The following is a 461,373-nucleotide window of genomic DNA, read 5'->3' as shown; positions in this document are numbered from 1 at the left end:
TTAAGAGATTCAAGTAATGCAAGTAATGTAAACTTACAATGTGCGGTATTATCCGGTATCCAAACAACATCAATATTTAGCATTTTGTTTTCAACATCAACTTTTGGTGGTTCAAGTTCAGGTATGACATTAACTCATAATACACCATTTACAATTGAAAGTAATAGACAATATATTATTAGAGTGACGCCAACTTCTACTTGGGGAACAGCAGATTTTGGTATTTGCAGCGTTAAAGTTACTTATACCGAATAATTAATAATTAACGTAATCTACAATCTCTAATCCATAACCAATCATGCCAACACGCTTGGTTTGTTGTGAGTTAGAGATTAATTTTAGTTTATGTATGTTTAAATCGTGAAGAATTTGTGCACCAATGCCAAAATCTTTGCTGTCCATTGCAATTGCTGGTGCTTTTGTAATTTGTCCTTCAGTTTGTTTTTCTTTTAAAATACTTAAACGTTTTAATAAATTTAAGGATTGCGATTGCTGATTTATAAACAAAATAGCACCTTTTCCTTCTTCGTTAATAACGCGAAACATATCATCTAATTTTTTATCTGCGTTATTAGTTAAAGTACCTAAAATATCATTATTTACTAATGTTGAATTTACACGAGTTAATACTGGTTCGTTTGTAGCCCAAGTACCTTTAGAAAGTGCTATATGTACTTGGTCATTAGTTGTTTGTTGGTAGGCACGTAATCTATAACTCCCAAATCGAGTTTCAATATTAAAATCTTCTTTCTTTTCTATTAAAGAATCATGATCCATTCTATAAGCAACTAAATCTTCAATAGAAACTAGTTTTAAATCGAATTTTTTGGCAACTTCAACAAGTTGTGGTAAACGAGCCATTGTGCCATCTTCGTTCATAATTTCAACAATAACACCAGCTGGTTCTAAGCCTGCTAATCGAGCAAAATCTATAGCTGCTTCTGTATGTCCTGTTCTACGTAATACGCCACCTTCTTTTGCTACTAGAGGAAATATATGTCCTGGTCTTGCTAAATCAAACGGTTTTGTGTTTTTATTAACTAAAGATTTTATTGTTAACGCGCGATCACTTGCAGAAATACCAGTAGTTACACCTTGTCCTTTTAAATCTACAGAAACTGTAAACGCTGTTTCCATAGGATCTGTATTATTAGTAACCATCATATGTAAACCTAAATCTTTACAACGTTCCTCAGTCAAAGGTGTGCAAATTAAACCTCTTCCATGAGTTGCCATAAAATTTACCATTTCGGGAGTAACTAACTCTGCAGCAGCTAAAAAATCACCTTCGTTTTCTCTGTCTTCATCATCGACAACAATAATAATTTTACCGGCTTTAATATCGTTTATAGCCTCTTGTATTGTATTTAGTTTAAACTCCACTTTAGGTTCGGTTTTAGTAATCATAGTTATGCTTTGTGCAACAAATATATTGCTTATTTACGATTATTTTATTTGAATTGATATTTGATTTGTCTATTTCTTAATAGATAAAAAATAACTTAATAATTATACTATTTTATTTTGCTTTTAATAAAGTAAAAAATACTTACTATAAAAGAAATAATACCTAGTTGAATTGCAGCTGAAGCAAATTGAGGTAGTTTATTATTGTTTAATACAAAATAGAGTATACATAATACTACAGCTAAAACTGTTGTTGAAATTGAAAGTGTAGTAAAGCTCTTATTTAACGGTTGTATAACTGTTTTTTCTAAAGCTTTAGATTTATTTTCTTTTTTTGAATAAACACTTATGTTATCCTTTTTTTCTTTTAAAGATTTTATATAATAAAAAAGAGATACTATTAATGATATACAGCTTAATTGTATTGCAGCAGAAGCATACTGTGGTAATTTATTATTTGCAAATACAAAGTAAAGTACAAACATTACTATTGCTAGAATAACAGTGGTTACAGAAATTTTAATTAAAAGCTTACTCTCTTTATTAAGAGGAGTTTTAATTATTTTATTTTCTGTTTCAATATCTGTTTCTTTTGTAATGTTATTTTTAGTGTCAAATTCTATTGCGTGTAATTCTTTTTTAATTTGAGATTTTTGAATAAAAAAGATTATAAAATATAAAGGAAGGCCAAAAACATAAAATAAAATACCGTTTATTCCATTATTCTTGTCTAAGTGCTTATATAAATTTGTATGCTTAGAAAATGATTGTGTTAAAGCAAATAGAAAAATTATAAATCCTATAATTCCAATAACAAAAAGTATATTTCCAATAAGAGGAAAATTATTATTAATTAAAATTCTTCCTAATAATATTAAGCCAACACCAATAGCGTACATTATAAATGCCAGTTTAGAATCTTCTACATAAGCGTTTTTAAGTGCCTTAGCTTCTTCTAAGAAATCTTTATTTAAATGGCCTGCCATTTTAAGTTCTTGTCTTGTAATACCTCTAGAAGTTAATACTGAAATAGCAGTATTTTTATGTTGTACTGTGTAATCGTGATCTCTGTAGTCTCTAACAATATCAATAAGTTTATTGTTTTCTAAATTTTTAAACAAACTATATTCATTAGAATTTACATTAAAAACCTTTGTTGTAGACTCTATTTTTTTAGTTTTAATTTTAAAGAATTTTTTAAGTGGCTCTAGTATACCATCGGTTTCTAAAAGGCCACGATCTTTAGTAGCTCTACTTGTTAAATAGATACTTAAAGGAAGCATAATTAATGTGGAGAACCAAGAGGCTAAAACAGGATTAAAAGTACCATCTTTTGCACTGTTTTTTGCAAAAATTCCAATAAAGTGGTAGCTTAAAAATATAACAATTGCAATAACCATTGGTAGTCCTAAACCTCCTTTTCTAATAAGTGCACCTAATGGAGCACCAACAAAAAATAGAATAATACAAGCAATCGCTAATGCAAATTTTTCATGCAAAGCCATTATATGTTTATTTAGTAGTATGGTTTTTACTTTAAAATTGTAATCTATCGCAGCAACTATTTGATTTGTACTATTTATAGAATTAATAGAATAGTCTAATAATTGTACTTTTTGTTTAGTATTATATAAATCTAAAATACTACCAGTATATGTTGTGTCTTTTTTTGTGTCTACAGAGATATTTATTGTAGCAGCATTAGTTCTATTATATAATGTGGTTCCAAATTTATCGTATTCTTTTTTGTGTTCAACTATTAAAGAATCTGTGGTGTATTTTAAATCGTTAACAGTAAGCATAGAATACTTATTGTCTGTGTTTTTTTCGTTTAAATCTACTGCATTGAGTTGAGATAAATCTATATTCATTGTATATTCTTTAAATATACTTTTTACAAAAGGTTTTTTTTGTTTTTCTTTATATTTATTTGGTGGAGTATCATCGTAATAATAACCATCAAAAAGGATTAGTTTTAGTACTTCAGAGTCTTCAGAGCTTACTAATTCTCCTGTTTCAGCAATTATTGTAACATAATTTCCTGGTTTTTTAACTTGCCCTCTGTGTATAACTACATCTTCTAGAAATTGACCACGATCACCTGTTTTGTTTGCAACTCTTATGTTAAAATTATCACCAATTTGATTAAATTGACTTTTAGCAATCATCATTGCAGGTTTCATTTTGGCAATATTTTTTCGCAAGTTAAAGCTTTCGTATTCTGCCTTTGGAATAATGTTATTACTAAAAAAGAAGGTTAGTATACTTAAAAACACTATAAAAACACTTAAACTAGCCATGGCACGTTGCAATGAAATACCTGTAGATTTCATAGCTGCAAACTCATAGTTTTCGGCAAAATTTCCAAAAACCATTATAGATGCTAGCAGTATTGTAAGTGGTAAAATTAAAGGTATTAGTGTAGGAGTAATGTAAAACAGAAATTTTAAAACTGTTATAACATCTAAATCTTTACCAGCTAATTCTTTAATATATAACCAAATAGCTTGTAATACAAAAATCAGCATGAGTATTATAAACACGCTGATAAAAGTTTTTAGATAAGAAGTTAATATGTATCTATCTAATATTTTCACTAATACTATTAATCTAATTTATTGATGAAGTAGTCATTGTACTTACTTTCGTCAAAAGTAAACAAGGTTTTCGATATAGGCTCGTTTGTTTTAAAAGAATTAACAGTAAGTGTTGTTTTTGTTCCGTTTTTTCCTATTTCAATAAGGTTATAAATATGTTTTGTCTCTGCGTCTATACCTAAAAGAACATATTTCATACTAGCGTTAGAGTCCATTGGTGTTAGTTTTACATATTGTATCTTTCTTCCTTTTACATTTTGAACAATATCCATTTTGTAAGTAAAACCATTTTCGTAAAATGATAACATCTTACTTGGTGTAATTGTGTTTTCATCTTCATCGTTATCTGAAGAAATAGTAACTTCTTCGTCTTCAGGACTAATAGTGTATAGTTTTTTGCCATCAAATATTCTTGTTACACCAAGAATATTTAATTTGTATTTGTCACCATGCATTATAACATCACCACGCGTCTCTTGCTTAATATTCTCTGATGCATTATCTAAAACATATTTAAAATCTATAGCAATATTTTGATAACTTTTAACTTTTGTAGAAACTTCGTTTAAAAGTGTTTTTGCTTTTGCATCATTTTGAGCAAATGTTATACTAGAAATAATTAATGCTAATACTAATAATATTTTTTTCATTTTTAAAATTTAAATTTTATTGACCTTCGTTTTCTAATAATTGATCGAGAGCAATTAAATCTGGTACTAAAACTTGTCTTGCTTTACTTCCTTCAAAACCTCCAACAATGCCAGCAGCTTCTAATTGATCTATAATTCTACCTGCTCTATTATAACCTAATTTTAATTTACGTTGTAATAAAGAAGCTGAACCTTGTTGAGCTGTTACAATAATTTCGGCAGCATCCCTAAATAATTTATCTCTATCGTCTATATCTATATCAAGACTCGTGCCACCTTCTTCACCAACGTATTCTGGAAGTAAATAAGCATCGGGATAAGCTTTTTGGGCACCTATAAAATCTACTATTTTTTCTACTTCTGGAGTATCTACAAAGGCACATTGTATTCTAATCATGTCGTTACCTTGTGTATATAGCATATCTCCACGACCTATAAGTTGGTCTGCTCCTCCAGCATCTAGAATGGTGCGAGAATCAATTTTACTAGAAACTCTAAATGCTATTCTTGCTGGGAAGTTTGCTTTTATAATACCTGTAATTACATTAACCGATGGACGTTGCGTAGCAATAATTAAATGAATACCAATAGCACGTGCAAGTTGTGCTAAACGTGCAACAGGAGTTTCAACTTCTTTTCCTGCCGTCATAATTAAATCTGCAAACTCATCAACAACTAATACTATATATGGTAAAAACGCATGGCCATCATTTGGGTTTAATTTTCGATCTTTAAACTTTTTATTATACTCTACAATGTTTCTACACAATGCATTTTTAAGCATTTCGTAGCGATTATCCATCTCAATACACAAAGAGTTAAGTGTATTAATAACTTTAGTATTATCTGTTATAATAGCTTCGGCTTCATCAGGAAGTTTTGCTAAATAATGTCTTTCTATTTTGTTAAATAAAGTAAGTTCTACTTTTTTAGGGTCTACTAAAACAAATTTTACTTCAGCAGGATGTTTTTTGTAAAGTAAAGAAGTTAATACAGCATTTAAACCAACCGATTTTCCTTGACCTGTTGCACCGGCCATTAATAGGTGTGGCATCTTTGCTAAATCTATTACTAAAGTCTCATTACTAATGGTTTTACCAATAGCTATTGGTAAATGCATTTTAGTGTTTTGAAATTTTTGAGAGGCAATTACAGAACGCATAGATACTATAGTGGCATTTGTATTCGGTACCTCTATACCTATAGTTCCTTTTCCTGGAATTGGAGCAATAATTCTAATACCTAATGCTGAAAGTGACAGTGCAATGTCGTCTTCTAAATTTTTAATTTTTGAAATTCTTATTCCAGCTTCTGGTACAATTTCGTAAAGTGTAACTGTTGGTCCAATTGTGGCTTTAATGCTTGCAATACCAATTTTATAATTATTTAAGGTATCTACAATTTTATTTTTGTTTGCCTCAAGTTCTTCTTGATTAATAGTTACGCCTTCGTTATCATATTTTTTTAATAAATCTAAAGGAGGAAATTGATAATTACTTAATTCTAGAGTAGGATCAAATTGTCCAAAGTCGGCAACTAGTTTATCAGAAAGGTTATCAATTTCAGATTTTTCTTCAACAACTTTTTCTACTTTAATTTCTATTTCTTCTTCCTCTTCTTTAGCAATTTCTATTTCAAAATTAGTTGATGGTTTTTCTTTTTCTTCAACAACTAATTCGGTAATTTTTGAATGATTTGATATAGTTGGTTCTGTTTCTTCTTTAACGTCGAAAGCTGTTTTTATAGCTTCAGCTTCTTCGGTTAAAGTGTTATCAATAGGAACACTACTTTCTTTTGAGGCGTCTTCAAATTCAGATTTTATATCCTTTTTTGCACTTTTAAATAATGCTGCAATACGTTCTGGAGTAAAACCAAATCTAATGGCTAAATAAGTTATAAGTCCAAAAATTAATAATAAAACAACACCTATTTTACCTATATAATCTTGAATAAAAATATTAAGCTCAAAACCAATTGTGCCGCTTAGAACTCCAGTTTGTGGAGCTAAAAAGCCAAGTAGTGTAGATGTCCATATAATTATAATGGTTCCCCAAAACCAATGCTTAAAAAGTTTTTCCTTTTTTAAATCTAAAAGAATATATATTCCAGATAAAAAAATTAATCCAGAAAAAATAAAGGAAGCAATACCAAATCCACGTTGTATAAATAAATCACTAATCCAAGCTCCACTTTGGCTAGCCCAATTTTTTGTTTCAACTGCTCTAGATGGAAACTCACCTAAAACACTTTGGTCTGCTTTACCTGTAAATAAAAAAGATAAAAAAGCAATAAAAATTAAAACACCTAAAAGCACTAAAAGACTACCAAAAATTAATTTTTGTTGACTTGTTAGCTTTAAGTTAGGCTTTTTTATGCTAAACTTTTTTTTAGTTGCTTTAGTTTTTGATTTAGATTTTGCTTTCGCCATTTTAGGATTTTAGATTGCGTAAAAATAAACAAATTCAATTTATTATTTTGATGAATACAATCTGTAATTAAAGATTTTATTAACGTAAATTTTATTTGCTTTTATTTTAAAAAATCTTTGGTAAATAAATAATACAACCTATTATTATAGCTGCGATAGCAACAATAAAAACAGCACCTGCGGCTATGTCTTTAATTAAACCTATTTTAGGATGATGGTCTGGATGTATAAAGTTTGCTATTTCTTCAATAGCTGTATTAACACCTTCAATTGCTAATATTAAAGCGATAACCAAAATTTGTATACACCATTCTGTGGCAGTAAGATTAAAGTAAATTCCGGCAATAGTCATTATAACACCAATAAAAAATTGCACTTTTATACTGGCTTCTGTAGTAATTAATAGGTATGCGCCTTTAAAAGCGTAACCTAAGCTTTTAATTCTATTAACAACAAATGAGTCTTTTTTTTTACTCATCTAATAAGGCGTACAAAGAAGCTTTATAATTTGGTTCTTCTCCAATTTCTGGAACTTGTTCTGTATATTTTACAACAGCATTTTCGTCTAAAACAATTACACATCTAGAATGTAAACCTGCAAACGAACCAGAAGAAACTTCTAAACCATAATTTTTTCCAAAACTTCCATCTTTAAAATCAGATAACATTAATACATTATCTAAACCTTCGGCAGCGCAAAAACGAGCTTGTGCAAATGGTAAATCTCTAGAAATACATAATACTTTAGTATTATTCATTTCAGCAGCTTCTTTATTAAAAGCTCTGGCAGACTGAGCGCAAACTCCAGTATCTACACTTGGGAAAATATTTAATAAAACCTTATGTCCTTTAAAATCAGATAAGTTTTTTGTAGATAAATCACTTAATGTCAAAGTAAAATCAGGAGCTTTTTCTCCAATATTTGGTAAGCTTCCTAAAGTTTCAATTGGCTTTCCGCCTAATGTTATTGTTGCCATTTTTAATATTTTTTTGGTTTGATAAAAGTAGACATTCTTAAATAAATATATACTTAACAAAGTATTAATTTTTTTAACAAACGATTTCCTTATTTACAATATGTCAATTTAGTTAATTAATTGTTAAAGGCAATAAGTAAAAAAACCGTAGAGGAATTTTCAACGTTTATAAAGCAACTAAGAGTTTAAAAAAAAACTTAAAAACTAAAAATTATGAAAATCAAAAATTATTTAAAAACTGGAGTATTTGCACTTTCTTTATTAATAACTGTTGGAGTATTTGCACAAGAAAAAGTAATGAGAAAAGATGCTGTTAAGAAAATGAAGAAAGAGAAAATGATGAAAGAAAAAACCGTAATGGTTGGTGGAGCAGCAATGTATCCTTCTAAAAACATTGTCGAAAATGCTGTAAATTCTGAAGATCATACAACATTGGTTGCGGCTGTAAAAGCTGCAGAATTGGTAGATGTGTTAGCAGGAGAAGGACCTTTTACCGTTTTTGCACCAACTAACGAAGCATTCTCAAAACTACCAGAAGGTACAGTAGAAACTTTACTAAAACCAGAAAATAAAGAAGCATTACAAACTGTTTTAACATACCACGTTGTTGAAGGAAAATGGAATACAAAAGAGGTTTTAAAAATGATTAAAAGAGGTAATGGAAAGGCCGAAATTAAAACCGTAAGTGGAGGAACTATTACAGTTTGGTTAAAAGGAGAAGACGTTTACATTTCAGATGCAAATGGAAATTCTGCAATGGTAACTATTGCTAATGTTAATCAATCTAATGGTGTTATTCATGTAATTGATACAGTTTTATTACCTAAGTCTTAATTTACTAGGGATTTATTAAGACGCTTAAAAAAGCCACTTCATTTAGAAGTGGCTTTTTTTATTTTTAATAACTTAGATTTATTGATTTTTTAAAAACAATAGTCTAAAACTATAATTAAATAGTAACAATCAATTTTTTAAATCTTAATTTTAGGGGATATATAATTAATTTTATTCCGAATTAAAAAACTAAAAATTTATTATTATGGAAAACAATCCTCATGCAAGTGCTCCACAAGGAAAAAACTTCGATATTAACGAAAGTGCAGCTAAATGTCCTTTTTTAAGTGGAACCGTTAAACAAACTTCTGGTGGTGGTGTAAAAAATCGTGACTGGTGGCCAAACGAATTAAAATTAAATATTTTACGTCAAAATGCATCAAAATCAAACCCAATGGGAGACGATTTTGATTATGCAGAGGCCTTTAAAAGTTTAGATTATAATGCATTAAAAAAAGACTTAACAGCTTTTATGACAGACTCTCAAGATTGGTGGCCTGCAGATTATGGGCATTATGGAGGATTAATGATACGTATGGCTTGGCATAGTGCAGGAACATATAGAGTTGGAGATGGTCGTGGTGGAGCAGGAGCAGGAAACCAACGTTTTGCACCAATTAACAGTTGGCCAGATAATGGTAATTTAGATAAGGCTCGTTTATTATTATGGCCTATAAAACAAAAATATGGTAACAAAATTTCTTGGGCAGATTTAATGATTTTAGCAGGAAACTGTGCCTTAGAGTCTATGGGATTTCCAACATTTGGTTTCGCAGGAGGTAGAGCAGATGTTTGGGAGCCTGAGCAAGATATTTATTGGGGAAGTGAAACAGAATGGGGAGCAAACGAAGAAAGATATAAAGAAGGTGATTTAGAAGATCCATTAGCAGCTGTAATGATGGGTTGGATTTATGTAAATCCAGAAGGACCAAACGGAAATCCAGATCCAATGGGTTCTGCACATGATGTGCGCGAAACCTTTGGTAGAATGGCAATGAACGATGAAGAAACAGTAGCTTTAGTTGCTGGAGGTCATACTTTTGGTAAAGCGCATGGAGCAGCAGATCCAAATAAATATGTTGGTAAAGAACCGCATGGTGCATCTATTGAAGAAATGAGTACTGGTTGGAAAAATTCTTACGGTACAGGTGTTTTAGATGATACGATTACTAGTGGTATTGAAGGTGCGTGGACACCAAATCCAACACGTTGGGATGCAGATTATTTTGATGTATTATTAAATTACGATTGGGAGTTAACAAAAAGTCCAGCAGGCGCACACCAATGGAAACCAACTGAAGCTTCTAAAGCTAGACAAGCACCTATGGCTGGTGACGCTAGTAAAAGACAAGATTTAATGATGACGACTGCAGATATCGCTTTAAAAACAGATCCTAAATATTTAGAAATTTCTAAACGTTTTCATGCAGATCATAAAGCTTTTGAAGACGCTTTTGCACGTGCTTGGTACAAATTAACACATCGTGATTTAGGTCCAACATCACGTTATTTAGGACCAGAAGTACCACAAGAAGAGTTATTATGGCAAGATCCAATTCCAACTGTAAATTATACTTTAAGCGATGCCGATATTGAAACATTAAAAGGTTTAATTTCAGACTCTGGTTTAACAGTATCGCAATTAGTAACTACAGCTTGGGCTTCAGCCTCAACATTTAGAGGATCTGATAATCGTGGTGGTGCAAATGGAGCACGCATTGCTTTAGAGCCACAACGTAGTTGGGAAGTTAATAATCCAGAAGAATTAAATAAAGTACTTTCGGTTTTAGAAGGTATTAAAAATGAATTTAATGGTGAAGTTTCTTTAGCAGATTTAATAGTGCTTGCAGGAAATGTAGGTGTAGAAAAAGGATTAAAAAATGCAGGATACAATCATACAGTAGAGTTTACTCAAGGAAGAGGTGATGCTACGCAAGAGCAAACAGATATAGAGCAGTTTGGATATTTAGAGCCATTAGCAGATGGTTTTAGAAACTATATTAAAGATAATTTAAAAATTGCTGCTGAAGATTTATTGGTAGATAAAGCTAATTTACTAACACTTTCGGTACCAGAATTAACAGTTTTAGTTGGTGGTTTACGTGTGTTAGGTGCTAATTACGATGGTTCTAATTATGGCGTATTTACAGACAACGTTGGAAGCTTAACTAACGATTTCTTTAAAAATATATTAGATTTTACTTACACTTGGAAAGCAACATCTGAAGACGATAGATATTTTGAAGGAAGAAACCGTAATACAGGAGAACTTAAATTTAAAGGCACAAGAGCCGATTTAATTTTTGGATCGAATACAGAGCTTAGAGCTATAGCTGAAGTTTATGGTGCAAGTGATGGTCAAGACAGATTTGTTAAAGATTTTGTTGCTGCTTGGACTAAAGTGATGAATTTAGATCGTTTTGACGTGAAATAATTCAGGTTAACATATAATTTAAAGGAATGTTTTTTACCTAAAATTCATTCCTTTTTTATTGTAAAAAATCATTTAAATGAACTTATTACAGCTCTAAAAAAAACATAAGAAAAATGGATAACATAGATAAAGTATTTAATAGTATTAGAAATAAAGATAACGCAACATTAAATACACTTTTAACCGAAAACCCAAAATTAGCAGAAGCTAAAGACCAACGTGGATTTACACCATTAATTTTGGCAACGTATTTTGATAACGAAGCTGCAACTAAAACTTTAATAAAACATAATGCACCAATAAACGACAAAGATGCTTCTGGTAACACTGCGTTAATAGGTGTTAGTTTTAAAGGAAATGTAGAATTTGCAAAGCTTTTAATTGAAAATGGAGCTAATTTAGATGAAGTTAATAATAATGGCACAACAGCGTTAACTTTTGCTACGCAATATGATAAAGTTGAGATTGTAAAATTATTACTTGACCATGGCGCAGATATTACTATAAAAGACAATGACGGTAAAACTGCTTTAGATTACGCTCAAGATAAAAAGTTTACAGAAATAGTTTCTTTATTAAAATAATTAAAAACATTGCATTAAAAAAAAAGACACTTTTATAATAAAGTGTCTTTTTTTATTCGATTATTTTTTAATTCTTATTTTAAAAATTCAATTAATGGTTTAATAAAACTATCAAATTTTTCAATATGTGGTAAATGTCCAACATTTTCAATTTCTACAAGCTTTGCATTTGGTATTGCTTTTTGTGTGGTTTTACCTAATTGGCTGTATAAACCCATTGTTTTTCTCACGTCTTCGCTAACTAATGGTTTTCCTAAAGCTGTACGGTCTCTGGTTCCAATAATTAATAGAGTAGGAGCTGTTATATTTTTAAACTCGTACACCACAGGTTGTGTAAAAATCATATCGTAAGTTAAGGCGTTGTTCCATGCAATAGTTTTATAGCTTGAATTTAAAGTCCAACCTGCTAATAAGTTTACCCATTGGTCGTATTCTGGTTTCCATTTATTATCATAATAATTAACCAATTGGTATTTTTTAATGCCTTCGTAACTTTTTTTAAGCTCGTTTGCATACCACCATTCTGCAGGTTTGTAAGGCACTTTTAGTTTCCAATCTTCTAAACCAATTGGGTTTTCTAAAATAAATTTATCGGTAGTTTCTGGATACATTAACGCAAACCTTGTGGCTAACATGCCTCCCATAGAATGTCCTAAAATTGACGTTTTATTTACACCTAAAGTATCTAACAAGGTTTTTGTGTTTTGTGCTAATTGCTGAAACGTGTAATGAAAATGTTCTGGTTTACTAGATTTGCCAAAACCAATTTGGTCTGGTACAATAACACGATAACCTTCTTTCGTTAACGCATCTATAGTCGTTTTCCAGTAAGCACCATTAAAGTTTTTACCATGAAATAATACAATGTTTTTACCATTGTAGTTTTCTGGTTTAACATCCATATACGCCATTTCTAAGTCTTGGTTCTGTATGTTTAACTCTAAAGTAGAAACCGGAAATGGATATTGGTAATTAGATAATTGTATATCTAACCATTGCAATTGGTCTGTTTGTGCAACGCTTAATTGTGTTGCTATAATCACTAAAAAGAGTGTTATTATTTTTTTCATGAATCTGTTTTTTTATTACTAACAAAATTACCCAATTTAGTACTTTGTTTACCTTAAAGATTTGCTAAAGTTTGAAAGATTACTGTTACATTTTTAATTTTTTAAGTCGAAAAAAAGCTACTGTAAATTTACAATAGCTTTTACTTTATTAATCTTATTGAGGTCTGCTAGAAAACACCAACCAATTTACACAAGCTAAAATACAGGTGTTTGCAATACCTAAATATACAATTGGCCAACTAAAACCAAACCAGTAAATTATAGGAATCCAATAGGTGAAAATACTCCAAACCGACGACATACAAATAGGACATTGAATTATAGGTTTTCTTAAGTATTTATTCACTTTGTACTGTGTATATTCTTTGTGAAATTGTATACCAGTTTCCGTTAAGGTTATCACAATATTTGGATCAATACGTTTTATGCGTTCGTTTAATAAATTCATAAACGCTACAAAATCACTATCCTTTCTAGTTAAAAGTATTTCAGTATTAGAGGTTTTAAAATCTATTTCAGGTAGTTGTACACGAATTTTTTTAACTAGTGCTTCCAAAAAATCAGCTTTAAAAAACACAATCTCTTTGGTAGATTTCATAACCCTTTTTTTAAATGGATATAAAATCATTTCACTATCATAATCTTTTCCGTTAGGCATTTTTTCTGTTCCGCCTTTTGCCGAAATCCATACGCCAACCATAAATAGCGATTCTATTAAAAGGTAACCTAAAGCTGCTAAAATGGTATAAAAATAAAAACTTGCTTCCATAATTTTAAATGTTTTAAAGATGAAAAAGAAGCTTTGTTTTAAACCAATAAAGCTTCTTTTGTAAACCTAGTAACCTGTTTTTAATTAAGCTACTGTATAAATTCTTACCTCTGGATTTTCCTGTAAATACGGTTTTAAACCAGTTACCACATCGTTAGTAAATAAGGCTGTTGTTAAGTAATTTTGCGCATCTTCTGTGGTTTTAAAACCATGTAACACTTGTACATCTTCATCTCTAATTAAAAGGTCTTTAGATGTTGCTCCTGTAACGGTTTCTAAAAATGGTGCTTTGTATTTGCTGTACACAGCTGCTGCGTTTGCTCTGTCTGCATCGTTTATTTTAAGACTGATTTCTAAATATGCTTTTGTCATTTTAATTTATTTTAATTGTTATTAATTTTTTAATTTCTTCCTGCCATTACGCCTCCATCAATATCCCATATTGCACCTGTAACCCAAGCACTATCTTCGTCTAATAAAAAGGCGATTGTTTTGGCAATGTCTTGAGATGTTCCTACGCGTCCAATAGGATGAAAATCGTTAAAACCTTGTAAAGTTTCTTCAATTTTATCTTCTTCTATAAACGAACCATAAATTGGTGTTACCACTACTGCTGGAGATACTGCGTTTACACGAATATTACTTTCTGCTAACTCCATTGCTAAATGTTGTGTTAAGCTATGTAAACCTGCTTTAGCCATAGAATATGCCGTAGATGGTGTGGCTTTTATAGCTTGTTTTGCCCACATAGATCCAATATTTACAATAGAACCACTACCATTGTTAGCCATTACTTTGGCTGCTTCTTGTGTGATAAAGAAAAATGCTTTGTTGAAATTATGGTAAATATCATAATCTGCTTCAGTATGTTCTAAAAAAGGTTTCGGACTAAAATAGCCTGCCGAATTTACCAAGTATTTTAAATTAGGTAGGTCTTTAGATATTTTTGAAGCAAATGCTTTTACTTCATTCATATCAAAAAGATTTACTGCTTTGGTTTTTACATTCCCAAAAGTTGCTAATTCTGTTTTAGCAGTGTCTAGATTTTTGTTGGCTCTACCAACAATAGTAACTTCAATACCTTTTTCAAGTAAAAGTTGTGCTGTGGCTTTTCCCATTCCAGTAGTTCCTCCAATTATAAGTGCTTGTGTTTTTTCCATGATATACTTTTTTTAATTACACTGCAAAGTTCAAGATAACTCCAGTAGTATACGATGGACAAAAACGAAAAGGAATGGTACTTTTAGGAAACGGACTTCCTAAAGCCTAAAGGCGAGAGGTTTGTGTGTTTTTTAAAGTATTTTACAAAATACGACGGATCGTCAAAACCTAAACGATAGCCAATTTGGTTCACGTTTAAATCGGAATACAATAACAAACGTTGCGCTTCTAGCACAATACGTTCTTGTATTATTTGCGATGGTGTTTTATTTAATTGCAAATTAGTAAGATCAGACAATGTTCTGGAAGATATAAATAGCAGTTTAGCATATTCTGAAACCGAAAGTCCTTTGGTGTAGTTTTCGTCAATAAGATTAATAAACTTTATAAGCTGTAATTTTTTATCGTCAAATATGGTATTAGTTTGTTCTTCGGTTTGCTCGCAGGCTTGTTTTACACGTTGTATTTGTATAAGAAATGCTTTTAAATACGATTTTAATAATTCTTCTTTACCAAATTGGTCAGGATTATTAAACTCGCGTTTTATTTGCGCAATATACTCTTCAAATATAATAGCAGTTGGTTTTTTTAAAGGACAAAGTGGTTGTAGGTACGGATTGTTAAAAAGGTTACACTTTAAAAAAAAGTCGGTTTCATTGTCTTTTTGCACAATAAAAGTCTCATTAAAATGCAATAAAATACCTTGGTAATTAGTATTGTCATCAAAATAATGCACTTGGTTTTTAGCGACAAACAAAATAGTATTATCGGTAACATCGTGTGCTTTTAAATCTATAAAATGTTTTCCGTTACCTTGCTTAAACCAAATAACTTGAAAATAACTATGTATATGTGGTTTGGTAGTATGGCCTTTATGTTTGGTAATATATTCGTTTAAATCGTGTATGGCTAATTGTGGCTTATCTGGTTGATGCCTGTTTAAATGATATTCTATAATTCTATTTTCGGTATTTGTATTTGCCATACGTACAAAGTTACACATTTAATGGTGTGTGTGTTAGTCTCTTTTAGGATTGGTTGATTACAGTTTGGGATAATATTTTTTATAGGTTTTTAATATGGCGAGAACTAGGAATAAATTATTTGAGGCTTTAAAAAAAAAAATTTTAGGTCTGTTTCAATTTATTTCTTTCATATTCAAGGAAGTCTGAATTTTTATATAATTTTTTCTCTCGAATTAATTTAATTACTTCATCTTGTGGCATATTAGATGGAATTAATTTCTCTAATTTTCTTATTGCAGAACTCGGAATTCCGAATTCAGACAAGATTGTAAGATTTTCTCTTAGAAATTCATTTTCAATTAGATTGGTGTAGAAATTATAGTTTCCAGCTCTAAGACCTTTCTCATTACATACAAATTCTTGAATAGAATTAATCACAGATAACCATTTCGGAATTTTATATTGAAACCAGTGTTTTTGTATTTGAAAATTAGACATTATAACTTCTTCCATAATTTCTAATTCACTTTTAGTACTGTAACGTTTTCCGTAAGACATTTTGTTTTTTACTAATTCAGTACTGTCATTATCTTTGTTGGAATTATAATACTCTACGCACTCTAGGATATATTCAATATCTGAGTTTATTAAACGTCCAAGGCTTTGATGAAAACCATAGTTGAAAGTTTTATTAACTAATCTACCAATTCCAAGTGACTTTGATTCTCCTTTTTTCATTAAGAATTTCCAACCAAGATTTAAGCAATATTTTAGTTGTGCATAATTAGGGCTTCTTGTCCAAGTAATTAAATCATAATTGGAAACAATATCCTCTCTTATGGTTTCAATAATGTTTCTTTGACCATTAACTTGAACTCCATTTTTTATAATAACTTCTTTCTCATTAAAAGGAATTTGTTTGATTCTATCATATTGCTCTGAGTCAGTATTTTTTATTTCATCCTCTTCTAAATTAATCAAAACTTCATCCGAAATTGGATTTTGTTCAAAAAACGGGATATCAATGATTACTTGCTCATTTGGTGGAATAGGATTAAAGTTGAATATTGTTCCTGTGTAATGAATCATTAATCTTCCAGCACGACCTTTTATATTTGAGTAATCGAAATAATCAATTAGTGTATTATGACCTTTTGTTTTGTCAAAAAAGATTATGTTTTTAGCACTTGTGTTTACACCTTCAATAATAGTTGTCGTGCAAAAAAGATAATTTAAATTACCGTTATTAAAATAGTCGATGACAGAGGAAGTTATATGTTTTTGTAATGCACCATCGTGAATCCCAATTTTATTTTGCAATAGTTTTATTAAACTCCAATCTTTAGATATATTTTCTGTTATCCATTCAATAATGTCAAGGTCTTCAGCTAATGTGTCTTCTATCTTGCTTATTAGAAATTGACAGAATTTGTTAGAAAGATATCTAACTCTTCCAGGTGATGAGCAATAGATAATAGATTGATTTTGTTTGTTTTTTAAAAGTAAATTGAATAAAATATCTTCTTTATATTCTTTAAATTTTATTGGTCTGTCAAATTTTTCTTTATGTTCAGTGTATATGTCAATTGTTTTAACATCAACAAGTGAAGATTTAGTTTTGTAGAAAATTGCATTATATTTTTCTACAAATCCTTCTGAAATATTGTCAATGTTTGGGCCAAGCAAATAAAATTTACTATTGAATGTTTTTAGAATATAATGAAGTGCATTATTTAATGAATCGGCTCTTTCATCATCTCTTTGAGAACTTAGTTTATAAAATTCATCAATTATTATAAATTCTATATGTGGAAACTCTTTATATTCATTAACTCTCTCAGCAGTAAATAAATAGATGTTTCCTTTATCTAACGACGGTTCTTGTGAAGTTCGAACAATTATTTTGTAATTTTCATCATATTTTCTCAATTTTCGTCTAGTTTCATCAAGTAAAGCTAATGTAGGTTGTATAATTATTAAATTCTTGAATTTATTTGATGCTACAAATTCTTCAATTAATAGACTTTTTCCAAAACTTGTAGGTGCACTAACCACAACATTTTTATCTGAATTTAAAAGTGACAAAAGATGTTTTTGGTCTTCGTGAAGATATTTATCTAAATAATCAGAATGATGATAAACTTGACGGATTAATGAATCTGTAGAATCTAATTGTAAATTTTCTTTAATTAGATAAGGATAAAAACCCACTGCTTCTATCAAATCTGTTAAAACATTATTTAAAGAAGGCTCAAATTTGTCTTTATCTTCGAGAATATTTACAATAATTTTTTGAGCAGATGTTTCATTCTCAATAATTAATTGAGAACATTTTCTATAAATATTAAAAGTTTCTTCAAAATTAAAAGATTCTTTATTTCGAATTTCTTGTAGTATTTCTTTTATCATTCTCCTAATTTTTGAAGAGATGATAGTTTATTATGCAAACCTTTTACTAATTCATCCTTATTCTGAACTGGTAATAGAATTAAAATAATATTTAATTTAGTTTTTAATGGATGGTTATTATTATCATCAAAATATTTCTTTAATTCTTTCATTTCATCTAAATATTCATTGATAAAAGTTTGGTCGTTTTCATCTGAATGGCTTATAAATAAGTCAGAATTATAAGTACATAATAGCGGAATATTAATGGAATCGAGTTTGTCTATTAGTTTTGTAGATTTATTCATTAAATCCAACCAATATTCCTTTTCTGGAATATTATCCCAGTATTTTTGTTTCTTGGAAACAATTAAAAATTCATCGTTTAGATAATCACTTTTAAAGTGTTCTTCTATATCTTGAATCAATTTTTTAACTCCTAATTTTCCATTTTTGTATAGCTTTGATTCTCCGAGCCATAAAGTTTTTGTGTTTGGTTCTATATGAACTGCATCAAACCCGTGAACTGTAGCTCCAAAAGAATCTTTGAAATATATTTTAGATAATAATGGGATTGTGTTGTGAAAATCTCTCAGTAGTAGATGTAATATTAATTCTCCAAATTCACCTCTTCTCAGGTACTTATCTTCTAAATCATCTTCTATGGTTCCATTATTATAAATATCTTTTACTTTTTGGAAAGCATCAATTTTATAGATGGATTGAGCAGCTTCTGTGAGTTTACTTAATATTTCGTTGTTAGGTGTATCTTCTCCTTCGTGGAACCCAAATGCAAACTCAATTATTACATCAGATAGTTTATTAATTAAGTGTTTGATTCGATATTTTGATTCTCCATTGTCATCAATGTCAAAGCCTACCAAAAAAGTACTTAATTCAGTATCATTTATTTTATGAGTAATTATTTTTTCAGAGTTAAATGGTGTACTCATAGTTTTTATAATGTCTCCTCATATTTTATGAATATGAAATTCATTTCTAATATATTAATTAATAGCTCCTACGAATTTACCAATTTCAATCAAAACTCCAAGAGAATTTCTGTTTTAGTTTTCTACTTTAAAATATTCAATTCAAACCCTTAAAACCAAAAAACCACCAAGCTTTCGCTAAGTGGTTTTCTTATTAATGTATGTTTGGCTTTGCCTGATTTCTCTTCGTTATTGATAAAACAAAGTATCATAAGTCAATCCTTCAAAAAACATTAGCGCATCTCAAATAACTCTTGATGAAATTTTGAATTAAATCCATTTTGTTTAAAGTCTCTTTTTATTGATTTTCCCATTTTTGAGGGACCACAAAACCACACACTTGCAGTTTTCCAGTTTAAAACAGAATTTAGGATATGTTCTCCTGAAATTAAAGCAGATTTAGAGGTTTCAAATACATGTAAATTGATGTTGGCTTCTACTGAGACTTGCTTTAACTTTTTCTTAAAATCTGCATCTAATTTAAAAGCAGAGTAGAAAAAATCAATTTTTTGCTTATTATCCAGTTGTGCTAAACGCTCCATTCTGGCCAAAAAAGGCGTGATACCTACACCACCAGCTATCCAAATTTGATTTTCTTTTTGGTCGTTAAAAGTAAAATTGCCATAAGCACCTTCAAGCACTATGGCATCGCCTATTTTTAATTTATTAGACAAGTTATTAGTGTATCTACCAAGCGCTTTAATTGTAAAGCTAATATTTTTGGTTTTTGAATTCCAAGCCGAACTGATTGTAAAAGGATGGTGTGGCTCTTTTTTTTCAAATTTTAAAAATGCAAATTGACCTTCGTTATGTCCTTTCCATGTATCGCTTTTTACTATTAATTCAAACATATTCATTTCGGGATATGTGTTAATGGACTGAATAGTACCTTGAGACTTTTGTTTTTTGCCCACTCGACCTAAAAGAACAATACACGAAGAAACGGTTCCTGCTATCATCATAACTGCCATAGTTATACCAATGGGTTCCGTCCAATAATCGATATACATTAGTGCAAAAGCATGAAAAACTAAGGCTAAATAAATTACTGCCATTGCAATGTGTGTTTTTGCAAAAAAACGATAAGGTATCTTTTTTAGCAAGGCCATAATTAGAAACAGAACTGTTAAATAAAAAGCATACTCACCAACTTGAATACCAGGAGATTCCAGAGATTCTAGAAACGTTTCAAATGCGCTAGGTTCATTTAAAGACACAGTTGCACCAGAGATGGTATCTAAAATTATTTGTCTATCTAAATACAACCACCATTCTGGCAATTTTGCCACTAACCAGTGCATAATAGAAAATGAGAATGCAAGAATACCAAGCCATTTATGTAAGCGGTAAATTTTATCTAGTCCGCCTAAGCGTTTTTCAATCCACAGCGGACGTGTTGCCAATAGCATTGAAAAAGTCATAGCAGAAAAGGCAATAATTCCGGTATATTGATCTAAACTCTTGGTAAACAAGTTGGAATCAAACGGTATGTATATAAATGTATTTGTTAAAAGCCAAATTATTGTTATGGCAACAAATGGTATAACAAATGCTATTTTAATTCTTTTCATATTCAGTTACTAATACTATTGGCAATTAATATGGGTTTAAAAAAACACTTTTAATTAAAGTTCAATAATTACATCTTCTTTTGCCATTCGTGCTTTAGGCAATTTACGGTTGTAATCTTTTTCACCGTTATGATAACCAATAGCTAAAGCAAAAGTACATTCGTAATCATCTCCTAACTCTTTGGCAAATTCTTTTTTAATTTCATCTGCATCAACACCTTCCATTGGAGTAGAATCGATATTTAAGCGAGCCAATGTGTGTAATACGTTACCCAGTGCAATGTAAGATTGTGCTTTTGTCCAATGACTATTGTTTCCGTTTTCATCGGCCACCATTTCAGCAAATCCAAATGCTTTTGTTAGCATATTATCATACCCTTTTTGATTCATACGTCCAGCAGCCATGCTAGCGTCTAAGCGTTTTTTAAAATCTTCTTTGTTATAATGTATTTTATTTGCAAAAAGAATAATTTCTGAAGCGTTTGTAGCGTGTGGTTGATTAAATTGATACTTCTTGTTAAAAGTATTAGAGAAACGTTGTTTAGCTTCATCACTTTTAATTACGATAAATTTCCATGGTTGTGAGTTGATAGAGGAAGGTGATAGGCGCAATACTTCTTCTATTGTAGCCAAATCTTCGGCTGAGACACGTTTTGTTTTATCGTATGCTTTTGATGTATAGCGATTGCTTAAATCTTCGATTATTTGAGTACCAACAGAAGCTTTTGTTGTTTCTTCTTTTTGTGTACAGGCTGATAAAGTACTTACGACAACAGCCAAGATTAAAATTGTTTTTTTCATTATTTATTTTTTTAAATATTAATATTAGTTTTAAGATTACATTTTAAAAGAAGGATTGAAAATCCTTGTATATACTAACTACAAGTCCCTAGCTTTGCTGAGCTGTAAGGCTAATTATAAAAGTGACAAGAGTTTTAAAGTGATTAATTACTTACAAAATACTTTGGTTTTATGAGGCAAAAGTAGCAGGTAATATTTGTTAATGTTTGAATTTTATGACCAATTAAAGTCATCAAATGACGAATTGAACTCATCATTATTTTTGCCTTTTTCTAAGTTAAAATTGGTTATTTTGTATATAAATTGGGTTATGAATAAATATGTAAGTAAAATAATAGAAAATAAGTGGTCGCAAGAGCTGTTTATTTTACTTAGTTCTTTTGTGCTTTTTACCCTAAACGATTGGATATTAATTCATAATTGGCGAAGCTTATTTACAGGTTTTTGCTATTTTTTATTGCTTTACTTTCACGCACAAATTAATCGTGCATTTTTATTACCATTTTTATTAAAAAAGCAAAAACCGCTATTATATATTTTAGGAAGTATTGGGTTGTTGGGTGTTTTTACAGTAATAACGTATCATGCGGTTACCATTTGGATTTACCAAAACTGCTTTTTGTATAAATCTATTGCTCAAAAAAGCTACATGTACCAAGCCGGAACTTTAATGGTAAGTTTAATTTGTATTGTTTCTATTAGTTTAATATTCAAGTTTTATCGCAATAGTAAGCGAGAAGATAATGAAAAGCTGCTGAGTAAAAATGCACAGTTATCGTCTTTAAAAGAACAATTAAATCCGCATTTTTTATTCAATACGTTTAATACCTTGTATGGTATTAGTTTAAAATATCCAGATCGCGTGCCAGATTTAATTATGCACACATCGCAATTAATGCGTTACCAATTAGAATGTAGCGATGTATCTACTGTAGTTTTAGAGGAAGAAATTGAGTTTTTAAAAAGCTATATTGAGCTAGAAAAAGAACGCGTTGGTTATCGATGTGATATTAGTTTTAGTAGTTTTATAGATAAGCCAAATGCATACAAAATTGCACCAATGATGCTTATTGTTTTTGTTGAAAATGCCTTTAAACACGGAACCGCTTCCGCAGAAAAATGCGTCGTAAACATTTCAATAGAAGTAAAGGATGGACAGTTAACGTTTGTGGTGAAAAATAGTATTCCGAAAAAGAAACGAAAAATAGATTCGACTAAAATTGGACTTAAAAACACTTTAAAACGTTTGGCTTTAATTTATCATAACCATCATACCATTAAAATAACCGAAGAAGATGATTTTTTAGTTCATTTAAGTATCAACTTAACAGCGAAGCAAAATGACAAATAAAATTAAATGCATAATTGTTGATGATGAACCTGCAGCGCATTATGTGCTTTCAGACTATATTAGTAAAAACTCTTTTTTATCGTTAGAACATCAGTTATATAATGGGTTAGAAGCTATGGAATATCTTACAAATAATTCTGTAGATTTAATGTTTTTAGATATTGATATGCCAGAAGTAACAGGTATGGAATTGCTAAAAACATTACCTAATAAACCAAAAACCATTTTAACCACAGCGTATAGCGAATTTGCATTGCAGAGTTATGAATATGGCGTTATAGATTACTTGTTGAAGCCTATTTTTTACCCAAGATTTTTAAAAGCTATAGCACATTTTAAAGATAAAAGTGCTATTGAAAATGGATTGGAACCAAAAGAAGAAGTAAAAGACATCATTCTTAAAATTGGTAGCGATATGGTTTCTATTGTATTAGACGATATTTTCTTTACACAAAGCTACGGGAACTATGTAAAAGTGTACACTATGAAACGTACGTATGTAGCAACCATTACTACAACCGAACTTGAAAAGCAATTGCCATCAAGTTTATTTATTCGTTCTCATAAATCGTATATCGTAGCCATTAATAAGGTGAAAGCAATAGATAAAGACTGTTTGTTAGTTTCGCAAAGACATATTCCTATTGGGATTACTTATAAACGTGAAATAATGGAAACGTTAAATGATTTTGAATGAATATTATCTAGATTATGAATTAGATGGTACTATTTTTAATATCAATAAAACCCACAATACAGTTGTAAAGTGGGTTTAAAGTTTAAAAAATAAAGTTCTAGAATTATAAAAAACTAGCTCTAACTTGGGCAACTAATTTAGTACCATCAGGATCGGTTTTTGTTTTAAGGCTAGTAAAATCTTCAGCCCATTGTGAGGTGCGTATGCGTAAAGGTGGATTTTCGTTTTGCGCTACTTCTAAAACTACTTGTGCAACTTCTAGACCAGTTTGGTATACTTGTGTTTTACTTTCTTTTGCTCTTTGTTGGTTTCCTGCCATATATGCCTCAAAAATAGGAGCGTAGTCACCAGTTGCAAATTGTCCTTCTACAGCTGTTTTTTCTATTGCAGAAGACATAAACTCTGTTGAAATTCCGCCAGGTTCTACACACGAAATTTTAATATTAAAGGCATCGCTAACATAGGTTGCTAAGCCTTCCATAAAACCTTCTACTGCAAATTTTGCACCGCAATACAACTCATTAAACGGTTGCCCAACCAAACCACCAACAGAGGTAATACTAATTATTTGTCCCGATTTTTGTTTGCGCATGTGTGGTAAAACTGCTTGTGTACAATACACCACACCAAGGTAATTTACGTCTGTAACCCATTTAATTTCGGCTTCTGTAGCTTGCTCTGTAGTTTTTGCAAAACCTGCACCTGCGTTATTTAAAAGCATGTCTATTTTACCATCGTTTTTAATAATAGTGTCTACTGCTGCTTTTATAGTTTCGGTTTTTGTAACGTCTAAAGGTAATAAGTGAATGTCTAAATCATCCGCTTCTATTTGTTCTTTTAAAGCTGTTGCTTTGTCTAAGTTTCGCATGGTTGCATAAACCTTAAAGTTGTTTTTGGCAAATAGTATTGCACTTTCAAAGCCAACGCCTGTTGATGTTCCTGTAATTAAAATGTTTCTTTTCATAATTGTTGTTTATGTTGGAGTGAATGTTCATTCCAAATTATTATTAAATTTTTTTATGCTTTTATAGCATCCCAAAGTAAGTTAATTTGGTTATTAAGTGTTGCTTTTTTAGTTTCATTTTGGTTAAAATACCAACGTAAATACGATAGTATAGATCCACCAATAAACATAAGTAACTCTTCTACATTAATAGCTTTTATAATACGTTCTTGCTGACCTTTTACTAACAAACGGTAAACTTCTGTAATAGATTTTGTGCCTTCTTCTCTTGAGGTTTCGGTTATAATTGGAGAGGCTTGAAGCTGCTCCATAAATTGAAAATAAGTAGGATGTGCAATAAAAAAATCTATAATTGCTGCATAATAATTTTCAAACTGTGTTTTAATAGGTTTGCTGGCGTCAAACGCTTTAAAAACGTTAGTTTCTTGTTGTTTAATACTTACATATATGGCATTAATTAATGCCTCTTTATTTGGGAAATAGTTATAAATGGTTCCCATGCCAGTGCCTGCAGCTTTAGCAATAGCAGACATTGGTGTATTGTGTACGCCTTTTTTAGTAAGTAACGTAATGGCAGCAGATTGTATGGCTTCTTTTTTATTCACAGGTCAAAGGTATGTGTTTTGGAATGATTATTCCAAATTTTTAACTTTATTTTAGAATTAGGATACTTTTTGATTTATCATTTAAAGCAATTTTGTACAGTCTATAAAAATGGTAATAGTTTTATTAGCTTCATTTTTTCGCCAATGCATGTATAAATCTATAAAACGTACATTGTTTACCTTAAGTTTTGCTAAAGTTTAGTGGCTTATTAAAAATATAAACTATTAACATTAATTTTTAGTTTCATATACCATATCTACTAATTTTAGTTCTTTATAGTAAGCATCCATTCTTGCATAAGCAGTTCCGTCTACTAATAAAATTACTACCAACATTGTAATTGTAGTAATACTAATTGCTCTCCATGTTGGTGTATTAATAAAAATAATTAATAGAGCTGCAGCAATAATTATTATTGGAATGGCTTTAAAAACAACAGTATTATATTCTTTAAGTGTGGCTTCTGCACGAGTGATTTCAGATTTTACAAATGCTGGTGCATTAGTATTGTATGCTGTTTTAAATTGATTAATTCTTGATTTATTAGTAAAAAACAAACCAACTCCTATAGTTGTAAGTAGTATGCCTGCTACTAAGGTGGGTATAATATATGCTTTAGCGACATCTGTTTTTCCTAATTGCCAAAAACCAATACTTGCTGCAATAAATATGAGTCCAAACAGTATAAAAAAAGGTGTTGAAAATAGCTCGGCTTTTGCCCAATTTATTGATGTTTTTAATATATCCATATTTTTAAATTATTGTATTACTATTTTAGTTTTCTATCGTTAGTTGAATTATTATAAAAATTAATTCATTTTATATAATTCTCTATATTTTGTTGGGCTAATGCCTTCCTTTTTTTTAAATAATCTTGAAAAATACTGTGGGTATTCAAATCCTAATTCAAAAGCAACCTCCGAAATACTCTTATTAGGTTGTAATAAAATATGTTTTGCTTCATTAATTAAAATTAAATGTAAGTGTTCGGTTGTGGTTTTACCTGTTTCTTTTTTTAGCGTATCGCTTAAATAACGCTGTGAAACCGACATTTTATTTGCTATTTGTTCTATACTTGGAATGCCCTTTTCTTGTATTTGTCCAGATTCAAAATACGCTAATAATTGCGTGTTAAATTGTTCTAGCAAATTGGTTGATAATTCTTTTCTGTTCAAAAATTGTCTTTCGTAAAAACGGTTAGCGTATTTTAAAAGTGTACTTAGTTGAGAGATTATTATTTCTTTACTAAATTCATCTTGATTGTTTTGGTATTCAATTTCAATATTTTCCACAATAGACTCTATTTGCTTTTCTTCTTTTGGAGAAAGGTGTAACGCTTCGTTTACCGAATAAGAAAAGAATCCATATTTTTTTATTTGAAGTGCTAATTCTGTTCCTTTTAAAAAATCTTCATGAAAATTTATAGAAAATCCTTTCTGTTCAAAAACAACACTATTGTCCCATTGTAATACTTGCCTTGGTGCAATAAAAATTAAAGCACCATTTGTAAAATCGTAGTTTGTGCGTCCATAATTTAAATCGCCCTCCACATATTTTTTAAAACTTATGGAGTAGCAATCGTTAGTTATTGGTGGAGAGCTTTCTCTTGGACAAGGTAGGTAGCCATCTCCTTTTGAGTTAAAAACACTAAGCATAGGATGCTCTGGACTAGGCAGTTTTAGATAACTTAAATACGATGATAATGTTTTAAAATGTTGCATATTAATTTGCTAATATTTTAAGATTGACTTCTTGAACCTAATTTACTAACTATTTTTATAGGACCTTTTGGAAACCAGGTTTTTATTAAAAATTTTGGAATATTCCCAACAGGAATATAATCTGCATTGTAGGTGATTTTTGTGGTTGTATTATTTATTTTTTCGAATTCATAAATTACTTTATAAGTGGTCATTCTTTCAACATCTGCATTATTATAATCACTCTGCGTTGCATTTGCAGTAAAAATAAGTTTATTTTCTTTTTTAGTGCGATTAAACTTAATTACTATATCGCTATCTGCTAATGGCCATGGCGCATTAAAATAGTAGTAAGCTAGCCATTCATTATCTGATATTTTTTCAATTTCTTTGGTTTCTGGTGTACTTTCTAAAAAAAACTTGTGATTAGAAGTATTTGAAAAATAAGTATCTAATTCATCTAAGGTTACATTTGCCGTTGTTTCAGCAATATAGTAAAAATGAGTGCCTTGCTCTTCTTTTACCAAATCGTACTTTACTTTAGATTTACCATCTTTAGACTCTTTAATAGTCCAATTTCTATCTTGAGAGTTAACCAATAAAGAGGTTAATAATATAAATATTACACTAGTGAATTTTAATAAGCTCATTACTTTTTTATTTTATTTATTTAATATCTAGGTTTAAAAATTCCACTTAAAACCTGCTGCTTTTTCTGAAATATTCCAAAGTTTAGAGGCTACCGCTTTATCTTTAGCGTGCGGCTCTAATTTATGAGCGCCAACTGGTCCTGTCCAATTATTTCTGCCTGTTGGACCGTAAAATTTACTTTGGTCTAAATTTTCTTCTGTAGCACACATTAATTGAGGATAGGCACCTTTTTTTGCAGATTGAACAAATGGTGATAATTTCATAATTTGCCACACAAAACGTGTTAATAAACTTCCGCTTGTTTTAATTAAAGATGTTCTTGAAGCACCTGGATGACAAGCGTATGCTTTAACATGCGTTATATTTGCGGCTTTTAACTTGTCTTGAAGCTCGTAAACAGTCATAATTTGTGCTAGTTTACTTTGGCTATAAGCATCATTAGGTGTGTAATTTTCTTCCCAATTTAAATCATCAAATTTTATGGTTTTAATACCCATATTATATCCCATACTTCCTACAGTTACAATTCTTCCTTTTGATTTTTCAATAAGAGGGAATAATAAAGCTTGAAGCGTGAAATTTCCAAAATGATTTGTTCCCATTTGGCTTTCCCAACCATCTACAGTAAGTGTTTGTTTTGGTACTTGTGCAATGGCGGCATTACAAATTAATGCATCTATTTTTGGTACAGTTTTAATTACTTCTTGTGCAGCCTTTTTTACAGAAGCTTGTACAGATAAATCCATTTTTATGGATATTACATTTATATTATTGCCTAGTTCTTTTTTTAAGGTAGCAATGGTGTTTTCTACTTTTTTAGGATTTCTATTAAGCATGATAACTTTAGCTCCTTTAGATAACAATATTTTTGCTGCCTCAAATCCTGTACCACTTGTAGTACCTGTTATTACATATACTTTGCTACTTAAGTCTCCAATTCTGTTTGGAGTCCAGCCTTTTTTTCCAAATTGATTTGTATTCATTTATTACTTATTTTTTTGTTTAAAAGAATAAAACAAAGGTCGGATAGGATAGGAGTAAAGTTCTTATACACATTTTCGAATGTTGTATACTTTTTGGTTTTTGTATGTTTTTAAATTTTACTTATAAAAAAACCACCTAGTTTTCGCTAAGTGGTTTTAAGTTTTACTTTTTATAAATATTACAAAAAGTCCGCATTCATTTTAGTGATTATTGTAAAAGGTTTAATGCTATTTAAAGTTTTTGAATGGTAATTTGTTGTCTAATAGATGCTTGTATTCATGTATTTTGCAGAGTTTATAACTTTTTCAATAGTTTTATTAGCTTCATTTTTTCGCCAATGCATGTATAAATCTATAGTTTGGTCTAAATCTATAAAACGTACATTATTAAAATTTGAATGTTTAAACGAATTTGGTAAAATAGAAATACCAAGTCCTTTAGACACAAGATTTAAAATCATACCACCAAAATCTGATTCGATGCTAATTTTAGGTTCAAAACCTAATTGATTGAATAAGTTGCGTAATAAAGACGAAAAAAATGTGGTTTGATGCAAACCAGTAATTATAAAGTTTTCTTGTTGCAATTTATCAATATTATTAATGGAATTTTTATCTAGCCAATGGTTGTTAGGTACAGCAATACAAATAGGCTCGGTAGAAAGTTTTACAGTTTGGATATTTGTATGCTGTATATTATCGCGACTAAAGGCAATATCTGTATCGTAGTTTAGCAGTAGTTTTTGGTGGTTTTCATCGGTAAGCTCTGCTAATTCTAGCTTTAGGTCAGGTATATTAGTTTTAATTATTTCTAAAAAATTAGGTAGAAAACTAAAAGTTATAGAACCTGGATAGGAGATAGATACATATCCTGCATCGCCTTGATCTATTTTTTTTGCTTGACGCTGTATTTGGTCTAATTCACCCATGGTTTTTGTCCAATGCTTTTGCAGAAATTTACCAGCATCAGTCAGTTTTACATTTCTTTTATTTCTTTCGAATAGTGAAAAACCAAGTTCGTCTTCCAACGCTTGTATTTGTCTAGTTAATGAAGATTGTGAGATAAACATTTTTTCGGCAGTGTTCCAAAAATGAAGCTCTTTGGCTAAAACTAAAAAGTATTTTATTTGCTGTGTAGTCATAACAAATGCATTTTTTGCATTACTGAAACAAAAATATGTATTTTTTAGCAGTTTCAATCCTAGTTTCTTTGTGTAATATTTTTTTATAACCCGTAAACTGAAATAGTATGTTAGGAATTGAAAATTTTATAACCTTTATGGTTACTGCTTTATTATTTATAATGACACCAGGAATTGATACGGTTTTTGTATTAAATAAATCTATTGGTCAAGGTCGTAAATCTGGAATAGTGTCAGCAATGGGCATTAATACAGGTGTTTTAACGCATACGTTTTTGTCTGCAATTGGTTTAACGGTTTTAATTGCAAAATCTGCAATTGCCTTTATGGTGATAAAGTATATTGGAGCAGCTTATCTAGTCTATATTGGCGTAAAAAAGTATAGGGATACCTCTGTTTTATTTGCCGATAATAGTGTAAGTGAAATTAAGAATAGCTCTAAAACTGACTTTTGGTCTGGGTTTTTTACAAATTCATTAAATCCAAAAGTTGCATTATTCTTTTTGGCTTTTTTTCCGCAATTTATTACACCTTCAAAATTAGAAGATCCAGTTCCTTTTGTTTTATTGGGTGTTACGTTTGCAATAATTGGTGTGATTTGGTACGTGGTTTTAACGTTGTTTGCAAGTACGTTTTCAACTAAAATTAAAGGGCATCCAAAGTCAGGGATTTTGCTTAATAAAATAAGTGGATTTGTGTTTGTGTTAATGGGATTACAAATTGCATTTGGATAACAAAATAAATAAAAAAAAAACCACTAAGCTTTCGCAAAGTGGTTTTTTTATTAAATTTAATTGTATTAAATCTATTTATCAATAGAACCTAAAACACGTTTCATAAAGTTATTTACGGCTTCCTTTTTTGGTGTACCTTCTTTAATCATTTTGTTAACTTCAATTGCACCATACATATTAGAGATTAATTCTCCAATTACGTCTAATTCTTCATCTTTAAGAGAAGGAACTTCGGTTAAGGCTTCTAGAGTTTCAATAGTTTCAACAATGTAGTCTTCATCATTGTCTTCTATAAATTGAGCTAAATGTTTTATTACTGGTAATTTCATTGATAATTGTATTTGTTTTTCGCTTAAACGAAAAACGGATCTTTAAATTAAGCGACTTCGTTTACTAATTCTTTTAAAACGTCGAATTTATTTGTTTGTGTTTGGTTTACAAAATCTCCATTTTTAAAAGTAGCAAACGTAGGTAAATTATCTACTGTTGCTAATTTTCTAGATTCCGGAAATTTTTCCGCGTCAGCGATAACAAATGTTATATTTTCTAACTCACTAGCTAATTTCTTAACTTTTGGTTTCATAATACGACAGTTACCACACCAAGTTGCAGAATATTGCACAACAACTGTATCGTTAGCTGCAATTATTTCGCTTAAATTGTCTTGACTTAATTCTTGAACCATGATTTTTTAGTTTACGTGGTTTGCTAAGTACTCTGCAGTACCTAATCTATTTGCACTCATTGCGTCTTTACCTTCTTCCCAGTTTGCAGGACAAACTTCACCTTTTTCTTGTACGTGAGTTAAAGCATCGATAATACGTAAAAATTCGTTTACGTTTCTACCTATTGGCATATTGTTTACACCTTCGTGTTGTACAATACCATCTTCGTCTATTACGTAAGTAGCTCTATAAGTTACATTGTCACCTTCTACTGTTACAACTCCAGTTTCTTCGTTGTACTTTTCGTTAGTGATGTCTAAAATACCTAAAGTAGAAGCAAGGTTACGGTTAGAATCTGCTAATATTGGGTATGTAACACCTTCAATTCCACCATTATCTTTTGGTGTGTTTAACCAAGCAAAGTGTACTTCTGGAGTGTCGCAAGAAGCGCCAATTACAATTGTATTTCTTTTTGCAAATTCTTCTTTTGCAGCTTCAAAAGCATGTAATTCTGTTGGGCAAACAAAAGTGAAATCTTTTGGGTACCAGAATAATAATACTTTCTTTTTGTTATTTTTTGCTTCTTCAAGAACGTTTAATTTAAAGGTGTCACCCATTTCGTTCATTGCGTCTACATTTAAATCTGGAAATTGTTTTCCTACTATTGCCATTTGTTAAAGTTTATTAATTATTAGATTCATTTTTGAGTTTGCAAAGATAGAGGTGAAGACTAAAAAAACAAGCCTTATAAAATTTTTTAATTTTATAAGGCTATAGTTTTTAGTTATTGTATTTTTTAAATAAAATAGATATTTCTTATTTAGAAGATAGTTGTTTTATTTTAATAGAGAAAGCTGCAAATAATAAGGTCATAAATGGACTTAGCCAGTTAAAAATGGCGTAAAAGAAATAATCTGCAACAGGTACTCCTAATACACCAGATTGGTATGCACCGCAAGTATTCCATGGTACTAATACAGAGGTTACGGTTCCCGAATCTTCTAAAGTTCTACTTAAATTTTCTGGTGCAAGATTTTTTTCTTCGTATGCTTTTTTAAACATCTTTCCTGGTACTACTAATGCTAAATATTGGTCTGATGCTGTTACATTTAAAGCTAAACAACTCGCTACAGTACTGGCAAATAAACCAAAAGTTGTAGAAGCTAAACTAAGTAATGCTCTACTAATTCTAGATAATGCACCAATAGCATCCATAACGCCACCAAATACCATAGCACAAATAATTAACCAAATAGTGCCAAGCATACCAGACATACCTCCAGCTGAAAATAAATCGTTTAATTCTTCGCTTGAAGTTTCTACAGCAACATCTACGGTCATAGCATTCATAACTCCTTTGTATGCCGATTGAAAGGTTAAACTATCTGCTCCAGCAATTGTGGTTACTATTTCTGGTTGTGCAATTATCGCTGCAACACCGCCTAAAAGAGTGCCTACAAGTAAAGCAACTAATGGTGGCGTTTTTTTAATAATTAAAAAGATAACTACTATTGGTACAATAAATAACCAAGGTGTAATATTAAATGCACCACTAATGGCATTTAACTTGTCTGATATATCTGGTGTTCCAGTAGTATCTATGTTTAAACCAATAATTATAAAAACAATTAAAGTTACAGTTATGGTAGGTACTGTTGTGTACGCCATGTATTTAATATGCGAAAATAAACTAGCTCCAGCCATAGCAGGTGCAAGGTTTGTTGTGTCACTAAGCGGTGACATTTTATCACCAAAATAGGCGCCAGATAAAACAGCTCCAGCTGTCATACCTAATGATATGCCAAGCGTTTCACCAATACCAATTAATGCAATACCTACGGTTGCAGAAGTGGTCCAGGAACTACCTGTAGCGATAGAAATTATAGCACAAATAATTACAGATGCTGCTAGAAATATAGTTGGATTTAAAATTTGTAAGCCATAGTAAATCATGGTAGGAATAATGCCGCTAATTAGCCATGTGCCGGCAAGTGCACCAACCATAAGTAATATTAATAATGCACCAGAGGTTGATTTTACATTCTCTGCGACTTCATCTAACATTTGTTTGTAAGATACTTTATTGTAAAAACCTACAACGGCTGCAACGGCTGCTCCTAAAAGTAGAATAAATTGGTTACTGCCACTTAAAGCATCATCTCCATAAACAAAAAATACATTGTAAAATAACATAACAACTAAAGCTATTACAGGAATTAATGCTTCCCAAATGTTTAATTCTCTGTTTTCAATAATATTTTCGTCTTGTGGTACTGATGGTTTAATATTTTGGCTTTCCATTTAGTATTACTATTAGTTTAATTTTAATTGAATGTAATGTTACGATTTTGTACGATGTTATGCAAATAGAAAAAAGGCTTGAAATGCTTCAAGCCTTTTATTTTTTATTAAGAGATTTATTTTTTTAAACCAATTCTGGCTTAAGTATTTCTAAATCAATCATGCAGGTTTTCATCATATTAAATGTGCGTTCAATATCTGCATCTAATCCTATAGAAAAACGTATTAAACCGTCGCTTAATCCCATTTCGGCTTGTTCTTCTTCAGGTATTTCAGAAGATGTTGATGTTCCTGGAGCAGAAAATAAAGTTTTGTAAAAGCCTAAACTTACGGCTAAATAACCTAAGTTTCTTTCTTGCATTAGTTCCATTAAGTCATTTGCTTTATCTAATGAGCCAACATCTATAGTTAGCATACCGCCAAATCCATATTTATCATTCATCATAGATTTAAATATATCATGAGAAGGATGAGATGCTAAGCCAGGATATACAGTTTTTAAACCTAAATCTTGAAACTTTTCGGCTAAAAAAGTAGCATTATGGCTATGTTGTTGCATTCTAATGTGTAATGTTCTTAAGTTTTTTAAAACTGAAGCAGCACGAAGGCTATCCATAGTAGAACCTAATAACATACAAGCACCATCATTTACATTTCTTAAATCGTTTATAAATTCTTGAGTACCGCAAATAACACCACCAACAGTATCACTAGATCCATTAATAAACTTTGTTAAACTGTGTATTACAACATCTGCACCTAATTTAGCAGGAGAGATAGATAATGGAGAAAACGTGTTATCTACTACTAATTTTAAATTATATTTTTTAGCAAGTTTGGCTAAACAAGCAATATCTGCAACTTCTAACAGAGGATTACTAACAGATTCGCAATACAATACTTTTGTGTTTTTTGTTATAGCTGCTTCAACTAAGTCAAGTTTGGTAATATCTACAAACGATGTCGAGACATTAAAACGAGGTGCAAAGTTCTTTAAAAAAGCATAAGTTCCACCATAAATTGTTCTGCTTGAAACAACATGATCTCCAGCACCACATAATTGCATTATTACAGGTGTAATTGCTCCCATTCCAGAAGCTGTTACATTTGCTGTTTCTGTACCTTCCATAGCTGCAAGCGCTTCGCCTAAATATAAGTTAGAAGGAGTAGAGTGACGAGAGTATAAATAGCAACCATCTGCATTGCCCTCAAAAGTATCAAACATAGTTTTGGCAGAAAGAAAAGTGTAAGTTGAAGAGTCTGAAATAGAAGGATTTACTCCTCCAAATTCACCAAAATATTGTAAGTCTTGGATGTTGTTTGCTGGTTTGAATTTCATAATTTTATAACTATAATGTTAGGGTATGTGATTATTGTTATGTAAAATTGAAATAAATTAGATTAATAATCAATATATGCTTATAAATTTAGTTTTTAAAACTATATAAGTTTATTTTTTTAGTTTTTATTAATTTATAATTATTAAATTTATAACTTAAACTGAAAATTTTTCGATAATGACTTTTGACGCCATAGATTCTAAATTAATTAAATTACTTCAAGAAGATTGTAAACAAACAAATAAAGAACTTTCTAATAAGTTAAATTTATCGATAACAGCGGTTTACGAGCGTATTAAAAAGCTTGAAAATAATGGAGTAATAGATAAATATGTGGCGCTTATAAAAAAAGAAGCTATAGAGAAGTCTTTTGTAGCTTTTTGTCATATAAAATTAACTCAGCATTCTCAAGAATATGTTATTCAGTTTGAGAAAGAAGTAACAAAACTTGAAGAGGTTTTAGAGTGTTTTCATATAAGTGGTGACTACGATTATTTGCTTAAAGTTTTAGTTAAGGATATGGAGGCCTTTAGAGAATTTATGGTAAATAAGCTTACTAATATTAACCATATAGGTAGTACACATAGTATGTTTATGATTAATGAAGTAAAACATACAACAGCAATTTCTATTTAAAACAATGTTGCAATCAACTAGATATAAGCTTATAGAATTTTTTACAATATTTGTTGTAATTCCTGTGAGTTTTACATTAAGTTTTTCCTTTTGGATTAAGGCTGTTATTGCAATTATAGGCTTTGTTTATATAATATATGTGCTTTTAAACATTGAGAAAAATAAATTTAAAATAGCAAAAGACTTAAAGTGGAAACTCTTTTTCAAAATTACAATAATTAAGCTAATTGTTATAACTATGCTTACTATTGCATTTGTTTACTTTTTTGATAAAGAAAACCTTTTTAAAGTTGTTATTAATAAGCCTATAATGTGGTTAATATTGTTATTTGTTTACTCTATTTTTTCTGTTTATCCGCAGGAGTTAATTTATAGAACCTTTTATTTTCAACGTTACGAAAGTTTATTTCATAATAAAAAACTATTCATTTTTATTAATGCTATTTTGTTTTCATTGGCGCATTTATTTTTTAAAAATACCTTGGTAATAATACTTACATTTTTTGGAGGATTACTTTTTGCATTTACTTATAAAAAAACAAAATCCACGCTTTTAGTGTCCATAGAACATGCTATTTATGGATGTTGGTTGTTTACCGTTGGAATGGGAGAGATGTTAGGTTTTCCTAGTTAAAGCTTTAGAGTACGCTATAAATTTTTTTAGTTCTGTTAAAATTACTATTTTGTTCGTGCTATTACAATTACGTATGAAATATCATGATATAAAAGAGATTTATAAATCCATTTTTAAATCTTACAGTAAACCATCTTTAGAAACTCACATTAAAAAAATAATAGAACTCGATAAATTTCTTCCTTACAGTTCTACTTATTTCTGCATTACAAACACTCAAGAATTAAAGTTTGAATATATAAGCAAAAATTTTAATGCCTGTTTAGGTTTTGATGCAGAAGATTTAAAAGCTAAGGGCATGAAATATTTTTGGAGTTTAATACACCCAGAAGATATAGAAGTATGGTTAGCTGCATTAAACCATTTAATGGAATTTACACTTTCTGAAATTTCTGAAAAAGACAGAGCTTGTTCTAATTACACTTGGAATTATAGATTAAAAAATGCACAAGGCAATTATGTAAATATTATACAAAATACAACGCCTTTAGCATTTGATGCTAGTATGAAGCCAATTATTGGTTTAGCACATTACACTGTTTTGTCCGATAATATTAAAATGCCAGTTACTGCAACAGCAAAACTTTTAAATAAACAAAACGAATACGAAACCATATATTATAATAACTTTTCACAAAAATTATTACAATCTGGAATAAGTAATAGAGAACGCGATGTTATAAGATTATTAGTTTTAAATTACTCAAGTAAAGAAATTTCAAACCTACTAAATATTAGTTCACATACCGTAGATACACATAGACGTAATATTTTGAAAAAACTTAAAATATCTTCAACAGGAGAGTTAATAGGAATGCTAAAATTAAATAAAACTTTAATTTAAGTTTAAAATACTCAAATTGAGTATTGTGGCTTTTTTAAAATTTAATTTACTTCGCATTGCTATTAATCAATTCTATTTATATTAAAGCCTGGTTTAGATGTATTTTTAAATTAGGCTTTTTTGTTTTTAATTAGTTTGCCTTACTATTAGCTTAATTAAATTAAGGCAATTATAACTAGTATATTTTTTGCTTTACACTACAATTTATTTTCTATAAAATTTAAATAAAGTACAAGAATTTGGAAGTAATAATAATTAGGAATAAAGCTTTTGAGATTTCTATGGCTTATTTATTCAAAAATTAGGTTAAACTCTTTAGTAGATAATCTTACAAAATTGTATTTTTGTAATTATAATGTCGTTCCTTATTTATATAGGAATCTTATTAATAAAATAAAATCTTTTTATGAGTAAATATGATGTAGCCATAATAGGCTCAGGACCTGGAGGATATGTAGCAGCTATTCGTTGTGCACAACTAGGCATGAAAACAGCAATAATTGAAAAATATTCTACCTTAGGAGGTACTTGCTTAAATGTTGGTTGTATTCCAAGTAAAGCATTATTAAGCTCTTCGCATCACTACGAAGAAGCAACAAAACATTTCGAGGAGCATGGTATAGAAATTCCAGGTGATATTAAAGTAAATCTTGAAAAAATGATTGGTCGTAAACAAGCAGTTGTAGACCAAACTACTGGAGGAATAGATTTTTTAATGAAAAAAAACAACATCGATGTTTTTACAGGTGTTGGTAGTTTTAAAGATGCTACACATATTAAAATAGAAGGAGAAGAGACTACAGAAATAGAAGCTAAATATAGCATCATAGCAACAGGATCTAAACCTTCTAATTTACCATTTATAACTATAGATAAAGAACGTGTAATTACTTCTACCGAAGCTTTAAAACTTAAAGAAATACCAAAACATTTAGTTATTATTGGTGGTGGTGTAATAGGTTTAGAGCTAGGTCAAGTATACCGTAGATTAGGTTCAGAAGTTACTGTTGTAGAATATATGGACAGAATTATACCTACAATGGATGCTGGCTTGTCTAAAGAATTAAATAAAGTTTTTAAGAAAGCCAAATGTAAAATGTTATTATCTCACAAGGTAGAAGCTGTAGAGCGTAATGGAGACGAGGTAATTATTAAAGCAAAAGACAAAAAAGGAGCAGATGTAGAAATTAAAGGAGACTATTGTTTAGTTTCTGTAGGACGTCGCCCATATACCGATGGTTTAAACGCAGAAGCAGCGGGAGTAAAAATTAACGATAGAGGACAAGTAGAAGTAAATGAACATTTACAAACTTCTGCAAGTAATATCTATGCTATTGGAGATGTTATAAAAGGAGCAATGTTAGCTCATAAAGCTGAAGAAGAAGGAGTTTTTGTAGCCGAAACATTAGCAGGACAGAAACCACATATCGATTATAACTTAATTCCAGGTGTTGTATACACATGGCCAGAAGTAGCGGCAGTTGGTAAAACTGAAGAAGAATTAAAAGAAGAAAAAGTAGCTTACAAAGTTGGCCAATTTCCTTTTAGAGCATTAGGAAGAGCTAGAGCAAGTGGAGATATTGATGGATTTGTAAAAATCCTTGCAGATGAAAAAACAGACGAAGTTCTTGGTGTACATATGATTGGTGCACGTTGTGCAGACTTAATTGCAGAAGCAGTTGTTGCTATGGAATTTAGAGCAAGCGCCGAAGATATTTCACGTATGTCTCATGCACATCCAACATTTGCAGAAGCAGTAAAAGAAGCCGCTTTAGCTGCTACTGAAGATCGTGCTTTACACGTATAATATGCTATATTAAGCTAAGAATAGCTTATATATATTAAAAAAACGAGTTCAATTTGAACTCGTTTTTTTATTTTAAAATGTTAAAAAAATAATCGTTTTATCGTTTTTATTTGTTTTTAAACGAGTTTTGTGTATTTTTAATATCCCAAACTTAAACTATTAACAAATGAAAATCACCTACTTAACCTTCGTTTTTTGCCTATTTTTATCTTTTTCTAATTCTCAAAATAATAACACAAAAATTGTTAAAGATTTTATAGAGAATTTTAATAAAAAAGACTCTATAGCAACACTAGATGCATTGCATAAAAATTTTGCAGAGTATTGGAATACATTACAAGTCTATAAAAATAAAAAAGAGTACTCTAATTATTACTCATGGAGTTCTGTAATGCAAGATTATGAAGAAATAGAAATTATTAGTGATACTAAAAATAAAATAGTTGTAAACTCTACTTATTATTCAGATTTAGATAAACTATTAGGAAAACTACCATATAAAAGCAAAAAAACGTTTATACTTTCCAAAGGAAAAATTTTAAAGATAATTAGCGAACGTAATAAAGGCTACACAGCTTATCAAAATAAAAGAAAAAGTGCGTACATAAAGTTTAAAAATTGGTTATCTAGAAATCATAATTTAAAGCGTAATGATTTTAAAATGAATAGAAATGACGCTTTAAAAATGAGAAAAATTGTTTTAGAATATATATCTAAAGACGAAATTGTGGACAGAGATTAGTATCACACAACATATAATTGCAAACTATAAATTTAAAAATAAGTGGAGTTTAAGTGTTTTTATTAAGATATAACTTATAATTCTTTTATTAAATCTCTTATTCTAAGTCTGTTACTGTAATCGTGTTCGTTTAAGTCTCTTACAAAACAATATGGACTAATACTTTCTTCTTGTACTTTTTTTGTTAATTCTTCTACTGTAAACGGTCCAAACTCTTTAGATTTTTCGATGTAATAAAATTCATGATCGTAAATTAAACTAGTAGCCTTGTTTTTATATTTATTATGAAGAAATTGTTGGACATCTTCTAATGAATTTAAGGATTCAGAATAACTACTTTCATTAATAAAAATGGCATAATCATCTGTTTTAATTTTAGTTAAAACCAAAACGTCATCATCTTTAAAATAAGCTTTTACAGTAGTTTCTCCGTCTTCAGTTACTATAGAGAATGTGTTTTTTGCTTCAATACACCAAGATGTTTCTGTAGTTGTTTTACTTTCTGAAATTTGTAGGGTATTTTCATCTTTAAAAACATAAATAGCTTTCTTTTTAGATATACCATTTACCAAAACCCAATTTTGATTTAAAAATAAATCATCATAATGTGTTTCATGATGAAAAGGTTTTAAGTTGGGTAATAAATTAAAAATTGAAGCAGACATTAATTAGTTTTTACAGCGTTTTAATATTAACGAAATACTAAAGATAATATTTTATCTCGAAACAAATTGAATTAGAATGCTCTACAAAAAATAATTATTTAAATTTTTAACAATTTTAATGTGTAAATTATTTTCTTTTGTTACGCTTGTTATAATTTTTATCACCGCGTGTTTTTGGCTTTTTGTATTTAGCTGCAATTTTAAATTTATAAGAACCACCTAAATTTTCTTTAGAATTTTTTTCAGATTTTTCATGAAAAGCTGGTCCTGGAGCATCTTCATCTTTTTTGCGTTTATGCGGATTGTTACGTTCTTTAATTTGTGGTCTTTCTTCCTCAATTAACTCTGTAGAAATTTCTACTTGAGCAGGTAACTCTTCAATATCTATAGTCATTTGCATTAAAGATTCAATATCTTCAATGGCGTGGTTATCTTTATCTGTAGTAAAAACATGAGAGTGTCCTTCACGTTCTGCACGACCAGTTCTACCAATTCTGTGCATATAATTTTCAGGAAAATCTGGTGTATCAAAATTAATAACATGAGATACATTGTCTATATCTAAACCACGTGCCATAACATCTGTAGCTACTAATATTCTATTAATACCTTCGCGAAACTGCTCGATACTTCGTAGTCTATAGTTTTGTGTTTTATTAGAGTGGATTACACAAAGCTCATCGTTATAATCTTCTGCTAAAGCATCAAAAAGGAGATCGGCCATTTTTTTGTAAGCAACAAAAATTAAAACTTTATTATAAGTTTCTTCGTCTTGAAGTAAATGCTTTAATAAATTTAATTTTGTATAAAAATTAGGAACTTTATAGCGTGTTTGCTTTATGTTTTCTAAAGGAGTTCCTGAAGTTGCAATAGATACTTTTTGCGGAGATTTAAAGAAATCTTTAATTAAATCGTCTACATCATTAGTCATAGTCGCAGAAAACATAATGTTTTGACGACGTTCTGGTAATAAATCGAAAATATTAATGAGTTGATGTCTAAACCCTAAGTCTAGCATAACATCGACTTCATCAATAATTAACTTTTGTATAGATTTTAATTGTAATACATGGCTTAAAGCTAAATCGTATAAACGTCCAGGAGTTGCTACTAAAATATCAATACCTTGAGCAATAGCTTGCTTTTGTGTATTAATATTAGTTCCTCCATAAACACCTAAAACTCGAGTATTAATGTATTTTGTTAATTTTTCAATTTCATCTACTACTTGTACTACAAGTTCTCGTGTTGGAACTAGAACTAAAACTCTAGGATTATCTTGCTTAGAAAATGGTAAATTTTTAAGCACAGGAAGCATATAGGCAAACGTTTTACCAGTTCCTGTTTGTGCAATTCCAACCATATCTTTACCGCTGGCAACAACGTTAAAAGCTTCGGCTTGAATAGGAGTTGGCGTTGAAAAGCCTAAATCGTCAAGCGCATTATATAATGGTGTATTTAAGTTTAAATCTCTAAAAGTCAAAATGTATAATTTAAGTGGCAAAATTACCATTTATATTTTGTTTACCCTAAATGATGCTCATGTATTTGTATGCTATAATTTGCAGTAAAAGTTTCATTTTCAGGTAATTTAATTATGCCTTCTTTTTCTTCTAGAATTTGTGTTGTGTTTTCAGAATCTGCTATGCCTAACCAAGGTTCTATACATACATAAGGAGCATTTGGTTTTGCCCAAATACCTAAATAGCTAAAATCTTTAAAACTTACATTAAGTATTTCGCCATGTAAATCGCTTACCAGCGCTACTTTTCTAGATTTTAAATCTTTAAAAATTAGAGCATCTTCATTAAATAAATTTGGTGTTAATTGTATACTATTTTTAGTTTTAAAAATAGGTTTTGTTTTGTTGGTAACTAACCCGCTTTGTAAATTTAGTATATAGGTTTTAGAGGTTTCTTCGGTTTCAAAAACTAAATTATAGTCTGAATAGTTTTCATCTTTATATAAAGGACATTTAAATGCTGGGTGTCCTCCAACCGAAAAATAGATAGTTTTAGTGTCTAAGTTTTTTATACAATATTCAATATCTAAAACATTGTTAATTAAAGTGTAGGTTATAATAAACTCAAATTTAAATGGATAAACTTTTAATAAATCGTCATTATATATTAAGCTAAAAACAAGGCTGCTTTCAGTTTGTTTTAAAAGTTTTATATTTTTATTGTGTCTTACAAAACCGTGTTTTTCTAAACTGTATGTTTTATTATCATACAAATAACTATCGTTTTTTAGAGCTCCAATAATTGGAAATAAATTTGGTGCATAACTACCCCAAACATCTGGGTTTGCATGCCACATAAATTCATTATTATTTTTTACTGCAGCTATTTCGCAAAGTTCTGCACCTTTAGGTTTTACCTTAATTTTTAAAATACTATTAGATAATTCGAACATAATTTTTGTATAATCTCATTACTAAATTAATCGTTTTTTTATCAATTCTGCTTAACTTTACAAAACATTTTTTAGATTGAGAACAATACAAAAACATAAACTAACTCATCCTGAGGCATTCAAGCAAAACCTATTGTCTTGGGCGCAACAATACGACGATGTAGTTTGGTTAGACTCTAATAACCATAACCAAAAGTACTCTAATTACGATGCTGTTTTGGCGGTAGATGCTTTTACTGCTATACAAACAGATTATTATAATGCTTTCGATAAATTAAAAGAATATTATACCACAACTAACGATTGGATATTTGGTTACTTAACTTATGATTTAAAAAATGATATCGAGGCTTTGCACTCAAATAATGACGATGGTTTAGCATTCCCAGATTTGTTTTTTTTTCAACCTAAAAAAGTGTTTTTTATTAAAGGAAGCACAGTTGAAATTCATTATTTAAAGGCTGTAGATGATGAGTTGGAAGATGATTTTAAGGCAATAAATTTTCAGGATACAAAGTATGAGAATATATTTAATGATAGTGAAAACTCTATTAAAATAAAATTAAAAATCCATAAGGACGAGTATTTTAATAAGGTAACACAAGTATTATCTCACATCCACAGAGGCGATATTTATGAAGCTAATTTTTGTCAAGAATTTTATGCAGAAGACTTTAAAATAGAACCTTTAGAAACTTATAATAAGCTTAATAAAATTTCAAATGCTCCATTTTCTACATTTTTAAAAGTTAGAGATAATTATTTACTATCTGCTTCTCCAGAACGGTACATTAAAAAAGAAGGTTGTAAAGTTATTTCTCAACCTATAAAAGGTACTGCCAAACGCGATAAAGATTATAAATTAGATGCCATTTTAAAAGAAAATTTGCTAAATAACGAAAAGGAAAGAAGCGAAAATATTATGATTGTAGATTTGGTTAGAAACGATCTTTCTCAAACAGCAACCAGAGGTAGTGTAAAAGTAGAAGAGTTGTGTAAAATTTACAGTTTCGATCAAGTACATCAAATGATTTCTACAGTGGTATCGCAGGTTAAAGACAGTACAAACCCTATAGATATTATTAAAACAACTTTTCCTATGGGAAGCATGACTGGAGCACCAAAAATTTCAGCTATGAAAATTATTGAAGAATTAGAGGAAACCAAACGTGGCTTATATTCTGGAAGTGTAGGTTATATTTCACCTCAAGGAGATTTCGATTTTAATGTTGTTATAAGAAGTATTTTGTATAACGAAACAAAGCAATATGTGTCGTATTCCGTTGGTGGAGCTATTACAGCAAAAAGCAATCCGTTAAGCGAATATGAAGAATGTTTAATTAAAGCAAAAGCCATGCGTGAGGTTTTAGAAAATTAAAAATAACATTTAAAAAAGGTTAAATTTCACGAGTCTTAAAATCATCACAATTCGTTTTAAAAATTATTCAAAAAACGTACATTTACGGTGTGCAAAAACACTTTCAAAAATATTTAAACAATCATTTCAGTTTTCTAAAAGAAAAAAAAGTATTAATCGCCATTTCTGGAGGATTAGATAGTGTTGTGCTTACACATTTATGTAAGGCAGAAAATTTAAACATCTCTTTAGCACATTGTAATTTTAACCTTCGAGATTTAGAAAGTAATGAAGATGAAACCTTTGTTTTAAATTTAGCGCAAACATTAAATTTAGAGGTTTTTACTCAACATTTTAACACAACAAGCTACGCTCAAGAAAATAACTTGTCCATACAAATGGCAGCAAGAACTTTGCGCTATAATTGGTTTCAAGACTTGACAGAGCGTTTAAATTTCGATTATATTTTAACAGCGCATCATGCCGATGATAATTTAGAAACCTTTCTTATAAATTTAACAAGAGGAACAGGTTTGTCTGGTTTAACAGGTATTCCAGCAACTAATGGAAACATTGTAAGACCACTGTTAAAGTTTTCAAGAGAGCGTATAGAGAATTTTGCAAAACAGGAAAATATTAAATGGAGAGAAGATAGTAGTAATGCTTCAACCAAATATTTAAGAAACAAATTACGACACGAAATTATTCCAAAATTAAAGGAAACAAATCCTAAATTGCTTCAAAATTTCGATAATACTTTAGAGCATTTAAAAGATGCTTCAAGTATTATAGAAAGTAGTGTTAATTCGGTTTTAAAACAAGCCATAAGTAGCGCAGATAATGGAGAGGTTGTTTACGAAATTTCAGAACTTAGTAAACTAAAAAACAAAAAGGCTTACTTAGTAGAAATCTTTAAACCATATGGATTTACTGCTTTTAACGATATTGAAGCTTTATTATCTGCACAAAGTGGGAAACAGATTTTTTCTGAAACACATAGGTTAATAAAAGACAGAACACAAATAATTTTAACAGGATTACCTGTTCAACAAGACGATAGAATATTTACAATTACACAAGACGTTAAGGATATTACATTACAAAACGGTATTTTATTTTTTGATAAAGTAAAAGAAGTTAAAAAAGCGTTTAATAATGAAATATTTGTAGATGAAGAAACACTAACTTATCCGCTTACTGTACGAAAGTGGCAAGATGGTGACTACTTTTATCCGTTAGGAGGTAATGGAAAAAAGAAATTAAGTAAATACTTTAAAGATGAAAAACTATCTTTGTTAGATAAAGAAAAATGTTTTCTATTGTGTAGTGCAAATAAAGTTGTTTGGGTTATAAATTATCGTGCAGATGAGCGTTTTAAAGTAACCGAAAACACTAAAAAAATATTAAAAATATCATTTAAAAAATGAAGAAAATCTTAGCTTTTTTATTCGTAATATTTTCAATGCAAACCATGTTTGCTCAATTATTAGAGCCTGTAAAATGGAATGGTAAAGTTGAAAAACTATCAGAAAACGAATATAATTTAATTTACGAAGCAAAAATTGATGATCATTGGCATTTGTATTCTCAAAATTTACCAGAAGGAGGAGCAATACCAACAGAGTTTATTTACAATGAAAATCAATTATCAAAAGATTTTGAATTGTTAGGTAAAACAAAAGAGAGTAAAAGTATTACAAAGTTTGATAAGGTCTTTGAAATGGATTTAACATTTTTTGACAATCAAGCTACATTTACTCAAAAAATAAAAGTTTTAAATCAAGATTTAACTAGTATAGAGGCAGAAATTAGCTATCAAGCCTGCGATGATGCAAAATGTATTTTTGAAAGTAAATTTGTAGAATTTAAGCTTAAAGAAAATAAAAAACAAGAAAGTAAAATTTTAGATCCAGTAAAATGGACATCGACTGCTTATTCTTTAGGAGATAATGAGTTTGAGATTGTTTACACAGCAGTTTTAGATAATAATTGGCATATATATTCTCAAGATAATAAGGATCCAATGGGTCCAATACCTACAGAATTTGAATTTAAAAACGATAATAAAGACTACGAGTTAATAGGAGAAGTAAAAGAATCTAAAAGTATTAAGAAGTTTGAAAAAGCTTTCGATATGGATGTAAAATACTTTTCTGGTGAAGCTACATTTACGCAAAGAATTAAAGTATTAAATTTAGACATTAAATCAATAAAAGCAGAAGTTTATTATCAAGCTTGTGATGACGAAAAATGTCTAGCTCCAGCGTTTTTCGATTTAGAAACAAGTTTAGCAAATGCAACACCAAAAGAAGCATCACCTATAGAAACTACTTCAACAAATGGAGGTAATAAAGGTTTATGGAGTATCTTTTTTATAGCCTTTTTATCAGGCTTTGCTGCGTTGTTAACACCATGTGTTTTCCCAATGATACCTATGACGGTAAGCTTCTTTACCAAACAAAGTAAATCTAAAGCAGCAGGTATTAAAAACGCTATTATTTATGGGTTGTGCATAATCGTAATTTATGTACTTTTAGGTAGTGCAGTAACAGGAATTTTTGGTGCAGATGCTTTAAATGCATTAGCTACAAATGTTTGGTTTAATATTATTTTCTTTATTCTATTAGTAGTATTTGCGTTTTCATTTTTAGGAGCTTTTGAGATTATGTTGCCTAATTCTTGGGCAAATAAAGTAGATTCTCAAGCCAATAGAGGCGGCATGATTGGTATTTTCTTTATGGCTTTGGCCTTAGCAATTGTATCTTTTTCTTGTACAGGACCAATTGTAGGTACGCTATTGGTAGAAGCTGCTTCAAAAGGAGGTTTAGCTCCAATTATTGGTATGCTTGGGTTCTCTTTAGCAATAGCATTACCATTTGCTTTATTTGCAGCATTTCCAGGTTGGTTAAATTCTTTACCAAAATCTGGAGGATGGTTAAATACAGTAAAAGTTGTATTAGGATTTTTAGAACTTGCATTAGCATTTAAATTTTTATCGCAAGCAGATTTAGTTTTACAAATGCACCTGTTAGAACGAGAAGTATTTATAGCAATTTGGATTGCTATTTTTGGAACATTGGCACTTTATCTTTTTGGTAAAATTCAATTGCCACATGATTCTCCATTAACGCACATTTCTGTTGGTAGATTAAGTTTAGGATTAGTAGTGTTATCTTTTACAATATATATGATTCCTGGTCTTTGGGGAGCACCATTAAATTTAATAAGTGCTTTTCCACCACCTTTAGATTATAGTGAGTCTCCATACGGTGTTGGGTACTCTAAAACAGGTGGAGGCGGTGTAGGCTCTAATCATGGAGACTTGCCAGAAGGAGCTCATTTATTAGCTCCACACGATATTTTAGCATTTAACGATTACGATTTAGGTTTAGCTTATGCCAAAAAAGTAAACAAACCAGTAATGATTGATTTTACAGGTTGGGCTTGTGTAAATTGTAGAAAAATGGAACAAAATGTATGGCCGAAACCAGAAATTTTAAGTGCTCTAAAAAATGATGTTGTTTTAATTTCTCTTTATGTGGACGATAAAAGACCACTTGAAGACAACGAGGTAATAGACTCCAAACTTAGAGAAGGCAAAAAGCTAAAATATATAGGACAGAAATGGAGTGAATTTCAAACTATAAAGTACAAATCTAATACTCAACCGTATTATGTTTTAATGGATCATAAAGAAGAAAACCTAATAACTCCAGTTGCATATACTCCAGATGCAAACGAATACCTTAATTGGTTAAAAACAGGTATTTCAAATTTTAAAAATTAATTAAACTCTTGTAAAACCAAGAGTTTATAAAGACAAGTTTACAAAAAGGAATCTAAAAATATATAGTAGATTCCTTTTTTGCATATTTAATATTTTAGTATAAACATTATAGTAATATGAAACTTCAAGGTAACATAGTAGATATACAAAAGCAGCGTATATATAAAGGTGAAATAATAATAGAAGGCGGAAAAATTGTTGCTATAACAGAAAAAAAACATAGCAATAACAACTATATTTTACCTGGTTTTATAGATGCTCATATACATATAGAAAGCTCTATGTTGGTACCAAGTGAGTTTGCCAAACTAGCTGTGCGTCATGGAACTGTTTCAACAGTAAGTGATCCTCATGAAATAGCAAATGTACTTGGTGTTAAAGGTGTAGAATTTATGATTGATAACGGAAAGCAAACACCATTTAAGTTTAATTTTGGAGCACCGTCTTGCGTTCCTGCAACTAGTTTTGAATCTGCTGGAGCTGTAATAGATAGTGAAGCTATAAAAACATTAATGGCAAATCCCGATATAAAATATCTTGCCGAAATGATGAATTATCCTGGAGTACTATTTGATGATGAAGAAGTGCTTAAAAAAATAGCTTGGGCAAAACATAATAATAAGCCTATTGATGGTCATGCACCTGGACTAAGAGGAGACGATATTACTAAATACATTGCTGCAGGTATTTCTACAGATCACGAATGTTTTACTTATAACGAAGCCTTAGAAAAGCTTCAAAAAGGAATGAAAGTTATTATTCGCGAAGGAAGTGCTGCAAAAAACTTTAATGCTTTAATAGATTTATTACCAGAATATTTTGAAAATATGATGTTTTGTAGTGACGATAAGCATCCAGACGATTTGCTTTTAGGTCACATTAATCAGTTATGCGCCAGAGCAGTTGCAAGAGGATTAGATGTTTTTAAGGTGCTACAAGTTGCATGTTTAAATCCTGTAAAGCATTATAATTTAGATGTAGGTACTTTACAAATTGGAGATAACGCAGATTGTATTATTGTAGAAGATTTAAAACACTTTAAAACACTGCAAACCTATATTAATGGTGAGTTGGTTTACGAATTTGGTAAAGTAAATATTAAAGATGTCACTTTTAAAAATTTAAATAATTTTAATTGTGATAAAAAAGAAGTTTCAGATTTTAGGTTTGAATCTTCAGCACAAAAAATTCGTGTAATAGAATGTAATGATGGAGAGTTAGTAACCAATGAGATTATTGCAGACAGTCTTATTAAAAACGGAAACTTAATCTCTAATACAGAAAACGATGTTTTAAAAATGACGGTTGTAAACCGTTATAATAATGCAAAACCAGCAATTGCTTTTATAAAAAACTTTGGATTAAAAGAAGGAGCAATAGCAAGTTCTGTTGGTCACGATTCACATAATATTATTGCAGTTGGAGTAGATGATGCTTCCATTTGTAAAGCAGTAAATGCTATTGTTAACGCTAAAGGTGGAATATGTGCAATTAGCACTTCCAGAGAGAAAACTGTAGCACTACCAGTTGCGGGAATAATGAGCGATAAAGATGGCGAAACTATTGGTAAACAGTATGCCCAACTCGATAAAATGGCAAAGCAAATGGGTAGTAAACTTAATGCACCTTATATGTCATTATCTTTTATGGCTTTACTTGTAATTCCAGCATTAAAATTAAGCGATAAAGGTTTATTTAATGGTAAAAATTTTAAGTTTACAAAACTAGAAGCAAGCTAAATGCCTATACTAAGCACAACATATAAGCCTAAATTTATATTTAGAAATGGACATATTTCTACTATATATTCTGGACTGTTAAGAAAAGTAGATGGTATAACTCAAAAACGAGAACGAATTACATTACCAGATAACGATTTTTTAGACTTAGATTGGAGTTATGCAAAACAGAAAACAAACAAACTGTTAATTGTTTTACACGGTTTAGAAGGAAATGCCCAACGCCATTATATGTTAGGCTCTGCTAAATTGGCAAATAAAAATAATATAGATGCTGTTTGTGTTAATTTTAGAGGTTGTAGTGGAGAAGTTAATACTAATTTTCAATCGTATCATTCTGGTAAAACAGATGATTTAGCTTCGGTGATAAAACATATTACAAATAAATTTAATTACGATACTATTTTTCTTAAAGGTTTTAGTCTTGGTGGAAACGTAATATTAAAATATTTAGGAGAAAATAATCAAATTCCAAAAGCGATAAAAGGCGCAGTTACGGTTTCAGTTCCTGTATATTTAAAAGGTTCTTTAAAGCGCTTAATGTCTAAAGAGAATTATTTTTATTCTAATAAATTTTTAAAAGATTTAAGGTATAAGCTAAAGGAAAAACACAAACTATTTCCAGAGAATATTAATGATGAAGATTTAAAATCTGTAAAAACGCTTCAGGATTTTGATGATATTTATACCTCAAGAGCGCATGGTTTTATTGATGCATTCGATTATTATGAAAAATCGAGTAGCCTTCAGTTTTTAAAAAATATAAAGATACCTACATTATTAATTAATGCACAAAATGATTCTTTCCTATCTAAAGAATGTTATCCAATAGAAGCTGCAAAAGAAAATAAATATTTGCATTTAGAAATGCCTAAATATGGTGGACACGTAGGATTTTATGACATTAATAATACTTATTATTCCGAAAAAAGAATGCTTGAGTTTATACGAGAATTATAAATTTATATAGTACCTAAATTACTTTATTAGCGATTTAAAATAGTTGTAATTACTAGTTTAAATCTTTCAACTATAATAGATTGGAAGAATTTTCCTTACATTTAGTACCTAAACCAACCATTTTATGCTTAAAAAAGTTTTCGCAAGTGCTGTATTTGGCGTTGAAGCTTCCACAATAACTGTGGAAGTAAATGTAGATTCAGGAATAGGTTATCATCTTGTCGGGCTTCCAGATAATGCTATAAAAGAAAGTAATTATCGTATTGCTGCAGCATTACAAAATAATGGATATAAAATTCCAGGAAAAAAAATTACTATAAATATGGCGCCTGCCGATTTACGTAAAGAAGGATCTGCTTACGATTTAACTTTAGCTGTAGGTATTCTTGCTGCATCAAAACAAATACAAGCAAATAACTTAGAAGAGTATTTAATTATGGGAGAATTATCTCTCGATGGCAGTTTACAGCCTATAAAAGGTGCTTTACCAATAGCAATAAAAGCTAAAGAAGAAGGCTTTAAAGGTTTTATTTTACCAAAACAAAATGCAAAAGAAGCTGCTATTGTAAACGATTTAAAAGTTTACGGTATTGAAAATATTAAGCAGGTTATTAATTTTTTTGATAAAGGAGAAGAGATAGAGCAAACCATAATTAATACACGCGAAGAATTTTATAAAAATTTAGATTATCCAGATTTTGATTTTGCAGATGTTAAAGGTCAAGAAGGAATAAAACGTTGTATGGAAATTGCAGCAGCTGGCGGACATAATATAATTTTGGTTGGTCCTCCTGGAGCTGGAAAAACAATGCTAGCAAAACGTTTGCCAAGTATTTTGCCACCAATGTCTTTAAAAGAAGCTTTAGAAACCACTAAAATACATTCTGTAGTTGGGCGAGTAAAAGCAGATTCTGGATTAATGGCACAAAGGCCTTTTAGAAGTCCACACCATACAATTTCTAACGTCGCTTTAGTTGGTGGCGGAAGTTATCCGCAACCTGGTGAAATTTCGTTATGCCATAATGGTGTTTTGTTTTTAGACGAGTTGCCAGAATTTAAACGAGAAGTTCTCGAGGTCATGCGACAGCCATTAGAAGACAGAGAAGTTACTATTTCTAGAGCAAAATTTACTGTTACCTATCCTTCTTCTTTTATGCTGGTAGCCAGCATGAATCCAAGCCCGAGTGGTTATTTTAACGATCCAGACTCTCCTGTAACCTCAAGTCCTGCAGAAATGCAACGCTATTTAAGCAAAATTTCTGGACCTTTATTAGACAGAATAGACATACATATAGAAGTAACTCCTGTACCATTTGAAAAATTATCCGATGAGCGTAAAGGAGAAGCATCTATAGATATTAGAAAACGTGTAACTAAGGCAAGAGAAATACAAACAGAGCGCTTTAAAGACTCAGAAACTGTACATTATAATGCACAAATGCATGTAAAACATATTAGAGCTCATTGCAAATTAGATGATGCTTCTAAAACGCTATTAAAAACAGCTATGGAACGTTTAAACCTTTCGGCTAGAGCATACGATCGAATATTAAAAGTATCTAGAACAATTGCCGATTTAGAAGGTGAAAAACAAATAAACGGAAGCCATATTAGTGAAGCCATTCAATACAGAAGCTTAGATAGAGAAGGCTGGCTAGGCTAAACGATAATTTTTATAGAATTTTATATTAATATTTCCTTTAAATTTTAAAATCACAAAAAACTTAACTAACAAATTATGCCTAAACCAAAAGGAATGATTACAGCTGCAAAAGCTAAAGAATTAAACGATAATTGGACAAATTTAAGAGCCGATGCCAATGAAACTGCTGCAGGTAAACCAGACAACCGTTCATCATGGTATTCACTAGAAGATATGGAAAATTTTCTAAAGCAAATTAAAGAGGATAACTCTAATGTAAATGGAGTACGTTTTTATTTAGGAGTTGAAACAACAGAAGAAGATAAAAAAGGTTTAACAACAATTTTTATGGTTCCAACCAAAGATGATGGTAAAGGTAATAACCAAGATATACCAGATGCAGATGGTATGGATAGAGGTGCAGTAGGTGTACCTCCTAATCAGGGATATCCAAATTAAACAGATTTGGATTTTTTTTTAATAAATAACTATAGTCTTATAATAAAACTAATTATTATAACAGCAGTAATTGCTGGGATTTTATCTTATAAAAAATTTAAAAACACTCCAGTTACTTTCTTTATTAAAATTTTAATTGGTTTATTAATTATAGAGTATGTTGGCAGTTATCCATTATATTATAATACATTTAATTTTTTAAAGCCAATTTACAATTCAATATTTAGAAAAAATTATTGGTGGTTTACTATTGCATACGATATAGTTGTTATTATTTTATTTTCAATTTTTTATCAAAAAATACTAGTTAGTCTAAAATTTAAAAGAATTTTAAAGTATGCTACGTGGGTGTTTGCAGTTGTTTCTTTTTGTTATGCAGCTTTAAATTTAGATGCTTTATTTAACCAATTATTACCTGTTGTTCAAATTTTTGGAGCACTTATAATATTGCTTTGTTGTATTCTATATTTTTTAGAGTTGTTATTAAATAATCGTATAATATATTTTTTTAAATCTATATATTTTTACATTACCATAGGTATATTTTTGTGGTGGATAATAATTACTCCTTTAGTTTTTTTCGATTTGTATTTTAATAATTCAGATTGGAATTTTATATTCTTGCAATGGCAAATTTATTTATTTGTAAACTTTTTTATGTATACACTTTTTATAATAGGTTTTATAGTCTCGGAACCAGAAAAAATTACTTAATCATTTTTTTTTGTTACTTTTAGTGCGCTATTAACTTATAAAACTAAATTCATCATGTAATCTTGTATTTATTCTTAACAATACAAATTAAAAATTAGTAAAATTCTTTTGCTAAATCTAACCTTAAAAAAACTAAAAATGAAAAACTTATTTACCTTAGTATTAGGCTTAATTATTGGAGCATTAATAATGTATTTTTTTTGCTGTAAAACAGAAAATTTAGGCGCTGTTGAAATAACAAAACCTAGAGGAGTAATAACACCATCGGAAGCCGCTATTTTAGACGAACAATACAACTCTAGACATGCGCTTATTAGCGATTCAATTGTAGACCGTTCAGATAATCGCTCATCTTGGTGGTCTTTAGAAGATATAAGAAACTATTTAGATTATGCCGAAAACCAAAGTAGAGAATTAGGTTATGCTATGGATGGTTTACGTGTATATTTAGGTGCTTACAAAACCGAAAATGGAGTAGTAGGTTACACAACTATGTTTATGGTGCCAACATCTAGTGAGATTGTGCAAGATTCTATAAAAGGAGGATCTGCAAGAAGAGCTGGTAACGGTGGAGATATCCCAGGTGGAGATCCTTTAAATATGGGACAGAATGGTACACCACCTGGAGGAAACTATCCTCAGTAAAATTTAGATGGAATCATTTATTCAAAATAATTTTGGTAATATTACAAAAGGAGTAGAAATTATAGCAGCTGTTACAGGTATTTTTTATTATAAAAAGTATAAAGGTACAGCTGCAATATTTTTTATTTATTTTTTACTATATGCAGTATTTGTTGAAAATTTTGGCAATTATACAAAGCTAATTAATAATAATTTTTTTCATACATTTTTAAATAGTTTAAAAAATACTGTATTTGTAAAAAATTATTGGTGGTATCAAATTTTTTGGATTATAGGAGCTCCAATTTTTTTTTCATTTTATTTTTTTAAAATTTCAAACAGTTTAACTATTAAAAAATATATAAAAATACTCACTTTTCTTTTTATTATATTTTCTTTCTTTTTATTAATTTTTAATTGGAATTCTCTTAAATACGGATTTATTAAAATAATAGATTTACTTAGTTTAGCTTTAATACTATTTTTAGTTTTTAGTTATTATTTTGAACTTTTAAAATCTAACCAGATACTATATTTTTATAGATCAATTAGTTTTTATATAAGTATAGGTGTTTTATTATTTTGGTTAATAATAACGCCTATGACATTTTATGAGATTTATTTTTATGATGCTGATTGGGAGTTTATAGTTTTAAAATGGCAAATATATCTATTTGCAATAGTGTTTATGTATACCACATTTACTTTAGGTTTAATAGTCTCTAAAACAAAGCAATATACGTCGATTAAAAAATGAATAAATAAATTTTTACTAGAACTATTAAAATAAATACTTAAGCACCAATTTTTGCTAATATTTAATTTACCAAGAGAATATAAAATAAAACCTAAAAATGAGTAATCAACTATTTGTTTATATAATATTTCAAGAGCTAAAAAAAACTACAGCAGCAGAACGTTATTTACTAATTTACATGATTGTAATATTAGTAATAATTACATCTTTAGTTATTTTATTTTTTATTGTTTTTCAAAAAAGAAAAAACAAATTATTATTAGATAAAATTAAACAACAACAAGCTTTTGATGCAGAACTTTCCAATGCACAAACAGAAATACAAGAACAAACCCTAAAAAACATAGGTTGGGAGCTACATGATAACGTAGGACAAATGTTAGCAGCAGCAAGTATGCAAATGAACATTTTAAAAACCATGATTGGAGATGATATAAAAGAAAACTTTTCTGAGGCAGCAAGTACCGTTAAAGAGAGTTTAAAAGAAGTAAGAATGTTATCTCGAAGTTTAAATAACGAAGTGATTTTAAATATTGGTTTCGAGCAATCTATTGAAAACGAATTAAATAGATTAAAGAAAATGAAATTCTCCACAGCAAAACTACTTGTAAAAGGAGAAATAATTCCATTCGAAAATAAAAAACACGAAATAATAGTATTTAGAATTCTTCAAGAATTTTTTTCGAACACCGTAAAATATTCAGAAGCTAAAAATCTAATTGTTAAATTAGACTACTCAAACGATTACCTTAATATTATTGCTAGCGATGATGGTAAAGGTTTCGATATGGATTCGGTAAAAAAAGGTTCAGGATTATTAAACATGAAAAGCCGTGCAGAATTAATTAATACCACTTACCATTTAACTTCTAAAGTTGGTGAAGGCACAAAACTAGAATTAAAATATCCTTTTAATAATAAAACCGAATTCTCTTAATACCTTTAAATTTTTAGAATATTAAAAGTATAATTTATCTAAAAAAACTATGCACGCATAATAAATTAATAGTTATATTTGTTTAAATAATATTTTAAAATGCAAACTAAACTCACACAAATTCTAAATATAAAATATCCAATAATTCAAGCACCAATGTTTTTGGTTTCTAATGTATCAATGGTTACAGAAGCAATGAAAGGAGGAATTGCAGGTTGTATACCAGCGCTTAATTATAGAACATTAGAAGAGTTAAGAGATGCAATAAAACAATTAAAAGCAAATAAAGTAGAAGGAGGATCTTTTGGCTTTAATTTAATTGTAAATAAATCTAACCCAAAATATAAAGCACAATTAGAAGTGATTTGTAATGAAGGTTGCGATTTTATTATAACCTCTTTAGGTAGTCCAGAAGAAACAATAAAACAAGCACATAAAGCAGGAATTAAAGTGTTTTGTGATGTTACAGATTTACGTTTTGCAAAAAAAGTAGAAAGTCTTGGTGCAGATGCTGCCATTGCAGTTAATAACGAAGCAGGAGGTCATAGAGGTAATTTATCTCCGCAAGAATTAACAAACCAATTAAGTAAAGCATTAAGTATTCCTGTAATATCAGCTGGAGGTGTTGGTTGTAAAGCAGATATAGATAAAATGTTAAGTTATGGAGCAGAAGGAGTTAGCGTAGGAAGTCCATTTATAGCATCTGTAGAAGCTAATGTAACAGACGAGTATAAGCAAGCTTGTGTAGATTATGGTGCAAAAGATATTATAATGACACAGCGAATTTCTGGAACACCTTGTACTGTTATTAATACACCATATGTACAAAAAATTGGCACTAAAGAATCTTGGATAGAATCTCTTTTAAACAAAAATAAAAAACTTAAAAAGTGGGTTAAAATGATTCGTTTCTCAATAGGAATGAAAGCCACAGAAAAAGCAGCTAAAAAAGCCACCTACAAAACGGTTTGGGTTGCAGGACCAAGTATAGAACATACAAAAGCCATTTTACCGGTAAAAGCTATTATAGCTAAGTTGGTTAATTAATTTCTTTAAGTTAAAAACACAACGTAAAAAACAAGCTTTCTTTTTGTATTATTTTTTATTTTGTAGCTAGAGAAACCTCTAATAAAAAATGAAAAAAATAGGAATTGGTATTATAGTTTTAGTGGCAATATTTATATCGCTACTTTATTGGTCGTTGTCTAGTACAGAAAAAACTTTTAAAAAAGGAGAACTCTTAAATATTAATAATATTGAAACTATTAATTTTAAAAATATAGATTCTGTTTTAATTTCTGCAAGTACATTATATAAGGCTAATAATATTAAAACGCTCATGCAAGGCGAACAATATAGAAAAGCATGGGAAGCACCTATAAAAGTGCCAATAGTTTTTTTAGATTCTTTAAAAGGTGGTTTAAAAATTTTAAAAGAAGGAGGAGGAAAGCAAACACACTCTATAAAACTGCTCTCTAAAAATGGAACTAAATATACTTTAAGAGGAATTAATAAAGATCCAAAAAAATTAATTCCAGAATTTGCCAAAACCTTTGGGTTAGAAAATATTATTGTCGATGGAATTTCTGCACAACATCCCTATGGTTCTATTTTATCTGCAGCATTAGCAAAACGAGCTAAAATACTAAGTACAGAACCTCAAGTTGTGTTTGTTCCTAAACAAGAAGCGTTAGGAACATTTAATTTAAAATACGGAAACCGTTTGTATCTTTTAGAATATGAAACAGAAGGAGAAACAAACTGGACAAACTATAAAAATGTAAGCGAAATTGTAGAAACAGATAATTTACAAGAACTAAAACTAAAATCGCAAAACAGTATTGTAATTGACAAATCAGTTTTAATTCGTGTTCGCTTATTCGATTTTTTAATTGGAGATTGGGACAGGCATGCAAAACAATATGGATGGATTTTACAAAAAAACAATAATAATTACACAGCAATACCACTAGCAGGAGATAGAGACAATGCTTTTTTTAAAAGTGAAGGACTAATTCCTTCCATTTTATCTAATAAATATGTTATTCCAGAATTACAAGATTTTGAAAAAGAAATCGATTTTTTACCAGGATTAGTATATCCTTTCGATAGGTATTTTCTGTTTAATACAAATGAAGATATATTTATAACTGAAGCAAAAAAACTTCAAGAATTATTAACCGACGATGTGCTAAATAAAGCGCTAAATGTTTGGCCTAAAAACATTAGAGCGTTAGATGGACAAGATATTATTAGCACTATTAAAGCAAGACGCACAGACTTAGTCGACTATGCTAAGGCATTTAAAAAAATAATAGACGAAAAAGGTTTACTAACTGAAGCATTAAAAGGCTCTGAAGATTTAGCCTTACCAAAGGAACTCCTGCAATGTTTTGATTGTAATTAAGATTTTCCTTTCTCAAACCATTAAGCTAACTTTGTTTAACGTCTGTTATAAAACATTAAAACGATTTCATATCAAGGCGGAACATTGTCATTCATTGCGGAACGCACTCTAAATCTGAATTTAAAAACAACTCGTTATTATGAAAAAAATTATTCTAATTATCATTGCTTTATTTTGGATTTCAAGTTTAGCTGTTTTAATAATTTCATTAACTGATTTATATTCAGAAAATATTTTTAAAGAACATCGCCTAATTGTTGTAATCGGATTTATTACAATAACTGGACTTTTAAAACCAATTTATAATTCAGTAATCAAAGAAAATAAATAATCGGATTTTATCACTCAAACGGATTTCAAAAAGTTTGCGGAACTAAAAAACGACTGACCAAAACTGTAAGAAAAAAAATAACGAAATGGCAACACCGTATATAAAAAAATGCTAGTTTTATACTAAACCAATGTTAGTTGCTCGTTTGCTAGCTTCTGATTTTCCTTCGGAAAATCCTCGCTCACAAACACGCAACTAACCATACACAAACACGTTAAACAAACTTTCTAAAAACACCAACTAAACCAATCCATTAATAATATCAACATTAACAACATGCTTTCCTTTAAAAGCAATAATGTTTACATCTTTTCCAAACAACTCATTTGCACGACTTGTTTCGTAAGCAATACGTTCTTCATTTAAATATTCATCTTCAGTACCATAAATTAAAGATACTTTCGCTTTTAAATGTTTAAAATCGTTAGCAACTAACTCTTTTGGTATTCCGCCAGAATGTAAAACTAATTGCGCACATTGTAATTGTCTGTTTTTTATATAACGAGTTGCTACACTAACACCTTGAGAATAACCTAAAACAATAAGGTTTATATGGTTAGGTATTTTTTCTTCAGCTAAAACAGCATCAAAATAACTCATTATATTTTCTGTTTCAGTTAAAGTGTTTTCTTTAGTTAACCAGCTGGCGCCAACATGTTTAAAACCTTTTTGGTAATATAAACTTGGTGCTTGTGGCGCTATTATATAATTTTCTTCAGTATTTAAATTTTTAAAATATTTAATAAAATATTTACTTAAATAGCCCATACCATGGCAAACAAACCAAACGTTTTTAGTTTTTTCTGTAAGTTTATTTAAAGTAGAATAAGGTTTTGTAGTAGTATAAAATATTTCCTTTTGGGTAGATTGCATTGCGTGTTTTGTTTCGTATTTTTGAAGTTATAAAAATACAGTAAATAGATGACTCTTACTAAAACCGAAATGCTAGCTCAAGCAAATATTGCAAGTAAAAACACCTTAATGGAAACATTAAATATAGAAATGATAGATTTTGGTGAAGATTTCCTTGTTGCAAGAATGCCTGTAACACCTAAAGTGCATCAGCCAGACGGCGTTTTACATGGCGGAGCAACCGCAGCATTGGCAGAAAGTGTAGGTAGTTTTGCATCTCATATTTTTACAGATACAGAAAATATGTTTGTGCGTGGTTTAGAAATTACGGCAAACCATTTAAAAAGTATAAAAGAAGGATTTGTTTATGCAAAAGCCACCTTTTTACATAAAGGCAGAACCACACAATTATTAGATATTAGGGTAACAGATGAGGCCGATAATTTAATTTCTATTTGTAGACTTTCTACAATTTCATTACCCAAAAAAAAGTAGTAAATGTCTCAGGAAGAGTTTTTAAAATCTGCTCAAAATCAATTTGACGATGCTTTACCATTTGTAATATATCGAAAACCAAATACTTTGGTTGTAAAAGGTTTGTTTCAAAATAACGATACAGTTTACACTTCAGAAAATTTAACAGAAAATGGTTTCGTGTTTTCGCCTTTTAATTCAGAGAAAAAAACAGTTTTAATTCCTTTTTTAGAGTCTGTAGCACTTCAATCTAATTTTATAGATCTTAAACCTGAAGAATATTCTAATAAAATAGAATTAGAAACTTTACCTCAAACAAAAAGTTTTCATATTAATCTTGTTGAAAAAGCAATACAAACTATAAAAAGCAACCACTTAACAAAGGTTGTAATTTCTAGAGAAGAAGAATTTTTACTTAAAGAAAGTAATCCTATACAATTATTTAAAAGACTATTGTCGCATTATAAATCTGCATTTGTATATTGTTGGTATCACCCAAAAATAGGCTTATGGTTAGGCGCTACTCCAGAAACTCTACTAACAGTAACAGGTAATAGATTTACCACAATGGCATTAGCAGGAACACAAAAATATGTAGATAATTTAAAGCCTGTTTGGCTGCCAAAAGAAAAGGAAGAACAACAATTAGTAACCAATTTTATAGTAGATAATTTAAATAAGTTAGTTAGTAGCTTAAAAGTATTAGATGTAGAGACTGTAAAGGCAGGAAAATTATTGCATTTACAAACTAAAATATCTGGAACTTTAAATTCTAATTTAAAATTGGTAGTTAATGCTTTACATCCTACACCAGCCGTTTGTGGTTTGCCTAAAGAAAAGTCCAAAAAATTTATTTTGGAAAACGAAAATTATAATCGTGAGTTTTACACTGGTTTTTTAGGAGAAATAAATAATAAAGAAAAAACATCAAGAAATACTAACCGTAGAAATGTTGAAAATAACGTTTATACATCTATAAAAACAGTAACAAATTTATATGTAAATTTACGTTGTATGCAATTAACAGATGTTAAAGCAAAACTTTATGTTGGAGGCGGAATAACAAAAGATTCTGTTCCAGTAGATGAGTGGGAAGAAACTGCAAATAAAGCTCAAACAATGAAAAAGGTTTTATTTTAATTCTATTTAAAAAGCCTATTTTGTATTTTTGTACCTTAGATGAAACACCCAAAAATTCCACTCGCTCAAACCGTTGTTCAGCTTTGTAAAGCTAAAAATATACAACATATTGTATTATCTCCTGGTAGCCGAAATGCACCATTAACTATAGGTTTTACACACGATCCTTTTTTTAAATGTTATAGTATTGTAGACGAGAGGTGTGCTGCTTTTTTTGCACTAGGTATTGCTCAGCAAATACAGAAACCAGTTGCTGTTGTTTGTACTTCGGGAAGTGCTTTATTAAATTATTATCCTGCTATTGCAGAGGCGTTTTATAGTAATATTCCTGTTGTTGTTTTAAGTGCAGACCGACCAAAGTATTTAATAGGAATAGGTGATGGGCAAACAATAAATCAAGAGAATATTTATAAAAATCATATTTTATATTCTGCAAATTTAAAAGAAGATTTAGCTGAAGATAATGCACTGCAAAAAGAGAAGTTACCAATATTAAAAAATACAGATAAAAAATCTCTAAACTATACAGTTTTACAGGAAAAAATACAGGAATACAACGAAGAAGAGATAAATAAGGCTATAAATATTTCTGTTTTACAAAAAGGACCAGTACATATAAATATTCCTTTTAATGAGCCTTTATACGATATAGTAGATGAACCATCAGTAAAACCAAAAGCGTTTTCTTTAGAGAAAAAAGAAAATATAATAGAAGATTTAAGTAGTTATATTTCGCTTTGGAATTCTTCAAAACGTAAGTTAGTTTTAGTAGGTGTTAACCAGCCAAATACAGTAGAACAAAAATATCTCGATTTTTTAGCTCAAGATAATAGTGTTTTAGTACTTACCGAAACAACTTCAAATATTCATCACGAACGTTTTATTCCAGGAATAGATAAATTAATAGCAGCTTTAAATACTCAAGAACTTAATCAATTAAAACCAGATATACTATTAACTTTTGGAGGATTGGTAGTATCTAAAAAAATTAAAAAATTCTTACGCGATTGTAATATAAAAGCACATTGGCACATTGGAGAACATAATGCAAACGATACTTTTTTTGCATTGCAAAAAGTGTTTTCTGCACCTATAAACACCTTTTTTAAAGCGTTTTCACCTTTAACAAATAAAGTAGAAAGTAATTACAATGCTTTATGGTTAGAAGCCTTTAATAGTAGAAGAGAAAATCATGAAAAATATATAAAAAATATACCTTTTAGTGATTTTAAGGCTTTCGACATAATATTAAAAGCCGTACCAAATCATTCTCAATTACAAGTAGGAAATAGTTCTGCTATTAGATACATGCAACTTTTCGATTTAAAAAATGATATAAATGTTTTTTGTAACAGAGGAACAAGTGGTATAGATGGTAGTACAAGTACAGCAATAGGAGCAGCTTTAGCATCTAAGCAGCAAACTACTTTTATAACAGGCGACTTAAGTTTCTTTTACGATAGTAATGCCTTATGGAATAATTACATTCCAAATAATTTTAGAATTATAGTTGTTAATAATGGAGGTGGAGGTATTTTTAGAATTCTTCCAGGCCACAAAAACACTACTAATTTTGATACTTTTTTCGAAACAAAACACAAGCTCACATCAAAGCAATTATGCAATATGTATGGTATAAATTATGCCAAAGCAACAAACGAAAGTGAGCTGTCTATAGCGTTAGATGATTTTTATAGCGAAACAAGACAACCAAAATTGTTAGAAGTATTTACACCTAGTACAAAAAACGATGATATCCTTCTTAATTATTTTAAAGCAATAAAGTAATTAACCGATAGTTTTTTCCGTTTATCGATAGTTTAATAATTTTTTGTTTAGCCATTAATTTTATTGGTTTAAAAAAAACGTATATTTAAAAAGAAATTAATACAACTTAAAACTAAAATTATGAGCAAAAGAGACGATTTGATAGCTAAGTATGCTGCAGATTTAAAAGACAAATGTGGTACAACTCCAGATATGGATTTTTTAACAAAAGTTACAATTGGTTGTGGACCTTCTATTTACAATAAAGACGCAGCAACAGTATCTGGTTCGGATCAAAGCGAGTTAGATACAGTAAAAAACAATTTTTTAATCAAAAAATTAGGTTTAAGCGATTCTGCAGATTTAGATAAAGCTATAGATTCTGTAATGGAAACTTATGGGCGTTCTAATAAAAATAAATATAGAGCAGTTGTTTACTATTTACTAGCTAAACATTTTAAAAAAGAATCTGTTTACAAATAGATTTTTTTTCAATAAAATTCTAAAAGCACTATAATATATTTGTAGTGCTTTTTTTTTGTAAATTATTTTAGAATTTTAATAATATAAATTCACTTTATTAAATAAAAGAAAATATATAACTATTAATATTAGTACTTTTGCAATATGATAAATATAGGAGAATTTAATACGTTAGAAATACTTAGAGATACCGAACCAGGTATGTTTTTGGGAGATGAAGAAGGTAATGAAGTGTTATTACCTAATCGTTATGTTGAAGACGTTTTTAAAGTTGGTGATGACGTAGAAGTGTTTATTTATTTAGACAATAACGAACGTATGGTTGCAGTTACAGACGAACCATATATTACTAAAGGAGAATTTGCTGTTTTAAGATGTAATGCAGTAAATGATTTTGGCGCTTTTCTTGATTGGGGAATGGTAAAAGAATTATTTTGCCCATTTAAAGAACAAGCTTTTCCTATGAAAAAAGGAGGTTGGTATTTAGTGCATTGCTATTTAGATGAAAAAAGCGAAAGATTAGTTGCCACAAGTAAAACTAATAGGTTTTTAAGTAACGAGCAACTAACCGTTAGTGAGTTTGAAGAGGTAGATTTAATAGTGTCGCATCCTAGTGATTTTGGTATGAATGTAATTGTAAATAATAAACATACTGGCTTAATTTTTAAAGATAATATCTTTCAAGAATTAAGTATTGGTGACCATATTAAAGGTATTGTTAAAAAAATACGTCCTGGTAATAAATTAGATATTACTTTAGGCCAAATAGGATATAGAAATATAGAACCTAACGCAAAAAAAATCTTAGAAGTATTAGAAGATAATTCGGGATTCTTACCATTGCACGATAAATCTTCACCAGAAGCAATTAAAGAAACTTTAGAAATGAGCAAAAAAAACTTTAAAAAAGCTATTGGTACACTTTATAAGCAAAAGCAAATTACTATAGAAAATGAAGGTATTCGTTTAGTTTAAATTTTCTCTTAAACTAAAAAAAGCTGTTTTGTTAGTTAAAACAAAAACAGCTTTCTACTAAAATAGATTTAAGGGTTACATATAGTAGTTATTATACAATTATTATAAATGTGTTGTCTTTTATAGTTTTTAATTAATACTTAATATAAAAACAATTAGTTTGTTGATTTTTAGTTGGTTATATTTTTTAACTGCTAACCATTTTTTTTAATAAAATAACAGTTTTTGCTAGTTTAGTTTAGGAAATTTTATGCACTCAAATTTTTTAAATTCTTTGATTTCCATAAAAAAACATCATTTAAATTATCTGTAACGTAATATGGTTTTTTAATAAAATGTTTTTCTATTTGGGTATTCATTTCATCAAAATAATTATTATAAATAATAGCAACAAAAGATTCAACATTTTCTAAAGATTTGCAGTAGTTAGCAAAATCTATTGGAGATACCGAGTATTTATTAATTCTATTAGAAACGTGACTAAAAGGTTTCCCTTTATAAAAAGAATTAGTAATTTTTAGTAACTTTTGAGTATTAGATAAATCTAAATGAGCACCTTCATTAACTTCTGAGACTGCCATGTTTTCAAAAAAATAAAAATTGCCAATATCAAGATGATGGGTTTCAACCACTTTTTTATAATAAGGAGAGTCGGTTATTTTCATTTTAAAGAAATTTATAGATTAATAACAATACAAATGTATTTTTAAGCTTTAAAATTCTACTTTTTTAATAATTATTAATCACCATTAAGGTTTAAGTGTAATTTTATAACGTTTAAAAACAATAAAAGAAAGTTTTTTCTTACGTAAATTTCAATTTATTTATAAGATTTTAAATTATAGTATTGATATTCAAAAAGTTATATTTGTTAATTAATTATGTAATTAAACGAGTGCTTAGACTACGTAAAATTATGTATTTTTAAAAAATTTTGAATAATACATATTATGAGTGAAATAAAATGGGTTAAAGCCAAAGACTACGAAGATATAACATACAATAAAAGTAATGGTGTTGCTAGAATTGCCTTTAATAGACCAAATGTAAGAAACGCATTTAGACCAAAAACAACAAAAGAATTGTATGATGCGTTTTACGATGCTCAAGAAGATACAAATATTGGTGTTGTTTTATTATCTGCAGAAGGTCCATCTACTAAAGATGGAATTTACTCTTTTTGTTCTGGAGGAGACCAAAAAGCTCGTGGACATCAAGGTTATGTAGGAGAAGATGGTTACCATAGATTAAATATTTTAGAAGTACAGCGTCTTATTCGCTTTATGCCTAAAGCAGTAATTGCTGTTGTACCAGGTTGGGCAGTTGGTGGCGGACATAGTTTACATGTGGTTTGCGATTTAACTTTAGCGAGTAAAGAGCATGCTATATTTAAACAAACAGATGCAGATGTAACAAGTTTTGATGGAGGTTATGGGTCTGCATATTTGGCTAAAATGGTAGGTCAAAAAAAGGCTAGAGAAATTTTCTTTTTAGGCCGAAATTATTCTGCACAAGAAGCATACGAAATGGGTATGGTTAATGCTGTTATTCCTCACGAAGAATTAGAAACTACAGCCTACCAATGGGCTCAAGAAATTTTAGCAAAATCTCCAACATCTATAAAAATGCTTAAATTCGCAATGAATTTAACAGATGATGGAATGGTTGGACAACAAGTATTTGCTGGAGAAGCAACACGTTTAGCATACATGACAGATGAGGCTAAAGAAGGTAGAGATGCTTTTCTAGAAAAAAGAAAGCCTAATTTCCCAAAACAGTGGATTCCATAAAATATATTAATGAAGAATATTACAAATTGGTTATCTGCAATTAGGTTAAGAACATTGCCACTTTCTCTTGCAGGTATCATTGTTGCAGGATGTCTAGCAGAATATAATGGTTTTTTTAGTTGGCAAATATTTTTATTAGCAATTGCTACAACTATCAGTTTTCAAATATTATCCAATTTAGCAAACGATTATGGTGATGCAGAAAAAGGAACAGATAATGAAGATAGAATAGGACCAGAGCGTGCAATACAAAGTGGCAATATTTCTCCTAAAAAAATGCTTCATGCTATACAAATAAACATCTTAATTAGTATAGGCCTTACAGTGGGACTAATAATCTCTGCTTTTGGCTCAAAACACTTATTGCTAGCAATATTGTTTCTTGGTATAGCTGTATTTGCTTTAAGATCTGCAATTAAATATACAATGGGTAGTAAAGCTTATGGTTATAGAGGATTAGGAGATGTTTATGTATTTTTATTTTTTGGAATTGTTAGTGTATTAGGATGTTATATATTATTTGCAAAACAAATAGATCATGTTACATTTTTACCAGCAATTTCTATAGGTTTATTTAGTGCAGGTGTTTTAAATTTAAACAATATGAGGGATATTGAAAGCGATTTAAAGAGTAATAAAATAACCACAGCTGTTAAATTAGGAAAAATTAAAGCTAAAAAATATCATAATTTTTTAATAATTACAGCTATTGTAACTTCATTTATATTTGGAATATTATATTATGTTTCAGTATTTAACTTAATCTTTTTTGTTGCATATATTCCATTAATACTACATTTAAAAAGAGTTAATAATATTACTAATTTAAAAGATTTTGATCCTGAATTAAAAAAATTGGCATTATCAACAGTGCTTTTTGCTTTATTATTAGGTATCGGACATTTATTGTAAAACATTTACTTTATATATTAAATACCATTAGTTATAATGGCGTATATTAATGTATAAATTAAATAATAGCTTTATTTTTCTAATTATTAAAAGTAAATGAAGGCAACCTATCAAAAATATATTCTCAATTTTAAACAGCCTAGCGGTACATCTAGAGGTATTTTAAAAACTAAAGAAACATGGTTTTTAATTATTGAAGACAAAAATAATTATGGCATTGGCGAATGTGGTATTTTAAGAGGATTGTCTGTAGATGACAGACCAGATTACGAAGATCAACTTAAGTATACTTGTAAAAACATAGATAAAGGATTAATGTTTTTATTAGATAAAAATATTGAATTTCCAAGTATACAAATTGGTTTAGAAATGGCTTTTAAATCTTATAATGCTGAAGATAATTTTAACTTATTTCCATCTAAATTTACAAAAAATGAAGCATCAATCCCTATAAATGGACTCATTTGGATGGGTGATGAAGCTTTCATGAAACAACAAATTCAAGATAAAATTAAGGCCGGTTTTAAATGCATAAAGCTTAAAATTGGTGCAATAGATTTTGAGACAGAGTTAGGTTTATTAAAAGGAATAAGAAATCATTTTAGTGAAACTGATATAGAATTACGTGTCGATGCTAATGGAGCTTTTAGTCCAGAACATGCTTTAGAAAAATTAAAGAAACTTAGTGAATTTAAACTACATTCTATAGAGCAACCTATTAAGCCAAAACAATACCAAGAAATGGCTAAATTATGCGAGGAAACTCCATTACCAATAGCGCTAGACGAAGAATTAATAGGCGTATTTTCAACAAATAAAAAGCACACATTATTACAAACAATTAAACCACAATATATTATTTTAAAACCTAGCTTTATAGGTGGTTTTTCAGGTAGCGATGAGTGGATAAGTATCGCAGAAAAACAAAATATAGGTTGGTGGATAACAAGTGCTTTAGAGAGCAATGTTGGTTTAAGCGCAATTGCCCAATACACATATTTAAAGCAAAATAAAATGCCTCAAGGTTTAGGCACTGGAAGTTTATTTACTAACAACTTTCAATCACCTCTAAATGTAACTAATGGTACTTTAGAATACAATAATAGTAATAATAATAAATGGAATTTTAAGTTATAAAAATGAATTATATACAACAAGTTTTTAAAGTTAAACATGATTTTTGGAGATATATAGTAGGATCTATAATTGTTATAATAGCTTCAGGTATTGGTCAAATTCCTTTTACATTAGCTGCACTATTTAAAGCAATGAAAAGCGGTGGTTCTGTTTTTGAAATGTCAGAATCAGATTTAATGACAATTTTAGAACCAAACCTAAATTTATTTTTATTGTTACTTTCTTTTGGGTTTGCTTTGGTAGCATTATTTATTGTTGTTAAATATTTACACCAACAAACTATTAAAGAGTTAACTACAGCTAGAAAAAAAATAGATTTTATACGCATTTTGTTTGCCTTTTTCTTTTGGGGTATTATATCGTCTGGAATGGTTTTATTAGACTATTATGCAGCACCCGAAGATTATGTTTGGAATTTTGAATTAAAACGTTTTTTAATTTTAGCAGTAATTGCAATACTTTTTATACCTATCCAAACAAGTACAGAAGAATATGTTTTTAGAGGATATTTAATGCAAGGTTTTGGAGCTTTGGCTAAAAACAGGTGGTTTCCATTAGTATTAACTTCTTTAATATTTGGTGGTATGCATGTTTTTAATCCCGAAGTAAGTAAGTTAGGTTACACTGTAATGGTATATTATATTGGTACCGGTTTTTTTTTAGGAATTATTACACTTATGGACGAAGGTATGGAGCTAGCATTAGGTTTTCATGCAGCAAATAATTTATTTGGAGCATTATTAGTTTCGGCAGATTGGACAGTATTACAAACACATTCTATACTTAAAGATGTATCAGATCCAGGAATTGGGTTTTATGATATTGTTTTACCAGTATTTATAATTTTTCCAATCTTCATTCTAATTTTTGCTAAAGTTTATAAATGGAAAAACTGGAACCAAAAACTATTTGGTAAAATAGAAGAACCTGTTAAAGAAAACTATAAAATTTTAGACTAAATTGATTCCACACTATAGTAAAATACATAGTAATTTTAAGTTCAATGGAAAAAAATATACTTCTAATGAGCTTAAAGAACTTAGTGAAACCTTAATAAATTCGGATAAAGAATTTAAAAATCATATAGGAATTTTTTTAAAAGATTGGCTTAACGATAAGGAGAGTATAAATTTAAAAACTTCAGGATCTACAGGTAAACCTAAAACAATTACTTTTAGCAAACAAAGAATGATTAATTCTGCTTTTGCAACAAAATCTTTTTTTAAATTACAACCAGGAGACAAGGCTTTATTATGCTTGCCAGCACATTATATTGCAGGTAAAATGATGTTAGTTCGTGCTATGCTCACTGGTTTAGAGTTAGATTGTATAGAACCTAAAATAAAATTAAAAATAAATCAATCTAATACATACCATTTTTCTGCTATGGTACCTTTACAGTTAAAAGCAAATTTAGATATTGTTTCCAATATAAAAACGCTAATAATTGGTGGAGCAAAGGTTTCAGAAAATTTAATATTTAAAATACAAGATTTAAAAACTACTGTTTTCGAAACTTATGGTATGACTGAGACTGTTTCGCATATTGCAGTTAAGCAACTTAACAATTTCTTACCTAATATTCCTCAAAGTAAAGCATTTAAAGCATTACCATCTATTACACTAACTACTACTAATAATAATTGCTTAATAATTAACGCACCACTTTTATCAGACTCTGAAATTGTAACAAACGATGTTGTTAAATTACATTCTAACAAAACTTTTGAGTGGTTAGGTAGAGCAGATAATATTATAAATTCTGGTGGAGTTAAAGTGTTTCCTGAGCAGGTAGAAAACAAGTTAAGTAATAAAATTAACAGACGCTTTTTTATAGCTTCAGAAAAAGACGATATTCTAGGAGAACGTGTAATTATTGTTGTTGAAGGAGAAGAGATTGTTTTTAAAGATACTATGTTTAACGATTTAGAAAATTATTCTAAACCCAAAAAAATCTATTTTATAAATAAGTTTTTAGAAACTTCTTCAGGTAAAATTCAACGTAAAAAAACATTACAGTTATTAAAAAGTAGCTTCAAATTGTAACAATCTAATTAAAGGTTGGACTAATGTATAAAAATTAATAATTATGAATTTTATAAAACGTGTATTCTCTACAGTAATTGGAATTTTTGTATTTCTATTTATCTGTTTTGGTTTTCTAATAATTATAGGAATGCTTTTTGGCTCATCTTCAAAAGAGGCTGTGGTTGTTAAAGACAATTCTATTTTAGAGCTTAAACTCGATTTTCCAATAAAAGATTATGCAGCAAAAACAACTTTTAAAGAATATCCATTTTTAGATACAGACGAAAAAAATGGCCTTTTCGATTTAATTTATGCCATAGATTATGCCGCTACAGATAATAAAATTAAAGGAATCTCTATAGATAATAATTTTATTATGGCTGGTGTTTCGCAAACAAAAGCGTTAAGAGATGCTCTTGTAAGATTTAAAGAATCTGGAAAATTTATAATGTCTTATGGAGATATTTATTCTCAAAAAGATTACTATTTAAATTCTGTAGCAGATACGTTATTTTTAAATCCTGTTGGTTTAATTGAGTTTAAAGGATTATCTACAGAGCGTTTATATTTTAAAGACTTTCAAGAAAAATCTGGAATAAAAATGGAAGTTGTAAGATTAGGCAAATATAAAAGTGCTGTCGAGCCGTATCTTGAAAATGAAATGAGCGACAATAATCGCGAACAAATAAGTGCCTATTTAAATGGTATCTGGACCGAAATAAAAAAAGACATCTCAATTAGCAGAAATATTTCTACAGAAACCCTAAACACTATCGCAGAAAATTTAGAGTCAAGAACACCAGAACTAGCCTTAAAATCTGGGTTAATAGATAAAATTGCATATCACGACGAATATTTAAACAGCATTAAAAATAATATAGGAATAAATAATAATGATGAGTTAAATACTGTAGAAATTGAAGATTATGCTAGTTATGCAGCCAATAAAAAACCATATTCAATAAAAAATAAAATAGCAGTAATTTATACTGAAGGTCAAATTTTTTATGGTGAAGGAGACGAAACCTATGTGGGACAGGGTGCTGTAAATAAAGCGTTAGAAGAAGCACGAAATAACGATAAAATTAAAGCTATTGTTTTAAGAGTAAACTCTCCAGGAGGAAGTGCTTTAGCCAGCGAACTTATATGGAGAGAGGTAGACCTAACAAAAAAAGTAAAACCAGTTATAGTTTCTATGGGAGATGTTGCTGCTTCTGGAGGTTACTATATAGCGTGTAATGCAAATAAAATATTTGCAGAACCTACAACAATAACTGGAAGTATAGGTGTATTTGGAACCTTGCCAAATGTTAAAGGCTTAGCAGATAAATGGGGAATTAATGCAGAACAAGTAGTTACAAATAAAAACGCAGTTACTTACAGCTTTTTCGAACCTATGGACGATGGACAACGTGCTTTTATTAAAGAGAGTATAAGTTCTGTTTACGATTTGTTTACAAATAGAGTAGCACAAGGTCGTGGCATGACTCAAGAAGCCGTACATAATATTGCTCAAGGTCGTGTTTGGACAGGAGTAGATGCAGTTACTAATGGTTTGGTTGACGAATTAGGAGGTTTAGACGAAGCTATAAAATATGCTGCAGAGCTTGTTGAAATAGAAGATTACATGACCACCGAATATCCGATATTTGAAAAAGATTTAGACAAAATGCTACAAGGTTTTGGCTTAATACAATCTAAAGAAGATTTAATAAAAGAAGAATTAGGTGACGAAAATTATAAAATTCTCCAAGAAGTAAAAGCAATGACTAAGCAAAAAGGAATACAGCTTATGTTTCCATTTGCTACAGAAATTAAATAGAATTATTATATAATTTATTACATAAAAAGGCTGGGTGTTTTTCTCAGCCTTTTTTGTTTTTAGAGTTCACTCACTCAAAAGCACTGTTTACTCATTCTACATTTTATAACATAGATTTTGGTTATAGTTTTATACTAAACTTAAAAACCAAAAATATGAAAAATGTATTACTCTTATTATTTGTAGCTTTTACTTCAATACAAATACAAGCTCAACAAAAAAAAATTACAGGAACAATTATAGATAGAGATAGTTTGCCATTACCTGGTGTTAATATTTTAGTTAAAGAAACAATTAATAGCACAATAACAGATTTTAATGGTAATTATACAATTAGTGCTCAAGTTGGAGATGTTATAGTATATAGTTATGTAGGTAATACAGTAGAAAAAACCGTTGGAGCAGAAAGTGTAATTAGCTTTACAATGCCAGAAAATGCTAAAGAAGAAGTTGTAGTGACCTTATTAGGCGTAAAGAAGAAACCTAATTTTAAAAAACTATCTACTAGAAGAAAAAATATAGGTAATACAAACACTAATGTTCGTACTATAAAATTTTCTAAACCAAGTAATCCTAACGTTGTACAGTCTTTATCTGGAAAAGTTTCAGGATTAAATATTAATACCACTAATAATGGAATCAATCAATCAACGCGTATTGTTTTAAGAGGCAATAGATCTGTTTCCGTAACAAACGAAGCCTTAATTGTTGTAGATGGAAAAATTACAACAGCAAAAGAACTGGCTAATATAAATCCAAAAAAAATAAAATCAACAAATGTTATTAAAGGAGCTGGAGGCAGCGCATTATATGGCTCTCAAGGCGCAAATGGTGTTATTATAGTACAAACTAAAAAAGGAAACTACAAGCTTTCTAAAGAAGAAAAAGCAGCTATTGCAAAAAAAACAAAATCTAAGTTAATAATTCCAGAAAAAGCTAAAGATGAATATGTAGAGATTGTAGAGAATAGTTTTCAAACTGTAAAAACCTCTCCGTTATCAACCTTTTCTATAGATGTAGATAAAGCGTCGTATAGTAATGTTAGACGTATGATTAATAATGGGCAAAAAGTATATCCAGATGCTGTTAAAATTGAAGAAATGGTTAATTATTTCGATTATAATTATCCTCAACCTAAAGATAATCATCCTTTTTCAATAAATACAGAACTAATTATCACACCATGGAATACACAAACAAAATTAGTTAAAATAGGCTTGCAAGGTAAAACATATAATAATGAAGAGCTTCCTCCATCTAACCTTACTTTTTTAATAGATGTTTCAGGCTCTATGAGTGCTCAAAATAAATTACCATTATTAAAATCTGCTTTTAAGTTATTGGTAAATCAACTTAGAGCAAAAGACAAAGTTTCTATAGTAGTGTATGCTGGAGCTGCAGGAGTTGTTTTAGAACCAACATCTGGAGACAATAAAAAGAAGATTTTAAAAGCTCTAAATAACTTGCAATCTGGAGGTTCTACTGCCGGTGGAAAAGGTATTAATCTTGCTTATAAATTAGCAGAGCAACATTTTAAAAAGAATGGTAATAATCGTGTAATACTTGCAACCGATGGCGATTTTAATGTAGGTGAATCTAGCGATAAAAGCATGAAAAAACTTATAGAAGAAAAACGCAAATCTGGAGTGTTTTTATCTGTTTTAGGTTTTGGATATGGTAATTATCAAGATTCTAAATTAGAAATTTTAGCAGATCAAGGTAACGGAAATCATGCATATATAGACACTATGCAAGAGGCTCAAAAAGTATTTGGAAAAGAATTTGGAGGCACACTATATACTATTGCTAAAGATGTGAAAATTCAAGTGGAATTTAATCCTAATATAGTACAAGCATATAGATTAATAGGTTACGAAAATAGATTGCTAGAAGATGAAGATTTTATAGATGACACAAAAGATGCCGGAGAACTAGGTAGTGGGCATACAGTTACAGCCTTATATGAAGTGATTCCTGTAGGAGTACAAAACGAATTTTTAAAAAATGTTTCAGATTTAAAATATACAAATACAGAAACTAATAATGATTTTTCAGATGAATTGCTAACTGTTAAGTTTAGGTATAAAAAGCCAGAAGGTAAAAAGAGTATAGAAATGGTGCATATTCAAAAAGATGAAATAAACGAACCATCTAAAGATTTAAAATTTGCATCTGCAGTTGCATTATTTGGCATGCAATTAAGAGCTTCCAGTTATTATAATAATACAAATAGTAAAGATGTTATTGCATTAGCAAAAAGTGGAAGAGGAGAAGACGAATATGGTTATAGAGCAGAGTTTATAAGGTTGGTAAAAACATTAAATAAATAATTGTAAAAGGTTTTAAATAAAAAAAGGAACGTAATTACGTTCCTTTTTTTATTATTTATAATATTAATTATACTTGTAAAACACCCATATTAAAAGGTTTTTCTATTGGTGCGTGGTTTGCAGCTTCAATTCCCATAGAAATCCAAGTTCTAGTATCTAAAGGATCTATTATTGCATCTGTCCATAAACGAGAAGCAGCATAATATGGTGATACTTGATTGTCGTATCTATCTTTTATTTTAGAAAATAATTTTTCTTCCTTTTCAGGAGTAATTTTTTCACCTTTTTTTAATAATGAAGCTTTCTCTATTTGAAGTAAAACTTTAGCAGCAGAATTTCCACTCATTACAGCTAACTCTGCACTAGGCCAAGCAACAATTAATCTTGGGTCGTAAGCTTTACCACACATAGCATAATTTCCTGCACCATAACTGTTACCAATAACTACAGTAAATTTTGGCACTACAGAGTTACTTACTGCATTTACCATTTTAGCACCATCTTTTATAATACCTCCATGCTCACTCTTACTACCAACCATAAATCCAGTAACATCTTGTAAAAATACTAAAGGAATTTTCTTTTGGTTACAATTGGCAATAAAACGTGTAGCTTTATCTGCGCTGTCATTATAAATAACACCACCAAATTGCATTTCTCCTTTTTTAGTTTTTACTAATTTTCTTTGGTTTGCAACAATACCAACAGCCCAACCATCAATTCTCGCATAGGCAGTAATAATGGTTTGTCCGTAGCCTTTTTTATACTCATCGTACTCTCCATTATCTACCAATCTTGAAATTATGTCTAGCATATCATATTGGTCTGCACGAGATTTAGGTAGAATACCATAAATATCTTCAGGATTATCCTTAGGTTTTTTTGCATCTACACGATTAAATCCAGCTTTGTCATAATCTCCAATTTTATCAACCAATCGTTTTATGGTATCTAAAGCGTCTTTATCATCTTTTGCCTTATAATCTGTAACACCAGAAATTTCACAATGTGTTGTTGCGCCACCAAGTGTTTCGTTATCTATACTTTCTCCAATTGCAGCTTTAACAAGGTAACTTCCTGCTAGAAAAATACTACCAGTTTTATCTACAATTAAAGCTTCGTCACTCATAATTGGTAAATATGCTCCACCAGCTACACAACTTCCCATAACGGCTGCAATTTGAGTAATTCCCATACTACTCATTATAGCATTATTTCTAAAAATACGACCAAAATGTTCTTTATCTGGGAAAATTTCATCTTGCAATGGTAAATACACTCCAGCACTATCTACTAAATAAATAATAGGCAATTTATTTTCTATAGCAATTTCTTGTGCACGTAAGTTCTTTTTTCCTGTAATAGGAAACCAAGCTCCAGCTTTAACTGTAGCGTCATTTGCTACAACAATACACTGTTTGCCACTTACATAACCCATTTTTACAACAACACCACCAGACGGACATCCGCCATGCTCTTCGTACATGCCATCTCCAACAAAAGCACCTATTTCAATACTTTTTCTATTTTTATCTAAAAGATAATCAATACGTTCTCTGGCAGTTAACTTTCCTTTTTCATGGTGTTTATCTATACGTTTTTGTCCGCCACCAAGTTTAACTTGAGCAAACTTACTGCGTAAATTAGATAATAAAAGTTTGTTATAATCTTCGTTTTTGTTGAAGTTGATATCCATTAAAATAATTTTTAAGCTAAAATACAAAGTTTAATTTCAATTTAGAAAAGATAAATTAGTTAATCATTTATTAAATTCCTATGAAATATATTCTATGGAAACTATTTTTTTTATATTTGATTTAAAATAAACATTTATTATGAAAAATATTTTAGTTTTCGCAGGAAGTAACAGTAAAGCATCAATTAACAAGCAATTAGCAGTTTTTGCAGCTTCTTTAATTAAAGATGTTAAATTAAATATAGTAGATCTTAACGATTTTAATTTGCCATTATATGGTGTGGATTTAGAAAATGAAAAAGGTATCCCAAAAGAAGTAAATCTATTTTTAGAACATATAAAAGCTTCAGATGGTATTATTATTTCTTTAGCCGAGCATAATGGAGCTTACTCTTCTGCATTTAAAAATCTTTTTGATTGGTTATCTCGAGCTGAGCAAAAAAACTGGTATAATAAGCCTATGTTATTAATGGCTACTTCACCAGGAGCAAGAGGTGGACAATCTGTATTAGAAATCGCTAAGGATAGATTTCCAAGACACGATGCAAATATTGTTGCTACTTTTTCATTGCCTTCATTTTTTAATAATTTTTCAGATAAAGGTATTCAAGATAATGCTTTAAATAAAGCGCTAAATCAAGCTGTTGAAACATTTAAAAATAATATATAAATGGGAGACCTTTCAAAAGATATAAAATCTAATTTTCCATCAAACGATTTAAAAGCTTACATAAATATATTATTTACCGCAAATTGGATTTATAGTAAAGAATTAGAAATTTTAAAACCATTTAATATTTCGCCACAACAATACAATATTTTAAGAATATTACGTGGAGCGAAAACAGAGTTAACGGTACAAACTGTAAAAAACAGAATGATACAACGTGCTCCAAATGTTACAAGATTAATGGATAAATTGTGTGCTAAAAAGCTTATAAATAGAATTCCTAGTAAAGTAGATAGAAGAATAGTAAATATTATTATTACAGAGGATGGTTTAAATTTATTATCTAAAATAGACGATAAATGGGAACCAAAATTTTTAAAAAATTTAAACGACGAAGAAGCAGAGCAACTTAGTTATTTATTAGATAAAATAAGGTAATTATATAAACATTTAAATATGAAATTAGTATTACACAAAGCAGATTCAAGAGGTTTTGCAAACCATGGTTGGTTACAGGCAAATTACTCTTTTAGTTTTGCTAATTATTACAACGAAAACAAAATGCATTTTGGTGCACTAAGAGTTTTAAATGACGATGTTATAGCTCCTAAAATGGGATTTGGTATGCATCCACATAACAATATGGAAATTATATCTATTCCATTAAAAGGGATTCTTAAGCATAAAGATAATATGCATAAACAATGGCAAGAAGTTAGAACAGGAGAGGTACAAATAATGTCTGCAGGAATAGGAGTAGAGCATTCTGAAATTAATGGCTCTTTAGATGAGCATTTAAATTTATTCCAAATATGGATTATACCAAATAAAGAAAATGTAACACCAAGATACGATCAAAAACTTTTTAACGAAAACGAAAGAAAAAATAAATTGCAAACCTTAGTATCTTCTATAGATGAAGACAAAAGTGACAGTCTAAAAATTCATCAAGATGCTAGAATATCTCGAATAAACCTTAACGAGAAAAATAGTTTTACTTACACTATAAAAAGTAAAAACCATGGTGTTTATGTAATGAATATTTATGGAGAGTTTATATTAGATTCTAAAACTCTTAAAACTAGAGATGCTATTGAAGTTTCAGAAACAAATAGTTTTGAAATAACAGCAAAAGCAACATCCGAAATTCTTTTTATTGAGGTTCCACTAAATTTTTAAACTAAAATTATTTTCTTTTTCTAATAAGTATTATCACCAAGGCTAATAAAATTCCTATGCCTGCCATAGCTGCTCCAACCCAATCTGCAGAAGTATAACCTAATCCCATGGCAATTGGTATTCCGGCAAAGTAAGCTCCACTAGCATTACCAATATTAAAGGCACTTTGGTTTAAAGAGGAGCCTAAAGTTTCAGAACCTTTAGAGGCTTTTATTATTAATAATTGTATTGGTGTAGAAATAGAAAAAGAAACAATACCTATTATAAAGGTCATTAATAAAACAAACACCTTATCAGAAGCTAAATAAGTATTAATAATTAAACTAATAGCCATAATAATAAGCACTAATGTTACGGCATATATTGGAGAAAATTTCTCAGCTAATTTTGCACCAACAAAATTGCCTATTACCATACCTAACCCAGCTAATACCATAGCATAAGTTACCATACTACTTGGATGTCCCGCAACTTCGGTTATTAAAGGCGCGATATAGCTATACCAAGCAAAAAAACCACCAGTGCCAATAGTGGTTAGTATTATAATTAACCAAAGTTCTAATCGTTTAAATATTTTAAATTCACTTAAAAAACTATTTTCCGAAGATTGTTTTAATAAAGGCATCCATAATTTTACACCTAAAACGGCTAATATACCAACAGCACCAACCATTAAAAAGGAAATACTCCAATTAAAATGTTTTCCTAAATATGTTACTAAAGGAACACCTAATAAATTAGCAAAAGTTAAACCGCTAAACATTATAGCTATACCTTGTGCTTCCTTTCCTGGTTTAGATAATTTGCCTGCAACTACAGCTCCAATACCAAAAAAAGCACCATGAGGTAAACCCGATAAAAACCTTAAAACTATAAATGAATTGTAACTATTTGCAAAAGCAGAAAGTGTATTGAATACTGTAAACCAAACCATTAACCCTAATAAAACCTTATTAGCAGAAAATCTGCTTCCCAAACCAGTAAGTATAGGAGCTCCAACTACAACACCTAAAGCATAAGCAGATATAAAATGTCCAGCCACAGGAATACTAACGCTAAAAGCATTTGCAACATCAGGTAATATGCCCATAATTACAAATTCTGTAAGTCCAATCCCAAAACCTCCAATAGCGAGTGATAGTAATGCTCGATTCATTAACAAAGTATATTATAAAAAAGATAACAAAAATAGATGCTATAATATGTTTATTGGCAATTTTAAGTACTAATAAAAAGTTAATTGAAAAATCTTTATAATTTAAGCGCATATTTTACTGTATTTATAATATAAGAACTTTGTTTTGCTATTGCACTTAAAAAAAACACATATACTTAAGAGGTTTTTTTTTCTAAAAAAGCGATATTTGTAATTCGCTTAAAAAAATAAAAAATTATGGCAATGAATAAAAATACAGTATTAGCTTGGGCAACAATGCTAATGATTGTTATGGGAATAGTTCTAATATTAATGGGAGCCTATAAATACGATGATGTAGCTGGTTGGGGATTTGCAACTGTAGGAATAGGTTTTTTTGCAATTGCTTGGGTATTTAATGCTTTAAAAGGAAGAGTATAATCTTTTTGTAATAAATAATAATACACGTAAAATAAAAATATGTCTGACGATAAAAAAATAATATTTTCAATGTCTGGTTTAACCAAGACATTTAAAAGCTCTAACACACCTGTTTTAAAAAACATCTATTTAAGTTTTTTCTATGGAGCTAAAATTGGAATTCTTGGTCTTAACGGTTCTGGTAAATCTACGTTATTAAAAATAATAGCAGGAGTAGATAAAAATTATCAAGGAGATGTTGTCTTTTCACAAGACTACTCTGTTGGTTATTTAGAACAAGAACCTAAGTTAGACGAAGATAAAACGGTAATGGAAGTTGTTAAAGAAGGTGCAGCCGAAACAGTTGCTATTCTTGATGAGTATAATTCTATTAACGATCAATTTGGTTTAGAAGAAGTTTATAGCAATCCAGATAAAATGGAAAAGCTAATGGCAAGGCAAGCTGTATTACAAGATGAAATTGATGCAGCCAATGCTTGGGAGTTAGATACAAAGTTAGAAATCGCAATGGATGCATTAAGAACACCAGATGGCGATAAAAAAATATCTGTGTTATCAGGAGGAGAAAGACGTCGTGTTGCATTATGTAGATTATTATTACAAGAACCAGATGTTTTATTACTAGATGAGCCTACTAACCACTTAGATGCAGAATCTGTACATTGGTTAGAGCACCATTTAGCACAATATAAAGGAACTGTAATTGCAGTAACACATGATAGATACTTTTTAGATAATGTTGCAGGTTGGATTTTAGAGCTTGATAGAGGAGAAGGAATCCCATGGAAAGGTAATTACTCTTCATGGTTAGACCAAAAATCTAAACGATTAGCTCAAGAAAGTAAATCGGCTTCTAAAAGACAAAAAACATTAGAGCGTGAGTTAGAATGGGTTAAACAAGGTGCAAAAGGAAGACAAACAAAACAAAAAGCACGTTTAAAAAATTACGATAAGTTAATGAGTCAAGACCAAAAACAACTTGACGAAAAACTTGAAATCTATATCCCTAATGGGCCACGTTTAGGAACTAATGTTATAGAAGCTAAAAACGTAGCCAAAGCTTACGACGATAAATTATTATACGACGATTTAAACTTTAATTTACCTCAAGCAGGAATTGTTGGTATTATTGGTCCAAATGGAGCCGGTAAAACTACTATTTTTAGAATGATAATGGGTGAAGAAACACCAGATAAAGGAGAGTTTAAGGTAGGAGAAACAGCTAAAATTGCTTATGTAGACCAAAAACATTCTAATATAGATCCAAGTAAAACAATTTGGCAAAATTTTAGTGATGAGCAAGAACTTATAATGATGGGAGGTAAGCAAGTAAATTCTCGTGCTTACTTAAGTCGCTTTAATTTTTCTGGAGGAGAGCAAAACAAAAAAGTAGAGTTACTTTCTGGAGGTGAGCGTAACCGTTTACATTTAGCAATGACTCTTAAAGAAGAAGGAAACGTATTGTTGTTAGATGAGCCAACAAACGATTTAGATGTAAATACTTTAAGAGCATTAGAAGAAGGTTTAGAAAACTTTGCTGGTTGTGCAGTAGTAATTAGTCACGACCGTTGGTTTTTAGATAGAATATGTACTCACATTTTAGCTTTTGAAGGCGATAGTCAAGTTTATTTCTTTGAAGGTGGATTTAGTGAATATGAAGAAAATAAAAAGAAACGTCTTGGTGGAGATTTAATGCCAAAGCGTATTAAGTATAAAAAACTTATTAGATAATAATAAGTATATTAAAGCATAAAAAAAGCAGTCATTTAGACTGCTTTTTTTATGAATATAATAATATTTTATTCGTATAAATGACCATTAGTAAAATCGTCATACTCTGGTTTAGCACTTGTATTTTGCCTATTTAGCATTTCTTCTAATTTCTTATCTTGTTCTTTTAGTAATGTCTCTTCTTTTTTTAATTTTATCCTTTGCAATATATAAGGAATCATAACTAATACTAAAACACCAATAATTAAAAGTGTTGAGATTGTTTCTATAGCTAGGGCAGGCATATATTAAAATTATTTAGGTGTAAATATATTAATTTTCTTTGGTATTTGGGTACCAATTTAATTGTACAACCTCAATACTCTTAGTCTTATTATTAACTATAGATTTAAATTTTTCAACATCGCTATAGCCTTCAGTACCGCGAAAATGGTATGGATAAACTTGTTTTGGTTTAAAACTTAAAACAGCATCTGCAGCGCTTTCAACAGTCATTGTATAAGGTAAATTCATACAAATAAATGCTTTGTCAATATTCTCTAGTGTACGCATTTCTGTAATATCTTCAGTATCACCAGAAATATAAACACGTTCTTTTCCAAATGTTAATACATAACCATTTCCTCTGCCTTTAGGATGAAAATGTAAAGCTTCTTCACGTAAATTATACATTGGTATTGCCTCAACGCTAAATGTTTTAAAGTCTTCTTTAGCACCATTAATCATTGTAGAAGTTATACTTCTTATATTTTCAGGAAGTAATTCATAAACAGCTTCTGGAGCAATAATTTTAGTGTTAGATAAATCTAAAGCCTCAATAGTATTTAAATGTAAATGATCGCTATGTATATCAGTAATTAAAATATAATCTGGTTTAGAAAATTTTTCAAAAACTTCTTTGCCACCAGTTGGATCAACATATATTGTTTTTCCACCATAATTTAAAACCATTGTAGCATGCTCAATAGGTGTTATTTTTAATTCAGCAATTTCTTTTTCAGGAGTTTCAATTTCTATAGTTTCTTTTTTATCACTTTTACACGCAGTTAAACTAATAGCTAAAGCAAGAATTAGATAGTATTTTATTTTCATAGTTTATAGTATTAAATTTTGGTTAAAGGTAATTTCTTTATTTCATAATATAAAATTGTAACATTTAAATTAAAGTTAATACATATAAGTATGCAATTTTATTTTAAAAGTAGATTTTTTTAACGAAATTGCTTAGCATAAAACGTACAACCTTAAAACCATAATACCACATGTCTGACGATTTTGACTTACTAGAAACAAACGCAAACGAAAAAACCGAAAAAGTAGATGTTAATTGGGGAAAAGCTATAGATACCATGAAATCTAAGCTTGCTCAAGAAGACGATCCAGAAAGTCGTCAAAAAATTCTTAATGCAACATTAGACGATGTTGTAGACATGGCAGAAAAAGACCGTACAACATTACTTGATGCTATTAAGGATTTAACAGATTATCAAGATGAGGTTGGTATTTTATTCGAGCGTTTTTCATCACTAAACGAAACAGAACAAAAAGTAATAGACGATGCACAAAAAGCATTAGAACGTGCTAAAGTTGAACTTGAAGACGCCAAAAACAAACCAGATACTTGGTGGAATAACCTTTGGGGACGCAAAAGCAAAATCGCAAAAGCAGAACAAACCTTAAAAGATGCAGAGAAAGTGCGTGCAGGAGCAGACAATAAAGCAAAAGCAATGTTTCAAGAGCGAATAGAAAGCGCAGATGTGCAAACATTACTAAGCGAATTATCATACAAATCTCAAGCAGCAGTAACACGATTAAAAAACCGTGAAGTAGAAATTAAAGAAGTAGAAGAAAAACTAAAAGATGCCATAGTAGAAGCGTCTAAAAACCATACAAAAGCCTTAGAAAAAAAGAAAGAAACAGAAGCAAAATTAGAAGAGCAATACGCACTACTAAAACAAGCACGTCAAGCATTAGAAGAAGTAGCAGACAAGCAATCTGCCGAGTACTCAGAAGCCCTATCAAAAGTAACCACTTTAGAGCAAAAGGTAGAAGAATTAGAAGGACTAAAAAATGCCTACACAACATTAGCAGCATCAAAAGACAGTTTTGTACACAAGCATAATTTAACCATTAAAGTACTAACATCTTTACGTAGTAACTTACAAACGCATCGCGCAAAATTAAAAAGTGATACAGACGAGCGTCTAAAATATTACGATGGTTACGTAGTCGCTTTAAAAGCCAGAACAGATCAAGAATTTGCAGCCATTTTAGAGCATTTAGGTGTAAAAACCGATGAGCATATTGGCGAAACACTTGCATCTATGCACACAGCAAGCGCAAAAGCAAGACAAGAAATGATGGACAATATTCCAGTTCACGAAAAAGTTATGCAAGGCGTTTATAGCAGTTATGCAGAGGCTTTACAAGAAATTCGTGCAAAAGATGTAGACATTCAAAAGAATTTTGCAGAGCGTTACGGTATCGACATGAAAGAAATTTTCGAAGACTATTACGCAGCAGATGCAAACGCACCTTCAGGCGATGGAGATAACGCTCCAACACCAAAAAAAGAAGACACAAGCAACGACGATTTACTAAGTTAAAACAATAATGGCGTTTCCTACTTTTGCTTTTAATGGCAAAAGTAGGTCAGGCTTTCACTACTCGCTCTCTGCGAGGAGCTCAAACAAACCGTTCAATCCTTAACGCGCTCACTCAAATATCTACTTAAACTATATAATATTAATTTTATGAAAAGAACATTTAAATCTTTAAAAGTCTTTAGCATAGCATTTTTATTTGTCTTATTAGGAATATATATATTAAATATTAGTACGTCGAATTTGGGAAAAATAATAGGATATGCAAATATAATATTCTTTGGATCTCTTATTTTTTTTGGAATATTTAAAATAATTACTCAAAAAAGTAATTAAGTAAACAGTAATATTTAAAGACTTACATTAAGTATTAAAACATGTCAATAAACCACATAGTAACACCATTAGACTCAGCTGTTTTAGACAGTAAAGACCAATACGTGTTCTATCATAAAAAAGTAGATTTTGCTTTAAAAGAACTCATTACAAGTGTACAATTCAATAAATTATGCACAGAACAAGAAATGACGTATTTTAAACAATACTGCGACCTGCTATTATATTCTATCGAAGCCATGCGTGTAAAATACATGTACGATGACGAAGATAATATGAAGGTAGATTTAACCAATTCGGGTTTCCCAAACTACTTAGAGTTTCGTTATCTGTATAACGATTTGTCCTTACGAGATAACTACCTAAATAAACTAAAAGACGTAAGTGAGCTGCAAGAAGAATTTTTAACGCAATTAATGCATAAAAAAGAACCAGTAAGACGCGACAAACTCTTTCAAGCAGCATCCATAGTTTATTACACTTCCGTAGAACAAAAATATATTTTCAACCGTTTTGTACAAGGTAAAATAACCCAAGCAGAAGCAGGAAGTCAAGCAGAATATATGGTAAGCTGGAGTTTTTACGACGTGGCATTAAATAGACCATTTATCTGTTTTATGTATTTTAATTACGATGGTAAAAATCCAGAAAGCATAAAAGAAGAACTTTACGATACATTAAAAAATGTGGCAGACCGTAAAATGCCGTTAGATACTATGGCATATGGAATAGACAGACGATTAAAAGACGTAAAACCTAAACACATAAAACGAATAGATTTAGGACCATTCCATAACATATTTGCCAAAGACGAAAATATTTTAACACACAGTATACTAGAAAGCATTGCTAAAAAGGAAGTGCCTTTAGAGTCTTACGCATTATCATTTAAAGTCGATGAGGTTTTATCTGGTAGCGAATTTAAAGAAGGCGGCTATTTTAGTAAACAAACCTTACAAAAATGGAGCGATATCATAAAGCAAAACTATGTATTTGCGCCACATCGTATCATTCAATTATTATACAACAAGAATCCTGAAATTATGAACAAGTTGGCAAAGCCTCCTTTTCAGGTAGCAGATTTAAAAATGAAGTAAACAAAGTGGGCAGTCAACAGTATGCAGTTGGCAGTCAAAATAGAATAAATAAAGGCAAGTGTAAGCTAGCAGAGTAATAACTGCAAACTGAATATTGCTTACTGAAGACTTAAATAAAATGGAACACAACTCAACCTTCCCAATAAAACAGAACGAACTAAACATGCTTCGCGATGAAGCCAGTGGATATCTTAAAAGTATACAATGGGAACAAGGCGCAAGAGCAAAAAACAAAGATAAAGACGCTAAAGACGAATCTATATTATTGTATTTATCTCGTGCAAATAATGGAAGTGGAGCTACTGAGATTACTTCTGTATCAAAAACTATATTAGCATTAAAAAAGCGATTATTGCCAGATTCTATAGCAATTCCTGTACATTTAAATCAAACACTTTATGCCGTACAAGAAGCTATTGCATTAGGTATTTGGGTAAAAGATAGTTATTACGATGCATCAGGATTATCTGGTTTACACGAACGTAGAAGTGCTTTAGATTCTAGCGGAAAACGTGAATACGAAAGTAAAATGCATACAGCAACAGCATTCATGTTGTTTTCTATGGCTTACAATGTGTTACATAATTTAAAACCACATGCATCAGACGATTTATCTGTTATGAAACAGAAATTCGCTGGACTTCCAGAAGTGTCTTTCATGACACCTTTAAAAGGGATTGCATGCAGTTTATTTTATTACGATAAATATTTAGGGCATCCAGAAATTATAAAAACCGATAAAGATGTAATAGACTTTACAGTGGTTTATTTCGAGGCTTTAATAGACGAAATTCAACTACGTAAAAGCAGTTTAGAGTATACCGAAACTATTGTCGATAGAACGTACAAACTAGAAAATAGCGATTTTGCTATTTCCGGTTGGGACAATGTATTTGCAGGAACAGCAAAAAGTGTAGAATTTAATAAAATTCAATTCGAACAAATAGTAGGTAACAGAGATGCAAAACACTTTGCAAGACGTTTAACAGAACGTATGTTAAGCTACGATTTCGAGGCAAAAAAGAATCCGTTTCAAGAGCTTGGTGGTTTTATGCCTGTTTTTATGGGTTACGGTATTCCAGGTACAGGAAAAAGTATGCTTATTGCAGCCATTGCAACACGTTTAAAAGAGCATTGCGATAATTTAGATATTCCGTTTTTATTCCATCCCATGCCAGATACTTTAATAAGTACATTTCAAGGTGGAAGTGCCGAAAAAATGGTAGAATGGATGAAACCTATGCAAGATCCTTCAAAATTAATTTTTGCACCAATAGATGATGCCGAAAATAATTTGCAAGAACGTACTGCACAAGGTGTTTCGGCTGGTGTAAAAGAAGTTATTGGTGTTTTTCTACGTTATACCGAAGGCGCTTATGCAGTAAATTATGGTAATAGCTCAATTGGGTTATTTACCAATTTACCAGAAATGTTAGATAAAGCGGTAATCTCTCGTGTGCAAGGTCGTTTTAAAATTGATGGAGCACGTACAGAACACGATTTCTTAGATCAAGACCATTTATGGTGGCGAAAATTAGAAAAAACGATGCCAGAATTCATAAACATGAAAAGCCCAAGTGATTACCAATATTTAAAAGCGCAAGGCTTGGCAAAAAACATGGGAGATATTTTAAATAATATCGAAAAACCAACCGAAGCTAGAGTTTTAGAGGCTTACCATAAAGCCGAAAAATTAAACAAGGTTAACGAACATGAATTTTTTGCTAATTTATATTTAGAAATTCAAAAAATATTTCCATTCTTTTCTTCAAGAGATGTTAGAAATATACAATCGGCAATATCATTACGTTTAACAGATTTTGATTTAGAACAAGATTGGTTCGATAATCCAGAAATATATTTTAAACAGAATTACGAAACAAAATTTAATATGCTTCAGGAATTAATGAAGCAAAACATGAAAGGTTTAGATTTTTCTGAAATTAGAAGACAAGAAGTTGTACGTTATTTAGATAATGTGGCAACTATTGCAGATACCGATTTTAAACGTAAAGTAGATGCACGCATTAATCAATTAAATATTGAAACAAAAGCGAGAGAACAATTTGGGAAATAGAATAAAAAATATAACCGAAAGAACCTTACATAAAGGTTGGGCAACATTAAGCGAGATATTTTTCGATTATAAAATGAGTGCAGGAAACTGGACACATAAACGAAGAGAGTCTTACAACCGTGGTGATGGCGCAACAATACTGTTGTATAATAAAGAAAAAGGAACAGTGATTTTGGTAAAACAATTTCGAGTTTCTGCATATTTAAACCAACATAAAACAGGTTTTATAATAGAAGCATGCGCAGGAATGTTAGATGACGATAGTCCAGAAACCTGTATTATTAGAGAAGTAGAAGAAGAAACAGGTTATAAATTACCTAAAGTTACAAAGCTATTTGATGCCTATTCGTCACCAGGCGCATTAACCGAGAAGCTACATTATTTTGTTGGAGAATACACTAGCGAGATGAAAGTAAGTTCTGGTGGTGGCGTAGAAACAGAACAAGAAGATATAGAAATAATAGAAATGCCTTTTAAAACAGCATTACAAGGCATTGAAACTGGAGAAATAGCAGATGCTAAAACCATTATTTTATTACAGTATTTACAAATAAATAATTTGGTGTAATGGATAAATTAAAACAAGCAAACCTTTACAGAAGCGAACTAATTCCTATTAGTGGTAAGTTAGTTGAGCGTTATAATAAATGTTTAGTAAAACTTGGTTTTTTACCAACCACGCTAACTACATTTTCTATAGATGGAAAAGGTTGGAGTCCAGAAATAGCAGAAGAAAAACAAGATTTACATTATCTAAATAATGGTGAAGCAAACATGCACGCCATAATAATTTCACCTTTACAAAAAGGAAAACCTGTATATGTTCCATTTCATACTTTCGATCGTGAAATGATGCAATACGTGTTTAAAACACACGAAGCTAAAATAAATAACATTACTCGTGATAGTGCTATATGTTTAGATTTCGACCAAAACATAGATGCGTTTTACGAACCTTTAGATGTTTTAAAATACAATGTTGTTACTATAAATTTTCATTTAATAGATAATTTAGATCAAATTCAAAAGGAACAATTAGAACTTGTGGCTAAGTTTAAGCATGGTAATAATTTTATAGATGAAGATATTCATGCACAATTACTAGAATCAGCTAAAAAATATGGCGATTTAAGAACGCGAGATTTAAAGTTGCACGAACTCCAGTATACAACAAATTCATTTTATACAAAGGCATTTGGAGGCGTTTACGTGCTACGAGATTTTATTAAGGAAATTGTAGTTTTTGAAGATGAAAAATGGCATAAAGAAGCCATAAAAGATACAACGCACGATGTATTAATTTATCATATTTCTCAGCCAGAATTAATAGATAAATTGAGAGATCATATTATAATTGAATGTAATTTAGAAGATGAAGTTAAAACACCAAGATACGAGCGTATAAAAAAGTATGTATTTGCTGAAGCTATAAAACAAGCCCAACATCCGTTTAATAATATTTTAAACGATAAAGTGCTATATAAAAGTTATTTAAATAAACTAGATATTGAAAGCAGAAAACGTGTAATGAGTGTGGAGCGCTATCTTGAAAAACTAGAAGTAAGCAACGAATTTAAAATTGCAGATATTGTAGATGTTAAGTTTTTTGAAGCGCTACATAAACCACATTCATCGTTAGATCCAAAGCACCAAGATTTAATATGGAAGCTATTAATTAATGTTTCTGCTAAAGATGTTTTATTTTTATATTGGTATGATAAAGAACAATTTTATAAAACCTATGAGTCTTGGGATGACTCTTTGAAAGATTGGGTAATAGAGGAAATTAGTAACAATATTTAATAAATGGTTACTAATAGTAAAATGGATTCTGCGTCGTAGCGCAGAATGACAGAGAGTATATTAATTTTTTAATTGTAAGAATGTCGATTTTTATTTGAAGTTTAAATGCAATAATAAAATTATTAATTGAAACACGAATGTTTGTCATTCTGCGCTACGACGCAGAATCTATAATAAAATGAAAGGAAGTTATCATCAATATTACATGTATATTCTTTCAAACAAGAAAAATGGAACATTATATATAGGTGTTACAAACGATTTAGAAAGAAGAATTTTTGAACATAAAAAGAAATTAATAGAAGGATTCACTAAAAAGTATGGATTAAATAAATTAATCTATTTTGAACAATTTCAATATATTAATGATGCAATAGAAAGAGAAAAACAATTGAAGAATTGGAATAGAAGTTGGAAAATTGAATTAATAGAAAAAGAAAATAAAGATTGGACTGATTTATCGTCTAATTGGAATTTTTAAAATAGACGCTGCGTCATAGCGCAGAATGACAAAACTTAAAATCATAAAAAACTACTCAAATGACAATAGAAATAATAGTATTTATCGCATCAATCCTTTTTGGAATACTGCTATATTGGAGAGAATCTAAAAGCAATAAAATTTATAAATTTTTCAATAAGTTGTTTTATTCAAAAGAGCTTCAAATGAAAGACGATAGTAAAAAAGGCTTTTTATATCAGCAATCGTTCTTAATGCGTTTGGTTTACATTGGAGTTCTGTTTTTAATTGGTGTATTAGTTTTAAGATTAATAATTCCAATAGATATGTACACGATACAATTATTTATTGCTAGTATTTCAGGTACTTTAATAGGAACGTATTTAGCAAATTTTGTTTTTAAATCTTCAGAAGTTATAGACGAGCAAGGCGACTCTTTAGTAGATGTAATGAAAGATACTGTTGAAAAAGGCAAAGATTTTATTAAAGATCTTGAAACTAAAGACACTAAGGCAGTACAAGAGGCAAAAAAAGAAATTAAAGAACCAGAACCTCCTAAAAAAAGTGCAAGACAACGATTAAAAGATAAAGGACATTTGTAATTCTGTACATGATTCTTAACCTATAGAAATAAAATAACAACTAAACAGATTCCTGCATTCACAGGAAAATATTATGATAAAAAATTACTGGAATAAAGGCGGAAAACAAAAACGAATTGTCGTTATACTAAGTATAATAATTATAGCATTATTATTCTTTATGCGTGACGATTATCAACCAGCATTACTATTTATTAGAAAATTTATTTTCATCATATTGCTTTGTGCTATCGTGTTGTTTTTTGGGTTAAAAACATTTAGAAAGCAAGCCGAAACAGGAAAACGAATATTAATACTAGCCATTCTAGCAGTATTTTTTGGCGCTTTATATTTTGTAGGTTGGAAGATGGAATTGTATGATTATATGAAAACCTATAACGTGTTTAACGATTTAAATAAAGTTGAAATACACGATTTGCCACTAACGCAAAACGAACGCATACAACCGTTAAAAAACATCCATTCTATGGGTAATGAAAGTGTTGGTGAAACTAAAGATGTTTCGTTGCCACATTTAGTAAGAGTTGATGGAGAAAATAAATGGACTATGGCAATACAACCTACCGAAAAGTATTACTGGCAAGGTATGCGCGATAATACCGAAGAGGTTTTTGCCGTTTCAAGTACAACACCATTTCCGCGTTTTTCTAACGAAAATAGAATACCAGTAACGTTTTCTATTGGCGAATCTTTAAAATTTAGCAGAAACACTTACAATGCCGTTGTGCAACGTTTTAATCCTTGGATGCTTGTAAATTATGAGCCAAGCGATACCTATTACATGAAAAACGATACTGGCCAATGGGTTGAAGTGGTGAGTTTAATAAAATGGAAAGGTTTCTTTTTTCCGTATCCAAGTTTTGGAGGAGTTATGGTTATAGAAAACGGTGAGCATGATGCAAGCGATTATTTAGAGCGTATAACAATTGGTAAAGGAGAATATATTGCTCCAGAGGAAATGAAAAATTATCCATACCTAACAAAGCAAAATACATTAGCCGAAAAAGTGTCAAGACTTCAAGCAGAATCGCTTAAATTTTTAGGTGGTTTTAGTGATCCATTACCATGGAATATGGAAACCGCAGTTAAAATTCCAGATTTAGCAGACGACCAAAACCAGCAACCATTTGTAACAGATTTTAATTTTGAAGATACCAAAATAGACGCTTATAGCGGTTTATACCATTGGTTTGGTTTAGAGCCAGTAGGCGATGAGCGTACCAGTTTAACATACAGTGTTTTTATTCCTGCCGATGGAACAGATAAATTATACTACTACGATCACGCAGCAAAAAAACAAGGATATGCAGGCGTTTCTGCGATGCCTTTAAAAGTAATTGAATCTCGTAAGGAGTTTGATTGGTCTGTAAATAAACCAGTAGAATTTAGGCCATATATTAAAGACATTGCAGGAAGAAAACGATTGTTTTTTTTAGGAACAATAGCAGCAATTCGTGAAGGATCAGATAATTTTGATGGTTCTGCAACACCAGATTTAGCTTTAATAGATAGTGAATATCGTGATGTTGTATGGATAGATGTAAAACATCCAAGTGGTTGGGAAAAAGAAGTTTACAATCAATTAAACGAAGCTTGGCGCTCTAGCGAAGGTATTGAAGAGTATTTTGTAGAAGACACCAAAATTATTGATGTGGTTGGCGATAATTTAGAAAATGTTACTATAAATCCTATTGACAAGGAAAGTGAAAATGAGTTATCTGTTGAAGAATTAAAACGTCAAGTAGATTCTTTAAAACAACTTAAAAAAGAAGAAGAAATACAGCGTTTAAAACGAGAGTTAGACTCTTTGAAAAATTTATAATATGAAAAAGAAATTACCTGTATTTTTAATAGTTGCTAGTGCAATATTAATAGTGTTTGAAATAGCTGCAACAGATATAATTGATAAAAGCTTTTGGTTAAGTATTCTATCTAGTGTATTGGTTATTATTTCAATGCTTTTAACAATACGTAATCATAATAAAAATAGGGAATAACTATATCTCTTTTTACTATTGGTTATTCATAATTTTATAAAAAATATTCCATTTTAATATCACAACGTTTATAAGGACAATTATTCTCAACTTCAATTTCCTTAAAACCAAATTTTCTGTAGAGATATATGGCATTTTCTAACTTACGACTAGAGTAGAGTAGTAGTCTATTAAAATTATTTGCTTTAGCAAATTTAATACAATGCTGTAGTAATTTCTGACCTATTTTTTGTCCACGAAAATTAGGTGAAACAGCCATTTTAGTTAATTCAAAAGCATTTTGTTTTGGTAATGGCATTAATGCATACGTACCAACAATTATATTATTAACTTCTGCACAAAAAATATAACCACCTTTATTTATAATATATTCTAAAGGATTAGATAATACTTCTTCATCAAAAGGTTCTACATAGAAATATTTTTTTAACCATTCTATATTTAAGTTATAAAAGTCTTTTGAATATTTATTTTCGAAAGGAATAATTTTAATTTCCATTAGCTCTTAAAAAATCGGTTATTAAATAAGAGATAAGTTTTCCAACTTGAGCTGCTGTTTTTTTAGTTGGAGCAGCTTCACAAATATGAAGGTATTTAGCATGTTTATGGCTACCCATAAAGTGTACAAATTGCCTTGCTTGATTTACAGAAAACCCAGAAGGTGTTTGTGCACTACTAGGTATATTTGCTATGGCATCGCAATCTATTTCAATACCAAAATTATCTTTAGAGACAAATTCTAAAGCTTTTTTTATTTCAGATTTAAATTTTGAGCTTTTTTCAATTTCTATAGCTTCAAATGTATTGTACTTAATATTTTCTATGCTATTAAGAGCGTTGTTTAAAACGGTTTCCGAATTATAATTTTTATGTATTCCAAAAATAAAATACCTGTTTAGGAATCCTTCATTATAAGCATAACTAAAGCCATTACCACTGTGCCTACCTTCAATTACTCTAAAATCTGTATGCGCATCAAAATTAATAACGTTTATTTTATTTTCTAAAGCCAACGAAGTACCTTTAATATTGCCGTAAGCGTTATTGTGACCACCACCAATAATAATAGGAATTTTACCTGCTCTTACAATGTTATATATTAGGTTAGATACTTCTTTGTCTATTTCTTCAACTAATGCTCGTGCTTTTTTTATATGTTTTTCATTTTTTTGATCCCATTTTAAAAGCTGTTCGTTTTCTTTAGTAAAATCTAAATAACCTAAAACACACATTTTTTTTGCTTGGTTTAAAACGCTGTTTTGTGTATTTAACAAAACTTTAATTGTTGCCTCCCAAGCCTTGCTAGTCCCTATTTTACCGTAGTTTGCAAAGACACCAATAGCTTCGGGTAAACCAATTAAAACATACTTAACGTCTAAATTTATTAAGTCTTCGTATATATTTGTAATTGATGGAAGTAAAGTTACTTTTTCACCAAATTTAGTTTCACCAGAACGTGTAGTAACAAGTTCTTCGATTTTAGATTTGGACATTAAAATAAGTTTATTCATAATGTGTATTACAATGTTTAAAAATTAAAATTAATGTTTTAAAAGTAAATAATTTACAGTTTATCAATTAAAATAAAATTATTTAAATCTCTAAAAAATTAAACAATTATGGCAAATAACGCAGCAAGCACAGGCTTAAAAGTAGCTCTAGGAATTGCAATCGCCTTATTTATAGGATTAGGCGTATTTTCTTCTTCTTTATATAAAGAGAAAAAAGAAAATGAAAAAGTATTAATAAGTGAAAAAACAAAGGTTTTAGATGAGCTTAATCAAATGATGGCACAATATGATGTTGCCATGAATGACAATACCATTGTTAACCAAAATTTAGTTGAAGCTAAAGAACGTATCCAAGGTTTAATAGATTCTTTACAAGTATCTGAAACTAACGTTAAGAGTTTATGGAGATACAAAAAGAAGTATTTATCATTACAAAAAGAAATGGATTATATCTTAACTGAGAATGATAAACTTAAGGTTGAAAATCAAATGTTAGCTACAACTTTAGATAGTACAAAAATTCAATTAGTAGAACGTTCTGTGTTTACAGATTCTCTTTTAGTACAAAATACAGCATTAGCAGATGTTGTTGAAAGCGCAGCTGTATTATCTGCAAATAGTATGAATGTTTCTGGTGTTATAGAGCGTACTTCTGGAAAATTAATTCCTACAGAACGTGCAAGACGTAGCGATAAAATTAGAGTATGTTTTACAGTCGCTAAAAATAAATTAGTACAAGCTGGAGATAAGGAATTATTTGTTCAGGTAATAGATCCAAAAAACAATATTTTAGGAGCAAATGAGCAGGTTGCTTTTGGTGAAGAAACTTTAAACTATAGTTTAGTGAGTAAGTTTAACTACGAAAACCAAAGTTTACCAATTTGCGAATACATTGCAAAAAAGGATAAAAAAGACGATTTTGAAAAAGGTACTTATAAAGTAAACGTTTTTAATGGTAACGAGTTAGTTACAAGTTCTCAATTTACTATGAAGTAATTGTAAATAATACAATATTAAAAACGCCTGAAAACGAAAGTTTTCAGGCGTTTTTATTTTAAAATAGTTAATATTAATATAGCGTACCGTTTATAATAACTTGATCAATATTGTTTTCTCCAAACGCATATGGTAAATAATTATAGCTAGGTACTTGTTTTGTAATTATAAGGTTTGCTTTTTTTCCTTTTGTAATACTTCCGTATTGATTACTAATTCCCATAGCATAAGCACCATTAATAGTTGCAGCATTTATAGCTTCTTCGGGAGTTAATTTCATTTTTATACAAGCGGTACTAACCACAAAATTCATATTACCAGATGGCGTAGAACCAGGATTAAAATCTGTAGCTAATGCCAAAGGTAATCCAGCATCAATAATTTGCCTGCCAGGAGTATAAGGTATGCTTAAAAAGTAAGAACACGAAGGCAGAGCAACAGGCATAGTATTACTGTTTTTAAGAGCATTAATATCGCTTTCATTTAACATTTCTAAGTGGTCTACACTTAAAGCATTGTGTTTTACAGCTAACTCGACTCCTCCAAATGCATTAAATTGATTAACATGTATTTTTGGTGTTAAGTGATACTGTTTTGCAGCTTCAAGAATTTGTTGGGTATCATTTAACGAGAAATAACCTTTTTCGCAAAAAACATCTACATAATGCGCAAGATTCTCTTTAGCAATTTTAGGTAACATATCATTAATAATCAAGTCTAAATAGCCTTGTTTGTTATCTTTAAATTCTTTTGGAAAAGCATGAGCTCCCAAAAATGTAGCTTTTATTTTTATTGGAAATTCTTTTTTTATACGCTTAATAACACGTAACATTTTAATTTCATTTTCTGTAGATAAGCCATAACCAGATTTTATTTCTAATGCTCCAGAACCTAGTTTAATAACCTTTTTAACGCGTTCTATAGACTGTTTGTACAAGTCTTCTTCACTTGTGTTTTCTAATGTTTTTGCACTGTTTAAAATACCACCACCACGATTTGCAATTTCCTCGTAAGACAAGCCATTTATTCTATCTACAAATTCTTGTTCACGATTTCCAGCATATACAATGTGCGTGTGAGAATCGCACCATGTTGGTAATACTATTTTTCCAGTGGCGTCTATAACTTGGTCTATATCGCTGTAATTGCAGTTTTCCATACTCCCAAAATCTACAATAGTATCGTGTTCTATTAACAGATATGCATTTTTAATTGTTGGTAGAGTTTTCATATCTGCACCAGAAATCTTTAAAATATCTGGTTCTCTAATTTGTAGTAATTCTTTAATGTTTTTTATTAATAAAGGCATATTATACTGTTTGAGAAAAATCGGTTATGTAAAGATTATAGGCTGCAATAAACATAGAAATTATTCCTATAATGGTAACTATCCAATTGTATTTTTTTATTAGTAAACGAGATACAAAATAGAGTATAAGTGTAGTTATACCAATTAAAGCTGGTATCCATTTTAAAATAACAGCTATCATTCCAGTTCCAGAGTAGTCTGCTGAAAATGAAATTGATAGCGTAATTATTTCTACAATAATTACTGCAATAATATTGTTTTTAGGGTTGTTTAATATTGAAATCATAGGTCAAATATAGATAAAATGCATAAGGCTGAATAATAATTTTTTGTAAGTTTTACAACGTTTAATGTTATGTTTATAACGAAAAATTAAATTTCGTAAAATATATATTGATACATTTCAACTGTAATTGTTGAACCAGAAATAGATACCCAATTCTTTTTTCTAAAAATACTATATGAGAACCTACTATAAGGAAGCACATGAGTACATAAATTCGTTTCAAAAACTCACAGAAGAAGAGTTTGATGTTTTATATAATATAGCAAAGTTAAAAACCTTTAAACAAGGAGATAAGCTTCTTGATTATGGTACTATTCCACAAAAAATTTATTTTATTACTCATGGTGTTGTAAGGTCTTATGTTACACTTTCTAGTGGTAAAGAGGTTACTACTAATTTATTTAATGCGTTTATGTTTTTTGCACCATTTAAAGCTTTAATTAAAAACGAACCAAACAATTTAATTTACGAAACTCTTACAGAATCTCATGTTTTTGAAATTGATTTTAAAACATTTTACAACCTTTGCAAAAAGGACTTAAAATTAATGACATTTTATAGTAAATTTTTAGAGTACTTAGTATTAAAAGGAGGAGAGCGCTTTTTAGAGTTTACATCTAATAGTGCAAAAGAACGCTATCTTTTATTAAGAGAGCGTCTTCCAGATTTAGATAATATTATACCTCAATACCAAATAGCTGCCACAATTGGTATAACACCGGTACAGTTAAGTAGAATTAGAGCTACGCTTTAAAGTTTTAGCTATAACAATTATTTTTATGGTATTAACATATGTTAATGATTTAATAAAAGTATTTAATTAAACTTGTATCAGTTAAAAAAAATTCCCTTAAAAATTTAAATAACTAACTAAAAATAAAAAACCGATTGGCGTAATGCTAATCGGTTTTTTTTAATTAAAATTTGGTGTTAAAATTATTTTAAACCACCAACCATATTTTCTGGTTTTACCCATTCGTCGTATTCTTCAGCAGTAACGTAACCTAAGTTTACAGCTTCAGTTTTTAAAGTTGTACCGTTTTTGTGCGCAGTATTTGCAATTTCGGCAGCTTTATAATATCCTATTTTGGTATTTAAAGCAGTTACTAACATTAACGAGTTATTTAATAATTCTTTTATAACATCGTGGTTTGGCTGTATACCAGCAGCACAATGCTCTTCAAAACTTACACAAGCATCACCAATTAGTTGTGCACTTTGCAAAATGTTTGCAGCCATCATAGGTTTAAAAACATTAAGCTCGTAATGTCCTTGTGTACCTCCAACAGTAATTGCAACATCGTTACCCATAACTTGTGCACAAACCATAGTTAAAGCTTCACATTGTGTTGGGTTTACTTTTCCTGGCATAATAGAACTTCCTGGTTCGTTTGCAGGAATAATAATTTCTCCAATTCCAGAACGTGGTCCAGAAGCCATCATACGTATATCGTTAGCAATCTTGTTTAAAGACACTGCTAATTGTTTTAAAGCACCATGAGACTCTACAATAGCATCGTGTGCAGCTAAAGCTTCAAATTTATTATCGGCAGTTTCAAAAGGTAAGTTTGTAAATTTTGCAATGTATTTAGCAACTAAAACATCGTATCCTTTAGGTGTATTTAAACCAGTACCAACGGCTGTTCCTCCTAAAGCTAATTCAGATAGGTGAGGCAATGTGTTTTCTAAGGCTTTTAAACCATGATCTAATTGCGATACGTAACCAGAAAACTCTTGACCTAAAGTTAGTGGTGTAGCATCCATTAAATGCGTACGCCCAATTTTAACTACATCTTTAAATTCCTGCGCTTTATCGTTAAGTGTATTTCTTAATTTTATAACGCCAGGTATCGTATTTTCTACAATTTTTTTATAGGCAGCAATGTGCATGCCTGTAGGAAATGTATCGTTAGACGATTGCGATTTGTTAACATCGTCGTTAGGTTGTATAGTTTTTTCACCTTCACCAATTACTTTTCCAGCAATTTGGTGCGCTCTGTTGGCCACAACCTCATTTACATTCATGTTAGACTGCGTTCCAGAACCTGTTTGCCAGATTACTAATGGAAATTGGTCGTCGTGTTTACCATCTAAAATTTCGTCGCAAACTTGTGCAATTAAATCACGTTTTTCGTTATTTAAAACACCTAACTCTGCATTAGTAAAAGCAGCAGCTTTTTTAAGGTATGCAAAACCGTAAACTACTTCTAATGGCATAGAGGCAGGCGTTCCTATTTTAAAGTTATTTCTTGAACGTTCGGTTTGTGCTCCCCAAAGTTTATTAGCAGGTACTTTAACCTCGCCCATTGTATCTTTTTCTATTCTGTATTCCATGAAATTTTGGTTTATTTTAGGATTGTAAAATTACAAAATTTAGATTGATTTTCTTAAACCTATGTTTATAAGTTTTTATAGCTTTAAGCAAGTTGAACTTGATTATAAAATTTTATAAAACTAACTTAGCTTATCGTTTGATATAAAACATTAAAACGATTTCATATCAACGAAGCATTGTGGTTAATATCACTAAACAATAAACATTGAAGAAATATGATTGAATTTTTAAAGAATAATTACGAATGGCTTTTTGGAGGAATTGGTGTAACAGCTCTATTTTTTATTATAGACAAATTTGTTCAAAAGAAGAATTCAGATTCTAAAAAGGACAATAAAAATGTAAATAAAAATTCAATCACGATACATAATAATCTTACCAGTCAATCATCGGATGAAAAACAAAAAAACGGAAATGGAAATAATGAATCTAAAAATAATACTAGGATTTTGTTCGTAGATGATGAGCATACTAAATTCAAAATGGTTTCCATTTTAAAGAAAGCTGGTTGGAAAAATACTAAATCAACAAAAGATATTACGGATTTAGATGATTATAAAGCCAAAGAAGCGGATATAATATTTGTTGATATTAATGGCGTGGGAAAAACATTATTTGAAGACCAAGGTCTTGGTTTAGCTTCGGCATTAAAGAAAAAATATCCAGAAAAGAAAATCGTTATTTACTCATCCGAAACAAAAGGAGATAGGTTTCATAGAGCTTTGCGAGAAGTAGATGATTGTCTTTCAAAAGATGCAGAACCATACCAATTTGTTAACTTAATTGAGACATTATGTCAATAAATCATTTCTCTGTATCCAACTTCAACGACAAAAATATTGCTTCAAATTTAACAGATGAATGTCAAAAATGTTATGAAAAAACAGATTACGAAGGAAGAGTAATTGATTGTCCATTATATAGTACTAAAAGACGAAATGGGAAAATTATAAACAAAAACGGAACTACATTTCTTTGTTGTGCTAGTACAAAAACCACAAAATTATTTAAAGGCAAGTTAGACGCTTTGTCATATGCGTATTATGATTTAAATCTACCAATTGAGGCAATTGAAACTAACTTAAAACTTAAAGAACAAAAACGTGTAAACCGTTTAGTTCATAATCTAACGACCATTAATGCTAAAAACATTCAAGAAATTTATGATTTAGTCCCTCAAGAAATTCTAACTTCTGACTTTAATGCCCAAATACCAAGAATATCAGAAATAGTAAAAAATAATCCAAAGGAAACAGCTCTTATGTTTTTAAGGTTAGCGAAACACAATATTCATATGAAATCTGAATTTTCTATTTATAGAAAACTAGATAGAGCTAATCCAACTTTAGAAAAAAGAAAACATCCAATTCATAAAGTCCTAATGAATGTTTTACACTCATTTTTTATAGATTTTTCAGACAAGGAAGTTTATGTTAATGTTGGAGAATGTAGAAGCTCAATTAATTGTGATTATGAATCATTACAAGTCGCACTATATCATTTAATAGAAAATGCTTCAAAATACGTTAGACCAAAATCGACAGTTGAAATAACATTTAATGAAGTAAATGAGGACATTTTTGTTCATTTCAAAATGTCTAGTTTATTTATTGAGGAATCTGAATATTCTAAACTTTTCATTGAAGGATTTTCTGGAAATGAAGCAAAAAAAACATCAAAAGATGGCGAAGGAATTGGAATGTGGAGAATTAAACAAATGTTGGAATTAAATGGATTTTCTATTGACGTGAAACCAGGAAAGGATATTGAAAATTTAAATGGTTTTAGATTTGCAGATAATGAATTTATAATTAGACTAAAAAAATACTAACCACAACACCGTGTATAATTAATGGCTGGTTCTAGGCTACTTACGAAAATCCTCGCGGATTTTCTATTCGGTTTTTATTTGCTAAATTAGGTACTTAAACACGCCACTAATCATACACAAACACGATAAGCTAACTTAAAAACTTTTCTTAAAAAGTAAATCCAATTTTTATACCACCATATTTAGCAGCGCTTCCAGTGGAGAATTCGCGTGTAATAGCTGCACGAGAATATTCAAAATATAAAGTTTTTGTTTTAAGTACTATACCGTAATGGTATTGTGCTGTTAGTCTTTTAATATTATTATTAGAAATGGTGTATGGGCTTTTGGTATTAAATAATCCGCCTTGCAATGTTGCATCGTAAGCAATTACAGAAGCCATTGGCTGAAAATAGGCATACAGTTTAAAGTTTCTTTTTCTATTTTCTTTCGCAGCAAATGGTGCATCTATAATACCAAAAGTTGTATTAAAACCTGCGGAAGCATTTGTAAATAAAGTACCAGCTTTTACATTAGTAATAAGTTGTAGCGATAACAAGTTATTGTATTTTAAAATTTGCTTTTCGAAACCTAATTCGTAATTAATTACCACATCATTTTTAATTTGGTTTTTCCAGCCTTTAGGTATTTTGTTTCCTGTCCATTTATGGATTCCAACCTGCATTTCTTTACCAAAAGCGCCAGGACCTATAAGCCCTAAATTAAAAGAGGAAGTAAATCGTGTTTTATTTTCTGTATTTACTGTAATTTGCATGCTTTTAAGCATTATGGCAGAGGCAAAAGGACGGTCTCCAAATTGAATGTCTTCACTTGCATAATCGTTAGGTGTAAAACCAATATGTTCTATAGATAAGCCATATTTAGTCAAGCTATTTTCTGGTGTAAAAAAGAGATGGTTTATTGGATTTTTTTCTAAACGGTCTAAAAACATTTCAAAGTTGTAGCCTTGTGTATAATTTTCATCGGTAGCTGCAAAATAGTCGTTTTCGTAATTAATTCTGAAATAAGAATTATTATTAATATCTCTAAAAGAGACCATATTGTCTATTTTTTGAGCATTTGCCAAAGCTATAGTAAGAAATAAAAAAAGTAGTGTTATTAGGTGTTTGTTCATAACATTACTTACGCATTTTATTTATAAAGAGTTTTAAGAATGTTTATGAGAATTTTAAATAGTACATAAAATAAATATATCTTAGTTCAAATAATTTATTATCCTCTATTAAAATATCTAAAATGAAAAAATCGCTACTAATTTTAATATTTTCTATTTTCTTTTTAGGGTGTAAAAAAACACCTGAAAATATAGATTCTATTCCAGAACATGATAGTATAGTTATAGCTTCAAAAATGGTAAATGAAGATAGAGTGATTAATGTTTGGACACCTAAAAGCTACAAAGAAGGTAATGAAAGTTTTCCTGTTTTATATATGCCAGATGGCGGTATTAAAGAAGATTTTAACCATATAGCTAATACTTTAGCTAAGCTTATTAACAATAAAAAAATTTCGCCAATAATTCTTGTTGGTATAGAAAATACAGAAAGAGGAAGAGATTTAACAGGTGTCTCTAGCGTAATGGATGATGCACAATATTGCCCGTTAACCGATGGTGCAAAAAACTTTCGCTTATTTATAACTAATGAGTTAATACCAGAAATAAACACAAAATATAGAACCACAAATAGAAAAGGAATAATAGGAGAGTCCTTAGCAGGATTATTTGTTATGGAAACTTTCTTTTTAACACCAGAAACATTTAATTTTTATATAGCCATGGATCCTTCGTTATGGTGGAATAATCATTATTTAGAGCAAAATACAAGTTCACTTTTAAAAGAATTTCCAGAACAAGAAATAAAACTTTGGTTTGCAGGCTCTAACACCGAAGATATTTCTACACATACAAGAAGCATTTATAAAATTTTTAAAGATAATGCGCCAGAAAATTTAATATATAAATATTCTGATGAGCCAAACGAAAAGCATAACACCATTTTTAGAGCAACTAAAGAGAAAGCCCTAATTTGGAGTTTAAATAATAATTAATTGAGGATCTTTATTTTTATGTAAAGAAAAATTCTATATTAAAAGAATTACTGTAACTAATACATAAACAGAATGTTTTTATTATTTAATCTTTTACCAATATACCAAGATAATAACCCAACAGAAGTTATTATTAATTCTATAGATACTTATTATAATAAACTTTTAATTTCCTTGCCAAGAATAGCATTAGCAATTTTTATAATTGTAGCAGGAATTTTAATATCTAAATTAATTACAAATTTTTACAAAAGACGTTTTTTAAAACAAGCTGAAGATCCATTAATGGCTCGTTTTCTAGCACAAACAATTAAAATAACACTAATAGCTATTGCCATAATAATTGCTTTACAAGTAGCAGGACTTAATGGTATTGCTACAGGATTATTAACGGCTGTTGGTGGTGGAGCTATTGTATTAGGATTTGCATTTCAAGATATAGGTAAAAATTTTCTTGCTGGTATTATTTTAGCTTTTAGCAGACCTTTTAATGTTAACGATACAATTATGATTGATAGTCATTTTGGTAAAGTACGCGCGTTAAATTTTAGATATACACACATTAAAACTAGTGATGGACGAGATATTTATATACCAAATAGTGATGTTTTAACAAAGCCTGTAGAAAATTATACAGCAGATGGCTTTTATAGAAATGAATTTGTTGTTGGTATTGGTTATGAAGATGATATAGCAAAAGTAAAAGCAATAATAATTAATATTTTAAAAAACCATGATGGTGTTGTACAAGATGAGGAGCATGAAAGTTTTGTTATAGAAAACGAATTAGGACCAAGTACCATAAATTTAAAAGTATTTTTTTGGGTGCATACCGTAGATTATAGAGTGTCTTCTAGAGTACTGCGTGGCGAAGTAATTAAAAAAGTAATAGAAGCACTTATTGAAGCTAAATTTATTTTACCAGGAAATATAACCGAAATTAAATTGTACGGTGGCCAAGAAGATTTACCGTTAAAGTTAAAAAAAGATCCAAAAGATAGAATTTTAGATTTAGAAGAAAGAAATTTAGCAGAAAAGAAAAAATCTTAAGCTTTATAAAAATTATTTTGGTTAATAAATCTGTTAATAATTTCAAATATTATATTGTTTAAAAAAAGAGTTTAACTTATATTTGCTTTATATTTAAAACAAGACACACATAATTATGTTCGAATTCGACCAATATTTAGGCTTTTTAGCATTCTTAACTATCTTAACCATAGGATTTTGGTTAATGATTTTTTTAGTAACTTTTGTAGTTCCTTATTGGATTGGCGGAAGTTTAATTGAACGTCTTAACGAAATTAAAGAAGAAAAAAAGGCTAAGCGTAATGCTTAATTAACTTTTTACAAGAATAAAAAAAAGGGAAACTTAATATTAAGTTTCCCTTTTTTGTTGTCATCATCTTAATAAATAAAAAAAATGTGACCAATTTTAATATGTATTTTACACTTTAAAATTGGTCACATTTTATTGCTTTGTCGCTTAGTTGCGCTAAAGAATATTATCCTTCAAATTCATCGTCACCACCATCAAATCCACCACTTCTTTGTGGCTTTTTCTTTTGGTTAAATCTGTAAGTTAACGACACGTTTATTTGGCGTTGTCTCCATTGGAACTCGCTATAACGCTCAAAGAAATCTGTAGTTGTTGTAGATTTACGTTTTCTTGAATTTAATAAGTCTCTAACGTTAAAAGATAGAGTGGCATTTTTATTAAGTATTTCTTTACTAAATGCTAAATCCAGTGAAAAGATTCCATCAGTATCAGACTGTGCATCTTGTACAGCTCCTCTATAAAAAGCACTTGTTTGCCAATCTATTTCTAAAGGTAAAGATACTTTAGAGCTAAAACGAGCAAACCAACTTGTGTTTTTAGCGCCGTAGTCTACACCATTAAATTCTCCTTCGGTTTCAAACTGATAAAAGTTTACACTAGAGTTTAAACGTAACCACTTTTCAGGATTATACATTAAACCAAGTTCTGCACCAGTACGTTTGTTTGTAGATAAGTTTATAGGAATGGTTCTAATAATATCAATACCATCTGTAGTTTGCTGTCCTGTATTTTCTTGAACACGCTCGAAAGAATCGGTTTCATGTTGGTAATAAACAGATGTAGTTAAAGTTAATTTTTCCCAACGCTTTAAATATCCTAAATCAAAAGTACTAGAAAATGCAGGATTTAAATTTGGATTTCCTTGAAATATATTTGTTCTACTAGAACGCGATGGAAATGGATTTATAAACCATCCACGAGGACGATTTATTCTACGGTTATAACCAAGAGTAATACTCTCTTCATCTCCAGACTCTGTTGTGTTAAGATTGTAAATAAGGTTTACAGTAGGAAATAGACCTAAATAATTGTTATCGAAATCTGTATCTATAGGAAAACCAAAATTTTCATTTAATTCTTGTTCTGTTAAACGAGAGTCAATTTTTCCTTTTAATTGAGTGTTTTCTAATCTTAATCCTAATAAAAATGAAAATTTACCAAGTTTAGAACCGTATTGTGTATAAATAGCATTTACATTTTCTGTATAGTCAAAAATATTAGAAATAGATTCGTTGATTTCTAATGCTCCAGTAAGTAAATTTTCTTGGTCTAATTGATAATCTGTAACGCTGTTTTCAAAATTACCACGGTAACCAGCTTCAAAACGAGAATCTTCTCCTAATGGTAAAACATAATCTGCTTGTACTAAGTATTCTTTTTGTTTTTCGTCTGTAAACTCTTGTTCAATTTGAAATGCCTCTGGATTGGTTTGACTTGTAAAAACGTAATCTTCGTTTAGGTAAGTAAATCCATCTTCATTATCGTTTTCGTATTGAAAATCTACTGTTAATTTATGGTCTCTATCATCACCAAATGTTTTTACATAATTAAGTGCAATTTGGTAACTATTATCTTTTTCTGTTTCTTTTTCTCTTCTTAAAGTTTCTTCAACAATAACATTGTTATTTAAACGCTCACTTTCGTTTAAAGAAACATCGGCATCGCTACCAAAATTATAAAATAAACTACCGGTAATAGAAGACGTATCGTCTAGAAAATACTCCATACCAATGTTCGCATTATAATTTCTATTTAATCGCTCAACTTCTTGATTTTCTATAATTCTTCTAAATTGAGGTTCGTTAATCGTGCCATCATCATTTGTGGTATCAAAATAATTAACATCTAAAAAAGAAGTACGTGGAGCATCAAAATATCTCCATCCAAAGTTTGAGAACAAATTATATTTTTCTCTTCTAAAATTTAATGCAGCAGAAACACCAACATTATCTGGGTTTCCTGCTGTTAAAGTTACAGAGCCATTGAAACCTAAAGTTTCTTTTTGCCTAAGAATTATGTTTAATATTCCGGCAGTACCTTCTGCATCGTATCTTGCAGAAGGAGAAGTGATTACCTCTACACGTTCTATAGCTTCTGCTGGTAATTGACTTAAAATATTACTGTCTCCAAAACCAGCCATTGCAGATGGTTTTCCATTAATTAAAATTCTTACATTTTCGTTACCTCTTAAACTTATAGCGCCTTCAACATCTACAGTTACAGATGGTACATTATTTAATGCGTCGCTTACAGTTCCTCCTGCTGTAGTAAGGTCTTTACCTATATTATAAACTTTTTTGTCAAGTTTAATTTCAACAGTAGTTTTTTCGGCTATTAATTCTACTTCTTCTAAAGTAGTGGTGTCTTCTTTTAAATATATCGTTCCGAAATTAAAATCTTCGCTTATGGTTTTATTATTAATTGTAACCTTTTTAAAACTTATAAAATCGAAAGAAAAATTATATGTTCCAGCATTAACGTTAAATTTAAAAATTCCTTTTTCGTTGGCTGTACCACCGTTTACAATCTTACCATCGGATGGGTTTGTTACTACAACTGTAGCCCATTCTAACGGAATGTTTGTGCCTTCTTCAAAAATTTTACCTGAAACGGTAAATTCTTTTTGAGCAAATGCAAAAAAGGATAGAAAAATGGTTAAAAAACTGGTAATAATAATTTTGCGCATATCTTATGGTTTAATAATAGGATTGCAAAAATACCGTAAGGTTTAAACGTGATTGGTTAAAGGTTTGTTAAAATAAAAAAGACTTCATTTTTATGAAGTCTTTAAAGTTTATTTAAATAATATTTAATATGTTTTCTGGTGGTCTACCAATTACTGCTTTATTATCGTTTATAACAATTGGACGCTCTATTAATTTAGGATTTTCAAGCATTGCATTAATTATAATTTCGTCGTTAAGCTCTTTGTTTTTATAATTAGCTTTCCAGATGGCTTCATTTTTTCTAACTAAATCTATAGGTTTAATGCCTAATAAATTAATAATTGATTTAAGCTCTGCTTTTGTAGGTATATTTTCTAAATAATTTACAATTTGAAAATCTTTACCCGATTTTTTTAAAATTTCTAATCCGCTTCTAGATTTACTGCAACGGTTATTATGGTAAATTTTAATCATTATTTTAAATATTTAAAGTTGATCTGTTTCTGTTGTTTGCTGTCCCATCATCATTAAATATGCTTTTAAAAATGGTGTAATATCTCCATCCATAACGGCATCAACATTGCCAGTTTCGTGAGCAGTACGAACATCTTTTACCAATTTATATGGATGCATAACGTAGTTTCTAATTTGGCTTCCCCATTCAATTTTCATTTTACTAGCTTCAATGTCTTCGCGTTGAGCTAGTTGTTTTTGCAATTCTATTTCATATAATTGCGATTTTAACATTTGCATAGCTCGCGACCTGTTATCGTGCTGAGATCGAGTTTCGCTACAAGAAATTTGAATACCTGTAGGTTTATGTGTTAATTGTACTTTAGTTTCTACTTTGTTAACATTTTGTCCTCCTGCGCCACTAGATCGAGCAGTAACAATCTCTATGTCTGCTGGATTAATTTCAATTTCTATAGAGTCGTCTACTAATGGATATACGTAAACCGAAGCGAAACTAGTGTGGCGCTTTGCATTACTATCGAAAGGAGAAATACGTACTAACCTATGTACACCATTTTCACCCTTAAGCCACCCAAAAGCATAATCGCCTTCAATTTCTATGGTTACAGTTTTTATACCTGCAACATCACCTTCTTGAAAGTTAAGTTCTTTTACTTTAAAACCATTTTTTTCTGCATACATTAAATACATACGCATAAGCATTTGTGCCCAATCGCAACTTTCTGTTCCACCGGCTCCCGCAGTAATTTGAAGCACAGCGCTTAAACCATCTCCTTCTTCAGAAAGCATATTTTTAAACTCTAAATCTTCAATTATGGTTTGCGCTTTTGTATACCTGCTTTCTACATCTGTAGCAGTGGCTTCGTTTTCTTTAAAAAAATCGTAAATAACTTCTAAATCTTCAACAAAGGTATTAGCAGACTTATAGTCTTCAACCCATTTTTTCTTCTCTCGAAGAGACTTCATAATAATTTCGGCTGCTTTAGAGTCGTTCCAGAAATCAGGAGAAAAGGTTTGTTCTTCTTCATTACTAATTTCTATAAGTTTAGCATCTATGTCAAAGATATTGCCTTAACTTAGTTAGGCGTTGTGAGAGATCTTTTATTTGATCTTGTGTTATCATTATATAAGTGTTTAAAACAAAAATAGAATTTATACAACGAATTAGAAATTATTGCTCACTTATTTTATAGATTTAGACATATAAATTTAAAACATAGACTAAACCAATACTATATTTGCTGAGTATTGATTATTATAAACTTTTAAAAAGAAATAATGAAAATTGATTTAAGAAGCGACACATTAACAAAACCATCTAAAGGCATGTTAGAGGCAATGATGCAAGCTAAAGTAGGAGATGATGTGTATAAGGAAGATGAGACTGTAAATAAGCTTGAAGAAAGAGTTGCTAAATTATTTGGGAAGCCTCATGCACTATTTTTTCCAAGTGGTACTATGGCAAACCAAGCAGCTATAAAATTACATACCAATCCTGGAGACCAAGTAATTTGCGATAAATATGCACATATTTTTAATTATGAAGGTGGAGGAGCATCTTTTAATAGTGGAGTAAGTTGTAAATTATTGGATGGTGAAAGAGGTATGTTTACAGCTAAACAAGTTGAAGCTGCTATAAACCCACCAGATTTTTACCATAGTCCTTTAACAACTTTAGTAGCTGTAGAAAATACAACAAATAAAGGAGGAGGAGCTTGCTGGGATTTAGAAGAGTTAAAAAGAATTAAAAAAGTTTGTGAAACCAATAACTTAGGTTACCATTTAGACGGCGCTAGATTATGGAATGCTATGGTAGAAAAAAATGAAACCGCTAAACAATATGGTGAAATTTTTAATACTATTTCTGTGTGCTTTAGTAAAGGATTAGGATGCCCAGTTGGTTCCGTATTAGTTGGAGATAAAAAACTAATGGAAAAGTCTATAAGAATAAGGAAAATTTTTGGAGGCGGAATGAGGCAAGTTGGTTTTCTTGCAGCAGCAGGATTATATGCACTAGACAATAATATTAACTTGCTTAAAGAAGACCATAAAAAAGCAAAAGAAATAGCATTGGTTTTAAATAAAGTAAATTATGTAGATAAGGTTGAGAAGGTTGAAACTAATATTGTAATATTTACCTTAAATAATCGATTTTCAGATGATGTTTTTTTGGAAACTTTAAAAACTAAGAATGTATTTATTAGTAATATGGGACAAGGTAAATTAAGGATAGTAACGCATTTAGATTATAACTTAAAAATGCATGAGAGTTTATTAAACATTTTATTAAACCTTTAATACACACAGTATTATTGCTTTTATTTATGTTAAAAAAAATGTTAAATAAATGTTAAACGGAGTTTTTTGCATTTCGTCGAATTATCGTGTAAAATCGTATAATTAAATATAGTTAAAGTTTGATAACAATTAATTTTACCCGAAATTAGAACGTGGGCTTAATTATTTTTAAGTTCAAAATAATCTTTAAATAACCATTAAAATTATCAAAAAAATGAAAAAAGCATTACTAACAATCTTATCTTTTGTAATCTGCACAGTCGCTTTTGCACAAGATTTACCAACAAATCCTGATCCAGGTAAATGTTATAAGCGTTGTGTTACGCCAGACGTATGGGTAAATCAAGATGTAACAATCCAAGTTGCTCCAGCTTACAAAAAATTAAAAGTAGTACCTGCACAGTACAGAACTGAAAATGTTGAAGTAGTAGTTCAATCTGCTGGTCAAGAATTATCAGTAGTACCTGCACAATATGAAACTCAAAATTTTGAAGTAACTGTAACTGGTCCTTCTCAAAGACTTGAAAAAGTAGCAGGTTCAACAGAGACTACTACTGAGGAAATGATTATTCAGCCAGCATACCAAGAATTAGAAGTTATTCCTGCTAAGTATGCAACAGAAAACTTTGAAGTTACAACTTCTGAAGGAGGACAAACTTTATCTGTAGTACCAGCAAAATTAGGAACAGAAACTTTTGAAGTTGTTGTTACAGAAGCTAGCCAGAGATTAGAAGTAATACCTGCACAATATGAAACAAGAACAGAAACTGTTGTTGTTCAAGAAGCTTACCAAAAATTAGAAACTGTACCTGCACAGTATGAAACAAGAACAGAAACTGTTGTTGTTACAGAAGCTGGACAGCGTATGGAAATTGTTCCTGCTAAATGGGCAACAGAGAATGTAGAAGTTGTTGTTCAACCAGCATCTTCTCGTATAGAAATTGTACCAGCTCAATACGGAACAGAAACAGAAACTGTTGTAGTTAAAGAAGCTAGCCAAAGATTAGAAGTTATACCAGCTGTTTGGGGAACTGAAACTTTAACTTATAAGAAAAGAGAATATGGAAATACTTTAAAAGTTGTTCCTGCAAGTTTCTCTACAGATTACCAAGTAATCGAAACTAAGCCAGCAACTGCTAAATGGGGAATGAGTGATACTCCTGCTGCAGATTGTGCTTCTAGCGATCCTAACGATTGTAGATACTGGTGTTATAAAAATGTACCAGCTCAAAACATTACTGTAAACACTACTGTTTTAACTAATGATGCTTCTGTAATTACAACTCCTGGTTGTGATACAGCTAATGCTAACGAGTCTGATTGTGGTATGGGAACTTATACTAGAAAAGTAGTTACAACTCCAGCAACAACAAGAGTAATAGATATTCCTGCAGAAACTAAAGAGGTTAAAAGAACAGTAATGACTCAGCCTTCAACTACAAGATCTATTCCTATTCCTGCAGTAACTAAGACCATTAAGAAAACTGTATTAGTTTCTCCAGCAACAACAAGAGTAATAGATATTCCTGCTGTAACTAAAGAGGTTACTAGACAAGTAATGGTAACACCTCCAACAACAAGAGCTATTGATATTCCTGCTGTAACTAAAGAGGTTAAAAGAACTGTTATGGTAACACCTCCAACAACAAGAGTTATTGAAATTCCTGCTGTAACTAAAACAATGAAGCGTACTGTATTAGCAACTCCTGCTACAACAAGAGTAACAGAAATTCCTGCTACAACAAAAACAATGAAGCGTACTGTAATGGCAACACCTCCAACTACAAGAGCTATCGATATACCTTCTAAGTCTACAACTATTAGAAAGACTGTACTTACTCCAGAAACTACAAGAACTGTAGATATTCCTGCTGTAACAAAAACTATGAAGCGTGTAGTAATGACTACTCCTCCTACAACTAGAGTAATTGAAGTACCACAAAAAACAGCTACTTTAAAAACTACAGTATTAGCTAGCGATGCTAGAGTAGATGAAGTAACTATTCCTGCTGTAAATAAAACTGTAACAAAAGAAGTTTTACAGAAAAAAGGTGGTTTAACTACTTGGGCAGAAGTTGATTGTAAGTTAGTTGAGTACAACAGTCTTAACATAAACTGGAACTTAGGTTCTGCAACTTTAACTCCATCGGCTAAAGCTGAAATTGATAAAGTTTTATTACCAGTATTACAAAACGGTGTTTCTGTAGAGATTGCTTCTCACACAGATTCTAGAGGTTCAGCTGCATCTAACAGATCTTTATCTGAAAGAAGAGCACAAGCTGTAACTAACTACTTAATCTCTAAAGGAATCAACTCTTCAAGAATTGTTTCTAATGGTTATGGAGAAGCTAGATTAGCTAACAGATGTTCAGATGGTGTTTCTTGTACAGAAAGAGAGCACTTACAAAACAGAAGAACAGAGTTTAGAGTAATTGACGCTAACTAAGATTTAAGTTCTTATTTCATTTATATAAAAAGAAGCCTTCGGGCTTCTTTTTTTGTTTTATACGTTATGTTTGTAATATAAATTAAAAAGCCTCCTAAAATTTCATAATTTTAGGAGGCTTTAATAATTGTTTAAAATAAATTATTTAAACATATCCATTCCAGGTATATTAGGCATACCGTCTTTAGCAACTGCGGCTAATTCTGCTTCATTAATTTTTGTTGCTTTTTCAATAGCTTTGTTTAAAGTTATTATTAAATAATCTTCTAATTGCTCTTTATCTTCTAATAAACTGTCGTCTATAGCGATTGTTTTTAAAGTTCTATTAGCTGTTAGTGTAACTTTTAATAATCCGTCATTACTTTTTTCGTCTACTAAAACAGTATTTAATCTTTCTTTAGTGTCTTCTACTTTTTGTTGGGTTTCTTTAAGTTTACCCATCATTCCTGCTAAATCTCCAAACATAATTTTATTTTAAATTGTATTTTACAAATTTATTAAATAGAAATTATAATAACCAAAATATTATCTATTATGAAAATTATTACACCAGTTTTAGTTATATGGCTTATTTTTGTTATTTCCTGTAAACAAAATTTAAAAATGTCTGAAACAACAATAACAGTTAATCCTCCAATAGCAAAGAAAATTGAGAAAACTCTTGAAAAACACGGAGATATTAGAATAGATAATTATTTCTGGATGAATGATAGAGAAGATGAAAATGTTATTAATCATCTAAATAAAGAAAATGAATATACTAGTTCAGTTTTAAAACATACCGAAATATTTCAGAAAGAATTATTTGAGGAAATGAAAGGTAGAATAAAAGAAGATGATAGCTCGGTTCCTTATAAATTAAACGGTTATTGGTATATTACGAAATTTGAAAAAGGAAAAGATTATCCAATTTACACAAGAAAAAAAGACTCATTACAAGCAGAGGAAGAAATGATTTTTGATTGTAATGAAATGGCTAAAGGCTATTCATATTTTAAATTAGGAGGAATTGCTATAAGTCCAGATAATACAATGGCTAGCTTTGCCGTAGATACGGTAAGTAGAAGACAATATACCATTCAAATAAAAAACCTAAAAACGGGAGAGTTGTTTTCTGATAAAATTGAAAATACCACAGGAAGTTCTACTTGGGCAAATGATAACAAAACTTTGTTTTATACCAAAAAGGATGATGTTACATTAAGGTCAGATAAAATATACAAACATCAATTAAATACCGATACCTCAAAAGATATTTTAGTATATCATGAAAAAGATGATACATTTAATTCATTTGTATATAAAACAAAATCTAAAAAATATATAGTTATTGGTTCGTCGAGCACATTAACTTCAGAATATAGAATTTTAGAAGCAAATAATCCAGATGGAGAATTTAAAGTATTCCAAGAACGTGTTCGTGAATTAGAATATTCCATAGCACACTATAATGATAGTTTCTATATTGTTACAAATAAAGACAATGCTACTAATTTTAAGTTACAAAAAACACCCGAAAGTAATACAACAAAAGAGAATTGGATAGATGTTTTACCTCATAGAAATGATGTTTTATTAGAAGATATAGAGATTTTTAAGGATTATCTTGTAGTTAACGAAAGGCTAAACGGACTCAATAAGATTAGAATTATTAGCTGGAACGGAGATCAGGATTATTACTTGCCATTTCATAGCGAAACCTATACAGCAAATTTAGGTAACAATCCAGATTTTAATAGTGAAGAGTTACGTTATAACTATAATGGCTTAACCACACCAAGTTCTGTTATTGATTATAATTTTAAAACTAAAGTAAAAACAATAAAAAAAGAACAAGAAGTTTTAGGAGGTAAATTTAATAAAGATAATTACGAGTCTAAACGAATATGGGCAACAGCTAAAGATGGTGTTAAAATACCAATGTCTATTGTTTACAAAAAAGGAATTAAACTTAATGGAAAAAATCCAGTACTTCAATATGCTTACGGATCTTATGGTTCAACTATAGATCCCTATTTTTCAACTATAAGATTAAGTTTATTAGATAGAGGGTTTATTTATGCAATTTCACACATAAGAGGAGGAGAGTATTTAGGGAGAGAATGGTATGAAAATGGCAAGTTATTAACTAAAATGAACACTTTTACAGATTTTATAGATTGTTCTAAATTTTTAATAGAAGAAAATTACACATCTCCAGAGCATTTATATGCAATGGGCGGAAGTGCAGGAGGTTTATTAATGGGAACTGTAATTAATCTTAATCCAGAATTATATAAAGGAGTAATTGCAGCAGTACCATTTGTAGATGTTGTAACTACAATGCTAGATGATACCATACCTTTAACTACAGGAGAATATGATGAATGGGGAAACCCAAACGAAAAGAAATATTACGATTATATGAAATCATACTCACCTTATGATAATGTGGTTTCTAAAAATTATCCAAATCTTTTGGTAACAACAGGATTGCATGACTCTCAAGTACAATATTTCGAACCAGCAAAATGGGTTGCAAAATTAAGAGAATTAAAAACAGACAATAATAAGTTACTTTTTCATATAGATATGGAAGCAGGACATGGTGGTGCTTCAGGACGATTTGAAAGTTTAAAAGAAGTTGCATTAGAATATGCGTTTCTATTTGATTTAGAAGGAATTGACCATTAAAAAAAAAATGCTTATTTTTGCCAGGTTTTATGTTGCATTTAACTAACTAAAGGAACAGAACTAAAATTGTTTATGGCACACAACAAACAAGTTTTTGATAATGTATTAGACCTTATTGGCAATACACCGATGATAAAACTAAAAAAAATGACATCCGAGTTTAAAGGAAACTTTTTAGCTAAAGTAGAAGCTTTTAACCCAGGACATTCTTCAAAAGATAGAATAGCATTATATATTATAGAGCAAGCTGAAAAGCAAGGTATTTTAAAACCTGGCGATACAATTATTGAAACTACATCTGGTAACACTGGATTTAGTATAGCAATGGTTAGCGTAATAAAAGGTTACGATTGTATTCTTGCAGTAAGTTCAAAATCTTCGGCAGATAAAATAGATATGCTTAAAAACATGGGAGCAAGAGTTTATGTTTGTCCAGCAAATGTAAGTGCAGATGACCCAAGATCTTATTACCAAGTAGCAAAACGTTTACATGATGAAATAAAAGGTTCGGTTTATATTAACCAATATTTCAATCAATTAAATATGGATGCGCATTATGCTTCAACAGGTCCAGAAATTTGGAATCAAACAAATGGAAAAATTACACACTTAATAGCGTGTAGTGGAACAGGAGGAACAATTTCTGGTACAGCTAAGTATTTAAAAGAACAGAACCCAAACGTTAAAGTTATTGGTGTAGATGCTTTTGGTTCAGTATTAAAAAAATACCATGAAACTAGAGAATTTGATGAAAAGGAAATTTATCCATATAGAATAGAAGGTTTAGGTAAAAACTTAATACCTACCGCTACAGATTTTGATGCAATAGATAAGTTTGTTAAGGTAACAGATGAAGAAAGTGCACATACAGCAAGAGAAATTGCAAGAACAGAAGGTTTATTTGTAGGTTACACATCTGGAGCAGCTATGCAAGCCATTAAACAACTAGACGCAGAAGGAGAATTTAAAGCTAATGATACAGTAGTTGTAATATTTCCAGATCACGGTTCACGCTATATGAGTAAAGTTTATAGCGATAAATGGATGAATGAGCAAGGATTTTTTGATAGTCAAAATGTGGAAGCCGCAGAAAGCATTCAATACATTAAATAAAATTTATAGATAATTAAAAAAGAAGCTGATAACCTTAAAGAAGATATCAGCTTTTTTTATTTTAAGAATAGAAGGAAAAAATATTATGCAAAAAACTGAGAATTGCGTATTTTTGTAAATTCTAAACTAATTAAGTACAAATGAAAGATTTATTCGCAAAGATATATAAGGATAAAGGACCATTGGGAAAATGGGCAGAGCAGGCAGAAGGTTATTTTGTTTTTCCAAAATTGGAAGGACAAATTTCTAACCGAATGAAATTCCAAGGAAAAGATGTTATTACATGGAGTATTAACGATTACTTAGGTTTAGCAAATCATCCAGAAGTGCGTAAAGTGGATGCAGAAGCAGCTGCAGAGTATGGTTCGGCATACCCAATGGGAGCTAGAATGATGTCTGGTCACACAGAATTACACGAGCAATTACAAGACGAATTAGCAGCATTTGTTAATAAAGAAGCGGCTTATTTATTAAATTTTGGATACCAAGGTATGGTGTCTACTGTTGATGCTTTAGTAGCAAAGGATGATATTATTGTTTACGATGTAGATGCACACGCATGTATTATTGATGGAGTTAGATTACACCATGGAAAACGTTTTACATATAAGCATAACGATATTGAAAGCTTAGAAAAAAACTTAGAACGTGCTACAAAAATGGCAGAAACAACCGGAGGAGGAATTTTAGTAATTTCTGAAGGTGTTTTTGGTATGCGTGGAGAGCAAGGACGTTTAAAAGAAATTGTAGCTCTTAAAAAGAAATTTAATTTTAGGTTATTTGTAGATGATGCTCATGGTTTTGGTACATTAGGAAAAACAGGAGCAGGAGCAGGAGAAGAGCAAGGAGTACAAGATGATATAGATGTTTATTTTGCAACTTTTGCAAAATCTATGGCAAGTACAGGAGCCTTTATTGCTGCAGATAGAGAAATTATAGATTATTTAAAGTACAACTTGCGTTCGCAAATGTTTGCTAAATCTTTACAGATGCAATTAGTAGTAGGTGCTTTAAAACGTTTAGATATGTTACGCACAATGCCAGAGTTAAAAGAAAACTTATGGAAAATTGTTAATGCATTACAATCTGGTTTAAAAGAAAGAGGTTTCGATATTGGTACCACACAAAGTTGTGTTACGCCAGTATATTTAAAAGGAAGTATTCCTGAAGCTATGGCATTAGTTAGAGATTTACGTGAAAATTATGGTATTTTCTGTTCTATAGTTGTGTATCCTGTAATACCAAAAGGATTAATATTACTGCGTATGATTCCTACAGCAACACATACTTTACAAGATGTAGCAGAAACTTTAGATGCATTTGATGCTATTAGAGATCGTTTAGAAAATGGAACGTATAAAAGAATGTCTGCCGCTTTAATTAAAGCAATGGGAGAGTAATTTTTTTTCAATTATAATATAAAAAATCCGATTCATTAGAATCGGATTTTTTTGTTTTAAAACAGTTTTTTTTAAAAAAACTATTCAATATTTTTTCGATATGTTTTTCTTCGTTTTATAACTTTAGGATTAAAGTGTTTCCATATTTTATGTATAGCTTCATTATCCTCTAATTCAGGAGTTCTATAACAATCAACAATACCTTTTGTTTTAAAAGTTTCATAATATTCGTTAAAAATAACAGCATGAACACCTTTATTTTGGTAATCTGGATGTACACCAATTAAATAGAAAACAACATCTTTACTAGACTTTTTTGCTTTTAATAATTTTGCAAAGCCAAAAGGAAATAATTTACCATTCATTTCTTGTAAAGCATATGCAAACCTAGGCATTACAATTGCAAAAGCAACCATATTATCATTTTCGTCAACAACAAATTTTATATATTCAGGATTAACAAAAGAGATAAATTTCTTTTTAAAATATTCTTTTTGAATATCTGTTATTTCAACAAAAGAAGATAATTTTCCATATGAAGCGTTAAACAAATCAAACATTTTATCTGCATATGGCATTACATCAGATGTTTTTGTAAGTTGAAGTGCTTTTAACTTATATCTTCTTTTAATAAGTTCTTGTGCTTTTTTAAAAAAATCTGGTTTTACGTTTTCAAAAGGAAACTTACTTTCGGAGTAGCTTTTCTCTATTTTAAATCCTAATGCTTCGTAGTGTTTAACATAATATTCGTGGTTATACCAGGTTATCATGTTGCTTATTTGGTTAAAACCTTCGGTCATAACTCCAACTTTATCTAAGTTAGAAAAACCTACCGGTCCTTCTGTAAATTTTAGATTATGCTGTTTTCCTATTTTAATAACCTCTTCTATTAATTTCTTAGAGACTTCTAAATCATCTATAAAATCAAACCAACCAAAACGCATTTTAAGTTGATTTTGGTTTTTTACTTCAAGCCAATTAATAATAGCTGCAACACGACCAACAAGTTTTTCGTTTTTATAGGCTAAAATTAATGTTGCTTCAGCATCGTTAAAAATAGGATTTTTATCTGTATTAAAAGTTTCCATTTCTTGACTAATAATTGGTGGTACCCAATATTTAGAACCTTTATATAACGAAAAAGGAAATTTAACAAAGGACTTTAAGTCCTTTTTTGTTTTAACTATTTTGGTTGTTATCATAAGGATTAGTTGTCATCAAAATCTATCTCCTGAGTCTCTTTTTTTCGTTTATTATTTGATGTGTCGTCACCATTTTTTTTGTTCTTTTTATTTCTTTTCTTATTTGCTTTTCTTTCAGCCTCTTCTTCAGCAGAAGTTCCATTATCTAAACCTGGATCTTTATGGAAGTCTAAACGATAAGATACTCCTAAATTTAAACTAAAAACCGATGGTGTGTCCTTGGTATTAAATGTAACAGCTGTATCCAATTGAAAATTTTTATTCCAAAGATAAGCGCCTCCAAACCTAAATAGATTATCGGCATAGAAATCGCTATGTATACCTTGTGTTTCACCAAATAACACCCATTGTTCATTTATGGCTTTAGTTAGCGTTAGTATGTACTGAAAATCTGAAAAATCACTACCAATCCTATCTTTAGAAAAATTGGTAACAAACACCCAACCGCTAGAAAAATTGTTTTGTGTTGCAAGCATTACTTTTGGGCTAAAACCTTCAATTCCAGGAGCAGTGTATGGGTTGTCTTTAGAGTCAAAATTGGCGCCAACGTAAACAGCAACGGCTGGAATTAAATTTTTCCATTTAAAACGTCTATTTGCGTGATAGCTAAATATATTAGGTTTTTCTTCCTCCGCATTTTTATATGGGTCGTACACCAGATACTTTGCACCAAGTGTTAACTGTTTAAAATTAGATCTTTCTAATTCTGAAGGTATTGATGAACGGTAATCGGTTTGTGTATCGTTTTGGTATATTCCTTCTATGTTAATTTCTAATTGTGGCAGTAATAAACCGTAACGAGCAGCAAAATCAACACCAAAACCAGAAACATCATATTTTAAAGGTGTGTGTTCTTCTTTTACAGTGTATGGTCCAGCTTCAAACTGAACAACATTTGTTCCAACCGAAAAAGCCGATCTAGAAACTCCTGGACGGTTAGAATTAATAACTTCAGTGTATTGCGCGTAGGCTGTTAAACTTGCAATACATAAGACTATTGTTAAATAGGTTTTGTTTAATAACATAAGTTTTGGTTTAGCTTCAAATATAGAGATTTTATATTTTTTTTAAGTGTTTATATATTAAATTACTCTATAAGATTTGTATTTTTGTTATTCATTTTTAGATTATTATTTTGAAAGTATTACTCATAATTTTATTAATTTATCTTGGAATAAAAATTATTTCAAAATATTTTGGACCTTCAATATTAAAATACTTCACTAAAAAAGCTGTAGAGCGTTTTGGTGGACAATTTAGAGATTTCAGTAACCAAAAACAACAGCAACCACAACAAAAAACAGGCGAAATATCTATAGATAAAATGCCTGAAAATAAAACTTCAAACAAAACGGTTGGTGAATATGTAGATTACGAGGAAATTGATTAATTTCCGTTTTTAAAGATATACTCTATTATTTATGCAATCAAATATTAAAAAAATCCTACCACATATACTTGTGTTTGTAGGATTTATTATACTTTCTTTAGCTTATTTTAGTCCTGTTTTACAAGGAAAACAAATATTGCAAAGCGATATACTACATTATAATGGTATGGCTAAGCAACAACGCGATTTTAAAGCAGCTACAGGAGAAGAAACATATTGGACAAATAGTGCCTTTGGCGGTATGCCAACCTACCAACTTGGAGCAAGATATCCATATACATATATAAAGAGTTTAGATTTAGGGCTTAGATTTTTGCCAAGACCAGCAGATTATCTTTTTTTATACTTTGCAGGTTTTTATATACTACTATTATGTTTAAAAGTTAATTTTAAATTAGCTACACTTGGCGCACTAGCATTTGGTTTTTCTACATATTTAATAATAATTATTGGTGTCGGGCATAATAGTAAAGCACATGCTATTGCTTATATGCCTTTAGTTTTAAGTGGTATCATTTTAACCTTTAGAAAAAAGTATATTCTAGGTTTTGTAGTAACTGCTATAGCAATGGGATTAGAGTTAGTAGCTAACCATTTGCAAATGACGTATTATTTAATGTTTCTAGTTATAGTTTTAGGAATAGTATATTTAATAGATGCATATAAAAAGAGCGTTTTACCACATTTTTTTAAATCTGTAGGCATTTTATTAGCCGCTGTTTTTTTAGCTATTGGCTTAAATGCAGCAAATATAATGGCCACAATAGAATATGGAGAAGAAAGTACAAGAAGTAAAACTAATCTAACCATAAACCCAGATGGCTCAGCTAAAAAAGATATAAGTTCAGGCTTAGCAAAAGAGAAAATAACAGAATATAGCTACGGATATCTTGAAACCTTTAATCTTTTTATACCACGATTTTTAGGAGGTGGAATGGGAGAGGATTTAGGTAAAGAATCTGAATTTTATAATTTTTATAGAAGTCAAGGTGTACCACCTTTAGAAGCAGCAGAAGCCTCTAAAGGAGTGCCTACTTATTGGGGAGACCAACCAATTGTAGAAGCTCCAGCTTATATTGGAGCAGTAGTATTATTTCTTTTTGTTTTTGCATTATTTATAGTAAAAGGAAGACTTAAATGGTGGTTGGTATCCGGCTCAATATTAGCGTTATTATTATCTTATGGAAAAAATTTAGGGTTCTTAACAGACTTTTTTATAAATTTTGTACCATTATACGATAAGTTTAGAGCCGTTACTTCAATTCAAGTTATTTTAGAACTTTGTATTCCTGTATTAGCAATCTTTGGTTTGGTTAAACTATTCAATGATTTTGAAAAAAATGAAGAAAAGTTAAAAGCCTTAAAATTTTCAACATTAATTACTGCAGGTTTATGTGCTACATTTTTAATATTTAGATATACAGGAATAGTTTTAGACTTTGAAGGTATAAGAGATGCAAGTTGGGCAGAAGGTGGAGGACAGCCATTTGTAGATGCTATTGTAGCAGATAGAAAATCTATTTTTACAAAAGATACATTACGTACATTATTTTTAGTTTTACTATCGGCAGGCACAGTTTATTTATTTTTAAAACAAAAACTTACAGAAGGTAAAGTGGTAATTGTCTTTGCAGTCTTAATTCTTTTTGATTTAGTAGGCGTAGATAGACGCTATGTTAATACCGAGAATTTTGTATCGAGTAGGGAAGTGCAATCACCATTTAAACCTAATAATGCCGATAAGAAAATATTAAGCGAAAAAGGAAACTTTAGAGTTTACGATGTTAGTTCTGGAGCAGGAAGAGCGATTTCTCAAAATGTAAACGATATGACTTCTGGAGCTACATCTGCACCATATTTTCATAATACGGTTAATGGTTACCATGCAGCTAAATTAAAAAGATTCGATGAACTGTCAGATTTCTTTCCATTTACTAGGCACCCAGAAATGCTTAATATGTTTAATATTAAATACATTATTTCTGAAGATGAGAGTAATCAACCTTATCCTTATTTAAATACTGAAGCTAACGGTAATGCATGGTTTGTTGAAAAAATTACAAAGGTAAATTCTGCAGACGAAGAGATGTTATCTCTTTTAGATTTGAATACTAAAAATGAAGCTGTTACCTTAACTTCAAATATTAATAAAAATACATTTAAGTTAGATTCTTTAGCGTCAATTAAAGTTTTAGATTACAAACCAAATTATATAAAGTACGAATCTGTTAACAATAATGATGGTTATGCTGTGTTTTCAGAAATGTATTATAAAAATGGTTGGAATGCTTATATAGACAATAAAGAATCAGATTATAATCGAGTTAATTACCTTTTAAGAGGTATGGAAATACCTAAAGGAAAACATATTATAGAGTTTAAATTTGAACCACAAGTTGTAAAAACAGGAGGTTCTATAGCTTTAGCGAGTTCTATTGCATTAATTTTAATAGCTTTAGGAGGTTTGTTTTTTAATTTTAGAAGAAAAAATGAATAAAAAAAAAGTTTTAATCATTACTTACTATTGGCCACCAGCTGGAGGTCCGGGAGTACAACGGTGGTTAAAATTTGTGAAATATTTACCTCAGTATGGTATAGAACCTATTGTTTATTGTCCTTCTAATCCAATTTATCCTCAAACCGATAAAAGTTTGTTAAAGGAAGTGCCAAATGGTATAACGATACTAAAACAGCCTATAAATGAGCCTTATAAAGTAGCTAATTTCTTCTCTAAAGATTCTAAAACTATTAGTAAAGGCATAATACCCGAAGAAAAGAAGCAAACCTTAATGCAAAAAGCAATGCTATTTATTCGTGGAAATTTTTTTATACCAGATGCTAGAAAAAATTGGATTAAACCATCGGTAAGGTATCTATCTACATATATTGCAGACTTTAATATAGATACAGTAATTACTACCGGTCCACCACATAGTTTACATATTATAGGATTAAAGCTTAAAAAGCAATTAGATATTAATTGGATTGCAGATTTTCGTGATCCATGGACAACCATTGGATATCACAAACAACTTAAGCTTACAAATGTAGCGGCAAACAAGCATAAAAAATTAGAAAAAGAAGTACTTAATACAGCGAATACAATTATTGTAACTAGCGAAGTAACTAAAAAAGAATTTCAAGATATAACTAGTAAGCAAATAGAAGTTATTACAAATGGTTATGATATAGAAAAAGAAAGTGATATAGTTCTAGATACTCAATTTACATTATCGCATATAGGATCTTTTTTATCTAAACGTAATCCTGAAATTTTATGGCAGTCTCTGCATGAATTAATTAAAGAACACCAAGATTTTGCTAAATATTTTAGATTGAATTTAGTAGGTTTGGTAGGAGAAGAAATAATAAAAACTATAGAAAGATATGGTTTAACTAATTATGTAAATAATATAGGTTATGTGTCGCATATAGAGTCTGTTAAGTATCAAAAAAAATCTCAATTGTTATTATTGGTAGAAATTGATTCTCAAGATACTAAGGCTATTATTCCTGGAAAATTATTTGAATATTTAGTGTCAAATAGACCAATTATTGCTATTGGACCAACTGGTTCTGATGTTGAAAGTATAATAAAAGAAACAAAGACAGGAGACTATTTTTATTATTCAGATTTAGAAACACTAAAATCTAAAATATTATCTCATTTTAACGCTTTTAAATCTAAAAATTTAGAAGTTAGTCCAGTAGGTGTTGAGAAATATAGTCGAGAAAACTTAACCAAAAAATTATCAGAAGTAATTTTTAAATAGCAATATAATAGTATTCTTAATCTTTAAAATGTTATGGGAATTGTAATAAAGCAATCTATACAAAACACAATAACTACTTACTTAGGTTTTGTAGTTGGTGCTGTAAACGCTTTATTTCTTTACACTCAATTTTTAACTCCAGAAAATTATGGTTTAATAGGGTATTTGCTTTCTACAGCTAATGTTATGATGCCTTTATTTATGTTTGGAGTTAGTAATACACTTGTTAAATTTTTTTCATCATATAAAACTAAAAAACAGCAGAATGGTTTTTTAACATTAATGCTTTTTTTGCCTTTATTGGTTATTATACCAATTGGTTTTATTGGTGTTTTAGGGTATCAGGCTATAAGTGGATGGCTATCATCAGAAAATGAGATTATTAAAAATTACACGTACTTAATTTACATTATAGCTGTTGCTATGGCTTACTTCGAAATTTTTTTTGCGTGGAGTAAAATTCATTATAAAAGTGCTTTTGGAAATATAATGAAAGAGGTATTTCATCGTGTTTGTATTTTTATTTTACTTTTTGCTTTGCATTACAAGTTGCTTACTGTAGACCAATTTATAATTGCTGTTGCTATAGTGTATGTAATAAGAATGTTAATTATGAAATTTTATGCTTTTAGTTTAAGAATTCCAAAGCTAGATTTCAATTTTAATTTTAATGTATCTAGTGTATTAAAATATAGTTTTTTAATTATTATAGCAGGATCTGTTGCTATGTTTATGCTGGATTTAGACAAGTTTATGTTAGGTAAACTTATAGTTATAGATAATATAGCTTATTATAATGTAGCAATATTTGTTGCTACTGTAATAGCAGTGCCTTCAAGAGCTATGCATCAAATAACATATCCATTAACTGCAAAGTATTTAAACGAAAATGATAAGGTATCGCTTGTTAATTTATATAAAAAATCTTCTTTAAATTTAATAATTGTAAGTGGCATTATCTTTACTTTGGTTATAGTAAATATTAACGATTTATATGCATTATTAAACCCAGAATATAGCAAAGCTTTATATGTAGTTATTATAATTTCTATAGTAAAATTATTAGATAATTTATTAGGTATAAATAATTCTATTATATTTAATTCAAACTACTATAGAATTATACTCTTTTTTGGTGTATTAATAATACTTGTTGCAGTATTACTTAATTATTTATTAATTCCTATTTATAATATAAATGGAGCTGCTATAGCTACTTTTTTAGCTATGTTTTTATATGGCAGTTTAAAATTATGGTACGTAAATAAAAAATTTAAAATGCATCCTTTTTCGGTATATACTTTTTATACATTATTGTTAATATTATTACTCTCACTTGCATTTTATTTTTGGGATTTTGGTTTTCATTCAATTATAAATATTATAATAAAATCGACAGTGGTTGTTGCGCTATATGGATTTATTGTATATCGTTTTAATCTTTCAGAAGATATTACAACTATTTTAAATAAATTATTAAAGCAATAAAAAACATCTTGAAACTTGCTTTGGGTAACAAGTAACAAGATGTTTAATCCTATTAATTAAAATAATAGATATTATCTACGAGATCTATTTGTAGATGTTCTTTTAGAACTTGATTTAGTATTTCTACTAGTCGATGCAACTCTGTTTTGAACTTTTTTAGTACTACGTTGTGCAGTTCTATTCGAGCTTGTTCTAGGTGTGCTTGCACTACTGTTTCTTGTTCTAGTTCTAGTAGCAGTGTTTTTAGTAACACTTCTATTGGTTCTTGGAGTTGATGATACAGTATTATTTCGCGTTCTTGTTTTAGGTGTTGCGTTACTTCTTGTTCTTGGAGTAGAAGTAGTTTTAACTCTAGTTCTAGTTGTAGTAGAAGTATTGCTTCTTGTTCTAGGTGTCGAGTTAGATAAACTGTTACGAGTTCTAGCTCTTGGTGTTGCTGCTAAACGAGTCCTACCTTCGGTTCTAGATGCATAACTTCTATTTCTTGTAATTGTATTGCCTCTTCGACTTGCAACAGCAGTTTTTCTTCTATAATTATTAGTATAAGGTCTGTTATATTTATATCTAATTGGAGTATAATATTGTCTGTAAGGTCTATTAAAAACTACACAGTAGTTTACGCTAGGTACTGCATAATATCTATGCCATGGTCTAAAAACATACGCTCTATTATATACGTTTATAAATCCAGTATAGTGAGAAAAAACATTATATCTGTTATAATGAACATATAAGCCACCTACACGTGTTACATATCCTCGGTTATTATAATTTATGTATATATCTCCGGCTTGAATAATTCGTCCATAATAATCGTAAAAAATGGGAGTATTTTCAATTTGTATAATAGCACCAAACTCATCGTATTGTACATAAGCATCATAATTATAACCAGAATTAAAGCTAATATTCACATTGGGAGTACCAATCGAAACATTTACTTGAGGTCCACGATTTGGCATGTAAAAATCAAATTGCCCATCTGCATAAACAGAAAACTCAATACCTTGTTCCATAAAGATAAAAGATTTTCCATATCCTCTATAAGAGGTCGTAGCGTTACTTTCTAAGGTTTTTAGGTTGTTAGTATTTTCTGCATTTACTGTAAAACTTGTAAAAAGTAATAAAGAAAATAAATAGATTAAATGTTTCATAATATTCGTTTTTAAGATTGAATATTATTTAATTTACAAGCATCGTGCCAAAAAGGAAAACGCTGTAGTTTTGTAAACTGAAGAATTACACGTAGTTTCGCGATATTCTTAATATTAGAGAACATAATATGTCGTTTAAAAAATTAAACCCACAAATTCTAGAAGCTTTAGAAAATAATAATTTTGAAGCGCCAACTCCATTGCAAAAAAAAATCTTGCCAATAATTAAGGGAGGAGCAAATGTCTTTTGTATTGGAAAAAAAGGTAGCGGAAAAACTACAGCAATTATAATTAGTGTTTTACAAAAATTAAAATGTAAACCAGAAGGTGATGCGCCTCGTGCTTTAATTTTAGTTGAAACAAAAGCTGAAGCACTAAAGCTTAAAGAAGCATTTGAAGCGTTTATTAAACTTAGAGAATTAAGAATATATGCTGCTTACGATGAACAAACACTAGAGCAGCAACGAGAAGAAATTTACTATGGCCAAGATATTTTAATAGCAACTCCTAAACGCTTAAATAAATTGTATTTAATGAATAGTTTAGATCTTAGTCAATTAAAAATGTATATTCTTGAAGATGCAGAGTTTGCAGAAAAAGGACTTTATTTTGCGGCAATTAATAGAATTCCAGAAAGTATAGATAGATGTCAATATCTTATTTTTGCCGAAAATTTGAGTCCTAAATTAAAACGTTTTGAAAATACGTTTATGTTTCGATCTCAAATTGTTAAAGTTTAATGCTTTATTAAATAAGTATTCAATAATTTTTATTTATAAAAATGAATTCTTAAACTTGTACATGCTTTTTTAAGAAAAAAGCAATTATTTTAAATGATAAAAATAAGTAATTACAGTATAAAAGGAGCAAAATTAAGTTTCTCTTATTGCCATAGGCTACCGGAGCGCTCTTTTTTTTACAAAGGAAAACAATTTCCGCTTTGCGCTAGATGCACTGGTATTAATCTTGCTTATTTTTTAATTCCTGTTTTTGCCTTTGGTTTTATTAAAATCTCTTTATGGTGGTCTATAATAATGATATTGCCAACATATATAGATGGTACAATTCAAGCATACACAAAATACGAAAGCAATAATATATTAAGATTTACTACAGGAATTATTTCTGGAATAGGTACTGTGTCTTTATTAACAATTATAGGAATTGCAATAGGAAAACTAATATTAACCTTTATACACTAAAACTATGTCTGATCAATTAAACAACCCAAACCACAATCCAAACGATCAATTGGAAACAGGAATGAAAATATTATCATTTTGTATTCCTTTAGCTGGTGCAATTATTTATTTTACAAGTAAAGATAAGTCTCCAAACAAAGCAAAACAAGCATGCCATATGGCTCTTTATGGAGCAGGAGCTGCAATTGTTATTAATATACTATTTACTATTTTAGGTATTGGAGCATCTGCAATGGGATCATAATATTTATTTTATTTAATATAAAAACCCACAAATTGTACAATTTGTGGGTTTTCTTATTTAGTAGCTTTTGTATTAAAATTTTTAACTTTTTAGCTTAATTGCTTTTTCATTATTTCTATAGTAATAATGACCATTATTGCTATTCCAATTATTGCCCGAGTTATTATTTTGTTGAGTTGGAATGTTATAATAATTTGTATTATTAAAATTTACTTGGCCAATAGTTTTAATTAATTGCCCATGTCTATTGTATTTTAATTTTAAAGCTCCAACTTGAGTTAATAACCCGTTTCTATTATATTTCATGTAAACACTACCAAGTCTTTTTACTTGACCATTTCGGGTATAATTTACAAATACATTACCAATACGTCTTACTTTACCATTGTTGTCGTGTGTTACAATTACACCACGACTTCTTGGCGTAGAGTAGGAGACTTGAGTGCCAGGAGCACCAAACGTTCTATTTATGGCACTACGTTTAGTATTTGTTTTTCTATAATAGTCGTCATAATTACTATGGTTAGATTCTAAGTTTGTATTAAAATCGAAGGAACCATCTGCAAAAATTAAAAATTCTACTCCGCGCTCAATAAATTGAATAGGTTCTATAAAATTATAATTACTAATTCTATTTTCTAATTGTTTAACTTCATTTAAAGATTTCTCTTTTTTTTCAATTGCTGTTACAGTAGTTAATCCCATTAACAATCCTGTAAATAATAGTACTAATTTTTTCATAGTATTGCGGTATTAAATTTATGCGTATTTCTGAACGTTTCAAAAAAAGCTAAAAAGCCTACGCTATTTGTTATATAAGTTTTCAATATGCGTGCCAAACTTGTTAAGGCTTAATTTTGTTGGTGTTTTAAAGATTTTTTAATACTTGTTTTAAAGTGGTTTACTTTAGGTAAATTCAATTTTAATATTATATTTACAAATAGTAACCACAACCAAACTATGTCAATTTTATATAAAGTATGTAAAAACTGTGATTCAGATTTTAGAAGTAATTTCGATTTCTGCCCACATTGTGGAATGAAGCAAAAAGATGAGTTAAACTTAAAAGTTTTGTTTTATAATACAGTAAGTAACTACTTTTCTTTCGATGCCCGTTTTTTTAAGAGTTTTATTCCTCTTTTAATAAAACCAGGTTATTTAGCATCTAAGTTTGTATCTGGAAAACGTTTATTATACTTACATCCAGGACAAATGTACTTGGTTGCAGCTGTAATTTTTTTCTTTTTACTTTCTTTTAGTGCTAAAAAAGGAGCAAATGAATTTGATAAAGGTTTATCTGAATCTTTTAATACAGAAATTAAAATAGATTCGCTTTCTACAGAAGCATTAGAAATTAAAAGAAAAACAGATTCTACCTTAAGGGAAGAGGCACGTTCTACATTAAAAATGAACTCTTTTTTAACAGGAATGACAGAACAAGAAATAGACTCTATAGTTAATAGTGAGAAATTTAATACAAATAAAAATTCTATTCGTTTTACTAGTAAAAAAACAGATTCTTTAATAAAAATTAATGCACCAGATACCGAGATTTTAAAAGAAATGGGTTTAAAGGAAGAAGATAGTGCTTTTAAAAAACGCTTATATAACCAAACGCTAAAATTTCTTAAATCTAAAAAAGGAGGAAGTATTTTGTTAGCTTTTTTAGATGCTGCACCAATAGCAATGTTTTTTATACTACCAATTTTTGCATTAATTTTAAAGTTGTTATATAGAAAAAGAGGGCGCTATACATACCATTTGGTATTTAGTTTTTATTACTTTGCTTTTATATTTACAGTATTTACTCTTCTAGTAGCTATTAATTACGTGGTAGATATTCCGGTTTCTATAGATGTGTTTATTGTTTTTTCGATATTTACATATCTTATAATAGCACTTAAAAGGTTTTACAAGCAAGGCTGGTTTAAAAGTTTTATAAAAGGAAGTTTAGCAACAATGGTTTTTTTCCCAATATTAATGGTTGTTTCTATTATTGTGCTTTTCTTTTCTTTTATGTTTTATTAAATATATAATTATAATTTTTCTTTTAAATACTTCCCAGTTTCAGACGCTTTTACTTTTACAATCTCTTCTGGAGTACCAATTGCAACAAGGTTTCCACCATTTTCTCCACCAGTTGGACCTAAATCTATTATATAGTCTGCACATTTAATTAATTCTAAATTATGCTCTACAACAATAATAGAATGTCCTTTTTCTATTAAGGCGTTAAAAGATTTTAATAGCTTTTGAATGTCGTGAAAATGTAAACCTGTTGTTGGTTCATCAAAAATAAATAAAGCTGTTTCTTTAGTGTTTCCTTTTCCTAAAAACGATGCTAATTTAATACGTTGGGCTTCACCACCAGAAAGTGTAGATGAACTTTGACCTAAAGTTACGTAGCCTAAACCTACATCTTGTAATGGTTGTAATTTGTTTTTAATTTTAGTTACATGATTGGCATCAAAAAATGCAATAGCATCATCAATAGTCATGTTTAGAATATCGTCTATATTTTTATCTGCAAAAGTAACCTCAAGTACTTCTTTTTTAAAGCGTTTACCTTTGCATGTTTCGCATTCTAAATGCACATCTGCCATGAACTGCATTTCTATGGTTACTTCGCCTTCACCTTTACAAGTTTCACAACGTCCGCCATCTACATTAAAACTAAAATGCTTAGCCGCATAATTTCTTATAGTACTAAGTTTTTGTTTGCTGTAAAGCGCTCTAATATCGTCGTAAGCTTTTATATATGTAACAGGATTTGATCTAGAGGAGCGACCAATTGGGTTTTGGTCTACAAACTCTATATGTTTTACGTTGCTATAATTTCCTGTTAATTCTGAAAATTGTCCAGGTTTATCACCAAAACCAGTTAGTTCTTTTTGTATTGCTGGATATAATATTTTTTTAACTAAAGTACTTTTTCCACTTCCTGAAACTCCTGTAATTACAGTTAGCATACCTAACGGAAATGAGACATCAATATTTTTTAAATTGTTTTCACGAGCACCTTTAATATCTATACTGTATTTAGAGGTTCTTCGTTTTTTGGGAACTTCAATTTTTAAAGTTTCATTTAAATATTGTGCTGTTAATGATTTAGAAGCTAAAATATCTTTAAATGTTCCTGTTGCTACAACTTGGCCTCCAAGTGTACCAGCTTCTGGTCCAATATCTATAATTTCGTCGGCTTCTTTCATGATATCTTCATCATGCTCAACTACAATTACTGTGTTTCCTAAATCGCGTAATGCTTTTAAAACTAATATTAACCTTTCTGTATCTTTAGGGTGTAAACCTATACTAGGTTCATCTAAAATATACATAGAGCCTACTAAACTACTACCAAGCGAAGTGGCAAGGTTTATACGTTGGCTTTCACCACCAGATAAAGTATTAGATTTTCGGTTTAATGTTAAATAATCTAAACCTACGTTAGATAAAAACTCTAATCGGTTTTCAATTTCTTTTAATATACGTTTTGCAATGGTTGTATCGTGATCGTTTAATTCCAGTTGCTTAAAGAAATTGGTAAGTTTATCTAGTGGCATTTCAACCAAATCTGTAAGCGTAGCATTACCAACTTTCACATAATTAGCTTCTGGTCTTAAACGTTTACCTTCGCAAACCTTACATTTTGTTTTACCTCTGTAACGCGATAACATGACGCGATTTTGAATTTTATAGGCTTTACTTTCTAATTCTGCAAAAAAAGCATTTAAACCTTCAAAGTATTTATTTCCTTTCCAGATTAAATCTTTGTTTTTTTGGCTAAGCTCAAAATAAGGTTTATGTATAGGGAAATCGAATTTATGCGAGTTGTTAACCAATTGGTCACGGTACCAACTCATACTTTCGCCACGCCACGGAAAAATAGCATTTTCGTATACCGATAATGCTGTATTTGGTATAACCAAATCATCATCAATACCAATTACATCGCCATAACCTTCACATTTTGGGCAAGCACCATACGGATTATTAAAACTAAATAAATGAACGTTTGGTTCTAAAAAAGTAATACCATCTAATTCAAATTTATTAGAGAATTGTTGTACGCTATTATCGCTTAATTTTTCTATAAAACATTCGCCTTTACCTTCAAAAAAAGCAGTTTGAATAGCATCTGCTAAACGGTTATAAAAATCTTCATCATCTTTGGTTACAATTCTATCTACAACTAAAAATAAGTCTTTGGTGTTTTCTGTAATACTTTCGGTTTTATCTAAACGTAAAACCTCTCCATTAGCTTTAATTCTGGCATAACCTTGCGCATTTAAAGCTTTTAGTTTGTCGCTTATTTCACGACCTTCTTCTAAATGAATAGGAGCGAGGAGTAGTAGTTTTTCTCCAAGAGCAATAGATTTTACGTAATTTAAAACATCTGTAACAGTGTCTTTTTTAACTTCTTGACCAGATACTGGAGAATATGTTTTGCCAATTCTAGCAAAAAGTAGTTTAAGATAATCGTAAATTTCTGTAGTTGTACCAACTGTAGAACGTGGATTTGTAGAATTTACTTTTTGCTCAATGGCAATAGCAGGCGCAATACCTTTTATGTAATCTACTTTAGGTTTATTTAGCCTACCTAAAAACTGTCTAGCATAACTAGATAAGCTTTCTACGTAGCGTCTTTGACCTTCAGCATACAAAGTGTCGAAGGCTAAACTAGACTTTCCAGAACCAGATAAACCAGTAATAACAACTAATTTGTTTCTAGGAATTACAACATCTATATTTTTTAAATTGTGCAGTTTAGCACCTTTTATAATAATGTTTTGTTTAGGATTTACTTCGGAAAGCTTAATATTCATAAGTATTGTAATAAAAGTAATTGCAAAGATAGTACTTAATAAGAAGCTTATGAAAAAGATTATTGTGCAATAAAATGTTAAAAATTAATTTTTTTTTGTTTTTTCGGAATGATTGTTGTTATATTTACCTTGTTATTAACAAATTAAATTGTCGAGCCTATTACATAATATTACTTTTTAAATTAATTAACCTAAGCTGAAGCCCTAACTTCTGCAATAAAAAGTAACGTTATGCGACAAGAACTTATCACTGATGCTGTATTAATAAGCAGCTATATTAATGGAGATGAATCTTCTCTAGAAATTCTAATAAAAAGACACAAACAACGCATTTATAGTTTTATATACTCTAAAGTATATGATAGAGATATTGCTGAAGATATTTTTCAAGATACTTTTATAAAAGTTATTCGTACCCTAAAAAGAGGTAAATATAACGAAGAAGGTAAATTTTTACCTTGGGTAATGCGTATTGCACATAATTTAGTTATCGATCATTTTAGAAAAAACAATCGTATGCCTAAATTTGATAATAGTGGAGAGTTTAGTATTTTTTCTGTGTTAAGTGATACAAGTTTAAATGCAGAAAAAGCAATTATTAAAGATCAGGTAGAGAGTGATGTTAGGCGTTTAATAGAAGAGTTGCCAGACGACCAAAAAGAAGTTTTAGTAATGCGTATGTATCAAGATATGAGTTTTAAAGAAATCTCAGAACGTACAGGAGTAAGTATAAATACTGCATTAGGGCGTATGCGTTATGCTTTAATTAATATGCGCAAAGTAATAGACAAACACAATATAATATTAACGAATTAAAACAGATACAATAATAAAATAAAAGCTGCGTTATTTATTTGAATCAACAAACAAATACATGGCAAAAATTTACTCTAAAAATTCTAAAACAAAAAACAAAATGAACCCAAAAGATGAAACCATAAGTTTCATTCTTAATTATTCCAAAGCTTTAAGTGTTATAAATTATGAAAAATTGAAGTTTGAAGCGCTTCTGAATTAGACTAAAAATCCTGATTTATTAAATCAGGATTTTTTTTATTAATACATTTAATTTTTCTTTTTAAGTTTTTCGTATTCTTTTAAAACAGTACTTCTACCAATGGTTTTGGTAATAATATCTTTATCTAAATCCCAACCACGAGCAGGAGAATATTCTCTACCGTACCAAATAATTTGAAGGTGTAAATCGTTCCATGTTTCTTTTGGAAACAAACGTTTTGCATCTTTTTCGGTTTGCGCTACGTTTTTGCCATTAGTTAAATTCCACCTATACATTAATCTATGAATGTGCGTGTCTACAGGAAAGGCAGGTACGCCAAAAGCTTGAGACATTACTACACTTGCTGTTTTATGGCCAACAGCAGGTAAGGCTTCTAAAGCTTCAAAACTTTCTGGAACTTCACCGTTATGTTTATCTATTAAAATATGAGACAATCCATGAATGCCTTTACTTTTCATGGGTGATAAACCGCAAGGTCTAATAATTTCTTTTATTTCTTCAACACTCATTTTAATCATGTCGTAAGGATTATCTGCTTTTGCAAACAGTAAAGGTGTAATTTGGTTTACACGAACATCTGTACATTGTGCAGAAAGTAAGACAGCAACTAATAAAGTGTATGGATCTTTATGATCTAACGGAATAGGAATTTCTGGATATAATTCATTTAACGTATTTATAACGAAATCAACCTTTTCTTGTTTAGTCATTAATTGTATTTTTGATAAAAATTATTGAAAACTCAAAATTACAACTATGAATACATTAAAGCAAGGAGATAAAGTACCAGATTTTACAGTTAATGATCAAGATGGAAATGCTATTTCCTTAAGCGATTATAAAGGAAAAAAACTAATAGTATTTTTTTACCCTAAAGCAAGTACACCAGGTTGTACAGCAGAAGCTTGTAATTTAACAGATAATTATAAAGCATTACAAGATGAAGGCTATGAGATTTTAGGAGTTAGTGCAGATTCTGAAAAACGACAAACTAATTTTAGAAATAAATATAAATTTCCATTTCCGCTTTTAGCAGATGAAGATAAAGAAGTTATTAATGCGTTTGGTGTTTGGGGAGAAAAGAAATTTATGGGTAAAACTTATGATGGTATCCATAGAAAAACCTTTTTAATAGATGAAAATGGAGTAGTGGAGCACGTAATTGATAAAGTAAAAACTAAAGATCACGCAGCACAGATATTAGAATTATAATATTTTATTTTTAATTATAAAAAAAAACTCAGAACCGTTATGGTTCTGAGTTTTTTTATAAACTTGTTTTTAATATTCTGTTTACTGTATTTCTATAGAGAAAGCTACTTCAACGTCTGTTTCACCATCAGCATCACTTAAACCTGTGTTTGGTTTAGTTGGTTCGTGACGTAATGTAAATGTTAAAGTTCCAGTACTTGCAGCTCCAGTAGTAACTGTAAACTCTGTTCCTAATGGATTGTTATCACCATCAAAATTAGCATATTCTGTAGTTAAATCTAAACTACTACTAGCTGTGTAAAAGAATTGGTGCTCATCGTCTTCTTCTTCTACTTCTTCAGTAATATCTTCTGCAGGATCCTCAGTTTCGTTTAATAGTTGTATTTCACCATTGTAAGTAACTCCAGCATCTAAAACAGCATTAGTTAAACCTCCAGGATAAGTAAATACTGGATTATTAGGTCCATCTCCATCTAAATCTTGCATTTGAAAAGTAATAGCAGTTCCACCTCCGTTAGGTGTTAGTGTTACATTAACTGTTGTAATTAACTCTTCTTCGTTTACAGGTACTGGAATAGTGATATTGTCATCATCATCAGAACATGAAGTGGCTAAAAAAAGAGATAAAATTGTAATTGTTATAAATTTAAAGTTTTTCATTGTTTTGTAATTAAAATTAATAATTTATTTTAAGGTTTATTAAAAAGTTTCTACCTAATTCGTCTGCATAATAGCGTGTTCGATTTAAGTAATTGCGGTAGGATTTATTAAAAATATTAGAAACATCAAAACCTACTGTTAATGATGTTTTATTATTTAATTTAAAATCTACACTAGAGTTAAAATTAAGTAGATGGTAAGCACTTGGAGGTGTACTTACATCTACAATTTCTGTGGTTTCTGTTTCGGCGATATATACTTCAAAATTGTTATCAGGATATTCATTTTGCCTAAAAACATATTCACTTTCTAATGCTAAATTTAAATTGTTTAATTTTTTATTTTTATAAACAATAGTATTTTTTGTGCTCGCAGCGGGCATATTAATTAAAGCTTCGTCTCGAGAGGTGTCTTTTCCTTTAACTAAAGAGAATTGGTTTTTTAATTGAAAATAATCTGTTAATTTAAAGGCACTATTAATATCTACTCCTAATAATCTAGCATTGGTTTGTCTATATTCCCAAATTTGAAAATTTCCTCTTATAGTTTGAGAAATCCCTATAGGCTCAATAACAATAAAATCGTTAATAAAATTTGCATAAGGATTTATTGAAAAACTAAAATTGTCGTTTTCGCGTAGCAATGTTATAGATACTTTGCTAGATGTTTCAGAATCGAATTGTAAATCTCCATATTCTATTCGTGAAGCAGAGTGGTGCAAGCCTTCACTAAATAATTCTGAAGGATTTGGTGCTCTTGAAGATAAAGCATAATTAAATAATAATTTATAACCGTTGTTAAATTTATAGTTTAACCCTACAGTTCCCGAGGGATTATAAAAACTTAATTTTGGGTTAGCTAAAACTTGATCTCCAAAATCTCCATCGATAACAATATCTTGAAAAGTAGTGTCGTAATCTCTACTTTCCCAAAACGATGTTCTATAAAATTTTAAAGCATTTAGATAAGTATAATCAAACCTTGCTCCAATTTCAAAAAGTAATTGGTTGTTTATTTTTTTATCTAAAATGGCATAAGCTCCAAAATTGTATTTATCGTAATCTGGTATTAATCTTCTTACACCAGTGTTAGGATCTGCAAAATTAGTTTGGTATTGTCCTGTTAAGCCTAATTTTAATTTAGTAGTACTGGAAATTTTAGAGTCTAAATCTAAAAGTAGAGTATGAGTATCAAGTTTTAAATCTAAAGATGCTTTGTCTTTATCATCTCCACGTCTTACATCAAATTCTAATCTATTATTTTGTTGATATCCATACTGAAAATTTAATGTGCCAATATCATTAAACTTTTTAAAGGCTTTAATCCTTGCTATATGATGTGTAACATCTTGATATGGTGCATCTATATTGTATGTAAAATCATCAATATATAAAGGCTGAGCACTATTAATAGCTCTAACTTGGTCTTCGGCACCTCCTAAATGCGAAGCTCTTAAAATACCTGTTTCCACTTTATATAAAGAATAATAGGCTTCTATGCCAGAGTTAAATTTATTAACACCAGCACGTAAAGATAAACTGCGCTCAAAAACACCAGTGTTGCTTAGGTTGTAATCTGGTGCATTAAAATCGCCAAATCGCTTAATAGAACCTTGTGCTTTCCCGTACCAACCACTTTTAAAACTTTTAGTTAGTTGAGAAGTTACAGTCCCTCCACGGCCATTTGTTGCGCCGGTAACTATTGTTTTACCGTATAAACTATCTTTTACAGGTGTTTTAGAATTTTCTGTAATAATTATTCCTCCTATTGCATTTCCACTATACTGTAATGCACTTGCACCTTTTATTACAGTAATATTGTCTATTGCATTAACATCTAAATTAGGAGCATGTTCGGATCCCCAATCTTGATCTTCCATTCTTAAACCATCATTCATAACTACAACTCTGCTACTATGTAAGCCATTAATAATTGGCTTAACAATAGTGTTTCCTGTATTTAGAGAGGAAACTCCTGAGATATTATTTAAAACATCACCAAGGGAGTTTGCGCTATTATGTTCTAAGTCTTCTTTAGATATTTTATTTTCTAAAGTTGTATTAGATTTTATTTCTACACTTTTTCCTTCTAAAATAATTTCATTTAATTCTTCTAAATGATGTTCTAAACGAAAAATCTTATAGGTGTCTCCAGAAACTTCCAATTTATAAGTTTTAGAGTCACAAAAGGCATGGTATACTTCAAATGTATATGTTTTATTACATAAATTTGAGATGCTAAATTCGCCTTCAAAATTAGTTAATACAAATTGTTGAGTTTCTAAAATAGTAACTTTTGCATCAACTAAAATAGTACCATCGTGCTGGTCTATTACTTTACCAGTAATAGTATTACTACAATTTTGAGAGATTGAAATTTGGCAACTTATAAAAAGTATACTTAATAAAAATAAACGCATAAATTTAAAGCGTATTATTAGTTAAATGTATAAATACATTTAGCTAATTATATAATAGAATGTTTTTTATGAAATAATCATAAAAAAAGAATGATAAATTACATTTTAATAATGCAATTTTTAGGAGACTAAATAAATGAAGAAGGAGGGCCTCTTAAAGCAATACCAAGGCTTTTATAGCTGTTAATATAAAAATACTGAGAAATAATATTTTTGTGGTTATTCTTTATATTAGGTATAATAACATCGTTTAAAACTAACGAAAAAGTATTGTTTAGTTTAAACTTATAGAATTCACAATCTATTTCAATTTCATGAAAATGACTATCTGATGGATTTGAACAAACTTCATGCTTGTGGTTTTCAAAAACATGTGTAAATTTTACAGCAGAAGGAAACAAAACAACAAGCAAAAGCAGTATTGCGGCACTTTTAAATAGTATATGTTGTGTTTTATGTTTCATTTAATCTAAAAACCTACCTAAACCAAAACGACGTAGCATTTTCTTTTCGAACTCCCAGAAAAACTTACCTTGTCCAAATAAATATCCAATAGTTACCAATAAAATTTGGTAAAAAATTAGCCCAATGATAACATATAAAATCCAATAAGCAAAAGTATTTAAGTTTTCTTTAGTAATTCCTATAAATTTAATAAAAGGCTTTCCTATATATAATGATGAAGATCCAGTAATTGCAAAAACAATAAAGATTCTTATTATTTCCCAACGCTGATTAACAATCCATTTTTTTTCTAGTTTTTTAAAAATTAATAATGTTAATTTTAAAAGAAAAAAAGTAATTAAAAGTGCAAATGCAATTTGAAAAGCAATATGATTTTCTTCTCTAAATAGTCCTGCAATTTTATAACCAGAATAAAAGAGACCTATTAATCCCAATAGAGGGAATAGTAGTTGCCAATTTTTTGTTATCTCCCAACGTTTTTTAAACTCCTGCATTAAAGTGTTTTTTCAAGAGTGCAAATATAATTTAATTTTGAGGAACTCTGGTCCCTAAAAGATTTTGGTTATATGTATTTTGAAAATAAATAAAGTAGTTATAAATTTTATAATTTACATCGTAACCATAATCTACACCTTGTCTATAATTAATTTCCATTTCATATAAATTTGGATTATAGCGCCTTGGTTCTAATACACGCCTGTTCCATTCTTGAACATAACGTATATTTCTACTTTCCATATAATTTTGTGTGTAATATCCTTTTGGTTGCGCTCTTGATGCTAGATAGGTGCCAAAACCTGGCTCTATAATTATAACATCGTATTCTTGGTTGTCTCCAGAAATTTTAATTGTATCACCAACTTGTGTTTGTTGTAAAGCTTCGTTAGAACTAGATGCTTTTTTTGTGGTATTACATGCAAAAAGCATAATAATTACAATAAATATAAATAGTGCATTTTTCATAAGTTCAGTTTTTTATTAAAAATACAAATTTAATATAGGACTACAATAACAAAAACAAAAAGAGCCAAACTTGTGTTTGACTCTTTTTATAATCGTTTTATTTAAAGAATGGTTTATTTTCCAAATAAACCTCCTAATAATCCACCAAGACCGCTCTTTTTGCTATCTCCTCCTAATACCATTCCAGCAACATCGTCTACAATACTACCGTCTCCATCTGCATCTAAAATTTGTTCTAAGAAATTTTGTTCTTTATCTGCAGAGCTTCCTCCTAATAATCCGCCTAATAAATCACCAATACCATTAGATGAACTAACATTTTGTTGTTGTGCTTGTTTACCTATTACGCCCATTAATATAGGTGCAGCTACTTTTAAAATATTTGCTACGGATCCAGCATCTAAACCAGATTTTTCTCCTATAATTTTTTCTACACCTTGTTTTTTAGCTCCAAGAACGTGACCTAAAATTTTATCTCCGTCATTTTTCACCTCTTCATCAACACCTCCACCAAATAATCCTCCAAGATTATCTAAAATACTTCCATTGTGCTTTCCTTGTATAGCTCCCATTAATCCTTCTGCTCCTTGTGGAGTTGAAGCGTTTCTTTGCATTGCCTTCATTAAAACCGGTAAAGCCATTGTAAGTACGCTACTTGTTTTGCTAGTATCGTTTCCTGTTGATCCTGCAACACCGCTAATTATTGATTTTCCTAAATCGCTTCCTAATAAATCTAAAATTCCTGACATTTTTTAATATATGTTTTAAGTTACTTTTGAATTGAAAAGTTACATAAAAAAAGCCTTAATGTAATTATTAAGGCTTTTATAAAATTTATAACGTCTATTTGTTTCGTTAAAGTGTCGATTTTTAACGATTAAAGTAGTATTTCTTTAATTTGCGTTGCTAGTTCTGTACCTATACGATCTTGAGCTTCGTTTGTGGCAGCACCAATATGTGGTGTTAAAGATAGCGAAGAATTCATAAGTAATTGCAATTCTGGTTTTGGTTCGTTTTCAAAAACATCTAAAGCGGCACCTGTAACTTTTCCACTTTCTATAGCTTTTACAAGAGCAACTTCATTTAACACACCTCCTCGAGCAGCATTAGCAATTATAACACCATCTTTCATGATATTAAATTCGGCATCGTCTATTATATATTCTTTTTGGGCTGGTACATGTAGAGAAATAAAATCTGATTGTTTTAAAACATCTTCTTTAGAGATAGTTGTAATATTAAAATCTACACTTTGTCCATCAAAAAAATCTAATTTTAGATTAGCTTTTTCCATGTAAGGATCATAGGCTACAACTTTCATACCTGCGCCTAAAGCTATTTTAGCAGTAGCTTGACCAATACGACCAAAACCTAAAACACCTAAAGTTTTACCTTTTAATTCTATACCTTTAGCATAAGCTTTTTTTAATCCTTTAAAATTAGTGTCACCTTCTAATGGCATATCTCTATTGGCATTATGTAGAAAACGAGCAATCCCGTAAAAATGTCCAAAAACTAATTCTCCAACAGAGTGTGATGAAGCTGCAGGAGTATTAATAACTTTTAATCCTTTTTCGCGTGCATAGTCAACATCAATATTATCCATACCAACACCACCACGTCCAATAATTTTTAAACTTGGGCAAGCATCAATTAAGTCTTTTCTTACGGTTGTTGCACTTCTAACTAAAAGTACCGTAATATTATTCTCGTTTATGTAATTTATTAATTGTTCTTGTGCAACTGTTGTAGTTGATACTTCAAATCCTGCACTTTCTAAAGCGTCAATTCCGCTTTGAGAAATACCATCGTTTGCTAATATTTTCATGAAAAAGTTTATTTTTCATTCCCATAATTCCGATAACTATTGGAAGGGAATCTTAATTATTAAATTATTTTTATTTGTTTGTGAGAAACAGCTTAATTATTAAGCTTTACTTTCTAATTCACTCATTACTTCAACTAAAACCTTAACGCTATCTAAAGATAAAGCATTATACATTGAAGCTCTATAGCCACCAACACTACGGTGACCATTAATACCGTTAATTCCTGCTTCTTGTACCATGGCATCAAACGTTTCTTTAAGGTTTTCGTTTTCTAAAGTAAATGTTGCATTCATAATTGAACGATCTTCTTTAGCTGCAAAACCTTTAAATAGTGGATTTAAATCTATTTCAGAATACATTAATGTGGCTTTCTTTTCATTTTCTGCTTCTATAGCTTTAATACCTCCTAAATCTTTTAACCATTGCATGGTTAGCATAGAAGTGTAAACAGCAAAAACTGGAGGTGTATTAAACATACTACCTTTGTCTATGTGTACTTTATAATCCATCATTGATGGGATTTTACGAGATACTTTACCGAGTATATCTTCTTTTATGACTACTAAAGTAGTACCGGCTGGTCCCATATTTTTTTGTGCTCCGGCATAAATTAAATCGAACTGTGAAAAATCTAAAGTTCTTGAAAAAATATCGCTACTCATATCGCAAACCATTGGAATATCTATTTTAGGAAAGCTTTTCATTTGAGTCCCAAAAATAGTATTGTTAGAGGTGCAATGGAAATAATCGTAATCCGAAGGTACATCAAAACCTTTAGGTATATAATTATAATTTGCGTTTTTAGATGATGCTACTTCGTAAATATCATCGTAAATTTTAGCTTCTTTAATAGCTTTTGCGCTCCAAGTACCGGTGTTTAAATAACCAGCACGTTTTTCTAATAAATTTAGCGCTACCATTAAAAATTGAGTACTAGCACCACCTTGTAAAAATAGTGCTTTATAACCTTTTCCTTCTAAACCTAAAAGTTCTAATGCTAAAGCTCTTGCCTTTTCCATAACATCTACAAAAGGTTTGCTTCTGTGGGATATTTCGATTAAAGATAAGCCGTTATCGAAATCTAATAAAGCTTCAGAAGCTTTCATTATTACTTGTTTTGGTAGTACGCAAGGTCCTGCGCTAAAATTATGTCTTTTCATGTTGTGCTGAATTTATTTCAGTATCAGTTAATTTTTCATTTTAAAAAAAAAATGATTTACATTTTAAGTTAACAAAGGTGCTAAATAATGAGCGTTTTTTTATTAATAATATCATAATTTATTGGCTATTATTTTAACAAAAAAGCAATAGTGTCTACGTTGTCTGCATAATCCCAAAGCTCTGGTTTTTGGGTTTCTCCAAATGCTACATTAGTGTTGTTAAGCTCTTTGGATACAATACATTGTATGTTTTCTGCTTCGGCTTCCAAAGTGTTTTTTAGGCTTACTATATCGTTGTAATATTCATAAAATACTGTTGCAATTGGTGAGGCAAAACTTTTGTCTTCTTTTATCATAAGAAAACCATTTTCAAGCATATCAAATTCACTCATTAAATATACTGCTTTGTTATAATCGTAATTATTAGCGTATTTAGCTTCGTTAATAATTGGATGCCATTTGTAAATAGCTTCAAAAAAGGCATCAAAATTATAATCTTTTGGTACAAATAATTTAGATACATTTCTACAACCTAAGCCATAATATCTAAAAATATCTTCAGATAGATTTTCTAAATCTTCTTTTGATTCATTTCCTGTAAGTACAGCAACTGAGTTTCTATTTTTTCTAATTATAGATGGTTTGTTTTTAAAATAATAATCAAAATAACGTGCTGTGTTAGAACTTCCTGTCGCAATTACGGCATCAAAATTTTCTAATTTACCTTCTGTAAAAGTAATTTTGCCTTTAAATTTTGGTTCTATATGTTCTAAATATTTAGCTAGAAATGGTAACAAATGTTTGTCGTTAGACGATTGTTTAACAATAACAGAATGTCCAGAAATTAATACAGATAAAAAATCGTGAAAACCAACTAAAGGAATATTTCCTGCCATAATAATGGCTACATTTTTATAAGATTTATTACTAAAAATATAAGATGAAGTCCATTTAGTTAAGTTTTTATTAGTTAGTAGCTTACTCCATCCGTTTAAAGAAAAAACAATATTAGTTTTTGTAAACCATCCATTGTTTTCTTGAGCTAATTTTATTTGGTGTTTAAAGCCTTCAAAAAATAAGTCGTTGTGCGGAATGTTATCTTGTTTTATAAATTTTTCTGAAGAAAATTGACTTATAAAAGTTCCTAATTTTGAGAAAGCGTTAATTCTTTGTTGTAATTCCATTTATACTTGCGTAATACGTGTTTTGTCGTTATTTTTGCAGTTGCAAATTTACGCAAACAAAATAAAACAATTACTATGGCAATTATTATAACAGACGAATGTATAAATTGTGGTGCATGTGAGCCAGAATGCCCTAATACTGCAATATACGAAGGTGCTGACGATTGGAGATATAAAGATGGAACTAGTTTAGAAGGAAGTTTAGTACTTCCTGATGGAAAAACTGTAGATGCAGATGAAGCGCAAGAGCCTATTAGTGATGAAATTTACTACATCGTACCAGATAAATGTACAGAGTGTAAAGGTTTTCATGAAGAGCCACAATGTGCAGCAGTTTGTCCTGTAGATTGTTGCGTTCCTGATGATGACCATGTTGAAAGCGACGAAGTTTTATTGGGTAAACAGAGATTTATGCACCCTGAAGATTAAACTAAATTAAAATAAAAAAAAATCCTAAGTAAAACTTAGGATTTTTTTTGATCTATATATAATCTATTAATTACTCGATAGCAGTCATTTCAAACACTAAGTATTCCATTATTCTATCGGTAGTAGTGAAATCGAATTCATCATTTTCAGTATGGAAAGAAGAATAAAAAACAGCGCCTTGTCCTAATAAAAATGTAAATGCTAAATCTTTATTTTCTGTAACGGTTACATTATTATTATCTCTATAATCTACTACGCCATTTAACCAAGATATTGTAGTTGTTGGATCGTAAGAGTCTACTACTTGCCAAGAACCTAAAAATTCATCTATAAAAACAGTATCGTTAATAGAAATACCAAAATTTAATAATAGCCATGCGCTTAAATTACCATCTAAAATAGTAGCGGTTGTGCTTAAAGACTGCCCACTTCTTCTTGGTGTATAAAAACTTAAATAATCTGTATCATTATTAGTAACAGTGTTTAATAAACTAGAAGACCAGTCTGTTACATATAGAAAACCACCATTATTAACATAATCCATAAGGTTTTGTTCGTATGTTGGGTTGTCTGAATGAGAACTACAGTTAATAAACAAAATGTCATAAGAAGCTAAAAGAGTAGGGTCCGACATTAAATCTGTGTAAGAAAAACTCACATTAGGATCTAAAATAGGATTTCTGCTTTCTAAGTCACTACTTTTATTTAAACCATGTAAATGTTCTTGGTTAGAAATGTGTGAATTTTTATTGGTTGTTATACCATCAATTATATCAAATAAAGGTTCGTTTGTTATTGGGTTTACAAGACCTATGCCATACAATACGCTTTCAATATTGTCAAAACTACCAGTTATAACACCAATATTTGGTAAGGTTTCAATTTTATAATTATCTAAAGTTGTTTCTTGTTCTACAACTATTTGTTTTTGTGTTGTAAATAAGCCTTTTGCTAAATTTAAAGTGTATTCACCTTTTTCTAATGCAATGGTAAAGTTACCTTGAGCATCTGTAGTTGTTTCAGCTTTTAAAATATTATTTTGCATGGCAGAAACCCTCGCGTTTACAATAGGATCTTGATTGTTTGGTGCTAATAATTTTCCTGATATGTTTATGCTCTCTGGAATAGCATCTGGTGCTTCGTCTTTAGAACAAGAGAATAGAAATAGCAAAATAAATGCAGATAGGATAATTGGTTTCATAATAATTGGTTTTATTGATTATATAGATATAACAACTCACTTTTAATATTTCCTAAGTTAGTTAAATAATTATGTTTCTCATTAACCGAAGATTTAAAGAATTAACTACATTTGCAATCGATTAAAAAGAACTTAAAAACAATAAATTTTCCATTTTTATGGAAATGAAAATATATTTACAATGAAAGCAGGAATTGTAGGCTTACCAAACGTAGGAAAATCGACATTATTTAATTGTTTGTCTAATGCAAAAGCGCAAAGTGCAAACTTTCCTTTTTGTACCATAGAACCTAACATTGGCGTGGTAAATGTGCCAGATCCAAGACTTCAAAAATTAGAAGAATTAGTAAATCCAGAACGAGTTATGCCTGCAACTGTAGAGATTGTGGATATTGCTGGTTTGGTAAAAGGAGCAAGTAAAGGAGAAGGATTAGGAAATCAGTTTTTAGCAAATATTCGAGAAACCGATGCTATTTTGCATGTATTACGTTGTTTTAACAATGATAATATTGTGCATGTCGATGGTAGTGTAGATCCAATTCGTGATAAAGAAACTATAGATATTGAGTTGCAGTTAAAAGATTTAGATACTGTAGAAAAAAAGCTTGATAAAGTTAAGCGTGCTGCAAAAACAGGAAATAAAGAAGCACAAAAAGAAGAGGCTGTGCTTTTAAAACTTAAAGCAGGTTTAGAAGCAGGAAAATCTGTAAGAGCAATAGAGTTTACAGAAGAAGAAGATAAAGAGTTTGTTAAACCAGCACAACTTATTACAGATAAGCCAGTAATGTACGTTTGTAATGTAGATGAAGGAGCAGCTGTAAATGGAAACGATTATGTTAATCAAGTAAGAGAAGCAGTAAAAGATGAAAATGCTGAAGTTCTAGTACTTGCTGTTGGAACCGAAGCAGATATTACAGAATTAGATGATTACGAAGAGCGCCAAATGTTTTTAGCAGATATAGGTTTAGATGAGCCGGGATCTGCCAAGTTAATTCGTTCTGCATATAAATTATTAAATCAGCAAACCTATTTTACAGCAGGAGTAAAAGAAGTAAGAGCTTGGACTATTAATATTGGAGCAACAGCTCCACAAGCAGCAGGAGTAATACATACCGATTTTGAAAAAGGTTTTATTCGTGCCGAAGTAATTGGCTATAACGACTATATAGAGTATGGAAGTGAGGCAAAAGTAAAAGAAGCAGGTAAAATGAGAGTAGAAGGTAAATCGTACGTTGTAAAAGATGGCGATGTCATGCATTTTTTATTCAATGTATAGACTCATTTTGCTATAACAATAAAAAAGCCAATGTTCTCAACAACATTGGCTTTTTATTGTTAATTACTTTCTGCAAAGCCTATTTCATTTTTTATGGCGTTGTATTATATTAGCAACCTATCACGAAAATTTACTCAATTCTATGTCTGAACAAACCAAATATACCGAAGATAATATACGCTCGTTAGATTGGAAAGAGCATATACGTATGCGTCCAGGTATGTATATTGGTAAATTAGGAGATGGATCGTCGCCAGACGATGGTATTTATATACTTTTAAAAGAAGTACTCGATAACTCTATAGATGAGTTTGTTATGGGAGCAGGAAAAACAATAGAAATTTCTGTACAAGGTAGCAAAGTAATTGTTCGAGATTACGGTCGTGGTATTCCTTTAGGAAAAGTAGTAGACGTCGTATCTAAAATGAATACCGGCGGAAAGTACGATTCTAAAGCTTTTAAAAAATCTGTAGGATTAAACGGTGTTGGTACAAAAGCTGTAAACGCATTATCATCATACTTTAGAGTAGAGTCTTCAAGAGACGGAAAAAGTGCATCGGCAGATTTTGAACAAGGAAACCTTGTAAATCAAGAGTTTTTAGAAGAAACTTCACGTAGAAAAGGAACAAAAGTATCTTTCATTCCAGACGATATAATTTTTAAAAACTATAAATTTCGTAGTGAGTATGTTGTTAAAATGCTTAAAAACTACGTATACCTTAACCCAGGATTAACCATAGTTTTTAATGGCGAAAAATATTATAGCGAAAATGGTTTAAAGGATCTTTTAGCTGAAAAAACTAGTGAAACCGATTTACTATACCCAATTATTCATCTTCGTGGTGATGATATTGAGGTTGCACTAACGCACAGTAAAACACAGTATAGCGAAGAGTACAATAGTTTTGTAAACGGACAAAATACTACTCAAGGAGGAACGCATTTAAATGCTTTTAGAGAAGCTGTTGTAAAAACCATTCGTGATTTTTATGGTAAACAATATGATGCTTCAGATATTAGAAAATCTATAATTTCTGCCATTGCAATAAAAGTAATGGAACCCGTTTTTGAAAGTCAAACAAAAACAAAATTAGGATCTACAGATATGGGAGGCGATTTGCCAACCGTAAGAACCTATATAAACGATTTTTTAAAAACATATTTAGATAATTATTTACATAAAAACCCAGATACTGCAGAAAAAATACAACGTAAAATTCTTCAAGCAGAACGTGAGCGTAAAGAATTATCTGGAATAAGAAAATTAGCTAAAGACAGAGCAAAAAAAGCCAGTTTACATAACAAAAAACTACGTGATTGTCGTGTGCATTTTGGCGATACTAAAAACGAAAGAAATCTTGAAACTACCTTGTTTATTACCGAGGGAGACTCAGCATCTGGTAGTATTACAAAATCAAGAGATGTAAATACACAAGCCGTATTTAGTTTAAAAGGTAAGCCTCTAAATTGTTACGGTTTAACAAAGAAAATTGTTTACGAAAACGAAGAGTTTAATCTCTTACAAGCTGCATTAAATATAGAAGAATCTTTAGAAGATTTGCGTTATAACAATGTGGTTATAGCAACCGATGCCGATGTAGATGGTATGCACATTCGCTTATTATTAATAACATTTTTTCTTCAGTTTTTTCCAGAAGTAATAAAAGAAGGCCATTTATATATATTACAAACGCCATTATTTAGAGTGCGAAATAAAAAGGAAACTATTTATTGCTATTCTGAAGAGGAACGCCGTGATGCTATAGAAAAATTAAAACCAAAACCAGAAATTACTCGATTTAAAGGACTTGGTGAGATTTCACCAGATGAGTTTGTTCATTTTATAGGTGAAGATATCCGTTTAGATCCAGTAATGTTAGACGATAATATGTCTATAGACGAGTTGTTGTCTTTTTATATGGGTAAAAATACACCAACAAGGCAAGAATTTATTATTGATAATTTAAAGGTGGAATTAGATTTAATTGAGGAAGATAAATAAACCATTTGTCATTCTGTATTTAATGCGGAATCCACAAAAGAAAAAATAAATTTCTGTTTTTGCAGAAATAGTAAATATGACAGAAGAAAACGACGACCTAACAAACGAAAACATAGAAAATCAAGAACCACAAGAAACTATTACCAGGATTACTGGTATGTATAAAGAGTGGTTTTTAGATTACGCTTCGTATGTAATTTTAGAACGTGCAGTACCAGCAATTGAAGATGGTTTTAAACCTGTACAACGTCGTATCATGCACTCAATGAAGGATCTTGACGATGGACGTTACAATAAAGTAGCAAACATTGTTGGTCATACCATGCAGTATCATCCACATGGTGATGCAAGTATAGCAGATGCAATGGTGCAAATTGGCCAAAAAGATTTGCTAATAGACACCCAAGGAAACTGGGGAAATATACTAACAGGAGATCGTGCTGCGGCCTCAAGATATATTGAAGCTCGTATTTCTAAATTTGGATTAGATGTCGTTTATAATCCTAAAATAACAGAGTGGCAGGCAAGTTACGATGGGCGTAGAAAAGAGCCTGTAAATTTACCAGTAATGTTTCCGCTATTGTTAGCGCAAGGAGGAGAAGGAATTGCGGTAGGACTTTCAACAAAAATTTTACCTCACAATTTTATAGAGTTAATAGAGGCTTCAATTAAACACTTACAAGGCAAACGCTTTACGCTAGTTCCAGATTTTCCAACAGCAGGAATTGCAGATTTTTCTAATTATAACGATGGTTTACGTGGAGGAAAAGTGCGTGTTCGTGCAAAAATTTCTCAAGTAGACAAAACAACGTTGGCAATAACCGAGATTCCTTTTGGTACCACAACATCATCACTTATAGATTCTATTCTAAAAGCAAACGATAAAGGGAAAATAAAAATTAAAAAAATTGAAGATAATACTGCTGCCGAAGTAGAAATATTAATTCATTTACCATCAGGTTTATCGCCAGATAAAACCATCGATGCTTTATATGCTTTTACAAGTTGCGAAAGTTCAATTTCACCATTAGGCTGTGTAATTGAAGATAACAAACCATTATTTATAGGTGTTACAGAGATGCTTAGACGCTCTACAGATAACACTGTTCAATTATTAAAACAAGAATTAGAAATAAAACTTGGTGAGTTTGAAGAGCAATGGCACTTTGCAAGTTTAGAGCGTATTTTTATAGAAAATAGAATTTACCGCGATATAGAAGAAGAAGAAACCTGGGATGGTGTAATTAGCGCTATAGATAAAGGACTTCAGCCGCATATAAAACATTTAAAAAGAGCGATAACCGTTGAAGATATTACACGTTTAACCGAAATTAGAATTAAACGTATTTCAAAATTTGATATCGATAAAGCACAGCAAAAAATTGATGCTTTAGAAGAGCAAATAGCAGAAGTAAAAAATCATTTAGCAAACTTAATAGATTACGCCATTGCTTATTTTACAAGGTTGAAAAAAGAATATGGCGAAGGTAAAGAGCGTAAAACAGAAATTCGTGCTTTTGAAGATGTAGATGCTACAAAAGTTGTTATTAGAAACACAAAACTTTACGTAAATAGAGAAGAAGGTTTTATAGGAACATCGTTACGTCGTGATGAGTATGTTTGCGATTGTAGTGATATAGATGATATTATAGCATTTACAGCATCTGGAAAAATGATGGTTACCAAAGTAGACTCTAAAACGTTTATAGGTAAAAATATAATTCATGTTGCAGTCTTTAAAAAGAAAGACAAACGTACTATCTATAATATGATATATCGAGATGGTGCAAAAGGAGCCAGTTATATTAAGCGTTTTGCTGTAACCTCTATGACAAGAGATAAAGAGTACGATTTAACAAACGGTAGTAAAGGCTCTAAACTTTGGTATTTTTCTGCAAACCCAAATGGTGAAGCCGAAGTTATATCGGTGTTTTTACGTCAAGTAGGTAGTATAAAAAAATTAAAATGGGATATTGACTTTGCCGATATTTTAATAAAAGGTCGAGCAAGTAAAGGTAATGTGGTTACAAAATATGCTATTAAAAAAATAGAACTAAAAGAAGAAGGCGTTTCTACATTAAAACCAAGAAAAATTTGGTTTGACGATGCTGTACAGCGATTAAATGTAGATGGAAGAGGAGATTTAGTTGGAGAATTTAGAGGAGAAGATAAATTACTAATTATAAATCAAAAAGGAATTGCAAAAACCGTAACACCAGAAGTAACACTGCATTTTGATAGTGATATGATAGTTATGGAAAAATGGATTCCTAAAAAACCTATTTCTGCAATATATTATGATGGAGAAAAGGAGAAATATTACGTAAAACGTTTTCTAATTGAAAATGAAGATAAGGAAGAGTTGTTTATTTCAGATCATGAAAATTCACAACTAGAAATTGTATCTACAGATTGGAGACCAGTTGCAGAAATTGTATTTGCTAAAGAAAGAGGTAAAGATAGACGAGATAATGAAGAGGTTAATATTGAAGATTTTATTGCAGTTAAAGGCATATCAGCTTTAGGAAACCAACTTACTAAATACAAAGTAAATCAAGTAAGTTTATTAGATCCTTTACCTTACGAAGCTCCAGAAGAAATTCATGCCGAAGAATTAGAGGTTAGTGATGAAATTGTTGTAGAAAACAAACTGCCGATAGATGTTCCTGAAGTAGAGCAACAACCTAAAAAAGATTTTATTAGCAAAGAAGAAAAGGCTAAAAAAGCTTTAGAACGTGCTATTAAAAAGAAAAAAGATAATCAAGGTGGAAAAGATCAAACCACATTGTTTTAACAATAAGTAATTTTAAAATTATTTCTTGGTTTTAGACCTGCTAATTTTGTGGTTTAAAAATTCAATAAAAAGAGAGAATGCAATTGCAAAATACAAATAACCTTTTGGTATCGCTCCAACGGTTTTTCCAAATAATGCAGTTTCGCTTAAATGGGCAGCCTCTGTAATTAGCATAAAACCTATTAATATTAAAAAGGCTAAAGCTAGCACTTGAATACTTGGGTGTTTTTCTATAAAAAGCCTAATTTTATTAGCAAAACCAATCATTACTGCAATAGAAATTATTACAGCAATAATCATTAAAACAAGATTGTAATTGTGGTTGTCACTTAATCCATTAGTCATACCAACTGCGGTTAATATGGAGTCTATAGAGAAAATAAAGTCAATAATTAAAATTTGTACTAAAGCTTGTTGTAAAGATTTTATCACTTTTCCTTTCATGCTATTTTCATCATGATTTGGTGTTTCAACTTTTTCTCTAATTTCAGAAGTACTCTTATATATTAAAAACAATCCTCCAGCAAAAAGAATAATACTTTGCCAAGTTAAATCTAAAGTAAGCCAGCTTGTTTTAATAGAATAAAAAGGTTCAGACAACCCAATTAAAAATGACACAAAAAATAATAAAATTACACGTTGAACCATAGCTAATAACAAGCCAATATTAGTAGCCTTTTTTCTTTGTTCTTCTGGTAATTTATTTGCGGCAATAGAAATAAATATAATGTTATCTATACCAAGAATAATCTCTAAAAAAGTAAGAGTTAATAGTGCAAAAATAGCGTCTGATGATAATAAAAAATCTAACATAATTATTTTGTTAGCTTTGTTTTTGTAACAGTTCCTTTTTGTTTTTTTGTTTCTCCAACGTAGGAATATTCAAAAGTGTAGCTAGAATCTGTAGTGGTAAGAATTTTTAAATGAATATCATTTTTATCAACCATACGTTTAGGATTTATAGTTTTAAAAATAACTTCACAATCATTAATCCATCTAACTTCAGAGGAATCTGTTTTGCCATCGTAGGTTTCAATTTGAAGATTCTCACTCCTTAAAATATATCCAGTTTTTTCAACTCCTTTTTCTGTATAATTAAATTTAAAAAAGCCTGTTTTAAAATCTGTGCAATTTCTTTCAGGTTGTTGGCAACTTAAAATTATTATACTAAGTGTAACTAATAGGAATATATTTTTCATTTTAAATATAAGTTTTAGCAAAATTACAAAATGAATAGATAGAAAACACTTTTTTGTTAATCTCTTAGAATTGCATATTTCAAAATAAATAGGAGATAGTGCTTAATTTTCAAAATTTGAAAAACTACCATCTTTATAAAATATAATGATGCGTTCAATTTCTTTTTTAGAATTTGAAGAAATTATTTTTTCAACTGTAATTTCTTTTTGTGCATTTTCGTTTTCTGAACTTGAAAATAAATTTTGATTTTGTACAGTTGATTTTTTTTCAATTTGCGGTTCGCTATTTTTTCCAGAAGGAAAATTTCCTTTTCCATTCATTAACCAATATAATTCTACTTCAGGAAAAGAGGAGAGTACTTTTAAAACAAATTCTAAACTTGGTTTATTTCTACCAGAAAGTATGTGCGAAATACTAGAGCGTTGCACACCAATTTTTTCGGCAAAGGAAGAGGCGCTTTCACCGTAAAAATCAATTACTTTTTTAAGTCTTTTAGTAAATTCTTCGTTGTTTATCATAGTTATACAAATGTAAACAATCTTATTAAAATACAGTGTTTACATTTGTATATTTAACACAAATAATTATACAAAAAAAGCTGTTTAAAGGTGTTTTTGCTAAAACTTTAACTTTAAATAAACGTGTTTAAATAACTGAAAACAAGTGTTTTGTGAATTTGTTTTAATATGTAGTTTGTTCTATTGTCTTTAAAGGAATAATGCGAATAAAAGACTTATAAAAACCGTTACATTTGTAAATTACAATTGTAAATTTTGTTGTTTACATTTGTAAAATAGATATTGTTTACATTTGTAACACAAATAAAATCTAATATGAAAGATAAAGCACTAAAGACTATATTTAATGAGCATAAAGAGACTGCTCTTTTTGGTCGTTATATAAACTTAAAACATATTATTCCTCTTTTAAAAAAGCATGAGAATAATTTTAAAATTGAAGTTATAGGGCAATCGGTTTTAAAAGAAAATATTCATTCTATAAAAATTGGTGCTGGAAAAAAAAGAATTTTAATGTGGTCTCAAATGCACGGTAATGAATCTACAACCACAAAATCAATATTCGACTTACTTAATTTTTTTACAGATAATCCACTTTCAGAATCTATTTTAAATGCTTGTACAATTGTTATAATACCAATTTTAAATCCAGATGGTGCTAAAGCTTACACGCGCTTAAATGCTAATAATGTAGATTTAAATAGAGATGCGCAAAATTTAACTCAGCCAGAAAGTATTGTGTTAAAAGACTTATTTAATAGTTTTAAACCTCATTACTGCTTTAATTTGCACGGACAACGTACTATTTTTAGTGCTGGTGCTACTAATAACTCTGCTAGTCTTTCTTTTTTATCTCCTGCTCAAGATAAAGATTGTACAATTACAGGTAATAGAAAAAAAGCAATGTCTATTATAGTAAAAATAAACACTATGCTTCAAGCAGAAATTCCTAATCAAGTAGGTACTTATGATGATGCTTATAATATAAACTGTGTAGGAGATACATTTCAAAGTTTAAATGTACCAACAGTGCTGTTTGAGGCAGGACATTACAGTAACGATTATGATAGAGAAGAGGTAAGACGTTATGTTTTTCAGTCTTATTTAATTGCTTTAACTACTATAGTTAATAATGATATTAATTTAGAAGATTTTAACGAGTATCTTAAAATACCACAAAACGAAAAGTTATTTTTTGATGTTATAATTAAAAATGCGTGCTTTAATAATGAAATTTTAGACATTGCAATACAGTATCAAGAAAAATTAATTGATGATAAGATAATTTTTTCGCCAAAAGTTGAAAAAATTGATAAGTTAGATAATTATTTTGCTCATAATGTTATTGATGCTAGTAATAATGCAGTTTTAGATAAGGATGGCCATACATTATCTATAGGTGTCGAAAACGATTTCGTAATTGTAAATAATTCAAAATATTCATTAAAATTTGATTAATCTGCATTTTAGGTGAGGATAATTCATCAAAAATGTATTATTTTTGTTTTTTATATAAGAAAAAATACAAAATGGCGAAATTTAAATTAGACGAAGTAGATCATCAAATTCTCGATATGTTAATCGATAACACAAGAGTTCCTTTTACAGATATTGCAAAAAAATTACTAATTTCTGCAGGAACTGTTCATGTTAGAGTTAAGAAAATGGAAGATGCAGGAATTATAAAAGGTTCTTCTTTAACTTTAGATTATAAAAAGTTAGGATACTCTTTTATTGCTTATGTAGGTGTCTTTCTTAAAAATACATCACAAACAAAGTTTGTTTTAGAGCGTATTAACGAAATTCCTTTTGTAACTGTAGCTCATGTAACTACAGGTAAATTTAATGTTTTTTGTAAAATTAGAGCAAAAAATACGGAGCATGCAAAAGATGTAATATTTATGCTAGATGATATTGAAGGTGTTTATAGAACCGAAACTATGATCTCTTTAGAAGAGAGTTTAAACGATAAAAAACGTTTAATGCACGATATTTTTAATTCTTTGTAGTTTTAAAAATTTTATATTAAAATCCTTTAGTTATCTTGCTAAAGGATTTTTTTTTATTCTTATTTTAAATATTATGAAAGTAAAAGACTTAAATAAAAACGAATACTTGCCATATTTTCAACCTTATATAGATAGAATAGGTGATTTAATATTGTTAGACGGTTTAGAAGATGGTTTGGATAAAACAATACAGTTTTTTAAATCTATTCCTGCTGAAAAGTTAGAGTATAGTTATGCGGAAGGTAAGTGGTCTATAAAAGAAATTATTAATCATTTAATAGACTCCGAACGTGTTTTTGCCTATAGAGCTTTACGTTTTGCAAGAAAAGACAAAACTCCTGTTGCTGGTTTTGAAGAAAACGACTATGCTATAGAGAGTTTTGCTAATAATAGAACTATAGAGGACTTATTAGAGGAATATATATTAGTAAGAAAATCTACCATTGCATTGTATAAAACATTTGGTAGTGATAGTGAAATACTTAAAAGAACTGGTATTGCAAGTGGAGGAGAAGTGTCTGTTAGAGCATTAGGTTTTTTGGTTTCAGGCCATGAAAAACACCATTGCGAAGTTATTAAAGAAAGATATTTGTAATTATTCTTCTTCTCCGTTTTTTATAGATTCTTCAATTAAAATATGTCCATCTTCATTTAGTAATAAATCATCAGTATCACCAAGATTGGCCATAGTATAATGCAGTTTACTGCCAACTTTTACTAAATAGACTGTGTCTTCGGTTTTAACTTCAACCGCTTCTATGGTTTCATTTTTATGATTGTCGAAAACAACAATATCATCATCACCGTAACCATCTGGGTATTTTAATGTAAGTAAGTTAAGAACTTGTGGTGTTAGTTTTTTATAATCTACAATAACTCTTTTCATAACATTTAATTTTTAAGTTAAAAGTTAATTTTAGTAAGGTGTTTTATAAAAATACAAATTTTTAGCTAAAAAACATATTAAGCATCGTAAAACTTAAAAGCCTCTAATATAGCTTCATTTTCTACTATGCAATCTGTTTTAGGTTTACCAATGGCTTCTAATAGTACAAAGTTAATGTTGCCGTGTTCATTTTTCTTATCATATTTTAAAAGCTCAACTATAGGAGTGTAGTCAGTTTCATTAATCTCTACATGTCCATAAATAGCTTTTATAATAGCTTTTATAGAATTGCTTTTGTTTTCTGAAAAACCACAGTATTTTACAGATAAGTAATTAGCTAAAATAATACCTATAGCAATAGCTTCGCCATGTAAAAGTCTTTTCTTAGTGTCATTCTCCATAAAATAGGATTCTATAGCATGACCCAAAGTATGACCATAATTTAATGTTTTACGTAAGTTTTGCTCTGTAGGATCTTGCTCAACAATATTCTTCTTTATAATTATAGACTCGTAAATTAACGCATCTAAATCATCTATTGTAGATTCAGATAAATCTTGTAGTTTATTCCAGTAGCTTTCATCGTAAATAAGGCCATGCTTTAGCATTTCAGCTAAACCAGAGCGCATTTCTAATTGAGGTAAAGTGCCTAAAAATGAAGTATCGACTACAATTAATTCTGGAGTACTTATAACTCCTATTTGATTTTTTAAAGAACCTAAATCAATTCCTGTTTTTCCACCAATTGAAGCATCTACCATTGCTAATAAGGATGTGGGAATGTTTATAAAATCTATACCTCGTTTAAAAGTAGAGGCTACAAATCCACCTAAATCTGTAACAACTCCGCCACCTACATTTATAATAACACTCTTTCTATCGGCACCATACTCAGATAACGTTTCCCAAAGCCCTAAACATATATCAAGGTTTTTAGATTCTTCACCTGGATCGATTTCTAAAATATCGTAAGTTATATCTGTATCTATATTAGCCAATAAAAATGGTACACAATCTATATTTGTATTGGTATCGCATAAAATAAAAACTTTAGAATATTTTAATTTTTTTAAGTGTTTGTTTAAAGCTTTATAACTATTATTGTTAAAATATATAGAATAATCTTGAGTTGTAATTGTTGTCATTAAAATGTGAATTATTATACTGTAAAAATACGTACTTTTAAAAGAATTATAACTTTGATAATTTATATTTGTAGAAATTATTTTTTACTAAATGACATTAAAAAATATCTTCGATAATACTGAAGTTGCTTTCAGTTTAAAAAGTGATTCTCAATTAGAACGCGCTTATTTTTTATTTAAAATGATTGCAAACGAGCCATTAGTTCGTATTGGTACAGCTGCAACTAGATTTGCTTTAAAGGCTAAATTACCTGTAGAAGGTTTAATTAGAGCAACAGTTTTTGATCATTTTTGTGGAGGTGTAAACGAGAAAGATTGTTTGCCAGTAATAGACAATATGTATACTGCAGGTGTTTGTTCTGTATTAGATTATTCGGTTGAAGGTAAAGCTTCAGAAAATCAATTTGATGATGCTACCGAAAGACTTATTAAAATAATTGAATTTTCAGAGAAAAAAGACGCAATGCCAATTGTTGTTTTTAAACCTACGGCTTTAGGGCGTTTTTATTTATTTCAAAAAAGAGGAGAAGGTAAAGAATTTACTAAGGAAGAAGAAGCGGAGTGGAATAGAGTAATAGGACGTTTAGATAAATTATGTAAGCTTGCAAAAGCTAGCGATGTTGAAGTTTTAATAGATGCTGAAGAAAGCTGGATGCAAGATGCTGCAGATGAGATTATAGAGAAAATGATGGAACGCTATAATAAAGAAGTTCCTTACGTTTATAATACATTACAAACTTACCGTTGGGATAGGTTTGACTTTTTAAAAGCAACGCATAAAAGAGCTAAAGAACACGGTTATAAATTAGGATATAAAATTGTTCGTGGTGCATATATGGAAAAAGAGCGTGAACGTGCTTTAGAGAAAGGTTACGAGTCTCCAATTTGTGCAGATAAGAAAACTACAGATGATAATTTTAATAATTGCCAAAAATATATTTTAGAAAACTTAAACGAGATTTCTATATTTATAGGAACACATAATGAAGAAAGTACTTATTTGGCTTTAGAGCAGATGGAGAACTTAAATATAAGTAAAGAAGATAATCGTGTTTGGTTTGGGCAATTGTATGGTATGAGTGACCATATTAGTTTTAATCTTGCTAAACGAGGGTACAATGTGGCAAAATACTTACCATTTGGACCGGTAAAAGATGTTATGCCTTATTTAATACGTCGTGCAGAAGAGAATACTTCTGTTGCTGGACAAACAAGTCGTGAGTTGTCTTTACTTAAAAAAGAACGCTCACGTAGAAAAGCTTAATCTATATATTCTATATTGTTTATAGTTGCTATAGTCTCACAGTTTTCTACTGTTAATCTGGTTTTGTTTTCTTCTATTTTTCCTTCTACAAGATAGATACCACAAGGTTTTTTTCTAGTATCGCTATCTGAAAAATTAACATCTCCTTTATATAAAATGTAGTTTATTTTAGTAGTATCTATGTTTTTTGAAGACATAAACATTTCTGCATTATTGGAATAAGCTAAGGTTTTAGATCTTATATTTTTTAAAACTCTAGCATCTGGTCCATAATCGCAAGATGCTTTTTTGCCATTTAGGAAAAATGCTAAAATTACTAGTCCAATTGCAAATCCTCCAAAATAATAACCAAACCTTTTTAGTAAACTCATAGATTTTTTAATTTTTTTTAAAAAACTCCTATAGTTCTTATTATATAGGAAATTTAATTAAAAGCAAAATTCGTGAATTAAACTGATTAATTAAAGAAAATCTATTTTAAAAAATAAGTAAGTTAATATCGTTATAACTCATGTTAAACCACTCGCCAACCGCACGATTTGTTAGAATACCATGATAGAAATAAAGTCCGCTTTTAAGACCTCGATCCATACGTAATGAATGTTCTAAACCTCCATCTTCTCCAATTTTAAGCAAGTATGGCGTAAATATATTACTTATAGAAGCAGAAGCTGTTCTAGAGTAACGAGCAGGTATGTTGGGTACACAATAGTGTATAACTCCATGTTTTTCAAAAACTGGATTTTTGTGAGTAGTAACATCGCTAGTTTCAAAACAACCACCCATATCTATACTAACATCTATAATTACAGAACCTTTTTTCATTTGCTCTACCATTGCTTCTGTAACTATAACAGGAGAGCGATCTTTTCCACGAACGGCACCAATTACAACATCACAACGCTTTAAAGCTTTGTTTAAATATTTGGGCTGAATTGTAGAAGTATAAAGCGTTCTTCCTAGATTTGTTTGTACACAGCGAAGCTTAGTTATAGAGTTGTCAAATATCTTTACATTTGCACCTAAACCAATAGCGCTTCTAGCAGCAAATTCTCCAACTGTTCCAGCTCCTAAAATAACCACTTCTACAGGTGGTACGCCGCTAATATTACCAAACATTAAACCATTACCGTTACTGGTATTACTTAATAACTCTGATGCAATTAATACAGATGCGGTACCTGCAATTTCACTTAAAGCACGAACTGCTGGATATGCACCATCGTCATCTCGAATAAACTCGAACGCTAAAGCAGTTATGCGTTTATTGGCTAAAGTCTCAAAATATTTTTTAGACTGCATTTTTAATTGTAATGCAGAAATTAAAATGGTTTGAGGATTTATTAACTTTAATTCTTCTAGAGTAGGAGGCTCTACTTTTAAAATCATTGGGCAGCTATAAACTTTAGCAACATCGCTAGTTATTTCTGCACCATTTTCGCTATAATCTTTATCACTAAATTTTGAACCTTTTCCTGCACCAGACTCTATAAGTACACGATGACCATTGTTTACAATAGCAGAAACAGCATCCGGAGTCAAGCAAACACGTTTTTCTTGAAAAGCAGTTTCCTTTGGTATACCTATAAATAATGAACTTTTTTGTTTTAAAATTTCTAAGGTTTCTTCTTGAGGTAATAATTCTGCTTTAGAAAACGGAGTAATGGATTTTGCCATGTGTTGTTATGCGTTATTTATAGAGTTTTAAATTACAAATAAAATGCAAAAGAACAAGACATTTTTAAATGGAATTTATAGAATATAAATTCTACTAAAAATACTGTTTTACTTTCCCCCAAAACGTTTTTGGCTTAAACTTAAGCTCGTCTTCAAGCTCTTGAGTTGTTTTATCTACAGTGTTTAATCTGTTAAATATTCTTGCCCTAATTAAATAAATAGAAGGTATTATAATAGCCATTATAGGTATTGAATATTTAAATTGAAAACTATCTACATATTTCATGTCCTCATTTAATATAAAAGCTATTTGAAAAATATATGTTAATATAGGAATTATTATAGCATGATGCCACCAATGTCTACAAGTAAAGAACCATAATATTAAAAAATATAACGGAATTAGTTTGTTGCTTAAAGTCCAGAAAGCAATTTGTGCACTTTCATAAAAATTACTGTCGTAAGTAAAAAGAAAAGTGTCCCAAACTTTATCGTCTGGAACACTTTCGTATAAGTAAAATAAATAAGGAGATATTGCTATCATTAAAGCAATGAAACTCCCTAGGATAAATTTCTTTTTATCCGTGTGTAGGGATTTTAATTCTCCATTTTTCAATTCCAGTTTCTGTTTGCTCATTTAAGTCAATGATGTTTGTTGCGTTTGCGGTGAACAATGCACCTCCGAAAATAGCTAATGCTATTACATACTTTTTTGTTTTCATAATTATAGGGATTTAAATTAATTAATTACTCAAATTTATATAAATCTCTAGTCAAAAAAGTCGCTAAATGTTAAATTTATGTTAAAAAACCTTTTTTATTAATTTTTCGTTACGGTAAAAACCGTAATCTGCCCAAAAATACACTTTTTAGGGAGATATAAAAATGTAAAAAAATTAATTTTCAGTCATTTTTAGAATCCTAAAACTATCTTTTTCTAATGAAATTGATATTGTATTATAATTTGTAAATAAATTTTCTGCTAATTGAGGCCATTCTACAAATAGATAAGCTTCAGTGTTTAAATAATCTTCTATACCAAAATCGTATAATTCGTTTTGGTCTTTAACTCTGTATAAATCAAAATGATATATAGTTTCAGTGTTAGATTGATATTCATTTACTAAAGAAAAAGTTGGGCTGCTTACTGTATCGTTAGAGCCTAAAGCTTTAACTAGTGCTTTAATAAGTGTTGTTTTGCCAACTCCCATTTCGGCTTTAAAGAGAAAGGTTTTAGACGTTGATTGTTGTAAAATTTTTTTTGCTACAGTGTCTATATCTTTTAAAGTATATTCTATTTTAAGCATATTGTAAAAATAAATATTTTAATTATTAAAATTTTAATAAAACAAGTTGTTTTAAATCCACTTCAAGAATTTTTTTATTGTTTTTAATTTTCCATTATATGGTGCATATCTTACAGGTAAATCTAACCAATTACCTTTTTTAACTATTGCTTTTTTATGAGAGAAAGTATCAAAAGAAAGTTTACCATGATAAGCACCAATTCCACTATTACCAACTCCACCAAATGGTAATCTATGATTTGCAAAGTGTACAACAGTATCGTTTATGCAGCCGCCTCCAAAGGAGTATTTTTCAATTATATTTTTAGCTTTTGTAGAATTATTAGTAAATACATAAAGAGATAGAGGTTTATTGTAGTTACTTATAATAGATTCTATTTCATTTTCATCTTTATATGAAATAACAGGAAGTATTGGTCCAAATATTTCATCTTGCATAACCTCACTATCTATACTTGGTTCATCAATTACAGTGGGAGCAATGTAATTATTTTTAGCATTAGTAATACCGCCGACAATGCATTTTTGGTTTACAAGCATATTTTTTAAACGTTCAAAATTTTTGGTATTTATAATACGGCAAAAATCTTCTGAATTTTCTGGGTTTTTAGAATAAGCATTTTCAATTTCATTTTGTATTGCTATATAAAATTCTTCTTTTTTATTTTTTTGAATTAATATATAATCTGGTGCAATACAAGTTTGTCCAGCATTTATAAATTTGCCCCAAACAATACGTTTTGCGGTTAATTTTATATTTGCTGTTTCATCGATTATGCATGGATTTTTTCCGCCTAATTCTAAAGTTACAGGAGTTAAGTAGTTAGCAGCTGCTTTAGCTACAATTTTTCCCACATTTACGCTACCTGTAAAGAATATGTAGTCCCAACGTTGCTCAAGTAATTTTGTAGAAACATCTACGCCACCTTCAACAACACTAACATGTTCTGGTTTAAAAACTTTATCAATTATATTTTTTAATAAAGTAGATGTGTTAGGAGTAAGCTCACTAGGTTTTAATATTACAGTGTTTCCGGCAGCAATTGCGGCAACCATTGGTGCGATTGCTAATTGATATGGATAGTTCCAAGGCGCAATAATTAAAGTCTGTCCATAAGGCTCTGAGTATAATTTATCGGTCGATGGAAAATTTAACAAAGCAGGAATTACACGCTTAGGTTTAGACCATTTTTTTATATTTTTAATCATTAAATCTAAATCTGAAAGTACAACAGAGGTTTCTGTTAAAACACTTTCAAAAGCAGGTTTGTTAAAGTCCTTAGCTAAAGCTTCAATTATAGCATTTTCTTGATTTACAAGTTCTTCTCTTAATTTTTTTAAAAGCTTTTTTCTAAAATTAATATTTTTAGTTTCACCAGTTTTAAAATAGTCTTTTTGAGATTGTAATAATTCAGGTATCATAAAAAATATATTAGAGAATAAAGTTACAATATCCTTTTAGATTTATAAATCTTAAGAATATTAAATTGCGTTACAAACACGCTTGCCAAACAGTATCTATTGGTAATGGTGCGGTAATATTTAAGTTAATTTTAGAAACAGGATGTATAAATTTAATGTTTCTAGCATGTAAACTTATACTTGCATCCTTATTACTACGATCGAATCCATATTTTAAATCTCCTTTTATAGGACAACCAATAGTTGATAGTTGCACTCTAATTTGATGATGACGACCAGTTTCTAAATTTACTTCTAAAAGATAATAGTTATCTAATTGTTTAATAGTTTTATAGTGTAAAATAGCTTTTTTGCTATCTGGTACTTCATTTTTATGAGCTTTGGATTTATTGTTTTTTGGATTCTTTTTTAACCAATGTATTAAAGTGCCTATTTCTTTTTCTGGTGGGTTTTTTACTAAAGCCCAATAAGTTTTTGAAATATCTTTAGATACAAATAGCTTATTTAATCGAGGTAATGCTTTACTAGTTTTAGAAAATATTACTAAGCCAGTTGTTGGTCTATCTAGCCTATGTACTGTACCTAAATACACATTACCTGGCTTATTGTATTTATCTGCAATATATTCTTTTACAACATCGCTTAATGGTTTATCTCCAGTTTTATCACCTTGTACAATATCTCCAGCACGTTTATTAACCACAATAATATGGTTATCTTCATAAATAACTTGTAAGTTATTTTTGTTTGATAGTACTTTGTCTGAAAATTTAGTCACAAATTCAAGAATAATAAATAGCTTAACTGCTAAATTCTAGTTGATTAATATTGCTCATCGTTATTTGGAAAATCACCAGATTTTACATCTTCTCCATATTGTGTAAAAGCGTTGGTCATTTCTTCATATAAATTCATATATCTACGTAAAAAACGAGGATTAAATTCATGAGTCATTCCAATCATGTCATGTGTAACTAAAACTTGGCCATCTACACCAGCACCAGCACCAATGCCAATTACAGGGATAGAAACACTTTTAGCAACTTCTTGAGCTAATTTTGCTGGTATTTTTTCTAAAACAATAGCAAAACAACCTGCTTTTTCAAGCATAATAGCGTCTTCTTTAAGGCGTTGCGCTTCTTGTTCTTCTTTAGCACGAACGGTATAAGTTCCAAATTTATATATAGATTGTGGTGTTAAACCTAAGTGTCCCATTACAGGAATTCCAGCATGAAGAATACGTTTTATAGAATCTTTTACTTCTTTACCACCTTCCATTTTTACTGCATGTCCACCAGATTCTTTCATTATTCTTATGGCAGAGCGTAAGGCTTCTTTTGGGTCGCTTTGGTAGCTACCAAAAGGTAAATCTACAACAACAAGAGCACGTTCTATGGCACGAATAACAGAAGATGCATGATAAATCATTTGGTCTAAAGTTATTGGTAGTGTAGTTTCATGACCGGCCATAACATTACTAGCAGAATCACCAACTAAAATAACATCAATACCAGCACCATCAACAATTTTTGCCATTGTATAATCATAAGCAGTTAACATAGAGATTTTTTCTCCACGTTTTTTCATATCGACTAAAGATTTGACAGTGACTCTTTTATATTCTTTTTTTGCTACAGACATTTATTTAAAATTAAGTATAGACTGTAAAAATACTAAATTTACTATATATAGCGTTATTTTTATTTAATTCTAAAAAACAATACCTTGCTATTAAATATTCTATAAAATTATGAAACAAGTTATAGTAATCCTTTCTTTATTTTTATATGGAAGTATTAATGCGCAAACTCAAAATGAAATTGAAATTAAAAACACAATTGAAACTTTTTTTGAAGGTTTTCACAAACAAGATAGTTTGATAATGAAACCTTTAATGCATAAGTCTTTAATATTACAAACTGTAGGTAAAGATAGAGGAGGAGTTGTAGAACTTTCTACAACAAAAGGATCAGACTTTTTAAAATCTATAGTTTCTATACCAAAAGAAAGCACATTTCAAGAAAAAATATTGAGTTATAATATTCAAATAGATGGCAATATGGCTAATGTATGGACAAATTACGAGTTTTGGTTTAATTCAAAATTTAGCCATTGCGGTGTAAACTCTTTTCAATTAATTAAACAGAATAATACTTGGCAAATTTTTTATTTAGTAGATACACGAAGACGTGAAAATTGTAAGCAATAGCTTAAAGCTTATTTAAAATTAAATTAGCAATCTGCCATATTTACTCTTACAGCTAAACCTCCAGTGGAAGTTTCTTTGTATTTATTATTCATATCTTTTGCTGTTTCCCACATAGTATCAACCACTTTATCTAAAGGTACTTTTACATTTTTTGGGTCTGTTTCTAGTGCAAGTTCAGCAGCATTAATTGCTTTTATTGCTCCCATAGAGTTTCTTTCTATACAAGGAATTTGTACTAATCCGCCAATAGGATCGCAAGTAAGACCAAGATGGTGTTCCATAGCAATTTCTGCAGCAATCATAACTTGTTCTGGTGTACCACCAAGAAGTTCTGTTAAGGCACCAGCAGCCATTGCAGAGCTCACTCCAATTTCGGCTTGGCAGCCTCCCATTGCAGCAGAGATTGTAGCACCTTTTTTAAATATACTGCCAATTTCTCCGGCTACTAAAAGAAATTGTTTAATTTCTTTAAAACTTGCATCATGATTTTCTATAACCATATAATACATTAATACAGCTGGTATTACTCCAGCACTACCATTTGTAGGAGCTGTAACTACACGGCCAAGAGAAGCATTAACTTCGTTTACAGATAATGCGAAGCAACTTACCCATTTTAAAATTTGGCGAAATTTTACTTCACTTTGTCTTATAGACTGTAGCCAGTCTTGAGAGGTAACGTATGGCATTTCAATATTTAATTTCTTATGCATATCAAAAGCACGCCTACGCACATTTAATCCTCCAGGCAAAGTGCCTTCTGTGTGGCAGCCTGTAAACATGCAGTCAAGCATGGTTTGCCAAATTCTATTTAATTCGAAATCTATTTTTTCATCGTCTCTTAGAGAGCGTTCGTTTTCTAAAACAATTTCAGAAATAGATTTGTTTTCGGTATTACAAAAATTTAAAAGCTGTGTTGCGGTATGACTTGGAAAAGGAAATTCTTTTATTAACTCTTTATTTTCGGCATCAACGGTACGTTCTTCTTTTATAACAAATCCACCACCAATGGAATAAAAAGTAGATTGATGAATTTCTGTATTCATACTAAAAGCAGTAAATGTAATTGCGTTAGAATGAAATGGGAGAAATACGCGGTTAAAAATAATTTCAGAGTTTTTATCAAAATCTATTATTTTTTCATTTCCTAAAACCAATTTCTCTGTATTCTCTATAGATGCAATAATAATATCTATAGTTTCTGTTGGTATGTATTCTGGATCGCTTCCGCTTAAACCTAACATTACAGCTAAGTCTGTGGCATGACCTTTACCTGTTAGTGATAAAGAACCATATAAATCTACTTGAACTCTAGTTACATCGTTAAAAACATTGTCTTGTTTTAATTCATGCAACCATCTTTCGGCAGCACGCCAAGGTCCTAAAGTGTGAGAGCTTGAAGGTCCTACACCAATTTTAAGCATATCGAAAACCGAAATACATTCCATAATTATTTAATCCTTTTTTTAGTTAAGCAAATATAGGTTTTTGGTTTCTATGGTATTTTAAAATAACTCATATTTTTTTTGTGTTATGACAACCTGTCACATTTTTTCTAATGGCATAATCATTGACTTATTCCAATCGTAAATATTAATTAAAACAAACTTTCGCTTACGCGGAAATATAAAAACAAAAACATAAATTATGAGTAAGATTATTGGAATCGATTTAGGAACTACCAACTCTTGCGTTTCTGTAATGGAAGGTAACGAGCCAGTAGTTATCCCAAATGCTGAAGGTAAAAGAACAACACCATCAGTAATCGCCTTTGTAGAAGGTGGAGAAATTAAAGTTGGAGATCCAGCAAAAAGACAAGCAGTAACAAACCCAACAAAAACTGTTTATTCTATTAAACGTTTTATGGGTAACAAATATTCTGAGTCTAAAAACGAAGCAGAACGTGTACCATATAAAGTAGTAAAAGGAGATAACGATACACCTCGTGTAGATGTTGACGGTCGTTTATATACGCCACAAGAGTTATCTGCAATGGTATTACAAAAAATGAAGAAAACTGCTGAAGATTACTTAGGGACTTCAGTAGGAGAAGCTGTTATTACTGTACCAGCATACTTTAACGATGCACAACGTCAAGCTACAAAAGAAGCTGGTGAAATTGCAGGTTTAAAAGTACGTCGTATTATTAACGAGCCAACAGCAGCAGCTTTAGCTTATGGTATGGACAAAAAAGGAACAGACCAAAAAATAGTAGTATTCGATTTTGGTGGTGGAACACACGATGTATCTATCCTTGAATTAGGAGATGGTGTATTTGAAGTTTTAGCTACAGATGGTGATACGCACTTAGGTGGAGATGACGTAGATGAGAAAATTATTAACTGGTTAGCCGATGAGTTTAACGCTGAAGAGTCTATGGATTTACGTAAAGATCCAATGTCTTTACAACGTTTAAAAGAAGCAGCAGAAAAAGCTAAGATTGAGTTATCGTCTTCTGAGCAAACAGAAATTAACTTACCTTATATAACTGCTACTGCATCTGGACCAAAACACTTAGTACGTACATTAACTCGTTCTAAATTCGAGCAGTTAATTGACGATTTAGTTAAAAGAACTATTGAGCCTTGCCAAGCAGCATTAAAATCTGCAGGATTATCAAAATCTGATATTGATGAAATTATATTAGTAGGTGGATCTACACGTATTCCAGCGGTACAGCAAGCAGTAGAAAAATTCTTTGGAAAAGCGCCAAGTAAAGGTGTAAACCCAGACGAAGTTGTATCTTTAGGAGCAGCAATTCAAGGTGGAGTTTTAACTGGAGATGTTAAAGATGTATTACTTTTAGATGTAACACCTTTATCATTAGGTATTGAAACAATGGGTAATGTAATGACAAAACTTATTGAAGCAAATACTACAATTCCAACTAAAAAATCGCAAGTATTCTCTACAGCAGCAGACAATCAACCTTCAGTGGAAATCCACGTATTACAAGGTGAACGTGCCATGGCAGGAGATAACAAAACAATAGGACGTTTTCACTTAGACGGTATTCCACCAGCACAAAGAGGTGTACCACAAATTGAAGTAACGTTTGATATTGATGCTAACGGAATTATTAAAGTTTCGGCTACAGATAAAGCTACAAACAAATCTCAAGATATTCGTATTGAAGCATCTTCTGGTTTAACTGAAGAAGAAATCCAGAAAATGAAAGCAGATGCTGAAGCAAATGCAGAAGCAGATGCAAAAGCAGCAGAAAATGCTAAGAAATTAAACGAAGCAGATTCTATGATTTTCCAAACGGAAAAACAACTTAAAGAATTTGGTGATAAATTATCTGATGATAAGAAAGCTCCAATTGAAGAAGCTTTAACAGAATTAAAAGCAGCTTACGAAACTAAAGATATTGCTGTAATCGAGCCAGCGTTAGAGAAAATTAACGAAGCTTGGAAAGTAGCAAGTGAAGAAATGTACAAAGCACAGCAAGAAGCACAAGGTGGAGCACAAGAAGGTGGACCAACTGATGCAGGAGCAGGAGCTAAAGGACAAGCATCTGATTCTACAGATGATGTTGAAGATGTAGATTTTGAAGAAGTAAAATAAGCATGTTGTCATTCCGTGTAGAATGCGGAATTCATAAATATAAAAAACGCAATCATTATTTTGATTGCGTTTTTTTATACTCTTATTTTAATAATAATTTGTTACTTTTTTACTGCTTCTACCAATTCTAGCAAATCTACATTTACATTGGTAGTAAATATGCCATAATTTACTACAGCTTTATTTTTTTCTAGCGTATCTATGGTGCCAATTGCACGACCATCGTGCATTCTTACGCGATCACCAATTTTTAAAACAGGTTTAGGTTTTTCTGTTACAAGTTTAGCTTTCGCTTTTTCTTCTTTCTTTTTTTTACGAATAACTTCTACCTTTTTCTCTGCTTCTTGCTTTATTTGTTTCTCTTTATTTTTTTCTGCTTTAGCTTGTTTTGCAGATATCTTTTTACGCTTAGAGTTTTCAATTTGTACTAGCTTAAAAAGTTCTGCCATAAGCTCACGTTTTCTTTTGTCTCTAAAATACTTCTCGGAAATATCGTTAACCTTTTGTCCTAAATAAATTAAACGCTGGTTACTGTCGTACAATTCTTGGTAGTTTTCTAGTTTTTTTTGAATTTTAGCATTTATTTCCTCAAGTTTATCTGCTTCAGATTGTTTTTTCTTTTCATTTACTTTTAAAGATTCACTTGTTTTTTCAAGCTTTGCTCTTTGCTTTTGCAATTTAGCAATTGTAGCATCAAACCTCACTTTAGAACGTTCTATTTTCTTTTTAGAACGGTTTATTAAACTATACGGAATTCCATTTTTTTGTGCTACTTCAAAAGTAAACGAACTTCCTGCTTGACCTAATGCTAACTTGTACATAGGTTCTAATGTACGTTCATCGAACATCATGTTAGCATTTATCATTTCATCTTTTTCATTAGCTAACATTTTAAGATTAGCATAATGTGTAGTAATTATACCAAAGGCATTTCTGGCATAAAATTCTTCTAAAAACGTTTCAGCTAAAGCTCCACCTAATTCTGGATCGGATCCTGTACCAAATTCGTCTATTAAAAATAATGTGTTTTTATTTACTTTCTTTAAAAAGTAATTCATTTGTTTTAAACGGTAGCTGTAAGTACTTAAATGGTTTTCTATGGATTGGTTGTCTCCAATATCTGTAAGAATTCTGTCGAAAATTGTAACCACACTACGCTCGTGAACAGGAATTAACATGCCACTTTGTAGCATTAATTGCAGTAAGCCAACTGTTTTTAATGTAATACTTTTTCCTCCAGCATTTGGTCCAGAAATAACAATAATTCTACTATCGTTATTTAATTGTATGGTTTGCGGAAAGGTCTTTTCTTTTTTTTCTAAATTATTTAAATATAGAATAGGATGGTAGGCGTCGCGCAAAAACAATTCTTTTTTATCGCTAATTTCTGGTAAAATAGCATCCATAGATTTAGCGTATTTTGCCTTTGCAGCAATAACATCTATGGCAATTAAAAACGTTTGATATTGTTCTATTAACGGTAAAAAATCTCGTAAAAAATTAGTGACATCTTTTAAAATACGTACAACTTCTTCGCTTTCTTCGTATTCAAGATTATTAAGTTCTCGTGTGTGTTGTAGCGTAGTTTCAGGTTCAATATAAACAATGCTTCCTGTTTTACTTCCACCCATAATAGCACCTTTAACTTTACGTCTATACATAGCTTTTACAGCTAAAACACGTTTGTTTTCTACTACAGATTCCCTAATATCGTCTAAGTAATCTAAATTATGGTATTGGTTTAAAGCCGATGTAAAACTTGAATTAATTTTGCCTTTAAGCACGTTCATAGATTGTCTAATCTCGTAAAGTAGAGTAGAGGCGTTATCTTTTACATCTCCAAAACGATCAACAATACTGTCTATTTTTTCTATAATTACAGTAGTAACTTCTATACGTGAAGCAAATTGTTTTAGGTTTGGATAGTATTCTTCAAATTTATTTAGAAACTTAACAATCTCGTTTGCTGTTATCGAGATAGATACAATTTTTTTTAAACTATGTGTTTCTAAATAGGTGTTTTCAATATTTAATAATTGTAACTCTTTAGTAATAGCATCGAAACCATGATTTGGTATGCGGTTATCATTATAAAATGACGATACATATTCATTTGTTAATTGTAAGGCGTTTAGTAATTGTTCTTTATCTCTATAAGGTTCTATAGTTAAAGCTTCTTTGTTGCCTAAATTGGTAACACAATATTCGCTAATTTGTTCTAAAACAGTAGCAAACTCTAAATCTTGTAGTGTTTTTTTGTGGATATTTATCATAGTATTATTCCTGAATAAACAGGAATCTGAAAATTGTTTCTTTTATAGCTTAACAAAGTTACGGAATAGAAGTGAGATTATGAATTTTGAAGGAGTTCGCTTAACGGTTTAGTATAACCGTCAGTTACGGGTTAAATTAGCGATTATTTTCGGTTTAGCACTGACGTTAGCAATTCCGAGTGGATTCGGACGTAGTCGAATCCGCCGTAATTGCGGTTATACATTGTTGGCATGTCGTTTTTTATTAATTTTCTTTACAACACTTCAAGGACGGGAACCAATTATTATTTCAATTCGTTCAGACGAAAGGCCTGTTTTTTCTACTACTCGCGTGTTGATATTATTTTTATTAAATGTTCCATTGATAGTATTTCCCATTGAGTCTTGTTTTACTGAATTTTCACGAATTATTACACCTGAGCCAACTCCACCAATTATTATTTCCTCCCAGACTCCATCAACTTCCCAACCAGCCTCAATTAAGACTTCTTTAATTGTGTTTGCGAATCTAATAGATTCTCTATCTCCTTGAATACCCATTAAAACCACTTTTATAATTGGAAGATTTTTCAAGTCTTCTAAAAGATTATTTCTTTGATTTGGTTTGAGTGTTCTCCCAACTTGTTCGTCTTCTAACTTTTTTAAATATTTCGATTGCTTTGAATTATCTATTGCAGTAATAATTAGTCCAAGGACAAGCATTAAAACAGAAACAATGTCAAGATGAAAATCATTAATTCCAGTAAAAATTGACTTTATCAAATCACGTAAAAGACCTATTCCAATTAAGCCTCCAAAAAGTGCAATAAAAAATCCTAACCAGAATCTCATGTTCTAAATTTTGTTTTTAGCGTTGTGTTAAATGCATGCCAAATTTCTCTAATATGAAACGATGGAATGTTTTCTATCATTCGTTAAGCGAAGTTAGATTTTTACAGTTTTTAAATCAAGAGAATTTAATCTTTTGATAGCTAAGTTTTTAACAATTGATTGTGTATATGTTATAGTTTTTAAAGAAAGTGTATCACGAAATTGATTGACAATCAATTAATCTTATTATTTAGTCTTTTAAATCGTAAACAGAGTACATGTTTTTGTCTATCATTTTTTTAGGAATTGTACTAAATATAGCATTTCTAATAGAGGTTCCTGTGTTTAAGTTTGCAATCTTACCAGTGAACCAGGATTGTTTTACAATACTATTAACGCGCTTAAAGCGTTTTTTTTCAAATTGTTCAAAATTATTTTTATTGGGATGTTTTGCTATTAATTTTCCTAAGTAGTAAGCATCTTCAATAGCTTGTGCTCCGCCTTGTCCCATGTTAGGCGTTGTAGCATGTGCGGCGTCACCAATTAGGCATATGTTACCTTTTTGCCAACTTTTTATGGGTTTTAAATCGGTAATATCGTTTCTTAAAATATGATTTATTTCTGTTTTATTAATTAACTCATTAACCAAAGGATGAAACTCTTTAAAATAGGAGGTGAGCTTATTTTTTAAAACCGTTTTGTCATCTTTTTGAAAAGCTTTACTGTTTTTAACGGCAAACCAAGAGGTTTCTGTTTCCGAAAGTTGAGACAGCCCAAACCTAATGCCTTTTCCCCACATTTCTATACCTCTATCCTTATATTCTAAAGGTAAGGGATGTTGCATAACACCACGCCAACAGGTTTGGCCAGAATAACGTATTTGCGATTTAGGAAACAATTGTGCTCTTACTTTAGAATCTATGCCGTCTGCAGCAATAAGATATTTACTTTTTATAGTGGAGCCATCTTGAAAAGCAATAGTTAAAGCGTCTTGTTCTTCTTTATAAAATTTAAAGGCTTTATTCCAGTGTATTTTTTCCTTTGGTATAGATTGTATTAACGCTAACTGTAGTTTAGCACGATGTATGGCAAGTGTTGAAAAACCATATTTTTCTTTAGCTGGTAGTTGACTACTATCGGCCAAAGGTTTTAGTTTTTGATTAGCTAATGTAATTCGATTAACAACATTTCCAACTTTAGTTACAGTGTCTAAAACACCAGCAAACTCCATAACTTGTAGTGCATTTGGCGCTAACCAAATACCTGCACCTAATGCGTTTGGACCTTTTGCTTTTTCAAATAATTGATACTTAATGTTTAATTTCTCGAAGACTAGAGCAGTAGTTAAACCACCAATTCCAGCGCCTATAATAGTGTACATTTAAGTTTTTTTTCTTCTTATAAATATACGGAAACAGTCATTACTAATAAAGTAAATACAACCAAAATAATAAACAAAGGCATTATAAATTTTAGCCATTTATTAAAGCCAACTTTTACTATGGCTAATGAGGCTAAAATTAATCCTGTTGGGTTTATTAAGTAAAATAATCCCATACCATATTGATAAGCATTTACTACAATTTCGCGTCCAACGCCTACACCATCGGCTAAAGGCGACATTATTGGCATTGTTAATACTGCCATTCCTGAAGAACTTGGAATAAAAAATGAAAGTGCCGCATAAATACCTGTTATAGCATTTGCAAATACACCTTTGTTCATTCCATTTGTAACATCGCTTGCATAATATAACATGGTGTCGCTTATTAAGCCATCTGCCATAATTACGGTTATACCACGTGCAATACCAATAATTAATGCTACTCCTAATAAATCTGAAGCGCCTTTTACAAATGTATCCACAAATGTAGATTCTTTTATGCCGGTTATAATTCCTATTATAATGGCTCCAACTAAAAATGTAGCTGTCATTTCTACAAACCACCATTCTAAAAATACAACACCGTAAATCATAATTGCAAAACACATTGAAAAAACAAATAAAGCTAAACGTAAACGTGTAGTAAAATTCACTGTTTCTGTTGTGTTAGTAGAAAATAATGCTGCTATTTGTTGTTGTTGATCGTAAATTATTGATTTTGTTGGATCCTTTTTTACTTTACTTGCATAGCGTAAAATATATATAATACAAATAGTTAAACAAGATAGAAGCATTATTAATCTTCCTACTGCTCCAGTTGTCCAGTTTATTCCTGCGGCATCACTAGCTATAATACTACTAAATGGATTTATTGTTGAGCACATAGTACCAATAGAAGAGCCAATAAATATAGAGGCAACACCAACTAAAGCATCGTATTTAGCAGCTAAAAATACTGGTATTAAAATAGGGAAGAAGGCAATAGTTTCTTCGGCAAAGCCAAATGTTGTACCACCAATGGCAACTAAAGTTGTAACTAAAATAATTAGGATAAACTCTCTGCCTTTTAAGGCATTGGCTAACCATGCAATACCAGCATCAAAAGCACCAGTGCTATTTATTATGCCTATTAATCCGCCAATGATTAAGACTAAAAATATAATATCTGCAGCTTCAATAATACCTTTTACAGGAGATTTTATAAACTCGAATATTCCTTGAGGTTTTGCTTCTAATTGTTTGTAAGTATTTGGTATGTTTATAGCTTTATAAATATCGCCACTTGTAAATTTTTCTAAAGGAATTTTAATAGCTAAACCATCTAAAGTTTCTTGTGTGGCATGCAGGCTTATAGACTTTTCGGAATTGGCTTGTGTAAAATTATTAGTTTCTTTATTATAAACTAAAGTGTCGTATTTACCTGCTGGTACAACCCAAGTTAAGAGTGTAACTAATGCTGCTATTATAAGTAAAATGGTTTGTGCTGTTGGGAATTTAAGTGTTTTCATGCTTGGTATTACTGCATAAGCAGAAATTTATTTTAGAATATTTATTTGAGTTACGTTTTTCAATTTTATTTTAAAGGACAAAATCGTGAAATTTCTTTAACAATACTAAATATAGTATTATTTTTATTTTCAATTTTTAAAAAAGAATGACAATAGATATTCACGATAGCTGGAAGCCATATTTAAAAAATGAATTTAATAAACCGTATTTTGAGTCTTTAATTCAATTTGTAAAATCTGAATATAAAAACGAGCAATGTTTCCCGCCTGGACCATTAATTTTTAATGCTTTTGAAAAGTGTGCTTTCAACGATTTAAAAGTTGTTATTATTGGTCAAGATCCATATCATAATTTTAACCAAGCTAATGGTCTATGTTTTAGCGTTAATGACGGTGTAAAACATCCACCTTCATTAATTAATATATTTAAAGAAATTGAAAACGATTTAAATATTCCATATCCTATAAGCGGAAATCTAGAACGTTGGGCAGAGCAAGGTGTTTTTTTACTAAATGCTACTTTAACCGTTCGGGCTCACGAAGCTGGAAGTCACCAAAAACAAGGTTGGGAAACGTTTACAGATGCTGTAATACAAACTATTAGTGATAATAAAGAAAATGTAATATTTCTGCTTTGGGGAGGTTTTGCTAAGAAAAAAGCTAAGCTTATTAACTCCAAAAAACATTTTATTTTAAGTTCAGGTCATCCTTCGCCATTAAGCGCAAATAGAGGCTATTGGTTTGGTAATAAACATTTTAGTGAGGCTAATAATCTTTTAAAAGCTAACGGTTTTAAAACTATAAATTGGTAATTTTTAAAACATTATAATCTATAAGTGTAAAAGTTACTAGTTTATAAAATACTATGTCAAAATCATCTTTATTTAAAATATAGTATAGTTTATCGCTAATAGAATGAATATTTGATTTATTGTTTGATAAAGACGAAACAAGTGTTTTGACCTGTTTCATTTTATTATCACCAGCATTTAAATGCTTGCCACAACCTTTAAAATCTATACTAAAAGGACTTATGTTTTTTGAAAAAGGTTCTTTAATGTTTGTAATTTTATTATCTGCTAAACTTCTTAATAGTTTTAAGTAACTCTCTCCGGAATTATCTTTTATTTCTCCTATAGATAATAAATATAGTTCGTAACTATAAATTGCATTTTTTAAATGTTCTTCAGAATGAATATTATTAGAGTTTAAGCAGTCTATAAAAAGAGCATTAGCTTTTGCAGAATCTTTACAAGCATAAGTTAGTAATAAGAAAAAGTATAATAGAAAGTTAACTGTCTTCACATTATAAATTTTCGACTAAATCTTCATATTTCCATTTTTCAGGAATAATATTTAAAGCAAACAACTCGTCTTGGACTTTTGCTATTGTTTCTTTACTAATGTTTTCTTGCGACCACTCGGTTAAACTTAACCATTCTTGCACATCTTCTAATTCTTGTTCGTAACGATTTGCAATCATTCTGTCTATACTTGGAATATCTTTAAATTCTGAAGTTGTATTGTTTACAATCTCTAAAATGGTTTTAATATCTGCTTTATTCTCTGTTAAAAAATCTTCACGAACAGCAATAACAAAGCAAGGCCACGGTGTTGGTAAATTACCAATACGTCTAAAAACGCCTTTGTCTACTATAGGTTTTGTCATGAATTTTTCCCACATAAAATAGTCGGCTGTTCCTTTTGTTAAGCCTTCTACAGCTCCATCAAGATTTTTAATAACTTCAAAGTTTAAATCTTTTTCTAAATCCCAACCGTTATTTTGTGCGTTTACGTAAGCCATTAAATGTGAACCTGAGCCGTAACGACTAATTGCTGCTTTTGTTCCTTTTAAATCTTCAATAGTTTTATAATTAGATTTTGCGTCTACATGGATTCCCCAAATAAGAGGCGTTTCAACAAAAACTTGAACAATTTTACAGCCATTTCCTGCGATAATATCTTTAATAATACCTTCGGTTAAAATAACAGCCATATCTATGTCTCCATCGCGAAGTCCTTTACACATAGCACCTGTGCCACCAAAATAGTCTTTCCAACGTAGGTTTATATTTGCTTCTTTATACTCAGCATTTTTTAAACCTAAATACCAGGCTAAATTAAAATGCTCTGGAACACCTCCTATGTTTATTGTTTTCATCTACTTATTCTACTAGTTTGTTTAATGTATAAACAATTAAATCGTCAACTGTTTTTGTTGGGTTTTCACTAAATTCTCCTGTGGCTCGATTAGCTATAATTGCATTCATAGATAATGCTTTGTGTCCTAAAAGATTTGATATGCCATAAATTCCAGCGGTTTCCATTTCTAAATTTGTAATGGCTTTACCGTTATAATTAAAGCTTGCTAATTTATTGTTTAATTCGTTATCCTGAAGCGCTAACCTTAAAATTCTACCTTGTGGTCCATAAAAGCCAACATTTGTAGCAGTAAATCCTTTTACGGTTTTACTAGAACTTAACTTGTTTAGTAGCTCTTTATTGCAATTAACAACATATGGATTAGATTTTGCTTCGTACCAGTTAGTGTGTTTTATTAATGCGTTTGAAATATCTTTATTTTGAAATGCCTCACTATCGTAAAAATGTAATAAACTATCAAAACCAGCAGCTAATTCACTTATTAAAAAAGAATCTATGGGAATGTCTTTTTGTATAGAACCAGAAGTACCAATTCTAACAATATTTAGAGCGGTAAGATTTTTTTTAATTTGTCTAGACTCTAAGTCTATATTTACTAAAGCATCTAATTCGTTAAAAACAATATCTATATTATCTGTACCAATTCCTGTTGAAATTACTGTAATACGTTTGCCTTTATAAGTTCCTGTTTGTGTATGAAACTCTCTTTTTTTAGTTTCGAATTCTATATTATCAAAATGTTTTGTAACGCTAGACACACGGTCTGGATCGCCAACAGTTATGATATTGTTAGATATATGTTCTGGCCTAAGATTTAAGTGATAAACACTACCATCTGGATTTAATATTAATTCTGATTCTTTAATTGTCATTTAAATACTAGCAATTAGTTTGCTCTCTTTTTTATAGTATTGATAATCTGATTTGTTTGTACCACCAAACTCAAAATCAACATTTAACATTTTTAAAAAGTTTTTTTGATGCTCTAAGGCTAGGTGTCCATTCCTATTTAATGTTAAAGTGTCTTCGGTTTCATTGTAAAATAAATCTAATTCATCTATCATACGTTTTAATTGAAGGTCTCCAAAACCATAATAGCCTTGGTAATGCAAACAATAACCTAAAAGGTGATGTCTAGATTTTATACTATGTTCTTTAATTAGTTTTAATGTGTTGTATTCTAAAGTATTGAGTCCGCTTCTTGTGTCTGGAAAACGTCTTAAATGTGCTTTTAAGCAGTTGCTTAAATATTTAAAGTTAGAGGGCCTAATAATTAATTCTTTAAATAGTGTATGGTCTTTTTCACTATAAATTCGCCAAGCTTTCTGGGCTGTTGCAATATCATCTACATTTAGCTTTATCTTGTCTTTATAGTGTTGTAATAATTGCTTTTCTGATAATTGAGCAATTCCTTTTAGGCCTTTTTCTCCTTCAACACGACCACTACACACTAAATATAAAGGTAGTTTTATTTCTTTTTGTTTTATTAAACTTATTGCGGCTATCATGTTAATATGGCAAAATAAATCGTACTCAAACCATAATACTATTTCCGTATAATTAGAAACATCGTTTAGTTTATTTAATTCCGATTTTATTTTATCTATATCATATTCGGCATCATAAGTACTTTCTAAAAATGCTTTCCTAGCTTTAAAAAAACTATTTGTATTAATTTCTTTTTGTGTTGGACCTTCGCATAACATTTCGTGCCATGTAAGTATATCTCCTTCAAAATTAAGCTTCTCTAAGTAAGTTGTTAAAGCATTGCCATTAGTTATATGTAGAGTTGTATTGCTCATTATTTATCCTCCAACACGTTTTACATTAAAACCTTTTTCTTTTAACATTGTCATTATCTTATCTCTATAATCTCCTTGAATTATAATTTTGTCGTCTTTAAAACTTCCACCAACACTTAATTTTTGTTTTAACTCTTTAGCTAAAGCTTTAAAATCTTCTGTGGCACCGGTATAACCTTCTAATATGGTAATAGGTTTTCCTTTTCGTTTTTCGTATTTACAAATAATAGGATCATCCTGCAACCAAAGACCTTGATCTTCTGTTGTAGGTTCAATGTCTTTTTCTTCGTGATCGGGAAAAAGATTTTTTAATTGGTCTTTTAAATCCATTTTTTAAGTGTGAAGTATTCAATAAAACAGTCATCAGTTTAAAATATCTACTTCTAACTGATGACTGATTACTGTTTATTTTTTAAGTCCTAATTCAATAAGACGTTGGTTTAAAAATTCTCCTGCAGTAATATCTTCGTATTGCTTAGGATTATTTTCGTCTACACAACTATCTAAAACATCTAATTTCATTTCGCTAATTGGATGCATGAAAAAAGGAATAGAGTAGCGGCTAGTTCCCCAAAGTTCTCTTGGTGGATTAATTACTCTATGTATTGTAGATTTTAATTTGTTGTTTGTGTGGCGAGATAACATGTCTCCAACATTAATCATTAATTCGTCTGGCTCTGCAATAGCATCAATCCATTCGCCATCATGATTTTGTACTTGTAACCCACGACCTTGAGCACCCATTAATAATGTAATTAAATTAATGTCTCCATGAGCGGCAGCACGTTCCGCAGCTTTAGGCTCTTCGGTAATTGGTGGATAATGTATTGGTCTTAAAATGGAATTACCATTATGTATATAGTTATCAAAATATGTTTCTTCTAAGTCTAAATGTAAAGCTAAAGCACGTAAAACATATTTTGCTGTTTTTTCTAACATTTGGTAGGCTTCTTTTCCTACTTTATTAAATGCTGGTACTTCTTTTACTTCTACATTTTCTGGATATTCTTTAGCGCGTTCTGGGTCATCTTCTACGTATTGACCAAAGTGCCAAAACTCTTTTAAATCACCTTCTTTTTTACCTTTTGCACTTTCTTTTCCAAAAGAAACGTAACCACGTTGGCCACCTATACCGGGAATTTCGTATTTACGTTTTTCTTCAACTGGAAGAGAGAAAAAGTTTTTAATTTCAGAGTATAAACTATCTACTAGTTTGTCATCTAAAAAGTGTCCTTTTAAAGCAACAAAACCAATTTCTTGATAAGCTTTTCCTATTTCATCTATAAATTTTTGTTTTCTCTTTGGGTCATCAGAAAGAAAATCTTCTAAATTAACACTTGGTATACTTGTCATCTATTACAATAATTTTTAAATCGTCTATATACAAATGTAAAGAAAAGATTGCATATTTAATAATCAATAATAATTAGCTTCATTTATCAATTTATAGTCAATAATGTTATATTTGATAAACCTTATTTACCATATTTAATATACTAATGAAATCTAACATAAAATATAAAAAAACCAAACTTTCTACTACAACTAAAATAGCGCTTTATAAAACTATGCTTAAGCCTCGTTTAATAGAGGAGAAGATGCTTATTTTGCTACGTCAAGGTAAAATAAGTAAATGGTTTTCTGGTATTGGTCAAGAGGCTATTTCGGTGGGAGTTACAATGGCTATGCAAGCAGAAGAATATATTTTACCTATGCATAGAAATTTAGGTGTTTTTACAACGCGAGAAATTCCTCTTTACCGTTTGTTTAGCCAATGGCAAGGTAAAGCAAATGGTTTTACAAAAGGTAGAGACCGCTCGTTCCATTTTGGAACTCAAGAGTTTAATATTGTTGGTATGATTTCTCATTTGGGACCACAATTTGGCGTTGCAGATGGTATTGCTTTAGCAAGTAAATTAAAAAACAAAAATCAAGTTACAGCAGTTTTTACTGGAGAAGGCGGAACTAGTGAAGGTGATATACACGAGGCTTTAAATGTTGCGTCTGTATGGCAATTACCTGTACTTTTTTGTATTGAAAATAATGGATACGGATTATCGACACCTACTAAAGAGCAATATAATTGCGAAAATTTAGCAGATAGAGCTTTAGGCTATGGCATGGAGTCTCATATTATAGACGGCAATAATATTTTAGAAGTTTACACTAAAATCTCTGAGATTACAGAAAGTATTAGAAAAAAACCACGTCCAGTTTTAATAGAGTTTAAAACATTTAGAATGCGTGGTCATGAAGAGGCTAGCGGTACCAAATATGTACCGCAAGATTTAATGGACCAGTGGGCAGAAAAAGATCCAATAGAAAATTATAGATTACATTTATTAACAGAAGGTGTTTTAACAGAAAAAGAAGATGCTATTTTTAAAGCTGAAATTAAAGCAGAAATAGATACACATTTAGATAAAACCAATGCAGAAGAAGTAATTGTTTCTACTGAAAGTAATGAATTAAATGATGTTTATAAAGATTTTGAATATCAAAACATTGAAGAATCTTCAAACACAAACGAACTGCGTTTAATAGACGCTATCCATGAAGGTTTAAAGCAGTCTATGGAAAAGCATGACGACTTAGTAATTATGGGTCAAGATATTGCGGAATATGGAGGTGTTTTTAAAATTACAGATGGTTTTGTTGAAGCTTTTGGTAAAGATAGAGTACGTAACACACCAATTTGTGAGTCTGCAATAATAGAGACTGCTATGGGATTAAGTATAGCAGGAATTAAAAGTATTGTAGAATTACAGTTTAGCGATTTTGTAACCTCAGGTTTCAATCCAGTTGTAAATTATTTAGCGAAGTCGCATTATCGTTGGAATCAAAATGCCGATGTTGTACTTAGAATGCCATGTGGAGCAGGAGTAGCGGCAGGACCTTTTCATAGTCAAACAAACGAAGCTTGGTTTACAAAAACACCAGGTTTAAAAGTGGTTTATCCAGCATTTCCAAAAGATGCTAAAGGCTTATTAGCGACAGCAATTAACGATCCTAATCCAGTGTTGTTTTTTGAGCATAAAGCACTATATAGAAGCATTCGCCAAGAAGTTCCAACAGATTACTTTACAATACCTTTTGGTAAAGCAGCAACACTAAAACAAGGTACCGATATTACTATAATTGCATATGGTCAAGCAGTACATTGGGCATTAAACACATTAGAAAAACATAAAGATATTTCTGCCGATGTTATTGATTTAAGGTCCTTACAACCATTAGATACAGAAACTATTTATGCATCAACTAAAAAAACAGGTCGTGTAATTATTTTACAAGAAGATTCACTTTTTGGAGGTATTGCTAGTGATATTTCAGCTTTAATAATGGAAAATTGTTTTGAAAGTTTAGATGCTCCTGTTAAACGTGTAGCTAGTTTAGAAACACCAATACCTTTTATAAATCATTTAGAAGATCAATATTTAGCGCGAGATAAGTTTGAAGATGAATTATTAGCGTTACTTGCTTATTAAAAAATAAAAAAACCAGTGAACCCTAATTCACTGGTTTTTTATCAATTAATCGAGTTATTATTAATATGCATAGCGTTTTGCACCATTCCATAATCCGTTTGTTGTATTGCTGAATTTTAAGATTTCTCTACTAACATGTAAATTGTTTTCAGTAATGCAATTTGTTCTTCTTAAGTTGTTAATAATAGCTTTCATAATTTAGGTTTTTGTTGATTGGTTTACTGCAATAATGTATTCCAGTATTGATTGATGATTTTTTTTTGTTATCTATAACGTCTTCTAGAATTCCAAGTGTTACTTTTTGTTCCTTCTAAAGTTCCTGATAATTGATTGTTGTTTAAAGTTCTCATAATGATTGGTTTAAAAATGATTGATAAATTATTTGTTATATTATAAAGACGACGGAAAATTAAATTTGTTACAGTACTATGTATTACAAAGTACGTATTTAACATATTTTAACATTTTTGTAAAGATTTTTTCTATTTTAAAGTGCTTTTATATTATTTGTATAATAGCATTTTATAAAGTTGACTGATAAAATATTAGAATTAATAAAATTTTAATATTTCGGTACGGTTTTTGGTTTATTTTTGACAAATACAATTTTTTATTAATAATGAAGTATAATTTATTTTTTGTTTTTACACTTTTAGCATTTTGTTTAAATGCACAAATAGATAGTGAAAATAAATCTATAATTATTCCTGCTCAAGAAGTTGAGGACCCAAAAGCAGATAACGAACTTATTATCATGCCTGAAGAAAAAAACAGTGCAGAGCCTGATAAAGAAGAAGAAAACGAAATAGTTTTACCAAAAAAAGAAAAGTTACCAGTTGCAGAGCGCAAGGAGTTTTCTATGATTAAAGAGAATAAGTTTAGAAATCCTGCCGAGTTATACCAAAAGCAATTAAAAAATGCTTTAAAATTAAGACCAGACGAAGAGAGAAAACATAATGGGAGTGAGGTAACTCAATATTTAGGAGAATATAGTACAAAAGCCAAACGCGTTAATATTATATATAGAGACCATCAAGCAGAAGATGGAGATATAATACGTGTTTATGTGAATGGAAATATAGCTCAATCTAGAGTATTACTTCAAAACCACAGTAAAGGTTTCTTTTTAACATTAGAACCTGGAGACAATATTATAGAGTTCGAAGCTTTAAATCAAGGAACAAGTGGTCCAAACACTGCAGAGTTTCAAGTCTTAGACGACTCTGGTAAAGCATTTATTACTAACCAATGGAATTTGGCTACAGGAGTAAAAGCAACTATAACAGTGGTTAAGGCAAAGGACGAAGAATAGTAAACTTTATTATTTCCTTTAATAAATCAATAGAAAATCGTATTTTTACAAAATTAATTGACAATTCAGTCAATTATTAATACTTACACAAAAAAAGAATGGCAAAGTCGCAACAGACATTTAACAAATTAGAAAAAGAAAAAAAGCGCTTAAAGAAAAGAGAAGACAAACGTAAGAAAATGGAGGCTAGAAAGGCCGCTAAGGAAGAAAATGGTACAGACGGAATACAGTTTGCTTACGTAGATTTTAACGGTAATTTAGTAGATACGCCGCCAGATCCAGAAGATAAAATTAAAGTAAAAGCAGATAATATTATTTTAGGTGTGCCTAAAAAAGAAGATTTGCCAGAAGTAGATCCAATTAGAAAAGGAAAAGTTTCATTTTACGACTCATCTAAAGGTTTTGGTTTTATTATAGATACCGAAGACCAAGAAAAATACTTTTGTCACGTTAGTGGTTTAATTGATGAAATTACAGAAAACGACAAAGTACAATTTGAACTAGAAAAAGGCATGAAAGGTTTAAACGCCGTTCGTGTTAAAAAAGTATAATATTGCTATTAACTGTGATTGAACACACGTTAGCCTTGATTTTTAATCAAGGCTTTTTTTTTAAATATTTCCTAATGCTTCAAAAAGCTTTACTTTAGTTTTATAAAACATATTTTTTAGTTTTAAAGCTTTTAATTCTGCATCAATTAAACTGGACTCTCGGTAGTTAATTAAAAACACAGAGCTTTCTCCAAAGCTAAATTTTCTTTCTTCAGCATTAAGTAGTGTATTATAATCTTTAACTACAGCATCTATTAATTCTATTTGTGTAATATAAGAATCAAGTTCTTTTTTTAAAGCTTCAACCTTATTAGTAATTGCTATGCCGGTATTTAAACGTTCAAATTTTGAAGCGTCAATTTTTAGCTTTGTTAATTTTAAGTTTCCGCGTTCTTTTCTTAAAAACAATGGAAACGAGACATTTAACCCTAGTTTATAATTGTTTAGGCTGTAGCTATTGCTAATGTCTTGATTTTCAGTAATAAAATTATATTGCACATCAACCTTAGGTAATAACTTATTAGCTTTTAGCTTAGCATCTACATCTAAACTTTTAATTTTATTGTTTAAAGCATTTAATTTTGGATGATTATCTATTTCAAATTCAATGTCTTGATTTAAATTTAAAACTTGGTTTACTGTGTTTTCTGATAATTGAGCAGGTGTTACGCTACTATTAATCTCTATAGGTACGCCAGAATCTAACCATAAAAAATTAGACACTTTTAAAGTGTTTTTTAAAAATTTAATACTAGACTGCTCTAAAGATAATTTTCTGTTATTAATATTAATATTGGCTTCTAAACTATCTATTCCTGGTTTATCTCCTGCTAAAACGCTTTTTCGTACTCCATTATAGCGCGTTTTAGCGTTTTCTAGAAAACGACTGTACATTTTTTGCTCGTTGTAAGCTTGAAGCCATTCAAAATAAGCTATTGATGCATCGTATAAAACTTTATTTACAGTTAAGGTTCTTTCTGCTTTATTTTGCTCTATAAAATATTTGGCCTTTTGTAAAGTAGCCATTCTTTCATTAATAATTAATCCTTGTCCTAAAGAAGCAGATATTCCTGCAGAAAATAAACCATCATCTGGTACATTGTTTTGTGGATTTAAATATTGACCATCATTATTTTCAAAATTTGCTTTTAATTCTACACCATACCAAGTTGGAACTTTAAATGTTGCATTAAATAAATTATAATAATCTTTATTTTTAAAATCTTTACGGTCGTAATTTGCTTCAATTTTTGGGTCAAAACTTCCACGTGCTTTTAATAAATTATATTCTCCTTCTTCTAGTTTTAAATTTGCTTGTTTAACAATTGGGTGAAATTGTTTTACGTAGCTTATATATTCTTCAAAGCTTAATTCTAAATCATTTATGCTTTGTGAAAACGCATTAGCATACAGTAAAATGCAAAATAACAATAGGTTTTTTTTCATACTATTTTGTTTTGTTGTCACTGTTTTTTGGTTGGTAATAATTTGGTGGAAATCCGTTTAATTGTCTCCAGACTTCAAACCAAATAGGTACGTCTTCTAATAAACCAATAGCTCTAACGCCAGATCCAACTCTAATTGCAGTTGGCCATTTATAATCGTTTTTATCTGGAGCTAAAAGAATTCTAAATTTACCGTTACTACTTATAAAATTTTCTATTGCAATTACTTTTGCACCGTACGTACCGTACGATACATTAGGCCAACCACTAAATACTATTGCTGGCCAACCATCAAACTGTACTCTAAATGTTTCGCCAATATGCACTAAAGGCAAATCTATAGGATCTATATAGGTTTCTACAGCCAGATCGTAATTTGCTGGCATAATACCAACAATGCGTTCGCCTTCTTTAAAACTTTCACCAATTCCTGTTTTTATAGCTTTGTTTATATAGCCATCTAATGGTGCTTTTATATAATACATAGCATTTCTTATTTCATAATTAGTACGGTTATTTTCTAATTTTGAAACTTGTACTTTGGCATCATATTGGTTAGATTCTGCAGTAAATTTATCGCTTTGTGCTTTAGATATTTTATCTATATATGAAGCTTTTAAACGCGTAATTTCTACTTGAGCATTTAAAATTTCGTTTTTTGAAGCTAGAAATTTATTTTCTTGAGATATTAATTTTGCTTCTGTTTCTTGAAGTTTTAAGCGTTTTTGTTCAACATCGGTTAAAGATTTTAGTCCTTCTTTTTCTAAAATCTCTGCACGATTAAGTTGTTTTCTTGCTATTTCAATATTTGTTTTTGCTGCTTCAAAATCTATACTATCGCTTTTCATTTTAAGTTTAGATTGCAATAGTTTGTTTTCGGCTTGTTTAATTTTTAAAACACGTTCTTTAGATAGTGCTGAAATTTGATTGTTTAACGCTTTAACTTTTAAACCGTAACTTTCTACAGAAGCTGCTTTTGAGTTTATTTGCTCGCCTGTAATTTTTACCAAATTTGGGTTAAAATAATCATCCTTTACTTCAGAAATAAAAAGAATTGTATCTCCTTTTTTTACAAAATCACCTTCGCGTACAAACCATTTTTCTATACGTCCAGGAATAGGCGATTGTATGCTTTGTGGTCTTTGATCTGGCGTAAGTGTTGTTACGGCTCCACTAGCCGAAATACTTTGCGTCCATGGCAAAAGCAATACAATTATACAGATTATAGCAAATGAAATAAGAAGTCTGTTAAACTGTTTAAAATGCTTTTTATTAAAAGCTTTTTTATAAGACATATACTTAGAAATGTCTACTTTTTCGTTTAATTTATTTGTAGATATGTTTAGCATATTATTTCTTATTAATTATTCTACCTTTATCTAACTCTATAATGTTATTAGCTTTAGATAGCCAATTTTTGTTATGACTTACCACTACTAGTGTCCAATCGTGAGATGGTAAGGTTAGGTATTCAATTATTTTTTGAGCTTCTTTGGTTTCAAATTGCTCTAATGGTTCTTTTAACAATAAGAGTTTTGGACTTTTAACAATACTTCTAGCGAGCATAATTTTTTTAGAAATGGTAAAAGACATTCCTTTTCCTTCTGGATAAAGCATTGTTTTTAGTCCTAACTGCAAGCTTTTTACATAATCTTTAAGCCCTAAATTTTTAATAACATCGTTAACTTGATCTAAGGTTATATTCTTATCTCCAAAGGTTATATTTTCTAGCAAAGTGCCTTCAAAAGGCATTTCTTGAGCAAGTGTTTGCCCAATAAAAGATCTGTAAGAATTAATATTTATTCCTAATAGCGATTTATTATTTATATAAATTTTACCACTTGTTGGTGTAATTAATCCTGCTATTAGTTTTAAAAGTGTCGATTTACCAGAACCATTTTGTCCTGTTATTAGTAAGGTTTGCTTAGGTTGTATTTGTAGCGTTATATTGCTTAGTATTTTATCGTCACGGTCTGGTACGGCATACGAAATATCATCTAATTCTAAATAAAATTCATTATTAACTGTTAATAATTCTCCTTCTTGAGATTCTAAAGGTTTGTCTACTATTTTTCCTAGTTTTTCAATAGAAGTTAAAACATCGTAAATAGTTTCTAAACCAAGAATTAGTTTTTCTACCGATGCTATTACAAGAAGTATAATAATTTCTGCTGCAACAAATTGCCCAATGTTCATTCTTTGGTTTAAAACTAAAAGGCCTCCAATAATTAATAAACCAGCAGTTACTAATACTTTAAAACCTATTAATTGCATGAATTGAAGAATTAAAACATTAAAATGTTTTTCTCTTTCTTCAAGATAATTAGTTACAAGCCTATCGTTTTTATGCATTGCCAAACTTGTTTTACCAGAAAGTTTAAAACTTAAAATAGATCTTGCAATTTCTTGTAACCAGTGGGCAACTTTATATTTACTGTTAGATTCTTCTAAACTTGTTTCTAAGCCTTTTTGTGCAGTAAATTTAAATACAATATAAACTAACAGTAATAGTAAAAAACCGTAAATAATAAAGAATGGATGATAAAAGGATAGTAGTATTAATCCAAAAATGATTTGCAACAATGCAGCAGGAAATTCTATTAAAATTTTTGAAAGTCCTTTTTGTACAGTTAAAGTATCGAAAAACCTATTTGCTAATTCTGGCGGATAAGAACCATTTAAACCTTGCATTGTCATTTTTGGAAAACGATATGCAAATTCAAAAGATGAGCGTGTAAAGATTTTTTGCTGTACATTTTCTATAATTCTAATTTGCATAAGCTGTAATACTCCAACGAATACTACGCCTAACGTTACCAAACCAACTAACACCATCCATGATGTACTAATTTGAGCACTTTGTAAAAGATTAATTATAGCTTGAATTCCTAATGGTAACGATAGACTTACAATACCAGCGAAAATGGCATAAAAGAAAATTTGTTTTATGTCTTTTTTATCTAATTTTAATAAACCTATTAATCTTTGCGTTGTTGTTAAAATTGTTTTTGCCATTAGTTTTGCTTTAAAATTTTAAAAACTAAATCATTAAAAAACACAGTAGGAGATATGTTCTCGCTACATTCTGTTATAGACTTAAAATGATCTTTTAAATAATGTTGATGTATTGCGCCATCAATTATTGTACTTGCAAGTGCTTTTGGGTATTTGTAAGTTGTGTTTACATCTATAATAAAGTCTTTTAGCCTATTTACTAATCGCTTATAAACCGAAAAATAGCCTTCTTTATTTTCTGCATCAACCTCTTTTGTTAAGTAAGATTTTGAAAATTCACTAATAACTATTCGTTTTAAAATAACTTCATCTATATGGCTAAAAGCACTATCTATTGTTGTTGTTTGTGTAAGTACTTCTACTGCTTTTTTTAGTTTTAATTCTTTATCTTCTAAACTGTTTGTAGAAAATACTAATTGATATTCTAACCAAGTCCAATACCATGTAGTTAAGTACAATAGTAGCATATGCTTGTTTTCAAAATATCTATAAATCGAGCTTTCGTTAGAGCCAATTTTAGCACCTAATTTTTTAAATGTAAATAAATCAAAACCTATTTCGTCTATTAATAAAATACTGTTTTCTATAATACGTTTTCCCAATGAAGACGATTCGGGATCTTTTAAATAAATATTTTCTTTAATACTTATTTTAATGTTTGATAGTAAATATTTCATAATAATAAATTTAATTGCAAATATAATAGTAATACTATCATTTTTGAAATCGAATTAACTATTAATTAACTTATTTAAAAAAAATTAGGCTTGAAAAGACTTAGAACTTGGTAATTCAAAAATTTCTAATTCGAAAAAAGGAACAGCTGCTAGAAAGTGATCAAACAAGTCTGACATTACATATTCGTAATTTTCCCATCGCTTATCTTTACTAAAAGCATAAATTTCTAATGGAACACCTTGTGTTGTGGGTTGTAGCTGTCTTGCCATTAGTAACATTTCTTTGTTAATGGCAGAGTGATTTTCTAAATATGTTTGAATGTATTTTCTAAAAACACCAATGTTAGTAAGGTTTCTTCCGTTTAGTAAAAATGTTTTATCTATGTTGTTTTCAGTATTATATTTATCAATTTTTTCTTGCATTCCAGATAAATAACTAGAAATAAGCTGTACGTTTTTTAAACGCTCTATATCTTCTGGTGTAAGATATTTAATAGAGTCTTGCTTAATCATTAAATGTCTTTTTATTCTACGACCATCAGAGTTTGTCATGCCTCGCCAGTTTTTAAACGAGTCTGAAATCATAGCATAAGTAGGAATTGTAGTTATCGTGTTATCAAAATTTTGAACCTTAACAGTTGCTAAATTAATTTCTGTAACGTCACCATCGGCACCATATTTTTCGAAAGTAATCCAATCTCCAATACGCACCATATCATTAATAGAAACTTGAATACTCGCAACAAAACCAAGAATAGTATCTTTAAAAATAAGTAAAATAATAGCTGAAGCGGCACCAAATCCTGTTATAAATTTTATAATAGAGAGGTTTGTAAATACTGCTATAGCAGCAAAAACACCTACAATCCATGCAAAAATCATGAATACTTGTATATAGCTATCTATAGGTTTATCTCTTAATCTTGGTAAGGTTTTAAAATAATCTTCTAAAGTGTGTAATACACTTCTAACTATCCAAAGTGTAAGAATAATAAATGTGACTTGTAGAATTTTTCGAATAGGAATTTCAATATATCCAAAATCAGCAAAAATAATTGGCAATAAGTTTAAAGCTACAATTAGAGGAATTATATGCGCAACATTTCGTGGTACTTTATTAGCTAATAATAAATCATCAAAAGGTGATTTTGTGCTTTTTGCAATGCGTACAGAAAATAGACGTAAAATTTTTGTAAGAATTTTATCTATAGCAAAAACAATAAATAATGCTATTAGCAGTAGGCTAAACATGTTTAGGTATTTAGCAGTAATTTCTGTAAATCCTATTTTTATATAAATATCGTAAAAAAAGCAGGCAATTTGCTCTTGCATAGTATATTAAATTTTTAGCAAAATTAAAGAGATTTAATTTGTATTAGCTAAATTAACATATAAAATATAGTTAAAGTAAACTAGGTATATCTATTTGTTTTACAGCTCCAGTGTCTAAATTATCAAGTAGTATGTTTCCAACTCTAACACGTACTAAACGAAGTGTTGGACAATTAACAGCACTGGTCATTTTTCTTACTTGTCTAAATTTACCTTCGGTTAAAGTTATAGAAATCCACGAAACAGGACCATGCCTAGCATCGCGTATTTTTTTTCCGCGTTCTGGTAAAACAGGAGCATTATCTAACTTAATTACTTTACATGATTTTGTTTGGTACTTTTTACCATCAAAACCAATTTCTACACCATTTTTTAACCTAGTAATTTCTTCTATTGTAATATCGCCATCTACTAAGGCATAGTATTCTTTTTCAATACCACTAGAATTTATATAATCGCTTAACTTTCCATCTGTAGTTAACAACAATAAACCTTCGCTTTTTTCATCTAAACGGCCAATAGGCATTGTGCCTTGCGGAAAACTACCTAATTCGCCTAAAAAACGTTTGCGCTTTTGCTGTGTAGAATTACTTGCAAATTGCGATAGCATACCGTAAGGTTTGTATATTTTAAAATGTTGATGCAATTAATTTTCGTTTATAATTTTAAAAACTAGTGCTTTGGTTAATTGTTGTCCTTTTGCTTTTTCACGTATTAAATCGTAACTAAATCTAAAATCACATCCGCTTTTATAATTGCTACAACCGTAAGCTGTTTTACCTTTTATAATGGTACCTTTTTTACATTTTGGACACGTATTTTCTTCGGAAAAATTTTTAGATTGAACTTTCCTTTTTTTAGGTTCGAATTTTAGTTTGAAATTATCATCGAATCTCACAAGTCCTTCTGCGGAAGCACCATCAATTTTAAAGCCTTTTAAATTTACAGTTGAGCCTTTTTCTAATAGACGTATAAATTGCTTTTCAGAAATTGTTTTGCTTTCAAACTTAAACGGCATCACAAAATCGCAAGTTTTATTGTATTCTGAACAACCGTATGCTGTTTTACCTTTTAAAATAGAGCCTTGTTTACATTTTGGGCATTTTTGCGAAGTTATACCAGCAGCTTTTTTTGATGCTTTTTTCTTTTTAGCACCAGCAGGTTTGTTGTTTACAGATGATATGTTGGCTTTTCTAGTTTCGCTTCTTACTTCGTAAACTAACCGATCTACCATTTGCTTCATTTGTTTTATAAAACTAGCAGCACTAAATTCGCCTTTTTCAATATCTTTTAACTGTTTCTCCCATTTTCCAGTAAGTTCAGCAGATTTTAATAATTCATTTTGAATGGTATCTATTAACTGGATTCCTGTAACAGTAGGTAAAACTTGCTTTTTATTTCTTTTTATATACTTTCTTCTAAAAAGTGTTTCTATAATATTGGCACGTGTTGAAGGTCTACCAATACCGTTTTCCTTCATTATTTCACGAAGCTCATCATCATCTACTTGTTTTCCTGCGGTTTCCATTGCACGCAGGAGCGAGGCTTCTGTATATTGATTTGGTGGTTTTGTTTGCTTTTCTAAAAACGATGGTTCGTGTGGTCCTTTTTCACCTTTTTCAAAAGCAGGTAACATTCCTGTTTCTTTTGTAGGTTTTCCAGGCGTTTCAAAAACAAGTCTCCACCCTTTTTCTAAAATCTCTTTTCCTGTGGTTTTAAATTTTACTTTTTCGGCTTTACCAATAACAGTAGTGTTAGACACTTTACATTCTGGATAAAATACGGCTATAAAACGACGCACAATTATATCGTAAACCTGTTGTTGGTTGTATTGCAGGTTCATTTCTTGACCTGTAGGAATGATTGCGTGGTGATCTGTTACTTTACTGTCATCAAAAACCTTTTTTGTTTTCTTTAATTTTTTACCTTGAAGTGGTTGTGTTAAAGTAGCGTACTTAGTTAGGTTTTTTAATATCGCTGGTACTTTTGGGTACACATCGTTTGGTAAAAATGTTGTATCTACTCTTGGGTAGGTTACTACTTTTTGCTCGTATAGTTTTTGTACAATTTTTAAGGTTTCATCTGCACTAAAACCAAATTTAGTATTACAATACACTTGTAAACCTGTTAAATCGAATAGTTTTGGTGCATATTCATTACCTGCTTTTTTTGCGATAGATACAATTTCAAAATCGTGCTCTTTTACAATATTTGCAAGTTTTTCTCCATCTTCAACTTTTAAAAAGCGTCCTTCTTCATAACTAAATAAAGTATCGCGATATAAAGTTTGAAGCTCCCAATACGGTTGTGGTTTAAAGTTTTCAATTTCTTTATATCTATTTACAAGCATTGCTAATGTTGGTGTTTGAACTCTTCCAACAGATAGAACTTGTTTGTAACCACCATGTTTTACAGTGTAAAGTCTGGTAGCATTCATGCCTAGCAACCAATCGCCAATAGCACGAGAGAAGCCTGCGTAATATAAATTATCGTAATCGCTAGCTGGTTTTAAATTATTAAAACCTTCTTTTATAGCTTCGGTAGTAAGCGATGAAATCCAAAGTCTTTCTACTTTACCTTTATAATTGGCTTGGTTTAAAACCCAACGTTGTATTAATTCTCCTTCTTGTCCGGCATCACCACAGTTTATTACAACATCTGCTTTTTCAAATAAACCTTTTACAATATTAAACTGTTTTTTTATTCCAGAATCTTTAGAAACTTTAGTCTCAAAACGCTCTGGAAGCATTGGTAAATTGTTTAAATCCCAACTTTTCCAATACGGTTTGTAGTCGTTTGGCTCCTTAAGTGTACAAAGGTGACCAAAAGTATAAGTTACTGCATAGCCATTGCCTTCGTAGTAACCATCACGTTTTGTGTTGGCTCCAAGAACAGCAGCAATTTCTCTTGCCACAGATGGTTTTTCGGCGATACAGACTTTCAATAGTTTATAAAAATTTAGACTTGCAAAGTAATAGAATTACTTAAATTAATACAAGAGATTTGTTAGTAGTTATTAACTAGATTTTATTTAGAAAAAAAACTATTTTTTACTTTTAAATACGTTTTTCCTAATACTTAAAATCTTTTTTAAAAAAGGGCTAGTGCTTACAAAAGCATAATTTAAAACTAGAGCAGAAATTAAAGCTATAAAAGCTAATGTTCCTAAAGCACCACCATAACCATTAAAAAAACTACTTTTATTTATATAAACTATGCTAAATAAAATACTAGCGATAATCAATAATCTATAATTGTTATGATTTTTTGGAGCTGCCATGCCAATAAACGAAGCTCCTATAAAAACTACTGGAATATTTTTTGTTAGGTATGCGTTTAAAAGTTCAGGAAATATATAAAAAAACAAACCTACAATTAGCGCTAATAGAGCAGAGGCTTTTACTGCGCCTTGTTTTAACGATTCGCTTACATAAAAAGTAAGTGTAGCACCTAATATACTAGTTATTATAATTATTATGTTGTTATCCCACATATAGCCAATGAATAGAAGTTACAATTACCACTCCTGCAAAAGCTAAAGCACCAAGTTTACCACCAATTCCTAAAAATAAATTTTTAGATAACATATATAATATTCCTGTTATTGTTCCTGCAGCAATCACTAAATGTATTGAAGATGTTATTTGGGCACTAGACATGCCAACAAAAGCACCGCAATAAATTGCAGTTGGCAGCTTTTTTAAATAATTAGATTGATTATTAATTTGTGGAGCAAATGATGCTAAAACACCTATAATACCAGCAGCTAATACGCTACCTAGTGCAAAGACTACATTTAAAATATAGCATAAAACAGCTCCAATTGGCACCCAAATAGCAATTGAAAAGCGTTCATAATCATATGTTTCATGATGTAAGTTTAAATAGCGATATCCTAAAAATACTGTTAGAATAAAGCAAACTATAATAATTACAATTATAAAATTATTATGAATAAAATGTTCTTTAATAATCATTCCTAAAAAAAACAATTGAATAATAAAGAGCATGGTAACTGTAAAACGTCTAATGTTTTTATGTTTATTCACTTAAAAGAAAATTTGGGAGAATTAGTTTTTATGTTTTACAAAATTAATGTTATTTAATAAAAACAAGAATATATAATAATGTTTATTACCAAGCCACAACAAAAGCTTTTGTAATGTTACCATTAGGGAATTTTAGCCACAACATTGGTGAGTATTTTTCTGCTTCAAAAATGGTTAACTTGGGTAAGATATTTTCATAGGTTTTCCAATTAACATTAGTTGAAACATCTACTAACCAATCGGTTTTTTTAGGAATATAGAATTTACAATCTTTAAATTGCGATAACTCTGTGTATTTAAAATAAAACCCATAAATACATTCTGGATTTAAGATTTTTAGTTTTATTTCTTTTCCAAAAGGAATAAAAATTTGTGCTTTAAAATATATTTGTTGTTTAAAATCTTCAGCTTTAAAGCTTAGTTTTTCTAGTAAAGGTTTGGTTTCTGGCGCATAGAGTAGTGGTAATTGCTTTTGTTTTAGTTTGTTTAATTTCTCAACCAAACTATCTCGCCGCATTGGTCCAATACAACAATCTATTTCTGTATCACCAAGCGATTCATCATACAAATAGAATTTAAATTGAATTTCTAAATGTATAGGCTGGTTTTTATTTAAAAACAAACAGTCTAATTCTCCTATGGTTCGCTTATTTTGAGTTTGAATTTGAGGATTTTCGCTTAAAATAGAAATATTTTTATCTAAAAGTAGCTCTGTAGATACAAAACGTTCTACACGTTGTCCTAATCTAATACGCTCTAAACCATTGCCACTAAAAACAGGTGTTTTTTGTTTAACAGGACACAATGGTTGCATACCATTTACAGGATTTAAAAATAAATGAGGCGTATTGTAAAACCCACTAAATTGGGCTTGTAAACTAGTAAAAAAGTCTTTCATAAGCGACTACTAATGTAAACATTTTAAATTTTTTTAAAAATATTCGTCAAAAGCCTTTAATTCGTTGTATTTTTGCACATCTCAAATTTGAAAAAAGATTAATGAAAAGTACAACTTTAGATATAGAAGAAAGACAAGAAGGCAAGAGTTTATATAGCTATCAAAAAGGTGCTATTGATAAAATTTTTAAGTGTTTTGAGGATGCTCCAGAGGATTATCATTTATTATATCAACTTCCAACCGGAGGTGGAAAGACAGTTATTTTCTCTGAGATTGTTAGGCAGTACCTAAAACATCATAAAAAACAAGTGTTAGTAATGACACATAGAATTGAACTTTGTAAGCAAACATCGAGTATGCTAACAGAGTTTGGTGTAACAAACAAAATTGTAGACTCTAAAGCAGATTTGAGTGATCAAAGAGACTACAACTGTTTTGTTGCCATGGTAGAAACACTTAATAATCGTTTAAATGATGATAAACTAGATATTAGTGATATTGGTTTAGTTATTATTGATGAGGCACACTACAACTCATTTACAAAACTGTTTAAGTTTTTTGAAAAATCATTTATTTTAGGAGTTACTGCTACACCTTTAAGTAGTAATATTAACCTTCCTATGAAGGATAATTATAACGAGTTAATTGTTGGAGAAACTATTCAATCTCTAATAGATAACGAATTTTTAGCACGTGCAGAAGTATATTCTTACAATGTTGGTTTAACCTCTTTAATTGTTGGTGCAAATGGTGATTATACTGTAAAATCATCTGAAGATTTATATACCAATACAGACATGCTTACTAAGCTTATTCAAGCTTACGAAGAGCGTTGTAAAGGTAAAAAAACATTAATATTTAATAATGGTATTAATACCTCTTTACATGTTTATGACACCTTTAGGCGAGCTGGATATCCGGTTGCGCATTTAGATAATAATAATACAAAAAAAGAGCGTAAAGCCATTTTGAAATGGTTTAAAGAGACACCAGATGCCATATTAACATCTGTAAGTATTTTAACTACTGGATTTGATGAACCAACGGTAGATTGTATTATTTTAAACAGAGCCACAAAATCATTAACGCTTTACTACCAAATGATTGGTCGTGGATCGCGTATTTTAAAGAATAAAAACAAGTTTACAGTTATAGATTTAGGAAACAACCTACACCGTTTTGGACCTTGGGGAAGTGACTTAGATTGGCACAAAATATTTAGATCGCCTAACTTCTATTTAGATGGTATTTTAAGTGATGAAGATTTAGAAGAAAACTTTAGGTACGAAATGCCAGAAGCACTTAGGGCAGAATTTGCTAAGTCTGAAGATGTGTATTTTGATGTTAAAGCCATGTACATTAGATCTGTAAGAGAAGGAGATTCTTCTAAAGTAATTTTAGAGCGTTCTATAGCACATCATGCAAAAATGTGTGTTGAAAATAGTGAAGATTTATGGGATGCTTTAGGTTTGGCGAAAATGCTTAAAGATGATATAGATTACCGTATACAGCGCTACACAAAATGTATTAGTAAAAGTACTTTTAACTTTGTAGAATGGCTAAAAGATGATTACAAAAAGAAATTAAACGCGTATTTACGTGCTAATTTTGATGAATTATTTGAAGAAATTCACGGTTATCTACCAGAAGATTAATTTTTAAATTATAGTATTTAGTCGCAGTCACAATTACTAACTCTAAACCTAATAACAAGAAATAGAGATAGTTAATTAGTGTAAAATATTTTTAAACCAATTTAACAATACATAATTATGACTTTCAAAGACTTAGGAATACACAATAATTATATAAAATCGCTTAAAGAGTTAAATATTAAAACTCCAACAGAAATTCAAGCGCAAGCGATTCCTGTTTTATTAAATTCTAAAATAGATTTTATTGGTTTAGCGCAAACCGGTACAGGAAAAACTGCCGCTTATGGTTTACCTGTTTTACACAAAGTAGATGCAAATAAAAAAGCTGTGCAAGGTTTAATAATTGCGCCAACACGAGAATTAGTACAGCAAATTAAAAAACAGCTATTTAAGTTTACTAAATACAACGATAAAAAGATTTTTGTTGAAGGTGTTTATGGAGGCGAAAAAATAGATATACAAATTAGTAACTTAAAACGTCCTACACATATTATTGTTGCAACTCCAGGACGCTTAGTAGATTTATTAGACAAAAATATAATAGATTTAAAACACATTAACACCTTAGTCTTAGATGAAGCTGATGAGATGTTAAGTATGGGTTTTAAAAAGGATTTAAATATCATTTTAGACGCTACAACAAAAAGTGCAAGAAATACTTGGTTGTTTTCTGCGACAATGCCAGCCGATTTAAAAAATATAGTATCACGTTACATCTCTAAAGATGCAGCTCGTGTAGAAATTAATAGAAATAGCATTGTTAATGCTAATATTTCTCACCACTTTGTGCAAACAGCAATAGTAGATAAAGCGCATAGTATTATGCGTTTGTTAGACGATAGAGCAGATGAGCGCGGTATAATTTTTTGTAGAACAAAAGCAGGTACTCAGGCTTTAAAACAACAATTACAAAAAGAAGGATTTAATGTAGATGCTTTAGAAGGTGATATGACGCAGAAAGAACGCGACAAAGTTATGCGTGCGTTTAAAAATACTAACCTGCAAATTTTAATTTCTACAGATGTATCTGCGCGAGGAATCGATGTTAATAATTTAGCCTTTATAATTCATCACCAACTTCCAGAACATTTAGAGTATTATACACACCGAAGCGGAAGAACAGCAAGAGCAGGAAAAAAAGGAGAATCTATAGCATTAGTGTTGCCAACAGAATTAAAAAGAGTTGCAGAAATTGAAAAAGCTTTAGGTATTAAAATTAAAGAAATGACGCTTTAATTTATGTTGCAGTTTACTAAAAGTATTACTTCAAGTTACAGTCCTAAGCGTTTAGCAATCAAGTTAAACTCTAAAGGAGAACAATTTGTTTTACAAGGGCATCCTTGGGTTTTTAGTGATAATATTACTAAAATTAATACCGATGCTAATAGTGGCGATTTAGCCATAATTTTTAGTAAAAATAAAAACAAAGTTATTGGTTTAGGTTTGTATGATGCTAACTCACCAATACGTATTAAAATGTTGCATAGCGGTAACACAGCAGCAACAATAGATAATGCTTTTTTTAAATCTAAAATTGAAGAAGCTTTTTCAAAACGTTCTAAACTTCTTCAAACAAATACCAATAGTTATAGATTATTATTTGGCGAAAACGATGGTTTTCCTGGATTAATAGCAGATGTTTATGCACATGTTTTAGTAGTTAAAATATATTCTGAAATATGGATTCCGTATTTAGAAGGCATTTTAGAAAGCTTGCAAAACGTTAGTAATGCAAAAACTATTGTAATTAGATTAAGCCGAAGCTTAGAACAATCAACACTACATAACCTTAAAAATGGTGAAGTGGTTTATGGTGTTTTAGAGGATGAAGTTGTTGAGTTTGTTGAGCATGACGTTAATTTTTCTGCTAATGTTATAAAAGGTCATAAAACAGGCTACTTTTTAGATCATCGTGCCAATAGAAAACAAGTAGGTGAGTGGAGTAAAGGGAAAACAGTACTAGATGTATTTAGTTATGCAGGAGGTTTTTCGGTACATGCGTTAGCTAACGGAGCCAAGGAAGTTACTAGTTTAGATATAAGTAAGCAAGCCTTAGAAATTGCTTACCAAAACGGGAAATTAAATAATTATACAGGTATACACAAAACTATAGCAGACGATGCTTTTGTAGCTTTAAAAAAGCTAATTAAAAACAAGCAAACTTTTGATGTTGTAGTTATAGATCCACCAAGTTTTGCTAAACAGCAAAGTGAAATAGAATTAGCAAAGAAAAAATACGCACAATTAGCACAATTAGGCATTCAACTTACTGCTAAAAAAGGCTTACTAGTTTTGGCATCATGTTCTTCTCGTGTATTGTCTCAAACATTTTTCGATATAAATATGCAAGTATTAAGAGAAAGTAGTAGAACTTCAAAATGCATATTAAAAACTACTCATGATATAGATCATCCTATTGGTTTTCCCGAAGGTGCTTATCTAAAATGTGGTTATTACAAATTAGATTGCTAATTATAAAATAAAAAAAAGCTACTTTAAAAAGTAGCTTTTTCAGGTATTTCTATTGTTTATTTTTAATGTGTTTGCATAGCACCTTTTCGTTTTTCTAATTGTCTTTCAAGAGCTATAACAACATCTGCTGAGCTTTTATGAAAAGAATCTGTTGCAGTTTCTGCAAACAATCTTGGTCCAGGAGCACTTAATCTAATAGAAGTTTTCATTTTAGAATTTCTATCAGAGGTGTTTTCTGTTTTAAAAAAAACATCTGCTCTTACTATAAATTCATATTTATTAAATAATTTATCTAATTTACCTTTTACGTATTCTTCTAATTCTGGGCTAGCAGTTACACCATCGTATTCATAGTTCACAGTCATATTATTAAATTTTAAGTTATTATTAAAGATACAAAATATAAAAACATTGTTTTCAATTTTAATATATTTTTAGTAATAAATTTTTATTTTTTTAAGATTTTTATTTAGAATATGGTACAGGTTGCGTATTGTGTTATTTTATACAAATACATATTGCAATTAATAGATTATATAATAAATAATATTATATATTTAATAGTACACTTTAATAGGTATAAATTAATTTTAATTAAGAATTTAATTTTATAAACCGCTTATTTATATGGATATACAAATTATTTTAGTTTTTGTTATAATTGCGGTTACGGTTATATTGTTTATAACCGAAATTATGCCAATTGATAAAATTTCGTTTTTTATTATTGTAGCATTAGTGCTACTAGGCTTAACTACTCCAGAAGAGGCAATTAGCGGCTTCTCTAACGCTGCAACTATAACAGTTTTAATGCTCATGATTATTGCTATAGGTATGGAAGACAATGGCGTAATTTCCTTATTGAGCGATGGAATAAAAAAACTTAAAATTTTACCACTAGCTCTTATGGTGCCAGTATTTATGTTAGTTTCTGCAAGTATTTCTTCGGTAATTAGCACAACGGCTGTTATTGTTATTTTTTTAAAGATAATGTCTCAGCTTTCAGAAAAATATAACTTTTCTTCATCAAAATTATTAATGCCAATTTCTTTTGCTGGTATTTTAGGTGGTAGTTGTACTTTAATGGGTACAAGCACAAATTTAATTGTTAATGCTGTGGCTATGGAGCGTGGCGCAGAAACTATTGGTTTTTTTGAATTTTCAATCTATGGCCTTATTTTGTTAGTAATAGGTATCGTTTTTATGACTATTGCAAGTAAATGGCTTCCTAAAAATTCAGAAAGTAAACTCAGCCAATACAATGAAAAATCAGAGTTTTTATTCACATTATCTGTAAAAGATGGCTCCGATTTAATTGGCAAACCATTTTCTGAAATTTCATTTCACGATAATCCTAATATTAAAATATTAAAACTTCTTAGAGATAATAATGCTTTTACTGCTCCAGGAAAAAACACAACGGTTAGACAACACGATCAAATTGTGCTATTAACAGATATAAGTGATTTTTCTCTTATTTCTGATGATGATTTTGAACTTTCACTAAATAAAGACAGCTTAAGTATCTATGAAGATGAAAACGAAGAAGATAATAGTAAAAAGAAAAGCATTAAACTATATTATATCGAGCTTTTAGTTTTACCTGGTTCCGATTTAATTAGTAGGTCTTTAAAACAATTAAAACGCGATTTAGTAAACATTGCAGAACCTATAGGTATTCAAAAAAACAGTTTAACCAATAATAAAAAGCAGTACTTACCAAAAGCTTTTAAAAAGCTATATGTTAAATCTGGTGATAGAGTTTTAGTAAAAGTAAACGAAGATAAATTATCTCATTTTTACGATTTAGAAAATGTTGTAGTTTTAAGAAGTCACGAAGATAATTTTGAAGTAGAACCTTTTAAAAAGTATTGGTGTATTTTTACAATAATTGCTGTTGTAGGTTTAGCTGCAAGTGGCGTACTATCTATTTTAGCAAGTTCTATAGCTGGTGTTGGTGCTTTATTATTAGGTAACTGTATTAATTTATCTAAAATATATAAACGTGTAAACTGGCAAATTATTTTTTTATTGGCAGGTATGATTCCGTTAGGTATTGCTATGGGTAATTCTGGTTCAGATGTTTGGGTATCAGAGAAACTTTTAATTTTACTTAAAGACCAAAACGAAACTATTATTCTAGGTTCTATTTTTGGGTTTACTATGCTTTTTAGCGGTTTTATTTCAAACAATGCTACGGCGGTAATTATGACGCCTATAGCAATAGCTTTAGCTACAAGCTTAAATTTACCTTTAAAACCATTTATTTTTGCAGTAATGTTTGGTGCAAATTTTAGCTTTTTCACACCTATGGGTTACCAAACAAACACTTTAATTTACGGAACAGGAATTTATAGGTTTAGGCACTTTTTAATAATAGGTGGCTTACTTTCTATCATTTTATTAATTTCTGGTACGTTTATACTTTCAACATTATTAAAAACATAAAAATCATGTTTCTTTACTTTCAGCAAACAGAACAAGCGGTCGATAAACTTTGGGATAAACTAAATGGTTGGTACGAAGCAATTATACTAAGAGTTCCTAATCTTATAATTGCCATTTTAGTGGTTATTCTTTTTTATTTTTTAGCAAGAGGAATAGCTTCAGTTTTAAGAAAAATTTTAAGAAAAAAACTTAAAAATCAATCTGTTAGACGCATTATTGTAAAAATGATTTACGTTGTAATGCTTTCAGCTGGTTTTTTTATTGCCTTAGGCGTATTAGATTTAGATAAAGCGTTAACATCTATTTTGGCTGGAGCAGGAGTAGTAGCCTTAGCAATTGGTTTAGCTTTACAAGGTACATTAAGCAATACTTTTTCTGGTGTTATGCTTTCCTTTTTACCTAAAATACGAATTAACGATTTTGTAGAAACATCGGAACATAGTGGTTTTGTAGAAGAAATTAATTTAAGAAATGTAGTATTAAGAAGGCCAGATAACCATATTGTTGTTATGCCTAATTCTAAATTTATAGAAGAACCTTTTATTAATTACTCATTTTATAAAAGAGGACGCATAACTATTTCTTGCGGTGTTGGTTACGAGTCTAATTTAAGAGAAGTAAAACAGTTAGTGTTAGATTTAATTAAAGCAGAATTCCCTCAAAATAGTAACGAAAAAATAGAGTTTTACTATACAGAATTTGGAGACAGCTCTATAAATTTTATTACTCGTTTTTATATCGATTTTACTAAAAAAAGCCAGATGTACACCACACAAAGCGAAGCCATAATGCGTATAAAGGAAACTTTTGATGCTAATAATATTAATATTCCTTTTCCTATTAGAACAATTAAAATGGACAAATAATAATATTAAAAGCTTTAAATATTTTGTAAATTACTGCATCAATCCAACCAAAATAATGCTTTATGAGCAATAAGCCTATTTCCGATTTACACAATCATCCTAGTTTAAAACCTTATGGAAATCCTGCAGAAATAGAGAGTATTTGGGATTTTTTTAAAAATAATAAACCTAAAGATTATTTTAAAGATATAAGTCCGCGTAAATGGATTATTAATATTGTACTAAAAAAAATGGCAACCTATTCGCAATCTAATTTAGATAGCTGCTTTCAAGGTAATAATAGGTTAGTGTTTTGCTCTGTTTACCCAATAGAAAAGCCTTTTTTAAAACCATACAGGCCGTTTTCTAAAAGCACAGGCGTTCATAGATTTATTTTAGGATTAATTTTTGGTAAAAAATTTACTAAAAACAATATCGATGTCGATAAAAAAATTGTGTCTTTACTATCTGGCATTTCTTTAAAAACAGCAAGCAGACTTATAGATCCTATTCATGACAATAGTATAACTACCATAGATTATTTTTACGATTATATTTTAGAATATCAATACTTACTACATGCCAGTGGTACTACTTCTAAAAACGTTATTAATGGCATGCAACCAAAGTTTCAGTTAGTAAAAAACTACGAGCATTTTTTAGAAACACAAGCTCAAGATACTATTTGTGGTATCATGACCATAGAAGGCATGCACGCATTAGGTGTTTATAATAAACAAGATTTGTTTGAAACAGCTGAAATTGAAACGCTTCCGCTAGAGCGACAAAACAAATTAAAATTAGCATTTATAAAAAATATTGAAGCCATAAAAAAAGAAGAATTTCCTCCATTTTTTATAACATATGCACATCATTTTAATAATTTACTTGTTGGGCATGCTAAAAGTTTTATGGATGCAAAAGGAACTTTTGATCCTGGATTTGCAGATATTTTCGATCAAACCATTGGTCAAGATTTAGGTATTTCTAGTTTTGGAATGTTATTAATTATAGACCATTTACTGTCTCGAGAAAACGGACAGCGCATTTTAATAGACGTTAAACACATGTCTGTTTTGGCACGAAAAAGCTATTACGATTTACTACAAAATATGCGAGAAAAAAGCGATGCTTTAAAAGACAATGTACCTGTTATTTGTAGTCATGCAGCTGTAAGCGGTATAGATACTTTAGCCAATGCGCTTATAACAAAAGACAGTTTTAATTTAGATAAAAACTCATACGTTAGTATTTGGGATATTAATTTAACAGACCAAGATATAGTAGAAATTTTTAAGTCAGACGGATTAATAGGTATTTGTATGCATGATGGTAGAATGCCTGGTAATAAATTTAGAAAATTATTAAAAAAAGCAGACGAGGAAATCACTAAAAAACTACATGTACAAATGTTTTTAACAAATGTATTCCATATTGTAAAAGTTAATATGGCTTATATTAGAAAGGTAAACAAAACAAGAACAACCTCTAAAATAAACGAAATTGATGCTTGGAAAACCATTTGTTTAGGCACAGATAACGATGGTATTGTAGATCCTTTCGACCATTATAATACAGCTGCACATTTACCTGCATTTAGAGCAAAAATAACCGAAGCTTTAAACAATTATGTAATGCCAGAATATCAAGGTTTTAATGTTATTAACTTGCCGTCTGAAACACAATATTCTTTAAAAGAAATAGACGATTTAATGGCTGGACAACCTTGGGAAGAAGCTATAGATAAAGTGTTTTATAACAATACAGATGCTTTTTTACGTAAATATTTTAGTAAAGATTATTTATTGCAAAAGGAAGACGATTTAATCCTTTAAACATAAAACGGCGTTATATCATTAATTATATTAAAAATCACTAAAGAGCGCTATTACGCTAATTGTTATAAAATGTACTATAATTAATATTATGTAAAATAGAATATTTTAACACTCACTCTATTTAATTATAATATAACGATTTGCTGTATTTTATAATATTTAGTTTCTAGATAAATAAATATAAAATTTAATGCTTCTTTTAATTTTAATATTCTGTACAATCTTATATAAATTTTAAAATACGCGATTCTTAGAGATTACATTTTCATAATTCTACTTTAGCAATATCTTTTAAAACCCAATTTAAAACATCGTCCTTATTATTTTTATAACTATTCCATTTTAAATCAATGTAAACATCTGGTTGCAAACCATTAGTATTTATATTTTGAAAACGAAATTTACGTTTTGAGTAAGTTATTAATAATTTAGAATTTGGTAAACTAAATTGTCCCAAATCTTGATAACCATTAGGATTAGATCCTGTTGGTTCTCCTACCAATTTAGCGTGTAATATTTGCTTAAACTGTATAGCATTTACCATTGCCGCCGAATATGTTTTTCTATTAATTAAAACATACACATTAGATTGCCAATTAATAGAATTACAAGCGTTTAAATAATTTGCAAGTATTAAACCTTTAAAAAAATCGCCACCATGATTGTCTCGTAAATCTATAATTAAATGCTTAGACTTGTTGGTTTCTATAACATTATAAATTTGTTTTGAGAAATTTGTAATATCATCTTTTAACGGATACGCATTAAAATTTATATAAACAGTTTTAGAATTATTTAGCGTTGTAAACCAAAAATTTTTATTTTTTTCATCCTTTGATACAGCGATACTTGAATGCGTGTTTTTTATTTTTTTATAATTAATTTTGGTTAAAGCATCTTTGCTATAAGCTTTAAGTATAATAGACATATTTATTCCTTGCTCATCTATAAAAGTAAACTCTACATTTTGTGTATTTGTTATAATATGTAAAGCTTTTAGTATTTCCGAAATAACCATATAACTGCAAGTTCTATCCATTAAAGAGTAATTGTTTTCTGTAAATGGAGTTAATTTTGAGACTTTTTTATAAATCTCTTCTACAGGAATACCATTAATACTTTTTAATGTTTTACCAAGGCATTGTTGATGCTTACTGGTAATACTAACAACTTTTAATTCTCCATCTAAATTTATAAGCTCTAAAGGATATTTATTAAGTTCTTTATTCCATAAAGGCACCGAAGTATGGCCATCTCCTGCTCCTGCTCCAATTTTTTGAGTAATACGCATGAGCTCTACTATAATTTGAAAGTTGTTTAACGTAGATAGTTTATGCTTTAAAGTTTTAATTTCAGTATTAAATTCTTTTTTTGAAATGGTATGGTAAAGGTTTATGTGCTTATCTTCTAACGTTTTTTTATAATATTCTATATCTTCTAGCCATTCCTTTTTGTTTTGAGCATAAGAAAAACCATTAAAAATGAATAGGCAAAAAACTGAAATTAGTATTGGTTTCATTTTATTTTGCACTTTTAATTATTTCATTTACAAACTTATAAGTGTTAAAATAAGGAGTTGCTTGACTAATACTATACGAGAGTGTTGTTTTTGTTTTAGGAGAATAACCTATAAAAGTACCATAAAACCCAAAATGACCGTAAAAAGTATCTTTGTTTACCACAAACTCATAAACACCTAAGCCGTATCTACTTTCGTTTTCTTTGGTAAATTTTACGTCAATTATTTTTTGTAAAGATTTTTGGTTTATTAATTTAAGATGAAACAGACCTTGTATAAATGTTGCCATATCTAAATTTGTAGATACTAATCCGCCACCAGCCCAATCAAAAGATGTATTAATTTTAGAAAAATTAATATTACCTATATATTGATGTATTACTTCTTTTTTATGAGTTGGTTTTTCGTAAAATTCAAAATAAGTATCCTTCATATTTAAAGGTGCTATTATTCTATTTCTTATGGATTGTGCAAGTGTTGTATTGTCTAGTTTTTCTATAATTAAACCAAGTAAAACATAGTTTATGTCTGAGTAATGCCAACCTTGATTAGGTTTAGAATGTGGCTCTTTATTTAAGTTATATTTATAATACAACTCTATAATTTTTTTTGGTGAATATTGCGTATTTGGATGTTGAGTGATTTCTAAAAAAAAGGCCTCTTCCCTATCTGTAAAAATATCTGCTAATCCAGAACGATGAGATAAAAGTTGTTTAATAGTAATATGCTTGGCAAAATGCTTATTATTAAAAATATGAAAATCTTTAAATTTAAGGTATTCTATATCTTGTAAATATTGAAATGCATTATCTGTTATATTAAGTTTTCCCTCTTCTTCAAGTTGTAAAATAATAGTTGAAACAAACATTTTAGTACTGCTTGCTATTTTATAAGCACTATGTTTTGAAACAGTATCCTTGTTTTTATCTACCAAACCAAAACCTTCGTTATAACGATAGTTTTCATTTTCGAAATAAAACAAAATACTGTGTAATGGTTCTTGTAAATTATGGTTTATTTTACTTTTTATCATTTTGTTTATAGTGTCTGTTTGTGCACTTGCTAAAGTTGATAAAAAGACTAAGATTAGTATAAGTCGTTTCATAATTTGTTTAATTTTTTAAGTGTAATTATCCAAAAATAAATACAGTACTAGCAGTTTAATTCTAAACTATTGGTTTATATTTTCTTTAAAGAAATGGTACAATCGTTTAGATCCAAAACGTGGCGCAATATTATCTTCTGCCATTAAAGTTAAAAAGAATTCTATTGGTCCATAAAATTTAGACGATGTAAAATTTCGTAAACTCCATAATATAAATCGCCTTATACAATGCGGTAAATGGATTATTTTATTTGGTTTTTGTATAGCATCTAAAGCCATTTCTCCTATTTCATTTAATGTTAAAATGTCTGGTCCACCTACCGTAATTTCTGTAGTTGTGCTTTTAATAGATTGCAAGCAAACAATAGCTAAATCTTGACCATGTATAGGATTAAACTTTTGTTCTCCATTTCCAAAAAGATAGATTTTCCCTTTTTTAGCCATGTTTAAAAAATCTTTCATATCAGAAAAAAAACCATTTGGACGAATTATAGCATATTCCAATCCGGACGTTTTTAATGCATCTACAAATTTTTCTTTTGCTTCAAATATTTTAAGATGTCTGTATTTATCTCCATGTATTGCCGATATATAAATAAACTTTTTAACACCTGCTCTTTTAGCTTCGTTTAAAAGGTTAAGGTTTGCTTGGTAATCTACATCCATATAAGTTAATCCATCTTTTTGCCTAGTAATACCAACGGTTGAAATTACTGTTGCTACATTTTCACAAATACCGTATAACGTTTTTGGTTTTGTTACTTCAGCTTCTATAATTTCTACCGTTTTACTTTTTAAATGTGTTAACTTTTTAGTTGTTCTTGTTATTAGTTTTGTTTTAAAACTATCTTCAACCAGTGCTTTTGCAATATAACTTCCTAAATATCCGGTAGCTCCAGCTAATAAAATAGTTTGTGAAATAGATTTTTCCATTTTTTTTAAGTTTTAAACGCTATAGGTTGTTTTTTAAAACTTTATGCCTAAATAAAGGTTAGGCTCAAATAAAAAATAAGAATCCCACTTGTTATCTAATTGTTTAAATGCATCTGGTGTATTAGTATCAATCATCCAATTTTGACAATGAAACTGAGGTTCTATAAAGAATTGTTTCTTTTTTCCAAAAGCAAAATGATAACCTACATGATAAGATGTATAAAGCTTAAAACCATTTGCTATTTTTTTGTTGTTAAGATCTAAATAGGTTTTGTATTGCGGCAATACTTCAACTGAAGCAAATAGTCCTTTCCAAAGCATACGTTGGTAAGATAGACCTATACCTGTTTCTCTTAGATAACCTGGATAAAACTCGGTTTTAGAATCTATTTTGTTAGTAAGGTCATCCCACCATTGAATTCCCATAGGTTGAAACAATCTCCATGTAGCGAACTTTACACCTATAATATTTTTAGCATCTAGTTCTTTTTTTACATGAAATTCTATATGTTGCGTATTAGTTCTTTCTCCTCCTTTACCAATGTTGCCTAAAATAATTGCAGGAAAACTAAACCTGTATTTTAAACTAGTGTTAGTTTGTGATGCCTCTAAATTTTCTTGTGCAAAAACACTAAATGTGCATAATGCTAAGCAGATGATTAATAATTTTTTCATTTTTAATAAGTATTTGATAGTTCGTCTTTTTGATTGATGTTACCTTTTAAAGATTTTTTACTTAAACTCGTTTATTAATAGCTGTTCAATAATTGTATTACGTTGCAATCCTGTGTCATCTTGTTGATTGCTTAACAATACTATTGTAGCATCGTATTCTGGTATAAAACCTATCATACTCCAATAGCCATCAATATCACCGCCATGCCAATAAAGTGTGGTGTTTCCTTCTTGCGTGGTAAACCAGCCTAAACCAAAATCTACATAACCACTAGGTACATTTTGAGCAAATATTTCGGCTTTTTCAGTGTCTGTAAACCAATTTGTTTTTACGGCATTGGTCCAAGTTTCCATGTCTTTTGGTGTGCTACTAAAATCTCCAGCACCAAAAGCTATGTTTATTGGATAAGTGCTATTAACGCTTCCATTATTATAACCTTGAGCGTGCGTATTAACGTTAATAACACTTGTACCTTTATAAGTATCTGTCATTAATAATGAATTAAAAATATTTTGCTGAATATAATCGTGGTAAGACATTTGAGCTAGTTCTTGCACTAGTAAAGCTGCGATGAGAAAATTTGAATTGCTATATTGTTTATTAGAACCAGGTGAGAAATTGAGACCGTTTTCTAGAATTAATGCTATAATAACTTCATAAATATCTTCTTCGTCTAATGTTTCTCCTTGGTTATATGCCTCTTCAACCACAAATTGATAATCTGGAATGCCAGATTGATGCGATAATAATTGAGCTATTGTAATTTCGCTTCCGTTTGGAAATTCGGTATCAAATTCGTCTAAAGTTTGATTTAAACTACTTATTAAGCCATCTCGCTTTAGTTGCATTATTGCAGCTGCGGTTAAAGTTTTTGTAACAGAACCTATGCGATAGGCAACATCGTAACCTTGAGGCATTGCTGTACTATTATTTGCTAGTCCAAATCCTTTACGGACTAGATCATTTCCGTTTTTAGTTACAATAGCATAACCTTTAAAATCGATGCTATTTAGTAAGTTTTCAGCAGTAGAATAGTTTATTGTTGATGAGATATCATCATCATTTGAGCAAGATGACATAAAAGTTAACATGCATAGAGAAAGTGCTATTATAAAGTGATTTACTATTCTCCTTTTTAGAAACGTTTTTTCCTTTTTTAATGTTTGATTTAATGATTTCATTATTGGTTAGTTTTAAAATGGATTAATATTGTTTTGATAGTGCAAATTTGAAGCATAAGGTGTCACCAATCGTCTTAAATTATAATTTAGAACGTTTGGAATTATAACATTAACTATCTCATTTACATTTAAAAATGTAAAAACTAACCGTTTTTAGAAGATAATATGGAGTGTTTTAAAAAAAGAAAAAACAAGTGCTATAACAACGAGGCTTTATTAATTTTTACCCATTGACTAGGTGTAATACCTTCGTTTTTTTTGAAGTAAGTATTAAATACACTTTTAGAATTAAATCCACTGTCATAAGCCAAACCTAAAATAGTAATGTGATTAAATTTTGGATTTAATGCAATAGTTTTAAAATGATTAATACGGTATTGGTTTACAAAATCATTAAAGTTTTTTTTAAAGCTAGAATTAAGTAACCATGACATTTGGTTAGCGTTAATGTCTATTTTTTGAGCCAGTATACGTAACGATAAATCTGAATTTAAAAACAACTGCTCCTCTTCCATTACTTTTATTAATAGCGCTTTATATTGTTTTTCTTGAGCTTTAGAAAAGAGTTGTTTAACAATAGCTTCTTTTTTAGGGATATGCGCGTTAGAGCGTTCGAAAATGATTTGTAAATACTCATTAAACCTATCGAGCTTATGCAACGGCAATAATAAAGGATCTACTTTTAATAATGTCATTAATGGCTCTTTATGCAAAATTCCTGTTTCAATAATATCCAGAGCTTTAGTATAACTGCCAATTAATGTATAAATGTAAATTAAAAAAAAGCTTACTCGTTCACGACTTTCAGACTCCATTAAAAGCAATAATGCATCTATGTTAGCTTGAATTTTATCATTTTCTTGCTGTAAACAATAAGCTATAGTAGTCATTATTAAACGCTCTACTTTTGCTCCTTCAATTTCAGGAATAGTATTAGCTACATTAATTATTTCTAACGGTTTATTTTGCAAGCTTAAAGCAAGTGCATAAATACCATAACCAACCATAAATTGATTATTTATTTCAAAACAACGATTAAAATATGTATTAATACCAGAAAAATCTTTGTTTACATAGGCATTATAAGCCATGAAATAATTATTTAAATCATTTAATGGATCTAGACTATAAGCTTTTTTAATATGGTAATTAGCATCTGTAAGATTGCCTTCTAAAATTAAAGTGATAAAAAGTTTTTGATGTGCATCTGAATATCCAGGCTTTAACTCAAGTGCTTTTTGTAAATGTTTGCTTGCTGTTTTAAAATCCCATTTTTTATTTAAAGCATTCCATCCATAAGAATGATATACTTCTGGTAGATTTACATTTAATTGATGTGCTTTTTTAAGGTAATTTTCTCCTTTTCTAAAGGCATCCTTTACAGGCATAAGTCCGCCGGCAGCCATACTATTATATGCATAATGTATGTTAATATAAGCTAAGGCAAAATTAGGAAACGCTTCTATTATATTTTTTAAAATAGAAATACCTTTTAAAATGGCTTGCTTGTTAAATTGTGCTGTTAATTTTTTAGCTTTTAAAAACTCTTGATACGCTTGTGTAGAAATGTTAGGATGCTCTACCAGTTGTTCTTTAACTTCAAAATGCCCAAAATTCTCTCTTATTTTATCGGCAATTAAAAGACTAATTTCATCTTGAAGTTCAAAAATATTTGAGAGTTCTCTATCAAAATTATTAGACCAAAAATGACTACCATCTGTTGTATTAATTAGTTGTGCAGTAATTCTAATTCTTTTTTTAAAAACTCTTATACTGCCTTCTAAAACTGTTGCTACTCCTAATTGATTTCCTATATGGCGGACATCTATATTTTTGTTTTTAAAAGCAAAAGAAGAAGTTCTTGCAATAACTTTTAAGCCTTGAATAGAGGTTAATGCATTAATTATTTCTTCGGTAATACCATCGCAAAAATATTCGTTATCAATATTATTACTCATATTGACAAAAGGTAATACTGCTATGGATTTTTGGTTAATCAAAGTTTGGTTTTATACAAATTAAAACAAAAAACATAAATTGTTAAATAAGTTGTATAAAATCGTCCTAATATTTTATACATAAATTCATTTAACATAAAATCATGGTTAAGCTAAAATGATATTCTATGATGTCTGATAAAGCGTATGTACAATCTATATTGGTATACAACTTACCTTATTTAAAAAAATGAATGCAATTTCTTTATTAATCTTCATTATTCGATTTTTTTAATAATTCTGTAAATTCTCTTATTTAAAATCTGAGATAAATTCCAGTTAAGCAATTTTGGATCGGTTGTACTGTAGAAAAAAACCACTACGGCATCTATGTTTTTATAGTATTTAGTAAAAATTTGATATCCAGGAACCCATCCATCGTGCTCAAATTTATAAACTGAAGCATATATTTCCTGTTCATTATTTTTAAACACAGTTCCATTATTTAATGCTCTAATAAACTTACCAACATCTTCGGCTGTAGCGTGCATGCCATAATCGTTTGTTTTTAAATCATGTTCATACCCAACATGGTAACCACTCATTACATGATCTATGTTTACTTCATTAACCGAACTGAATGTGTTTTTAAGATTTAAAGGATTTAAAATTTCTTCTTGAATGAATTTAAAATTAGAATACCCTAAAACATTATCCATTATTTTATTGATAAATAAGTAGTTAGTATTACAGTATTCATATTTTTTACCTGGTTTAAAGTTTGCTGGTTTACCATCAATTAGAGCTAAACTTTCCTCGAATGTTTCTGTAGGTTCTGCCCAAAAGTCTGGTGTGTCTGTAAAATTTGGAATTCCACTTCTATGTTGAATCATTAATCTTAATGTAATTTTATCTGCATGCTCTACTCTATCGATTAGTTCTGGCAAATAATGTGCAAGTGTTTTATCTAAAGAAAGTTTTCCACTACTTACTAATTTGGTTACAGCAACAGCATCGTATAATTTACTTATACTAGCTATTTTATAAAGTGCATCTGGTTTTGCAGGTATTTTTTCTTCTTTATTATGCCAACCTGAAGCATATTTTTTAGGGCTTTTTCCGGCCTGATCTACATAAACAATAACACCTTCAAACCCATGATTTACAGCTTCGTCTAATTGTTCTTCAACGGAATTTGGTAAAGGTAAAATCCACGCTTTCACTAATATCCAAGGCACAAAGCATAATGAAGCAATGGAACCAACTATTAATATAACTCTAAGCATGATTTTTATTTTTTTTTTGTTCATAATCGTTAATATTAAATTTATTTCTGATGCAAATATATTTTGGATTACTAATAGAGTATATTTTTACTTACTGATCTGTAATTTTTTATAGATGAATTGTTTTGAGTTATTTTTTAAATGAATCATTTTATAATTAATAACAAAAAAAAAGTGCTACTATAAATATAGTAGCACTTTAAAATTAACAACAAAATAAATATTTACTTAGCCGAAATATTTATAGTTAATTCAACTCTTCTGTTACTTGCTCTTCCAGACGCTGTTGTGTTTGGAGCAATAGGTTGAGTTTCTCCTTTACCTGAAATAGAAATAGCATCGTTACTTAAATTTCTTGAAAGAAGGTAAGTTTTAATTGCTTGAGCTCTTTTTACAGAAAGGTTATAATTGTAATCATTACTTCCTCTGCTATCTGCATGACCTTCAATAGCAATGTTGTACTGCATGTTAGAAATGCTATTTGCAATTTCATCTAATGTTTCTTTAGCATTATCATCTAATTCAACACTATCAAAGCCAAAGTAAACTTTTCTTAAACTTGCTGGTTTAATTTCTGCTGGAGCAGTTGGTGTCTCTACCACTTTTGCAGGACAACCATTATCTGTACCTTTTACTTTAGGACAGTTGTCTTTATTATCTGGGAAACCATCTCCATCTGTATCTGGGCAACCTCCAAATTCAATTAAACCTGCTACTTCTGGACATAAATCGTCTTTATCTGTAACGCCATCACCATCTGTATCTGGACATCCACCAAGACTAGCTAAACCTGCTACTTCTGGACATAAATCAAATTCATTTGGTACACCATCTCCATCAATATCATTATTAACTTCTTCTTTCTTTTCTTTTCCAAACTTGTAAACAAGACCTAAGTTGTGATCCCAGTGTTTTGGTAAATAATCTTCGAAAGTGTGCTTATAAGTTGTTTGTAAGTTAACACCAATCTTATCTGTAAACCAATATTTAGCTCCTATAGATCCATTAACTGTTCCTGCACCAACTAAACTGTTAGAAGTGCTAGAGAAAGTGTTATATGGTCCTTCTTCTAACCAAGAATATCCACCACCTACAGCAATAAATGGTTGTAATTTTCCTTGACCAAACTTATAGTTAACCATACCGTCTAATCCGTAATATTTTAAATTGTCTACTAATACGCTTTCATCTGTTTCACCAAACTCACCATATTTACTTATTTCGTTTACAGAACCTTTAGCTGTAATAGATAAGTTATTAGTTAACATTCTAGTTACTCCAACATAAAGACCTAAGTTGTAGTGATCGTTTAAATTAAAAAACTCGTCAAAATAGTCACCTTGTGGTGCGTTTTCTCCAACAGGAAAAAGGTTGATAGCGCTAAAACCAGCTTCAAAAGACCAACGATTATTTTCTGTAGTAGTTGTTTCTGTTTCTACACCTTCTTGCTCTTCTTTATTTAATTTATAAACAATACCTAAATTGTGATCCCAATGTTTTGGTAAGTAATCTTCAAAAACATGCTTGTAAGTAGTTTGTAAATTAATACCAAACCTGTTACTTACCCAATATTTAAGACCAATAGATCCATTTACAGTTCCAGCACCAACTAAGCTGTTAGATGTGCTAGAGAAAGTGTTATATGGTCCTTCTTCTAACCAAGAGTAACCACCACCTACAGCAATAAATGGTTGTAATTTTCCTTGACCAAAGCTATAATTTATCATACCATCTAAACCATAGTATTTTAAATTATCAACTAATACACTTTCATCTGTTTCACCAAACTCACCATATTTACTTATCTCGTTAACTGTACCTTTAGCAGTTATAGATAAGTGTTTGTTGAAGTTTTTAGTAACACCTACATAAGCACCAAAATTATAGTGATCGTTAAGGTTAAAAAATTCGTCGAAATAATCTCCTTGTGGAGTGTTTTCTCCTACAGGAAAAAGGTCTACAGCACTAGTACCAATTTCAAAAGACCAATTTTTGTTTGTCTCTTGAGAAAAAGATAACTGAGCAAAAAATGCCAGAAATAATACTATTGCAAAATAATTGTAATTATGTTTCATATAAATTTATTTTTTGAGTGCGCGAATTAACGAAATAACACTGATATAACAAACCTAATTTTTAAATAATTTTCCTACGTAAAAACATGTGTTACAGAGGCTATTATGGAATTTATAATTTTAAAGAGAAACTTTTGTTTTTTATTATAAAACAATCATTTTTTAGTAATAAAAAACATGATTTTTGTGATTATTATTACGACTTAAACAGTTGTTAATTTTTGTTTAAATTACTGTTACTTAGATATTATTAGGGTTAAACAGGAAATTATTAAAAATCCTCGATAATTTTTAAAACAAAAAACTTACAAAAAACTATATTCGCGCCATGTGGATGTATTTAGGCTTATTAGCTGCTCTTTTTTTAGGTTTACACAATCTTTGTAAAAAACACGCAGTACAAGGAAACGAAGTTTTTCCAGTGTTATTGGGTACTGTTTCTAGTGGTTTTGTATTTGTACTTGTATTTAAAGTATTATCTATAGTTTATCCAGATTATGCTGCAGAACATGGTTATGTTTTTCAAGACATTTCATTACAAACTCATGCTTTTATTGTAGTAAAATCTATTATTATGGCTGCGTCTTGGGTATTGGCTTATCAAGCTTTAAAACATTTGCCTATAACTATTGTAACCCCAATTAGAAGTGCTGGACCATTTTTTACATTTATTGGTGCAATTTTAATTTATAAAGAAAGCCCTAATTTATACCAATGGTTTGGTTTTTTTATTATTATTTTTTCTGTGATTTTATATTCTAAAATAGGAAAAAAAGAAGGTATTATTTTTAAAAGTAATAAATGGATTTTTGCCATTATAGCAGCTACATTTTTAGGTGCATCAAGCGGATTGTATGATAAGTTTTTAATACAAAGTTTAAGTTTAAATCCACAAACGCTACAATTTTGGTTTTGTTTTTATACAATTTTAATACTACTAATAATACTAAGTATTACTTGGTTTCCTTATGCTTCAAAACGTAAAGCGTTTAAATTTCGTTGGTCTATAATTGCTGTTGGTGTTTTACTACAAGCAGCAGATTATTTTTACTTTAAAGCATTACAAGATCCCGATGCATTAATAATGTTGCTGTCGGCAATAAAACGAAGTCAAATAATTATAGCTGTTGTTATTGGAGGTTTAGTATTTAAAGAACATAATAAGCGTAAAAAATTAGTACCATTAATTGGTATTTTAATAGGTGTGTTCTTGATTTTATATTCTAATAAATAGTTTTTTGCTACCAATCTATGGGAAAGTAATCTTTTAGAAACTTACCACTCCAATGCTTACCTGTATTTATACCATCTATTAAAGGATCCATTACACGTGCTGCTCCATCTACAATATCTAATGGTGGTTGAAAATCGTGTACCTCTACTTTCTTTTTAGATAATGCTGCCGGATCTTCATCTGTAACCCATCCAGTATCTACTGCATTCATATATATCCCAGATTTAGCAAAAGTTGCTGCAGACGTATGTGTTAGCATATTTAAGGCTGCTTTAGCCATATTGGTATGTGGGTGTCGGTCTTCTTTTTTAAAACGATGAAATTTCCCTTCCATTGCAGACACATTTATAATATGTTTTTTGCCTGTATTTTCTTTCATCATTAAGTTAGATAAACGATTACACAATACAAAAGGAGCTACTGCATTTACAAGTTGCACTTCTACCATTTCTGTAGTTTCAATCTCTCCTAATTTAAGTCTCCAACTGTTGGTTTTTCTTAAATCAACTTGTTGTAAATCGGCATCAAGCTTTCCTTCAGGAAACACTTCAGATGTTTGTAAAGAATTATCGAAACTATATGGAATTTGAGAAAGTTCTGCAGAATTTCTAAGTCCTATTCCTGGTTCTGGACCATGCCAAGTTACCGGTAATACGTTATTTTTATTTGCTTTTGATGGACCAATACTTAAACTAGACAATTCGTCTAAACAACTTTCATGATCTTTTAATAAGGTTTGTGCTAATTTTGGAAGTTTATCTATTGGTAATTTTTCATTTTCCATTAAATGACGATAAAAACCAGATGGTCTTCTAACAGTTTGAGCTGCATTATTAATTAAAATATCTAATCTATCGTATTTTTGCTCTATATAATTACAAAAAATTTCTACACTAGGTATGTGTCTTAAATCTAGGCCATGTATGTGTAAACGATGGCTCCATGCATTATAATCTTCTTCTTTAGAAAAACGAATAGCAGAATCTGCAGGAAAACGTGTTGTTGCAACAACTGTTGCACCAGAACGTAATAACATTAATGTAATATGATATCCTATTTTTAATCGAGAACCTGTAATTACAGCGACTTGGTTTTTTAAATCTGTAGTTTGAAAACGTTTAGCATAATTTAAATCTCCACATTCTGTACACATAGCATCATAAAAATGATGCAGTTTAGTGTATACTGTTTTACAAACGTAACAGTTTCTTGGCGATTCTAATTCTGGAGTATCTTCATTATTAATTGCTGCTGCGGCTAATAATTTAGGAGCAACAAATAAAGCGGCTTCTCTTGCCGAACGAATTCCCGTAGATTTTCTAGCGTGCTTGTCGCTTTCAATCATTTTACGCTTTGCTGCTTTTTTAGCATCTTTTCGTCTGCGTTGAAACTCATCACGATTTGGTCTTGTTAAAGCTCCTGCTACTTTAAAAAGCTCTATACGTTGTGCTTCTGGTAAATCGAAAAGCTGATTAGTATCATCCAATAAATTTTGAATGGTTTTAATGCAATGCGCTATGTCTTTATTAATTTCGTTTTCCTCCATATATAAAAGCTATTTGCTTTTTTTTGTTTTAGAATCTTCTTTTTTTTCGTTTAAAGTATTTGTGCTCGCTAAATAATTTGCTAAAATTTTATCTACCAATTCTTCTTTTGTTAAATGATGAAAAATGGTTTTAATTTTTCCTTTTAAACCTTCATCTACTTCCCTATTAGGTTTAGTTTTAAATATTTTTTTTGCCCATAATAGTGTGTTATTATCGGCAATGCTTTTAGCATCAGGTTTTTTAAAAGGTGTAAAAGTAATATCTAATTCTTCTTCAAAATCGCCAATATCTTCTATTTCTTCATGTTGTATAATTGTAAGAGAAAGGCCTTTTGCTCCTGCTCTTGCTGTACGCCCACTTCTATGCACATAAGCCTCGTAAGTGTCTGGTAAATGATAATTTACAACCCAAGACAAGTTTTTAACATCTATGCCACGAGCAGCTAAATCTGTAGCTACTAATATAGAAATATGTCCTTCTCTAAATTGCTCCATTATACGGTCGCGAATACCTTGTGTTAAACTTCCATGTATTGCACCAGATGAGAATTTATTAATGGCTAACTTTTTTGCTAATTTATTAACGGCTGCTTTTGTTTTACAAAAAATAATACCACGATGTCCCAAATTAGAATTTAAAAAATGAAGTAATACTTCTAACTTTTCTATAGGCTCAACAACTATATATTGATGATCGATACCTTGATGCCCAAGCGTTTCCATATTAGCTTCAATTTGAATTACATTTTTAGTCATGTAATTTTGAATCATTTGCTTAATACTTCCTGGTAAAGTTGCCGTAAATAAGAGCGTTCTTCGCTTTTTTGGTAATGCTTTAATAATAGTATCTACTCCTTCTTTGTGAGCGCTTACCATTTCATCGGCTTCATCTAAAATAAAATAATTTACTTCTGTAATATTTATAGCTTGACGCTCTAACAAATCTGCTAAACGACCAGGTGTTGCAACAATTATATGCGTTGTACTTTTTAGTTTTTCTATTTGTGGTTTTATGGGTATACCACCAAATAGTCCAGAAATTTCCACATCCAAATTATCTGGTTTATAAGATTGTAAGTTATTAAAAATTTGTTGCCCTAATTCTCTTGTTGGTGCTAAAATAACAGCTTGAATATTTTTGTTATTTACATCTATTAATTGAAGCAATGGTAGGCCAAAAGCAGCTGTTTTTCCTGTTCCTGTTTTTGCTAACGCAACAAGATCTTCTGTTTTATTTAGAATTATAGGAATAACTTTTTCTTGAATATCTGTTGGTACAGAGATTTGTAATGAAGATAAACGTTCTTTAAAGTCGTTATTAATTCCAATATTTAAAAACTGTTTTGACATAAAATATTTTTTTGTAAATATAACTACACTTTTTATAGCACAAGCTTTTGAGCATAAAAAAAGCCCATCTTTTATAGATAGGCTCTTTTTTGAAAATATATGAATATATCTTAGATAACTTTTACGTTAACCGCGTTTAATCCTTTGTTTCCTTCTTGTAAATCAAATTCAACTTGGTCACCTTCTCTAATCTCATCGATTAACCCAGAAATGTGAACAAAATGATCTTTGTCTACACCTTCTTCTGTGATAAATCCAAACCCTTTAGTGTCGTTGAAAAATTTTACTGTTCCTGTACTCATTGTAATGTAATTTAATTTATTAATATATAATAGTTTACAAAGATAGTGCCATTATTATTAGAAAGCACTACTTATTCTATTTAATAAAAATTATTATCGCTTTATGCTATTTAAATATATTACTCATTGCATTAAAAAGCGCTTAATTAAATTAAGGTTACACGTACTTTCTTTTTCTTAAGTCTTGTGTTATTTGTTTTATTAATAACGTCTAATACTTTTGTTTTAGGAACAGCCACAAAAGCACAGTCTTGTTTTAATTCTATTACTCCTAATTCATTACGCTGTAAATCTCCTTGTTTAAAAAATAATCCTGCAATATCACCTTTAGAGATTTTATCTTTTCTACCTCCAGATATAAATAAAGTTGCCCAATTGCTATTTATTTTATTTTGCTTCTCCTCTATTTTTTCAACTTCTGAAGTTGTTATAAACTCAGGAAGGTATTCGTTTTCCCATTGTAATACATAAGCTGTTCCATGCGTATTCATCCTAGCGGTTCTACCGTTTCTATGTGTAAACTCTTCTGCTTTTAATGGTAATTGATAGTGAATTATAAAATTTAATTCTGGTATATCTAAGCCTCGGGCAGCTAAATCTGTAGCTATTATAATTTGATGTGTACCATTTCTAAATTTAATTAGCGCTCTTTCTCTATCTATTTGTTCTAAACCACCATAGAACGTGCCATGCGGTATATTATTATCTTCTAAGAAATCGCTAACATATTGAATAGTGTCTTTAAAATTACAAAAAATAATACCAGGCTTATTACCTATATGATGCAATAAATTGACTAATGTTTGTAATTTATTTTTGTCTGGAGAAATTACTTTTTTAATTGCTAGATTGGAAATTTTTGTATCTAAGTAATCTATTATTATTTCGTTTTCGAGACCTACAAATCTTGGTATTTCCATATCTTGAGTTGCAGAAGTTAATACTCGACGTTTAATATTTGGTAAACTTGCTAAAATCTCGCTCATTTCTTTTTCAAAACCAATTTCAAGCGATTTATCAAACTCATCTAATACTAATGTTTCTATATCTTTAACTAAGAAAGTTTCTCGTCTTAAGTGATCTGCCACACGACCTGGAGTTCCTATTAATATTGCAGGAGCATGTGCTAATTCTATTTTATCTTTAGAAAAAGGTCTTCCTCCATAAACAGCATTAGCTTTAAAACCTGTTCCCATTTTACGAATAACCTGCTCAATTTGAATTGCTAATTCTCGAGATGGAACTAAAATTAATAGCTGCACATTTTCACATTTCAAATCTAAATTCTCAAGTGTAGGCAATAAAAAAGCAACTGTTTTACCTGTTCCTGTAGGTGATAGCAAAACTGTATTTGCAGTAGAATTTATTGATAGTAAAGCTTCTTCCTGCATAGGATTTAAGGCTTCTATATTCAATTTATTTAAAATTGCTTTTTGAGTTTTTTTATTATTTGACATGCTTTAATTTTTGGCAAAGATAGATACAGTTTTACAAATTATAATCGTGATAGTAAACTATCTTTAACACCTTTAAACCATTCTTCTTTTAAAATACTTAAAATTATACTGTCTCGTCTAGAACCATTGGGAGTTGCACAGTTTTGCCTTAAAACACCTTCAACTGTACAACCAATACTTTTCATTGCTGCAATGCTTTTTTTGTTATTATTATCTGCTCTAAACTCAACACGTTCTATATTAAGTTCTTCGAAAGCGAACGACAACATTAAGTATTTACAATTTTTATTTAATCCTGTACCATGAAAAGCTTTACCATACCAAGTATAACCTAATTGCAGTGTTTTAAATTTTTCGTTATAATCGTAAAAACGTGTGCTTCCGGCATACTTACTTGTTTGCTTATCGAAAACTAAAAAAGGATAAGATTTTTTATCAGCTTTATCTTTTAATGCATTATCAATATAAGTCTTCATATTTTTCAGTCCGTCTGCTGGTTGCAAAGAATATTGCCAAAGCGTAGGTTCGTTAATAGCAAAAGTTGATAATATATTAAAATCTTCAGCTTTTAAAGGTGATAGTTTTACTCTATCATTTTCTAAAATATATTCTGAATTAAATTGTAAAGTACTCATATATAATATTTTTAATAAAAAAATTAATAGTATAAAAATACAAGTTATAATAACAAAAAAACCTTCAAAAGATTAATATTTGAAGGTTTTTAGCTTTTTAGTTAATTTATTTTATTTATGTAAAAGTATCGACTTTACATTAACAAATTCTTTTATTCCAAAACCACCATGTTCTCTACCATAACCAGAGTCTTTTACACCTCCAAATGGCATGTTTGGTACTGCTAAACCATACGAATTTATGTTAATCATTCCGGTATCGAAATGGTTTTTTGCTAAATTGATTGCTTTTTTTTCATCTTTAGAAAAGATACCGCCACCTAAACCAAATCTACTATCATTAGCAATGCGCATAGCATCATCATTATCTTTTGCTTTAATTAAAGAAGCTATTGGTCCAAAAAGTTCTTCGTCGTACGCAGGTTGCCCTGGTTTTACATTGTCTAAAACAGTGGACGGATAATAAAATCCTTTTTGTTCTGGTATTTCTCCACCACAAAGTACATTTGCTCCTTTGGCAACACTATCTTTTAACTGGTTATGCAGTTTAGTTCTTAAATCTTTTCTAGCCATTGGGCCTAATTGAGATTTTGAATCTGTTGGGTCACCATATTTTATGTTTTTCATAGCTTCAACAAATGCATTTTTAAAATCACTGTAAACACTTTCTACTACAACAAAACGTTTAGCCGCAACACAAGTTTCTCCATTGTTATAAATTCTACCTTCAACAGATTTTTTTACAGCAAGTTCAATATCTGCATCGTCTAAAACTAAATACGCATCATTACTACCTAATTCTAAAACAGTTTTTTTAAGCGCCTCTCCAGCTTTTGCTGCTATTTTTTTTCCAGCTCCAGAGCTACCTGTAAGTGTTACACCTCTTACTTTATCATGTTCTATAATTTTATCTGATGTGTCATGATTAATTATAAGAACTGTAAATAGATTTTTTGGCAATCCTGCTTTTTCGAAAAGAGATTTTAATTTTAATGCACTTCCAGTAACGTTTTGAGCGTGTTTTAACAGCACGCCATTTCCTGCCATTAAATTAACTATAGCATAACGCATGGCTTGATAAATTGGAAAATTCCATGGTTGAATACCGTAAATAACACCAATTGGCGCATATTGTATGATACCTTTTCCTCCATCAGGTAACTCTCTTTCTTCATCTTGTAATTGCTTGACACCTTCTTTGGCTGTAAAATCACATATGCCAGCGCATAATTTAATTTCTTGATGTCCTTGTTTTACAAGTTTACCCATTTCGGCAGTCATTAATTCTGCTAATTCTTCTTTAGAATCTATTAATGCTTTACCTATTGCTTTAATTATTTTAGCACGCTCTTTAATGTCTGTTTTTTTCCAATTTAAAAAAGCTTTGTGACAGCTTTCTACTGCATCTTTTGCTTCGGATTCTGTTAAATATTTGTACTCTTTAATCTTTTCTTCGGTAGCAGGATTAATTGTTATAAATCCATTCTCTATTTCTCTTTCCATTATTTAAATTTTTGGTTATTTTTTTAAGTTAGACAATACTTAAAACAATAGCAATGACTTTAAGATTACCTTAGTACCATTTTATGATTATCTTATGAGAAAGATGATTAATTAACATTTAAAGAGTATAAATTTTAAGAAACTTTATATTACTCTTTTTGTTTTTCTTTTTGAGGGATTTGAAGTGTCTCTGGAAGAATTAATGATTTTACATATCTATCTGAATAGACTTTGGTAAAATGTGCGCCAAACAATAATATAATACTAGTATAAGACACCCACAGCATTATTAATATTATTGATCCTGCTGCTCCATAAGTAGAGCCAGGTTGCATTTCATGAAAATAAATAGCTAATAGATATTTACCAATTAAAAAAAGTAAAGTTGTTAATAAAGCTCCAACTCTTACAGATTTCCATGTAATTGTCGCCGACGGCAAAAATTTAAACATAGCAGCAAAAAGCACGTAAATAAATGCTATAGAGATAAGAAAATCGAAAACATAAAGATATTCGAACAAACTATCTGGTAATAAGCGCTCTAAATTTTTACTAAATGTACTTAATAATGAAGTTAAAATAAAACTTGTAAGTAATAAGAAACCAATAATTAAAATAAATCCAAAACTTTTAGCTCTACTTATTAAGGTTGCAATAATGCTATTTTTATATTTAGGTTTTTGGTCCCAAATTTTATCTAAGGCAGATTGTAGCTGAAAAAATACTCCTGTAGAACCATATATTAAAGTAATAATACCTACAACTGTAGCAAATATAGACGTAGATTCGTTTCCTCTATCTACCATCATCAATCTAATGGAATCTGCAGTATCTGGACCAATTGCTTTTGTAATTTCATCTAATAATTCTCCTTGTACAATATCACGTCCCCAAATGCTTCCAACGACATTTAATATTATAATTATTAAAGCAGGCAAAGATAATATAGCATAATAAGCAACTATAGCACTACGCTCGAATGGTTCGCCATTAAACCAAGAACTACCAGCTTTAACTAGTAGTTTTGGTAAATGCTTCAGTTTAAATTTATTTGGGTTATTCATTTTTACTTAAAAAATATTTGCTTAGCTAATATCTGTAATTTTAAATTACTTTTTTAAACTCTCCATATCTATTACAAAACGATATTTAACATCGTTATTTTGAACGCGTTTATAGGCGTTATTTATATTTTTTATATCTATCATTTCGACATCTGAAACAATATTATTTTCACCACAAAAATCTAACATTTCTTGTGTCTCTTTAATACCTCCAATTAATGATCCTGCAACTCTTTTTCTTCCCATAATAATATTTCCTCCATTCATTGGTTCTAAAGGCTCAATAGCGCCAACTAACACCATTGTTGAGTCACGTTTTAATAGTTGTATATAAGGATTAATATCGTGCTTAACAGGAACAGTATTTAAAAGAAAATCGAAAGATCCTCTATGCTTTTTCATGTCGTCCTTATCTTTAGAAATTAATACAGAGTCTGCTCCTAATCTTTTGGCATCCTCTGCTTTGTCTGGAGATGTAGTAATCATAATTGTTTCTGCTCCCATAGCGTGAGCAAATTTTATACCCATATGTCCTAATCCACCAAGCCCAATAACTCCAACTTTATCACCTTTTTTAATTTTCCAGTGGTTTAAAGGTGAAAATGTTGTAATTCCTGCACATAATAGTGGAGCTACAGCTTTTATATCTAAATTTTCTGGTACACTTACTACAAATTCTTCACGTACTGTAATACTTGTAGAGTAACCTCCAAAAGTTTGTTTACCAGTATGCTTATTTTTTCCATTATAAGTTCCTACCATGCCTTCTTCGCAAAATTGTTCTAAATCTTCTTTGCAAGCACTACATTCTTGACAAGAATCTACCATGCAACCAACACCAACCAAATCTCCTTTTTTGTAGTTTTTAACTTGATTTCCAACTTTTGTTACTTTTCCAACAATTTCATGACCTGGTACTAATGTGTAAGTGGTGTTTCCCCAATCATTTTTTGCAGCATGAATATCACTGTGGCAAACGCCACAATATAAAATGTCGATTTCTACATCATTTTCTAAAAGCTCTCGTCTTTTAATAGTTAATACTTCTAAATCTTTATCTTTTGCTTCGGTACCATATGCTTTTACTTCTTTCATTTCGCTGTTTTATTAATTATTATGCTTCTCCTCTAGCTGGATAATTTTCTTTTAATATAAAGTCTACTCCACCTAATATTGCTCTTAAACTTGGACGACCAAATGGCATAGATTGTATAGATTCCCAATACACTTCATGCTCTTTATCTAATAGAAACAAACCTGGTTCTGTAAAGAAATCTGGTTCTTTTTTAATTCCTGAAGAAATAAATAGTCCCCATTTTCTAGCCTCTTCAATTGGAAAACCATATGCTAATGGAATATCGTTAATATCCCAATCTTTATAAGTTTCTTTTGCAACACTTTCGGTATCCGAACTTATTGCAATAACATTAATACCTCTTTTTGAGAATTTTTCGATATTTTCTTGCACCTCTTCTAACTGTTCTTTGCATTTTGGGCAATGCTTACCTCTGTAAAATAATATTAAAGTAAAATGCTCTGGAGATTGCTCGCTTAATTTCCATGTTGTACCATTAATTAATTCTATTTCTAATTCTGGTGTTTTTGTTCTTGGTTTAATCATTTGCTTTTTTTTTTAAATTATGTTCTTTTAAAATAATGCTTTAAAAACCAATAGAGCGTTAAACATTTATTAAAACTTAAAATAGAAGTAATTAAAAATTATTTAATGTAATCGACAAATACATTATTTAATTAAGTTAATTATTATATTTTAATAGTTATAAAATTGACGAGAAACAATTATTAATTAAATATTTTTGTTTGATTACAAATAGATATCTAACATGCTAAAAAATATACTACCATTATTAATCTTGCTTTTTGTTTTTAATATAAAAACTGAAGCACAAGAATTATCTGTAAAGCAAATTAAAAATCTAATAGAATCTTTTAAAAAAGATCCTCGTGGGCCATACAACCGGATCAAATGGTTTTGCGATGATGGTTCTGAACGCGAACCACGAGATCCATGTCCAGATTCAATAGGTGGAGGTATACAACATGCTAGTTTTAAACCATCTGTAATTAGCTTAAGAAAAACGAATCAGCTCTATTTTTCAGATATAATTGCATCATTAAAAGAAAAAGAATTTCTAGATGAAAGCAATAATTACAATCGCTTAAAACAATATCAAATTAATAAGTATTTGGCTAGCGTAAATGACGGTTGGATTTTACAAAAAGCTCAATATTATAGAGGTGCTGTGCAAAGCGAAGACGAAGAAACTTGGGGAAAAGAATTTTTTGAGTCTGTTTTAAAAAACGACTATTTTATTTCAAATAATTTCTATTTAATAAGACAAGCTTTAAAAGATGTGCCACATAATGGCGATGATAATGTTGCGCAATTAATGCGTAGTCAAAGTAAAACCATTTCTGAAGACATGAAGGCATTTATGGATATTAGAATTAAAATTCATGGCCAACCAGAAATAACAGATATTATGTTAGTAAAGAATTTTATAGCTCAAAATAAAATTCCAGAACATTTAAAAAAGGATTTTGATGCTTTAATAGAAACTATGTATAAATTCTATTCTCCAATAGATTTTAATCGTTTAGAAAAGGAATTACAAAAACTACCAGCTTCAAACAGTACAACAAAAAAAATTAACGCGTTTATAGTTTCCAATAAAAACGATAAAACTTCTGCTTCATTTGTTTCGGAATTAGCTAATATTTTATCTGAAATACGACATAATATTTTGAGTTATAAAAGTGGTAAAGACCGCTTGCAACTTTTAGATTTATCTAATCAATTAGAACATACGTTACTTACTGAAACTCAAAATTGGGAAACAGAAACCATTGGTGAAACTCTTGATAAAATAAGCGTTTTATCCTGCGCAGCAATGGGAACCGGATTAATTGAAAATTGGGAATATAATGCCATAGAAACTTCGATTAATAATAAAATAACTAAGTCCAACTTAACTGTAAACGAACTAAACGAGTTATTAACTACTTCTAGAAGTATTGTAGAATGGAGTGCCTCTATGGTAAAGGCTAATTACCAAGAGATTGTTGATAAATATACCGTTTTCGAACCACTTTCGTATAGTTTTATAGACGATCGTGTAAGAAGTAGTATTGCTTTAAGTTTAGGTGAAGCCGTAAGCGATTTTGGTGCTTTTGTATCTAAAACTTCTAATATTAATAACGATGTAATGAATATTGAAAACCAAAGTGCTATACGAGGTTTAAATCCTGGTTATGCTTTTGGAGAATTAGTTGTAGTAGACGGAAATCCTGATAATATTGAAGTGAACACTAACAATATTTATATTTTTGAAAAGCCACCGCACGATTTAAAACCTGTAGCAGGAATTATGACTGTTTCCGAAGGTAATTTGGTATCTCATGTGCAGCTTTTAGCACGTAATTTAGGCATACCAAATGCAGCTTTATCTTATAATAATTTAAAAGCCATGAAGAAATATAATGGCGAAAAAGTATTTTATGCTGTATCTAACAAAGGAAATGTAATTTTAAAATCTGAAGATGATATGTCTTCTACAGAAAAAGAGCTATTTAGTAAAAATGAAAGAAGTAAAAACGTAATTGCAGTTCCTGTAGATCAAATTCGATTAGATGTATCTAAGGTAATTAATATGCGTGAGGTTGATGCTAATGATTCTGGTAAGCTTTGCGGACCAAAAGCAGCAAATTTAGGAGAATTAAAAAAACTATTTCCAGAACAAGTTGTAGAAGGTATTATAATTCCATTTGGAATTTTTAGAGCGCACATGAACCAACAAATGCCAAACCAAAATAAAACTTATTGGCAATATTTAAACGCAACATTTAATACAGCAAACGAAATGAGAGCTGCTAATAAAGCAGAACATGAGGTTGAAGATTACCAATTAAAAGCTTTAGACATATTACATAAAGCTATAATAAATATGCCTTTAGAAACAAGCTTTATTAACGACATAAAAGTTAGTTTTAAAAATGCTTTTGGTAATAGCATAGGTAATGTGCCAGTATTTTTAAGAAGCGACACCAATATGGAAGATTTAAAGGAATTTACTGGAGCTGGTTTAAATTTAACACTATTTAATATTAAGGCTGAAGACGAAATTGTAAAAGGTATTAAACGCGTTTGGGCAAGTGCTTATACAGAACGAAGTTTTAAATGGCGTCAAAAATATTTAAGCAATCCTGAAAATGTATTTCCTTCTATATTAATAATTCCGAGTGTAGATGTAGACTATTCTGGTGTAATGATTACTAAAGGAATAAACTCTGGTAATGAAGATGATTTAACTGTTGCATTTAGTCGAGGTGCTGGTGGCGCTGTAGATGGACAAAGTGCCGAAACCCGTTTAATTACAGAAGATAATAATGTTTTATTAGCTCCTGCAAGGCAAAGCGACTATATTAGATTGCCAGATTATGGTGGAACAAAAAAATACACAACTACTTTTGAAACTCCAATTCTTAACACTAAAAATATAGAAGATATTAGAGCTTTAGCCTCTAAAATTAGAAAAACAATGGAAAAGCATTCTCAAGCTTCAAACCAAGCTTATGATGTGGAATTTGGTTTTAAAGACAATAAGTTGTGGTTGTTTCAAATTCGTCCTTTTGTAGAAAATAAACAAGCAAAAAGTTCAGAGTACTTATCATCTATCTCTCCAAAAATTGAAGAAGGTAAATTGATTAATCTTTCAGAAAAACTATAAAATTACTATGAAAAATTTATTTTATACATCTATTATATTTTGTTTTATTGTCTCGTTCGGTTTCTATCCTATAGACGGTTATAAACGTACAGGAATAAAACGTTTGTATCAAATACAAAAAATGAAATTAGATAGCACACCGTATAACCGTATTCCTGCTGGTGCTTATTTAAAATTAGAAGATATAAAATTAAACTTAACGTCTTTAACTGAAGATAGCATTAACAATGTTTTAGTTGATGACGAAGAGTTTATGAGAAAAATAAAACGTTTAATACCTAGTGGAAATTACTCTATAGCGGTTTTAGACATGACTAATCCTAAAGCATTAAAATATGCTTCGCATAGAGAAAATGTTGGTTATCAACCAGGAAGTGTAGGTAAAATAGCTGTTTTAAATGCAGTTTTTACACAAATGGCAAACGTTTGCAAAAATTGGGACGATAGAGTTATGTACTTAAAAGACATTAAAGTATCGTCACGTTATTGGGGAACTGGAGACCATCATACAGTGCCTATATACGATATTGAAAAAGATAAACTAACCAAAAGACAAGTTATTGCAAGTGATAAATTCTCGTTGTTTGAATGGTTAGACCACATGGTATCTGTAAGTAATAATGGCGCAGCAAGTGTTATGTATCGTGAAGCAATGTTAATGGCTGCATTTGGACCAGATTATGTAAATTTAACCGAAGAACAAGCCGAAAATTATTTTAAAGAAACACCAAGAGATAGCTTAACTAACCTGGCAAATACTGTTGTAAATCAACCTTTAAGAGATTTAGGCATAACTGAAGATGAATGGAGACTTGGAGGTATGTTTACAAGGCCTGCAGGAAAATATGTAGGAAGAAAAGGAGGAAGCATTGGTACGCCAAAAGGATTAATGAAATGGCTAGTAAAACTAGAACAAGGTAAAATTATTGATGAAAAGTCTAGTTTAGAAATGAAACGTCTTCTCTACTCTACAGACAGACGTATACGTTATGCTAAATCTAATAGATTAGACAGTGCTGCTGTATATTTTAAATCGGGAAGTTATTACAAATGTGATAGAACTAAAAACCCAGATTGTAAAGATTATGCCGGAAATGTATTTAATTATATGAATTCGGTAATAATTGTAGAGCATCCAAATAATGGATCCAAATATATAGTTTGTTTAATGTCTAATGTTTTGAATAAAAACTCTGCTGGCGCGCATATGTATATGGCAAGTAAGATTGATGATTTAATTGCAAAAAATAACGAAAACTCCGACGCTAAATTAGATGAGAATTTTAAAGATAAAGATGATGAAGGTAATTAACGCCTTACATCTGTAAGAGCTTCTATAGTAGAATATGCAAAAAACTTAACCTCTTTATTAAGATGCTTTTTTAAAGGCATTACAATAGGTACATAGCTTTTATCATCTAAAACCTTAATAAGATATAATACTTCTAATTTTACACGTTTACCTCTACGCTTAATAAGCATTGATAAATATGCGTTTTCAGGAATTACATTTATTTTTAATATTGATGAAGCTAAATTTCCTTCATCAATTATAGAATGTTCAATTAATGGAAAAACCCTAGATTTTAATTGAGAATTTAACATATTATCCAAAAACTCTAAAGCATTTAAACGTGCTTCTTTTACTTCACTAAATAATCCAGAATAAGTAACATCAATATCAGACTCATCATACACTAAACCTAATAACTTAAAAATACTTTTTAAGCTAGTTTCAAGTTGTTCTTCAAGAACGTCTATTAAACTCTGTCTAGCAATTAAAACCTCAATATCGTTGTCGTTTTTATTCTCTATAGCACTATTGTTACTAATAGTATTTTGAATTGATGCTATAACATCTATAGTGTTTTTATAATATTTACTTTCCCTAATTATTTCACGCTTAAATATTCGTTTATTAAAATATAATTCTGGATTTTTAGCTCGCATTTTTGAAAGTGCTTTTGCAGATTCAAATCTAATAACTACATCATTACTTTTTAATAATCGTAATAGTACTTTTATTGCGCTTTGCGAGTTAAATTCACTAACAACTTTAGGTAGGTGTTCTTTTATGTTATCTTTTAAATCTTCAGATTTGTCAAGAATTAAAATAGTTTTAGTAATACCAGACCCATATTTTTTTAAAGCTTTTACAGTTGTTTTTCTGTAAGTTTTAATTGTTATTAATTCTAATAATTCATCTATAAAACGTTGGTCTGCAGTTATACCAGCAGCTTTAATAGCGTGTTTTACAATAAAAGAGTCTTTGTTATTTAAGTGTACAGTTATAAAAGGATAAAATTTTAAAATACCCGAATAAGCAATTGTGGTTAAAAGGTTTGCAACAGCTTCTTTTCGGCTAAATCCTTCTGGTGTATTTAGATTTCTAACACGATCTGCAATTCTAGAATGTAAATTATATTTTACTGCAAGTTTGTTGTTATTCTTAGCTTCTTTTGCCAAACATAGCAATGCAGCATTAGAAATAAAATCTGTTTCATGATTTAAATATTTATCAAAAAATTGATTAGCGTTTATATATGAATGATGCAATAAATAATCTAAAGCGGTGTAAACTAAATCGTCATTTTGCGCTGTAATAAGGGCTTCTACCTTACTTACTGCCGTACCTTTATCATATTGAAACAATTGGTTTATTGCTTCGGTTTTAACCGCTTTAGAAGGATGGTCTAACAAAGCAATAATGCTGTTTTTTAAAGGAATTAATTTATAAGAAGTTAGTTGGTTTAATAAACTTAAAATTTCTGGTTCTGTGCCAGAGCTTAATATTCGTCTAGCTGCAATAAGTGTTGTTTCGTATTTTCTTTTTTGCTTTAAGTTTTTATCTGGAACTAATGTTTTTTGAATATTTGTTCTAAAAGAATTGAAATAAGCTTCACGGAGTCTGTAAATTAAAACAATCCAAATAAATACAAACAGTAAAATAATTACTGTTATGTAAGATGTGCTTAAATCTAATTTCTTAATTAAAAAGATTAAAAGAAATCCAGCAATACCTGTTGCAACACTATCTACCGCAACATCTATAAATGATTTGGCTTGATTTTTAATGTTTAAAGGAATTGGCATTATAGAAAGTTCTACCGCTGCTTTATTTAAAGATTGTTTAAAACTTCCATCAATTCCCTTAATTATAACTAAGACCCAAAGCTCTGGAAAAGTTAAAAATAATAAGCTTGATAAAGCAATGCCTAAAGGAAGAATTAATAATGTAGATGAAACACCTAAACGACTTAATAATCTGTTAGTTACAAATAATTGTAAAATTAAAGCTAGCACATTAAATGTTGAGAACCAAAACCCAAAAAAGGATGCTAATTCATCGGAATCTGAAATGGCTTTATTTGCAAAATCGCTAAATTGAAAATCTACCAATTTGGCTACAATAACACTAATTCCAGTTATTAAAGCTAAATAAGTTAAATGTTTGGACTTTAAAATGAGTTTTAAAGATGAAACTTGTGTGTTAGATTCGTTATGCTTACGTTGTTTTCTAACATACGTAGTCATTTTTTGTATTCTTAATTTCCATATTTTTTGAATAATTGGAATACAACATAAAATAAAAAATGCAGCTACAAGAATGGCATATTTATTACCATAAGAAGATACAATTAAACTGGTTAAATAACCTCCAAAAACACCTCCTGCTATAGCTCCTGCTCCAATAAAACCAAATAAACGTTTAGCTTCTCTGGCATTAAAAACCATATTGGCTAAAATCCAGAATTGTGATGTGGCAATTACTGCAAAAAGAGAAATACTTAAATAATAAAAGTATAGAATCCAATTATGTAAAATTTCAAAATGTAAAACTATACTTAAAACTATAAATGCTAAGCTAAAAATAATTAGAGATGCGATTGTAATTTTTAAAAGTGAAAACTCACGTATAGCTTTACTGTAAAATATAGTAGTAACAACTGCTACTAAGGCAACTAATAAATAACCATAAGGTAAACTATCTGCTCCCAATTTATTAACAAACAATGCATTAACTGTAGGTTTTACAATTAACAATACAGTTATAATTAAAAAGATATATAACTGCATTAAAAAAGAGATGTATATTTCGCCATCTCTTAGTCCAAATGTTTTATTAATTATTGTTTTTAGCAAGGATAATTAAACTTAAAGGTTTTATTTTAATGCTAAATAACGTGATTTTTTTAATACTTTTTCTATAGGAACCACTAAGTTTCTAATAATTTGTTCTCCATAGTCATTATCTATAAGTGCCACAATAATGTATTTTCGTTTAGGTCCCCAAACAAGTGCAGAGTCTGCATGATAATTTTTCCAAGAACCAGACTTTCTATACACGGTTGCTTGCGGTGCAATTTTATCTAACGTATTAACAAACTTATGATGTAATGCAGGATCTTTCATAATATCTAACATTTCTTTAGAACGTTCTGTATTAATTAAGTTTCCCATTGCTAATTGGTAGTAAAAGCTACACACTTGTCTTGTTGTAGCGGCGTGGCTTAAACCTTTCATTGGTTCTGGATAACGCCTTCCTCCTGAGGCATACCTTTTTCCAACCCAAAGTCCTCCTCCTTCTTTCTCATCGTAAAGATTTGTGTTTGGAGCTCTTAAAACTGCTTCAATTTTCTCGTAACCTACACGATCAATCATTCTTGTTGATGCTTGATTGTTAGACTTACTAATCATTAAACGCATGTCTTTTCTTACTTCTTCAGTGTCTTTTAGCTCTCCTTTATCTATAGCATCCATTGCAGCTAAAAGAATAGCTATTTTAGGTAAACTGGCAGCATACATCATATGGTCGTCGTTTAAACCAGCGTATTTTATATTGCTTTGGTCGGATAAATCTACAATACCAATTGACATTTTTTTATTTTCAATTAGCTTTTTCCATTTACCATTTAAATTAATTTCTGTTTTTAATAACTTTTGAAGTTCGTTATCTTGTAGATTTGAAATTGGATATATCTGGTCATCAGCATTTAAAGGCAAATCGTTTTGTGAAAACGCTAAAAAACCAAATAACATTAATAATATTACAATTGTGTTTTTAAATATGTGTTTCATTTATTGTTTTAAAAATTAAGTGATATATATAATCTAGATAATAAACGTCAAAGGTCATAAATTATTTTCATAATTTGTTGTTAATTTTATTTAAATAACGTTTTGAAAATCAAATATATACGTTTTATAGTTTATTACCATAAATATCTAACTCAATTATAGTCTTCCCAAGTTTTTTTACCTCTTCAAACTGTGTTTTTTTATCGCCTACTACTACATAAATCATATCTTCTTCGTTAAGATATTTATTAATTATGTTTTTGTAGTCTTCTAATGTCATGTTAATTAACTCCTCTTGATCTTCTTCTGTAAATGTTTTAGATAAATTATATTTACTAATATTTCTAAGCATTCCTAATTGAGCTCCAAGACTCTCGTAAGCTCTAGTGTTTCCTTTTAAAATTTTATTTTTAGTAAGTTCTACTTCTGTGTTTGTAAAATCGTTAGCATAATTACTAATCATATTTTTAATAATTTCTAAGGATTTTAATGTTGCATTTGCTCGAACACTAGTTCTTACTGTAAAAGGAGATATTTCTTTATTAGATGAAATTCCCGAATATGCTCCATAAGTATAACCTTTTTCTATTCTTAATGTTTGAAATAATTTACCACTTGATCCTCCACCAAGAATTTCGTTTGCAAAATTTAAATTATTAAACTCTTCGTTTTCTTTAGATAATGCTAATTTTCCTATTTGAAAAACTGATTGCTTAGCACCTGGAAAATCTATAAAATATAGTTTGTTTTTTGAGACTGTATTGGTTATTTCAAAATCTGGTATGTTAACAGCTTTTACATTCCATTCGTTTAGTGTACTTAATGTGCTTTTTACTTCATTATTATTTAAAGCTCCTGCAATATGAAATGATGCGTTTTCTGGTGATAAATTTTTGAAATAATTTTTTAAATCTTGAATACTAATATTGCTTATGGATTCTTGCGTTCCAGAACTTGGTATTGACAAGATATGGTTATCGCCATAAATTAACTTATTATAAGCCATTGAAGCAATACTATTTGGGTTAGACTCTCTATCTTTTAAACTTGTTTCTAAAGCCGATTTAAGTCTATTAAATTCATCTACATCCCAACGTGGTTGTAAAATTATTTCTTTTACTAGTGCTATAGTTTTATCGAAGTTTTTAGCTAAGCAGGTACCTGTTATATGAAAATCTTCGTTAGATGAATATGTATTTATACTTGCTCCTAATAAACCAATAGCTTCTTCTAAATCTGCTGGTGTTTTATTTGCGGTACCTTCCATCATTAAATCACTAAGCAAATTAGCTACTCCAGATTTATTTTCTGGATCTAATAAATGTCCTCCAGGAATAGTAATATCGAATTGCACTAAAGGCACTTCGTTATTTTCTATACCATAAATAGCCATTCCATTTTCTAAGGTATCTGTCCACACTTTAGGCGACTTAAATAATGGTAGTTCTCCAAATTCTGGCTCACTTCTATCGTGCTTAGTTTTAGTTTTTTCGTAAACAGCTTCTGCTCCTTGGCTTACTTCTTCATTAGCAACATCTTGTTTTACTTCTTCAATCCATACACTTGCTTGTTTAGATTCTGCCACTGCTAAATCTAAATTACCTTTTGGCACCACACTAGTCATTACATAATGTTTATTCTTTATGTATTTATTATAAACTCGCATAACATCTTCGGCAGTTACTGCGTTTGTTAATTTTGCTGTTTCTGTTATATAACTTGGGTCTCCATTAAACTCATTATCTTGTACTAATTGAAAAGCTTTATTTAAAACGGTACTAATTCCTCTATATAAATTAGTTTCTAACTCTGCTTTAATTCTATTTAAGTCTTTTTCATTTACGCCATTATTTTCAAAACGTTCTAATCCTTCATTAATAGCGGTTTTAACATTATCTAAATCTACAAAAGCATTTGCACGCACTCTAAAAACAAACTCTCCTGCTAATTCACTACTACTTTGATACGTACTAACTCTTGGTGCTAATTTTTGTTCTTCTACTATAGTTTGATATAATGGTGATTTTTTACTTCCGCTTAATAACTGACCTAAAATTTCTAAAGCATATTTATCTTTATTGTATTCTTCAACAGTAGGAAATGTCATGCGTAATTCTGGTAATTTTGCAAAACTATCCTCAAAGTATAAGGATTTTGTTTTGTCTAGCGTTACAGGCATTGGTGGTAAGCTTTCTACATTAGGTCCGCTAGGTATTTCGCCAAACCATTTCTCTACCAGCTTTTTAGTTTCGTCTATATTAATATCACCAGCGATTACTAACGATGCATTACTTGCACCATAATATTTTTTATAAAATTCTTTTACATCGTCTATTGTTGCTGCTTGTAAATCTGGTAATGCTCCAATTACAGTCCAATTATATGGATGTGTTTCTGGATAAAGATTTTTACGTTTAATTTCATCTGTATAACCATAAGCTGCATTATCTACTCGTTGACGTTTTTCGTTTTTAACCACTTGTTTTTCACGTTCTAAAGCTTCTTTTGTTACGGTATTAATCATGTAACCAAAACGGTCTGAGTCTATCCATAAAATTTTTTCGAAAGCATCTTTTGGTACTACTTCATAATATACTGTATAATCGTTTGATGTCCCTCCGTTTCTGCTTCCTCCCCACTCTGGTATCATTTTTCTATTGGCTCCAACTGGAACGTTTTCACTATCATTAAAACTCATATGCTCAAAAAAATGTGCAAAACCAGTACGTCCTGGTTTTTCTCTGTTTGAGCCTACATGCATTAATGTTGCAACTGCTACTATAGGATCGCTATGGTCTTCGTGTAAAATAACTTCTAATCCATTATCTAAAGTAAATTTTTCATATTCTATTTTAAATTCTTTCTCACTAACATTAAGCTCTTTAGAATTATTATTTGAGCAATTAAAGCACACGATAGATAAACTGAATAAAGTACAAAGTTTTAATAATTTCATGGTTAAAATTTTATGTTTTTGTTAAAGATAAATATTAAATATAAAAATGGCTATTTCAAAATCCACTTTTATTAACTTTGCTTTTTTTATAATTAAAATGTTATGCTAAAAACCTTTAGAATTGTTGCCTTTTTGGAAGGTGTTTCGTATTTATTATTAATGGTTGCTGCAATATATAAACGATTACCTGATGGTAGTGATGAATATGTTAAGTTACTTGGTATGCCTCATGGTTTATTATTTGTAGCTTACATTGCTTTAGCTATATTTTTGCGCACAACTTACAAGTGGAATTCAAAAACCTTTATACTAATTTTATTAGGTTCTCTTATTCCTTTTGGAACTTTTTATGTTGATAAAAAATATTTAAAGCCGTTGGCTTAATCAAAAAATGTTGTAATATTCAGTAATTAATACTGAATTTATGTCTAGTTTCCCTCGCTTTTTACTAATTGCTTGCTGTTTATTTTTATTTAATTGCGAGTATTTTTCTGCTAAAGAATCAACAAATACAGCTAAAGAAGAAGACACATTATCTACCACTATTGTAAAAGTTAATACTAGGCTTGATAATGAGTTTTTAATTAATGGAGTATCTTTCTTAGATAATGATACTTACGTTTATTTATTTAAAGCTGAAGATGATACTTTTGATTTAATAGATTCTACTAAAGTTATTAACACTAATTTTAAATTTAAAGGATCTGCAGAAACACCATCTATATATAAAATCTCTAACGTTAAGAATAAAAATAAAGGATTTTCTTTTTTAGTTGATGCATCCGATATTTATGTTTTTCTAAATAAGCGCGTAGATTTCTCAACGGTATATTCAGCATCTAAAATTCAAAAAGAATATTTAGATTACACTTCGCAAATGACCGACTTTAAAAACAAAGGTATTGCTTTGTACTATGGTATGAAAGGCGATTTTTCTTCACAAAACTTAAAAACACTAAGGCAAGGAAGACTAGAGTTATTTAGTGAGCAAAATGAATATGTAAAGTCGTTTATTAAAAATCATTCCGATTCTTATTTTTCTGCTATGTTAATAAACGATAATTTAGAAACATATAACTCTAAAACATTAAGAACTTTATATAATGGATTATCTCAAGAATTACGTGATATAGAGTTTACAAAGCGTATTGACTCTTTAATTGTTATTAAAGAAAATAATATTGAAAAACGCTTACCTGTTGTTGTTGTTAAAAAAATTGAGCAGTCTTTTAAAAATGAATACAGGCCAAAGGCCTATAAAATTGACGGTTTAAATCCTTATGGACAAGCACTTTCTTTAAATTCTATACCAAAAGGAAAAGTTATTTTAGTAGATTTTTGGGCAAGCTGGTGTGCGCCTTGTCGAGCAACAAATCCAACGCTAGTATCTTTATATAATAAATATAAAAACCAAGGATTTGAGATTTTAAGCGTAAGTGAAGACAAAGGCGAAGCAGAGTGGCTTAATGCTATTGCACTAGATGGTTTAACTTGGGACTACCATATTATTGATAAAAATAAAAGAATAGCATTTAGATATGGTGTAGAATCTATTCCATTTAAATTATTAATTGATAAAAATGGTAATATTGCCAGCGAAAAAATTTCTGGTAGTGCTTTAGAAAACCGTATAAAAGAGCTGCTAAAAGAATAGTTATTTATCTTTTAGCCTATCTTTTACAAACTCAACTTTTGTTTTTCCGTGTGGTTTAGGTTTACCATTCTCATCAAGGTTAACCATAATAATATCTTCTACGGTTATAATGGTTTCTCTAGTCATCATATTTCTAACTTCACATTTTAGAGTAATTGAGCTTTTACCAAATTTTTTAACTTCCATACCAATTTCAACAATATCGCCCTCTACAGCTTTACTATTAAAATTAATTTCACTCATGTATTTAGTTACAATTTTAGAGTTATTTAACTGTACAACGGTATATAACGCTGCTTCTTCATCTATCCAAGCTAATAATCTTCCGCCAAAAAGCGTTCCATTAGGATTTAAATCTTCGGGTTTTACCCATTTTCTTGTATGAAATCTCATATTTAAAATAAATTTTGTTGTGGTTCATTATCTTGATTTGGAATTTTTAAATTGTATCCCAATTCATTATTTAATTTTTTTATAAAATAGGCTGCAAGTAAAGGCGATTCTTTTTCTAAATTTTGATGTATAAAAAAATCTATCTCTTTAATGCCTTGTGTTGTCCATTGTTTTATACGCTCTATCCACTCGTCTAAACGAGAGTAATCGCTTTGGTGATTTGCTCCAACATATCTTACAAATGCTGTACTATTTGTTAAACGCATATGCATAATGTCTCTTCGTCCTGCAGAATCTACTATTATATTAGAAATATTGTTTGTTTCTAACAGTTTATATAATTCTTCGGAAACCTCTGTATTATACCAATCTGTATGCCTAAACTCTATTGCTAACGGAATTTCTTTTGGCCAACTCTCTACAAAATCTATAACACGATTAAAATCTTTAGGCGCAAAATTATTATGCATTTGCAAAAAAACTGTTCCTAATTTTTCTTGTAAGTTTGAGGCATTATATAAGTAGTTTTCTACAATAGCGTTAGTGTCTTGTAGTCTTTTCCAATGAGAAATCTCTTGATTTAATTTTGGAAAAAACTTAAAATTTGAAGGTGTTTTTTGGTGCCATTTAGCAAATTGTTCTGCAGGAAATATGCGGTAAAACGTTGCATTTAACTCGATAGCATTAAATTGTGTAGAATAGTAAGCTAATTCATCTTTTGTTCCTCTAGGATAAAATCCTTTAAGATCTGCTCTATTCCATTTTGCACAACCAACATATATTTCTGGTATGTTATCGTCCTTAACCAAATTTAAAACACGTTTAGTGTCTTTATGGTCTTTGGGTAAAGTAAAGTCTATTAATTCTGGATTATCAACGCTTCCAAATTTCATATTTATATTTTATAAGTTAAAGGTAATTGTTCATAAAACAGTTAACAAGAAATTACTATATGAAATCATTATAGTTATATAATTAATATTTTTATAAAAACCCTTATGATATGACAACTAGAGACTTACAATTATTAGATATTAGGCCTACAATAGATTCTATTAAAATAAGTGATAATATGAGTAAAGATGAACGTTTTCAAAACATAACTTTACGTCCTATTATTAAATTACAAAATGATTTACTTATAGCTGTTTTTAAAAATTACATTAAAAAACATAAGAACGTTTTTTATGAACTTACTACTGAGAGACGCTTGCATTATATAGATAATGCTATACATAAAGATATTAAATTTAGAAATTCTTTAAAAGGTATGGTAATAGGCCAATTTACTACAGATGAATATAAAATTTATATAGAAAACTCATCGGCATTAAACAAACGCATGATGAATATTGTTATTCAACGTTTACAAAGCAATATTCAATTATTTGAAAAAGCAGAGACACTTATAGCTGTTTAACCATCAATTAAAGATACACCATTTAAATCTGTAGTTAAAACATCGCTCATATAATTAAAATATGGCCTAATGGCTTTAAACGATTGATCTATAATATCTATTAACTCTTTACTTTGTATTTCTTTATCTGTAAGTTTTTTAGTAAATACAAATTGTTTTTTTCTAATTAAATCTATAGCATGATGCTCTTTATCGAAACCTTTTGGAGCTGTTTTTAATTCTTCTCCTTCAAGTTCTCCCCAAACAGATTTAAAGGCTTTATTATTTATAATTTCTCTAATCTCTTGGTCATCCATCTCAAACTCTTTTCTTATTCGCAATAAATCTTCTTTTTCTGGAGCCCAAAAACCTGTAGCTAAAAAGCTTTGGTTATTAGGTTGAATATGAAAATAGTAACCACCGCGTAATCTAGGTTTTACTCTATGAAAGGAAGCTCCAAAATTAGTTTTGTATGGTTGTTTGTTTTTAGAAAAACGAACATCTCTATAAATTCTAAAGGCTTTAACTTTATCGATTTCGTCGTGAATACTTAATTTTTGGTTTATAGCATTATAAAACTCTTTAACTTCTGTTTCTAAAGTTTTAAATTCTTTTTTATTATCGTTAAACCAATCTCGGTTATTATTTTTTTCTAGAGCTTTTAAAAAATTAAGTACTTTTTTAGAAATCATATTTTAGTTTAAAATGAGAATATAAAAATACAAAAAAGTCTCAGACTCGAATTACGAATCTGAGACTTTAGTATTTAATTTAGATAGATTAATCTACTGAGTCTTCAATATCATCTGCAACATCTTCTACTGCATCTTCTACTTTTTCTCCTGTTGATTCTTCTCTACAGCTTGATAAAGCAATAGACATTGTAAACAGTACGATAAATAAATATGGTAATTTTTTCATTGTTTTTGGTTTTAAGTTATTTAAAATTAGTCTTCAACTTCTTCTATTTCCTCTTGTACATCTTCAATAGCATCCTGTACATCGTCTGAAGCATTATCAATGTCATCGCTAACATCTTCCATTACTTCTTCTATGTTTTCTTCAGGTGTTTTCTTTTCTTCTCTACAGCTTGTTAAAAATATTGATAGAGAGAACATTAGTATAAAAAGATATGATAATTTTTTCATTGTTTTAAAATTTAGATTTTGTTAATTCATTAAATAAATTTACAATTAAATTTAATTGAAAATACAAATTGATAAATTATCTTTTTCCTCTAATTAAAGATAGTACGAATAATACTAGAAATATGAAAAAACATATTTTAGCAATTCCTGCTGCTCCTCCTGCAATGCCACCAAAGCCTAAAACTCCGGCGATTATTGCAATAATAATAAATGTGATTGTCCAACGTAACATAATTTTTAGTTTTTAGTGATTAATAATTGTTTTTATATAAATTTATTAGGCTTCTGCCTCGTTAAATTTCTCGTCTTTTGCTAAGCTTAATTTGTTATCAAACTGTAGCGTTCTAATAGGAAAAGGAATGTTAATATTTTCTGCATCGAATGCTTTTTTAATAGCTATAATAGCATCACTTTGTCCTGTAATTTTATCTTTTGCTTTGTTTCCTTTAATCCAAAATCTTGTTATAAAGTTGATGGAACTGTCTCCAAATTCTTGATAATAAAACTCTACATCTTCTTCTTTTTCAACTTCTGCAAATTGTTTTGCAATAGCCGATTTTGTTAATTGCTTTACTTTCTCCAAATCTGATTCATAACCAACGCCACAACTTACAATAATTCGCATTTTTTTGGTTAAAGAATAATTTTTAACCGGATTCTCCAATATGGATTTATTTGGTATCATTACTAGTTTATTATCTGCTTCTTTTACAACAAAGTTTTTTAAACTAATTTCTACAACTTCACCTGCAAAACCATTTGTTTCTACCCAATGCCCTAGTTCTATACTTTTTCTAAAACTTAAAACAATACCTGCAAAAGTGTTGCTTAATGTGCCTTGTAAGGCTAAACCTATTACCAAACCAGATACTCCTGCTGCTCCTATTAATGTTTCTAGTGTTTTACTAAGATTTAATATTCCTAGTGCTAGAAATAAACCTGCTGCTATAATTACTATTGCAACAATTTTGGTTATAATATTAACTAAAGAATCTTGGTGTACTTTTTTAGATACTAACTTTCCAATAATTCTAGATACATATTTAGATATGTAGTAAAAAACAACTAAAACAATAATTGCTATTATTAAGTTTGGAATGTTTTTTACAATGGCATTAAACCATCCTATAAGTTTATCAGATAATAGCTCATAAGCTCTATTTAATTCTTCTGTCATTTTTCTTGTTATTATAAAGTTATTGTTAATTAATTTTCTTTTCTGCCTTGAAAAAATTAACTTTTAACTTCATCACGTTTTAATTGATCGTTAGTGCTTTTAGACCATGCATTTAACATCCAACTCATTTTTTCTAATTCACGAATGTAAGCGCCAATAAGGTCTATTGTACCTTCATCTCCAGCGTTTTCTGCTTTTTGTATAACTGTACTCATTTGAGACAGTATAAGTTTATGGTCTTCTAGCAAAATGTCTACCATATCCTTATCTGTAGTCATACCCGAAACTTCTTTAAGTGAAGAAATTTTTAAATAATCGCTAAATTTACTCACTGGATGATGCCTAAGTGTAAGAATACGCTCTGCTATTTCATCAATTTTTAATTGTGCATCATTATACATTTCTTCGAATTTAATATGTAAATCGAAAAAATTCTTTCCTAGAATGTTCCAATGAAAAGTTCTTAATTTTTGATAGTATAAATGGTAATCGGATAATAAAGTATTTAGTTCCATAACTACTGGTAGTAGTTTTTCATCTTGCATATTCAAATAGCTCATAATTTATAATAGTTTTTTTTGGTTCTATTATCAATATAGGCATATATGCAGTTACATCTCCTTGATTTAACGGCTTTTAACCAAATTAGAAATTTATTAACTTAAATTATGTTAATGAAAATGAAGTGTTGTTAATTTAATTAACAGAGTTATTCGAAATCAAGACTTTTAAGTATTAAGCCTGATGCTGGAGCTATATACTCCATTTTTATAGTGTTATTAGGCTCTAAAGAAGCTTCTATATCGTCTAAAGTTAATTTACCTTTACCAAGGTCTATTAGAGTACCCATCATTAAACGTATTTGGTTTCTCATGAAGCCTTTTCCTCTTACACGAAGTAAATAACTTTTCTTTGGAAAAAAGTTTGCTGTGTAAATAGTATTTTCTACAATCTCACAAGTTAGAATTTCTCGATTGTAAATTCCGTTATCAGATGGTTTGTAACAATAGGTTTTTAAATAATGTTCACCTTCAAAGAGCTTTGCTCCTTTCTTCATTATTTCTACATCTAAATCATCCAAGATTGTTGTTAATATTGGTGCGCAAAATGGATGGAACTTATCTCCAAAAGCAAATAAATAAATGTATTCTTTTACTTTTGGGTTATTAATGATATTAAATTTCTCATCTACCTCTTTAATAGATAATGCTCTAATATCTTGAGGTAAATTAGTATTAAAGAGTTTTAAAAAATCATTTTTATTACCTATTTCTTCATATACAAATAATTCTATCGCTGTTTCTTCTGCAGATACCATTGCATCTGTTCTTCCAGAAGCCAAACTTTTAAATCGTTTTCCTTCTAGTATAAAATTTAAAGTGCGATCTACCATTAAATGTAATGTTTTTACATCTGGTTGTTTTTGCCAACCATGAAAACGGTAGCCTAAATATTGAAGCTTTATTAAATAATAGAATTTTTTTGTAAACATTGCTTGAAATTGATTTCGAAAGTAAACTTATTAATAGCATTAAACAAAATTTTTATAAATTGTAATAATAATAACTAACTAAAACTTAAAATTATGACAGAAAACTCGACACAAAAACCACCAATTTGGTTCTGGATTATAGCTGTAATTGGGCTTATTTGGAACGGAATGGGAGTAAATGCTTATTTGCAGCAAGCCTTTAATACAGAAAGCCATAGAGCAATGTATACCCAAGAACAGTTAGATATTGTAGCTAACACTCCTACTTGGGTTACTGCTGCTTTTGCTATAGCTGTATTTGCAGGATTCTTTGGTTTTGTTTTTATTTTATTGAGAAAAAAATTAGGCTATACTCTAATGTTATTATCGCTTTTAGCTGTGTTAATTCAAATGAGTTATATTTTAATTAATGGTTACGCAAGTAGTATAGGCATGACTATAATGATTATTGTTTTTGCTATAATATTTGTTCTTTTAGCAAGACTTTTTAAACAAAAAGGTTGGCTTAAATAAAAACTTATGTAAACAGTTTAAAGCATCAGTATTATATAATAAAACTGATGCTTTTATTTTATACTTATTATATTTTTTGAAACTTAAATATCCTTTTGATCCAAATTTAAAACACCATATAATTATTGGTTTATCCATAGCTATTTGGGTTTTTATTTTTCTGTTTTTTACAGAACCTTTAGATGTTTCTGAATTAAATACTACAGAAAAACTAACCTATCTTCCACTCTACGGATTAATTGGCGCTATTTCATATTACTTGTTTTTACCACTACAATATTTTCTATTTAAAAACAGTAAACAAGCATGGAAATTAAAGCATGAAATTATTTTTATAATATGTCTAGCTATTGTTTCCATAATATTAGCCAGACTACTGTATTTATACGTAGTAGTAATTAACGAGCCCAATCCATATACTTTATTATATATGGTAAAATCTATTTTCTTTCCTGCGCTTTCTGTAATATTACCTATTATTATAATTGGTCGTTTTGCTTTTGGTAAGTATCATGAAAAAAAACTAGAGGACAAAAAAATTGAAATTAATGGAGAAGGCAATTACGAGAATTTAAAATTGCATTTAAATGATTTAATTACCATTCAATCTTCAGACAACTATATTGAAGTTTTATATCTCTCTGGTCAAAATATAAAGAAAAGTCTTATTAGAAATAAACTATCTGTTATTGAAGATAGTTTTCCAGAATTATTAAGAACACATCGCTCTAATATTATTAATCCTTATCATTTTCAATCTTGGAAAATAGAAAAAGGAAAGCATTTTATATTACTTACTAACGATGTTAAAGTGCCAATCTCTAAAACCTATTTAGAAAAAGTAAAAAACACTTTTAATTTCGCCACAACATAGCATTATTTCGTCCCAAACACCTATTAATATTGAGTTTTCTTAAACTTGAAATATATCTTTGTTTCAGAAAGTTTAATCAATAAAATTCAGTAATTATGAAAAATGCAACCACTTTTATTTTAGTTTTTTTCTTCGGAATTTATTTCTCTTTTGCACAAAATAAAACTTGCGATTGTAAAAGCGATTTAGATTTTGTAGTTGAAAAATTAAAAGCAATGCCTTCATATAAAGATCAAATAAAAGGTGAAAAATTAGATGATTTTAATGAAACATATAAAACATTAGCTTCAAAAATGAAAGCACCAATGCCTATTGAAGCTTGTTATAAATTATTACTACAACAAATGGTTTTAATTAACGATGTGCATTGTAGTTTAACATTTAACGACACTTATTTGTCTAAAGAAGACACTAAGGACGACACCAAAATAATAGATTTTAAAACAACAGATACATTTAAAAATCATCCCAAAACGACACATCATCTTCAAACGCTTAAGGACCAATTAACACAAAAAAATGAAGCTGAATTAGAAGGTATTTACAATTATAACGAATCACAAAAAATTGGTATATATTTCTCAGCAGATAAAAATAAGCTAATTGGTGTTGTACTAAGTAGTGATTTAAAACAATGGGAACCTGGAGAAATTATTTTTGAAGCAACGCCTAAAAACGATATTAAATACAACCTTTATTATTATCATCCTGTTACAAGAATTCCAGGTTTTGTAAGGAGTATTTCTTTTGAAAATGATCGACTTTGGGCTTATAAAAAAGAAGGAAATACAGCTAATGCAGAGTTACCAATTAAAAATCAATCTGATTGGGAGTTTAAACAACTAAATAGCAATACACAATACATGTATTTTGGAAATTTTAGTTCATTTAGTAAAAAAAACAAGAATGCTTTTAAGGCTTTTTACAATAAAATGAAAAAAGATTTAACTGCTGAAAATGTAATTGTTGATTTAAGAAGTAATGGAGGCGGAAATAAAAAATTATCAGATCCTTTTATAAAATTATTAAAAAAGAAAAACGTTTACATTTTAACCAACTGTTTTACAGGCAGTAATGGCGAACAGTTTACTATTAAACTTAAAAAGCTAAAAAGTGCAAAACATTTAGGCCAAACCACAAGAGGTATTATTGCTTATGGTATGAATTATGGCTACAATTACAATACACCTTCTGGATATTTTAATATAAAACCAACAGACATGGACTTTAGCGAATACTTACAATACGAAGGCAAAGGTGTTGTACCAGAATATCCTTTAGATTTTAATCATGATTGGATAGCTCAAACTTTAGAAGTTATTGCAACCGAAAACAACTAAATAAACAATAAAATAACGTGGTTCTAATTCGCGATTAAACTTTCTATTTCAACATTAGATAAAGGCTGTTACAAAGATTGTAACAGCTTTTTATTTTTCTCTTCCTTTTAAAACGTTAACCACATCTTTAAGTTTAAATCCTTTAGCCTGCAATAACATTAAATAATGAAACAATAAATCTGCGCTTTCGTTTAAAAACAAATCGTCATTATCATCTTTTGCCTCAATAACTACTTCTACTGCTTCCTCTCCTACTTTTTGAGCTACTTTATTTATACCTTTCGCAAATAATGACGCCACATACGATTTTTCAGAATCTCCTGCTTTTACACGACTTTCTATAGTGTTTTCTAGTTTAGAAATAAAACCGAAATTTTCATCGTTTTGTTCATTCCAACACGTATCGCTTCCTGTATGGCATGTTGGACCTTTTGGTTTTGCTTGAATTAACAATGTGTCGTTATCGCAATCTAGTTTAATATCAACCAAATTTAAAACGTTTCCGCTTTCTTCACCTTTAGTCCATAAACGGTTTTTGGTTCTGCTAAAAAAAGTAACCAATTTGGTGTCTTTAGTTTTATTAAACGCTTCTTCATTCATATAACCCAACATTAATACATTTTTTGTTGTGGCATCTTGAATTACTGCTGGTACTAAACCGTCGTTGTTTTTATTAAAATCTATGTTCATTATAATCGTACTGCTATATTATTATCTCTTAATGCTTCTTTTAAATCTTTAATTGCAATTTCACCAAAATGAAATACGCTTGCAGCCAATGCTGCGTCAGCTTTTCCGTCTTTGAAGGTATCTATAAAATGCTGAACTGTTCCTGCTCCACCTGAAGCTATTATGGGAATATTTAAAGTTTCAGAAAGCTTGGCTAAAGCTTCGTTTGCGAAACCTGCTTTGGTGCCATCGTTATTCATTGAGGTAAATAAAATTTCTCCTGCACCTCTACTTTCAACCTCTTTTGCCCAATCGAACAAATTTAACTCGGTTGGAATACTTCCACCAGCCAAATGCACAATCCATTCACCATTAATTTGCTTAGCATCTATAGCAACCACAACACATTGGCTACCAAATTTATTAGCCAATTCATTAACCAATTCTGGACGTTTTACTGCTGAAGAGTTTATAGAAACCTTATCTGCTCCAGATTTTAAAAGCACATCTACATCTTCAATAGACGAAATTCCTCCACCAACTGTAAACGGAATATTAACGTGTTCTGCTACTTTTAAAACCATATCAATCATGGTTTTTCTACCTTCTAAAGTAGCCGAAATATCTAGAAAAACCAGCTCGTCTGCACCTTTTACTGCGTATTGTTTTGCTAATTCTACTGGATCTCCAGCATCACGAAGGTTTACAAAATTGACACCTTTAACGGTTCTTCCGTTTTTAATGTCTAAACATGGTATAATTCGTTTTGTAAGCATATTATAAAAATCGTTCTAATTCTTTTAAAGTAATTCTGTTTTCGTAAATCGCTTTACCTATAATTACACCTTCGCAATTAATTTCTGAAAGCGTTTCTAAATCTTCAATAGTCGTTACTCCACCAGAAGCTATAAGTTTTATGGATTGACCAGAACTACCGTTTGTACATTCTTCAATTATTTTTTTATACAAATCTATTGATGGACCTTCTAACATTCCGTCTTTTGAAATATCTGTACAAACTACATATTGAATGCCTTGTTTTTGATACTCTTTTATAAACGGAATTACCTCTAAACTACTCTCTTCTAACCAACCACTAATGGCAATTTTTTCGTTTTTACAGTCTGCTCCTAAAATGATTTTCTGAGCGCCATATTTATTAATCCAACGCTCAAAAGTATCTCTATTTTTAACGGCAATACTACCTCCTGTAATTTGTTTTGCACCAGAATTAAAGGCAGTAATAATATCGTTATCAGACTTTAAACCACCTCCAAAATCAATTTTTAAATTGGTTTTTGTTGCTACTTGCTCTAACACTTTGTAGTTTACCACGTGAGATGCTTTTGCACCATCTAAATCTACCATATGTAAATACTCGATTCCTGCGCCTTCAAACTGTTTTGCAACCTCTAGTGGGTTTTCATTATAAATTTTAGTGGTATTGTAATCGCCTTTTGTTAAGCGTACACATTTTCCGTCTATTATATCTATTGCTGGTATTATTCTCATGATTAACTTGTTAATCAATCCTGAGTTCATTTCAGGATCTCTTTAATTAATATTTGCTTTTTATTGTGGATTCCGCATCAAGTGCGGAATGACAGTACACTATCTTTTGTTTTATATTCTGAATTACAAGAACTGAATAACACACTAAAGTGTTATAAAATTCTTTAATATTTGTTCTCCTGCTACAGATGATTTTTCTGGATGAAATTGCACACCATAAAAATTATCTTTCTGTAAAGCTGAAGCAAAATCTACACTATAAGTAGTTGTTGCAATGCTTTCTTTACAATTTTCGGCATAAAAACTATGTACAGAATACATGAACGCTTCATCTTTAATATCTTTAAACAATTCCGATTTTAAATCTGTTATCGTATTCCATCCCATTTGTGGCACTTTAACGGTATTGTTAAAACGCTTGACATCTACATCAAAAATACCCAAACCTATGGTATTACCTTCTTCTGAAGATTTACACATCAATTGCATACCTAAACAAATCCCTAAAACTGGTTGTTTTAATGTTGGAATTAAAGTGTCTAAACCACTTTCTTTTAGCATTTGCATTGCAGAACTTGCCTCACCAACTCCTGGAAAAATAACTTTATCTGCTGCTTTAATCTCATCTGGATTATTAGATAAAATAGCATCGTATCCTAAGCGTTTAAAGGCAAATTGAATACTTTTTATATTACCTGCTCCGTAATCTATTATTATTAATTTCATTACAACATACCTTTAGTTGATGGTAAAAACATTTTATTAGCATCACGTTTTACAGCCATTTTCATTGCTTTTGCAAAGGCTTTAAAAATACCTTCTATTTTGTGGTGCTCGTTAGTGCCTTCAGCTTTAATATTTAAATTACATTTTGCACCATCTGTAAATGATTTAAATAAGTGGAAAAACATTTCGGTTGGCATATCTCCTATTTTTTCGCGTTTAAAATCAGCTTCCCATTCTAACCAGTTTCTACCTCCAAAGTCAACTGCTACTTGTGCTAAGCAGTCGTCCATAGGTAAACAAAAACCGTAACGCTCGATACCTAATTTATTACCTAATGCTTTGTTGAATAATTCTCCCAAAGCAATCATGGTATCTTCAATGGTGTGATGCTCATCAACCTCTAAATCGCCATCAACTTTTATGGTTAAATCCATGGCACCATGACGACCAATTTGGTCTAACATGTGGTCGAAAAACTTTAAACCTGTATCGATATTATTTTTACCAGAACCATCAAGATTTAATTTAATGTAAATCTTAGTTTCGTTGGTGTTACGCGTGATTTCTTCTACACGATCATTAAGTTTTAAAAACTCGTAAATCGCTTTCCAATCTGTACTTGTTAATACGATACAGTCTAAAATGGCTTGTTTTGAACTTTCAATTTCATCTGCACCTAATTCTGGATTTTCAGATAAAAATATACCTTTTGCTCCTAGATTTTTAGCCAATTCCATATCTGTAATGCGATCACCTAAAACAAACGAATTATCTAAATCGTATTCAGTTTTATCAAAATACTTCGTTAACAAACCTGTTCTAGGCTTGCGAGTTTCGGCATTTTCATGCGGAAATGTTTTGTCTATGCACACTTCAGAAAATACAACACCTTCTTTTTCGAATGCTGAAATTACTTTGTTTTGCGCAGGCCAAAAGGTGTCTTCAGGAAAAGAATCGGTTCCTAAACCATCTTGATTAGTGACCATAACTAGCTCAAAATCTAACTCTGAAGCTATTTTAGCCATGTATTGAAATACTTTTGGGTAGAACTCTAATTTCTCTAAACTATCTAATTGATAATCTATAGGTGGCTCTAACACCAAGGTTCCGTCTCTGTCTATAAATAGTACTTTTTTCATGATTATATGTTCTTGTGAGATTCTGAAACAAGTTCAGAATGACGTTATATATTTTTTAAAGCTTCAATTAGTTTTTTGTTCTCTTGATTTGTTCCAACAGTAATTCGAATACAATTCTCAACCTGAGTATTTCTGTTTCTAATGATTACTTTTTTATCTATTAAGTATTGGTAGATTCTGTCTGCATTATCGACTTCAACTAATAAAAAATTAGCATCCGTTGGATATATTTTTTTAACAATATCTAACTGATTTAAAGCGTCTTTTAACTTTGTTCTTTCTGAAAGAATAGTCTCGATATTTTTAGACACTTCAAATTGATTATTTAAACGTTCTAAAACTACTTCTTGGTTTAAAGTGCTTACGTTATAAGGAGGTTTTACGCGATTGTAAAGTGCAATAATTGCTTCGCTAGCATAGGCAACTCCTACTCTAACACCTGCTAATCCCCAAGCCTTACTAAAGGTTTGACTTACAATTAGATTATTATATTTATTTATATTTTTAATAAATGATGCTTGCGAGCTAAAATCGATATAAGCCTCATCTACAATCACGATACCATTAAAATTCTCAAGAATATATTCAATATCATCAGTATTAATTGTATTTCCTGTAGGATTGTTTGGCGAGCAAATAAAAATGATTTTTACATCTTCAAAATCTAAATACGGTTGTAATTGATTTAAATTAATTTGAAAATCGTTTATTAAAGGTTGCTTTATCACCTCTATATTATTGATGTTTGCAGACACATCGTACATTCCGTAAGTTGGTGTAAAGGTTAAGACTTTGTCTTTTCCAGGTTCACAAAAAATACGAAAAGCTAAATCGATAACTTCATCGCTTCCATTACCAATAAAAATCTGATTGGTTTCTACAGATTTAATGGTAGATAATTTTTCCTTAATTTTTGATTGCTGTGGATCTGGATAACGGTTTAACTCTCCAAACGGATTTTCGTTGGCATCTAAAAACACATCTGCTGTACCTTTAAACTCATCTCTTGCAGATGAATATGGTTTTAAAGCTTTGATATTAGCTCTAACTAGGTTGTTTATGTTAAATGTTGTGTTCATTACTTTAAATCGTTTAAACGAAGCGTTACAGCATTTTTGTGAGCTTGTAAACCTTCGGCTTCAGCCATTAACTCTATAGTATTTCCTATATTTTTAATACCTTCTTTAGTGATTTTCTGAAACGTAATGGCTTTAGTAAAACTGTCTAAATTTACTCCAGAATACGCTTTACTAAATCCGTTTGTAGGCAGTGTGTGATTAGTTCCTGAAGCATAATCTCCTGCGCTTTCTGGTGTATAATTACCTATAAATACAGATCCTGCATTAATGATATTATTTACAAAAAAATCATTATCATTAGTGCATAATATTAAGTGTTCTGGAGCATAGTCATTAATTATATCTAATGCATCATTGGCGTCTTCCATTATAATAGCTTTAGAGTTTTTCATGGCTTTTTTAGCTATATCTTTTCTTGGCAATGCTTCAATCTGTTTGTCAATTTCATTTTGCACCTCTTGGACTAATTTTAAAGAATCTGACAATAAAATTACTTGACTATCAATACCATGTTCTGCTTGACTTAATAAGTCTGAAGCTACGTAAGCAGGATTTGAGCTATTATCTGCAGCAACCAATAATTCACTTGGTCCAGCTGGCATATCGATTGCCACACCATATTTAGTAGCTAATTGCTTTGCTACAGTAACGTATTGATTTCCTGGTCCAAATATTTTATAAACCTTTGGCATACTTTCTGTTCCAAAGGTTAAACCAGCAATGGCTTGAATGCCACCAACTTTAATAATTTTGGTTACACCACATAATTGTGCTGTATATAAAATTTCGTTAGCAATGTTTCCTTCCTTATTTGGAGGCGAACATAATATGATTTCCTTACATCCTGCTATTTGTGCAGGAACAGCCAACATTAAAACAGTTGAAAATAAAGGCGCAGTACCAGCAGGAATATAAATACCAACTTTTTGAATGGCTCTTTTTTCTTGCCAGCAGTTAACACCTTCGGTAGTTTGCACACTAACTTTTTCTGTTTTTTGTGCTTTATGAAAGGTTTCGATATTGCTTTTTGCCTGTTGAATAGCTTGTTTTAATTCGGTAGAAATTTTAGCACTTGCTACTTCTACTTCTTCAGTAGTTACAGTATTTGACGCTAATTCTGCTCCATCAAATAATTGTGTATATTTTGCTACTGCTTGGTCTCCGTTACGTTTTACGTCTTCAAAAATTTGAGTTACCGTAGTTTCAATATCGTTAACGGTTTGTGTTGGTCGTTTTAAAATAGTAGACCAAGTTGATTGTTTAGGATTGTTAATAGTTTTCATTTATATCACCATATTTTCAATTGGACAAACTAGGATGCCTTCTGCTCCATTTTCTTTTAACTCGTCGATAATTTCCCAAAAATCATTTTTATTTATCACAGAGTGAATTGAGCTCCAACCCTTTTTAGCAAGAGGTAAAACTGTTGGACTTTTCATACCTGGAAGAATGTTTATAATATCGTCTACTTTATTGTTTGGTGCATTTAACAACACATAACGCGATTGCCTAGCTTTTAAAACAGACTGTAATCGAAATTGTAATTTATTTAAAATGGCTTGATTGTTTTCAGAAATTTTAGGAGATACAGCCAAAACTGCTTCCGATTTTAAAATAACTTCTGCTTCTTTTAAACCGTTTTTAAATAATGTACTTCCGCTAGAAACAATATCTACAATTGCATCTGCTAAGCCAATATTTGGTGCAATTTCTACCGAACCATTAATAATGTGTAAGTTTGCTTTAATTCCGTTTTTATCTAAAAACTGGTTTACTGTGTTAGGATATGAGGTTGCAATGCGCTTTCCTTCTAAATCTTTAACCGAATTATATTTCACGCCTTTTGGTACTGCAACAGACACTTTACAAGATGAAAAGCCTAATTTCTCGGCAATTTTAATATCGTTTCCTTTTTCGATTAGTACGTTTTCTCCAATTATAGCAACATCTACCACACCATCTTTAAGGTATTGTGGAATGTCTCCATTACGTAGGTAAAAAATTTCTAGAGGAAAATTTTTAGCCGAAGCCTTTAATTGGTCTTTACCATTGTCTATAGAAATACCAACAGCTTTAAGGATTTGCATAGAATCCTCGTTAAGTCTTCCTGATTTTTGAACTGCAATTTTTAATTTACTCATTTTGGTTTCTTTTTATTTTTTGAAAGCTTGAGTAAATCATTTAGTAAATTGTATAAAAACAAAAAACCGCTTGATTTACTCAAACGGTTTTTAAAAATATGTTGATTTTAGTCAATACATCTTCAGCTCGCTTGAGTGCAAGTATGAAAATGATGATGTAATTGAATAAAAGTCATTGTTTTATTTTTGTATATACAAATATTGTGAAAATAATTTTACAAATCCTAATTAATATGTATTAATTAATTGTTATCTATTATTGATTTCCCAAAATTATTGGCATTCCTGAATCTCCAGAACCAATAACAATTACTTTACTATTACTTGATTCTGAAAGCTTTACAGTAGCTTCAATACCTTTGTCTTGCAGAATTTTATCTGTTAAAGATGCACTTAAAATTTTATTTGCATCTGCTTTACCTTGTGCTTCAATACGTTGTTTATCTGCTTCTTTACTAGCTGTAACTAATCTAAATTCGTATTCTAAAGACTCTTGCTCTTGCTTTAATTTACGTTCAATTGCTTGTCTAATAGTTGGTGGTAATTGTACATCTTCAACTAAAACACGCTTTACATTTAAGTATTGTCCTTCTAATAGTTTTGTAACTTCGTCTAAAATTTCCTGTTCTATTAAATCTCTTTTACTAGAATATAACTGTTCTGGTGTGTAACGCCCAACTACACTTCTTGCCGCAGCATTTACGGCAGGATCAAGTAATTCACGCTCGTAATCTTCTCCTTTAGTTTTTATTAAAAGTCCTAATTTACTGTATTCTGGTTCGTACCAAATAGTACCGTTAACTTTTACTTCTAGACCATTAACAGAAAGTACATTCATTTGGTCTGAGATTGATTGTTGACGCACTTTGCGAACAATCATATCATTCCAAGGAGCTACAATATGAAAACCTTCTCCATAGGTTTTATCTGTATTTATACCATTTCCTAAGCGCTCGAAAATAACGCCACCTTCACCAGGACCAATAGTAACTGCAGATTTAATTATTAAAAATATTATTACAACAATTCCAATTATTACTGGTACTCCTAACTTTGGTAATTTATCCATTTTATTTTTTTTAAAATTATATTAATCCGTTATATTTTCTCATAAACCATTCTATTGCTAGCGATAATGCTATTAACACAAGAAGGTATTTCCAATCGATTAAAGGTACAATATTTTTGCTGCTTTTTTGAATTGGTTTATAGCGTTCATCATTTAGCAAATCATTAATTATAGATTTATAGTCGTTAAAATAATAGCTAGTTCCATTACTTTGATTTGCAATAGTTTTTAATTTTGAAATATTAGCATTTAAAAATTGTTGCTCTATATTATACTCTAGTATTTTAAAGTTTCCAGATTTTGAAATATTTTCACTAGTAGCTTTAACAGTAAACGTATAATCTGAAGCTGCTAAATCACTTAAATCTACTTGATAATTATTATTTTTTAATATAAAAGGAATTGTTTTAGATGTTTTATTAATTTTATCTGTAACAATTATATTAAGGTTTTCATTGGCATCAAACTCATAATTTTTATTAAAAAATTGAGCAGATATAATGATATTACTACTTCCTTGATAGAAAGATTCATAGTCAATATCCAATCTGTTTTTACGCTTGTTTGAAGCTAAATATTGAACTAATTTTCCTATGAAATTATCAAATTGATTAAAACTTTTATTGTTTATAAAACTTTGTGATCTCCATTTCCAAAGATTTTCACCAAATAAAATAGCTTCTCTTCTTTTATTAATTTCGAAGGTTGCCAAAAGAGGCTCTTCGGTATTAATAGATTTTATTTTTTTATAAAGAATACTTTCAAAAGGAACAGAAAATGAAGGCTCTCCAAAATTTGATATTAATGGAGGAAAAGATTCAAAATCTAAATCATCGACTATAAAAGAATTATAATTTGCATTTAACTTTGGTTGGTAATCTTCGGTTTGAGATATAATATCATGTTGATAATAATCACTAACTGTATTTAAAAAATTAAAATCTGTTTTGGGTCCTGCAATTACAAATTTATTTTTATTATTAAGCTTTAAAGCTTCAAACAAACTCTTAAATGAATTGTTTGGATTATATATAATAACTAATTGCAAATCATTTAATTGACTTATCGTTTCTTGTGGCTTTAAATAAACCACTTTACGTTGCTCATTAGCTTCTATGCTTTTTTTAAGCATCCCTAAATCTGGATGTAAATTGGAGCTTACAATAGCCACTTTAGTTTTTTCATCGACCACTTCAACAGCGAAATTTTTACTATTATTTGTTTTATTTTTTTCTGATTCTGTAGGAATTAATGTTGCTTTATAACTTTTTACACCAACATTATTTGCTGGTAGTGTGAAGTTTAAAATTTTAGAATTATCAGTTTTATTAAAGCTAACATTATTAGAAAATATTGTGTTTTTTCCTGAAGTTACAACAAACTTAGTATTAATATTTTCTTCACCATTATAGACTAAAATAGCTTCTACTGGAAACTTATTTTTTAAAAACGCATATTTATTAACGTTAAGTTGCTTAAGTTTTAAATCTGAATATTGTGTAGTATCGCCAACAACAATAGGATATATTGGTTGATTATATTTTTTTGCACTATACTCGTAATCATTACCATAGGTTTGATTTCCATCTGATATTACAATGGTTGGAGATACAGTATTTTTATATATCTGTGTTAACTCTCTAAATACTTTGTCTAGATTAGTTTGTTTTTCTTTAAAAGATAATGAGTCTAAAGTATGAAGTGTATTACCAAAAGAAAATACATCTAATGTAAACTTATTATTTAATAATTGATTGTTCTTTAAATCTTCTAATATTTTTGAAACGTTGTTCTCTTGATTAAGATGTACTATTGAATTTGAATTGTCTACTGCTAAAACCAAATTTGGTTTCTGGTTGTAAACTGTTACTTGATTAAATTTAGGATTTATAAGCAATAAAAGCACGCCAAATATGCTTATAAAACGTAATAATGTAAAAAGCGCACTCTTTTTAGGTGCTCCTTTAGTTTTATATTTATATTGGAAAAGCGCTAATAATAGCGCTATAACTCCAGCCAATATGATGTATAATATAGTTTGTGTAGACAAGTTATTCTTTCACTTTTATAATATCAAAACTGTTAAAGAACCTATTAATAGATTCATTTTTATCATTCTCTGTTAAACATATAACTTGTGCTATAAACATAGTATTATTTACTAAATAAGCATTTATATATATAAAACCACCTGATATTTTTATTTTAACATTTTTTCCTGGAAAGCCATTAAATGTGACTTTGTTACTATATAAAAGTTCTCCATTAACATTATTAACGGCTCCATCTACAGCTCTATCTAATGTATCATTATTAAACTCTGCATTTGCATCCTCAAATAATGATTTAGGATAATCTGACCTAATAACATTATAAACAAGATTGTCATTACCACTTGGTGGTGTACACATAATCATATGCATATCAAGATCTCCAACAGCAGTATCTACTATTTCTAAAGTTCTTTTTGGTTGTGATGGAAACTCTGCAATAAACGTTAGGTCTTCAGATTTGTAATTAATCCAATCTTGCGAAAATGCAACTGTTGAACATAATACAAATAAGGTTAAAGAATAGATTAATTTATTCACTATAATTAAATTTAGGTTAACATGCCTCCATCAACATTCAACGTTTGTCCTGTTACATATGCAGACATATCACTTGCTAAAAACACACAAGCATTAGCAATATCTTCTGGCGTACCACCACGTTTTAAAGGTATTGCATTTCTCCAACCTTTAACTGTTTCCTCGTCTAATTTAGCAGTCATTTCTGTTTCTATAAAACCAGGTGCAATAACGTTACTTCTAATATTTCTAGAACCTAACTCTAAAGCTACAGATTTAGAAAAACCAATTATTCCAGCTTTAGATGCAGCATAATTTGTTTGTCCAGCATTACCTTTAACACCAACAACAGAACTCATGTTAATTATTGAACCTTTACGTTGCTTAAGCATAGTACGTTGTACAGCTTTTGTCATGTTAAAAACAGATTTAAGGTTTACTTCGATAACTTTATCAAAATCCTCTTCTCCCATTCTCATTAACAAATTATCTTTTGTTATACCTGCATTATTAATTAATACATCTATACTTCCAAACTCTGCCAAAACATTTTCTGCTAATTGTTGTGCTTCTTCAAAACTTGCTGCATTACTTTTATATCCTTTTGCTTTAATTCCTAAAGCATTTAATTCATTTTCAAGCTCGTTTGCTGCTTCTACAGAAGAACTGTATGTAAACGCCACATTAGCACCTTGTTGTGCAAAAATTTGTGCGATTCCTTTTCCAATACCTCTACTTGCTCCAGTGATTATAGCTGTTTTTCCTTCTAAAAGTTTCATATAAAAAATTGGTTTAATTCTATTCCCTACGGTTTTAGGATGATTAATTTTTAGTAATTCAAATATAGTAATTACAAAGTTGTTCAGAATAAAAAAACCTCACAAATTAAAGTATTTGTGAGGTTAAAATATATTACTAAAGAAATTTTATCCTAAAACTTCTGCTACTTTTTTTCCAATTTCTGCAGGAGAATCAACAACATGTATTCCACAATCTTTCATAATTGCTTTTTTAGCTTGTGCAGTGTCATCGCTACCTCCAACAATTGCTCCAGCATGTCCCATTGTACGACCTGCAGGTGCAGTTTCTCCAGCAATAAAACCAATAATTGGTTTTTTACTTCCAGACTCTTTATACCAGTTTGCAGCATCTGCTTCTAACTGACCACCTATTTCACCTATCATTACAACAGCTTCTGTTTCTGGATCATTAATTAATAACTCTACAGCTTCTTTTGTTGTAGTTCCAATAATTGGATCTCCACCAATACCAATAGCAGTAGTAATACCTAAACCTTGTTTTACAACTTGGTCTGCAGCTTCGTAAGTTAATGTTCCAGATTTTGAAACAATACCTACTTTACCTTGCTTAAATACAAAACCTGGCATAATACCTACTTTTGCTTCACCTGGAGTAATTACTCCTGGACAGTTAGGTCCTATTAAACGGCAAGCTTTATCTTTAATATAATCTGAAGCTTTAATCATATCTGCAACAGGAATTCCTTCTGTAATACAAATAATTACTTTTATTCCTGCATCTGCAGCTTCCATTATAGCATCTGCTGCGAAAGCTGGCGGTACAAAAATAATTGTAGTATCTGCTCCTGCTTTTGTTACAGCTTCTTCTACTGTGTTAAAAACTGGTCTGTCTAAGTGTGTTTGCCCTCCTTTTCCTGGAGTTACACCACCAACAACATTTGTTCCATACTCAATCATTTGTCCAGCGTGAAATGTACCTTCACTACCAGTAAATCCTTGAACAATAATTTTTGAATCTTTGTTTACTAAAACGCTCATTTATATAAGTTTTGTACCATTGTCTTACAAGACATTTCCTAAAAGGAAACAAAAATGGAGTTATTTTTAATTGTTTGCCACAAAAGTAAGTTTTTGAAAGCTATTTTTTAAATGAATTTATATTTTTATTTTAGAAAATGAGGTTAAATTCTCAACACTCTCATCTAACTTCTGACTAATTTCGTATCCTTTATACATTTTTCCGTCTTTAATTTCCCAAATTGAGATAAAATGTGCTAAAGGCTCTTCTTTTAATGGTCTTTCTATTGTGGTGTAATAAATTGTATATCTAGCAGTTACTATATTATCGTCTTCTAAAAGATGGCTAAGTCTATAGGTAAATGATAAATAAGATTCTTTTACACCATTAAGTTTTTCTTCTATTTCACTTTTATTTAAAGTGGTAAAACCTTGACTACTATTCCAATGTAATACACAATCGTTATGAAACATATCGATTAGATTTTCATCTTTAGCCAAATTTGAATCGTAAAAAGCTTTAACAATTTTCTTAGCAGACATTTATTTATTTTTTAATTGATCTAATATATTAGGAATTTGCTTAACATGGGCTAACTCCTTTAATTTTACTCTTGCTTCTTCTATTGGTGTTCCAAAATAACTTTTTCCACCAGCAACAGATTTAGTAACTCCTGTTTGACCAAGAATTACTGCTTTTTTACCAATAGTTATCCCGCTGTTAGTACCTACTTGTCCCCAAATAGTTACTTCGTCTTCAATTATACAACAACCTGCAATCCCAACTTGTGATGCTATTAAACATTTTTTACCAATAATTGTATCGTGTCCGACTTGTATTTGGTTATCTAGTTTAGAACCTTCGCCTATTGTTGTATCTCCTGTAACGCCTTTATCAATTGTACAAAGTGCACCTATATCTACATTATCTTTTATTACAACTCTTCCACCTGATTTTAGTTGGTCGAATCCTTCTGGTCTATTTTTATAGTAGAATGCGCTTGCTCCTAAAATAGTTCCAGAATGAATATTAACATTATTACCTATAATTGTATTATCATAAATAGTAACATTTGCATGAATAATACAATTATCTCCAATTGTTACATTATGTCCAATAAAACAATTAGGTTGAATTATTGTATTTGTGCCTATTTTAGCTGATGGAGATATGCTTGTTGTTGCAGATTTAAAAGGCTTAAAATGAAGCGTTAACTTATTAAAGTCACGAAAAGGATCGTCACTAATTAATAGAGCCTTTCCTTCTGGACATTCTACATTTTTATTTATTAAGATAATTGTAGCTGCAGATTGCAATGCTTTATCATAATATTTAGGGTGATCTACAAATACAATATCTCCAGGTTCCACAACATGAATCTCGTTCATGCCAAGTACCTGAAAATCTTCTGCTCCTACATAATCACAATTAATTAAGTGAGCTATTTGTTTTAAGGTATGTGGATTTGGGAATTTCATAAATTTAAATGCTGTAAACTATTTTTATTCTTTTACACGTTCTTTATAAGTACCTTTTTCTGTTTCAACCTTTATCTTATCTCCTTCATTAATAAATAAAGGAACGTTTACCTCTGCTCCTGTTTCTACAGTTGCTGGCTTTGTAGCGTTTGTTGCTGTGTTTCCCTTAACACCTGGCTCTGTTGCAGTAACTTCTAAAATTACTGTTGCCGGCATATCTACAGATAATGGCATATTATCTTCTGTATTAATTTGTATAGTTACAATTTCTCCTTCTTTCATTAATTTAGGAGTATCTAATGCAGATTCTAATAATCTAATTTGTGTGTAGTCTGACTCATTCATGAAATGATAGAATTCTCCATCATTATATAAATATTGAAACTTATGAGTTTCTACTCTAACGTCCTCTAATTTATGTCCAGCAGAAAATGTATTATCTATTACTTTGCCGTTAGTTACACTTTTCATTTTAGTACGAACGAAAGCTGGTCCTTTACCAGGTTTTACATGTAAAAACTCAATAATTTTATAAATATCATTATTGTATTTTATGCATAGTCCGTTTCTAATATCTGAAGTAGTTGCCATATTTTGTTTTTTTTATTTTTTAATTAGATTTAAAGTAACCTTTCATTATTCCACGATGAGAATTTTTAATAAATTGAAGAATCTCGTCACGTTCTGTGGTTGCTTCCATTTCTGCTTCTATAATTCCTGCAGCTTGTGTGTTATTATAATTTTTTTGGTAGAGTATTCTATAAATATCTTGAATTTCTCTAATTTTTTCTGTTTCATAACCTCTACGTCTTAAACCTACTGAGTTTATACCAACGTAAGATAAAGGCTCTCTTCCTGCTTTTACAAATGGAGGAACATCTTTTCTAACTAAAGATCCTCCTGTTACAAAGGCATGACTTCCTATTGAGCAAAATTGGTGTATTGCGGTCATTCCTGCAAGAATAACATAATCACCAATAGTTATATGTCCTGCTAATGTAGAGTTATTAGAAAAAATACAATTATTTCCAACAATACAATCGTGTGCAATATGGCAATATGCCATAATTAAACAATTGTCTCCAACCACAGTTTTCATCTTGTCTGTTGTACCTCTATTAATTGTAACGCATTCTCTTATTGTTACGTTATTTCCAATTATAGTAAGCGTGTCTTCATCATTATATTTTAAATCTTGAGGTACTGCTGATATTACTGATCCAGGAAATATGTTACAGTTTTTACCTATACGAGCACCTTCCATAATTGTAACATTACTTCCAATCCAAGTTCCTTCTCCTATGGTAACATTATTATGAATAGTTGTAAAAGGTTCTATAACTACATTTTTTGCAATTTTTGCTCCTGGATGAACATATGCTAGTGGTTGGTTCATTATACTGATGTTATTTTGTAATATTATTTAATTTTAGATATTTGCGCCATTAATTCTGCCTCTGCACATAATTTTCCGTTAGAATACGCATAACCTTGCATATGGCAAATACCTCTTCTAATAGGAGTTATTAATTCGCATTTAAAAATTAAGGTATCTCCTGGTACTACTTTTTGTTTAAATTTAACCTTATCCATTTTCATAAAAAATGTTAGGTAGTTTTCTGGATCTGGAACAGTACTTAATACAAGAATTCCTCCTGTTTGCGCCATTGCTTCTACTATTAAAACACCTGGCATAACTGGTGCTCCTGGAAAATGACCTCTAAAGAACTCTTCGTTCATGGTAACATTTTTCATACCAATAACCTTATTCTCTGTAAGCTCAAATACCTTGTCTATTAACAAAAATGGCTGTCTATGAGGTAACATGTCCATAATTTGATTAACATCCATTAATGGTGTTTGATTCAAATTAATAGCAGGAACATTATTACGTCTTTCATTTTTAATTAATTTAGACATTTTTTTTGCAAACTGAGTGTTTACATAATGTCCTGGTTTATTTGCTATAACTTTTCCACGAATACGAGTGCCTATTAAAGCTAAATCTCCAATTACATCTAATAGTTTATGTCTAGCTGCTTCATTAGGATGATGCAAAGTTAAATTATCTAGAATGCCATTGGCATTTACTGCAATATTATCTTTTTTAAAAGCTATTTGCAGTTTTTTCATTGTTTCTGGAGATAATTCTTTATCTACATATACAATAGCATTATTTAAATCTCCTCCTTTTATAAGACCATGTTCTAATAGAGATTCTAATTCATGTAGAAAGCTAAAAGTCCTTGAGTCTGCAATGTCCTTTTTAAAGTCTGATAATTTATTAAGCGTTGCGTTTTGTGTTCCTAAAACTTTAGTACCAAAATCTACCATAGTAGTAATTTGATACTCTTTTGAAGGCATTACCAAAATTTCACTACCAGTTTCTTCATCTGTATAAGAAATTACATCCTTTACAACATATTCTTCTCTAAATGCTTCTAATTCTACTATTCCTGCTTTTTCTATTGCTTCGACAAAGAATTTTGAAGATCCATCCATTATAGGTGGTTCAGAATTATCTAATTCTATAATTGCATTATCTATATCTAAACCAATAAAAGCAGCTAAAACATGTTCACATGTTTGTATTTTTACTCCGTTTTTTTCTAAACAAGTACCACGTTGTGTATTTGTTACGTAATTGGCATCTGCTTCTATTATAGGATTTCCCTCTAAATCTATTCGCCTAAAAGCGAATCCAGAATTTACTGGAGCAGGTTTAAAAGTTAAAGTAACGTCTTTTCCTGTATGTAGACCAACACCTGTTAAAGAGACTTCCTTTTCAATGGTTTTTTGTTTGATTTCCGAATTAACTATTGCCATGTCCTTTTTTTTCTAATGCGTTTATACTTTTAGCTAGTTTTGGTAAATTTTTAAAATAAACATATGATTTGTTATAATCGCCATAAGATAAAGCTGGAGAACCTTGTAAGACTTCATTATCTTTTACATTTCTTCCTATTCCAGATTGTGCTTGAATTTTAACACCGTTACCTATTGTAATATGCCCAACAATACCTACTTGACCACCAATTTGACAATTTTCGCCAATTTTAGTAGAACCTGCAACTCCTGTTTGTGCTGCTATTACGGTATTTTTTCCAACCTCTACATTATGAGCTATTTGAATTTGATTATCTAATTTTGCTCCTCTTCTTATAATTGTAGATCCTAAGGTTGCTCTATCTATAGTTGTGGCTGCACCAACATCTACAAAATCTTCTAAGATAACGTTTCCAATTTGTGGAACTTTATCATACTCACCAACCTCATTAGGTGCAAAACCAAAGCCATCTGCTCCAATAATAGCTCCTGAATTTATAACACAGTTTTTACCTATTATACATTCTGAGTATATTTTTGCTCCTGCAAATACAACTGTATTGTCTCCAATTGTTACATTATCTCCAATATAACATCCTGGAAAAATTTTTACGTTATCACCTAGTTTTACATGATCTCCTATATAACTAAAAGCGCCAACATAAATATCTTTACCTAATGTTGCCGATTCTGATATAGACGATGGTTGCTCTATTCCAAACTTATTAAACTTTACTTGATTGTAGTATTCTAATAACCTTGAAAAAGATTTATAAGCATCGTCAACCTTTATTAAGGTTGTTAAAATCTCTTGTTCTGGTTCAAAATCTTTATTTACAATAGCAATTGATGCTTTTGTACTATATATATAAGGCGTGTATTTTGGATTTGCCAAAAAGGTTAATGCACCTTCTACACCTTCTTCTATTTTTGATAGTTTAGAAACTTCTACTTGTGGATTACCAACAATATCACCTTCTAAAATACCAGCTATTTGTTCTGCTGTAAATTTCATCTCTCGCAAAAATAGAAAAAATGTATCATATAATGTTAAAAGTTATTAAGTTGTTTGTTTGATTGACTTAGTACTAAATTTTACAATATAGTTTAGTACTAAAGTTTAATGCTTAAAATTATACTTTAGGGTAACAAACATAATATTTAGTAACAGGCTTAGAAAGTGCTTTAAAATTTAATTGATCACTAGCTTTTACTACGTCTTCAATTTTTCCGTTTCTATGTAAAATATTAATTCCTTGTTTTTTTCGAGTATAAGCTTGATTAGATATTTTACCTGTAAATATAAAATAATCTGCTTCTTCTGCAGTAATAGAATATTTTGACATTAAATTGTTTTTATGCTCTATTAATAAAGATTCTTTAATCTCTTTTTTCTTAATCTTTACTTTTAAAAGATCTCTATTAATTATCATTCGGCATAGGTTTTTTAATACAAAATCATCATAATCTTGCCAAGCTTTCATGGCAGAAACAATATCGTAATCGTCTAACTTAGAAAATGTTTCAAGACTTTTTGTTGTAAAGTTTTCAAGATTTATCTCTTCATTTAAAAAATATTGTAATGCCTTACTTGCTGTTAGTTCTACTCCATTTTTTGTTAATTCTTTGGCACGTTTAAGCACTCTAATTAATAACTGTTCTGCAGCTAAACTTGTTTTGTGTAGGTATACTTGCCAATACATTAAACGTCTTGCTACTAAAAACTTTTCTACACTGTAAATGCCTTTGTCTTCAACTACTAGTTTATTATCTTTTACATTAAGCATAGTAATTAAACGCTCACTATTTATATTACCTTCGGCAACTCCTGTGTAAAAACTGTCTCGTTTTAAATAATCTGCTCGATCCATATCTATTTGACTAGAAATAAGCTCGCACATAAATTGTCTTGGATATTCACCTTTAAAAATTTGAATAGCCAACGTTAAATCGTTGTTAAATTCTGCATTCAATTTCTCCATAAAAAGCATTGAAATATGCTCGTGAGAAACACCATTTACTATACTATGTTCCATAGCATGAGAAAATGGGCCATGACCAATATCATGCAATAATATAGCTATATACAACGCATTTTTTTCGTCTTCAGAAATTTCAACACCTTTAAATCTAAGTACTTGCACAGCTTTTTGCATTAAATGCATACATCCTATAGCATGATGAAATCTTGTGTGATGGGCACCAGGATAAACCAGATAACTCATTCCCATTTGAGTAATACGACGCAGTCTTTGAAAATAACGATGTTCAATTAAATCGTATATTAAGGAATTAGGGATAGTAATAAATCCGTAAATTGGGTCGTTTAATATTTTAAGTTTGTTACTTTTTTGCAAACTGATAATTTTTAATTGATTTACTTAAACAAATATACATGGATAAAATAAAAATACTTTGGGTTGACGACGAAATCGATTTATTAAAACCACATATTATTTTTCTAGAACAAAAAAACTACCTAGTTACAAAATGTAATAGTGGTACTGAAGCACTTGAAATTTTAGAAAACGAAAAATTTGACATTGTATTTTTAGACGAAAATATGCCAGGTTTAACAGGTTTAGAGACGCTTAACGAGATAAAAGAAAAACAAGACACACTTCCTGTGGTTATGATTACCAAAAGTGAGGAAGAATATATTATGGAAGAAGCTATTGGTAATAAAATTGCCGATTACCTTATAAAACCAGTAAACCCTAATCAAATTTTACTAAGTTTAAAGAAAAACTTAGATCATTCGCGTTTGGTTTCAGAAAAAACAACATCTAATTACCAACAAGAATTTAGAAAAATTGCTATGGATATGGCTATGGTAAATAGTCATGAAGAATGGGCTGCATTATACCAAAAACTAATTTATTGGGAAATGCAACTAGAAGACATTGAAGATTCTGGAATGTTTGAAATTTTAGAATCTCAAAAAAATGAAGCAAATATTCAATTTGGTAAATTTATTGATAAAAATTACCCAACTTGGTTTGAACCAAATGTTGATGCTCCTACACTATCTTACAATTTATTTAAAGATAAAATTGTACCCGAACTTAGTAAGGAACAACCAACATTATTAGTTGTTGTTGATAATTTACGTTACGACCAATGGAAAGCGTTCGAACCTTTTGTTGCTAACCATTATAAAAAAGAAAGCGAAACTCCTTTTTATAGTATACTCCCATCTGCAACGCAATATGCCAGAAATGCAATTTTTTCTGGATTAATGCCTAGTGATATGGAAAAACTTCATCCTGAATTATGGAAAAATGATACAGATGAAGGTGGTAAAAACTTACATGAAAACGATTTTTTAGAAGCGCAAATGAAGCGTCTTGGCCTTACTAATTTTAAGCACGAGTATTATAAGATTACAAACTTAAAAAATGGAAAAAAATTAGCAGATAATTTTAAAGGTACAAAGGATAACGATTTAACAGTAGTTGTTTACAACTTTGTAGATATGTTATCGCACTCTAAAACCGAAATGGATGTTGTAAAAGAACTAGCTTCTAACGATAAAGCTTACCGTTCTTTAACGCAAAGTTGGTTTAAAAACTCTCCGTTATTAGAAATGATACAACAAGCTCAACAAATGGGTTTTAAGTTAATTATTACTACAGATCATGGTACTATTAATGTAAAAAACCCATCTAAAGTTATAGGCGATAGAGATACAAGTTTAAATTTACGTTATAAAACCGGTAGAAGTTTAAGTTATGAAGATAAGGATGTTTTAGCAGCTAAAAACCCTAAAACAATTCATTTACCTTCATTATCTATGAATAGTTCTTTTATTTTTGCTAAAAGTGATTTGTTTTTTGCTTATCCAAACAATTACAATCATTATGTAAGCTATTATAGAAACACTTACCAACATGGAGGCGTATCTTTAGAAGAAATGATTATACCTTTTGTTGTTTTAAATCCTAAATAATAAGCATACCATTTCGTATTTTTATAGAATGATAAACGGCTTACCAAATAATAAAAAATTAATCTTATTCGATGGTGTTTGCAACCTTTGCAATGCCTCTGTTCAATATGTTATAGAACGTGATAAAAAAGATAAATTTATGTTTGCTGCTTTGCAAAGCGATGTTGGTTACAAAATAATGGAGCATTTTAAAATTGATACTTCGAAAACCGATTCTATTTTACTGTATTCGCCAAAGAATAATGATTTAAAAATAAAATCATCTGCAGCATTACATACAGCGAAACATTTAGGTTTTCCACAAAATTTAATGGTTGCTTTTTTAATTGTCCCAACTTTTATACGTAATTGGGTTTACGATTTTGTTGCTAAAAACCGTTATAAGTGGTACGGTAAAAAAGAATCTTGCTGGATTCCTACTCCAAAATTAAAAGCTAAATTTTTAGGTGAAATTAATTAGTATTTGAAATAAAAAAAGTCTGAAATTTAAATTTCAGACTTTTTTATTTTTATTAAAATTGGATAACTAAATAATATTAGCACATTTTAGGTTTTTGCTTTTTTGAAGCAATTAACTTTAAATAAGATGCTTTGTTGTAATTTTCAATGTCAATTTCTTCCATTGTCTTAATTCCTTTAACGCTTATAACAACAGTTTTTTCAACAGCTAATGTATTAGTTGTTTCGGTTTTTAATTCTTTTTTTTCGAGGGATTTATTTTCTTGAGCTGAGGCAAAAGAAACAAAAAGTAATAAAAGCAATGTTGTTAAAAATTTCATTATTTAGGTAATTAAGTAGGATTTACACTGCTAATATATAGCGCTTTGTGTGTTTACTTTAAAAAAAATCGGTAAACTGCCAAAGTATTTGATTTACGAGATAATATTACATAAATAATCGACCAAATACACTTTTTGTAAAATTTATGTAAAAAACAAGCTAAACATTTCTATTCAGCTAAAGTTTAAGTTTTTAATTAGTACTATAACGTTGCTAACCTACTATTAAATAAATAATCTGAATACATATTTTTATAGTACACTTTCTTTTCTATAGCTTTAATTACTGGAGTACAAAAATCGGCATCATACATTTCGCTAATAACATTTAAACCTCCAGGACTAAACACATTAATTTCCATTAGTTTGTCTCCAACAATATCTATTCCAACTAAAAACATTCCGTCTTGAACTAATTTAGGCCTAACAATATCTGCTAATTTCATAATTTTATCGGTCATTTTTACAGCTTCTGGTCTGCCTCCAGCATGAATGTTACTTCTAATATCATCAGAAGAGTTTACACGTTGCATTATTGCATATTTGCCGTCAACTTGTAAAGGCTCTCCATTCATTAAAAATAATCTAGTATCACCTTTACTTGCTTCTGTTAAATATTCTTGAGCAATTATGTAACCATCTCTTGCTATAGCATCTATTGTTTGATTTAAATTATGTTCATTTTTTTTATCCATCATAAATACATTGGTTCCACCTGAACCTTGTAATGGTTTTAAAATCATTTTTTGCTTTTGCTTTTTAAAAAAAGCTTTAATTTCATCATGATCTCTTGATATTATTGTTTTAGGTCTTAAAATTTCTGGAAAATGCTGAAAATACATTTTGTTAACTGCTCCTGCTAAACTATTTGGGTGGTTTAAAACAATTACACCATTACGCATAGCTATTTCTCCAAATATGAATGCTGCATTTTGTGCCCAATCGCGTTCGTTAATTTCATCTGCAGGATTATTCCTAAGAAATAAAACATCTAAATCCTCAGAAGTTATTCTGGTAAACTTCTCCTTTTGTACGGCTTTAAAATAAGTTTCTTGTGAATTAAATTTTTTCTCACTTATAGTTTTACAACGGACAGATAAATGACCTTTAGATGCGTAAGACAACTCTCCAACACCTATAAAGTAAACATCATGTCCGCGTTTATAAGCTGCATAACCTAAACCTGGTGTTGTATAATTTGGTTTTTCGGTATCGTGGTCGTTTATTATAAAAGCAATTTTCATGTATTTTAGTTTTGATTCTCTCTAAAATACCATTTCTCATTATAAGTAATTAACGCTTTAACAATGTATTAGGACTCATTTCACAATAAATTATCATTTTAATTTACTAATTCTGAAATAGCGATACCTTTTCTAAGTTTTTGTAATCTTTCTTGAACGCTTTTACGTTCTAAAAATCTTGGTAACTCTGGAGATTTAAGTACATTTCTATGAAGTAACTCTTCAATTAATTCTATATGATTTGTATTAAACTTCCCTGTATATAGGGTTTCAAGTTTTCCTCCTTTTTTAAGATACTTTAATAAGTCTATTAATCCTGCAAGATACACGGCATCTTTAGTTAAACCTCCACCTCTATACACTCTCATTGTTATATAGTATGAAATACGATCTGAAAAATTATATTTTTTCTTTAATAATTTAAAAGTCTCTATAAAATCTGCTCCATTTACCATAGAGTTTACTGCTATAACACGTCCGGCTAATAACCTTAATCTGTTTACTGTTAGTCCTCCAACTAAATACTCTGCTAGCACGGCAAGACCTTCTTGTAATTGATCGTAACCTTCAAAACCTTCGTACATTTGTTTTAATGGTTGTCTTTTTCCATTACAATAGGTTAAAATATGAGTAGCTACTTCATGTTGTATTAAAGCATCGCACCTATTAGCATCTAAAGATATTTGATCGTTAATTAATAGTTTTGTTTTAGAAACCATTATACCTGCAACATCGTTTCTTACTTCAAGTGTAAGATTTAAATTTGGGAATTTTGAATTATAATAATCTAATTCTTTTTGTGCATGTGCTGCAAACTCAGAACAGTTATATCTTTCTTTACTTTTTATCTCTTCGCGTTTTGGGAAAGCTTTTAATATTTTTTTTGCTTCTTTTAAAACGTTCTTTTTTATAACTCCATAAAGACTTTCTCCAACAAATCGAAAGTTTTTTGTACCACGCTCTTCTAGCATAGTTAATTGTTTTTCAATCTCTAAACGTTTGCCTCGAAGAATAAAAGCAATAGTTGGATCTTCTATTTTGTCCATTGGAATATTGTAGAGCTTACGCTTTTCTAATTCTGGATCTAACGCTATTAGCCTATATTTAAAGGATGGTGTTTTTTTAAATTTATTTTTTTTAAAAACTTCCCATTCTTCTGTACTGTTTACTGGTGTAGTTCTTAAAAGAAAAGACATGCCAGAACTTATTTCGGCTAACTCTGCATCAGACTGGATTGTAACATCGTCTATATGTGTTTTTCCTAACATTAAGTAATGTTTAAAATCATCTGACGTTTGAATTCTAATAAATTCGAAAACTGCTTTCTTTATAGTTTCAGAAAAAATAGTATAAAATTCTCTAAAGAACAGAGAATATAATTCTTCTGTTTCGTCATTTTTATAAAGTGTTGGAACAGAAATTCCAAAAACTAATGTTCCTGTTTTTTTAGAATCTTCAAGGTTTATTAAGCTATTTAAGTGTTTAGGATGCCTTATTGTTGTATTAGAAACCTCTGTAGATACATTGGGATAGATATCGTTTAACTCATTAAACCCTTCTGTTAAACTTTTTACTGTTCCAGGTGCTTTATCTACTGGACAAGAGATTTTAAATTTAGAACTGTTACTCTCGTTATCTGGCCAACATTCTATTAACAAAAATGTATTAAACTTTTTTGAAGATTCTTTTCTAATTGCGTCGATAATATTCGATATATCAAGAGATTCGTGAGCTAATATATATGACGCTTGTGTTTTTAGTAATCTAGAAAAATATACATCTGGTTTTTTAAACCTATAAACACATATAAAAGGTAATAATTTATCTATATGTAATAAGCCATTTTCTGGTAAATTGATATTTAAAGGTTTATTATTTGAAATGGAGCTACATAGATTTTCAATTATATCTATTGGTGCTTTTGTATTGGTCATTTATCTTGAAAAATTTTTATAAAAAATTTCGGAATTTTTTTTAATTCTATCTCTTAATTGATGTTCTACTGCTGCCACAACTTCTGGAAATATAATGTAATTATACTCGTCGCAGTAAATTTTAGCTATTTCTGTAGCTAGAACTAAAGTATTGCTAAAATTCTGGGTAATATACTTTAAAAAATAACCGTTACCTCTAAAGGTGTCGTTAATTTTTGATGTGGATTTTATACCATTAGGAAGTTTTATTTGTGATAAACTTTCTCTCCAAATTTCAATATGGTTTCCAAAACGTTTATTGTCTACATTATCTGTTCCTAAATTCCAGGTTGGTACTTCTCTATCCCAACGCTTCCAATTATAGCTATGCATATCGAATACAATACAAACTCCAAATTTGTCTTCAATTTTAGAAATTAAGGCGTGAACTACTTTATAAAAAGCTTCATGCTTTAAAAGTGATTTCTGTTTTTGATTTTCTAATATTGGTGTTTTCCATAATTTTTTTCCCCAAGCATCATTATAGATTGCTGTTTCAGGACTACGATTTAAATCGTACTCAAACCTTGAATCCATACCAGCTATAACAATTGGATGAGAATTTACCATGGTTTTAGTCTCTGGATCTTCTTCGTACCAACGCTCATATTCTGTATGCAAGCAATTATCCCATAACTCTTTACGAAATTGATGCCCATCGTGTACAGCACCACAAACGTAATGTACATAATTATCTATTTTAAGTGTAAAGGAATAATCTGTAGAAACGGCATGAAAGGTTTCTTCTGCATTTATTTTATCGACTATTTGAGAAATGGATAACTTTTCCATATTAAAGGTTTAAATTAATAATGAAGAAAGGCAATTTTATTTATTCCTTTAAAATTTTACGTAAAAATTTTAATGTAGCTTCTTCCATAGTATTGGCTTCTCCATCTGCATAAAGTAATAATTTTATATCTGCAAAAAGACCTGCATAATCATCTCTAAAATAGTCGTGCTCATTTACACTTTTTAGTATTTTTTGAATGCATTGATAATCGTTGTCTCTATCAAACTCCTTATGGATTGAGGCGTAAGTTTTTTTATCTACTTTAGATCTTATAAATTCTTTTTCTTCGTTAGTTTCGTGCAAATCTGAATTTGCAACATATAAAAGTATATAGGCTACCAGTTCGTTTTTAGACCAATTTTTAGATGTATCCATAATTTATGCTATTGTTAATGTTCCATATTCTGTCCACGACCCATCGTAAACACTATTGTTATATCCTGCTATTGTTGCTGCAAGAGCTAAAACTGAAGCTGTAATACCAGAACCACAAGTAAACACTAAGTGTTGATGCTCTTTTGCTAAGCTTTTAAATATTTCTTGTAATTCTTCTTTTGTTTTTAATTTGTTGCCAACTAAAACTTGATTAAATGGTAAATTTATTGATGATGGAATAACACCACTTCTTAAACCTTCTCTAGGTTCTGCAACAATACAATTAAATCTATCACTAGATCTTGCATCTATAATTTTAAAGTTTTTATCTTTTGATATTGCCTCTAAAGATTCAAAATATACCACTTTATTTGGGTTATAAACGGCATTAAAATTCCCTTTTTTAAAAACATTTTTAACCGATTTATCTTCTAAGCTAAAGTTTTTTGCTTTCCACTCTGGCAAGCCACCATCTAGTATAGCAACATTTTTAAAACCAAAAGTTTTTAATAACCACCATGCTCTTGCGCTGGAATATAAACCATGATCATCGTAAACAACTATTACCGAATTATTATTGATGCCAAGTATTTGAGCATTTTTTTGAAATTGAGCTACAGATGGAATGGTGTTTGGAAAAGGAGATTTTATGTTACTAAACTTCTTTTTTATATCGAAAAATTGACTTTTAGGTATTTTATAATTAGATAATGCAGAAACATCTCCTACAACTTTAGAAATTGTAGCATCAAAAACCAATAAATTTTCTGCTTGTAAATGATTATTTAACCAATCTGCCGAAACTATATTTTCAATATTATTAATTATAGACATTATTAAACCTTTTTTCTTTTTAATTATAAAAAGTGTAATTACATTTTCTATTTAGATTCCATTTTCTCTGTCATTAGCTTATGCTTTTCAACATTCCAATCTATATTCCAATTAGAAACATATTCTGATAGTGGTCCTAAACCAACTTCTGCTCTTCTTTTGTCTACATTTTCGGGATCTTTTAAAGGAGAAACATAGAACTCGCCTGTTTCTTGATTTCTGGCTATTTGGCTACCGTAAATTTGTCTTTTACCAATTCTTAAAGCAACTCTGTCTTCTAGCAATGCTAAGCTACTTGGTTGAGCATTATTTTTTGCAACTGCATCTCGCATCATTGGTAAGTATTTTTCTTGAACTTCTAATGGTGAATGCTGAATAACTAAAAACAAGGTCATGTTCCCTCTTCCGCCAATAATATCTTGACCTAACCAGCCACGCTCATCTAATATTTTTTGAATTTTTATTAAATTTATAGAGTCCTTTTTTGCAATAGCATCCCAATGTGCTTTCATTTCATTAGAGTCTCTACCATAGGTTTCTTCAATAGTCTTTATTTCTCTTCTTAACCCTTGATCTTCATTGTATATAGTATCTAGAATAGCAACTAATGGTTTGTCTAAATTTGCCTCTTTTTTTTCTTTATTTGCACTTACAATTTCCAATAATTTATTCCATTTGCTATCTGTATGTAAACTTGCTAAATCTGGATCGGTTGTTATATGACTATAACTTGAATATTCACCTTTTTCTGCTATTCTAAATAATTGAACAAATGCAGAATCTTTTTCATTAGCTAAAGCCCACGAACAAGCCGCATTATATCTATCTGTATTATTACTTCTATTATTAGTACTTTTAAATGCTTGAGAATACTTTTTTGCTGATTTTAAATATTCTTGAGTTTCATAAAGACTCCAAGCTTCATTTTTTAAAGTTTGATATTTTTCCTTTTGCTCTAATGAAAGCTCCTTAATTACTTCTTCCTTTACATTTTCTTTTTTTACACCTTCATTTTTACAAGAGGTAAAAATTATTACAAATACTAATAATAGGACGTTTTTCATGGCAGTATATATTAATGTTACATTTTATAAATAATAAAACTCAAATTGTTTAAGCATCTTCTACAGTTTTACGCAATTTAGATAAACGATTAAATGCCTGTACATTATCTAACACTTTACTTTCTAAAAAGTCTATTACTTTCTCTTCTAATTTAAATTTATTTTTATAAACTTTATTCATATAAGTTATACCTCCAGGAGACATTACATTAACTTCTACAAGCTTTCCTCCTATAACATCAATACCAACAAAATACAATCCATCTTTTACTAATTTAGGACCAATTTGTTTACAAAGTGCTTTTTCTGTTTTAGTTAAAGAGTGTTTTGCTATACTTCCTCCTGCTGAAACATTTGAACGATGATCGTCTGTACCAGGTACACGCTTCATTGCTCCTATATATTCTCCATTAAGCATTAATATTCTTACATCTCCTTGGTCTGCTCCTTCAATATAATCTTGTAAAATAACATAGTTTGAAGAACCGTCACTGCTATTTATATAAAAGTCTAGTAATGAATTAATGTTATTCATTGCAGATTTTTCAATTAAAATTACTCCAGAACCTCCAAAACCATTTAAAGGTTTTAAAATCATTTTATCTGCTTTAGACTCCTTAATTTGTTGAATTAAATAGTTTTTATTTTTAGATACGTGTGTATTAGGAATTATATTACTGTGTGCATCTCCAAAAGCTGCTGTATATAATTTATTATTAGCTTCACGCATTCCTTGTAAAGAGTTCATTATAAAGACATCATCTTTTACCGAATCTAAAAAGTTAAGCATAATTGGATCTAATGGTGGATTTGCTCTAAAAAAAATAGTATCAAAACCTGCTAACGGTAGCATTTCTTCACGTAAAGTAGCTTTTTTATAGAATGCTTTAAGTGTGGTAGGTACTTTATCCATACGCCCAATAACATTACAAAATGCATTTGTTACACTATCTCTAATAGTTAAATTGGCTGGTGTGCAAATAGCAACACCATGTCCACGTTTTACACATTCTTTAATTAGCGCTAAGCTTGTATCATTTTCTGCATCTATTTGATCCCATGGATACATTATAAAGCAAACATTCATATTTTTTGGTTTTGGTTTGTTGTATAAATTTATAGATAATTTATAAATTATTTAATAAAAAAACAGATTTCATTATTTTAAAAATTAACAAAACAATGAAATCTTTGATATTTTTTAATATAAATAATTTAAAACGTTAGAAAAAAACAGTTAAAATTATTTTACAGCTTCGTAATTATCATCCCATTCTTTAGGTTTAGGATTGTCGTGTAATTTGCCTAAAGATTTTGCAACCATCATAGATACTGTTGCATCACCTGTAACATTTACTACTGTTCTACACATATCTAAAGGTCTGTCTACTGCAAAAATTAAAGCCAAACCAATTGGTAATAATTCTGCAGGAAAACCAATAGATTCTAAAACAATTACTAACATTACCATACCTGCACTTGGTACTGCAGCACTACCTATAGAAGCTAATAAAGCTGTAGCTATAATTATTAATTGGTTTGTAAATGTTAAACCTTCTGGCCAAATAACCTGCATAATAAATACTGCAGCAATACCTTGGTATAAACTTGTTCCATCCATATTTACGGTAGCACCAACTGGCAAAACAAAACCAGCAACTTCTTTATCTACACCCAAATGTTCTTCTACGCGCTCCATAGTTACAGGTAATGTTGCCGCACTAGAACTTGTAGAAAACGCTAACAATTGTGCTGGAGATAATTTATTTAAAAACCATAAAGGCGACTTTTTTGTATATACTTTTATTAAAATTAGATAAAACCCAATCATAAGAGCTAATCCAAAAACCACACATAAAGCATAGGTTAAAAGTTTTAAAAGAATTTCTGTATCATCAAAAGCTATAATAACATTTGCCATTAATGCAAAAACAGCATATGGAGCAAATAACATTATTAGGTCTACCATTTTCATTACAACCTCGTTTAAAGAGTCGAAGAAATCTACAAGAGGTTTTGCTTTTTTCTCTGAAATTAACAATAAACAAATACCTACAAATAAAGCAAAAAAGATAACTTGAAGCATTTTTGCTTCTCCTAAAGCTGTAAATATATTACTTGGGAAAATATCTACTAATGCTTGTAACGGTCCAGCATCGTTTTGAGCAGATGCTTTCATTAATTTATCTGAAACTCCAGCATCATTTTCGTATTTCATTTTTATTTTCTCAATAGTATCTTGAGGCATTCCTGTTCCCGGTTTTATAGTATTTACAATAGTTAATCCTATTACTATTGCTACTACTGTTGTACCAACATAAATTAATATGGTACGTAAACCCATTTTCTTAATTTTAGAAATGTCTTTTAAATCTGAAATTCCTTTAATTAACGATGCTAAAATTAAAGGTACTGCAATTAGCTTTAAAAGGTTAATAAAGATTTTTCCAAATGGAGCAATCCAATCGGAAACAAAATTTCTTCCACCATCTACAGAGTTCATTATGAATCCAAAGATGATACCTAAAATCATTCCGATAATTATTTTCCAGTGTAATGCTAATTTCATATTATAATTGTTTTATCCTTAGATTTAATAGAGTTTATACTATAAATAAGGAAAATTTAGTAGTTAGTTTTTATTATAAATTACTTTTTTAAAGAATTAAGTTAGTACATTTTATTAAGCAAATAAAAATCTGCCAAAACCATAGCAGCCATTGCTTCTACAATTGGTACTGCTCTAGGCACCACACAAGGATCATGACGTCCTTTTCCTTGCATTTCTACAATATTACCATCTTTATCTATAGTGTCTTGGTTTTGCATAATTGTGGCAACAGGTTTAAAAGCTACACGAAAATAAATATCCATACCGTTACTTATTCCGCCTTGAATACCACCAGAAAGGTTTGTTTTAGTAGTACCGTCTTGATTGTATAAATCGTTATGTTCACTACCTTTCATTTTAGCACCACAAAAGCCACTTCCATATTCAAAACCTTTTACAGCATTTATAGAAAGCATTGCTTTACCTAAATCTGCATGTAATTTATCAAAAACAGGTTCTCCTAAGCCGACAGGAACATTTTTAATTACACAAGTTATTGTACCACCAATTGTGTCTCCTTGTTTTCTAATTTCTTTTACACGAGCTATCATTTTTTCTGCTGTAGACTCATCTGGACAACGTATTGCATTAGATTCTATTTTAGAAAAATCTAAATCTTGATATGGTTTATCTATAAATATATCGCCTACTGAAGATGTAAAAGCATTAATTTTTATATCTTTAAGTACTTGCTTTGCAATGGCACCAGCAACTACTCTACTTGCTGTTTCTCTTGCAGAGCTTCTTCCACCACCACGATAATCGCGATGTCCATATTTTTTATCGTAAACATAATCGGCATGACTAGGTCTGTAAGAGTCTTTTATGTGTGAATAGTCTTTAGACTTTTGGTTGGCATTCTCTATTATAAAACCAATTGGTGTTCCAGTGGTTTTACCTTCAAAAATACCAGATAAAAATTTAACTTCGTCTGGTTCTTTACGTTGTGTAACGATAGAAGACTGTCCTGGTTTGCGTCTATTCATTTCGTTTTGGATAGCTTCTAAATCTAATGTTATATTTGGAGGACAACCATCTATAACACCACCAATAGCAACTCCATGAGATTCGCCAAAAGTCGTGAGATTAAATAGTTTGCCAAAGGAATTTCCTGCCATAAATTTTATTTTATGCTAATGTAAAAGTAATATTACAGAAACAAAAATTGTATTTTAATTATTACAGCTATTTAAAATACAACATTCGCTATTTTTTTTGCAAATTCTAATTAATACTAAATTAACATTAAGCCTAAATACTTTACTTACTATTAACAAAATAGCATCTTTTTATAATATCTACATAATATTACATTAACTAATAGTTTTAATCTTTGTAATAAAATTAATTTGATTTGAATATTAAAAGAAAAGTAGAGGTTGTTGTTATTTCGGATGTTCATTTAGGGACATATGGATGTCATGCAAAGCAATTACTTACTTACCTTGAAAGTATAAATCCAAAAACATTAATTTTAAATGGAGATATTATAGATATTTGGCAATTTAGCAAACGTTACTTCCCAAAATCTCATTTAAAGGTAATTAAAAAAATAATGGACTTCGCTGCACAAGGTGTTGACGTTGTATATATTACAGGAAATCATGACGAAATGCTTAGAAAGTTTACCGACACTAAAATTGGTAATATTTCAATAGTTAACAAATTAGTTATGGAAATCGATAATAAAAAAGCATGGTTTTTTCATGGTGATGTTTTTGATGCCTCTATACAAAATGCTAAATGGATAGCTAAATTAGGCGGGTATGGTTACGATTTATTAATTTTAATAAACCGTTTGGTTAATTGGGCATTAGTGAACATGGGAAAAGAGAAGTTTTCTCTTTCAAAAAAAATTAAAAACAGTGTAAAACAAGCCGTAAAGTATATTAGCGATTTTGAAGATGTTGCTTCAGATTTAGCCATAGAAAAAGGTTATGATTATGTGGTTTGCGGACATATACATCAACCAAAAATGCTAATTAAAAAAAATAAAAACGGAGAAACTACGTATCTAAATTCTGGAGATTGGGTTGAGAATTTTACCGCTTTAGAATATCAATTCAAAAGATGGAAGCTTTATAGTTATAAGGATGATAAACGTACACCGTTTTTTGCAGATAGTGAACTTAAAGAAATGGACTTTAAAGAACTTGTTGCAGCAATTACAATATTAAATCCAGACGATATAAAAGCATCACGCTAAAGCATTTTTTAAAATACTTATTGGATGTAAAGCCTTTTTACCTGTTCCATCCTTTATTTGATGCCTACAACTTGTTCCATTAACAGCAATTATAGTATTTGTAGCAGCTTTTTTTACAGCAGGAAACAACGTTTGATTTCCAATTTGCATGCTTACTTTAAAATGTTCTTTTTCGTAACCAAAACTTCCTGCCATACCACAGCATCCACTAGGTATGATAGTTACTTTGTAGTTTTTAGGTAAGTTTAAAATATTAAAACTATGTATTTGATTGCTTTGCGATTTTTGATGACAATGCCCATGAAATTTAATTGTTTTTGTTTCTTGACTAAATTGTGATGATTTAATGTTCCCAATAGCAATTTCATTACTCAAAAACTCCTCAATTAAATACGTATGTGTTGCAATTTTTTTTGCAGAAAGTTTATTGTCTGCTAATTTTAAATATTCATCTCTAAAGGTTAAAATTGCCGAAGGCTCAATACCTATAAGCGGCGTTTTTTCAGATATAATATCTTTATATATTTCAACATTATCATTTGCTACTTTTTTTGCTTGCTTCAATAAACCTTTAGATATAAATGCACGTCCAGATTCTTTATTATTAATTACTTTAACATTATAATTTAATGCATGTAAAAGTGTAATTGCATCTACTCCAATTTCTGTATCTAAATAGTTTGTAAACTCATCATTAAATAAAAAAACTGTTTTAATTGGTGTTTTTATAAAATATTTATTTTTAAATAGTTGAAACTCCTTATTTAAATTTTTACTTGAAATTAAAGGAAGACTTCTTTCTTGAGCAATATTGAGACTTTTTTTAAGAATTAAAGATGTTAAACTATTAGAAAAAATAAAATTAGTAAACCATGAAAACTTACTGCCAACACTGTTTAATTTGTTATTATAAGCAAATATTCTAGTTCTTAAACTAACTCCATTTTCTTTTAAATACTGGTATTGAAATTCGGCTTTTAAAGCAGCAACATCTACACTACTTGGGCACTCGCTAGCACAAGCTTTACAACTTAAACAGAGGTCGAAAACTTGCTTTAATTCTTTATGATTAAACCTGTTGGCTTTTTCAGAATGTGTTAAATATTCACGTAAAGCATTTGCTCTTGCTCGAGTAGTGTCTTTCTCGTCTCTAGTTGCGCGATAACTTGGGCACATTGTACCACCAAATTCTGGAAGTTTTCTGCAATCTCCAGAGCCATTACATTTTTCGGCTTCTCTTAAAATACCTTGTGATGAAGAAAAGTCTAAAATGGTATTAATATTAGGCTCTTCTCTATTGCTAGTATAGCGTAAGTTTTTATCCATTGGTAATGCATCTACAATTTTTCCTGGATTAAAGATGTTATTTGGATCAAAACAATACTTGATTTTTTTTAGAAGATTATAATTTTTATCACCAATCATAAATTTTATAAACTCCGCACGAACAATACCATCGCCGTGTTCTCCACTAAACGATCCATTGTATTTTTTTACTAAAGCTGCAACATCTGTAGTTATTTTTCTAAATAATATAATGTCTTCTTCTTTTTTAAGATTTAGTATTGGTCTTAAATGTAATTCGCCAGCTCCAGCATGTGCATAATAAACAGCATCTTGTTTATAGCTTTTCATTAAAGCAGAAAATTCTGAAATATAATTAGCTAAATCTGGAAGCGCAACAGCAGTATCTTCTATACAAGCTACTGCTTTTTTATCTCCAATTATATTTCCAAGTAGCCCTAAACCAGCTTTCCTTAATTCGTTTGCCTTATGGATATCTTTATTTTGTAAACTAACATTAGCATAACTTAAACCTGTTTCGTCAAGTGTTTTTATAAGTTTATTTGCCTGCTCTTGAACATCTGCTGGATCTTCTCCTTTAATCTCACACATTAAAATAGCCTGCGGATCTCCTTGAATAAATTGCCTGTTTTCTGCTTGTGTTTTATTATTTTTAGTACAATCTAAAATGGTTTTATCCATCATTTCACAAGTAAATAAATTGTGACGCATTGTTGGCTGTACAGCTTTTAAACAATCTGTTATAGAGTTAAAATGAGCAGCAACCATTATACTCTCTTTTGGTGGAAGCTTATCTAGTTTTAACGTAATTTCAGTTGTAAACGCTAACGTACCTTCGCTACCTGCTAATAATTTACAAAGATTAAAAGCTTCATTGTTATTTATTAATTCATCTACTGCATAACCAGTATTTCTTCTATGTATTTCTTGTTTTGGAAAATTATTCTGTATTTCTTGTTTTGTATCTTCAGTAAATACTTCAGAACAAATTGTTCTATATATTTTTCCTTCTAAAGTATTTAATTGGCTTTTGTTTATAAGTGCTTCTTTTGATAACTCATTAAACGTAACATCACTACCATCGCTTAAAATAGTTTTAAGTTTAATTACTTTATCTCTGGTTACACCATATTTAATAGATGTTGTACCAGAGGAATTATTACCTACCATTCCACCAATCATACAACGATTTGAGGTTGATGTGTTGGGTCCAAAAAATAGTCCAAAAGGTTTTAAGTAATTATTAAGCTCATCTCTTACAACACCTGGCTGTACCGTTACTGTTTGCGCTTCTTTATCGAAATCTAAAATTTTATTAAAATGTTTAGATACATCTACTACAATACCATTTCCAACACATTGTCCTGCTAACGATGTTCCTGCGGTTCTAGGAATTAAAGAAGTTTTGTTTTTAGAAGCAAAAGTTATTAATTTTTTAATATCTTTATAAGACTTTGGATACGAAACAGCTAAAGGTAGCATTCTATATACAGAAGCATCTGTTGCATAAAGGCGCTTAATTAAATCACTAAAATGTAATTCGCCATCAAGTTCGTTTCCTAAAGTATTTAATATTGAAGAAGTAATTGTTTCACTCATTATAAAACCAAATTTAAGATAACTTAACAATTATTAACTAAAGATTAGCTTTAACTTTTTAACATAAAATAATGTTATTTGTAAATTAGCTAATTATAAATTAACTAAAACTTAAAAATATGAAAAAAGTACTTTTATTAGTAGTAGCTGTAATAGGATTTAGCTATGCTGCAACTGCACAAGAAATTTCAGAAAATGCTATTGGATTACGAATTGGAGATAGTGATGGATTTGGTGCCGAAATATCATACCAACGTGCTTTAGGAGACAATAATCGTTTAGAAGCAGACCTTGGTATTCGTTCTGGTAGTAATTATGATGGTTTTAAGCTTGCGGGATTATACCAATGGGTTTGGTTATTAGACGGAAATTTTAACTGGTACGCTGGTGTTGGTGGTGGTGTTGGTAACTATAGTTACGATTTACCTTTTAATGCCGATGAAAGTGAAACTTTTTTCTTTGCCGCTGGAAACATTGGTGTTGAGTATAATTTTGATATTCCATTAGTACTTTCTCTTGATGCAAGACCAGAATTAGGCTTTGGAGATTTTAGAGACGATTTAGATTTTGATATTGCTTTAGGTATAAGGTATCAATTTTAAATAACTAAATAAATATAGTATTTTAGCAAAACCATTTCAAAAATTTGAAATGGTTTTTTATTGCGGCAAGATTGTTGCTTTTAAAAAACTAAAATTAACTCAATAATATAATGAAACAAAAAACACTACTATCGATTATTTTATTTAACCTTTTAGCTTTTACCACTTTTGCACAAACAAATTTAAAAGTTGGTTATGCCGATGTTGAATATATTTTAAGCGAAATGCCTGAAACTGTTAAAGCACAAGCAGAATTAGATGATGTAATGCAAAAACTTACTAAAACAAGAGATTCTATTGTTGAAGATTACAATGCTAAGCTTGAAGACTACAAAAAGAATGCAAATACTTTTGTTGAAAACGTTAAAAAAGAAAAGGAAACAGATTTAATGCGTATTCAAAACGGAATTCAAGATTTTGATACAGACATTCAAAAAGCTGTAAATTATAAAAAAGGATTACTTTTAAAACCTATTTATGCAAGAATTGGAGAATTAATTGCTGTGGTAGCTAAAGCACAAAACTTTACACATATTATAAATTCTCAAATAGACGGAACTAGTGTTTTATTATATGCCGAAAAAACTACAGATATTAGTGACCTAGTTATTGCCGAGGCTAAAAAATAACATCTAATTTCTATAAACTAAAAAACACACCGTAAATGGTGTGTTTTTTAGTTTATAGCTTTTGTGTAAACAAACATGTTTTTAGAGTTTTTTCGTATACTTTCTCATATTGCGGTACAATATTTTGAATGTCGAATTTTTTAGCTTGAGCTTTAGCATTCTTTTTAAATTGAGCTAAAAGCTTATCGTCTTTTAAAAGTTTAATAGCATTTTTACTCATTTCTTCTATAGCTCCTACATTACTTAAATATCCTGAAAAACCTTCGGTATTTACCTCTGGTATTCCTCCTGTATTACTAGAAACAACAGGTACACCAGAAGCCATAGCTTCTAAAGCTGATAGACCAAAACTCTCTGTTTCACTAGGTAAAAGAAATAAATCGCTAAAGCATAAAATTCTATCTATTTCGTTACTATTTCCAAAGAAAACAACCTTATCACTAATTCCTAATTTTCTACATAATCTTTCTGCAGGTTCTCTTTCTGGACCTTCTCCAACCATCATTAATTTTGCAGGTAATTCCTTTTGAATATTATTAAAAATGTTAATAATATCGGGAATGCGTTTAACTTCTCTAAAATTACTAATGTGTGTAATTATTTTCTCGTTATCGCTTGCCATCATAGCGCGTTGGCAATCTGTATAATCATGTTTAAACTTCTTTAAATCGATAAAGTTAGTAACAACATCTATTTCTTGTTTAATATCAAATAATCTTAAAGTATCATCTTTTAAACTTTGAGACACTGCAGTAACAGCATCAGATTTATTAATGCTAAATGTAACAGCTGGTTTATAAAAAGGATGATTACCTACTAATGTAATATCTGTACCGTGAAGCGTTGTTACAATTGGCACATAAATATCTTCTTCTCTTAACATTTTTTGAGCCATGTATGCCGCATAAGCATGAGGAATGGCATAGTGAACATGTAAAATTTCAATACCATGAAGTTTAACCATATCTACTAATTTACTAGATAAAGCTAACTCGTATGGTTGATAATGAAATAATGGGTATTCTGGAACATTAACTTCGTGATAATGAATATTATTACCCAAAAGTTCTAACCTAACAGGCTGATTATAGGTTATAAAATGAATTGTGTGCCCGCGTTTAGAAAGTTCTAAACCTAATTCTGTAGCTACTACTCCACTTCCTCCAAATGTTGGATAACATACAATACCTATTTTCATGTTTTAGTTTTATATATCTAAAGTTTTAAGTGCCTTACTTAACCTTAAAACAGAATAATTTTATTTCTATTAATTTATTAGTTGTAAAAAAAACAAATACTTACATCTTAATTTTTCCAAATACTTTTAAGAATAGCTAAAATCTAAATAGTTATTTTATAATTGCCTCATAAATAGCCTCTTGAATATTTGTTCTAATATTTTCTCTTAGTAGCATATTTTTTCCTTTAGATGTTGGATAAGTTCTGTTAGCCATAAAAACATAAACTAATTCCTCTTCTGGATCTGCCCAAGTGTAAGTTCCTGTAAATCCTGAATGCCCAAAACTAGTCATAGATACACAACCACAGGTTGGTCCAGACTCTCCTAGTTGTGGTTTATCGAAACCAATACCTCTTCTCACATTTTTACTACAATAATAGCAAGTATTAAACTTATCTAATGTTTCTGGTTTTAAATACCTAACACCTCCATAATACCCTTTTTGTAAATACATTTGCATAATTTTAGCAATGTCGTTAGCATTACTAAATACACCAGCATGTCCACCTACACCATCTTGCATTGCTGCTCCCATGTCGTGCACATAACCTTGTACTTTTTGAAAACGGTAGTAATCGTCTTCTTCAGATGGCGTAATACGTGTATTACTAATTGTTTTATATGGGTTGTAAATTGTATTGTTTGCACCTAAAGACTTATAAAAATGGTCTTGAACTAATTCATTTAAAGGTTTATTATAATGCTTTTCTATATATTGTTTTAAAATGTAATACGGTAAATCACTATAGCGGTAACGCAATCGTGATAACAAGTCTGTTTCTTTAATTATTTTTGGTATAGAGTCTTTGTAATCTTCACGCATATAAAGATTATTTGCAACTTTAACGTTAAATTTTCCTGTTGGAGATTTTCTATAATATTTTGTAGATGGTTGTTTGGTAACCGTATCTAAAGTTTTAAAATAGAAAGGAATCCAAGGTTTTAATTGTGCATAATGCGATAACATTTTTTTAAATGTTATATCCTTTTTATTGGAATTTTTATAATATGGAATTGCTTCTGAAAGTTTAGTATCTAAAGAAACAATACCTTGCTCTTCCATCTCCATAAATAATGGTAAAGTAGCCACAATTTTTGTTAAGGAAGCAACATCGTAAAGATCATCTTCTCTTACTTTTTGAGCTGTATTACTATAAGTATGTTTCCCGAAGTTTTTATTATAAACTACTTTTCCTTTTCTAGCTACAATTAATTGAATTCCTGGTGTCATTCCTCCATTTATTGCATGATTAGCTATAGAGTCTATTTTTTTTAAACGATAAGAACTTAACCCAACACGTTCTGGAATACTATACCCTAAACGTTCTAATGAATTTGTTTGTACACCGTCACCCACATTAAAATAAGGGCCAGCAGAAACAGGTAAATTTCCTTTGGCGGCAAGTGCTCCAAATATAATTTCGGCAGAGGTTTCTTGAGCTATTTCACTATTTTGGTAACTTACAACAACACTTTCGATATTTGTAACAGTTTGTAAATCTAGTAAAGCATATGGTTTTGCAAAAACATCTAAAATAACAGTATTAGTTCGAGCTATCTCGTATAACCATGTTAACTCTTTATCTGTAAACTTATAAGATTTCCATGGATTATCGTTAGATTTATGAAAACCAACTATAACTGTATTATAATTTTGAAGCTTTGCTATTAAATCGCTTAATTTATCTGCTTTAACTTCATGAACTTGGGCGTATCGTTTTAAGGTTTTTAAAAAAGTTTCACCACCAGCATCTCCCAATTCTACATAAGCTATTTTTTTAGTTTCTAAATGCCTTAATGGTAATAAATTTGATGAATCGCGAGCAATTGTTATGGCTGCTTCCATTAGTTTTTCATATAGAATATCATCGTATAAACGATTTAAATCTTTATCAAGATTGTATGTGGAAATAGGTTTATAATTATTTAAACCTACTTTATACTTTGCTTGCAATACTTTTTTTACTGAAAGCGCTAATCGTTCTTCTGAAAATAAATTTTTATTAAAAGCTTTTTCTAATTTTGCTATTCCAGACTCTGGATTTTCCGACATTAACATAACATCGTTTCCTGCTAAAAAAGCTGCTAAATCAATATTACCAACTGTATCTGTTGCGCCTTCTGTAACACCATCAAGACCTTCAAATTTATAGTCTGCAGCACCTTTCATGGTTAAGGCATCTGTAAAAATAAGTCCTTTAAATCCTAGTTTTTCTTTTAAAATAGATGTTACAATATTTTTAGATATTGAAGAAGGATAGCCTGGTCGTGGATCTAAACTTGGAATATTTAAATGCGCAACCATTACACTAGATAATCCATCTTTAATTAACCTTTTATATGGATATAACTCTATTGAATCTATACGTTTTGCATCGAAAGCTACTGTTGGCAAGGTTAAATGAGAGTCGTCTTCTGTATCACCATGTCCAGGAAAATGTTTAGCATTTGCTAAAACTCCTGCACTTTGCATTCCTTTCATAAATGCAGCTGCTTTTTCTGTAACATTATCTCTATCTTCACCAAAAGAACGGTTTCCAATAATTGGATTATTTGGGTTTGTATTAATATCTACTACAGGAGCAAAATTAAAATGCACACCTAATCGCTTACAATGTTCTCCTAATTGTCTTCCTGTTTGTTCTATTAAAAATTTATCTTTTATTGCACCAAGCGTCATATTCCATGGAAAAGAATAAGTAGAATCTAAACGCATGCTTAATCCCCATTCTGCATCCATTCCAATAAGCAATGGTGTTTTTGATGCAGCTTGTAACTCGTTATTTAATTTTGCTTGACGATAAGGACCTCCTTTTGAGTAAATTATACCACCAATTTTATTTTCTTTAATTAGGTTAAGTACTTTAGTTTTCTCTGCGTCTGTTTGACTAGAAAAAACTTGCACCATATAAAGTTGTCCTATTTTCTCTTTTAATGTTAGAGCATTATAAACACTATCTACCCATTTTGTTTGGCTCTCAACATCTTTTGCCAACAAAGGATTATTAGTATCTTGAGCATATATGTTAAAAGTTATAAGAAGTAAAGTAAATAAAAAAAGTAATCTGTGCATAAAAAAAATATCTATTTGAGTTGCTATAATATTATAGAACTAAAAACTATGCCAAGTTATTATTTTTAGAACTCTTATTAAAGATTTTAATATATAATTATGAAGAAATATTGAGCTAGTAATTTACTGTATTATTTTAATAAATCTATATGCTTATCATGATAACCCAATAAATATAAAACACCGTCTAAGCCGATGCTAGAAATAGAGCTTTGTGCATTATCTTTAACCTTAGGTTTTGCATGAAAAGCTATACCTAAACCGGCCAAATTTAACATTGCCAAATCGTTAGCTCCATCGCCAACAGCAATGGTTTGATTTATATTTAAACCTTCTTTATCTGCTATTTCTTGTAAATATTCTGCTTTTTTATTGCCATCTACAATATCTCCAAGATAGTTACCGGTTAGTTCTCCATTTTTTATTTCTAGCTGATTTGCATAAACATAATCAATACCTAATTCTTTTTGAAGGTAATGACCAAAATAGGTAAAGCCACCAGAGAGAATTGCTGTTTTAAAACCATAGCTTTTTAAAGCATCTATTAATCGTCTTGCTCCTTTAGTAATTGGCAAATTTATTGCGACATCTTGTAATACATCTTCTTTTAAGCCTTTTAAAAGTTTCATTCGCTTTTTAAAACTTTCGTTAAAGTCTATTTCTCCTTGCATTGCAGATTCTGTAATAGCCTTTACTTCTGCTCCAACACCAGCTAATTCTGCAAGTTCATCTATTACTTCGGTTTGAATTAATGTAGAATCCATATCAAAACATACTAAACGTCTATTTCTTCTATATATGTTATCTTCTTGAAATGCTATATCGAAGTCAAGCTGTTTAGAAATTTTCATAAATTTTTCTGTAAGCTCTTCTTTGTTATCTATTTTACCACGAATTGAAAATTCTATTGATGCTCTTGGATATTCTTCTGTTTTAATTAAAGACATTCTACCTGTTAAACGCTTAATTGCATCTATATTTAGATTTTTTTCTGCAAGTATTTGTGTAACCTTAGAAATTTGTTCTGCAGATAGTCTATCTCCTAAAATTGTAATAATGTAACGGTCTTTACCTTGAAGTGTTACCCATTTCTCGTAATTTTCTAAAGTAATAGGTGTAAATTTTGCTTGAATATCTAACTCGTAAGCTTTAAATAACAAATCTTTTAAAACTGGCGAAGAACTAATACCTGGTTCTATTTCAAATAATATTCCTAAAGATAAAGTATCGTGAATATTAGCTTGGCCTATATCTAAAACTTTGGCTCCCGATGCTGCTAAAACTGATGTTAAACTTGCTGTTAATCCTGGTTTATCTTGACCAGAAATATTTAAAAGGAAGATTTCGTTTTTCATGGTAAACTTTAAAGAGTATGTATAGCTTAATTTAAAAACCTGTTATGCCAACTTTCGCTTGCTGGAACTTCCCAATTTTCGTTTAACTCGGCTATATTTGTTACTAAATTATTAAATACAATAGTGTTTTTAGACACAGCTTTTTGTTTTGCCATAGTTCTAAAATCTGTTAATGTTTTATAGGCTACAAACTCGCCTTGTTTGTAAGAAACATTCATTTTATCCATTAAATCTACATTATATTCTTTTTCTAATTGTTGAATAAAATGTACTGAGGCGTCAATACTACAACCTGTAGCTGCTTGAGAGTCTTGGTCTATAGCAATAATTATAAAACGTTTGTACCTAATATCGAAACCTGCGTTTAAATCGCTTCCATGTGCGGTCCAGTTTGTAATAAAAGTATTTAGTTTTTCTTTTATTTCTTCCAACTCGATTTCAGAGAATGAACGATTGGCTTGGTATATCCAGATTCTTGAATGATCTGGTAGTGTATTAAATTCTACTAACATTTTAAATTTTTACTTTTTCTTATTTGTATATCTTAATGCAATACCCATAAACAAACCAAAAAACACAAAATGGAAAATAAATTTTAATAATGAAAATGGTTCATTTGTATAATAATCAAAACCAGCCATAACTAAAGAATATATTAAACCAGAAAAGACTCCTGTTAATATTCTTTTTTTTATGCTCAATTTCTCTATATCCATACTTTTTATAAGCCTTGAGAACTAGCAATTAATTCTGCAACATCCATTACTTTAATTTCGTTTTCTTTTTCTTTTACTTTTACACCATCACTCATCATAGTCATGCAATATGGGCAACCTGTTGCTATAATTTCTGGATTGGTTTTTAAGGCATCTTCTGTACGTAATTCGTTAATGTCTTTATCACCTTTTTCTGGCTCTTTAAACATTTGCGCTCCTCCTGCTCCACAACATAATGCTGTAGATTTACTGCGTTTCATCTCTAACAAAGTTGCATTTAAAGTATTTAACACATCTCTTGGTGCATTATACTCTGAATTTGCGCGGCCTAAATAACACGGGTCGTGAAAAGTTATTCGCTTTCCATTATAATCGCTATTTTTTATATCTAATTTTCCCGATGTTATTAACTCTTTTATAAATTGTGTATGGTGTAACACTTCGTAATTACCACCTAGTCCTGGATATTCATTTTTTAAACAATTAAAAGAATGAGGATCGCAAGTTACTATACGCTTTATATTATAAGCATTTAACACTTCTATATTCATTACGGCTTGCATTTGAAACAAGAATTCGTTTCCAGCTCTTTTTGCAAGATCTCCAGTAGCACTTTCTTCTGTTCCTAATACAGCAAAATTAACATTAGCTTTATTTAAAATTTTTACAAAGGCCTTTGTTATTTTCTTTGCTCTATCATCGTAACTTCCTGCAGATCCTACCCAAAATAAAATATCTGGTTCTTTTCCTTCTGCCATTAGTTCTGCCATTGTTGGCACTGTTAATTGTTCGCTCATAATTTAATATTGAGTTGTTACTTGTCTTCGTTTATACTTGCAAAATCTGTTTTTGCAATTCTAATATAGACTGCTAATTTTTTAACACCGTCTTCTAATTTATTTTTTGGATCATGCTTTTCGTTTTCTGTTCTTCTTACTGCATCTTCTCCTAATAATTTTAATTGCTTTTTAGAGCAGTAATCGCAAAACACTTTTTTAAGCTTTATATCTACTGGCTTTCCTGCTGTAAATTTTATTTCTGTGTATGCTTTTATTTGTAAAGAATCTTTTCTGTAATCTTGTGCAAAGGATTTAAAACTACATATAAAAAGCACGATAATAATTGTGTATTTATATTTGTTTCTCATCTTATTCTTTTATTTTTTACAGTAATATATCTTTATAAATTAGGAGTATATGCAAAGCTCTTAAAAGCACTAAACATTATAAATAAATTATTCGTTTTTCCAGTTTAATCTATCTTGCTGGTTGTATGGCCACGGAGCTCCGTTATTTTCTATATTAGTCATCATACTATTTAATTCCATAGGTGCAGCACTTTGTTCCATAACAAGATAATTACGCATTTCCATAATAATATTTAATGGATCGATACTAATTGGACAGGCTTCTACACAGGCGTTACAACTTGTACATGCCCAAAGTTCTTCTGGTGTAATATAATCGTTTAACAATTGTTTTCCATCGTCTACAAATGTTCCTTTATTGGCATCTATATTTTTACCTACTTCCTCAAGACGGTCTCTGGTGTCCATCATTATTTTTCGAGGTGATAGTTTCTTTCCTGTTAAATTTGCTGGACATTCACTTGTACAACGTCCACACTCTGTACAAGAATAGGCATTTAATAAATTTAACCAGCTTAAATCTTGAACATCACTTGCACCAAATTTTTCTGGTGTTTCATCTGCATCAGATTCTGGCGGTGCAGCGTATGGATCTGCGTCTGGATCCATCATTAATTTTACTTCTTTGGTAACAGCTTCGTTATTTGGAAACTGTCCTTTTGGTGTTAATTTTGCATAATATGTATTAGGAAATGCTAATAATATGTGTAAATGCTTAGAAAAATAAAGGTAATTTAAGAATACTAATATACCTATTATGTGAAGCCACCAAGCGCTTCTTTCTATGACATGAAGTGTTTCTGGGTTATCTCCAAATATTGGAGATATAAATTGGCTAATTACATTGCCTCCAGTTCCAGCGTTTTGAAATGCTAGATCTGTAGCATTCATTACTAAAAACAGAGTCATTAAAACCATTTCAAAATATAGAATAATATTTCCATCATTTTTTGGCCAACCTTTCATTTCGGCACTAAAAAAACGTTTTATTTTAATTATGTTTCTTCTAATCCAAAATACAGTAACTGCAACAAATACTAATGCCGCAAGAATTTCGAAAGCGCCAATTAAAAAACCGTAAAGTGATTTTGGCAATACACTTAAACCTATTCTGTGTGTACCAAAAAGACCATCTATAATAATTTCTAAAACTTCTATATTAATGATTATAAAACCAACATATACAATAATATGAAAGAATCCTGATACTGGACGTTTTACCATTTTACTTTGTCCAAGCGCAATCATTGCCATGTTTTTCCATCGCTGTGATTTGTTATCACTTATATCTTTTGCTTTTCCTAGTTTTATATTTCGGAATAGTTTTTTTACATTTTTTACAAAGTAACCAATGCCTACAACAAGTATAATGGCAAATATTATGTTTGGTAAGTAATTCATTATTAGTAGTTAGTTTATTTTTGGTCTTCTATTTCATTTCCTTCTGCATCGTAACGTTTTGGTTTTTTTCCGAATAAAGAAAAATGTACATAACGCTTAGGATTTAATTTCATGTCTTGAAGCAACTCTTCCATTTGGTTTGATGCTCCTGAAAGGTTTTTATAAAGTTCATCGTCTTTTAATAGCTTTCCTATAGATCCTTCTCCATTTTCTACACTTGCTATTAAATTATCGAATTTTTTAATTGTTGATTGTAAATCTTCTACAGTTTTAGCAATATCTACTTGTGCCATTTTATCTGTCATAGTAGAAAGGTTTCCAGAAGTATTTTCAAAATTAGTAATAGTATTATCTAATTTAGATTTATTGTTATCTATTAAACTGTTTAAAGATTTTGCTGTAGCATTAAAACTAGAAACTGTTGCATTTAAACTAGCTATACTATTTTTTAAATCTTGTTGTGCTTTGGCATCAAAAGCATTATTGAAACCTACTAAAAGCGTATCGGTCTCACTCATTACTTTTTCTATTTTTTCTTGTAAAGGTGTAAGGCGCTCGTTAACAAGTTCCATCATACCTTCTTTAACTTGACTTTTTAGGTAGTCTCCATCTTCTGCATTTGCATCATTATCATAAGCTGGTATAATTTGTACAGCTTTTCCACCAATAAATCCATTTTGAAATAATTCGGCTTTACTATTTTTCGAAAATTTAAATTTTGTGTCAATATCCATTTTAACGACTAAAACTCCAGAACTTTCATCTTCAAAATAAATATCTAAAACTTTACCAACTATGTATCCGTTAATTGTTACGGGAGTTGAAGGTGTTAAACCTTCTACATTATCGTATTTAGCATAAACAATAATAGAATCGTCTAATAAGTTTTTACCTTTTAGGTAACTAAAACCAAAAATAAATAATAAAATTCCTGTTATGGCTAGTATGGCTGTTTTTACTTCTCTAGTAATTTTCAAAATATATAAGTTTGATTTGGAACAAAAATAAAATAAATATACTCAATATAGCTTTATTTAGAACCACTATTTAAAGCTTTTTGTAAACTTATACGCTCTCCATTGCGATAGGCTACAATAAATGCGCTATTAAATCCTTTTTTTCTGGCTTCTTTTTGCATTTCTTGAATTTTATTAATGTCTGAAGTATAACCATAATAATATTTATATAATTTACCTTCTTTATCTCTAGATACTTCTTGTAAACCTTTAAAGTTATATGGTTTTGGTTCTAATTTTTTAGACGCTGCAGCTATTTGTACTTTAAATATAGTATTAGGTATAATTTTTTCTTCAGAAGAAATAACATTATTTTCTTCAGTAATATATTCTGTATCTACAAAATTTAACTCTACACTTTTTTTATAAGCAAGAATTGCTTTTGCCATAGCATTTGCTAAATCTGTTTGTCCGTTTTTAGAATTTAAATATTTACCTTCTGAAGTGTTAGTTATAAAACCTGTTTCTACTAAAACACTAGGCATAACTGTTTGATGTAATACTATAAAACCAGCTTGTTTTACTCCTCTATTTTTACGTTTAAGTTTCTCTGTAAAATTCTTTTGAATTAAACTCGCTAATTGTATACTTTGGTCTAAATAAGCCTCTTGCATAAGCGTTAAACCAATAAAAGACTCTGGCGAATTTGGGTCGAAACCATTATAATTATGCTCGTAATCTTCTTCCATAAAAATTACTGCATTTTCTGCTTTGGCTACATCAAAATTTGTACTATTTCTATGTACTCCTAAAACATAAGTTTCAGATCCGTATGCTTGAGAGGTATGGGCATTACAATGAACCGATACAAATAAGTCTGCATTTGCATCGTTAGCAATTTTTCCTCGTTTAAATAAATCTATAAAAACATCTGTTTTTCTAGTGTATACAACTTTAATGTCTTTATTTTTTTCAAGTTCTTTACCTACTGCTAATACTATTTTTAAAGCAATATCTTTTTCTGTATAACCATATTTAGATGGTTTTCCAGGATCTTTTCCACCATGTCCAGCATCTAAAACGACAATAAATTTATCGGATTTAGATTGTGCAGTAGCAGATAGCGATACTGTTAATGTTATTATAATTAATACGAAAAATATTCTTAGTCTCGTTTGCATAGTATTATAACCAATTTTACAGGTGTTTTAGTATGGATTTATAAATTATATGATAATGATAAATTAATCATAAAAAATATATGTAATTTTGGCAATTCAAAAACCGAGCCATACTTTAGCAAAAATACACACAAAAGCGTTGCATACAAATAGAATTCATATACTTTTTGCCCTAAGTTTTACAGTGTTTATCAACACTCTTAGCTTTGCTCAAATTAAAGACGGTGATGTTAAAAGCATCGAGATACCTAAGAGTGAAGACCTAGAAACTGTTTCTCCTCCAACAAAAACGGAGGATACAATTGTTATTCCTAAAGAAGAACTAACTACAATAATAGAATCTGATTCTACAAAAACGGACTCTACAAAAACAAAACCAGCACTTTTACAAGGTACAGTATCTTACACAGCTCAAGACTATAATACATTTAATAGAAAAGAACAAAAAATGTATTTATATAATGAAGCTAAAGTAAATTACCTTGATATGGAAATTACTGCAGGAACTATTGTTATAGATTATAGTAAAAATTTAATATATGCAGGAAGAGTAAAAGATACTGCAGGAGAATTTGCACAAAGACCAGTATTTAAGCAAGGTGAAAATATTGTAGAACCAGATTCTATAATTTTTAATTTTAAAAATAAAAAAGCTATAATTTTTAATTCTAATACAGAGCAACAAGGAATGAAAATTAGATCTGAGCGTTCTAAAAAAGAAAATGACTCGGTTTATTTTTTAAACAAAATGCGTATTACAACAGCTGAAAGTGAAGAAGATCCTGAATATTATTTTATGATTGATAAAGCTAAGCTTGTTCCAAATAAAAAAATTGTAGCTAGCACAGCACAAATGTTTATTTACGATGTTCCCACTCCTATTATAGTACCATTTGCTTTTTTTCCTTTAAGTAAAAAACAAACTTCGGGTGTAATTTTTCCTAGTTTTGGAGAGCAAAATGATCGTGGTTATTTTTTACAAAATGGTGGTTACTACTTTGCTATAAGCGATTATTTAGATTTGGCCGTTTTAGGAGATTACTATACAAATGGTAGTTATGGCTTAAGAATAGAAAATAATTATAAAAAGCGTTATAAATATAATGGTAGATTTGGTTTTAGATACGAGAATATTATAAACAGCGAACGTGGTTTCCCAGATTACGCTAAAAGTACAATCTATAATTTACGTTGGTCTCATTCTCAAGACACTAAATCTAATCCAAATTCAAGATTTTCTGCTTCTGTAAACTTAGGTAGTAGTAACTATTACCAACAATCTCAAAATCAAGTTAATACTGCTAGTTTTTTAAATAACACATTAGCATCTTCTGTATCATATTCAAAAACTTTTGAAGGCGAGCCACAAATAAACATGAGTTTAACAGCAACGCACTCACAAAACACACAAACAGAAGAAATTAACTTAACACTACCAACACTTCAAGCTAGTGTTGGGCGTGTATATCCTTTTGCGCCAAAAGTTGGCTCTAAAAAAGGGATAATTCAAAATATAAACTTGCAATATAGTGTAAGAGCAGAAAATAGAATTCAAACCACAGATTCCTTGTTCTTTAAAAGCGAAATGTTTGACGACGCTAAAATTGGAATGAGACATTCAATTCCTGTAACTACAAACTTTAAACTTTTTAATTACTTTAGTTTAAGTGCAAATGCAAATTTCGACGAAACTTGGACTTTAAATACTATAAATAGGTATTACGATAGTGAAAATAGCGAAACCGTAACAGAAGATATTACAGGTTTCGATTCTTATAGAACATACAATTTTGGTGCAAGTTTAGGAACTACAATTTATGGACAATTTAACTTTGAAAAGGAAGGTCAAGACAAAAAAATAAAAGCCATAAGGCATGTTATGCGACCAAGTATTAGTTATAATGTTAATCCTGCCTTTGATAGATACTATGATTCTTATGAGGTTACCGATATTAATGGAGAAACCTTACGTGAAGATGAATATTCACGATTTGAAGGAGGTTTATATGGTGCTCCAAATAAAACCTACTCTAGCTCTATAGGTTTATCGCTTAGTAATAATATTGAAGCAAAAGTAAGAGATAAGGATAGCACACAAACCGAGCCTAAAAAAATAACAATATTAAATAACTTAAATTTTTCTACTTCTTACAATTTAGCAGGAGATTCTCTAAGGTTTAGTCCGGTTAGAATGAGTGGAGGAACACAGCTATTTGATAATAAAATGAATGTTAATTTTGGTGCAACTTTAGATCCATACGCACTAGATAATAACAACAACAAAGTAGATGAATTTAATATAAATAACGGAGGAAGTTTATTTAGGTTAACAAGTGCAAACCTTACTTTAGGATACAGCTTAAACAGTAAGGGTAACGAAAGAAAATCTAATACCAGCGAGCGTAGTAGAAACGAAACTTTAGATAGTGGTGGTCGTGATGATGATTTATTTGGTAGGTCTCAAGACTTTGCAGACCAACGCTATCTTGATGAAGATGATGATAAAGAGGAAGAAATGGGCGATCTATACAACTATGGTATTCCATGGAGTTTACGCTTAGCATATGCGGTAAATTACTCTAATTCACAACGTCAAAATGAAATATCTTCGCATTCTTTAATGTTTTCTGGAGATATTGAAATTTCTCCAAAATGGAGCATTGGTGCATCATCTGGTTACGATTTTAAAAATCAAGGTTTTTCTTATACACAACTTCGTTTTGCGAGAGATTTACTTAGTTGGCGTATGAATTTTAGTTGGATACCTTTTAGCGATAGAAGTTCTTGGAATTTCTTTATAGGTATAAAATCTAGTATATTAAAAGATTTAAAATACGAAAAACGCCTTCAGCCAGATCAACAACTTTAATTTACAATTTCTAAAGTGTTGCTCCATTTTATAATATTAAATTAATAAGTTTTATATGAAAAAAATAATAACTACAACACAAGCTCCTGCTCCTATTGGACCATACAATCAAGCTGTTTTAAGTGGAAATACTTTATATACCTCTGGACAAATTGCTTTGCATCCAGAAACTGGCGAATTGGTTTTAGATGACATTACTAAAGAAACAAAACAAGTAATGGAAAATATGAAAGCCGTTTTAAAAGCTGCAGATATGACTTTTGATAATGTAATTAAATCTTCAATATTTATAAGTGATATGAATAATTTTGCAGCAATAAACGAAGTCTACGGCAAGTATTTTAATGAAGCTACTGCTCCTGCTCGAGAAACAGTAGAGGTTGCTAATTTACCTAAATTTGTAAATGTAGAAATAAGCATGATTGCAGTTAAATAATAATAAAAAAGTCCTGTTAAGTAAAAATTTAACAGGACTTTTTTTTGCATAAATTGCAATATTATTTATTTGTATGAAATTTAACTAAACCTTCAATAGGACGTCTTTCAAAATTACCAACTTTAAAATTTAACTCCTTTGCTACTTCTTTTATTTCATCTTGACAGAAATAAGCAATAGATCCTGCAAAATGAACAGGAACTGTTTTTAATTCTTCTTTAAATTGAAGGATCATGTTTTTTGCAAACAAACGAAATCCACTCTTTATTAACTCGTTAACATAACCTGAGTCTTTATTTAAAATCATAAACTCTGCAAAACTTGCTAAATAAGCGTTTGGATTTGGCTGCTTGTAAAGATTGTATTTAATAAAATCTGCTTGAAGATTATACTTATCTGCAAAGGCTATTTTAATTTCTTCTGGCATATGATTGAAATAGTAATCTCTAATTAATTGCTTGCCAAAATAGTTACCTGAAGCATCATCCATTAAAGTATAACCTAATGAACTTACTCGTTGTTCTAATTTTTTACCATCATAATAACTACAATTAGAGCCTGTTCCTAAAATACAAACTACTGCTGCTTCGTCTGGCGTGTTAATAGTTGCAAATACTGCTGCTAAAGTATCTTCGTTAACTTCTACATTAGCATTCGTAAAAAATTGTTGTAAGACAACTTTTAAAGCTAATTTTGGATTTTCGGTTCCACAACCAGCTCCATAAAAATAAATGTTAGTAACCTTATCTTTATTATTTTTTAACTCCTTACTTTTTTTTATAGTCTTTCTTAACTTCTTTTCTGAGAGAATTGCCGGATTTAGACCTTTTGTTCTAATTTTTTCTAGTAATTGATTACCATTTTCATCTACCGCAATCCAATCGCATTTAGTAGAACCACTATCAACTATTAATATCATGACTTAAAGTTAGTTTAATTAAAAATACCTAATAGGCTTTAAATATAATTTATAAAAAAAGCGTAGTTGAAGTTTTTAAATTCTTTGACTACGCTTAAATATCATTAAACAAAATATGCTTATAAATTGTTTATTTTTTCAGCTAAATCTACTAACTTATTTGAGTAACCAAATTCATTATCGTACCAAGATACTAACTTAAAAAATGTTGGGTTTAACTCGATAGCAGAGTCTGCATCAAAAACACTTGTTTTTGTTTCACTTACAAAATCTTGAGATACTACTGCATCTTCTGTATAACCTAAAACACCTTCCATAGAGCCATTTGCAGCTTTTTTCATAGCAGCTTTAATCTCTTCTAAAGATGTTTCTTTTTTAGTTTTTACTGTTAAATCTACAACAGAAACATCTACAGTTGGTACTCTAAATGCCATACCTGTTAATTTTCCATCTAATTCTGGAATTACTTTACCTACAGCTTTTGCTGCACCTGTAGAAGTAGGAATAATATTATTTAATGCACTACGACCTAATCTGTAATTTTTACGTGACGGTGCATCTACTGTAAATTGTGTAGAAGTTGCCGCGTGAATAGTTGTCATTAAAGCTTCTTCTATACCAAAGTTATCTTCAATAACTTTAGCTAAAGGTGCTAAACAGTTTGTTGTACATGATGCATTTGATACTATTGTATGGTCTGCTGTTAGTTTACTATCATTTACTCCCATTACAAACATTGGAGCATCTTTACTTGGTGCAGAAATTACTACTTTTTTTGCACCACCTTGAATATGGTAATCTGCAGTTTCCATAGTTGTAAAAATACCTGTACATTCTGCAACTACGTCTGCTCCTGCTTCATCCCATTTTAAATTTTTAGGATCTCTTTCTGCTGTAACTCTAATTGTTTTTCCATCTACTATTAGGTTACCATCTTTAACTTCTATTGTTCCATCAAATCTTCCATGAACAGAATCATACTCTAATAAGTATGCTAAATGCTCTACATCTAAAAGGTCGTTTATAGCAACAACATCTACGTTATCACGCTTTACAGTCGCTCTAAACACTATACGACCAATTCTACCAAATCCGTTAATTCCTAATTTTAATTTTGACATAATTCTACTTTCTATATTATGTGGTCATGATATCTGACACACGAATTAATTCTTTATTTATTTTTGATTTTCCTTTTACTGCTTTTTCTAAAGGTGTTAATACTATTTTGTCGCTTAACAAGCCAACCATGTAATTAGATTGACCTTCCATTAAGCTCTCTACAGCTTTTACTCCCATTCTACTAGCTAAAACACGATCGAAACATGATGGAGAACCACCACGTTGCATGTGACCTAAAACAGATACACGTACTTCGTAATCTTTCATATTCTCATCTACATAATCTTTTAGCTCAAATACGTTTTTACCTATTTTATCACCTTCGGCAACAACAACAATACTAGACGATTTTCCAGATTTTTTACTTCTTCTTAAAGATTCTACTAATCGATCTAAGCCTAAATCTTCTTCAGGAATTAAAATTTCTTCTGCTCCTGCTCCAATTCCAACGTTTAATGCTATATGCCCAACATCACGTCCCATAACTTCAACAAAAAAAAGTCTATTATGAGAACTTGCCGTATCGCGTATTTTATCTATACATTCTACTACTGTATTTAATGCTGTATCGTAACCTAATGTATGTGAAGTTCCAAAAATATCGTTATCTATTGTACCAGGAATTCCCATTACTGGAAAACCATATTCTTGGTTAAATATTAAAGCTCCTGTAAATGTTCCATCTCCACCGATGGTAACTAAACCATCGATTCCTTTTGCTATTAAAGCATTATATGCTTTTTCTCTTCCTTCTTTAGTTCTAAACTCACTAGAACGAGCAGATTTTAATACAGTTCCACCTTTATTTATTAGGCCTTTTACATTTCTTGCAGTTAACTCTTTAAAGTCTCCCTCAATCATGCCTTCGTAACCTCGATAAATTCCAACGCATTCTATATTATGAAACGCACATGTTCTAGCAACAGATCTAATTGCTGCATTCATTCCTGGAGCATCTCCTCCAGAGGTCATTACTCCAATTTTTTTAATTGTTTTAGACATTTAATTTACTTAGTTTGAAGCTAAACTAATTAAAGTAAATCAATATAATACTATGGTTTTGTTAAAAATTTGTAGGCATACTTTTACTATAACGTTTTAGTTAGTAAAATTGTTGAAAAAAGGTTAAAAAGTTGATTACACAACACTTAAAAAGGTTCTAGGAATCTGTTTTTGAAACATAATTATTAGTAAAATATCCTAATAATTTTAAAAGAATATTGAATATTATTGCTTCTTTTTTATACCTATTCCTTCTGGTAATGGATTGTCTTTTTCTGTAGGTTCTGTTTTTTCTTCGGGAGTAGCTTCTGTAGATTCTGTTTCTTGTTTATTAAAGATTTTTCTAAGCAATTCTCCAAATGTATCGAAATCTACAGAGTAAGCAATACCAAGTCCTTGCGTATAACCAATTTCTTCTCCAAAATTTCTAATACTGTTTTCTCTATTAAATACAGTGGCTGTTAATGTTCCTTCTTCATTTAATAAAAAATCTACTTGAACATCACCAGCAATTACAGAGTCTGAAGCTCCACCAACTGGTACTCCTACTTTTCCGTTAATTAATACTCGGTCTGTAATTTTGGTTTGAAGCGTAAAACCAACACGATCGTCTGTATTGTAATCTGGACGATTTTGGCCTGCTTCATAATTTAATCCTATTTTAATTTTATTGTCGGAATCTGTGAATATTCCATTTATTAAACCATTAATTCTTTCTGCAATTGTTCCAGATAAATTTATGTCTTGTAATTGCCTATTAAAACTACCTGTAGTTATTAAGTATAGTGCTTGATTATCTATATCTGCTTTAGAATCTAATCTATAATTTAACTCAGACTTTATTGTAGAACTAGCGTTTGGAAATTCGAATTTAAATTCTGGCTCTGGTCTTTCTAATTTTCCTGTTAAATTAATTTCTAATTCTACAGGTATGGTTCTATTAATAGGATTATCTAATAAAGGTGATGGATTTGTTCTTGTTTTATATATGGCTTGTATATTTATTTCTGCATCTAATGGATTTCCATTCCAAGCTATTGTACTTTCGTATGGATTTACACTAAATTCTTTTTGTACAATTCCTCCATAAAGGAAATTATATATACCTTCATAAACTACAAAATCTCCAAACATTTCAAATTTATCGTTGGTATTAATATTAAATAGTAAACTTCCGTTACCTCGACCTCTTATTGTACTTCCAGATTCTTTATCCATTACAATTTCTATTAAGGCATCTTGGGTAACATTTAGATCGAAAAAGAGTTCTAAACCAGAAATATTTTTTGTTTCTATTTCTATACCTTCGGATTTGGCACGTTTTTCTTCAGGAGTTAAAAAATGAATAAAGGAGTTATCTCCAAACGATTCTACATCACTTAAAGGTATGTAAAATTCTGTTCCTTTCATTGTTTCTGCTTCGGCAGTAATATTCAAAGATTCTGTAGGCCCAAATATTTCGGCACTTCCTGAAATAAAGCCTGTACCATAATATAGGGATTCTTCTTGCTCTTTGGTATCTAAAACTAAAAGTCTATTTGTGTTTAGGCCTAAATCTAATCGCCAATTTCCAAAGTTTACATGGCTTATTTTACCATCTAAAATTCCTTGTGTGCCATATTTAACATCGGTAATTTTAATGGTATTGAAATTAAAATTTTGATTATCTAATGTTACAGAAGACTTTTTATCAAAATCGAAATCTACATTAAGATATGGTATTTTTAGTCCTCCATTATCAATTTTTAAATCGCCATTAAAATTTGGTTTTTTTAAATCTCCAATTACAGCTATATTTCCTGTTACATCTCCTCTAATGTTACTTAAAACAGGTTCTAAAAGAGGTGATAAAATGTTTATATTAAAGTCGTTAAATCGTAAGTCTACATCAATAGCTGCATTATCACTAGAAACATCTATATCTCCAATAGCTTCGAAAGCATTTTTTGTGTCGTTTTTTATTTTAGCCTTTACGGAATAGTTTGTAAGAGATTGATTTCCTTTAATATTAGCATCAAACGATCCAAAGTATGTTTTATTAATCTCTAAATCGTCTATTGTTATTGAAGAGTTTGGAAGGTAACTTCCATTTTTTTGAAGTAAATCTAATTTTCCGTTTACATTTCCTGCTAAAGATAAACTATCTATTCTAGGTGTAATTTTTGCTAAATCTACATCTTTAAAATTAAGTTTTAAATCTTTATAAGTAGAGTCTCTAATTACTCCTGCTAGTTTTATTTCTTCATTTTTATGGCTTAAAATTAATTGCTCTACATTAAAGTCTCTAAAGCCATTAGCAATTTCAATTTTATTATACTTATCTGATGCTTCGTTAAGCCTCCATAAGTTATTTTTAAACTTAACATCACTTCTTTTAAAGCCTATAACAGAATTATTATTTTCGTTTACTGTATGATAAAAACTAAGATTGTACTCATCTGTATTTGTATTACCTCCTTTAAACTCACTTCGCATGTATAAAGTGTCGTTTAAAGTTACGTTAATTAAGTTAAATTTAGATATGTTATAGAAGTTTGTATTTAAACTATCTATTTCTACAAACGTATTAAATAAAGGGTTTTTATTATCTACTTGCACCTCTATTTCACTTGCAAAATAATCTAACCATTCTATTTTAGGTGACTTAAAAGTTAATTTAAATTCTTTTTCGTCTGTTTCTACTCTACCTCTTATATAAGTGTTTTTTCCTAAAACTATTTCTGGATAAAATACCTCGACAATTTTATTATAAATTTTAAAATTAAAATCTATATACTGGTCGGTTTCAATAATATTAGGTGACTGGTTTGTGTAAACATTTTTTATAGAGTTTTCAAACAAATCTGGAATGTCTTTAAATAAAAACTCTCCCTTCATTGTGCCCTCAATAATATCTGGAGAATTTACATTAATAATATGTTTTTCTCCTTCAAATGATGATGTTATTGCAAAATCTTCAAAGTAATAATCTTCGGTTTCATTTTTATAACTTGTTTTATTAAAAGATATATTTCCAACTGCATCGTCTAAAGTTGTGCCTTTCATTTTCATTTGCACATTACCTTTAAAAAGCGATAAAGAATCTCTAGTGTAAAAATTAAGTTTATTTAAATTAGCATATTCAACATTTGCAGAAAAATCGAAAGTATTTATTTCTGTAGATAAGTCTGCTAACCCATTAAATTCTAATTTTAAATTAGTATCGTCTGCAACAAGTTTACCGTTAAATACACTTTGCTTATATTCTCCATTTACAATTATATTTTTATAGCTATAATTGTTATAATTTATAGTGTAAACATCTCCTTTAACACCTGTTCTTAAATTTTCTTTTTTAAAACCAAAACCATCGACATCGAGATTTGAAGATATTTCTCCAAGTTTTGGATCTTCTAAAAAATCACCAATATTAAATTGGTCGAATATTATATTTCCTTTATAAGTAGCATGGTCTATACTATTTACATCTGATATACTTAAATTAGATTTTATAAAACCTAGCTCTGTATTAATATTTAAATCGGCAAGAATTTTTGTTGGTGTTATATCTGTTGTTCCTTGAATAATAAAATCACCTAATTTATCGAATATTGAAGGAATTGAGGCTCCTAAAACATTTGGTAATAAACGTTTTAAATCTTTATAATTAGATGTTAAATTAGAAAACTCTCCAGCCATAGCAAAATTATTTTCTTCACTATTTAAAAGATTTTTAAAATTTATATCGCCATAAATTTTAGTTCTAGTACTTGAGCTTAATTTTAAATTATTTAATGTTAAATCGTTTAATGTGCCCGAAACATTTGTACTAAATCGCGCACGCTGGTTAACACCAAACTCATTATAAAAAACATTTAATTCATCTAAAGCAATGTTAGCGTCGCTAAAATTAGCATCTACATTTACTTTATTTTCAAAATCTTTAAAATCTTCTCTATTATAATTAAAAGTTAGATTTCCTTTAAGTGTAGAATTTTTGGTTTTAATATCTAAATTATTAAAAACCATATTTTTAAGCGTATATTCAAAATTGGTAGACATGTTTTGTACTATTAGTCCACGACTGTCTATAAAAGATAATGTGTTTATACGCGCACTTACATCGCTACCATTAATTAGAAAATTTGTTGCATTAATATCTAACTTATTAAACTCAAGAATTTCTGGTGTCTCTTTATTTTTATCAATAAACTTAAATAAACCGTTGTATATTGAAACATCGCTTGAAGACAGTAAAAATGTACTTTTTTCTGGTCTAGGATTATCACTATCAAATCTAGCTACAAAAACATCCAAATTAGTGTCTGTTTCACCTTTATAGGTTACGATATTAAAGATTAAATCTTCCATATCTATATCCCCAAAATTTAAAGTACCATTAATTATATTGCTAAAACTTAAAATAGATGTATTTAATTCTGCAGCGCTAATTAATGTATCCTTTTTATAATCACGTATTAAAATTTCTTTTAGCTCTACATCGCCATTAAATTGAAGACCAACCTTACCAACGTTAATATTAGTTTTATAATCTTCATTTAAACGTTTAGTTAAATAACCACCAAGTTTGGTTTGAACAGCTGGAATAGATAGCACCAACACCAAAATGATGAAAAGCAATAACAGTATTGCTATTAATTTACCTACTATTTTTAAAAAATTCTTAATACCTAATTTAAGTTTAAAAAGCTACCTTTGTTTTTCTATTAAATACAATTCAAAATTAACAATTATAATGCCGAATATTTACTAATGTCCTCACAAAATATTTACATCCTTAGTATTGAGTCTTCTTGCGATGATACATCGGCAGCTATACTGTGTAACGACAAGGTTTTAAGTAATGTTGTTGCAACTCAAAAAATTCATGAAGAATATGGTGGAGTTGTACCAGAATTAGCGTCAAGAGCTCACCAACAAAATATTGTACCTGTAGTACACCAAGCTTTAAAAAAAGCTAATGTTACTAAAGACCAATTACATGCCGTTGCTTTTACTCTTGGACCAGGTTTAATGGGTTCTCTTTTGGTAGGTACTAGTTTTGCAAAATCTTTAGCTTATGGTTTAAACATCCCGCTAATAGATGTAAACCACATGCAAGCACATATTTTAGCTCATTTTATAACAGAAGATGGTTATAAAAAACCAGAGTTTCCGTTTTTAGCTATGACTATTTCTGGAGGACATACACAAATTGTAAAAGTTACTAGCTACTTTAACATGGAAGTTATAGGTGAAACTATTGATGACGCTGTTGGTGAAGCATATGATAAAAGCGGAAAAATACTTGGCTTAGGCTATCCTGCAGGTCCAGAAATAGATAAACGTGCGCAATTAGGAAACCCAAAAGCCTTTAAATTTACAAAACCAAAAGTTGAAGGATTAAATTTTAGCTTTTCGGGATTTAAGACTGCTGTACTATATTTTATTCAGCGTGAAGTAAAAGAAAATCCAAATTTTATTGCCGAAAACTTAAACGATATCTGTGCTTCTATACAATACACCATAATTGGTATTTTAATGGATAAATTAAAATTAGCAGCAAAACAAACTGGTATAAAACACATTGCTATTGGTGGTGGTGTCTCAGCAAACTCTGGTATTAGAAAAGCACTAAAAGATGGTGAACAAAAATTTGGATGGACTACTTATATACCTAAATTTGAATACACTACAGATAATGCCGGCATGATAGGCATTGTAGGTTATTTAAAATATTTAGAAAGTGATTTTGCAAAACAAGATGTTATGGCTTCCTCAAGACTAAAAATATAATATTGAAAAAAGAGATTCTTTGTTAAAATCTTGTTGATAACCATATCAACTATTGCAATAGATACCTTATTTTTTTGTTTTTTTGTAAACTAAAATAAACCTACAATAAAAATGAATAAATTTTTCTTTTTCCTATTTTTTACTTTATCACTTTCAATATTTGCGCAAACCAATGTTAAAAAAGACCTTAAAAACATTGAGACTTTAGAGCAAGCAGAAGATTATATTGGTGAGAAAAAATCAAGAAAGAAAAAATTAATGGTTTTTAATACCGAAAAACATCATAGTAAACTAGCTAAAGAGCTTTTAGAAATGCCTGCAGGATTTACTAAAACCGAAAGAACGCAGTTTAACAAAACACATTATAAAGTAGTTAAAAAAGAAAACGAACCGCATTACAGAATAAGTTATATTTATTTTGATGGTAATAAAATGCCGGTAGACGAAATATATAATTTACGCAAAACCATAATGACAAAATATGCTAAAGGTGTAGATTTTGGTGATTTAGCTAAAAAATATTCTATGGCAGATAATGCTAGAAAAGGTGGAGATTCTGGTTGGGTAAAAGATGGACAATTGCCAATTGAAATAGAAGAAGAAGCTAATAACTTAGCACACCAAGTTGATGATATTTTTGATGTTGGTATTACAGATGATAACGGTTTTTATATTATTAAAAAAACACATAGACTACAACTAATTAAAGAAGTTTATGTACTTAAAGTACAAGAAGAAATAGATTAATGCAATTATTTTATAATCCTGAAATTACAGAAACTACTACCCAATTTTCTTTCTCTAAAGAAGAAAGCAAACATATTATTAAAGTTTTACGTAAAAAAACAGGAGATACTATGCATATTACTAACGGTAGTGGCTGGCTATTTTCTGCCGAAATTATAAGTGATAACATAAAAAATTGTGTCGCTCAAATTAAAACAAAACAATTTCAAGAAAGAAAAAAATATAATTTACACCTAGCTGTTGCACCTACAAAAATGAATGATCGTTACGAGTGGTTTTTAGAAAAGGCAACAGAAATTGGTATTCAAGAAATTACACCTATTATTTGCGACCATAGCGAACGTAAAATTATTAAACCAGAGCGTTTTCATAAAATTTTACAATCTGCCATGAAACAATCTTTAAGCAGTTACCTTCCAAAATTAAACGAGGCTATAGCTTTTAAAGATTTTATTAAACAAGATTTTAAAGCTCAAGACCATTTATTTATTGCACATTGTGAAGACTCGAATAAAAAATCTTTAAAACAAGAGCTTAAAGCTAATAAAAACACAACTATATTAATTGGTCCAGAAGGCGACTTCTCTACTAAAGAAATAGAAAACGCCATACATAATAAATTTATTCCTGTAACTTTGGGAGAAACACGCTTGAGAACAGAAACTGCAGCAATAGTAGCATGTCACTCCGTTGCATTTTTAAATGAATCTATTAATTAATATTTAATGAAATTACTTTTATCTCTTTTCTTTTCTCTTTATTCTTTTGCTATATTCTCGCAAGATATTGCCATTTTAAAATATAAAGGTGGAGGCGATTGGTACTCTAACCCAACAGCATTACCTAATTTAATTAAGTTTTGTAATAAGAATATAAATACTAAAATAAACGAAAAACCAGAAACCGTAGAAGTTGGCAGCATAGATATTTTTCAATTTCCTTTACTACACATGACGGGTCATGGCAATGTTTTTTTTAATGAAGAAGAAGCCGAAAATTTACGTAATTATTTAATTTCTGGAGGTTTTTTACATATTGATGATAATTATGGTATGAAACAATATGTAACTAAAGAGCTAAAAAAAGTATTTCCAAATCAAGAATTAAAAGAACTACCAGCAAACCATGACATTTTTAAAACTAGTTATAAGTTTCCAAAAGGCTTACCAAAAATTCATGAACATGATGGTAAAAGACCACAAGCATTAGGGTTATTTTACGAAAATAGATTAGTGCTTTTATTAACTATTGAAAGCGATTTAGGAGATGGATGGGAAGATAAAGAAGTGCATAACGACCCTGAAGATGTAAGATTAAAAGCTTTGCAAATGGGAGCAAACATTGTTAAATACGTTTTCGAAAATTAAAATTCTAACATTGCAACTTACTCACTACACTACAAATTTTAATAAAAAAATTTTTCCAATTACTTTAATTTGTGAAAATGTTTCTAACGCTCCAAATATTGGTAGCTTGTTTCGTATAGCAGATGCTTTTGGTGTTGAAAAAATAATGTTTTGTGGCAATAACATTCCTTTGGGAAGGAAAATGACTAAAACATCTCGCGCTACAGAAAAAGTAGTACAATATGAAATTATCGAAAATATTTCAGAAGTAGTTACAAATTTAAAAACGCTAAACTATCAATGTATTGCTTTAGAAATAACTAAAAACAGTTTACCAATTCATACATTTCAATTTTCATCAAAAAAACCAATAGCTTTAATAATTGGAGATGAAAACTTTGGCGTTTCGGAAAACATACTTAATAAATGTGAGCATACATTGCATATTAATATGTTTGGTCAAAACAGTAGCATGAATGTAGTTCAAGCTACCAATATTGCGCTTTATGAAATAACAAAACAGTTACAATAAATTAATTTTAGTAATTTCCCTTAAAATTAAATAACAGCAAATACATATTTATAAACCAATGCCTATATTTACCTTATGAATTCTAAAGCAATTTCAAATGGCATTTTAAGAGCTGTTGCAATACTTGTAGGTATAGCAGTGCTTCTATGGTTTCTATATAAAATTCAATCTGTAATTGCGTATATTACAATTGCTGGTGTAGTATCTCTTATTGGCAGGCCTGTTAAACGTTTTTTTATGGCAAAACTAAAGTTTGGAGATACACTTGCTGTAGTAGTAACTATGCTATTATTTATTTTAATTTTATCTGGACTTATAGGCATGTTTATACCTTTAGCTATAGAACAAGGTCAAAATTTATCGCTTTTAGATATTGAACAATTACAAATTAACATAGAAAATTTATATAAAGAATTTATAAGCCATTTTGGATTAAGCAATGCTAGTGTAGAAGAATCGATTGAAGATTCTAAGCTTATAGCCAATTTAAATTTTGGGTTTATACCAGATTTTTTAAATGCTATAATTTTAGGCTTAAGTAGCTTTAGTATTGGTTTGTTTTCTGTATTATTTATTTCGTTTTTCTTTTTAAAAGATAGTACTCTTTTTGGCAAAAGTGTAATGTCTTTATTTCCAAAAGCGCATGACGATAGAATAAAAAGATCTTTATTTACTATTAGAGACCTATTATCAAGATATTTTGGAGGATTATTAATCCAACTATTAATATTATTTGTAATTTATTCTTCAGTATTAATTGTTTTCGGAATTAAAAACGCAATAATAATTGCTTCTCTTTGTGCGCTTTTAAATGTTATTCCATACGTAGGACCAATTATTAGTGCAGTATTAATTATACTATTAACAATGTCAAGTAATTTGGGAGAAAGCTTTAGTGATGTAATTTTACCTAAAACTATTTATGTTATGATTGGTTTTATAATAGCTCAACTGGTAGACAACTTTTTCAGTCAGCCATTTATTTTTTCTAAAAGTGTTAAATCTCATCCTTTAGAAATCTTTATAGTTATTGTTATTGCTGGTTTACTTTTTGGTATAACAGGCTTAATATTAGCTGTGCCATTATATACCGCGATAAAGGTTATTGCAAAAGAGTTTTTATCAGAATACAGAATTGTTAAAAGATTAACCAAAGGATTAGAATAAAACAATACTTTTGATTTCCAGCATTTTAACCAAAGAAGTACAAAACTATATCACTAATAATATTAATTCTAATATTTCTAAATTAATATTAAAAGGTACTAGTTTTCCAAATGTTGAAACTTCACAATTAATTGAACAAATTGAAGCAAAAAAACGCTCTCAAAAAAAACTACCAACCTGGTTTTCTACTCAAAATATTTATTATCCTAATAAATTAAATATAGAGCAAACCTCGTCTGAAACGACTGCAAAATATAAAGCAAATCTAGTTTCTGGTGATAATTTAATAGATTTAACTGGTGGTTTTGGTGTTGACTGTTATTACTTTGCTAAGCAAATAAAACAAGTTTTACATTGCGAAATTAATACAAATCTATCTAAAATAGTTACGCACAATTACAAACAATTAAATAGCTTAAATATTAATTGTTATCCTAAAAATGGTTTAGATATTTTAAATGAAGAGCAAAAAAACTATAGTTGGATTTATGTAGATCCTTCCAGACGAGACAATGTTAAAGGGAAAGTGTTTTTACTAAAAGACTGCCTGCCAAATATTCCTGAACATTTAGATTTATTATTTAAAAAATCTAAAAATATAATGATTAAAACCTCTCCATTATTAGATATTACATCTGGGATTAAAGAATTGTCTAATGTTAAACAAATACATTGTGTAGCTGTAAATAATGAAGTAAAAGAATTGCTTTGGATTTTAGATCGTGATTTTATTGGAGAAATAGAAATTAAGACTATTAATTTTACAAAACATAATAATCAAGAATTTAATTTTTATTTGTCTGAAGAATCAAGCAACAATAGTACTTTAAGTAAACCGCTCTCCTATTTATACGAGCCAAATTCGGCCATATTAAAAGCAGGAGCTTTTGAAACTTTAGCCTCAAAATTAAATTTAAAAAAACTCCACAAACATTCTCACTTATATACTTCTAATCAATTAATAGATTTTCCAGGTAGGTCTTTTAAAATTGAAAATATTGAAATTTATAATAAAAAAACAATTAAGAAGAAATATAAAAATGAAAAAGTAAATATTACAACTAGAAATTTTCCAATTTCAGTAGAAAATTTAAGAAAAACTTTCTCTCTAAAAGATGGAGGAAATACATATTTATTTTTTACTACAGATAATGAAAACAATAAAATTATAATAGACACAAAAAAAGCCTAAAACAATTCTATTTTAGGCTTTTATATATTTTATTTTTAAAATCAATTATAAGGTAGTTGATGATAATGTATTATCAGATTGTACTACAAGTTCAAAACTTTCGCAATTCTGCATAGCCAATTGTGTTTTAATATCAGACACTCCTGAAGTATTACTATCAATAGAAAAAAGCACGCTTCCACTTGAAAAAGAAGTCCAATTAGTAGAAGTTCCTGGTGCTACATCTATAAACTGAGCAACTTGTCCAGAATCTTCACTAATAATAGAAAATGTAAATGAAACAGAACCATTGTTTACAAAACGAGCTTCTGGTTGTTCGCCCGAACAATTAAAACTTGTTAAGTTTTCTGGTTGATTAACAAGAGATTGTTCACTATCAATAGGTTCAACAGAGCAACAAAAAGATGTAAATAATAATAAAACTAATGTAGCTTTTTTTAATAACGATGTAAAAGTTTTCATAAATAGGTTTTTAAATTTGGGACTGCGAAAGTAGTATGTATTCGCTAATAAATATTTAACAGAATAACGAAACACACACGAAATCGATTAAAAGTAAATTTAACCGTTAAAAAGCATATTTAATCGCTGTAATGTAATTTAAGAAATTGATTATATAGTAAAAATAGCTGCATCTGTAAATGCATAATTAATACAATTCTCTGGACAATTACTAGTATTTAAACCAGTAAAAAGACTAAAAGCAGGTAAAATTAATTGATTATTGGTTACTTGAAAACATGGCAATTTTATTTTTTGTTTTGCCTTACCTTTAATTAAAACACCTGGATGTGTATGACCTGAAACAGTAAAATAGTTTTCATCTATTTTTATATTATCATGCACAAAGCATAAGTTATCTTCTATTTTATTAGGCCTATATATTTTAATATTTAAGTCCATATATAAATCTGCAGAAAGCCTATCGTGATTACCAATAATCAATTCAAAATTTATATTTTTAAATTCTAAAATCCATATTTTAAATGTCTCGATATCGCTATTAAATTCTGCATGAAATAAATCGCCAACTACTATAACCGTTTTAGGATTGAAATAAATTATTAATTGCTTTAACCTATTTAAATCTTTTTTTAAAACATTATCTGGTATCGGAATACCATGTTTTCTAAAGTGTGCAGATTTTCCTATATGCAAATCTGAAAGCACTAACGTTTCCTTACGTTTCCAATAAAAAACACGCTGATTTGTAAGTGTTAATTCTTCTTCTTTACAAAAAATATTTTTGGTAATTATTTGCAATTTAATCGAGTTTAAATACTTGCTCTTGAATACGTGCAATTCGCTTTCCAATGTCTTCATTACTTATAGTACTGCGTAGTCTATCTACCTTTATTGGAAAGCTCAAAGGTGTAAAAGATTTTGCTCTTTTAATAATAATTTCACTTTTTTCTATACGTTTAAAAGCAGCTTGCATACGTACTTCTTCTAATTGCTGATTAAAAACTTCGGTATATGCCTGGCGTAATAATAAATTACTTGGTTCATTTTCATCTAACACCCTAAAAATTAAACCGGACGACGATTGCAAACTTTTATTATTTTTTCTTGAGCCTGGTTGAGATTGTACAACTAAACCTGCAACAACAGCAATGTCTCTAAATTTTCTAGACGCCATTTCTGCTGCATTTATACTAGCAGTAACATCTTCAATTAAATTGTCTCGTGATAAAATGGATTTTACATTACTTTCATCTAACGGTATTGGCTGGTCGCTTAATAATTCAAAACCGTAATCATTCATTGCAATGGTAAACGTTAGTGGTTTAATTTTTCCTAATCTATAAGCTATTAAAGCTGCAATAACTTCATGTACTAAACGTCCTTCAAAAGGATACATAAATAAATGAAAACCATCTTTAGTTTCTAATAATTCTATTAAAAATTCATTTGCCTTTGGGATATGAGATGTCTTGGCTTGCCTCGCTAATAAAGGATGTAAAAATTTTAATTCCTTTTCTCTTGTTCCTGGCTGCAATGCATCATTTAATTTTAATCTTAAAAAGTGACTTAAGTAAGACGTTAAAGGCAACCTGCCTCCCATCCAACTTGGTGTAATAGCTTTTTTTGCTTTGCTTCGTTTAACCAAAACACTCATGTCCTTTACCATAATTAATTCTAGTACACGACCTCCCAAAATAAAACTCATACCTGGCTTTAATTTGGTAATAAAATATTCTTCAACCATGCCAATATAGCCGCCAGACATAAATTTAACCATTAACATAGCATCACTCACTATTACTCCAATATTCATTCTATGTAACATAGAAATTCGTCGGCTTTTTACTTTATATAAGTCATCATCATCTAAAACAACTTTATGGAATTCCTCATAAGCATTTAATGTATTACCACCTTGAGTTATAAAGTTAATAGCCCAATTAAAATCTTCTTCTGTTATATAATGAAATGCATGAACTTGCTTAAGCATTTTAAAAGTATTTTCTGCTTTAAAACCTTCGCCTACTGCCAATGTAACTAAAAACTGAACCATTACATCGTATGTTAAAACCATAGGTTCTCGAGACTCAATAGCATTAGTTTTAACTGCCTCTTTTATTGCTGAAGCTTCTAATAGCTGAATGGAGTTTGTGGGCACAAAGTATATTTTAGAACGCTCGTAAGGAGAATGTCCGCTTCGACCTGCACGTTGCATAAATCGAGCAATACCTTTTGGTGAACCTATTTGTATTACACAATCTACAGGTTTAAAATCGACTCCTAAATCTAGAGAACTTGTACATACAACTGCTTTTAAATTTCCTAAACTTATATTCTCTTCTATCCAGTTTCTAGAAACTTTATCTATTGATCCATGATGAATAGCAATTTGTCCAGCCAAATCTGGATCATGGTCTAAAATAATTTGATACCATAATTCACTTTGGTTTCTAGTATTAGTAAAAATTAACGTGGTTTCATTTTCATAAATAATAGGTACAATTTTAGAAGCCATCGTTTTTCCTAAGTGTCCAGCCCAAGGCAATACTTCTACTTCATCTGGCAGAACAGAAACAATATCTATTTTCTTTTTTTCTTTTGCACGAATTGTTGTGGTTTTAATTTTTTTATATGGAATTAAAACCTCTTTTGCCTGTTCTAAATTTCCAATAGTTGCTGTAATTCCCCAAATACGTAATTTTGGTGATAATGCTAAAATTCTAGCAATTAGCAATTCGGTTAAAACACCTCTTTTACTTCCTAATAATTCGTGCCACTCATCTACAGCTACACATTTTACATTTTTAAACCAGCGAGAATTATTTTTTTGAGAAAACAAAAGATGCATGGTTTCTGGAGTGGTAAGTAACACATCTGGCATTAAACGTTCTTGTCTGCGCCTATCTTTTTGTGGTGTGTCTCCATTTCTAACTTCAACTGTCCAATCTAAACCTATAGAATCTACAGCTTCGTTCATGGCTTTAGCTAAATCTTTAGCCAAAGAGCGTAATGGACTGACCCAAATTAATTTTAATCCTTTTTTATATTGTTTAGGATTATTCATATAATCAATAACAACTGCCAAAAACACAGAAAAAGTTTTGCCAAATCCTGTAGGAGCTACCACCATACCAGAATATCCATTGTGATAACGTTGCCATGTTTTAAATTGAAAACTAAAAGGCTCGTGACCATCTTTAGCCATCCAGTTTTCTATAATTTTATAACCCTCACTGTTTTTAAATCCACTCATACTTTATTGTGCTTCAATTAATGCAGTTACAGATTCTATAGTATCTATTTCACTTACTGGTTTATCTTTTCTCCAACGTTTTATTCTTGGAAAACGCAATGCTACTCCAGATTTGTGCCGTTTACTATAAGCAATACCTTCAAAAGCAATTTCGAAAACAAGTTCTGCTTTAACTGTACGTACCGGTCCAAATTTTTCAATAGCATTTTTGTTTACCCAACGAGAAATTTCTGTGATTTCAACATCGGTTAAACCGGAATATGCTTTAGCAACTGTAACTAAACCGTCTCCTTTTTTAACAGCAAAAGTATAATCGGTATACTTACTGCTGCGTCTCCCACTTCCTTTTTGAGCATAAATCATTACCGCATCTATAGTTAAAGGATCTACTTTCCATTTCCACCAATCGCCTTTTTTACGTCCAACATGATATCCTGATTTTTTTTGCTTTAGCATTAATCCTTCAGAATTAATACTTCTTGCATTCTCTCTTAAATCAATAAGAGATTCCCATTTTTTAAATTGAATAACTTCTGATAGTTTTAATTGTTCAGAAACAAAAGGTTTAGCTAGCAACTGCTCCAAAGTACGCCTTCTTTCCTCCAAAGGTTTTTCTCTGTAATCTTCTCCATTCCATTCCAGTAAATCATAAACATAAAAACCTACAGGAATCTCTTCCAACATTTTTTTTGTAATATTTTTACGATTTAATCTTTTTTGCAAGTCGTTAAAAAGCAATACCGCACTATCTTTTAAGGCTAATATTTCACCATCTATAACAAAGTCATTTTCAAGCTTTGATATATTTTCTACAATTTCTGGAAATTGCTCAGTAACAAGTTCTTCACCACGAGACCAAATATAAATTTCGTTGTTACGCTTTACTATTTGTCCACGAATACCATCCCATTTATACTCCACCTGCCATTCTTCGGGTTGTCCTAACTCTGGTAATTCTTTTTCTAAAGCATAGGCTAGACAGAATGGATACGGTTTTGAATTATCGTAATTAATATGGCTACCATGAATTAAATCTTCAAAAGAAATTTTATTTATATCCCAATTACCAATTATGCTGTGCATAAGTTGGTTTGCATCTATACCAGATAATTTAGATAATGCATTTACCAATGTTTTTTTTGAAACTCCAATTCTAAAACTACCACCAATTAACTTATTAAAAATTAATCGTTCTTGCATCTCTAAACCAGCCCAAGCATTAAAGACATATTCTTTTTTTTCTTCTTCAGATTTTGGTTTTAATGCAATAAGTTCACGCATCCAAACATGTAACGGTTTATCAATTTTATGCGTTGGGTCTGGTAATATTAAAGCAATTGTTTCTCCTAAATCGCCAACAGTGCTATAACTTTCAAGAAATAACCATTCTGGTAACTTTGTGATTTCGAATGCCCATTGTTTCATTAAATTTGATTTTACAGGTCTTGGCGGACGTTTTCCAGTAAAAATTGAAATGAGCCAAAGCTTGTCTTTCTCTGGTGCTACTTTAAAATAGTTTACTAGTGCATCAATTTTTGCATTGGTTTTATTTGTAATTTCTATAGCACTTATTAATTCTGAAAAGTTCTTCATACGTTGGCTGTGGAATTATCTTTTTTTTCTTCGGAAGCTAATTGTTCGTCGCCATAATCGGTAATTAATTCTTCTGCAGCAATGCCAATTTCATTTAAGTATTTTGAAAATGTAGCTTGAGAACCATGTGTAACATACACTTTTTCTGCTTCTGAAGCTTTAACTGCAGACAATAATCCATTCCAATCTGCATGATCGCTTACTGCAAAACCTGCATCTACAGCTTTCCAACGCCTATTTCCGCGAATTTGCATCCAACCAGAACAAATAGCAACTGCTGCATTTGGAACACGCTTTAAAAGTCTTGAACCTAATAAACCAGGTGGCATGATAATAATTTTATTCTGAATATCTTTTTTATCAAAATCTTGTTTTAATAATGTTGTTTCCGGTAAGGCAATACCAGAGCTACTAATGGCATTGTTTAAATTATTAATTGCAGTGTGCACATATACTTTATCTATACCATCGATTAAAGACATAATACGTTGTGCTTTACCTAAAGAATAGCCTAAAAAGACACTAGTTTTATTATTAGCTTGATTTTGAAGCACCCAATTTTGAAGCTGTTCTTGCAATTGTAATTCGGTTTTCCAATTATAAATAGGAAGTCCGAAAGTGCTTTCTGTAATAAACGTATGACATTTAACAGATTCGAAAGGATTTGTTATAAAATCGGGCTGCGTTTTATAATCGCCTGTAAACACAACTACTTCTCCTTTGTACTCCAAACGTATTTGTACAGAACCAATAACGTGACCTGCTGGATAAAAACTTACACTTACATTATTAATAATACGTGTTTGGTTATATCCCATACTTTCTATACTTATATCTACACCTAAACGGTGTTGTAATATAGCTTTTGAGTCGTCATGACAAAAATAATGCTTATTACCAGAGCGTGAATGGTCTGCATGACCGTGAGATATAATAGCATGGTCTACCGGCAACCAAGGATCTAAATAAAACTTTCCGGGAATGCAGTAAATACCTTTTTTAGTAAATTTAATAAATTTCAATAGCTAAATTTTAGAACTATAATTTACAACTATTGCAAGGGTTTTGAAATGAGATTAACTAATATTTAACCGTTTTTGTATTTAAAAGCATAACATATTCTATTATTAAGGTAATAGGACACTATTCTTCTTCATTAGCGCTTTTTTTAGCACGTTCAATAATATCTCTAAGTTTTTGTTTTCTAGAAAGCTTTTCTTTACGAAGTTTATTTTTTTTCTTGCTCATTAACTTAGAATGCTTTGCTTTATTTTTTGTGTTCTTTGCACTTCCTGTTTTAGGCATAATAAGTTTTTATTTTAAGAAAGGTTATAAAACAAGAAATCCTTTCCAAATTAATGAAAAGGATTCTGTGAGCCCTAAAGGATTCGAACCTTTGACCGCCTCCTTAGAAGGGAGGTGCTCTATCCAGCTGAGCTAAGAGCCCTTAGCATTTAAAAATAGTCGGGGTGGCAGGATTCGAACCTGCGGCCTCCACGTCCCAAACGTGGCGCGATAACCGGGCTACGCTACACCCCGAAAATGATTATCTATTAATTGCGGAGAGACAGGGATTCGAACCCTGGGTACCTATTTCTAGGTACGACGATTTAGCAAACCGCTCCTTTCGGCCACTCAGGCACCTCTCCAATTATTTTTTATGAACGTTGCAATAAATTGCGGATGCAAATGTAATATAACATCTAATATAACGCAACATTTTTGTTTAATTTTTTAAAAAATTATTCTGGATATTCTATTCTTAAATGGTAAATATTTGCAAGCTTGCGTTTTAGCACTTTTTTTATTGCCTGAATTTCTTTAAAAGTTATGTTAGCATTTAGAAATTGTCCATCGTCCATTTGCTTATTTAGGATATTTTCTACAAAATCGTTGATTTTTGTAGATGTTGGCTCTTTTAAACTTTTTGAAGCCGCTTCTACACTATCACACATCATTAGTATTGCTGTTTCTTTACTAAATGGTTTTGGGCCAGGATATGAAAAATCTGCAATATCAACATTTTCGTCTTTTGCTTTTTCTTTCATATAAAAATAATATACACTGCTATCTCCATGATGTGTTCTTATAAAATCGATTACACGATCTGGTAAATTATTTTTCTTTGCTATTTCAATACCTTTAATAACATGATCAATAATTACTGTTGCACTTTCTTTAGGTGAAAGCTCATCGTGAGGATTAAGACCTGAAGATTGATTTTCTGTGAAATAGGTTGGATTTTTCATTTTACCTATATCATGATACAATGCTCCTACTCTAATTAGCATTGCATTTGCTCCAATTTCGTTAGCAGCAGCTTCTGCTAAATTAGCGACATTTAAAGAATGATGAAATGTGCCAGGAGCCTCATTAGATAATTTTTTTAAAAGCTTTGAGTTAGTATCTGATAATTCTAATAATGAAACATCTGAAACTAAACCGAAAAATTTTTCATAAATATAAATTAGTGGTTGTACAAATAAAGTTGCTAAACCGCATAGTACAAATAAACCAAAGGTATCCCATTTTAAAGTTTCCATACTTCCTTCATGAATAAGGAAAAATGCAAAATAGGCGATAATATATACAAGAGTTATTTGACCAACAGATATAAATAAATTTGCGCGCTTGTAAAGTTCTGAAACGGTTAAAATGGTTACTATTCCTGCTAATATTTGTAAAAACATATACTCATAACTATTAGGCACAATAAACCCTAAAAGAAGTACTGTTATAACATGTGTAAATAAGCCTAAACGAGCATCAAAAAATGCTTTTAAAACTAGAGGAAGTATTGCAAGAGGTACAATATAAATGTATTTTGAATCGTAGTTTACAATTAAGGTTGTTAACAACACCATCAAAAATATATTAAAAAATATAAAAGTAACTTTTGTGTTATTATTAAATACTTCTAACCTATATTTTCTTAAAAATAATAACAACATTAATAAAGCTAACGCGACTAATAAAGTATAAGCAAATAATATTAAATTGTAATTTGACTCGTTCCAAACTTGCGACTCGTATTCTGATTCTAAAGAACTTAATATTAAAAACTTATTACCTTCTACTATTTCTCCTTTAGAAATAATTAAGGTTTCTTTTTCTATACTTCCTCTTGTGTGAGATATTGAACTAAGGCGTTCTTGCAAAGCTGTGTCTGATAGCGCTTTATTATATGTTAAATTAGGCTCTATGATGTTAAAAAATAGAATAGATAAAGGTTTTGAATATTCTTCAAAATTATTTTTCTTTATTTCTTCGTCTATTTTAGGCTTAACTTGAGATTGTCTATAAATATTTGAAAAATCGGTTTTACCAACTTCTACTCTATCTTTTAAAATAGTTACAGTAGATTTGTTTGCTATTAATTCATCTTCATTTGTAACTCCATATTCGTAGAGTTTTTCTATTAAATCTTTTCCAAAATTTTTAATTTCATTTTTTGAAGTATAAATAGAATCCGGAAAAACTTTATCAAAACTTTTATAATATTTATTTAAAACATTACCCTTTATATCTGGATCAAGATTAAAATATTTTATTGTTGTAGTTTCAATTTGATTTTTTTCTTCTTCTAATTCTTTAGGTGTTTTTTGAATTGCAAAATCAAAAGGCGCATATAATGTTTCTGATTGCCAAGGTTTTCCTTTTTCAAAATCATACTTAAACTTTCCACTTTTTGGAAATAAATAAACAATTAAAAATGTAGTAACAATAAATAGAAGTACTTTATAAACTAAAGCGTGATTTTTATAAAATTTATTTACTAAGTCCTTCATTCTTAAAAATTGAGATTATTCTATAAATTCAAATGTAGTAAATTATGATTTCAATATTAGGGATAATGCAAATATCAGTCTTATTTTTACTAAATTTTGATTATTTTCGCAACACACAAATATTAAGACTCATAAAATGAATAAAGAAGTAGTTATTGTATCGGCAGCAAGAACACCTATTGGTAGTTTTTTAGGTGCCTTATCAACAATTCCGGCTCCAAAATTAGGAGCTATTGCAATTAAAGGCGCATTAGAAAAAATTAACTTAAAACCAGAATTGGTACAAGAAGTTTTAATGGGTAATGTTGTACAAGCAGGTACAGGTCAAGCTCCTGCTAGACAGGCTGCGATATTTGCTGGTATTCCAGATACTGTGCCATGTACTACAATTAATAAGGTTTGTGCTTCTGGAATGAAAACGGTTATGCAAGCTGCCCAAGCAATTGCTTTAGGAGATGCAGAAATTGTAGTTGCTGGCGGTATGGAAAATATGAGTTTAATTCCTCATTATTTTCATGCAAGAAGTGCTACTAAATTTGGTCCTGCTTCTTTAATAGATGGCATGCAAAAAGACGGATTAGTAGATGTATACGACCAAAACGCTATGGGTGTTTGTGCAGATGCTTGTGCTACAGAGTATAAGTTTTCTCGTGAAGACCAAGATGCATACGCAATACAGTCTTATAAGCGCTCTGCTGCTGCATGGGAAGCTGGTAAATTTAATAATGAAATTGTACCTGTTGCTGTACCACAAAGACGTGGAGACGATGTAATAGTAACAGAAGATGAAGAATATAAAAACGTAAGAATGGATAAAATTCCATCACTACGTCCTGCATTTACAAAAGATGGAACTGTTACAGCTGCCAATGCCTCTACTATAAACGATGGCGCTGGAGCTATGGTTTTAATGAGTAAAGAAAAAGCAAACGAATTAGGCTTAAAACCATTAGCAACAATAAAAGGATATGCAGATGCTGCACACGAACCAAAATGGTTTACAACTGCTCCTGCTAAAGCCTTACCAAAAGCTTTAAATAAAGCTGGTGTTAATATTAAAGATGTTGATTTTTTTGAATTTAACGAAGCTTTTTCTGTTGTTGGTTTAGCCAACATGAAAATTTTAGGCTTAAACGATAGCAATGTTAATGTTAATGGTGGTGCCGTTTCTTTAGGACACCCATTAGGTTGTTCAGGTGTAAGAATATTAATTACTTTATTAAATGTTTTAGAACAAAATAATGCTAAAATTGGAGCTGCTGCTATTTGTAATGGTGGTGGTGGTGCTTCTGCTTTAGTTATTGAAAGAAATTAAAATAATTATAGTTAATGCAATACGGCATTTGTAATCTAAGCATTGTCCCTTTAAGAATAGAAGCTAGCGATACCAGTGAATTGGTATCGCAAGTTTTGTATGGTGACCTTTTTAAAATTATAGAAATGCGAAAGTCCTGGTGTAAAATCAGGTTAGCTTTCGATAAATATGAAGGTTGGATTGATACCAAACAGTTTTTTGAAATTACAAAAGAAGATTACGATACTTTAATTGTAGAGACACCAAAATTATCTTCAGATTTAATTGAATTTGTAGAAGATAGCAACAAACAGTTATACACTATTCCTTTAGGCTCCCAATTAAACGGATTATCGCTTTTACAACATACATTTGATGGCACCATTACAGAAGGTGAAAAAGAAAAACATAATCTTATAACTACAGCTTTTAACTATTTAAATACTCCATATCTTTGGGGAGGAAAAACACCTTTTGGGATAGACTGTTCTGGTTTTACCCAAATGGTTTATAAAATGAATGGCTATAAGCTGCTACGTGATGCCTCACAACAAGCCACTCAAGGTGAAGCACTAAGTTTTATTGAAGAAAGCGAACCTGGAGATTTAGCTTTTTTTGATAATGCCGAAGGTATTATTACACACGTTGGCATAATAATGAAAGATAATTATATTATTCATGCACACGGAAAAGTTAGAATAGATAGATTAGATCATTCTGGTATTTATAATGTAGATAAACGTACGCATACTCATAAACTTCGAGTAATAAAAAAGATTGTTTAATACACATAAATTATTTTTTTACAAAGCCGCTATTAACACTCTTTTAAAGCGTTAAAGAAATCCTAAAATACTTTTTTAAAAAAGTGATTGTTTATATTTGAAGATGCTCAATAAACTCGAGGAAAATTCAAATAAAATACAATGTTAAAAACCATTACTTCTCTCCTATTTATTTTTTTATTATCATTTAACAGTACAGCACAACAACCCGATAAACCAAATGCATCAGAAATATATGATGCCATAGAAAAACTAAATTTTTTGGGATCTGTACTTTATTTAGCTGCACATCCAGATGATGAGAATACACGCTTAATTTCTTACATGGCTAACCATGTAAAAGCAAGAACTGCTTATCTGTCTTTAACACGTGGTGATGGCGGACAAAACCTTATTGGACCAGAAATTAGAGAGCTTTTAGGTGTTATTAGAACTCAAGAATTATTAGCTGCAAGACGTACAGATGGTGGTGAACAACGATTTACAAGAGCTAATGATTTTGGCTACTCTAAACATCCAGACGAAACCTTAGCTATATGGAATAAAGATGAAGTATTAAGCGATGTCGTTTTAGCTATACGTCAATTTAAACCAGATATAATTATTAATAGATTCGATCATAGAAGTCCAGGGACAACACATGGTCATCACACAAGTTCTGCTATGCTAAGTTATGAGGCTTTTGATTTGGCTGGCGATGCATCAGTTTACCCAAATCAAGTAAAAGAATACGGAACTTGGCAACCTAAAAGAGAATTTTATAATACATCTTGGTGGTTTTATGGTAGCAAAGAAAAATTTGAAGCTGCCGATAAAACAAATCTATTAAATGTTGATGTTGGTACCTATTACCCAAGTTCAGGTTTAAGTAATACAGAAATTGCTTCCCTAAGTAGAAGTCAGCATAAATCCCAAGGATTTGGTAATACTGGAACTCGTGGAGAACAAATTGAATACATAGAATTAATTAAAGGAGACTTGCCTAAAGATAAATCTAATGTATTTGATGGTATCGATACCTCATGGAATAGAGTTAAAGGAGGAAAAGCTATTGGTGATATTTTAAAACAAGTTCAAGAAAATTTTGATTTTACAAACCCATCAGCATCAATTAAAAATCTAATAAAAGCTTATAATTTAATTAAAAAATTAGAAAATAAACATTGGCGAAACATTAAAACAAAAGAAATAAAAACAATAATTGCAGCTTGTAGCGGCTTATATTTAGAAGCCGCTGCTACAGAAAGCTCAAGTGTTTTAAATAATACAACAAAGTTAAATATTGAAACTATTAACAGAAGTAATGCCAATATTGAATTAGTTTCTATTTCCAAATCAGACAATAAAAAAACAATTTCAAAAAATATTAATTTAAAGAACAATCTTTCTGTACAAACTGAACTAGACTTTTACGTATCCAACAACGATAATTATTCCGTTCCATATTGGTTAGAAGAAAAAGGAACATTAGGTATGTATAAAGTTGAGAACAAAAAATGGATTGGGCTACCAGAAACCTTAAAAACAGCAACGATTCAGTTTAATTTAAACATTGAAGGTTCTCCTATTTCATATACAAAACCAATTGTTTACAAAACTAATGATCCTGTAAAAGGAGAAGTCTATAAACCTTTTGAAATAATACCAGAGGTTTCTGCAAAAATTAGCGAAAAAGTAATCATTTTTGAGAATGATACTCAAAAAGAAATACCTGTTATAGTAAAAGCAAGTCGTGATAATTTAGAAGGTTTTATAGAACTTAATTATCCAGAAGATTGGAATGTTTTTCCTAAACAACAAAAAATTAATATAAAACATAAAGGCCAAGAACAAAGATTAGTATTTACTGTTATACCTCCAAAATACCAAAGTGAAGGTACACTATCTCCAAAAGTTACTATTGGAAACAAAATATATAATAAAGAATTAATAGAAATTGATTACGACCATATCCCATATCAAACAGTTTTACTACCAAGTGAAAGTAAAATTGTACGGTTAGACATTAAAAAACGTGGAGAAAATATTGCATATATTGAAGGTGCTGGAGATGTTGTTCCAGAAAGTTTAACACAAATTGGTTATAATGTAGTTATTATTTCTCCAGAAGATATTTCTTCTCAAAAATTAAGTCAGTTTGATGCTGTAGTTATTGGTATTCGTGCTTATAATACTATTGAAGAGCTAAATTTTAAACAAGATATTCTATTTGATTTTGTAAAAAATGGTGGCAACATGATCGTACAGTATAATACCAGCCATAGACTTAAAGTCGATAATCTTGCTCCGTATACTTTAGAATTATCTAGAGACAGAGTAACAGACGAGTCTGCAGAAATTACTTTTGTAAACCCTAATCATGAAGTTTTAAACAGTCCTAATAAAATTACCCAACAAGATTTTAAAGGCTGGACTCAAGAACGAGGTTTATATTTCCCAAATAAATGGGCTAAAGAGTTTACTCCAATTTTATCTATGCAAGATAAAGGTGAAACTCCAAAAACAGGTAGCTTATTAGTTGCAAAGTACGGTAAAGGACACTATATCTACACAGGTTTAAGCTTTTTTAGAGAATTTCCAGCAGGAGTTTCTGGTGCTTATAGACTTTTTGCTAATATGTTAAGTATTGGAAAAGAAAACATTACAAATAACTCTGGATTAAAAAATTAAATATGAAAGAAAAGCAACCAAAATATAAGTGGAATAAACTTTATACTTTAATACTTGTAGCAAACATTGCATACATTATTGCTTTCTATTTCATCACAAAAGCGTTTTAAATCATGCAAACATTAGATTGGATTGTTTTAATAGGAACATTATTAACCATAGTTATTTATGGTACTATTCAAACCAGAGGAAGTAAAAATGTAGAAGATTATTTAAAAGGCGGAAACCAGTCTAAATGGTGGACTATAGGTTTATCTGTAATGGCAACACAAGCTAGTGCTATTACGTTTTTATCTACACCAGGACAAGCCTTTAACGATGGTATGGGATTTGTGCAATTTTATTTTGGCCTTCCTATTGCCATGATAGTAATTTGCATGGTATTTATACCGTTATACCATAGACTTAAAGTATATACTGCATACGAGTTTTTAGAAAATAGATTCGATAGAAAAACAAGATCGCTTACAGCAATTCTATTTTTAATACAACGTGGTTTAGCAGCAGGAATTACCATCTTTGCTCCTGCCATAATTTTATCGGCAGTACTAGGTTGGAATTTACTATTACTAAATATAATAATTGGTGTTTTAGTAATAATTTATACAGTTTCAGGAGGTACAAAAGCCGTAAATGTTACACAAAAGCATCAAATGGTTGTAATCTTTACAGGAATGGTTATAGCATTTATATTAATTTTAAATCAACTTCCAGACGATATTACTTTTAAAAAAGCTGTTGAAATTGCAGGTGCAAGTGGAAAAATGGAAGTACTTGATTTCTCTTTCGATTTAAATAACAGATATACCGTTTGGACTGGATTAATTGGTGGTACTTTTTTAATGCTTTCTTATTTTGGTACAGACCAAAGTCAAGTTCAACGTTATTTATCTGGAAAATCTGTAAAAGAAATGCAGTTAGGATTAATGTTTAACGGACTTTTAAAAATACCAATGCAATTTTTTATTTTGTTTGTAGGTGTTATGGTATTTGTATTTTATCAATTTAATCAAGCACCTGTTAATTTTAATCCTACAGCAACAGAAATCGTTTTAAATTCTGAATATGCTGAAGAATATAAAGCTATACAAGAAGAGCAAAAAATATTATTCGAAAATAAACAGACAGCTATAAGTCGTTTTATGTCAACTAAAAACGATGAAAACAAAACAAGCATAGCTACTTTTAATGAAGCAAACGATGTTTTAAGAAATAAAGCCAAAGTCTTAATTGAAAAAGCTGGTGATGCGCAAAATATAAAAGTTGAAAGTAATGATAAGGATTATGTATTTATTCATTTTATATTAAACAATCTTCCTAAAGGATTAATAGGTTTATTATTAGCCGTTATATTATCTGCAGCAATGTCAAGTACTGCAAGCGAATTAAATGCCTTAGCGAGCACTACAACAATAGATTTATATAAACATAAAGTTGGGGATAAAACAGAATTACAAATGCTTAAAGCTTCAAGATGGTTTACCTTACTTTGGGGAATAATAGCTATTGGCGTAGCATGTATAGCTAATTTAGCAGAAAACTTAATTCAGCTAGTAAATATAATTGGTTCTATATTTTATGGTAATGTTTTAGGCATCTTTTTATTAGCCTTTTTCTTTAAATACGTAAAAGCTAATGCTGTATTTACAGCAGCTTTAATAACCCAAGTTATTGTAATTACATTATTTCTTTTAAATAGATTCGAAATTATAAACCTGCCATTCTTATGGTTAAACTTTGTAGGTTGTGTAATTGTTATAGCCATTGCATTTTTATTACAATCTAAAAATGAGTATTTTAATAGAATAAATTATAAGAATATATAACAATATATGGTAGAAGTTTTAACATCCATTTTTTTCATTTTTGCTGTAATTGACCCAATTGGATCAATACCTGTTTATTTGGAAGCCACTAAGGAGTTTGATAATTTACACAAAAAGAAAATAGCCATTAGAGCTTGTGTTATAGCATTTTTAATACTTCTCTTTTTTATTGTTATTGGTCAACTTATTTTAGAAGGAATGAAAGTATCTTTAGATGCTTTTCAAATTTCTGGAGGAGTTATTTTATTTCTTTTTGCGTTAACCATGATTTTTGGAGATGGAAAACCTGAACAGGAAAAAAATAGTATTTCAGATTATAAACACGTAACTATTTTCCCAATAGCGATTCCATCTATTGCATCTCCAGGAGCAATTATGGCTGTAGTACTATTAACAGATAACCACTTATATACTTTTTTACAACAGAGTATTACAACTTTATTGGTTTTAATTGTTATAGGTATTACTTGTTTAATTCTTTTGGCTGCTAATAAATTACAAGAAAAAATTGGAGATTACGGTATTACTGTTATTAGTAAAATTATGGGCTTAATACTAGCATCATATGCGGTTCAAAATATTTTAAGCGGAATTTCAGACTACTTTTCTACAACTGCATAATAGAGAGCAAAAACATTTAATTAAACTCTTAACTCTTAAAATTAAACCATTACCAATGGTCTATTTTTATTAGTATTCTTTAACATGGAATAATATAAACACTATCAAACTGATAGTGTTTTTTATTTTAAATAGTATTATTTACTTAACTTTTTATCAAATTAGCTTGTCTTTTTGTAAAGTTTATTTTACATTTGAATAATCAATTTATCAATCAAAAATCGAACAATTATGAACACAAATTATTTATTACCAAACAAGCTTAAACCATTAGGTTGGATTTTATTTACACTAGGCACTTTCTCTGGTCTATTACTTTTATTTAAAGGATATGATTATGAACCCATAAAGTTTAAAGTGCTTTCTTTATTTAATAAAAGTATTCTTGCAGATGGCTCAATGTCTTATATTAAAATTATCGAAACCGGTATAGCAAACGAATTAGCTACTATTGCTATTATTACTGGAGGATTAATAATTGCACTTTCTAAAGAAAAAGTAGAAGACGAATTTATATCTAAACTTAGAGCAGATTCCTTTATATGGGCTATGATAACTAATTATATAGTGTTGCTAATAGCTACAATTTTTATTTATGATTTAACATTTTTTACCGTGTTAGTTTTTAATATGTTTACACCAATTGTTTTCTTTATTATTCGTTTTAATTTTTTAAAATTTAAATCTAATAGTGATGAAGAATAATATAAAGGTACAGCGTGCTATACATGATTTAACACAAGCTGCTTTAGCTGAAAAAATAGGCGTTAGTAGACAAACCATAAACGCAATGGAAAAAAACAAATACGTTCCATCTACAGTTTTAGCTTTAAAATTAGCAGAATTATTTAACGTAAAAGTTGAAGACATTTTTCAGCTTGAGAATAATGAATAGAAACAAAAAAAAGCGCAATCTTTCGATTGCGCTTTAAATATATACTTACTGTAAAAAACAAATTATTCCCATTCTTTAAGAAACTCTTTATTCATTTTTACATAACCTGCATTATCAGCTTCTTCTGCAAGTTTTAAAGATGCTTTTGCAGCTTTTATTGCTTCTTTTTTATTTCCTGCCTTTGCATGAATTAAAGATTGTTGACGTAACATCCAAAATTTAGGATCATCTTTACTCATATCTATGGCCTTATCAATCCATACTACAGCTTGTTTAATATCTCCGTTAGATTCTAAATTGTAACGTGCAGCAGCATAATAATCTGCAGCTCCAGGACCATTCATCACTTTATTAATATTTGCTTTTACTTTTGCTGCAGTAGGTACTTCTATTGTAACTCCAACAAAAACATCTTCCCATAATATACCTAAAACAGCAGAGTTATTTGTTAAATCATCAAAAAGCATAGTAAATGTTTCCATTTTCATAGGCATATTCATAACATCTGTAGTTACTTTTGCCGCAACTTTACTTTCATCCCATGCTTTTGGTGTTCCCCAATTATTAGTATCTGTATAAAATACAATGTCCCATGACGATTTATTTGGTTTTGTAAAAATAGCATAAGAACCTGCTTTCACTTCTTTACCTCCAATTTTTACATCATCACTAAAAGTAATTATAGTGTTTTTATTAGCTCCCGTTCTCCACATTTCACCATAAGGAACTAAATCTCCAAAAATAGCACGACCTCTCATGCTTGGTCTTGAGAATTCTAAAGTTAAATCTGTTAACCCTACCTTCTGCTCTATTTTAGCTTCTGGACTAGGTTGCGGTGTCTCAATTTGAGCATTTGCGGTAAATGATGCTACAAATACTAAGGCAATCATCAATAAATTTTTCATAATATTTTTAATGTGTTAGTGTTAATTTTTTTATTAGTGTAAATCTACAAATTACAGCTTTTTTCTATTGTTAATAAAAACTTAAATAAGATTAGAAATCTTTGCAAAGCACTAAAAATTTAAAATAAAAAACACTCAGCTATTTTTTCTAACTCATAATATGATGTTAATTTTGTTTAACTTTATTAAAAAATAATTAAACATTTTGTATCTTTATGGATATTAAACATAATCTCATGGCGAAAAAGAAAAATTTAAATAAAAACAACATAATAACATTTTATATGGATTATGTTTTAGAGCATGGTCAAAACCCAAAATCTGTATATAGTTTTGCAAAACATAATAATTTTGAAGAGTCTAAATTTTATGAGTTTTTTGGATCGTTTGAAAATATAGAAAAACATATATTTAAAGTGTTTCATGATAACACTATTTCTGCTTTACATAAAAGTAACGAGTATTCTAGCTTTCATTCTAGAGAAAAGCTACTAAGCTATTATTTTACATTTTTCGAAAACCTAACCGCCAACAGAAGCTATGTTGTTTATACATTAAATAAGCATAAAAATAGCTTAAAATCTTTTAAAGCATTAACAGCATTAAAATCTAGTTTCACACAGTATATTAATGATTTGGATATTGAATTATTAGATGTAAAGGAAGAAAAATTAAATAAAATTCAAAATAAAGGACTTACAGAATCTGCATGGTTACAATTATTATTAACAATAAAATTTTGGTTAGAAGATACTTCTGCAAGTTTTGAAAAAACAGATGTTTTTATAGAAAAATCTGTTAACACAAGCTTCGATGTTTTAAACATTGCTCCTTTAAAAAGCTTGATAGATTTCGGGAAATTTATTTTCAAAGAAAAAGTAAAAATGAATTAATAAAATTTTTGAGATAAAGAAATTTCTCTCATTCATTATAAATATAAAACATATTGAAAACAATAGATAGCATACCAACTTCTAAAATTCAACGAGCTTCAAAACTTGTTCAAACTGGTGCTAAAGTGGGAGTTAATTACCTAAAATACTACGGTGATAAATTAACAAAAACTGAAGACGAAGCTAAAACACGTTTAAACAATAATAACGCTGAAGATATTTACGATGGTTTAAAAAAGCTAAAAGGAAGTGCATTAAAAGTAGCGCAAATGTTAAGTATGGAAAAGAGTATTTTACCTCAAGCTTATGTAGAAAAATTCTCTCTTGCGCAATTTTCTGTACCACCACTTTCTGCTCCTTTAGTTGCTAAAACTTTTAAAAAATATTTTGGCAAATTACCTAATGAAATCTACGACACCTTTAATTTAACTTCTGTAAATGCTGCCAGTATTGGACAAGTGCATGTAGCAGAAAAAAATGGGAAGAAACTTGCTGTGAAAATTCAATACCCAGGTGTCGCAGATAGCATTTCTACAGATTTAGCATTAGTTAAACCTATTGCTATACAAATGTTTAACATTAAAGGAAAAGATAGCGACAAATACTTTAAAGAAGTAGAAAATAAACTTATTGAAGAAACTAACTATATTCTTGAAGTAAAACAGAGTAAAGAAATAGTAAGTGCATGTAAGCACATTCCTAACCTTAAATTTCCAAACTATTATGAAGATTTATCGTCCGAAAGAATTATAACTATGGATTGGATGGAAGGCGAACATTTAAGTCAATTTACTGCTTATAATAAAGACCAAAATAAAGCAAACAAATTGGGTCAAGCACTTTGGGATTTCTATATGTATCAAATGCATAAACTAAAAAAAGTACATGCCGACCCACATCCTGGAAATTTTTTAATTTCTGAAAAAGGAGAATTAATAGCCTTAGATTTTGGTTGTATGAAAACAGTACCAGACGAATTTTATATACCATACTTTGAATTAGCAAAAAAAGATAGCATTAATAATCCTAACATTTTTAAAGAAAAATTATTTGCTTTAGAAATTTTAAAAGAAGATGATTCACCAGAAGAGTTAGACTTCTTTTCAAAAATGTTTCATGAAATGTTGAGCCTTTTTACACAACCTTTTCATGTAGAAACATTTAATTTTTCTGATGAAAAATTCTTTGGTAAAATTACAGAATTAGGTCAAAAATATAGTAAAAATACAGAGTTACGTAAAATGAATGGTAATAGAGGCTCCAAACATTTTATATATATAAATAGAACCTTTTTCGGGCTTTATAATTTAATGTTCGATTTAAAAGCACAAAATATAAAAATTAATAATTTTAAAAATTTATAGATGATCATGACCTATTTTAGCTTAAAAGACATTAATAACCTTGAGCACCTTTATAAAATAAACTTAATAAACAGCTGTTCTGGTTATAAATCTGCTAACCTAATAGGTACAAAATCTAGTTCTGGTATAGAAAATGTAGCCATATTTAGCTCAATTACACATGTAGGTTCTAGTCCTCCAATTCTAGGCTTTTTTTGTAGACCCACAACCGTAACTAGAAATACTTATGATAATATAAAAAACACAGGAGTTTATACAATTAATCATATCCATAAATCTAATTTTAAAGATGCACATCACACATCTGCAAAATATAATTCTAATATATCTGAATTCGATAAAACATCATTAAAAGCAGAATATAAAGCAAATTTTCATGCGCCTTTTGTAAAGCATTCACCAGTTCAAATAGCAATGAAATTTATTAATGAATATCTTATTAAAGAAAATGAAACTATTTTAATTCTAGGTGAAATTCAAGGCTTATATATTAATAACTCTTTAATTACAGAAGATGGTTTCGTAAACCTCTCTAAAGCTAATATTGCAACAATAAATAGCTTAGATGGTTATGCTTTTCCTAAATTAGAAGAAAGATTAGCATACCAGAGACCAAAATAAAACACTATGAAAATACTTGTTACAGGTGCAACAGGCTATATAGGTAAACGTATTATTCCGTTACTTATAGAACAAGGCCATACAGTGGTTTGCGCTGTAAGAGGAAAATTACGAACAGAAAAAAAATATAGTGATGAGCAAAATGTAGAAGTAGTTGAAGTCGATTTTTTAAAAAAAGAAACACTTAAAAATATACCAAAAGATATAGACGCCGCTTATTACTTAATACATTCAATGTCCAATTCTATTTCTAGTTTTCAACAAATGGAAAACGACTGTGCTATAAATTTTAAGCAAATTATAGAGCAAACTAACTGCAAACAAGTTATTTATTTAAGCGGTATCACTAACGATTTAAAACTCTCTAAACATTTATTATCTAGAAAAAATGTAGAAAACATCTTAGCTTCACCAACATACGGTTTAACAGTTTTTAAAGCTGGAATTATTGTAGGTTCAGGAAGTTCTTCATTCGAAATTATTAGAGATTTAGTAGAAAAATTACCTATTATGGTAGCTCCTAAATGGCTTAACACAAAAACTCAACCTATTGCTATTAGAGATGTACTAGCATTTTTAACACGTAGTTTAGGAGATAAGAGACTTTATAACACATCACACGATATTTTTGGTCCAGAAATTTTAAATTACAAACAACTTCTACTAAAATTTGCTAAGTCCAGAGGTTTAAAAAGATATATAATTACAGTACCAATAATGACTCCAAAACTATCAAGTTATTGGTTATACTTTGTTACATCAACATCTTATAAATTAGCTAGAACCTTGGTAAATAGTATGGGAGTAGAAATAATTGGGCATCCAAGTAATATTAACCAAATGCTTGATGTTAATCCTATTAATTATGATGAAGCAGTACAATTAGCATTCGAAAAAATTAAACAAAATAGTATTATTTCTAGCTGGAAAGACTCTTACGCCAGCAGTAGAATAAAAAAAAGAATTTCGGCAAAATATATTAATGTTCCAAAACATGGCTGTTTTAAAGATATTAAAGAAAGGCCTGTTTTAAATGAAGAACGAACTTTTGCGAAAATTTGTGCCATAGGTGGAGAAAATGGATGGTATTATGGCACCTATTTATGGAAAATTAGAGGATTTATAGATAAACTTTTTGGAGGTATTGGCTTAAGACGTGGACGTACAAATGTTAATACAATAGAAACAGGTGATGCTTTAGATTTTTGGCGCGTATTATTAGCAGATCAAGAAAATAAGCGTCTGCTTTTATTTGCAGAAATGAAATTACCTGGAGAAGCTTGGTTAGAATTTAGAGTTGCAAAAGGTAAAGTATACCAACGCGCAATATTTAGACCAAAAGGATTAGCAGGAAGACTATATTGGTATAGTGTTTTACCGTTTCACGGCTTTATTTTTAAAGGCATGATAAATAAACTTGCTAATGCCTAAAGGAGTTAAAAAACAAAACCTTCCAACCAAAATTTGTTTAACCTGCCTCCTACCTTTTACTTGGAGAAAAAAATGGGAAAACAATTGGAACAATATAAAATATTGCAGTAAAAAATGTCGTCAAACAAAAACAAAACCAGTTTAGTCTGGTTTAGAAACGATTTACGAATACAAGACAATACTTCACTTTCTAAAGCTATACTAGAAAGTAATACTGTTATTGCAATTTATTGTTTTGATAAAAGACAGTTTAAAACAGATAAGTTTGGGTTTAAAAAAACAGAAAGATACAGAGCTAAATTTTTAATTGAAACTGTTCAAGATTTAAAAACACAATTACAAAAATTAAATATTCCATTATACGTCTATTTTGATAATACAGAATTATGCATCGCTAAACTAGAAAAGTGTTTTAATTTCGACGCCTTATATCTTCAAAAAGAGTGGACAAATGAAGAAAATAATATACTAGATAAAGTAAAAAATATTTGGCACAAAAACTTCCCTATTTACGAGCTTTACAATCAATTTTTATATCATCCAGAAGATGTAAATTTTGAACTTGATAAATTTCCCAAAATATTTACAGAATTTAGAAAAAACGTCGAAAAACATTCTAAAATTAGAACTATAAAAAGTATTTATAATACTAATTTTAATAAAGATTTAATTGAAAATAACAAAACAAAAATACCAACACTTAAAGAATTAGGTTTTGCAAATTTTACAACACACCCTAATTCTGCTTTTCCTTTTAAAGGTGGAGAAACAGAAGCTTTAAAGAGATTAAATAATTATTTTTTTGAAACTAAAAAACTAGGTTTTTACAAGAAAACCAGAAATGGATTAATTGGTACAAATTTTAGTTCTAAATTTTCACCATGGTTAGCAAACGGTAGTTTAAGTGCGAAAACAATTTACTGGAAGGTTAAAGAATTCGAAACACTATATTTTAAAAACCAATCTACATACTGGTTAATATTCGAGCTTATCTGGAGAGATTACTTTAAATATGTTTCGATGCAACATCAATCTAAAATTTTTAAAATTGGTGGTATTTTAGAAAAAAAATACAATTGGCACACCAATTCTGAAGAAGTTAATAAATGGATTAATGGCAAAACTAACCAGCCTTTTGTAAACGCAAATATGATAGAGTTACAAAAAACTGGCTGGATGAGTAATCGCGGCAGACAAAATGTTGCAAGTTATTTTACAAAAACATTGCAACTGGATTGGCGTATTGGTGCCGCTTATTTTGAATCTTTACTTTTAGACTACGATGTACATAGCAATTATGGCAACTGGATGTATGTTGCTGGTGTTGGTAACGATCCCAGAGACAGAAAATTTAACGTAAAATTACAAGCAGACCGTTATGATACTAATGGAAATTACCAACGTTTGTGGTTACAAAACACTTTATTTTAATTTATTTTGAAAACACTAAGACTTATTTTAGGAGATCAACTTAATAGCAAACATTCGTGGTTTAAAGGAAACCAATCTAATTATGTGTATTGCATGTTCGAGATGCGCCAAGAAACAGATTATGTAAAGCATCATGTTCAAAAAATTATTGGCTTTTTTGCTGCAATGCGTTCTTTCTCTAAAGAATTAGAAAATAAAAATTGTCAAGTCGTCTATTATACGTTAAACAATACCCAAAACACACAAAATCTCACACAAAATATTCAACAAATAATCGATAAACTAAATATTAAAAAATTTGAATATCAATTACCAGATGAATATAGACTAGATCAACAATTAGCTAATTTTTGTAAAACACTTCCTTTTAACTATCAAGCATTTAACACAGAACATTTTTATACTAATCGTAATGATTTAGCTCTGTTTTTTAAAGATAAAAAACAATGGATCATGGAGAGCTTTTATCGTGAAATGCGTAAAAAACATGATATTTTATTAGTAGCAAATCAACAACCAGAAGGAGGAAAATGGAATTACGACAAAAGTAATAGAAACAAATGGAAAGAAAATAGTAATATCCCTAAGTTTAAAGCATTTAAAAATGATGTTTCAGAAATTAAAAAATTACTAGACAAACAAGACATTAAAACCTTAGGTCATTTTAAATCTAAATATTTTGAATATCCAATAAATAGAAAGCAAGCGTTAGAACAACTTAAATATTTTTGCGAACATTTGTTAATTCATTTTGGTGATTACCAAGATGCAATGCATACAGAAGAAGTGTATCTCTTCCACTCTCGTCTATCTTTTGCAATGAATTGTAAAATAATTTCTCCAAAAGCTATAGTTACAACAGTTTTAAATTATTGGAGAAAACATGGAGAAAACATAAACATCTCCCAAGTGGAAGGTTTTATTCGCCAAATAATTGGTTGGCGTGAATATATGAGAGGCATGTATTGGGCGTTAATGCCAGAATATAAAACTTTAAATTTCTTAGAAAATTCTAATACATTGCCAAATTTTTTCTGGACTGGAAAAACAAAAATGAATTGTTTAAAAAATGCAATAAACAACTCTTTAAATAATGGCTACGCGCACCACATACAACGTTTAATGATTACTGGAAACTTTGCTTTACTAACACAAATTAATCCAGACGAAGTAGACGCTTGGTATCTAGGAGTTTATGTAGATGCCATAGAATGGGTGCAATTACCAAATACTCGTGGTATGAGTCAATTTGCAGATGGAGGAAAAATAGCAACAAAACCATATGTTTCTAGTGGTAGCTACATTAATAAAATGAGTAATTATTGTGATGATTGCTATTACAATAAAAAAGAAAAAATTGGTGATAACGCTTGTCCTTTTAATAGTTTGTATTGGAATTTTCTAGATGATAAGCGCGAGCAATTAAGCAATAATTTTAGAATGAAAATGATGTATAGCTTATTAAATAAAATTCAACCCGAAGATTTACATAAAATTAAAACTAGAGCTTATAACATAATTAAAAATCCAGATAATTATTAAATAAAAATTAATATGTTAATTTTTGTTTAACTTAATCGATTTAAAGTTAAACATTTTGTAAATTTGATTAAATCGATTTACAAACATTATGATTTTTAATACTACTTACATTAATAAACAGAATACAGATTTAATAAATGATATAGTAGGAAAACCATTTAGTTTTTTACAAGCCTTTAAACTTAAAGGTATTGGCTCTAAACGAATGATTATTGAAAATGTAAGCCCAAATTTTAAGTACCTTTTAAATACAGTTGCAGACGCAAATTATGCTAATATAGAGCTAAGACCACATGGTATTTTAATCCATATTATTAAAGGCTTACAAAATTTTACGTGGGCAATTCCTTATTACCAATTAGTTATATATAAAGTTAATGGCTCTAGCATACACGCGCAAGGCAGGTTTATTCACTTTAAAAACAACAAAACATTAAAGGAAAACAAAAAGTTTTTTAATAAACTTTTAAACGAAAAAATAAAATTTGATGAAAAATATAATTTCCAAACCTAGTAATCCAAAAAACTTTACTGTCGAGGATATAGATCGTATTATAGAAATGGCTTGGGAAGATAGAACTCCTTTTGATGCTATAACTTTTCAATTTAATATCAAAGAACAAGACATAATAAAGCTTATGCGAAAAGAAATGAAAGCAAGTAGTTTTAAATTATGGCGAGCAAGAGTTCAAGGTAGAAAGACAAAGCATCTAAAAAATAGGAATTTTGAAGAAGGTCGTTTTAAATGTTCTAGACAAAAGCAAATTACACACAATAAAATAAGTAAGAGGTAAAATTTTAAAACCACTAAAAATGAAAAACATTGTAATAATTGGAGGAAGTAAGGGTATTGGAAATGCAATTGTGAAAAATTTAATTTCCGAAAATAAAATTTATAACATAAGTAGAACTTCACCAGAACAAACGCACCAAAACCTAACACATTTTAATTGCGATATTTTAAATGATGATTTACCAGAAATTGAAGCAATAGACACTTTAATATATTGTCCTGGAAGTATTAATTTAAAACCAATTTCCAGACTATCCTTAGAAAATTTTAGAGAGGATTTCGAAATTAATGTTATTGGTGCCGTAAAAACAATCCAGCATTTTTTGCCAAAATTAAAAAACGGTAATCAACCATCCATACTACTCTTTAGTACAGTTGCATCAAAATTAGGAATGCCTTTTCATGCAAGTGTAGCAGCTGCAAAATCAGCAATAGAAGGTTTAACAAAATCTTTAGGTGCAGAATTAGCTCCAACAATACGTGTAAATGCTATTGCTCCTACGGTAACAGATACAACATTAGCATCAAAACTATTACGTAACGATAAAATAGTAGAAAATATTAAAGAGCGTCATCCTTTAAAAAAGTTTTTAAATCCTGAAGAAGTAGCCGATATGGCTTCGTTTTTAACATCTAGTAAAGCAGCTTCTATTTCTGGTCAAATTTTTAAAATGGATTGTGGCATTGTTAGTTTTAAAATTTAAGAATTATGTTTTCATTATTTAAAAAGAAAAGCCAAGTTGAAAAACTTCAAAAAAAATACGAAAATTTAATGCGTGAATCTCACAAATTATCTACATCAAATAGAAAAGCTAGCGATGCTAAATTTGCTGAAGCAGAAATAGTTAATAACCAAATTCAACAATTAATAGCAAACAAATTATGAACAAACTTAAATATATTTTGTTGTTTATAATTATAAATTTTGCTAGTTTATACATTGGTAATATATTAATGGATAATGGCCCACAAACAAGTTGGTATTTAAGTTTAGAAAAGGCACCTTGGACACCGCCTGGTTGGGTATTTGGAGTCGCTTGGACATTAATAATGCTATGTTTTTCCTTCTATTTAGCTTCTTTATTTTTAAAACAGAATAGTTTAAAATTAAAATTAGCATTTACGCTACAAGTGTTTTTAAATGTAATATGGAATTTTGTGTTTTTTAATCAGCATTTAGTGGCAATAGGTTTAATAGTAATCTCAGCCTTAACAGTTGTTATTTTTACTTTTTTCTTCACCAATTTTAAAAGCATGAAAAACAAAAGTTTTTTACTTCTACCTTATATGGTTTGGCTATTAATTGCAACCTCACTAAACGCTTTTATTTTATTAAATAATTAATATGAAAATATATAGACTACATAAAAAACAAAATTTACCAATAACTAAAGAGCAAGCTTGGAAGTTTTTGTCAAGTCCAGAAAACTTAAAAACCATAACTCCAAATTATATGGGATTTAATATCTTATCTGGAGCAGATAGACCAATGTATGCAGGACAAATAATTCAATACATTGTAACTCCTGTTTTAGGCATTAAAACAAAATGGGTAACAGAAATTACTCACGTTGTTGATGGAGAGTATTTTGTAGACGAACAGCGCTTTGGTCCTTATGCATTATGGCATCATAAACATTTTATTAAAGAAATTAAAGGCGGTGTAGAAATGGAAGATATTATAGATTATAAGATTCCAATGGGAATTTTTGGTCAATTAGCACACCCTATTTTGGTAAAACCTAAATTAGAAGAAATATTTAATTACAGAAAAGAGAAGTTAGAAACCCTTTTTGGAAAATATTAAACTATGAGTAAAACTGTAAACATTTTTTGGTTTCGTCGTGACTTACGATTGGACGATAATATAGGTTTTTTTGAAGCATTAAATGGCAAATATCCAGTATTGCCAATTTTTATTTTTGATTCAGAAATTTTAGAAGAATTACCAAAAAACGACGCTCGCGTTAGCTTTATTTTTGAAACACTTCAAAACATGCGTAAAACATTACAAGATGAAAACAATAGTAGTCTAGCCATGTTTTACGGTAAACCAATAGAAGTTTATAAAGCTTTAATTAAAGATTATAATATTAATACCGTTTACACCAATCATGATTACGAGCCTTATGCAAAAGAAAGAGACAAAGAGATACAATCGCTCTTAGAAAAAAATGATATAACTTTTAAAACGTATAAAGATCAAGTAATTTTTGAGAAAGATGAAGTTGTAAAAGACGATGGTAAGCCTTATGTCGTTTACACGCCTTATATGAAAAAATGGAAAGCTAAATTTAAAGACTACAATTTAAAAATTTACTACACCAATTCTCATTTAGATAATGTAATTGAAAATACAAGACTTCCTAATTTAAGTCTAAGCGATATAGGTTTTACAAAATCAAGCCAAGAAGTTAGAGAATATACAGTTACTCCAACAGTAATTCAAGACTATGAAGCTACCCGAAATTATCCTGCAAAAGATACCACATCACGTTTAGGACCACATTTAAGATTTGGTACTGTAAGCGTAAGAAAAATGATTAAAAAAGCAACTGCAGAAAAAAACGAAATTTTCTGGCAAGAACTTATTTGGAGAGAGTTTTTTATGCAAATATTATGGCACTTTCCAAACACACATAAAGATGCTTTTAAAGCAAAGTATGATAATATTAAATGGCGTAATAATGACAAAGAATTTAAAGCCTGGTGCGAAGGAAAAACTGGTTATCCGCTAGTTGATGCTGGTATGCGACAATTAAATAAAACTGGTTTTATGCACAATCGCGTACGCATGCTTGTTGGTAGTTTTTTATGCAAACATTTACTTATCGATTGGAGAAAAGGCGAAGCTTATTTTGCAGAAAAACTGCACGATTACGATATGGCTAGTAATGTTGGTAATTGGCAATGGGTAGCAGGATCTGGTGTAGATGCATCTCCTTATTTTAGAATATTTAATCCAACAACACAAATAGATAAATTTGATAAAGACAGAAAATATATAAAAAAATGGGTTAAAGAATTTGAAACAGATAAGTATCCAGATAAAATTGTAGACCATAAAGAGGCTAGAGAACGTTGTTTAAAAGTATATAAAGAGGCTGTAGCATAAATAACAATAACTTAATCTATTCATTTTTAAAAATTTACTATCTTTAGTTAAACTAAAAAAGACTAATAAAATGAACACACAAGACGTTGCAAACCAATGGAAAACAATGTGCGAACAAGGTAAAAACCTAGAATGCATAGAGCAATTATACGCAGATAATGTGGTAAGTAAAGAAATGCCTGGAATGCCTGGTGAGGTTACCGAAGGCAAACAAAATGTTTGGAATAAAAGCAAACAATGGCAAGAAAGTGTAGAACAAATTCATGCTAGTGAAATTGGGGAACCTGTAGTTGCAGGTAATTTTTTTACTGCTAAAATGGGATTCGATTGTACGTTTAAAGAAGGTGGAAGACAAAAAATGGAAGAAGTGTGTGTTTATGAGGTAAAAGATGGTAAAATTGCCAGTGAGCAATATTTTTATAGTATGTAAAATTTAAAATTTTATAAATCCGTTTAAAAACTCATGATAATTATTATGAGTTTTTTTTATTAGAGTAATTAGAAATACCACAACACATTTAAAAAACTGTATCTTCGCGCTCTAATATTTTGGTGTATGAATTGTTTACTTACTGGAGGAAATGGAATTGTTGGTAGTCATGTTATTTTCGATTGGCTTAAAAAAAATATTACAAGTAACTCTCAAGACCATTTATATGTTATTATTAGAGATAAAGCTGAGTTAACTGCTAAGCAACGTTTAATACACGTGTTAAGTAATGACACTAAACCAGATTATCTTAAAAATATTAGTATAGATAAATGTTTAGAAAAAATAACGGTAATTGCAGAAGATCTTGTAAATATTACAAAACAAAAGCTTCAAGATTATAATTTTTCAACAATAATACATTGTGCTGGTTCCACTAATTTATCTCACGCTACAAACTCTAAAACCGTAGTACACAAGCAAAACTATATTGCTACTCAACAACTATTAGAAAATATTCCAGATACCGTTAATAGGTTTATTTATATAAGTACTGCATATTCATTTGGTATTCAAAATGAAATAGTAAATGATAGTATTTCTAAATACAATGTAAATACTTTTAGAAATCCTTACGAGCAATCTAAATATGAAACAGAGCGATATGTAATAAAAAAATGTGCAGAAATTAATATTTATTCACAGGTTTTAAGACCTAGTATTATTTGTGGTCGCTTATTAGACAAGCCTTTTTTTGAAACTCCAAAATTCGATGTATTCTACTCTTGGCCAATGTTTTTAGATAAGTATTCTAAAAAATTTAAAGATGCATTTAGAATTTGGATACATAAAGAAAGTGGGCTTAATATTGTACCAGTAGATTTTGTATCTAAAGCTATTTTATACGCCGTCGATCACCCAGAAATTAAAGAACTAAATATTGTTAACCCAAAACAAGTTTTACATAAAGATTACGTTGGGAAAGTTTTAGAATCTTTTCAAATAAGTAATTATGAATATATGGATAATATGCCTATAGATTTAAATAACTTTGAAGAATTATATTATAAAACTATAGGGCAATTATTTAAAAATTACATATCCATTCCAGATTTACAATTTGATTCTGAGCGTATAAAAACAATTATTAATCAGTTAAAATTAGAAATGACACTTGGTGTACACGAAAATTTTATGAATCTGATTAATTTTTCGGTAGAAAAGAAATTTAAGCAAAGTTATTAGGCTAAGCCATTTATAAACTTTATTGTTTGAATATTAAACGTTTCTGGTTGTTCTACATTAACAACATGTCCACAATTTTCAATAATTAATAACGTAGATTTTAAATGTTTAGCTACAATATTTTTTACAGAAGGTAAAAATAAATGATCCTGTTCTCCCATTATATATAAGGTTGGAATTTTTATATCCTTAGCTCTAAAAAAACGTAACAATGGATTTATTTCTGATGTTAATTTAAACCATCTTACAAACTCCTTTTGATAAAGTTTTTTTGCTTCGTTTACAAATAATAATCGAGAGTTTTTATGGTTTTTCCTTGGCATAATAATAAATGCAAAGAGCTTATAAAGCATCATGTAAGGCACTATAGATTTAAATATAACACCCACTTTAATAAGCACTTGAGAACGAAAGTTTAGTTTCATAATTGCACCTCCCATAATCATGCTTTGTACACGTTCTGGATGTTTTTCTGCAAGATTTCTAATTAAAATAGTACCTAAAGAAATACCAATAAAATGAGATTTTTTAATTTTTAAATGGTTTATAACTTCAACAATATCATTTGTAATAGAGTCGAAAGTATATTTGGAATTAAAGGCATCTTTTAAAACAGGTTTAGAGTTACCATGACCTCTTAAATCTAATACCAATACATTAAACTGAGCACCAAAACTACGTACTTGTTTAAACCAAATAGAAGAACTACCACCTGCTCCATGAACAAATGTAACCCATTCTGTAGCCGTTTTATGTAAATATGTAGTGTAGTTTAACATGCAGCGAATTTACATAAACTCTTTTAAAACAGCTACAACATAATCTATTTCTGCTTTAGTATTAAATTTACTGAAAGAAAAACGGAGTGATGGTTTTTTAAAATCATCGTCACATAAAATTTGTGAAAGTACATGAGAACCTTTACTACTACCGCTTTGGCATGCGCTTCCTCTTGAACAAGCAATACCTTTTAAATCTAATTGAAATAATAAAATTGGTGCTTTTTCTGCAGCTATTGGTAAACAAACATTTACCAAAGTATACGTGCTATTTTCTAAATCTCCAGAACTTCCATTAAAAGTAGCATTAGGAAAAGCTTCATTTATACTTTTTATAAAATACTTTTTTAGTGTTGTAATGTAAGCGCGCTCTTCGGTTAAATTACTGTAAGCAATTTTTAAAGCTTCTTCAAGCCCAACTATATTATGTACAGATTCTGTTCCTGCTCTAGCACCTCTCTCCTGCTCTCCTCCAAAAATTAAAGGTTTTATACCAGATTTTTGTCTTATAAAACAAAAACCAACTCCTTTTGGTCCATGAAATTTATGAGCGCTAACAGCTAAAAAATCAATATTAATATTACTTAAATCTATTTCGTAATGCCCAATAGATTGTACAGTATCACTATGAAACAAAGTATTATTAGCTTTACATAAATCACCAACCTTTTTAATATTTAATATATTTCCAATCTCGTTATTTATATGCATTAAACTAACCAGTTTTTTTTCTGGAGATTGTAATAATTCTTCAAGTTGTGAAAAATCTATATGACCTTTGCTATCTAAATCTAAATACTTTACAGTAATACCATATTCAATTACTAATTGGTCTAAAGTATATAAAACCGCATGATGCTCTATACGTGTAGTAATAATTGTTTTTACACCTAAATCTCTAACAGCACTTCTAAGTGCTAAATTATCTGCTTCTGTTCCTCCTGAAGTAAAAATAATCTCAGAAGCTAAACAATTTAAATGTTTTGCTACAGTTTTTCTAGCGCTTTCTATTATAGATTTAGATGAGCGCCCAAAGCTATGTGTTGAGGAAGCATTACCATAAGATTCTTGTAAAACAGAGGTCATTTTTGTTACTACTTCACTTCTTAATTGTGTGGTAGCAGCATTATCAAAATATATTTGTTCCATTTGTGCTTTTTACTATTAGCTTAATTGTAACTTAAAACATCGTTTTTTATTTTATAATAATAGATGTTTCGTTTTTTAGGAAAATTTTAATACTCATTAAAAATCCTTGCTAATGCTATATTTTATAAGGAAATATAACATTTTTAAGGCATCAAAAATAAGCGAAATAAAATTAATTACCATAAGCTACGTTATCATTTACTCAATTCTATTATTTTTGTTGCATAATCTACTATAATATGAGAATTATTTTTTCTTTTTTAGCTTTAGCTTTTCTTTTTACAAGTTGTGATGATGGTGATGTTATTTCTGTATCCTTAGAGTTTGACGATACTTTTGATACTTGCGGAGACTTAGTGTGCTATAAAATAAAATCGGATCCATCAGAATCTCTTTCTTTAAGATTAAACACAACTATTGAAGCTCTTATAGATACAGATCCTGATCCGGATAATCCATTATTAGTAGAATTAGCAAACGATGAAATAGAGTTTACTATTACAAGTACTTATTCGTTTAATTACAGAACGTATAGTACTGAAATTACTGAAAATATATTTTGTAGCGATATTCCACCTTCTGATGTAACAATTGTAAATGATTATGTTTCTAACGATGGTTTAGCTATTTTTAATGTAGTTTTAACTGAAGATGATAATGATGGAATTCCTGCAGATTTAGAAGATGAAAATACTGATGGTGACAATAATCCTGCAACTAATCCAACAGATACAGATAACGATGGTATACCAGATTATTTAGATGCAGATGATGATGGTGATAATGTTTTAACTAGTATTGAAATTGAAGGACAAATTATAACTTCTGAAATTGAACTTGCTGCGGTTAGAGATACAGATGGCGATGGTATAGCAAACTATCTTGATAATAATGATGATGGTGATTCTGTTTTAACTATTGATGAAGAAGGATTTATTACTCCAAACTTAAATCCTGCAGATGATATTACAGATCCTAATGTTGGTCCAGATTATTTAAATGAGTTTGTTTTTGAAAATGATGCACAAACTACAACTTACAGATCTAACACAATATCTCAAACTTTTGTTTTAGAACTTTCTGTATATAATGTTACTTTACCTATATTAACACAAGAGTTTGTGGATTTTGGAACGTTAACCCAAACAAGTTCTAGAGTGGTTACACCTACTTTTTAAATTACTTAATCAAATGGTTTAACATTTTGATAAATATAAACCTCTGTTGCACCTTGCCCATATTTTTTATAATCGGCATCATAAAATTTTAAGTTATTATAACGCTTAAATAAATATTCTAATTCTAGTTTTAGAGTTCCTTCTCCAACACCGTGAATAAATACAATTTTCTGTATTTTCTTTTGCATAGCAAATTCTAATTTATGCTTTGCTGTGTCAAGCTGAATTAGCTTTTTATCGTGGCTTGTTAAATGTTTTTCAGACTTTACAAGTTGATGAATATGTAAATCTACTTCCATTGTAGGTTGAAAGCGTTCTTTGGGTTTTACTCTAGGCTGAGTTCTTTTTTTGTTAGATTCTTTTTCATTAAGTACTTGATTAATACTCTTAGTACTAAATGCAGATTTTTTAAGAGAATCGCCTTCCTTTTTTACAATTTCGTTAGCGGTAAAGGACATTTCAAAACCATCTTGATCTTCAATAGTAATTTCAGAATTATTTATTTTAATAATTTCACCAGAAATTGCTTCATCTAATACATATACATAATCTCCAATTTTAAAACTCATTCTTCTCTATCATTTATTTTGTAGTCATCTTTTGGAGGCTTACTTGTAAGTGAGGAGTTTAATCTAAATAAACCATACATTAAAGCTATAATACCAATAATTAAAAGGAAAACACTCTGTTTTTTATTTGCATTAGCATAAATAGCAATACTTCCTCCAATAACAATTAACAAGTAGCTTATTAAATTTTTATACTTCATTTTTTTAATATAGATGGTAAAGATAAATATTTTAGATTGAGAAAAAAGTTAATTATTAAGGTATAGAAAAGCTATTTTTTGTCTAACATAATAGTTTTTAATTAACTAAGTAAGATTTTTTAATTATATTTGTATACCCAATCTAAATAAAAACTGCTTTAATTTTACTATTATGAAAACCTACTTTAACACCTTTATTTTATGTTTTTTAACCACTTATTGTTTTGCACAATTAAGTGTTAAAAACGATGCCTACATTTTTGCAAAAGACGCTCTTGTTTTTGTTGAAGATGATATAAACTTAGATGATGGTACCACAGGAACAGATTCTAGATTTTATCTTAGAGACGAGGCACAACTTATACAAGGATCTGGTTCTACTGGAAATTCTGGACTAGGAAAACTAAGTGTTTACCAAGAAGGCACTGTAAATAACTATGCTTATAATTATTGGGGATCGCCAGTTGGAGCTCCAAGTTCAGATAATAACATTAATGCAGAGTTTAGTGTTTACAATGTTTTAAATGATACTTTATCACTTACAACAAATACACCAGCGATAATAGGAACATCTTACGATGGTACATCTTCTCCTCTTGTAATTTCTAACTATTGGTTATATGCTTATAGTCCTGGAACCGATTATAGTGAGTGGGACTATATTGGAGATGGCACAAGTATACCTGCTGGTTATGGATTTACAATGAAAGGCTCTACCTCTGGTCCACAACTTTACGATTTTGCAGGAAAACCTAATAATGGTGATATTTTTGTTGATGTAGCTGCAGAACAAACAACTTTAGTTGGAAACCCATATCCTTCTGCATTAGATGCTTATGCTTTTATACATGATGTAGATAATTCAAATATGACTGGAACGTTATATTTTTGGGAACAAGATCCAACTGTAAACTCTCATTACTTAACAGATTATATTGGTGGTTATGCTAGTTATACCATTACTTATGATCCTACTGCAAATTCTGGTACTGGTGCTTATATAGAGTCTTATCTAGCTGCAACTTTCGAGACTTTAGGAGCAGATGGATTTCCTGTTAATGGATCTCCTTCTGGAACGGGTACAAATGCTTCTAAATCTGTTAGACGATACATACCTATAGGACAAGGTTTCAACATTGAAGGAGCTACAGGTATAACCGGAACACAACAAGTTGTTTTTAAGAATTCTCATCGTCATTATGAAAAAGAATCTAGTATTGATAGTCAATTTTTTAGAGCTAATAATTCTAATTCATCTTCTAATCTTAATCAAAACTTAACTAACAATTCTCAAGAAATTCAATATAACGCTGATGGTTTCCAACAATTACCGGCAAGTACAGATATTAGACGTTTTAGGTTAAATGTAGATTTTAATAATGAAGTAACAAGACAGTTATTACATAATTTTACACCTAGTGCAACAAATGGTTTTGATTATGGTTTAGAGTCACCTAATAAGTCACCAAACCCAAGAGACTCTTATTTTATTGATGGCACAACACCTTATGTTACTCAAGCTCACGCTTATGATATAGATTTAACAATACCGTTAGTAGTCACTATAGATCAAGACATGCCTTTAAGAGTACGAATTTATGATGTTCAGAATTTTAATGATGAATCTATTTATTTACACGATAAAGTAACTGGTATTTATTACGATTTAACAGTGTTAGATTTTAATACAAATTTAGATTCTGGAACTTATTCAGACCGTTTTGAAATTACGTTTAAAAGTGAAGAAACACTTACAACTAATGAATTTGAAGATTATAGTTTTTCTGTATTTCAAAACAATACTATTTCTCAATTAGTTGTTGCTAATCCAGAATCTTTATCAATAGATTCTGTTTCTTTAGTAGATATTACAGGAAAACAAATGTTTAAGAAAACAATCTTAAGTAATAATAACCGTTATGAATTTTCTACTAAAAATTTAAGTGATGGTGTTTATATTGCAACTATAACATTAGAAAACAATAATAAATTGAGTAAAAAAATTGTAATTACTAATAAATAATAACTTACACTAAAACAAAAAAAAAGCAGCTAATTTAATAGCCGCTTTTTTTTTTTTGCTTATGTTTTTGTAATTATTGTTAATTTTACATTACCAAAAACAAATTAATTTATGGACCAAAGACTACAAAACCAAAAAAATTACAGCGAGCATATGCCTCCTCCAAGACCTAGCAACCACTTAGTATTAGCTATTTTATGTACAGTTGCGTGTTGCATGCCATTAGGTATAGTGAGCATTGTATATTCTACTAAAGTAGACTCTGCATATAATGCTGGAGATTATGCACTTGCAGAATCATCATCTAAAAAAGCAAAAAATTGGGGCATTGCAGGTATATCTTCTGGTTTTATAGTAGTGATAATATATATATTATTTATGGTTGTTTTTGCAGCTGCAGGCGCACTAGATGCTTAAAAAAAGAAAACAAACAATACTATTTATTATAATTATAGTGCTAATAGTTTCTGGACTATTAGCACTATATTTTTTATATAATCCATCTCATAGTGCTTTTTTTCCTAAATGTATATTTTACAAAACTACGGGATTACATTGCCCTGGATGTGGAAGTCAGCGTGCATTACATGATGTTTTGCAAGGAAATTTTATAGCAGGCTTAAAACATAATTTTCTTTTAATTTTATTAATTATTGTTTTAATTTATAAAGTTGCTTTATTTACTCTTGAAAAAGTTTATAGAAAAAAGTACAACAGTTTACTTAACAAACCGAAAGTTTTAAAAGCAATTCTTATTATTATAATACTTTATTGGGTACTAAGAAATATACCGGTTTATCCTTTTACAATTTTAGCTCCATAAAAAAAGCAACCTCAAAATGAGATTGCTTTTTTATAAAATATTATTTAAAACTATTATTTTTCAAATTGTTTTAATGTTTTAGTAATTATAGATACACAATCTAATAATTGCTCTTTAGTCATTACTAATGGTGGCGCAAAACGTATAATGTTTCCATGAGTAGGCTTTGCTAATAGTCCATTGTCTCTTAATGCTAAACAAATATTCCAAGCAGTATCACTATCTTCAGTATCATTAATTAGTATAGCGTTTAATAAACCTTTACCTCTAACTTTATTAACAATATTTGAAGTTTCAATAAACTTAGCCATTTCTGCTCTAAATATCTCTCCTAAGTTTTGAGCGTTTTCGGCTAAATTTTCGTCTTTTATAACTTGTAAAGCAGCCATACCAACAGCCGCAGCTACAGGATTTCCTCCAAAAGTACTACCGTGGTTACCTGGTTTAATAACATTCATAATAGCGTTATTAGCTAAAACTGCAGATACTGGATAAGCACCACCAGATAAAGCTTTACCAAGAATTAAAATATCTGCCTTTACATTCTCATGATCTATAGCTAACATTTTTCCTGTTCTTGCAATACCAGTTTGTACTTCGTCTGCTATAAATAAAACGTTATGTTTTTCGCATAAAGCTTTAGCTGCAGTTAAATAACCTTCGCTTGGTACATAAACACCTGCTTCACCTTGTATTGGTTCTACTAGAAAACCTGCTACATTTTTATTACTATTTAAAGCTTCTTCTAGTGCTTGTAAATTATCGTATTCAATTTTAATAAATCCTTTTGTATAAGGACCAAAGTTTTTACGCGCTACAGGATCGTTAGAAAAAGAGATAATTGTAGTTGTTCTACCATGAAAATTATTTTCACATACAATTATTTCAGCTTCATTTTCCTCTATTCCTTTTACTTCATAAGCCCATTTTCTACAAAGTTTTAAAGCAGTTTCTACAGCTTCTGCACCAGTATTCATTGGTAGCAACTTATCGTAATTAAATGTTTCGCTTGCATACTTTTCAAACTTTCCTAACATATCGTTATAAAAAGCACGAGAAGTTAATGTAAGTGTTTGTGCTTGACTCGTCATTGCTCCAACAATTTTTGGGTGACAGTGTCCTTGATTTACAGCAGAATAAGCCGACAGGAAATCGTAATACTTTTTTCCTTCTACGTCCCAAACATGAACGCCTTCGCCTTTACTTAATACTACTGGTAACGGATGGTAATTGTGTGCTCCGTATTTGTTTTCTAAATCTATCGCTTCTTGCGATGTTAAATGTTCTAAAACAGCCATTTTAATAATGTTTATTAGTGAATAAAAAAGCCATTCCTTATCTACCTTTTTCCTTTCGAAGTGTCGAAAATTCAGCGTGGGAAAGAAATCATCCCTAAGGCTTGCAAATTACTAAATATAAAGTGCTAATTAAAATTTTTATCATGCAAAAAAACAAACTACTTTTGCAACTATGGGAAGAAGTAAAAATAGAAAGAAAGTTTTCACAAATGTTGAAGTTATAGATGCTGCAGCAAAAGGAAAAACTGTTGCAAAAGCACCAGACGGAAAAGTAATTTTTTTACCTAATGCGGTGCCTGGAGATGTTGTAGACGTGCAAACTTTTAAAAAGCGTAAAGCTTATTATGAAGGGAAAGCTACCGTTTTTCATAAATTAAGCGAAAAAAGAACAAAACCAGAATGTGAACATTTTGGTGTTTGTGGTGGGTGCAAATGGCAAGATATGGCCTATGAGCATCAATTGTTTTACAAACAAAAAGAAGTAACCAATAACTTAACTAGAATTGGACATATTGAATTGCCAGAGGTTACACCTATAAAAGCTTCGGCAGAGCAATATTTTTATAGAAATAAAATGGAGTTTTCTTTTAGTGATAGCAGATGGTTAACTTTAGAAGAAATACAAAGTGATAAAAATCTTGGAGATAGAAATGCTTTAGGTTTTCATATTCCAGGAATGTGGGATAAAATTTTAGACCTTAATAAGTGTCACCTACAAGCAGACCCATCTAATGACATAAGAAATAGCATTAAATCATTTGCTATAGAAAATGATTTAGAGTTTTTTAATACAAGAAATCAAACGGGATTATTAAGAACTTTAATGATTAGAACATCTTCTACTGGAGATATTATGGTTTTAATTCAGTTTTTTAAAGACGATAAGCAAAAACGTGAATTGTTATTAAATTTTGTAGCAGAAAAATTTCCGCAAATAACCTCTTTACAGTATGTAATTAATGGTAAAGCTAATGATACAATTTACGATCAAGAAGTTATTTGCTACAAAGGTGAAGACCATATTTTTGAAGAAATGGAAGGTTTAAAGTTTAAAATTAATGCCAAATCTTTTTACCAAACAAATTCTGCCCAAGCCTTCGAGTTATACAAACTTACTCGTGAATTTGCAGGATTAAATGGAGATGAATTAGTTTACGATTTATATACCGGAACAGGAACAATTGCACAGTTTGTTGCAAAACAAGCTAAAAAAGTTGTTGGTGTAGAAGCTGTACCAGATGCTATTACTGCTGCAAAAGAAAATGCACAATTTAATGGTATTAAAAACGTTGAGTTTTTTGTAGGTGATATGAAAAATGTATTTAACGAACAATTTATAGCTACACACGGACAACCAGATGTTATTATTACAGATCCTCCAAGAGATGGTATGCATAAAGACGTTGTTAAACAAATATTAAACATTGCGCCAAGCAAAGTAGTTTATGTAAGTTGCAATAGCGCAACACAAGCTAGAGATTTAGAACTCATGGATGCCATATATAAAGTTACAAAAACACAAGCTGTAGATATGTTTCCGCAAACACACCATGTAGAAAATATTGTACTTTTAGAGAAACGCTAAATACTAGTATTATAACATAAAAAGGACTGAAACAAATTCAGCATAAATGAAAAAAATAACAACCATACTTCTACTCTTTCTATCTTTAATTTTTAGTTGTGAAAGAGACGATCTTTGCCCAGAAGATACTCCTACTACTCCAAAATTATTTGTAGAGTTTAGAGATAATACACTCACAGATAATGCAAAAAACGTTGCACTATTACGTGTTGAAGATTTTGATGATTCCGAGCGCGTTTTAGAAGGTTACAACGCGGTTACGGCAAGCCAAATGTTATTACCTTTAAAAACAAACACTACAGAGACTAAATACCGTGTTTATAGAGATTATTCTATTGTTAATGATGAAATTGAAGGAAATGCAGATGTTATTACTATAACTTACGAAACAGAAGAAATTTATGTTTCGCGTGCTTGTAGTTACAAAACAATATACAAAAATGTAGTATTAACAATTGAAGATCCAGAACCTGGTGAAGAAAACTGGATGCAGTTTGCCGAACCAGAAAACGAAAACCAAACTGTAATAAACGAAGATGAAATACACTATACAATACGTCATTAGTTCTTTCTTACTGTGTTTTTGCTTATTTTCTAACGCACAAGAAGAAATTACAACACCTATAGATTCTATACAGTATATTCAAAAATATGGTATTAGAATTGGTACAGACATTGGAAAATTAATTAGAACAGCTGCTGATAAAGAATACTCTGGTTTTGAAATAAACGGAGATTTTAGATTAACAAAAAGATTGTTTCTTGCTGCAGAGTTAGGTACTGAAGAAAAAACTACAACTACAGATTTTTTAAGTGCAACAGCTAATGGAAGTTATATTAAAGCAGGAGTAGATTACAATATGTACACTAACTGGTTAGGCATGAGTAATATGATTTATAGTGGATTTAGAGCTGGTTTTAGTACTTTTTCTCAAACAAGAAATAGTTATACCGTTTATAATCAAAATCAGTTTTGGGAACCTCAATTTACTAATACGGAAAGTAAAGAGTTTAATAATTTATCTTCTGCTTGGGTAGAGCTTATTATTGGGATTAAAGCAGAAATTGTAAACAACTTATTTATTGGCATTAATGCCCAATTAAAAGGAAAATTCTCTGAAAAAAATCCAGAAAATTTTGAAAACTTATACATTCCTGGATTTAATAAAACTTACGACAGTGGAAATTTTGGAGTTGGCTACGGCTATACCATTTCTTATTTTATTCCTATTTTTAAAAAAGGAAATTAATTTTTATGGTTTAAATTATTTAACGATTTCCATAAAAACTCCTAAAGCTAGATAATACAATTGCCACATTTTCATCTTCTAGAATTGGACTAAAATCTTTAATTCTGTAAGGTGATGATAATGCCCAAATATATTTGGTTTTATTAGGAAAATGAGCTTTCATTATGCTATAATCTACATAGCTTGAAGATATTCCAATATTTGGTTGCGATACCAAAACCGAGTCTATAAATGTAATCTCCTGCTCTAATTCTTTACCTTTTTTTTGATAAAGTTTAGGCTTTAAATAATAACTTGTTTTATAACCTGCTGTTGTAAATTTTGGAAGCGCTTCGGGAGAACGAGTTTCTATTAAAATTTTATTTTTAGGATAATTTCTAGCCTCAAAAAGTGTATTTAATTTTAATAAAATTGCATCTTCATTTGTTGTGTTTAATTTTTTAATATCTAACCATAAAAAAGGATAACTAGCAGAATCTATTTGTGCCAAATACTCTTCAAAAGTTAAACCTATAGATTTTGCTGGCGGATGGTTTACATCTAAAACATTTTTATCTTCAAAATAAACTAAATCAAACTCAATACCATTAAAATATTGTAATGCTTGCTTTTGCTTTTCTATACTGTTTACTCTATGTGCAAAAACTTTATTATAATGCCCTAAAAATTCTATACGTCTTGGACTATATCTATACAAAAAGGCTAATACAAAAAGAAATACTATAACAAATAATACTTTTTTACCTTTTGTCATAATCTTCTCCTTTTTTTATTAATCGTTTTTTTTCTTTAAAGTTAGAATTAAATATACTTTTTTCTTCGTTAAATCTATTAAAAGTTATTTTACTTATATCTGAAAAACTATGTATAAAATCTTCTAAAATATATGGTCTATTTGTTATGTTTTCTAAACTAAATAACTCTGGAAAGCTCTGTTTATACTGTTTAGAGAACCAAACTATAAAAGGCACTTCGTACATAGGTTTGGTACCATGAAATTCGTTATGACCCACAAAATCAAAAGTATCATAAACTTCATCTCCATGATCTGAAAAATAAACAACATAACTATTTTGGTTTTTACTTTTAACAGATTCTATTATTTCTCTCACAACAAAATCATTGTAAAGTATAGCGTTATCGTATTCATTAATAACTTTTTTAGCTTTTAAATTTTCGTTTGTTGCTTCTTTAAAAACATCAAAATCTTTTGGGTAGCGCTTATTATAAGTAGAATGTGTACCCATTAAATGAATAAATATAAGTTTCTGTTTTGCTGTATTATTTAGAGCTTTATTAATATGTGGCAATAAATTTTCATCTAAAACAACATCGCTAGATTCTTGAGTATTTACATACGTTTTGTGTTTGGCTGCACTACTAATTATTGTAGGAATACTTTCGTAAAAACCAACTGGTTTTTGGTTTGATATCCAAAATGTTTCAAAACCGGCAGCATTTGCCATTTGTACAATAGAAGCATTATCAATCCTGTTAGGTGATTTAAAGTCTGACAATGTTAACGATTTCTCTAACGCTCTTAACGTATGCACATTAGATGCTATAACATTATTAAAGATAAGGAGTTCGTTTTTAATTTCTGTAAGCTTCGGATTTGTTTCTCTTGCATAGCCGTATAATTGCATATGCCATCTAGAAGTAGATTCGCCAATAATTACAACATAAGTTTTCTCTTTATCACCAATAGGTTTTACTACAATATTATTACTTAAAGGCTTAGCTAAATTTTCTTTTAAATTAGATTTTGTAATCTTATAGTCTTTAAAAGTTTTTACACTTGATAAAATGATATTTTCATGTGAAAATTTAAAATTTATAACAAGTAATGAACCAATAATATAAAAAACACTTAGTATTTTAAATATTACACTCATCTCAAAATTACAATTTAAAAAAGCTTTAAAAAGATAAACCGATATAGTAAACCCAATAATTCCTGCGATTAATAATACTATTACAGTTTTATTAAAATAATTTACAAAAAACTCTGAAGCCTCTACTCCATTGGTTTCTAAAATTACAAATAATGCAGAAGCATTAATTTTTACACCATAATGACTGTAAAAACTTAATTTTATTATTAGCAAAGCAAATAAAATAGCAAGAGCTATTATAGTAAAAATTTGCCTTAACCTATTTTTTAATAATAAACTTAAAGCATAAAAGATTAAAGAAAACAAAGTAAAAGCCAGTAGCTCTTTAAAATAATCGATAGTATTAGGTATTAAAAACAACGCATATACTAGAAAAAACAAAACAGGACACAGATATATAGCGCCTAGTTTTAATATGCTAATTATGTTTTTGCTTATTGCCAAGTATCGTAATTTAAATCTTTTTTAATAACTCTTTTACGTGCTTTAAACTTAGGACTAAAAATACTTCTAGTTTCGTCGAAACCTTTAAAATTAACATTAATTAAATCTGAAAAACTGTAAATAAAATCTTCGGCATTATACTTTCTGTTTACATAATTATTTAAAGTATCTATTCTTTTATTTTTTTCAAGATAGTCTTTAGAAAACCAAGATAAAAAAGGAATATCAAACATTGGTTTAGATCCTTTATGTCTATGATGCCCTACAAAATCTTGAGTATCGAAAACATCGTCTCCATGATCTGAAAAATACACAACAAAACTATTTTTATTTTCTGCCTTTGTAAGTTTAATAATTTCGCTTACAATAAAGTCGTTATATCTTACCGCATTATCGTATTCGTTTACTTTTGCTTTAGAGTATTCGTTTTTAAACATTGTTCGCTCATTAATACCTTTAAAGTAATTATATCCTTTTGCTTCTGGATAACGATTTTTATATATTCTATGCGTACCAATTAAATGCACAAAAATTAACTTACGCTTACTTTTAGTTTTTAATGCCTTTTTAATTTCTGGAATTAATGCTTCATCATAAATTGTATACATATAACTATCTGAAGCTAAAAACGTTTTATATTGTGCAGCTGTAGCTATTATGGTTGGTGTACTCTCTGTAAAACCAACAGGTTGTTGGTTTGATATCCAATGAGTTTCGAAAGCAGCAGCGTTTGCTAATTGTACTACAGAAAAATTATTATCAATTTTTGGATTGTTATAATCTGATAATGTTAGTACTTTTTCAAGCGACATAATTGTCATAACATCTGGAGCTATAACATTATTAAATAGATAAAATTCATCTTTTAATTTAGAAAGTTCAGGATTGGTTTCTCTATTATACCCATAAAGTTGCATATGCCATTTTGATGTAGACTCACCAATAATAACGATACCTACTTGAGGTTCTTCGTCTTTAGAAATAATATTAATAGCATTATTATTTGGCTTAGCTAAATGCTCTTTATAATAGTTTTTTGCAATATTATATTCTTTTATAGAATGCGATAATTTAAGTATTATACTTTGTTCTGAAAACGAACGATTAAGTACATAACCACTAAATAACATCAATAATATTAGAGTAATTTTAAATATAGAAGAAGTTTTATGAAAACGTAAAAACTGAAAGAATTTTGGTTTATAAAACAAATTAATAATAAGAAAAATAAAAACTAAAAAACATAAAGTTATTAGTAAAAGAATAGAAATATTAAAATAGCTAGAAAAAAACTCTGATACTTCTTTAGCGTTAGTTTCAAAAATTATAAAAATTGCTGAAGCACTAGGTTTTGTACCAAAAGTAAAATAAAAAAAAGCTTTTATAGCAACTAAAAGTGCTAATACAAACTGAAAAATAAAGAGCGATATCTTCTTTATTTTAAACGAATTTATTAGTAAAATAACACCTGTAAATATTGCTGTAATTAGAACTATTGCACCAACCTCTCTAAAAAAGAGAGTAAAATCATTTATTAAAAAAAAACCAAAAATTACAAGCACCAATAACGGAAAACTCATAACAAGAGTTAATTGTAAAATAGATTTTAGGTTTGCTTTAATATCTTTTATCACAACATTTTAATTATCCATATACTTACCTTTTTTACTTCCAGCATACATTTCGTATTTAACTAAACGAGATTCTAATTTCGCATTCATTAATTTTATTTTACGAGAAGGACGTAAGCCTACATGTTTTATAGCCTCTAAATTAGATGTTATAAACCATGCGTTTGTATTTGGGTAACCTTGTTTTAGTGTATCTCCAATGTTTTTATAAAAACTTTCCATTTCTATATCTAAACGCTCTCCATATGGCGGATTAAAAACCATATGCAATTTAGCTTCTCCAGCTTTTTGAGTTTTAAAAAAATCTTCGTGCTTTATAGTAATAAACTCATCTAAATGAGCATTTTTAATATTATCTTTTGCCTTTGCAACAGCACTTGGAGACTTATCGTAACCTAATATTTTATGATGAAAATCTCTAGTTTTCTTTAATAAAGATTCTTCAATTTTTTCAAACAATTCAACATCCCAATCATTCCAACGCTCAAAAGCAAATTCTTTACGCATTAAATTTGGTGGAATATTACATGCAATCATTGCGGCTTCTGCTAAAATAGTACCACTACCACACATTGGATCCATAAAATCTGTTTGTCCATCCCAACCAGAAAGCATAATTAAACCTGCTGCTAAAACCTCGTTAATTGGCGCAATATTTGTGGCCGTTTTATAACCACGTCTATGTAAAGATTCTCCTGACGTATCTAAAGAAATAGTACAAACCGAACGGTCTATATGCACATTAATTTTTAAATCTGGGAAACGTAAATCTACATTTGGACGTTCTCCGGTTTGATCGCGAAATTTATCTACAATAGCATCTTTTACCTTTAAAGCAGCATATTGAGAATGTGTAAACACCTTAGAATGCACTGTAGCATTAACAGCTAGTGTACCAGAAGATTTCATGTGTTTATCCCAATTCATCCTATACACATTAGTATATAAATCTTTTTCACTACTAACGCGAAAGGTTTTTATAGGTTTTAAAATTTTAATTGCCGTTCTTAAACCTAAATTAGCTTTGTACATAAAACCTTTATCTCCCTCAAAACTAACGTTTCGGACACCTTGTTTTACATTTATTGCTCCTAGCTGCGTAAGCTCTTTTGCTAATATCTCTTCAAAACCAAATAAGGTTTTGGCTACCATTTTGTAATTATCTTCCATTATTTTCGTCTAATACAACGCAAAAATACTCTATTTTTGTGCTTTCTAATAATAAACTAAAATCAGATTCCATTTTATATGGAAAATGTGTATGATAAAAGACGACAAAACTTGGTATGCTTCGTGGTTTAACACACCTTTCTACCATATTTTATATAAAGATAGAGATTATGCTGAGGCCGAAAACTTTATGTTTAATCTAACTAATTATTTAAATATTCCTGAAGACGGAAAAATTCTTGACCTAGCTTGCGGTAAAGGCAGACATGCTATATACTTAAACAAGATGGGTTTTAATGTTACCGGAGTAGATTTATCTGAGAACAGTATAGCACACGCAAAACAATTTGAAAACGACACATTACATTTTGATGTTCATGATATGTGTAAGCCATATCACGAACAATTTGATGCCGTTTTTAATCTCTTTACAAGTTTTGGATATTTTGAAAATGAAGAAGACAACTTAAATACCATTAAAGCCATTAAAAGTAATTTAAATGAATATGGTTTTGGTGTTATAGATTTTTTAAATAGTGAATATATTATTGAAAATTTAGTTGAAGAAGATATTAAAACGGTTGAAGGCATCGACTTTCATCAAAAAAGGCATGTAGAAAACGGCTATATTGTTAAAGATATTTCTTTTACAAGTGAAGGACAAAAATATGAATTTCAAGAACGTGTTCGCGCTTTAATATTAGCAGACTTCGAAGCACTTTTTGAAAAAGCTGGTGTATATTTACTTGATGTTTTTGGTGACTATAAATTAAACAAATACCATAAAAAAACGTCCGAACGTTTAATTCTTATTTTTAAATAAAACCATTTAGGTTTTTTAATTATTATATATAATATAAATTTTACTAAAATGCTTTTAAACATTTTACTTCCCATAATATCTGTGGTTTTAGGTTTTATTATTGTTTTTGCACTAAAACCAAAGCAACCAAAGCATTTAAAATTACTACTTGCTTTTAGTGGTGCTTTTTTACTTTCTATAACTGTATTTCATTTCTTACCAGAAGTATATATTGGCGATTATAAAAACGTTGGTTTATTTATAATGATTGGTATTTTGCTCCAAATTATTTTAGAATTTTTCTCTAAAGGTGCAGAACATGGACATGTACATATTAATAAAAACACAAAGGCTTTTCCTTGGTTATTATTTATAAGTTTAAGTATACACAGTGTTTTAGAAGGTTTACCTATAGAAGGACATACTAATTTAATTTATGGTATTATTATACATAAATTACCTGTAGCAATTATTTTATCTACTTTCTTTTTAGCATCAAAAATGCCAAAAAGTAAATCGTTAGCTTTTTTAATTTTATTTGCTTTAATGACACCTTTAGGTGTAATTTTAGCAGCTAATTTTACATTTTTCCAAACATATTACACACAAGTTTCGGCTATTGTTATTGGTATATTTTTGCATATTTCTACAACTATTTTGTTTGAAAGTAACGAAGATCATAAATTTAATGTAACTAAACTTGTTACCATAATAAGTGCTATTATTATGGCATATTTTATTTAAAACAATAAATTAACCATAAACCTATAGAAGTGTTTTCTAAAGAAGAATCAAGACAATTAAAACAATTATTCTGGACTAGTTTTGGGAAATCTTTTCCTAAAAAATGGATACTATATAATACAAAAATAAAAGGTTTTAGTTTTAAATTTTATTTCGATAATAAAAGTGCTCACGTAAGTTTAGATCTTGAAGATGATCTAGAAAATCGTATCAATCATTGGGAAAAACTAAATCAACTTAAGAGTATATTGTTAACAGATTTTTTACCAGATGCTATTTTTGAAGAAGAATATTTTTTAGATAATGGAAAAGAAATCTCTAGAATTTATGTGCCTTTAGGTTATAAAGTTTCAATTCATAATAAAAATACCTGGCAGGAAGTTATGCTTTTTTTTAATGAAAAAATGAGTGCTTTTGAATCGTTTTTTTATGAATATGAAGATTTTTTAAAAGCATAAATTATAACATTCTATTACCTTAACAAATAACTTTTAAAGCTCCATAATTATTACTTTTATCCATTAGAAGTAAATTTTAAAACTTATATAGAATAACACAATCTTTATTGTTAAACAATAAAGATTGTATTTAATCAAAAACAATAAATTATATCCTTAATAGCTCTTTATTGTTTAAAGCTTCATTAATATTAACTTTAACGTATTTATGGCTATTAAAAAATTTCTTTTTAGAAGCTAACATTATTGTAGCTATTACACTACCATCTTTTGCTTCTTTAATCGAAGTTATTTCAACTTTTTCACCTTTTAAATCATCATAATTAACAAGACCTCCTTTTTTTATTATAAAATTTGCTCTTGGAAAATCTATAGATTTATAATTGTTGTTTTTTACATCTCCAATTACAAAAACATCTCCTATTTCTGTATTTAATTTAGTAGTTTGAGAAAACATTAAGTTGGTAAGAAAACTGAATAAAAAAGCTAATAAAACGTAATTTTTCATGATAATCTATTTTAAAATTTAAACAATTTAAATATAGTAAAATTTAACAAATCACCAATATTTAAACGTTAAATTATTAATAACGTTTTTATATAAAGAAAAACTAAGAATAACTCAATAAAACAAAACAAGTAAAGTGCTAAACAACAAACCAATAGACCATTAAAAAATGACATATTGCACCAGCCAAAACAAAGAAATGCCATATTACATGATTGTAAGGAATCTTTTCAACGATATAAAAAATTATACCTGCTGTATATGCAAAACCACCTGCTCCTAATAAAAATATTCCATTACTATCCATTAAGCTAGAAAGACTAGAAAAATCGAATACAATTAACCAACCCATAACCAAATATAGAAGTGTGGAAAAGGTTTCAAATCTTCCAGTAAAAAAAAGCTTTAAAACCACTCCAAAAGCTGCAATTCCCCAAATTACTGCAAATAAAGTCCAACCAAGACTTTTTTCTAATGTAATAAGTAATACAGGTGTATAGGTTCCTGCAATAAGTAAATAAATACTTATGTGGTCTAAAATTCTAAATGTATGTTTTCGCTTTTCATCTTTAATATAATGGTAAGCTGTAGAGGCAGAAAAAAGTACAATTATAGATACGCCATAAATAATGGCACTTAATAAACTATAAGTAGATTTTTCGGTATCTTTTATTATAAGTAAAACTAAACCTAAAATACCTAAAATTGCTCCTATGCCATGAGTTACAGTATTCCAAAGTTCTTCGCGTGGCGATTGTATTCGCATTTAGAGTTGTATTTTTATTTGGTTTCAGTTATAACTTTACCATTGTTTAACCACTTATTACTTAATTCATAAAAATCGAACTCTACAGCAGGTTTTTGTTCTTCTAGAACGCCTTGTTGAAACATACGTTGCAAGATGTCTTCAATTAAATAATCTTCTTTAACATGTATTGGATCGAATTCTCTTTTTAAAGAAATATTAAATAATCCAGCAGTATTATTAAACCAAAATGCACGCCAACCATTTCTTAATTCTTTTATTAAAGTAAATGTTGTTTTACCTGTTTGCCTATGAATTAATTTTATTAAAATTTGTCCTTCGGTTCTAGTCATTTTCTTTAATTCGGCAGAAAACTCACTTTCAATATACTTTTGTACTTTTTTAGCATATTGTTTTTTCTTACGTCTAGAGTCTAAAGTTTCTAAACGCTCGTTTAAAGAGGTTAAACGCTCTGCTGCCAATTTAGCATAAGGATATACTTTAATGGTTTTTCTTCTTAAAATATAATAACGTATTCTATTTTCTTTACTATCAAATTTTAATCTATGTAAAAGCTTTACTTCTTCAAGATCTATAGCTTCTCGAGGAATAGAGTCACCTTCAATAATAATATATTCAACCTGTGTAGAATCTTGTTCTGTCTCAAGATTTTGACCAAAAATAAGTATAGGAAAAATTAATAAAAGTGGTAATAAATATTTCATACAAACGCTAGCTGCCAAAACCGTTCCAAAATTTTGGTGTAAAATTAATAATTATACTCTTGTTAACTACCAATTAAATATGAATATTGTTATTTTAGTAAAAAATTAAAAATAATGGCAAAAAAAAGTATACTTAACAAAAAGTCTATGGACTTTTTAGAAAAATATTTAAACAACGCTTCACCTACTGGTTACGAATGGGATGGCCAAAAAATATGGATGGATTATCTAAAACCTTATGTAGATGAATTTATTACAGATACATACGGGACTGCTGTAGGTGTTATAAATCCTGATGTAAAATATAAAGTTGTAATAGAAGGACATGCAGACGAAATATCTTGGTATGTAAATTATATTAGTGAAAAAGGTCTTATTTCTGTTGTTAGAAATGGAGGTAGCGATCACCAAATAGCACCAAGTAAAGTTGTAAACATCCATACTAAAAAAGGCATTGTAAAAGGTGTTTTTGGGTGGCCTGCAATACACACAAGAAATAAAGCAAAAGAAGAAGCTCCAAAACCTAATAATATATTTATAGATTGTGGTTGTACTACTAAAGAAGAAGTTGAAGCTCTTGGAGTACATATCGGTTGCGTAATTACATATCCAGACGAGTTTCATATATTAAATAAAAATAACTTTGTTTGTCGTGCTTTAGATAATAGAATGGGTGGTTTTATGATAGCTGAAGTGGCTCGTTTATTAAAAGAGAATAAAAAAGAGTTACCATTTGGTCTTTATATTACCAATGCCGTACAAGAAGAAATTGGACTTCGTGGTGCACAAATGATTACAGATAGAATAAAACCTAATGTTGCAATAGTAACAGATGTAACGCATGATACCACTACTCCAATGATAGATCAAAAGGTACAAGGTGAAGTTGAAAACGGTAAAGGACCAGTTATTGCTTATGCACCTGCTGTACAACAAAAACTAAGAGATTTAATTACAGATACTGCCGAGGAAAAAAATATACCTTTTCAACGTGCAGCCTGCTCTCGTGCTACTGGAACAGACACAGATGCTTTTGCTTATAGCAATGGCGGTGTTGCTTCTGCTTTAATTTCTTTACCATTACGTTATATGCATACAACGGTAGAAACAGTACATAAAGATGATGTAGAAAATGTAATTAAATTAATTTATGAAACATTATTAAAAATTGAAGATGGAGAAACGTTTTCATATTTTAAATAAAATTTAAAATCACATTTTTACTAATATTATAGTAACGTAGCAATCTTTTGAATAAAACCATCAATAGGTTGCTACGTTTTTTTATAGCAATGAAAAAAGAAATATTAGATATTGTAACCAAATCTGGACAACCAACTAACAAAACAGCATCAAAAAGCGAAGTTCATAGCAAAGGCCATTACCACAATACTGTACATATTTGGTTTTATACTAAAGGAGGAGAAATATTATTAGCACAACGCGCGGCTACAAAAGTAATTTGTCCTTTACTTTGGGATGTAAGTGTTGCTGGACATGTAGATGCTGGAGAAACATTAGAGCATGGAGCTATTAGAGAGATTCTAGAAGAAATTGGACTAATTATTTCTGAATCTGAATTAGAAAAAATTGGTGTTTTTGAATGTTTTCAATCTTATCCCAATGGAATTATTGATAATGAATTTCACCATACATATATTGCAGAATTAAAAGTTGATGCATCCAAATTAAAACCTCAAGCAGAAGAAGTTGAAGATTTAAAACTAGTAAGTATTAAAGAGTTTAATAACTTATTAAACAACTCAACAACAAATAATCATTTTATAGCCAGTAATGCATCTTATTATTACAAAGTAGTTGAAGCTATATTAAAAAGAATAACTTAATTTTTCTAAATTCGCTTTATGGAATTAATTGTTTATGCGCTTGCTCCAGTAGCTATAGTTATTTTATATATCTATTTAAAAGATAAATACGAAAAAGAACCTAAGCGCTTACTTTTAATTTCTTTTTTACTTGGTGCAATTGTTAGTATAATAATTACTACAATTTTGTATGGTGTTTTTGATTTAGCTTTACCATTAACAAACAGTTTAAGCGTTTGGCAGCAATTTGTACAAGCTTTTTTTGTTGTTGGTTTTTCTGAAGAATTAAGCAAATATCTCATTGTTTTACTTTTTGCACAAAGACACAAAGCTTTTAACGAACCTTTTGATGGTATTGTATATGCTGTAATGGTTTCTATGGGTTTTGCTGCAACCGAAAACATTTTTTACGTTATGGAAAGCGGACCGTCTACAGCTTTATTAAGAGCCTTCACCGCTATTCCAGCACACGCTACTTTTGCCATCTTAATGGGTTACTTTATGGGTAAAGCAAAATTTTCTAGCAATAGAATAATATTAAACCTAACAGGACTTTGTTTAGCTATTTTATTTCACGGTGCCTACGATTTTTTCTTATTTATAGATTTTATACCTGGTATTTGGGTTGGTGCCTTTATATCGTTATTTATTGCACTTATTTTATCTCGAAAAGCCATTAAAAAACACCAAGAAATCTCTTATTTTAATATAGAAGAAGAATAATTTTGTATCTTTATTTTGCTTGATTTAAGGTTATAATTTTGTTTAGAATTTTAAAATATTTACTATTATTAGTTTTAGTGCAATCTTGTGCTACTAAAAAATATGTAAATAAAAAGCAGTTAAAAGGTACTATTTCCAACCTTACAGAATCGAAATATATTATTAAAAACAATAATAAACAATTAGTTGAAAAAACGATAATACAACTAACCAATAATGGACGCATTAAATATGCTGAAACAGCAGATGCAAACAATAATATTATTGAAACCGTAGAAAAGAAACTATTTTTTAATAAAAAATCATTTCCGGAAAAAGAAGCTCACTATTGCAAAACACGTTGGAAACCAAACCAACGAGAACGCATTAGTTGTTACACCCAAAAGCAGTATAAAGAAAATGAAATTATTGTACACTATAACAAAAATGGTACAATAGATAAAACAGTAGATAATTTCTCAGATTTTTCTACAAAAAAATATTATTACAATACTAAAACTAATAATTTAGAAACTATTTTAGTTACAAATAAAGATGGAGAAAAATTAAATAAAATCTCCTATAAATGCCTTAAAAAAGATACTGTTGGTAACTGCATAACACTAGAAAAAAGTTTTTCTAATTCAGTAAACAAAATGCTAATTTTAAGAGATTTTAATTACCAATAAATATTAAAGTGAAAAAATAGACATTACAGAAGCAATAATATACTCTACTCCTATTGCAATAACTATAAAACCAATAATTCTTGATAAAGCATTAATTCCTGAGGCTCCTAAAAACCGAACAATAAGATGTGCGCTTTTTAAAACAAGATAAATAGTTAATGCTGCCATTAACATAGCGCCAACAATAATGCAAATGTCTTTAATTAAATTAAATTCTTGATTATAAGTAATTAATAACGATATTGTTCCAGGTCCTGCCAGCATTGGTATAGCTAGAGGTGTTAAACTAATAGCTTCACGATTATGTATATCTTCTTGAACCTTCTTTCGTTTCATACCTTTATGTTCTCTAAACTTACCAGTAAGCAACGCAAAACCAGAAGAAGCAATAATCATACCTCCTGCTATTTTTAAAGCATTTAAACTTATACCAAAAAAGGATAAAATATACTTGCCTGCAAAAAAGGATAACAACAATATTATAAGCACGTCTATTGCTGTCCAAAATGCAGTAATTGCACGCTCTTTTTTTGTGTGCTCTTGTGTTAATGCTACAAAAACAGGTACTGTTCCTAAAGGATTCATGATTGAAAATAATGCACCAAATGCAATAAAAAGTAACTCCATTGTTTTTTGCAGTAAAGTCACAATTTTTACCAATGCTTTAGGTTACCAATACTTTAAAAATCTTTAAATAAAAAGTAATCAATATAAAGCTAATGTTAAGCCTAATTGTATTCTATATTTTAGCTTGATATGTATATAAATCGAAGTAACGACCTTTTTTTGCAATTAAATCGTCGTGGTTGCCACGCTCTGCAATTTTACCAGCTTCAATAACTAAAATCTGGTCTGCTTTACGAATAGTACTTAAACGATGTGCAATTACAATTGTAGTTCTGTTTTTAGTTAACTGTGCTAAACTTTTTTGAATTAAAGCTTCACTCTCTGTATCTAAATTAGAAGTTGCTTCGTCTAAAATAATAATTTTAGGATTGGCTAAAATAGCTCTAGCAATAGCTATACGTTGCCTTTGTCCTCCAGATAGCTTCACTCCTCTTTCACCAATTAAGGTTTCTAAACCATCTTCAAAACGATCTGTAAATTCATTTACATATGCCGCTTGTACTGCTGCTTTTAGTTGCTCCTCTGTAGCATCGGGTCTTGGAAACATAATGTTTTCTCGAATGGTTCCTTCAAACAAAAATTCGTCTTGTAAAACCACACCTAAATGTTGTCTAAAACTATTTAATTTTACTTTAGATAAATCTTCTCCATCAATAGTAATTTGTCCGCTTTTAGGATTTAAAAATGTTGCCGATAAACCAGCAATAGTCGATTTTCCAGAACCAGAACTACCTACTAATGCTATTACAGAACCTGAAGCGGCTTTAAAATTAATGTTATGTAATATGGTTTTATTTTCTTCGTATTCAAAAGACACATTATTAAACTCTATTTCACCTTTAAAATTTTGAAGTGTTATGGTTCGGTTTTCGTCATCTTCTTCAGCAGACATATTCATTAGTTCTTCGGTTCTATCTAAACCTGCTAATGCTTCGGTTAATTGACTTCCAATATTACTCATTTGTATTATTGGCGCAATCATAAATCCTAAAAGTAAAGTGAAAAATAAAAAATCTCCAGTAGACATTTCTCCAATAATCATATAATAACCACCAATTCCCATTATTCCTGTAGTTGCCAGACCTATTAAAAAGGTTGAAGAACTCGTCATTAAAGCAGTTGCCGTTAAACTCTTTTTTACATTTTGGTAGAGCCTATCTACACCTTTTTCAAAAGCGGTATTTTCTTGCTCTTCGGCATTAAAAGCCTTAATAACACGCACTCCTGCTAAAGTTTCTGTTAATCTACCGGTAACTTCTGCATTAATTTTTCCTCTTGCTCTAAATATTGGTCTTATATATTTAAAGGCTTTTAATGCTATAATTCCAAAGATTGATAATGGAACAAATACAAAAAGTGTCATCCACGGATTAATTCTTATTAAAAGAATTAGAGAAATAATTGCTGTAAATGTACCACCTACTAATTGTACTAAACCAGTACCAATAAGGTTTCTTACGCCTTCAACATCTGTCATTATTCGCGAAACTAATGCGCCTGATTTTGTATTGTCGAAAAAACTTATTGGTAAAGACAGAACTTTCTTTTGCACTTGCGCTCGTAATTCGCTTATTAAATATTGTGCCTGAATACTTAATACTTTAGTTAGTAAAAATGAAGTTACAGCTTGTATTGTTATTGCTGCAATAACAATAGCTATTAATATCCATAATTTGCCTGTATCTCCACTTGGTACAACCTCATCTAATAAAACTTTACTTTGCCATGGCAAAATCAAACCAGATAGACTTTTTATAACTATTAATATTAAACCTAAAAAAACTAGTTTTCTTCTTGGCCAAATTATAGTTACAAATGCTTGTTTTAAGGTTACTTTGGGTTTTGTTTTATTATTTGTAGTGTCTTTAAAATGTTGCATTTTATCTTTTTTACAAAGATACTACTCTAATAAACGCCTATGATAATTAATTTGTCCTAAGTGATAAGTTAAATGTGCCAGTAAATGAATAACAAAAAACTCAACCGTCATTGTATCTTCAAAAACACGACGCTTATACTCTTTGTTTAAATCGTCTTCTGTTAATTGTTTTAAAGTATTTTCAATCACTAAAACAACCTCGTCTATTTTAAAACATAAATCTTTTTTTGAAACATCTTTTAGAGAGAATTCTAATTCACGCTGTCTCACATAGCCAGTGTTTCCTAATTCTGCTCCAATAAAATGATTAAGATTTCCTACAATATGCAAACATAAATTACCGGCGCAATTGGGAGTCATTTCTGTTGTTAACCATAAATTAGTTTCATTTTTATAAAGATTTATTTCATCTTTTAATTTATTTAATTCTCTTTTATAAAGTTTAATTAAGCTATCTGTAAGCATTTATAATTTATATTAGTATTAACTCTTTTCCGAGTAAAAATAGTTAATATTTGGCGTACTTTTGCACGATGAAAGAAAACCAACCTGTAAAACTAAGTTTTGTTGCTTTAATGGCTTCTTTAATGGCTATAGTTGCCTTAGCTATTGATGCTATATTGCCTGCAATTTCTACAATTACTTCAGACATTAATAGTGTAGATGCAAATGATGGTAAACAATTAATTACCATGATATTTTTAGGACTAGGTTTTGGGCAACTTGTTTTTGGACCACTATCTGATAGTTTTGGAAGAAAGCCTATTGTTTACATTGGTTTTTCAATTTTTGTTATCGCTAGTTTAATTTGTGTTGTATCTCCATCCATGGAACTTATGATAATTGGTAGAGTTTTACAAGGTATTGGTTTAGCTGCACCAAGAACAATTGCTATTACAATAATTAGAGATACATATAAAGGCGATTTTATGGCAAAAATAATGTCTTTTATTACAACTATATTTATTCTTGTTCCTGTTGTAGCACCACTTATGGGCAAATTTATTTTAAATCATTATAATTGGACTGGAATTTTTTATGTGCAATTAGTAATTGCCATTTTAGTTGGTTTTTGGTTTTGGAAAAAACAACCAGAAACCTTAAAACCGGAGCATAAAATAAAATTTAATAAACTTGTATTTATAGATGGCTTAAAAGAACTTTTAAAGCATAAAATATCTATAGGTTTTACTATTGTTTCTGGTTTTATTTCTGGCGCATTTATAGTATACTTAAGTGCTTCTCAAGTAATTTTTGAAAATCAATATGGGCTAATAGACGAATTCCCATACATATTTGCTGGTTTAGCCACAGGTGTTGGCTTAGCCACTTTTTTAAATGGTAATTTGGTTATGAAATTAGGGATGTGGCGATTATCTTTTATTGCCATATGCGTATTTAGTTTTAATGCTTTAATTTATGTTTTATTATTTTGGAATACTAATAATCCTTCGTTAGAAGTTTTACTTGTTTTCATGGCCATACAGTTTTTTACTATTGGTTTTATTTTTGGAAATATTAGAGCAATAACTATGGAGCCAATTGGACATATAGCTGGTATTGGTGCTGCAATAACTGGTTTTGTTTCTACAATAATGGCTGTACCAATAGCTAATTTTATTGGAAGTTTTGTTACCAATACAGCACTACCATTATTTCTAGGATTTACTGTTTTTGGAATGTTATCTCTTGCTATATTTATTTATATGAAACGCCTCTCTAAACGTGAGTTTATAAAACTTAATGCTTAATATTTTTAAAGTATATAATTAGTAAAAGCTATTATAAAAAATTTTGTATATTAAATAGAAAGTACCATAATGCAGCTTCATATAAAAGACACTTTTAATAAAGAGTTACCAGCAGATCCTATTGTTGAAAACACAAGACGCCAGGTTAAAAATGCCTGTTATTCTTTTGTTACTCCTAAACACACAAAAAAACCTGAATTACTTCATGTCTCTCCAGAAATGTTAATGGAATTAGGTTTAACCAAAAAAGATGCTGAAAGTAACACTTTTTTAAACGTATTTACAGGCAATAGTGTGTTGCCAAATACAAAGCCTTATGCTATGTGTTATGGTGGACACCAATTTGGAAACTGGGCAGGACAATTAGGAGACGGTCGTGCCATTAATTTAGCCGAAGTTGAACACAATAATAAACTTTGGGCCATACAGTTAAAAGGTGCAGGCGAAACACCATATTCTAGAACAGCAGACGGTTTAGCTGTTTTACGCTCCTCCATTCGCGAATATTTATGTAGCGAAGCCATGCATCATTTAGGTGTGCCAACTACAAGAGCTTTATCTTTAGCTTTATCTGGAGATCAAGTGTTAAGAGATATGCTTTATAATGGTAATGCCGCTTTAGAAAAAGGTGCTATTGTATGCCGTGTTGCACCAAGTTTTTTACGTTTTGGTAATTATCAAATATTGGCAGCACAAGAGGATACTACAACATTAAAAACACTAGTAGATTATACTATAAAACATCATTTTTCGCATTTAGGTGCACCATCAAAAAATACTTATTTACAGTTTTTTGAGAGTGTATTAAATAGCACTTTAAAAATGATTATACATTGGCAACGTGTAGGTTTTGTACATGGTGTTATGAATACAGATAATCTTTCTATTCTTGGTTTAACAATAGATTATGGTCCTTACGGCTGGTTAGAAGGTTACGATAACGATTGGACGCCAAACACAACCGATAGTCAATTTAAGCGCTATCGCTTTGGTGCACAATTAGATATTGGACATTGGAACTTATTTCAACTCGCAAACGCTTTATATCCTTTAATTGAAGAGGCCGATGGTCTAGAGTCAATTTTAAATTCTTATCCAAAAAAAGCTAAAGCTCAATACATTGCAATGATGCGAACTAAACTTGGTTTGTATACAGAAGATGACAAAGATGAAGAGCTTATTATTAACTTAGAGAAAAACCTACAGTTAACCGAAACAGATATGACAATTTTTTTTAGAAATCTTAGCCATTTCTCTACTAAACATTCTCAAGATGGATTAAAAGTTATTAAAGATGCTTTTTATATACTAAGTGATGTAAACGATACTGTAAAAACAAAATGGAATACGTGGTTTAATAATTATGCTATACGTTTAAATAAAGAAACTATTTCTGCTAAAGAACGACAGCTTAAAATGAACCAAACAAACCCAAAATACGTATTACGTAATTATATGGCACAATTAGCAATAGACGATGCTAATAAAGGTGACTATAAACTTATAGATGAGTTATTTAATTTACTCAAAAAACCTTATGATGAGCAACCAGAAAACCAAAAATGGTTTGTAAAACGACCAGATTGGGCTAGAAATAAAGTAGGTTGCTCTATGTTATCTTGCAGCTCTTAGCTTAAACTTTCAAAATTCTTAGAATATTTAAATAAAAAAAAGCGTCCCTAAATTTTAAATTTAGAGACGCTTTTGAAATTAAAAACTAGTTTCTACCAGTTATCAATTTCCTTTTTTAAATCTTCTTTAGTTTTACCATAGCGTTCCTGCATTTTTCCTGCAAGTTTATCCATGTTCCCTTCTGCTTCAGTGTACTCATCATCGGTGATTTTTCCATACTTCTTTTTAAATTCACCTTTTATTTGTTTCCACTTACCTTTAAATTGATCTTCGTTCATAATATTTTTGTTTTAATGTTAATAATATTAAATATAAGCCTTTAAATACAAGCTGTTTAGCGCTTTAAAAAATGATTTTGACTTTAAAAAAATCAATATTTTGTTAAAATGGCTATCAATTTTTTGATTATTTTAGGATTTAATTAATTACAACGTTTCTGTAAACACAGAAAGCTCTTATGAAAAACAATCAAAAAATAGGATTAAGTCTTTCTGGTGGAGGCTATCGCGCGACTATTTACCACCTAGGCACGCTTAAAAAACTTAAAGAATTAAACATTCTTGATAAGGTTGATATTATTTCTACCAATTCTGGTGGCTCTATTACCGGAGCTACTTATGGTTTGTACGAACATGATTTTGAAACTTTTGAAAATGTTATAAGAAAAGGTGTAAAACGTAGCGTTATAAAAGGCATTTTAACATCATGGCGCTTTTTACTCTCTTTTTTAGGTTTAATGTGCTCCATTGCTGTTATAATATATCTAATTTATAGCAATCATTCGTGGTTTGGTTTTGGTTTATTACTACTTTTAATAGTGCTTTTACTTTCGTTTCAGTTTAAAATATTTCCTTTTAGCAAACTTAACGAGCGTATGTATAATCGAATATTCTTTAATAATAAAACACTTTCTGCATTATCACCCAAAATTAGATTTGGTATTAATGCTACTAACTTAGAAACTGGACGTTTATTTACATTTTCTAATGCAAGTATGGGAGACTCGGTATACTCTTATCCTGACGACGAAGATAAAAGTGAGCCTATTGTTTTTAAAGCCGAAAAATTTCCTATTGCCAGAGCTGTTGCTGCCTCTACTTCTGTACCATTTGTTTTTACTCCTGTAAAAATTGATAAAGAATTTTTTAGTAATCCAGACGATTACACTCGTGTAAAACCAAGATTGGTTGACGGTGGTGTTTACGATAATCAAGGCGCACATAAACTTACACAAACCAAGAGTGCTTATGGTAGTCAAATTGTAATTATTAGCGATGCAGGAAATACTATGCCATTTAAAAATACTTATAAAAACACATTAACATTACTTATTAGAACTAGCGATGTGTTTATGAATAGGATTAAAAACTTACAAATGGTACAATATTTATACGAAAATTATACTACAGCTAAACGTGAGATTGCCTATCAATCCTTAGGCTGGAATATTGAAGATTCTATTCCTAAATTTTTAGATGGTGTAAAAGAAGGTATTATTTTACCACAAGTTTTAAAGCACCACAACATTACAGAAACCGATATCTCAAATAAAGATTGGTTAAACATAAGTAATAAAGTAAAAAAGAGTATTAATTATCAATCTATAGTAGCAAATGCTAATACTAAAGAACAATTAGAGATTGCAAGAAATGTAAGCACTAATCTTACGCCATTAAAAGATATAGAAATTGAAGCATTAATAAACCATGCTTCTGTTTTAACAGAAATACAAGTAAAGTTGTATTGTGTGAGTTTGTTTAAATAGTTGTTTTTTTTAGCTTAATAATTTTAAGCTTATCTAAAACTACCATTATACAGTATGTAAAGTCTATTTCATGCCATTTTACTCCAAAATTAGCACGACCACTATGTGTGTGATGGTTGTTATGGTAACTTTCTCCCATCATTAAAAAATCGAATGGTAATAAATTTTTAGATGTATCTTTTACTTTAAAATTTGTATAACCATAAATATGTGCAAACCAATTTATTATTACACCATGTATTGGCGCCATAAAAAATGCTACTGGCAATAATAACCATTGCCACCACGCTGTTGCAAATACTATAAAAAAAGCAACATAAGCTGCTGCCCAAGTTAAACGAGATACTCTAGAGCTTGCAAAATTATCAAAACGCTTCCATTGCGGTACATTTTTAGTAAATTTATCTGCTACAGTAATACGTTTTTGATTTATATCTTGATAGATGTTTTTTGTTCGCCACATCATAGAAAATAGATTAGGATCGTATTTTGGTGAGTGCGGATCGTTTTCTGTATCTGCATAAGCATGATGCATTCTATGCATTACACCATAACCATAAGCGCTTAAATAGTTACTGCCTTGGAAAACCCAAGTTAATACAAAGCAAACGCGCTCTGTAACTTTAGACATTGTAAAAGTTTGATGAGCTGCATAACGATGTAGAAAAAAAGTTTGAAAAAATAAACCTGTATACCACAGTATTATTATAAATATTAAAATTGCCATAGTCCTTGCTTTAATTTTGCAAAGGTCTATATACTTACTACCAATTAAAATGAACCTAAGTTAAGAAATACGTTTTCTAATTCTACTTAATGCTTGTGCAGTAACACCAATGTAGGAAGCTATATATTTTAAAGGAACTTCTTTTATAAGGTTAGGACGCTCTGTAAATAAATTGAGATAACGCTCTTCGGCTGTTTCATTTAAGAGAGATTGTTCTCTTTTAGATTTGATAAGAAATAACCGCTCTGAGGATAAACGACCAATAACATTTCCTGCAAAACTTTTTGTGTAAACCTCTTGCAAGTCGTTATACGAAATACTCCACATAGAAATATCAGACAGTGCTTGTAATTTGTATAATGAAGGCTTTCTTGTTAAAAAAGAATCGTAAGCACTTACAAATTCGTTTTTAAAGCAAAAGCCAAAGGTTATGTCTTTATCTTTATCTTCTTTTGGTATTAAAAACCTAGCAATACCACTCTCAATAAAAGATATATAGTTTTCTGTTTCGCCAACATCTAGAATTGTACTTTTCTTTTTAAAAACTCTATTCTTTAATTTTGACGAAAACAGTTGCCAGTCTTCATCTGAAATTGCTACCGTTTTTTCTATATATTCCCTAATATTTATCATTCTAAATTATTACATACAAATAACGTTATTTTTTTATCTAAACTTTTAATTTTCTTACATAAAAAAAGCGTCTTTATACCTAAGACGCTTTTAAAATTTAATAAATAAAATTAGAATTGTAAATCTGCTACCAAATCAAATTCATCATAAATAGCTTTATCTTTTAAACCATCAAAAAAGTTTGCCGAACCATATTTTACACCAAATTTTGTTCTGTCTATTTTTAATGTTGCAGTTGCTTTACTCCCATAAACAGAAATGTTTACTGTTACAGGATTTGTTTTATCTTTAATTGTTAAATCTCCTGTTACTACGTAAGAGTTCTTTCCTGTTAATTTAACGTTTGTAAAAACTAATTTTGCTGTTTTAAAATTGTTTACACCAAAGAAATCGTCAGATTTTAAATGTCCATCTAATTGACCTTTATAATCTCCTTCTAAATCTGTAGTATTAATAGTTGTCATATCCATAACAAACTCTCCACCAGTTAAAACCTCATCTTTAAAATTTAAATTTCCAGATTGTAATGTTATTGTACCTTCATGAGATCCTGTTACTTTGTAACCTTTCCACACTACTTTACTATCTGCAGTGTTTATAGTTTTGTTTTGTGCCATAATTGTTGTTGTAAATGTTGCAAATGTTATAATTGCTACTAAAATTTTGTTCATTTTTATATGTATTAATATTAATACAACAAAGGTCTTACAACGGTTGGATAGAAAAAATGACCTAGTTTATTAAATAATATTAAACTAGATTAACATTTTAATGTTGGTTAGCTATTTGACTTTTAATTTTACTTAAAAACTCCTTAGTTATACCAAGATAAGATGCCACCATATATTGCGGAATGCGCTGTTCTATTTCAGGATAACTTTGTTTAAAAACTAAATATCTTTGCTTTGCAGACATGCTAAAGTTTCTAACAATTCTTTTTTGTGAAGCAACATAGGCCTTTTCGATTATTATTCGAAATAAACGTTCTAACTTTGGTATTTTAGAATAGGCTTTTTCAATATTACTACGTGATATCTGAATTAATTCTGTATTTTCAATACATTGTACATTAAAATCTGAAGGTGCTTGAGAAATAAAACTTCCCAAATCTGAAGCCCACCAATTTTCAACACCAAACATGATTATGTGCTCTTGACCTAAATCGTCCACATAAAACATTTTAACACAACCAGAAATAATAAAACAACTAGTATTGCAAATATCGCCTTGTTGTAAAATATATTGACCTTTTAAATATTTACGATACACTAATTTTGAAGCAAAATATAACTCTTCGTCTTCTGTTAGTGTAACTATTTTATTAATGTAGGTTAATAGTGGTTGGATTTTCATTATAGTAATTTAATTACTAAACAAATATAAAAAAAGCCATTATAAGTAATAGCTTTAGTTTTTTAATACTTGTTTAAATATATGTTATAAGGCTACATTTATTCCACACGTTTACCAGGTATAGTTTGTCCATTTTGAAACAGAGTTAAACTATCTATCTTACCTTTATTATTTGCATTAAATTCTACCATAGCTTCTACCACTTTTAGGTAAAACTTATTATAGTCTGATGGAAATAACTCGAATTGCGGTTGTCCTGTTGCCTGAGCAAATAATCTACCGTCTTTAGTTGTAATTTTAATACTAAAAGTTGGAGCTAACTGGTAATTACCTACATAGCTTTCTAGCATTTCTTTTGAAACACTTACTTCTTTTAATGTTACACCTAATTCTTGTAATACTTTTTTAGCATTATCATTTCCTGGATTAAGTTCTAATGACTTTTTATAATTTTTAATAGCTAAGTCTTGGTTTTCCATTTTTAAATAAGCTTCTCCTAAAGAATCGTATGGGTTTGATTCTTCTGGAAAAACTTCAACATTAAGTTTAAAAAGCTCTAATGCAATTTCTGGTTTGTTATTTTGTAAATATTTATAACCAAGTGTATTTAATTGCTCAACATCAAAATTATAAGCCGCTTCATTAGTATTCTTTTCATTTTTGTAACTTGCTATAGCCTTTGTAATACCTTTATTTATAATTTCTTTATCTAAAAATTGTGCAATGGAAGGCTTTATAGCTTTTAGCGGATAACTTGGCACCATTAATTTTATAGCAATAGCATCTACATTCTCATTACTATTTGTTAATACTACAACTCCTTTTTTAGCTTCTTTGTCTAAGGCTGCCATTGCGCTATAGCCTCCTGTAGCTCCATTATGCATTAAAAACTTGCCACCTTCTATAAACCATCCTAAAGCCATTTCTACTTTTTGTTCTGGATTTTTGTATGCAGATTGATGTGCTAAAGACATTGCATTATGCAACTTAGAATCTACATTATCACTATTAATATTAGCTTGAATATATTTTACCATATCGCTAACCGAAGAACGAATTCCTCCTGCTCCTCCAAGTGTAATAATATCCCAATTTGAAGTTTCAACAAGACCAGCATGACCTTTAGCTAATCGATTTTTCATAGCTTTTGTAAAAACTAACCTTGTATCGTTCATTTTTAATGGATTTGCAATATGCTCGATTACTAATTCTTCGTATGTTTTTCCGCTTTGTAACTCTAAAATATGTCCTAATAATCCCATACCAACATTAGAATAATCTGTAACAGAACCAATATCTACTGTTAATTCATGATTAGATAGAAAACTATATAAATCATTATATGTATAATCTACATAAGGATTATTAGGGTCTGTTTGCATTAAATTACTTGGTAGTTTTGGCAACCCAGAGGTATGCGTTGCTAAATTTTTTAAAGTAATTTCTTTTCCATTACGTGTTGGTGTTTTAACATCTTTTGGTAAATATTTTGAGATAGGATCTTCTAAATTCATTTCTCCACTATTTACTTTTAAAGCTAAAAGTGTTGTTGTAAATGTTTTTGAAATTGAACCTATTTCGAAAACAGTGTTTTCATTAATAGTTGTTCCGTTTTTTAAAGCGGTTTTTCCAAAGCTATAATACTCTACATCATCACCATCTATAAATCCAACCACAATACCAACATTAATTTGGTTATTTATTCTAGATTGAATGTATTCTTTTACTTCATTAGAAATTTTATCTTGTTGAGCATAAGTTGCAACACTTAACGTAATTAAGCTTATAAAAAGAACGATTTTTTTCATGAGAAATTATTATTGAAGGTTGGTTATTATGCTTATAAGACGCATAAATTTAAAAAAGTTACATTATAAAGCATTATCTATAATCTCTTGTACGCATTCTGGATTTAAAAGTGTACTAATATCTCCTAAATTACTGGTATCTTTTTCGGCTATTTTACGTAAAATACGACGCATAATTTTACCGCTTCTTGTTTTTGGTAATCCATTAGTAAATTGAATTTTATCTAATTTAGCAATAGGACCAACTCTATCTGAAATAAGCTGATTTATTTCTATTCGTAAATTATCATGGTTTCTACTTTCTCCAACATCTTTTAAAGTAATGTAACCGTATAAAGCACTTCCTTTTACATCATGTGGGAATCCTACAATTGCACTTTCTGAAACGGCTGGATGCTCGTTAATTGCATCTTCAATTGGAGCTGTACCTAAATTATGTCCAGAAACAATAATAACATCGTCTACTCTACCGGTAATTCTATAATAACCAACCTCGTCTCGTAATGCGCCATCTCCAGTAAAATATTTATTATTAAAGGCAGAGAAATAGGTTTCTTTATAACGCTGGTGGTTTCCCCAAATAGTACGTGCTATACTTGGCCATGGATACTTTATACATAAACGACCCTCTACTTGATTACCTTTTAATTCTTCTCCATTTTCATCCATTAAACATGGTTGAATACCTATAAATGGTAAAGTTGCATAGGTTGGTTTTGTAGGTGTAACATAAGGAATTGGTGTTATCATTATACCTCCTGTTTCGGTTTGCCACCACGAATCTATAATTGGGCTTTGTCCTTTTCCTATATTATCATTATACCAATGCCATGCTTCTTCATTAATTGGTTCGCCCACACTTCCTAAAACCTTAAGTGATGATAAATTGTATTTTTCTACCAATTCTACTCCTTGTTTTGCTAAAGCACGAATTGCTGTTGGCGCAGTATAAAACTGTGTGATTTTATGTTTTTCTACTATATCCCAAAAACGTCCAAAATCTGGATAACTTGGAACACCTTCAAACATTACAGTTGTTGCTCCATTTGCTAATGGTCCATAAACAATATAACTGTGTCCTGTAATCCAACCAATATCTGCTGTACACCAATACACATCGCCTTCTCTATATTGAAAAGCATTTTTAAACGTGTATGCCGTATAAACCATATAACCAGCGGTTGTATGTACCATACCTTTTGGTTTACCTGTAGAACCTGATGTATATAATATAAATAATGGATCTTCGGCATTCATAACTTCAGCCTTTAATTGATCTGAAGCTTTGTCTAATAAAGGTTGTAACCATTTATCGCGACCTTCTTTCATATTTATATTAGAATTAATTCGCTTAGCAACCAAAACTGTTTCTACATTGTCGCAACTTTCTAAAGCTTCGTCTACAATACCTTTTAAATCTATAGTTTTTGCGCCACGATAAGAACCGTCACTAGTAATTACCATTTTACAATCACTATCATTTATTCTGGTTGCTAATGCTGTTGCAGAAAATCCTGCAAATACTACAGAGTGTATTGCACCTATTCTTGCACAAGCTAAAATGGAAATTGCTAATTCTGGAATCATTGGTACATAAATACAAACGCGATCACCTTTTTTAACTCCTTGTTCTTTTAATACATTTGCAAATTTATTTACACGATGGTATAATTGTCTATACGTAATATGCTCTGCTCCTTCTTCTGGGTTATTAGGCTCAAAAAGTATTGCTGTTTTATCTCCTCTTGTTGCTAAATGCCTGTCTATACAGTTTTCTGTAATGTTTAGTTTTGCACCTTCAAACCATTTAATTTCTGGTTTAGTAAAGTCCCATTCTAATACTTTATCCCATTTCTTTCGCCATAGAAAATGTTCTTCGGCTATTTCTTCCCAGAAATGTTCTGGTTCTCTAACCGATTTTCTATAAACTTGATAATATTCTTCTAAATGTTTTATGTGGTAATTACTCATTATATTATTATTTGCTACAGCAATTTAAGATTTCTTATTGGTATTTAAAAACGCTTCTTCTTCTTTAGTTAATAATCTAGAATGAATTAAAAAACGTAAGCCTAACGGAATTTCTAATGAGAAACTTGCTCCTCTACCTTCTGTAATATCTACCGTTAAATGTGTATGTTTCCAATACTCAAACTGGTCTTGATTCATATAAAAATTTACACCATTTATAGTACCTAAGAGTACATCGCTTTCGTCTAGGTACATGTCGTCTTTTTCAAAAAGCATTGGTGCAGAACCATCACAACAACCACCACTTTGATGAAATATTAACTCGCCATATTTTTGTTTTAATTGTTCTAAAATTTTTGATGCTTTATCTGTAATTGCAATTCTTTCCATAACTTAAATGTATTAAAAAAAGGCTGAATTATTTTAAACTCAGCCTTTAATGCTATTAATTAAAAACTTCTAAAAGAAGCCTAATTTATTTTTATCGTAAGAGATTAGCATGTTTTTAGTTTGACGATAGTAATTAAGCATCATCACATGGTTTTCTCTACCAAATCCAGATTTTTTATAACCACCAAATGGTGCGTGAGCAGGATAAGCATGATAGCAATTTACCCAAACACGACCTGCTTTAATCGCTCTTGGTATTTGGTAAAGTTGGTGAGCATCACGTGTCCAAACTCCAGCTCCTAATCCGTACAGTGTATCGTTTGCAATTTCTATAGCTTCTGCTTCATCTTTAAACTTTGTAACACAAGCTACTGGGCCAAAAATTTCTTCTTGAAAAACTCTCATTTTATTATGACCTTCTAATAATGTTGGCTTAATGTAAAAACCGTTTGCCAAATTACCTTCAAGTTTATTAGCTTCTCCTCCTGTAAGCACCTTGGCACCTTCGTCTTTTCCTATTTTAAAATAAGATTGGATTTTTTCGTATTGATCATTAGATGCTTGTGCTCCAACCATACAATTTTCATCATACGGATTTGACTGTACAATTGCATTTGTTCTTTCTATAACACGTTCCATAAAAGCATCGTAAATGTCTTCTTGTACTAAAATTCTAGATGGACATGTACAAACTTCTCCTTGATTAAAAGCAAATAAAACAGCGCCTTCTATGGCTTTATCTAAATATTCATCATCATGATCCATTACCGAGTTAAAGAACACGTTTGGCGATTTACCACCAAGTTCCATAGTAACAGGATTTAAGTTTTTAGATGCATATTGCATAATTAATTGTCCTGTTGTAGTTTCTCCAGTAAAAGCTACTTTATCTACACGAGAGCTTGACGCTAAAGGTTTTCCTGCTTCTGGCCCAAAACCATGAACTATATTTACAACTCCTGGAGGAAAAACTTCTGCAATTTTTTCCATTAATAAAGTTGCTGATGATGGTGTTTGTTCTGCTGGTTTTAGCACAACACAATTTCCTGTTACTAAAGCTGGAGGCAGTTTCCATGACAACATTAACAATGGAAAATTCCACGGTATTATTTGCCCAACTACACCTAATGGTTCTTTAATATTCATAGAAAGCGTATGTTGGTCTAGCTCTGTCGCACTACCTTCTTCCGATCGAATACAAGCTGCAAAATAACGCCAATGGTCTATTGCCAAAGGAATATCGGCATTTAAAGTTTCACGAATTGGCTTACCATTATCACAGGTTTCTACAAGAGCAAATTCTTCAAGATTAGCTTCAATAATATCTGCTACTTTATTTAATAAAGTTGCACGTTCTGTTGCAGATGTATTTCCCCAACTTTCTTTTGCTGCATTAGCAGCATCTAAAGCCAACTCTACATCTTCTTTTTGTGATCTTGGATATTTTGCTATTAAACTATTATCTACAGGAGACGTGTTTTTAAAATATTGACCTCCTAATGGATCTACAAATTTTCCATTAATAAAATTGCCGTATTTTTCTTTAAATTTTGGTTTTGAATAACTCATATAAATTTGTATTAAATTGCTAATTAGATAATATTTATACTTAAAAAATATATTATCTTTATTTTTGATAAAGTTATTTTATCATATCCTAATATTCTTGAACATATTTATTATATTATTGAACATATCTATTATTTCTTTATTTATGGATTAAAATTTTGTAATATTGAGTATGAAGTCTTTATTAAATAAACATAAAAGCAAAAGAAAAATTACTACTTTAGTAGAGAACAGAACGACGTATAGTGCTGAATACGCAGAGCTTAACATTTATGAAACTCATGCTTTCGCAGAAAAAGTTTCGTTAACTTTTGATTTTCCTATTATAGCTAGCATGCTCACTGGAAAAAAAGTAATGCATATTGATGGATTTGAAGCTTTCGATTTTTTTCCTGGAGAATCTGTAGTTATGCCTACAAAAAAAGAAATGGTTATTGATTTTCCTATTGCGACCAAAGAACAACCAACACAATGTTTAGCTTTAGGTATTGATGCCTTTAAAATTGATGAGGTTGTTGAAAAATTTAATCAACAAGTAGCTATTGAAAATGAAAATAACACTTGGGATTTGGATGAAACTGCTTCACATTTAATAAATAATATCGATGTTAATCATTTAATTGAAAGATTAACTTATACTTTTACTAATAACAATAAATCTAAAGATGTGTTATTAGATTTAATGATACAAGAATTAATTGTTAGACTGCTACAAACTAAAGCAAAATCCTTAATTATTAATGATCCGCATCAAGTATTTAATGATACTAGAATTGGAACTGTTATTAAGTTTATAAAAGAAAATTTAACCAATAAAAATATTAGTGTAGATCTTTTAGCTAAGAAAGCATATATGAGTACTTCTCATTTTCATAAACAATTTAAAAACACTTTAGGTATCTCTCCTATTGATTATATTAATTCGGAAAAAATAAAGTTTTCAAAAAAACTGATTAAGGAATCTAAAAACTTTAGAATGTCTGAAATTGCATTTAAATCCGGATTTAATAACACAAGTTATTTTAATAGACAGTTTAAAAAAATGGAGTTAATGACACCGCAACAATTTAAAGCCTCTATAAACAATAAAGCTTAAGCGTTTTTGGTTCTTTTAAAATATGCTTTTGCTTCTTTTAAAACTTTTGGAGCTAAAATTAAAGTTGCTGTCATTGTTGGTATTGCCATCAAGGCAAATACACCATCTATTAAATTAATCATTAATGCTAAAGAAGTTGTTGCGCCTAAAATAATACTTAAAATATAGAAGTAATTATAATAATGTTTGTTCTTTTCTCCTACAAGAAACGACAAACACTTACCGCCATAATAAGCATAAGAAAATAAAGAAGACACACTAAAAACAACAATACAAAGTAATAATAAATACCTACCAAATGTTGGCATTGCAGCACCAAAAGCATTAGCTGTTAAACTTACTCCATTTGCTTCTGTAGTTTGCCAAACACCTGTTACTAAAATAGCTAAAGCTGTAAGTGTACAAACAATTAAAGTATCTATTGCTGGACCTAACATAGCAACTAAACCTTCACGAATTGGTTCGTTTGTTTTTGCTGCGCCATGTGCTAAAGGCGCAGTACCTATTCCTGCTTCGTTAGAAAATGCACCACGACGAATTCCCAGAATAATTAATCCTCCTAAAAGTCCGCCTAAAAAGGCATCTCCTTTATAATTTTCTGCTGCAAAAGCATCTGTAAAAATGAGTTTAAAATATGTTGGTACCACATCTACATTCACAAATAAAATTACTAAAATTAATACAAAATAGAGTAATACCATACTTGGTACTAGTTTAGATGCCACCTTACTAATCCTATTTAAGCCTCCTAAAATTACAATAGATGTAATTGTAACTAAACAAATACCAATAATTAAGTTTGACGTAAAATTTACGGCAACTCCATTTGGTTTTAATACAATATCATTAATTGCTTGTGTAAGTTGATTTACGTTAAAAACAGGTAACGCTCCAATTAAGCCACAAAGACTAAAAAACACAGCCAAAGGTTTCCAATGTTTACCCAAACCTTCTGTAATAAAATACATTGGTCCACCTTGTGTATTACCTTCACTGTCTTCTCCTCTATACATAATCGCTAAACTAGACGTGAAAAACTTTGTAGACATACCAATAATTGCACTAATCCACATCCAAAAAACAGCTCCCGGTCCACCAATGGAAATTGCGACAGCAACACCTGCAATGTTTCCCATACCAATAGTAGAAGATAATGCCGTTGTTAAGGCTTGAAAATGGCTTATTTCGCCTTTATCTTCTGGGTTGTCATATTTACCACGAAGTACTTGTATAGCATGACCTAAGTAACGAAATGGTAGGAAACGAGATAGAATTAGCAAATACAAACCACCTCCTATTAATAATATTAATAATGGTAACCCCCAAACGAATGAGGCAAAATCTGCTATAATTTTATTTATTGTCTGCAATGCTTAAATTTTTAATGTGTAAACTATTGTAAATAAAAAGACCTGTCTGCTTTAAAAAAAATAGACAGGCTTTTTTATAAAAATTTGATGATTTATTATTTAGATAAATAAGCCATAACATTCTTCTCTATACGTTCTTGAATATTACTTACATCTGCTTTTACAAATTTCTCTCCCATAATTTTTTCATATAATTCTATATATCTTTCTGAAACAGTTTCAATATATTCATCACTCATTACAGGAACAGTTTGTCCTTCTAATCCTTGAAAATTATTTGCTATTAACCATTGTCTCACAAATTCTTTAGAGAGTTGTTTCTGTGCTTCACCTTTATCTTGACGTTCTTGGTAGCCATCTGCATAAAAATAACGTGAAGAATCTGGTGTGTGAATTTCATCGATTAATACAATTTTACCTTCTTTAGTTTTTCCAAATTCATATTTAGTATCTACTAAAATTAAACCTCGAGAAGCGGCAATTTCTGTTCCTCTTTTAAAAAGTTTTCTTGTATAATCTTCTAAAACTATATAATCTTCTTCTGTAACAATTCCTTTTGCTAAAATATCTTCACGAGAAATATCTTCGTCATGATCTCCCATTTCTGCTTTTGTTGCAGGTGTAATAATTGGTTCTGGAAATTTATCGTTTTCCTGCATTCCTTCTGGCATAGCAACTCCACAAAGTATACGCTTTCCGGCTTTATATTCTCTAGCTGCATGGCCAGACATGTAACCACGAATAACCATTTCTACTTTAAAAGGCTCACATAAATGGCCTACAGCTACATTTGGATCTGGTGTTGCTGTTAGCCAATTTGGTACCAAATCTTCTGTTGCTTTCATCATACTTGTTGCGATCTGGTTTAATATTTGTCCTTTGTATGGAATACCTTTTGGCATCACTACATCGAAAGCAGATAATCTATCTGTTGCAACCATTACTAATTCTTGATCGTTTATATTGTAAACTGCTCTTACTTTTCCTTTATAAAGACTTTTTTGATTTGGAAAGTTGAAATTAGTGTCTATTATTGTATTACTCATTAGTTTTATTTATTGATGAGTTGATTTATTATTTTTTATTAAAATACTTAATAAGTATTAGGCAAAACAAAGGTATAAATACACTTTAAAATTATGCTTCAATATTTTCAATATTTCTATAAGCAGCAATAACTTTCTTAACTAACTTATGCCTAATAACATCTTTATCGTCTAAGAAAATCATACCTATACCTTCAATATCTTTAAGTACTAAAAGCGCTTCTTTAAGTCCAGAAACAGTACGGCGTGGCAAATCTATTTGACCTGGGTCACCTGTTAATAAAAATTTTGCATTTTTTCCCATACGTGTTAAAAACATTTTCATTTGTGCATGTGTTGTATTTTGACCTTCATCTAAAATTACAAATGCATTATCTAATGTTCTACCACGCATAAATGCTAATGGTGCAATTTGTATGGTTCCGTTTTCTATATACTGCGATAGCTTTTCTGGTGCTATCATGTCGCGAAGTGCATCATACAATGGTTGCATATAAGGATCTAATTTTTCTTTTAAATCTCCTGGAAGAAACCCTAAATTCTCACCTGCTTCTACTGCTGGACGCGTTAAAATTATACGTTTAACCTCCTTATTTTTTAATGCTCTTACAGCCAATGCCACTCCAGTATATGTTTTTCCTGTTCCTGCTGGACCAATAGCAAAAACCATATCATTTTTACGTACCAGCTCAACCATTTTTCGCTGATTTGCTGTTTGAGCTTTTATTATTTTACCATTAACACCATGTACAATAGTTTCGCCGCTTTTTTCGGAAGTAGCATAATCGTCACTACTATTACTGGTTAGCACACGCTCTATTACGTTTTCATCTAATTTATTGTACTTAGCAAAGTGTTTAAGTAACATGGTTAGCCTTCTGTCAAACTCATCTAAGAGTTCTTCTTCGCCATAAGCTTTAATTTCATTGCCGCGAGCAACAATTTTTAATTTTGGAAAGTGCTTTTTTAAAAGCTTAATATTTTCATTTCCTGCTCCAAAAAATTCTTTTGGAGTAATTTCTTCAAGTTGAATTATTATTTCGTTCAAAAGCGCACCGTTTTAATTAAGTTTTTATGTTCTAATTTCTTAGTTTTGTTCTGTGTTATAAACTTAAGAAAGTTATAGAACTTTTATTCGCTAAAATTAAAATAAATATCAACAATTACTAAATGGCAATTATCACGTTAACAACAGACTTTGGTGAGAAAGATCACTTTGCTGGTGCGATAAAAGGCGCTATTTATAGCGAAATGCCAGATGTTAGAATTGTTGATATCTCTCATTCTATTTCTCCTTTTAATATTCCTGAGGCTGCTTATATTATTCAAAACGCATATAGTAGTTTTCCAGATGGCACTATACATATTATTGGTATTGATGCAGAAATAAATCAAGAAAACAAACATATTGCAATGGAATTAGACGGGCATTATTTTGTTTGTGCTAATAATGGTATTATGAGTATGATTTGTGCTGAAATTTCGCCAAAACAAATTGTAGAAATAAACATTCACGATAAAATTGAAACTAGCTTTCCTGTTTTAGATGTTTTTGTAAAAGTTGCTTGCCACATTGCTCGTGGTGGTACGCTTGGAGTTATTGGTAAAAATATTACAGAAATTAAACCAATTAGAAATTTACAACCATATGTAAATGATGAGAAAACACAAATTATAGGTAGTATTATTTATATAGATAATTATGGCAATGTAGTTACTAATATAAAGAAATCTTTTTTTGAAAAAATACAATTAGGACGACCTTTTGAAGTCTCTGCAAGAAACCATAAATTTAAAAAAATATACACTAAATATAGTGATATTGTAAATTTTGATACACCTGAAGAATTAAGAACAGATGAAGGTCGAGGACTGGTTGTTTTTAATTCTTCTAATTACTTAGAAATTGCTATTTATAAAGGAAACACCGGAAATATTGGTGGAGCAAGTAGCTTAATGGGATTAAAATTACGAGATACCGTTTCAATTAATTTTATAAAATAAATAATGTTAGTAAGAATTGTAAAAATGAGTTTTGCAGAAGAAAATATCGAGACTTTTCTCGCTAATTTTGAAAAAGTTAAACTAAAAATAAGAGGTTTTAATGGTTGTCAATATTTAGAATTATATCGTGATAAGCACAATACAAATATCTTTTTTACGTACTCTTATTGGAATACTGAAAACGATTTAAATAATTACAGACACTCCAATTTATTTAAAGATGTTTGGGCAGAAACAAAACCAATGTTTAATGCTAAGCCTGAGGCTTGGAGTGTGGATAAAGTTGTTAGCTTACAATAAACAATCTGCAATAGAGAATAAAAGTATAATTTAGATAATAATAAACATTTTAAATGTTCGCAATCTTAAAAAAAGAAATCAACTCATTTTTTGCTTCACCAATTGGTTATTTGGTAATTGCAATTTTCCTATTACTAAACGGTCTATTTTTATGGTTATTTAAAGGCGAATTTAATATTCTAGATTACGGTTTTGCAGATTTATCGTCTTTCTTTTTATTAGCGCCTTGGATTCTTATTTTCCTTATTCCCGCTGTTACCATGCGTAGCTTTAGCGACGAAAAGAAACAAGGCACTTTAGAACTGTTATTAACAAAACCTATTTCGCATTCGCAAATTGTACTTGGCAAATACCTTGGAGCTTTTTTATTAATAATTTTAGCACTAATTCCAACTCTACTTTATGTTTATACAGTAAACCAATTAGGAAAACCTGTGGGAAATTTAGATGTTGGTAGTACTTTAGGTTCTTATTTTGGATTATTATTTTTAGTAGCAGCTTATACTGCAATAGGTGTTTTTTCTTCAACATTAAGCGACAACCAAATTGTAGCATTTATTATTGCTGTGTTTTTATGTTTTTTATTTTATGTTGGATTTGAAGGTTTAGCAGATATTTTAGGCAGTTTTATAGAACAAATTGGTATGGCGTCTCACTTTAAAAGTATGAGTCGAGGTGTTTTAGATACACGAGATATATTTTATTTTTTAAGCATAACTTTCTTCTTTATTTTTTTAACCATAAAACGTATAAATACCGAAGCCTCTAAAAAAATAAAATGGCTACCTCTTGTTATCATTCCATTAGGTTTAATTGTTTTTAATATTTTAAGTTCTTCAATTTATAAACGCTTCGATTTAACATCAGATAAACGCTATACACTAAATAAAGCCTCTTTAAATGTTGTAAAAGATGTAGATTCTCCTATTATAATTGATGTGTTTTTAGAAGGCGACGATTTTCCTTCAGAATTTAGAAGACTACAAACAGAAACCAAACAATTGTTAGAAGAATTTTCTGCCTACAATAGCAATATAAAATTTAGTTTTATAAATCCTATTGAAGATGAAGCCACTAGAGATAATAATATTGCCCAACTTACAGAGCGTGGTTTAACACCAATGCAATTAAGTGTTCAAGAAAATGGAAAACAATCGCAACGTGTTATTATTCCATGGGCTCTGGCGAGTTACAATAACCAAACGGTAGATATTCCTTTGGTAAAATATAAAGTGAATGCTAACCAACAAGAATTAGTAACAAATTCTGTACAGCATCTAGAATATGCCTTTGCCGATGGTTTAAGTAAGTTAATACACCCTAAACGAAGAAAAATTGCTGTTTTAAAAGGCAATGCAGAACTAGAAGATAAATACATTGCAGACTTTTTAAAAACACTTGGCCAATACTACTATATTGCTCCATTTACTTTAGATAGTGTCTCTACAAATGCACAAAAAACATCAAAAACTTTAAATAGTTACGACTTAGTAATTGCTGCAAAACCAACTGAAGCCTTTTCTGAAGAAGAAAAATATGTGCTGGACCAATATACAATGAATGGCGGAAAAAGCCTTTGGCTTATAGACCAAATTAACATGGAAAAGGATAGTTTATTTAATCCTGAAGGTAAAAATGTAGCAGTACCACGCGATTTAAATTTAACTAACTTTTTCTTTAAATATGGAGCCAGAATAAATCCATTATTAACAAGTGTTAAGAGCCAAAACATAGGTAGAATTACATTGGAAACAGGACAAGACGAGAGTTTAAAATTACAGCATTTTTTATGGCCATATTCTCCTTTGGCTTTAAGCGATGTAAACCATCCAATAGTTAATAATATAAACTTTGTAAAGTTTGATTTTGCAAACCAAATAGACACGCTTAAAAACAATATTAAAAAAACAATATTATTAAAAAGCGATAAACCAAGTCGTTTAGAAGGCACACCTAAAGAAATTAGTTTAGGTTTTGCTTTGCAAGAGCCACCTTCAGAATTGTTTACAAAAGACAGACAGAATTTAGCCGTACTTTTAGAAGGCGAATTTACTTCAGTTTACAACAATCGAGTAAAACCAATAAAACTTGATAATGATAGAACAAAAAGTCCTGATACTAAAATGATTATTATAGCAGATGGAGATGTTATAAAAAACGATTTAGACAAAGGCAGACCAACAACTTTAGGATTCGATAAATGGACAAAAGAAACTTATGGTAATAAAGAATTCTTACTTAATGCGGTAAACTATCTTTTAGATGACGACGGACTTATAAACATTCGCAGCAAAGAAGTAAAAGTTGCGTTTTTAGACCAAGTAAAAATTGCCAAAGAAAAAACAAAATGGCAAGTACTAAATATTGTTTTGCCTTTATTGATTTTAGGGCTATTTGGGTTCATTTTTAATTTTTTAAGACAACGTAAATACGTTAAAAAATAATTATATTTTAGTATAAAATCATCTTGTTTTCGTGGGAAAAAACTGTTAATAAGTTTGTTTCAGTTTTAGGTGCTTAAACTCTATATTTGTATTAATTAATATTCAGAATTTAACGACCAGATTATATATGAAGTTTATAGTTTCAAGCACGTATTTACTTAAGCAATTACAAGTTTTAGGTGGAGTAATTAACAGCTCTAACACCTTACCTATTTTAGATAATTTTCTTTTCGATATCGATAATAACTCACTTACAGTTTCTGCAAGTGATTTAGAAACCACTATGTCTTCAACTTTAGATATAGAAAGCGATAGTAAAGGAAGTGTTGCTATTCCTGCTCGATTATTATTAGACACTTTAAAAACATTTCCAGAACAGCCATTAACATTTACAGTAGAAGAAAACAATACTATTGAAATTAGTTCTAACCATGGAAAATATGCATTAGCTTATGCAGATGGTGCAGAGTTTCCTAAAGCTGTTGCCTTAGAAGATCCTTCAAGCACTACAATTGCTGGAGACATTTTAGCAACTGCTATTAGCAAAACTATTTTTGCTGCTGGTAACGACGATTTAAGACCTGTAATGAGTGGTGTTTTCTTTCAATTCTCGACAGATAATTTAACTTTTGTAGCAACAGATGCTCATAAACTAGTAAAATATACTCGCGAAGATGTTTCTGCTTCTCAAGTTGCAGAATTTATTATGCCTAAAAAGCCTTTAACTTTATTAAAAGGAATTTTAGCAACAAGCGATGAAAACGTTACAATTGAATATAACGATTCTAATGCTAAATTCACTTTTGAAAACACCGTATTAGTTTGTCGTTTAATTGATGGAAAATATCCAAACTACGAAGCTGTAATACCTAAGGAAAACCCTAATAAATTAAGTATAGATCGTACACAGTTTTTAAGTTCTGTAAAACGTGTTAGTATTTTCTCTAACAAAACAACACACCAAATAAAATTAAAAATTGCTGGAGCAGAATTAAATATTTCTGCCGAAGATATAGATTACTCTAACAAAGCAGAAGAACGTTTAACTTGTGATTACCAAGGAGACGATATGCAAATAGGTTTTAACTCTCGTTTTTTAACAGAAATGCTTAATAACTTAAATGCTACAGATGTACAACTTGAAATGAGTATGCCTAACAGAGCTGGAATTTTAACACCTATTGATGGTCTTGATGAAGGTGAACATGTAACAATGTTAGTAATGCCAGTGATGTTAAATAGCTAAAATAAACTCTTATATATAACTAATAAACGCAATCTTTTAAGGTTGCGTTTTTTTTATCTATTCGATAAACAAAATAATAAGCACTTAATCGGATAAGTAATTGAAAGTTTGAACTTTAATTATAAATTTATTCTTTTCAATTTTTATTAAAATAAATTAATGTATAACTCTATTAGATTAGTATTAATTCTTGCTATTTGTTGTTTACAATTTAATTGTAGCTCAGACGACAATGGTAACGCCATTGACCATAGCACACACAATGTATTAATTGGTGAATGGTTAAGAGAAGATTTTAATGAAAATACAGAATATAAATTAACTTTTAACCCTGATAATACAGTATTAAATACATTTAAAATTACTACTGAAGAAGGTATAACATCTACTGCACAAATTTATAATTGGTCTATTGAAAATAATTTAATTACCATAGAAGATTTTGCAAACAACGAGAATGTTACAACTTCTTACGAACTTATATCAAATGAAATTGTAATTCTAAATAACCTATCAGAATATCAATTTTTAAGACAATAATTTCTCAAATACAAATAAAAAAACGCAACCTATTAGGTTGCGTTTTTTATTTTATATACTTACTAAATTATTTACTCTTCATCATCTAAAGACATAAATGCACCATTATAATTTCCTGAAATTTCGGTACCATCATTTCTAACAAAGTTAAATGTTAATGTTAAATTATCAACAGAATAGTTAGTTACTGTAATACTACCAGACATAACCTCTAAATCTGAATTAGAGCCACTATTGTAAAATTGACTAAACCCGTTTTCATATTCAGAATTAATAACATCTCCATTTACAATAAATTCTAAACTTGATATTTCAGACAAATCATAAGTAACATTAGATGTCAAATCTGAGTGGCCTATTCTAGCCGTAAAATAATCTACATTGTTAAGTGTAGTACCATTATAAGACGCTTCAATTTGTGCTTGTGTTTTATTTGTTAAACTTAAAAACACCGAATTATTTAATGTAGGTTCAACAATAGCTGTATTCATTTCAAAATCTGAATCTCCTACAGTTATTTTATTTGTTACTGCATTGTCTACAATTGAATTATTATCATCGTCTGAAGAACAATTTAATACGGCTAAAGCAAGACAAAATAAGATTACAAGTTTGTTTAATTTTTTCATTTTAAAAATATTACTGTTTTAAGATTTTTATTGTTTGGTTTGATTGGTTAGTGTTTATGTTTAAAAAGTACATTCCTGTTGGTAAATTAGAAATATTAATTTGAGATTGATTAGCTATTTCAAGTACTTTTTGACCATTTACATTAAATACTGAAACGTTTTCAATAGTTTGATTAGTCTTAATATTTACAACGTCTGTTGCTGGATTAGGATATAATTTTACTGAGTTTGTATCTAAAGAAATATCATCAATTCCTAATGTAGAATTGTACTCGTAAGCTCCTAAATCTATAGTGGTGTTAAAAAATCTTGTATTACCTGATAAATCTAAATCGCCAAATAAAGCTACGTCGTAGTAAGCGTTATCTCCTTGATCAACAATATAATTTGAAGCTGATGTAGGTTTGTATTCGGCATCTAAATTTAAGTTATCAGTCGTTGGGTCTAAAAGTGTAATATTTGAATTATCAAAAGTTCCAGAAGTTACACCGCTACCGACCATAGCAATAGTATTATATACCCTAACGGTTTGGATATCTCCTTCAGCTGTTTTACTATTTTCAATATCTACTGTACTTAATTGACCTCCATTATATTTGTTTTGCCAGAAAAGACTGTTTCTAAATTCAAAAACTCCCCAACCACTTCCACTACTAACATTAATAACTTGTTGGGTAGATGCATGGTTATTAACATTATCTAAAATAGACACATTGGTTAATGAACTTTTAAATAGTCTTCCATCATTATTTAAAGTTCCTCTTCTAAACCAAATTGCTCCCCAATCTGCGTTATAAATATTATTAGCAACTAACACATTGGACCAATTGGATTCTAAAGTACTTGAATTAGTATCGTTATGTTGTAGTAGTATAAGACCATTATTAGTTTGGTTATCTGTAATTGCAACATTATTGATTGATACAGTACCTGAAAAAGTTCTCCAATCAAATAAAATACTGTTACTATAATTATTATTAATTAATGTGTTGGATAATTCAAAGTTTGAAACGTTAGTGGTTACTTTTACAATAGGGCTACCTGATGTTGTATAAAAGTTACTTAAAACAAAACCATCAATAATTACATTATTAGCTGCTAAATTGAACAAACTTGATGAATTATCTGATTTATTTTGTGTAAAATCACCAGAAATATCATCATCTAATATATCACCAGAAATTATAGTTGCATTACTTGTATTTACAATAGATAAATCTCTATCTGTTTCAGAAGTTTCTGTTCCGTTAAAACCACCATAAATCTCTATTTCTGAATTAATACTAATTTCACCAGATGTTAATTTATAAGTCCCTGATTTTACAAATATTTTAGATCCACTACCTAAAGTAGGTATATTAGCGTCATCTAAAGAAGTATAAGCATTAGTCCAACTTGTACCATCATTAGCTCCAGTAGCACTTGCGTCAACGTATATAACTGTTGGTGGTTCTGGTAATGATAAAGGCGCTATGTTTCCTGGACCTGTTAGCATAGCTGTATCTGTATATTGAATGGCTCCTAAACCTATCGATGAATCTGCATTTTTTCTAGGATTCATAAAACAATCGGTCGTAGGATTAATATTGCTATAATATCCTGGGATAGAACTTTCTCCATTATCTCTATAAGCTGAAACAGGTATAAAATTTCCAGAGAAAATATCAACAAAAGGACTCTCTGATAAAGTGTAATTAGATAGTAAATTAGCCGAACCTATTACAGGTGTAAACTCTGATGCATTGGCATAACCAAGTGCTATAGTTGAAGAACTTGTATCTTGGGTTCCTATATAGTCTGATGTACCATAGTTACTGTAATACAAATTATTACTCCATCTTCCTATCGTTTCTGCTGAACCAAGTGTCTCAAAACGTATTGGGCTAGCTACATCAGATGTTACATTGCTACCTTCTTCATTTAAAGCTAACGTGTTATTTTGAAAAAACACCGTTAGTCTTGTTGAACCACCTGTTGCGCTTATAAAACGTGCAACACTACCTGAAGCATTAGCACTTTCTACTTTGTTACCTATAAACATATTATTAGCAATAAAAATATCATGCTCAAGATTTATATAATTTGTGATACGATATTCAAATGCATATCCTGAATTAGATACATTTTCATCTAGTATACTATTAAATAACTCAAAAGGATAATCATTTACAGTTTCATTAGACCAAATATCCATTGCTGGTCTTGTTGAAGCATAATTTCTTGAAAATCTACAATTTTGCACTGTAATTTTTCTTTGCACTTCATTTGAATATGATGGATGGCTATACAATGCACTACCACCATAAGCATTAACAAAATGTAATCGGTCTAGAGTAATTTCTTGAGTTTTACTTGCTGAATTAGGCTCTACTTTAAGAATAATTGGTGCATTATCTGTTTTATTTGCAGATGTTGCACTAGGTAATTCATTAGCATCATCAAGCGCTAAATCTCCTGTTAAATATACAGGATGTGCCCAAGGATCTGTGCTACGTTGCGAAAGAGACGTTTCTGTACCCACAAAACCACCGTAAATACTAACTCCGTACTGGTTTAGCATTGGTGTGTTTTTATTAACAGGCATGTAAGTTCCTTCTGCTATCCAAATTTGAGCACCTGTTATGGTTTGGATTCCTAAAGCACTATGAAGACTTGTGTAAGCATTTGCCCAACTGCTTCCGTTATTTGCACCTGTTGCATCAACATCTACATAAATTATGGTTTGTGCTTGCGTAAAACCAAACACTAAAAAGGTTAATAAGAGTAATGTTTTTTTCATTGTAGTTGAGATTAATATTCAACAACAAAATAACTTCACTTTTAAAGGTTTTTAATGTGCTTTTTTCTGAATAGGTCTAATTTCTTTCTGAATACATAATAAAGATTATTCTTACACTTTAAATCAAATAAAAAAGCCTGCTTAAATAAGCAGGCTTTAAAAACTATAGATTAATAGCACGTTTTTAATTATTCGCAATTCATTTTTTGTCCGTAAGGCATTTGTCCGTGAATAATTCCGCCAAATTGTGAACTACCATAACCACTACCATTATACTGTTGCTTGATTAAAAAACCTTGTAAATAGCAGTCGTTATTTTTATTTTTTTCTGTGAATGCTCCTTTAATCCAACGGTACAAAATATGTCCTGTGTATTTGTTTTTTACAATACTCCAATCGTTAGATTCTATGTTTAATTTTAAAAGTTTTGCGCCATCTTTTGCAATGGTTTTAGACACATTTTCTTTAGCAAAACTCATTAATGATTCATTACTATTCATGCTACCAGCTTTTGGCATTTTTATAGCATCCATGGTTGATTTTGCAGCTGCATCGTAATTTGCTTTTAACGTTGCTTCAAATTCTTTTACAATTGGTTTTGCTTTTTCTAACCACTCTACATGAAATTGTTGCTCGCCTTTACCTATTACGTTTAGAATAGTAATATCTTTTTCATGCATGTACGATGGTACATTAAAAGCATGTCCGCCTTGGTGCGATGCTGCATAAATTACAAACACATCGTCTGCAATTAACATTCCTCTTACTAAAATTGGCATACCTGTACCAAGCTCTAAAGTTTGCGATCGGTTTGCACCAACTTTTGTTGTAAACATACCTGAAACCAACTCGTAACCAACATAACCTTCTGGTGACATAGCTACTAATTCTGGTGTTGTTAAAAAGCGTAACCAAGCATAATCTGGATCTTGTGCTGGCAGTAAGTCTACATTATCACCCATATCTGTCATTTGACGTCTTAGTTTTACACGATCAACACCAACTGCGCTCATACCTTTTGTCATTGCAAATGGATACGACATGTATAAAAACTCATCACTTACTGAATTAGCTTGTTTTGGTTTATTAGCTTCGGCTTCTTGTTGCTTTTTTTCAAGATATTTTTGATAGTATAAATCTTGCTTCGCCTGGTCGTTTGGATATTTTTTAGCTAATTCTGCTTTAAATTCCTCATCTGTGTATTCTGTTTTTGATGAACTTTCAGTTGACGAACTGCCAACCATTCCTGAAGCATTTTCAGATTTTGAAGATGTACTGCTCGTTTCTTTTTTATCTAACTTCTTCTCTACTGCTGCTTTGGCTTTCTTTTTAAGCATTTTACCAAATTGGGCATGAGAGACGTTATAGCATAATGCCAAAACGAATAATAGAACTATTTTTTTCATAAGAATTGTGTTTAATAGACTTCAAAATAAAGCACTTAACCACTATTCTTAATTTGTTTTTTTCTGAAAATGATGATTTTTTTTCTGAAGGATTTTCAAAAACTTCAAATAAATCACATAAACGTTTCCTTAATTACTTCAAGAAACTGATCGCGTTTAGATTTTGAAATTGGTATGCGTTTTTGATTGTTCATTAGTAAGTAATCGCCATCGTCTTTTACCAATTCGTCTACATATTTTAAGTTGATTAAATACGATCGATGACATTTAAAAAACATCGCGTTGCGCTCTAATTGCTCAACAAAATGCTTTAACGGTTTGCAAATGGTTTTTTGTTTGCCATCCATAAGTTGTACGTTGGTGTACATACCATCTGCTTCAAAATAGACAATATCATTGTGCGACGCGAACATAATCCCTTTTGGTATTTCTAAAGCAATTTTATCTATGGACAGTTGCTTTAACGAGTCGCGTAACTTGTTTAATTGGTCATTTAAATTGTTAGCTTTTATCGCTTCTTCAGCTTTTGCTACAGCTTCTTTTAATTCGGTTGTGTCCACTGGTTTTAATAAATAATCTACAGCTGAAAGCTTAAAAGCTTCAATCGCGTATTGATTATATGCCGTCACGAAAATGATTTTAAAATCAATCTGATTTGGAAAGTATTCTAAAATGTCTAATCCGGATTGATTAGGCATTTCAATGTCTAAAAACACAACATCTGGTTTACTAGATTTTATTAAATCTACTCCAGATACTAAATCTTGTGCTTCTTCAATGCTAGTAATACTTAAGCAATGCTCGGTTAGCAAGTTTGATAGTAAATGTCTGGCGCGTTTTTCGTCGTCTATAATTATTGATTTCATAAATTAATGTATAGGCATAGTTATTACCACTTTTGTTCCTGTAGCAACGTTGTTTTCGTTATACAAATCGTTGGTAGCTATAGTAATATCGCGTTTTAGTTTATTTTTATATAAGTGTACGCGTTCTAAATTAGCTTTGGTTGCAAACGGTTTGTGTTGTTGGTTTGGTCGTTTTAATTTTTCGGATTGCTCTCTACCAATACCGTTGTCTTCAACTGTAATTTGCAATTTGTTTTGTTCAATTATTTTGGCTTCAATATTTAATTTTCTGTCTTTTAATTTATGTAATAATCCATGTTTTAAAGCATTTTCAACATACGGTTGAATGAATAATGACGGTACTTTTATTAGTTTCGTTTTCAACTGATTATCGATAGTAATCTTATATTCCAATTCATCCTCAAAACGCACTTTTTCTAATTCTAAATATAGTTTTAAAGCATTTAATTCTTCTTCTAGACTGATTTCGTTTTGCTGACTGTAGTCTAAATACATCCTAATCAATCTACTAAACTTTACTAAATATGAGCTAGCTAATTCCTTTTCATTGGAAATAATATAATCTTGAATGGAGTTTAAAGCATTAAAAATGAAATGCGGATTCATTTGCGACCTTAGATTTTCTAGTCTTAAATTGGTGATTTTTTTGTCTACTAAAATTTTATCAATTTCGGCATTACGTTGTGCTTCTTTTTGCTGTAATCGCCATCTAAAGTATAACCAAATTAAAGTAACTATTGATATTAAAATAATACTATAAAACCAATAGGTTTCCCAGAATGGCTTTGCTATTTCAAAAGTAATTGGTGTTGCAAAAACAGCTTTTTTTGCACTAACATTTTTTGCTTTAATTTCAAACGTATATGTACCACTTGATAAGCTATTAAAATTTATAAAATGAGTGTTTAAAGGTACATTTTGCCAACTAGTATCAATTTGTTTTACACGATATTGGTAATTAACATGCTGGTTAGATTGAAACCCATTGACATTAAATTTAACACCAATTTTATTAAAATTATAAGGCAATTTGTAGTTATTAGTAACCAAAGTATCCCGATCGTTTATGGTTACTGCTTCTACCCTAACCTTGGCTGTTTTAAAGGTTTTAAATAACTCTTGAGATTTTGGAAGTGTATAAAATGCTTTTGGCTGTATTATTACAATTTGATCTTCAAGTACCAAAAAGTCGTTTACAGCAGTATTTAATCCATCTTGTGCATTTAAAAATTTAAGTTGATGTGCTTGTGTATGATATTGAAACAGTCCAGAATCTGTAGATAGCCACAAAATATCTCCTTGAGATTGTATTGCATTTATTTGAAGATTGTTTGGTAGCTTAATACCTGAAGGTTTTAGTGTATCGCTTTCATATTTTAAAAGTCCGTTATGTTGTGTAGCTAACCAAATAGTTTTGGTTGTATTTGCCATAGCATTAACCAATAAACTGTTTGCGTTGTAAGTGATTTCTTCTGAAGAATAAGTTACTGTATTGTACTTAAACAATCCGTCAATATACGACACAAACAAACTGTTATTATATACCACTGAAGCCTTTACACGACTGTCCTTAATACTGTTTTTTTGAAATTCACCAAACGGATTTTTATACAGAATACCTTGACGGTAATTACCATAAAACAATGTGTTGTTATCTATTTTTGAAAATGTTTTGGCTACCGAAAACCTATTGTTTACATCGGTAATTTTATCTGTCTTTAAATTAACTATAAACGATTCTGACGCATTAATACTTACAATTAGCAGCTGTTTTTGTGCATCAAAATATAATTTACCCACAATTTTTTTTCCTGGTAGTTTAAGTGTTTTTTTAAGTATGTTTTGTTTATAAAATAATAGCTTACCGTTATTAGTACCTAAAACAAATTGATTGTTTTGCAGTGCTGTTGCAGCTGTTACTTTTGCATTAATTGCATCTAAATTGGTATGTCTAATTTTAAGATTTGGAGATACAAAAACACCATTATCTAATGTAGTAAACCAATAATTTTTGTTAAAATCTTCTTGAACATCGGTTATAGACTCATTATTAAAAAGCTGCTCTTTAAAGGTAAACACATCATTTTTAAATTTGTAAATAAAAGCACCAGAACTTGTTAAAAACCAATAGGTATCTTTAAAATTTAATAAACTATAAATAATTTCGTTCTCTATTTGTGTAGGTGTTTTAAGCTGTGTTACTAAATTATTTGCTTTATTAATTGAGTAAATAACATTATTGTTTTTATTTTTATGTGTAAAGAAAACAGCTTTATTAAAGGCAAATAATCTTGGCGATTGTATATTATCACTGCTTATAATTTCAAATATTTTTGAACTTTTATTTTTATCGAATTTATAAATGCGATGACGTTTTACGTCTCCTTCATTATTTATAGTAAAAGTGTAATTGGTAGTGTTAATAGTAGAATTACTAATACACATGCCATCAAAAAATTTAGTGATTTTTTTTGTTACAATATCAATATCGTAAATACCTGTTACAGTAAATAACCTAATATAGTTTTCTTGAATTGAAAATGGTGCTAATTGGCCAACAACTAACTTACTAGCGTCATGAAAAAGTTTAAGACTATTATTTTCTACATAAAAAATTTGCCCATATATATTATTACACCATAACGTGCCATTGGCATCTAATTTTAATTGAAAAAGAGAATTTGCTTTTTGTTTTGGATGACTAAATTTTTTATAAATTTTACCATCATAACGATACAAACCTTTATCTGCTGCCAACCAAATGTAGTTTTGTTGGTCTTCTAAAACGTCGTAAAACTCAACATCTGGAAGTTTAGATACGTTTGCCATAGGCACAAAAACAGGATTTTGTGCTTGAACAAAACAAATGCTAATTAAAAATAATATGTAATAAATAAAACGTGACATAGTGACTAACAAACAAAATTAATATTTAATCGTGTATTCCGTTTTATTTTTTTCTGTAGCCTTGCCTTTTTTTTCTAAACAAAAAGCGCAACCTCCATAGGTTGCGCTTTTCTTTATCTTAAATTAATATTCAACTAACTAACAAAATTATAAGATAAAGGTATTTTAAAGGTAACTATTATTCTTTACTTAAACTATTATAAACTACTGCTAATACAAGCCCTAAAGATATTCCTATGGGAATTCCATAACTTACCCAAAAAGCTGCATCATTGGTTAACGCTCCTATTATAGAACCAATAGTTACACCAAAAGAACTTCCTAATGCAACACCTAGTCCAATGCGTTTAGTTTTTTTAGATTCCGTTTTCATTATATAAATTTATAACTTAATGGATATGTTGGATTTTCACCATTACTTGCCTTAATAGCATTTACTATTGGATATAATATTGAAAAAACTCCTAAAACTATAAAACCTAATAAACCAAGTCCAAATAGAAGTATTAAAGGAATACAGATAATAAAATTAACAATTAAACTTAATTGAAAATTAATAATTTTTTTTCCTTGTTCATCAATATGGTAGTCTTCATCCTTTTTAGTGAACCATATTATTAATGGAACAATAAGTCCTCCACATCCTGTAATTGCTGTTAGTAATTGACTTAAATGAGTAATTACTAATAATTGTCTGTCTCCTTGCATAGTATTTTGATTTAGTTGCTGAAAATCTTCAGCAAGATTGATTGATACTAATAAGACTAACAATTTAGCAAATTGTTACAACTATAAATGTTAAAATATTAATGAGGTAATTTATTTTTAACTAATCCGTATAGAAAAGTTCCAAGTGTAGCACTAATTAAAACAATTAAAATTGGTAGGTAACCTGCTCCTACAAGAACAAATATAGGTCCAGGACATGCTCCTGCTAAAGCCCAACCTAAACCAAAAATAATACCTCCAAACATATATCTTGAAAAAGATTTACTTTTAGGTGCTATTGTTATTGGTTGCCCATCAAAAGATTTAACATTGAAACGTTTTATTAAGAAAACAAATAAAACACCAAAAACTAATGCTGTACCAATAATACCGTACATATGAAAAGAATCAAAACGAAACATTTCATAAATACGAAACCATGAAGCAGCTTCAGATTTATACATAACAATACCAAAGAAAAAACCTATAAATATATATAATAACTGTTTCATAAAATTTTAAAAAATAAAAGGGAATAATAAATGAACCATAACTAGTCCTCCAATAAAGAAACCAATTACAGCAATTAAAGATGGTAATTGTAAATTACTTAATCCTGAAATAGCATGACCAGAAGTACAACCTCCAGCATAACGTGCACCAAAACCAATTAATAAACCACCAACTACTAAAATTAGTATTGTTTTAATATCGCTTAGAGCTTCTATTGAAAAAAGCTCTACAGGTAAATATCCATTTTCTGCAGAAATATTTAATTGAGTTAATGCCACTTTTGTAGCTTCACTTATTTCTGGAATTTCTGGATTAGATAGATAATGAGAGGCTACAAAACCACCTAACATTGCACCTAAAACAACTAATAAATTCCATTTGTCTGATTTCCAATCAAAATTAAAAAACGAACTCGCTTTACCTGCTCCACATGCTGCACAAAATGTTCTTAAATTAGAAGACATTCCAAACTTTTTGCCCATTAGCAAAAGAACTAACATTATACATGCTATTAAAAAGCCTGAAACGTACCAAGGCCAAGGTTGATAAATAATTTCCATTAGTTAATTTTTTGTTTCAAATATAGTTTTTTAAACAAGTATTAATTGTAACAATAGTAACACAACTGCATCCTTATTTTTACATAATTACACATGCTTATTAAAAAAACGTGTATTACAATTTGTAACACACGTTTTTACTTATTTATTAATAATGATTTATAATGTTGATGGGCAAACGTAATCTGTTCTAGGTATTGACGTTTTTTTAATTGCGCCATAACCTCCTTCTACATTTATTAAGTTGTGAATTCCTCTACTTTTAAGTATTGATGCTGCTATTACAGATCTATAACCACCTGCGCAATGCACGTAAAAAGGTTTGTTTTCTGGAAACTTATCTAGATGACTATTAATATTATCTAAAGCCGTATGTTTTGCATCTACAATATGTTCAGACTTAAACTCGCCATCTTTTCTAACATCAAAAACAACATCTTTATTTTCTGGATATTGCTTTTCAAATTCTTCTGTAGAAATTGAAGCCATAGTGTCGTACTCCATTCCTGTATCTTTCCAAGAATTAAAACCACCTTCTAAATAACCTATAACATTATCGAAACCAACACGAGATAAACGTGTAATTACTTCTTCTTCTCTCCCTTCTGGAGCTACCAATAATATAGGCTGACTAACGTCTGCTATTAATGCACCAACCCATGGCGCAAAACCACCATCGATACCAATAAAAATAGATCTTGGAATATGACCTTTTACAAATTCTTTTTGATGACGTACATCTAAAACTATTGCTTCAGTTTCGTTAGCAGCTGCTTCAAAGGCTTTAGGTGATAATGGTTTTTGAGATTTCGTCATCACATTATCGAAACTTTCGTAACCTTTAATATTCATCATTACGTTTTGTGGAAAATATGCTGGAGGCTCTGCTAAACCGTCTAAAAGCTCTGCTATAAATTCCTCCTTAGTCATATCTGCACGAAGTGCATAATTAACTTCTTTTTGGTGTCCTAAAGTATCGGTTGTTTCTTTACTCATGTTTTTACCACATGCAGATCCTGCTCCATGAGCTGGATAAACAATAATATTATCTGGTAATGTCATGATTTTGTTTCTTAAAGAATCAAATAAATAACCTGCTAATTTTTCTTGAGTTAAATCTGAAGCAATTTTTTGTGCTAAATCTGGGCGCCCAACGTCTCCAATAAATAAAGTGTCTCCGGTAACAATACCATGTTCTTTACCATTTTCATCTATAAGAAGGTATGTTGTACTTTCCATAGTATGACCCGGTGTATGGATTACTTTTATCTTATAGTCACCAATTTCAAATATTTGTCCATCTTCTGCTATTAAAGCATCGTAAGATGGCTTTGCTGTAGGTCCAAATACAATTTGAGCTCCTGTTTTCTTTTTTAAATCTAAATGCCCTGAAACAAAATCTGCATGAAAATGCGTTTCAAAAATATATTTTACTTTAGCATCGTCTAATTTTGCTCTTTTTATATAAGGTTGTACCTCTCTTAATGGATCTATAATAGCTGCCTCTCCATTACTTTCTATGTAATAAGCTGCATGTGCTAAGCATCCTGTATAAATTTGTTCTACCTTCATTTTATCTATTTTAATTCTTCAAATTTACTAATGTTTTTAAATTTTTATAGTAACAAAAGTTACAATTATCATTTTGTTAACTCTTTAAAAATGATATAAACCGACATTGCTAAAACAAACCATCCAAAACTCTTTTTTAATTTTCTACTAGAAATAAATTTTGAAAAGTAACCTCCTACTAAAATTCCTAAAATGGTTACAAAAGAAAATGTTAGTAAAAATTTCCAGTCTATACTTAAAACTTGTACATCTCCAGCAAATCCAATTAAAGAGTTTATTGCTATAATTATTAAAGATGTCCCTACAGCTTTTTTCATGTCTAAACCTGCCCAAAGCACTAATGCTGGCACATATAAAAAGCCTCCTCCAGCTCCTATTAATCCTGTAACAATACCTATAAATATGCCTTGTAAAAAAGTTTTAAAATAAGCTTGTGGCTTTCTTTCTTCTGTAGCATTTTTTTTAGACCTTATCATTGAAAAGGCAGATAGAAACATAATTACTGCAAAAAATATCATGATTGCCATTCCCTTTGTAAATGAAAAATCACCAAAAGTAAAAAGTGTTTCTGGTATTGCTGGTACTAAAAACCGTCTTGAAAAATACACCGCAATAAATGATGGAAACGAGAATATTAATCCTGTTTTAAAATCTACTAGGCCTTTTTTATGTTTTTGTATAACTCCAACCAAAGAAGAAGATCCTACTACAAATAAAGAGTATGCGGTAGCTATTACAGGATTAAAGCTTAAAAAATATACTAATAAAGGTACTGTTAAAATTGAACCTCCGCCACCTATTAATCCTAGAATTGCTCCAATTAAAAAAGCGCCAAAGTATGTTATAATTTGCTGTATATCCATTTTAAGGTAAGTTGAATGCAAACTTAATTTACATTTCTAACTTAATTTGTAACATCTGTTACATTGTTATAATTCAAGAATTTTAATATTATTTCTATGTAATTCTATTTTTCCATCAATCTCTAAAGTTTTTAATAATCTAGAAATAACTACACGAGAGGTGTGTAAATCGTTAGCAATTTGTTGGTGTGTAACATGTATAACTTCATTATGGTTAACCATTGCTTTATCTTTAAGATATTTAAATAAGCGTTCGTCCATTTTTAAAAATGCAATAGTATCTACTGCTTCAAGAAGCTCTGTCATGCGATTATGGTAGCTTTGTAATACAAAATTTTGCCAACTTTTATATTTAGAAAGCCATACTTCCATTTTCTCGACTGGCACCATAATTAATTTGGTATCTGTTTCTGCAATGGCTCTAATTTCGCTTTTAGCGTTTCCTAAACAACAAGAAAGCGTCATTGCACAAGTGTCTCCATGTTCTAAAAAATAGAGAATGAGTTCTTCTCCATCTTTATCTTCTCGTAAAATTTTAACAGCTCCACTTACCAAAAGCGGCATCGATTTTATATAATCTCCAATTTCTATTAATTTAAAACCTTCTAGTACATCTTTATATGTGCCGACGTTATTAATTTCTTGAAGTAATTCGTCTTCAAATAAATAACCGTATTGTTCTTTAAGCTCTTTTAACATAAACCTTTTTTACAATTGTAAATTTAATGTTTTATCATTAGTTAAAATATGAATATTACATTTAAGAATTACTTTTAGGTTGTTGAAAGCACAGAGACAACATTTTATATAACTCTGGATGTTTTTGTTTAAACAGTTTTGGTCTTTCGAAAAAGTATTCTGAAGCTACAGCAAAAAATTCGGCTTGACTTGTTCCTCCATATTTTCTAATATCAGATTCGTTATTATTTATAGCTTCCATTTCTTGGTGCATTAATTCTAACCAAGGTTTTATATAATCTTTTCCTAATAATTGTTCTGGAATACCATCGGTTTGCCCGTCCATTTTATCTAATAAATGTACAAACTCATGTACTGGTGTATTATGCTTATCGGTATCGTTTAAAAACGATTGTCTTAAAGCTTTTCTAGAAAGAATCATTTGTTTTTCAAAACGACCAGTTCCAACCATTCCAAGGATTTTTCTTGATTTATTTTTTTCATCAAATTGTAAATCTTCATCAAAAGTATCTGGATATAATATAATACCACTTAAATTTTTGTAATGCCACTCTTTAAAACCAAAAACAGGAATAATTGCACTTGCTGCAATAAGAATTCTATCTAACTCTTCTATTTCTATTTTTACACTATCTATTGTAACTTCAGTAAAAAAAAGCATCATTCTATTCTGAAATATTTTTTGATTCTTTTTAGATAATTTTGAATAGAACAGTACGTTTTCTGTTAAAATTTTATGCCAATGTTTAGGAAACGCTTCTTGTTTTTTTTGAGCTGTTTTTGTAAATGCATAGACTGCAAACGCAACTAAACCAATAAATATAATAATGTATACCATAAAAGTTATGTAATAAGTATAAAGAAACACTAATATTTTTAAATTTATTTATGTTTTAAAAAAGATTAACATCTAATGTTTTTAACCTTTTATATTTGCATAAAAAATAACTTATGTTAAAAGCAGTATTATTTGATATGGATGGTGTAATTGTAGATACAGAGCCATTACACAAAAAAGCTTATTTTTTAATGTTCGATGCTTTTAATATTGAAGTATCTGAAACACTGTACGAGTCTACTACAGGACAATCTACAATTAATGTTTGTAAAGAACTTTGCGACATTTTTAATTTGAAAGATAAGCCAGAAACATTAATGCTAACTAAGCGTAAAATATTTACAGATTTGTTTCATAGTGATCCTGCTTTACAATTAATTGATGGTGTATTAGATTTAATTAAAGATTACTATAAAAATGGTCTTACTCTTGTTCTAGCATCTTCGGCATCTATGCAAACCATTACAAATGTTTTTAATCGTTTTGGTTTAGACCAATATTTTAAAGCTAAAATTAGTGGTGCAGACTTAAAAGCCTCTAAACCGCATCCTGAAATTTTTGAAAAAGCAGCAGAATTAGCTGGTTTTTCGAAAAATAATTGTTTGGTTATTGAAGACTCTACAAATGGTATTAAAGCAGCAAAAGCAGCAGGCATATATTGTGTTGGTTATGATAGCCACCACTCTAAAAACCAAGATTATAGTTTAGCAGATTTAGTAGTTAACGATTTTTCTTTAATTAAGTATAGTTTAATATCTGAAAGATTTAAAACAGTATAAATTATTCTTTTTAAAACTCGAAAACTTTACCGTCGTCTGCAAGCTCAACATTTTTAAAAAGTGTTTGTGCTTCGGTTTTAAAAAGGTTTAAATCATCGTAACGTGTAGAATAATGCCCTAATAATAGCTTTCCAACATTGGCTTGTTTGGCAATACTTCCTGCTTCTTTAGCTGTACTGTGTTTTGTTTTTGGTGCTAAATGTGCATGTTGTTCTAAAAAAGTAGATTCATGATATAATACATCTACATTTTTAATTATTGGTACAATATCCTCTTTATAGGCAGTATCACTACAAAAAGCATAACTTTTTGGTTTGTCTGGAGCAAATGTAACAGCTTCGTTATTAATAATTTTACCATCGTTATTTATAACATCTGCACCTTGCTTCAACTTTCTGTAATATGCAATATCTATGTTTGCATTTAATACGGCATTCATATCTAATTTACGTTCTCCTGGTTTTTCTTTAAAAAGAAAACCATTAGTATAAACACGATGATTTAAAGGTATTGTGTAAACTTCTACTTTTTTATCTTCGAAAATTAATTCTGAAAATTCACTAGTTAATTCGTGAAAAATAAGGTCGAAATTTGTCCAGGAATTTGCTAATTTCATTTGAAGTGTAATTACTTCTTTTAAACCTTTAGGAGCATAAATGTGTAATTCTGTTTCTCTAGTTAATAGACGCATTGTGGAAATTAAACCAACTAATCCAAAAAAATGATCGCCATGTAAATGAGAAATAAAAATATGCTTAATTCTATTAAACTTAATTTTATGCCTACGCAATTGCACTTGTGTTCCTTCTCCACAGTCTATTAAAAACAAATGATTGTTTATTTCTAATACTTGAGATGTTGGATTGGTGAACGTTCTTGGTGTTGCACTATAACAGCCTAAAATGTTTAATTTCATATAAATAATGTCAATTCGTTTTTATGCTAATGGATTTAGCTTAATTAATAAGCTATTTAACTAGAAACAAATAAACAGTTTAAAACCCTAAATCACGCTCCATTTCCTCCATATCTATAATATCGTAGGCCTCTTTTAAAGTAGGAACTACTATTATTTCTTCTGGAGTTTCGTTTGGATTTATTGCGTTTGTAACAATTACAAATGATTGTTTTGATGCACGGTGTGTATTCGAGAGTCTTAAAAACTCAATAATGTCTTGTAAAGCTATTGTACCTAAAGAAGATAATTTTATTATAATATTATGCTTTTTAAATTTTGGGTATAAAGCTTCTATTTTTTTTACTAATTCAATAATACTCGCCTTTTCTTGAGTAATTATTGTGATATTTTCTTCTTGATCTATAATCATCACTTATTGTTTTATTTTGCCAGCTAATAAATATATTACTGCCATTCTAACTGCTACTCCATTTTGTACTTGATCTAAAATAATAGCCTGTTTAGAATCTGCAACATCACTTGTTATTTCAACACCTCTATTTATAGGTCCTGGATGCATAATTGTGATTTCTTTATTTAAAGAATCTAATAATGCTTTATTAACTCCAAATTGTTGTGTATATTCTCTAGTTGATGGAAAATAACTAATATCCATACGTTCATTTTGAACACGAAGCATATTTGCAACGTCACACCATTCTAACGCTTTGCGTAAGTTAGTTTCTACTTTTACACCTAAATCTCCAATATATTTAGGAATTAAAGTTTTAGGCCCGCAAACCATAACATTTGCACCTTGTAATTTTAATGCATAAATATTAGAAAGTGCAACTCGACTGTGCAAAATATCTCCAACAATTACTACATTTTTTCCTGCTACATCTCCTAATCGTTCTCTAATAGAATAAGAGTCGAGTAAAGCTTGCGTAGGATGCTCGTGTGCGCCGTCTCCAGCATTAATAATATTTGCTTTTACATGTTTAGATAAAAAAACACCTGCTCCTGGATTGGGATGACGCATAACCACCATATCAACCTTCATAGATAATATATTATTTACTGTATCTATTAAAGTTTCTCCTTTTTTAACCGAAGATTGTCCAGCAGAAAAATTAATAACATCTGCAGATAAACGTTTCTCTGCCAATTCGAAAGACAGTTTCGTTCTGGTGGAGTTTTCAAAAAATAAGTTTGCTATAGTTATATCACGAAGTGATGGCACTTTTTTTATTGGCCTATTTATCACCTCTTTAAAATGATCGGCTGTTTCAAAAATAAGCTGAATATCTTTTTCTTGAAGGTATTTAATTCCTAATAAGTGATTGACACTTAACTCGCTCATATCTTTTAGTCTTCGGTTATGCTTTTATATTGTTATGTTACTAATATTAACTATTAACTAGGTAAACAACATCTTCTCCATCATTTTCTATCCAGCTAACTTTTACCTTTTCTTTGTTAATTGCATCTACTTGCCTTCCTCTATAATTTGGTTGTATAGGTAAATGTCTACTAAAGCGTCGATCTATTAATGTTAGTAATTCTATTTCATTTGGTCTCCCAAAGGATTGTATTGCAGTTAATGCAGCACGTATACTTCGTCCTGTATATAAAACATCGTCGATAAAGACAACGTTTTTATCTTCTACTATAAAATCTATTTTTGTAGTATTTGCTTCGTGTATTTTATCGCCTCTTCTAAAATCGTCACGATAAAATGTAATATCTAAATATCCTAACTGTAAGTTTTTTATTTTGTATTCGTCTTTTAGCATTTGTGCTAAACGACTAGCTAGAAATTTTCCTCGTGGCTGTATGCCTACTAAAACGGTATTAGAAAAATCTTTATGGTTTTCAATTAATTGACAAGCCAATCTGTGAAGAATGATGTTTATGTCTGTTGCATTAAGTAGCACTTTCTGACTCATATACGCTGTAAGGGTATTTGAAAAACAAAGTTAGGTTAAATTATTTGAAGTTGAAAGATAAGTTTTAAAGTTAATCTCTATTTATTGAATTTTAATACAGTTAAAACTTTAAAAAAAGCTTAATAAAAAAAGCCTCTCGTTTCCGAGAGGCTTTAAATTTAATAGGATAAGATTCCTGCTTTCGCTAGAATTTATTTTTTCCCATCCATTTTATCTTTAAGAGCTTGTAAAGCGTCGTTAGCGTCACCTAAAGTTGGCTTAGCTTCTGCTGCCTGAGAGGCTTGCTTAGCTTGAGCGGCTTTTACGTTTGCCATTTCTTCTTCTCTAAAGATTGCAGTATGCGAAGCTACCACTCTCTTAAACTCTTTATTAAATTCAATAATTTTGAATTCTGCAGTATCACCTTTCTTTAATTTCTTACCGTCTTCTTTTTCAAGGTGACGAGAAGGAACAAATGCTACGATGTCTTCATTAAATTCAATTGTTGCTCCTTTGTCTACAACTTCAGCAATTTCTGCTGTATGTGTAGTACCTAAAGCAAATTCAGTTTCGTATTTATCCCAAGGATTCTCAGTTGTTTGTTTGTGACCTAAAGATAATTTACGTCCTTCAACATCTAACTCTAATACTACTACGTCTAATTTGTCTCCAACTGCACAGAACTCAGAAGGGTGCTTAATTTTCTTAGTCCAAGATAAATCTGAGATGTAAATTAATCCATCGATACCTTCTTCTAATTCAACAAAAACACCAAAGTTTGTAAAGTTACGTACAATACCTGTGTGCTTAGAACCTACAGGATATTTAGTTGTAATGTCTGTCCATGGATCTTGCGTTAATTGCTTGATACCTAATGACATTTTTCTATCTTCTCTATCTAATGTTAAGATTTGAGCATCAATTTCATCTCCAACTTTTACGAAATCGTTAGCCGAACGTAAGTGTGTAGACCAAGACATTTCAGAAACGTGAACTAAACCTTCAACTCCTTCTGCTACTTCAATAAATGCACCGTAATCTGCGATTACAACTACTTTACCTTTTACTTTGTCTCCAACTGATACGCTTTCTCCTAAAGCATCCCAAGGATGTTTAGATAATTGCTTAAGACCTAATTGGATTCTTGATTTGTTTTCATCAAAATCAAGGATTACAACATTTAATTTTTGGTCTAACTCAACAATCTCGTTTGGATGGTTAATTCTTGACCAAGATAAATCTGTAATATGTACTAATCCGTCAACTCCACCAAGATCGATAAATACACCGTAAGAAGTAATGTTCTTAACGATACCTTCTAATACTTGACCTTTTTCTAATTGACCAATAATTTCTTTCTTTTGCTCTTCAATATCAGCCTCAATAAGTGCTTTATGAGAAACTACTACGTTTTTGAATTCGTGGTTGATTTTCACAACTTTAAATTCCATAGTTTTGTTTACGTATTGATCGTAATCTCTAATTGGTTTAACATCAATTTGAGAACCTGGTAAGAATGCTTCAATTCCAAAAACATCTACAATCATACCACCTTTAGTTCTACACTTAACGAAACCGTTAACTATTTCACCTGTATCGTGTGCATTGTTTACACGATCCCAAGCTTTAATAACACGTGCTTTTCTGTGAGATAATACTAATTGTCCTGTTGCGTCTTCACGTACATCTATTAATACTTCTACTTTGTCTCCAACTTTTAAATCTGGATTGTAACGAAATTCGTTTAAAGAAATTACACCTTCAGATTTTGCGTTGATGTCGATAATAGCATCACGATCTGTAATGTGTACTACTTCTCCAGTTACAACTTCGTCATCTAATGTGTCTACGAAATTTTCTGATACTAATTTTTCAAATTCTTTTAATTGAGAATCTTCAACCTCATCAATACCTTCTTGGTAATTGTGCCAGTTAAATTCTTTTAAGAATTTTTCAGGGTTTGCTTGTGCTTCAGATACTACTGGAGCTTCTTTTGTTGTGTTTGCAGTTTCTTGTGCTTCTGCTACAACTTCTTCTTGTTTTGCTTTATCAGCCATTTAAGTAATTCTTGTAATGCTCACGTTATTTCTATATAATAAAACGTTTTTACATTACATTTGTATTCTGCATGTATTGGAAAACTTAAGCACTAATCACACAGAAGTGTTATAAATATTTGTTTTTGATTCCTTTTTTGTTTTTCCTATAGGTGCTAAAAAGGAGTGCAAAAATACTACTTTTTAATAATATTGCCTAATTCTTTAATAAAAATTTAAACGACTGATTTTTAAACTAATAATTAGATGTTAGTTGATTGTATTTTGTCAGAAATTTTATACCTTTAAACACGTAAAATTATAATTTAATTAAAATATGGCTGTAAAAGCAAAATATCAAGGCGTACTTGATTTAGGAGAAAAATTAAATATAGCTAATGGAGATGTTTCTGAAGCTAATGGAGTATTAACTGTAAAAGGTACTGCTGCAACGCAATACGAAAAAAACTTACTTTGGGATGAGATTAAAGCCATTGGTGGCGAGAACCCTAGTGATATTGTTGCAGATATTAAGGTTGCAGACACTAGTTTGTACGCAAAACATACTGTTAAAAGTGGTGAAACTTTAGGTGCTATTGCTAAGCAATATTATGGAAATGCTAGTAAGTATAACGCTATTTTTAAAGCAAACACAAATATCTTAGATAATCCAGATGTAATTCACCCAAATCAAGAATTAATAATCCCGAACTTGTAGGGATTAATAGCAGATTTCTTTTGAAAAGCGGACTAACAATTTTTGGTTCGCTTTTTGTTTAGCTTTAATGTTTATTTTATTTTGTTAAAAGTCTTTTCTACTAGATGCAATACTTTATTAAATTGCTCTTCTAAAGATAAATCACTATTATCTATTTCTATAGCATCTTCTGCTTTACGTAATGGAGAGTCTTCGCGGTTAGAGTCTATATAATCTCGTTCTTGTACGTTTCTTAAAACGTCTTCATATTTAACATTATCTCCTCTTTCTATTAACTCATTAAAACGTCTGGTTGCTCTTTTTTCTGCACTAGCAATCATAAATAATTTTAATTCTGCATATGGAAATACCACAGTGCCAATATCTCTACCATCCATAACAACACCTTTGTCTTTTCCCATTTGTTGTTGTTGCTTTACCAATTGGTAACGTACTTCTGGTATTGCTGCTACTTTACTTACAAAACTAGAGACTTCTAAAGTTCTAATTTCTTTTTCTACGTTTACACCATTTAAGTATACCTCGGCAAAACCCAAATCTTTATTAAATTTAAAACTAATGGTTATATTTCTTAACTTTTCTACTAAAGCATTTATATTAAAGTGCTCTTTATCTATAAAACCATTTTGCATAGTAAATAAAGTTACAGCACGATACATTGCGCCAGTATCTACATAAATGTATCCTAAATGTTTTGCTAATTGCTTAGCTACTGTACTTTTTCCTGTAGACGAAAAACCGTCTATGGCTATTGTTATTTTTTGCACTTTTTTGTTTTTAAATTTTTGGAAGGTTCGTTTAACGGTTTTGATTATGATTTCGTTGCGGAAAAATCCGCAGGATTCTTTCCGCCGTAGCCGAAATATAGCAAAATTGCGTTGAATTCTGATTAGGAATTCAACCGCAATGAATTATACACGCTGTTGTAACCAGTTATTTATTCCGATTTCTTTTATCCAGTCTCTTAATTTTTCTAGATTTTTCATTCCGATTTCTACTTGTTTAATTTGTTTATTAAAATCTTTTGTACGGTCAATTTTTTCTGATGAAATTCGAACTGAAAAACTTTTACTGTGTTTTATAAACTTAAAATCTTCTTGTAAATTTTCTTTAATTTTTAACTCAATATTTTCTGTCGGATTTTGAAATGTTGCATCTGAATTTCCTTGAGCTAATTTGTGATAAAAAATAATCCCTTTTAAATCGTTGTCGTAAAGCATTGGCCAATCACTATTATGCGGAACAATACTCGGTTTTTTCATCGTCAAACTCGGGATTTTGTCATTTTTAAAATTCCAATAGTCATGCCAAAACTTTTGAACAGGTTCAGAATTCACAGGTTGGTATCCTCTGCGTAATTTTTCAACTGCAATTTGAATTAACTGACTTTTAAAAAGTCCTCTTTTCGTGTTTTGTTTCTCAAATAATCTCGAAATAGTTTCGTATGAAATGTAATTCTCAAAGTCATTTTGATTTTTACAATATAGATTTGGTGCGATTAAAATGCAATAAGCGTTATCACAATGTTTTTTTCTAACATATTCTTTTGCTCTTTTTTCATAACGAATAAATTGCTCGTCTTGAAAAGTTGCGTCAAGTTTATTCTCAATCAGCACGAATACTTTTTCGTTATTTGAATTATAAGAAAATAGCAAATCGGTTTCTCCCAATCCAAAATCTGTTATACTTCTCCAAGTTCCATTTGAGGAAGAAAATTTAGGTAAATTTAGTTCCGAAATAAACCAATTACAAAACGAATTTTCAGTCGATAATTCCTCCAACAAAATTAAATCAACATCTCTTTCTTGGACTGATTCGATAGGTAAAATGGCATGTTCTGAAGTTTCTTGCATAATTGGTTACAATGCGTTCTGATATTAAACGTTAAAGATGTTATATATCAAACGTTACTGAAATAAGTTCAGCACGAGTAAACGAATTTAATCGTTTTTTATTACAAAGTCAAGCTATTACTCTCCAAAATAGAAAGAGCAAGGATGGTTTGTTTTCTGTAAAATTTAGAGAATTATTATATTTTTTTTAAAGCCTCAATAATTTCATCTGGTTCAGAACGTGTTCTATAATCTACATTTACATAATTCCATTTAACATCTCCATCTTCTCCAATTATAAAAGTACCTGGAATTGGTAAAATGTTTGCGTTACCGTTATTAATAGTTTCTAAATCTAAACCACGGTCTATACGCATATGCTCCATTAAAAACTCAGGCACTTCCCAAGCTACACCATATTTTGAAGCTACATTTGCATTTTGGTCTGACAAGACTATAAATTCCATTTTACTAATTTCGCTTTCTGTTAAAGATCCATCTGGAACTTGTGGGCTTATAGCAACTAAATTAGCTCCTAATTCGTGTATTTGGTTTAATTTTGCTTGAAGCGCTCTCAATTGTAAATTGCAATATGGACACCAATCTCCACGGTAAAATGTAACTACTACTGGTCCTTTATTTAATAACTTATTTAAACTTATAGATTCACCTTTAGCGTTTGGGAGTGTAAAATCTGGCGCTTTATCTCCTACTTTTAAAGCATTTTGTCCTTCTTTAAATGCTTTTGCTTTTGCTATAACCTCATCTACACCTTTCATAAATTCTGGTTTAGCTTTTCTACCTGCTTCTATTTTAGCGTCTGTTTGTTTTTTTAAATCTCCCATTAGTTTTATGTGTTTTCTTTTATATTTTATTAAATTAAAAGATTGAAATTATATTAGTTTTTTTTTTAAAATTATACGCAGCAATCAACTTTATAAAAAAGCTAATTACTACTATCTTAAATCTATTTGTAAACCAAAAAAGTTAGAATTAGAAGCTGCTGTATATTTAGCGTGTGTATAACTAAAACGCATTTTATTAAGCTTTACAGAAAAGCCGGCTGAAAGACCAGAAAAATTACGTTGGTCTTCTATACGGAGTTCTTCGGCACGTCTAAAATTGTAACCTAAGCGTATATTAAAACCTTTACTTGGAAAAAGCTCTGCTCCTAGTATTGTATGTCTTACAACTTGTGCTAAAAAGCCAACTTTTTCTTGTGTTTGATTTCCTTCTAAGTCTGTAGTTGCTCTTGCTGGATTTGGCTCTCCTATAGGCCATTGCTGCAAATTATCGAATGTTAAGTGCCAACGCAATGGTATGTTTTCTAATGTTTGAGATAAACCAATTGCTACTTCGAATGGTAATGATTCTTGTGTGCCTGCATAAGTAGTAATTTGCGTACCTAAATTTCTAACTACTAAAGTGCCTTGAAACTCCAAACGCTCGTCTATATACATTAATGCTAAATCTGTTGCAGCACCAAAAGAGTTATACTGCTCTAAACTAGAGTTAATTAATTTTATGTTTGCTCCTGCATAAAAATCGCTATAGCCTATTTGCAATGCGTAACCAAAAGACAATGCTGTTTCTGCTCCAGAAAATGTTCCTGTTGCATTACCATCTTCATCATAACCATCAAAATCACCATAATTAATATAAGTGATTCCTGCATGATAGGTTTGTACTCGCCTATCTACAGTGTAAGCATAAGCGGCAGTTCCATATTTTACACCTCCTAAATAACTGGTATAGTTTAATGCAAACTGGTTATCCATTTCTACATTAATTGCAGACGGATTGTAAATACCTTGTGTAACGTCCCAATCTATATTTGTAAGTACTTTTCCTCCTAAAGCTGCTTGTCTTGGCGAAGATACCAGGTTTAAAAACTGATATGTAGATTGCCCTCCTAATTGCGCGAAACAATAAGAGCTAATTAAAGTAAAGCAAAAAAGTGCAATTTTTTTTACCATAAAGAGACAAAAGTAGTTAAATCTATCTTAAAACGCTACGTTGAGTTTTTTATTTTAATTTAAGTTCTTGCCCTACTTTAATAATATTAGTTTCAAGGCCATTTAATTGCTTTAATTCTGCAACCGAAAGACCTTCTCTTTTTGCAATACCAAATAGCGAGTCTCCTTTCTTTACAATATAAACCGAGTTATTACTAATTTCTGCTTTTGTATTATAACCTATTTTTAACTGTTGATTTACACTTAGCACATTAGAGCTTAAATTATTTAAACTTTTTATATGTGCCATACTAATTTCGTACTTTTTAGATATAGAATACAAAGTTTCTCCTTTAACTACAGTATGAATTTTACTATCTAAAACTGTTTTGGCTTCTACATTTGGGTTTGCTTTTTCTGTAACTGTTGTTACCGTATTATTGGAAGTATAACTATCTGGAGCTCCATTTGTAAATGTATAAACTCCAGTTGTTGTATTCATTTTTGCAGGTTTACCATCTATTACAACATCTACCAAATTATCCTGAGCGAATGCACTAATGCCTACAAGACATGAAAGTGCCAGAATTGTTCTTTTCATATATGTCTCTCGAGAAAGCGAGAATCTTATTTTTATTGGGTTATTTTTTAGGTGTGACTTTTAATTTTTGGCCAATAGTAAGATTATTGTTTTTTAAGTTATTTAACTTTTTTACATCATCTACAGTCATGTTGTGCATTCGTGCAATGGACCAAAGTGAATTTCCTTTTTCTACTGTATAATATGAAACGTCTTCTTTATTATTTATATCCTCATTACTTTCTTTAGAAGTACTTTCAATTAAAGCCTCTTTTTCTTTATCTATTTTTTTTGAAGCTTCTATTTCTTTTTCTGTTTTTCTTACAGATGCTATAGCTTGTTTTGCTTTTTCTGCTGTTGATTCTTCTTTTTCTAAAGGTTTGTTTTCAAACACTATAACTTTTTTTCCCTCTTTATCTTCTTCAATTTTAGCATTAGGATTACTTGCTTTTACTTTTTCTAAAGCATTAGTTTCTTGCTCTTTAGATTCTATTGAAGGATTAGCATCTATTTTTTCCTCTACAATTTCTTCTACTGTTTCAACTGGAGCAGATATTTTACTTTCTATTTCTTCTTCTTTCTCCTCTTCTTTTTCAAGCTCTGCTTCTAGAGCTTTCATTTCTGCTTTAAGCTTAGCTAAACGTTCTTTTTTATTGAGGGCTGCTTCATTTTCTACAACGGCTTTAGTTTCTTTAGCATCGTCTTCTAAACCAAAAATTGGATTTTTAATACTAGTTTCTGCCTTATATACTGTTGCCGATGCTTTTTCTTGAGTTTTTTCGGTTTTAATAACTTTATTTTCTACATCTTCTATTGAAGGTGGAGGTGCAAATTGACCTGGAGATTCACCTGGTCTTAATTTAGCAATAATACGTTCTCTACCAACATAGCTTACTACAGGACTGCTAGATTTTACTAATATTTTTTTTACAATTTTTAAACTAGATCCTATTTTTAAATTACCATTTGTAATGTTATTATGTGCTTTAATTTCGGCAACAGACACTTCATTTTTTTTGGCAATAGTAGATAATGTTTCTCCTTTTTTAACAGTATGTGTGCTTATATCTGTATAAACCACTCCGCTTGGAGTTGTTTTTAACTGTGTAGGATCTGTTTTATCGTGTTCGCGAAAGGTAAATTCTCCTGTTTTTGTAGACATATAAGCTTCCTTTCCCTCTACATTAACAGGAAGAAACTCTTCTGAAACTTCATGTTCTTGAGCAAAAGTTCCTATTGATAGTAAACCGAATAAACCAATTGCAATTGCCTTCATTTTTTTAAAGTTTTTTAGCGCCTTTTACTTTTTGCTTTGTAATAGCTAGTTTTAAAACATCTTTCATATCTGAAACATAATGAAAAGTTAAACCTTTTAAATAATCTGGTTTAATTTCTTCAATATCTCGTCTATTATCTTCGCAAAGTAATATTTCTTTAATTTTTGCACGTTTTGCAGCTAAGATTTTTTCTTTTATTCCGCCAACTGGTAAAACTTTCCCACGAAGTGTAATTTCACCTGTCATCGCTAAACTCTTTTTAACCTTTCTTTGCGTAAACAAAGATACTAAAGAAGTTAACATAGTAACACCTGCACTCGGCCCATCTTTAGGTGTTGCACCTTCTGGTACATGAATATGCACGTTATATTTATCGAAAACTTCAGAATTTATACCAAACTCATCTGCATTGGCTTTTATGTACTCCATAGCAATGGTTGCAGATTCTTTCATTACTTTTCCTAGGTTTCCTGTAATGGACATAGAACCTTTTCCTTTAGATAAAATAGATTCTATAAATAAAATATCGCCTCCTACTCTAGTCCAAGCTAAGCCTGTTACTACTCCGGCAACGTCATTATTTTCGTACTTATCACGTTCTAATTTTGGTCCGCCTAAAACTTCAACAATAGTATCGTTATTTACTTTAAGGTTATATTCTTCTTCCATTGCAATATTCATGGCAGCATAACGTACCATTTTTGCAATTTGTTTTTCTAGGCTTCTTACTCCAGATTCTCTAGTATAACCTTCTACTATTTTTTCTATTTGTGGTTTTCCTAATTTTAAATCGTTATCTGTTAAACCGTGCTCTTTTAATTGTTTTGGTAATAAATGTCTTTTTCCTATTTCGGCTTTTTCTTCAATTGTATAACCTGTAACATTTATTATCTCCATTCTATCTCGAAGCGCTGGCTGTATATTTGCTAAACTATTGGATGTTGCTATAAACATAACTTTAGACAAATCGTAACCCATTTCAAGGAAGTTATCATGGAACTCGCTATTTTGTTCTGGGTCTAAAACCTCTAATAAAGCTGATGATGGATCACCTTGGTTTGAGTTAGATAGCTTATCTATTTCATCTAATACAAATACCGGATTAGATGTTCCTGCCTTTTTTAAAGATTGAATAATACGTCCTGGCATAGCACCTATATAGGTTTTTCTATGTCCTCTAATTTCGGCTTCATCACGTAAACCTCCTAAAGACATACGCACATATTCTCTACCTAATGCTTCAGCAATAGACTTTCCTAACGATGTTTTACCAACACCTGGAGGTCCATATAAACAAAGAATAGGCGATTTCATGTCGTTACGTAATTTTAACACTGCTAAATACTCTATAATTCGTTTTTTAACATCGTCAAGTCCGTAGTGGTCTCTATCTAATATTTTTTTAGCACGCTTAAGATCGAATTTATCTTTACTAAATTCATTCCATGGTAAATCTAGAAACAAGTCTAAATAATTACGTTGGATTGAATACTCCGCAACTTGCGGATTCATACGTTGCATTTTAGATAATTCTTTTTCAAAATGCTCTCCAACTTTATCGTCCCACTTTTTAAGTTTAGCACGCTTTTTCATGTCTTCCATTTCCTCTGCATTACCACCACCAAGTTCTTCTTGTATGGTTTTCATTTGCTGATTAAGGAAATATTCACGTTGCTGCTGGTTCATATCGCTTTGAACCTTAGATTGTATATCGTTTTTTAACTCCAATTTTTGAAGTTCGATATTCATAAACTTTAATGTTTCTAAAGCACGTTCTTTAAGGTCGTTTGTTTCTAATAGTTTTTGCTTGTCTTTAACAGGCAAATTCATATTTGAAGACACAAAATTTATTAAAAACGAATCGCTTTCAATATTCTTAATTGCAAAAGACGCTTCGCTAGGAATATTTGGGCTATCCTTTATAATTTTAAGCGCTAAGTCTTTAATAGAGTCTGTAATTGCTTGAAACTCTTTATTTACTTTTGCTGGTTTTGCTTCTGGAACTTCACGAACTGTTGCATTTATGTAAGGCTCTTCGGTAATCACCTCTGCAACACTAAAACGTTTTTTACCTTGTATAATAACGGTTGTATTACCATCTGGCATTTTTAAAACCTTTAAAATACGTGCAACGGTTCCTATTTCGTGTATATCTCCAGCTTTAGGATTTTCTATTGCTTCATCTTTTTGTGATACTACTCCAATAACTTTAGAACCTTTATTTGCATCATCTATTAACTTAATACTTTTATCTCTTCCAGCAGTAATAGGTATTACAACACCAGGAAATAAAACTGTATTACGCAATGATAGAATTGGTAATGTTTCTGGTAACTGTTCGTTATTTATTTGCTCTTCATCTTCAGGTGTCATTAATGGGATTAATTCAGAATTTTCATCAAAATCCTGCAATGACAAACTGTCCAGACTAATAAAATTAGATTTCTTCATAGATATATATACGTCATTATGTCACCAAAAAATATTAGTTATATAATGCTCTGTTTGTAAAATTAATATTTATAATTATTAAAAACACTGATTTATAGCGAATTAACAACAATCAATTGTTTTTATTTGTCTATAAAACTTCAATTAATATGCCAATGTTATGGAGACAAATAAAAGTGAACTACTATTTATAAATCAGCTCTTTTACTTTAACCTTTAATAATTTTTATATTTTTTTTTACTAAAGTGTAACAAACTCATTTAACTTGTATCTTTAGTATAACAAACCATTAAAATTGACATTAACCAACTACAATATAGAACAGCTCGTAGAGCTTTGTAAAACCAACAACCAATTTGCGCAATTGGAATTGTACAATAGGTATTATAAAGCAATGTATAATACAGCTTACCGTATTGTAAAAAATAGTTTTGAAGCCGAAGATGTTATGCAAAATGCTTTTTTACAAGCTTTTTCTAAACTAGAATCTCTAAAAGATAATAAAACTTTTGGAGCTTGGTTAAAGCGAATAGTAATTAATAAAAGTATTTACCATTACAATAAAAGTACAAAATTTGATGAAGTACCATTAGACGATGTACTCTACAAAGTAGAAGACACTAACGGCATAAACGAAGATTACGAGTTTACTACAATTCAAGCAAAACAAGTAATAGAAACAATGAAAACCTTAAAAGACAACTACCGTATTGCTCTAACGTTACATTTAATTGAAGGTTTCGATTACGAAGAAATAAGTGATATTATGCGAATTTCTAGTGCTAATTGTCGTACAACTATTTCTAGAGCAAAAGAAAGTTTAAGAAAAAAATGCAAGCCTTGGTTTGCTAAAAAACAATATTAATGAAAGACGATAAATTACATCAGCTTTTTGAGAAATTCCAACACGATTTTGATGTTGAAACTCCAAATCATGGTCATAAGAACAGGTTTTTAGAAAAATTGAATGCTCAAAATAACACACAAACTATTGTTGCTGAAAAAACAAATAAAAATTTGTGGAAACCCTTTTTAGGTATTGCTGCTACAATAGTATTATTAATAACATTAGCATTTAGTTTTAATACAGAACCTAAAATACAAGATTTAGCAAGTGTATCTCCAGAGATGGCAAATACTCAAAATTTCTTTACCTCTGTTATTGCAGAAGAACTAGAAAAAATTAATAGTGAACGTACACCAGAAACAGAAGCACTTATTAAAGATGCTATGTCGCAAATGGAAATACTTGAAATAGAATATTCACAATTAAAAATAGATTTAACAGAAAGCGGAAATGATAAACGTGTAATACACGCCATGATTGATAATTTCTGGAATAGAATAAACATATTAAAATCTGTATTAGAAAATATAGAAGGTATAAAAACATTTAAACTAAACACTGATGAAACAATTAATACAATATAAATTACTCTCCATATTATTACTATTCCCTTTAGTAATATTTGCTAACGTAACTAATGGAAAAGATGGTAAATACAAAAAAGAAAAAACCATTACAAAATCGTTTAACGTTAAGGATAACGCCACTTTAAAAGTAGATAATAGCTACGGCAACTTAGATGTTGTAACCTGGAATGGAAACACCATAGATTTTGAAATAAAAATAACAACATCTGGTGACGACGAAGATAATGTACAACAAAAACTAGATGGTATTACTGTAGATTTTTCTAATTCTCCAGACTTAGTTACAGCAGTTACAAAATTTAGCAAAAACAAAAATAAATCATGGTGGAGTTGGACAAATAAAAACAACGTTCAAATGAAAATAAACTACATTATTAAAATGCCTATTACTAATAATGTAAATTTAAGCAACGATTATGGCAACATAAATTTAGGCACACTTGAAGGTCGTGCAGAACTTAACTGTGATTACGGAAAGATTACCACAAAAGAACTTTTAGCCGATAACAATATTATAAATTTTGACTACTCTAATAATTGCTATTTCGAATTTATAAAAAGCGGAAAAATTTATGCAGATTATAGTGGTTTTACAGTTTCTAAAACAAATTCATTAGAAGTTATTGCAGATTATACAAAATCTAAAATAGACATTGCTGAAGAAGTAACTTACAATTGCGATTATGGAGGCATTACTATAGACAAAGCAAACAGTATTAAAGGTAATGGAGATTATTTAACTGTTATTGTTGGCGATGTGTTTAAGCATTTAGATATAACAGCAGACTATGGTTCAATAAAAATTTCCAAACTACATAAAAGTGTAAAAAATGTTTCTGTAGACAGCGATTATGTAGGTATAAAAATTGGTTACGATAGAACTTTTGCCTTCGATTTTGATATAGAACTGGAGTATGGTTCTTTAAAAGATAACGACGACAACTTTAAATTTATTAAAAAAAGAATAGAATCCTCAGACAGATACTACACGGGCTATAACATTTCACAAAACTCAGGCAACTTAGTAAGAATTAATGCTGAATATGGCAGTGTTACTTTTTATGAAAACTAAACTTAAAACAAAAAAATCAATCAAAAAATAATTTAAAAAACAAACGTTATGAACACACTAAAACAAACTTTATTATTAGCTATTACTCTATCAAGTTTTACTTTTGCGCAAGCTCAATTTTGGGGAAACAAAAAAATTAAAGGTAATGGGAATGTTACAACCATAACACGTTCTACAAGCGATTACGATGAAATAAAATGTGCTGGTTGGATGGATTTTATTTTAGTAAAAGGAAATGAAGGCGATATAACTTTAGAGGGCGAAAGCAATCTTTTAGAATATATTATTACAGAAGTTGAAGGAAACACTCTTAAAATAAAAACTGAAAACAACATTAATTTAAAACCTAGTTTTAACAAAACCATTACTATTACAATTCCTTTTCAAGATATTGATTATGTAAGTCTTTCTGGTTCTGGAGACGTTTCTTCTAAAAATAAAATTGTAGCAAATAATTTTACAACACGTGTATCTGGTTCTGGAGATATTGTTTTAGATGTTGATGCCGATGAAATTGAAGGCAGTGTAACTGGTTCTGGAGACTTAACTTTAAACGGTAAAACCAATAAACTAAAAGCTAGTGTAACTGGTTCTGGAGATTTTCATGGTTATAATTTAGATGCTAAAGATGTAGAGGCCAAAGTAACAGGATCTGGAGATGTAGAAATTGTATGTAACGGCCATTTAGATGCTAAAGTTACAGGCTCTGGAGATATTGAATATAAAGGCTCTCCTAAAAGTGAGGATACTAAAGTTACTGGCTCTGGTAGTATTGGGAATTAAAAAGTGTAACTTTTAACATAAAAGCCTTAATTCTATTTTTAGAATTAAGGCTTTTATATTTATTAGTAATAAGTATAAACAGATGTAAAATCTTCAACACCATCTACCGATGTTGTAGAACTTTCTGGATAATTATCAGAATTGTAAGTATAAGAAGTTGTCTCTGTTTCAGAGTTTCCTGCTCCATCTGTATAATTTGCCGATGTTGGGTTATTTAAATCCACTCCACCTGAAAAATGGATATTTAACATCTCGCGTTGGTGAATATTTTTAAAGAAACCATTCATATTATCATAAGAATGAGTATAAGAGCTGTTTACAAAGTTTTCTGAAATTAAATTACCATTTTCAAAAGTTAACGTATACTCTTCTAACAAATTTGTTTGAGAAGTTAAATCTCCTGTATAGTTTTTTACAAGAATAGTACCATCTGTATTATATGTATACTCCCATTTTTGTGCTTCATTTAAAGATGGATTGTATAAAACAGTATTTATTAACTGGTTAGACGAGTTATACTCAAATTCTTCATAACTATCTGAAGCATTGGTGTACTCATAGTCTACTCGTGTAAGTATTTCATTTTCGTAAATATATGTTTCTGTTTCTGTTTGAGTACTACCTGCATCAACATCTGTAAAAATTACTGTTTTTATTTTATTACCTTCATATGTAAACTCTGAGGTAAAAGTATCTGTTGCAGAATAAGTATGAACTACCTTTTTTAACAGTACCAATCCTGAAGTAGAAGAACAATCTCCTAAAGCATCAATAGTGGCTTGAATTGAACCATCGTCGTCACCACATACATCAATTTGATCTTGTAGCACTGAAATATATACATTACATGCTTGTGATAAAAATTCTTCTGTTGCATTATTATAATTATTTGCAGCAACCGAAACCGCTATGGTAACTCCTTCACAAGAGCTTGGATCTATAGGCTCGCTACAATCTCCATAAGTACCTAATAAGGTTTGTAAATTATTATCTGGATCTCCACAAGTATCTATTACACCTTGTATAGCATTAGTTAGTGCTGTACATAATGTAGTATATTGGCTTTCAGAAACACCATCCCATGTACTAAAATTTAAAGTTGCTACAGCATAAGCCTGCGATGCGGTTAAACATTCAAAACTAGCTCCTGTTGATGGTACTTCGGTTTCAAAAGCTGGATCTAATGGCTCATTTTCACATGTAAATAAAAACACAGTTAAAAATAATGCAAAAAAAGGTAATACTATTTTTCTCATAATTTAAAATTTATTTAACAAACATAAGAAATATTATCTTAATTCAAGATTTGAGCAATTTATATGAATATACAGAATAAAAAAGCCACTATTTTTAATAAAACAGTGGCTTCTATTACTATATTTTACTTTTATTAAAATTCGTAAGATGTTAAGAAAGCATCGTTACCTGTTGTTTGTGTAAAATTTATTGGTCCAATATCTTTAGAAAAATAATAATGTGAAGTTGCAACTACATTACCTGAAAATATTGTTTCTAATTTAATATGTATTACGTTTTGGTATTCTACTCCTCCAACTTCATAAGCAATATCACGCTCAATCATTTCTGTAACATAAGTTGTATTTACATTTTGATCTGGAAAATCAGGATATCCTGGATCTGGTGTATAAGAAACTGTATAATTAATATTTTGTGTATATGTCTCTCCTACTTCTAAATTATCTTTTAAAAGTAAAACTTTAATTACTGGAGCTGCTACAGTATAACCATTTACATTTGATCCTGAAATATCTTGAGCTACATAATAATTACTACCATCTTTTCTTATATAAAAACTATCCTGTCCCATAAAATTATCGTACTCGAAATAGGTTTCATCTCCAAATACTGTAGTTCCCGATATCTCGCTAATAGTATTACCATAAGTGGTTGTATTAAAATTCCACACATAGCCAACTTGTGTAGGCCAATAATCTCCTGTAGAGGCTTCTACCTCTATGTTTTCACCTTCAACAGGTGTAACACTGTCGTTATTAGAAATAGGATCTACAATAATATTATTTTCAAAATCAAAACCTTCTAAAGGCTCATTTTCACAAGACACGAAAAATATTGCAAATAAAGCAATTGAAAATATTGATGTAAGTGTATTTAATTTCATAAATTTTAATTTATTTTTTACAAACATAAGTAAATTAAACGTTTTCTTTTGGAACTCTAAATAATAATATAATGCCTACTAAAAAGAATATAAATAAAAACAAAATAGCATTGCGCATAGTACTAATTTGGTCTACAATAGCGAAAATGGTCATCCCTATTACAATACCAATTTTTTCGGCAACATCGTAGAAACTAAAGTAGGATGTAGTATCATCTGTCTCTGGTAAAAATTTAGAGTATGTAGACCTTGCTAACGCTTGCACTCCTCCCATTACAAAACCTACTAAACCGGCTGCAATATAAAATTGAGTTGGTGTAACCATAAAATATGCATAAAAACACAAAAACATCCAAAACGCATTAATTACAATTAATGTTTTTATGTTACCAAATTTTGCAGAAGCTTTAGACGTTAAAACAGCACCTAAAATAGCAACTACTTGTATTACTAATATACTTGCTATTAAACCCATTGTTTTTTGATCGCTATCTATCCATTTAATTTCTTTTTCTCCAAAATAAACTGCCATTAACATAATGGTTTGTACTGCCATGCTAAACACAAAAAAAGCATTTAAATAACGTTTTAAACGTTTGTTTTGGTTTAATGCTTTCCAAACCTGCTTTAACTCTTTAAAACCATTAAAAACAACTGCTTTAGTAACCTTATGTCCTGTAGATACTCCTTTAGGTAACATATAGAATGTATATTGACTAAAAAGCATCCACCATAATCCAACGGTTATAAAAGAATATCTCATCATTTGTAAAGCAGCTTCACCTTCAACACTCATAACCATTGCCAGATTAATTATTAAAAGTATTACACTACCTATATAGCCTAAACTAAAACCTTTAGCACTTATATTATCTTGTTGTTCTGGAAATGCAATATCCGGAAGATAAGAGTTGTAAAAAACTAAACTTCCCCAATAACCTATTAAGCCCATAAAATAAAATAACATGCTTAAATGTATAGCATCTGCACTAAACCAAAACAAACCTATACAACCTAGACCACCTATGTAACAAAAGAGTTTCATAAATACTTTTTTGTTTCCTACATAATCTGCAATACCAGATAATAAAGGTGATAAAAAAGCTACCACCAAAAATGTAAAGGCAGTTACCGCAGATACCAAAACTGTAGGTTTTAATTGAAAAACACTAATAAGCTCATCTTTATTTGGGTATATATAACCATAAAATAATGGAAATATTGACGATGCAATAGTTAATGTGTAGACAGAGTTTGCCCAATCATAAAACGCCCAAGCGTTAAGAAGTTTTTTACTTCCTTTTTGTAAATTTTTCATAAAAAAAACCACTCGTTTAATAGAGTGGCTTCGAAAATAAGAATTTATATTTATTTAGTAAGGTGTAACAGGCCTAAAAGATTGCACACCGAATTTTTTTGCTTCTGCTTTAGCAGTTGGAGCCAGTGCTTCTAAATTTGCAATTCGCGTTGCTGTAGCTGGATGCGTACTTAAAAACTCTGGTGGTGCTTGTCCTCCACTTGCTTCTCCCATTCTTCTCCATAAGTTTGCTGCTTCATCTGGATTATAACCTGCAATTCCTGTAAGTATTAATCCTATTCTATCTGCCTCTGTTTCATGACTTCGACTAAATGGTAACATAACACCAACTTGAGAGCCTACACCATAAGCTTGATTAAATAATGCTCTATCATTATCATCCTTTAACACAATATTTCCTGCAACGGCACCTATTTGCTGTAACATTCCTGCACTCATACGCTGTTGTCCATGGTTAGCCAAAGCATGTGCAACTTCATGACCCATAATAGCAGCTATGGCAGCTTCATTTTCTGCAACTGGTAAAATACCTGTATAAAAAACAATTTTTCCTCCTGGCATACACCAAGCATTTATAGCATCATCTTTAACCAAATTATAATCCCATTGGTAATCATTTAAATATCCTTGATTTCCGTTTGCATTTAACCAGCGTTCTGCAGCAACCGCAATACGTTGTCCTACACGAGTAATCATTTGTGCTTCGGTTGTACCAGTAATAACATTATTCTCATTTAAAAACTGATTGTACTGTGCAAATGAAGTTGGAAATAACGAACTATTTTCGGTACCAGGCAGTGCTAAAGTGCTTTTTCCTGTAAAAGGATTTGTTGCACATGAGAAAAATATAAGTAGTGTTAAAACTAAGGTTATACTTGATTTAAATTTCATTTATTTATTATTTTTATAATTATTGAAACCAATTTACAAAAAGTTGCGTTAATTAATAGTAAAGGCGATAGTAAATATTAAGTAATTATTCGACAAAGAACCTAAAAAAACGTTTAAAGCTAGTTTTAAAATGTTTTTAAGATTGATAATAATAATGTTAGGTTCTACTTAATTTTACGACTATAAAAACACTAAGTTTACCTTAATTATTAAAAAAAATTATATGAAAAAAATAGCATTATTAGTATTAACCATTTTCTTATTTAATTGTAATGGTAATGCTCAAGATTCTAAAAAAGAAAAAAAAGATTACGAGATTACTAAAACTGAAGCTGAATGGAAACAAATATTATCTAACGAAGCATATCAAGTTTTAAGAAAAGCTGGTACAGAGAGACCATTTTCTAGTGCACTAAACAAAGAATATGGCGCTGGTGTATACGTTTGTGCAGCATGCGAAACGCCACTATTTAATAGTGAAGATAAATTCGATTCTGGTACAGGATGGCCAAGTTTTGATAGAGAAATTAAAGGAAATGTAGAATACTCTGTAGATTATAATTTAGGTCATGCAAGAACCGAAGAACATTGTGCTACTTGCGGTGGCCATTTAGGTCACGTTTTTAACGATGGCCCAAGTAAAACTACAGGAAAAAGACACTGCATAAACGGTGTAGCATTAAAATTTATTCCTAAGAAATAATGAGTGATTATAACATTAAAAAATCTGACAAAGAATGGAAAGACCAACTTACAGATGAAGAATATCGTATTTTAAGAGAAAAAGGGACTGAAAGACCTCATACAGGAAAATACAATCTTCATTTTGAAGAAGGTACATACAAATGTGCAGGCTGTAATCAACAATTATTTGAAAGCTCTAGCAAATTTGATGCACACTGCGGCTGGCCAAGCTTTGACGAATCTATAAAAGGCACAGTTAAGTATGTTTTAGACAAATCGCACGGTATGATAAGAACCGAAATTGTTTGTAGTAATTGCGGTGGTCATTTAGGTCATGTTTTTAATGATGGCCCAACAGAAACAGGCACTCGTTACTGTGTAAATTCTATTAGTGTTAAGTTTGATAGTGAATCTAAATAGCTCTAATTAATATTTTAACTAAATAAAATTATTAATCCTTAGCAATTTTAATAATCACCTTTCCATTTCAAGACTATTCACAAAAAACAGAATAAATAAGGTTTTAGCATAAAATTAATTTTATGCTAAAAACCCAAAATCCCAACTCCAATCTCTAGTAAACGAATGTTTTTTAGAATTTATTTGTTTTTGGTTTTTGGAATTTAGGATATTCCAATTGAAAATCCTTAAATTTGTGTTTCTTAAAACGACTAAAAATTATACGATGAGTAAATACGATATTATTGTTCTTGGAAGTGGTCCTGGAGGCTATGTAGCTGCTATTAGAGCATCTCAATTAGGTTTTAAAACTGCTATTGTAGAAAAGGAAAATCTTGGTGGAATATGCTTAAATTGGGGATGTATACCTACAAAAGCATTGTTAAAATCTGCTCAAGTTTTCGAATATTTAAAACATGCAGAAGATTATGGTCTATCTGTAAAAGAATACGATAAAGATTTTAATGCTGTTGTTAAGCGTAGTCGTGGTGTTGCTGAAGGAATGAGTAATGGCGTTAAATTTTTAATGAAAAAAAATAAAATTGACGTTATTGACGGCTTTGGAAAATTAAAAGCTGGAAAGAAAATTGATGTTGATGGTAAAGAATATAGCGCAGACCACATTATTATTGCAACTGGTGCACGCTCTAGAGAATTACCAAGTTTACCACAAGATGGTAAAAAAGTAATTGGCTATAGACAAGCTATGTCATTACCAAAACAACCTAAAAAGATTATAGTTGTTGGTTCTGGTGCTATAGGTGTTGAGTTTGCTTACTTTTATAATTCTATGGGTACAGAAGTAACCATAGTAGAATATTTAGACCGAATTGTACCAGTTGAAGACGAAGAAGTTTCTAAGCAGTTAGAACGTTCTTTTAAGAAAAATGGTATAAAAGTTATGACTTCTGCAGAGGTAACAAGTGTAGATACATCTGGAGAAGGTGTTAAAGCTACAGTTAAAACTAAAAAAGGTGAAGAAATACTAGAAGCTGATATTGTATTATCTGCAGTTGGTATTAAATCTAACATTGAAAACATTGGATTAGAAGATGTTGGTATTGCTGTAGATAGAGATAAAGTTTTAGTAAACGATTATTACCAAACAAATATTCCTGGCTACTATGCAATTGGAGATATAACTCCTGGTCAAGCCTTAGCCCACGTAGCATCGGCTGAAGCTATTTTATGTGTTGAAAAAATTGCAGGAATGCATGTTGAGGCTATAGATTACGGTAACGTACCTGGTTGTACTTATTGTACTCCAGAAATTGCTAGTGTTGGTTTAACAGAAAAACAAGCCAAAGAAAAAGGTTTCGATATTAAAGTTGGTAAATTTCCATTCTCTGCCTCTGGTAAAGCAAGTGCCGGTGGAAATAAAGAAGGTTTTGTAAAAGTAATTTTCGATGCCAAATATGGCGAATGGTTAGGATGCCACATGATTGGTGCTGGTGTTACAGATATGATTGCAGAAGCTGTTTTAGGTAGAAAATTAGAAACTACTGGACACGAAGTTTTAAAAGCAATACATCCACATCCTACTATGAGTGAAGCTGTTATGGAAGCTGTAGCAGATGCTTATGATGAGGTTATACATTTATAATAGACAAATATTATTTACATAAAAAAAGTTCCAGAATATTCTGGAACTTTTTTTATTATATCTATTTATGTTTTAAAACATAAAACCTAATCCTACTTGTAAAACATTATTTTTAGCATCTATTCCTTGAAATGGTGTATTGTCATCAAATATATCTGTAACTCCAAAATTGTAACGTCCATTTACAAACAAGCCACTATCAAATTTATAAGATGCACCTAATGCTACACTTGTACTAAAATCTTTAACGTATGAGTCTTCAGAATTTATTTCAATATCTCCTCCATCGTTAGTAGGTTGAAAATCTAATTCTTCGTGAATTTTAAAGCCAAATTGAGGTCCAACCTCTACACTTAATCCTTTAACTAAATATGCTTTTAATAATAAAGGAACTTGTATGTAGTCTAATTGATATTCTATATTATCATTAGTATCAAAAATATTATCTTGATCGTTTTCGGCAACATCAAATCCTTGTCCAGAATAAAAAACCTCTGGCTGAAATGATAAACGTTCAGAAATTGGAACTTCTGCAAGAACACCTACATTAAAACTTGTTCTCGATTCTAAATCTCCAAAATCGTCACCACTAATTGTAGAAGAGTTTAAACCTCCTTTTACTCCAAATTGAACTTCTTTTGAATCTGATTGTGCATTTAAAAATACTAAACCAGAAATAAAAACTGCAGTACTTAAAATTAATTTTTTCATGTTATATATTTTTTGGTTATTACATCGAAATTACGAACTGTAATCCAAAAAAGATGTCCAATTAACAAGGTTTAACAGCGATATTAAATTATTTAACTTTTATTAATAATTATGCTAAATATCATCCTTAAGATTTATATTTTTTTTAATATTTTATTTATGGTTATTAATAATAAAAACATGATTTTATATCACTAATAAAATCGACTACCTTATTTAGAAAAAATTATTTTCTTAAATTTTAGAATATTATAAAAAACTCTGGATAGCAAGCTCATAGCTTTGCAATCCAAATCCTAAAACAACGCCCTTAGCATTGGGAGCAATAAACGATTGGTGCCTAAACTCTTCTCTAGAAAAAGTATTTGAAATATGCACTTCTACAACCGGAGTTTCTATAGCTTTTACAGCATCTCCTATACCAACAGATGTATGTGTATAAGCGGCTGCATTTAAAATAATACCATCATAATTAAAACCACATTCTTGGATTTTGTCTATTATTTCTCCTTCAATATTGGATTGATAATATTCTAAATTAACATTAGGATATTTTTCTTTTACTGTATCAAAAAACTCTGTAAAAGTTAGACTTCCATATATATTAGGTTCTCGTTTTCCTAATAAATTAAGATTTGGACCGTTAATTATTATTATTTTTTTCATATTGTAAAAATACAAAAGTTATGGCATAAAAAAACCGAAGTTTTTAGCTTCGGTTTTTTTTATAATATATAATTAAGTTTAGTTAAACTTATAAACAACACCAAAATTGATATCATTTAAGTTTAAACCAACATCAAAATTATCTGTTGACTCCGCTCCATCAAAATCTGCCTCTGAAGTAGAATATCCTAATACACCAACCGATGCTTCAATAGCAAAGTTTTTAGAAACAAAATAACTAATACCTGGTGCAAAAGCAATATCAAAACCATCGTAACCAACATCTGTTAATTTATTATCTCCAGAAGTGTAGTCTACTCCTAATTCTGTAAATAAAGAGAATTGTGTAGCTGGAGTAAAATAATATCTACCAAAGGCTCCAACAGAATATTCGTTAGAATCTACAGTATCAACACCATTATCGTCTGATGATAAAGAAGTAAAACCTGCCTGTAATCCAACAGCAATATTATTTGAAACAAAATATCCAGCTTTAGGCGCAATATTAAAAACATTAGAATCTAAATCTCCTGTTTTTTCAGTACCAAAACCTACTGCTCCAGAAATAAATACATCTCCTTTTTCGAAACCTTTAACTGTTACATCTTCTTGTGCGTTAACACTTGTAAAACCTAGCACTGCAATTGCAGCTGTAAAAAATAATTTTTTCATTTTAAATTGATTTTATTAATTTGAATTCACAAAAGTATTGTACAGTTTTACACTAGTTCCATCAAAAATTGTTAAATAAAAATCAATAAAAAACAACAACTTATTTATCAATAATTTATAAAAGATATTTAACTTTTCTTTAGCTTTAATTTTTAATATTTCTTTAACAAACATTATAAACTGAATTTTAATGAAAAGGTGATTCATTATTAAAGTTGCTTTTATATTTTAGTATTATGAAATGGGCAAATGCACTTAAAGATTATCAACTCTATTTAAAAATAGAACGTGGCTTATCTGAAAATTCAATAAGTAACTATAGTTATGATGTTAAAAAACTAATTAATTATTTAGAGGCTAATAATATTAGCATCTCTCCTATTTCAATATCTAAAGAAACCATTCAAGAGTTTATATATACTATTGCTAAAACTGTAAATGCGCGTTCACAATCAAGATTAATTTCTGGTTTAAAAGGTTTTTTTAACTATTTAGTTTTTGAAGATTATAGAGATACAAATCCTTTAGACACTATAGACTCTCCTAAAATAGGCAGAAAATTACCAGATACATTAAGCGAAACCGAAATAAACCAGTTAATAAACGCTATAGATTTAAGTAAACCACAAGGCGAGCGTAATCGTGCCATATTAGAGTTGCTTTATAGCTGCGGACTACGTGTTAGCGAACTTACAAATCTTAAAATTTCAGATTTATTTTTTGAAGAAGGATTTATAAAAGTAACTGGAAAAGGAGACAAACAAAGATTTGTGCCTATTATTGATTCTACACAAAAGTATATAGACATTTATAGAAAAGAAGTTAGAAATCATAAAAATATTCCTAACGAGTTTAAAGATACTTTGTTTTTAAATAGAAGAGGAAAACAATTAACTAGAGCCATGATTTTTACCATAATTAAACAATTGGCTGTAAAAATAAATCTAAATAAAACCATCTCACCTCACACATTTAGACATTCTTTTGCCACACACCTTTTAGAAAATGGTGCAGATTTAAGATCCATACAATTAATGCTAGGGCATGAAAGTATAACAACTACAGAAATTTATATGCATGTAGACAAAAGTCATTTAAAAAATGTAATAAAAACCTTTCATCCAAGAAAGTAAATAACATTTTATCGCGTTTTATTGCTTTTTGCAGCTTTTTTTGTATATATTTGATTTATAGCTGTTTATTAAATTATTAAGTTCCCTTAAAAATAATTCAATTTAAGATTTGCTATGCTAAAAGCTAATATTAATTTTTTTAAGAACTTAAACGCGCCTGAATCTAACCTTCATAAGCTTCAAAAAGCTTTAGAAATTTCTAAGATTGGTGTTTGGGATTTTGATGGAAAAAACAATAAAGTCTTTTTTTCTAAATCTTCTAAAGCAATTATTGGTTTAGAGGAGGATGACTGTTTTGGCAGCAACATTAACGATTGGAATGACCGCGTACATCCTGATGATAAAAACAAGTATTTTAAAGACTTTAAAAATCATGTTGATGGAAAGACAAAGCTATATATAAATAAACACAGAGTATTGTGTAAAAACGGTAGCTATAAATGGATTTTAGATCAAGGTCAAATAATAAACAATCACAATAAAGATGGCTACATACATTTTGTAGGAACGCACACAGATATTTCTCGACAAATAAAAAATGAAATTAAAACACACAATGCGTTAACTATTGCAACAAAACAAAATAATAAACTTCAAAATTTTGCTCATATTGTAACACATAATCTTAAACAATATTCTGGTAATTTTGAAAGCCTATTAGAATTTTATGATCAAGCTGATACTGCTGAAGAAAAAGAAGAATTAATTACACATTTAAAAGAAGTATCTAATTGCTTAGAAAGAACAATTTTAAATCTTAATAGAATTGTTTGTGTTCAATCTAAAAAGAATACTAGTTTAGAACGACTTAATATTAATAATTTTATAGAACAAACACTTAAGTTATTAGATGTTGTAATTATAGAAAATAGTGCTACAATTAATAACCTTGTTGACCCTAAACTCTACATACAATACAATCCAGCTTATTTAGAAAGTATTATACAAAATTTACTCTCCAATGCAATTAAATACAAACACCCACAAAGAGATCCTGTAATTACAATAAAATCTAAGATAACATCGCATAACATCACTATATCTATAATAGATAATGGTATTGGTATAGATTTAGAAAAATTTGGAAAAGACATTTTTGGATTATACAGAACGTTTCATAATAATAATGATGCCGAAGGCGTAGGTTTATATTTAACAAAAAATCAAATTGAAGCTTTTGGTGGAAAAATAACAGTTGAAAGCGAAGTTAATATGGGTACTACCTTTAATATAATCATGCCTAATAAAAAATTATAATTACATTTTATAATTCTTTTTAGACACCAAAATAAACACTTTAACGTATTTATTTACATTTAATCGTTATTTATTTGTATTTTCGCATCAAATAAAAGCAAAAAAACATTGTTTTTTATATTTGAAACACCCCAAACATACAAATATTATTCTCCATGAATAAAATAAGTAATACCTATGAAGACATTAATGATTATGTAGATTATAATTCTAAAATAATAATCGATAATTTTATTTCTAAATTTGCTTTAGAAAATTCTAATATTGGTGTTTGGGATTTTAATGCTTTAAATAGAACAGTTAATTATTCTATTGAAGCTCAAAAAATATTAGATTTAGAACAATTAGACGACCAAACACAAATTTACAATTGGCAAGATAGAATCCATCCAGAAGATTTAGAAAATGTTCTTAAAAATTTAAAAATTCATTTAGACAATAAAGCTCCTAATTATGTTAGTGAACACAGAATTTTAACTAGAAAAGGGACTTATAAATGGATTAAGGATATTGGAAAAGTTGTTACAAGAGATGCAAATGGTAAGCATATTCGTATAATTGGAACGATAATAGATATTGATAAGCGTAAAAAACAAGAATCCAATATTACCGAGAAGCAAAGTGTAATTAAAAAGCAAAACGAAAAACTTAAAAATTTTGCATTTATAGCTACTCATAATTTAAAATCTCATGCAGCAAATTTTGAAAGTTTATTAAACTTTTATGATGAAGCAAAAAACGACAATGAGAAAAAAGAGGTTATAGACTATTTAAAAACAATAAGTAATTCTTTAACAAAAACTATAAAAGGATTAAATAGAATTGTAAGTACAGAATCTTCAAAAGATAATAATATAGAAACTATTGACGTAAATAGCTTTGTTAACGATGCTATTAAGGCTTTAGAAATTAAAATAAAAAATACTGGAACTATTATAAATAAAGATATTACTAGCAATTTATCATTAGAGCAAAATCCAGCTTATTTTGAAAGTATTTTACAAAACTTAATATCTAATGCTATTAAGTATAGACATAAAGATAGAACTCCTGTAATTAATATTAAATCTCAAATAACAGAAGACCACATTATAATATCATTTAACGATAACGGTTTAGGCATAGACTTAAATAAATATGGAAATGATATTTTTAGTTTATACAAAACGTTTCATAACAACGACAATGCAGAAGGTGTTGGTTTATACCTTACAAAAAACCAAGTGGAAGCTTTCGATGGTGTTATAGAAATAGAAAGTCAAGTAAATATTGGTTCAACATTCACAATAAAATACCCAAATAAAAAAGCTTAGTCTAATAGACTAAGCTTTTTTTTATTTTATAATAGTGTAATATTATATATTATTTAGCAATATTAACTGCTCTAGTTTCTCTAATTACTGTAACTTTTACTTGTCCTGGATACGTCATATCTGTTTGTATTTTTTGAGAAATACTAAACGATAAATCTGCAGCATTTTGATCGTTTACCTTTTCGCTTTCTACAATAACACGTAACTCTCTACCTGCTTGAATAGCGTAAGCTTTCTTTACACCTTGAAATCCAAAGGCTATTTCTTCTAAATCTTTTAAACGTTGTATATAACTATCTAAAACTTGACGTCTAGCACCTGGTCTTGCTCCAGAAATTGCATCGCAAACTTGAATGATTGGCGACAGTAGCGATGTCATTTCTATTTCATCGTGGTGAGCTCCAATAGCATTGCAAACCTCTCCTTTTTCTCCAAATTTTTCAGCCCATTGCATACCTAAAATAGCGTGAGGAGTTTCCATATCTGCTTCAGCATCTGGCACTTTACCTATATCGTGTAATAATCCTGCACGTTTAGCTAATTTAGGATTTAAACCTAATTCTGCAGCCATAACTCCACAAAGTTTTGCAACTTCACGCGAGTGTTGTAATAAATTTTGTCCGTAAGACGAACGGTATTTCATACGCCCAACCATTTTTATTAATTCTGGATGTAGTCCATGAATACCTAAATCTATAACCGTACGCTTACCAACTTCTATAATTTCTTGTTCTATTTGTTTTTGGGTTTTCTTAACCACTTCTTCAATTCGTGCAGGATGTATTCTTCCATCGGTTACTAATTTATGTAAAGATAAACGTGCAATTTCACGTCTTACAGAATCGAAACAAGATAAAATTATAGCTTCTGGTGTATCATCTACAATAATTTCTACTCCTGTTGCTGCCTCAATAGCTCTAATATTTCTTCCTTCTCGGCCAATTATACGGCCTTTAACATCGTCATTCTCTATGTTAAATACAGACACACAATTATCTACAGCTTCTTCTGTACCTATACGTTGTATCGTATTTATTATTATTTTCTTGGCATCTTGTTGGGCAGTTAATTTAGCCTCTTCCATTTTACCTTGAATGTAAGCATTAGCTTCGGTTTTTGCTTCACCTTTAAGCGACTCTATTAACTGTGCTTTAGCATCTTCGGCAGATAAGCTTGATATTACTTCTAATTGCTCTATTTGGCTTCTATGAAGTCTATCTACTTCTTCTTGTTTTTTATCGATAATATCTAAGCGGTGATTGTAATCTTTCTTTTTAGATTCTAATTCTAAGTTTAATTTTTTATTTTTTGCTAGTTCGCTAGAAATTTGAGATTCTTTATCACGCGTGCGCTTTTCAGCATCAGACATTTTCTTTTCGCGACTAGAAATTACTTTCTCGTGCTCTGTTTTTAATTCTAAAAATTTTTCTTTAGACTGTAATAATTTATCTTTTTTAATGCTTTCTCCTTCACTTTTAGCATCTCTTAAAATATTTGATGCTGCTTTTTTTGCATTTTTTATAAGTTTTGAAGCATTATTTTTCTCCATCATTTTTGCTATAACAAAGCCTATAATTGCTCCAATAGCTACACCTGCAATACTAAATATTATTGTATTATCCATTGTTGTTAGTTTAATTGTAAAAAAAAAGCCTACACTAATTTTGGTTTTGTATAAACTCCTTAAAAACATGTTTAGGGCTAACAAGCTGATCAAGTATCTGCCCAAATGGTTTCCCATTAGCAGCACGCTTTTACAACTTTAACTCACCCTTTTTAAAGAATTAACTGTTGAGTTTATCAAAAAAATAATTAATGTAGGCAGTAACCTAATTTTATTTATAAGAACGTTAAGAACTTAAATGTAGTTCTAACATTTGGTTTAAAGTATTTAACTTTTCTTCCACATGTTCATTTACATACTCTTTATCTAAAGTTTTCTGTTCTACTTGAGATGCAAATTGTAATGCACACATAGCCAAAACATCTTGTTTATCTCTAACAGAATAACTTTGCTCAAATTGTTTTATCATAGCATCTATTTTTTTTGCAGCTTTTCGTAAACCTTCTTCCTGACTTGGCGGAATTGTTAAAGGATACACTCTATTTGCTACCGAAAGCTTTATTTTAAGCATTTCTGCCATAATTTGCTATGTTACACTATTCTGAAAGTTGACCTATACAATGGTCTATCTCTCTAATTAATGCGTTTATTTTGAGTTTAGTTTCTCGTTTATCATCGTCACTGCCAAGTATTGTATTCGCCATTTTAAGAGTGTCGTACTTTTCTTTCCAAGCAATAATTTCTAATTCTTGCCTTTTTATAGTACTTTGATATTGCTCTTGAGCTTTAGACAATTTTAAATTAGTTTCCTTTAAAACGGTTTGGTTTTTAAGGACTTTTTCTATTTTTAACTCTAAAGCATCTACAATACCCTCTATATTACTCATCTACAAATATCAATACTTATCTCACAAAGTTAACAGAACAGAACTTATTTAGCAATAGTTTTATCATAAAATTTCAAATAAAATAAAGTAACTCAATTAATTATTATTTAAACTTCAAAAAATCAATACAATGGGCTCGTATTTATTTTTTACTTTGGTATTAATTAGCAATTGTATATTTTAGCATCTATACCAAATACTACTAAAATCCTTAAAATAAATTGGTACACTAAAATCTTATGCGTAAACTTTTTTTGTTTTTTTTTATTAGCTTTTCTGTTTTTTCTCAAAACCAATATCCTCAAGATTATTTTAGGTCTCCTTTAGATATTAACATTGTTCTTGCTGGTACGTTTGCCGAGTTACGCTCTAACCACTTTCACTCTGGTTTAGATATAAAAACAAAACAAATTGAAGGTTTAAAAGTTTATGGAATTGCAGATGGCTATGTAAGTAGAATAAAAATTGCTCATTTTGGATATGGAAAAGCACTATACATAACACACCCTAACGGATATACAAGTGTTTATGCTCATTTACAAAAATTTAGTCCAAAAATTGAAGCTTATATAAAAGCTAAACAATACAATAAAGAGTCTTTTGAAATTGAGGTTTTCCCTACTAACGAAGAATTAAAAATTACAAAAGGAGAAGTTATTGCCTATTCTGGAAACACAGGCAGCTCTTCTGGTCCACATTTACATTTTGAAATTCGAGATAATGCCGAAAGACCTATAAACCCAATGCTTTTTGGTATAGACGTTAAAGACACAACAAAACCAATAGTTTCAAATTTTTACGCATATCCAATTGGTGCAAATTCTCATGTAAACGGTTCTAACAAAAAACAAAAACTTAGAGTAATTCCTCAAAAAAATGGAGACTATAAAATTGAAGATTTAAAAGCCTATGGAACAATTGGCTTTGCCGTAGAAACAATAGACAGACAAGATTTAGCAGCAAACAAAAACGGTGTTTATAATATTTCCACCTATTTAAATGGTATGCAAAATTTTGAAATAGATTTTAGGCGTTTTTCATTTGCCGAAACAAAACACTTAAACCGTTTAATTGATTATTCTCATTACAAATCTGAAAAACAAAAACTTCAGAAATTATTTATTGAAGAAAACAATCCGTTAAGCCTTTATAACAACATAATTGATAATGGTTATATTACAATTCTAGACAGTACAGCTTCAGTTTACAAAACAAAAATTAGCGATTTTAAAGGCAACGAAACCAATGTAGATATTACTATAAAAGGAGATGTAAAAATTCCAGACGATGTTGAAGAAAAAAAAACAACGCAACACTACATACAACATGATCTAGAAGCCGAATTACAACAAGATAAATTTAAAGTGAATTTTTACAAAGACACTTTTTACGATAGCTTCTTTATAGATTTTAATGTTAAAAACGACACACTTACATTACACAAACCTATTATTCCTGTAAAAAAGAGTTTTACTATCTCTTATGATATTAGCAATTTTAAAGAAGAAGATTTAAAACAATTATATATAGCCGAATTAATTGGGTGGAATAACTGGCCAAGTTACTCTCCAACAAAAAGAAAAGGAAATACATTAAGCACTTATACTAAAGATTTAGGAACTTACGTTTTAGCAAGAGACACTGTTGCGCCTACCATTAAACCTATAAACTTTAAAGATGGGAGTTGGCTAAGTAAATACAGGTATTTAAAAGTTAAAATTAACGATAAAGGTACCGGCATTTCAAATTACAGAGCCACTATAAATGGTAAGTGGATATTAATGGAATACAATTACAAAAAGAAAACGTTAACATACGATTTTAATGATGCTGTTAGTACAGAAACAAAAAACAAATTAAAAGTAATAGTTACAGATAACGTAGGAAATAGTACTACATTTGAAACTACTTTTTTTAGGAAATAAATAATAAACTACAACCTTGACTACAAAAACTAACTTACTAAAATTATTAGTATTACTACTTCCTCTTTACACATTAGCACAAACAGCAATTGTAAATGGTGTAATTTTAGACGAAAGTAATTTTCCGCTTCAGGCAGTAAATGTAAAAACCCAAACAGATGGTACAGCTACAAACGATACTGGTTTTTATGAAATTACTATACCATCAAACACAGATGTAACATTAGTATATTCTCACGTTTCTCATAAAAATGTAACCATAACTGTAAATCTAAAAAATGGTGAAGTTTTTGAGTTTAATCCAGTTTTAAAAACCGATGTCGATCAAATTGAAACCATTGTACTTAACGGCAAAAAACGTAAAGACGTACAAGGCATTGTAAACATAGACCCAAAAACACTAATTAAAATTCCTGGAGCTCAAGCTGGTGTAGAAAATTTATTAAAAACACTACCTGGAGTTAGTAGCAATAACGAATTAAGTACACAATATTCTGTACGTGGCGGAAATTTTGATGAGAACCTTGTATACGTTAATGGTATAGAAGTTTACAGACCATTTCTTGTACGTTCTGGACAACAAGAAGGTTTAAGTTTTATAAATAGCGATTTAGTACAAAATGTAGATTTTTCTGCAGGTGGTTTTCAAGCTAAATATGGAGATAAATTATCTTCGGTTTTAGATATTACATACAAAAGACCAAAAGATTTTGCTGTTGCTGCAGATTTAAGCTTACTTGGCGGAAGTCTTGCTGTAGAATCTGCAAGTAAAGATTCTAAATTTACAAGCATAACAGGTTTACGCTATCGGGACAATTCACTCTTAGTACAAGCTAAAGAAACAGAAACCAATTACAATCCTGTATTTGCAGATGTGCAAACGTTTTTAACCTATAGATTTACAGATAAATTTGAATTAAGTTTCCTTGGTAACGCTTCTTTAAACAAATACGATTACGAACCACAAGCCAGACAAACAAATTTTGGAACATTAGATAATCCTGTAGCATTATTAGTAGATTACGAAGGCCAAGAACGTGATAAATACCAAACGCTTTTTGGTGCCTTACAAGCCAGTTACGAGTTAAACGACAAAGTTACTTTAGGCCTGGTTGCTTCTACTTACCATACTATAGAAGAAGAACATTTCGATATTTCTGCACAATACAGTTTAGGTGAAGTTAACAGTAATATTGGCGATGAAGATTTAGGTGAAGTTGAATTTTCCGAAGGTATTGGCGGACAGTTAAACCATGGACGTAACGACATTGATGCCTTAATTACAACTATAGAACATAAAGGAACAGCAAATATTAATGAAAATGAAATTAAATGGTCTGTTAAATACACAAACGAAGACATTAGAGACCGTTTAATAGAATGGGAAGTAATAGACTCGGCAGGATTTTCTATAAATGCACCAGCTGGAGGAATAAACCAAGAACCTTATGAGCCAGACACCTTCCCTATTACTGCTTTTCAAAATGCGAGAGCGAGAAACAATACGCAAATTAATAGAATTCAGGCTTATTTACAATGGAGTAAACGCTCTACTTTGGGCGATGCAGATGTTTGGTACAACGCTGGAGTACGTGCACATAATTGGCAAGTAACAGATAATAATATTAGTGGAGATAATCAATTAGTAGTAAGCCCAAGAGCACAATTTGCTATTAAACCAGATTGGGAAAAAGACATGCTATTTCGCTTAAGTGGTGGTTTATATTACCAACCTCCATTTTATAGAGAATTACGTGATGCAAATGGAACTGTACAACCTAATGTAAAGGCCCAAAAATCGGTACACGTAGTATTAGGAAACGATTTTAGTTTTAAAATGAACGAGCGTCCATTTAAACTATCAACAGAACTGTACTATAAAAACTTAACAGATGTTAATCCATACACCGTAGAAAATGTACGTATTCGTTATGCTGCAGATAATAGCGCTACAGCTTATGCTTATGGTTTAGATATGCGATTAAACGGTGAGTTTGTTCCAGGTACAGAAAGTTGGTTTAGTTTTGGCTATCTTAAAACCGAAGAAAACATTAACAACAGAGGTGATATTGCCAGACCAACAGACCAACGTTTAAAGTTTGCCGCATTATTTCAAGACTATGTACCAAACTTACCAAACTTTAAAATGTATTTAAACTTAGTGTACAATACAGGTTTACCTGGTGGTTCTCCAAGTTATGCAGATAAATACCAATATCAAAACCGTTTGCCAGATTATAAACGTGCAGATATTGGTTTTCAATTTGTACTTGTAGATGCTAAAAAGCAATTTGATAGCGGCTGGAAAAAACCGTTTAAAGATTTATCTTTTGGTTTCGAAATTTTTAATGTTTTCGATGTACAAAATTCTATCACCAATACTTGGGTACGCGATGTATATAGCAAAAGACAATATGCTATACCTAATTACTTAACACCAAGAGTTTTTAATGTAAGAACTACTATGAGGTTTTAAAGCATAACAAAATAAATTACAAATATTGTTTTTTAAAATTTATCCTAGTTGACTTTCTCGGGTTTTAGCTAATTTCTTATATTGTCAAATATAATATGTTTCATATTTAGTCAACATATTGTATGATATTCTATAAATAACAGTAATTTGAATTAGATAATCCGTAATCTGCTTAATTTCTTTCAATAAAAAGCCTGCAATTTTGTGGTATAAAATCACAAACAATTGAAATGGCAAATTCAAAATTAGTTTCTTTCGAACTTTCACACTTCTATCCAAATATAGAACTTCAAAAATTCTGGGAGTTTTTCGTTGACTACAAATGGTATTCTCAATCCGAAATTATGGCGGGAGAAATTGCTGTCCTTAAAGAAGGTACAGACCACCCTCAGGGCTTGGGAGCTGTAAGAAAAATTTTGATTGGAGATATAAATCTTACCGAAGATATCGTTGGTTTTGACCCACCAAATTATTTCAGTTATGCTGTACACGAAGGAGGTATGCCTGTAAATAAATACAGAGGAGAATTTTTCTACGAATCGAAGAATGGCGGAATGTTATGGAAATATAAAGGAAGTTTTGAGTCAAAATATTTCGGTACAGGTTGGTTTTTTAAATGGTTTCTAAAATCAAGAATGAAATCACAATTACCTGTTTGGCAGAAAGGATATAATGCATATCACAATGTAAATGTTTAAACAATAAACATAAAACGAAATTAAAATGGAAAATTTAAAAAGCAATGAAGCTAATAGAGTGTTAGCACAGAAAGTAATAGAAGCAATTAGTAATGATAATTGGGAATATGTAAATGAAGTTTTTGCAGAAGATGCTGTTGTTTGGGTAGCTGGTAGTATGCCAATTTCAGGTACTCACACCAAAGATTTTGTAATAGTAGCAGGTAAAAGAACAAGAGAAGGTTTCCCTGAAGGATTAAGCCTTACTGCAAAAGCTATGACTGTAGAAAGAAGTCGAGTTGCTATTGAAGCCGAATCTCTTGGAAATCATATTAGTGGTAAAACCTACAATAATCATTTTCATATTCTAATGGAAATAAAAGACGGAAAAGTTTGTACTTGGAAAGAATATATGGATACTATGCACGCAAATGAGGTCTTTTTTGGATAAATAATGCAAAGACATTTTAAATGCAAATTATTATATTAACAAGATGGAAGAATTTAGAGAGATAAAATCAATTAGTCAGATGCATCACCTTTTAGGATTGAATAAGCCTATGCATCCTGCTATTTCATTGGTAAATATGAAGGATGTTAAACTTACCAAAGAACTGTTCAATCAAAAATACATCTGGGATTTTTATATGATTTCTTTAAAATTCGAGAATTGCGAACTTCAGTATGGCAGGCAATACTATGATTTTGAAGAAGGCACTTTAGTCTTTAGTTCACCTGGACAAGTATTCGAAGCAAAAAAACAACCTGAAACATTAAATGAAAACGGTTGGGCCTTATACTTTCATTCAGATTTAATTCAAAAATCTGATTTAGGCAAGAACATAAAATCATATGGATTCTTTTCTTATAAGTCCAATGAAGCGCTACATCTATCAGAAAAGGAAAAGGAAAAAATTTCGCGATGCATTGAGGCTATAGAAGACGAATGTCAGCAAAATATAGACAAACATAGTCAAACCGTCATTGTTTCTAATTTGGAATTATTACTCAACTATTGTAATCGATTTTACGACCGTCAATTTTATACGCGAAGTACACACCAACAGGATGTTGTAAAAAAAATCGAAGAATTATTGGTCGATTTCTTTAATTCGGACAATTCCATACAACAAGGGATTCCAACCGTAAAATTTTGTGCAGACCAAGTGAATCTTTCACCAAACTATTTGAGTGATTTACTGAAAAAAGAAACAGGAAAGAATACACAAGAGCATATCCATTTTCACCTTATTGAAAAAGCCAAAAATCTATTATTGTCATCAAATGCATCCGTAAGTGGTATTGCATACGATTTAGGTTTTGAATATCCTCAGTCCTTTGGAACCCTTTTTAAAAAGAAAGTTGGCATGTCGCCAAACAAATACAGACAATTAAATTAATTCTAAAGCAAAAAAACAATGGTAAAATATTTAACATTCGCAAAGCGAAAAGACGGAATGTCTCACGAAGATTTTGCTCACTACTATGCAAACCAACATACACCTTTATGTGTTGAACTTCTTCCTATTTTAAAAAAATGTACCATAAGAAGAAATTTTCTTTTGGGTAACCAGATAATTTACCCTCAAGACTTTTCAGGAGAATTAGAATATGATGTAGTAACAGAATCTATTTGGTCTGACCCAAAGGATTTCAATCAATTTCTAGAAGATATTAATAACACGGAAATTCAGGCAAAGATCAATGAAGACGAAAAGAACCTTTTTAAACCAGGCTCTATTCGAGTAGTTATGGTTGAAGTTTCCGAACATAAAAACGAATAACTTGTTATGAAAGTTATACTAACAGGTTCAACTGGTATGGTAGGCAAGGGAGTTTTGTTGGAATGTATAGATAATGAAACAGTTGAAAAGATTTTATTAATCAACAGAAACCCAATTGACATTTCTCATCCCAAGATAAAAGAAATTTTGCATCAGGATTTTACAAATTTCAACAACATTAAAGCAGAATTCAAAGACTATGATGCTTGTTTTCATTGTATGGGCGTATCATCTGCTGGTATATCTGAAGAAAGGTATTATAAACTCACTTTTACAATTTCTGAAGCATTAGCTAATACAATTTACAATGTAAATCCTAATATACTTTTTACATATGTTTCAGGTGCAGGAACAGACAGTTCTGAGCAAGGTAACTCAATGTGGGCAAGAGTAAAAGGCAAAACCGAAAATTTTATTTTAAACAAAGGTTTTAAGGATGCTTATGCGTTTAGACCAGGAGCTATTTTACCTGAACGTGGTGTGAAATCTAAAACTAAACTGTATAATTTTTTCTATGTTATCACTAAACCCATTTTTCCTTTATTAAAAAGAATGAAGTCAGTAACAACCACTTCTAGAATTGGGCGAGCAATGATTAATTTAGACAATAACCCTCATCCCCTAAAACATTTGGAAGGTGCTGATATAAATAAGATTGCCAAAATAATAGGATAAATGCACAGCACACAACAGTGAAAATAAACAATAGCGGTTTGAATTCTAACTTGAACCGCTTTTTTTATTTTATTAGATAAAAAAAAGCCTACAAAATATATAACTACTAAAAAAACACGGAAATAGAAAACTAAATTATATCTTAATATATAGCCAACTATTTCATAAAGTCTCACTTCTACTCTATCAAAACCTTAGATTCTTGTATATTTGCTGTCTTAAAAAAGTAAGAAAATGCAAAACAATACAATGCTAAATTATATAAATAATGTTTTAGAAAATATGCCTTTAGATTGGTTAAAGCTAACAACCCATCGATTGGATATATACAACGAGGCATTAGCAAAAACACAGTTTTTAGAGCAATTTGAAATTTTATATAATAATAACAATTATAGCACTTCAGAATTAGAAAAATTACCAACAGCTTACGATTATATTAGATTAGGTCATCCATTATCTTGTATATTAGAATGGACCGTTGGAAAATTAAATAATATAGCACCAGAAAACGTAATTAGCTTTGCATCGCAAACCATGCCTATTTTAGCTATTCTTAGGAAAAACAGCTTTAATAATAAAAACACACAAATAGTTTATACTGAAACTTTACCAGATTGTTTTAATGAAGCTATTTTAAAAAATGTGTATGGTTATCCTTTTAATTTAAAAAAAGTTGACAAAGCAGAAGATGTTTCGACCTTTAACGGTAGTACTATTTTTATTTCTAATCAAGAGAATATTAACACCGTAGCGCTTACACCAAACATCGATTTTTACATTAATTTACAAAATAATATTGGTAGTATTCTAATTGTAAATGGCAAAGACAACAGTGATTATATTTCAGAAATCCAGCATGTAAGACGTCGCGAAACCATTGCCATGACACCTAGCAATGTAAATATAGTTTTAAAAGCAATAGCTTTACAATCGTCTTACAACAACCAAGTTAATGTAGATAAAACAAGTAAAACAGAAGTGTTAAGCTTAATTAATAAAATTTCTGGGTCTAATACTAAAGCTTTAGTAGCATCAAGTGGCCTATCTATTCAATATGCTATTTTAATGGGCTTAATTCATGATGCTTTAGAGCATAATCCAGAAAAAGCTATAAAAATTGTTGTGCCTCCAAATTGTTATGGCGGTACAAACGACCAAGCAAGACGTGTTGCTGCAAGTATAGATAATGTAGAAATTGTAGATTTACCTGTAGATGGCGATGCAGATATGGTTAATAGTATTGATCGTGTCTTAAATACAATTGCAGAGCAAGATGCAATACCTTACATTATTGCAGAAATCCCAACCAATCCACGTGTAGAAGTCCCTAATCTTACAGCGTTAAAAGAAGCACTAACTAAAGTACGAAAAACTAAAAATGGCGATACTGCCATAGATCCTGTTTTTATTTTAGACCAAACATTTTGTCCTAATGTACAATTTTTAGGTGAAGGTAAAATACTTTCAACCGTTAGAACAATTTCATTTGCAAGTGGCTCTAAATTTCCAAGTGGTGGACAATGTACCGCTGGATATTGTGTAGGAAATACAAAAACAGAATCGTTAATAGAAAAAATAGAAATGCATCTTACGCTTTGCGATAACGAAGCCACATCGCTGCAATATCAAATATTAGCAAAGCAAATGCCATCAATGAATCAAAGAATTATTGATGCTTATAAAAACACACGCGAATTTGTAAACTTTATAAATGAAGTGTTACCAGAAGCTAAAATAAACTTTGTCTCAGAAACCTTAGCAGAACAAGAATTTATGCCTTCAGTTTTTTCTTTAGATTTGCCTACAAAAGGAAACACTAGCGAGGAACAAGAAACATATAAAAGAGCATTAAATTTAAAACTCATTAATTTAATGATTACCGAAATTCCTAACGAAAGTAAATTTTGTGTAAGTTATGGGCAATTAAAAGGCTGCTACTGGACAGTGCCTGCAACATCTACACAAGGTACAACTAAGGAAGGAGATAAAGACTATATTGTTCGCGCTTCTTTATCTGCAAATATGGATTTAGAAAAACATAAAGAAGTGCTTTTAAAATTTGTTAAAAGCCTTTAATCTATATAAAAAAAGCACTCTACGGAGTGCTTTTAATTTTTATAACATATCGATTATATTAACTAACTTCAATAACCGTTTCTTTCGTTTTTGTTTTAAAAACGTATGTATATAACCACATTAGTGTAAATGTTGGTATAACATCTAATCCTGGCATTGCTTCTTCTATAAAAGAAACTGCTGCACCTAATTTTCCTGCATTACCCTTATAAAGTTTAGTCATTAAATATGCTGAAGCTGGAGCCCAAACAACATCTATTATCTCTCCTATTCCGGGAATAATAAAACTGGCATATCCTACAGCATCAAAAATAATACTGGCTGCTAAAATTTTGTATTTGTTAGTGTTTTCTAAATTCATTGTGTTGTAATTTTGTTAATACTTTTTATAAATCAAATAGTGTTCCGTTTTTTACTTATATCATAAAAAAACTATTAAAACCACTAAATTTAAAACCTATAATCATCTATTAGTAAAGGTTTTACAGTATTTGTTACAAAACAATTAAATTAAAAAATGCTAAGTAGTAGGTTTTAACTTATTACTATAATAAGTATTAAGTTTTTTAAGTTTAGGATGGATAACAAATTGGCAATAAGAATTTTCTTTATTACGTTCGTAAAATTCATGATGCTCTTGTTCTGCTCTATAAAACACATCAAAAGCAGTAACTTCGGTAACAATAGTATCATCAAAAATCTGCTCGCTATCTAAATGTTTTATAAATGCTTCAGCTTGATGTTTTTGTTCTTCATTATGATAGAATATAGCCGAACGATATTGTGTACCAATATCATGACCTTGTCTATTTAATGTTGTTGGATCATGAGTTGCAAAAAATATTTCTAATAACTCTATATAACTAATCTTATTAGAATTATAGTATAACTGTATAGCTTCAGCATGTCCTGTTCTTCCAGTAGTAATTTCGCGATAAGCAGGATTTTTAATATGTCCGCCAGTAAATCCAGAAACCACTTGCTCTACACCTACTACTCTATTAAAAACAGCTTCGGTACACCAAAAACATCCATTTGCAAAAGTTGCTATATTTAAATTGTTCTTTTCCATAATTTAAATTTAATTAAAAAAGTCCGTTTTTAAAGCATAACCTTACTTTACCAATATTATTTAACTTTTTTTTGTGAAATAAAAGCAACTACAAAATTAGATTTGTCACCGAAAACTGTAACAATTAAAAATTTCGCAAGTCTTTAAACTACAAATACTAACTAACCAATTTCTTTAATGAAACTTTTTTCGACTATTTTATTCGCCTTTGTTTTCACAATATCATTAAGTGCTCAAAACAAAAAAACTTATACGATTACCCGAACTAATAATGCTCCAAAAATTGATGGTATTCTAGATGATGAGGTTTGGAAAACAGCACAAATAGCTACAGATTTTGTACAATTTAAGCCAACTGCTGGTAAAATAATGCCAAAAAACAAAAGAACAGAGGTTAAAATGAGTTACGACGATTCTGGAATTTACATTGCAGCCTATTTGTATGATAATCCTGAAGATATGTTAAGACAATTTACACAACGTGATGATTTTGGACAGTCAGATTTTTTTGGTGCTGTATTTAACCCAAATAATGACGCTCAAAACAATACAGAATTTTTTGTATTTAGTTCTGGAACACAAGCCGATGCTACCGAAACGCCAAGCAACGGTGAAGATTTTGGATGGAATGCCGTTTGGGAAAGCGCAACACAAACCGTTAGTGATGGTTGGATTGTAGAAATGAAAATTCCCTACAGAACTTTAAGATTTACACAACAAGACAACCCAACTTGGGGCATTCAATTTCATAGACATTATAGAAACACACGTGAGCAAACATCATGGAACGCAATAGACATTACTAGTGGTGCTAATATTGGTTTTTTTAATGGAGAATTAAATGGTTTAAAAAACTTAGAACCTCCTACTCGATTAAGTTTCTATCCGTTTGCTTCTTTTGTTACAGATAGTTTTGATGGAGAAACCATAAACGATTTTAATGCAGGTTTAGATATTAAATACGGTATAACAGAAAATTTTACACTTGATGCTACATTAATTCCAGATTTTAGTCAAGTTGGTTTTGATGATGTTCAGCTTAATTTAGGACCATTCGAGCAACAATTTTCTGAGCAAAGACAATTCTTTACAGAAGGTACCGATTTATTTACAAAAGGAAATTTATTCTATACAAGACGTGTAGGTAGCGCGCCTACAGGTTACCCAACACTAAATAGCAACGAAGAAATTGTTGATGGTTATCCACAAAAAACAAATTTACTAAATGCTGTAAAAATTTCTGGAAGAACTAAAAACGGCTTAGGAATAGGTTTTTTTAATGCTATAACCGAAAAAACAGACATCGACATTATAGACAAAACAACTGGCCAAAAACGCACAGAAACAGTAGAGCCTATCTCTAACTATAACATTCTAGTTGTAGACCAACAGTTTAACAAAAACTCTTCAGTAAGTTTAATAAATACAAATGTAACTAGAAATGGATCTAATTTTAGAGATGCTAATGTTACAGGATTATTATTCGATTTAAAAAACAAAAAAAACACCTATGGAGCCGAAGCTCAAATAAAAATGAGTAACCTTAACTTACAAGATGGTACACAAACAGGATTAAGCTCTTTACTTGCATTTGGTAAAAATAGCGGACAGTATAGATGGAGTGCTTACCATGAATTTGCAGACAAAGATTACGATATTAACGATATGGGAATCTTGTTTAGAAATAACTATAATAATTTTGGAGCAGAATTTAATTATCAAATTTTTGAACCTACAAAAAATCTAAACAACTTTTACATTGGCACTTGGGCTAACTATAATAGCTTATTTAGACCAGGAACTTTTACAGGCTTCAATTTTGGCGGAAGTGTTTCAGCAACAGGAAAAAAGAGTTTAATGGGTTATGGTGGTAATTTTAATGTACAACCTGGCAAACAGTATGATTATTTTGGGCCTCGAGTAGATGGTCGTTATTTTATAACTGAAGACTGGTTAAATAGTAGCGTATGGATATCTTCTAATTACAATAAAACATTTGCCTTAGATGCAAACTTAGGTTACGAAACTTTATTTGAAGAAGGAAGATCTTACCAAAGTGTATTTTTTGGTTTATCACCTAGATTTAAGGTAAACGAAAAATTTATTGTGGTTTACGAGTTCGATTACGACCAAGAACTTAGAGAAAGAGGGTTTATAGATTTTATTGGAGACGATATTATTTACGGACAACGCGATCAAATTACAATAGAAAACGGCATCTCTGCTAGCTATAATTTTAATGCCTTAAATAGTTTAACTTTAAGTTTTAGAAACTATTGGAGTGCAGTACAATACGAAAATAACATTTTTGTATTAGGCGAAAATGGAAGGCTAAATAGAGACGATAATTACACAAAAGAAGACATAGAAGATCCAGATGTGAACTTTAGTACATGGAACTTAAACTTAACATACTCATGGCAATTTGCTCCTGGAAGCTTTTTAACAGCCCAATATAGAAATCGTATTTTTAATAGAAGTAACGATGGAGCTCAAGCTTTTCAAGACACTCTTGAGGATTTATTTAACCAGCCTTCTGGCAATACCTTCTCTCTTAAAATGGTTTATTTTATAGATTACAATAATATTAAAAACGTATTTAAAAATAAATCTAATACCATTTAAAAGTTGTGCATTTGTTAGTAAAGTAGTATTTTCAGCCTCTTAATTTTGCATATGATTAAAGCTGAAAATATTCATAAATATTACGATGAATTACACGTACTAAAAGGCGTAAATGTTCTTATTAAAAAAGGAGAAGTTGTATCTATTGTTGGCGCATCGGGTGCAGGAAAAACTACTTTATTACAAATTTTAGGAACCTTAGATGGAATTTCTAAAACCGAAAAAGCTTCTCTAATTATTAATGGAGAAAACATTAGTACGCTTTCCGAAAAGAAATTAGCTAAATTTAGAAATGAAAATATTGGCTTCATATTTCAATTTCATCAATTATTACCAGAATTTACTGCATTAGAAAATGTTTGTATTCCAGCATTTATAAAAAAAACACCTAAAGCCGAAGCGACTAAACGTGCCAAAGAATTATTAGATTTTTTAGGACTTGAAAATAGATACAATCATAAACCTAACGAATTATCTGGAGGAGAACAACAACGTGTTGCAGTAGCAAGAGCGTTAATTAACAATCCTAGCCTTATTTTTGCCGATGAACCTTCTGGAAATCTTGATAGCGAAAGCGCAGAAAACTTACACAGTTTATTTTTTAAATTACGTGATGAGTTTGGACAAACATTTGTAATTGTAACCCATAATGAAGAATTAGCAAACTTAGCAGACAGGAAACTAGTTATGGTAGATGGCACAATAAGTAACCAAACAACTATTTAATAATTGTAAGTTTACAACAAAATTTAAGACATAAAATATACTCAATTAAAATAAAAACATGAGAAAAGAACAACATCACAAAGGTTGGAACGAAAACAAAACAAACGATTCTTGGGCAATTTTCAAGATCATGGGAGAATTTGTAAATGGATTTGAAAAAATGAGTCAAATAGGACCTTGTGTCTCTATTTTTGGTTCTGCAAGAACAAAACCAGATCACAAGTACTATAAATTAGCCGAAAGTGTAGCTAAACAAATTTGCGAAGCAGGTTATGGCGTTATTACAGGAGGTGGACCAGGTATTATGGAAGCTGGAAATAAAGGAGCTCATTTAGCTGGAGGAACATCAGTAGGTTTAAACATCGATTTACCTTTCGAGCAACACGATAATCCTTATATAGATGGAGATAAAAGTTTAGATTTCGACTATTTCTTTGTAAGAAAAGTTATGTTCGTTAAATATTCTCAAGGTTTTGTTGTAATGCCTGGAGGTTTTGGAACTTTAGACGAGTTATTTGAAGCGATTACACTTATACAAACCAATAAAATTGAAAAATTTCCAATTATTTTAGTAGGTACAGATTTCTGGGCAGGATTAATTGACTGGATTAAAGAAACTGTTTTAGGAAAATTTACAAACGTAAGTGCTGGAGATTTAGACTTAATTCACTTAGTAGATACCGAAGACGAAGTTGTAGCAATATTAGACGCATTCTATAAAGAATACGGTTTAAGCCCTAACTTCTAAAAAATTAATAAAACCAAAATGTATTTAATACGTATATAGATTAACAGCGGTAATACAATTAAATACAAGTATTTCTGTTACATATAATTAAATATAAAACTATAAATCTTTAAAGTCTATAAAAATCCATTGAATCTAAATTTTGCTACCTTATTATTGTGCCTACTATTATGTTTTTCGGCCTCAAGCCAAAACAAGTTAGATATTAATGCAACTTTCGATATCGAAAAGAAAAGTATTAATATTCAACAAACTATTGAGTACTTTAATAACTCAAAAGCAACATTAGATACAATATATTTAACAGATTGGAGCCATAGTTATTCTGCAAAAAACACTCCTTTAGCAGAAAGATTTGCAGAAGAATTTAAAAACACTTTTCATTTTGCAAAAAATGAAGATCGTGGATTTACAACTTTAATATCAATACAGGAAAACAATACCGAAACCAAGTTTTCAAGATTAAAAAAGCAACCAGATATTATTAAAGTTGCATTGTCGCAACCTTTGTTACCAAACAAAAGTTACACTTTGCAACTTAAATATATCGTACAAGTACCTAACGATAAGTTTACGCGTTATGGATTAACTTCAGAAGGCGATTATAATTTAAGATATTGGTACATAACTCCTGCTATTTTTGATGGAAAGTGGAACTACCACAGCAATAAAGATTTAAACGATGCTTATATTCCTAAAGCAGATATCTCTATTAAGGCATCTTATCCTAAAAATTATAGTATAATTTCAGAATTGAACGTTGTTAACAAAACAATTTTAAACAATACTGAAACCACATTTTTTAAAGGAGAAGATAGAATTAACACTAAATTAATTTTAAAGCAAAACAACGATTTTAAAACTGTTGAAACAGACTATTTTACTATAGAATCTAATTTAGATGAAAAAGAACTAGCCGCACAGGATATTGCAATTATTAGCGATAATATTGCCGGATACCTTACAAAAGAATTAGGTGCATATCCACACACCAAATTACTATTAACACGTATAGATTATAAAAAAAGTCCTATTTACGGACTAAATCTTTTACCAGATTTTTTTAGGCCTTTTCCAGATACTTTTCAATACGAAATAAAACTTTTAAAAACAGCGCTTCACAATTACCTTGAAAATATTGTTTTAATTAATCCTAGAGAAGACCAGTGGGTTATAGATGGTATTCAAACATATTACCTAATGAAATATGTTAAAGAAAACTATCCAAACACAAAACTTACTGGCGCCTTAGGAAATATGTGGGGAATTAGAGCGTTTCATGCCGCAGATTTAAAATTTAACGATAAATATAATCTTGCGTATTTACATATGGCTAGAACCAACCTAGACCAACCATTAACTATGGCTAAAGATTCGTTATTAAAATTTAATAAAAATATTGGTAACAAATACAAAGCAGGTTCTGGTTTACGCTATATAAATGAATATAATAATGGTAATGTAGTTGAAGCGGCTGTAAAAGAGTTTATTCAAGCCAACACATTAAAGCCAACAACAGGAGAAACTTTTTACAACGCTTTAAAAAACAATAGTGAAAAAGATATTAATTGGTTTTATGACGACTTCTTAAACTCAAATACCAAAATAGATTACAAAATTAAAAACGTTAAGAAAAAAGAAGACTCGTTAATTGTTACTATACTTAACAAAAAAGACAACAACGTTCCTGTGTCTTTATTTTCAATAAAAAATGACTCTGTAGTAAATAAACTTTGGGTTGAAGGTTTTAAAGGACAGAAAACCATTACTATTGCAGGCTCAGATGCAGATAGATTAGCATTAAATTACGATAAAATAATACCCGAAGTTAAAGATAGAAATAACTGGAAAGCCGTAAATAAGTTATTAGACAAACCTATTCAATTAAGACTCTTTAAAGATGTAGAAGATCCAGACTATCATCAAATGTTTTTTATGCCAGAGTTTGCCTACAACCTATACGATGGGTTTTCACCTGGATTAAAACTATACAATAAAACAGTGCTTTCTAAAGACTTTTTATACAAATTTAGTCCAAAATATGGTTTAAAAAGTAATGCTTTAGTTGGTAGTGCTTATTTAAGCTATAACAACAGAAAAGAAAATGTTAGAAACTACAGTACAAGATATACGTTTAGAGTAGAAAACTACAATTATGCAAGAAATCTATCTTATACCACTTTTACACCTTCAGTAAGTTTTGCTTTTAGAAATCCTGATGATTTAAGAAAAAATAAAAAACAATATTTAAATTTTAGATATGTAAGTGTTGATCGTGACGAAGATCCAACTGGAGAGTTTGAGGTAGAAGGAGAACCAAAGTATGGTGTTTTTAACGCTAATTTTGCCTCGATAAACAATAATTTGAAAAATTTTAGCTCTTTAGATACAGATTTACAACTAGCAAAAGACTTTGGTAAACTTTCGGCAACTTTAGAATTTAGAAAGCTAACAGAAAACAATAGACAGTATAATTTTAGAGCTTATGCTGGTGCCTTTTTATACAATAATACTTTTGAAGACACCAACTTTTTTAGCTTTGCTTTAGATAGACCTACCGATTATCTTTTTGATTATGATTATTTAGGAAGAACAGAAGACGATGGTATTACTAGCCAGCAACTTATTCTAGCCGAAGGTGGATTTAAGTCTCAATTACAACCAGCATTCGCAAATCAATGGATTACAACAATAAACACAAGTACTACTATATGGCAATATATTATGGCATATGGAGACGTTGGTTTTGTTAAAAACCACAACACAAATGCTAAGTTTGTATACGATGCCGGAATACGCTTAAACCTCGTGCAAGATTATTTCGAATTGTATTTACCTGTTTACTCTAATAAAGGATGGGAAATAGCACAGCCAGAATACGATAAAAGTATTCGTTTTATAGTTACATTATCTCCTAGCACATTGCTTAAATTATTTACCAGAAGATGGTATTAAATTTTAAATAATCTTCAACGAATTTTTAAAATATTGAATAATTATGAATTATTCTTAATTATTACAAGGCAAAACTAAATATTTATCATTTTTTTAAGACTCTTTCGTATTGCAAAAATCACTTTTATTAGTTAAGTTTGTAATTGCAAAAAACCATAAACTATGAATACAAATTCCGACTTAAAAAAAGAGTTGTCCTTTAACGATTTTAAATCTCAAGTCTTAGAAGATTATAAAGTTGCTGTAACAAGTCGAGAATGTAGCCTACTTGGTCGTCGTGAAGTTTTAACTGGTAAAGCCAAATTTGGAATTTTTGGCGACGGTAAAGAAGTACCACAATTAGCATGGGCAAAAGCTTTTGCTAATGGTGATTTTAGATCTGGATACTATAGAGATCAAACTTTTATGATGGCTATTGGAGAATTAGACATTCAAACTTTTTTTGCCGGTTTATATGCAAATACAGATTTAACTTTAGAACCAATGTCTGGAGGTCGCCAAATGGGTGGTCACTTTTCTACATTTAGTTTAGATGAAAATGGACAATGGAACGACCTTACTAAGCAAAAAAATTCAAGTTCAGACATTTCTCCTACAGCAGGACAAATGCCAAGACTTTTAGGCTTAGCACAAGCATCTAAAATATACAGAAATGTAAAAGGTATAAATACAAATAAATTTTCTGTTGAAGGTAATGAAGTTGCTTGGGGAACTATAGGTAATGCTAGTACAAGTGAAGGTTTGTTTTTTGAAACCATAAATGCTGCAGGTGTATTACAAGTACCAATGGTAATTAGTGTTTGGGACGACGAATACGGTATTTCTGTACATGCAAGACATCAAACTACAAAAGAAAATATTTCTGAAATATTAAGTGGTTTCCAACGAGATAACGAAGCCAAAGGTTACGAAATTTTAAGAGTTAAAGGTTGGGATTATGTAGCTTTAATTGAGACTTATCAAGAAGCAGCTAGAATTGCAAGAACAGAACACGTACCTGTTTTAATTCATGTTAACGAATTAACACAACCTCAAGGACATTCTACATCTGGTTCTCACGAGCGTTATAAAGATAAAGAACGTTTAAATTGGGAAGCAAAAATGGACTGTAATCTTCAATTACGTAATTGGATGATTGAAACAGGAATATCTACAGATGAAGAGTTAATAGCTATAGAAAAATCTATTAAAAAAGCGGTTAGAGAAGGTAAAAAAGCAGCTTGGAACGCTTATTTAAATCCTATTTTAAACGAAAGAAATCAAATTTCTAAAATTATATCTCAAGCAGCAGCATCTAGCTCGAATAAAGTATTTATTGAAAAAATAAATAACGATATGTTAGCAATTGCAGAACCATCTAGAAAAGATGTTGCTTCTGCCTCAAGACGTGTTTTAAGATATTTAGTATCAGAAAACTCGCCAGCTAAAACACAATTAATACAGTGGATAGATACTTATTTTAATACTATTCAACCTAAATACAGTTCTCATTTACAAAATGAAACACCTTCTGCTGCAAAAAACATAAAAGAAGTTAAACCTATATATAATGGTAGTAACGAAGAAGTGGACGGCCGTGTGGTATTAAGAGATAATTTTGATGCTATATTCAATAAATATCCGCAATCATTAATTTTTGGTGAAGATGCTGGAAATATTGGAGACGTTAACCAAGGTTTAGAAGGCTTACAAGAAAAATATGGCGAATTACGTGTTGCAGATGCAGGAATACGTGAAGCTACTATTTTAGGTCAAGGCATTGGTATGGCAATGCGTGGATTAAGACCTATTGCAGAAATTCAATATTTAGATTATTTAATGTACGCCTTACAAATAATGAGCGACGATCTTGCAACTGTGCATTATAGAACAAAAGGTCGACAAAAAGCACCATTAATTGTAAGAACACGTGGACATAGATTAGAAGGTATTTGGCATTCTGGCTCACAAATGGGTGGTATATTAAATCTAATTCGAGGTATACATGTTTTAGTACCTAGAAATATGACTAAAGCTGCTGGTTTTTACAACACATTACTAGAAAGTGATGAGCCTGCTTTAGTAGTAGAATGCTTAAATGGCTACCGTTTAAAAGAAAAAAAACCAACAAATTTTGGAGAATTTAAAACACCTATTGGTGTTGTAGAAGTTACCAAAGAAGGAAGCGATATTACATTATTATCTTATGGCTCTACTTTTAGAATTGTTCAAGAAGTAGCTAAAGAATTACTTCAAGTCGGAATAGATGCCGAAGTTATTGATGCACAATCATTATTACCTTTCGATATCAACCACGATGTGGTAAAAAGTTTAGCAAAAACAAATCGTTTAATGATTATAGACGAAGATGTTCCTGGAGGAGCTTCAGCTTATTTATTAGACGAAGTTTTAAATAAACAAAACGGTTACCAATATCTTGATGCTGTACCAAAAACACTAACAGCAAAAGCACATAGACCTGCATATGGTACAGATGGAGATTATTTCTCTAAACCATCTGCCGAAGATATTTATGAAGCTATTTATGCTGTTATGCATGAAAGTAACCCTAACAATTATCCTAAATTAAGATAGTTTTTTAGACTAAAAAATAATGAATTTAAGCGTTTACTTTTTAGTAAGCGCTTTTTTTATATCTTTATTTCAAACCTAAAATATGCTAACAAAAAAAGATAAAATACAACTTCGCGGTACTATTTTTAGACATCTTGATGGTATTGCTACTGCAACTACTGCTTACGCTTTGCACAAAAAAGGAGTATTAGACTTTTTAATAGAAAATAAATCTATTAATCTATCAAATCTTGCTAATCAATTTAACGCTAACAGCGGTTATTTAAATGTAGCACTTAGAGTTTTATGCTCACAAAATTGGTTAGTACAAAAAATAGATAATAAACATAACACTGTTACCTATACAACTAATGCAAAAAGTAAAACAGCATTTGCTCTCGCTTATTTATATGAAGATGTTGTAAATGTATTAAACTATGCTGTTCGTTTTCCAGAAGATAGACATATAGGAAGCGATGCTTTTATAATTTTAGAACGTGTTTTTAAAAAATACGGCAACAATTATGGTTTAGAAAACATTAAAGAAGACTCTGTAGAATATCAAGTTTTAAAACATATCGAAGGATGTCTTGTAGCTCCAATAGCCGTTATGTTAGGCGTAAATGGATTATTTCATAAATATTTCATGGAAGCTTCTTTTTCTGCTGAAGAATACCATAAGGATCCGGAAAGTTTTAAAAAAATATTAGATTTTTTAAGTGATTTAGGTTGGTTTAAAAAGAAAAAAGGAAATTACCAATTTACAGATAGAGGTTTATTTTATGCAAAACGCGCATCAGCTTACGGTGTAACAGTATCCTATCTACCTACATTTTTACAATTAGACGAGTTACTTTTTGGTAATCCTTTAGTTTTAAAATCTAAAGAAGGTGAAACCGAAAAACATGTACATAGAGAAATGAATGTTTGGGGAAGCGGTGGTGCACACTCCACCTATTTTAAAGTAATTGATCAGGTTATTATAAAATTATTTAACAAACCAATAGACGAGCAACCAAAAGGGATTTTAGATATGGGTTGCGGTAATGGTGCTTTTATTCAACATATATTCGATGTTATAGAAAACCAAACATTACGTGGTAAAAATCTTGAAGAATATCCATTATTATTAGTTGGAGCAGATTTTAATAAAGCTGCTTTAAAAGTAACAAGAGCCAACTTAATAAAAGCCGATATTTGGGCAAAAGTAATTTGGGGAGACATAGGAAGACCAGATTTATTAGCAAAAGATCTACACGAAGATTATAATATAGAATTAAAAGATTTACTTAACGTTCGTACTTTTTTAGACCATAATCGTATTTGGCAAGCACCTAAAAAAATAACAAAACGTATAAGTAACTCTTCTGGAGCTTTTGCTTTTAAAGGAAAACGTATTAACAACAATTTAGTTGAAGATTCTTTATTAGAACATTTGCAAAAATGGAAACCTTATGTAGAAAAGTTTGGGTTATTAATTATAGAACTACACACCATTAATCCAGAATTAACTGGTAAAAATATAAGTAAAACTCCTGCAACTGCATACGATGCAACACATGGCTATAGCGATCAATACATATTAGAAGTAGATGTATTTACTAAAATAGCAATAGAAGCAGGATTAAAACCAGATGCTAATCATTTTCATAAATTTCCAAATAATGAATTAGCAACTGTAAGCGTAAATTTATTAAAAGGATAATATTATGAGTAATGAAATTGATTTAAGTACTAGAGATTGGCTAGCAATAGAACGCACAAAATTAGCTAACGAACGTACTTTTCTAGCTTATTTTAGAACTTTTGTAGTGTTTTTAGGTTTTGGAATATCTATACTTAAGCTAGATTTTTTAAACGAAATTAAATCTTTAGGTATTATATTAACCGTTATGTCTCCTATTATATTAATTATAGGAGTTATTAGACTCTTTAGAGTAAAACTAAAAATACACGAACACTATAAACAATAAAACATTGTAATGATACATCTTATAGTTGGCAGTACAGGTTCTGGAAAAACTACTTATTCTAATAATTTACGTGAAGAAAACCAAGGTGTTATTTTCTCTATAGATAAATGGAATAATATATTATTTATGCCAGATAAAACAAATAAGGATGGCTTAGAATGGATGCTAGAACGTATT

At 29.9% G+C, this 461,373-nt stretch carries 434 protein-coding genes, 3 tRNA genes and 1 other RNA gene (2 of these 438 cut by a window edge); 189 read left to right on the top strand and 249 right to left on the bottom strand.

Annotated elements, in window-relative coordinates; all coding sequences use genetic code 11:
* On the top strand, positions 1-255 hold the 3' portion of the coding sequence (locus BWR22_RS09210; RefSeq protein ID WP_076733394.1) for a hypothetical protein. It extends 993 nt beyond the left edge of the window; only the last 255 of its 1,248 coding nucleotides appear in the window; its start codon lies off the left edge, out of view; the stop codon is at positions 253-255.
* Here BWR22_RS09210 and ribB read toward each other — a convergent pair whose 3' ends face one another.
* The 6 genes from ribB to tpx all read right to left on the bottom strand — a co-directional run bounded on the left by ribB (position 256) and on the right by tpx (position 8,059).
* Entirely contained in the window at positions 256-1,407 is a 1,152-nt protein-coding gene (ribB, locus tag BWR22_RS09205) for a 3,4-dihydroxy-2-butanone-4-phosphate synthase (protein ID WP_076733393.1), read from the bottom strand.
* A gap of 107 nt (positions 1,408-1,514) precedes the next feature.
* Positions 1,515-3,935, bottom strand: coding sequence for an LptF/LptG family permease (locus BWR22_RS14475; RefSeq protein WP_241828202.1), 2,421 nt, complete (start codon positions 3,933-3,935; stop codon positions 1,515-1,517).
* A 77-nt stretch (positions 3,936-4,012) separates the two neighbouring features.
* A complete protein-coding gene (locus BWR22_RS09195; RefSeq protein WP_076733392.1) occupies positions 4,013-4,654 on the bottom strand; it encodes a LolA family protein in 642 nt (213 codons plus the stop codon).
* A gap of 16 nt (positions 4,655-4,670) precedes the next feature.
* Positions 4,671-7,082, bottom strand: a complete 2,412-nt coding sequence (locus tag BWR22_RS09190) for an FtsK/SpoIIIE family DNA translocase (protein ID WP_076733391.1) — start codon at positions 7,080-7,082, stop codon at positions 4,671-4,673.
* A 106-nt stretch (positions 7,083-7,188) separates the two neighbouring features.
* Positions 7,189-7,560: a diacylglycerol kinase family protein gene (locus BWR22_RS09185; protein ID WP_076733390.1), complete on the bottom strand. Its 372-nt coding sequence runs from the start codon at positions 7,558-7,560 to the stop codon at positions 7,189-7,191.
* Entirely contained in the window at positions 7,553-8,059 is a 507-nt protein-coding gene (tpx, locus tag BWR22_RS09180) for a thiol peroxidase (RefSeq protein ID WP_076733389.1), read from the bottom strand. Before tpx ends, BWR22_RS09185 begins: the two co-directional genes overlap by 8 nt.
* A gap of 213 nt (positions 8,060-8,272) precedes the next feature.
* On the opposite strand from tpx, the gene BWR22_RS09175 reads away from it, so the two are divergent.
* The 3 genes from BWR22_RS09175 to BWR22_RS09165 all read left to right on the top strand — a co-directional run bounded on the left by BWR22_RS09175 (position 8,273) and on the right by BWR22_RS09165 (position 11,911).
* Positions 8,273-8,893 carry a fasciclin domain-containing protein gene (locus BWR22_RS09175; protein ID WP_083678268.1) on the top strand — a complete coding sequence of 207 codons (621 nt, stop codon included), beginning with the start codon at positions 8,273-8,275 and terminating at the stop codon, positions 8,891-8,893.
* Between the two features lie 205 nt (positions 8,894-9,098).
* The gene (katG, locus tag BWR22_RS09170; RefSeq protein ID WP_198033371.1) at positions 9,099-11,327 is read left to right on the top strand and encodes a catalase/peroxidase HPI; all 2,229 of its coding nucleotides are present in this window, start codon (positions 9,099-9,101) and stop codon (positions 11,325-11,327) included.
* Between the two features lie 113 nt (positions 11,328-11,440).
* Positions 11,441-11,911 (top strand): ankyrin repeat domain-containing protein, encoded by a 471-nt coding sequence (locus tag BWR22_RS09165; RefSeq protein ID WP_076733388.1) that lies wholly within the window; start codon positions 11,441-11,443, stop codon positions 11,909-11,911.
* A gap of 74 nt (positions 11,912-11,985) precedes the next feature.
* Here BWR22_RS09165 and BWR22_RS09160 read toward each other — a convergent pair whose 3' ends face one another.
* The 9 genes from BWR22_RS09160 to BWR22_RS09120 all read right to left on the bottom strand — a co-directional run bounded on the left by BWR22_RS09160 (position 11,986) and on the right by BWR22_RS09120 (position 21,628).
* Positions 11,986-12,981 carry an alpha/beta fold hydrolase gene (locus tag BWR22_RS09160; protein ID WP_076733387.1) on the bottom strand — a complete coding sequence of 332 codons (996 nt, stop codon included), beginning with the start codon at positions 12,979-12,981 and terminating at the stop codon, positions 11,986-11,988.
* Positions 12,982-13,135: 154 nt separating this feature from the next.
* Entirely contained in the window at positions 13,136-13,750 is a 615-nt protein-coding gene (locus BWR22_RS09155; protein ID WP_076733386.1) for a hypothetical protein, read from the bottom strand.
* An 84-nt stretch (positions 13,751-13,834) separates the two neighbouring features.
* On the bottom strand, positions 13,835-14,122 hold the full coding sequence (locus tag BWR22_RS09150; protein ID WP_076733385.1) for a hypothetical protein: 288 nt from the start codon (positions 14,120-14,122) through the stop codon (positions 13,835-13,837).
* A gap of 29 nt (positions 14,123-14,151) precedes the next feature.
* Positions 14,152-14,910 carry an SDR family NAD(P)-dependent oxidoreductase gene (locus BWR22_RS09145; protein WP_076733384.1) on the bottom strand — a complete coding sequence of 253 codons (759 nt, stop codon included), beginning with the start codon at positions 14,908-14,910 and terminating at the stop codon, positions 14,152-14,154.
* Positions 14,911-14,993: 83 nt separating this feature from the next.
* Positions 14,994-15,914 carry a helix-turn-helix domain-containing protein gene (locus BWR22_RS09140; RefSeq protein ID WP_241828201.1) on the bottom strand — a complete coding sequence of 307 codons (921 nt, stop codon included), beginning with the start codon at positions 15,912-15,914 and terminating at the stop codon, positions 14,994-14,996.
* 124 nt (positions 15,915-16,038) lie between these two features.
* Entirely contained in the window at positions 16,039-18,285 is a 2,247-nt protein-coding gene (locus BWR22_RS09135; protein WP_156875592.1) for a DEAD/DEAH box helicase, read from the bottom strand.
* Positions 18,282-19,217 (bottom strand): HamA C-terminal domain-containing protein, encoded by a 936-nt coding sequence (locus BWR22_RS09130; RefSeq protein WP_076733381.1) that lies wholly within the window; start codon positions 19,215-19,217, stop codon positions 18,282-18,284. The genes BWR22_RS09135 and BWR22_RS09130 overlap by 4 nt, the downstream gene beginning before the upstream one ends.
* Positions 19,218-19,489: 272 nt before the next feature.
* Entirely contained in the window at positions 19,490-20,827 is a 1,338-nt protein-coding gene (locus BWR22_RS09125) for a ferredoxin reductase family protein (RefSeq protein ID WP_076733380.1), read from the bottom strand.
* Positions 20,828-20,881: 54 nt separating this feature from the next.
* On the bottom strand, positions 20,882-21,628 hold the full coding sequence (locus tag BWR22_RS09120; protein ID WP_083678266.1) for a nitroreductase family protein: 747 nt from the start codon (positions 21,626-21,628) through the stop codon (positions 20,882-20,884).
* Between the two features lie 310 nt (positions 21,629-21,938).
* On the opposite strand from BWR22_RS09120, the gene BWR22_RS09115 reads away from it, so the two are divergent.
* Together BWR22_RS09115 and BWR22_RS09110 are read left to right on the top strand one after the other, a co-directional pair.
* Positions 21,939-22,979, top strand: coding sequence for a sensor histidine kinase (locus BWR22_RS09115; protein ID WP_076733379.1), 1,041 nt, complete (start codon positions 21,939-21,941; stop codon positions 22,977-22,979).
* On the top strand, positions 22,969-23,676 hold the full coding sequence (locus BWR22_RS09110) for a LytR/AlgR family response regulator transcription factor (RefSeq protein WP_076733378.1): 708 nt from the start codon (positions 22,969-22,971) through the stop codon (positions 23,674-23,676). Before BWR22_RS09115 ends, BWR22_RS09110 begins: the two co-directional genes overlap by 11 nt.
* A 103-nt stretch (positions 23,677-23,779) precedes the next feature.
* On the opposite strand, the gene BWR22_RS09105 is transcribed toward BWR22_RS09110, so the two are convergent.
* The 7 genes from BWR22_RS09105 to BWR22_RS09075 form a co-directional block, all read right to left on the bottom strand.
* Positions 23,780-24,640 carry an SDR family oxidoreductase gene (locus BWR22_RS09105; RefSeq protein WP_076733377.1) on the bottom strand — a complete coding sequence of 287 codons (861 nt, stop codon included), beginning with the start codon at positions 24,638-24,640 and terminating at the stop codon, positions 23,780-23,782.
* A gap of 53 nt (positions 24,641-24,693) precedes the next feature.
* Positions 24,694-25,245, bottom strand: coding sequence for a TetR/AcrR family transcriptional regulator (locus BWR22_RS09100; protein WP_076733376.1), 552 nt, complete (start codon positions 25,243-25,245; stop codon positions 24,694-24,696).
* Positions 25,246-25,476: 231 nt separating this feature from the next.
* Complete coding sequence (locus tag BWR22_RS09095) at positions 25,477-25,995, bottom strand: hypothetical protein (protein WP_076733375.1); 519 nt, start codon at positions 25,993-25,995, stop codon at positions 25,477-25,479.
* A gap of 60 nt (positions 25,996-26,055) precedes the next feature.
* Positions 26,056-26,967 carry a helix-turn-helix domain-containing protein gene (locus BWR22_RS09090; RefSeq protein ID WP_076733374.1) on the bottom strand — a complete coding sequence of 304 codons (912 nt, stop codon included), beginning with the start codon at positions 26,965-26,967 and terminating at the stop codon, positions 26,056-26,058.
* Positions 26,968-26,984: 17 nt separating this feature from the next.
* Positions 26,985-27,596 carry an SRPBCC family protein gene (locus BWR22_RS09085; protein WP_076733373.1) on the bottom strand — a complete coding sequence of 204 codons (612 nt, stop codon included), beginning with the start codon at positions 27,594-27,596 and terminating at the stop codon, positions 26,985-26,987.
* Between the two features lie 33 nt (positions 27,597-27,629).
* Positions 27,630-28,580, bottom strand: a complete 951-nt coding sequence (locus tag BWR22_RS09080) for an SDR family oxidoreductase (protein WP_076733372.1) — start codon at positions 28,578-28,580, stop codon at positions 27,630-27,632.
* 260 nt (positions 28,581-28,840) lie between these two features.
* Positions 28,841-29,722, bottom strand: a complete 882-nt coding sequence (locus BWR22_RS09075) for a LysR substrate-binding domain-containing protein (RefSeq protein WP_076733371.1) — start codon at positions 29,720-29,722, stop codon at positions 28,841-28,843.
* Between the two features lie 107 nt (positions 29,723-29,829).
* Here BWR22_RS09075 and BWR22_RS09070 point away from each other — a divergent pair, with 107 nt between their 5' ends.
* Complete coding sequence (locus tag BWR22_RS09070) at positions 29,830-30,456, top strand: LysE family translocator (protein ID WP_076733370.1); 627 nt, start codon at positions 29,830-29,832, stop codon at positions 30,454-30,456.
* Between the two features lie 71 nt (positions 30,457-30,527).
* Here BWR22_RS09070 and BWR22_RS09065 read toward each other — a convergent pair whose 3' ends face one another.
* From BWR22_RS09065 to BWR22_RS09045, 5 genes are all read right to left on the bottom strand, one after another.
* Positions 30,528-30,785, bottom strand: a complete 258-nt coding sequence (locus BWR22_RS09065; RefSeq protein WP_076733369.1) for a DUF6952 family protein — start codon at positions 30,783-30,785, stop codon at positions 30,528-30,530.
* Between the two features lie 47 nt (positions 30,786-30,832).
* Positions 30,833-31,141, bottom strand: coding sequence for a thioredoxin family protein (locus tag BWR22_RS09060; protein WP_076733368.1), 309 nt, complete (start codon positions 31,139-31,141; stop codon positions 30,833-30,835).
* A 6-nt stretch (positions 31,142-31,147) separates the two neighbouring features.
* On the bottom strand, positions 31,148-31,792 hold the full coding sequence (locus BWR22_RS09055; RefSeq protein ID WP_076733367.1) for a peroxiredoxin: 645 nt from the start codon (positions 31,790-31,792) through the stop codon (positions 31,148-31,150).
* 145 nt (positions 31,793-31,937) lie between these two features.
* Entirely contained in the window at positions 31,938-33,422 is a 1,485-nt protein-coding gene (gene nhaC / locus BWR22_RS09050; RefSeq protein WP_076733366.1) for a Na+/H+ antiporter NhaC, read from the bottom strand.
* Positions 33,423-33,546: 124 nt separating this feature from the next.
* Complete coding sequence (locus tag BWR22_RS09045) at positions 33,547-34,761, bottom strand: aminotransferase class I/II-fold pyridoxal phosphate-dependent enzyme (RefSeq protein WP_076733365.1); 1,215 nt, start codon at positions 34,759-34,761, stop codon at positions 33,547-33,549.
* A gap of 178 nt (positions 34,762-34,939) precedes the next feature.
* Between BWR22_RS09045 and BWR22_RS09040 the strand changes: the two genes are divergently transcribed.
* From BWR22_RS09040 to BWR22_RS09020, 5 genes are all read left to right on the top strand, one after another.
* Positions 34,940-35,398: an Lrp/AsnC family transcriptional regulator gene (locus BWR22_RS09040; RefSeq protein WP_076733364.1), complete on the top strand. Its 459-nt coding sequence runs from the start codon at positions 34,940-34,942 to the stop codon at positions 35,396-35,398.
* Between the two features lie 238 nt (positions 35,399-35,636).
* Positions 35,637-36,032: a CPBP family intramembrane glutamic endopeptidase gene (locus BWR22_RS14470; RefSeq protein ID WP_241828200.1), complete on the top strand. Its 396-nt coding sequence runs from the start codon at positions 35,637-35,639 to the stop codon at positions 36,030-36,032.
* 55 nt (positions 36,033-36,087) lie between these two features.
* Entirely contained in the window at positions 36,088-36,876 is a 789-nt protein-coding gene (locus BWR22_RS09030) for a LuxR C-terminal-related transcriptional regulator (protein WP_241828241.1), read from the top strand.
* Positions 36,877-37,282: 406 nt separating this feature from the next.
* Positions 37,283-38,683, top strand: coding sequence for a dihydrolipoyl dehydrogenase (gene lpdA / locus BWR22_RS09025; RefSeq protein WP_076733361.1), 1,401 nt, complete (start codon positions 37,283-37,285; stop codon positions 38,681-38,683).
* 166 nt (positions 38,684-38,849) lie between these two features.
* A complete protein-coding gene (locus BWR22_RS09020) occupies positions 38,850-39,425 on the top strand; it encodes a hypothetical protein (protein ID WP_076733360.1) in 576 nt (191 codons plus the stop codon).
* A gap of 74 nt (positions 39,426-39,499) precedes the next feature.
* Here the strand turns inward: BWR22_RS09020 and BWR22_RS09015 are convergent, their stop codons facing one another.
* The 3 genes from BWR22_RS09015 to BWR22_RS09005 all read right to left on the bottom strand — a co-directional run bounded on the left by BWR22_RS09015 (position 39,500) and on the right by BWR22_RS09005 (position 42,505).
* A complete protein-coding gene (locus tag BWR22_RS09015; RefSeq protein ID WP_076733359.1) occupies positions 39,500-40,090 on the bottom strand; it encodes a hypothetical protein in 591 nt (196 codons plus the stop codon).
* 127 nt (positions 40,091-40,217) lie between these two features.
* The gene (locus BWR22_RS09010) at positions 40,218-41,573 is read right to left on the bottom strand and encodes a DEAD/DEAH box helicase (RefSeq protein WP_076733358.1); all 1,356 of its coding nucleotides are present in this window, start codon (positions 41,571-41,573) and stop codon (positions 40,218-40,220) included.
* A 41-nt stretch (positions 41,574-41,614) separates the two neighbouring features.
* The gene (locus BWR22_RS09005; RefSeq protein WP_083678263.1) at positions 41,615-42,505 is read right to left on the bottom strand and encodes an aldose 1-epimerase family protein; all 891 of its coding nucleotides are present in this window, start codon (positions 42,503-42,505) and stop codon (positions 41,615-41,617) included.
* Between the two features lie 76 nt (positions 42,506-42,581).
* On the opposite strand from BWR22_RS09005, the gene BWR22_RS09000 reads away from it, so the two are divergent.
* From BWR22_RS09000 to BWR22_RS08935, 12 genes are all read left to right on the top strand, one after another.
* Positions 42,582-43,883: an anthranilate synthase component I family protein gene (locus BWR22_RS09000; RefSeq protein WP_076733356.1), complete on the top strand. Its 1,302-nt coding sequence runs from the start codon at positions 42,582-42,584 to the stop codon at positions 43,881-43,883.
* 89 nt (positions 43,884-43,972) lie between these two features.
* A complete protein-coding gene (gene tilS / locus BWR22_RS08995; RefSeq protein WP_076733355.1) occupies positions 43,973-45,289 on the top strand; it encodes a tRNA lysidine(34) synthetase TilS in 1,317 nt (438 codons plus the stop codon).
* On the top strand, positions 45,286-47,649 hold the full coding sequence (locus BWR22_RS08990) for a protein-disulfide reductase DsbD family protein (RefSeq protein ID WP_076733354.1): 2,364 nt from the start codon (positions 45,286-45,288) through the stop codon (positions 47,647-47,649). The genes tilS and BWR22_RS08990 overlap by 4 nt, the downstream gene beginning before the upstream one ends.
* Before the next feature lie 116 nt (positions 47,650-47,765).
* Positions 47,766-49,388 (top strand): adenine deaminase, encoded by a 1,623-nt coding sequence (ade, locus tag BWR22_RS08985; protein ID WP_076733353.1) that lies wholly within the window; start codon positions 47,766-47,768, stop codon positions 49,386-49,388.
* Positions 49,389-50,348, top strand: coding sequence for a YheT family hydrolase (locus BWR22_RS08980; protein WP_076733352.1), 960 nt, complete (start codon positions 49,389-49,391; stop codon positions 50,346-50,348).
* A gap of 124 nt (positions 50,349-50,472) precedes the next feature.
* A complete protein-coding gene (locus tag BWR22_RS08975; protein WP_076733351.1) occupies positions 50,473-52,011 on the top strand; it encodes a YifB family Mg chelatase-like AAA ATPase in 1,539 nt (512 codons plus the stop codon).
* Positions 52,012-52,086: 75 nt separating this feature from the next.
* Entirely contained in the window at positions 52,087-52,449 is a 363-nt protein-coding gene (locus tag BWR22_RS08970) for a hypothetical protein (RefSeq protein ID WP_076733350.1), read from the top strand.
* An 852-nt stretch (positions 52,450-53,301) separates the two neighbouring features.
* The gene (locus tag BWR22_RS08960; protein ID WP_076733348.1) at positions 53,302-53,808 is read left to right on the top strand and encodes a hypothetical protein; all 507 of its coding nucleotides are present in this window, start codon (positions 53,302-53,304) and stop codon (positions 53,806-53,808) included.
* Between the two features lie 833 nt (positions 53,809-54,641).
* Positions 54,642-55,481 carry a sensor histidine kinase gene (locus BWR22_RS08950; RefSeq protein WP_083678261.1) on the top strand — a complete coding sequence of 280 codons (840 nt, stop codon included), beginning with the start codon at positions 54,642-54,644 and terminating at the stop codon, positions 55,479-55,481.
* Between the two features lie 99 nt (positions 55,482-55,580).
* Positions 55,581-56,528 carry an NAD(P)H-dependent flavin oxidoreductase gene (locus tag BWR22_RS08945; protein WP_076733346.1) on the top strand — a complete coding sequence of 316 codons (948 nt, stop codon included), beginning with the start codon at positions 55,581-55,583 and terminating at the stop codon, positions 56,526-56,528.
* An 88-nt stretch (positions 56,529-56,616) separates the two neighbouring features.
* Positions 56,617-57,888: a hypothetical protein gene (locus tag BWR22_RS08940; protein WP_076733345.1), complete on the top strand. Its 1,272-nt coding sequence runs from the start codon at positions 56,617-56,619 to the stop codon at positions 57,886-57,888.
* Between the two features lie 139 nt (positions 57,889-58,027).
* Positions 58,028-58,219 carry a hypothetical protein gene (locus tag BWR22_RS08935; protein WP_076733344.1) on the top strand — a complete coding sequence of 64 codons (192 nt, stop codon included), beginning with the start codon at positions 58,028-58,030 and terminating at the stop codon, positions 58,217-58,219.
* 240 nt (positions 58,220-58,459) lie between these two features.
* Here BWR22_RS08935 and BWR22_RS08930 read toward each other — a convergent pair whose 3' ends face one another.
* Positions 58,460-59,092, bottom strand: a complete 633-nt coding sequence (locus tag BWR22_RS08930; RefSeq protein ID WP_076733343.1) for an alpha/beta hydrolase — start codon at positions 59,090-59,092, stop codon at positions 58,460-58,462.
* Between the two features lie 48 nt (positions 59,093-59,140).
* Here BWR22_RS08930 and BWR22_RS08925 point away from each other — a divergent pair, with 48 nt between their 5' ends.
* The 5 genes from BWR22_RS08925 (at position 59,141) to BWR22_RS08905 (ending at position 63,910) form a co-directional block, all read left to right on the top strand.
* Positions 59,141-59,566, top strand: coding sequence for a PaaI family thioesterase (locus tag BWR22_RS08925; RefSeq protein WP_076733342.1), 426 nt, complete (start codon positions 59,141-59,143; stop codon positions 59,564-59,566).
* Positions 59,567-59,569: 3 nt separating this feature from the next.
* A complete protein-coding gene (locus BWR22_RS08920; RefSeq protein ID WP_076733341.1) occupies positions 59,570-60,685 on the top strand; it encodes a chorismate-binding protein in 1,116 nt (371 codons plus the stop codon).
* 39 nt (positions 60,686-60,724) lie between these two features.
* The gene (gene menD, locus BWR22_RS08915) at positions 60,725-62,473 is read left to right on the top strand and encodes a 2-succinyl-5-enolpyruvyl-6-hydroxy-3-cyclohexene-1-carboxylic-acid synthase (RefSeq protein WP_076733340.1); all 1,749 of its coding nucleotides are present in this window, start codon (positions 60,725-60,727) and stop codon (positions 62,471-62,473) included.
* Between the two features lie 120 nt (positions 62,474-62,593).
* Positions 62,594-62,935, top strand: a complete 342-nt coding sequence (locus BWR22_RS08910; protein WP_076733339.1) for a DUF2853 family protein — start codon at positions 62,594-62,596, stop codon at positions 62,933-62,935.
* 144 nt (positions 62,936-63,079) lie between these two features.
* Positions 63,080-63,910, top strand: coding sequence for a CvfB family protein (locus tag BWR22_RS08905; protein ID WP_076733338.1), 831 nt, complete (start codon positions 63,080-63,082; stop codon positions 63,908-63,910).
* A 248-nt stretch (positions 63,911-64,158) separates the two neighbouring features.
* Here BWR22_RS08905 and BWR22_RS08900 read toward each other — a convergent pair whose 3' ends face one another.
* Entirely contained in the window at positions 64,159-64,575 is a 417-nt protein-coding gene (locus BWR22_RS08900; protein ID WP_076733337.1) for a hypothetical protein, read from the bottom strand.
* 285 nt (positions 64,576-64,860) lie between these two features.
* On the opposite strand from BWR22_RS08900, the gene BWR22_RS08895 reads away from it, so the two are divergent.
* The 7 genes from BWR22_RS08895 (at position 64,861) to BWR22_RS08865 (ending at position 73,929) form a co-directional block, all read left to right on the top strand.
* Entirely contained in the window at positions 64,861-65,700 is an 840-nt protein-coding gene (locus tag BWR22_RS08895) for a 1,4-dihydroxy-2-naphthoyl-CoA synthase (RefSeq protein WP_076733336.1), read from the top strand.
* A gap of 9 nt (positions 65,701-65,709) precedes the next feature.
* Positions 65,710-66,612: a 1,4-dihydroxy-2-naphthoate octaprenyltransferase gene (gene menA, locus BWR22_RS08890; protein WP_076733335.1), complete on the top strand. Its 903-nt coding sequence runs from the start codon at positions 65,710-65,712 to the stop codon at positions 66,610-66,612.
* A gap of 96 nt (positions 66,613-66,708) precedes the next feature.
* Complete coding sequence (locus tag BWR22_RS08885) at positions 66,709-67,749, top strand: o-succinylbenzoate synthase (protein WP_076733334.1); 1,041 nt, start codon at positions 66,709-66,711, stop codon at positions 67,747-67,749.
* A gap of 2 nt (positions 67,750-67,751) precedes the next feature.
* Positions 67,752-68,708: a CPBP family intramembrane glutamic endopeptidase gene (locus BWR22_RS08880; protein ID WP_076733333.1), complete on the top strand. Its 957-nt coding sequence runs from the start codon at positions 67,752-67,754 to the stop codon at positions 68,706-68,708.
* Position 68,709: 1 nt separating this feature from the next.
* Complete coding sequence (locus BWR22_RS08875) at positions 68,710-69,795, top strand: AMP-binding protein (protein WP_076733332.1); 1,086 nt, start codon at positions 68,710-68,712, stop codon at positions 69,793-69,795.
* Between the two features lie 43 nt (positions 69,796-69,838).
* The gene (gene sppA / locus BWR22_RS08870; protein WP_076733331.1) at positions 69,839-71,599 is read left to right on the top strand and encodes a signal peptide peptidase SppA; all 1,761 of its coding nucleotides are present in this window, start codon (positions 69,839-69,841) and stop codon (positions 71,597-71,599) included.
* Positions 71,600-71,754: 155 nt separating this feature from the next.
* Positions 71,755-73,929 carry a VWA domain-containing protein gene (locus tag BWR22_RS08865; protein WP_076734399.1) on the top strand — a complete coding sequence of 725 codons (2,175 nt, stop codon included), beginning with the start codon at positions 71,755-71,757 and terminating at the stop codon, positions 73,927-73,929.
* Between the two features lie 67 nt (positions 73,930-73,996).
* On the opposite strand, the gene BWR22_RS08860 is transcribed toward BWR22_RS08865, so the two are convergent.
* A complete protein-coding gene (locus tag BWR22_RS08860; protein ID WP_076733330.1) occupies positions 73,997-75,625 on the bottom strand; it encodes an acyl-CoA carboxylase subunit beta in 1,629 nt (542 codons plus the stop codon).
* Between the two features lie 139 nt (positions 75,626-75,764).
* Here BWR22_RS08860 and BWR22_RS14360 point away from each other — a divergent pair, with 139 nt between their 5' ends.
* The 3 genes from BWR22_RS14360 to BWR22_RS08845 are packed head-to-tail and all read left to right on the top strand — an operon-like array spanning position 75,765 to position 77,474.
* Positions 75,765-76,295, top strand: a complete 531-nt coding sequence (locus BWR22_RS14360; RefSeq protein ID WP_076733329.1) for an NADPH-dependent FMN reductase — start codon at positions 75,765-75,767, stop codon at positions 76,293-76,295.
* Positions 76,296-76,733: a MarR family winged helix-turn-helix transcriptional regulator gene (locus BWR22_RS14355; protein ID WP_076733328.1), complete on the top strand. Its 438-nt coding sequence runs from the start codon at positions 76,296-76,298 to the stop codon at positions 76,731-76,733. It begins immediately after the preceding gene.
* Positions 76,734-76,751: 18 nt separating this feature from the next.
* Positions 76,752-77,474, top strand: a complete 723-nt coding sequence (locus tag BWR22_RS08845) for a pirin family protein (RefSeq protein ID WP_076733327.1) — start codon at positions 76,752-76,754, stop codon at positions 77,472-77,474.
* Between the two features lie 7 nt (positions 77,475-77,481).
* On the opposite strand, the gene BWR22_RS08840 is transcribed toward BWR22_RS08845, so the two are convergent.
* Positions 77,482-78,630 carry an MFS transporter gene (locus BWR22_RS08840; RefSeq protein ID WP_076733326.1) on the bottom strand — a complete coding sequence of 383 codons (1,149 nt, stop codon included), beginning with the start codon at positions 78,628-78,630 and terminating at the stop codon, positions 77,482-77,484.
* A 237-nt stretch (positions 78,631-78,867) separates the two neighbouring features.
* Between BWR22_RS08840 and BWR22_RS08835 the strand changes: the two genes are divergently transcribed.
* Together BWR22_RS08835 and ettA are read left to right on the top strand one after the other, a co-directional pair.
* Positions 78,868-79,050 (top strand): CAL67264 family membrane protein, encoded by a 183-nt coding sequence (locus tag BWR22_RS08835; RefSeq protein ID WP_076733325.1) that lies wholly within the window; start codon positions 78,868-78,870, stop codon positions 79,048-79,050.
* Between the two features lie 39 nt (positions 79,051-79,089).
* A complete protein-coding gene (ettA, locus tag BWR22_RS08830) occupies positions 79,090-80,781 on the top strand; it encodes an energy-dependent translational throttle protein EttA (RefSeq protein WP_076733324.1) in 1,692 nt (563 codons plus the stop codon).
* A 68-nt stretch (positions 80,782-80,849) separates the two neighbouring features.
* On the opposite strand, the gene BWR22_RS08825 is transcribed toward ettA, so the two are convergent.
* Together BWR22_RS08825 and BWR22_RS08820 are read right to left on the bottom strand one after the other, a co-directional pair.
* A complete protein-coding gene (locus BWR22_RS08825) occupies positions 80,850-81,065 on the bottom strand; it encodes a hypothetical protein (RefSeq protein ID WP_076733323.1) in 216 nt (71 codons plus the stop codon).
* A gap of 28 nt (positions 81,066-81,093) precedes the next feature.
* On the bottom strand, positions 81,094-81,873 hold the full coding sequence (locus BWR22_RS08820; RefSeq protein ID WP_076733322.1) for an MBL fold metallo-hydrolase: 780 nt from the start codon (positions 81,871-81,873) through the stop codon (positions 81,094-81,096).
* Between the two features lie 170 nt (positions 81,874-82,043).
* Between BWR22_RS08820 and BWR22_RS08815 the strand changes: the two genes are divergently transcribed.
* The 9 genes from BWR22_RS08815 to BWR22_RS14350 all read left to right on the top strand — a co-directional run bounded on the left by BWR22_RS08815 (position 82,044) and on the right by BWR22_RS14350 (position 91,756).
* On the top strand, positions 82,044-83,387 hold the full coding sequence (locus BWR22_RS08815) for a coiled-coil domain-containing protein (RefSeq protein WP_076733321.1): 1,344 nt from the start codon (positions 82,044-82,046) through the stop codon (positions 83,385-83,387).
* Between the two features lie 374 nt (positions 83,388-83,761).
* Positions 83,762-84,817: a hypothetical protein gene (locus tag BWR22_RS08810; protein WP_076733320.1), complete on the top strand. Its 1,056-nt coding sequence runs from the start codon at positions 83,762-83,764 to the stop codon at positions 84,815-84,817.
* Positions 84,818-84,935: 118 nt separating this feature from the next.
* A complete protein-coding gene (locus tag BWR22_RS08805; RefSeq protein ID WP_076733319.1) occupies positions 84,936-86,894 on the top strand; it encodes an AAA family ATPase in 1,959 nt (652 codons plus the stop codon).
* A complete protein-coding gene (locus BWR22_RS08800; RefSeq protein WP_076733318.1) occupies positions 86,884-87,462 on the top strand; it encodes an NUDIX domain-containing protein in 579 nt (192 codons plus the stop codon). Before BWR22_RS08805 ends, BWR22_RS08800 begins: the two co-directional genes overlap by 11 nt.
* On the top strand, positions 87,462-88,697 hold the full coding sequence (locus tag BWR22_RS08795; RefSeq protein ID WP_076733317.1) for a DUF6638 family protein: 1,236 nt from the start codon (positions 87,462-87,464) through the stop codon (positions 88,695-88,697). Before BWR22_RS08800 ends, BWR22_RS08795 begins: the two co-directional genes overlap by 1 nt.
* 178 nt (positions 88,698-88,875) lie before the next feature.
* Positions 88,876-89,178: a GIY-YIG nuclease family protein gene (locus BWR22_RS08790; RefSeq protein ID WP_076733316.1), complete on the top strand. Its 303-nt coding sequence runs from the start codon at positions 88,876-88,878 to the stop codon at positions 89,176-89,178.
* Between the two features lie 59 nt (positions 89,179-89,237).
* Positions 89,238-89,759 (top strand): hypothetical protein, encoded by a 522-nt coding sequence (locus BWR22_RS08785; RefSeq protein ID WP_076733315.1) that lies wholly within the window; start codon positions 89,238-89,240, stop codon positions 89,757-89,759.
* A gap of 73 nt (positions 89,760-89,832) precedes the next feature.
* Complete coding sequence (locus tag BWR22_RS08780; protein WP_076733314.1) at positions 89,833-91,581, top strand: hypothetical protein; 1,749 nt, start codon at positions 89,833-89,835, stop codon at positions 91,579-91,581.
* 1 nt (position 91,582) lies between these two features.
* Positions 91,583-91,756 carry a hypothetical protein gene (locus BWR22_RS14350; protein ID WP_156875590.1) on the top strand — a complete coding sequence of 58 codons (174 nt, stop codon included), beginning with the start codon at positions 91,583-91,585 and terminating at the stop codon, positions 91,754-91,756.
* Positions 91,757-91,790: 34 nt separating this feature from the next.
* Here the strand turns inward: BWR22_RS14350 and BWR22_RS08775 are convergent, their stop codons facing one another.
* Both BWR22_RS08775 and BWR22_RS08770 read right to left on the bottom strand, forming a co-directional pair.
* Entirely contained in the window at positions 91,791-92,255 is a 465-nt protein-coding gene (locus BWR22_RS08775) for a GNAT family N-acetyltransferase (RefSeq protein WP_076733313.1), read from the bottom strand.
* Entirely contained in the window at positions 92,245-93,249 is a 1,005-nt protein-coding gene (locus BWR22_RS08770; protein ID WP_241828199.1) for a formimidoylglutamase, read from the bottom strand. The genes BWR22_RS08775 and BWR22_RS08770 overlap by 11 nt, the downstream gene beginning before the upstream one ends.
* 126 nt (positions 93,250-93,375) lie before the next feature.
* On the opposite strand from BWR22_RS08770, the gene BWR22_RS08765 reads away from it, so the two are divergent.
* Positions 93,376-94,263 carry a chromosome partitioning protein ParA gene (locus BWR22_RS08765; protein ID WP_076733311.1) on the top strand — a complete coding sequence of 296 codons (888 nt, stop codon included), beginning with the start codon at positions 93,376-93,378 and terminating at the stop codon, positions 94,261-94,263.
* A gap of 73 nt (positions 94,264-94,336) precedes the next feature.
* Here the strand turns inward: BWR22_RS08765 and hutI are convergent, their stop codons facing one another.
* Complete coding sequence (hutI, locus tag BWR22_RS08760) at positions 94,337-95,572, bottom strand: imidazolonepropionase (protein WP_076733310.1); 1,236 nt, start codon at positions 95,570-95,572, stop codon at positions 94,337-94,339.
* Position 95,573: 1 nt separating this feature from the next.
* Entirely contained in the window at positions 95,574-95,858 is a 285-nt protein-coding gene (locus BWR22_RS08755; RefSeq protein WP_076733309.1) for a hypothetical protein, read from the bottom strand.
* Positions 95,859-96,033: 175 nt separating this feature from the next.
* On the opposite strand from BWR22_RS08755, the gene BWR22_RS08750 reads away from it, so the two are divergent.
* Positions 96,034-96,612, top strand: a complete 579-nt coding sequence (locus BWR22_RS08750; RefSeq protein WP_076733308.1) for a Crp/Fnr family transcriptional regulator — start codon at positions 96,034-96,036, stop codon at positions 96,610-96,612.
* 182 nt (positions 96,613-96,794) lie between these two features.
* On the opposite strand, the gene fumC is transcribed toward BWR22_RS08750, so the two are convergent.
* Positions 96,795-98,192, bottom strand: coding sequence for a class II fumarate hydratase (gene fumC / locus BWR22_RS08745; RefSeq protein ID WP_076733307.1), 1,398 nt, complete (start codon positions 98,190-98,192; stop codon positions 96,795-96,797).
* A gap of 216 nt (positions 98,193-98,408) precedes the next feature.
* On the opposite strand from fumC, the gene BWR22_RS08740 reads away from it, so the two are divergent.
* Together BWR22_RS08740 and BWR22_RS08735 are read left to right on the top strand one after the other, a co-directional pair.
* Positions 98,409-98,996 (top strand): response regulator transcription factor, encoded by a 588-nt coding sequence (locus BWR22_RS08740; protein ID WP_076733306.1) that lies wholly within the window; start codon positions 98,409-98,411, stop codon positions 98,994-98,996.
* Positions 98,987-100,024: a sensor histidine kinase gene (locus tag BWR22_RS08735; RefSeq protein WP_076733305.1), complete on the top strand. Its 1,038-nt coding sequence runs from the start codon at positions 98,987-98,989 to the stop codon at positions 100,022-100,024. Before BWR22_RS08740 ends, BWR22_RS08735 begins: the two co-directional genes overlap by 10 nt.
* A gap of 148 nt (positions 100,025-100,172) precedes the next feature.
* On the opposite strand, the gene BWR22_RS08730 is transcribed toward BWR22_RS08735, so the two are convergent.
* Complete coding sequence (locus BWR22_RS08730) at positions 100,173-101,138, bottom strand: lipid A deacylase LpxR family protein (RefSeq protein ID WP_076733304.1); 966 nt, start codon at positions 101,136-101,138, stop codon at positions 100,173-100,175.
* 122 nt (positions 101,139-101,260) lie between these two features.
* Here BWR22_RS08730 and BWR22_RS08725 point away from each other — a divergent pair, with 122 nt between their 5' ends.
* The 3 genes from BWR22_RS08725 to BWR22_RS14425 all read left to right on the top strand — a co-directional run bounded on the left by BWR22_RS08725 (position 101,261) and on the right by BWR22_RS14425 (position 103,412).
* Positions 101,261-102,073, top strand: coding sequence for an alpha/beta hydrolase-fold protein (locus BWR22_RS08725; protein ID WP_076733303.1), 813 nt, complete (start codon positions 101,261-101,263; stop codon positions 102,071-102,073).
* 72 nt (positions 102,074-102,145) lie between these two features.
* A complete protein-coding gene (locus BWR22_RS08720) occupies positions 102,146-103,123 on the top strand; it encodes a mechanosensitive ion channel family protein (RefSeq protein ID WP_076733302.1) in 978 nt (325 codons plus the stop codon).
* A 115-nt stretch (positions 103,124-103,238) separates the two neighbouring features.
* Positions 103,239-103,412 (top strand): hypothetical protein, encoded by a 174-nt coding sequence (locus tag BWR22_RS14425; protein WP_170148497.1) that lies wholly within the window; start codon positions 103,239-103,241, stop codon positions 103,410-103,412.
* 166 nt (positions 103,413-103,578) lie between these two features.
* Here the strand turns inward: BWR22_RS14425 and BWR22_RS08715 are convergent, their stop codons facing one another.
* The 3 genes from BWR22_RS08715 to prfB all read right to left on the bottom strand — a co-directional run bounded on the left by BWR22_RS08715 (position 103,579) and on the right by prfB (position 107,675).
* The gene (locus BWR22_RS08715; protein WP_076733301.1) at positions 103,579-106,098 is read right to left on the bottom strand and encodes an outer membrane beta-barrel family protein; all 2,520 of its coding nucleotides are present in this window, start codon (positions 106,096-106,098) and stop codon (positions 103,579-103,581) included.
* Between the two features lie 112 nt (positions 106,099-106,210).
* Positions 106,211-106,552, bottom strand: coding sequence for an arsenate reductase (glutaredoxin) (gene arsC / locus BWR22_RS08710; RefSeq protein ID WP_076733300.1), 342 nt, complete (start codon positions 106,550-106,552; stop codon positions 106,211-106,213).
* Between the two features lie 12 nt (positions 106,553-106,564).
* Positions 106,565-107,675 (bottom strand): peptide chain release factor 2 gene (prfB, locus tag BWR22_RS08705; RefSeq protein ID WP_156875589.1). Its coding sequence is split into 2 segments (ribosomal slippage): positions 106,565-107,611 and positions 107,613-107,675, totalling 1,110 coding nucleotides; the frame shifts between segments, so codons are not numbered across the junction.
* Between the two features lie 155 nt (positions 107,676-107,830).
* Between prfB and BWR22_RS08700 the strand changes: the two genes are divergently transcribed.
* The gene (locus BWR22_RS08700) at positions 107,831-108,850 is read left to right on the top strand and encodes a threonine aldolase family protein (protein WP_076733299.1); all 1,020 of its coding nucleotides are present in this window, start codon (positions 107,831-107,833) and stop codon (positions 108,848-108,850) included.
* A gap of 214 nt (positions 108,851-109,064) precedes the next feature.
* Positions 109,065-111,296 carry an OmpA family protein gene (locus BWR22_RS08695; protein ID WP_076733298.1) on the top strand — a complete coding sequence of 744 codons (2,232 nt, stop codon included), beginning with the start codon at positions 109,065-109,067 and terminating at the stop codon, positions 111,294-111,296.
* 141 nt (positions 111,297-111,437) lie between these two features.
* Here BWR22_RS08695 and BWR22_RS08690 read toward each other — a convergent pair whose 3' ends face one another.
* Positions 111,438-111,761, bottom strand: coding sequence for a YbaB/EbfC family nucleoid-associated protein (locus BWR22_RS08690; RefSeq protein WP_076733297.1), 324 nt, complete (start codon positions 111,759-111,761; stop codon positions 111,438-111,440).
* Positions 111,762-111,899: 138 nt separating this feature from the next.
* Between BWR22_RS08690 and BWR22_RS08685 the strand changes: the two genes are divergently transcribed.
* From BWR22_RS08685 to BWR22_RS08675, 3 genes are all read left to right on the top strand, one after another.
* Positions 111,900-113,969, top strand: coding sequence for a S9 family peptidase (locus BWR22_RS08685; protein WP_241828198.1), 2,070 nt, complete (start codon positions 111,900-111,902; stop codon positions 113,967-113,969).
* A 72-nt stretch (positions 113,970-114,041) separates the two neighbouring features.
* The gene (locus BWR22_RS08680) at positions 114,042-115,082 is read left to right on the top strand and encodes a PLP-dependent cysteine synthase family protein (protein WP_076733295.1); all 1,041 of its coding nucleotides are present in this window, start codon (positions 114,042-114,044) and stop codon (positions 115,080-115,082) included.
* Positions 115,083-115,222: 140 nt separating this feature from the next.
* Complete coding sequence (locus tag BWR22_RS08675) at positions 115,223-116,482, top strand: aminotransferase class I/II-fold pyridoxal phosphate-dependent enzyme (protein WP_076733294.1); 1,260 nt, start codon at positions 115,223-115,225, stop codon at positions 116,480-116,482.
* A gap of 80 nt (positions 116,483-116,562) precedes the next feature.
* Here the strand turns inward: BWR22_RS08675 and BWR22_RS08670 are convergent, their stop codons facing one another.
* On the bottom strand, positions 116,563-117,684 hold the full coding sequence (locus BWR22_RS08670) for a GTP cyclohydrolase (protein WP_076733293.1): 1,122 nt from the start codon (positions 117,682-117,684) through the stop codon (positions 116,563-116,565).
* Between the two features lie 5 nt (positions 117,685-117,689).
* Positions 117,690-118,709 (bottom strand): transporter, encoded by a 1,020-nt coding sequence (locus BWR22_RS08665; RefSeq protein ID WP_076733292.1) that lies wholly within the window; start codon positions 118,707-118,709, stop codon positions 117,690-117,692.
* Between the two features lie 110 nt (positions 118,710-118,819).
* On the opposite strand from BWR22_RS08665, the gene BWR22_RS08660 reads away from it, so the two are divergent.
* From BWR22_RS08660 to BWR22_RS08645, 4 genes are read left to right on the top strand one after another with little or no spacing between them, the layout of a single operon-like run.
* Positions 118,820-119,074, top strand: coding sequence for a DUF4834 family protein (locus tag BWR22_RS08660; RefSeq protein WP_317042510.1), 255 nt, complete (start codon positions 118,820-118,822; stop codon positions 119,072-119,074).
* A 31-nt stretch (positions 119,075-119,105) separates the two neighbouring features.
* On the top strand, positions 119,106-121,571 hold the full coding sequence (locus tag BWR22_RS08655) for a YfhO family protein (RefSeq protein ID WP_076733290.1): 2,466 nt from the start codon (positions 119,106-119,108) through the stop codon (positions 121,569-121,571).
* Positions 121,564-122,847 (top strand): glycosyltransferase family 4 protein, encoded by a 1,284-nt coding sequence (locus BWR22_RS08650; RefSeq protein WP_076733289.1) that lies wholly within the window; start codon positions 121,564-121,566, stop codon positions 122,845-122,847. Before BWR22_RS08655 ends, BWR22_RS08650 begins: the two co-directional genes overlap by 8 nt.
* A gap of 33 nt (positions 122,848-122,880) precedes the next feature.
* Positions 122,881-124,335 (top strand): oligosaccharide flippase family protein, encoded by a 1,455-nt coding sequence (locus tag BWR22_RS08645; protein ID WP_076733288.1) that lies wholly within the window; start codon positions 122,881-122,883, stop codon positions 124,333-124,335.
* Positions 124,336-124,406: 71 nt separating this feature from the next.
* On the opposite strand, the gene BWR22_RS08640 is transcribed toward BWR22_RS08645, so the two are convergent.
* Complete coding sequence (locus BWR22_RS08640; RefSeq protein ID WP_076733287.1) at positions 124,407-125,489, bottom strand: hypothetical protein; 1,083 nt, start codon at positions 125,487-125,489, stop codon at positions 124,407-124,409.
* A gap of 128 nt (positions 125,490-125,617) precedes the next feature.
* Here BWR22_RS08640 and BWR22_RS08635 point away from each other — a divergent pair, with 128 nt between their 5' ends.
* From BWR22_RS08635 to BWR22_RS08625, 3 genes are all read left to right on the top strand, one after another.
* Positions 125,618-126,229, top strand: coding sequence for a DEAD/DEAH box helicase (locus BWR22_RS08635; protein WP_076733286.1), 612 nt, complete (start codon positions 125,618-125,620; stop codon positions 126,227-126,229).
* Positions 126,230-126,322: 93 nt separating this feature from the next.
* The gene (locus tag BWR22_RS08630) at positions 126,323-126,691 is read left to right on the top strand and encodes a DUF2085 domain-containing protein (protein WP_076733285.1); all 369 of its coding nucleotides are present in this window, start codon (positions 126,323-126,325) and stop codon (positions 126,689-126,691) included.
* Between the two features lie 4 nt (positions 126,692-126,695).
* Complete coding sequence (locus BWR22_RS08625; RefSeq protein WP_076733284.1) at positions 126,696-126,935, top strand: hypothetical protein; 240 nt, start codon at positions 126,696-126,698, stop codon at positions 126,933-126,935.
* 81 nt (positions 126,936-127,016) lie between these two features.
* Here the strand turns inward: BWR22_RS08625 and BWR22_RS08620 are convergent, their stop codons facing one another.
* Positions 127,017-127,676 carry a hypothetical protein gene (locus tag BWR22_RS08620; RefSeq protein ID WP_156875588.1) on the bottom strand — a complete coding sequence of 220 codons (660 nt, stop codon included), beginning with the start codon at positions 127,674-127,676 and terminating at the stop codon, positions 127,017-127,019.
* Positions 127,677-127,895: 219 nt separating this feature from the next.
* Between BWR22_RS08620 and BWR22_RS08615 the strand changes: the two genes are divergently transcribed.
* Entirely contained in the window at positions 127,896-128,963 is a 1,068-nt protein-coding gene (locus tag BWR22_RS08615) for a DUF3667 domain-containing protein (RefSeq protein ID WP_076733282.1), read from the top strand.
* A gap of 8 nt (positions 128,964-128,971) precedes the next feature.
* Here the strand turns inward: BWR22_RS08615 and uvrA are convergent, their stop codons facing one another.
* Entirely contained in the window at positions 128,972-131,758 is a 2,787-nt protein-coding gene (uvrA, locus tag BWR22_RS08610) for an excinuclease ABC subunit UvrA (RefSeq protein WP_076733281.1), read from the bottom strand.
* Between the two features lie 231 nt (positions 131,759-131,989).
* Here uvrA and BWR22_RS08605 point away from each other — a divergent pair, with 231 nt between their 5' ends.
* Positions 131,990-132,574, top strand: a complete 585-nt coding sequence (locus BWR22_RS08605; protein WP_076733280.1) for an RNA polymerase sigma factor — start codon at positions 131,990-131,992, stop codon at positions 132,572-132,574.
* 249 nt (positions 132,575-132,823) lie between these two features.
* Here the strand turns inward: BWR22_RS08605 and BWR22_RS08600 are convergent, their stop codons facing one another.
* Positions 132,824-133,486 carry an endonuclease III domain-containing protein gene (locus BWR22_RS08600; protein ID WP_076733279.1) on the bottom strand — a complete coding sequence of 221 codons (663 nt, stop codon included), beginning with the start codon at positions 133,484-133,486 and terminating at the stop codon, positions 132,824-132,826.
* A 46-nt stretch (positions 133,487-133,532) separates the two neighbouring features.
* Here BWR22_RS08600 and bcp point away from each other — a divergent pair, with 46 nt between their 5' ends.
* Positions 133,533-133,988 carry a thioredoxin-dependent thiol peroxidase gene (gene bcp, locus BWR22_RS08595; RefSeq protein WP_076733278.1) on the top strand — a complete coding sequence of 152 codons (456 nt, stop codon included), beginning with the start codon at positions 133,533-133,535 and terminating at the stop codon, positions 133,986-133,988.
* 81 nt (positions 133,989-134,069) lie between these two features.
* On the opposite strand, the gene BWR22_RS08590 is transcribed toward bcp, so the two are convergent.
* From BWR22_RS08590 to BWR22_RS08550, 9 genes are all read right to left on the bottom strand, one after another.
* Entirely contained in the window at positions 134,070-134,648 is a 579-nt protein-coding gene (locus BWR22_RS08590) for a type 1 periplasmic binding fold superfamily protein (RefSeq protein ID WP_076733277.1), read from the bottom strand.
* Between the two features lie 16 nt (positions 134,649-134,664).
* Positions 134,665-137,067 carry a TonB-dependent receptor gene (locus tag BWR22_RS08585; RefSeq protein WP_076733276.1) on the bottom strand — a complete coding sequence of 801 codons (2,403 nt, stop codon included), beginning with the start codon at positions 137,065-137,067 and terminating at the stop codon, positions 134,665-134,667.
* Between the two features lie 128 nt (positions 137,068-137,195).
* A complete protein-coding gene (locus BWR22_RS08580; RefSeq protein WP_076733275.1) occupies positions 137,196-137,531 on the bottom strand; it encodes a hypothetical protein in 336 nt (111 codons plus the stop codon).
* Complete coding sequence (locus tag BWR22_RS08575) at positions 137,532-138,026, bottom strand: DUF6787 family protein (protein ID WP_076733274.1); 495 nt, start codon at positions 138,024-138,026, stop codon at positions 137,532-137,534.
* Between the two features lie 31 nt (positions 138,027-138,057).
* Complete coding sequence (locus BWR22_RS08570) at positions 138,058-138,495, bottom strand: DUF6146 family protein (protein ID WP_076733273.1); 438 nt, start codon at positions 138,493-138,495, stop codon at positions 138,058-138,060.
* A 113-nt stretch (positions 138,496-138,608) separates the two neighbouring features.
* Positions 138,609-139,244 carry a DUF937 domain-containing protein gene (locus BWR22_RS08565; protein WP_076733272.1) on the bottom strand — a complete coding sequence of 212 codons (636 nt, stop codon included), beginning with the start codon at positions 139,242-139,244 and terminating at the stop codon, positions 138,609-138,611.
* Positions 139,245-139,372: 128 nt separating this feature from the next.
* Positions 139,373-140,323, bottom strand: a complete 951-nt coding sequence (locus tag BWR22_RS08560) for a D-2-hydroxyacid dehydrogenase (protein WP_076733271.1) — start codon at positions 140,321-140,323, stop codon at positions 139,373-139,375.
* A gap of 99 nt (positions 140,324-140,422) precedes the next feature.
* Complete coding sequence (gene serC, locus BWR22_RS08555; RefSeq protein ID WP_076733270.1) at positions 140,423-141,484, bottom strand: 3-phosphoserine/phosphohydroxythreonine transaminase; 1,062 nt, start codon at positions 141,482-141,484, stop codon at positions 140,423-140,425.
* Positions 141,485-141,612: 128 nt separating this feature from the next.
* On the bottom strand, positions 141,613-142,668 hold the full coding sequence (locus BWR22_RS08550) for an acyl-CoA reductase (protein ID WP_076733269.1): 1,056 nt from the start codon (positions 142,666-142,668) through the stop codon (positions 141,613-141,615).
* Positions 142,669-142,743: 75 nt separating this feature from the next.
* On the opposite strand from BWR22_RS08550, the gene BWR22_RS08545 reads away from it, so the two are divergent.
* Positions 142,744-143,097, top strand: a complete 354-nt coding sequence (locus BWR22_RS08545) for a 4Fe-4S dicluster domain-containing protein (RefSeq protein WP_076734398.1) — start codon at positions 142,744-142,746, stop codon at positions 143,095-143,097.
* Positions 143,098-143,167: 70 nt separating this feature from the next.
* On the opposite strand, the gene BWR22_RS08540 is transcribed toward BWR22_RS08545, so the two are convergent.
* Positions 143,168-144,298 (bottom strand): carboxypeptidase-like regulatory domain-containing protein, encoded by a 1,131-nt coding sequence (locus BWR22_RS08540; protein ID WP_076733268.1) that lies wholly within the window; start codon positions 144,296-144,298, stop codon positions 143,168-143,170.
* A gap of 181 nt (positions 144,299-144,479) precedes the next feature.
* On the opposite strand from BWR22_RS08540, the gene ychF reads away from it, so the two are divergent.
* From ychF to BWR22_RS08525, 3 genes are all read left to right on the top strand, one after another.
* On the top strand, positions 144,480-145,574 hold the full coding sequence (gene ychF / locus BWR22_RS08535) for a redox-regulated ATPase YchF (protein WP_076733267.1): 1,095 nt from the start codon (positions 144,480-144,482) through the stop codon (positions 145,572-145,574).
* A gap of 142 nt (positions 145,575-145,716) precedes the next feature.
* Entirely contained in the window at positions 145,717-147,576 is a 1,860-nt protein-coding gene (locus BWR22_RS08530) for a DNA topoisomerase IV subunit B (RefSeq protein ID WP_076733266.1), read from the top strand.
* Positions 147,577-147,652: 76 nt separating this feature from the next.
* Positions 147,653-150,370, top strand: coding sequence for a DNA gyrase/topoisomerase IV subunit A (locus BWR22_RS08525; RefSeq protein WP_076733265.1), 2,718 nt, complete (start codon positions 147,653-147,655; stop codon positions 150,368-150,370).
* An 18-nt stretch (positions 150,371-150,388) separates the two neighbouring features.
* Here the strand turns inward: BWR22_RS08525 and BWR22_RS08520 are convergent, their stop codons facing one another.
* The 3 genes from BWR22_RS08520 to BWR22_RS08510 form a co-directional block, all read right to left on the bottom strand.
* Complete coding sequence (locus BWR22_RS08520) at positions 150,389-151,183, bottom strand: TerC family protein (RefSeq protein ID WP_076733264.1); 795 nt, start codon at positions 151,181-151,183, stop codon at positions 150,389-150,391.
* A 2-nt stretch (positions 151,184-151,185) separates the two neighbouring features.
* On the bottom strand, positions 151,186-151,569 hold the full coding sequence (locus BWR22_RS08515) for a DNA topoisomerase IV (RefSeq protein ID WP_076733263.1): 384 nt from the start codon (positions 151,567-151,569) through the stop codon (positions 151,186-151,188).
* 102 nt (positions 151,570-151,671) lie between these two features.
* Positions 151,672-152,088, bottom strand: a complete 417-nt coding sequence (locus BWR22_RS08510; RefSeq protein WP_076733262.1) for a helix-turn-helix domain-containing protein — start codon at positions 152,086-152,088, stop codon at positions 151,672-151,674.
* A gap of 315 nt (positions 152,089-152,403) precedes the next feature.
* On the opposite strand from BWR22_RS08510, the gene BWR22_RS08505 reads away from it, so the two are divergent.
* The 3 genes from BWR22_RS08505 (at position 152,404) to BWR22_RS08495 (ending at position 154,692) form a co-directional block, all read left to right on the top strand.
* Positions 152,404-153,546 (top strand): M14 family zinc carboxypeptidase, encoded by a 1,143-nt coding sequence (locus BWR22_RS08505; protein ID WP_076733261.1) that lies wholly within the window; start codon positions 152,404-152,406, stop codon positions 153,544-153,546.
* 71 nt (positions 153,547-153,617) lie between these two features.
* On the top strand, positions 153,618-154,097 hold the full coding sequence (locus tag BWR22_RS08500) for an Lrp/AsnC family transcriptional regulator (protein ID WP_076733260.1): 480 nt from the start codon (positions 153,618-153,620) through the stop codon (positions 154,095-154,097).
* A gap of 73 nt (positions 154,098-154,170) precedes the next feature.
* Positions 154,171-154,692, top strand: a complete 522-nt coding sequence (locus BWR22_RS08495; RefSeq protein ID WP_076733259.1) for a DinB family protein — start codon at positions 154,171-154,173, stop codon at positions 154,690-154,692.
* On the opposite strand, the gene BWR22_RS08490 is transcribed toward BWR22_RS08495, so the two are convergent.
* Both BWR22_RS08490 and aroB read right to left on the bottom strand, forming a co-directional pair.
* Complete coding sequence (locus tag BWR22_RS08490) at positions 154,693-154,983, bottom strand: hypothetical protein (protein WP_076733258.1); 291 nt, start codon at positions 154,981-154,983, stop codon at positions 154,693-154,695.
* Between the two features lie 77 nt (positions 154,984-155,060).
* The gene (gene aroB / locus BWR22_RS08485) at positions 155,061-156,128 is read right to left on the bottom strand and encodes a 3-dehydroquinate synthase (protein WP_076733257.1); all 1,068 of its coding nucleotides are present in this window, start codon (positions 156,126-156,128) and stop codon (positions 155,061-155,063) included.
* Positions 156,129-156,219: 91 nt separating this feature from the next.
* Between aroB and BWR22_RS08480 the strand changes: the two genes are divergently transcribed.
* On the top strand, positions 156,220-157,392 hold the full coding sequence (locus BWR22_RS08480) for a proline dehydrogenase family protein (protein ID WP_076733256.1): 1,173 nt from the start codon (positions 156,220-156,222) through the stop codon (positions 157,390-157,392).
* On the opposite strand, the gene BWR22_RS08475 is transcribed toward BWR22_RS08480, so the two are convergent.
* The 8 genes from BWR22_RS08475 to panB all read right to left on the bottom strand — a co-directional run bounded on the left by BWR22_RS08475 (position 157,389) and on the right by panB (position 163,439).
* Positions 157,389-157,763 (bottom strand): DUF4258 domain-containing protein, encoded by a 375-nt coding sequence (locus tag BWR22_RS08475; protein WP_076733255.1) that lies wholly within the window; start codon positions 157,761-157,763, stop codon positions 157,389-157,391. The genes BWR22_RS08480 and BWR22_RS08475 overlap by 4 nt on opposite strands.
* A gap of 106 nt (positions 157,764-157,869) precedes the next feature.
* Positions 157,870-159,069, bottom strand: coding sequence for an alanine dehydrogenase (locus BWR22_RS08470; RefSeq protein WP_076733254.1), 1,200 nt, complete (start codon positions 159,067-159,069; stop codon positions 157,870-157,872).
* A gap of 94 nt (positions 159,070-159,163) precedes the next feature.
* Positions 159,164-159,613 carry a hypothetical protein gene (locus tag BWR22_RS08465; RefSeq protein WP_241828197.1) on the bottom strand — a complete coding sequence of 150 codons (450 nt, stop codon included), beginning with the start codon at positions 159,611-159,613 and terminating at the stop codon, positions 159,164-159,166.
* A 34-nt stretch (positions 159,614-159,647) separates the two neighbouring features.
* Entirely contained in the window at positions 159,648-159,791 is a 144-nt protein-coding gene (locus BWR22_RS14420; RefSeq protein WP_170148499.1) for a hypothetical protein, read from the bottom strand.
* A gap of 174 nt (positions 159,792-159,965) precedes the next feature.
* On the bottom strand, positions 159,966-160,376 hold the full coding sequence (gene tsaE, locus BWR22_RS08460; protein ID WP_076733252.1) for a tRNA (adenosine(37)-N6)-threonylcarbamoyltransferase complex ATPase subunit type 1 TsaE: 411 nt from the start codon (positions 160,374-160,376) through the stop codon (positions 159,966-159,968).
* A gap of 51 nt (positions 160,377-160,427) precedes the next feature.
* Entirely contained in the window at positions 160,428-161,798 is a 1,371-nt protein-coding gene (locus BWR22_RS08455; RefSeq protein ID WP_076733251.1) for an aldehyde dehydrogenase, read from the bottom strand.
* A gap of 70 nt (positions 161,799-161,868) precedes the next feature.
* On the bottom strand, positions 161,869-162,576 hold the full coding sequence (locus tag BWR22_RS08450; RefSeq protein ID WP_076733250.1) for an RluA family pseudouridine synthase: 708 nt from the start codon (positions 162,574-162,576) through the stop codon (positions 161,869-161,871).
* A 44-nt stretch (positions 162,577-162,620) separates the two neighbouring features.
* On the bottom strand, positions 162,621-163,439 hold the full coding sequence (gene panB / locus BWR22_RS08445; RefSeq protein WP_076733249.1) for a 3-methyl-2-oxobutanoate hydroxymethyltransferase: 819 nt from the start codon (positions 163,437-163,439) through the stop codon (positions 162,621-162,623).
* A 109-nt stretch (positions 163,440-163,548) separates the two neighbouring features.
* Here panB and BWR22_RS08440 point away from each other — a divergent pair, with 109 nt between their 5' ends.
* Positions 163,549-164,007, top strand: a complete 459-nt coding sequence (locus BWR22_RS08440) for a nuclear transport factor 2 family protein (RefSeq protein ID WP_076733248.1) — start codon at positions 163,549-163,551, stop codon at positions 164,005-164,007.
* Positions 164,008-164,030: 23 nt separating this feature from the next.
* On the opposite strand, the gene BWR22_RS08435 is transcribed toward BWR22_RS08440, so the two are convergent.
* A complete protein-coding gene (locus tag BWR22_RS08435; protein ID WP_076733247.1) occupies positions 164,031-165,455 on the bottom strand; it encodes an L-serine ammonia-lyase in 1,425 nt (474 codons plus the stop codon).
* A gap of 199 nt (positions 165,456-165,654) precedes the next feature.
* Here BWR22_RS08435 and dnaK point away from each other — a divergent pair, with 199 nt between their 5' ends.
* Positions 165,655-167,574, top strand: coding sequence for a molecular chaperone DnaK (gene dnaK, locus BWR22_RS08430; protein ID WP_076733246.1), 1,920 nt, complete (start codon positions 165,655-165,657; stop codon positions 167,572-167,574).
* A 101-nt stretch (positions 167,575-167,675) separates the two neighbouring features.
* On the opposite strand, the gene BWR22_RS08425 is transcribed toward dnaK, so the two are convergent.
* The 4 genes from BWR22_RS08425 to BWR22_RS08410 form a co-directional block, all read right to left on the bottom strand.
* Positions 167,676-169,847 (bottom strand): endonuclease MutS2, encoded by a 2,172-nt coding sequence (locus BWR22_RS08425; protein WP_076733245.1) that lies wholly within the window; start codon positions 169,845-169,847, stop codon positions 167,676-167,678.
* 264 nt (positions 169,848-170,111) lie between these two features.
* On the bottom strand, positions 170,112-170,678 hold the full coding sequence (locus tag BWR22_RS08420; RefSeq protein ID WP_076733244.1) for a hypothetical protein: 567 nt from the start codon (positions 170,676-170,678) through the stop codon (positions 170,112-170,114).
* Positions 170,679-170,907: 229 nt separating this feature from the next.
* Positions 170,908-172,038, bottom strand: coding sequence for an FAD-dependent monooxygenase (locus BWR22_RS08415; RefSeq protein ID WP_076733243.1), 1,131 nt, complete (start codon positions 172,036-172,038; stop codon positions 170,908-170,910).
* Between the two features lie 17 nt (positions 172,039-172,055).
* A complete protein-coding gene (locus BWR22_RS08410; protein ID WP_076733242.1) occupies positions 172,056-173,549 on the bottom strand; it encodes a YfcC family protein in 1,494 nt (497 codons plus the stop codon).
* Between the two features lie 146 nt (positions 173,550-173,695).
* Here BWR22_RS08410 and BWR22_RS08405 point away from each other — a divergent pair, with 146 nt between their 5' ends.
* Positions 173,696-174,361: a uracil-DNA glycosylase gene (locus tag BWR22_RS08405; protein ID WP_076733241.1), complete on the top strand. Its 666-nt coding sequence runs from the start codon at positions 173,696-173,698 to the stop codon at positions 174,359-174,361.
* Here the strand turns inward: BWR22_RS08405 and BWR22_RS08400 are convergent.
* The 6 genes from BWR22_RS08400 to BWR22_RS08375 all read right to left on the bottom strand — a co-directional run bounded on the left by BWR22_RS08400 (position 174,348) and on the right by BWR22_RS08375 (position 178,867).
* The gene (locus BWR22_RS08400; protein ID WP_076733240.1) at positions 174,348-174,854 is read right to left on the bottom strand and encodes a hypothetical protein; all 507 of its coding nucleotides are present in this window, start codon (positions 174,852-174,854) and stop codon (positions 174,348-174,350) included. The genes BWR22_RS08405 and BWR22_RS08400 overlap by 14 nt on opposite strands.
* A gap of 1 nt (position 174,855) precedes the next feature.
* Positions 174,856-175,710 carry a substrate-binding domain-containing protein gene (locus BWR22_RS08395; protein ID WP_076733239.1) on the bottom strand — a complete coding sequence of 285 codons (855 nt, stop codon included), beginning with the start codon at positions 175,708-175,710 and terminating at the stop codon, positions 174,856-174,858.
* 4 nt (positions 175,711-175,714) lie between these two features.
* Positions 175,715-176,584, bottom strand: coding sequence for a nucleoside phosphorylase (locus tag BWR22_RS08390; RefSeq protein WP_076733238.1), 870 nt, complete (start codon positions 176,582-176,584; stop codon positions 175,715-175,717).
* Positions 176,585-177,514 carry a DUF1835 domain-containing protein gene (locus tag BWR22_RS08385; protein WP_076733237.1) on the bottom strand — a complete coding sequence of 310 codons (930 nt, stop codon included), beginning with the start codon at positions 177,512-177,514 and terminating at the stop codon, positions 176,585-176,587. It abuts the gene before it with no gap.
* 3 nt (positions 177,515-177,517) lie between these two features.
* Positions 177,518-177,844, bottom strand: a complete 327-nt coding sequence (locus BWR22_RS08380) for a translation initiation factor (RefSeq protein ID WP_076733236.1) — start codon at positions 177,842-177,844, stop codon at positions 177,518-177,520.
* A 75-nt stretch (positions 177,845-177,919) separates the two neighbouring features.
* Positions 177,920-178,867: an isopenicillin N synthase family dioxygenase gene (locus tag BWR22_RS08375; RefSeq protein WP_076733235.1), complete on the bottom strand. Its 948-nt coding sequence runs from the start codon at positions 178,865-178,867 to the stop codon at positions 177,920-177,922.
* A gap of 146 nt (positions 178,868-179,013) precedes the next feature.
* Between BWR22_RS08375 and BWR22_RS08370 the strand changes: the two genes are divergently transcribed.
* Entirely contained in the window at positions 179,014-181,002 is a 1,989-nt protein-coding gene (locus BWR22_RS08370) for an alpha-ketoacid dehydrogenase subunit alpha/beta (RefSeq protein ID WP_076733234.1), read from the top strand.
* Positions 181,003-181,062: 60 nt separating this feature from the next.
* On the opposite strand, the gene BWR22_RS14485 is transcribed toward BWR22_RS08370, so the two are convergent.
* Positions 181,063-181,197 carry a hypothetical protein gene (locus BWR22_RS14485; protein WP_262495103.1) on the bottom strand — a complete coding sequence of 45 codons (135 nt, stop codon included), beginning with the start codon at positions 181,195-181,197 and terminating at the stop codon, positions 181,063-181,065.
* A 68-nt stretch (positions 181,198-181,265) separates the two neighbouring features.
* Positions 181,266-181,457 carry a hypothetical protein gene (locus tag BWR22_RS08365; protein WP_076733233.1) on the bottom strand — a complete coding sequence of 64 codons (192 nt, stop codon included), beginning with the start codon at positions 181,455-181,457 and terminating at the stop codon, positions 181,266-181,268.
* A 164-nt stretch (positions 181,458-181,621) separates the two neighbouring features.
* Between BWR22_RS08365 and BWR22_RS08360 the strand changes: the two genes are divergently transcribed.
* Both BWR22_RS08360 and BWR22_RS08355 read left to right on the top strand, forming a co-directional pair.
* Positions 181,622-182,314 (top strand): hypothetical protein, encoded by a 693-nt coding sequence (locus BWR22_RS08360; protein ID WP_076733232.1) that lies wholly within the window; start codon positions 181,622-181,624, stop codon positions 182,312-182,314.
* Between the two features lie 98 nt (positions 182,315-182,412).
* Positions 182,413-182,865 (top strand): cold-shock protein, encoded by a 453-nt coding sequence (locus BWR22_RS08355; RefSeq protein WP_076733231.1) that lies wholly within the window; start codon positions 182,413-182,415, stop codon positions 182,863-182,865.
* A 60-nt stretch (positions 182,866-182,925) separates the two neighbouring features.
* Here the strand turns inward: BWR22_RS08355 and BWR22_RS08350 are convergent, their stop codons facing one another.
* The 10 genes from BWR22_RS08350 to BWR22_RS08305 all read right to left on the bottom strand — a co-directional run bounded on the left by BWR22_RS08350 (position 182,926) and on the right by BWR22_RS08305 (position 194,281).
* On the bottom strand, positions 182,926-184,311 hold the full coding sequence (locus BWR22_RS08350) for a TolC family protein (RefSeq protein WP_076733230.1): 1,386 nt from the start codon (positions 184,309-184,311) through the stop codon (positions 182,926-182,928).
* Between the two features lies 1 nt (position 184,312).
* A complete protein-coding gene (locus BWR22_RS08345) occupies positions 184,313-185,659 on the bottom strand; it encodes an HlyD family secretion protein (RefSeq protein WP_076733229.1) in 1,347 nt (448 codons plus the stop codon).
* Position 185,660: 1 nt separating this feature from the next.
* Positions 185,661-187,325, bottom strand: coding sequence for a peptidase domain-containing ABC transporter (locus tag BWR22_RS08340; RefSeq protein WP_076733228.1), 1,665 nt, complete (start codon positions 187,323-187,325; stop codon positions 185,661-185,663).
* Entirely contained in the window at positions 187,325-188,002 is a 678-nt protein-coding gene (locus tag BWR22_RS08335; protein ID WP_076733227.1) for a TetR/AcrR family transcriptional regulator, read from the bottom strand. Before BWR22_RS08335 ends, BWR22_RS08340 begins: the two co-directional genes overlap by 1 nt.
* Before the next feature lie 84 nt (positions 188,003-188,086).
* Positions 188,087-189,334 (bottom strand): mechanosensitive ion channel family protein, encoded by a 1,248-nt coding sequence (locus BWR22_RS08330; RefSeq protein ID WP_076733226.1) that lies wholly within the window; start codon positions 189,332-189,334, stop codon positions 188,087-188,089.
* A 70-nt stretch (positions 189,335-189,404) separates the two neighbouring features.
* Positions 189,405-189,980, bottom strand: a complete 576-nt coding sequence (locus BWR22_RS08325) for a pseudouridine synthase (protein ID WP_076733225.1) — start codon at positions 189,978-189,980, stop codon at positions 189,405-189,407.
* Positions 189,981-192,278, bottom strand: coding sequence for a type IA DNA topoisomerase (locus BWR22_RS08320; protein WP_076733224.1), 2,298 nt, complete (start codon positions 192,276-192,278; stop codon positions 189,981-189,983).
* Positions 192,279-192,377: 99 nt separating this feature from the next.
* Entirely contained in the window at positions 192,378-192,827 is a 450-nt protein-coding gene (locus BWR22_RS08315; RefSeq protein WP_083678255.1) for a hypothetical protein, read from the bottom strand.
* A complete protein-coding gene (locus BWR22_RS08310; protein WP_241828196.1) occupies positions 192,817-193,383 on the bottom strand; it encodes a hypothetical protein in 567 nt (188 codons plus the stop codon). Before BWR22_RS08310 ends, BWR22_RS08315 begins: the two co-directional genes overlap by 11 nt.
* Before the next feature lie 85 nt (positions 193,384-193,468).
* The gene (locus BWR22_RS08305) at positions 193,469-194,281 is read right to left on the bottom strand and encodes a DUF1853 family protein (protein ID WP_076733222.1); all 813 of its coding nucleotides are present in this window, start codon (positions 194,279-194,281) and stop codon (positions 193,469-193,471) included.
* A 101-nt stretch (positions 194,282-194,382) separates the two neighbouring features.
* Here BWR22_RS08305 and BWR22_RS08300 point away from each other — a divergent pair, with 101 nt between their 5' ends.
* The 3 genes from BWR22_RS08300 (at position 194,383) to BWR22_RS08290 (ending at position 198,408) form a co-directional block, all read left to right on the top strand.
* On the top strand, positions 194,383-195,936 hold the full coding sequence (locus BWR22_RS08300; protein ID WP_076733221.1) for a DEAD/DEAH box helicase: 1,554 nt from the start codon (positions 194,383-194,385) through the stop codon (positions 195,934-195,936).
* 114 nt (positions 195,937-196,050) lie between these two features.
* Positions 196,051-197,172, top strand: a complete 1,122-nt coding sequence (locus BWR22_RS08295) for a DEAD/DEAH box helicase (RefSeq protein ID WP_076733220.1) — start codon at positions 196,051-196,053, stop codon at positions 197,170-197,172.
* Positions 197,173-197,175: 3 nt separating this feature from the next.
* Positions 197,176-198,408 (top strand): class I SAM-dependent rRNA methyltransferase, encoded by a 1,233-nt coding sequence (locus BWR22_RS08290; protein WP_076733219.1) that lies wholly within the window; start codon positions 197,176-197,178, stop codon positions 198,406-198,408.
* Between the two features lie 62 nt (positions 198,409-198,470).
* On the opposite strand, the gene BWR22_RS08285 is transcribed toward BWR22_RS08290, so the two are convergent.
* Complete coding sequence (locus BWR22_RS08285) at positions 198,471-198,773, bottom strand: HPF/RaiA family ribosome-associated protein (protein ID WP_076733218.1); 303 nt, start codon at positions 198,771-198,773, stop codon at positions 198,471-198,473.
* Between the two features lie 262 nt (positions 198,774-199,035).
* Between BWR22_RS08285 and BWR22_RS08280 the strand changes: the two genes are divergently transcribed.
* The 3 genes from BWR22_RS08280 (at position 199,036) to BWR22_RS08270 (ending at position 203,536) form a co-directional block, all read left to right on the top strand.
* Entirely contained in the window at positions 199,036-200,856 is a 1,821-nt protein-coding gene (locus BWR22_RS08280; RefSeq protein ID WP_076733217.1) for an SLC13 family permease, read from the top strand.
* A gap of 5 nt (positions 200,857-200,861) precedes the next feature.
* The gene (locus tag BWR22_RS08275) at positions 200,862-201,722 is read left to right on the top strand and encodes a mechanosensitive ion channel family protein (RefSeq protein WP_076733216.1); all 861 of its coding nucleotides are present in this window, start codon (positions 200,862-200,864) and stop codon (positions 201,720-201,722) included.
* A 62-nt stretch (positions 201,723-201,784) separates the two neighbouring features.
* Positions 201,785-203,536 (top strand): amidohydrolase family protein, encoded by a 1,752-nt coding sequence (locus BWR22_RS08270; RefSeq protein ID WP_076733215.1) that lies wholly within the window; start codon positions 201,785-201,787, stop codon positions 203,534-203,536.
* Between the two features lie 268 nt (positions 203,537-203,804).
* Here BWR22_RS08270 and BWR22_RS08265 read toward each other — a convergent pair whose 3' ends face one another.
* The 8 genes from BWR22_RS08265 to BWR22_RS08230 form a co-directional block, all read right to left on the bottom strand.
* Positions 203,805-205,058, bottom strand: a complete 1,254-nt coding sequence (locus BWR22_RS08265) for a S41 family peptidase (protein WP_076733214.1) — start codon at positions 205,056-205,058, stop codon at positions 203,805-203,807.
* Between the two features lies 1 nt (position 205,059).
* A complete protein-coding gene (locus BWR22_RS08260) occupies positions 205,060-206,163 on the bottom strand; it encodes a serine hydrolase domain-containing protein (protein ID WP_076733213.1) in 1,104 nt (367 codons plus the stop codon).
* A 66-nt stretch (positions 206,164-206,229) separates the two neighbouring features.
* Positions 206,230-207,096, bottom strand: a complete 867-nt coding sequence (locus tag BWR22_RS08255) for an SDR family oxidoreductase (protein WP_076733212.1) — start codon at positions 207,094-207,096, stop codon at positions 206,230-206,232.
* A 33-nt stretch (positions 207,097-207,129) separates the two neighbouring features.
* A complete protein-coding gene (locus tag BWR22_RS08250) occupies positions 207,130-207,771 on the bottom strand; it encodes a hypothetical protein (RefSeq protein WP_076733211.1) in 642 nt (213 codons plus the stop codon).
* Positions 207,772-207,828: 57 nt separating this feature from the next.
* On the bottom strand, positions 207,829-208,953 hold the full coding sequence (locus BWR22_RS08245) for a serine hydrolase domain-containing protein (protein WP_076733210.1): 1,125 nt from the start codon (positions 208,951-208,953) through the stop codon (positions 207,829-207,831).
* A 197-nt stretch (positions 208,954-209,150) separates the two neighbouring features.
* Complete coding sequence (locus BWR22_RS08240; RefSeq protein WP_076733209.1) at positions 209,151-210,911, bottom strand: helix-turn-helix domain-containing protein; 1,761 nt, start codon at positions 210,909-210,911, stop codon at positions 209,151-209,153.
* 257 nt (positions 210,912-211,168) lie between these two features.
* Positions 211,169-212,200: a serine hydrolase domain-containing protein gene (locus tag BWR22_RS08235; RefSeq protein WP_076733208.1), complete on the bottom strand. Its 1,032-nt coding sequence runs from the start codon at positions 212,198-212,200 to the stop codon at positions 211,169-211,171.
* 200 nt (positions 212,201-212,400) lie between these two features.
* Positions 212,401-214,251, bottom strand: a complete 1,851-nt coding sequence (locus BWR22_RS08230) for an OmpA family protein (RefSeq protein WP_076733207.1) — start codon at positions 214,249-214,251, stop codon at positions 212,401-212,403.
* Between the two features lie 328 nt (positions 214,252-214,579).
* Between BWR22_RS08230 and BWR22_RS08225 the strand changes: the two genes are divergently transcribed.
* Complete coding sequence (locus BWR22_RS08225) at positions 214,580-215,485, top strand: EamA family transporter (RefSeq protein ID WP_076733206.1); 906 nt, start codon at positions 214,580-214,582, stop codon at positions 215,483-215,485.
* 7 nt (positions 215,486-215,492) lie between these two features.
* Here the strand turns inward: BWR22_RS08225 and BWR22_RS08220 are convergent, their stop codons facing one another.
* From BWR22_RS08220 to BWR22_RS08180, 9 genes are all read right to left on the bottom strand, one after another.
* Positions 215,493-217,031: an SDR family NAD(P)-dependent oxidoreductase gene (locus BWR22_RS08220; RefSeq protein ID WP_076733205.1), complete on the bottom strand. Its 1,539-nt coding sequence runs from the start codon at positions 217,029-217,031 to the stop codon at positions 215,493-215,495.
* A gap of 9 nt (positions 217,032-217,040) precedes the next feature.
* A complete protein-coding gene (locus tag BWR22_RS08215; protein WP_076733204.1) occupies positions 217,041-218,381 on the bottom strand; it encodes a DEAD/DEAH box helicase in 1,341 nt (446 codons plus the stop codon).
* Between the two features lie 110 nt (positions 218,382-218,491).
* Positions 218,492-218,683 (bottom strand): cold-shock protein, encoded by a 192-nt coding sequence (locus BWR22_RS08210; RefSeq protein WP_055444847.1) that lies wholly within the window; start codon positions 218,681-218,683, stop codon positions 218,492-218,494.
* Positions 218,684-218,829: 146 nt separating this feature from the next.
* Positions 218,830-220,140, bottom strand: a complete 1,311-nt coding sequence (locus tag BWR22_RS08205; protein ID WP_076733203.1) for a DEAD/DEAH box helicase — start codon at positions 220,138-220,140, stop codon at positions 218,830-218,832.
* Between the two features lie 38 nt (positions 220,141-220,178).
* Positions 220,179-220,775: a GNAT family N-acetyltransferase gene (locus BWR22_RS08200; RefSeq protein WP_076733202.1), complete on the bottom strand. Its 597-nt coding sequence runs from the start codon at positions 220,773-220,775 to the stop codon at positions 220,179-220,181.
* A gap of 111 nt (positions 220,776-220,886) precedes the next feature.
* Positions 220,887-222,278 carry an NAD-dependent succinate-semialdehyde dehydrogenase gene (locus tag BWR22_RS08195; protein WP_076733201.1) on the bottom strand — a complete coding sequence of 464 codons (1,392 nt, stop codon included), beginning with the start codon at positions 222,276-222,278 and terminating at the stop codon, positions 220,887-220,889.
* A 149-nt stretch (positions 222,279-222,427) separates the two neighbouring features.
* The gene (locus BWR22_RS08190; protein WP_076733200.1) at positions 222,428-223,342 is read right to left on the bottom strand and encodes a YihY/virulence factor BrkB family protein; all 915 of its coding nucleotides are present in this window, start codon (positions 223,340-223,342) and stop codon (positions 222,428-222,430) included.
* Between the two features lie 45 nt (positions 223,343-223,387).
* Complete coding sequence (locus BWR22_RS08185; protein WP_076733199.1) at positions 223,388-224,437, bottom strand: NAD(P)-dependent alcohol dehydrogenase; 1,050 nt, start codon at positions 224,435-224,437, stop codon at positions 223,388-223,390.
* Between the two features lie 19 nt (positions 224,438-224,456).
* Complete coding sequence (locus BWR22_RS08180; protein WP_076733198.1) at positions 224,457-224,963, bottom strand: redoxin domain-containing protein; 507 nt, start codon at positions 224,961-224,963, stop codon at positions 224,457-224,459.
* 223 nt (positions 224,964-225,186) lie between these two features.
* On the opposite strand from BWR22_RS08180, the gene BWR22_RS08175 reads away from it, so the two are divergent.
* Positions 225,187-228,090 carry a PEP/pyruvate-binding domain-containing protein gene (locus BWR22_RS08175; RefSeq protein ID WP_076733197.1) on the top strand — a complete coding sequence of 968 codons (2,904 nt, stop codon included), beginning with the start codon at positions 225,187-225,189 and terminating at the stop codon, positions 228,088-228,090.
* A 7-nt stretch (positions 228,091-228,097) separates the two neighbouring features.
* The gene (locus BWR22_RS08170) at positions 228,098-229,402 is read left to right on the top strand and encodes a serine hydrolase (RefSeq protein WP_076733196.1); all 1,305 of its coding nucleotides are present in this window, start codon (positions 228,098-228,100) and stop codon (positions 229,400-229,402) included.
* On the opposite strand, the gene BWR22_RS08165 is transcribed toward BWR22_RS08170, so the two are convergent.
* From BWR22_RS08165 to BWR22_RS08155, 3 genes are all read right to left on the bottom strand, one after another.
* Positions 229,399-232,233, bottom strand: a complete 2,835-nt coding sequence (locus tag BWR22_RS08165; protein ID WP_076733195.1) for an Npt1/Npt2 family nucleotide transporter — start codon at positions 232,231-232,233, stop codon at positions 229,399-229,401. The two genes, BWR22_RS08170 and BWR22_RS08165, sit on opposite strands and share 4 nt — an antisense overlap.
* Before the next feature lie 21 nt (positions 232,234-232,254).
* Complete coding sequence (locus BWR22_RS08160; RefSeq protein WP_076733194.1) at positions 232,255-233,169, bottom strand: serine hydrolase; 915 nt, start codon at positions 233,167-233,169, stop codon at positions 232,255-232,257.
* Positions 233,170-233,293: 124 nt separating this feature from the next.
* On the bottom strand, positions 233,294-236,125 hold the full coding sequence (locus BWR22_RS08155) for a M16 family metallopeptidase (RefSeq protein WP_076733193.1): 2,832 nt from the start codon (positions 236,123-236,125) through the stop codon (positions 233,294-233,296).
* Between the two features lie 102 nt (positions 236,126-236,227).
* Between BWR22_RS08155 and BWR22_RS08150 the strand changes: the two genes are divergently transcribed.
* The gene (locus tag BWR22_RS08150; protein ID WP_076733192.1) at positions 236,228-236,509 is read left to right on the top strand and encodes a DUF3817 domain-containing protein; all 282 of its coding nucleotides are present in this window, start codon (positions 236,228-236,230) and stop codon (positions 236,507-236,509) included.
* Positions 236,510-236,549: 40 nt separating this feature from the next.
* The gene (locus BWR22_RS08145) at positions 236,550-237,779 is read left to right on the top strand and encodes a TlpA disulfide reductase family protein (RefSeq protein WP_076733191.1); all 1,230 of its coding nucleotides are present in this window, start codon (positions 236,550-236,552) and stop codon (positions 237,777-237,779) included.
* Here BWR22_RS08145 and BWR22_RS08140 read toward each other — a convergent pair whose 3' ends face one another.
* Together BWR22_RS08140 and BWR22_RS08135 are read right to left on the bottom strand one after the other, a co-directional pair.
* Positions 237,780-238,172 carry an acyl-CoA thioesterase gene (locus BWR22_RS08140; RefSeq protein WP_076733190.1) on the bottom strand — a complete coding sequence of 131 codons (393 nt, stop codon included), beginning with the start codon at positions 238,170-238,172 and terminating at the stop codon, positions 237,780-237,782.
* A gap of 2 nt (positions 238,173-238,174) precedes the next feature.
* Positions 238,175-239,065, bottom strand: a complete 891-nt coding sequence (locus BWR22_RS08135; RefSeq protein ID WP_076733189.1) for a DUF72 domain-containing protein — start codon at positions 239,063-239,065, stop codon at positions 238,175-238,177.
* Positions 239,066-239,175: 110 nt separating this feature from the next.
* On the opposite strand from BWR22_RS08135, the gene BWR22_RS08130 reads away from it, so the two are divergent.
* Positions 239,176-239,592 carry a glyoxalase gene (locus tag BWR22_RS08130; RefSeq protein ID WP_076733188.1) on the top strand — a complete coding sequence of 139 codons (417 nt, stop codon included), beginning with the start codon at positions 239,176-239,178 and terminating at the stop codon, positions 239,590-239,592.
* On the opposite strand, the gene BWR22_RS08125 is transcribed toward BWR22_RS08130, so the two are convergent.
* The 7 genes from BWR22_RS08125 to BWR22_RS08100 form a co-directional block, all read right to left on the bottom strand.
* A complete protein-coding gene (locus BWR22_RS08125; protein WP_076733187.1) occupies positions 239,589-240,263 on the bottom strand; it encodes a DUF2461 domain-containing protein in 675 nt (224 codons plus the stop codon). The genes BWR22_RS08130 and BWR22_RS08125 overlap by 4 nt on opposite strands.
* Positions 240,264-240,351: 88 nt before the next feature.
* Positions 240,352-240,492: a hypothetical protein gene (locus BWR22_RS14415; RefSeq protein WP_170148501.1), complete on the bottom strand. Its 141-nt coding sequence runs from the start codon at positions 240,490-240,492 to the stop codon at positions 240,352-240,354.
* A gap of 26 nt (positions 240,493-240,518) precedes the next feature.
* The gene (locus BWR22_RS08120) at positions 240,519-240,719 is read right to left on the bottom strand and encodes a hypothetical protein (protein WP_076733186.1); all 201 of its coding nucleotides are present in this window, start codon (positions 240,717-240,719) and stop codon (positions 240,519-240,521) included.
* 76 nt (positions 240,720-240,795) lie between these two features.
* Complete coding sequence (locus tag BWR22_RS08115; RefSeq protein WP_076733185.1) at positions 240,796-240,951, bottom strand: DUF1328 family protein; 156 nt, start codon at positions 240,949-240,951, stop codon at positions 240,796-240,798.
* Positions 240,952-240,996: 45 nt separating this feature from the next.
* Positions 240,997-241,896: a mechanosensitive ion channel family protein gene (locus BWR22_RS08110; RefSeq protein ID WP_076733184.1), complete on the bottom strand. Its 900-nt coding sequence runs from the start codon at positions 241,894-241,896 to the stop codon at positions 240,997-240,999.
* 56 nt (positions 241,897-241,952) lie between these two features.
* Entirely contained in the window at positions 241,953-242,456 is a 504-nt protein-coding gene (locus BWR22_RS08105; protein ID WP_076733183.1) for a Dps family protein, read from the bottom strand.
* 149 nt (positions 242,457-242,605) lie between these two features.
* Positions 242,606-243,388, bottom strand: a complete 783-nt coding sequence (locus BWR22_RS08100; protein ID WP_076733182.1) for a tRNA pseudouridine synthase A — start codon at positions 243,386-243,388, stop codon at positions 242,606-242,608.
* A gap of 93 nt (positions 243,389-243,481) precedes the next feature.
* Here BWR22_RS08100 and BWR22_RS08095 point away from each other — a divergent pair, with 93 nt between their 5' ends.
* The 3 genes from BWR22_RS08095 to BWR22_RS14300 all read left to right on the top strand — a co-directional run bounded on the left by BWR22_RS08095 (position 243,482) and on the right by BWR22_RS14300 (position 246,115).
* Positions 243,482-243,901: a hypothetical protein gene (locus BWR22_RS08095; RefSeq protein ID WP_076733181.1), complete on the top strand. Its 420-nt coding sequence runs from the start codon at positions 243,482-243,484 to the stop codon at positions 243,899-243,901.
* A gap of 76 nt (positions 243,902-243,977) precedes the next feature.
* Positions 243,978-244,775 carry a LytTR family DNA-binding domain-containing protein gene (locus BWR22_RS08090; protein WP_076733180.1) on the top strand — a complete coding sequence of 266 codons (798 nt, stop codon included), beginning with the start codon at positions 243,978-243,980 and terminating at the stop codon, positions 244,773-244,775.
* 95 nt (positions 244,776-244,870) lie between these two features.
* On the top strand, positions 244,871-246,115 hold the full coding sequence (locus BWR22_RS14300) for a S41 family peptidase (protein ID WP_083678253.1): 1,245 nt from the start codon (positions 244,871-244,873) through the stop codon (positions 246,113-246,115).
* 90 nt (positions 246,116-246,205) lie between these two features.
* On the opposite strand, the gene hisIE is transcribed toward BWR22_RS14300, so the two are convergent.
* The 20 genes from hisIE to BWR22_RS07980 all read right to left on the bottom strand — a co-directional run bounded on the left by hisIE (position 246,206) and on the right by BWR22_RS07980 (position 265,460).
* A complete protein-coding gene (gene hisIE / locus BWR22_RS08075; protein ID WP_076733179.1) occupies positions 246,206-246,805 on the bottom strand; it encodes a bifunctional phosphoribosyl-AMP cyclohydrolase/phosphoribosyl-ATP diphosphatase HisIE in 600 nt (199 codons plus the stop codon).
* Positions 246,805-247,560 carry an imidazole glycerol phosphate synthase subunit HisF gene (hisF, locus tag BWR22_RS08070; protein WP_076733178.1) on the bottom strand — a complete coding sequence of 252 codons (756 nt, stop codon included), beginning with the start codon at positions 247,558-247,560 and terminating at the stop codon, positions 246,805-246,807. The genes hisIE and hisF overlap by 1 nt, the downstream gene beginning before the upstream one ends.
* 1 nt (position 247,561) lies before the next feature.
* Entirely contained in the window at positions 247,562-248,296 is a 735-nt protein-coding gene (gene hisA / locus BWR22_RS08065; RefSeq protein WP_076733177.1) for a 1-(5-phosphoribosyl)-5-[(5-phosphoribosylamino)methylideneamino]imidazole-4-carboxamide isomerase, read from the bottom strand.
* A gap of 144 nt (positions 248,297-248,440) precedes the next feature.
* Entirely contained in the window at positions 248,441-249,022 is a 582-nt protein-coding gene (hisH, locus tag BWR22_RS08060; protein ID WP_076733176.1) for an imidazole glycerol phosphate synthase subunit HisH, read from the bottom strand.
* A complete protein-coding gene (hisB, locus tag BWR22_RS08055) occupies positions 249,022-250,161 on the bottom strand; it encodes a bifunctional histidinol-phosphatase/imidazoleglycerol-phosphate dehydratase HisB (RefSeq protein WP_076733175.1) in 1,140 nt (379 codons plus the stop codon). Before hisB ends, hisH begins: the two co-directional genes overlap by 1 nt.
* A 44-nt stretch (positions 250,162-250,205) precedes the next feature.
* Positions 250,206-251,240 (bottom strand): histidinol-phosphate transaminase, encoded by a 1,035-nt coding sequence (hisC, locus tag BWR22_RS08050; RefSeq protein WP_076733174.1) that lies wholly within the window; start codon positions 251,238-251,240, stop codon positions 250,206-250,208.
* Entirely contained in the window at positions 251,240-252,523 is a 1,284-nt protein-coding gene (hisD, locus tag BWR22_RS08045) for a histidinol dehydrogenase (protein ID WP_076733173.1), read from the bottom strand. The genes hisC and hisD overlap by 1 nt, the downstream gene beginning before the upstream one ends.
* The gene (gene hisG / locus BWR22_RS08040) at positions 252,524-253,381 is read right to left on the bottom strand and encodes an ATP phosphoribosyltransferase (protein ID WP_076733172.1); all 858 of its coding nucleotides are present in this window, start codon (positions 253,379-253,381) and stop codon (positions 252,524-252,526) included. It lies immediately after the preceding gene.
* A gap of 256 nt (positions 253,382-253,637) precedes the next feature.
* Positions 253,638-254,450 (bottom strand): prohibitin family protein, encoded by an 813-nt coding sequence (locus tag BWR22_RS08035; RefSeq protein WP_076733171.1) that lies wholly within the window; start codon positions 254,448-254,450, stop codon positions 253,638-253,640.
* 16 nt (positions 254,451-254,466) lie between these two features.
* Positions 254,467-256,500 (bottom strand): hypothetical protein, encoded by a 2,034-nt coding sequence (locus tag BWR22_RS08030; RefSeq protein WP_076733170.1) that lies wholly within the window; start codon positions 256,498-256,500, stop codon positions 254,467-254,469.
* 1 nt (position 256,501) lies between these two features.
* Positions 256,502-257,041: a hypothetical protein gene (locus tag BWR22_RS08025; RefSeq protein WP_156875587.1), complete on the bottom strand. Its 540-nt coding sequence runs from the start codon at positions 257,039-257,041 to the stop codon at positions 256,502-256,504.
* A gap of 11 nt (positions 257,042-257,052) precedes the next feature.
* The gene (fabG, locus tag BWR22_RS08020) at positions 257,053-257,799 is read right to left on the bottom strand and encodes a 3-oxoacyl-[acyl-carrier-protein] reductase (protein ID WP_076733169.1); all 747 of its coding nucleotides are present in this window, start codon (positions 257,797-257,799) and stop codon (positions 257,053-257,055) included.
* A 147-nt stretch (positions 257,800-257,946) separates the two neighbouring features.
* Positions 257,947-258,819, bottom strand: coding sequence for a succinate--CoA ligase subunit alpha (gene sucD, locus BWR22_RS08015; RefSeq protein ID WP_076733168.1), 873 nt, complete (start codon positions 258,817-258,819; stop codon positions 257,947-257,949).
* Between the two features lie 117 nt (positions 258,820-258,936).
* A complete protein-coding gene (locus BWR22_RS08010) occupies positions 258,937-259,341 on the bottom strand; it encodes a nuclear transport factor 2 family protein (RefSeq protein ID WP_076733167.1) in 405 nt (134 codons plus the stop codon).
* Positions 259,342-260,277, bottom strand: a complete 936-nt coding sequence (locus BWR22_RS08005) for a UDP-3-O-(3-hydroxymyristoyl)glucosamine N-acyltransferase (RefSeq protein WP_076733166.1) — start codon at positions 260,275-260,277, stop codon at positions 259,342-259,344. It abuts the gene before it with no gap.
* A 24-nt stretch (positions 260,278-260,301) separates the two neighbouring features.
* Positions 260,302-260,868 (bottom strand): elongation factor P, encoded by a 567-nt coding sequence (gene efp / locus BWR22_RS08000; RefSeq protein WP_076733165.1) that lies wholly within the window; start codon positions 260,866-260,868, stop codon positions 260,302-260,304.
* A 19-nt stretch (positions 260,869-260,887) separates the two neighbouring features.
* Positions 260,888-261,673 (bottom strand): acyl-ACP--UDP-N-acetylglucosamine O-acyltransferase, encoded by a 786-nt coding sequence (lpxA, locus tag BWR22_RS07995; RefSeq protein ID WP_076733164.1) that lies wholly within the window; start codon positions 261,671-261,673, stop codon positions 260,888-260,890.
* A 23-nt stretch (positions 261,674-261,696) separates the two neighbouring features.
* Positions 261,697-263,103, bottom strand: coding sequence for a bifunctional UDP-3-O-[3-hydroxymyristoyl] N-acetylglucosamine deacetylase/3-hydroxyacyl-ACP dehydratase (locus tag BWR22_RS07990; RefSeq protein WP_076733163.1), 1,407 nt, complete (start codon positions 263,101-263,103; stop codon positions 261,697-261,699).
* Positions 263,090-264,118, bottom strand: a complete 1,029-nt coding sequence (gene lpxD, locus BWR22_RS07985; RefSeq protein ID WP_076733162.1) for a UDP-3-O-(3-hydroxymyristoyl)glucosamine N-acyltransferase — start codon at positions 264,116-264,118, stop codon at positions 263,090-263,092. Before lpxD ends, BWR22_RS07990 begins: the two co-directional genes overlap by 14 nt.
* Positions 264,119-264,236: 118 nt before the next feature.
* Entirely contained in the window at positions 264,237-265,460 is a 1,224-nt protein-coding gene (locus BWR22_RS07980) for an HD domain-containing protein (RefSeq protein ID WP_076733161.1), read from the bottom strand.
* Positions 265,461-265,498: 38 nt separating this feature from the next.
* Between BWR22_RS07980 and porX the strand changes: the two genes are divergently transcribed.
* Positions 265,499-267,052 (top strand): T9SS response regulator signal transducer PorX, encoded by a 1,554-nt coding sequence (gene porX, locus BWR22_RS07975; RefSeq protein WP_076733160.1) that lies wholly within the window; start codon positions 265,499-265,501, stop codon positions 267,050-267,052.
* A gap of 28 nt (positions 267,053-267,080) precedes the next feature.
* A complete protein-coding gene (locus BWR22_RS07970) occupies positions 267,081-267,512 on the top strand; it encodes a thiol-disulfide oxidoreductase DCC family protein (protein WP_076733159.1) in 432 nt (143 codons plus the stop codon).
* 76 nt (positions 267,513-267,588) lie between these two features.
* On the opposite strand, the gene BWR22_RS07965 is transcribed toward BWR22_RS07970, so the two are convergent.
* The 10 genes from BWR22_RS07965 to aroC form a co-directional block, all read right to left on the bottom strand.
* Positions 267,589-267,831, bottom strand: coding sequence for a hypothetical protein (locus BWR22_RS07965; RefSeq protein ID WP_076733158.1), 243 nt, complete (start codon positions 267,829-267,831; stop codon positions 267,589-267,591).
* A 203-nt stretch (positions 267,832-268,034) separates the two neighbouring features.
* The gene (locus BWR22_RS07960; RefSeq protein WP_076733157.1) at positions 268,035-269,075 is read right to left on the bottom strand and encodes a glutathione synthetase; all 1,041 of its coding nucleotides are present in this window, start codon (positions 269,073-269,075) and stop codon (positions 268,035-268,037) included.
* 98 nt (positions 269,076-269,173) lie between these two features.
* Positions 269,174-271,009: a flavohemoglobin expression-modulating QEGLA motif protein gene (locus tag BWR22_RS07955; RefSeq protein ID WP_076733156.1), complete on the bottom strand. Its 1,836-nt coding sequence runs from the start codon at positions 271,007-271,009 to the stop codon at positions 269,174-269,176.
* Complete coding sequence (locus tag BWR22_RS07950) at positions 271,010-271,840, bottom strand: N-formylglutamate amidohydrolase (protein ID WP_076733155.1); 831 nt, start codon at positions 271,838-271,840, stop codon at positions 271,010-271,012.
* Between the two features lie 40 nt (positions 271,841-271,880).
* A complete protein-coding gene (locus tag BWR22_RS07945) occupies positions 271,881-272,216 on the bottom strand; it encodes a hypothetical protein (protein ID WP_076733154.1) in 336 nt (111 codons plus the stop codon).
* A 3-nt stretch (positions 272,217-272,219) separates the two neighbouring features.
* A complete protein-coding gene (locus tag BWR22_RS07940) occupies positions 272,220-273,050 on the bottom strand; it encodes a sulfurtransferase (protein WP_076733153.1) in 831 nt (276 codons plus the stop codon).
* A gap of 47 nt (positions 273,051-273,097) precedes the next feature.
* Positions 273,098-274,114 (bottom strand): DUF6624 domain-containing protein, encoded by a 1,017-nt coding sequence (locus BWR22_RS07935; RefSeq protein ID WP_083678251.1) that lies wholly within the window; start codon positions 274,112-274,114, stop codon positions 273,098-273,100.
* A 49-nt stretch (positions 274,115-274,163) separates the two neighbouring features.
* Complete coding sequence (gene gshB / locus BWR22_RS07930) at positions 274,164-275,201, bottom strand: glutathione synthase (protein ID WP_076733152.1); 1,038 nt, start codon at positions 275,199-275,201, stop codon at positions 274,164-274,166.
* 156 nt (positions 275,202-275,357) lie between these two features.
* A complete protein-coding gene (locus BWR22_RS07925) occupies positions 275,358-276,683 on the bottom strand; it encodes a dicarboxylate/amino acid:cation symporter (protein ID WP_076733151.1) in 1,326 nt (441 codons plus the stop codon).
* A 101-nt stretch (positions 276,684-276,784) separates the two neighbouring features.
* Positions 276,785-277,843 (bottom strand): chorismate synthase, encoded by a 1,059-nt coding sequence (gene aroC / locus BWR22_RS07920; RefSeq protein WP_076733150.1) that lies wholly within the window; start codon positions 277,841-277,843, stop codon positions 276,785-276,787.
* A gap of 236 nt (positions 277,844-278,079) precedes the next feature.
* Here aroC and BWR22_RS07915 point away from each other — a divergent pair, with 236 nt between their 5' ends.
* The gene (locus tag BWR22_RS07915; protein ID WP_076733149.1) at positions 278,080-278,931 is read left to right on the top strand and encodes a UDP-2,3-diacylglucosamine diphosphatase; all 852 of its coding nucleotides are present in this window, start codon (positions 278,080-278,082) and stop codon (positions 278,929-278,931) included.
* Here BWR22_RS07915 and BWR22_RS07910 read toward each other — a convergent pair.
* Positions 278,923-281,835 carry an FAD-binding and (Fe-S)-binding domain-containing protein gene (locus BWR22_RS07910; RefSeq protein WP_076733148.1) on the bottom strand — a complete coding sequence of 971 codons (2,913 nt, stop codon included), beginning with the start codon at positions 281,833-281,835 and terminating at the stop codon, positions 278,923-278,925. The genes BWR22_RS07915 and BWR22_RS07910 overlap by 9 nt on opposite strands.
* A 119-nt stretch (positions 281,836-281,954) precedes the next feature.
* Between BWR22_RS07910 and BWR22_RS07905 the strand changes: the two genes are divergently transcribed.
* Positions 281,955-282,437 (top strand): hypothetical protein, encoded by a 483-nt coding sequence (locus tag BWR22_RS07905; protein ID WP_076733147.1) that lies wholly within the window; start codon positions 281,955-281,957, stop codon positions 282,435-282,437.
* 110 nt (positions 282,438-282,547) lie between these two features.
* Positions 282,548-283,066: an OmpH family outer membrane protein gene (locus tag BWR22_RS07900; RefSeq protein WP_076733146.1), complete on the top strand. Its 519-nt coding sequence runs from the start codon at positions 282,548-282,550 to the stop codon at positions 283,064-283,066.
* A gap of 52 nt (positions 283,067-283,118) precedes the next feature.
* On the opposite strand, the gene bshA is transcribed toward BWR22_RS07900, so the two are convergent.
* From bshA to BWR22_RS07850, 10 genes are all read right to left on the bottom strand, one after another.
* The gene (bshA, locus tag BWR22_RS07895; RefSeq protein ID WP_076733145.1) at positions 283,119-284,264 is read right to left on the bottom strand and encodes an N-acetyl-alpha-D-glucosaminyl L-malate synthase BshA; all 1,146 of its coding nucleotides are present in this window, start codon (positions 284,262-284,264) and stop codon (positions 283,119-283,121) included.
* A 151-nt stretch (positions 284,265-284,415) separates the two neighbouring features.
* Complete coding sequence (locus BWR22_RS07890) at positions 284,416-287,379, bottom strand: glycoside hydrolase family 3 N-terminal domain-containing protein (RefSeq protein WP_076733144.1); 2,964 nt, start codon at positions 287,377-287,379, stop codon at positions 284,416-284,418.
* 131 nt (positions 287,380-287,510) lie between these two features.
* The gene (gene serB / locus BWR22_RS07885) at positions 287,511-288,734 is read right to left on the bottom strand and encodes a phosphoserine phosphatase SerB (protein WP_076733143.1); all 1,224 of its coding nucleotides are present in this window, start codon (positions 288,732-288,734) and stop codon (positions 287,511-287,513) included.
* A 26-nt stretch (positions 288,735-288,760) separates the two neighbouring features.
* Complete coding sequence (locus tag BWR22_RS07880) at positions 288,761-289,246, bottom strand: ABC transporter ATPase (protein WP_076733142.1); 486 nt, start codon at positions 289,244-289,246, stop codon at positions 288,761-288,763.
* Positions 289,247-289,255: 9 nt separating this feature from the next.
* Positions 289,256-289,450: a hypothetical protein gene (locus BWR22_RS07875; protein ID WP_076733141.1), complete on the bottom strand. Its 195-nt coding sequence runs from the start codon at positions 289,448-289,450 to the stop codon at positions 289,256-289,258.
* A gap of 5 nt (positions 289,451-289,455) precedes the next feature.
* Positions 289,456-290,247, bottom strand: a complete 792-nt coding sequence (locus BWR22_RS07870) for a (Fe-S)-binding protein (RefSeq protein WP_076733140.1) — start codon at positions 290,245-290,247, stop codon at positions 289,456-289,458.
* A 17-nt stretch (positions 290,248-290,264) separates the two neighbouring features.
* Entirely contained in the window at positions 290,265-290,597 is a 333-nt protein-coding gene (locus BWR22_RS07865) for a hypothetical protein (RefSeq protein WP_076733139.1), read from the bottom strand.
* An 87-nt stretch (positions 290,598-290,684) separates the two neighbouring features.
* A complete protein-coding gene (locus BWR22_RS07860) occupies positions 290,685-291,998 on the bottom strand; it encodes a (Fe-S)-binding protein (RefSeq protein ID WP_076733138.1) in 1,314 nt (437 codons plus the stop codon).
* 14 nt (positions 291,999-292,012) lie between these two features.
* Positions 292,013-292,975 carry an MlaD family protein gene (locus BWR22_RS07855; RefSeq protein ID WP_076733137.1) on the bottom strand — a complete coding sequence of 321 codons (963 nt, stop codon included), beginning with the start codon at positions 292,973-292,975 and terminating at the stop codon, positions 292,013-292,015.
* Between the two features lie 53 nt (positions 292,976-293,028).
* Complete coding sequence (locus BWR22_RS07850) at positions 293,029-294,135, bottom strand: N-acetylmuramoyl-L-alanine amidase family protein (RefSeq protein WP_076733136.1); 1,107 nt, start codon at positions 294,133-294,135, stop codon at positions 293,029-293,031.
* 88 nt (positions 294,136-294,223) lie between these two features.
* Between BWR22_RS07850 and BWR22_RS07845 the strand changes: the two genes are divergently transcribed.
* Positions 294,224-297,004 carry a putative LPS assembly protein LptD gene (locus BWR22_RS07845; protein WP_076733135.1) on the top strand — a complete coding sequence of 927 codons (2,781 nt, stop codon included), beginning with the start codon at positions 294,224-294,226 and terminating at the stop codon, positions 297,002-297,004.
* Between the two features lie 55 nt (positions 297,005-297,059).
* Positions 297,060-297,440 carry a RidA family protein gene (locus BWR22_RS07840; protein WP_076733134.1) on the top strand — a complete coding sequence of 127 codons (381 nt, stop codon included), beginning with the start codon at positions 297,060-297,062 and terminating at the stop codon, positions 297,438-297,440.
* Positions 297,441-297,501: 61 nt separating this feature from the next.
* Here the strand turns inward: BWR22_RS07840 and BWR22_RS07835 are convergent, their stop codons facing one another.
* The 4 genes from BWR22_RS07835 to BWR22_RS07820 all read right to left on the bottom strand — a co-directional run bounded on the left by BWR22_RS07835 (position 297,502) and on the right by BWR22_RS07820 (position 305,103).
* On the bottom strand, positions 297,502-298,359 hold the full coding sequence (locus BWR22_RS07835) for a BadF/BadG/BcrA/BcrD ATPase family protein (protein WP_076733133.1): 858 nt from the start codon (positions 298,357-298,359) through the stop codon (positions 297,502-297,504).
* Between the two features lie 119 nt (positions 298,360-298,478).
* Complete coding sequence (gene gap, locus BWR22_RS07830; RefSeq protein WP_076733132.1) at positions 298,479-299,480, bottom strand: type I glyceraldehyde-3-phosphate dehydrogenase; 1,002 nt, start codon at positions 299,478-299,480, stop codon at positions 298,479-298,481.
* Positions 299,481-299,496: 16 nt separating this feature from the next.
* Positions 299,497-300,483 carry a 6-phosphofructokinase gene (gene pfkA / locus BWR22_RS07825; protein ID WP_076733131.1) on the bottom strand — a complete coding sequence of 329 codons (987 nt, stop codon included), beginning with the start codon at positions 300,481-300,483 and terminating at the stop codon, positions 299,497-299,499.
* Between the two features lie 225 nt (positions 300,484-300,708).
* Positions 300,709-305,103, bottom strand: coding sequence for a translocation/assembly module TamB domain-containing protein (locus tag BWR22_RS07820; RefSeq protein ID WP_076733130.1), 4,395 nt, complete (start codon positions 305,101-305,103; stop codon positions 300,709-300,711).
* A gap of 132 nt (positions 305,104-305,235) precedes the next feature.
* Between BWR22_RS07820 and tsaD the strand changes: the two genes are divergently transcribed.
* The 7 genes from tsaD to BWR22_RS07785 all read left to right on the top strand — a co-directional run bounded on the left by tsaD (position 305,236) and on the right by BWR22_RS07785 (position 311,242).
* The gene (gene tsaD, locus BWR22_RS07815) at positions 305,236-306,258 is read left to right on the top strand and encodes a tRNA (adenosine(37)-N6)-threonylcarbamoyltransferase complex transferase subunit TsaD (protein ID WP_076733129.1); all 1,023 of its coding nucleotides are present in this window, start codon (positions 305,236-305,238) and stop codon (positions 306,256-306,258) included.
* A gap of 111 nt (positions 306,259-306,369) precedes the next feature.
* On the top strand, positions 306,370-307,005 hold the full coding sequence (locus BWR22_RS07810; protein WP_076733128.1) for a peptidylprolyl isomerase: 636 nt from the start codon (positions 306,370-306,372) through the stop codon (positions 307,003-307,005).
* A complete protein-coding gene (locus BWR22_RS07805) occupies positions 307,005-307,724 on the top strand; it encodes a 16S rRNA (uracil(1498)-N(3))-methyltransferase (RefSeq protein ID WP_076733127.1) in 720 nt (239 codons plus the stop codon). Before BWR22_RS07810 ends, BWR22_RS07805 begins: the two co-directional genes overlap by 1 nt.
* Positions 307,725-307,730: 6 nt before the next feature.
* On the top strand, positions 307,731-308,372 hold the full coding sequence (locus BWR22_RS07800) for a DUF4159 domain-containing protein (RefSeq protein ID WP_076733126.1): 642 nt from the start codon (positions 307,731-307,733) through the stop codon (positions 308,370-308,372).
* A 10-nt stretch (positions 308,373-308,382) separates the two neighbouring features.
* Positions 308,383-308,883 carry a TrmH family RNA methyltransferase gene (locus tag BWR22_RS07795; protein WP_076734393.1) on the top strand — a complete coding sequence of 167 codons (501 nt, stop codon included), beginning with the start codon at positions 308,383-308,385 and terminating at the stop codon, positions 308,881-308,883.
* A 75-nt stretch (positions 308,884-308,958) separates the two neighbouring features.
* Positions 308,959-310,050, top strand: a complete 1,092-nt coding sequence (locus tag BWR22_RS07790) for an AI-2E family transporter (protein ID WP_076733125.1) — start codon at positions 308,959-308,961, stop codon at positions 310,048-310,050.
* Between the two features lie 10 nt (positions 310,051-310,060).
* A complete protein-coding gene (locus tag BWR22_RS07785) occupies positions 310,061-311,242 on the top strand; it encodes a THUMP-like domain-containing protein (protein ID WP_076733124.1) in 1,182 nt (393 codons plus the stop codon).
* A 45-nt stretch (positions 311,243-311,287) separates the two neighbouring features.
* Here the strand turns inward: BWR22_RS07785 and BWR22_RS07780 are convergent, their stop codons facing one another.
* The 10 genes from BWR22_RS07780 to BWR22_RS07740 all read right to left on the bottom strand — a co-directional run bounded on the left by BWR22_RS07780 (position 311,288) and on the right by BWR22_RS07740 (position 320,341).
* Positions 311,288-311,704, bottom strand: coding sequence for a hypothetical protein (locus tag BWR22_RS07780; protein ID WP_076733123.1), 417 nt, complete (start codon positions 311,702-311,704; stop codon positions 311,288-311,290).
* Between the two features lie 150 nt (positions 311,705-311,854).
* A complete protein-coding gene (gene pdeM / locus BWR22_RS07775; RefSeq protein WP_076733122.1) occupies positions 311,855-312,505 on the bottom strand; it encodes a ligase-associated DNA damage response endonuclease PdeM in 651 nt (216 codons plus the stop codon).
* A 1-nt stretch (position 312,506) separates the two neighbouring features.
* Positions 312,507-314,960 (bottom strand): ligase-associated DNA damage response DEXH box helicase, encoded by a 2,454-nt coding sequence (locus BWR22_RS07770; protein ID WP_076733121.1) that lies wholly within the window; start codon positions 314,958-314,960, stop codon positions 312,507-312,509.
* Between the two features lie 3 nt (positions 314,961-314,963).
* Positions 314,964-316,553 carry an ATP-dependent DNA ligase gene (locus BWR22_RS07765; protein WP_076733120.1) on the bottom strand — a complete coding sequence of 530 codons (1,590 nt, stop codon included), beginning with the start codon at positions 316,551-316,553 and terminating at the stop codon, positions 314,964-314,966.
* Positions 316,550-317,575, bottom strand: a complete 1,026-nt coding sequence (locus BWR22_RS07760; RefSeq protein WP_076733119.1) for a ligase-associated DNA damage response exonuclease — start codon at positions 317,573-317,575, stop codon at positions 316,550-316,552. The genes BWR22_RS07765 and BWR22_RS07760 overlap by 4 nt, the downstream gene beginning before the upstream one ends.
* Before the next feature lie 121 nt (positions 317,576-317,696).
* Positions 317,697-317,858, bottom strand: coding sequence for a hypothetical protein (locus BWR22_RS14410; protein ID WP_198033370.1), 162 nt, complete (start codon positions 317,856-317,858; stop codon positions 317,697-317,699).
* Positions 317,859-317,926: 68 nt separating this feature from the next.
* Positions 317,927-318,000: transfer RNA gene (locus BWR22_RS07755), tRNA-Arg, on the bottom strand.
* A 17-nt stretch (positions 318,001-318,017) separates the two neighbouring features.
* Positions 318,018-318,092, bottom strand: a tRNA-Pro gene (locus tag BWR22_RS07750).
* Between the two features lie 21 nt (positions 318,093-318,113).
* Positions 318,114-318,202 (bottom strand) — tRNA-Ser (locus BWR22_RS07745).
* Positions 318,203-318,295: 93 nt separating this feature from the next.
* Positions 318,296-320,341: an HD family phosphohydrolase gene (locus BWR22_RS07740; RefSeq protein ID WP_076733118.1), complete on the bottom strand. Its 2,046-nt coding sequence runs from the start codon at positions 320,339-320,341 to the stop codon at positions 318,296-318,298.
* A gap of 136 nt (positions 320,342-320,477) precedes the next feature.
* Here BWR22_RS07740 and BWR22_RS07735 point away from each other — a divergent pair, with 136 nt between their 5' ends.
* From BWR22_RS07735 to BWR22_RS07705, 7 genes are all read left to right on the top strand, one after another.
* A complete protein-coding gene (locus BWR22_RS07735; RefSeq protein ID WP_076733117.1) occupies positions 320,478-321,656 on the top strand; it encodes an acetyl-CoA C-acyltransferase in 1,179 nt (392 codons plus the stop codon).
* A 14-nt stretch (positions 321,657-321,670) separates the two neighbouring features.
* Positions 321,671-322,420 carry a C40 family peptidase gene (locus BWR22_RS07730; RefSeq protein ID WP_076733116.1) on the top strand — a complete coding sequence of 250 codons (750 nt, stop codon included), beginning with the start codon at positions 321,671-321,673 and terminating at the stop codon, positions 322,418-322,420.
* 141 nt (positions 322,421-322,561) lie between these two features.
* Positions 322,562-325,090 (top strand): PIG-L family deacetylase, encoded by a 2,529-nt coding sequence (locus tag BWR22_RS07725; RefSeq protein WP_076733115.1) that lies wholly within the window; start codon positions 322,562-322,564, stop codon positions 325,088-325,090.
* Between the two features lie 113 nt (positions 325,091-325,203).
* On the top strand, positions 325,204-326,916 hold the full coding sequence (locus tag BWR22_RS07720) for a sodium:solute symporter (protein WP_076733114.1): 1,713 nt from the start codon (positions 325,204-325,206) through the stop codon (positions 326,914-326,916).
* Between the two features lie 6 nt (positions 326,917-326,922).
* Positions 326,923-327,537 carry a MarC family protein gene (locus BWR22_RS07715; protein ID WP_076733113.1) on the top strand — a complete coding sequence of 205 codons (615 nt, stop codon included), beginning with the start codon at positions 326,923-326,925 and terminating at the stop codon, positions 327,535-327,537.
* A gap of 231 nt (positions 327,538-327,768) precedes the next feature.
* Positions 327,769-328,242, top strand: a complete 474-nt coding sequence (locus BWR22_RS07710) for a hypothetical protein (protein WP_076733112.1) — start codon at positions 327,769-327,771, stop codon at positions 328,240-328,242.
* Positions 328,232-328,432 (top strand): helix-turn-helix transcriptional regulator, encoded by a 201-nt coding sequence (locus tag BWR22_RS07705; RefSeq protein ID WP_076733111.1) that lies wholly within the window; start codon positions 328,232-328,234, stop codon positions 328,430-328,432. The genes BWR22_RS07710 and BWR22_RS07705 overlap by 11 nt, the downstream gene beginning before the upstream one ends.
* A 62-nt stretch (positions 328,433-328,494) precedes the next feature.
* Here BWR22_RS07705 and BWR22_RS07700 read toward each other — a convergent pair whose 3' ends face one another.
* Positions 328,495-329,337 (bottom strand): DUF2911 domain-containing protein, encoded by an 843-nt coding sequence (locus BWR22_RS07700; RefSeq protein WP_076733110.1) that lies wholly within the window; start codon positions 329,335-329,337, stop codon positions 328,495-328,497.
* A 236-nt stretch (positions 329,338-329,573) separates the two neighbouring features.
* Here BWR22_RS07700 and BWR22_RS07695 point away from each other — a divergent pair, with 236 nt between their 5' ends.
* The 16 genes from BWR22_RS07695 to BWR22_RS07625 all read left to right on the top strand — a co-directional run bounded on the left by BWR22_RS07695 (position 329,574) and on the right by BWR22_RS07625 (position 342,202).
* Complete coding sequence (locus BWR22_RS07695; RefSeq protein WP_076733109.1) at positions 329,574-330,230, top strand: TetR family transcriptional regulator C-terminal domain-containing protein; 657 nt, start codon at positions 329,574-329,576, stop codon at positions 330,228-330,230.
* Between the two features lie 53 nt (positions 330,231-330,283).
* Positions 330,284-331,594, top strand: a complete 1,311-nt coding sequence (locus tag BWR22_RS07690; protein ID WP_076733108.1) for an ABC1 kinase family protein — start codon at positions 330,284-330,286, stop codon at positions 331,592-331,594.
* A gap of 6 nt (positions 331,595-331,600) precedes the next feature.
* Positions 331,601-332,215 (top strand): flavin reductase family protein, encoded by a 615-nt coding sequence (locus tag BWR22_RS07685; RefSeq protein ID WP_076733107.1) that lies wholly within the window; start codon positions 331,601-331,603, stop codon positions 332,213-332,215.
* Positions 332,216-332,221: 6 nt separating this feature from the next.
* Positions 332,222-333,646 (top strand): SDR family oxidoreductase, encoded by a 1,425-nt coding sequence (locus BWR22_RS07680; protein WP_076733106.1) that lies wholly within the window; start codon positions 332,222-332,224, stop codon positions 333,644-333,646.
* Positions 333,639-333,791, top strand: coding sequence for a DUF2256 domain-containing protein (locus tag BWR22_RS07675; protein WP_076733105.1), 153 nt, complete (start codon positions 333,639-333,641; stop codon positions 333,789-333,791). Before BWR22_RS07680 ends, BWR22_RS07675 begins: the two co-directional genes overlap by 8 nt.
* Complete coding sequence (locus BWR22_RS07670; protein WP_076733104.1) at positions 333,761-335,077, top strand: DASH family cryptochrome; 1,317 nt, start codon at positions 333,761-333,763, stop codon at positions 335,075-335,077. Before BWR22_RS07675 ends, BWR22_RS07670 begins: the two co-directional genes overlap by 31 nt.
* A gap of 6 nt (positions 335,078-335,083) precedes the next feature.
* Positions 335,084-336,619 carry a cryptochrome/photolyase family protein gene (locus tag BWR22_RS07665; protein ID WP_076733103.1) on the top strand — a complete coding sequence of 512 codons (1,536 nt, stop codon included), beginning with the start codon at positions 335,084-335,086 and terminating at the stop codon, positions 336,617-336,619.
* Between the two features lie 88 nt (positions 336,620-336,707).
* Positions 336,708-337,133, top strand: a complete 426-nt coding sequence (locus BWR22_RS07660) for a hypothetical protein (RefSeq protein ID WP_076733102.1) — start codon at positions 336,708-336,710, stop codon at positions 337,131-337,133.
* A complete protein-coding gene (locus tag BWR22_RS07655; RefSeq protein WP_076733101.1) occupies positions 337,108-337,413 on the top strand; it encodes a TIGR03643 family protein in 306 nt (101 codons plus the stop codon). Before BWR22_RS07660 ends, BWR22_RS07655 begins: the two co-directional genes overlap by 26 nt.
* Before the next feature lie 19 nt (positions 337,414-337,432).
* A complete protein-coding gene (locus BWR22_RS07650; protein WP_076733100.1) occupies positions 337,433-338,116 on the top strand; it encodes an SDR family NAD(P)-dependent oxidoreductase in 684 nt (227 codons plus the stop codon).
* A gap of 5 nt (positions 338,117-338,121) precedes the next feature.
* On the top strand, positions 338,122-338,298 hold the full coding sequence (locus BWR22_RS14345) for a Lacal_2735 family protein (protein ID WP_156875586.1): 177 nt from the start codon (positions 338,122-338,124) through the stop codon (positions 338,296-338,298).
* On the top strand, positions 338,295-338,756 hold the full coding sequence (locus tag BWR22_RS07645) for a TspO/MBR family protein (protein WP_076733099.1): 462 nt from the start codon (positions 338,295-338,297) through the stop codon (positions 338,754-338,756). The genes BWR22_RS14345 and BWR22_RS07645 overlap by 4 nt, the downstream gene beginning before the upstream one ends.
* 1 nt (position 338,757) lies before the next feature.
* Complete coding sequence (locus tag BWR22_RS07640; RefSeq protein ID WP_076733098.1) at positions 338,758-339,219, top strand: SRPBCC family protein; 462 nt, start codon at positions 338,758-338,760, stop codon at positions 339,217-339,219.
* A 3-nt stretch (positions 339,220-339,222) separates the two neighbouring features.
* Entirely contained in the window at positions 339,223-340,527 is a 1,305-nt protein-coding gene (locus BWR22_RS07635) for a cryptochrome/photolyase family protein (RefSeq protein ID WP_076733097.1), read from the top strand.
* A 70-nt stretch (positions 340,528-340,597) separates the two neighbouring features.
* A complete protein-coding gene (locus tag BWR22_RS07630; protein ID WP_076733096.1) occupies positions 340,598-340,957 on the top strand; it encodes a nuclear transport factor 2 family protein in 360 nt (119 codons plus the stop codon).
* Between the two features lie 126 nt (positions 340,958-341,083).
* The gene (locus BWR22_RS07625) at positions 341,084-342,202 is read left to right on the top strand and encodes an SDR family oxidoreductase (protein WP_076733095.1); all 1,119 of its coding nucleotides are present in this window, start codon (positions 341,084-341,086) and stop codon (positions 342,200-342,202) included.
* Here BWR22_RS07625 and BWR22_RS07620 read toward each other — a convergent pair.
* Both BWR22_RS07620 and BWR22_RS07615 read right to left on the bottom strand, forming a co-directional pair.
* Positions 342,199-342,981 (bottom strand): alpha/beta fold hydrolase, encoded by a 783-nt coding sequence (locus BWR22_RS07620; RefSeq protein WP_076733094.1) that lies wholly within the window; start codon positions 342,979-342,981, stop codon positions 342,199-342,201. The two genes, BWR22_RS07625 and BWR22_RS07620, sit on opposite strands and share 4 nt — an antisense overlap.
* 9 nt (positions 342,982-342,990) lie before the next feature.
* Positions 342,991-344,130 (bottom strand): cysteine desulfurase family protein, encoded by a 1,140-nt coding sequence (locus BWR22_RS07615; protein WP_076733093.1) that lies wholly within the window; start codon positions 344,128-344,130, stop codon positions 342,991-342,993.
* A 239-nt stretch (positions 344,131-344,369) separates the two neighbouring features.
* Between BWR22_RS07615 and BWR22_RS07610 the strand changes: the two genes are divergently transcribed.
* Complete coding sequence (locus BWR22_RS07610; protein ID WP_076733092.1) at positions 344,370-345,308, top strand: hypothetical protein; 939 nt, start codon at positions 344,370-344,372, stop codon at positions 345,306-345,308.
* A 5-nt stretch (positions 345,309-345,313) separates the two neighbouring features.
* On the opposite strand, the gene BWR22_RS07605 is transcribed toward BWR22_RS07610, so the two are convergent.
* Positions 345,314-345,877 (bottom strand): Smr/MutS family protein, encoded by a 564-nt coding sequence (locus tag BWR22_RS07605; protein ID WP_076733091.1) that lies wholly within the window; start codon positions 345,875-345,877, stop codon positions 345,314-345,316.
* Positions 345,874-346,077, bottom strand: coding sequence for a hypothetical protein (locus BWR22_RS07600; RefSeq protein ID WP_076733090.1), 204 nt, complete (start codon positions 346,075-346,077; stop codon positions 345,874-345,876). Before BWR22_RS07600 ends, BWR22_RS07605 begins: the two co-directional genes overlap by 4 nt.
* A gap of 172 nt (positions 346,078-346,249) precedes the next feature.
* Between BWR22_RS07600 and BWR22_RS07595 the strand changes: the two genes are divergently transcribed.
* The 3 genes from BWR22_RS07595 (at position 346,250) to BWR22_RS14510 (ending at position 348,923) form a co-directional block, all read left to right on the top strand.
* On the top strand, positions 346,250-348,100 hold the full coding sequence (locus tag BWR22_RS07595) for a T9SS type A sorting domain-containing protein (RefSeq protein WP_076733089.1): 1,851 nt from the start codon (positions 346,250-346,252) through the stop codon (positions 348,098-348,100).
* A 111-nt stretch (positions 348,101-348,211) separates the two neighbouring features.
* Positions 348,212-348,517, top strand: a complete 306-nt coding sequence (locus BWR22_RS07590) for a CD225/dispanin family protein (RefSeq protein ID WP_076733088.1) — start codon at positions 348,212-348,214, stop codon at positions 348,515-348,517.
* The gene (locus BWR22_RS14510; RefSeq protein WP_076733087.1) at positions 348,510-348,923 is read left to right on the top strand and encodes a DUF2752 domain-containing protein; all 414 of its coding nucleotides are present in this window, start codon (positions 348,510-348,512) and stop codon (positions 348,921-348,923) included. Before BWR22_RS07590 ends, BWR22_RS14510 begins: the two co-directional genes overlap by 8 nt.
* A 53-nt stretch (positions 348,924-348,976) precedes the next feature.
* Here BWR22_RS14510 and rocD read toward each other — a convergent pair whose 3' ends face one another.
* A complete protein-coding gene (gene rocD / locus BWR22_RS07580; RefSeq protein ID WP_076733086.1) occupies positions 348,977-350,221 on the bottom strand; it encodes an ornithine--oxo-acid transaminase in 1,245 nt (414 codons plus the stop codon).
* Between the two features lie 172 nt (positions 350,222-350,393).
* Here rocD and rlmD point away from each other — a divergent pair, with 172 nt between their 5' ends.
* Genes rlmD through BWR22_RS07565 form a run of 3 tightly spaced genes read left to right on the top strand, consistent with a single transcriptional unit; the run spans position 350,394 to position 353,056 of the window.
* Positions 350,394-351,806 (top strand): 23S rRNA (uracil(1939)-C(5))-methyltransferase RlmD, encoded by a 1,413-nt coding sequence (gene rlmD / locus BWR22_RS07575; RefSeq protein ID WP_076733085.1) that lies wholly within the window; start codon positions 350,394-350,396, stop codon positions 351,804-351,806.
* 46 nt (positions 351,807-351,852) lie between these two features.
* Complete coding sequence (locus tag BWR22_RS07570) at positions 351,853-352,371, top strand: DUF6452 family protein (RefSeq protein ID WP_076733084.1); 519 nt, start codon at positions 351,853-351,855, stop codon at positions 352,369-352,371.
* Positions 352,343-353,056: a DUF6048 family protein gene (locus BWR22_RS07565; protein ID WP_076733083.1), complete on the top strand. Its 714-nt coding sequence runs from the start codon at positions 352,343-352,345 to the stop codon at positions 353,054-353,056. Before BWR22_RS07570 ends, BWR22_RS07565 begins: the two co-directional genes overlap by 29 nt.
* 19 nt (positions 353,057-353,075) lie before the next feature.
* Here the strand turns inward: BWR22_RS07565 and BWR22_RS07560 are convergent, their stop codons facing one another.
* The 4 genes from BWR22_RS07560 to BWR22_RS07545 are packed head-to-tail and all read right to left on the bottom strand — an operon-like array spanning position 353,076 to position 358,196.
* Positions 353,076-353,810, bottom strand: coding sequence for a PI-PLC domain-containing protein (locus tag BWR22_RS07560; RefSeq protein WP_076733082.1), 735 nt, complete (start codon positions 353,808-353,810; stop codon positions 353,076-353,078).
* Positions 353,797-355,395: a sulfatase-like hydrolase/transferase gene (locus tag BWR22_RS07555; RefSeq protein WP_156875585.1), complete on the bottom strand. Its 1,599-nt coding sequence runs from the start codon at positions 355,393-355,395 to the stop codon at positions 353,797-353,799. Before BWR22_RS07555 ends, BWR22_RS07560 begins: the two co-directional genes overlap by 14 nt.
* A complete protein-coding gene (locus BWR22_RS07550; RefSeq protein WP_156875584.1) occupies positions 355,386-357,029 on the bottom strand; it encodes a sulfatase-like hydrolase/transferase in 1,644 nt (547 codons plus the stop codon). The genes BWR22_RS07555 and BWR22_RS07550 overlap by 10 nt, the downstream gene beginning before the upstream one ends.
* Positions 357,030-357,035: 6 nt before the next feature.
* A complete protein-coding gene (locus tag BWR22_RS07545; RefSeq protein WP_076733079.1) occupies positions 357,036-358,196 on the bottom strand; it encodes a THUMP domain-containing class I SAM-dependent RNA methyltransferase in 1,161 nt (386 codons plus the stop codon).
* 91 nt (positions 358,197-358,287) lie between these two features.
* Here BWR22_RS07545 and BWR22_RS07540 point away from each other — a divergent pair, with 91 nt between their 5' ends.
* The 3 genes from BWR22_RS07540 to BWR22_RS07530 are packed head-to-tail and all read left to right on the top strand — an operon-like array spanning position 358,288 to position 360,200.
* Positions 358,288-359,019: a class I SAM-dependent methyltransferase gene (locus tag BWR22_RS07540; protein ID WP_076733078.1), complete on the top strand. Its 732-nt coding sequence runs from the start codon at positions 358,288-358,290 to the stop codon at positions 359,017-359,019.
* Between the two features lie 48 nt (positions 359,020-359,067).
* A complete protein-coding gene (locus BWR22_RS07535) occupies positions 359,068-359,742 on the top strand; it encodes a ZIP family metal transporter (RefSeq protein ID WP_076733077.1) in 675 nt (224 codons plus the stop codon).
* 29 nt (positions 359,743-359,771) lie between these two features.
* Positions 359,772-360,200, top strand: a complete 429-nt coding sequence (locus tag BWR22_RS07530; protein WP_076733076.1) for a DUF4268 domain-containing protein — start codon at positions 359,772-359,774, stop codon at positions 360,198-360,200.
* A gap of 148 nt (positions 360,201-360,348) precedes the next feature.
* On the opposite strand, the gene BWR22_RS07525 is transcribed toward BWR22_RS07530, so the two are convergent.
* From BWR22_RS07525 to BWR22_RS07515, 3 genes are all read right to left on the bottom strand, one after another.
* Positions 360,349-360,708, bottom strand: a complete 360-nt coding sequence (locus BWR22_RS07525) for a dihydroorotase (protein ID WP_076733075.1) — start codon at positions 360,706-360,708, stop codon at positions 360,349-360,351.
* A 139-nt stretch (positions 360,709-360,847) separates the two neighbouring features.
* Positions 360,848-361,474 carry a PAQR family membrane homeostasis protein TrhA gene (trhA, locus tag BWR22_RS07520; RefSeq protein WP_076733074.1) on the bottom strand — a complete coding sequence of 209 codons (627 nt, stop codon included), beginning with the start codon at positions 361,472-361,474 and terminating at the stop codon, positions 360,848-360,850.
* Positions 361,475-361,488: 14 nt separating this feature from the next.
* Positions 361,489-362,178, bottom strand: coding sequence for a DUF4294 domain-containing protein (locus BWR22_RS07515; protein ID WP_076733073.1), 690 nt, complete (start codon positions 362,176-362,178; stop codon positions 361,489-361,491).
* A gap of 114 nt (positions 362,179-362,292) precedes the next feature.
* Between BWR22_RS07515 and BWR22_RS07510 the strand changes: the two genes are divergently transcribed.
* From BWR22_RS07510 to BWR22_RS07495, 4 genes are all read left to right on the top strand, one after another.
* On the top strand, positions 362,293-363,381 hold the full coding sequence (locus BWR22_RS07510) for a M42 family metallopeptidase (protein WP_076733072.1): 1,089 nt from the start codon (positions 362,293-362,295) through the stop codon (positions 363,379-363,381).
* A gap of 89 nt (positions 363,382-363,470) precedes the next feature.
* On the top strand, positions 363,471-364,025 hold the full coding sequence (locus BWR22_RS07505) for an NUDIX hydrolase (RefSeq protein WP_076733071.1): 555 nt from the start codon (positions 363,471-363,473) through the stop codon (positions 364,023-364,025).
* Between the two features lie 18 nt (positions 364,026-364,043).
* On the top strand, positions 364,044-364,727 hold the full coding sequence (locus BWR22_RS07500) for a PrsW family intramembrane metalloprotease (protein WP_076733070.1): 684 nt from the start codon (positions 364,044-364,046) through the stop codon (positions 364,725-364,727).
* Between the two features lie 38 nt (positions 364,728-364,765).
* Entirely contained in the window at positions 364,766-365,395 is a 630-nt protein-coding gene (locus BWR22_RS07495) for a hypothetical protein (RefSeq protein WP_076733069.1), read from the top strand.
* Positions 365,396-365,398: 3 nt separating this feature from the next.
* Here BWR22_RS07495 and BWR22_RS07490 read toward each other — a convergent pair whose 3' ends face one another.
* The 3 genes from BWR22_RS07490 to BWR22_RS07480 form a co-directional block, all read right to left on the bottom strand.
* A complete protein-coding gene (locus BWR22_RS07490; RefSeq protein WP_076733068.1) occupies positions 365,399-366,022 on the bottom strand; it encodes a MarC family protein in 624 nt (207 codons plus the stop codon).
* Positions 366,023-366,134: 112 nt separating this feature from the next.
* Positions 366,135-367,901 carry an ABC transporter ATP-binding protein gene (locus BWR22_RS07485; protein WP_076733067.1) on the bottom strand — a complete coding sequence of 589 codons (1,767 nt, stop codon included), beginning with the start codon at positions 367,899-367,901 and terminating at the stop codon, positions 366,135-366,137.
* A 21-nt stretch (positions 367,902-367,922) separates the two neighbouring features.
* Positions 367,923-368,366: a DinB family protein gene (locus BWR22_RS07480; protein WP_076733066.1), complete on the bottom strand. Its 444-nt coding sequence runs from the start codon at positions 368,364-368,366 to the stop codon at positions 367,923-367,925.
* Between the two features lie 68 nt (positions 368,367-368,434).
* Here BWR22_RS07480 and BWR22_RS07475 point away from each other — a divergent pair, with 68 nt between their 5' ends.
* Positions 368,435-369,652, top strand: coding sequence for a multidrug effflux MFS transporter (locus BWR22_RS07475; RefSeq protein WP_076733065.1), 1,218 nt, complete (start codon positions 368,435-368,437; stop codon positions 369,650-369,652).
* Positions 369,653-369,721: 69 nt separating this feature from the next.
* Positions 369,722-371,284 carry a protein adenylyltransferase SelO gene (locus BWR22_RS07470; RefSeq protein ID WP_076733064.1) on the top strand — a complete coding sequence of 521 codons (1,563 nt, stop codon included), beginning with the start codon at positions 369,722-369,724 and terminating at the stop codon, positions 371,282-371,284.
* A 92-nt stretch (positions 371,285-371,376) separates the two neighbouring features.
* Here the strand turns inward: BWR22_RS07470 and BWR22_RS07465 are convergent, their stop codons facing one another.
* Positions 371,377-371,562, bottom strand: coding sequence for a CsbD family protein (locus BWR22_RS07465; protein ID WP_076733063.1), 186 nt, complete (start codon positions 371,560-371,562; stop codon positions 371,377-371,379).
* 179 nt (positions 371,563-371,741) lie between these two features.
* On the opposite strand from BWR22_RS07465, the gene BWR22_RS07460 reads away from it, so the two are divergent.
* The gene (locus BWR22_RS07460; protein WP_076733062.1) at positions 371,742-373,049 is read left to right on the top strand and encodes a patatin-like phospholipase family protein; all 1,308 of its coding nucleotides are present in this window, start codon (positions 371,742-371,744) and stop codon (positions 373,047-373,049) included.
* On the opposite strand, the gene BWR22_RS07455 is transcribed toward BWR22_RS07460, so the two are convergent.
* The 8 genes from BWR22_RS07455 to BWR22_RS07420 all read right to left on the bottom strand — a co-directional run bounded on the left by BWR22_RS07455 (position 373,042) and on the right by BWR22_RS07420 (position 381,500).
* Positions 373,042-373,776, bottom strand: coding sequence for an acyl-CoA desaturase (locus BWR22_RS07455; protein ID WP_076733061.1), 735 nt, complete (start codon positions 373,774-373,776; stop codon positions 373,042-373,044). The two genes, BWR22_RS07460 and BWR22_RS07455, sit on opposite strands and share 8 nt — an antisense overlap.
* A 60-nt stretch (positions 373,777-373,836) precedes the next feature.
* On the bottom strand, positions 373,837-374,409 hold the full coding sequence (locus tag BWR22_RS07450; RefSeq protein ID WP_076733060.1) for a Crp/Fnr family transcriptional regulator: 573 nt from the start codon (positions 374,407-374,409) through the stop codon (positions 373,837-373,839).
* Positions 374,410-374,519: 110 nt separating this feature from the next.
* Positions 374,520-375,080: a YceI family protein gene (locus BWR22_RS07445; RefSeq protein WP_076733059.1), complete on the bottom strand. Its 561-nt coding sequence runs from the start codon at positions 375,078-375,080 to the stop codon at positions 374,520-374,522.
* 97 nt (positions 375,081-375,177) lie between these two features.
* Positions 375,178-375,762, bottom strand: a complete 585-nt coding sequence (locus BWR22_RS07440) for a Crp/Fnr family transcriptional regulator (protein ID WP_076733058.1) — start codon at positions 375,760-375,762, stop codon at positions 375,178-375,180.
* Between the two features lie 98 nt (positions 375,763-375,860).
* A complete protein-coding gene (locus tag BWR22_RS07435) occupies positions 375,861-377,570 on the bottom strand; it encodes a serine hydrolase (protein WP_076733057.1) in 1,710 nt (569 codons plus the stop codon).
* Positions 377,571-377,633: 63 nt separating this feature from the next.
* Positions 377,634-379,541: an acetate--CoA ligase gene (gene acs / locus BWR22_RS07430; RefSeq protein WP_076733056.1), complete on the bottom strand. Its 1,908-nt coding sequence runs from the start codon at positions 379,539-379,541 to the stop codon at positions 377,634-377,636.
* A 24-nt stretch (positions 379,542-379,565) separates the two neighbouring features.
* Positions 379,566-379,931 carry a DUF779 domain-containing protein gene (locus tag BWR22_RS07425; RefSeq protein ID WP_076733055.1) on the bottom strand — a complete coding sequence of 122 codons (366 nt, stop codon included), beginning with the start codon at positions 379,929-379,931 and terminating at the stop codon, positions 379,566-379,568.
* Positions 379,932-380,000: 69 nt separating this feature from the next.
* Positions 380,001-381,500: an aldehyde dehydrogenase family protein gene (locus BWR22_RS07420; protein ID WP_076733054.1), complete on the bottom strand. Its 1,500-nt coding sequence runs from the start codon at positions 381,498-381,500 to the stop codon at positions 380,001-380,003.
* A gap of 172 nt (positions 381,501-381,672) precedes the next feature.
* On the opposite strand from BWR22_RS07420, the gene BWR22_RS07415 reads away from it, so the two are divergent.
* Positions 381,673-382,596: an AraC family transcriptional regulator gene (locus BWR22_RS07415; protein WP_076733053.1), complete on the top strand. Its 924-nt coding sequence runs from the start codon at positions 381,673-381,675 to the stop codon at positions 382,594-382,596.
* Here the strand turns inward: BWR22_RS07415 and BWR22_RS07410 are convergent.
* The 3 genes from BWR22_RS07410 to BWR22_RS07400 form a co-directional block, all read right to left on the bottom strand.
* Positions 382,593-383,966 carry an alanine/glycine:cation symporter family protein gene (locus tag BWR22_RS07410; RefSeq protein WP_076733052.1) on the bottom strand — a complete coding sequence of 458 codons (1,374 nt, stop codon included), beginning with the start codon at positions 383,964-383,966 and terminating at the stop codon, positions 382,593-382,595. The two genes, BWR22_RS07415 and BWR22_RS07410, sit on opposite strands and share 4 nt — an antisense overlap.
* Positions 383,967-384,061: 95 nt before the next feature.
* Positions 384,062-385,012, bottom strand: a complete 951-nt coding sequence (locus BWR22_RS07405) for a phosphoribosylaminoimidazolesuccinocarboxamide synthase (protein ID WP_076733051.1) — start codon at positions 385,010-385,012, stop codon at positions 384,062-384,064.
* Positions 385,013-385,103: 91 nt separating this feature from the next.
* On the bottom strand, positions 385,104-386,060 hold the full coding sequence (locus tag BWR22_RS07400; RefSeq protein WP_076733050.1) for a PhoH family protein: 957 nt from the start codon (positions 386,058-386,060) through the stop codon (positions 385,104-385,106).
* A 122-nt stretch (positions 386,061-386,182) separates the two neighbouring features.
* Here BWR22_RS07400 and BWR22_RS07395 point away from each other — a divergent pair, with 122 nt between their 5' ends.
* From BWR22_RS07395 to BWR22_RS07375, 5 genes are all read left to right on the top strand, one after another.
* Positions 386,183-387,016, top strand: coding sequence for an SAM hydrolase/SAM-dependent halogenase family protein (locus BWR22_RS07395; RefSeq protein ID WP_076733049.1), 834 nt, complete (start codon positions 386,183-386,185; stop codon positions 387,014-387,016).
* A gap of 3 nt (positions 387,017-387,019) precedes the next feature.
* Positions 387,020-387,316, top strand: a complete 297-nt coding sequence (locus BWR22_RS07390) for a putative quinol monooxygenase (RefSeq protein ID WP_076733048.1) — start codon at positions 387,020-387,022, stop codon at positions 387,314-387,316.
* Positions 387,317-387,369: 53 nt separating this feature from the next.
* Positions 387,370-389,760: a gliding motility-associated ABC transporter substrate-binding protein GldG gene (gene gldG, locus BWR22_RS07385; protein ID WP_076733047.1), complete on the top strand. Its 2,391-nt coding sequence runs from the start codon at positions 387,370-387,372 to the stop codon at positions 389,758-389,760.
* 127 nt (positions 389,761-389,887) lie between these two features.
* Positions 389,888-391,006 (top strand): DNA polymerase III subunit beta, encoded by a 1,119-nt coding sequence (dnaN, locus tag BWR22_RS07380; protein ID WP_076733046.1) that lies wholly within the window; start codon positions 389,888-389,890, stop codon positions 391,004-391,006.
* Positions 391,007-391,165: 159 nt separating this feature from the next.
* Positions 391,166-391,546 carry a lipocalin family protein gene (locus BWR22_RS07375; protein WP_076733045.1) on the top strand — a complete coding sequence of 127 codons (381 nt, stop codon included), beginning with the start codon at positions 391,166-391,168 and terminating at the stop codon, positions 391,544-391,546.
* A gap of 71 nt (positions 391,547-391,617) precedes the next feature.
* Here the strand turns inward: BWR22_RS07375 and BWR22_RS07370 are convergent, their stop codons facing one another.
* From BWR22_RS07370 to BWR22_RS07310, 13 genes are all read right to left on the bottom strand, one after another.
* Positions 391,618-392,175 carry a hypothetical protein gene (locus BWR22_RS07370; RefSeq protein WP_076733044.1) on the bottom strand — a complete coding sequence of 186 codons (558 nt, stop codon included), beginning with the start codon at positions 392,173-392,175 and terminating at the stop codon, positions 391,618-391,620.
* A gap of 10 nt (positions 392,176-392,185) precedes the next feature.
* A complete protein-coding gene (locus tag BWR22_RS07365) occupies positions 392,186-394,954 on the bottom strand; it encodes a T9SS type A sorting domain-containing protein (protein ID WP_076733043.1) in 2,769 nt (922 codons plus the stop codon).
* A 188-nt stretch (positions 394,955-395,142) separates the two neighbouring features.
* Complete coding sequence (locus BWR22_RS07360; RefSeq protein WP_156875583.1) at positions 395,143-396,360, bottom strand: hypothetical protein; 1,218 nt, start codon at positions 396,358-396,360, stop codon at positions 395,143-395,145.
* 113 nt (positions 396,361-396,473) lie between these two features.
* Positions 396,474-397,226 (bottom strand): LytR/AlgR family response regulator transcription factor, encoded by a 753-nt coding sequence (locus BWR22_RS07355; protein WP_076733041.1) that lies wholly within the window; start codon positions 397,224-397,226, stop codon positions 396,474-396,476.
* A 3-nt stretch (positions 397,227-397,229) separates the two neighbouring features.
* A complete protein-coding gene (locus BWR22_RS07350; protein ID WP_076733040.1) occupies positions 397,230-400,133 on the bottom strand; it encodes a sensor histidine kinase in 2,904 nt (967 codons plus the stop codon).
* Between the two features lie 178 nt (positions 400,134-400,311).
* Complete coding sequence (locus BWR22_RS07345) at positions 400,312-400,506, bottom strand: hypothetical protein (protein WP_076733039.1); 195 nt, start codon at positions 400,504-400,506, stop codon at positions 400,312-400,314.
* Positions 400,506-400,841 (bottom strand): DUF4870 domain-containing protein, encoded by a 336-nt coding sequence (locus BWR22_RS07340; RefSeq protein ID WP_076733038.1) that lies wholly within the window; start codon positions 400,839-400,841, stop codon positions 400,506-400,508. The genes BWR22_RS07345 and BWR22_RS07340 overlap by 1 nt, the downstream gene beginning before the upstream one ends.
* 98 nt (positions 400,842-400,939) lie before the next feature.
* Positions 400,940-401,353 (bottom strand): DUF6691 family protein, encoded by a 414-nt coding sequence (locus BWR22_RS07335; protein WP_076733037.1) that lies wholly within the window; start codon positions 401,351-401,353, stop codon positions 400,940-400,942.
* Positions 401,354-401,359: 6 nt separating this feature from the next.
* The gene (locus tag BWR22_RS07330) at positions 401,360-401,914 is read right to left on the bottom strand and encodes a YeeE/YedE family protein (RefSeq protein ID WP_076733036.1); all 555 of its coding nucleotides are present in this window, start codon (positions 401,912-401,914) and stop codon (positions 401,360-401,362) included.
* 159 nt (positions 401,915-402,073) lie between these two features.
* Complete coding sequence (locus BWR22_RS07325; protein WP_076733035.1) at positions 402,074-403,486, bottom strand: MBL fold metallo-hydrolase; 1,413 nt, start codon at positions 403,484-403,486, stop codon at positions 402,074-402,076.
* Positions 403,487-403,554: 68 nt separating this feature from the next.
* A complete protein-coding gene (locus BWR22_RS07320; RefSeq protein ID WP_076733034.1) occupies positions 403,555-404,349 on the bottom strand; it encodes a sulfite exporter TauE/SafE family protein in 795 nt (264 codons plus the stop codon).
* A 66-nt stretch (positions 404,350-404,415) separates the two neighbouring features.
* Positions 404,416-405,048 (bottom strand): Crp/Fnr family transcriptional regulator, encoded by a 633-nt coding sequence (locus tag BWR22_RS07315; protein WP_076733033.1) that lies wholly within the window; start codon positions 405,046-405,048, stop codon positions 404,416-404,418.
* Between the two features lie 61 nt (positions 405,049-405,109).
* Entirely contained in the window at positions 405,110-405,886 is a 777-nt protein-coding gene (locus tag BWR22_RS07310) for a M90 family metallopeptidase (protein ID WP_076733032.1), read from the bottom strand.
* Positions 405,887-405,999: 113 nt separating this feature from the next.
* Between BWR22_RS07310 and BWR22_RS07305 the strand changes: the two genes are divergently transcribed.
* A complete protein-coding gene (locus tag BWR22_RS07305) occupies positions 406,000-406,665 on the top strand; it encodes an HAD family hydrolase (RefSeq protein WP_076733031.1) in 666 nt (221 codons plus the stop codon).
* A gap of 10 nt (positions 406,666-406,675) precedes the next feature.
* Here BWR22_RS07305 and BWR22_RS07300 read toward each other — a convergent pair whose 3' ends face one another.
* The 5 genes from BWR22_RS07300 to rpsA all read right to left on the bottom strand — a co-directional run bounded on the left by BWR22_RS07300 (position 406,676) and on the right by rpsA (position 411,548).
* On the bottom strand, positions 406,676-407,581 hold the full coding sequence (locus tag BWR22_RS07300) for a ribonuclease Z (protein WP_076733030.1): 906 nt from the start codon (positions 407,579-407,581) through the stop codon (positions 406,676-406,678).
* 79 nt (positions 407,582-407,660) lie between these two features.
* Positions 407,661-407,993 carry a ribonuclease Z gene (locus BWR22_RS07295; RefSeq protein WP_076733029.1) on the bottom strand — a complete coding sequence of 111 codons (333 nt, stop codon included), beginning with the start codon at positions 407,991-407,993 and terminating at the stop codon, positions 407,661-407,663.
* A 3-nt stretch (positions 407,994-407,996) separates the two neighbouring features.
* A complete protein-coding gene (locus BWR22_RS07290; RefSeq protein ID WP_076733028.1) occupies positions 407,997-408,926 on the bottom strand; it encodes an aspartate carbamoyltransferase catalytic subunit in 930 nt (309 codons plus the stop codon).
* Positions 408,927-408,972: 46 nt separating this feature from the next.
* A complete protein-coding gene (pyrR, locus tag BWR22_RS07285) occupies positions 408,973-409,512 on the bottom strand; it encodes a bifunctional pyr operon transcriptional regulator/uracil phosphoribosyltransferase PyrR (RefSeq protein ID WP_076733027.1) in 540 nt (179 codons plus the stop codon).
* 191 nt (positions 409,513-409,703) lie between these two features.
* A complete protein-coding gene (gene rpsA / locus BWR22_RS07280; protein ID WP_076733026.1) occupies positions 409,704-411,548 on the bottom strand; it encodes a 30S ribosomal protein S1 in 1,845 nt (614 codons plus the stop codon).
* A gap of 316 nt (positions 411,549-411,864) precedes the next feature.
* On the opposite strand from rpsA, the gene BWR22_RS07275 reads away from it, so the two are divergent.
* Complete coding sequence (locus tag BWR22_RS07275) at positions 411,865-412,245, top strand: LysM peptidoglycan-binding domain-containing protein (protein WP_076733025.1); 381 nt, start codon at positions 411,865-411,867, stop codon at positions 412,243-412,245.
* 71 nt (positions 412,246-412,316) lie between these two features.
* Here BWR22_RS07275 and cmk read toward each other — a convergent pair whose 3' ends face one another.
* The 7 genes from cmk to lon form a co-directional block, all read right to left on the bottom strand.
* On the bottom strand, positions 412,317-413,012 hold the full coding sequence (gene cmk / locus BWR22_RS07270) for a (d)CMP kinase (protein WP_076733024.1): 696 nt from the start codon (positions 413,010-413,012) through the stop codon (positions 412,317-412,319).
* 144 nt (positions 413,013-413,156) lie between these two features.
* Positions 413,157-414,098 (bottom strand): PD-(D/E)XK nuclease family protein, encoded by a 942-nt coding sequence (locus BWR22_RS07265; protein ID WP_076733023.1) that lies wholly within the window; start codon positions 414,096-414,098, stop codon positions 413,157-413,159.
* Positions 414,099-414,274: 176 nt separating this feature from the next.
* Positions 414,275-414,922, bottom strand: coding sequence for a peroxiredoxin-like family protein (locus tag BWR22_RS07260; protein WP_076733022.1), 648 nt, complete (start codon positions 414,920-414,922; stop codon positions 414,275-414,277).
* A 111-nt stretch (positions 414,923-415,033) separates the two neighbouring features.
* The gene (gene porQ, locus BWR22_RS07255) at positions 415,034-416,053 is read right to left on the bottom strand and encodes a type IX secretion system protein PorQ (protein ID WP_076733020.1); all 1,020 of its coding nucleotides are present in this window, start codon (positions 416,051-416,053) and stop codon (positions 415,034-415,036) included.
* A 49-nt stretch (positions 416,054-416,102) separates the two neighbouring features.
* Positions 416,103-416,633 (bottom strand): LysM peptidoglycan-binding domain-containing protein, encoded by a 531-nt coding sequence (locus tag BWR22_RS07250; RefSeq protein ID WP_083678248.1) that lies wholly within the window; start codon positions 416,631-416,633, stop codon positions 416,103-416,105.
* Positions 416,634-416,673: 40 nt separating this feature from the next.
* Positions 416,674-417,888: a LysM peptidoglycan-binding domain-containing protein gene (locus BWR22_RS07245; protein ID WP_076733016.1), complete on the bottom strand. Its 1,215-nt coding sequence runs from the start codon at positions 417,886-417,888 to the stop codon at positions 416,674-416,676.
* A gap of 4 nt (positions 417,889-417,892) precedes the next feature.
* Positions 417,893-420,340, bottom strand: a complete 2,448-nt coding sequence (gene lon, locus BWR22_RS07240; RefSeq protein ID WP_076733014.1) for an endopeptidase La — start codon at positions 420,338-420,340, stop codon at positions 417,893-417,895.
* Between the two features lie 296 nt (positions 420,341-420,636).
* On the opposite strand from lon, the gene BWR22_RS07235 reads away from it, so the two are divergent.
* Genes BWR22_RS07235 through BWR22_RS07220 form a run of 4 tightly spaced genes read left to right on the top strand, consistent with a single transcriptional unit; the run spans position 420,637 to position 423,630 of the window.
* Positions 420,637-421,206 carry an RNA polymerase sigma factor gene (locus BWR22_RS07235; RefSeq protein ID WP_076733012.1) on the top strand — a complete coding sequence of 190 codons (570 nt, stop codon included), beginning with the start codon at positions 420,637-420,639 and terminating at the stop codon, positions 421,204-421,206.
* Positions 421,206-421,772: a hypothetical protein gene (locus BWR22_RS07230; protein ID WP_076733010.1), complete on the top strand. Its 567-nt coding sequence runs from the start codon at positions 421,206-421,208 to the stop codon at positions 421,770-421,772. The genes BWR22_RS07235 and BWR22_RS07230 overlap by 1 nt, the downstream gene beginning before the upstream one ends.
* On the top strand, positions 421,750-422,847 hold the full coding sequence (locus BWR22_RS07225) for a hypothetical protein (RefSeq protein ID WP_076733009.1): 1,098 nt from the start codon (positions 421,750-421,752) through the stop codon (positions 422,845-422,847). Before BWR22_RS07230 ends, BWR22_RS07225 begins: the two co-directional genes overlap by 23 nt.
* 48 nt (positions 422,848-422,895) lie before the next feature.
* Positions 422,896-423,630 carry a head GIN domain-containing protein gene (locus BWR22_RS07220; protein WP_076733007.1) on the top strand — a complete coding sequence of 245 codons (735 nt, stop codon included), beginning with the start codon at positions 422,896-422,898 and terminating at the stop codon, positions 423,628-423,630.
* Positions 423,631-423,692: 62 nt separating this feature from the next.
* Here BWR22_RS07220 and BWR22_RS07215 read toward each other — a convergent pair whose 3' ends face one another.
* From BWR22_RS07215 to BWR22_RS07200, 4 genes are all read right to left on the bottom strand, one after another.
* A complete protein-coding gene (locus tag BWR22_RS07215) occupies positions 423,693-424,886 on the bottom strand; it encodes a hypothetical protein (protein ID WP_076733005.1) in 1,194 nt (397 codons plus the stop codon).
* 134 nt (positions 424,887-425,020) lie between these two features.
* The gene (locus BWR22_RS07210; RefSeq protein WP_076733004.1) at positions 425,021-425,770 is read right to left on the bottom strand and encodes a hypothetical protein; all 750 of its coding nucleotides are present in this window, start codon (positions 425,768-425,770) and stop codon (positions 425,021-425,023) included.
* A 34-nt stretch (positions 425,771-425,804) separates the two neighbouring features.
* A complete protein-coding gene (locus tag BWR22_RS07205; protein WP_076733003.1) occupies positions 425,805-427,088 on the bottom strand; it encodes an MFS transporter in 1,284 nt (427 codons plus the stop codon).
* A 54-nt stretch (positions 427,089-427,142) separates the two neighbouring features.
* The gene (locus tag BWR22_RS07200) at positions 427,143-427,979 is read right to left on the bottom strand and encodes a M48 family metallopeptidase (RefSeq protein ID WP_076733001.1); all 837 of its coding nucleotides are present in this window, start codon (positions 427,977-427,979) and stop codon (positions 427,143-427,145) included.
* 223 nt (positions 427,980-428,202) lie between these two features.
* Between BWR22_RS07200 and msrB (BWR22_RS07195) the strand changes: the two genes are divergently transcribed.
* The 3 genes from msrB (BWR22_RS07195) to lpdA (BWR22_RS07185) all read left to right on the top strand — a co-directional run bounded on the left by msrB (BWR22_RS07195) (position 428,203) and on the right by lpdA (BWR22_RS07185) (position 430,725).
* Positions 428,203-428,682: a peptide-methionine (R)-S-oxide reductase MsrB gene (gene msrB, locus BWR22_RS07195; protein WP_076733000.1), complete on the top strand. Its 480-nt coding sequence runs from the start codon at positions 428,203-428,205 to the stop codon at positions 428,680-428,682.
* A complete protein-coding gene (gene msrB, locus BWR22_RS07190; protein ID WP_076732998.1) occupies positions 428,682-429,083 on the top strand; it encodes a peptide-methionine (R)-S-oxide reductase MsrB in 402 nt (133 codons plus the stop codon). Before msrB (BWR22_RS07195) ends, msrB (BWR22_RS07190) begins: the two co-directional genes overlap by 1 nt.
* Positions 429,084-429,348: 265 nt before the next feature.
* Positions 429,349-430,725 carry a dihydrolipoyl dehydrogenase gene (gene lpdA / locus BWR22_RS07185; protein ID WP_076732997.1) on the top strand — a complete coding sequence of 459 codons (1,377 nt, stop codon included), beginning with the start codon at positions 429,349-429,351 and terminating at the stop codon, positions 430,723-430,725.
* A 72-nt stretch (positions 430,726-430,797) separates the two neighbouring features.
* Here lpdA (BWR22_RS07185) and BWR22_RS07180 read toward each other — a convergent pair whose 3' ends face one another.
* From BWR22_RS07180 to BWR22_RS07170, 3 genes are all read right to left on the bottom strand, one after another.
* A complete protein-coding gene (locus BWR22_RS07180; protein WP_076732995.1) occupies positions 430,798-431,436 on the bottom strand; it encodes a porin family protein in 639 nt (212 codons plus the stop codon).
* Positions 431,437-431,685: 249 nt separating this feature from the next.
* A complete protein-coding gene (gene aroQ, locus BWR22_RS07175) occupies positions 431,686-432,102 on the bottom strand; it encodes a type II 3-dehydroquinate dehydratase (RefSeq protein ID WP_076732993.1) in 417 nt (138 codons plus the stop codon).
* A gap of 78 nt (positions 432,103-432,180) precedes the next feature.
* On the bottom strand, positions 432,181-432,774 hold the full coding sequence (locus BWR22_RS07170) for an outer membrane beta-barrel protein (RefSeq protein WP_076732991.1): 594 nt from the start codon (positions 432,772-432,774) through the stop codon (positions 432,181-432,183).
* 236 nt (positions 432,775-433,010) lie between these two features.
* Here BWR22_RS07170 and xerD point away from each other — a divergent pair, with 236 nt between their 5' ends.
* The 3 genes from xerD (at position 433,011) to BWR22_RS07155 (ending at position 436,477) form a co-directional block, all read left to right on the top strand.
* The gene (xerD, locus tag BWR22_RS07165) at positions 433,011-433,907 is read left to right on the top strand and encodes a site-specific tyrosine recombinase XerD (protein WP_076732990.1); all 897 of its coding nucleotides are present in this window, start codon (positions 433,011-433,013) and stop codon (positions 433,905-433,907) included.
* A gap of 114 nt (positions 433,908-434,021) precedes the next feature.
* Positions 434,022-435,164 (top strand): PAS domain-containing sensor histidine kinase, encoded by a 1,143-nt coding sequence (locus tag BWR22_RS07160; protein ID WP_076732988.1) that lies wholly within the window; start codon positions 434,022-434,024, stop codon positions 435,162-435,164.
* A gap of 155 nt (positions 435,165-435,319) precedes the next feature.
* Positions 435,320-436,477: a sensor histidine kinase gene (locus BWR22_RS07155; RefSeq protein WP_076732986.1), complete on the top strand. Its 1,158-nt coding sequence runs from the start codon at positions 435,320-435,322 to the stop codon at positions 436,475-436,477.
* Between the two features lie 49 nt (positions 436,478-436,526).
* Here BWR22_RS07155 and rny read toward each other — a convergent pair whose 3' ends face one another.
* From rny to BWR22_RS07135, 4 genes are all read right to left on the bottom strand, one after another.
* Positions 436,527-438,101: a ribonuclease Y gene (gene rny, locus BWR22_RS07150; RefSeq protein ID WP_076734392.1), complete on the bottom strand. Its 1,575-nt coding sequence runs from the start codon at positions 438,099-438,101 to the stop codon at positions 436,527-436,529.
* Positions 438,102-438,153: 52 nt separating this feature from the next.
* Positions 438,154-438,274: non-coding RNA, 6S RNA (gene ssrS, locus BWR22_RS07145), on the bottom strand.
* Positions 438,275-438,327: 53 nt separating this feature from the next.
* On the bottom strand, positions 438,328-438,621 hold the full coding sequence (locus BWR22_RS07140; protein ID WP_076732984.1) for a cell division protein ZapA: 294 nt from the start codon (positions 438,619-438,621) through the stop codon (positions 438,328-438,330).
* A gap of 16 nt (positions 438,622-438,637) precedes the next feature.
* Positions 438,638-438,928: a hypothetical protein gene (locus BWR22_RS07135; RefSeq protein ID WP_076732982.1), complete on the bottom strand. Its 291-nt coding sequence runs from the start codon at positions 438,926-438,928 to the stop codon at positions 438,638-438,640.
* 239 nt (positions 438,929-439,167) lie between these two features.
* Between BWR22_RS07135 and BWR22_RS07130 the strand changes: the two genes are divergently transcribed.
* The 8 genes from BWR22_RS07130 (at position 439,168) to BWR22_RS07095 (ending at position 448,544) form a co-directional block, all read left to right on the top strand.
* Complete coding sequence (locus BWR22_RS07130) at positions 439,168-440,853, top strand: M23 family metallopeptidase (RefSeq protein ID WP_076732980.1); 1,686 nt, start codon at positions 439,168-439,170, stop codon at positions 440,851-440,853.
* 16 nt (positions 440,854-440,869) lie between these two features.
* Positions 440,870-443,329 (top strand): TonB-dependent receptor, encoded by a 2,460-nt coding sequence (locus BWR22_RS07125; protein ID WP_076732978.1) that lies wholly within the window; start codon positions 440,870-440,872, stop codon positions 443,327-443,329.
* Positions 443,330-443,559: 230 nt separating this feature from the next.
* Positions 443,560-444,027: an SRPBCC family protein gene (locus tag BWR22_RS07120; protein WP_076732976.1), complete on the top strand. Its 468-nt coding sequence runs from the start codon at positions 443,560-443,562 to the stop codon at positions 444,025-444,027.
* A gap of 25 nt (positions 444,028-444,052) precedes the next feature.
* Positions 444,053-444,457: a nuclear transport factor 2 family protein gene (locus BWR22_RS07115; RefSeq protein ID WP_076732974.1), complete on the top strand. Its 405-nt coding sequence runs from the start codon at positions 444,053-444,055 to the stop codon at positions 444,455-444,457.
* 43 nt (positions 444,458-444,500) lie between these two features.
* Positions 444,501-445,406, top strand: coding sequence for a helix-turn-helix domain-containing protein (locus BWR22_RS07110; protein ID WP_076732973.1), 906 nt, complete (start codon positions 444,501-444,503; stop codon positions 445,404-445,406).
* An 18-nt stretch (positions 445,407-445,424) separates the two neighbouring features.
* Positions 445,425-445,790, top strand: coding sequence for an EthD domain-containing protein (locus BWR22_RS07105; protein ID WP_076732971.1), 366 nt, complete (start codon positions 445,425-445,427; stop codon positions 445,788-445,790).
* Positions 445,791-445,796: 6 nt separating this feature from the next.
* On the top strand, positions 445,797-446,465 hold the full coding sequence (locus BWR22_RS07100; RefSeq protein ID WP_076732970.1) for an NAD-dependent epimerase/dehydratase family protein: 669 nt from the start codon (positions 445,797-445,799) through the stop codon (positions 446,463-446,465).
* Positions 446,466-446,699: 234 nt separating this feature from the next.
* The gene (locus BWR22_RS07095) at positions 446,700-448,544 is read left to right on the top strand and encodes a PLP-dependent aminotransferase family protein (protein ID WP_076732968.1); all 1,845 of its coding nucleotides are present in this window, start codon (positions 446,700-446,702) and stop codon (positions 448,542-448,544) included.
* 58 nt (positions 448,545-448,602) lie between these two features.
* On the opposite strand, the gene BWR22_RS07090 is transcribed toward BWR22_RS07095, so the two are convergent.
* Both BWR22_RS07090 and msrA read right to left on the bottom strand, forming a co-directional pair.
* On the bottom strand, positions 448,603-448,905 hold the full coding sequence (locus tag BWR22_RS07090; RefSeq protein ID WP_076732966.1) for a hypothetical protein: 303 nt from the start codon (positions 448,903-448,905) through the stop codon (positions 448,603-448,605).
* A 159-nt stretch (positions 448,906-449,064) separates the two neighbouring features.
* The gene (gene msrA, locus BWR22_RS07085; RefSeq protein WP_076732965.1) at positions 449,065-449,616 is read right to left on the bottom strand and encodes a peptide-methionine (S)-S-oxide reductase MsrA; all 552 of its coding nucleotides are present in this window, start codon (positions 449,614-449,616) and stop codon (positions 449,065-449,067) included.
* A gap of 177 nt (positions 449,617-449,793) precedes the next feature.
* Here msrA and BWR22_RS07080 point away from each other — a divergent pair, with 177 nt between their 5' ends.
* The 8 genes from BWR22_RS07080 to BWR22_RS07045 form a co-directional block, all read left to right on the top strand.
* The gene (locus tag BWR22_RS07080; RefSeq protein ID WP_076732963.1) at positions 449,794-452,241 is read left to right on the top strand and encodes a DUF5916 domain-containing protein; all 2,448 of its coding nucleotides are present in this window, start codon (positions 449,794-449,796) and stop codon (positions 452,239-452,241) included.
* 51 nt (positions 452,242-452,292) lie between these two features.
* Positions 452,293-452,967 (top strand): ABC transporter ATP-binding protein, encoded by a 675-nt coding sequence (locus BWR22_RS07075; protein WP_076732962.1) that lies wholly within the window; start codon positions 452,293-452,295, stop codon positions 452,965-452,967.
* 58 nt (positions 452,968-453,025) lie between these two features.
* A complete protein-coding gene (locus BWR22_RS07070) occupies positions 453,026-453,715 on the top strand; it encodes an LOG family protein (RefSeq protein WP_076732960.1) in 690 nt (229 codons plus the stop codon).
* Positions 453,716-453,844: 129 nt separating this feature from the next.
* On the top strand, positions 453,845-456,670 hold the full coding sequence (locus BWR22_RS07065; RefSeq protein ID WP_076732958.1) for a gluzincin family metallopeptidase: 2,826 nt from the start codon (positions 453,845-453,847) through the stop codon (positions 456,668-456,670).
* Positions 456,671-456,832: 162 nt separating this feature from the next.
* On the top strand, positions 456,833-459,244 hold the full coding sequence (locus tag BWR22_RS07060; protein WP_076732956.1) for an alpha-ketoacid dehydrogenase subunit alpha/beta: 2,412 nt from the start codon (positions 456,833-456,835) through the stop codon (positions 459,242-459,244).
* A gap of 82 nt (positions 459,245-459,326) precedes the next feature.
* Complete coding sequence (locus BWR22_RS07055) at positions 459,327-460,928, top strand: class I SAM-dependent methyltransferase (RefSeq protein WP_076732955.1); 1,602 nt, start codon at positions 459,327-459,329, stop codon at positions 460,926-460,928.
* A gap of 4 nt (positions 460,929-460,932) precedes the next feature.
* Positions 460,933-461,196: a DUF202 domain-containing protein gene (locus BWR22_RS07050; protein ID WP_076732953.1), complete on the top strand. Its 264-nt coding sequence runs from the start codon at positions 460,933-460,935 to the stop codon at positions 461,194-461,196.
* 9 nt (positions 461,197-461,205) lie between these two features.
* On the top strand, positions 461,206-461,373 hold the beginning of the coding sequence (locus BWR22_RS07045) for an AAA family ATPase (RefSeq protein ID WP_076732951.1). Its footprint extends 321 nt past the window's final position; 168 of the gene's 489 nt are visible here — the first part of the coding sequence; it begins with the start codon at positions 461,206-461,208; its stop codon lies off the right edge, out of view.

Origin of the sequence: Lacinutrix venerupis (genome assembly GCF_001971745.1) — a bacterium.
Taxonomy (GTDB): domain Bacteria; phylum Bacteroidota; class Bacteroidia; order Flavobacteriales; family Flavobacteriaceae; genus Lacinutrix; species Lacinutrix venerupis.
The sequence above is the reverse complement of the archived record's forward strand: the minus strand, read 5'-3'. Positions and strand labels throughout refer to the sequence as shown.

What these genes read in the sequence shown, in the direction of transcription:
- BWR22_RS07875 (WP_076733141.1), bottom strand. Translation starts at nt 289,450, where the DNA reads ATGGATATAGAGAAATTGAGCATAAAAAAAAGAATATTAACAGGAGTC.
- BWR22_RS07260 (WP_076733022.1), bottom strand. Translation starts at nt 414,922, where the DNA reads ATGGGAGATTTAAAAAAACAAACAGACGCTAAAATAGAAGCAGGTAGA.
- BWR22_RS08260 (WP_076733213.1), bottom strand. Translation starts at nt 206,163, where the DNA reads ATGAAACGACTTATACTAATCTTAGTCTTTTTATCAACTTTAGCAAGT.
- BWR22_RS08825 (WP_076733323.1), bottom strand. Translation starts at nt 81,065, where the DNA reads ATGCCTGCCCTAGCTATAGAAACAATCTCAACACTTTTAATTATTGGT.
- BWR22_RS08790 (WP_076733316.1), top strand. Translation starts at nt 88,876, where the DNA reads ATGAAAGGAAGTTATCATCAATATTACATGTATATTCTTTCAAACAAG.
- BWR22_RS08680 (WP_076733295.1), top strand. Translation starts at nt 114,042, where the DNA reads ATGGCACACAACAAACAAGTTTTTGATAATGTATTAGACCTTATTGGC.
- BWR22_RS08425 (WP_076733245.1), bottom strand. Translation starts at nt 169,847, where the DNA reads ATGATAAATATCCACAAAAAAACACTACAAGATTTAGAGTTTGCTACT.
- BWR22_RS07635 (WP_076733097.1), top strand. Translation starts at nt 339,223, where the DNA reads ATGAGTAAAACTGTAAACATTTTTTGGTTTCGTCGTGACTTACGATTG.
- BWR22_RS07095 (WP_076732968.1), top strand. Translation starts at nt 446,700, where the DNA reads ATGCAAAACAATACAATGCTAAATTATATAAATAATGTTTTAGAAAAT.
- BWR22_RS08765 (WP_076733311.1), top strand. Translation starts at nt 93,376, where the DNA reads ATGGCAAATAACGCAGCAAGCACAGGCTTAAAAGTAGCTCTAGGAATT.
- BWR22_RS07245 (WP_076733016.1), bottom strand. Translation starts at nt 417,888, where the DNA reads ATGAAGGCAATTGCAATTGGTTTATTCGGTTTACTATCAATAGGAACT.
- BWR22_RS07355 (WP_076733041.1), bottom strand. Translation starts at nt 397,226, where the DNA reads ATGAAATCAATAATTATAGACGACGAAAAACGCGCCAGACATTTACTA.
- BWR22_RS07080 (WP_076732963.1), top strand. Translation starts at nt 449,794, where the DNA reads ATGAAACTTTTTTCGACTATTTTATTCGCCTTTGTTTTCACAATATCA.
- pfkA (WP_076733131.1), bottom strand. Translation starts at nt 300,483, where the DNA reads ATGTCTAAAACAATTAAAAAAATTGGAGTAATGACCTCTGGAGGAGAT.
- BWR22_RS07715 (WP_076733113.1), top strand. Translation starts at nt 326,923, where the DNA reads ATGGTAGAAGTTTTAACATCCATTTTTTTCATTTTTGCTGTAATTGAC.
- BWR22_RS08755 (WP_076733309.1), bottom strand. Translation starts at nt 95,858, where the DNA reads ATGATTTCAATATTAAACAACCCTAAAAACAATATTATTGCAGTAATT.
- BWR22_RS08605 (WP_076733280.1), top strand. Translation starts at nt 131,990, where the DNA reads ATGCGACAAGAACTTATCACTGATGCTGTATTAATAAGCAGCTATATT.
- BWR22_RS08405 (WP_076733241.1), top strand. Translation starts at nt 173,696, where the DNA reads ATGACAATAGATATTCACGATAGCTGGAAGCCATATTTAAAAAATGAA.
- BWR22_RS08360 (WP_076733232.1), top strand. Translation starts at nt 181,622, where the DNA reads ATGAAGTATAATTTATTTTTTGTTTTTACACTTTTAGCATTTTGTTTA.
- BWR22_RS08120 (WP_076733186.1), bottom strand. Translation starts at nt 240,719, where the DNA reads ATGAAAAAATTATCATATCTTTTTATACTAATGTTCTCTCTATCAATA.
- BWR22_RS14415 (WP_170148501.1), bottom strand. Translation starts at nt 240,492, where the DNA reads ATGAAAAAATTACCATATTTATTTATCGTACTGTTTACAATGTCTATT.
- BWR22_RS08255 (WP_076733212.1), bottom strand. Translation starts at nt 207,096, where the DNA reads ATGGAAAAATCTATTTCACAAACTATTTTATTAGCTGGAGCTACCGGA.
- BWR22_RS07155 (WP_076732986.1), top strand. Translation starts at nt 435,320, where the DNA reads ATGAATAAAATAAGTAATACCTATGAAGACATTAATGATTATGTAGAT.
- BWR22_RS07090 (WP_076732966.1), bottom strand. Translation starts at nt 448,905, where the DNA reads ATGAATTTAGAAAACACTAACAAATACAAAATTTTAGCAGCCAGTATT.
- efp (WP_076733165.1), bottom strand. Translation starts at nt 260,868, where the DNA reads ATGGCAACTACTTCAGATATTAGAAACGGACTATGCATAAAATACAAT.
- BWR22_RS07200 (WP_076733001.1), bottom strand. Translation starts at nt 427,979, where the DNA reads ATGAAATTTAAATCAAGTATAACCTTAGTTTTAACACTACTTATATTT.
- BWR22_RS07965 (WP_076733158.1), bottom strand. Translation starts at nt 267,831, where the DNA reads ATGAAATTTTTAACAACATTGCTTTTATTACTTTTTGTTTCTTTTGCC.
- BWR22_RS08540 (WP_076733268.1), bottom strand. Translation starts at nt 144,298, where the DNA reads ATGAAACCAATTATCCTATCTGCATTTATTTTGCTATTTCTATTCTCT.
- BWR22_RS08465 (WP_241828197.1), bottom strand. Translation starts at nt 159,613, where the DNA reads ATGATAGCAATATCTCCTTATTTATTTTACTTATACGAAAGTGTTCCA.
- BWR22_RS07440 (WP_076733058.1), bottom strand. Translation starts at nt 375,762, where the DNA reads ATGAAAATCCAACCACTATTAACCTACATTAATAAAATAGTTACACTA.
- BWR22_RS07070 (WP_076732960.1), top strand. Translation starts at nt 453,026, where the DNA reads ATGAGAAAAGAACAACATCACAAAGGTTGGAACGAAAACAAAACAAAC.
- BWR22_RS14485 (WP_262495103.1), bottom strand. Translation starts at nt 181,197, where the DNA reads ATGAAAGCTATTATTAACAACTTAAGAAGAACAAATTGCATTACTGAA.
- BWR22_RS07515 (WP_076733073.1), bottom strand. Translation starts at nt 362,178, where the DNA reads ATGAAATATTTATTACCACTTTTATTAATTTTTCCTATACTTATTTTT.
- BWR22_RS08285 (WP_076733218.1), bottom strand. Translation starts at nt 198,773, where the DNA reads ATGACTGTGAACTATGAATACGATGGTGTAACTGCTAGCCCAGAATTA.
- BWR22_RS09105 (WP_076733377.1), bottom strand. Translation starts at nt 24,640, where the DNA reads ATGAAAAGAAACATTTTAATTACAGGAACATCAACAGGCGTTGGCTTT.
- BWR22_RS07500 (WP_076733070.1), top strand. Translation starts at nt 364,044, where the DNA reads ATGGAATTAATTGTTTATGCGCTTGCTCCAGTAGCTATAGTTATTTTA.
- BWR22_RS07960 (WP_076733157.1), bottom strand. Translation starts at nt 269,075, where the DNA reads ATGAAAATTGCTTTTATAATAAACGACCACGATACCGAAAAACCAAAT.
- serB (WP_076733143.1), bottom strand. Translation starts at nt 288,734, where the DNA reads ATGAAAAACGAAATCTTCCTTTTAAATATTTCTGGTCAAGATAAACCA.
- BWR22_RS08305 (WP_076733222.1), bottom strand. Translation starts at nt 194,281, where the DNA reads ATGAAAGACTTTTTTACTAGTTTACAAGCCCAATTTAGTGGGTTTTAC.
- BWR22_RS08675 (WP_076733294.1), top strand. Translation starts at nt 115,223, where the DNA reads ATGAAAGATTTATTCGCAAAGATATATAAGGATAAAGGACCATTGGGA.
- BWR22_RS07710 (WP_076733112.1), top strand. Translation starts at nt 327,769, where the DNA reads ATGAACACAAATTATTTATTACCAAACAAGCTTAAACCATTAGGTTGG.
- BWR22_RS09005 (WP_083678263.1), bottom strand. Translation starts at nt 42,505, where the DNA reads ATGTTCGAATTATCTAATAGTATTTTAAAAATTAAGGTAAAACCTAAA.
- BWR22_RS07425 (WP_076733055.1), bottom strand. Translation starts at nt 379,931, where the DNA reads ATGGAAAGAATTGCAATTACAGATAAAGCATCAAAAATTTTAGAACAA.
- BWR22_RS08275 (WP_076733216.1), top strand. Translation starts at nt 200,862, where the DNA reads ATGTTTCTTTACTTTCAGCAAACAGAACAAGCGGTCGATAAACTTTGG.
- BWR22_RS14420 (WP_170148499.1), bottom strand. Translation starts at nt 159,791, where the DNA reads ATGAAAACAAAAAAGTATGTAATAGCATTAGCTATTTTCGGAGGTGCA.
- BWR22_RS08975 (WP_076733351.1), top strand. Translation starts at nt 50,473, where the DNA reads ATGCTTAAAAAAGTTTTCGCAAGTGCTGTATTTGGCGTTGAAGCTTCC.
- aroB (WP_076733257.1), bottom strand. Translation starts at nt 156,128, where the DNA reads ATGACAACAATTACAACTCAAGATTATTCTATATATTTTAACAATAAT.
- gldG (WP_076733047.1), top strand. Translation starts at nt 387,370, where the DNA reads ATGTTCGCAATCTTAAAAAAAGAAATCAACTCATTTTTTGCTTCACCA.
- BWR22_RS08575 (WP_076733274.1), bottom strand. Translation starts at nt 138,026, where the DNA reads ATGCAGGAGTTTAAAAAACGTTGGGAGATAACAAAAAATTGGCAACTA.
- BWR22_RS08515 (WP_076733263.1), bottom strand. Translation starts at nt 151,569, where the DNA reads ATGAAAAATATATTCCTATTAGTTACACTTAGTATAATAATTTTAAGT.
- BWR22_RS07990 (WP_076733163.1), bottom strand. Translation starts at nt 263,103, where the DNA reads ATGGCAATAGTTAATTCGGAAATCAAACAAAAAACCATTGAAAAGGAA.
- BWR22_RS07945 (WP_076733154.1), bottom strand. Translation starts at nt 272,216, where the DNA reads ATGGATACATCTAAAAATTGGTCTAAAAACGAACTGGTAGCCTATATA.
- BWR22_RS07740 (WP_076733118.1), bottom strand. Translation starts at nt 320,341, where the DNA reads ATGAAGGACTTAGTAAATAAATTTTATAAAAATCACGCTTTAGTTTAT.
- BWR22_RS07510 (WP_076733072.1), top strand. Translation starts at nt 362,293, where the DNA reads ATGGCAAAAAAAAGTATACTTAACAAAAAGTCTATGGACTTTTTAGAA.
- hisB (WP_076733175.1), bottom strand. Translation starts at nt 250,161, where the DNA reads ATGAAAAAAGTACTATTTATAGACAGAGACGGAACCTTGGTGTTAGAG.
- BWR22_RS08645 (WP_076733288.1), top strand. Translation starts at nt 122,881, where the DNA reads ATGGGAATTGTAATAAAGCAATCTATACAAAACACAATAACTACTTAC.
- BWR22_RS09145 (WP_076733384.1), bottom strand. Translation starts at nt 14,910, where the DNA reads ATGGAAAAAACACAAGCACTTATAATTGGAGGAACTACTGGAATGGGA.
- BWR22_RS07100 (WP_076732970.1), top strand. Translation starts at nt 445,797, where the DNA reads ATGAAAGTTATACTAACAGGTTCAACTGGTATGGTAGGCAAGGGAGTT.
- hisG (WP_076733172.1), bottom strand. Translation starts at nt 253,381, where the DNA reads ATGAGTAAATTAAAAATTGCAGTTCAAAAATCAGGAAGACTTAACGAG.
- BWR22_RS07935 (WP_083678251.1), bottom strand. Translation starts at nt 274,114, where the DNA reads ATGAAAAACGTCCTATTATTAGTATTTGTAATAATTTTTACCTCTTGT.
- BWR22_RS08130 (WP_076733188.1), top strand. Translation starts at nt 239,176, where the DNA reads ATGACAACTAGAGACTTACAATTATTAGATATTAGGCCTACAATAGAT.
- BWR22_RS08545 (WP_076734398.1), top strand. Translation starts at nt 142,744, where the DNA reads ATGGCAATTATTATAACAGACGAATGTATAAATTGTGGTGCATGTGAG.
- BWR22_RS14360 (WP_076733329.1), top strand. Translation starts at nt 75,765, where the DNA reads ATGAAAAATATTTTAGTTTTCGCAGGAAGTAACAGTAAAGCATCAATT.
- BWR22_RS08960 (WP_076733348.1), top strand. Translation starts at nt 53,302, where the DNA reads ATGAAAAACTTATTTACCTTAGTATTAGGCTTAATTATTGGAGCATTA.
- BWR22_RS07470 (WP_076733064.1), top strand. Translation starts at nt 369,722, where the DNA reads ATGCAGCTTCATATAAAAGACACTTTTAATAAAGAGTTACCAGCAGAT.
- BWR22_RS07075 (WP_076732962.1), top strand. Translation starts at nt 452,293, where the DNA reads ATGATTAAAGCTGAAAATATTCATAAATATTACGATGAATTACACGTA.
- sucD (WP_076733168.1), bottom strand. Translation starts at nt 258,819, where the DNA reads ATGAGCGTTTTAGTAAACAAAGATTCAAAAATTATTGTTCAAGGATTT.
- BWR22_RS07565 (WP_076733083.1), top strand. Translation starts at nt 352,343, where the DNA reads ATGAAATACACTATACAATACGTCATTAGTTCTTTCTTACTGTGTTTT.
- BWR22_RS07050 (WP_076732953.1), top strand. Translation starts at nt 460,933, where the DNA reads ATGAGTAATGAAATTGATTTAAGTACTAGAGATTGGCTAGCAATAGAA.
- BWR22_RS07135 (WP_076732982.1), bottom strand. Translation starts at nt 438,928, where the DNA reads ATGAGTAATATAGAGGGTATTGTAGATGCTTTAGAGTTAAAAATAGAA.
- msrB (WP_076732998.1), top strand. Translation starts at nt 428,682, where the DNA reads ATGAGTGATTATAACATTAAAAAATCTGACAAAGAATGGAAAGACCAA.
- BWR22_RS09075 (WP_076733371.1), bottom strand. Translation starts at nt 29,722, where the DNA reads ATGACTACACAGCAAATAAAATACTTTTTAGTTTTAGCCAAAGAGCTT.
- BWR22_RS07850 (WP_076733136.1), bottom strand. Translation starts at nt 294,135, where the DNA reads ATGCAAACGAGACTAAGAATATTTTTCGTATTAATTATAATAACATTA.
- BWR22_RS07330 (WP_076733036.1), bottom strand. Translation starts at nt 401,914, where the DNA reads ATGGAAATTATTTATCAACCTTGGCCTTGGTACGTTTCAGGCTTTTTA.
- BWR22_RS08150 (WP_076733192.1), top strand. Translation starts at nt 236,228, where the DNA reads ATGCTAAAAACCTTTAGAATTGTTGCCTTTTTGGAAGGTGTTTCGTAT.
- BWR22_RS09090 (WP_076733374.1), bottom strand. Translation starts at nt 26,967, where the DNA reads ATGCAACATTTTAAAACATTATCATCGTATTTAAGTTATCTAAAACTG.
- BWR22_RS07105 (WP_076732971.1), top strand. Translation starts at nt 445,425, where the DNA reads ATGGTAAAATATTTAACATTCGCAAAGCGAAAAGACGGAATGTCTCAC.
- BWR22_RS07290 (WP_076733028.1), bottom strand. Translation starts at nt 408,926, where the DNA reads ATGAGCGAGTTAAGTGTCAATCACTTATTAGGAATTAAATACCTTCAA.
- BWR22_RS07630 (WP_076733096.1), top strand. Translation starts at nt 340,598, where the DNA reads ATGAACACACAAGACGTTGCAAACCAATGGAAAACAATGTGCGAACAA.
- hutI (WP_076733310.1), bottom strand. Translation starts at nt 95,572, where the DNA reads ATGCCTTTATTAATAAAAAACATTAAAGAATTACTACAAATTAGAGAA.
- hisH (WP_076733176.1), bottom strand. Translation starts at nt 249,022, where the DNA reads ATGAAATTAATAATAATAGATTACGGAGCAGGTAATATAAAAAGTATT.
- BWR22_RS07435 (WP_076733057.1), bottom strand. Translation starts at nt 377,570, where the DNA reads ATGAAAAAAATCGTTCTTTTTATAAGCTTAATTACGTTAAGTGTTGCA.
- BWR22_RS08690 (WP_076733297.1), bottom strand. Translation starts at nt 111,761, where the DNA reads ATGTTTGGAGATTTAGCAGGAATGATGGGTAAACTTAAAGAAACCCAA.
- BWR22_RS08455 (WP_076733251.1), bottom strand. Translation starts at nt 161,798, where the DNA reads ATGATACCTGAATTATTACAATCTCAAAAAGACTATTTTAAAACTGGT.
- ribB (WP_076733393.1), bottom strand. Translation starts at nt 1,407, where the DNA reads ATGATTACTAAAACCGAACCTAAAGTGGAGTTTAAACTAAATACAATA.
- BWR22_RS08740 (WP_076733306.1), top strand. Translation starts at nt 98,409, where the DNA reads ATGATTGAATTTTTAAAGAATAATTACGAATGGCTTTTTGGAGGAATT.
- dnaK (WP_076733246.1), top strand. Translation starts at nt 165,655, where the DNA reads ATGAGTAAGATTATTGGAATCGATTTAGGAACTACCAACTCTTGCGTT.
- BWR22_RS07605 (WP_076733091.1), bottom strand. Translation starts at nt 345,877, where the DNA reads ATGAGTTTTAAAATTGGAGATTATGTATATGTATTAGATGAAGCAATT.
- BWR22_RS07480 (WP_076733066.1), bottom strand. Translation starts at nt 368,366, where the DNA reads ATGCTTACAGATAGCTTAATTAAACTTTATAAAAGAGAATTAAATAAA.
- BWR22_RS07950 (WP_076733155.1), bottom strand. Translation starts at nt 271,840, where the DNA reads ATGGAAAAGTTATCCATTTCTCAAATAGTCGATAAAATAAATGCAGAA.
- BWR22_RS08980 (WP_076733352.1), top strand. Translation starts at nt 49,389, where the DNA reads ATGCCTATACTAAGCACAACATATAAGCCTAAATTTATATTTAGAAAT.
- msrA (WP_076732965.1), bottom strand. Translation starts at nt 449,616, where the DNA reads ATGGAAAAGAACAATTTAAATATAGCAACTTTTGCAAATGGATGTTTT.
- BWR22_RS07300 (WP_076733030.1), bottom strand. Translation starts at nt 407,581, where the DNA reads ATGAAATTAAACATTTTAGGCTGTTATAGTGCAACACCAAGAACGTTC.
- BWR22_RS07225 (WP_076733009.1), top strand. Translation starts at nt 421,750, where the DNA reads ATGAAACAATTAATACAATATAAATTACTCTCCATATTATTACTATTC.
- BWR22_RS07685 (WP_076733107.1), top strand. Translation starts at nt 331,601, where the DNA reads ATGACCTATTTTAGCTTAAAAGACATTAATAACCTTGAGCACCTTTAT.
- BWR22_RS07640 (WP_076733098.1), top strand. Translation starts at nt 338,758, where the DNA reads ATGAAAATATATAGACTACATAAAAAACAAAATTTACCAATAACTAAA.
- BWR22_RS07805 (WP_076733127.1), top strand. Translation starts at nt 307,005, where the DNA reads ATGCAATTATTTTATAATCCTGAAATTACAGAAACTACTACCCAATTT.
- BWR22_RS08885 (WP_076733334.1), top strand. Translation starts at nt 66,709, where the DNA reads ATGAAGGCAACCTATCAAAAATATATTCTCAATTTTAAACAGCCTAGC.
- BWR22_RS08520 (WP_076733264.1), bottom strand. Translation starts at nt 151,183, where the DNA reads ATGTTAGATTTTTTATTATCATCAGACGCTATTTTTGCACTATTAACT.
- BWR22_RS07700 (WP_076733110.1), bottom strand. Translation starts at nt 329,337, where the DNA reads ATGAAAAATTTATTGATGATTGCCTTAGTATTTGTAGCATCATTTACC.
- BWR22_RS07250 (WP_083678248.1), bottom strand. Translation starts at nt 416,633, where the DNA reads ATGAAAAGAACAATTCTGGCACTTTCATGTCTTGTAGGCATTAGTGCA.
- BWR22_RS08640 (WP_076733287.1), bottom strand. Translation starts at nt 125,489, where the DNA reads ATGAAACATTTAATCTATTTATTTTCTTTATTACTTTTTACAAGTTTT.
- BWR22_RS07660 (WP_076733102.1), top strand. Translation starts at nt 336,708, where the DNA reads ATGATTTTTAATACTACTTACATTAATAAACAGAATACAGATTTAATA.
- BWR22_RS08715 (WP_076733301.1), bottom strand. Translation starts at nt 106,098, where the DNA reads ATGCGCAAAATTATTATTACCAGTTTTTTAACCATTTTTCTATCCTTT.
- BWR22_RS08665 (WP_076733292.1), bottom strand. Translation starts at nt 118,709, where the DNA reads ATGTTATTAAACAAAACCTATTTAACAATAGTCTTATGTATTGCAAGT.
- BWR22_RS08240 (WP_076733209.1), bottom strand. Translation starts at nt 210,911, where the DNA reads ATGAGTAATAATATTGATAACGAATATTTTTGCGATGGTATTACCGAA.
- BWR22_RS07725 (WP_076733115.1), top strand. Translation starts at nt 322,562, where the DNA reads ATGTTAAAAACCATTACTTCTCTCCTATTTATTTTTTTATTATCATTT.
- ade (WP_076733353.1), top strand. Translation starts at nt 47,766, where the DNA reads ATGAAACTTCAAGGTAACATAGTAGATATACAAAAGCAGCGTATATAT.
- BWR22_RS08490 (WP_076733258.1), bottom strand. Translation starts at nt 154,983, where the DNA reads ATGAAAAGAGTTATTGTAGATTATAAAAAACTAACACCACAAGTTCTT.
- porQ (WP_076733020.1), bottom strand. Translation starts at nt 416,053, where the DNA reads ATGGTAAAAAAAATTGCACTTTTTTGCTTTACTTTAATTAGCTCTTAT.
- BWR22_RS09190 (WP_076733391.1), bottom strand. Translation starts at nt 7,082, where the DNA reads ATGGCGAAAGCAAAATCTAAATCAAAAACTAAAGCAACTAAAAAAAAG.
- BWR22_RS07365 (WP_076733043.1), bottom strand. Translation starts at nt 394,954, where the DNA reads ATGAAAAAAACATTACTCTTATTAACCTTTTTAGTGTTTGGTTTTACG.
- BWR22_RS07475 (WP_076733065.1), top strand. Translation starts at nt 368,435, where the DNA reads ATGAAAGAAAACCAACCTGTAAAACTAAGTTTTGTTGCTTTAATGGCT.
- BWR22_RS08095 (WP_076733181.1), top strand. Translation starts at nt 243,482, where the DNA reads ATGACAGAAAACTCGACACAAAAACCACCAATTTGGTTCTGGATTATA.
- BWR22_RS08250 (WP_076733211.1), bottom strand. Translation starts at nt 207,771, where the DNA reads ATGAAAAAATTATTAATCATCTGCTTAGCATTATGCACATTTAGTGTT.
- BWR22_RS08410 (WP_076733242.1), bottom strand. Translation starts at nt 173,549, where the DNA reads ATGAAAACACTTAAATTCCCAACAGCACAAACCATTTTACTTATAATA.
- hisA (WP_076733177.1), bottom strand. Translation starts at nt 248,296, where the DNA reads ATGAGAATAATACCAGCAATAGATATAATAGACGGAAAATGTGTACGC.
- lpdA (WP_076732997.1), top strand. Translation starts at nt 429,349, where the DNA reads ATGAGTAAATACGATATTATTGTTCTTGGAAGTGGTCCTGGAGGCTAT.
- BWR22_RS07350 (WP_076733040.1), bottom strand. Translation starts at nt 400,133, where the DNA reads ATGTCACGTTTTATTTATTACATATTATTTTTAATTAGCATTTGTTTT.
- menA (WP_076733335.1), top strand. Translation starts at nt 65,710, where the DNA reads ATGAAGAATATTACAAATTGGTTATCTGCAATTAGGTTAAGAACATTG.
- BWR22_RS08190 (WP_076733200.1), bottom strand. Translation starts at nt 223,342, where the DNA reads ATGAATAACCCAAATAAATTTAAACTGAAGCATTTACCAAAACTACTA.
- BWR22_RS07505 (WP_076733071.1), top strand. Translation starts at nt 363,471, where the DNA reads ATGAAAAAAGAAATATTAGATATTGTAACCAAATCTGGACAACCAACT.
- BWR22_RS08940 (WP_076733345.1), top strand. Translation starts at nt 56,617, where the DNA reads ATGAAAAAAATAGGAATTGGTATTATAGTTTTAGTGGCAATATTTATA.
- BWR22_RS14410 (WP_198033370.1), bottom strand. Translation starts at nt 317,858, where the DNA reads ATGCCTAAAACAGGAAGTGCAAAGAACACAAAAAATAAAGCAAAGCAT.
- BWR22_RS07730 (WP_076733116.1), top strand. Translation starts at nt 321,671, where the DNA reads ATGCAATACGGCATTTGTAATCTAAGCATTGTCCCTTTAAGAATAGAA.
- BWR22_RS08495 (WP_076733259.1), top strand. Translation starts at nt 154,171, where the DNA reads ATGAAAGTAAAAGACTTAAATAAAAACGAATACTTGCCATATTTTCAA.
- BWR22_RS08340 (WP_076733228.1), bottom strand. Translation starts at nt 187,325, where the DNA reads ATGGCAAAAACAATTTTAACAACAACGCAAAGATTAATAGGTTTATTA.
- BWR22_RS07490 (WP_076733068.1), bottom strand. Translation starts at nt 366,022, where the DNA reads ATGGAGTTACTTTTTATTGCATTTGGTGCATTATTTTCAATCATGAAT.
- BWR22_RS09020 (WP_076733360.1), top strand. Translation starts at nt 38,850, where the DNA reads ATGAAAATCACCTACTTAACCTTCGTTTTTTGCCTATTTTTATCTTTT.
- BWR22_RS08475 (WP_076733255.1), bottom strand. Translation starts at nt 157,763, where the DNA reads ATGAGTTTACTAAAAAGGTTTGGTTATTATTTTGGAGGATTTGCAATT.
- BWR22_RS08865 (WP_076734399.1), top strand. Translation starts at nt 71,755, where the DNA reads ATGAAAAATGTATTACTCTTATTATTTGTAGCTTTTACTTCAATACAA.
- BWR22_RS08350 (WP_076733230.1), bottom strand. Translation starts at nt 184,311, where the DNA reads ATGAAAAAAAACCTATTGTTATTTTGCATTTTACTGTATGCTAATGCG.
- BWR22_RS07925 (WP_076733151.1), bottom strand. Translation starts at nt 276,683, where the DNA reads ATGAAATTAGCATTACACTGGAAAATAATTATCGGAATGATTTTAGGT.
- BWR22_RS08035 (WP_076733171.1), bottom strand. Translation starts at nt 254,450, where the DNA reads ATGGATAAATTACCAAAGTTAGGAGTACCAGTAATAATTGGAATTGTT.
- BWR22_RS08935 (WP_076733344.1), top strand. Translation starts at nt 58,028, where the DNA reads ATGAAAAAAATTATTCTAATTATCATTGCTTTATTTTGGATTTCAAGT.
- BWR22_RS08510 (WP_076733262.1), bottom strand. Translation starts at nt 152,088, where the DNA reads ATGATAAACAACGAAGAATTTACTAAAAGACTTAAAAAAGTAATTGAT.
- BWR22_RS08650 (WP_076733289.1), top strand. Translation starts at nt 121,564, where the DNA reads ATGAATAAAAAAAAAGTTTTAATCATTACTTACTATTGGCCACCAGCT.
- BWR22_RS07645 (WP_076733099.1), top strand. Translation starts at nt 338,295, where the DNA reads ATGAACAAACTTAAATATATTTTGTTGTTTATAATTATAAATTTTGCT.
- BWR22_RS07210 (WP_076733004.1), bottom strand. Translation starts at nt 425,770, where the DNA reads ATGAAATTAAATACACTTACATCAATATTTTCAATTGCTTTATTTGCA.
- BWR22_RS08860 (WP_076733330.1), bottom strand. Translation starts at nt 75,625, where the DNA reads ATGGATATCAACTTCAACAAAAACGAAGATTATAACAAACTTTTATTA.
- BWR22_RS08500 (WP_076733260.1), top strand. Translation starts at nt 153,618, where the DNA reads ATGGCGAAATTTAAATTAGACGAAGTAGATCATCAAATTCTCGATATG.
- gap (WP_076733132.1), bottom strand. Translation starts at nt 299,480, where the DNA reads ATGTCAAAATTAAAATTAGGAATTAACGGATTTGGTAGAATTGGTCGT.
- sppA (WP_076733331.1), top strand. Translation starts at nt 69,839, where the DNA reads ATGAATTTTATAAAACGTGTATTCTCTACAGTAATTGGAATTTTTGTA.
- BWR22_RS07305 (WP_076733031.1), top strand. Translation starts at nt 406,000, where the DNA reads ATGTTAAAAGCAGTATTATTTGATATGGATGGTGTAATTGTAGATACA.
- fumC (WP_076733307.1), bottom strand. Translation starts at nt 98,192, where the DNA reads ATGGAATACAGAATAGAAAAAGATACAATGGGCGAGGTTAAAGTACCT.
- pyrR (WP_076733027.1), bottom strand. Translation starts at nt 409,512, where the DNA reads ATGAGTCAGAAAGTGCTACTTAATGCAACAGACATAAACATCATTCTT.
- BWR22_RS08230 (WP_076733207.1), bottom strand. Translation starts at nt 214,251, where the DNA reads ATGAAACATAATTACAATTATTTTGCAATAGTATTATTTCTGGCATTT.
- BWR22_RS07770 (WP_076733121.1), bottom strand. Translation starts at nt 314,960, where the DNA reads ATGAGTGGATTTAAAAACAGTGAGGGTTATAAAATTATAGAAAACTGG.
- BWR22_RS08005 (WP_076733166.1), bottom strand. Translation starts at nt 260,277, where the DNA reads ATGAAATTCCCAAATCCACATACCTTAAAACAAATAGCTCACTTAATT.
- BWR22_RS08840 (WP_076733326.1), bottom strand. Translation starts at nt 78,630, where the DNA reads ATGAATCGAGCATTACTATCACTCGCTATTGGAGGTTTTGGGATTGGA.
- bcp (WP_076733278.1), top strand. Translation starts at nt 133,533, where the DNA reads ATGAATACATTAAAGCAAGGAGATAAAGTACCAGATTTTACAGTTAAT.
- BWR22_RS08265 (WP_076733214.1), bottom strand. Translation starts at nt 205,058, where the DNA reads ATGAAACCAATACTAATTTCAGTTTTTTGCCTATTCATTTTTAATGGT.
- BWR22_RS14345 (WP_156875586.1), top strand. Translation starts at nt 338,122, where the DNA reads ATGTTTTCATTATTTAAAAAGAAAAGCCAAGTTGAAAAACTTCAAAAA.
- BWR22_RS07215 (WP_076733005.1), bottom strand. Translation starts at nt 424,886, where the DNA reads ATGAGAAAAATAGTATTACCTTTTTTTGCATTATTTTTAACTGTGTTT.
- BWR22_RS08770 (WP_241828199.1), bottom strand. Translation starts at nt 93,249, where the DNA reads ATGTCCAAATCTAAAATCGAAGAACTTGTTACTACACGTTCTGGTGAA.
- BWR22_RS09135 (WP_156875592.1), bottom strand. Translation starts at nt 18,285, where the DNA reads ATGATAAAAGAAATACTACAAGAAATTCGAAATAAAGAATCTTTTAAT.
- menD (WP_076733340.1), top strand. Translation starts at nt 60,725, where the DNA reads ATGAAACACCCAAAAATTCCACTCGCTCAAACCGTTGTTCAGCTTTGT.
- BWR22_RS07780 (WP_076733123.1), bottom strand. Translation starts at nt 311,704, where the DNA reads ATGAAAACTTTTACATCGTTATTAAAAAAAGCTACATTAGTTTTATTA.
- lpxD (WP_076733162.1), bottom strand. Translation starts at nt 264,118, where the DNA reads ATGAAATTTACAGCAGAACAAATAGCTGGTATTTTAGAAGGTGATATT.
- BWR22_RS08435 (WP_076733247.1), bottom strand. Translation starts at nt 165,455, where the DNA reads ATGGAATGTATTTCGGTTTTCGATATGCTTAAAATTGGTGTAGGACCT.
- BWR22_RS08290 (WP_076733219.1), top strand. Translation starts at nt 197,176, where the DNA reads ATGTTGCAGTTTACTAAAAGTATTACTTCAAGTTACAGTCCTAAGCGT.
- tpx (WP_076733389.1), bottom strand. Translation starts at nt 8,059, where the DNA reads ATGGCAACAATAACATTAGGCGGAAAGCCAATTGAAACTTTAGGAAGC.
- acs (WP_076733056.1), bottom strand. Translation starts at nt 379,541, where the DNA reads ATGAGTAATTACCACATAAAACATTTAGAAGAATATTATCAAGTTTAT.
- BWR22_RS07160 (WP_076732988.1), top strand. Translation starts at nt 434,022, where the DNA reads ATGCTAAAAGCTAATATTAATTTTTTTAAGAACTTAAACGCGCCTGAA.
- rocD (WP_076733086.1), bottom strand. Translation starts at nt 350,221, where the DNA reads ATGGCTGTTTTAGAACATTTAACATCGCAAGAAGCGATAGATTTAGAA.
- BWR22_RS07275 (WP_076733025.1), top strand. Translation starts at nt 411,865, where the DNA reads ATGGCTGTAAAAGCAAAATATCAAGGCGTACTTGATTTAGGAGAAAAA.
- tsaE (WP_076733252.1), bottom strand. Translation starts at nt 160,376, where the DNA reads ATGCTTAAAATAGAATATACTTTAAAAGATATAGACACTGTAGCAAAA.
- BWR22_RS07535 (WP_076733077.1), top strand. Translation starts at nt 359,068, where the DNA reads ATGCTTTTAAACATTTTACTTCCCATAATATCTGTGGTTTTAGGTTTT.
- BWR22_RS08570 (WP_076733273.1), bottom strand. Translation starts at nt 138,495, where the DNA reads ATGAAAAATGCACTATTTATATTTATTGTAATTATTATGCTTTTTGCA.
- BWR22_RS07720 (WP_076733114.1), top strand. Translation starts at nt 325,204, where the DNA reads ATGCAAACATTAGATTGGATTGTTTTAATAGGAACATTATTAACCATA.
- BWR22_RS07395 (WP_076733049.1), top strand. Translation starts at nt 386,183, where the DNA reads ATGGCAATTATCACGTTAACAACAGACTTTGGTGAGAAAGATCACTTT.
- BWR22_RS07180 (WP_076732995.1), bottom strand. Translation starts at nt 431,436, where the DNA reads ATGAAAAAATTAATTTTAAGTACTGCAGTTTTTATTTCTGGTTTAGTA.
- BWR22_RS07460 (WP_076733062.1), top strand. Translation starts at nt 371,742, where the DNA reads ATGAAAAACAATCAAAAAATAGGATTAAGTCTTTCTGGTGGAGGCTAT.
- BWR22_RS07320 (WP_076733034.1), bottom strand. Translation starts at nt 404,349, where the DNA reads ATGGATATACAGCAAATTATAACATACTTTGGCGCTTTTTTAATTGGA.
- BWR22_RS08820 (WP_076733322.1), bottom strand. Translation starts at nt 81,873, where the DNA reads ATGAAAATAAAATACTATCTAATTCTTGCTTTAGCTATTAGTTTAACT.
- ettA (WP_076733324.1), top strand. Translation starts at nt 79,090, where the DNA reads ATGTCTGACGATAAAAAAATAATATTTTCAATGTCTGGTTTAACCAAG.
- BWR22_RS07800 (WP_076733126.1), top strand. Translation starts at nt 307,731, where the DNA reads ATGAAATTACTTTTATCTCTTTTCTTTTCTCTTTATTCTTTTGCTATA.
- BWR22_RS07315 (WP_076733033.1), bottom strand. Translation starts at nt 405,048, where the DNA reads ATGTTAAAAGAGCTTAAAGAACAATACGGTTATTTATTTGAAGACGAA.
- BWR22_RS07650 (WP_076733100.1), top strand. Translation starts at nt 337,433, where the DNA reads ATGAAAAACATTGTAATAATTGGAGGAAGTAAGGGTATTGGAAATGCA.
- BWR22_RS08695 (WP_076733298.1), top strand. Translation starts at nt 109,065, where the DNA reads ATGAAAAAAGCATTACTAACAATCTTATCTTTTGTAATCTGCACAGTC.
- hisF (WP_076733178.1), bottom strand. Translation starts at nt 247,560, where the DNA reads ATGCTTACAAAACGAATTATACCATGTTTAGACATTAAAAACGGAAGA.
- BWR22_RS08750 (WP_076733308.1), top strand. Translation starts at nt 96,034, where the DNA reads ATGAGAACCTACTATAAGGAAGCACATGAGTACATAAATTCGTTTCAA.
- BWR22_RS07900 (WP_076733146.1), top strand. Translation starts at nt 282,548, where the DNA reads ATGAAACAAAAAACACTACTATCGATTATTTTATTTAACCTTTTAGCT.
- hisC (WP_076733174.1), bottom strand. Translation starts at nt 251,240, where the DNA reads ATGAACACAACATTTAACATAAACAACCTAGTTAGAGCTAATATCAAA.
- BWR22_RS09085 (WP_076733373.1), bottom strand. Translation starts at nt 27,596, where the DNA reads ATGAGCTTATTAAAATTCACTAGTGTAATATTTATATTATTAACCTCT.
- BWR22_RS07415 (WP_076733053.1), top strand. Translation starts at nt 381,673, where the DNA reads ATGAAGTCTTTATTAAATAAACATAAAAGCAAAAGAAAAATTACTACT.
- lon (WP_076733014.1), bottom strand. Translation starts at nt 420,340, where the DNA reads ATGAAGAAATCTAATTTTATTAGTCTGGACAGTTTGTCATTGCAGGAT.
- BWR22_RS07940 (WP_076733153.1), bottom strand. Translation starts at nt 273,050, where the DNA reads ATGTCTATAATTAATAATATTGAAAATATAGTTTCGGCAGATTGGTTA.
- BWR22_RS07405 (WP_076733051.1), bottom strand. Translation starts at nt 385,012, where the DNA reads ATGAGTAATACAATAATAGACACTAATTTCAACTTTCCAAATCAAAAA.
- BWR22_RS07610 (WP_076733092.1), top strand. Translation starts at nt 344,370, where the DNA reads ATGAGAATTATTTTTTCTTTTTTAGCTTTAGCTTTTCTTTTTACAAGT.
- BWR22_RS08615 (WP_076733282.1), top strand. Translation starts at nt 127,896, where the DNA reads ATGTCAATTTTATATAAAGTATGTAAAAACTGTGATTCAGATTTTAGA.
- BWR22_RS07560 (WP_076733082.1), bottom strand. Translation starts at nt 353,810, where the DNA reads ATGACAAAAGGTAAAAAAGTATTATTTGTTATAGTATTTCTTTTTGTA.
- BWR22_RS08225 (WP_076733206.1), top strand. Translation starts at nt 214,580, where the DNA reads ATGTGGATGTATTTAGGCTTATTAGCTGCTCTTTTTTTAGGTTTACAC.
- BWR22_RS08220 (WP_076733205.1), bottom strand. Translation starts at nt 217,031, where the DNA reads ATGGAGGAAAACGAAATTAATAAAGACATAGCGCATTGCATTAAAACC.
- bshA (WP_076733145.1), bottom strand. Translation starts at nt 284,264, where the DNA reads ATGAAAATAGGTATTGTATGTTATCCAACATTTGGAGGAAGTGGAGTA.
- BWR22_RS07370 (WP_076733044.1), bottom strand. Translation starts at nt 392,175, where the DNA reads ATGAAAAAATTAAACAAACTTGTAATCTTATTTTGTCTTGCTTTAGCC.
- BWR22_RS07655 (WP_076733101.1), top strand. Translation starts at nt 337,108, where the DNA reads ATGAAAAATATAATTTCCAAACCTAGTAATCCAAAAAACTTTACTGTC.
- BWR22_RS09065 (WP_076733369.1), bottom strand. Translation starts at nt 30,785, where the DNA reads ATGAAATTACCAGTAATAAAACATTTAGCTCAATTTATAGAAGACAAT.
- BWR22_RS08815 (WP_076733321.1), top strand. Translation starts at nt 82,044, where the DNA reads ATGTCTGACGATTTTGACTTACTAGAAACAAACGCAAACGAAAAAACC.
- BWR22_RS08335 (WP_076733227.1), bottom strand. Translation starts at nt 188,002, where the DNA reads ATGAAATATTTACTATCAAACATTAAAATAAGTATTAAAGAAAATATT.
- BWR22_RS08925 (WP_076733342.1), top strand. Translation starts at nt 59,141, where the DNA reads ATGACTCTTACTAAAACCGAAATGCTAGCTCAAGCAAATATTGCAAGT.
- gshB (WP_076733152.1), bottom strand. Translation starts at nt 275,201, where the DNA reads ATGAATGTTTGCTTTATAATGTATCCATGGGATCAAATAGATGCAGAA.
- BWR22_RS14355 (WP_076733328.1), top strand. Translation starts at nt 76,296, where the DNA reads ATGGGAGACCTTTCAAAAGATATAAAATCTAATTTTCCATCAAACGAT.
- BWR22_RS08415 (WP_076733243.1), bottom strand. Translation starts at nt 172,038, where the DNA reads ATGTACACTATTATAGGCGCTGGAATTGGTGGTTTAACTACTGCTCTA.
- BWR22_RS08805 (WP_076733319.1), top strand. Translation starts at nt 84,936, where the DNA reads ATGGAACACAACTCAACCTTCCCAATAAAACAGAACGAACTAAACATG.
- BWR22_RS09175 (WP_083678268.1), top strand. Translation starts at nt 8,273, where the DNA reads ATGAAAATCAAAAATTATTTAAAAACTGGAGTATTTGCACTTTCTTTA.
- BWR22_RS09080 (WP_076733372.1), bottom strand. Translation starts at nt 28,580, where the DNA reads ATGAATACAAATCAATTTGGAAAAAAAGGCTGGACTCCAAACAGAATT.
- BWR22_RS08580 (WP_076733275.1), bottom strand. Translation starts at nt 137,531, where the DNA reads ATGAAACATAAAACACAACATATACTATTTAAAAGTGCCGCAATACTG.
- BWR22_RS08155 (WP_076733193.1), bottom strand. Translation starts at nt 236,125, where the DNA reads ATGAAATTATTAAAACTTTGTACTTTATTCAGTTTATCTATCGTGTGC.
- dnaN (WP_076733046.1), top strand. Translation starts at nt 389,888, where the DNA reads ATGAAGTTTATAGTTTCAAGCACGTATTTACTTAAGCAATTACAAGTT.
- BWR22_RS07340 (WP_076733038.1), bottom strand. Translation starts at nt 400,841, where the DNA reads ATGCAAGGAGACAGACAATTATTAGTAATTACTCATTTAAGTCAATTA.
- BWR22_RS08180 (WP_076733198.1), bottom strand. Translation starts at nt 224,963, where the DNA reads ATGATTAAACCAAGAACAAAAACACCAGAATTAGAAATAGAATTAATT.
- BWR22_RS08895 (WP_076733336.1), top strand. Translation starts at nt 64,861, where the DNA reads ATGAGTGAAATAAAATGGGTTAAAGCCAAAGACTACGAAGATATAACA.
- panB (WP_076733249.1), bottom strand. Translation starts at nt 163,439, where the DNA reads ATGTCTGTAGCAAAAAAAGAATATAAAAGAGTCACTGTCAAATCTTTA.
- BWR22_RS07170 (WP_076732991.1), bottom strand. Translation starts at nt 432,774, where the DNA reads ATGAAAAAATTATTTTTTACAGCTGCAATTGCAGTGCTAGGTTTTACA.
- BWR22_RS09045 (WP_076733365.1), bottom strand. Translation starts at nt 34,761, where the DNA reads ATGAAATTCAAACCAGCAAACAACATCCAAGACTTACAATATTTTGGT.
- BWR22_RS07810 (WP_076733128.1), top strand. Translation starts at nt 306,370, where the DNA reads ATGAATAAATTTTTCTTTTTCCTATTTTTTACTTTATCACTTTCAATA.
- BWR22_RS07465 (WP_076733063.1), bottom strand. Translation starts at nt 371,562, where the DNA reads ATGAACGAAGATCAATTTAAAGGTAAGTGGAAACAAATAAAAGGTGAA.
- msrB (WP_076733000.1), top strand. Translation starts at nt 428,203, where the DNA reads ATGAAAAAAATAGCATTATTAGTATTAACCATTTTCTTATTTAATTGT.
- BWR22_RS07570 (WP_076733084.1), top strand. Translation starts at nt 351,853, where the DNA reads ATGAAAAAAATAACAACCATACTTCTACTCTTTCTATCTTTAATTTTT.
- rlmD (WP_076733085.1), top strand. Translation starts at nt 350,394, where the DNA reads ATGGGAAGAAGTAAAAATAGAAAGAAAGTTTTCACAAATGTTGAAGTT.
- BWR22_RS08160 (WP_076733194.1), bottom strand. Translation starts at nt 233,169, where the DNA reads ATGAAACACATATTTAAAAACACAATTGTAATATTATTAATGTTATTT.
- BWR22_RS08775 (WP_076733313.1), bottom strand. Translation starts at nt 92,255, where the DNA reads ATGGAAATTAAAATTATTCCTTTCGAAAATAAATATTCAAAAGACTTT.
- BWR22_RS09110 (WP_076733378.1), top strand. Translation starts at nt 22,969, where the DNA reads ATGACAAATAAAATTAAATGCATAATTGTTGATGATGAACCTGCAGCG.
- BWR22_RS08785 (WP_076733315.1), top strand. Translation starts at nt 89,238, where the DNA reads ATGACAATAGAAATAATAGTATTTATCGCATCAATCCTTTTTGGAATA.
- BWR22_RS08720 (WP_076733302.1), top strand. Translation starts at nt 102,146, where the DNA reads ATGTTTTTATTATTTAATCTTTTACCAATATACCAAGATAATAACCCA.
- BWR22_RS08235 (WP_076733208.1), bottom strand. Translation starts at nt 212,200, where the DNA reads ATGAACAAAAAAAAAATAAAAATCATGCTTAGAGTTATATTAATAGTT.
- BWR22_RS07705 (WP_076733111.1), top strand. Translation starts at nt 328,232, where the DNA reads ATGAAGAATAATATAAAGGTACAGCGTGCTATACATGATTTAACACAA.
- BWR22_RS08565 (WP_076733272.1), bottom strand. Translation starts at nt 139,244, where the DNA reads ATGTCAGGAATTTTAGATTTATTAGGAAGCGATTTAGGAAAATCAATA.
- BWR22_RS08620 (WP_156875588.1), bottom strand. Translation starts at nt 127,676, where the DNA reads ATGAAAAAATTAGTACTATTATTTACAGGATTGTTAATGGGATTAACT.
- BWR22_RS08905 (WP_076733338.1), top strand. Translation starts at nt 63,080, where the DNA reads ATGATAAATATAGGAGAATTTAATACGTTAGAAATACTTAGAGATACC.
- BWR22_RS07680 (WP_076733106.1), top strand. Translation starts at nt 332,222, where the DNA reads ATGAAAATACTTGTTACAGGTGCAACAGGCTATATAGGTAAACGTATT.
- BWR22_RS08600 (WP_076733279.1), bottom strand. Translation starts at nt 133,486, where the DNA reads ATGACTAAACAAGAAAAGGTTGATTTCGTTATAAATACGTTAAATGAA.
- BWR22_RS08795 (WP_076733317.1), top strand. Translation starts at nt 87,462, where the DNA reads ATGGATAAATTAAAACAAGCAAACCTTTACAGAAGCGAACTAATTCCT.
- BWR22_RS08685 (WP_241828198.1), top strand. Translation starts at nt 111,900, where the DNA reads ATGTCTGAAACAACAATAACAGTTAATCCTCCAATAGCAAAGAAAATT.
- BWR22_RS09055 (WP_076733367.1), bottom strand. Translation starts at nt 31,792, where the DNA reads ATGGCAATAGTAGGAAAACAATTTCCAGATTTAAATGTAGACGCAATG.
- BWR22_RS14510 (WP_076733087.1), top strand. Translation starts at nt 348,510, where the DNA reads ATGCTTAAAAAAAGAAAACAAACAATACTATTTATTATAATTATAGTG.
- BWR22_RS09060 (WP_076733368.1), bottom strand. Translation starts at nt 31,141, where the DNA reads ATGGTTCAAGAATTAAGTCAAGACAATTTAAGCGAAATAATTGCAGCT.
- lpdA (WP_076733361.1), top strand. Translation starts at nt 37,283, where the DNA reads ATGAGTAAATATGATGTAGCCATAATAGGCTCAGGACCTGGAGGATAT.
- BWR22_RS08125 (WP_076733187.1), bottom strand. Translation starts at nt 240,263, where the DNA reads ATGATTTCTAAAAAAGTACTTAATTTTTTAAAAGCTCTAGAAAAAAAT.
- BWR22_RS08140 (WP_076733190.1), bottom strand. Translation starts at nt 238,172, where the DNA reads ATGAGATTTCATACAAGAAAATGGGTAAAACCCGAAGATTTAAATCCT.
- BWR22_RS07230 (WP_076733010.1), top strand. Translation starts at nt 421,206, where the DNA reads ATGAAAGACGATAAATTACATCAGCTTTTTGAGAAATTCCAACACGAT.
- BWR22_RS07445 (WP_076733059.1), bottom strand. Translation starts at nt 375,080, where the DNA reads ATGAACAAAATTTTAGTAGCAATTATAACATTTGCAACATTTACAACA.
- BWR22_RS08280 (WP_076733217.1), top strand. Translation starts at nt 199,036, where the DNA reads ATGGATATACAAATTATTTTAGTTTTTGTTATAATTGCGGTTACGGTT.
- BWR22_RS08550 (WP_076733269.1), bottom strand. Translation starts at nt 142,668, where the DNA reads ATGGAATTACAACAAAGAATTAACGCTTTCTCAAAATTAGGAACTTTT.
- BWR22_RS09095 (WP_076733375.1), bottom strand. Translation starts at nt 25,995, where the DNA reads ATGGATATATTAAAAACATCAATAAATTGGGCAAAAGCCGAGCTATTT.
- hisD (WP_076733173.1), bottom strand. Translation starts at nt 252,523, where the DNA reads ATGAAAACTATTAACAATCCTAAACAATCAACTTGGTCTACTATTTTA.
- BWR22_RS08270 (WP_076733215.1), top strand. Translation starts at nt 201,785, where the DNA reads ATGAGCAATAAGCCTATTTCCGATTTACACAATCATCCTAGTTTAAAA.
- BWR22_RS07860 (WP_076733138.1), bottom strand. Translation starts at nt 291,998, where the DNA reads ATGAATTACTTACCAAACATAATATTTGCCATTATACTTGTTGTAGGC.
- BWR22_RS07620 (WP_076733094.1), bottom strand. Translation starts at nt 342,981, where the DNA reads ATGTTAAACTACACTACATATTTACATAAAACGGCTACAGAATGGGTT.
- BWR22_RS09150 (WP_076733385.1), bottom strand. Translation starts at nt 14,122, where the DNA reads ATGACAAAAGCATATTTAGAAATCAGTCTTAAAATAAACGATGCAGAC.
- BWR22_RS09125 (WP_076733380.1), bottom strand. Translation starts at nt 20,827, where the DNA reads ATGAAAAGAATTAAAATAGCATTTGTTATACCATTTGTTGCCATAACA.
- BWR22_RS08115 (WP_076733185.1), bottom strand. Translation starts at nt 240,951, where the DNA reads ATGTTACGTTGGACAATCACATTTATTATTATTGCAATAATCGCCGGA.
- BWR22_RS08530 (WP_076733266.1), top strand. Translation starts at nt 145,717, where the DNA reads ATGTCTGAACAAACCAAATATACCGAAGATAATATACGCTCGTTAGAT.
- BWR22_RS08215 (WP_076733204.1), bottom strand. Translation starts at nt 218,381, where the DNA reads ATGTCAAAACAGTTTTTAAATATTGGAATTAATAACGACTTTAAAGAA.
- BWR22_RS08205 (WP_076733203.1), bottom strand. Translation starts at nt 220,140, where the DNA reads ATGTCAAATAATAAAAAAACTCAAAAAGCAATTTTAAATAAATTGAAT.
- BWR22_RS08525 (WP_076733265.1), top strand. Translation starts at nt 147,653, where the DNA reads ATGACAGAAGAAAACGACGACCTAACAAACGAAAACATAGAAAATCAA.
- BWR22_RS09070 (WP_076733370.1), top strand. Translation starts at nt 29,830, where the DNA reads ATGTTAGGAATTGAAAATTTTATAACCTTTATGGTTACTGCTTTATTA.
- BWR22_RS08590 (WP_076733277.1), bottom strand. Translation starts at nt 134,648, where the DNA reads ATGAAAAACTTTAAATTTATAACAATTACAATTTTATCTCTTTTTTTA.
- BWR22_RS09040 (WP_076733364.1), top strand. Translation starts at nt 34,940, where the DNA reads ATGACTTTTGACGCCATAGATTCTAAATTAATTAAATTACTTCAAGAA.
- BWR22_RS08315 (WP_083678255.1), bottom strand. Translation starts at nt 192,827, where the DNA reads ATGTGGGATAACAACATAATAATTATAATAACTAGTATATTAGGTGCT.
- BWR22_RS07695 (WP_076733109.1), top strand. Translation starts at nt 329,574, where the DNA reads ATGGCGAAAAAGAAAAATTTAAATAAAAACAACATAATAACATTTTAT.
- BWR22_RS07265 (WP_076733023.1), bottom strand. Translation starts at nt 414,098, where the DNA reads ATGCAAGAAACTTCAGAACATGCCATTTTACCTATCGAATCAGTCCAA.
- BWR22_RS09130 (WP_076733381.1), bottom strand. Translation starts at nt 19,217, where the DNA reads ATGAGTACACCATTTAACTCTGAAAAAATAATTACTCATAAAATAAAT.
- BWR22_RS08585 (WP_076733276.1), bottom strand. Translation starts at nt 137,067, where the DNA reads ATGCGTTTATTTTTATTAAGTATACTTTTTATAAGTTGCCAAATTTCA.
- BWR22_RS08440 (WP_076733248.1), top strand. Translation starts at nt 163,549, where the DNA reads ATGAAACAAGTTATAGTAATCCTTTCTTTATTTTTATATGGAAGTATT.
- BWR22_RS07670 (WP_076733104.1), top strand. Translation starts at nt 333,761, where the DNA reads ATGTCGTCAAACAAAAACAAAACCAGTTTAGTCTGGTTTAGAAACGAT.
- BWR22_RS08735 (WP_076733305.1), top strand. Translation starts at nt 98,987, where the DNA reads ATGTCAATAAATCATTTCTCTGTATCCAACTTCAACGACAAAAATATT.
- BWR22_RS09165 (WP_076733388.1), top strand. Translation starts at nt 11,441, where the DNA reads ATGGATAACATAGATAAAGTATTTAATAGTATTAGAAATAAAGATAAC.
- BWR22_RS08920 (WP_076733341.1), top strand. Translation starts at nt 59,570, where the DNA reads ATGTCTCAGGAAGAGTTTTTAAAATCTGCTCAAAATCAATTTGACGAT.
- BWR22_RS08100 (WP_076733182.1), bottom strand. Translation starts at nt 243,388, where the DNA reads ATGTTTACAAAAAAATTCTATTATTTAATAAAGCTTCAATATTTAGGC.
- BWR22_RS08625 (WP_076733284.1), top strand. Translation starts at nt 126,696, where the DNA reads ATGTCTGATCAATTAAACAACCCAAACCACAATCCAAACGATCAATTG.
- BWR22_RS08505 (WP_076733261.1), top strand. Translation starts at nt 152,404, where the DNA reads ATGAAAGATAAAGCACTAAAGACTATATTTAATGAGCATAAAGAGACT.
- ychF (WP_076733267.1), top strand. Translation starts at nt 144,480, where the DNA reads ATGAAAGCAGGAATTGTAGGCTTACCAAACGTAGGAAAATCGACATTA.
- BWR22_RS07140 (WP_076732984.1), bottom strand. Translation starts at nt 438,621, where the DNA reads ATGGCAGAAATGCTTAAAATAAAGCTTTCGGTAGCAAATAGAGTGTAT.
- BWR22_RS09155 (WP_076733386.1), bottom strand. Translation starts at nt 13,750, where the DNA reads ATGGAAGCAAGTTTTTATTTTTATACCATTTTAGCAGCTTTAGGTTAC.
- BWR22_RS07120 (WP_076732976.1), top strand. Translation starts at nt 443,560, where the DNA reads ATGGCAAATTCAAAATTAGTTTCTTTCGAACTTTCACACTTCTATCCA.
- BWR22_RS07525 (WP_076733075.1), bottom strand. Translation starts at nt 360,708, where the DNA reads ATGAAAAATTACGTTTTATTAGCTTTTTTATTCAGTTTTCTTACCAAC.
- BWR22_RS08010 (WP_076733167.1), bottom strand. Translation starts at nt 259,341, where the DNA reads ATGTCTGCTAAGAAAATTGTTAAAGCTTTTTACGATTCAAATTTGGCT.
- BWR22_RS14470 (WP_241828200.1), top strand. Translation starts at nt 35,637, where the DNA reads ATGCTTACTATTGCATTTGTTTACTTTTTTGATAAAGAAAACCTTTTT.
- BWR22_RS08195 (WP_076733201.1), bottom strand. Translation starts at nt 222,278, where the DNA reads ATGGAAAGAGAAATAGAGAATGGATTTATAACAATTAATCCTGCTACC.
- BWR22_RS08105 (WP_076733183.1), bottom strand. Translation starts at nt 242,456, where the DNA reads ATGAGCTATTTGAATATGCAAGATGAAAAACTACTACCAGTAGTTATG.
- aroQ (WP_076732993.1), bottom strand. Translation starts at nt 432,102, where the DNA reads ATGAAAAAAATAATAATAATTAACGGTCCAAATCTTAATTTATTAGGA.
- BWR22_RS07615 (WP_076733093.1), bottom strand. Translation starts at nt 344,130, where the DNA reads ATGGAACAAATATATTTTGATAATGCTGCTACCACACAATTAAGAAGT.
- xerD (WP_076732990.1), top strand. Translation starts at nt 433,011, where the DNA reads ATGAAATGGGCAAATGCACTTAAAGATTATCAACTCTATTTAAAAATA.
- BWR22_RS08145 (WP_076733191.1), top strand. Translation starts at nt 236,550, where the DNA reads ATGTCTAGTTTCCCTCGCTTTTTACTAATTGCTTGCTGTTTATTTTTA.
- BWR22_RS08170 (WP_076733196.1), top strand. Translation starts at nt 228,098, where the DNA reads ATGAAAAATTTATTTTATACATCTATTATATTTTGTTTTATTGTCTCG.
- BWR22_RS08470 (WP_076733254.1), bottom strand. Translation starts at nt 159,069, where the DNA reads ATGGCAAAATCCATTACTCCGTTTTCTAAAGCAGAATTATTACCTCAA.
- BWR22_RS08945 (WP_076733346.1), top strand. Translation starts at nt 55,581, where the DNA reads ATGCAAACTAAACTCACACAAATTCTAAATATAAAATATCCAATAATT.
- BWR22_RS07205 (WP_076733003.1), bottom strand. Translation starts at nt 427,088, where the DNA reads ATGAAAAATTTACAAAAAGGAAGTAAAAAACTTCTTAACGCTTGGGCG.
- tsaD (WP_076733129.1), top strand. Translation starts at nt 305,236, where the DNA reads ATGTCCTCACAAAATATTTACATCCTTAGTATTGAGTCTTCTTGCGAT.
- BWR22_RS07485 (WP_076733067.1), bottom strand. Translation starts at nt 367,901, where the DNA reads ATGCAACATTTTAAAGACACTACAAATAATAAAACAAAACCCAAAGTA.
- BWR22_RS07870 (WP_076733140.1), bottom strand. Translation starts at nt 290,247, where the DNA reads ATGAGCGAACAATTAACAGTGCCAACAATGGCAGAACTAATGGCAGAA.
- BWR22_RS08380 (WP_076733236.1), bottom strand. Translation starts at nt 177,844, where the DNA reads ATGGATTTAAAAGACCAATTAAAAAATCTTTTTCCCGATCACGAAGAA.
- BWR22_RS08845 (WP_076733327.1), top strand. Translation starts at nt 76,752, where the DNA reads ATGAAATTAGTATTACACAAAGCAGATTCAAGAGGTTTTGCAAACCAT.
- BWR22_RS08390 (WP_076733238.1), bottom strand. Translation starts at nt 176,584, where the DNA reads ATGACAATTAAAGAATCAGAATTAATATTAAATCCAGATGGTAGTGTT.
- BWR22_RS08370 (WP_076733234.1), top strand. Translation starts at nt 179,014, where the DNA reads ATGAAATCTAACATAAAATATAAAAAAACCAAACTTTCTACTACAACT.
- BWR22_RS07910 (WP_076733148.1), bottom strand. Translation starts at nt 281,835, where the DNA reads ATGAGTGAAACAATTACTTCTTCAATATTAAATACTTTAGGAAACGAA.
- BWR22_RS14300 (WP_083678253.1), top strand. Translation starts at nt 244,871, where the DNA reads ATGAAAAATGCAACCACTTTTATTTTAGTTTTTTTCTTCGGAATTTAT.
- uvrA (WP_076733281.1), bottom strand. Translation starts at nt 131,758, where the DNA reads ATGAATATTAAGCTTTCCGAAGTAAATCCTAAACAAAACATTATTATA.
- BWR22_RS07835 (WP_076733133.1), bottom strand. Translation starts at nt 298,359, where the DNA reads ATGATATTAATAGTTGATAGTGGTTCTACTAAATGCGATTGGATTGCG.
- BWR22_RS08300 (WP_076733221.1), top strand. Translation starts at nt 194,383, where the DNA reads ATGAAAAGTACAACTTTAGATATAGAAGAAAGACAAGAAGGCAAGAGT.
- BWR22_RS07765 (WP_076733120.1), bottom strand. Translation starts at nt 316,553, where the DNA reads ATGAAGAACTTTTCAGAATTAATAAGTGCTATAGAAATTACAAATAAA.
- BWR22_RS08375 (WP_076733235.1), bottom strand. Translation starts at nt 178,867, where the DNA reads ATGACAAGTATACCAAGTGTTAATTTAGAAGATTTTCTTTCTGATGAC.
- BWR22_RS08110 (WP_076733184.1), bottom strand. Translation starts at nt 241,896, where the DNA reads ATGACAGAAGAATTAAATAGAGCTTATGAGCTATTATCTGATAAACTT.
- BWR22_RS08480 (WP_076733256.1), top strand. Translation starts at nt 156,220, where the DNA reads ATGACATTAAAAAATATCTTCGATAATACTGAAGTTGCTTTCAGTTTA.
- BWR22_RS08345 (WP_076733229.1), bottom strand. Translation starts at nt 185,659, where the DNA reads ATGCTAAACATATCTACAAATAAATTAAACGAAAAAGTAGACATTTCT.
- BWR22_RS07625 (WP_076733095.1), top strand. Translation starts at nt 341,084, where the DNA reads ATGAATTGTTTACTTACTGGAGGAAATGGAATTGTTGGTAGTCATGTT.
- BWR22_RS07540 (WP_076733078.1), top strand. Translation starts at nt 358,288, where the DNA reads ATGATAAAAGACGACAAAACTTGGTATGCTTCGTGGTTTAACACACCT.
- BWR22_RS07450 (WP_076733060.1), bottom strand. Translation starts at nt 374,409, where the DNA reads ATGATAAATATTAGGGAATATATAGAAAAAACGGTAGCAATTTCAGAT.
- BWR22_RS08780 (WP_076733314.1), top strand. Translation starts at nt 89,833, where the DNA reads ATGATAAAAAATTACTGGAATAAAGGCGGAAAACAAAAACGAATTGTC.
- hisIE (WP_076733179.1), bottom strand. Translation starts at nt 246,805, where the DNA reads ATGAACATAGATTTTAATAAAAACAACGACGGTTTAGTACCAGCAGTA.
- BWR22_RS08910 (WP_076733339.1), top strand. Translation starts at nt 62,594, where the DNA reads ATGAGCAAAAGAGACGATTTGATAGCTAAGTATGCTGCAGATTTAAAA.
- BWR22_RS07955 (WP_076733156.1), bottom strand. Translation starts at nt 271,009, where the DNA reads ATGACCAATACAAAAGCACCAATAGATATAATTGAAAATCTATGTAGC.
- BWR22_RS08175 (WP_076733197.1), top strand. Translation starts at nt 225,187, where the DNA reads ATGCTAAAAAATATACTACCATTATTAATCTTGCTTTTTGTTTTTAAT.
- BWR22_RS08355 (WP_076733231.1), top strand. Translation starts at nt 182,413, where the DNA reads ATGGCAAAGTCGCAACAGACATTTAACAAATTAGAAAAAGAAAAAAAG.
- BWR22_RS07295 (WP_076733029.1), bottom strand. Translation starts at nt 407,993, where the DNA reads ATGATTATAGATCAAGAAGAAAATATCACAATAATTACTCAAGAAAAG.
- BWR22_RS08880 (WP_076733333.1), top strand. Translation starts at nt 67,752, where the DNA reads ATGAATTATATACAACAAGTTTTTAAAGTTAAACATGATTTTTGGAGA.
- BWR22_RS08970 (WP_076733350.1), top strand. Translation starts at nt 52,087, where the DNA reads ATGCCTAAACCAAAAGGAATGATTACAGCTGCAAAAGCTAAAGAATTA.
- porX (WP_076733160.1), top strand. Translation starts at nt 265,499, where the DNA reads ATGGATAAAATAAAAATACTTTGGGTTGACGACGAAATCGATTTATTA.
- BWR22_RS08810 (WP_076733320.1), top strand. Translation starts at nt 83,762, where the DNA reads ATGTCAATAAACCACATAGTAACACCATTAGACTCAGCTGTTTTAGAC.
- BWR22_RS09140 (WP_241828201.1), bottom strand. Translation starts at nt 15,914, where the DNA reads ATGTGTAACTTTGTACGTATGGCAAATACAAATACCGAAAATAGAATT.
- BWR22_RS08185 (WP_076733199.1), bottom strand. Translation starts at nt 224,437, where the DNA reads ATGAAAGAAGTAAAAGCATATGGTACCGAAGCAAAAGATAAAGATTTA.
- BWR22_RS07360 (WP_156875583.1), bottom strand. Translation starts at nt 396,360, where the DNA reads ATGAAAAAAATAGTTCTATTATTCGTTTTGGCATTATGCTATAACGTC.
- BWR22_RS07420 (WP_076733054.1), bottom strand. Translation starts at nt 381,500, where the DNA reads ATGAGTTATTCAAAACCAAAATTTAAAGAAAAATACGGCAATTTTATT.
- BWR22_RS08900 (WP_076733337.1), bottom strand. Translation starts at nt 64,575, where the DNA reads ATGAAAATAACCGACTCTCCTTATTATAAAAAAGTGGTTGAAACCCAT.
- BWR22_RS07545 (WP_076733079.1), bottom strand. Translation starts at nt 358,196, where the DNA reads ATGGAAGATAATTACAAAATGGTAGCCAAAACCTTATTTGGTTTTGAA.
- BWR22_RS08365 (WP_076733233.1), bottom strand. Translation starts at nt 181,457, where the DNA reads ATGTTAAATACGTACTTTGTAATACATAGTACTGTAACAAATTTAATT.
- BWR22_RS08330 (WP_076733226.1), bottom strand. Translation starts at nt 189,334, where the DNA reads ATGCAAGAGCAAATTGCCTGCTTTTTTTACGATATTTATATAAAAATA.
- nhaC (WP_076733366.1), bottom strand. Translation starts at nt 33,422, where the DNA reads ATGGAAAGCCAAAATATTAAACCATCAGTACCACAAGACGAAAATATT.
- BWR22_RS08210 (WP_055444847.1), bottom strand. Translation starts at nt 218,683, where the DNA reads ATGAGTACAGGAACAGTAAAATTTTTCAACGACACTAAAGGGTTTGGA.
- BWR22_RS09115 (WP_076733379.1), top strand. Translation starts at nt 21,939, where the DNA reads ATGAATAAATATGTAAGTAAAATAATAGAAAATAAGTGGTCGCAAGAG.
- serC (WP_076733270.1), bottom strand. Translation starts at nt 141,484, where the DNA reads ATGAAAAGACATAATTTTAGCGCAGGACCTTGCGTACTACCAAAACAA.
- BWR22_RS07790 (WP_076733125.1), top strand. Translation starts at nt 308,959, where the DNA reads ATGAATTCTAAAGCAATTTCAAATGGCATTTTAAGAGCTGTTGCAATA.
- BWR22_RS07345 (WP_076733039.1), bottom strand. Translation starts at nt 400,506, where the DNA reads ATGAAAACGGAATCTAAAAAAACTAAACGCATTGGACTAGGTGTTGCA.
- BWR22_RS07675 (WP_076733105.1), top strand. Translation starts at nt 333,639, where the DNA reads ATGCCTAAAGGAGTTAAAAAACAAAACCTTCCAACCAAAATTTGTTTA.
- BWR22_RS07060 (WP_076732956.1), top strand. Translation starts at nt 456,833, where the DNA reads ATGAATACAAATTCCGACTTAAAAAAAGAGTTGTCCTTTAACGATTTT.
- BWR22_RS07735 (WP_076733117.1), top strand. Translation starts at nt 320,478, where the DNA reads ATGAATAAAGAAGTAGTTATTGTATCGGCAGCAAGAACACCTATTGGT.
- BWR22_RS08990 (WP_076733354.1), top strand. Translation starts at nt 45,286, where the DNA reads ATGAAGAAAATCTTAGCTTTTTTATTCGTAATATTTTCAATGCAAACC.
- BWR22_RS08420 (WP_076733244.1), bottom strand. Translation starts at nt 170,678, where the DNA reads ATGAGATTCTGGTTAGGATTTTTTATTGCACTTTTTGGAGGCTTAATT.
- BWR22_RS09015 (WP_076733359.1), bottom strand. Translation starts at nt 40,090, where the DNA reads ATGTCTGCTTCAATTTTTAATTTATTACCCAACTTAAAACCTTTTCAT.
- BWR22_RS08200 (WP_076733202.1), bottom strand. Translation starts at nt 220,775, where the DNA reads ATGAGTACTTTACAATTTAATTCAGAATATATTTTAGAAAATGATAGA.
- BWR22_RS08635 (WP_076733286.1), top strand. Translation starts at nt 125,618, where the DNA reads ATGTCGTTTAAAAAATTAAACCCACAAATTCTAGAAGCTTTAGAAAAT.
- BWR22_RS07055 (WP_076732955.1), top strand. Translation starts at nt 459,327, where the DNA reads ATGCTAACAAAAAAAGATAAAATACAACTTCGCGGTACTATTTTTAGA.
- BWR22_RS07335 (WP_076733037.1), bottom strand. Translation starts at nt 401,353, where the DNA reads ATGAAACAGTTATTATATATATTTATAGGTTTTTTCTTTGGTATTGTT.
- BWR22_RS09195 (WP_076733392.1), bottom strand. Translation starts at nt 4,654, where the DNA reads ATGAAAAAAATATTATTAGTATTAGCATTAATTATTTCTAGTATAACA.
- BWR22_RS07130 (WP_076732980.1), top strand. Translation starts at nt 439,168, where the DNA reads ATGCGTAAACTTTTTTTGTTTTTTTTTATTAGCTTTTCTGTTTTTTCT.
- BWR22_RS07590 (WP_076733088.1), top strand. Translation starts at nt 348,212, where the DNA reads ATGGACCAAAGACTACAAAACCAAAAAAATTACAGCGAGCATATGCCT.
- BWR22_RS09160 (WP_076733387.1), bottom strand. Translation starts at nt 12,981, where the DNA reads ATGAAAAAAATAATAACACTCTTTTTAGTGATTATAGCAACACAATTA.
- BWR22_RS08725 (WP_076733303.1), top strand. Translation starts at nt 101,261, where the DNA reads ATGAAAAAATCGCTACTAATTTTAATATTTTCTATTTTCTTTTTAGGG.
- BWR22_RS07375 (WP_076733045.1), top strand. Translation starts at nt 391,166, where the DNA reads ATGTATAACTCTATTAGATTAGTATTAATTCTTGCTATTTGTTGTTTA.
- BWR22_RS07115 (WP_076732974.1), top strand. Translation starts at nt 444,053, where the DNA reads ATGGAAAATTTAAAAAGCAATGAAGCTAATAGAGTGTTAGCACAGAAA.
- BWR22_RS07890 (WP_076733144.1), bottom strand. Translation starts at nt 287,379, where the DNA reads ATGCACAGATTACTTTTTTTATTTACTTTACTTCTTATAACTTTTAAC.
- rny (WP_076734392.1), bottom strand. Translation starts at nt 438,101, where the DNA reads ATGGATAATACAATAATATTTAGTATTGCAGGTGTAGCTATTGGAGCA.
- BWR22_RS07970 (WP_076733159.1), top strand. Translation starts at nt 267,081, where the DNA reads ATGATAAACGGCTTACCAAATAATAAAAAATTAATCTTATTCGATGGT.
- BWR22_RS07840 (WP_076733134.1), top strand. Translation starts at nt 297,060, where the DNA reads ATGAAAAAAATAATAACTACAACACAAGCTCCTGCTCCTATTGGACCA.
- BWR22_RS07110 (WP_076732973.1), top strand. Translation starts at nt 444,501, where the DNA reads ATGGAAGAATTTAGAGAGATAAAATCAATTAGTCAGATGCATCACCTT.
- BWR22_RS08135 (WP_076733189.1), bottom strand. Translation starts at nt 239,065, where the DNA reads ATGAAATTTGGAAGCGTTGATAATCCAGAATTAATAGACTTTACTTTA.
- katG (WP_198033371.1), top strand. Translation starts at nt 9,099, where the DNA reads ATGGAAAACAATCCTCATGCAAGTGCTCCACAAGGAAAAAACTTCGAT.
- BWR22_RS08950 (WP_083678261.1), top strand. Translation starts at nt 54,642, where the DNA reads ATGAGTAATCAACTATTTGTTTATATAATATTTCAAGAGCTAAAAAAA.
- BWR22_RS08670 (WP_076733293.1), bottom strand. Translation starts at nt 117,684, where the DNA reads ATGATAACAACCAAAATAGTTAAAACAAAAAAGGACTTAAAGTCCTTT.
- BWR22_RS14475 (WP_241828202.1), bottom strand. Translation starts at nt 3,935, where the DNA reads ATGCTGATTTTTGTATTACAAGCTATTTGGTTATATATTAAAGAATTA.
- BWR22_RS08730 (WP_076733304.1), bottom strand. Translation starts at nt 101,138, where the DNA reads ATGAACAAACACCTAATAACACTACTTTTTTTATTTCTTACTATAGCT.
- BWR22_RS07595 (WP_076733089.1), top strand. Translation starts at nt 346,250, where the DNA reads ATGAAAACCTACTTTAACACCTTTATTTTATGTTTTTTAACCACTTAT.
- BWR22_RS07600 (WP_076733090.1), bottom strand. Translation starts at nt 346,077, where the DNA reads ATGAAGTATAAAAATTTAATAAGCTACTTGTTAATTGTTATTGGAGGA.
- BWR22_RS07905 (WP_076733147.1), top strand. Translation starts at nt 281,955, where the DNA reads ATGAAAAAAGTACTTTTATTAGTAGTAGCTGTAATAGGATTTAGCTAT.
- BWR22_RS08700 (WP_076733299.1), top strand. Translation starts at nt 107,831, where the DNA reads ATGAAAATTGATTTAAGAAGCGACACATTAACAAAACCATCTAAAGGC.
- BWR22_RS14425 (WP_170148497.1), top strand. Translation starts at nt 103,239, where the DNA reads ATGTTCGAATTCGACCAATATTTAGGCTTTTTAGCATTCTTAACTATC.
- BWR22_RS08835 (WP_076733325.1), top strand. Translation starts at nt 78,868, where the DNA reads ATGGCAATGAATAAAAATACAGTATTAGCTTGGGCAACAATGCTAATG.
- lpxA (WP_076733164.1), bottom strand. Translation starts at nt 261,673, where the DNA reads ATGAACCAACCACTAGCATATGTTCATCCAGGAGCAAAAATTGCAAAA.
- BWR22_RS09185 (WP_076733390.1), bottom strand. Translation starts at nt 7,560, where the DNA reads ATGAGTAAAAAAAAAGACTCATTTGTTGTTAATAGAATTAAAAGCTTA.
- aroC (WP_076733150.1), bottom strand. Translation starts at nt 277,843, where the DNA reads ATGGCAGGAAATTCCTTTGGCAAACTATTTAATCTCACGACTTTTGGC.
- BWR22_RS08385 (WP_076733237.1), bottom strand. Translation starts at nt 177,514, where the DNA reads ATGAGCAATACAACTCTACATATAACTAATGGCAATGCTTTAACAACT.
- BWR22_RS07455 (WP_076733061.1), bottom strand. Translation starts at nt 373,776, where the DNA reads ATGGCAATTTTAATATTTATAATAATACTGTGGTATACAGGTTTATTT.
- arsC (WP_076733300.1), bottom strand. Translation starts at nt 106,552, where the DNA reads ATGATTAAAATTTACCATAATAACCGTTGCAGTAAATCTAGAAGCGGA.
- BWR22_RS07310 (WP_076733032.1), bottom strand. Translation starts at nt 405,886, where the DNA reads ATGGTATACATTATTATATTTATTGGTTTAGTTGCGTTTGCAGTCTAT.
- BWR22_RS08655 (WP_076733290.1), top strand. Translation starts at nt 119,106, where the DNA reads ATGCAATCAAATATTAAAAAAATCCTACCACATATACTTGTGTTTGTA.
- BWR22_RS14350 (WP_156875590.1), top strand. Translation starts at nt 91,583, where the DNA reads ATGAAAAAGAAATTACCTGTATTTTTAATAGTTGCTAGTGCAATATTA.
- BWR22_RS07390 (WP_076733048.1), top strand. Translation starts at nt 387,020, where the DNA reads ATGTTAGTAAGAATTGTAAAAATGAGTTTTGCAGAAGAAAATATCGAG.
- BWR22_RS08560 (WP_076733271.1), bottom strand. Translation starts at nt 140,323, where the DNA reads ATGAAAATATTAGCAAACGATGGTATTTCTCAAAGCGGAATTGACGCT.
- BWR22_RS07880 (WP_076733142.1), bottom strand. Translation starts at nt 289,246, where the DNA reads ATGTTAGTAGAATTTAATACACTACCAGATCATTCAAGAATCTGGATA.
- fabG (WP_076733169.1), bottom strand. Translation starts at nt 257,799, where the DNA reads ATGAAACTTTTAGAAGGAAAAACAGCTATAATCACTGGAGCAAGTAGA.
- BWR22_RS09120 (WP_083678266.1), bottom strand. Translation starts at nt 21,628, where the DNA reads ATGAAAAAAACAATTTTAATCTTGGCTGTTGTCGTAAGTACTTTATCA.
- BWR22_RS08930 (WP_076733343.1), bottom strand. Translation starts at nt 59,092, where the DNA reads ATGCAATCTACCCAAAAGGAAATATTTTATACTACTACAAAACCTTAT.
- BWR22_RS07220 (WP_076733007.1), top strand. Translation starts at nt 422,896, where the DNA reads ATGAACACACTAAAACAAACTTTATTATTAGCTATTACTCTATCAAGT.
- BWR22_RS07325 (WP_076733035.1), bottom strand. Translation starts at nt 403,486, where the DNA reads ATGAAGGTAGAACAAATTTATACAGGATGCTTAGCACATGCAGCTTAT.
- BWR22_RS08630 (WP_076733285.1), top strand. Translation starts at nt 126,323, where the DNA reads ATGATAAAAATAAGTAATTACAGTATAAAAGGAGCAAAATTAAGTTTC.
- BWR22_RS08245 (WP_076733210.1), bottom strand. Translation starts at nt 208,953, where the DNA reads ATGAAATCATTAAATCAAACATTAAAAAAGGAAAAAACGTTTCTAAAA.
- rpsA (WP_076733026.1), bottom strand. Translation starts at nt 411,548, where the DNA reads ATGGCTGATAAAGCAAAACAAGAAGAAGTTGTAGCAGAAGCACAAGAA.
- BWR22_RS07865 (WP_076733139.1), bottom strand. Translation starts at nt 290,597, where the DNA reads ATGAGAAACAAATATAAATACACAATTATTATCGTGCTTTTTATATGT.
- BWR22_RS08395 (WP_076733239.1), bottom strand. Translation starts at nt 175,710, where the DNA reads ATGAAAACAATAAACATAGGAGGTGTTCCAGAGCATTTTAATTTAGCC.
- trhA (WP_076733074.1), bottom strand. Translation starts at nt 361,474, where the DNA reads ATGCGAATACAATCGCCACGCGAAGAACTTTGGAATACTGTAACTCAT.